447 protein-coding genes, 6 tRNA genes, 3 rRNA genes, 1 pseudogene and 1 riboswitch are annotated in these 461373 nt (G+C 69.4%); of the genes and pseudogenes, 250 read left to right on the forward strand and 207 right to left on the reverse strand.

The features are described 5' to 3' along the window. Positions 1-278: hypothetical protein (locus tag JKG67_RS00005; RefSeq protein ID WP_203335224.1), on the reverse strand; the 278-nt coding region annotated here is incomplete at its 3' end. 56 nt (positions 279-334) lie between these two features. Between JKG67_RS00005 and JKG67_RS18980 the strand changes: the two genes are divergently transcribed. Then, the gene (locus JKG67_RS18980) at positions 335-910 is read left to right on the forward strand and encodes an HNH endonuclease signature motif containing protein (protein ID WP_307816340.1); all 576 of its coding nucleotides are present in this window, start codon (positions 335-337) and stop codon (positions 908-910) included. Positions 911-1248: 338 nt separating this feature from the next. Here JKG67_RS18980 and JKG67_RS00015 read toward each other — a convergent pair whose 3' ends face one another. The 3 genes from JKG67_RS00015 to JKG67_RS00025 are packed head-to-tail and all read right to left on the reverse strand — an operon-like array spanning position 1249 to position 3853. Further along, the gene (locus JKG67_RS00015; RefSeq protein ID WP_203335225.1) at positions 1249-1812 is read right to left on the reverse strand and encodes a dihydrofolate reductase family protein; all 564 of its coding nucleotides are present in this window, start codon (positions 1810-1812) and stop codon (positions 1249-1251) included. A 1-nt stretch (position 1813) separates the two neighbouring features. Next, positions 1814-2731: a helix-turn-helix domain-containing protein gene (locus tag JKG67_RS00020; protein WP_203335226.1), complete on the reverse strand. Its 918-nt coding sequence runs from the start codon at positions 2729-2731 to the stop codon at positions 1814-1816. Between the two features lie 60 nt (positions 2732-2791). Then, positions 2792-3853, reverse strand: coding sequence for a polyprenyl synthetase family protein (locus JKG67_RS00025; protein ID WP_203335227.1), 1062 nt, complete (start codon positions 3851-3853; stop codon positions 2792-2794). Between the two features lie 82 nt (positions 3854-3935). Here JKG67_RS00025 and metF point away from each other — a divergent pair, with 82 nt between their 5' ends. After that, positions 3936-4829: a methylenetetrahydrofolate reductase [NAD(P)H] gene (gene metF / locus JKG67_RS00030; protein WP_203335228.1), complete on the forward strand. Its 894-nt coding sequence runs from the start codon at positions 3936-3938 to the stop codon at positions 4827-4829. Positions 4830-4836: 7 nt separating this feature from the next. Here the strand turns inward: metF and JKG67_RS00035 are convergent, their stop codons facing one another. Then, positions 4837-6141 (reverse strand): phytoene desaturase family protein, encoded by a 1305-nt coding sequence (locus tag JKG67_RS00035; protein ID WP_203335229.1) that lies wholly within the window; start codon positions 6139-6141, stop codon positions 4837-4839. Position 6142: 1 nt separating this feature from the next. Beyond that, positions 6143-6616, reverse strand: coding sequence for a YbaK/EbsC family protein (locus tag JKG67_RS00040; protein ID WP_203335230.1), 474 nt, complete (start codon positions 6614-6616; stop codon positions 6143-6145). A gap of 138 nt (positions 6617-6754) precedes the next feature. On the opposite strand from JKG67_RS00040, the gene JKG67_RS00045 reads away from it, so the two are divergent. The 6 genes from JKG67_RS00045 to JKG67_RS00070 all read left to right on the forward strand — a co-directional run bounded on the left by JKG67_RS00045 (position 6755) and on the right by JKG67_RS00070 (position 13496). Then, positions 6755-7036 (forward strand): DUF6504 family protein, encoded by a 282-nt coding sequence (locus JKG67_RS00045; protein ID WP_203335231.1) that lies wholly within the window; start codon positions 6755-6757, stop codon positions 7034-7036. A gap of 9 nt (positions 7037-7045) precedes the next feature. Further along, positions 7046-7486 carry an SAV_6107 family HEPN domain-containing protein gene (locus tag JKG67_RS00050; protein WP_203335232.1) on the forward strand — a complete coding sequence of 147 codons (441 nt, stop codon included), beginning with the start codon at positions 7046-7048 and terminating at the stop codon, positions 7484-7486. Further along, the gene (locus JKG67_RS00055) at positions 7483-10986 is read left to right on the forward strand and encodes a DNA polymerase III subunit alpha (RefSeq protein ID WP_203335233.1); all 3504 of its coding nucleotides are present in this window, start codon (positions 7483-7485) and stop codon (positions 10984-10986) included. Before JKG67_RS00050 ends, JKG67_RS00055 begins: the two co-directional genes overlap by 4 nt. Positions 10987-11038: 52 nt before the next feature. Continuing rightward, on the forward strand, positions 11039-11755 hold the full coding sequence (locus tag JKG67_RS00060) for a methyltransferase domain-containing protein (RefSeq protein WP_203335234.1): 717 nt from the start codon (positions 11039-11041) through the stop codon (positions 11753-11755). Between the two features lie 27 nt (positions 11756-11782). Then, complete coding sequence (dinB, locus tag JKG67_RS00065) at positions 11783-12988, forward strand: DNA polymerase IV (protein ID WP_203335235.1); 1206 nt, start codon at positions 11783-11785, stop codon at positions 12986-12988. A 97-nt stretch (positions 12989-13085) separates the two neighbouring features. After that, positions 13086-13496 (forward strand): SCO2097 family morphological protein, encoded by a 411-nt coding sequence (locus JKG67_RS00070; protein WP_203335236.1) that lies wholly within the window; start codon positions 13086-13088, stop codon positions 13494-13496. A gap of 10 nt (positions 13497-13506) precedes the next feature. Here the strand turns inward: JKG67_RS00070 and JKG67_RS00075 are convergent, their stop codons facing one another. From JKG67_RS00075 to JKG67_RS00085, 3 genes are read right to left on the reverse strand one after another with little or no spacing between them, the layout of a single operon-like run. Further along, positions 13507-15774: a transglutaminase TgpA family protein gene (locus JKG67_RS00075; protein ID WP_203335237.1), complete on the reverse strand. Its 2268-nt coding sequence runs from the start codon at positions 15772-15774 to the stop codon at positions 13507-13509. Then, positions 15771-17009 (reverse strand): DUF58 domain-containing protein, encoded by a 1239-nt coding sequence (locus JKG67_RS00080; protein ID WP_203335238.1) that lies wholly within the window; start codon positions 17007-17009, stop codon positions 15771-15773. The genes JKG67_RS00075 and JKG67_RS00080 overlap by 4 nt, the downstream gene beginning before the upstream one ends. Continuing rightward, complete coding sequence (locus JKG67_RS00085) at positions 17009-17971, reverse strand: AAA family ATPase (RefSeq protein WP_203335239.1); 963 nt, start codon at positions 17969-17971, stop codon at positions 17009-17011. The genes JKG67_RS00080 and JKG67_RS00085 overlap by 1 nt, the downstream gene beginning before the upstream one ends. A 175-nt stretch (positions 17972-18146) precedes the next feature. Here JKG67_RS00085 and mraZ point away from each other — a divergent pair, with 175 nt between their 5' ends. The 13 genes from mraZ (at position 18147) to JKG67_RS00150 (ending at position 32179) form a co-directional block, all read left to right on the forward strand. Beyond that, complete coding sequence (gene mraZ, locus JKG67_RS00090) at positions 18147-18575, forward strand: division/cell wall cluster transcriptional repressor MraZ (RefSeq protein WP_203335240.1); 429 nt, start codon at positions 18147-18149, stop codon at positions 18573-18575. 173 nt (positions 18576-18748) lie between these two features. Then, positions 18749-18886: a hypothetical protein gene (locus JKG67_RS00095; protein ID WP_203335241.1), complete on the forward strand. Its 138-nt coding sequence runs from the start codon at positions 18749-18751 to the stop codon at positions 18884-18886. A gap of 9 nt (positions 18887-18895) precedes the next feature. After that, entirely contained in the window at positions 18896-19894 is a 999-nt protein-coding gene (gene rsmH, locus JKG67_RS00100) for a 16S rRNA (cytosine(1402)-N(4))-methyltransferase RsmH (RefSeq protein ID WP_203335242.1), read from the forward strand. After that, positions 19891-20472 carry a cell division protein FtsL gene (gene ftsL, locus JKG67_RS00105; protein WP_203335243.1) on the forward strand — a complete coding sequence of 194 codons (582 nt, stop codon included), beginning with the start codon at positions 19891-19893 and terminating at the stop codon, positions 20470-20472. Before rsmH ends, ftsL begins: the two co-directional genes overlap by 4 nt. Further along, the gene (locus JKG67_RS00110) at positions 20469-22211 is read left to right on the forward strand and encodes a peptidoglycan D,D-transpeptidase FtsI family protein (RefSeq protein WP_307816342.1); all 1743 of its coding nucleotides are present in this window, start codon (positions 20469-20471) and stop codon (positions 22209-22211) included. Before ftsL ends, JKG67_RS00110 begins: the two co-directional genes overlap by 4 nt. Before the next feature lie 22 nt (positions 22212-22233). Further along, a complete protein-coding gene (locus tag JKG67_RS00115) occupies positions 22234-23748 on the forward strand; it encodes a UDP-N-acetylmuramoyl-L-alanyl-D-glutamate--2,6-diaminopimelate ligase (RefSeq protein WP_504739125.1) in 1515 nt (504 codons plus the stop codon). 5 nt (positions 23749-23753) lie between these two features. Then, positions 23754-25148 carry a UDP-N-acetylmuramoyl-tripeptide--D-alanyl-D-alanine ligase gene (locus JKG67_RS00120; protein ID WP_238997802.1) on the forward strand — a complete coding sequence of 465 codons (1395 nt, stop codon included), beginning with the start codon at positions 23754-23756 and terminating at the stop codon, positions 25146-25148. Beyond that, positions 25145-26215 (forward strand): phospho-N-acetylmuramoyl-pentapeptide-transferase, encoded by a 1071-nt coding sequence (mraY, locus tag JKG67_RS00125; protein WP_203335245.1) that lies wholly within the window; start codon positions 25145-25147, stop codon positions 26213-26215. The genes JKG67_RS00120 and mraY overlap by 4 nt, the downstream gene beginning before the upstream one ends. Next, the gene (gene murD, locus JKG67_RS00130) at positions 26215-27699 is read left to right on the forward strand and encodes a UDP-N-acetylmuramoyl-L-alanine--D-glutamate ligase (RefSeq protein ID WP_203335246.1); all 1485 of its coding nucleotides are present in this window, start codon (positions 26215-26217) and stop codon (positions 27697-27699) included. The genes mraY and murD overlap by 1 nt, the downstream gene beginning before the upstream one ends. Positions 27700-27726: 27 nt before the next feature. Further along, complete coding sequence (gene ftsW, locus JKG67_RS00135; protein WP_307816343.1) at positions 27727-28956, forward strand: putative lipid II flippase FtsW; 1230 nt, start codon at positions 27727-27729, stop codon at positions 28954-28956. Positions 28957-28960: 4 nt separating this feature from the next. Then, the gene (murG, locus tag JKG67_RS00140; protein ID WP_203335247.1) at positions 28961-30031 is read left to right on the forward strand and encodes an undecaprenyldiphospho-muramoylpentapeptide beta-N-acetylglucosaminyltransferase; all 1071 of its coding nucleotides are present in this window, start codon (positions 28961-28963) and stop codon (positions 30029-30031) included. Continuing rightward, complete coding sequence (gene murC / locus JKG67_RS00145) at positions 30028-31449, forward strand: UDP-N-acetylmuramate--L-alanine ligase (protein WP_203335248.1); 1422 nt, start codon at positions 30028-30030, stop codon at positions 31447-31449. The genes murG and murC overlap by 4 nt, the downstream gene beginning before the upstream one ends. Then, positions 31442-32179 (forward strand): cell division protein FtsQ/DivIB, encoded by a 738-nt coding sequence (locus JKG67_RS00150; protein ID WP_203335249.1) that lies wholly within the window; start codon positions 31442-31444, stop codon positions 32177-32179. The genes murC and JKG67_RS00150 overlap by 8 nt, the downstream gene beginning before the upstream one ends. Here the strand turns inward: JKG67_RS00150 and JKG67_RS00155 are convergent. After that, positions 32176-32958: a maleylpyruvate isomerase family mycothiol-dependent enzyme gene (locus JKG67_RS00155; protein WP_203335250.1), complete on the reverse strand. Its 783-nt coding sequence runs from the start codon at positions 32956-32958 to the stop codon at positions 32176-32178. The two genes, JKG67_RS00150 and JKG67_RS00155, sit on opposite strands and share 4 nt — an antisense overlap. A 276-nt stretch (positions 32959-33234) precedes the next feature. Between JKG67_RS00155 and ftsZ the strand changes: the two are divergent. The 15 genes and pseudogenes from ftsZ to JKG67_RS00230 form a co-directional block, all read left to right on the forward strand. Continuing rightward, a pseudogene (gene ftsZ / locus JKG67_RS00160) lies at positions 33235-34174 on the forward strand (cell division protein FtsZ); the annotation flags it as partial. Positions 34175-34430: 256 nt separating this feature from the next. After that, positions 34431-35165: a peptidoglycan editing factor PgeF gene (gene pgeF, locus JKG67_RS00165; protein ID WP_307816345.1), complete on the forward strand. Its 735-nt coding sequence runs from the start codon at positions 34431-34433 to the stop codon at positions 35163-35165. Then, positions 35162-35866 (forward strand): YggS family pyridoxal phosphate-dependent enzyme, encoded by a 705-nt coding sequence (locus JKG67_RS00170; RefSeq protein WP_203335252.1) that lies wholly within the window; start codon positions 35162-35164, stop codon positions 35864-35866. The genes pgeF and JKG67_RS00170 overlap by 4 nt, the downstream gene beginning before the upstream one ends. A 58-nt stretch (positions 35867-35924) precedes the next feature. Further along, positions 35925-36392 carry a cell division protein SepF gene (locus JKG67_RS00175; protein WP_238997760.1) on the forward strand — a complete coding sequence of 156 codons (468 nt, stop codon included), beginning with the start codon at positions 35925-35927 and terminating at the stop codon, positions 36390-36392. A gap of 7 nt (positions 36393-36399) precedes the next feature. After that, complete coding sequence (locus JKG67_RS00180; RefSeq protein WP_203335253.1) at positions 36400-36693, forward strand: YggT family protein; 294 nt, start codon at positions 36400-36402, stop codon at positions 36691-36693. A gap of 83 nt (positions 36694-36776) precedes the next feature. After that, a complete protein-coding gene (locus JKG67_RS18750; protein WP_203335254.1) occupies positions 36777-37517 on the forward strand; it encodes a DivIVA domain-containing protein in 741 nt (246 codons plus the stop codon). Positions 37518-37632: 115 nt separating this feature from the next. Further along, positions 37633-38415, forward strand: coding sequence for a TraR/DksA family transcriptional regulator (locus JKG67_RS18985; RefSeq protein WP_307816346.1), 783 nt, complete (start codon positions 37633-37635; stop codon positions 38413-38415). Then, positions 38388-38945, forward strand: a complete 558-nt coding sequence (gene lspA, locus JKG67_RS00195) for a signal peptidase II (RefSeq protein WP_203335256.1) — start codon at positions 38388-38390, stop codon at positions 38943-38945. Before JKG67_RS18985 ends, lspA begins: the two co-directional genes overlap by 28 nt. Next, complete coding sequence (locus JKG67_RS00200; protein ID WP_203335257.1) at positions 38942-39871, forward strand: RluA family pseudouridine synthase; 930 nt, start codon at positions 38942-38944, stop codon at positions 39869-39871. The genes lspA and JKG67_RS00200 overlap by 4 nt, the downstream gene beginning before the upstream one ends. A 154-nt stretch (positions 39872-40025) precedes the next feature. After that, a complete protein-coding gene (locus tag JKG67_RS00205) occupies positions 40026-40991 on the forward strand; it encodes a hypothetical protein (protein ID WP_203335258.1) in 966 nt (321 codons plus the stop codon). Between the two features lie 144 nt (positions 40992-41135). Then, complete coding sequence (gene dnaE, locus JKG67_RS00210; protein ID WP_203335259.1) at positions 41136-44696, forward strand: DNA polymerase III subunit alpha; 3561 nt, start codon at positions 41136-41138, stop codon at positions 44694-44696. 98 nt (positions 44697-44794) lie between these two features. After that, on the forward strand, positions 44795-45214 hold the full coding sequence (locus JKG67_RS00215; protein ID WP_203335260.1) for a hypothetical protein: 420 nt from the start codon (positions 44795-44797) through the stop codon (positions 45212-45214). A gap of 45 nt (positions 45215-45259) precedes the next feature. Continuing rightward, positions 45260-46963 (forward strand): hypothetical protein, encoded by a 1704-nt coding sequence (locus tag JKG67_RS00220; RefSeq protein ID WP_203335261.1) that lies wholly within the window; start codon positions 45260-45262, stop codon positions 46961-46963. A 93-nt stretch (positions 46964-47056) separates the two neighbouring features. Then, positions 47057-47407, forward strand: a complete 351-nt coding sequence (locus JKG67_RS00225; RefSeq protein WP_203335262.1) for an AbrB/MazE/SpoVT family DNA-binding domain-containing protein — start codon at positions 47057-47059, stop codon at positions 47405-47407. Continuing rightward, entirely contained in the window at positions 47404-47892 is a 489-nt protein-coding gene (locus tag JKG67_RS00230) for a PIN domain-containing protein (RefSeq protein ID WP_203335263.1), read from the forward strand. The genes JKG67_RS00225 and JKG67_RS00230 overlap by 4 nt, the downstream gene beginning before the upstream one ends. A 7-nt stretch (positions 47893-47899) precedes the next feature. On the opposite strand, the gene JKG67_RS00235 is transcribed toward JKG67_RS00230, so the two are convergent. Then, positions 47900-48568 (reverse strand): LON peptidase substrate-binding domain-containing protein, encoded by a 669-nt coding sequence (locus JKG67_RS00235; RefSeq protein WP_203335264.1) that lies wholly within the window; start codon positions 48566-48568, stop codon positions 47900-47902. Positions 48569-48654: 86 nt separating this feature from the next. Here JKG67_RS00235 and hisD point away from each other — a divergent pair, with 86 nt between their 5' ends. The 6 genes from hisD to hisF are packed head-to-tail and all read left to right on the forward strand — an operon-like array spanning position 48655 to position 53860. Continuing rightward, positions 48655-49977 carry a histidinol dehydrogenase gene (gene hisD / locus JKG67_RS00240; RefSeq protein WP_203335265.1) on the forward strand — a complete coding sequence of 441 codons (1323 nt, stop codon included), beginning with the start codon at positions 48655-48657 and terminating at the stop codon, positions 49975-49977. Between the two features lie 3 nt (positions 49978-49980). Continuing rightward, on the forward strand, positions 49981-51087 hold the full coding sequence (locus tag JKG67_RS00245) for a histidinol-phosphate transaminase (RefSeq protein ID WP_203335266.1): 1107 nt from the start codon (positions 49981-49983) through the stop codon (positions 51085-51087). Further along, a complete protein-coding gene (gene hisB, locus JKG67_RS00250) occupies positions 51084-51698 on the forward strand; it encodes an imidazoleglycerol-phosphate dehydratase HisB (protein ID WP_203335267.1) in 615 nt (204 codons plus the stop codon). Before JKG67_RS00245 ends, hisB begins: the two co-directional genes overlap by 4 nt. After that, on the forward strand, positions 51695-52336 hold the full coding sequence (gene hisH / locus JKG67_RS00255; RefSeq protein ID WP_203335268.1) for an imidazole glycerol phosphate synthase subunit HisH: 642 nt from the start codon (positions 51695-51697) through the stop codon (positions 52334-52336). The genes hisB and hisH overlap by 4 nt, the downstream gene beginning before the upstream one ends. Positions 52337-52352: 16 nt before the next feature. Continuing rightward, positions 52353-53093, forward strand: a complete 741-nt coding sequence (priA, locus tag JKG67_RS00260) for a bifunctional 1-(5-phosphoribosyl)-5-((5-phosphoribosylamino)methylideneamino)imidazole-4-carboxamide isomerase/phosphoribosylanthranilate isomerase PriA (protein ID WP_203335269.1) — start codon at positions 52353-52355, stop codon at positions 53091-53093. After that, on the forward strand, positions 53090-53860 hold the full coding sequence (gene hisF, locus JKG67_RS00265; RefSeq protein ID WP_203335270.1) for an imidazole glycerol phosphate synthase subunit HisF: 771 nt from the start codon (positions 53090-53092) through the stop codon (positions 53858-53860). The genes priA and hisF overlap by 4 nt, the downstream gene beginning before the upstream one ends. Positions 53861-53893: 33 nt before the next feature. Here the strand turns inward: hisF and JKG67_RS00270 are convergent, their stop codons facing one another. Further along, the gene (locus JKG67_RS00270) at positions 53894-54523 is read right to left on the reverse strand and encodes a TIGR03085 family metal-binding protein (protein ID WP_203335271.1); all 630 of its coding nucleotides are present in this window, start codon (positions 54521-54523) and stop codon (positions 53894-53896) included. Positions 54524-54626: 103 nt separating this feature from the next. Between JKG67_RS00270 and JKG67_RS00275 the strand changes: the two genes are divergently transcribed. Genes JKG67_RS00275 through JKG67_RS00290 form a run of 4 tightly spaced genes read left to right on the forward strand, consistent with a single transcriptional unit; the run spans position 54627 to position 59160 of the window. Beyond that, positions 54627-56420 (forward strand): ABC transporter ATP-binding protein, encoded by a 1794-nt coding sequence (locus JKG67_RS00275; RefSeq protein WP_238997761.1) that lies wholly within the window; start codon positions 54627-54629, stop codon positions 56418-56420. Beyond that, entirely contained in the window at positions 56417-58201 is a 1785-nt protein-coding gene (locus JKG67_RS00280; protein ID WP_307816347.1) for an ABC transporter ATP-binding protein, read from the forward strand. Before JKG67_RS00275 ends, JKG67_RS00280 begins: the two co-directional genes overlap by 4 nt. Next, positions 58194-58586, forward strand: a complete 393-nt coding sequence (hisI, locus tag JKG67_RS00285) for a phosphoribosyl-AMP cyclohydrolase (RefSeq protein WP_203335272.1) — start codon at positions 58194-58196, stop codon at positions 58584-58586. Before JKG67_RS00280 ends, hisI begins: the two co-directional genes overlap by 8 nt. Beyond that, on the forward strand, positions 58579-59160 hold the full coding sequence (locus tag JKG67_RS00290) for a Trp biosynthesis-associated membrane protein (protein WP_203335273.1): 582 nt from the start codon (positions 58579-58581) through the stop codon (positions 59158-59160). The genes hisI and JKG67_RS00290 overlap by 8 nt, the downstream gene beginning before the upstream one ends. A gap of 61 nt (positions 59161-59221) precedes the next feature. On the opposite strand, the gene rpmB is transcribed toward JKG67_RS00290, so the two are convergent. Further along, a complete protein-coding gene (rpmB, locus tag JKG67_RS00295; RefSeq protein ID WP_203335274.1) occupies positions 59222-59407 on the reverse strand; it encodes a 50S ribosomal protein L28 in 186 nt (61 codons plus the stop codon). A gap of 159 nt (positions 59408-59566) precedes the next feature. Between rpmB and JKG67_RS00300 the strand changes: the two genes are divergently transcribed. The 22 genes from JKG67_RS00300 to JKG67_RS00405 all read left to right on the forward strand — a co-directional run bounded on the left by JKG67_RS00300 (position 59567) and on the right by JKG67_RS00405 (position 86177). After that, positions 59567-61258, forward strand: a complete 1692-nt coding sequence (locus JKG67_RS00300) for a DAK2 domain-containing protein (protein ID WP_203335275.1) — start codon at positions 59567-59569, stop codon at positions 61256-61258. Positions 61259-61261: 3 nt separating this feature from the next. Next, on the forward strand, positions 61262-63523 hold the full coding sequence (locus JKG67_RS18990) for an ATP-dependent DNA helicase RecG (RefSeq protein ID WP_203335276.1): 2262 nt from the start codon (positions 61262-61264) through the stop codon (positions 63521-63523). Continuing rightward, entirely contained in the window at positions 63520-64101 is a 582-nt protein-coding gene (rsmD, locus tag JKG67_RS00310; RefSeq protein WP_203335277.1) for a 16S rRNA (guanine(966)-N(2))-methyltransferase RsmD, read from the forward strand. The genes JKG67_RS18990 and rsmD overlap by 4 nt, the downstream gene beginning before the upstream one ends. After that, positions 64098-64604 (forward strand): pantetheine-phosphate adenylyltransferase, encoded by a 507-nt coding sequence (coaD, locus tag JKG67_RS00315; RefSeq protein ID WP_203335278.1) that lies wholly within the window; start codon positions 64098-64100, stop codon positions 64602-64604. Before rsmD ends, coaD begins: the two co-directional genes overlap by 4 nt. Before the next feature lie 84 nt (positions 64605-64688). Then, positions 64689-65231, forward strand: coding sequence for a YceD family protein (locus JKG67_RS00320; protein WP_238997762.1), 543 nt, complete (start codon positions 64689-64691; stop codon positions 65229-65231). A 49-nt stretch (positions 65232-65280) separates the two neighbouring features. After that, positions 65281-65466 (forward strand): 50S ribosomal protein L32, encoded by a 186-nt coding sequence (rpmF, locus tag JKG67_RS00325; RefSeq protein WP_203335279.1) that lies wholly within the window; start codon positions 65281-65283, stop codon positions 65464-65466. Positions 65467-65475: 9 nt separating this feature from the next. Beyond that, positions 65476-66219, forward strand: a complete 744-nt coding sequence (gene rnc, locus JKG67_RS00330; RefSeq protein ID WP_203335280.1) for a ribonuclease III — start codon at positions 65476-65478, stop codon at positions 66217-66219. A 3-nt stretch (positions 66220-66222) separates the two neighbouring features. Then, complete coding sequence (mutM, locus tag JKG67_RS00335) at positions 66223-67083, forward strand: bifunctional DNA-formamidopyrimidine glycosylase/DNA-(apurinic or apyrimidinic site) lyase (RefSeq protein WP_203335281.1); 861 nt, start codon at positions 66223-66225, stop codon at positions 67081-67083. A gap of 111 nt (positions 67084-67194) precedes the next feature. Next, positions 67195-67407: a hypothetical protein gene (locus tag JKG67_RS00340; protein ID WP_203335282.1), complete on the forward strand. Its 213-nt coding sequence runs from the start codon at positions 67195-67197 to the stop codon at positions 67405-67407. 59 nt (positions 67408-67466) lie between these two features. Continuing rightward, a complete protein-coding gene (locus JKG67_RS00345) occupies positions 67467-68690 on the forward strand; it encodes an MFS transporter (RefSeq protein ID WP_203335283.1) in 1224 nt (407 codons plus the stop codon). 106 nt (positions 68691-68796) lie between these two features. Then, the gene (smc, locus tag JKG67_RS00350) at positions 68797-72399 is read left to right on the forward strand and encodes a chromosome segregation protein SMC (protein ID WP_203335284.1); all 3603 of its coding nucleotides are present in this window, start codon (positions 68797-68799) and stop codon (positions 72397-72399) included. Positions 72400-72557: 158 nt separating this feature from the next. Beyond that, entirely contained in the window at positions 72558-72758 is a 201-nt protein-coding gene (locus tag JKG67_RS00355; protein ID WP_203335285.1) for a hypothetical protein, read from the forward strand. Between the two features lie 152 nt (positions 72759-72910). Next, positions 72911-74032, forward strand: coding sequence for a signal recognition particle-docking protein FtsY (gene ftsY / locus JKG67_RS00360; protein ID WP_203335286.1), 1122 nt, complete (start codon positions 72911-72913; stop codon positions 74030-74032). Between the two features lie 227 nt (positions 74033-74259). Further along, a complete protein-coding gene (locus tag JKG67_RS00365) occupies positions 74260-75603 on the forward strand; it encodes an ammonium transporter (RefSeq protein WP_203335287.1) in 1344 nt (447 codons plus the stop codon). After that, positions 75600-75938, forward strand: a complete 339-nt coding sequence (locus JKG67_RS00370) for a P-II family nitrogen regulator (protein ID WP_203335288.1) — start codon at positions 75600-75602, stop codon at positions 75936-75938. Before JKG67_RS00365 ends, JKG67_RS00370 begins: the two co-directional genes overlap by 4 nt. Before the next feature lie 63 nt (positions 75939-76001). Beyond that, a complete protein-coding gene (locus JKG67_RS00375; RefSeq protein ID WP_203335289.1) occupies positions 76002-78245 on the forward strand; it encodes a [protein-PII] uridylyltransferase in 2244 nt (747 codons plus the stop codon). A 73-nt stretch (positions 78246-78318) separates the two neighbouring features. Beyond that, the gene (gene ffh, locus JKG67_RS00380) at positions 78319-79884 is read left to right on the forward strand and encodes a signal recognition particle protein (RefSeq protein ID WP_203335290.1); all 1566 of its coding nucleotides are present in this window, start codon (positions 78319-78321) and stop codon (positions 79882-79884) included. Positions 79885-79945: 61 nt separating this feature from the next. Then, positions 79946-80314: a hypothetical protein gene (locus tag JKG67_RS00385; protein WP_203335291.1), complete on the forward strand. Its 369-nt coding sequence runs from the start codon at positions 79946-79948 to the stop codon at positions 80312-80314. A gap of 10 nt (positions 80315-80324) precedes the next feature. Continuing rightward, positions 80325-81398: an amidohydrolase family protein gene (locus JKG67_RS00390; protein WP_203335292.1), complete on the forward strand. Its 1074-nt coding sequence runs from the start codon at positions 80325-80327 to the stop codon at positions 81396-81398. A gap of 203 nt (positions 81399-81601) precedes the next feature. Then, entirely contained in the window at positions 81602-83449 is a 1848-nt protein-coding gene (locus JKG67_RS00395; RefSeq protein WP_203335293.1) for an ABC transporter family substrate-binding protein, read from the forward strand. Between the two features lie 135 nt (positions 83450-83584). Further along, on the forward strand, positions 83585-85126 hold the full coding sequence (locus JKG67_RS00400; RefSeq protein ID WP_203335294.1) for an ABC transporter permease: 1542 nt from the start codon (positions 83585-83587) through the stop codon (positions 85124-85126). Between the two features lie 10 nt (positions 85127-85136). Next, the gene (locus JKG67_RS00405; RefSeq protein WP_203335295.1) at positions 85137-86177 is read left to right on the forward strand and encodes an ABC transporter permease; all 1041 of its coding nucleotides are present in this window, start codon (positions 85137-85139) and stop codon (positions 86175-86177) included. Positions 86178-86245: 68 nt separating this feature from the next. Here the strand turns inward: JKG67_RS00405 and JKG67_RS00410 are convergent, their stop codons facing one another. Beyond that, complete coding sequence (locus tag JKG67_RS00410) at positions 86246-86779, reverse strand: PH domain-containing protein (RefSeq protein WP_203335296.1); 534 nt, start codon at positions 86777-86779, stop codon at positions 86246-86248. A 65-nt stretch (positions 86780-86844) separates the two neighbouring features. Between JKG67_RS00410 and JKG67_RS00415 the strand changes: the two genes are divergently transcribed. From JKG67_RS00415 to JKG67_RS00440, 6 genes are all read left to right on the forward strand, one after another. Next, on the forward strand, positions 86845-88575 hold the full coding sequence (locus JKG67_RS00415) for an ABC transporter ATP-binding protein (RefSeq protein WP_203335297.1): 1731 nt from the start codon (positions 86845-86847) through the stop codon (positions 88573-88575). 164 nt (positions 88576-88739) lie between these two features. Then, the gene (gene rpsP, locus JKG67_RS00420) at positions 88740-89267 is read left to right on the forward strand and encodes a 30S ribosomal protein S16 (protein ID WP_203335298.1); all 528 of its coding nucleotides are present in this window, start codon (positions 88740-88742) and stop codon (positions 89265-89267) included. A gap of 2 nt (positions 89268-89269) precedes the next feature. Then, positions 89270-89515, forward strand: a complete 246-nt coding sequence (locus tag JKG67_RS00425) for an RNA-binding protein (protein WP_203335299.1) — start codon at positions 89270-89272, stop codon at positions 89513-89515. A gap of 6 nt (positions 89516-89521) precedes the next feature. Further along, on the forward strand, positions 89522-90067 hold the full coding sequence (rimM, locus tag JKG67_RS00430; RefSeq protein ID WP_203335300.1) for a ribosome maturation factor RimM: 546 nt from the start codon (positions 89522-89524) through the stop codon (positions 90065-90067). A gap of 10 nt (positions 90068-90077) precedes the next feature. Then, entirely contained in the window at positions 90078-90758 is a 681-nt protein-coding gene (trmD, locus tag JKG67_RS00435) for a tRNA (guanosine(37)-N1)-methyltransferase TrmD (protein WP_203335301.1), read from the forward strand. Between the two features lie 181 nt (positions 90759-90939). Further along, a complete protein-coding gene (locus JKG67_RS00440; protein WP_203335302.1) occupies positions 90940-92166 on the forward strand; it encodes an ammonium transporter in 1227 nt (408 codons plus the stop codon). Between the two features lie 83 nt (positions 92167-92249). Here the strand turns inward: JKG67_RS00440 and JKG67_RS00445 are convergent, their stop codons facing one another. Continuing rightward, entirely contained in the window at positions 92250-93479 is a 1230-nt protein-coding gene (locus tag JKG67_RS00445) for a Fic family protein (protein ID WP_307816349.1), read from the reverse strand. A 191-nt stretch (positions 93480-93670) separates the two neighbouring features. On the opposite strand from JKG67_RS00445, the gene rplS reads away from it, so the two are divergent. The 14 genes from rplS (at position 93671) to JKG67_RS00515 (ending at position 106006) form a co-directional block, all read left to right on the forward strand. Beyond that, the gene (gene rplS, locus JKG67_RS00450; protein ID WP_203335303.1) at positions 93671-94021 is read left to right on the forward strand and encodes a 50S ribosomal protein L19; all 351 of its coding nucleotides are present in this window, start codon (positions 93671-93673) and stop codon (positions 94019-94021) included. 24 nt (positions 94022-94045) lie between these two features. Next, positions 94046-94771, forward strand: a complete 726-nt coding sequence (gene lepB, locus JKG67_RS00455) for a signal peptidase I (RefSeq protein WP_307816350.1) — start codon at positions 94046-94048, stop codon at positions 94769-94771. Between the two features lie 21 nt (positions 94772-94792). After that, a complete protein-coding gene (gene lepB, locus JKG67_RS00460; protein WP_307816351.1) occupies positions 94793-95494 on the forward strand; it encodes a signal peptidase I in 702 nt (233 codons plus the stop codon). Then, positions 95487-96161: a ribonuclease HII gene (locus tag JKG67_RS00465; protein ID WP_203335304.1), complete on the forward strand. Its 675-nt coding sequence runs from the start codon at positions 95487-95489 to the stop codon at positions 96159-96161. Before lepB (JKG67_RS00460) ends, JKG67_RS00465 begins: the two co-directional genes overlap by 8 nt. 9 nt (positions 96162-96170) lie before the next feature. Continuing rightward, positions 96171-96479 (forward strand): DUF2469 domain-containing protein, encoded by a 309-nt coding sequence (locus JKG67_RS00470; protein ID WP_203335305.1) that lies wholly within the window; start codon positions 96171-96173, stop codon positions 96477-96479. Between the two features lie 157 nt (positions 96480-96636). Next, positions 96637-97071, forward strand: coding sequence for a TadE/TadG family type IV pilus assembly protein (locus JKG67_RS00475; RefSeq protein ID WP_203335306.1), 435 nt, complete (start codon positions 96637-96639; stop codon positions 97069-97071). 1 nt (position 97072) lies between these two features. Beyond that, positions 97073-98686 carry a pilus assembly protein TadG-related protein gene (locus JKG67_RS00480; protein ID WP_203335307.1) on the forward strand — a complete coding sequence of 538 codons (1614 nt, stop codon included), beginning with the start codon at positions 97073-97075 and terminating at the stop codon, positions 98684-98686. An 80-nt stretch (positions 98687-98766) separates the two neighbouring features. Beyond that, entirely contained in the window at positions 98767-99549 is a 783-nt protein-coding gene (locus tag JKG67_RS00485; RefSeq protein WP_203335308.1) for a hypothetical protein, read from the forward strand. A 97-nt stretch (positions 99550-99646) separates the two neighbouring features. Then, positions 99647-100099 (forward strand): TadE/TadG family type IV pilus assembly protein, encoded by a 453-nt coding sequence (locus tag JKG67_RS00490; protein ID WP_203335309.1) that lies wholly within the window; start codon positions 99647-99649, stop codon positions 100097-100099. Then, entirely contained in the window at positions 100093-101835 is a 1743-nt protein-coding gene (locus JKG67_RS00495; RefSeq protein WP_203335310.1) for a TadE/TadG family type IV pilus assembly protein, read from the forward strand. Before JKG67_RS00490 ends, JKG67_RS00495 begins: the two co-directional genes overlap by 7 nt. A 117-nt stretch (positions 101836-101952) precedes the next feature. After that, positions 101953-102315: a YraN family protein gene (locus JKG67_RS00500; protein WP_203335311.1), complete on the forward strand. Its 363-nt coding sequence runs from the start codon at positions 101953-101955 to the stop codon at positions 102313-102315. 1 nt (position 102316) lies between these two features. Continuing rightward, positions 102317-103915, forward strand: coding sequence for a YifB family Mg chelatase-like AAA ATPase (locus tag JKG67_RS00505; protein ID WP_203335312.1), 1599 nt, complete (start codon positions 102317-102319; stop codon positions 103913-103915). Beyond that, positions 103912-105045: a DNA-processing protein DprA gene (gene dprA, locus JKG67_RS00510; RefSeq protein ID WP_203335313.1), complete on the forward strand. Its 1134-nt coding sequence runs from the start codon at positions 103912-103914 to the stop codon at positions 105043-105045. Before JKG67_RS00505 ends, dprA begins: the two co-directional genes overlap by 4 nt. Positions 105046-105073: 28 nt before the next feature. Next, the gene (locus JKG67_RS00515) at positions 105074-106006 is read left to right on the forward strand and encodes a tyrosine recombinase XerC (protein WP_203335314.1); all 933 of its coding nucleotides are present in this window, start codon (positions 105074-105076) and stop codon (positions 106004-106006) included. Positions 106007-106047: 41 nt separating this feature from the next. Here the strand turns inward: JKG67_RS00515 and JKG67_RS00520 are convergent, their stop codons facing one another. The 3 genes from JKG67_RS00520 to JKG67_RS00530 are packed head-to-tail and all read right to left on the reverse strand — an operon-like array spanning position 106048 to position 107338. Continuing rightward, entirely contained in the window at positions 106048-106434 is a 387-nt protein-coding gene (locus JKG67_RS00520) for a type II toxin-antitoxin system VapC family toxin (protein ID WP_203335315.1), read from the reverse strand. After that, complete coding sequence (locus tag JKG67_RS00525; protein WP_203335316.1) at positions 106431-106688, reverse strand: type II toxin-antitoxin system Phd/YefM family antitoxin; 258 nt, start codon at positions 106686-106688, stop codon at positions 106431-106433. Before JKG67_RS00525 ends, JKG67_RS00520 begins: the two co-directional genes overlap by 4 nt. 20 nt (positions 106689-106708) lie before the next feature. Then, entirely contained in the window at positions 106709-107338 is a 630-nt protein-coding gene (locus tag JKG67_RS00530; RefSeq protein WP_238997763.1) for a M23 family metallopeptidase, read from the reverse strand. 360 nt (positions 107339-107698) lie between these two features. On the opposite strand from JKG67_RS00530, the gene rpsB reads away from it, so the two are divergent. The 8 genes from rpsB (at position 107699) to JKG67_RS00570 (ending at position 114755) form a co-directional block, all read left to right on the forward strand. After that, positions 107699-108673 (forward strand): 30S ribosomal protein S2, encoded by a 975-nt coding sequence (gene rpsB / locus JKG67_RS00535; protein ID WP_203335317.1) that lies wholly within the window; start codon positions 107699-107701, stop codon positions 108671-108673. 74 nt (positions 108674-108747) lie between these two features. Continuing rightward, positions 108748-109557 (forward strand): translation elongation factor Ts, encoded by an 810-nt coding sequence (gene tsf / locus JKG67_RS00540; RefSeq protein ID WP_203335318.1) that lies wholly within the window; start codon positions 108748-108750, stop codon positions 109555-109557. Between the two features lie 60 nt (positions 109558-109617). Beyond that, positions 109618-110334, forward strand: coding sequence for a UMP kinase (pyrH, locus tag JKG67_RS00545; protein ID WP_307816353.1), 717 nt, complete (start codon positions 109618-109620; stop codon positions 110332-110334). Between the two features lie 30 nt (positions 110335-110364). Continuing rightward, positions 110365-110919, forward strand: coding sequence for a ribosome recycling factor (gene frr, locus JKG67_RS00550; protein ID WP_203335892.1), 555 nt, complete (start codon positions 110365-110367; stop codon positions 110917-110919). Between the two features lie 7 nt (positions 110920-110926). Beyond that, the gene (locus tag JKG67_RS00555; RefSeq protein WP_203335319.1) at positions 110927-111796 is read left to right on the forward strand and encodes a phosphatidate cytidylyltransferase; all 870 of its coding nucleotides are present in this window, start codon (positions 110927-110929) and stop codon (positions 111794-111796) included. A gap of 31 nt (positions 111797-111827) precedes the next feature. Next, the gene (locus JKG67_RS00560) at positions 111828-112145 is read left to right on the forward strand and encodes a hypothetical protein (protein WP_307816354.1); all 318 of its coding nucleotides are present in this window, start codon (positions 111828-111830) and stop codon (positions 112143-112145) included. 35 nt (positions 112146-112180) lie between these two features. Further along, positions 112181-113311 carry a dual-specificity RNA methyltransferase RlmN gene (gene rlmN / locus JKG67_RS00565; protein WP_203335321.1) on the forward strand — a complete coding sequence of 377 codons (1131 nt, stop codon included), beginning with the start codon at positions 112181-112183 and terminating at the stop codon, positions 113309-113311. 202 nt (positions 113312-113513) lie between these two features. Further along, positions 113514-114755 (forward strand): glycosyltransferase family 4 protein, encoded by a 1242-nt coding sequence (locus JKG67_RS00570; protein ID WP_203335322.1) that lies wholly within the window; start codon positions 113514-113516, stop codon positions 114753-114755. A gap of 75 nt (positions 114756-114830) precedes the next feature. On the opposite strand, the gene JKG67_RS00575 is transcribed toward JKG67_RS00570, so the two are convergent. Then, a complete protein-coding gene (locus tag JKG67_RS00575) occupies positions 114831-115910 on the reverse strand; it encodes an LOG family protein (RefSeq protein WP_307816355.1) in 1080 nt (359 codons plus the stop codon). A gap of 30 nt (positions 115911-115940) precedes the next feature. On the opposite strand from JKG67_RS00575, the gene JKG67_RS18995 reads away from it, so the two are divergent. Then, positions 115941-117416 carry a M1 family metallopeptidase gene (locus JKG67_RS18995; RefSeq protein ID WP_203335323.1) on the forward strand — a complete coding sequence of 492 codons (1476 nt, stop codon included), beginning with the start codon at positions 115941-115943 and terminating at the stop codon, positions 117414-117416. 5 nt (positions 117417-117421) lie between these two features. Here JKG67_RS18995 and JKG67_RS00585 read toward each other — a convergent pair whose 3' ends face one another. Then, on the reverse strand, positions 117422-118858 hold the full coding sequence (locus tag JKG67_RS00585) for a polysaccharide deacetylase family protein (protein WP_203335324.1): 1437 nt from the start codon (positions 118856-118858) through the stop codon (positions 117422-117424). 188 nt (positions 118859-119046) lie between these two features. On the opposite strand from JKG67_RS00585, the gene JKG67_RS00590 reads away from it, so the two are divergent. From JKG67_RS00590 to JKG67_RS00630, 9 genes are all read left to right on the forward strand, one after another. Further along, complete coding sequence (locus JKG67_RS00590; protein ID WP_203335325.1) at positions 119047-119682, forward strand: DedA family protein; 636 nt, start codon at positions 119047-119049, stop codon at positions 119680-119682. Further along, positions 119679-120788, forward strand: coding sequence for a 1-deoxy-D-xylulose-5-phosphate reductoisomerase (locus JKG67_RS00595; protein WP_203335326.1), 1110 nt, complete (start codon positions 119679-119681; stop codon positions 120786-120788). The genes JKG67_RS00590 and JKG67_RS00595 overlap by 4 nt, the downstream gene beginning before the upstream one ends. Before the next feature lie 5 nt (positions 120789-120793). Further along, complete coding sequence (locus tag JKG67_RS00600; protein WP_203335327.1) at positions 120794-122155, forward strand: M50 family metallopeptidase; 1362 nt, start codon at positions 120794-120796, stop codon at positions 122153-122155. Between the two features lie 52 nt (positions 122156-122207). Continuing rightward, the gene (gene ispG / locus JKG67_RS00605) at positions 122208-123359 is read left to right on the forward strand and encodes a flavodoxin-dependent (E)-4-hydroxy-3-methylbut-2-enyl-diphosphate synthase (protein WP_203335328.1); all 1152 of its coding nucleotides are present in this window, start codon (positions 122208-122210) and stop codon (positions 123357-123359) included. Positions 123360-123467: 108 nt separating this feature from the next. Next, positions 123468-123872 (forward strand): hypothetical protein, encoded by a 405-nt coding sequence (locus JKG67_RS00610; RefSeq protein ID WP_203335329.1) that lies wholly within the window; start codon positions 123468-123470, stop codon positions 123870-123872. 53 nt (positions 123873-123925) lie between these two features. Next, positions 123926-124945, forward strand: a complete 1020-nt coding sequence (galE, locus tag JKG67_RS00615) for a UDP-glucose 4-epimerase GalE (protein ID WP_203335330.1) — start codon at positions 123926-123928, stop codon at positions 124943-124945. A 1-nt stretch (position 124946) separates the two neighbouring features. Then, positions 124947-125792: a GNAT family N-acetyltransferase gene (locus JKG67_RS00620; RefSeq protein WP_203335331.1), complete on the forward strand. Its 846-nt coding sequence runs from the start codon at positions 124947-124949 to the stop codon at positions 125790-125792. Between the two features lie 44 nt (positions 125793-125836). Next, complete coding sequence (locus tag JKG67_RS00625) at positions 125837-127729, forward strand: propionyl-CoA synthetase (protein WP_203335332.1); 1893 nt, start codon at positions 125837-125839, stop codon at positions 127727-127729. 21 nt (positions 127730-127750) lie between these two features. After that, entirely contained in the window at positions 127751-129532 is a 1782-nt protein-coding gene (locus JKG67_RS00630) for a proline--tRNA ligase (protein WP_238997764.1), read from the forward strand. Between the two features lie 95 nt (positions 129533-129627). On the opposite strand, the gene JKG67_RS00635 is transcribed toward JKG67_RS00630, so the two are convergent. Next, positions 129628-130035, reverse strand: a complete 408-nt coding sequence (locus JKG67_RS00635; RefSeq protein ID WP_203335333.1) for a DUF4439 domain-containing protein — start codon at positions 130033-130035, stop codon at positions 129628-129630. Then, positions 130032-130574 (reverse strand): hypothetical protein, encoded by a 543-nt coding sequence (locus JKG67_RS00640; protein ID WP_203335334.1) that lies wholly within the window; start codon positions 130572-130574, stop codon positions 130032-130034. The genes JKG67_RS00635 and JKG67_RS00640 overlap by 4 nt, the downstream gene beginning before the upstream one ends. Positions 130575-130636: 62 nt before the next feature. Between JKG67_RS00640 and rimP the strand changes: the two genes are divergently transcribed. From rimP to JKG67_RS00675, 7 genes are all read left to right on the forward strand, one after another. Then, positions 130637-131107: a ribosome maturation factor RimP gene (gene rimP, locus JKG67_RS00645; protein WP_203335335.1), complete on the forward strand. Its 471-nt coding sequence runs from the start codon at positions 130637-130639 to the stop codon at positions 131105-131107. 16 nt (positions 131108-131123) lie between these two features. After that, positions 131124-132089: a transcription termination factor NusA gene (gene nusA / locus JKG67_RS00650; protein WP_203335336.1), complete on the forward strand. Its 966-nt coding sequence runs from the start codon at positions 131124-131126 to the stop codon at positions 132087-132089. A gap of 119 nt (positions 132090-132208) precedes the next feature. Then, positions 132209-132466 (forward strand): YlxR family protein, encoded by a 258-nt coding sequence (locus JKG67_RS00655; RefSeq protein ID WP_307816418.1) that lies wholly within the window; start codon positions 132209-132211, stop codon positions 132464-132466. A gap of 116 nt (positions 132467-132582) precedes the next feature. Continuing rightward, positions 132583-135456, forward strand: a complete 2874-nt coding sequence (gene infB / locus JKG67_RS00660) for a translation initiation factor IF-2 (RefSeq protein ID WP_203335338.1) — start codon at positions 132583-132585, stop codon at positions 135454-135456. A 26-nt stretch (positions 135457-135482) separates the two neighbouring features. Further along, entirely contained in the window at positions 135483-135944 is a 462-nt protein-coding gene (gene rbfA, locus JKG67_RS00665) for a 30S ribosome-binding factor RbfA (RefSeq protein WP_203335339.1), read from the forward strand. After that, positions 135944-136852 (forward strand): tRNA pseudouridine(55) synthase TruB, encoded by a 909-nt coding sequence (gene truB / locus JKG67_RS00670; protein WP_203335895.1) that lies wholly within the window; start codon positions 135944-135946, stop codon positions 136850-136852. The genes rbfA and truB overlap by 1 nt, the downstream gene beginning before the upstream one ends. Before the next feature lie 97 nt (positions 136853-136949). Next, positions 136950-137888, forward strand: a complete 939-nt coding sequence (locus JKG67_RS00675) for a bifunctional riboflavin kinase/FAD synthetase (RefSeq protein WP_203335340.1) — start codon at positions 136950-136952, stop codon at positions 137886-137888. Positions 137889-137932: 44 nt separating this feature from the next. Here the strand turns inward: JKG67_RS00675 and JKG67_RS00680 are convergent, their stop codons facing one another. The 4 genes from JKG67_RS00680 to JKG67_RS00695 are packed head-to-tail and all read right to left on the reverse strand — an operon-like array spanning position 137933 to position 141987. Continuing rightward, entirely contained in the window at positions 137933-138190 is a 258-nt protein-coding gene (locus JKG67_RS00680) for an HPr family phosphocarrier protein (RefSeq protein WP_203335341.1), read from the reverse strand. A gap of 34 nt (positions 138191-138224) precedes the next feature. Continuing rightward, complete coding sequence (locus JKG67_RS00685) at positions 138225-140267, reverse strand: PTS fructose transporter subunit IIABC (protein ID WP_203335342.1); 2043 nt, start codon at positions 140265-140267, stop codon at positions 138225-138227. A gap of 5 nt (positions 140268-140272) precedes the next feature. Next, complete coding sequence (locus tag JKG67_RS00690; RefSeq protein WP_203335343.1) at positions 140273-141223, reverse strand: 1-phosphofructokinase family hexose kinase; 951 nt, start codon at positions 141221-141223, stop codon at positions 140273-140275. Next, a complete protein-coding gene (locus tag JKG67_RS00695) occupies positions 141220-141987 on the reverse strand; it encodes a DeoR/GlpR family DNA-binding transcription regulator (RefSeq protein WP_203335344.1) in 768 nt (255 codons plus the stop codon). The genes JKG67_RS00690 and JKG67_RS00695 overlap by 4 nt, the downstream gene beginning before the upstream one ends. A gap of 99 nt (positions 141988-142086) precedes the next feature. On the opposite strand from JKG67_RS00695, the gene JKG67_RS00700 reads away from it, so the two are divergent. Beyond that, complete coding sequence (locus JKG67_RS00700) at positions 142087-143775, forward strand: putative PEP-binding protein (protein WP_203335345.1); 1689 nt, start codon at positions 142087-142089, stop codon at positions 143773-143775. 39 nt (positions 143776-143814) lie between these two features. On the opposite strand, the gene JKG67_RS00705 is transcribed toward JKG67_RS00700, so the two are convergent. Further along, positions 143815-145947: a molybdopterin-dependent oxidoreductase gene (locus tag JKG67_RS00705; RefSeq protein ID WP_203335346.1), complete on the reverse strand. Its 2133-nt coding sequence runs from the start codon at positions 145945-145947 to the stop codon at positions 143815-143817. Between the two features lie 198 nt (positions 145948-146145). On the opposite strand from JKG67_RS00705, the gene rpsO reads away from it, so the two are divergent. The 3 genes from rpsO (at position 146146) to JKG67_RS00720 (ending at position 150293) form a co-directional block, all read left to right on the forward strand. Beyond that, positions 146146-146421: a 30S ribosomal protein S15 gene (gene rpsO / locus JKG67_RS00710; protein WP_203335347.1), complete on the forward strand. Its 276-nt coding sequence runs from the start codon at positions 146146-146148 to the stop codon at positions 146419-146421. 378 nt (positions 146422-146799) lie between these two features. After that, positions 146800-149040: a polyribonucleotide nucleotidyltransferase gene (locus tag JKG67_RS00715; RefSeq protein ID WP_203335348.1), complete on the forward strand. Its 2241-nt coding sequence runs from the start codon at positions 146800-146802 to the stop codon at positions 149038-149040. After that, positions 149037-150293, forward strand: coding sequence for a M16 family metallopeptidase (locus JKG67_RS00720; protein WP_203335349.1), 1257 nt, complete (start codon positions 149037-149039; stop codon positions 150291-150293). The genes JKG67_RS00715 and JKG67_RS00720 overlap by 4 nt, the downstream gene beginning before the upstream one ends. 95 nt (positions 150294-150388) lie before the next feature. Here JKG67_RS00720 and JKG67_RS00725 read toward each other — a convergent pair whose 3' ends face one another. After that, on the reverse strand, positions 150389-150904 hold the full coding sequence (locus JKG67_RS00725; protein ID WP_203335350.1) for a class I SAM-dependent methyltransferase: 516 nt from the start codon (positions 150902-150904) through the stop codon (positions 150389-150391). A gap of 103 nt (positions 150905-151007) precedes the next feature. On the opposite strand from JKG67_RS00725, the gene dapB reads away from it, so the two are divergent. Together dapB and JKG67_RS00735 are read left to right on the forward strand one after the other, a co-directional pair. Then, positions 151008-151751, forward strand: coding sequence for a 4-hydroxy-tetrahydrodipicolinate reductase (dapB, locus tag JKG67_RS00730; protein ID WP_203335896.1), 744 nt, complete (start codon positions 151008-151010; stop codon positions 151749-151751). 43 nt (positions 151752-151794) lie between these two features. Further along, the gene (locus JKG67_RS00735) at positions 151795-152820 is read left to right on the forward strand and encodes an Atu2307/SP_0267 family LLM class monooxygenase (protein WP_203335351.1); all 1026 of its coding nucleotides are present in this window, start codon (positions 151795-151797) and stop codon (positions 152818-152820) included. Between the two features lie 6 nt (positions 152821-152826). Here the strand turns inward: JKG67_RS00735 and JKG67_RS00740 are convergent, their stop codons facing one another. Both JKG67_RS00740 and JKG67_RS00745 read right to left on the reverse strand, forming a co-directional pair. Continuing rightward, positions 152827-153405: a GNAT family N-acetyltransferase gene (locus JKG67_RS00740; RefSeq protein ID WP_307816357.1), complete on the reverse strand. Its 579-nt coding sequence runs from the start codon at positions 153403-153405 to the stop codon at positions 152827-152829. Next, a complete protein-coding gene (locus JKG67_RS00745) occupies positions 153392-153991 on the reverse strand; it encodes a DUF3043 domain-containing protein (RefSeq protein ID WP_203335353.1) in 600 nt (199 codons plus the stop codon). Before JKG67_RS00745 ends, JKG67_RS00740 begins: the two co-directional genes overlap by 14 nt. 173 nt (positions 153992-154164) lie before the next feature. Between JKG67_RS00745 and JKG67_RS00750 the strand changes: the two genes are divergently transcribed. From JKG67_RS00750 to pspAB, 4 genes are read left to right on the forward strand one after another with little or no spacing between them, the layout of a single operon-like run. Next, on the forward strand, positions 154165-154944 hold the full coding sequence (locus JKG67_RS00750; RefSeq protein WP_203335354.1) for a PspA/IM30 family protein: 780 nt from the start codon (positions 154165-154167) through the stop codon (positions 154942-154944). Continuing rightward, entirely contained in the window at positions 154941-155219 is a 279-nt protein-coding gene (gene pspAA, locus JKG67_RS00755; protein ID WP_203335355.1) for a PspA-associated protein PspAA, read from the forward strand. Before JKG67_RS00750 ends, pspAA begins: the two co-directional genes overlap by 4 nt. A 28-nt stretch (positions 155220-155247) precedes the next feature. Next, positions 155248-156162, forward strand: a complete 915-nt coding sequence (gene htpX / locus JKG67_RS00760) for a zinc metalloprotease HtpX (RefSeq protein WP_275403245.1) — start codon at positions 155248-155250, stop codon at positions 156160-156162. A 1-nt stretch (position 156163) separates the two neighbouring features. Then, complete coding sequence (gene pspAB / locus JKG67_RS00765; protein WP_203335357.1) at positions 156164-156757, forward strand: PspA-associated protein PspAB; 594 nt, start codon at positions 156164-156166, stop codon at positions 156755-156757. Positions 156758-156777: 20 nt separating this feature from the next. Here the strand turns inward: pspAB and JKG67_RS00770 are convergent, their stop codons facing one another. From JKG67_RS00770 to JKG67_RS00780, 3 genes are read right to left on the reverse strand one after another with little or no spacing between them, the layout of a single operon-like run. After that, positions 156778-157125 carry a zinc ribbon domain-containing protein YjdM gene (locus tag JKG67_RS00770; protein WP_203335358.1) on the reverse strand — a complete coding sequence of 116 codons (348 nt, stop codon included), beginning with the start codon at positions 157123-157125 and terminating at the stop codon, positions 156778-156780. Positions 157126-157133: 8 nt separating this feature from the next. After that, positions 157134-158312, reverse strand: a complete 1179-nt coding sequence (gene nadA, locus JKG67_RS00775) for a quinolinate synthase NadA (RefSeq protein WP_203335359.1) — start codon at positions 158310-158312, stop codon at positions 157134-157136. A 25-nt stretch (positions 158313-158337) separates the two neighbouring features. Next, positions 158338-159180 (reverse strand): GNAT family N-acetyltransferase, encoded by an 843-nt coding sequence (locus JKG67_RS00780; RefSeq protein ID WP_307816358.1) that lies wholly within the window; start codon positions 159178-159180, stop codon positions 158338-158340. 200 nt (positions 159181-159380) lie between these two features. Between JKG67_RS00780 and JKG67_RS00785 the strand changes: the two genes are divergently transcribed. From JKG67_RS00785 to JKG67_RS00800, 4 genes are all read left to right on the forward strand, one after another. Then, positions 159381-160352, forward strand: a complete 972-nt coding sequence (locus JKG67_RS00785) for an ATP-binding cassette domain-containing protein (RefSeq protein WP_203335360.1) — start codon at positions 159381-159383, stop codon at positions 160350-160352. Beyond that, positions 160349-161155 carry an ABC transporter permease gene (locus tag JKG67_RS00790; RefSeq protein ID WP_203335361.1) on the forward strand — a complete coding sequence of 269 codons (807 nt, stop codon included), beginning with the start codon at positions 160349-160351 and terminating at the stop codon, positions 161153-161155. The genes JKG67_RS00785 and JKG67_RS00790 overlap by 4 nt, the downstream gene beginning before the upstream one ends. A 4-nt stretch (positions 161156-161159) precedes the next feature. After that, positions 161160-162245 (forward strand): glycerate kinase family protein, encoded by a 1086-nt coding sequence (locus JKG67_RS00795; RefSeq protein WP_203335362.1) that lies wholly within the window; start codon positions 161160-161162, stop codon positions 162243-162245. 91 nt (positions 162246-162336) lie between these two features. After that, entirely contained in the window at positions 162337-162753 is a 417-nt protein-coding gene (locus JKG67_RS00800) for a HesB/IscA family protein (RefSeq protein WP_238997766.1), read from the forward strand. 106 nt (positions 162754-162859) lie between these two features. Here JKG67_RS00800 and JKG67_RS00805 read toward each other — a convergent pair whose 3' ends face one another. After that, on the reverse strand, positions 162860-163102 hold the full coding sequence (locus JKG67_RS00805; protein ID WP_203335363.1) for a hypothetical protein: 243 nt from the start codon (positions 163100-163102) through the stop codon (positions 162860-162862). Between the two features lie 85 nt (positions 163103-163187). Here JKG67_RS00805 and JKG67_RS00810 point away from each other — a divergent pair, with 85 nt between their 5' ends. After that, positions 163188-164174 (forward strand): carbohydrate kinase family protein, encoded by a 987-nt coding sequence (locus tag JKG67_RS00810; protein ID WP_203335364.1) that lies wholly within the window; start codon positions 163188-163190, stop codon positions 164172-164174. A gap of 7 nt (positions 164175-164181) precedes the next feature. On the opposite strand, the gene JKG67_RS00815 is transcribed toward JKG67_RS00810, so the two are convergent. Beyond that, on the reverse strand, positions 164182-164421 hold the full coding sequence (locus tag JKG67_RS00815; protein ID WP_203335365.1) for a sulfurtransferase TusA family protein: 240 nt from the start codon (positions 164419-164421) through the stop codon (positions 164182-164184). Continuing rightward, positions 164421-165566, reverse strand: coding sequence for an aminotransferase class V-fold PLP-dependent enzyme (locus tag JKG67_RS00820; RefSeq protein WP_203335366.1), 1146 nt, complete (start codon positions 165564-165566; stop codon positions 164421-164423). The genes JKG67_RS00815 and JKG67_RS00820 overlap by 1 nt, the downstream gene beginning before the upstream one ends. Before the next feature lie 156 nt (positions 165567-165722). Between JKG67_RS00820 and ctaC the strand changes: the two genes are divergently transcribed. From ctaC to JKG67_RS00865, 9 genes are all read left to right on the forward strand, one after another. Continuing rightward, on the forward strand, positions 165723-166541 hold the full coding sequence (ctaC, locus tag JKG67_RS00825) for an aa3-type cytochrome oxidase subunit II (protein ID WP_307816359.1): 819 nt from the start codon (positions 165723-165725) through the stop codon (positions 166539-166541). Then, entirely contained in the window at positions 166541-168295 is a 1755-nt protein-coding gene (gene ctaD, locus JKG67_RS00830; protein WP_203335367.1) for an aa3-type cytochrome oxidase subunit I, read from the forward strand. Before ctaC ends, ctaD begins: the two co-directional genes overlap by 1 nt. After that, positions 168295-168693: a cytochrome c oxidase subunit 4 gene (locus JKG67_RS00835; RefSeq protein WP_203335368.1), complete on the forward strand. Its 399-nt coding sequence runs from the start codon at positions 168295-168297 to the stop codon at positions 168691-168693. The genes ctaD and JKG67_RS00835 overlap by 1 nt, the downstream gene beginning before the upstream one ends. A gap of 204 nt (positions 168694-168897) precedes the next feature. Continuing rightward, positions 168898-169692, forward strand: a complete 795-nt coding sequence (locus JKG67_RS00840; protein WP_203335369.1) for an HAD family hydrolase — start codon at positions 168898-168900, stop codon at positions 169690-169692. A 32-nt stretch (positions 169693-169724) separates the two neighbouring features. Beyond that, entirely contained in the window at positions 169725-170768 is a 1044-nt protein-coding gene (phnD, locus tag JKG67_RS00845; RefSeq protein WP_238997767.1) for a phosphate/phosphite/phosphonate ABC transporter substrate-binding protein, read from the forward strand. A gap of 24 nt (positions 170769-170792) precedes the next feature. Then, positions 170793-171632 (forward strand): phosphonate ABC transporter ATP-binding protein, encoded by an 840-nt coding sequence (gene phnC, locus JKG67_RS00850; protein WP_203335370.1) that lies wholly within the window; start codon positions 170793-170795, stop codon positions 171630-171632. Further along, on the forward strand, positions 171629-172474 hold the full coding sequence (gene phnE / locus JKG67_RS00855) for a phosphonate ABC transporter, permease protein PhnE (protein ID WP_203335371.1): 846 nt from the start codon (positions 171629-171631) through the stop codon (positions 172472-172474). Before phnC ends, phnE (JKG67_RS00855) begins: the two co-directional genes overlap by 4 nt. Next, positions 172474-173382, forward strand: coding sequence for a phosphonate ABC transporter, permease protein PhnE (phnE, locus tag JKG67_RS00860; protein ID WP_203335372.1), 909 nt, complete (start codon positions 172474-172476; stop codon positions 173380-173382). Before phnE (JKG67_RS00855) ends, phnE (JKG67_RS00860) begins: the two co-directional genes overlap by 1 nt. Next, positions 173382-174248, forward strand: a complete 867-nt coding sequence (locus JKG67_RS00865) for a MurR/RpiR family transcriptional regulator (RefSeq protein WP_203335373.1) — start codon at positions 173382-173384, stop codon at positions 174246-174248. Before phnE (JKG67_RS00860) ends, JKG67_RS00865 begins: the two co-directional genes overlap by 1 nt. A gap of 99 nt (positions 174249-174347) precedes the next feature. Here the strand turns inward: JKG67_RS00865 and JKG67_RS00870 are convergent, their stop codons facing one another. The 5 genes from JKG67_RS00870 to ctaE form a co-directional block, all read right to left on the reverse strand. Beyond that, a complete protein-coding gene (locus tag JKG67_RS00870) occupies positions 174348-175277 on the reverse strand; it encodes a type IV toxin-antitoxin system AbiEi family antitoxin (protein ID WP_203335374.1) in 930 nt (309 codons plus the stop codon). A 270-nt stretch (positions 175278-175547) separates the two neighbouring features. Continuing rightward, positions 175548-177239 carry a cytochrome bc1 complex cytochrome b subunit gene (gene qcrB / locus JKG67_RS00875; protein ID WP_203335375.1) on the reverse strand — a complete coding sequence of 564 codons (1692 nt, stop codon included), beginning with the start codon at positions 177237-177239 and terminating at the stop codon, positions 175548-175550. A 2-nt stretch (positions 177240-177241) separates the two neighbouring features. Next, the gene (gene qcrA, locus JKG67_RS00880) at positions 177242-178348 is read right to left on the reverse strand and encodes a cytochrome bc1 complex Rieske iron-sulfur subunit (protein WP_203335376.1); all 1107 of its coding nucleotides are present in this window, start codon (positions 178346-178348) and stop codon (positions 177242-177244) included. Next, a complete protein-coding gene (gene qcrC / locus JKG67_RS00885; protein WP_307816360.1) occupies positions 178345-179226 on the reverse strand; it encodes a cytochrome bc1 complex diheme cytochrome c subunit in 882 nt (293 codons plus the stop codon). The genes qcrA and qcrC overlap by 4 nt, the downstream gene beginning before the upstream one ends. 52 nt (positions 179227-179278) lie before the next feature. Continuing rightward, positions 179279-179926 (reverse strand): aa3-type cytochrome oxidase subunit III, encoded by a 648-nt coding sequence (ctaE, locus tag JKG67_RS00890; protein WP_203335377.1) that lies wholly within the window; start codon positions 179924-179926, stop codon positions 179279-179281. A gap of 65 nt (positions 179927-179991) precedes the next feature. Between ctaE and JKG67_RS00895 the strand changes: the two genes are divergently transcribed. Genes JKG67_RS00895 through trpD form a run of 3 tightly spaced genes read left to right on the forward strand, consistent with a single transcriptional unit; the run spans position 179992 to position 182410 of the window. Then, positions 179992-180957, forward strand: coding sequence for a cytochrome c oxidase assembly protein (locus tag JKG67_RS00895; protein ID WP_203335378.1), 966 nt, complete (start codon positions 179992-179994; stop codon positions 180955-180957). A 5-nt stretch (positions 180958-180962) separates the two neighbouring features. Then, positions 180963-181382 (forward strand): Rv3143 family two-component system response regulator, encoded by a 420-nt coding sequence (locus JKG67_RS00900; protein WP_307816361.1) that lies wholly within the window; start codon positions 180963-180965, stop codon positions 181380-181382. Further along, positions 181382-182410 (forward strand): anthranilate phosphoribosyltransferase, encoded by a 1029-nt coding sequence (gene trpD, locus JKG67_RS00905; protein ID WP_203335380.1) that lies wholly within the window; start codon positions 181382-181384, stop codon positions 182408-182410. The genes JKG67_RS00900 and trpD overlap by 1 nt, the downstream gene beginning before the upstream one ends. A 6-nt stretch (positions 182411-182416) precedes the next feature. Here trpD and JKG67_RS00910 read toward each other — a convergent pair whose 3' ends face one another. Next, a complete protein-coding gene (locus JKG67_RS00910) occupies positions 182417-183034 on the reverse strand; it encodes a hypothetical protein (RefSeq protein WP_203335381.1) in 618 nt (205 codons plus the stop codon). Between the two features lie 153 nt (positions 183035-183187). On the opposite strand from JKG67_RS00910, the gene JKG67_RS00915 reads away from it, so the two are divergent. Together JKG67_RS00915 and JKG67_RS00920 are read left to right on the forward strand one after the other, a co-directional pair. Further along, positions 183188-185263, forward strand: coding sequence for a sensor histidine kinase (locus JKG67_RS00915; RefSeq protein ID WP_203335382.1), 2076 nt, complete (start codon positions 183188-183190; stop codon positions 185261-185263). Beyond that, positions 185263-185547 carry a hypothetical protein gene (locus JKG67_RS00920; RefSeq protein ID WP_203335383.1) on the forward strand — a complete coding sequence of 95 codons (285 nt, stop codon included), beginning with the start codon at positions 185263-185265 and terminating at the stop codon, positions 185545-185547. Before JKG67_RS00915 ends, JKG67_RS00920 begins: the two co-directional genes overlap by 1 nt. Before the next feature lie 15 nt (positions 185548-185562). On the opposite strand, the gene JKG67_RS00925 is transcribed toward JKG67_RS00920, so the two are convergent. Continuing rightward, positions 185563-186234 (reverse strand): response regulator transcription factor, encoded by a 672-nt coding sequence (locus JKG67_RS00925; protein ID WP_238997769.1) that lies wholly within the window; start codon positions 186232-186234, stop codon positions 185563-185565. Between the two features lie 30 nt (positions 186235-186264). Then, entirely contained in the window at positions 186265-187980 is a 1716-nt protein-coding gene (locus tag JKG67_RS00930; RefSeq protein ID WP_203335384.1) for a DEDD exonuclease domain-containing protein, read from the reverse strand. A gap of 117 nt (positions 187981-188097) precedes the next feature. Between JKG67_RS00930 and JKG67_RS00935 the strand changes: the two genes are divergently transcribed. The 6 genes from JKG67_RS00935 to JKG67_RS00960 all read left to right on the forward strand — a co-directional run bounded on the left by JKG67_RS00935 (position 188098) and on the right by JKG67_RS00960 (position 193627). After that, positions 188098-188352 carry a hypothetical protein gene (locus tag JKG67_RS00935; protein WP_203335385.1) on the forward strand — a complete coding sequence of 85 codons (255 nt, stop codon included), beginning with the start codon at positions 188098-188100 and terminating at the stop codon, positions 188350-188352. Positions 188353-188365: 13 nt separating this feature from the next. Next, entirely contained in the window at positions 188366-189631 is a 1266-nt protein-coding gene (locus JKG67_RS18775; protein ID WP_203335386.1) for an NYN domain-containing protein, read from the forward strand. 130 nt (positions 189632-189761) lie between these two features. Further along, entirely contained in the window at positions 189762-189968 is a 207-nt protein-coding gene (locus JKG67_RS00945) for a hypothetical protein (RefSeq protein WP_203335387.1), read from the forward strand. A gap of 125 nt (positions 189969-190093) precedes the next feature. Beyond that, complete coding sequence (locus tag JKG67_RS00950) at positions 190094-191107, forward strand: C40 family peptidase (protein ID WP_203335388.1); 1014 nt, start codon at positions 190094-190096, stop codon at positions 191105-191107. Next, on the forward strand, positions 191088-192347 hold the full coding sequence (locus JKG67_RS00955; RefSeq protein ID WP_203335389.1) for a hypothetical protein: 1260 nt from the start codon (positions 191088-191090) through the stop codon (positions 192345-192347). The genes JKG67_RS00950 and JKG67_RS00955 overlap by 20 nt, the downstream gene beginning before the upstream one ends. After that, on the forward strand, positions 192290-193627 hold the full coding sequence (locus tag JKG67_RS00960) for a M48 family metalloprotease (RefSeq protein WP_307816362.1): 1338 nt from the start codon (positions 192290-192292) through the stop codon (positions 193625-193627). Before JKG67_RS00955 ends, JKG67_RS00960 begins: the two co-directional genes overlap by 58 nt. Here JKG67_RS00960 and JKG67_RS00965 read toward each other — a convergent pair. The 11 genes from JKG67_RS00965 to JKG67_RS01015 form a co-directional block, all read right to left on the reverse strand. Next, positions 193609-195114, reverse strand: a complete 1506-nt coding sequence (locus JKG67_RS00965; protein WP_203335390.1) for a DUF222 domain-containing protein — start codon at positions 195112-195114, stop codon at positions 193609-193611. The genes JKG67_RS00960 and JKG67_RS00965 overlap by 19 nt on opposite strands. A 411-nt stretch (positions 195115-195525) precedes the next feature. Next, positions 195526-195738, reverse strand: coding sequence for a Flp family type IVb pilin (locus JKG67_RS00970; protein WP_203335391.1), 213 nt, complete (start codon positions 195736-195738; stop codon positions 195526-195528). 111 nt (positions 195739-195849) lie between these two features. After that, the gene (locus tag JKG67_RS00975) at positions 195850-196050 is read right to left on the reverse strand and encodes a Flp family type IVb pilin (RefSeq protein WP_203335392.1); all 201 of its coding nucleotides are present in this window, start codon (positions 196048-196050) and stop codon (positions 195850-195852) included. Between the two features lie 264 nt (positions 196051-196314). Then, positions 196315-196935, reverse strand: a complete 621-nt coding sequence (locus tag JKG67_RS00980; RefSeq protein ID WP_203335393.1) for a response regulator transcription factor — start codon at positions 196933-196935, stop codon at positions 196315-196317. Beyond that, a complete protein-coding gene (locus JKG67_RS00985; protein WP_203335394.1) occupies positions 196932-198365 on the reverse strand; it encodes a sensor histidine kinase in 1434 nt (477 codons plus the stop codon). Before JKG67_RS00985 ends, JKG67_RS00980 begins: the two co-directional genes overlap by 4 nt. A gap of 83 nt (positions 198366-198448) precedes the next feature. Next, positions 198449-199378 (reverse strand): type II secretion system F family protein, encoded by a 930-nt coding sequence (locus tag JKG67_RS00990; protein ID WP_203335395.1) that lies wholly within the window; start codon positions 199376-199378, stop codon positions 198449-198451. 1 nt (position 199379) lies between these two features. Beyond that, positions 199380-201266 (reverse strand): type II secretion system F family protein, encoded by a 1887-nt coding sequence (locus tag JKG67_RS00995; protein WP_203335396.1) that lies wholly within the window; start codon positions 201264-201266, stop codon positions 199380-199382. Continuing rightward, positions 201266-202750, reverse strand: a complete 1485-nt coding sequence (locus tag JKG67_RS01000) for a TadA family conjugal transfer-associated ATPase (RefSeq protein ID WP_203335397.1) — start codon at positions 202748-202750, stop codon at positions 201266-201268. Before JKG67_RS01000 ends, JKG67_RS00995 begins: the two co-directional genes overlap by 1 nt. Beyond that, positions 202750-203946, reverse strand: coding sequence for a CpaE/TadZ family protein (locus tag JKG67_RS01005; protein WP_203335398.1), 1197 nt, complete (start codon positions 203944-203946; stop codon positions 202750-202752). The genes JKG67_RS01000 and JKG67_RS01005 overlap by 1 nt, the downstream gene beginning before the upstream one ends. 21 nt (positions 203947-203967) lie before the next feature. Further along, positions 203968-204735: a Flp pilus assembly protein CpaB gene (gene cpaB, locus JKG67_RS01010; RefSeq protein ID WP_203335399.1), complete on the reverse strand. Its 768-nt coding sequence runs from the start codon at positions 204733-204735 to the stop codon at positions 203968-203970. 175 nt (positions 204736-204910) lie between these two features. Next, a complete protein-coding gene (locus tag JKG67_RS01015; protein ID WP_203335400.1) occupies positions 204911-206710 on the reverse strand; it encodes an AMP-dependent synthetase/ligase in 1800 nt (599 codons plus the stop codon). Positions 206711-206738: 28 nt separating this feature from the next. Between JKG67_RS01015 and JKG67_RS01020 the strand changes: the two genes are divergently transcribed. Genes JKG67_RS01020 through JKG67_RS01040 form a run of 5 tightly spaced genes read left to right on the forward strand, consistent with a single transcriptional unit; the run spans position 206739 to position 210629 of the window. Next, positions 206739-207176 (forward strand): SRPBCC family protein, encoded by a 438-nt coding sequence (locus JKG67_RS01020; protein ID WP_203335401.1) that lies wholly within the window; start codon positions 206739-206741, stop codon positions 207174-207176. Positions 207177-207180: 4 nt separating this feature from the next. Beyond that, the gene (locus JKG67_RS01025; RefSeq protein ID WP_203335402.1) at positions 207181-208356 is read left to right on the forward strand and encodes an ArsA family ATPase; all 1176 of its coding nucleotides are present in this window, start codon (positions 207181-207183) and stop codon (positions 208354-208356) included. Next, entirely contained in the window at positions 208349-208750 is a 402-nt protein-coding gene (locus tag JKG67_RS01030) for a hypothetical protein (RefSeq protein WP_203335403.1), read from the forward strand. Before JKG67_RS01025 ends, JKG67_RS01030 begins: the two co-directional genes overlap by 8 nt. Further along, positions 208747-209688, forward strand: a complete 942-nt coding sequence (locus tag JKG67_RS01035) for an ROK family glucokinase (protein ID WP_203335404.1) — start codon at positions 208747-208749, stop codon at positions 209686-209688. The genes JKG67_RS01030 and JKG67_RS01035 overlap by 4 nt, the downstream gene beginning before the upstream one ends. Continuing rightward, a complete protein-coding gene (locus JKG67_RS01040; protein WP_203335405.1) occupies positions 209685-210629 on the forward strand; it encodes an ROK family glucokinase in 945 nt (314 codons plus the stop codon). The genes JKG67_RS01035 and JKG67_RS01040 overlap by 4 nt, the downstream gene beginning before the upstream one ends. Before the next feature lie 238 nt (positions 210630-210867). Here JKG67_RS01040 and JKG67_RS01045 read toward each other — a convergent pair whose 3' ends face one another. Both JKG67_RS01045 and JKG67_RS01050 read right to left on the reverse strand, forming a co-directional pair. After that, positions 210868-211302, reverse strand: a complete 435-nt coding sequence (locus JKG67_RS01045; RefSeq protein ID WP_203335406.1) for a hypothetical protein — start codon at positions 211300-211302, stop codon at positions 210868-210870. A 4-nt stretch (positions 211303-211306) separates the two neighbouring features. Continuing rightward, positions 211307-212077, reverse strand: a complete 771-nt coding sequence (locus tag JKG67_RS01050; protein ID WP_203335904.1) for an alpha/beta hydrolase — start codon at positions 212075-212077, stop codon at positions 211307-211309. A gap of 70 nt (positions 212078-212147) precedes the next feature. On the opposite strand from JKG67_RS01050, the gene JKG67_RS01055 reads away from it, so the two are divergent. The 3 genes from JKG67_RS01055 to JKG67_RS01065 all read left to right on the forward strand — a co-directional run bounded on the left by JKG67_RS01055 (position 212148) and on the right by JKG67_RS01065 (position 214209). Further along, the gene (locus tag JKG67_RS01055; protein ID WP_203335407.1) at positions 212148-212861 is read left to right on the forward strand and encodes a lysophospholipid acyltransferase family protein; all 714 of its coding nucleotides are present in this window, start codon (positions 212148-212150) and stop codon (positions 212859-212861) included. Between the two features lie 3 nt (positions 212862-212864). Further along, positions 212865-214040, forward strand: a complete 1176-nt coding sequence (gene macS, locus JKG67_RS01060; protein WP_307816363.1) for a MacS family sensor histidine kinase — start codon at positions 212865-212867, stop codon at positions 214038-214040. Positions 214041-214132: 92 nt separating this feature from the next. Beyond that, positions 214133-214209 (forward strand) — tRNA-Ile (locus JKG67_RS01065). A gap of 22 nt (positions 214210-214231) precedes the next feature. Here JKG67_RS01065 and JKG67_RS01070 read toward each other — a convergent pair. Further along, complete coding sequence (locus tag JKG67_RS01070) at positions 214232-215665, reverse strand: serine/threonine-protein kinase (RefSeq protein WP_203335408.1); 1434 nt, start codon at positions 215663-215665, stop codon at positions 214232-214234. A gap of 157 nt (positions 215666-215822) precedes the next feature. Between JKG67_RS01070 and tyrS the strand changes: the two genes are divergently transcribed. The 25 genes from tyrS to der all read left to right on the forward strand — a co-directional run bounded on the left by tyrS (position 215823) and on the right by der (position 244582). Next, positions 215823-217082 (forward strand): tyrosine--tRNA ligase, encoded by a 1260-nt coding sequence (gene tyrS, locus JKG67_RS01075; RefSeq protein WP_203335409.1) that lies wholly within the window; start codon positions 215823-215825, stop codon positions 217080-217082. Then, entirely contained in the window at positions 217082-218131 is a 1050-nt protein-coding gene (locus JKG67_RS01080; RefSeq protein WP_203335410.1) for an alpha-hydroxy acid oxidase, read from the forward strand. Before tyrS ends, JKG67_RS01080 begins: the two co-directional genes overlap by 1 nt. Before the next feature lie 500 nt (positions 218132-218631). After that, positions 218632-220148 (forward strand): 16S ribosomal RNA (locus JKG67_RS01085). 263 nt (positions 220149-220411) lie between these two features. Then, positions 220412-223512 (forward strand): 23S ribosomal RNA (locus tag JKG67_RS01090). Positions 223513-223627: 115 nt separating this feature from the next. Further along, positions 223628-223744 (forward strand): 5S ribosomal RNA (gene rrf, locus JKG67_RS01095). The 16S, 23S and 5S rRNA genes sit together here, the layout of an rRNA operon. A 118-nt stretch (positions 223745-223862) precedes the next feature. Beyond that, the gene (locus JKG67_RS01100; RefSeq protein ID WP_238997771.1) at positions 223863-224882 is read left to right on the forward strand and encodes an HAD-IIA family hydrolase; all 1020 of its coding nucleotides are present in this window, start codon (positions 223863-223865) and stop codon (positions 224880-224882) included. Between the two features lie 4 nt (positions 224883-224886). Continuing rightward, positions 224887-225075, forward strand: a complete 189-nt coding sequence (locus tag JKG67_RS01105) for a hypothetical protein (RefSeq protein WP_203335411.1) — start codon at positions 224887-224889, stop codon at positions 225073-225075. A 4-nt stretch (positions 225076-225079) separates the two neighbouring features. Beyond that, positions 225080-225910 (forward strand): TlyA family RNA methyltransferase, encoded by an 831-nt coding sequence (locus JKG67_RS01110; protein WP_203335412.1) that lies wholly within the window; start codon positions 225080-225082, stop codon positions 225908-225910. Next, on the forward strand, positions 225907-226836 hold the full coding sequence (locus JKG67_RS01115; protein WP_203335413.1) for an NAD kinase: 930 nt from the start codon (positions 225907-225909) through the stop codon (positions 226834-226836). Before JKG67_RS01110 ends, JKG67_RS01115 begins: the two co-directional genes overlap by 4 nt. Further along, entirely contained in the window at positions 226833-228584 is a 1752-nt protein-coding gene (recN, locus tag JKG67_RS01120; RefSeq protein ID WP_203335414.1) for a DNA repair protein RecN, read from the forward strand. Before JKG67_RS01115 ends, recN begins: the two co-directional genes overlap by 4 nt. Before the next feature lie 79 nt (positions 228585-228663). After that, positions 228664-229839: a putative cytokinetic ring protein SteA gene (gene steA / locus JKG67_RS01125; RefSeq protein ID WP_203335415.1), complete on the forward strand. Its 1176-nt coding sequence runs from the start codon at positions 228664-228666 to the stop codon at positions 229837-229839. 92 nt (positions 229840-229931) lie between these two features. Further along, complete coding sequence (gene pyrG, locus JKG67_RS01130) at positions 229932-231638, forward strand: CTP synthase (protein ID WP_203335416.1); 1707 nt, start codon at positions 229932-229934, stop codon at positions 231636-231638. Then, the gene (locus JKG67_RS01135; protein ID WP_203335417.1) at positions 231631-232215 is read left to right on the forward strand and encodes an NUDIX domain-containing protein; all 585 of its coding nucleotides are present in this window, start codon (positions 231631-231633) and stop codon (positions 232213-232215) included. The genes pyrG and JKG67_RS01135 overlap by 8 nt, the downstream gene beginning before the upstream one ends. A gap of 21 nt (positions 232216-232236) precedes the next feature. Continuing rightward, complete coding sequence (gene ald, locus JKG67_RS01140) at positions 232237-233364, forward strand: alanine dehydrogenase (RefSeq protein WP_203335418.1); 1128 nt, start codon at positions 232237-232239, stop codon at positions 233362-233364. Further along, on the forward strand, positions 233361-234287 hold the full coding sequence (gene xerD / locus JKG67_RS01145) for a site-specific tyrosine recombinase XerD (protein ID WP_307816366.1): 927 nt from the start codon (positions 233361-233363) through the stop codon (positions 234285-234287). Before ald ends, xerD begins: the two co-directional genes overlap by 4 nt. 2 nt (positions 234288-234289) lie before the next feature. After that, positions 234290-236878 (forward strand): DEAD/DEAH box helicase, encoded by a 2589-nt coding sequence (locus JKG67_RS01150; RefSeq protein ID WP_307816367.1) that lies wholly within the window; start codon positions 234290-234292, stop codon positions 236876-236878. Between the two features lie 261 nt (positions 236879-237139). Continuing rightward, positions 237140-238078 (forward strand): ParA family protein, encoded by a 939-nt coding sequence (locus JKG67_RS01155; RefSeq protein WP_443678531.1) that lies wholly within the window; start codon positions 237140-237142, stop codon positions 238076-238078. Further along, positions 238063-238401, forward strand: a complete 339-nt coding sequence (locus JKG67_RS01160) for a hypothetical protein (protein ID WP_203335420.1) — start codon at positions 238063-238065, stop codon at positions 238399-238401. Before JKG67_RS01155 ends, JKG67_RS01160 begins: the two co-directional genes overlap by 16 nt. Further along, positions 238398-239291: a segregation and condensation protein A gene (locus JKG67_RS01165; protein WP_203335421.1), complete on the forward strand. Its 894-nt coding sequence runs from the start codon at positions 238398-238400 to the stop codon at positions 239289-239291. Before JKG67_RS01160 ends, JKG67_RS01165 begins: the two co-directional genes overlap by 4 nt. Next, positions 239288-239875 (forward strand): SMC-Scp complex subunit ScpB, encoded by a 588-nt coding sequence (gene scpB, locus JKG67_RS01170; RefSeq protein ID WP_307816368.1) that lies wholly within the window; start codon positions 239288-239290, stop codon positions 239873-239875. The genes JKG67_RS01165 and scpB overlap by 4 nt, the downstream gene beginning before the upstream one ends. Then, on the forward strand, positions 239872-240639 hold the full coding sequence (locus JKG67_RS01175; RefSeq protein ID WP_307816369.1) for a pseudouridine synthase: 768 nt from the start codon (positions 239872-239874) through the stop codon (positions 240637-240639). The genes scpB and JKG67_RS01175 overlap by 4 nt, the downstream gene beginning before the upstream one ends. Positions 240640-240687: 48 nt before the next feature. Next, positions 240688-241749, forward strand: a complete 1062-nt coding sequence (locus tag JKG67_RS01180; RefSeq protein WP_203335422.1) for a prephenate dehydrogenase — start codon at positions 240688-240690, stop codon at positions 241747-241749. Between the two features lie 63 nt (positions 241750-241812). Continuing rightward, a complete protein-coding gene (gene cmk / locus JKG67_RS01185; RefSeq protein ID WP_203335423.1) occupies positions 241813-242484 on the forward strand; it encodes a (d)CMP kinase in 672 nt (223 codons plus the stop codon). Positions 242485-242489: 5 nt separating this feature from the next. Beyond that, positions 242490-243233, forward strand: a complete 744-nt coding sequence (locus tag JKG67_RS01190; protein ID WP_203335424.1) for a lysophospholipid acyltransferase family protein — start codon at positions 242490-242492, stop codon at positions 243231-243233. Further along, positions 243230-244582 carry a ribosome biogenesis GTPase Der gene (der, locus tag JKG67_RS01195; protein ID WP_203335425.1) on the forward strand — a complete coding sequence of 451 codons (1353 nt, stop codon included), beginning with the start codon at positions 243230-243232 and terminating at the stop codon, positions 244580-244582. The genes JKG67_RS01190 and der overlap by 4 nt, the downstream gene beginning before the upstream one ends. Positions 244583-244699: 117 nt before the next feature. On the opposite strand, the gene JKG67_RS01200 is transcribed toward der, so the two are convergent. Next, positions 244700-244773, reverse strand: a tRNA-Pro gene (locus JKG67_RS01200). A gap of 99 nt (positions 244774-244872) precedes the next feature. Between JKG67_RS01200 and JKG67_RS01205 the strand changes: the two genes are divergently transcribed. Next, on the forward strand, positions 244873-245421 hold the full coding sequence (locus tag JKG67_RS01205) for a DUF1697 domain-containing protein (RefSeq protein ID WP_203335426.1): 549 nt from the start codon (positions 244873-244875) through the stop codon (positions 245419-245421). 13 nt (positions 245422-245434) lie between these two features. Here JKG67_RS01205 and JKG67_RS18345 read toward each other — a convergent pair whose 3' ends face one another. Continuing rightward, positions 245435-246280, reverse strand: a complete 846-nt coding sequence (locus JKG67_RS18345) for an adenylate/guanylate cyclase domain-containing protein (RefSeq protein WP_203335427.1) — start codon at positions 246278-246280, stop codon at positions 245435-245437. 171 nt (positions 246281-246451) lie between these two features. On the opposite strand from JKG67_RS18345, the gene JKG67_RS01215 reads away from it, so the two are divergent. The 13 genes from JKG67_RS01215 (at position 246452) to JKG67_RS01275 (ending at position 258853) form a co-directional block, all read left to right on the forward strand. Continuing rightward, complete coding sequence (locus tag JKG67_RS01215; protein WP_203335428.1) at positions 246452-247801, forward strand: hemolysin family protein; 1350 nt, start codon at positions 246452-246454, stop codon at positions 247799-247801. Beyond that, positions 247798-248844 carry a hemolysin family protein gene (locus tag JKG67_RS01220; RefSeq protein WP_203335429.1) on the forward strand — a complete coding sequence of 349 codons (1047 nt, stop codon included), beginning with the start codon at positions 247798-247800 and terminating at the stop codon, positions 248842-248844. Before JKG67_RS01215 ends, JKG67_RS01220 begins: the two co-directional genes overlap by 4 nt. 66 nt (positions 248845-248910) lie before the next feature. Beyond that, positions 248911-249510: a cardiolipin synthase ClsA gene (clsA, locus tag JKG67_RS01225; RefSeq protein WP_307816370.1), complete on the forward strand. Its 600-nt coding sequence runs from the start codon at positions 248911-248913 to the stop codon at positions 249508-249510. Beyond that, positions 249503-250378 carry a DUF881 domain-containing protein gene (locus JKG67_RS01230; protein WP_203335431.1) on the forward strand — a complete coding sequence of 292 codons (876 nt, stop codon included), beginning with the start codon at positions 249503-249505 and terminating at the stop codon, positions 250376-250378. Before clsA ends, JKG67_RS01230 begins: the two co-directional genes overlap by 8 nt. After that, positions 250375-250707, forward strand: a complete 333-nt coding sequence (locus JKG67_RS01235; RefSeq protein WP_203335432.1) for a small basic family protein — start codon at positions 250375-250377, stop codon at positions 250705-250707. The genes JKG67_RS01230 and JKG67_RS01235 overlap by 4 nt, the downstream gene beginning before the upstream one ends. Further along, positions 250700-251452: a DUF881 domain-containing protein gene (locus tag JKG67_RS01240; RefSeq protein ID WP_203335433.1), complete on the forward strand. Its 753-nt coding sequence runs from the start codon at positions 250700-250702 to the stop codon at positions 251450-251452. Before JKG67_RS01235 ends, JKG67_RS01240 begins: the two co-directional genes overlap by 8 nt. Positions 251453-251512: 60 nt before the next feature. Then, positions 251513-251896: a glycine cleavage system protein GcvH gene (gene gcvH, locus JKG67_RS01245; RefSeq protein WP_203335434.1), complete on the forward strand. Its 384-nt coding sequence runs from the start codon at positions 251513-251515 to the stop codon at positions 251894-251896. A gap of 116 nt (positions 251897-252012) precedes the next feature. Beyond that, complete coding sequence (locus JKG67_RS01250) at positions 252013-252510, forward strand: zinc-ribbon and FHA domain-containing protein (RefSeq protein WP_203335435.1); 498 nt, start codon at positions 252013-252015, stop codon at positions 252508-252510. A 32-nt stretch (positions 252511-252542) separates the two neighbouring features. After that, entirely contained in the window at positions 252543-253241 is a 699-nt protein-coding gene (gene ftsR / locus JKG67_RS01255; protein ID WP_238997772.1) for a transcriptional regulator FtsR, read from the forward strand. Positions 253242-253277: 36 nt separating this feature from the next. Then, the gene (locus JKG67_RS01260) at positions 253278-253751 is read left to right on the forward strand and encodes a bifunctional nuclease family protein (RefSeq protein ID WP_203335437.1); all 474 of its coding nucleotides are present in this window, start codon (positions 253278-253280) and stop codon (positions 253749-253751) included. Between the two features lie 147 nt (positions 253752-253898). After that, positions 253899-254498, forward strand: a complete 600-nt coding sequence (locus JKG67_RS01265; protein WP_203335438.1) for a MerR family transcriptional regulator — start codon at positions 253899-253901, stop codon at positions 254496-254498. 22 nt (positions 254499-254520) lie between these two features. After that, a riboswitch (glycine riboswitch) is annotated at positions 254521-254608 on the forward strand. Between the two features lie 71 nt (positions 254609-254679). Continuing rightward, positions 254680-257517: an aminomethyl-transferring glycine dehydrogenase gene (gene gcvP, locus JKG67_RS01270; protein ID WP_372442029.1), complete on the forward strand. Its 2838-nt coding sequence runs from the start codon at positions 254680-254682 to the stop codon at positions 257515-257517. A 1-nt stretch (position 257518) separates the two neighbouring features. Further along, complete coding sequence (locus JKG67_RS01275; RefSeq protein WP_203335439.1) at positions 257519-258853, forward strand: serine hydrolase domain-containing protein; 1335 nt, start codon at positions 257519-257521, stop codon at positions 258851-258853. A 6-nt stretch (positions 258854-258859) separates the two neighbouring features. On the opposite strand, the gene JKG67_RS01280 is transcribed toward JKG67_RS01275, so the two are convergent. From JKG67_RS01280 to JKG67_RS01315, 8 genes are all read right to left on the reverse strand, one after another. Then, positions 258860-260251, reverse strand: coding sequence for a metallopeptidase TldD-related protein (locus JKG67_RS01280; RefSeq protein ID WP_203335440.1), 1392 nt, complete (start codon positions 260249-260251; stop codon positions 258860-258862). Next, positions 260251-261762: a TldD/PmbA family protein gene (locus JKG67_RS01285; protein ID WP_203335441.1), complete on the reverse strand. Its 1512-nt coding sequence runs from the start codon at positions 261760-261762 to the stop codon at positions 260251-260253. The genes JKG67_RS01280 and JKG67_RS01285 overlap by 1 nt, the downstream gene beginning before the upstream one ends. Next, complete coding sequence (locus JKG67_RS01290) at positions 261759-264728, reverse strand: AAA family ATPase (protein ID WP_203335442.1); 2970 nt, start codon at positions 264726-264728, stop codon at positions 261759-261761. Before JKG67_RS01290 ends, JKG67_RS01285 begins: the two co-directional genes overlap by 4 nt. Next, positions 264728-265897, reverse strand: a complete 1170-nt coding sequence (locus tag JKG67_RS01295) for an exonuclease SbcCD subunit D (RefSeq protein ID WP_203335443.1) — start codon at positions 265895-265897, stop codon at positions 264728-264730. The genes JKG67_RS01290 and JKG67_RS01295 overlap by 1 nt, the downstream gene beginning before the upstream one ends. A 69-nt stretch (positions 265898-265966) precedes the next feature. Further along, positions 265967-266509, reverse strand: a complete 543-nt coding sequence (locus JKG67_RS01300; protein ID WP_203335444.1) for a thioredoxin family protein — start codon at positions 266507-266509, stop codon at positions 265967-265969. 23 nt (positions 266510-266532) lie between these two features. Beyond that, positions 266533-269013, reverse strand: a complete 2481-nt coding sequence (pepN, locus tag JKG67_RS01305; RefSeq protein WP_203335445.1) for an aminopeptidase N — start codon at positions 269011-269013, stop codon at positions 266533-266535. Next, on the reverse strand, positions 269010-269717 hold the full coding sequence (locus JKG67_RS01310) for a peptidylprolyl isomerase (protein ID WP_203335446.1): 708 nt from the start codon (positions 269715-269717) through the stop codon (positions 269010-269012). Before JKG67_RS01310 ends, pepN begins: the two co-directional genes overlap by 4 nt. Before the next feature lie 52 nt (positions 269718-269769). Next, positions 269770-270633: an alpha/beta fold hydrolase gene (locus tag JKG67_RS01315; protein ID WP_203335447.1), complete on the reverse strand. Its 864-nt coding sequence runs from the start codon at positions 270631-270633 to the stop codon at positions 269770-269772. A 67-nt stretch (positions 270634-270700) separates the two neighbouring features. Between JKG67_RS01315 and JKG67_RS01320 the strand changes: the two genes are divergently transcribed. After that, positions 270701-271240: a thermonuclease family protein gene (locus JKG67_RS01320; protein ID WP_203335448.1), complete on the forward strand. Its 540-nt coding sequence runs from the start codon at positions 270701-270703 to the stop codon at positions 271238-271240. A 30-nt stretch (positions 271241-271270) separates the two neighbouring features. Here the strand turns inward: JKG67_RS01320 and JKG67_RS01325 are convergent, their stop codons facing one another. Next, a complete protein-coding gene (locus JKG67_RS01325) occupies positions 271271-272044 on the reverse strand; it encodes an SDR family oxidoreductase (RefSeq protein ID WP_203335449.1) in 774 nt (257 codons plus the stop codon). 70 nt (positions 272045-272114) lie between these two features. Here JKG67_RS01325 and JKG67_RS01330 point away from each other — a divergent pair, with 70 nt between their 5' ends. Then, positions 272115-272654 carry a GrpB family protein gene (locus JKG67_RS01330; RefSeq protein ID WP_203335450.1) on the forward strand — a complete coding sequence of 180 codons (540 nt, stop codon included), beginning with the start codon at positions 272115-272117 and terminating at the stop codon, positions 272652-272654. Positions 272655-272657: 3 nt separating this feature from the next. Here the strand turns inward: JKG67_RS01330 and JKG67_RS01335 are convergent, their stop codons facing one another. The 3 genes from JKG67_RS01335 to JKG67_RS01345 form a co-directional block, all read right to left on the reverse strand. After that, positions 272658-273602 carry a glycoside hydrolase family 25 domain-containing protein gene (locus JKG67_RS01335; RefSeq protein ID WP_203335451.1) on the reverse strand — a complete coding sequence of 315 codons (945 nt, stop codon included), beginning with the start codon at positions 273600-273602 and terminating at the stop codon, positions 272658-272660. A gap of 38 nt (positions 273603-273640) precedes the next feature. After that, positions 273641-274756, reverse strand: a complete 1116-nt coding sequence (locus JKG67_RS01340; protein WP_238997774.1) for a Fic family protein — start codon at positions 274754-274756, stop codon at positions 273641-273643. Positions 274757-274941: 185 nt separating this feature from the next. Next, positions 274942-275988, reverse strand: a complete 1047-nt coding sequence (locus JKG67_RS01345; protein WP_203335453.1) for a protein kinase family protein — start codon at positions 275986-275988, stop codon at positions 274942-274944. Positions 275989-276170: 182 nt separating this feature from the next. Between JKG67_RS01345 and JKG67_RS01350 the strand changes: the two genes are divergently transcribed. From JKG67_RS01350 to argS, 3 genes are all read left to right on the forward strand, one after another. Beyond that, positions 276171-276440 carry a type II toxin-antitoxin system Phd/YefM family antitoxin gene (locus JKG67_RS01350; RefSeq protein WP_203335454.1) on the forward strand — a complete coding sequence of 90 codons (270 nt, stop codon included), beginning with the start codon at positions 276171-276173 and terminating at the stop codon, positions 276438-276440. After that, entirely contained in the window at positions 276441-276710 is a 270-nt protein-coding gene (locus JKG67_RS01355) for a type II toxin-antitoxin system RelE family toxin (RefSeq protein ID WP_203335455.1), read from the forward strand. Between the two features lie 203 nt (positions 276711-276913). Beyond that, complete coding sequence (gene argS, locus JKG67_RS01360; RefSeq protein WP_203335456.1) at positions 276914-278644, forward strand: arginine--tRNA ligase; 1731 nt, start codon at positions 276914-276916, stop codon at positions 278642-278644. Positions 278645-278715: 71 nt separating this feature from the next. On the opposite strand, the gene JKG67_RS01365 is transcribed toward argS, so the two are convergent. From JKG67_RS01365 to JKG67_RS01385, 5 genes are all read right to left on the reverse strand, one after another. After that, positions 278716-280233: a site-specific integrase gene (locus tag JKG67_RS01365; RefSeq protein ID WP_203335457.1), complete on the reverse strand. Its 1518-nt coding sequence runs from the start codon at positions 280231-280233 to the stop codon at positions 278716-278718. Positions 280234-280248: 15 nt separating this feature from the next. Next, positions 280249-280581, reverse strand: coding sequence for a helix-turn-helix domain-containing protein (locus JKG67_RS01370; RefSeq protein ID WP_194695391.1), 333 nt, complete (start codon positions 280579-280581; stop codon positions 280249-280251). Next, complete coding sequence (locus JKG67_RS01375) at positions 280578-281642, reverse strand: tyrosine-type recombinase/integrase (protein ID WP_203335458.1); 1065 nt, start codon at positions 281640-281642, stop codon at positions 280578-280580. Before JKG67_RS01375 ends, JKG67_RS01370 begins: the two co-directional genes overlap by 4 nt. Before the next feature lie 375 nt (positions 281643-282017). After that, entirely contained in the window at positions 282018-282278 is a 261-nt protein-coding gene (locus JKG67_RS01380; protein WP_203335459.1) for a Txe/YoeB family addiction module toxin, read from the reverse strand. Then, on the reverse strand, positions 282275-282526 hold the full coding sequence (locus JKG67_RS01385; protein WP_203335460.1) for a type II toxin-antitoxin system Phd/YefM family antitoxin: 252 nt from the start codon (positions 282524-282526) through the stop codon (positions 282275-282277). Before JKG67_RS01385 ends, JKG67_RS01380 begins: the two co-directional genes overlap by 4 nt. Positions 282527-282641: 115 nt before the next feature. On the opposite strand from JKG67_RS01385, the gene JKG67_RS01390 reads away from it, so the two are divergent. Then, positions 282642-283484: a nucleotidyltransferase domain-containing protein gene (locus tag JKG67_RS01390; RefSeq protein ID WP_238997775.1), complete on the forward strand. Its 843-nt coding sequence runs from the start codon at positions 282642-282644 to the stop codon at positions 283482-283484. Positions 283485-283550: 66 nt separating this feature from the next. Here the strand turns inward: JKG67_RS01390 and JKG67_RS01395 are convergent, their stop codons facing one another. Then, entirely contained in the window at positions 283551-284324 is a 774-nt protein-coding gene (locus tag JKG67_RS01395; RefSeq protein WP_203335462.1) for a 2-phosphosulfolactate phosphatase, read from the reverse strand. 127 nt (positions 284325-284451) lie between these two features. Between JKG67_RS01395 and JKG67_RS01400 the strand changes: the two genes are divergently transcribed. The 3 genes from JKG67_RS01400 (at position 284452) to JKG67_RS01410 (ending at position 287083) form a co-directional block, all read left to right on the forward strand. Then, on the forward strand, positions 284452-285060 hold the full coding sequence (locus JKG67_RS01400; RefSeq protein WP_203335463.1) for a class I SAM-dependent methyltransferase: 609 nt from the start codon (positions 284452-284454) through the stop codon (positions 285058-285060). Between the two features lie 122 nt (positions 285061-285182). Then, a complete protein-coding gene (locus tag JKG67_RS01405; RefSeq protein ID WP_203335464.1) occupies positions 285183-286829 on the forward strand; it encodes an RCC1 domain-containing protein in 1647 nt (548 codons plus the stop codon). A gap of 47 nt (positions 286830-286876) precedes the next feature. Next, positions 286877-287083: a hypothetical protein gene (locus JKG67_RS01410; RefSeq protein WP_203335465.1), complete on the forward strand. Its 207-nt coding sequence runs from the start codon at positions 286877-286879 to the stop codon at positions 287081-287083. Between the two features lie 5 nt (positions 287084-287088). On the opposite strand, the gene JKG67_RS01415 is transcribed toward JKG67_RS01410, so the two are convergent. Beyond that, positions 287089-287649: a peroxiredoxin-like family protein gene (locus JKG67_RS01415; RefSeq protein ID WP_203335466.1), complete on the reverse strand. Its 561-nt coding sequence runs from the start codon at positions 287647-287649 to the stop codon at positions 287089-287091. 28 nt (positions 287650-287677) lie between these two features. On the opposite strand from JKG67_RS01415, the gene JKG67_RS01420 reads away from it, so the two are divergent. Then, the gene (locus tag JKG67_RS01420; protein WP_203335467.1) at positions 287678-288208 is read left to right on the forward strand and encodes a TetR/AcrR family transcriptional regulator; all 531 of its coding nucleotides are present in this window, start codon (positions 287678-287680) and stop codon (positions 288206-288208) included. Positions 288209-288231: 23 nt separating this feature from the next. Continuing rightward, complete coding sequence (locus tag JKG67_RS01425; RefSeq protein WP_203335468.1) at positions 288232-288711, forward strand: VanZ family protein; 480 nt, start codon at positions 288232-288234, stop codon at positions 288709-288711. A 4-nt stretch (positions 288712-288715) separates the two neighbouring features. Here JKG67_RS01425 and JKG67_RS01430 read toward each other — a convergent pair whose 3' ends face one another. Genes JKG67_RS01430 through JKG67_RS01450 form a run of 5 tightly spaced genes read right to left on the reverse strand, consistent with a single transcriptional unit; the run spans position 288716 to position 292675 of the window. Then, the gene (locus JKG67_RS01430; protein WP_203335912.1) at positions 288716-291070 is read right to left on the reverse strand and encodes an ATP-binding cassette domain-containing protein; all 2355 of its coding nucleotides are present in this window, start codon (positions 291068-291070) and stop codon (positions 288716-288718) included. Then, positions 291070-291480 (reverse strand): VOC family protein, encoded by a 411-nt coding sequence (locus JKG67_RS01435; protein ID WP_203335469.1) that lies wholly within the window; start codon positions 291478-291480, stop codon positions 291070-291072. The genes JKG67_RS01430 and JKG67_RS01435 overlap by 1 nt, the downstream gene beginning before the upstream one ends. A 10-nt stretch (positions 291481-291490) precedes the next feature. Continuing rightward, a complete protein-coding gene (locus tag JKG67_RS01440) occupies positions 291491-291736 on the reverse strand; it encodes a VOC family protein (protein ID WP_203335470.1) in 246 nt (81 codons plus the stop codon). A gap of 20 nt (positions 291737-291756) precedes the next feature. Next, complete coding sequence (locus JKG67_RS01445) at positions 291757-292209, reverse strand: helix-turn-helix transcriptional regulator (RefSeq protein WP_203335471.1); 453 nt, start codon at positions 292207-292209, stop codon at positions 291757-291759. A 1-nt stretch (position 292210) separates the two neighbouring features. Continuing rightward, on the reverse strand, positions 292211-292675 hold the full coding sequence (locus tag JKG67_RS01450) for an SRPBCC family protein (protein WP_238997776.1): 465 nt from the start codon (positions 292673-292675) through the stop codon (positions 292211-292213). A gap of 101 nt (positions 292676-292776) precedes the next feature. Here JKG67_RS01450 and JKG67_RS01455 point away from each other — a divergent pair, with 101 nt between their 5' ends. Beyond that, the gene (locus JKG67_RS01455) at positions 292777-292935 is read left to right on the forward strand and encodes a hypothetical protein (protein ID WP_203335473.1); all 159 of its coding nucleotides are present in this window, start codon (positions 292777-292779) and stop codon (positions 292933-292935) included. Positions 292936-292940: 5 nt separating this feature from the next. On the opposite strand, the gene JKG67_RS01460 is transcribed toward JKG67_RS01455, so the two are convergent. Continuing rightward, positions 292941-293273, reverse strand: coding sequence for an ArsR/SmtB family transcription factor (locus JKG67_RS01460; RefSeq protein ID WP_203335474.1), 333 nt, complete (start codon positions 293271-293273; stop codon positions 292941-292943). 119 nt (positions 293274-293392) lie between these two features. On the opposite strand from JKG67_RS01460, the gene JKG67_RS01465 reads away from it, so the two are divergent. Continuing rightward, positions 293393-295219 (forward strand): phosphoenolpyruvate carboxykinase (GTP), encoded by a 1827-nt coding sequence (locus tag JKG67_RS01465; RefSeq protein WP_203335475.1) that lies wholly within the window; start codon positions 293393-293395, stop codon positions 295217-295219. 58 nt (positions 295220-295277) lie between these two features. Here JKG67_RS01465 and JKG67_RS19000 read toward each other — a convergent pair whose 3' ends face one another. Further along, the gene (locus tag JKG67_RS19000; protein WP_203335476.1) at positions 295278-296714 is read right to left on the reverse strand and encodes an adenylate/guanylate cyclase domain-containing protein; all 1437 of its coding nucleotides are present in this window, start codon (positions 296712-296714) and stop codon (positions 295278-295280) included. 68 nt (positions 296715-296782) lie between these two features. Beyond that, positions 296783-297799: a zinc-binding dehydrogenase gene (locus JKG67_RS01475; RefSeq protein ID WP_203335477.1), complete on the reverse strand. Its 1017-nt coding sequence runs from the start codon at positions 297797-297799 to the stop codon at positions 296783-296785. An 88-nt stretch (positions 297800-297887) separates the two neighbouring features. On the opposite strand from JKG67_RS01475, the gene JKG67_RS01480 reads away from it, so the two are divergent. Beyond that, positions 297888-299414: a helix-turn-helix domain-containing protein gene (locus JKG67_RS01480; RefSeq protein WP_203335478.1), complete on the forward strand. Its 1527-nt coding sequence runs from the start codon at positions 297888-297890 to the stop codon at positions 299412-299414. Between the two features lie 3 nt (positions 299415-299417). Then, positions 299418-300221 (forward strand): glycerophosphodiester phosphodiesterase family protein, encoded by an 804-nt coding sequence (locus JKG67_RS01485; RefSeq protein ID WP_203335479.1) that lies wholly within the window; start codon positions 299418-299420, stop codon positions 300219-300221. On the opposite strand, the gene JKG67_RS01490 is transcribed toward JKG67_RS01485, so the two are convergent. Beyond that, positions 300212-301588, reverse strand: a complete 1377-nt coding sequence (locus tag JKG67_RS01490) for an MFS transporter (protein WP_203335480.1) — start codon at positions 301586-301588, stop codon at positions 300212-300214. The two genes, JKG67_RS01485 and JKG67_RS01490, sit on opposite strands and share 10 nt — an antisense overlap. 155 nt (positions 301589-301743) lie before the next feature. Here JKG67_RS01490 and JKG67_RS01495 point away from each other — a divergent pair, with 155 nt between their 5' ends. After that, positions 301744-302124 (forward strand): RNA polymerase-binding protein RbpA, encoded by a 381-nt coding sequence (locus JKG67_RS01495; protein WP_203335481.1) that lies wholly within the window; start codon positions 301744-301746, stop codon positions 302122-302124. On the opposite strand, the gene JKG67_RS01500 is transcribed toward JKG67_RS01495, so the two are convergent. From JKG67_RS01500 to JKG67_RS01510, 3 genes are all read right to left on the reverse strand, one after another. Further along, positions 302060-302845: a polyprenol monophosphomannose synthase gene (locus JKG67_RS01500; RefSeq protein WP_307816371.1), complete on the reverse strand. Its 786-nt coding sequence runs from the start codon at positions 302843-302845 to the stop codon at positions 302060-302062. The genes JKG67_RS01495 and JKG67_RS01500 overlap by 65 nt on opposite strands. Further along, complete coding sequence (lnt, locus tag JKG67_RS01505; protein ID WP_203335482.1) at positions 302772-304355, reverse strand: apolipoprotein N-acyltransferase; 1584 nt, start codon at positions 304353-304355, stop codon at positions 302772-302774. Before lnt ends, JKG67_RS01500 begins: the two co-directional genes overlap by 74 nt. A 358-nt stretch (positions 304356-304713) precedes the next feature. Then, positions 304714-305184 (reverse strand): Lrp/AsnC family transcriptional regulator, encoded by a 471-nt coding sequence (locus JKG67_RS01510; protein WP_307816372.1) that lies wholly within the window; start codon positions 305182-305184, stop codon positions 304714-304716. Between the two features lie 41 nt (positions 305185-305225). Between JKG67_RS01510 and JKG67_RS01515 the strand changes: the two genes are divergently transcribed. Further along, a complete protein-coding gene (locus tag JKG67_RS01515) occupies positions 305226-306158 on the forward strand; it encodes a 5'-3' exonuclease (RefSeq protein WP_238997777.1) in 933 nt (310 codons plus the stop codon). 26 nt (positions 306159-306184) lie between these two features. Beyond that, entirely contained in the window at positions 306185-306457 is a 273-nt protein-coding gene (locus tag JKG67_RS01520) for a hypothetical protein (RefSeq protein ID WP_203335483.1), read from the forward strand. Here JKG67_RS01520 and JKG67_RS01525 read toward each other — a convergent pair. The 12 genes from JKG67_RS01525 to dop form a co-directional block, all read right to left on the reverse strand. After that, positions 306436-309135 carry a DEAD/DEAH box helicase gene (locus tag JKG67_RS01525; protein WP_203335484.1) on the reverse strand — a complete coding sequence of 900 codons (2700 nt, stop codon included), beginning with the start codon at positions 309133-309135 and terminating at the stop codon, positions 306436-306438. The two genes, JKG67_RS01520 and JKG67_RS01525, sit on opposite strands and share 22 nt — an antisense overlap. After that, on the reverse strand, positions 309132-309995 hold the full coding sequence (locus tag JKG67_RS01530) for a diacylglycerol/lipid kinase family protein (RefSeq protein ID WP_203335485.1): 864 nt from the start codon (positions 309993-309995) through the stop codon (positions 309132-309134). The genes JKG67_RS01525 and JKG67_RS01530 overlap by 4 nt, the downstream gene beginning before the upstream one ends. A gap of 25 nt (positions 309996-310020) precedes the next feature. Beyond that, positions 310021-310788: a twin-arginine translocase subunit TatC gene (gene tatC, locus JKG67_RS01535; protein ID WP_238997778.1), complete on the reverse strand. Its 768-nt coding sequence runs from the start codon at positions 310786-310788 to the stop codon at positions 310021-310023. 80 nt (positions 310789-310868) lie between these two features. Then, the gene (gene tatA / locus JKG67_RS18780) at positions 310869-311126 is read right to left on the reverse strand and encodes a twin-arginine translocase TatA/TatE family subunit (protein WP_275403235.1); all 258 of its coding nucleotides are present in this window, start codon (positions 311124-311126) and stop codon (positions 310869-310871) included. A gap of 43 nt (positions 311127-311169) precedes the next feature. Then, a complete protein-coding gene (locus tag JKG67_RS01545) occupies positions 311170-312138 on the reverse strand; it encodes a helix-turn-helix transcriptional regulator (protein WP_203335487.1) in 969 nt (322 codons plus the stop codon). Beyond that, positions 312135-313100 carry a helix-turn-helix transcriptional regulator gene (locus tag JKG67_RS01550; RefSeq protein WP_203335488.1) on the reverse strand — a complete coding sequence of 322 codons (966 nt, stop codon included), beginning with the start codon at positions 313098-313100 and terminating at the stop codon, positions 312135-312137. Before JKG67_RS01550 ends, JKG67_RS01545 begins: the two co-directional genes overlap by 4 nt. Before the next feature lie 10 nt (positions 313101-313110). Further along, positions 313111-314070: an FKBP-type peptidyl-prolyl cis-trans isomerase gene (locus JKG67_RS01555; RefSeq protein WP_203335489.1), complete on the reverse strand. Its 960-nt coding sequence runs from the start codon at positions 314068-314070 to the stop codon at positions 313111-313113. Positions 314071-314105: 35 nt separating this feature from the next. Continuing rightward, positions 314106-315467 (reverse strand): Pup--protein ligase, encoded by a 1362-nt coding sequence (gene pafA, locus JKG67_RS01560; protein ID WP_203335490.1) that lies wholly within the window; start codon positions 315465-315467, stop codon positions 314106-314108. A gap of 64 nt (positions 315468-315531) precedes the next feature. After that, positions 315532-316224 carry a proteasome subunit alpha gene (gene prcA, locus JKG67_RS01565; RefSeq protein WP_203335491.1) on the reverse strand — a complete coding sequence of 231 codons (693 nt, stop codon included), beginning with the start codon at positions 316222-316224 and terminating at the stop codon, positions 315532-315534. Positions 316225-316241: 17 nt separating this feature from the next. Next, entirely contained in the window at positions 316242-317075 is an 834-nt protein-coding gene (gene prcB / locus JKG67_RS01570; RefSeq protein ID WP_203335492.1) for a proteasome subunit beta, read from the reverse strand. Between the two features lie 7 nt (positions 317076-317082). Beyond that, the gene (locus tag JKG67_RS01575) at positions 317083-317280 is read right to left on the reverse strand and encodes a ubiquitin-like protein Pup (RefSeq protein ID WP_203335493.1); all 198 of its coding nucleotides are present in this window, start codon (positions 317278-317280) and stop codon (positions 317083-317085) included. Positions 317281-317328: 48 nt separating this feature from the next. Next, complete coding sequence (dop, locus tag JKG67_RS01580) at positions 317329-318837, reverse strand: depupylase/deamidase Dop (protein ID WP_203335494.1); 1509 nt, start codon at positions 318835-318837, stop codon at positions 317329-317331. Between the two features lie 27 nt (positions 318838-318864). Between dop and JKG67_RS01585 the strand changes: the two genes are divergently transcribed. Then, a complete protein-coding gene (locus JKG67_RS01585; RefSeq protein ID WP_203335495.1) occupies positions 318865-319509 on the forward strand; it encodes a class I SAM-dependent methyltransferase in 645 nt (214 codons plus the stop codon). On the opposite strand, the gene JKG67_RS01590 is transcribed toward JKG67_RS01585, so the two are convergent. From JKG67_RS01590 to JKG67_RS01775, 38 genes are all read right to left on the reverse strand, one after another. After that, complete coding sequence (locus JKG67_RS01590; protein ID WP_203335496.1) at positions 319478-321520, reverse strand: primosomal protein N'; 2043 nt, start codon at positions 321518-321520, stop codon at positions 319478-319480. The genes JKG67_RS01585 and JKG67_RS01590 overlap by 32 nt on opposite strands. A 26-nt stretch (positions 321521-321546) precedes the next feature. Beyond that, positions 321547-322743 (reverse strand): methionine adenosyltransferase, encoded by a 1197-nt coding sequence (gene metK / locus JKG67_RS01595; protein WP_203335497.1) that lies wholly within the window; start codon positions 322741-322743, stop codon positions 321547-321549. Between the two features lie 87 nt (positions 322744-322830). Continuing rightward, positions 322831-324069, reverse strand: coding sequence for a bifunctional phosphopantothenoylcysteine decarboxylase/phosphopantothenate--cysteine ligase CoaBC (coaBC, locus tag JKG67_RS01600; RefSeq protein WP_203335498.1), 1239 nt, complete (start codon positions 324067-324069; stop codon positions 322831-322833). An 8-nt stretch (positions 324070-324077) separates the two neighbouring features. Beyond that, the gene (rpoZ, locus tag JKG67_RS01605; protein WP_203335499.1) at positions 324078-324410 is read right to left on the reverse strand and encodes a DNA-directed RNA polymerase subunit omega; all 333 of its coding nucleotides are present in this window, start codon (positions 324408-324410) and stop codon (positions 324078-324080) included. Between the two features lie 73 nt (positions 324411-324483). Beyond that, positions 324484-325068, reverse strand: a complete 585-nt coding sequence (gene gmk / locus JKG67_RS01610; protein WP_203335500.1) for a guanylate kinase — start codon at positions 325066-325068, stop codon at positions 324484-324486. Continuing rightward, positions 325061-325381 (reverse strand): integration host factor, actinobacterial type, encoded by a 321-nt coding sequence (gene mihF / locus JKG67_RS01615; protein WP_203335501.1) that lies wholly within the window; start codon positions 325379-325381, stop codon positions 325061-325063. The genes gmk and mihF overlap by 8 nt, the downstream gene beginning before the upstream one ends. A gap of 78 nt (positions 325382-325459) precedes the next feature. Then, positions 325460-325903 carry a hypothetical protein gene (locus JKG67_RS01620; RefSeq protein ID WP_203335502.1) on the reverse strand — a complete coding sequence of 148 codons (444 nt, stop codon included), beginning with the start codon at positions 325901-325903 and terminating at the stop codon, positions 325460-325462. Further along, positions 325903-326724, reverse strand: a complete 822-nt coding sequence (pyrF, locus tag JKG67_RS01625; protein ID WP_203335503.1) for an orotidine-5'-phosphate decarboxylase — start codon at positions 326722-326724, stop codon at positions 325903-325905. The genes JKG67_RS01620 and pyrF overlap by 1 nt, the downstream gene beginning before the upstream one ends. Beyond that, a complete protein-coding gene (locus JKG67_RS01630; RefSeq protein ID WP_203335504.1) occupies positions 326721-327569 on the reverse strand; it encodes a beta/alpha barrel domain-containing protein in 849 nt (282 codons plus the stop codon). Before JKG67_RS01630 ends, pyrF begins: the two co-directional genes overlap by 4 nt. Beyond that, the gene (locus tag JKG67_RS01635; RefSeq protein WP_203335505.1) at positions 327566-328399 is read right to left on the reverse strand and encodes an iron-sulfur cluster-binding protein; all 834 of its coding nucleotides are present in this window, start codon (positions 328397-328399) and stop codon (positions 327566-327568) included. Before JKG67_RS01635 ends, JKG67_RS01630 begins: the two co-directional genes overlap by 4 nt. Next, positions 328396-329505: a quinone-dependent dihydroorotate dehydrogenase gene (locus JKG67_RS01640; protein ID WP_307816373.1), complete on the reverse strand. Its 1110-nt coding sequence runs from the start codon at positions 329503-329505 to the stop codon at positions 328396-328398. The genes JKG67_RS01635 and JKG67_RS01640 overlap by 4 nt, the downstream gene beginning before the upstream one ends. Continuing rightward, complete coding sequence (gene carB, locus JKG67_RS01645) at positions 329472-332807, reverse strand: carbamoyl-phosphate synthase large subunit (RefSeq protein WP_203335506.1); 3336 nt, start codon at positions 332805-332807, stop codon at positions 329472-329474. The genes JKG67_RS01640 and carB overlap by 34 nt, the downstream gene beginning before the upstream one ends. Then, a complete protein-coding gene (carA, locus tag JKG67_RS01650) occupies positions 332807-334135 on the reverse strand; it encodes a glutamine-hydrolyzing carbamoyl-phosphate synthase small subunit (RefSeq protein ID WP_238997885.1) in 1329 nt (442 codons plus the stop codon). Before carA ends, carB begins: the two co-directional genes overlap by 1 nt. A gap of 165 nt (positions 334136-334300) precedes the next feature. After that, positions 334301-335746 carry an HNH endonuclease signature motif containing protein gene (locus JKG67_RS01655; protein WP_203335507.1) on the reverse strand — a complete coding sequence of 482 codons (1446 nt, stop codon included), beginning with the start codon at positions 335744-335746 and terminating at the stop codon, positions 334301-334303. An 88-nt stretch (positions 335747-335834) separates the two neighbouring features. Next, positions 335835-337127 (reverse strand): dihydroorotase, encoded by a 1293-nt coding sequence (locus JKG67_RS01660; protein WP_203335508.1) that lies wholly within the window; start codon positions 337125-337127, stop codon positions 335835-335837. Next, positions 337124-338056 carry an aspartate carbamoyltransferase catalytic subunit gene (locus JKG67_RS01665; RefSeq protein WP_203335509.1) on the reverse strand — a complete coding sequence of 311 codons (933 nt, stop codon included), beginning with the start codon at positions 338054-338056 and terminating at the stop codon, positions 337124-337126. Before JKG67_RS01665 ends, JKG67_RS01660 begins: the two co-directional genes overlap by 4 nt. Then, the gene (pyrR, locus tag JKG67_RS01670) at positions 338053-338634 is read right to left on the reverse strand and encodes a bifunctional pyr operon transcriptional regulator/uracil phosphoribosyltransferase PyrR (protein ID WP_203335510.1); all 582 of its coding nucleotides are present in this window, start codon (positions 338632-338634) and stop codon (positions 338053-338055) included. Before pyrR ends, JKG67_RS01665 begins: the two co-directional genes overlap by 4 nt. Before the next feature lie 105 nt (positions 338635-338739). Then, positions 338740-339372 (reverse strand): hypothetical protein, encoded by a 633-nt coding sequence (locus JKG67_RS01675; RefSeq protein WP_203335511.1) that lies wholly within the window; start codon positions 339370-339372, stop codon positions 338740-338742. Further along, positions 339369-340628: a hypothetical protein gene (locus tag JKG67_RS01680; protein ID WP_203335512.1), complete on the reverse strand. Its 1260-nt coding sequence runs from the start codon at positions 340626-340628 to the stop codon at positions 339369-339371. Before JKG67_RS01680 ends, JKG67_RS01675 begins: the two co-directional genes overlap by 4 nt. Before the next feature lie 80 nt (positions 340629-340708). Next, positions 340709-341464: an ATP-binding cassette domain-containing protein gene (locus JKG67_RS01685; RefSeq protein WP_203335513.1), complete on the reverse strand. Its 756-nt coding sequence runs from the start codon at positions 341462-341464 to the stop codon at positions 340709-340711. Positions 341465-341576: 112 nt separating this feature from the next. Next, positions 341577-341987, reverse strand: coding sequence for a transcription antitermination factor NusB (nusB, locus tag JKG67_RS01690; RefSeq protein ID WP_203335514.1), 411 nt, complete (start codon positions 341985-341987; stop codon positions 341577-341579). After that, a complete protein-coding gene (efp, locus tag JKG67_RS01695) occupies positions 341987-342550 on the reverse strand; it encodes an elongation factor P (protein ID WP_203335515.1) in 564 nt (187 codons plus the stop codon). The genes nusB and efp overlap by 1 nt, the downstream gene beginning before the upstream one ends. Positions 342551-342685: 135 nt before the next feature. Next, positions 342686-342877 carry a CsbD family protein gene (locus tag JKG67_RS01700; protein ID WP_203335516.1) on the reverse strand — a complete coding sequence of 64 codons (192 nt, stop codon included), beginning with the start codon at positions 342875-342877 and terminating at the stop codon, positions 342686-342688. A gap of 83 nt (positions 342878-342960) precedes the next feature. Further along, positions 342961-343425 (reverse strand): type II 3-dehydroquinate dehydratase, encoded by a 465-nt coding sequence (locus JKG67_RS01705; protein WP_203335517.1) that lies wholly within the window; start codon positions 343423-343425, stop codon positions 342961-342963. Next, positions 343422-344510, reverse strand: coding sequence for a 3-dehydroquinate synthase (gene aroB / locus JKG67_RS01710; RefSeq protein ID WP_203335518.1), 1089 nt, complete (start codon positions 344508-344510; stop codon positions 343422-343424). The genes JKG67_RS01705 and aroB overlap by 4 nt, the downstream gene beginning before the upstream one ends. Then, positions 344510-345025 carry a shikimate kinase gene (locus JKG67_RS01715; RefSeq protein ID WP_203335519.1) on the reverse strand — a complete coding sequence of 172 codons (516 nt, stop codon included), beginning with the start codon at positions 345023-345025 and terminating at the stop codon, positions 344510-344512. Before JKG67_RS01715 ends, aroB begins: the two co-directional genes overlap by 1 nt. Position 345026: 1 nt before the next feature. Next, positions 345027-346205: a chorismate synthase gene (aroC, locus tag JKG67_RS01720; RefSeq protein WP_203335520.1), complete on the reverse strand. Its 1179-nt coding sequence runs from the start codon at positions 346203-346205 to the stop codon at positions 345027-345029. A gap of 34 nt (positions 346206-346239) precedes the next feature. After that, the gene (locus tag JKG67_RS01725; RefSeq protein WP_203335521.1) at positions 346240-346938 is read right to left on the reverse strand and encodes a prepilin peptidase; all 699 of its coding nucleotides are present in this window, start codon (positions 346936-346938) and stop codon (positions 346240-346242) included. 11 nt (positions 346939-346949) lie between these two features. Further along, entirely contained in the window at positions 346950-347762 is an 813-nt protein-coding gene (locus tag JKG67_RS01730; RefSeq protein WP_203335522.1) for a shikimate dehydrogenase, read from the reverse strand. Beyond that, a complete protein-coding gene (mltG, locus tag JKG67_RS01735) occupies positions 347762-348913 on the reverse strand; it encodes an endolytic transglycosylase MltG (RefSeq protein WP_203335523.1) in 1152 nt (383 codons plus the stop codon). Before mltG ends, JKG67_RS01730 begins: the two co-directional genes overlap by 1 nt. Further along, positions 348910-349368, reverse strand: a complete 459-nt coding sequence (gene ruvX / locus JKG67_RS01740; protein WP_203335524.1) for a Holliday junction resolvase RuvX — start codon at positions 349366-349368, stop codon at positions 348910-348912. The genes mltG and ruvX overlap by 4 nt, the downstream gene beginning before the upstream one ends. Then, complete coding sequence (gene alaS, locus JKG67_RS01745; RefSeq protein ID WP_203335525.1) at positions 349368-352046, reverse strand: alanine--tRNA ligase; 2679 nt, start codon at positions 352044-352046, stop codon at positions 349368-349370. Before alaS ends, ruvX begins: the two co-directional genes overlap by 1 nt. Then, a complete protein-coding gene (locus JKG67_RS01750) occupies positions 352046-352342 on the reverse strand; it encodes a DUF6167 family protein (RefSeq protein WP_203335526.1) in 297 nt (98 codons plus the stop codon). Before JKG67_RS01750 ends, alaS begins: the two co-directional genes overlap by 1 nt. After that, on the reverse strand, positions 352339-352893 hold the full coding sequence (locus JKG67_RS01755; protein ID WP_203335527.1) for a hypothetical protein: 555 nt from the start codon (positions 352891-352893) through the stop codon (positions 352339-352341). The genes JKG67_RS01750 and JKG67_RS01755 overlap by 4 nt, the downstream gene beginning before the upstream one ends. A gap of 14 nt (positions 352894-352907) precedes the next feature. Next, positions 352908-354332 carry a replication-associated recombination protein A gene (locus tag JKG67_RS01760; RefSeq protein ID WP_307816375.1) on the reverse strand — a complete coding sequence of 475 codons (1425 nt, stop codon included), beginning with the start codon at positions 354330-354332 and terminating at the stop codon, positions 352908-352910. 153 nt (positions 354333-354485) lie between these two features. Continuing rightward, positions 354486-356249 carry an aspartate--tRNA ligase gene (gene aspS / locus JKG67_RS01765; protein ID WP_203335529.1) on the reverse strand — a complete coding sequence of 588 codons (1764 nt, stop codon included), beginning with the start codon at positions 356247-356249 and terminating at the stop codon, positions 354486-354488. Then, positions 356246-357601 (reverse strand): histidine--tRNA ligase, encoded by a 1356-nt coding sequence (gene hisS, locus JKG67_RS01770; RefSeq protein WP_203335530.1) that lies wholly within the window; start codon positions 357599-357601, stop codon positions 356246-356248. Before hisS ends, aspS begins: the two co-directional genes overlap by 4 nt. 1 nt (position 357602) lies before the next feature. After that, a complete protein-coding gene (locus tag JKG67_RS01775; RefSeq protein ID WP_203335531.1) occupies positions 357603-358313 on the reverse strand; it encodes an MBL fold metallo-hydrolase in 711 nt (236 codons plus the stop codon). Between the two features lie 92 nt (positions 358314-358405). Between JKG67_RS01775 and JKG67_RS01780 the strand changes: the two genes are divergently transcribed. After that, positions 358406-359641 (forward strand): DUF349 domain-containing protein, encoded by a 1236-nt coding sequence (locus JKG67_RS01780; protein ID WP_238997779.1) that lies wholly within the window; start codon positions 358406-358408, stop codon positions 359639-359641. Between the two features lie 36 nt (positions 359642-359677). Here JKG67_RS01780 and JKG67_RS01785 read toward each other — a convergent pair whose 3' ends face one another. From JKG67_RS01785 to JKG67_RS01870, 18 genes are all read right to left on the reverse strand, one after another. After that, the gene (locus JKG67_RS01785) at positions 359678-361981 is read right to left on the reverse strand and encodes a RelA/SpoT family protein (RefSeq protein WP_203335532.1); all 2304 of its coding nucleotides are present in this window, start codon (positions 361979-361981) and stop codon (positions 359678-359680) included. 63 nt (positions 361982-362044) lie between these two features. Then, positions 362045-363478: a glyceraldehyde-3-phosphate dehydrogenase gene (locus tag JKG67_RS01790; protein ID WP_307816376.1), complete on the reverse strand. Its 1434-nt coding sequence runs from the start codon at positions 363476-363478 to the stop codon at positions 362045-362047. A gap of 30 nt (positions 363479-363508) precedes the next feature. Continuing rightward, a complete protein-coding gene (locus tag JKG67_RS01795; RefSeq protein ID WP_203335533.1) occupies positions 363509-364057 on the reverse strand; it encodes an adenine phosphoribosyltransferase in 549 nt (182 codons plus the stop codon). Beyond that, positions 364054-366219, reverse strand: a complete 2166-nt coding sequence (locus tag JKG67_RS01800; RefSeq protein ID WP_203335534.1) for a SecDF P1 head subdomain-containing protein — start codon at positions 366217-366219, stop codon at positions 364054-364056. Before JKG67_RS01800 ends, JKG67_RS01795 begins: the two co-directional genes overlap by 4 nt. A gap of 3 nt (positions 366220-366222) precedes the next feature. Then, on the reverse strand, positions 366223-366513 hold the full coding sequence (gene yajC / locus JKG67_RS01805) for a preprotein translocase subunit YajC (RefSeq protein ID WP_203335535.1): 291 nt from the start codon (positions 366511-366513) through the stop codon (positions 366223-366225). 37 nt (positions 366514-366550) lie between these two features. Beyond that, positions 366551-367639, reverse strand: a complete 1089-nt coding sequence (gene ruvB / locus JKG67_RS01810) for a Holliday junction branch migration DNA helicase RuvB (RefSeq protein ID WP_203335536.1) — start codon at positions 367637-367639, stop codon at positions 366551-366553. Between the two features lie 2 nt (positions 367640-367641). Next, positions 367642-368244, reverse strand: coding sequence for a Holliday junction branch migration protein RuvA (gene ruvA / locus JKG67_RS01815; RefSeq protein ID WP_203335537.1), 603 nt, complete (start codon positions 368242-368244; stop codon positions 367642-367644). Further along, the gene (ruvC, locus tag JKG67_RS01820) at positions 368241-368768 is read right to left on the reverse strand and encodes a crossover junction endodeoxyribonuclease RuvC (RefSeq protein ID WP_203335538.1); all 528 of its coding nucleotides are present in this window, start codon (positions 368766-368768) and stop codon (positions 368241-368243) included. Before ruvC ends, ruvA begins: the two co-directional genes overlap by 4 nt. A 76-nt stretch (positions 368769-368844) precedes the next feature. Then, a complete protein-coding gene (locus tag JKG67_RS01825; RefSeq protein WP_203335539.1) occupies positions 368845-369609 on the reverse strand; it encodes a YebC/PmpR family DNA-binding transcriptional regulator in 765 nt (254 codons plus the stop codon). Positions 369610-369651: 42 nt separating this feature from the next. Next, the gene (pdxT, locus tag JKG67_RS01830) at positions 369652-370224 is read right to left on the reverse strand and encodes a pyridoxal 5'-phosphate synthase glutaminase subunit PdxT (RefSeq protein ID WP_307816377.1); all 573 of its coding nucleotides are present in this window, start codon (positions 370222-370224) and stop codon (positions 369652-369654) included. Between the two features lie 46 nt (positions 370225-370270). Beyond that, entirely contained in the window at positions 370271-371167 is an 897-nt protein-coding gene (pdxS, locus tag JKG67_RS01835) for a pyridoxal 5'-phosphate synthase lyase subunit PdxS (protein WP_203335541.1), read from the reverse strand. A 20-nt stretch (positions 371168-371187) separates the two neighbouring features. Continuing rightward, the gene (gene pgsA / locus JKG67_RS01840) at positions 371188-371802 is read right to left on the reverse strand and encodes a phosphatidylinositol phosphate synthase (RefSeq protein WP_203335542.1); all 615 of its coding nucleotides are present in this window, start codon (positions 371800-371802) and stop codon (positions 371188-371190) included. A 12-nt stretch (positions 371803-371814) separates the two neighbouring features. Next, positions 371815-372588: an inositol monophosphatase family protein gene (locus JKG67_RS01845; RefSeq protein WP_307816378.1), complete on the reverse strand. Its 774-nt coding sequence runs from the start codon at positions 372586-372588 to the stop codon at positions 371815-371817. Positions 372589-372605: 17 nt separating this feature from the next. Continuing rightward, positions 372606-373226, reverse strand: coding sequence for a hypothetical protein (locus tag JKG67_RS01850; RefSeq protein WP_203335543.1), 621 nt, complete (start codon positions 373224-373226; stop codon positions 372606-372608). Between the two features lie 110 nt (positions 373227-373336). Then, positions 373337-373906 (reverse strand): HIT family protein, encoded by a 570-nt coding sequence (locus tag JKG67_RS01855; protein WP_307816379.1) that lies wholly within the window; start codon positions 373904-373906, stop codon positions 373337-373339. Between the two features lie 2 nt (positions 373907-373908). Beyond that, positions 373909-375918: a threonine--tRNA ligase gene (gene thrS, locus JKG67_RS01860; RefSeq protein ID WP_203335544.1), complete on the reverse strand. Its 2010-nt coding sequence runs from the start codon at positions 375916-375918 to the stop codon at positions 373909-373911. Between the two features lie 132 nt (positions 375919-376050). After that, positions 376051-376125 (reverse strand) — tRNA-Val (locus tag JKG67_RS01865). A gap of 83 nt (positions 376126-376208) precedes the next feature. Further along, positions 376209-376658, reverse strand: coding sequence for a PGPGW domain-containing protein (locus JKG67_RS01870; RefSeq protein ID WP_203335545.1), 450 nt, complete (start codon positions 376656-376658; stop codon positions 376209-376211). Positions 376659-376795: 137 nt separating this feature from the next. Between JKG67_RS01870 and JKG67_RS01875 the strand changes: the two genes are divergently transcribed. Beyond that, positions 376796-377224 carry an SsgA family sporulation/cell division regulator gene (locus tag JKG67_RS01875; protein WP_203335546.1) on the forward strand — a complete coding sequence of 143 codons (429 nt, stop codon included), beginning with the start codon at positions 376796-376798 and terminating at the stop codon, positions 377222-377224. Between the two features lies 1 nt (position 377225). On the opposite strand, the gene JKG67_RS01880 is transcribed toward JKG67_RS01875, so the two are convergent. Beyond that, positions 377226-378047: an aminotransferase class IV gene (locus tag JKG67_RS01880; protein ID WP_203335547.1), complete on the reverse strand. Its 822-nt coding sequence runs from the start codon at positions 378045-378047 to the stop codon at positions 377226-377228. Positions 378048-378165: 118 nt separating this feature from the next. Here JKG67_RS01880 and JKG67_RS01885 point away from each other — a divergent pair. From JKG67_RS01885 to JKG67_RS01895, 3 genes are all read left to right on the forward strand, one after another. Next, a tRNA-Gly gene (locus JKG67_RS01885) sits at positions 378166-378238 on the forward strand. Positions 378239-378268: 30 nt separating this feature from the next. Next, positions 378269-378342, forward strand: a tRNA-Cys gene (locus tag JKG67_RS01890). Positions 378343-378382: 40 nt separating this feature from the next. Further along, positions 378383-378457, forward strand: a tRNA-Val gene (locus JKG67_RS01895). 255 nt (positions 378458-378712) lie between these two features. Here the strand turns inward: JKG67_RS01895 and JKG67_RS01900 are convergent. The 5 genes from JKG67_RS01900 to JKG67_RS01920 all read right to left on the reverse strand — a co-directional run bounded on the left by JKG67_RS01900 (position 378713) and on the right by JKG67_RS01920 (position 384295). Beyond that, a complete protein-coding gene (locus JKG67_RS01900; protein WP_238997780.1) occupies positions 378713-379384 on the reverse strand; it encodes a potassium channel family protein in 672 nt (223 codons plus the stop codon). Further along, positions 379377-380726: a TrkH family potassium uptake protein gene (locus tag JKG67_RS01905; protein ID WP_203335548.1), complete on the reverse strand. Its 1350-nt coding sequence runs from the start codon at positions 380724-380726 to the stop codon at positions 379377-379379. Before JKG67_RS01905 ends, JKG67_RS01900 begins: the two co-directional genes overlap by 8 nt. Next, entirely contained in the window at positions 380723-381712 is a 990-nt protein-coding gene (locus JKG67_RS01910; RefSeq protein ID WP_238997891.1) for a potassium channel family protein, read from the reverse strand. The genes JKG67_RS01905 and JKG67_RS01910 overlap by 4 nt, the downstream gene beginning before the upstream one ends. Before the next feature lie 137 nt (positions 381713-381849). Continuing rightward, positions 381850-382821, reverse strand: coding sequence for a YihY/virulence factor BrkB family protein (locus tag JKG67_RS01915; RefSeq protein WP_238997781.1), 972 nt, complete (start codon positions 382819-382821; stop codon positions 381850-381852). A 16-nt stretch (positions 382822-382837) separates the two neighbouring features. After that, entirely contained in the window at positions 382838-384295 is a 1458-nt protein-coding gene (locus JKG67_RS01920) for a glycine hydroxymethyltransferase (protein ID WP_203335549.1), read from the reverse strand. 272 nt (positions 384296-384567) lie between these two features. On the opposite strand from JKG67_RS01920, the gene JKG67_RS01925 reads away from it, so the two are divergent. The 3 genes from JKG67_RS01925 to JKG67_RS01935 all read left to right on the forward strand — a co-directional run bounded on the left by JKG67_RS01925 (position 384568) and on the right by JKG67_RS01935 (position 388050). After that, entirely contained in the window at positions 384568-386292 is a 1725-nt protein-coding gene (locus JKG67_RS01925) for a nitrite/sulfite reductase (protein ID WP_203335550.1), read from the forward strand. Positions 386293-386495: 203 nt separating this feature from the next. Beyond that, positions 386496-387242, forward strand: a complete 747-nt coding sequence (locus JKG67_RS01930) for a phosphoadenylyl-sulfate reductase (protein ID WP_203335551.1) — start codon at positions 386496-386498, stop codon at positions 387240-387242. Between the two features lie 64 nt (positions 387243-387306). Then, positions 387307-388050 (forward strand): sirohydrochlorin chelatase, encoded by a 744-nt coding sequence (locus JKG67_RS01935; protein ID WP_203335552.1) that lies wholly within the window; start codon positions 387307-387309, stop codon positions 388048-388050. Here the strand turns inward: JKG67_RS01935 and JKG67_RS01940 are convergent. The 6 genes from JKG67_RS01940 to recA are packed head-to-tail and all read right to left on the reverse strand — an operon-like array spanning position 388047 to position 392359. Then, positions 388047-388430: a DUF3037 domain-containing protein gene (locus JKG67_RS01940; RefSeq protein ID WP_203335553.1), complete on the reverse strand. Its 384-nt coding sequence runs from the start codon at positions 388428-388430 to the stop codon at positions 388047-388049. The two genes, JKG67_RS01935 and JKG67_RS01940, sit on opposite strands and share 4 nt — an antisense overlap. Further along, on the reverse strand, positions 388427-389191 hold the full coding sequence (locus JKG67_RS01945) for a HipA family kinase (RefSeq protein WP_203335554.1): 765 nt from the start codon (positions 389189-389191) through the stop codon (positions 388427-388429). Before JKG67_RS01945 ends, JKG67_RS01940 begins: the two co-directional genes overlap by 4 nt. Then, positions 389188-390030, reverse strand: a complete 843-nt coding sequence (locus tag JKG67_RS01950; protein ID WP_203335555.1) for a PPK2 family polyphosphate kinase — start codon at positions 390028-390030, stop codon at positions 389188-389190. The genes JKG67_RS01945 and JKG67_RS01950 overlap by 4 nt, the downstream gene beginning before the upstream one ends. Positions 390031-390066: 36 nt before the next feature. Continuing rightward, positions 390067-390759, reverse strand: coding sequence for a GNAT family N-acetyltransferase (locus tag JKG67_RS01955; protein ID WP_203335556.1), 693 nt, complete (start codon positions 390757-390759; stop codon positions 390067-390069). Positions 390760-390776: 17 nt separating this feature from the next. Continuing rightward, a complete protein-coding gene (locus JKG67_RS01960; RefSeq protein ID WP_307816382.1) occupies positions 390777-391301 on the reverse strand; it encodes a regulatory protein RecX in 525 nt (174 codons plus the stop codon). An 8-nt stretch (positions 391302-391309) separates the two neighbouring features. After that, positions 391310-392359 (reverse strand): recombinase RecA, encoded by a 1050-nt coding sequence (recA, locus tag JKG67_RS01965; RefSeq protein ID WP_203335558.1) that lies wholly within the window; start codon positions 392357-392359, stop codon positions 391310-391312. A gap of 234 nt (positions 392360-392593) precedes the next feature. Here recA and JKG67_RS01970 point away from each other — a divergent pair, with 234 nt between their 5' ends. After that, on the forward strand, positions 392594-393364 hold the full coding sequence (locus tag JKG67_RS01970) for an ion transporter (protein ID WP_203335559.1): 771 nt from the start codon (positions 392594-392596) through the stop codon (positions 393362-393364). Here the strand turns inward: JKG67_RS01970 and JKG67_RS01975 are convergent. After that, positions 393347-394597: an MFS transporter gene (locus JKG67_RS01975; protein WP_203335560.1), complete on the reverse strand. Its 1251-nt coding sequence runs from the start codon at positions 394595-394597 to the stop codon at positions 393347-393349. The two genes, JKG67_RS01970 and JKG67_RS01975, sit on opposite strands and share 18 nt — an antisense overlap. Beyond that, positions 394594-394788, reverse strand: coding sequence for a DUF3046 domain-containing protein (locus JKG67_RS01980; RefSeq protein WP_203335561.1), 195 nt, complete (start codon positions 394786-394788; stop codon positions 394594-394596). Before JKG67_RS01980 ends, JKG67_RS01975 begins: the two co-directional genes overlap by 4 nt. Positions 394789-394846: 58 nt before the next feature. Here JKG67_RS01980 and JKG67_RS01985 point away from each other — a divergent pair, with 58 nt between their 5' ends. Further along, positions 394847-395356: a GNAT family N-acetyltransferase gene (locus JKG67_RS01985; RefSeq protein ID WP_203335562.1), complete on the forward strand. Its 510-nt coding sequence runs from the start codon at positions 394847-394849 to the stop codon at positions 395354-395356. A 4-nt stretch (positions 395357-395360) separates the two neighbouring features. On the opposite strand, the gene JKG67_RS01990 is transcribed toward JKG67_RS01985, so the two are convergent. The 5 genes from JKG67_RS01990 to JKG67_RS02010 all read right to left on the reverse strand — a co-directional run bounded on the left by JKG67_RS01990 (position 395361) and on the right by JKG67_RS02010 (position 398845). Beyond that, positions 395361-396146 (reverse strand): ABC transporter permease, encoded by a 786-nt coding sequence (locus tag JKG67_RS01990; protein WP_203335563.1) that lies wholly within the window; start codon positions 396144-396146, stop codon positions 395361-395363. A gap of 1 nt (position 396147) precedes the next feature. Further along, positions 396148-396951: an ABC transporter permease gene (locus tag JKG67_RS01995; RefSeq protein WP_203335564.1), complete on the reverse strand. Its 804-nt coding sequence runs from the start codon at positions 396949-396951 to the stop codon at positions 396148-396150. Further along, the gene (locus JKG67_RS02000) at positions 396951-397880 is read right to left on the reverse strand and encodes an ABC transporter ATP-binding protein (protein WP_443678530.1); all 930 of its coding nucleotides are present in this window, start codon (positions 397878-397880) and stop codon (positions 396951-396953) included. Before JKG67_RS02000 ends, JKG67_RS01995 begins: the two co-directional genes overlap by 1 nt. Before the next feature lie 49 nt (positions 397881-397929). Next, positions 397930-398469: a thioredoxin-like domain-containing protein gene (locus tag JKG67_RS02005; protein WP_203335565.1), complete on the reverse strand. Its 540-nt coding sequence runs from the start codon at positions 398467-398469 to the stop codon at positions 397930-397932. A 73-nt stretch (positions 398470-398542) separates the two neighbouring features. Further along, positions 398543-398845, reverse strand: coding sequence for a thiamine-binding protein (locus JKG67_RS02010; protein WP_203335566.1), 303 nt, complete (start codon positions 398843-398845; stop codon positions 398543-398545). Between the two features lie 230 nt (positions 398846-399075). Here JKG67_RS02010 and JKG67_RS02015 point away from each other — a divergent pair, with 230 nt between their 5' ends. Continuing rightward, complete coding sequence (locus JKG67_RS02015; RefSeq protein ID WP_203335567.1) at positions 399076-399435, forward strand: hypothetical protein; 360 nt, start codon at positions 399076-399078, stop codon at positions 399433-399435. A 54-nt stretch (positions 399436-399489) separates the two neighbouring features. On the opposite strand, the gene JKG67_RS02020 is transcribed toward JKG67_RS02015, so the two are convergent. The 4 genes from JKG67_RS02020 to acnA all read right to left on the reverse strand — a co-directional run bounded on the left by JKG67_RS02020 (position 399490) and on the right by acnA (position 405226). After that, complete coding sequence (locus JKG67_RS02020) at positions 399490-400527, reverse strand: GNAT family N-acetyltransferase (RefSeq protein WP_203335568.1); 1038 nt, start codon at positions 400525-400527, stop codon at positions 399490-399492. Between the two features lie 4 nt (positions 400528-400531). After that, on the reverse strand, positions 400532-401035 hold the full coding sequence (locus tag JKG67_RS02025; RefSeq protein ID WP_203335569.1) for a SigE family RNA polymerase sigma factor: 504 nt from the start codon (positions 401033-401035) through the stop codon (positions 400532-400534). After that, complete coding sequence (locus tag JKG67_RS02030; protein ID WP_203335570.1) at positions 401022-402413, reverse strand: hypothetical protein; 1392 nt, start codon at positions 402411-402413, stop codon at positions 401022-401024. Before JKG67_RS02030 ends, JKG67_RS02025 begins: the two co-directional genes overlap by 14 nt. 137 nt (positions 402414-402550) lie before the next feature. Then, entirely contained in the window at positions 402551-405226 is a 2676-nt protein-coding gene (gene acnA / locus JKG67_RS02035; RefSeq protein ID WP_203335571.1) for an aconitate hydratase AcnA, read from the reverse strand. A 298-nt stretch (positions 405227-405524) separates the two neighbouring features. Between acnA and JKG67_RS02040 the strand changes: the two genes are divergently transcribed. The 3 genes from JKG67_RS02040 to JKG67_RS02050 all read left to right on the forward strand — a co-directional run bounded on the left by JKG67_RS02040 (position 405525) and on the right by JKG67_RS02050 (position 406705). Continuing rightward, a complete protein-coding gene (locus JKG67_RS02040) occupies positions 405525-405857 on the forward strand; it encodes a helix-turn-helix domain-containing protein (protein ID WP_203335572.1) in 333 nt (110 codons plus the stop codon). Further along, the gene (locus JKG67_RS02045; RefSeq protein WP_203335573.1) at positions 405850-406464 is read left to right on the forward strand and encodes a hypothetical protein; all 615 of its coding nucleotides are present in this window, start codon (positions 405850-405852) and stop codon (positions 406462-406464) included. Before JKG67_RS02040 ends, JKG67_RS02045 begins: the two co-directional genes overlap by 8 nt. 112 nt (positions 406465-406576) lie before the next feature. Further along, the gene (locus tag JKG67_RS02050; RefSeq protein WP_203335574.1) at positions 406577-406705 is read left to right on the forward strand and encodes a DUF4192 family protein; all 129 of its coding nucleotides are present in this window, start codon (positions 406577-406579) and stop codon (positions 406703-406705) included. A gap of 23 nt (positions 406706-406728) precedes the next feature. On the opposite strand, the gene JKG67_RS02055 is transcribed toward JKG67_RS02050, so the two are convergent. Continuing rightward, positions 406729-407076: a response regulator transcription factor gene (locus tag JKG67_RS02055; protein WP_203335575.1), complete on the reverse strand. Its 348-nt coding sequence runs from the start codon at positions 407074-407076 to the stop codon at positions 406729-406731. Positions 407077-407880: 804 nt separating this feature from the next. On the opposite strand from JKG67_RS02055, the gene JKG67_RS02060 reads away from it, so the two are divergent. Then, positions 407881-410382: a DEAD/DEAH box helicase gene (locus tag JKG67_RS02060; protein ID WP_203335576.1), complete on the forward strand. Its 2502-nt coding sequence runs from the start codon at positions 407881-407883 to the stop codon at positions 410380-410382. A gap of 81 nt (positions 410383-410463) precedes the next feature. After that, complete coding sequence (locus tag JKG67_RS02065; RefSeq protein WP_203335577.1) at positions 410464-411438, forward strand: serine/threonine protein kinase; 975 nt, start codon at positions 410464-410466, stop codon at positions 411436-411438. 26 nt (positions 411439-411464) lie between these two features. On the opposite strand, the gene JKG67_RS02070 is transcribed toward JKG67_RS02065, so the two are convergent. The 6 genes from JKG67_RS02070 to JKG67_RS02095 are packed head-to-tail and all read right to left on the reverse strand — an operon-like array spanning position 411465 to position 420684. Next, positions 411465-412388: a hypothetical protein gene (locus tag JKG67_RS02070; protein ID WP_203335578.1), complete on the reverse strand. Its 924-nt coding sequence runs from the start codon at positions 412386-412388 to the stop codon at positions 411465-411467. Further along, complete coding sequence (locus JKG67_RS02075) at positions 412379-413551, reverse strand: hypothetical protein (RefSeq protein WP_203335579.1); 1173 nt, start codon at positions 413549-413551, stop codon at positions 412379-412381. Before JKG67_RS02075 ends, JKG67_RS02070 begins: the two co-directional genes overlap by 10 nt. After that, the gene (locus tag JKG67_RS02080) at positions 413548-414816 is read right to left on the reverse strand and encodes an HsdM family class I SAM-dependent methyltransferase (RefSeq protein ID WP_203335580.1); all 1269 of its coding nucleotides are present in this window, start codon (positions 414814-414816) and stop codon (positions 413548-413550) included. The genes JKG67_RS02075 and JKG67_RS02080 overlap by 4 nt, the downstream gene beginning before the upstream one ends. Before the next feature lie 2 nt (positions 414817-414818). Then, positions 414819-417929 carry a type I restriction endonuclease subunit R gene (locus JKG67_RS02085; RefSeq protein ID WP_203335581.1) on the reverse strand — a complete coding sequence of 1037 codons (3111 nt, stop codon included), beginning with the start codon at positions 417927-417929 and terminating at the stop codon, positions 414819-414821. Then, positions 417926-419110, reverse strand: a complete 1185-nt coding sequence (locus JKG67_RS02090; protein ID WP_203335582.1) for a restriction endonuclease subunit S domain-containing protein — start codon at positions 419108-419110, stop codon at positions 417926-417928. Before JKG67_RS02090 ends, JKG67_RS02085 begins: the two co-directional genes overlap by 4 nt. Beyond that, a complete protein-coding gene (locus tag JKG67_RS02095; protein WP_203335583.1) occupies positions 419107-420684 on the reverse strand; it encodes a class I SAM-dependent DNA methyltransferase in 1578 nt (525 codons plus the stop codon). Before JKG67_RS02095 ends, JKG67_RS02090 begins: the two co-directional genes overlap by 4 nt. 258 nt (positions 420685-420942) lie before the next feature. Here JKG67_RS02095 and JKG67_RS02100 point away from each other — a divergent pair, with 258 nt between their 5' ends. Beyond that, entirely contained in the window at positions 420943-424377 is a 3435-nt protein-coding gene (locus JKG67_RS02100) for an NACHT domain-containing protein (protein WP_203335584.1), read from the forward strand. 13 nt (positions 424378-424390) lie between these two features. On the opposite strand, the gene JKG67_RS02105 is transcribed toward JKG67_RS02100, so the two are convergent. After that, positions 424391-424705, reverse strand: a complete 315-nt coding sequence (locus JKG67_RS02105) for a hypothetical protein (protein WP_203335585.1) — start codon at positions 424703-424705, stop codon at positions 424391-424393. 204 nt (positions 424706-424909) lie between these two features. Here JKG67_RS02105 and JKG67_RS02110 point away from each other — a divergent pair, with 204 nt between their 5' ends. From JKG67_RS02110 to JKG67_RS02125, 4 genes are all read left to right on the forward strand, one after another. Then, positions 424910-425653 (forward strand): hypothetical protein, encoded by a 744-nt coding sequence (locus JKG67_RS02110; protein ID WP_203335586.1) that lies wholly within the window; start codon positions 424910-424912, stop codon positions 425651-425653. Next, complete coding sequence (locus JKG67_RS02115) at positions 425637-425825, forward strand: hypothetical protein (protein WP_203335587.1); 189 nt, start codon at positions 425637-425639, stop codon at positions 425823-425825. The genes JKG67_RS02110 and JKG67_RS02115 overlap by 17 nt, the downstream gene beginning before the upstream one ends. Before the next feature lie 218 nt (positions 425826-426043). Next, positions 426044-426433, forward strand: a complete 390-nt coding sequence (locus JKG67_RS02120) for a hypothetical protein (RefSeq protein ID WP_203335588.1) — start codon at positions 426044-426046, stop codon at positions 426431-426433. Then, complete coding sequence (locus JKG67_RS02125) at positions 426430-427287, forward strand: tyrosine-type recombinase/integrase (protein ID WP_203335589.1); 858 nt, start codon at positions 426430-426432, stop codon at positions 427285-427287. Before JKG67_RS02120 ends, JKG67_RS02125 begins: the two co-directional genes overlap by 4 nt. 172 nt (positions 427288-427459) lie before the next feature. Here JKG67_RS02125 and JKG67_RS02130 read toward each other — a convergent pair whose 3' ends face one another. Both JKG67_RS02130 and JKG67_RS02135 read right to left on the reverse strand, forming a co-directional pair. After that, positions 427460-428638: a class I SAM-dependent RNA methyltransferase gene (locus JKG67_RS02130; RefSeq protein ID WP_203335590.1), complete on the reverse strand. Its 1179-nt coding sequence runs from the start codon at positions 428636-428638 to the stop codon at positions 427460-427462. Continuing rightward, positions 428635-430683 (reverse strand): APC family permease, encoded by a 2049-nt coding sequence (locus JKG67_RS02135; RefSeq protein ID WP_307816384.1) that lies wholly within the window; start codon positions 430681-430683, stop codon positions 428635-428637. Before JKG67_RS02135 ends, JKG67_RS02130 begins: the two co-directional genes overlap by 4 nt. Before the next feature lie 35 nt (positions 430684-430718). Between JKG67_RS02135 and JKG67_RS02140 the strand changes: the two genes are divergently transcribed. Further along, positions 430719-431381, forward strand: a complete 663-nt coding sequence (locus JKG67_RS02140) for a potassium channel family protein (protein WP_203335591.1) — start codon at positions 430719-430721, stop codon at positions 431379-431381. Further along, a complete protein-coding gene (locus JKG67_RS02145) occupies positions 431381-432058 on the forward strand; it encodes a potassium channel family protein (protein WP_203335592.1) in 678 nt (225 codons plus the stop codon). The genes JKG67_RS02140 and JKG67_RS02145 overlap by 1 nt, the downstream gene beginning before the upstream one ends. Positions 432059-432073: 15 nt before the next feature. Here JKG67_RS02145 and JKG67_RS02150 read toward each other — a convergent pair whose 3' ends face one another. The 4 genes from JKG67_RS02150 to dut are packed head-to-tail and all read right to left on the reverse strand — an operon-like array spanning position 432074 to position 434340. Further along, positions 432074-432778, reverse strand: coding sequence for a DUF3159 domain-containing protein (locus JKG67_RS02150; protein ID WP_203335593.1), 705 nt, complete (start codon positions 432776-432778; stop codon positions 432074-432076). After that, positions 432775-433158, reverse strand: a complete 384-nt coding sequence (locus tag JKG67_RS02155) for an OB-fold nucleic acid binding domain-containing protein (protein WP_203335594.1) — start codon at positions 433156-433158, stop codon at positions 432775-432777. The genes JKG67_RS02150 and JKG67_RS02155 overlap by 4 nt, the downstream gene beginning before the upstream one ends. Before the next feature lie 10 nt (positions 433159-433168). Continuing rightward, positions 433169-433840 carry a DUF3710 domain-containing protein gene (locus tag JKG67_RS02160; RefSeq protein ID WP_203335595.1) on the reverse strand — a complete coding sequence of 224 codons (672 nt, stop codon included), beginning with the start codon at positions 433838-433840 and terminating at the stop codon, positions 433169-433171. Then, entirely contained in the window at positions 433837-434340 is a 504-nt protein-coding gene (gene dut / locus JKG67_RS02165) for a dUTP diphosphatase (RefSeq protein ID WP_203335596.1), read from the reverse strand. The genes JKG67_RS02160 and dut overlap by 4 nt, the downstream gene beginning before the upstream one ends. A gap of 89 nt (positions 434341-434429) precedes the next feature. Here dut and JKG67_RS02170 point away from each other — a divergent pair, with 89 nt between their 5' ends. After that, positions 434430-434921, forward strand: coding sequence for a DUF3093 domain-containing protein (locus tag JKG67_RS02170; protein ID WP_203335597.1), 492 nt, complete (start codon positions 434430-434432; stop codon positions 434919-434921). Positions 434922-434949: 28 nt separating this feature from the next. Further along, entirely contained in the window at positions 434950-435330 is a 381-nt protein-coding gene (locus tag JKG67_RS02175) for a DUF4235 domain-containing protein (RefSeq protein ID WP_203335598.1), read from the forward strand. Between the two features lie 9 nt (positions 435331-435339). Here the strand turns inward: JKG67_RS02175 and JKG67_RS02180 are convergent, their stop codons facing one another. The 3 genes from JKG67_RS02180 to JKG67_RS02190 all read right to left on the reverse strand — a co-directional run bounded on the left by JKG67_RS02180 (position 435340) and on the right by JKG67_RS02190 (position 437715). Next, positions 435340-435630 carry a DUF4193 domain-containing protein gene (locus JKG67_RS02180; protein ID WP_203335599.1) on the reverse strand — a complete coding sequence of 97 codons (291 nt, stop codon included), beginning with the start codon at positions 435628-435630 and terminating at the stop codon, positions 435340-435342. 175 nt (positions 435631-435805) lie between these two features. Beyond that, positions 435806-436594 (reverse strand): inositol monophosphatase family protein, encoded by a 789-nt coding sequence (locus tag JKG67_RS02185; RefSeq protein WP_307816385.1) that lies wholly within the window; start codon positions 436592-436594, stop codon positions 435806-435808. Beyond that, on the reverse strand, positions 436591-437715 hold the full coding sequence (locus JKG67_RS02190; protein ID WP_203335601.1) for a ferrochelatase: 1125 nt from the start codon (positions 437713-437715) through the stop codon (positions 436591-436593). Before JKG67_RS02190 ends, JKG67_RS02185 begins: the two co-directional genes overlap by 4 nt. 25 nt (positions 437716-437740) lie before the next feature. Between JKG67_RS02190 and JKG67_RS02195 the strand changes: the two genes are divergently transcribed. The 4 genes from JKG67_RS02195 (at position 437741) to JKG67_RS02210 (ending at position 443256) form a co-directional block, all read left to right on the forward strand. Next, positions 437741-438931 carry an MFS transporter gene (locus JKG67_RS02195; protein ID WP_203335602.1) on the forward strand — a complete coding sequence of 397 codons (1191 nt, stop codon included), beginning with the start codon at positions 437741-437743 and terminating at the stop codon, positions 438929-438931. Further along, positions 438928-440229, forward strand: coding sequence for a D-arabinono-1,4-lactone oxidase (locus JKG67_RS02200; protein WP_203335603.1), 1302 nt, complete (start codon positions 438928-438930; stop codon positions 440227-440229). The genes JKG67_RS02195 and JKG67_RS02200 overlap by 4 nt, the downstream gene beginning before the upstream one ends. Positions 440230-440315: 86 nt before the next feature. Beyond that, a complete protein-coding gene (gene sepH, locus JKG67_RS02205; protein WP_203335604.1) occupies positions 440316-441173 on the forward strand; it encodes a septation protein SepH in 858 nt (285 codons plus the stop codon). 79 nt (positions 441174-441252) lie between these two features. Further along, complete coding sequence (locus tag JKG67_RS02210; protein WP_203335605.1) at positions 441253-443256, forward strand: SDR family oxidoreductase; 2004 nt, start codon at positions 441253-441255, stop codon at positions 443254-443256. On the opposite strand, the gene JKG67_RS02215 is transcribed toward JKG67_RS02210, so the two are convergent. Then, positions 443247-444071: a sulfurtransferase gene (locus JKG67_RS02215; RefSeq protein ID WP_203335606.1), complete on the reverse strand. Its 825-nt coding sequence runs from the start codon at positions 444069-444071 to the stop codon at positions 443247-443249. The genes JKG67_RS02210 and JKG67_RS02215 overlap by 10 nt on opposite strands. Positions 444072-444106: 35 nt before the next feature. Between JKG67_RS02215 and JKG67_RS02220 the strand changes: the two genes are divergently transcribed. Beyond that, the gene (locus JKG67_RS02220) at positions 444107-444766 is read left to right on the forward strand and encodes a thymidine kinase (protein ID WP_203335607.1); all 660 of its coding nucleotides are present in this window, start codon (positions 444107-444109) and stop codon (positions 444764-444766) included. Between the two features lie 30 nt (positions 444767-444796). Here the strand turns inward: JKG67_RS02220 and JKG67_RS02225 are convergent, their stop codons facing one another. The 3 genes from JKG67_RS02225 to JKG67_RS02235 are packed head-to-tail and all read right to left on the reverse strand — an operon-like array spanning position 444797 to position 449286. Further along, a complete protein-coding gene (locus tag JKG67_RS02225; protein WP_203335608.1) occupies positions 444797-445933 on the reverse strand; it encodes an alkaline phosphatase family protein in 1137 nt (378 codons plus the stop codon). 10 nt (positions 445934-445943) lie between these two features. Further along, positions 445944-446543, reverse strand: coding sequence for a DUF5998 family protein (locus JKG67_RS02230; RefSeq protein ID WP_203335609.1), 600 nt, complete (start codon positions 446541-446543; stop codon positions 445944-445946). Positions 446544-446601: 58 nt separating this feature from the next. Next, positions 446602-449286 carry a bifunctional acetate--CoA ligase family protein/GNAT family N-acetyltransferase gene (locus JKG67_RS02235; RefSeq protein WP_203335610.1) on the reverse strand — a complete coding sequence of 895 codons (2685 nt, stop codon included), beginning with the start codon at positions 449284-449286 and terminating at the stop codon, positions 446602-446604. A gap of 88 nt (positions 449287-449374) precedes the next feature. Between JKG67_RS02235 and JKG67_RS02240 the strand changes: the two genes are divergently transcribed. The 4 genes from JKG67_RS02240 (at position 449375) to JKG67_RS02255 (ending at position 454928) form a co-directional block, all read left to right on the forward strand. Further along, entirely contained in the window at positions 449375-451855 is a 2481-nt protein-coding gene (locus JKG67_RS02240; RefSeq protein ID WP_203335611.1) for a DNA gyrase/topoisomerase IV subunit A, read from the forward strand. Between the two features lie 4 nt (positions 451856-451859). Next, entirely contained in the window at positions 451860-452543 is a 684-nt protein-coding gene (locus tag JKG67_RS02245) for an LppX_LprAFG lipoprotein (protein ID WP_203335612.1), read from the forward strand. Beyond that, the gene (locus JKG67_RS02250) at positions 452540-454288 is read left to right on the forward strand and encodes an MFS transporter (RefSeq protein ID WP_203335613.1); all 1749 of its coding nucleotides are present in this window, start codon (positions 452540-452542) and stop codon (positions 454286-454288) included. The genes JKG67_RS02245 and JKG67_RS02250 overlap by 4 nt, the downstream gene beginning before the upstream one ends. 109 nt (positions 454289-454397) lie before the next feature. Continuing rightward, positions 454398-454928, forward strand: a complete 531-nt coding sequence (locus JKG67_RS02255) for a beta-class carbonic anhydrase (protein WP_203335614.1) — start codon at positions 454398-454400, stop codon at positions 454926-454928. Positions 454929-455003: 75 nt separating this feature from the next. On the opposite strand, the gene JKG67_RS02260 is transcribed toward JKG67_RS02255, so the two are convergent. Then, positions 455004-455183 carry a hypothetical protein gene (locus tag JKG67_RS02260; RefSeq protein WP_203335615.1) on the reverse strand — a complete coding sequence of 60 codons (180 nt, stop codon included), beginning with the start codon at positions 455181-455183 and terminating at the stop codon, positions 455004-455006. A gap of 392 nt (positions 455184-455575) precedes the next feature. Next, positions 455576-457666 carry a DNA gyrase/topoisomerase IV subunit B gene (locus JKG67_RS02265; RefSeq protein WP_203335926.1) on the reverse strand — a complete coding sequence of 697 codons (2091 nt, stop codon included), beginning with the start codon at positions 457664-457666 and terminating at the stop codon, positions 455576-455578. A 371-nt stretch (positions 457667-458037) separates the two neighbouring features. On the opposite strand from JKG67_RS02265, the gene JKG67_RS02270 reads away from it, so the two are divergent. Then, on the forward strand, positions 458038-458262 hold the full coding sequence (locus tag JKG67_RS02270) for a DUF7455 domain-containing protein (protein ID WP_203335616.1): 225 nt from the start codon (positions 458038-458040) through the stop codon (positions 458260-458262). A gap of 79 nt (positions 458263-458341) precedes the next feature. Continuing rightward, on the forward strand, positions 458342-458818 hold the full coding sequence (locus tag JKG67_RS02275; protein WP_203335617.1) for a DUF456 domain-containing protein: 477 nt from the start codon (positions 458342-458344) through the stop codon (positions 458816-458818). 4 nt (positions 458819-458822) lie between these two features. On the opposite strand, the gene JKG67_RS02280 is transcribed toward JKG67_RS02275, so the two are convergent. Together JKG67_RS02280 and JKG67_RS02285 are read right to left on the reverse strand one after the other, a co-directional pair. Then, positions 458823-459485, reverse strand: a complete 663-nt coding sequence (locus JKG67_RS02280) for a response regulator (protein ID WP_203335618.1) — start codon at positions 459483-459485, stop codon at positions 458823-458825. After that, entirely contained in the window at positions 459482-461299 is a 1818-nt protein-coding gene (locus tag JKG67_RS02285; RefSeq protein WP_203335619.1) for a sensor histidine kinase, read from the reverse strand. The genes JKG67_RS02280 and JKG67_RS02285 overlap by 4 nt, the downstream gene beginning before the upstream one ends. Between the last annotated feature and the right edge of the window lie 74 nt (positions 461300-461373).

Raw genomic sequence — 461373 nt, forward strand, 5'->3', positions numbered from 1 at the left:
ACGAGGCACTGACCCGGTTCGACCCCGAGGAGGCCGAACAGCGCCGCCTCGACGGCCTCGAGGGTCGCCGGGTCGACATCGACCTCGATGACCTGATCGATGGGCAGGTCTGCCACGCCCGCGTAAACGGGGTCATCGACGCCGCCGACGCGCTCGACCTCCAAGAAGCCCTCACCACCCTGGCCGCGCAGTACCGCGACCTGGGATCCCTGGAATCGTTGAACGTACGCCGCGCCAAAGCCCTCGGCGAGCTGGCCCGCACCCAACTCCACCTCCACCTCGACGACCGCGGGGACAGTGGCGGGGGTCTCGAGACACCGCGGGTGACGGAGCGGTGGGTCGGTGGTCGAGTGTCGGCGAGGGACGAGCCGATGTATCGAGGCCACCCACCCGGCGGGTGGTGTTGCATGTGCATCTGTCCGAGGATGCGGTTCAGGGGTTCGGGGACGGGATCGCCCGGGTGGAGACGATCCTGGGGAAGCGGGATCGGTTGGTGACGTTTGAGCAGCTCACCGAATGGTGTGAGGGCGCCCAGGTCACCGTCCAACCCGTCCTGGATCTTCACGAGACGTTGATGTCGACGGGGTATCAGCCCTCGGGCAGGTTGCGGGAGCAGGTGGTCGGGAACAACCCGACGTGTGTGTTCCCGCACTGCCACCGGCCGGCCAGGACCAGCGATCTGGACCATGTCGAACCCTGGCGCGACGACGGTGGCGGTGGCCGGACCGACTCCACGAACCTGGCGCCGTTGTGTCGTACCCACCACAGGGCGAAGACCCACCTGGGGTGGACCTACACGATGCTGATCCCTGGTGAGTACCTGTGGACCAGCCCCCAAGGCCGCTCGTATCACCGTGGACCCGACGGCAGCAGTCCCGTCGACCCACCACGAGATACACCCCGCCCCTGACCCCGCACCCCCACCGGCTGCGGGGCCACCGGCCTGCCCCGTGCCACCCGGGGGTGGCCTCGATACACCGCCTCGCAAGCTCGGCGGCACTCGACCACCGAACAGGCGCGGCACTCGACCACCGAGCACGGTGGTGTGGTTCGGCGGTCGAGTAGCGAGCGTCAGCGAGCGTCCGCGCGACCTCGGGGGTGGCCTCGATACACCGCCTCGCAAGCTCGGCGGCACTCGACCACCGAACAGGCACGGCACTCGACCACCGAATGCAGGCGGCACTCGACCACCGAATGCAGGCGGCACTCGACCACCGGACAGGCGACGCATTCGGCCAGCAGGGGGGACTACGCCCACTCGCCGGGGCCGACTACGGCGTACCGCGAACACACGAACGCGCCGTTGCGTCCGGTCTCGAGGAGTCGCAGCGCAAGCCGTCGAGGCAGGAGCGGTCGACCCGAGCCCAGGGTGACCGGGGCGACGTAGGTGATCACCTCGTCCAGCAGGCCGGCGTCCGCGAACTGCCCGGCCAGATCGCCGCCTCCGACCACCCACAGATCCTTCCCCTCGGCTGCCGCCGCCATCTCGTCGTACACGGTGGCGACCGGCCCGGCCGCGAACCGTACGTCCGCCCCGGCGACGGGCGCCAGGTCGCGGCTGGTCATCACCCACGTCGGGATTCGGTAGGGCCACACCGACCCGGTCTCCGTGACCATCTCCCGCTGGTGGTCGAGCACCCACTCGTACGTCGTGGACCCCATCACCACCGCGCCGATGCCGGCGAAGAACTCGTCGTAGTTGAAGAGACCGTCCCGTTCCTGCTCCTGCGGGAACAGCCAGGCGAGCGAATCCTCGGGGTCGGCGATGAATCCGTCCAGCGTGGTCGCGGTGTAGTAGGTCAGCGTCGGCATCTCAGTGTTCCTCTCCGTCGGCTTCACCACGCAGTGACCGCAGCCATCCGATCGGGTCCCCGTCGTCGGTCTCCACCCCGGCGGCGCGGAACAGGTGCCGAGCGAGCAGGCGCCGGTGCGCGCTGAAGGCGAGCACGTGGGTGAGGACATGGGCGAGCTGGAAGCTCTCCGGAGGCTCGCAGCGCGCATCGATCAGCCGGTCGTCCCAGGCGCCTCGACGTTCCAGGTCCCGCACCATGGCGAGCCAGCGCGGCGCGGTGGCCTCGTGCCGTTCCCACAGGTCGACCGCCTCGACATGCTCCGGCTGCGGCGGCATCGCGTCTCCGTTGATCGCAGCCAGCCACACCTCGCGGGTCCTCACGTGATGTGACAGCACCTGAGCCAGCGACTCCTCCGGGCCGTCCCACGCCAGCACCACCAGGCCGGGCATCCGCACCCGGTGGAACTCCGCAGGGTCCACAGCCTTGGCGAGGTCGAGCAGGTACCGGGTGTCGCCCAGGTCGTGGCCGACCAACTGTTCGGTGAGAGGGTTCATGGCCTGCTCCGTGGAGTGCACCCACAACGACATGGGCGGGTGGAAATGGATGCCGTTGGGCGCCGGCAGCCAGTGCCCGGCACCCGGGCTGCTCGGCGGATGCCCGAAGGCGCGCGAGAAGGCCCGGCTGAACCCCTCGACCGACTCGTAGCCGGCCGCCCAGGCGGCCTCGGTGACACTGCTCCCGTTCCCCAGTTGCCAGGCGGCGCGTTCCAGCATCAGCCGGCGTCGCATCGCCACCGGGGCCTCGCCGGTAGCGCCGGAGAGCAGCCGGCTGAAGTGGTACGGCGAGGAATGGGCGCCGTCCGCCATCTCGCCCAACGTCCGGTTGTCCTCGTCGAGGGCCGCGTCGAGCAGTTGGCGAAGCCGATCACGATCACTCATGCGGACCAGTCTGCGCGGTGACGCCACCTCGCCCCTTGACCGTCCTTGCTCAGCTGGTCGCTATCTGTCCCGCTTGGTGGCGGCGGCCGCCAGAGCCCGCAGGGCGTCCTGGGCGACCGCGCTCACCCCGGACCGCTCCAGCGCGGCCAGCGAGGTGGCGGCGAGTTCATCGATCATCGACTCCACCTGGAGACGCGCCCCGGAGGACTCGATGACCTCGCACAGTCGCGCCACCTCGGCGGCGGTCAACTCCTTGCCCAGGGACCGGTCCAGCAGGTCCGCGTCCGCAGCGGCGGCGGACTCCAGGGCCAGCGCGATCAGGACGGTGCGCTTCCCCTCGACCAGATCGTCGCCGGCCGGCTTCCCAGTGCTGGCCGGGTCCCCGAAGACCCCGAGCACGTCGTCGCGCAGTTGGAAGGCCTCGCCCAGCGGCAGCCCGAAGGCAGTGAGCTCCTCGATCGTCCCCGGGCCCGCACCGGCCAGCGCGGCACCGATGTGCAGCGGCCGCTCGATCGAGTACTTGGCCGACTTGAACCGCAGCACCGTCATCGCGGTGGCCACGTCGGCGCGGCCACGCGCCTGCACCGACACATCCAGGAACTGGCCGGCGACCACCTCGGTGCGGCACACGTCGAAGAAGTCCAGGCCCGTGCCCACCTGCGGCAGTCCACTGTGCCGCAGGAGCTCATCGGCCCACGTCAGCAACAAGTCACCGAGCAGGATGGCGGTGGCGGTGCCGTACTGCTCGGGATCCCCGGTCCAGCCGTCGCCTCGGTGCTGCGCCGCGAACGCCCGGTGGGTCGCCGGCCGGCCGCGCCGGGTGTCGGAGTCGTCCATCACGTCGTCGTGCACCAAGGCGCTGGCATGCAGCAACTCCAGGGCGGCGCAGGCCCGGAACAGGGCGGCGGGATCGGCCACCTCGGGCTGAACCGCCCGATAGCCCCACCAACAGAACGCGGCGCGCAACCGCTTGCCACCCGCGACCGTCACCCGGGCCTCATCCAGCAACCGGGTCGCGTCAGCGCCCAACGGCGCCAACCGCTCCTGCTGAGCCGCCAGGAACTCGTCCAGGGTCTGCTGGATCGAATCCCGGAAGGAGGCCGCGTCCCAATGAGTGCTCACGGCGCGAGCGTATCCGGCGTCCGATCTGGCCCGGTCGGTGGACAAAGGTCCCGACGCGGGGAGTCGCCTCTACGCTTTGACCATGGTCGATGTCACTGACGAACGCAGCATCGCGGCGCGGATCCGCGCCGGCCAGCAGTCGTTCTCGTTCGAGTTCTTCCCGCCCAAGGACGACGAGGGCGAGAAGGTGCTGTGGCAGTCGATCTCCGAACTCGAGCCGCTCAAGCCGACCTTCGTCTCGGTCACCTACGGGGCCGGTGGCCAGACCCGTGACCGCACGGTGGCGATCACCGGCCGGATCGCCAGCGAGACCAGCCTGTTGCCGATGGCACACCTCACCTGCGTCGGTCACACCAGCGACGAGGTCCGCAGCATCCTCGCCGACCTCACCGACGCCGGGGTACGCAACGTGCTGGCGCTCCGGGGTGACCCGCCGGCCGGCCCCGGGACCCCCTGGGTGGGCACCGAGGGAGGCGTCGACTACGCCAGCGATCTGGTCGCACTGATCAAGGAGACCGTCGGCTCCTGCGTGGGCGTGGCCGCGTTCCCCGAAGGGCACCGGGACGCGCCGACCCTCGACGACGATGCCAAGGCACTGCGCGCCAAGTACGACGCCGGTGCGGAGTTCGCGATCACCGAGATGGTGTTGCGGGCCAGCGACTATTTCGGACTGGTGGAGCGCGCCCAGGACCACGGGGTCGACTTCCCGATCCTGCCCGGCATCATGCCCATCCTGAACTACAACTCGATGCAGCGGATGGTCGAGCTCTCCGGCCGAGAGATCCCCGACGAGGTCCGAGCGCGGCTGGAACCGCTCCGCGACGACCCGGCCGCGTTGCGGGCCGAGGGCATCCGGATCGCCACCGAGTTGTGTCAGGACCTGCTCGCCGGCGGCGCACCGGGGCTGCACTTCTACACGTTGAACCGGTCCAAGGCGACCCGGGAGATCTTCGCGGCGCTGCGGCTGGGCGACTGAGCCTGCCTCAGCGGGCCGGCCCGATCGCCTCCGCGACCAGCGCCGCCGACAGGCCGACGAACGGGATCCCGGCTCCGGGTGTCGCGTGCGCCCCGGCGGCGTACACCCCCGGCACCGGGGTGGCCGGGCCGACTCGTTCGGTGACCGTGGACCGCCCCTGCCAGAGCACGCCCATCGGTGAGCCGGCCCAGTGCTCGGCCTGCTCCTTGGGAGACCGGTCGATCCGGGTCACCAGGTGCCGCCGCACGTCCAAGCCCTGGCGGGCCATCGCGTTCAGGATGTCCTCGGACAACCGACCCCGACCGAGCACCGTCCAGGCCGCTCCGCCCTCGGGCGCTCGTCCGCCGGGTCTCACGGTCAGCTCCGCGTCGCCGTGCAGCACCACCTCGGAGGTCAGTTCCGGGATCTCGCCGTCCAGGCCCAGGTGGCAGACCACCGGCGGGATCGCCGGCATCGTCCGCGCCACGTGCCGGGCCAGCACCGGCAGTCGGCGCGGATCGATCGCGCACACCACCACGTCGGTGTCCACCGGACCCGAGTCGGTGGCCACCGCGACCACGGCGCCCTCGCGCAACACCACGTCGGTGGCCGTGGTCTCGGTCAGCACCCGCACCTTCCGGGTCTCCAGCCGGGCGGCCAGGGCGTCGCGCAGTGCCACCATCCCGCCGGGGATCGTCCAGGCTCCGAAGCGCTGCTCGACGTAGGCGTGCATGCCCATCCAGGCCGGGACGTTGCGAGGGTCGTGGCCGCCGAGCACGAACGGGTAGGCCGCCACCTGGCGCAGGCGCGGGTCCCGGAAGGTCTTGCGGAGACGCTTGTAGACCGACTCTCGGCTGCGCAGCAGGCGCTGCACCTGCTTGCTGGTGGTCTCCGGCAGCAGCGGCCGCTCCAGGTAGTCGCGACGGATCAGGTCCCAGTCGTCGGCGAAGGAGGCGACGTAGTCGCACCACAGGTCGCCGAGTCCGGCCTCGAGTTCCTCGAAGGCGTCGTACTGCACCCCTCGGGAGCCGCCGGGCAGCCGAACGCTGCTGCCGTCGGCGAACCGGTGCTCGCGGATCAGGTCCACGGCGACCAGGTCCAGTTCGGCGTCGAGTTGCCGGCCGGACTTGCGGAACAGGTCCCGGACCACGCCCGGCAACAGCGTGGTGGTCGGGCCGGTGTCCCAGGTGAACCCTCGGGCACTGATCGAGTCCAGGGCGCCGCCGAGGGTCGGCAGCCGCTCCACCAAGGTCACCTCGTGACCGAGCTTGGCGAGCCGTGCCGCGCTGGCCAGGCCGCCGAAGCCGCCGCCGATCACGGTCACCCGGGCCATCTCAGGCCACCTCGATCTCGGTCGCGTCGGTCATCTTCAGCAGCTCCTCGTAGGTCGTGGAGAAGACGGCGGCCGGGTGGCCGGCCGCCGCCCAGATGACCGGGTGTCGTTGCAGCCACACGTCCAGGTACGTCGGCAGCGGGGCAGGGTGCGCGATCGGGGAGACGCCGCCGATCACCTGGCCGGTGTGCTGGCGGACGAACTCGGCTGCGGCGCGCCGCAGCGGCGGCAGGCCGAGGTCAGCGGCCACCTTGTCGGTGTCCACCCGGTGGGCGCCGGAGGTGAGCAGCAGGACCGGGGAGCCGTCGGCGTCGAAGACCAGGCTGTTCGCGATCGCGCCGACCTCGCAGCCGAGCGCCTCGGCGGCCAGGGCAGCGGTGTGCACCGAGTCGGGCAGCACCACCACGTCGCCGGTGCCGCCACGTCGCCCGAGCTCGGCGCGGAAGCGGGTGATCGACTCGTGCTCGCTGGTCATGGACGAAGGCTACTGGGCGACCTCGTCGGCACTTGACCGGTTGTCGGAGGGGAGGTGTAACGTAGATCGTGCTTCGAAAGTATGTTCGAAGTTGGCGTGGTTGGTGGGGTCGAGTGAGAGCAACGGAAGAGGTGCACTGTGCGCAAGTACGACGACCCCGTGGATGTGCGACGAGGCGGTGACGGGCCGGAGCAGTTCCTGTGGCACGGCCGGTTGTGGAAGGTGCGTGAGGTGATCGCCCACTGGGTGGAGACCGGCGCCTGGTGGCAGGCGGCGGTCGGCGCCGAGGGGCCGGTGGACCTGGTCGCCGAGCGGGAGCTGTGGCGGGTGGAGGCCGGCCGGGGCGTGGCCTCCGGCGTCTTCGACCTGGCCCTGGACAGCACCGACGGCCACTGGCAACTCGTCGGCTGCGCGGACTGAGGGGGAGCGATGCAGACCAGTCCACACCTGCTGCCGGCCACCACACACGCCCAGTTGGCGCGTGCCGCTGAGTCGCTCCGGGAGGCGATCACCAGCACCGACGTGCCAGCCCGGTACGCCCACGCCCATGTCGCCGCGCTCCGGGCCGCAGCCGCGCTGCTCGCCGCCCGGGCCAGGCCCACGCCGGGCAGCCGTCCCCAACGCAACGCCTGGGTGCTACTGGCCCGAGTGGCCCCCGAACTGGCCGAATGGGCCACCCTGTTCGCTGCCGGGGCGTCCAAACGGGCTGCCGCCGAGGCCGGCTCCCGGCGGGCGGTCACCGAACGCGAGGCCGACGACCTGATCCGGGAGGCAGACCGCTTCCTGGCCGTGGTCGAGACCAGCCTCGGGCTGGCTCCGCACGCCCGGATCGAGCAGCAACTTCCGTGGCGTGCCGCGGCGGGAGCATGAGCGATCCGTTCGTCCACCTGCACGTCAGTTCCGGGTACTCCCTGCAGTACGGCGCCTCGCACCCGCACCTGCTGGTCGAGCGGGCCGCGGACCTGGAGATGGACACCTTGGCGCTCACCGACCGGGACGGTCTCTATGGCGCGGTGAAGTTCGTCAAGGCCTGCCAGCGCTCCGGGATCCGGCCGGTGCTGGGGGTGGACCTGGCCTACCGCTGGCCGGGGCCCGAGCAGCGACTCGACGGGCGCGGTCGGTCGGTGGTGGCCGAGCCCAGGCGGACTCCGGCCCGCGGCGGCGCCTTCCGGGACCCGCGGCTGCCCCGACTCACCCTGCTCGCCGACGGGCGAGCAGGGTGGGCGGCGCTGTGCCGGCTGGTCTCCGCGGCCCATGCGGCGGCGACCGAGCGTGGACGCCCGGTCCTCGACCCGACACTGATCGGCGAACATGCCGCACACGTGCGGGTGCTGCTCGGCCCGGACTCGGAGCCGGGACAGCACCTGGCCGCCCGCCGCCACGATCTGGCCCGGGTCGCCCTGGCCCGGCTGTCCGACCTGGTGCCACGTCACCACCTGGTGATGGAGACGGTCTCGCATCGGCTGCCCGGGCATGGACCGGGCAGCAGCATCCATGCCGCCCGGATGCTCGGCCTGGCCGCGGAGGCAGGAGTGGGGACGGTGCTCAGCAACCAGGTCAGATATGCGGCCCGCGACGACGCCCCGATCATCGACATCCTCGACTCCGCCCGCCGACTGGTGCCGCTGGGGTCGGTGGACCTGCGCGACCCCGGCCCCACTCGTGGCCGCGGCAACGCCGAGGGCTACCTGAAGTCCGGCAAGGAGATGACCGAGATCGCCGAGGACATCTGCCGGGCCGCCGGTCTCGCCGATGCCGAGGCCACCCGGCTGCTGGCCAGGAGCCGGAGCGTCGCCGACCAGTGCGTGCTGGAGCCGGCCGATCTGGGGATGGGGCGCGCCCACCTGCCGGAGCTGGGCGTCGCCGGGGATGCGGACGCCATGCTCCGGGCGGCCTGCGAAGCGAGCATCGAGCGACGCTACGGTGCCGCGCCCAGGCTGCGGATCTGGAGCCGGCTCGACCACGAGCTGCAGATCATCGGCCAGCTCGGCTATGCGGCGTACTTCCTCACCGTCGCCGAGGTCACCGACCTGATCCGCGACCTGGGGGTGCGCTGCGCCGCCCGCGGATCCGGTGCCGGCAGCCTGGTCAACCACCTGCTCGGCATCTCCGCGGTCGACCCGCTGCGGCACGACCTGCTGATGGAGCGGTTCTGCTCACCGCTGCGGGCGACCCTGCCCGACATCGACCTGGATGTGGAGTCGGCCCGCAGGACGGAGATCTACGACGCGATCCTGGCCAGGTTCGGCTCCGACCGCTGCGTCTGCGTCTCGATGCGGGACACCTACCGAGTCCGGCACGCGGTCCGCGACGTCGGCGCGGCCATCGGTCTGCCGCCCACCGAGATCGACGCGATCGCCAAGGCGTTCCCGCACATCCGGGCCCGGGACGCCCGGGCCGCGCTGCGGGAGCTGCCCGAACTGCGGAACGCCGGGCTGGACGCCGGCCACCTGGACGTGCTGCTCCGACTGGTGGAACGGCTCGACGGGCTGCCCCGACACATCGCCCTGCACCCCTGCGGGGTGATCCTCTCCGACGCCACCCTGCTGGACCGCACCCCCGTCGAGCCCAGCCACGCCGGCTACCCGATGAGCCAGTTCGACAAGGACGACGTGGAGGACCTCGGCCTGCTCAAGCTCGACGTACTCGGCATCCGGATGCAGTCGGCGATGGCCCACGCGATCGCCGAGGTGGAGCGGGTCGACGCCGTCACGATCGACCTCGACGAGGTGCCCTACGACGACCCGGCGACCTATCGGCTGATCAGCGAGGCCCGCACCCTCGGCGTCTTCCAGATCGAGTCCCCCGGGCAGCGGGAGCTGATCGCCAAGTCCGGGATCGACACCTTCGAGGACGTCATCGTCGACATCTCCCTGTTCCGCCCCGGGCCGGTGAAGAGCGACATGGTCAGGCCCTACCTGGAGGCCAAGCAGGGCTGGAAGCAGGCGGTCTACCCACACCCCCAGCTGCGCGGCATCCTCGGGCCCACCCACGGGGTGGTGGTCTTCCACGAGCAGGTGATCGAACTGATCGCCACCTTCGCCGGGGTCAGCCATGCCGAGGCCGACGTACGCCGTCGGATGCTCGGCGACGTCGACGGGATGGCCGACACCAGGATCTGGTTCCACACCCGAGCGCTGGCGCGAGGCTACGAACTGGCGCTGGTGGAGCGGATGTGGGCGGTGCTGGCGGCCTTCGCCTCGTTCGGGTTCTGCAAGGCCCATGCCGCGGCGTTCGCGGTGCCCACCTTCCAATCGGCCTGGCTCAAGGCACATCACCCGGCAGCGTTCCTGGCCGGAGTACTCACCCACGACCCAGGCATGTATCCGAAACGACTGATCCTCGACGACGCCCGCCAGTGCGGTCTTGAGGTGCTCGGTCTCGACGTCAATGTCAGCGGCCGGCACTACACCGTGGAGCGGACCGAGCGCGGGTACGGCATCCGGATCGCATTGGGGGAGGTGAAGGGGATCAGTGACGCGGAGATCGAACGGGTGCTGGCCGGGCGTCCGTACAGTTCGCTGGCCGACTTCTGGCACCGCGCCCGGGTCTCCCGGCCGGTGGCCGAACGACTGGTGGAGACCGGCGCCCTGGACCGGTTGCACGGGATCACCGACTTCCTGACCCGTCGCGGTCGCCCCACCCGCCGCGACCTGCTGCTGCAGATCAACACCCTCGACCGGGCCAGCCGGTCGGCCGGTCTGGTCGGGCAGCTCGCCCTCGACCTGGACGGTGGTGAGGTCAGCCACGGACTGCCCGAGATGGCCGCCGACGAACGACTCCGCGCCGAGCTCGAGGTGCTGGGTCTCGATGTCAGCACCCACGTGCTCACCGAGTACGCCGACTTCCTCGCCGCTCTCGGAGTGACCCGGAGCCGGGATCTCCTCGGCCAGCGCAGCCGCGCGGACCTGCTGGTCGCCGGGGTCAAGGTTGCCACCCAGACCCCGCCGGTCCGCTCCGGACACCGGGTGGTCTTCCTGACCCTCGACGACGCCACCGGACCGGTCGACGTCACCTTCTTCTCCGACGCCCAGGGGCCGTATGCGGCGACCGTCTTCGGGTCGTGGCTGCTGCTGGTCCGTGGTGAGTTGCGGCGTACCGGATACCGGGGGGTCTCGCTGCGCGGCACCGGCGCGTGGGAGTTGACCGAACTCCGGGAGTTGGCCCGGCATCAGGGCCTGGAGGCGGTGCGGCGACTGATCGAGTCGACACCTGCCGGGCAGCCGGAGCGGCCGGAGCAGCCACGCCGGGTGCTCACGCACACCAGCGGTTTCGCGATGTCGCCGTACTCCGACATCCGGCCCGCCGGTGAGGACGTCCGGCAGGTGGCCCGCAAGCTGTGGCATCGCAGTCCGGGGAGTCCGGGGTGAATGGCGTGCACAGGTCCCCGCTCGCTGACGCCGGGGCACTAGGGTGGGACCCATGGTCGGCCCGGCATCGCTCCTCGCCCGCACCGCAGTGGTCTGGGACGCTCTCGACGAGGTCCTCGCGGCCGGAGGGTGCGACGTACTCGACATCGGTGGAGGCACCGGGGTCTCCGCAGTCCGGATCGCCGAGCAGGGGCACCGGGTCACCGTGGTCGATCCCAGTCCCGACGCCCTCGCCGCGCTCGGCCGCCGCGCCGCCGAGGCCGGGGCCGAGATCACCAGTCAGCAGGGTGACCTGGCCGATCTGGTCGACCTGGTGGCGGCCGACTCCTTCGATCTGGTGCTCTGTCACGGCGTGCTCGAAGTGGTCGACGACATCCCGGCCGCACTGGCCGCGATCGGCACGGTGCTGCGCCCCGGTGGCGCGCTCAGCCTGCTGGTCGCCCAGCAGCACGCGGCCGTGGTCTCCCGGGCGCTGGCCGGCCACTTCGGCCAGGCCAGAGAGCTGCTCGACGATCCCGGAGTGCCGGACGGGCGGCACCGCAGCGGGCGACGCTTCACCGTGGAGGGGATCACCCGACTGCTGCTCGACGCCGGGTACGCCGCACCTCAGGTGCACGGCGTCCGGGTCTTCACCGATCTGGTGCCCGGCTCGCTGCTCGATGCCGAGGCGGGCGCCGGTCAGGGGTTGCTCGACCTGGAGCGTGCCGTCGCCGGTCGTCCGGAGTACCAGGTGCTGGCCGCACAACTGCATCTGCTCGCTCGGCGCTGAGTCCCGGACCGTCCCGACAGGACGGCGATGAGGCCCCCCGACGGGTCGGAGGCGTCGGTGATCCTGCACGTGGACATGGATGCCTTCTATGCCTCGGTGGCGTTGCGGGACCGTCCTGACCTGGCCGACCTGCCGGTGGCGGTCGGGGGCGCCGGCCGGGGCGTGGTGCTGTCGGCCAACTACGTGGCCAGGGCGGCAGGGATCCGGTCGGCGATGCCGATGTCGCGGGCTCGTCGTCTCTGCCCGTCCCTGGTGGTGCTGCCGCCGGACTTCGCTGCCTTCGAGCGCAGTTCGGCGGCGGTCCGGGAGATCTTCCGTCAGGTCACCGACCTGGTCGAGGTCATCTCCTTGGACGAGGCGTTCCTCGACGTCTCCGGTGCGGTACGCCGGCTCGGCACCCCGTGGCAGATCGCTGAACTGATCCGGGCCCGGATCCATGACGAGCAACGGATCACCTGCTCGGTCGGTGTCGCCCCCACCATCTCGGTGGCCAAACTGGCCGGTCGCCTCGCGAAGCCGGACGGGGTGGCAGTGGTCGCCCCGCACCAGGTGATCGGGTTCCTGCATCCGCTCGATGTCGGAGAACTGTGGGGGGTCGGGGAGCGGACCCGGGCCAGACTCGTCCGGCTCGGCCTGATCACCGTCGGTGACGTCGCGCACACCCCGCTGCCGGTGCTGCAGCAGATCCTCGGCATCGCTGCCGGTGGGCACCTGCACCGGCTGGCCTGGGGTGCCGATCGGCAGCGGGTCACCCCGAGATCGGGGCCGCATGCGCCGGAGCGCAGCACCGGGGCCGACCACACCTTCGCCCAGGACGTGGACGATGCCGAGGTGATCCGGCGGGAGTTGCTGCGACTTTCGGCGAAGGTGGGTCGTCGGGTCCGGGCCGTGGAGCTCTCGGGGCGTACCGTCACTCTCCGGGTCCGGTTCGCCGACTTCACCACCCTCACCCGATCCCGGACCCTGGCCGAGGCCACCGACCGCACCGGGGAGATCCATCGGGCCGCCTGCGGTTCCTTCGAGGCACTCGGCCTGCAGCGGGCCCGGATCCGGTTGGTCGGAGTGCGATTGGAGCAACTGGTGCCGACCCGGAGCGTGCACCGACAACTGGTGTTGGGAGAGCCGGAACGAGGCTGGTCCGAGGTGGAGCAGGCGATGGACGCCGCCACCCGCCGGTTCGGTCGGGCCGCGGTTCGCCCGGCCAGTCTGATCGGCGCCGACTCGGCTCAGTGAGTGAAATAGCGGGACCGCAACTACCGACTTTGCCGCGGGCTGCCTAGACTGGGGGACACGGACCACCACGGTCCGGAAGGTCGATCAGGGAGGAACCGTGCCGCTCTCGGAAGAGGAGCTCCGGGCGCTCGAGCAGATGGAGCGCGCCCTCGCCGACGAGGACCCCAAACTCGCTTCGGCGTTGCGGGGTCCTGCCCGGAACAGGTACTCCCGTGGACGTGGCCTGCTCGCCGTCGCCGTCTTCGTGGGCGGCATCGGCCTGCTGTTCGCCGGAGTGATGATCCCGCAGATGATCGTCGGGGTGATCGGCTTCGTGGTGATGCTGGGTTCGGCGATGATCGCCCTCGGCGCGTTCCGGCAACCGCCCCCGGACAGCACCGCCCGTGAGACCAGCACCGGTTTCGGAGTGATCGACGGCGGCAAGAAGTCACGCCCCGGCCGCGACAGCAGCAACTTCATGGACCGGATGGAACAACGCTGGCGCAAGCGCCGCGAGGGCGGCTACTGACCGGATCGGGTCACTCCCGGCGGGTCGGCCACAGCGAGGCGGGAAGCCAGTCGGCGCGTCGACGACGCTGGTGCGGCGCCCCCGCCCTGAGTCCGGCCACCACCTCGTCGGTGTCGGCATGCAGATCCGTCGCCACGGTGACCCCGCCGGTCGCCGAGTAGCGCTGCTCCTCCAACGCCCGGACCAACCGGTCCAGGGCGGCGGCAGCCGCCGGGTTGGTCTCCGGTCCCCGTTCGGGACGCACCGGATCGCGGTGCTCCGACGGGGTGGCGAACCACCCGGCCACGACGAGGGCCGCCTCCTGGGGGGACCGGCCCCGCGGCACCTGGTAGCCGAGATCGAGGGCAGCGTCGCGCATCTCCTGCCAGGCGTCCTCGGCGGTGGCGCCGGCTCGCCTGCGCGTTCTCCGCCGCCGCATCCGCAGCACCCGCGGCACGCAGGCCAGCAGGGCGGCGACCCCCACCAGTGCGGCGAGCACGGCCAGGCCACGCCAGGGCACCCCCGCCTGTCCGGTGTCGTCCCCGGTGCTCGGCTGCTCCTCATCCGGCAGCTCCACGCCGGGATCCGGAGGTGCGGTGGTCGGTTCCGGTGTCGGCGTCGGAGCGGCCGTCGGATCGGGGACGCCCGGCTCCACCTCCACGCGCTCGGTGTAGCCGGGTGCCGCCACTGCTCGATCCGACGGGGTGGGCTCGAAGAGCACCCAGCCGTGCCCGCGGATGAAGATCTCCACCCAGGCGTGCAGGTCGTGTGCGGAGTACTCCCATTCGCCGTTGTCGAGGCGTTCGCCGGCGAGGAAGCCGATCGCCACCCGGGCCGGGATCCCCAGGCTGCGGGCCATGGCGGCCATCGCGGCGGCGAACTGCTCGCAGTACCCGGTCCGGTCGACGGTCAGGAAGTTGACCAGGTCGTCGGAGCCGCTGCCGGGGGCCACGTCCAGGGAATACGTGAAGCCGCCGTCACTGCGGAACCACCGCTGCAGCGCCACCGCCTTCTCGAAGTCGCTCTCCAGGTCGGCGGTGACCTCCTCGGCGAGAGCCTCGACCACCTGGGGCAGCCCGCCCGGCAACTCGATGAACTGCGGGTCGACGAGCAGTCTCCCCGGCAGTGCCAGGCGCATCCGCTCGCCGTCGAGATCGAGTCGCATCCCGGTGGCCCGGTACTCCAGGCCCGCGGTGTCGGTGCGCGTTCGGGCGGCCAGGAAGTCCATGGTGGCCAGGTCGTAGCGCCAGTCCCCGGTGGCCTCGACGGCAAGCGCCGGGGTCGGCACCGGAAGCCAGGTCGAGGTGAACTCCCCGGTGGCCCGGAGCTCCCATTCGTGACTTCTGCTGGTGATATTGGCCAGCACGCCCTGTGGTGGCGGCATCGGACCATCCGCGCTCTGATCGCTGGGGATGTCCCGGTCGCCGGGGGACCAGACGCTGCCGGCGAAGCGGTTCAGCACCGCGATCCGCAGGTACGACGGGTCCGGGTCGTCGGTGCGCACCCGCATCAGGGGCACGTCGTCGGGGCGCCGCAGGTCGCGGCGCAGGTCGGCCATCGGGTTGGTCAGCGTGACCTGCTCACGGCCGCCGGAGCCCGGGCCCAGGCCGAAGCCGTCCAGTCCGACGGTCGGCACCACCAACGCTCCGGTCACCGCGAGTGCCGTCGCCGAGACGGCGACGCCACCGGCCAGCACCGAGTGCCGCAGGCGTCCGGAGCCGCTGCCGGCGCGCCGCCCCCACGCCCGGACCCGGCCCGCCTGGTCCAGCGCCAGCACCAGGCACAGGCCCAGGGCGGTCGCCGCGAACACCCCCCACCCGGGATCGCCAGTGACCGCGACCGGCACCGCCAGCATCGTCAGCAGCGGCAGGGCGACCAGGGAGGGTCGTCGCCAGGTGCTCGCCAGGGCGTCGACGACGAGCACGAAGCCGGCCCCGAAGACCAGCAGCAGCGGATCCACGCCCGGCCCGTCGACCGGGACCGGGGCCTTGTGCAGCCGCGCCGACTCCACCGCTGCCGCGATGGCGTCCCGGGCCGCCGCCAATGCGGAGGGGTCGGGCAGCCAGGAGCCGGCCAGAAGGCCGACCAGGGCCCACCCGGTCACCACCAGTTGGGCCGGCACCAGGACCAGGGCCGGCACCCGCCGGTTCCGGCCGAGCTCACCGGAGACGGCGACCAGCGCGGCCACGCCGAGGAGGGGCAGCAGGTACCGTTCGGGGCCCTCGCTGAAGCCACGCCAGGCGAGCGTGGCGACCACCGTGGTCACCGCCGCGACCGCGGTGATCAGCAGCCGGTTCACGAGGCACCTCGGCCAGGTCGCGAGGACAGTCGTTGCCAGGCTGCCGGCAGTGAGTCGCCCGCGCCCACCTGCACGGCCCGCCACCGCAACCCGAGCACCGTGGTGAGGGCCGACGGGGCCGTGGACCGTGCGGGCGACGCCCAGGCGGCGGTGTCCAGGCAGATGGACAGTGCCTGACTGGCGTGGCTGCGCAGTTGGCGCAACCACGCCGTGTCTCCCGGGTGCAGCGAGCCGAGGATGGTGACGGCCAGGCCGCCCTGGCCGGTGTCGCCGAGCCAGGCGGGGTCGAGCACCTCGTGGTCGACCAGGTCCACCACCGCCAACTGCTCGAGCAGCGTGGTCGAGGCGGCGGCCAGGTCGTGCCAGCGGGTGTGGTCGGCCGCGTCGGCAGTGAGCAGTCGCACCGTCCAGCCTCGCCGGCTCAGGTGCTCGGCGATCGAGGCCGCGACGATCACCGCGGTCTCGAACGAGGAGGCGCTGCCGATGCCCCGATGGGAACGGTCCCGGTTGTCCAGCACCAGGGTGGCCCGGGACTGCCAGGGCTGCTCCTCGCGGCGGACCATCAGTTCACCTGCCCGGGCGGTGCTGCGCCAGTGCACCCGGCGCAACTCGTCGCCGCGCCGGTAGTCCCGGACGGTGACGTCCTCGGGGCTGCCACTGGCGAAGGCCCGGGGCCGGTTCTCGCCGGCTCCGGTCCACGCACCGTCGAGATGGATCGGCGGCAGTTCGATGACCCGGGGGGTGACCACCAGCGGCGTCACCTCGGACTCGGTGTGGCTGCGGGTGGCCATCCCGAACGGATCGGAGTCGACCAGGGTGAGAGGTCCGATCAGGTGGTGCCCGCGCAGTTCCGAACGCACCTGGTAGTCCAGGGTGCCCTGCCAGCCCCTGCGTGGGGCGATCAGGGTGAAGCGGGGGCGGGAGCCCAGTGCATAGGGGAGTTGTTCCTCGACCCTGAGCACGCCGTACCGCCGTCCCGAGGGGTTCCGCAACCTCAGTCGCACCTGGGCGGGCTGGCCCGCGGCCACCACCTTGGGTGAGACGGAGCGCTGCACCTGGAGGCGTTGCCGGTGCCCGGCGAGGGTGAGGGCGGCGAGCAGCGGCAGCAGGCACGCCAGCAGTCCGGCGCGGACCAGCGAGACCTCGTCGACCAGCACGGCGCAGAGCACCGCGGTGGCGCCACCGGCCAGGAACGCGCGCCCGCGCAGGGTGATCGAGCTCCAGAAGTCGCGCATCAGGGTTCGGGGACCGGCACCGTCGCAACCAGGGCGGTCAGGATCGAGGCGGTGTCCCGGCCGTGCATGGTGGCCTCGACGGTGGGCAGCAGTCGATGCGCCAGCACCGGACCGCTCAACTGTCGTACGTCGTCGGGCAGCAGGTAGTCGCGGCCAGCGAGGGCGGCGGCGGCCTTGGCGGCCCGGATCAGGTGCAGGGTGGCTCGGGGGGAGGCGCCCAGGGTGAACTCCGTGGTGCGGCGGGTGGCTGCCACCAGAGCCACGGCGTACCGCTCCACCGGATCCGAGACATGCACCCGGGTGACGATCTGGATCAGCTTCGAGATCTCGGCGGCGTCGGTGACCGGCTCCAGGTCGTCGAGGGGGTCGGCGCTGGCGTGGCTGCGCAGCATCGCGATCTCGCTGGTCTCGGTGGGGTAGCCCATCGAGGTGCGCACCATGAACCGGTCGCGCTGCGCCTCGGGGAGGACGTAGGTGCCCTCCATCTCGACCGGGTTCTGGGTGGCGACCACCATGAACGGCTGCTCGAGCCGGTAGGTGGCGCCGTCGACCGATACCTGGTGCTCCTCCATGCACTCGAGCAGGGCTGACTGGGTCTTGGGGGAGGCGCGGTTGATCTCGTCGCCGATGACCAGGTTGGCGAAGATGCCGCCGGGCCGGAACTCGAACTCCCGGGTCTGCTGGTTGAACACCGACACGCCGGTCACGTCCGAGGGCAACAGGTCGGGGGTGAACTGGATCCGGCGCACCGAGCAGTCGATGGAGCGGGCCAAGGTCTTGGTCAGCATCGTCTTGCCGACCCCGGGGACGTCCTCGATGAGCAGGTGGCCCTCGGCGAGCAACACCATCAGCGCGGTGTCGATCACCTCGGTCTTGCCCTCGATCACCCGCTCGATGTTCTGCCGGATCCGGGTGGCGGCCCGGGCCACCGTCCCCACATCTGCGCTGCCTTGCGCGGTCATCGCACTTCTCCCGTCTGCGTGTGTCTCCCACCGTATCTGCCGGGGTGTGGTGGGGGCTCGGTGACGCGGCAGTGGAGGCGCCGGGGAGAAAGACACCAGAAGAATGGTTGATCGTGGGGGAAAGTGGCGTATGGTGGTGCGCAGTGGAGGGAAAGTCCCCGATCGGAGGTGTCGGATGTTCTTCGGCACCCACACGCCCAAGTTGGACGACAAGGGGCGACTTTTCCTTCCGGCGAAGTTCAGAGAGGAACTGGCTGAAGGGCTCGTGGTGACCCGAGGGCAGGAGCGCTGCCTGACGGTCTGGTCGATGACCGACTTCTCCAGGTTGACCGACCGGCTCCGTGAGGCGCCGGTCACCAACAAGGGGACCCGGGACTACGTCCGGATGTTGTTTGCCGCCGCCTCACACGAGGTGCCGGACAAGCAGGGACGGATCAACATTCCGCCGCCGTTGCGCGAGTACGCCTCGCTCAGCAAGGACGTGATGGTGATCGGTGCCATGAACCGGATCGAGATCTGGGATCCGGGCGCCTGGCAGACCTACTCCGAGGAGCAGGAGCAGAAGTTCTCCGAACTCAGCGACGAGGTCTTCCCGGGCATCTGAAGCCAGCACAACTGAAAAGCACCAACCAGCGCAGCGTGTGTCGCGCGAGGTCCTGGCCCGCTCCAGGCATCTGGGGCAACTTCCCCGGTTCCAGAAGCACGGAGCGGGCATGGACCTGGCGCGATACCCGGCCAGCAGTACCGAGCACGACGAACGACGAGGGGTCGACACCGATGAGCAGCACGCCAGCACCCACCCGTCCGCGGGTGCGCCAGCAGGCCCGTGAGGCGCTGGCGGTGATGGCCTTCTCGTTGGCTGCCTCGATGGCCTGCTGTGTGGCTCTGCTGCTCCTCTCCGGACTGGGCAGGTAGGCCCCCGCGATGAACGATCTCGCCCACGTCCCGGTCCTGCTGGACCGGGTCGTTGCTCTTCTGGCACCGGCACTGGAGCCACCCCGCAGTGTGCTGGTCGACGCCACCCTCGGGCTGGGCGGGCACAGCGCCGCCGTCCTCGAGGCCTGCCCGACCGCCCGAGTGATCGGCATCGACCGGGACGTCGACGCGCTGGCCCTGGCCGGTGAGCGGCTCGCCGAGTACGGCGACCGGTTCACCGGGGTGCACGCGGTCTACGACGAGATCGGCCAGGTGCTCGCCGAGCGGGGCCTCGACCGTGTCGACGCGGTGCTCTTCGACCTGGGCGTCTCGTCCATGCAGCTCGACCGGGTCGAGCGCGGCTTCGCCTACCGCACCGATGCGCCCCTGGACATGCGGATGGACCCCGAGCGCGGCCGGTCCGCTGCCGACGTACTCAACACCTACCCCGTCGAGGAACTGTCCCGGGTCCTGCACGTGTACGGCGAGGAGCGCTTCGCACGACGGATCGCCGCCGCGATCGTCCGGGCCCGGGAGACCGAGCCGTTCACCACCTCGGCCCGGCTGGTGGAGCTGCTCTACGACAGCATCCCGGCCGCCGCGCGGCGCACCGGTGGACATCCGGCCAAGCGCACCTTCCAGGCGCTGCGGATGGAGGTCAACGACGAACTCGCGGTGCTGCGCCGAGCGCTGCCCGCGGCTATCGAGGCGGTCGGAGTCGGCGGTCGGGTGGTGGTGGAGGCCTACCACTCCCTGGAGGACCGGCTGGTCAAGCGCACCTTCGCCGAGGTCACCAGCACCGATGTCCCCGACGATATGCCCTTCGTGCCGGAGGGCCACGAACCCGAGTTCCGCCGGATCACCCGCGGTGCCGAGAAGGCCGACGCCGACGAGATCGCCGCCAACCCGCGCGCCGCCTCGGTCCGACTCCGGGCCGTCGAACGGGTCCGCGCCACCCGGCCCGGACATGAAGACCCAGACAGCCACCAGAAGGGAGCCACTCGATGAGCACGCCGGCCGTCCAGTACCGCCGCAGGACCAAGCTCGCCGAGGCGGCGGGCAGGCGCGCCCGGCTCACCGTGGCTCCTCGCCCCCGACCCTCCCGCGCCAGCCGGGTGCCGTTCATGACCCTGGTGACCCTGCTCCTGATCGGTGGCGTGGTGGGCCTGCTGCTCTTCAACACCTCCATGCAGCAGGCGTCGTTCGCGGCCACCTCGCTGGAGCACCAGGCCCGCGTCCTCACGGCCCAGGAGCAGACGTTGCGGATGGAGTTGGACACCCTGCGTGATCCGCAGCGTGTCGCCGAGACCGCGCAGCGGATGGGGATGGTGCCGGCCACCAGCCCCGCGTTCCTCGACCTGGCCACCGGCCGGGTCCTCGGTGAGCCCCGGCCGGCCACGCCCCAGGACGGGATCAGGATCCAGCCGCTGCCCACCCCCAAGCCGCGTGAGCTGAGCCCGCCACCGCGCATCATCGAGGTGGCCCCACCGACCCGGGCCGAGCGGCGGGCGCAGCGACAGGCCGACCGACTGGCAGAGCAGCGGGCTGAGCGGCGGGCGGCTCGCCGCGGAGGTGGCGGCGAGTGAGCAATGCCCGTGCCTCGGCCGCGCTGCGGCTGCGTGTCGGCTTCCTGGTGATCGCCATCGTCTTGTCGGTGCTCGGCGCGAGACTGGTCCAGCTCCAGGCGATCGACCCCAAGTCGTACGCCGTGATGGCGGCCACCGAAGGCACCGTCACGGTGACCCTGCCGGCCAGCCGGGGGACCATCAGCGACCGCAACGGACTGGCACTGGCGCACTCGGTGGACGGGCTGATGGTGGTGGCCGATCCCACCCTCACCGACGAGGACGCGCCCGAACTCGCCACGTTCCTGAGCCAGCGCCTCGACGTGGACTACTTCGGCACCCTGCAGCGGTTGCGCCGGACCGACTCCCGGTTCCAGTACATCGCCCGTCGGGTGCCTGCGGCCATCGCCCGGGACGTGGTCGCCGAGGCCCGCGAGCTGGGATACGCCGGGCTGAGCACCCGCGACGACCCGGTGCGGGACTACCCGACCGGAGACGTGGCGGCGAACCTGCTCGGCTTCATGGGCGCCGACGGCGATCCGCTGGCCGGCCTGGAGCTCACCTTCGACCGGACGCTGTCCGGCACTGACGGTTCCGCTCGCTACCAGGTGGGGTTCGGCAACCGGATCCCGCTCGGCGAGAGCACCGTGGTCCCGGCGCGTCACGGCGACGACCTGCAGCTGACCATCGACGGGGACCTGCAGTGGTTCGTGCAACGGGTGTTGCGCAGCACCGTGGAGGGCGCCCGCGCCGAGTCCGGCGTCGCCATCGTCATGGACACCCGCACCGGGGAGATCCTGGCGCTGGCCGACCATCCGACGTTCGATGCCCGGGCACCGCTCGAGGCGCCGAAGGCGGATCTCGGTTCGCGGGCGATGCAGGACGTCTACGAACCGGGCTCGGTGGAGAAGGTGCTGACCATGGCGGCACTGCTCGATGCCGGCAAGGTGACCCCGCAGACCCAGATCGAGGTGCCGCCCAACATCCGCCGCTCCGGCCGCACCATTCGCGACCACTGGCAGCACGGTGACATCCGGCTCACGCTGGCCGGTGTGCTGTCGAAGTCCTCCAACGTCGGCACCATCCTGGCCGCCAGCGAGTTGACCCGCGAGGAGCTCCACGACTACCTGGTCCGCTTCGGTCTCGGTGCCCGCACCGACGTGGGTGTGCGCGGTGAGACACGGGGCCTGCTGCCGGACGTGGCCAACTGGTCCCAGCTCAGCCACGACACGATCGCCTTCGGTCAGGGGCTCTCGGTGAACGCGCTGCAGATGATCGCGGCCGTCAACGCGGTCGCCAACGACGGCGTCCGGGTCGATCCGAGCCTGGTCCGTGGTGTCGCCACCACCGACACCGGCACCGAGGTGGGCACCGACACCGCGACGTCCACCCGGGTGATCAGCAGCCAGGCCGCACGCGACACCGCGGAGATGATGGAGTTGGTCGTCGACCCCGAGGCCGGTGTGGCGCCGCGCGCCCAGGTGCCCGGCTACCGGGTGGCCGGGAAGACCGGAACAGCTCAGCGGGTGGGGGCGGACTGCGGCTGCTACGACGGCACCTTCACCGTCTCCTTCGCGGGGTTCGCCCCGGCGGACGACCCCCGGTTCACCGTCTACGTGGTGGTGCAGAACCCCGGGACCCGCGGCGGCGGCGGCTCCATCACCGGTCCCGCATTCGCCAAGATCATGGGGCACCTCCTGCACCGGTACGCCGTACCACCCACCGGGACACCGGGCACCGACCTGGCGCACGAGTGGTGAGCGGGCGCGTACCCTCGCCTGCGTGACTGACGTGACCGACACCCAGCCGCTGCGGCCGCGACACCCGAGACCGGTTCCGCTGGCCGCCCTGGTCGGTGACCGGGTGAGCGGCCGGGATCTCGGCGACGTCGAGGTCACCGGGATCAGCCTCAGCAGCCTGCGGGTCTGCCCGGGCGACCTCTACGCCGCCCTGCCCGGCGCCCGAGCGCATGGGATCGAGTACGCCCCCGACGCCGTCGCGGCCGGTGCGGTGGCGATCCTCACCGACGACGCGGGGGCGGCCGCCGCACCGGCCGGGGTGCCGCTGCTCGTCACCGATGACCCGCGCGCGGTGCTGGGGGCGGTCTCGGCGACCGTCTATGGCCAGCCTGCCACGGCGTTGCGTCTGGTGGCGGTGACCGGCACCCAGGGCAAGACCACCACCACCCGGCTCGCCGAGTCGGCGTGGCAGTCCGGCGGGGTCCCGGCTGCGGTGATCGGCACCGTCGGCACCCGGGTGGCGGGTCGCGACCTGGCCACCGTGCTGACCACCCCCGAAGCACCCGATCTGCACGGCCTCTTCGCCCGGATGCGTGAGGACGGCGTGACCGCCTGCGCGATGGAGGTGTCCAGTCACGCCCTGGTGCTCGGTCGCGTCGACGGCGTGGTCTTCGACGTTGCCGTGTTCACCAACCTGGGGCGCGACCACCTCGACTTCCACCGCGACCTGGAGGACTACTACCAGGCCAAGGCCGTGCTGTTCACGCCCGAGCGGACCCGGCTGGGTCTGGTCAACATCGACGACGAGCACGGCCGCCGGCTCGCGGCCGAGGCGACCGTGCCGGTCCGCACCTATGCGGTCGAAGCGGAGGACGCGGACTGGCGGGCGATCGACGTCCGGCTCGGGGCGGACGGATCCACCTTCACCGTCCTCGGCCCCGACGGAGTGCGGGTGGCGGCAGCGGTGCCGCTCGCCGGCGCCTTCAACGTCTCCAACGCGTTGGCCGCGATCGCAGCCAGCGCCGAGGCCGGCCTGGACCCGGTGCTGGTCGCGGCCGGGATCGCCACCGGCCCGGGAGTTCCGGGCCGACTCGAGCGTGTCGACGTGGGGCAGGCGTGCATCGCGATCGTCGACTACGCCCACAAGCCCGACGCGGTGGCCGCGGTCCTCGACACGCTCCGGCCGCTCACCGGCCGGCTGGTGGTGGTACTCGGCGCCGGTGGGGACCGGGACCCGGGGAAACGGACCTCGATGGGGGCGGCCGCAGCCCGCTCTGCGGACCTGCTCGTGGTCACCGACGACAACCCACGGTCGGAGGATCCCAGCGCCATCCGCGCCCAGATCATCGCCGGGGCCGCCGGCCAGTGCGACGTGGTGGAGGAGGGTGATCGCCGGCTGGCGATCCGTCGTGCCGTCCGTGGCGCGACGGCTGGTGACATCGTGGTGGTGCTCGGCAAGGGCCACGAGACCGGCCAGGAGTCCGGGGGTGTGGTGCGTCCGTTCGACGACCGGGTGGTGCTGGCCGAGGAGTTGCGTGCGCTGGAGGCGACCCCGTGATCGCGATGACGCTGGCCGAGATCGCGGCCGTGGTCGACGGCCGTGTGTGTGACGACACCGGCGTCGTGGTGACCGGCCCGGCCTTCGTCGACTCCCGGGCCGTCGAGCCGGGAGGCCTCTTCGTCGCGGTGGCCGGCGAGCGCGTCGACGGCCACGACTTCGCGTCGGCCGCGGTGGCCGGTGGCGCCGCCGGGGTGCTGGGTACGCGTGCCACCGGCGTACCGACAGTGCTGGTCGAGGACCCGGTCCTCGCCCTGGGTCGACTGGCCCGCCACGTGGTGGACCGGCTGGTCGCCGACGGCCTGGTGGTCCTCGCACTCACCGGCTCGGCGGGCAAGACCGGCACCAAGGACTATCTCGCGCACCTGCTCGGTGTGAGCGGCCGGTGCGTGGCCACGGCGGGCAACCTCAACAACGAGCTGGGGGTGCCGCTGACCGCACTCCGAGCCGACCCGGCGACCGATCATCTGGTGGTGGAGATGGGGGCCCGGGGCGTCGGCCACATCAGCTACCTCTGCTCGGTGGCGCCCCCGAGCGTGGCTGCCGTGCTCAACGTGGGCACCGCCCACCTCGGTGAGTTCGGTGGCCCCGACGCGGTCGCCCAGGCCAAGGGCGAGATCGTCGAGTCACTGCCGACCGACGGCACCGCGGTGCTCAACGTCGACGACCCGAGGGTCACCGAGATGCGCAGCCGGACCGGTGCCCGGGTCATCGGGGTGGGCCACGGTGACCACGCCGACTTCCGGCTCGGTCCGGTCGAGTTGGACGACCTCGGTCGGCCGGCCGCCGACCTGTACTGGCCAGACGGCACCGCCCGGCTCGCCCTGGGCCAACCGGGGGAGCACCAGCTCGGCAACGCGGCGGTGGCCGTGGCGATGGCGGTGGCCACCGGCATGGACGCCGCGACCGCGGTCGCGGCACTGGCCGACGCGCCCACCGGGTCGCGGTGGCGGATGGAGCTCGACACCCGTGCCGACGGAGCACTGGTGCTCAACGACTCCTACAACGCCAACCCCGAGTCCGTCCGTGCGGCGCTGGACACGCTGGCGGTGTTGGGGCAGCGCAACCAGCGGCGCACCATCGCCGTACTCGGCGAGATGCGCGAGCTCGGGGACACGGCCGCGCAGGCGCATCGAGCGGTCGGCCGACACGCGGCCGAACTCGGGGTCGACGTCCTGGTGGTGCTGGGCACGCCGGGGGAGTGGTACCTCGAAGGGGCGCTGGCCGCCGGCTGGCAGGGTGAGGTGTTCGTCACCGCGAGCCGCGACGAGATCGTCGCCTGGGTGCGGGAGAATGTCGGCGCGCGCGACGCCGTCCTGGTGAAGGCCTCCCGGGGAGTGGCCCTGGAGGCGGTCGCCGAAGCAGCACTCGCAGTGACGGCAACTGAGGAGAGTCGATGAGAGCGATCCTGATGGGTGGGGGGCTGGCCCTGCTGATCTCCCTGATCGGCACCCGCTACGCGATTCGCTACTTCACCCGCAAGGGGTACGGGCAGGAGATCCGCGACGACGGGCCCACCAGCCACCACACCAAGCGGGGCACCCCGACCATGGGTGGCACGGTGATCATCCTGGCGGCCGTGGTCGGCTACTTCGGCGCCAAGCTGATCACCGGGCAGGTGCCGTCGGCTTCGGCGCTGCTGCTGCTCTTCCTGTTCGTCGGGATGGGGGCCGTCGGCTTCCTCGACGACTTCATCAAGGTCTACAAGCAGCGCAATCTCGGCCTGCGCAGCAAGGCCAAGATGATCGGCCAGACCGTCATCGCGTTGACCTTCGGAGCGCTGGCACTGTCGCCCTGGCTGGCCGATCACCGGGGAAGGACGCCGGCCTCGGAGCACATCTCCTTCCTCCGTGACATCGGGTGGCTGGCGTTGCCGCCGATCCTGGCCGTGCTGCTGATCTGGTTCCTGATCACCGGCTTCAGCAACGCCGTGAACCTCACCGATGGCCTCGACGGGCTGGCCACCGGCGCCTCGATCCTGGTCTTCGGCGCGTACACGATCGTGAACATCTGGCAGTTCAACCAGTTCTGCGCCATCGAGCCGGGTCCCACCTGCTACGAGGTGCGAGATCCACTCGACCTGGCGGTGGTCGCCGCGGCGATCACCGGGGCCTGTTTCGGCTTCCTGTGGTGGAACGCCTCACCGGCCCAGATCTTCATGGGCGACACCGGGTCGCTGGCCCTGGGCGCGGCGCTGGCCGGGCTGGCGGTGCTGACCCGCACCGAACTGCTGCTCATCATCCTCGGCGGCATCTTCGTCATCGAGACGGTCTCGGTGATGCTGCAGGTGGGCTACTTCAAGGTCACCCGCGGCAAACGGATCTTCCGGATGGCGCCACTGCACCACCACTTCGAGATGCTCGGCTGGGAGCAGGTCACGGTGGTGATCCGGTTCTGGATCCTTACCGGCCTCTTCGTGGCCGGAGGGCTGGGCCTCTTCTACGCCCAGTGGGTGGTGAACATCTGATGGACCCCCACACCCTGGGGCGGCACGACTCGTGGGAGGCCGTCCGGGCCGTGGTGGCCGGCTTCGGTGTCTCCGGCTTCGCGGCCGCCGACAACCTCACCCACCTGGGTGCGCGGGTGACCGTGCTCGACGAGTCCGGCACGGGCCGGGCCGAGGAGGCCGAGCTGCTCGGCGTCCTCGGTGCCGACGTCCGTCTCGGGCCCGGCTGCACGGCGGAGTTGCCGGAGCAGGCCGACCTGCTGGTGGTGTCGCCGGGATGGCGTCCCGACGCCGCGCTGATCCGGCAGGCCCAAAAGCGCGGCGTCCCCGTCTGGGGTGAGGTGGAGCTCGCATGGCGGCTTCGGGACCCGGGCGTGCGCAGCGAGTGGCTGGCGGTCACCGGCACCAATGGCAAGACCACCACCGTGCAGATGCTGCAGGCGATCCTGGCCGCTGCCGGTCGCCGGAGCATCTCGGTGGGCAATGTGGGGATGCCGATCGTCGAGGCGGTGATGGACGGCATCGAGTACGACGCGTTGGCGGTCGAGCTGTCCAGCTTCCAACTGCACTACACCCACTCGATGAGCGCCCAGGCGGCTGCCGTGCTCAATGTCGCCGAGGACCACGTCGACTGGTACACGGGCTGGACCGGAGACGTGGACCCGATGACCGCCTACGCCCGGGACAAGGGCCGGATCTATGAGCGGGTCAGCTCCGCCTGCGTGTACAACCTGGCCGACCCGGTCACCGAGGACCTGGTCCGTGAGGCCGACGTGATCGAGGGAGCCCGGGCGGTCGGCTTCACGCTGGGCACACCGCCGGTCGGCTGTCTCGGCGTCGTCGACGGCATCCTGGTCGACCGGGCGTTCATCGCCGAGCGTGAGCACAGCGCCGCCGAGCTCGCGACGGTGGCGGACCTGGCCAACCCGGATGGCTCGCCGGCGGCGCCGCATCAGGTCGCCAACGCGCTGGCGGCCGCGGCGTTGGCGCGAGCCCACGGCGTACCCCAGGCGGCGGTACGTGACGGGCTGGCCGGCTTCCAGCCGGAGCCGCACCGGATCACGCCGGTCGGCACCATCGACGGTGTGCGTTGGGTCGACGACTCCAAGGCGACCAACCCCCATGCCGCCCGATCGTCGCTGGCCGCCTTCGACCACGTGGTCTGGGTCGCCGGGGGTCTCGCCAAGGGCGCCCGCTTCGACGACCTGGTCGCCGGGGTGCGCGACCGGTTGCGGGGTGTGGTGCTGATCGGCCGGGACCGGGATGTGATCGCGGACTCGCTGACCCGACACGCGCCCGATGTCCCGGTCATCGCCGTCGATGGCGGTGAGACTGGGACACACGAACTGATGGACCGTGTCGTGGAGGCGGCCGCCGGTCTCGCCCGCTCGGGTGACACCGTGCTGCTGGCGCCGGGATGTGCGTCCATGGACCAGTTCGCGAACTATGCGGAGCGTGGCGACCGGTTCACCGCAGCGGTGGCCAGGCGAGCACACGGAGACTGAGTACGGCGGACGAGGAGGAGCCCACTGGTGACCACAGTGCAGGCCCCCTCGATGGTGCGGGAGCGGATGCGCGCACTGCGCAGCGCCCTGGACCGGCCACTGAGCTCGTACTACCTGCTGTTGAGCGCCTCGGCCCTGCTGCTCACCATCGGGCTGATCATGGTGCTCAGCTCCTCCAGCGTCTACGCCTTCCGGGTGTACGACGGCGACTCGTACGCGATCGTGCGCCGACAGTTGATGTGGGTGGGCATCGGGCTGCCTTGTGCGTGGGTCGCCTCCAGGCTGCCGATCCGGCTGGTCCGGGCTCTGGCCTGGCCGGCCTTCGGGGCGTCCGTGGTGATGCTGACGCTGACCCAGGTGGGCCTGGGGCGCGAGATCGGCGGCAACACGAACTGGCTGGCCGTCGGCCCCTTCCAGGTGCAGCCGGCCGAGGTCGCCAAGCTGGCGATCGTGCTCTGGGCCGCGCACATCTACGCCAACAAGGAGCGCCGTCTCGCAGAGTTGGCGCACGTGCTGATCCCGGTGGTGCCCGGACTCCTGCTGATCACCGGCCTGGTGATCTGGGGTCGTGACCTGGGCACGGCGCTGGTGATGATGGGGATCCTGCTGGCGATGCTCTGGGTGGTCGGCGCCCCCGCCCGGCTCTTCGCCTTCGCCTTCACCGCACTGGGGGTGGCGGCGTTCGCGCTGGCCGGGACCAGTTCCGTCCGGGTGGCCCGGATCATGACCTTCACCGACCCGTTCAAGGACTACCTGGCCACCGGCTGGCAGCCGGCCCACGGCCTCTTCGCGCTGACCTCCGGTGGCATCTTCGGCAAGGGGATCGGGGCGAGCCAGCAGAAGTGGGGCCAGCTCCCTGCGGCGCACACCGACTTCGTCTTCGCCGTGCTCGGCGAAGAGCTCGGCCTGGTCGGCACCAGCCTGGTGGTCCTGCTGTTCGGGGTGATCGCCTTCGCGGCCATCCGGGTGGCGTTGCGCACCGAGGAGCCGTTCATCCGCTACGCGACCTTCGGGATCGTGGCCTGGTTGTCCGGCCAGATGGTCATCAATGTGGGCATGGTGCTCACCCTGCTGCCGGTGATCGGCATCCCGTTGCCGCTGCTCTCCTTCGGCGGTTCCTCGCTGGTGCCCACCCTGGTGGCACTCGGTCTGCTGGTCGGTTTCGCTCGCCGGGAACCCGAGGCCGCGCTCGCGCTGGCGGCCCGCCGCCGGACCCGAGCCGTCGGTCTGTCCGGCCTGGGGCGCAGGGCACACTGAGCACATGCGCGTCCTGCTCGCCGGCGGAGGAACTGCCGGCCACACCTCCCCGCTGCTGGCCACTGCCGACGCCCTGCGCCGGTTGCGCCCCGACGTCGAGATCACCTGCCTGGGCACCCCGCGGGGACTGGAGAACACCGTGGTGCCGGCGGCCGGCTTCCCGCTGGAGCTGATCCCGCCGGTGCCGCTGCCACGCAAACCCGGCGCCGACCTGTTCCGGGTGCCGGGGCGGCTGCGGGCCGCGGTCAAGGAGACCCTGGCGGTCCTCGACCGGGTCCAGCCCGACGTGGTGGTCGGGTACGGCGGCTATGTGTCGATGCCGGCCTACCTCGCGGCCCGACGGCGCACCCTGCCGCTGGTGGTGCACGAGCAGAACGCGTTGCCGGGACTGGCCAACAAGGTCGGTGCCAGGCTCGCGGACCGGGTGGCGGTCAGCTTCCCCGACACCCGGCTGCGTCACGCCGAGTACGTCGGCCTGCCGATCCGGCGGATGATCTCCATGCTGGACCGGGAGGCGATGCGTGCCGAGGCCCGGGAGTTCTTCGGCCTGGACGCGCAACGCCCGACCGTGCTGGTCACCGGAGGGTCGCAGGGCGCCCGCAGGCTCAACCAGGCGGTCTCTGCCGCGAGCGGAGCGTTCGCGGACGCCGGCGTACAGGTCCTGCACGTGATCGGCCCGAACGGCGAGGCACAACCGAAGCAGACGGGAGTGCCCTACGTGGTGGAGAAGTTCGTGGACCGGATGGACCTGGCCTATGCGGCCGCCGATCTGGTGATCTGTCGTGCCGGCGCCTCCAGCGTCACCGAGGCGGCCGCGACGGGCCTGCCGGCCATCTTCGTGCCGCTGCCCATCGGCAACGGCGAGCAGGCGCACAACGCCGCACCCGTGGTGGCCGCCGGTGGCGGGCTGATGGTCGAGGACAGCGCGCTCACACCGGACTATGTGGCTGCCACTGTTCCCGCGCTGGCCGTGGACCGGGCCAGGCTGCAGGTGATGGGGCAGGCAGCCGCGGCGCTGATCCGCCGGGACGCCGACGACGTGCTGGCCCGGATCGTGCTGGAGACGGCCCGATGAGGGTCGACGTTCCGGCACGGGTGTTGCCCGCCGAGGAACTCGGGCGGGTGCACTTCATCGGCATCGGCGGCGCCGGGCTCTCCGCGATCGCCCGGATCATGCTGGAGCGGGGGATCGAGGTCAGCGGCAGCGACGCCAACGACTCGCCGACGCTGCAGGCACTGCGCGACCTCGGCGCCCGGGTGCACGTGGGACACGCCGCAGAGCACCTCGGCGACGCCGACACGGTGGTCGTGTCCACGGCGGTCCGCGAGGACAATCCCGAGGTGGTCGCGGCCCAGGCTGCCGGGCTGCGGGTCTGGCCGCGATCGGCCGCCCTGGCCTCGGTGATGGCTGGCCGGCGGACGCTCGCGGTGGCCGGCACGCACGGCAAGACCACCACGACGTCGCTGCTCACCGTCGCCCTGCTGGCTGCGGGGGCGGACCCCACCTTCGCCGTCGGTGGGGAACTGCACCAACTCGGCACCAACGCCCGGCACGGCTCCGGGGCGGACTTCGTGGCCGAGGCGGACGAGAGCGACGGCGCCTTCCTGGTCTATTCGCCCTACGCTGCGGTGGTCACCAACGTCGAGGCCGACCATCTGGACAACTGGGGCACCGAGGAGGCCTACCGGGCCGCCTTCGAGGAGTTCCTGGACCGGATCGACGCGTCCGGCTTCGTGGTCTGTTGCATCGACGACCCGGGTGCGGCCGCGTTGGCCGACGTAGCGAGGGGGCGGGGGCTGCGGGTGGTGGCCGTCGGTGAACACCCCGACGCCGACTACCGGCTCAGCGACGTCAGGTTCGCCGGCCGGGACTCGGCGGCCGAGGTGTGCCACGGGCCGGACCTGCTGGGCACCCTGCGGTTGCAGATCCCCGGCCGGCACTATCTGGTCGACGCGGTCGCGGCGCTGGCGCTGGGCCTGGAGCTGGGTCACGACTTCGAGGCGTTGACCGCGGGGATGGCCGGCTTCGCCGGCACCAAGCGTCGGATGGAGTTCAAGGGGGAGGCGGCCGGCGTCCGGGTCTTCGACTCCTATGCGCACCACCCGAACGAGATCACCGGAGACCTGGAGGCGGCTCGAGCGGTCGCCGGCGACGGGCAGCTGGTGGTGGCCTTCCAGCCGCATCTGGTCTCCCGTACCCGGATCTTCGGAGCCCAGATGGGGCGGGCGTTGGGAGCCGCCGATCAGGTGGTGGTCCTGGACGTCTATCTGGCACGCGAGGACGCCGACCCGGAGGTGACCGGAGGCACGGTCGCCGCCGCGGTGCCGTTGCCCGACGAGCGGGTCTCCTTCGTCGCCGACCGGGCCCGGGTGGTCGGCGAGCTGATCGCCCGGAGCAACCCCGGTGACCTGGTGCTGACCCTGGGCGCCGGCGATGTCACCGAGGTCGGCCCGCTGCTGCTCGCTGCGCTCTCCGACGGTCGCGATGGCTGAGCGGACCGAGGTCGACCCGTCCCAGCGGGAACGCCAGCGGTTCGTCCGTCGGCAGTGGTCACGGCGGTGGCTCACCTGGCGTCCGGTGCTGGCCGTGGTGCTGCTGCTGGCAGCGTTGGTCGGCGGCGGGTGGCTGGTGTTCTTCTCCGACCACCTGGCGCTCGTCGATGCCGAGGTGACCGGGGTGGACGGTCTGCCTGCCCAGCGGGTGATCAGTGCGGCGGAGCTGCCGGTGGGCACCCCGCTGGCCCGGGTGGATCTCAAGGCCGTGCAGAGCCGAGTGGAGGCGCTGGCGCCGGTGAAGTCCGCCGAGGTGTCCCGCGCCTGGCCTGACGGGCTGCGGATCGAGGTCACCGAGCGGGTGCCTCTCGCGATCGTCGAGGTCGGTGGATCGATCCGGGCGATGGACGCCGAGGGCGTCCTCTTCTTCGGGTACGAGACCGCCCCGGACGGGCTGCCGCGGGTGGTCACCGGTGGCGCCACCCAGCGGGAGGCGCTGGCTGAGGGTGCGAAGGTGATCGCGGCGCTGCCCGAGGAGGTCGCGGCCGAGGTGGATCATGTCGAGGTGCGGACCGTGGACCGGATCTCGTTGCTGCTGCTCGACGGTCGCCGGGTCGAGTGGGGCAGTGCCGAGGGTTCCGCGGAGAAGGCACGGGTGCTGGCCGCGCTGCTGGCACAACCCGCCGCGGTGTACGACGTCTCGGTGCCGGGGCAGCCGACCACTCGTTAGTCGATGCCCTCGGCGATCAGTGCCGCCACCGCGGCCACCGCCTCGGGTTCGCCGGTGAGGTCGACCTGGTCGCCGCGCCCCCAGGCCCAGCGTGCCAGGTCCTCGACCGTGCCGGTGGCGGTGACCCGAGGTGTCCCCTCGGAAGCCCGGAGGGCGCGGGGAACGTCGTACCAGGTGCCCGAGGTGGGCTGGGTCCCGCTCCAGCGGCCCACCTCCACCAGCCAGTCGGCGCCGGTGTCGGTCGCCACGAAGCGGGCTGTGGTGGCGACGTCGTAGCTGGCCCATCCGGGCAACCATCCCCACATCACGTCGACGCAATGGTCCACCGCGCCGGCGGCGACGTCGGGGCTGATCGGGTCGGGGGTGAGCCCGGCGGTCAACTCGGCGTCGATCCGGTGGAAGGTGGCCTCGTAGGTCTGCATCCGACGGGTGAACCCGACGGTCTGCTCCGCGGGCCACCATGTCCAGCGTGGTTCGTCGTCGCCCAGGCGCTCCAACTCGGCGAGCAGGTCGGCGGTGGCGCGTTCACGCAGTCGCAGCAGCGACGCGGTGTCGGTGGGTCGGGTCGGCTTCGCCTCGTCCACGGCCGCCACCTCGGCATCGGTGAGCGCTCCGCTGCGAAGGATCCCGCCCCAGAAGAGGTGGACCTCGGTGAGGTGCCAGAGCAGGTCGTCGGCCGACCAGTCCGGGCAACTGGGGCAGCGGGCCTGCGGGTCGGTGCCGGCGAGAACCTCAGCGAAGCGGGTGGCTTCGTCGCGGATCACGGACTCTCGGTGCATGACCTCACGCTACTGGCGGCAGCAGGCCGAGGGAATCGAATTGATCTGCGGCCGGGACGGATGCGGATCCGTGGACAAACTTCGGGCCGACACGCGGCGTGTTGCCCGGGAATCACCCCGACTCGGCCCTACTGTCTTCAGCATCACAAGGTTGACATAACTCTAACCCTCAGCCTCAGGGTTAGAGTTCCGGAGCAGGATCCCGGATCGTGTCGATCGCGTGGCTTCCCCTCCAGCATCAGACAACCGACACGATCCAACGGAAGGCGAGCCGTCATGGCAGCAGCGCAGAACTACCTGGCCATCATCAAGGTCGTCGGCATCGGTGGGGGAGGCGTCAACGCCGTCAACCGGATGATCGAGGTCGGGCTCAAGGGCGTCGAGTTCATCGCCATCAACACCGACGCGCAGGCGTTGCTGATGAGCGACGCGGACGTCAAGCTCGACATCGGCCGTGAACTGACCCGAGGGCTCGGAGCCGGAGCCAACCCCGAGGTGGGTGCCCAGGCTGCCGAGGATCACGCGGATGAGATCGAAGAGGTCATCAAGGGCGCCGACATGGTCTTCGTCACCGCCGGCGAAGGCGGTGGCACCGGCACCGGCGGCGCTCCGATCGTCGCCCGGATCGCCCGTTCGCTGGGCGCCCTGACCATCGGTGTGGTGACCCGGCCGTTCGCGTTCGAGGGACGGCGGCGGGCGAACTCCGCCGAACAGGGCATCGCCAACCTCCGCGAGGAGGTCGACACCCTGATCGTGATCCCCAACGACCGGCTGCTCTCCATCAGCGACCGCAGCGTCTCGATGCTGGACGCGTTCAAGCAGGCCGACCAGGTGCTGCTCCAGGGCGTCTCCGGGATCACCGACCTGATCACCACCCCGGGCCTGATCAACCTCGACTTCGCCGACGTGAAGTCGGTGATGGCCAATGCGGGCTCGGCGCTGATGGGCATCGGGTCGGCGCGCGGCGACGACCGGTCCGTGGTGGCCGCAGAGATGGCCGTCTCCTCGCCGCTCCTGGAGGCCTCGATCGACGGCGCGTACGGCGTACTGCTCTCCATCGCCGGTGGTTCCGACCTCGGTCTCTTCGAGATCAACGAGGCCGCCGCGCTGGTGTCGCAGGCGGCGCACCCCGAGGCCAACATCATCTTCGGTGCCACCATCGACGACGCTCTGGGCGACGAGGTCCGGGTGACTGTCATCGCCGCCGGCTTCGATGGTGGACAGCCCAAGCGTCGCGAGGAGGGCGCCAGTGTGCTCGGGCGGCCGCAGCCGAAGAAGCAGAGCCAGGAAGAGGTCCGCGACGCCGTCCGTCAACTCCAGGGCCAGCAGGCTCCTGCTCCCGCGCCCAGGCAGCCCGAGTCGGTCCCGGCCGGTGCCGCTGTCCGTGCTCCGCAGCAGCCTCCGGCGCCGGTCGCGCAGCCCCGCCAGGTGCAGTTCGATGACGACGACCTGGACGTGCCCGACTTCTTGAAGTGAGCCGGGTGTACTCGTTCCGCACCGCCATCGGCCCCGTCGACCTGGCCTTCACGGACCGGTTCGGCGGGGTCAGTGCCGCTCCCTTCGATGAACTCAACCTGGGGATCAACACCGCCGACCTGCCCCACCGAGTCGCCGAGAACCTGCACCGGGTGCTCCACGACTTCGCGCCGGAAGCGACCCCGGCCCGGGCGATGACGCAGGTGCACGGCGACCGGGTGGCGGTGCTGGCCGATGCGCTCGACGACCCCGGCGAGGCGGACGGGCTGGTCACCGACGCGGCCGACCTGGTCCTGGTGGTCCGCGTCGCCGACTGTGTGCCGGTGCTGCTCGCCGACCCGGTGGTCGGGGTGGTCGGCGTCGCCCACGCCGGTCGCCGGGGCGTGCAGGTGGGGCTGGTGAGCCGGGTCGTCGACCAGATGCGGGCGTTGGCCGCGGAGCGGATCACCGCCTGGATCGGCCCCCACATCTGCGCCGGCTGCTACGAGGTGCCCCCGTCCATGCAGGACGAGGTGGCTGCCATCGAACCCGAGACGCGCGCCCTCACCTCCTGGGGAACTGCGTCGATCGACCTGGCTGCCGGGGTGCGTGCCCAACTGGGGCGCTCCGGGGTCGAGGTGATCGACGCGAGCCGCTGCACCCGCGAATCCGCGGATCTCTACTCCCACCGGCGCGACGGCGCCGAAGCCGGGCGGCTCGCCGGCCTGGTGCGGATCCGGAGTGCGGCATGAGTCGCCGGGACGCGCTGGCCGCGAACCTGGCTGCCGTGCACGCCCGCATCGACGATGCCTGCGCCGCGGCCGGACGGGACCCCGGAGCGGTCCAGCTGGTCGTGGTCACCAAACACTTCCCGGCCAGCGATGTGGAGTTGCTCGCCGGGCTCGGGGTCACCCATGTGGGTGAGAATCGTCACCAGGAGGCGATGGCCAAGGCGGCCCAGGTGACGGCCCCGGTGACCTGGCACTTCATCGGGAGCCTGCAGAGCAACAAGGCCGCCGCGGTCGCGTCGTACGCCGACGTGGTGGAGTCGGTGGACCGGGCCAAGCTGGTCGCCCCGCTGGGGCGCGGACGGCTCGCTCGCGGCCTGCCGGAGCCGCTGGACTGTCTGGTCCAGGTGAGTCTGGATCCGCCTTCGGCTGGGCCGGGTCGCGCCGGCGCGGACCCCGACCGGGTGCTGGAACTCGCCGCCCTGATCGCTGAGGCCGACGGGCTGAACGTCGCGGGCGTGATGGCGGTGGCGCCGCTCGACGAGGACCCGAGGGCGGCTTTCGCCAGGCTGGCAGTGGTGGCTGAACGACTCCGGTCCGAGCACCCCGAAGCCCGGGTGCTGTCAGCGGGGATGAGCGGCGATCTGGAAGCAGCGATCGCACACGGTGCGACACACGTGCGTGTCGGACGCGCGGTGCTCGGAGAGAGGGAGTTGAACGGGTAATGTCACAGCACAAGAACGCATCCTCACCGGATGCGCCGTTGGTGAAGGGCGAGAAGTCATGAGCGCGATGCGCAAGATCGGCGAATACCTCGGCCTGCTCGAGGACACCGGCCGGTACGACGAGTACGACGACCATGTGGACGAGTCGCGCGCGCCGCGCCGTCAGGCACCTCGCCCGGCACAGCCGGCTCCGGTGGCTGACCTGGCCCAGCGCCGCCGTCAGGGCCCCAGCGCGGTGGTCGCCGAGCTGTCTCGGATCACCACCTTGCACCCGCGCACCTACAACGAGGCGCGCACGATCGGCGAGAACTACCGCGACGGCACGCCGGTGATCATGAATCTCACCGAGATGGACGACGCCGACGCCAAGCGTCTCGTCGACTTCGCTGCGGGGTTGATCTTCGCCACCCGAGGAACCATCGAGCGAGTGACCAGCAAGGTGTTCCTGTTGTCTCCTCCCAACGTCACCGTCGCCGCCGAGGACAAGCAGCGGATCGCCGAGGACGGCTTCTTCAACCAGAGTTGAGTGTTGCGTGGCTGTCATCGGTTATTCCCTCTACTGGCTTCTCCTCGCGTTCATCGCCCTGCTCTGGGTGCGCTTCATCGTGGACTGGGTGCAGGTCTTCGCGCGCTCCTGGCACCCCAGCGGGGCGGTGCTGGTCGGGCTCGAGGTCGTCTACTCGGCCACTGACCCGCCGATCAAGGCGCTGCGCCGGGTGATCCCGCCGCTGCGCCTGGGCAACTTCGCGCTGGACCTGTCCTTCCTGGTGGTCCTGGTGGGTGCGTACCTGCTGCTCTCCGTGGTGGGGAGTATCTTCTTGCGATGAGTCCGCTGTCGCAGGTGGACCCGTCGAGCCGCTATCGTTCGACCATCTGAATGTTTTCTGCCGACCAAAGAATGGGTGAAGTCATGCCGCTGACGCCTGAGGACGTGAGCAACAAGCGCTTTACTCCTGTCCGGCTCCGCGAGGGGTACGACATGGGTGAAGTCGATCAGTTCCTCGACGAGGTGGAGGCCGAACTGCACCGGCTGAACCTGGAGAACAGCGAACTGCGCTCCAAGCTCTCGGCGGTCCAGGCCGGCGAGCCGATCCCGGCCACTCCGGCCCCCGCGCCTGTGGTCGTGCCGGAGCCGACTCCGGCACCCACCCCGGAGCCCACCCCCGCCCCGGTCGAGGTGGCGGCTGCGGCCGGCATCGAGACGATCCGGGTGGTGACCGTCCCGGAGGCCTCCAATGCCGCAGCACGGCTGCTGGAGATCGCCACCCGGAACGCGGAGGAGCTCGTTGACGAGGCGAAGAACGAAGCCGATGCCATCGTCGGCGCCGCCCGCACCAAGGCCGAGCGCCTGGAGGCCGAGGCGAAGATCAAGTCCGACCGCGTCGAGTCGGATGCCCGGCAGCGTGCCGAGATGCTGGACAGCGAGACCTCGGACCGTCGCCAGCAGTTGTTCGGTGACCTGGAAAAGGAGCGGGACAAGCTCAGCGCCGACGTCGAGACGTTGCGCCAGTTCGAGCGCGAGTACCGCTCGCGCTTGAAGAGCTACTTCACCTCGCAGCTCGCCGTGCTCGAGACCGGCATGGACAGCGAAGTGCCAGGGGACCTTGCGCCGGCACCGAAGCGACTCCGCTCGGTCGACGACGAGGGCTGATCCGCCTCACGCACCGTCTCAACGACGCGCCCGGAACGACTGCTGGTCAGTCGTTCCGGGCGCGTCGGGTTGAGTAGTCCCCGTGGACGGGCTAGCCTCCCACCACTCAAGTGTGGTGCAGGCCACGCACGCTCGGCCCGAGGAGGCCCGCTCCATGGCAAGCAGGACGCGAGTTGGCTCGGCGGCAGCGGCCGCCAAGCGCGTGATCACACGCGGCGCCAAGAAGGCAGCCCCGAAGAAGGCTGAGCCGGCGAAGAAGGCGCCGGCGAAGAAGGCGCCGGCGAAGAAGGCGCCCGCGAAGAAGGCGCCCGCGAAGAAGGCGCCCGCGAAGAAGGCGCCCGCGAAGAAGGCGCCCGCGAAGAAGGCGCCCGCGAAGAAGGCCCCCGCGAAGAAGGCCCCCGCGAAGAAGGCCCCCGCGAAGAAGGCGCCCGCGAAGAAGGCGCCCGCGAAGAAGGCCCCCGCGAAGAAGGCCCCCGCGAAGAAGGCCCCCGCCAAGAAGGCGTCGGCTCCGCTCGTCGTCCTCCAGGGCGAGGACGCGTGGACCAAGGCCGAGCTCGCCGAAGTGGTCGCCGAACTCACCGAGCAGCGCAGTCGTCTGGTTGTGGAGATCCACGACCAGGAGGAGGAACTGGCCGGGCTGATGCGAGACTCCGGCGATGGAGCGGGCCACGACCAGGCCGACGTCGGTGCCACCAGCTTCGAGCGTGACTACGAGCTCATCGTCGTCAGCAACGCACGCGACATGATCGCCCAGATCGACCGGGCGCTGGCCCGCATCGACGATGGCAGCTACGGCATCTGTGAGTCCTGCGGTCAGCCGATCGGCAAGATGCGATTGATGGCATTCCCCCGTGCCACACTGTGCCTGTCATGCAAGCAGCGTCAGGAGCGCCGCTGATCAGCGGCGAACACACCACGTCCCAGTCCCACCGACCCCGGCGGGGGCTCTTCGCGGCCACCGCCGTCACGGCATACGTCATAGACATCGTGACCAAGGTGTTGGCAGTCGAACACCTCAGCGGTCGCCCCGACGTCGAACTGGTCGGGTCCTTCCTGACCCTGCACCTGACCCGCAACCCCGGCGCCGCGTTCAGTTTCGGCACCGGGTTCTCCCAGATCACGGTGGTGCTCACCGGCGTGGCCCTGATCGCCGCCGTCGTGATGCTCGTGCTCAGTCTCCGACTGCGGGACCGGATCTGGGCCCTCGGACTCGGACTCGCACTGGCCGGCGTACTCGGAAATCTGACCGATCGGCTGTTCCGGGAGCCCGGCCCGTTCCGTGGGCACGTCGTCGACTTCCTGCAGTTGCCCAACTGGCCCGTCTTCAACGTCGCCGACATGTGCATCAATGTCGGGATCGGTCTGATCGTCCTGCAGATCCTGCGTGGCATCCACCGGGACGGCAGCCGTGAGGAGCGCGCCGCGTGAGTGACCAGCGTGTGGTGCTGGTCCCAGAGGGGTTGGCGGGGGAGCGGATCGACGCCGCGATGGCGCGGATGTTCGGGGTCTCCCGGACCCGAGCAGCAGAGCTGATCAGCCAGGGCTTGGTGCACCTCGATGGCGTCTCGGTGGCCAAGTCTGATCGGGTCGGCGCCGGGGCGATGCTGGACGTCACCATTCCCGTCGAGGCCGACCCGCTCGCGATCGAGCCCGAGATCGTCGAGGGCATCGGGATCATCCACGACGACGACTCCATCGTGGTCATCGACAAGCCCGTCGGGGTGGCGGTGCACCCATCCCCGGGCTGGAACGGACCCACCGTGGTCGGCCACCTCGTGGCGGCCGGGTTCCGGATCGCCACCAGTGGCGCCTCAGAGCGTCAGGGCATCGTGCAACGGCTCGACGTGGGCACCTCGGGGGTGATGGTGATCTGCAAGTCCGAGCACGGGTACTCGCTGCTCAAGAATGCCTTCCGCCGCCGCGCGGTCGACAAGACCTACCACGCGCTGGTGCAGGGACACCCGGACCCGTTCGAAGGCACCATCGATGCGCCGCTGGGCCGACACCCCCGGTCGGATTGGAAGTTCACCGTGCGCGCCGACGGCAAGCCGTCGATCACCCACTACCGGACCCTGGAGGCGCACCGGTTCGCGAGCCTGCTCGAGATCGAACTGGAGACCGGCCGTACCCACCAGATCCGGGTGCACATGCAGGCTCTGAAGCACCCCTGCGTCGGCGACCTCACCTATGGCGCCGACCCCGTGCTCGCCGAGCGGGTCGGGCTGACCCGGCAGTGGCTGCACGCGGTCAAGCTCGGCTTCGAACACCCCGACTCCGGTGAGTACGTCGAATTCACCTCGCCGTACCCCGATGACCTTCAACACGCCCTGAACGTCATCCGCGACTCGCACTGACAGGACGAGGTATGAGTTTTCGGCCGCCGAGGTGTGAGTTCTCGGCACCCGAGGTGTGAGTTCTGGGCACCCGAGGTGTGAGATCTGGGCCGCCGAGATGTGAAACTTCGGCCGCCGATGTTTGAAACCTCGTCGTGGGGGGTAGGACTGCTTCGTGCGAGGACAGGTGAAGAGCGAACGTCAGGGGTGGCGCCGTCGACTGGTGGCCGTTGCCGGTCTCACACTGGTGGGCGGCGGGCTGGTCGCCTGCGGTGGCTCCGGGCGCGCCGAGGTCGGCGACGTGGTCCCCGTGTCGGGGCAGGTGCAGGGGCGCATCGTAGACGTGGAACTGCCCACCGGGAGGCTCCGGTTCACCGTCGGCGAGGGGCAGGAGCGGCTGACGGACTTCGATGTCCGCGACCGGGTCGACCGTCTCGCTCCGGCCGATGGCCAGTACGTGCCGCTCAGTTGGCAGTACCGCGAGACCTACGCCGACTCGTGGTTCGCCGACGCGGAGCAGCCCGTCGAGGTGGCGCTGGTGGTGGGCGACGTACGCCGTGACCTGGCCAGCCTGCCGGCGGGGGACCACAGCGACCCTGAGGCGATCTTCGTCGCCGTGGGGGGCGACAACGCTCGGGTCGAGGTCAGCTACGACGGACTCGTGCAGGTCGTGGACCTGGGCGCTGGAGAGCTCGAGCCCACGGACCGGGCCGTGCCCCCGGGAGAGGTGCTCCGCCTCACCGGGGGGCCCTGCCCCGTCGAGGGCTGGCGGGATCAGACGGACCCGGCCTGGGAGTTGCAGGGGTTCCAGTCCTGCCAGGTGACCGCCCAGGTCGTCAGCTACCTCCCCGGCCATGGCTGGGCGGAGCCCGATCGTGCCTGGCTCGGCCTGTCGGTGACTGCGGACGCCGCGCTGGCCTACCGGGAGGACACCGACGAGCTCTCGGCGATCAGCGACCTGCGGTGGGATCCGCGGATCGGCGACGCCGGGCCGGTGGCGAGCCTCGGAGACGTGCACGTCTTCGACATCGACTACCCGATCACCGCGCAGCTCCAGGTCGATCTGACCCTCGACCTGGAGCTCAAGGACGGGACGACGTTGAGGATGGTCTCGCCCGGACCGGAGTGGGTCTTCGACTGAATCGACGCCCCGATCCGTTCTGTCGGTGCGCCCCGGCATGCTGACCGCAACGGTGGGAGTAGGCTGGTCCTCCTTCCCCCGAGGTGAACCTGCGGCGACGCAGGGTGTCAGTGCTGTTTGCGCGTGGAAGGGTGATCGCCAGCAATGTCGGCCGGGTCCAACGACTCCTTCGTGCACCTGCACGTGCACACCGAGTACTCGATGCTCGATGGAGCAGCCCGCCTGGGCGACCTGACTCAACGCACCGCCGAGCTCGGCATGCCCGCGGTGGCGATGACCGACCACGGCAACGTGTTCGGGGCGTTCGAGTTCTACAAGAAGGCGGCCGACGCCGGGGTCAAACCGATCGTCGGCATCGAGGCGTACTTCACCCCGAACATCTCCCGATTCGAACGCAAGGGCGTCAACTTCTACGACGGCGGCCCCGACGACGTCTCGGCTCGCGGCGCCTACACGCACATGACTCTGCTCTCGGAGACCACCGAGGGGATGCACAACCTGTTCCGGCTGACGTCCGGGGCCTGGCAGGAAGGCTTCTTCAAGCAGCCGCGCGCCGACCGGGAGTTGCTGACCCGCTACGGCAAGGGGCTGATCGGCACGACCGGCTGCCCGTCCGGTGAGATCCAGGTCCACCTGCGCTACGGCAAGTACGACGAGGCTCGCAAGGTGGCCGGCGAGTTCCAGGACATCCTCGGCCGGGAGAACTACTTCCTCGAGTTGATGGACCACGACCTCGACATCGAGAAGCGGGTCCGCGACGGGCTGTTGCGGCTGGGCAAGGACCTGCGTATCCCGCTGCTGGCCACCAACGACTCCCACTACGTGCGCCGCGAGGACGCCAAGTCCCAGGAGCACCTGCTCTGCATCAACTCCGGCTCCACCATGGACATCCCTGCCGGAGACGGACCCGGCCAGCGGTTCGCCTTCTCCGGTGACGGCTACTACCTGAAGTCACCGGCCGAGATGCGGGCCCTGTGGGTGGACAAGCACGGCCTGCGGGAGGCGTGCGACAACACCCTGCTGATCGCCGAGCGGTGCAACATCGAGTTCACCGAGGGCGTCGGCACCTACATGCCCAAGTTCCCCTGCCCGCCGGGTGAGGACGAGACCTCGTGGCTGGTCAAGGAGGTCGAGCGCGGCCTGCAGGTCCGCTACCCCACAGGCGTCCCCGACAAGGTCCGCAAGCAGGCCGAGTACGAGCTCGGCGTGATCAACCAGATGGGGTTCGCCGGCTACTTCCTGGTCGTCGCCGACTTCATCAACTGGTCCAAGGACAACGGCATCCGGGTCGGGCCGGGCCGCGGCTCCGGTGCCGGCTCGATGGTCGCCTACGCGATGCGGATCACCGACCTGGACCCGCTCGAGCACGGGCTGATCTTCGAGCGGTTCCTCAACCCCGACCGGATCTCGATGCCCGACTTCGACATCGACTTCGACGAGCGTCGGCGCGGCGAGGTGATCCGCTACGTCTCGGACAAGTACGGCGACGACCGGGTCTCCTACATCGTCACCTACGGCACCATCAAGGCGAAGCAGGCGGTCAAGGACTCCTCCCGGATCCTCGGCTACCCGTTCGCGATGGGTGACCAGATCACCAAGGCGATGCCTGCCTCGGTGATGGGCAAGGACGTGCCGCTGCAGAAGATCTTCGATCCCGAGCACGACCGGTACGGCGAAGGCGGCGAGTTCCGCACCCTCTACGACGGCAACCCGGACGTGAAGCGGGTCGTCGACACCGCGATCGGCATCGAGGGCCTGAAGCGGCAGTGGGGGGTGCATGCGGCGGGCGTCATCATGTCCAGCGAGCCGCTCGCCGACGTCATCCCGTTGCTGAAGCGACCCTCCGACGGGGCGATCATCACCCAGTTCGACTATCCGACGTGCGAGTCGCTGGGCCTGATCAAGATGGACTTCCTCGGGCTTCGGAACCTCACCGTCCTCGACGACGCGCTGCTGGGCATCGAGATCAACCGCGGTGAGAAGGTCGTGCTCGAGGACCTGACCCTCGACGATCCGGCCACCTATGCGCTGCTGCAGCGTGGCGACACCCTCGGCGTCTTCCAGCTCGACGGTGGCCCGATGCGGGCGCTGCTGCGGTCGATGAAGCCCGACTGCTTCGAGGACATCTCCGCGGTCGGCGCGCTCTATCGACCCGGCCCGATGGGGGCGGACTCGCACAACAAGTACGCCCGCCGCAAGACCGGCCGGGAGCCGGTCGAGCCGATCCACCCCGACCTCGCCGAGGCGCTCGAGGAGGTGCTGGGGGAGACCTACGGCCTGATCGTCTATCAGGAGCAGGTGATGGCGATCGCACAGCAGTTGGCCGGCTACACGCTCGGTCAGGCCGACCTGCTGCGCCGGGCGATGGGCAAGAAGAAGAAGTCCGAGCTGGACAAGCAGTACGAGATCTTCTCCGGTGGGATGCAGGAGCGGGGCTTCTCCGCGGCCGCCATCAAGACGCTCTGGGAGACGCTGCTGCCCTTCTCCGACTACGCCTTCAACAAGGCGCACTCGGCGGCGTACGGCGTGATCTCCTACTGGACGGCGTACCTCAAGGCGAACTACCCGGCCGAGTACATGGCCGCCCTGCTCACCTCGGTCAAGGGCGACAAGGACAAGTCCGCGATCTACCTCAACGAGTGCCGCCGGATGAAGATCCAGGTGCTGCCGCCCGACGTCAACGAGTCGCAGGCCAACTTCACCCCGGTCGGCACCGACGTCCGATTCGGCCTCGGCGCGATCCGCAATGTCGGCACCAACGTCGTCGACGGCATCATCTCCGCCCGTGAGGAGAAGGGACGCTTCACCGACTTCAACGACTTCATGGAGAAGGTGCCCGCGGTCGTCTGCAACAAGCGGGTGATCGAGTCCCTGATCAAGGCCGGCGGTTTCGACGACCTCAAGCATCGGCGGCGCCCGCTGGTGGCGGTGCACGAGTCGGCCGTGGACCAGGCGATCGACATCAAGAAGAACGAGGCGATCGGCCAGGAGTCGCTCTTCGCCGGCCTTGACGATGGCGACGACGCCGGCTTCGCCACCTCGGTGACGGTGCCGGACCTGGAGGAGTGGGACAAGACCACTCTGCTGGCCCATGAGCGGGAGATGCTCGGCCTCTACGTCTCAGACCACCCCCTGCTCGGGCTGGAGCACGTGCTCTCCCAGGGCACCGACACCACCATCGGCCAGTTGATGCTCGATGAGGAGCGGCCGCACGGGTCCTCGGTCACCGTCAGCGGCCTGGTCACCTCGGTGCAGCGCAAGATCACCAAGCGTGGCGACGCCTGGGCGACGATCACCCTGGAGGATCTGGACGGCGCGATCGAGGTGTTGTTCTTCCCGGGCTCGTACGCCGACGTGGGTGGCCTGCTCGCCGAGGACGCGATCGTCCGGGTGCGAGGGAATCTCTCCCGGGACAAGGACCAACCCGAGATCCGGGGGCAGGAGGTGACCGTCCCCGACATCAGTGGCGGGCCGTCCGGGCCCGTGGTGATCACACTTCCGGCGACCCGGTGTACCGCCCCGGTGGTGGCGCACCTCAAGGACGTGCTGCGCACCCACCCGGGGGTGACCGAGGTGCAGTTGCGGCTGCAGACTCGTCAGCACACCACGGTGATGCGCCTCGACGACCGACTCCGGGTCACTCCCGGCCAATCACTCTTCGCCGATCTCAAACAACTGTTGGGGCCAGGTTGTCTGAACAGCTGAACGTTCCTCCTCATCCTCCTCTTCGGTGGTCCGCGGGTACCACTCGACACGGGCTCCTGGCGGTCGGTGCCTTCGCCGCGGCGGGGATCCTCGTCGGGGTGCTGTGGAGTGTGCTGGTGACGCCACCGGTCGGAGTCGTGCATGAGGGCACCGTCTGGCAGTCCGGCCTCTCCAGCCAGTCCGAGTTCGGCGTCACCGGCTGGTACCTGCTGCTCGGGTTCGGCGTCGCCGTCGTCCTCGGCGGTGTTCTCGCCTGGCGGCTCGTCGACCATGAATACGCCGTCCTGATCGGGCTGATCCTCGGATCGGTGGCTGCGGCACTGCTCGCCTCCGCCGTCGGGGCGGCCCTCGGGCCGGCGTCGCCCGAGGCGCTGGCCGCGGGCCTCCCGGACGGCACCGAGGTGGAGATCAACCTGGCCGTCCACCCGTTGGCCTGGGTGAGTTGGCCGATCGGCGCCCTGATGGCGGCGATGGTGGTCTGGTTGAGTTTTCCGACGCCGTCACGGCGACATGATTAGGCTGCATCCGATGCTGCACCCGCAGCCAGGCGAGGGGGGAACCCGATGAGCAAGGCGACTACGACTGTCGTGGCCGGTGGATCCGTGATCGGCGCTGCGGCGGTGATCACCGGAAGTATCTGGGCGGTCACCTCGTTCCTGTCCACGGGTGCCCAACCGGCCGAGGCCCTCCCGGCCGCCACGCTGGGTTACGTCAGCATCGACCTCGACCCGGGCGGGGCACAGAAGGTCGAGGCGCTCCGCACCCTGCGGCAGTTCCCTGCCTTCGTCGACCAGGTCGGTCTCTCCCCGAACGACGACGTACGCCGCTGGCTGGTGGACGAGGCGGCGCAGGCTGAGGGCTGCGACCTCGACCACGACCGTGACGTCGCGGACTGGCTGGGCAACAAGATGGCCTTCGCTGCGGTCGACCTGGGGGGTGAGGAGCCCCTGCCGGCGGTGGTGTTCGAGGTGACCGACTCCGGGGCCGCGGAGGCCGGGCTGTCCGCGATCGTGGACTGCTTCGTCCCGGACGAGGGCGGGTGGGCGCTCACCGAGGGGTGGGCGGTGCTCAGCAGCTCCACCTCCGCTGCGACCGACGTGGTCGCCGCGGCGGAGCAGTCGTCGCTGGCCGACGACAGTGACTTCCAGCAGTGGACGGAGCGGGTCGGCGGGGCCGGGATCCTCACCTTCTTCATCGCCGAGGAAGCGGCCGACTTCCTGGACAGGCTGGACCCGATGCTCCCGGGGCTGATCCCGCCGCTGATGGGGTCGCCGTACGACTCCGACTTCGACTTCGACAGTGACTTCGACAGCGACGACTTCTGGGATCAGTTCCCCGAGGACAGCGACGATCTGGAGGACTTCCTCGCCGAGCTCGACTTGGAGTTCCTCGACGAGGACGGCGACGACGACGTGTCGTCGCGCGACCTCGGCCACCACCCCCCGGTGCGGTCGGCCGCCCTGGTGACGAGCAGCACCGCACCGGAGACCGCGCTGGCCGCGACCCCGGTGGCCGGAGCCCTCCGCTTCGCTGACTCCGGGCTGGAGTTCGAGGTGGTCGCCGGTGGTGCGGCGTTGATGCCCACCACCCATACCGTGGAGCCTCTGGTGACGGCGCTCCCCGCCTCGACCGCGGCGCTCTTCGCGGTCGCGTTCCCCGATGGCTGGGCCACCGCCCTCCTTGACGAGGTGGGCCGCACCCTGCACGGACTCGTGGAGGTGGACGAGGTGGTGGCGATGGCTGAGGCGTTCACCGGTCTCACGCTGCCCGGCGATGTCGAGACCCTGCTCGGCCGGGCCGCCGCCGTGGTGGTGGACGCCGACTTCGACCTGGACACCGCCGAGCGGAGCCAGGACGGTTCCGAGGTGCCGATCGGGCTCGTCGTGGACGGCGACCCGGCGGCGATCGAGGAGGTACGTGGCAAGCTCGTGGCGCTGGCCGGCCCTGACGGTGAGCAACTGTTCGGCGCCAACGTCGACGGCTCCCTGGTCGCCCTGGGGCCGAGCGCCAGCTACCGGGACCGGCTGCTCGGTGAAGGGGGCCTGACCGGCTCCTCGACCTTCCGGTCGGTGGTCCCCGGCGCCGCGGACGCACACCTGGTGGCCTTCGTCGACGTCGGTGCCCGGGACTGGCTCGCTCGCCTGCTGCGCAGCGCCGGTGCCCCGGACGAGGTCCTCGAGAACGTGGCCCCGGTGACCGGGATCGGCGTCACCGCGGTCGTCGAGGACGACATCGCCCGCGGCGTGCTGCGCGTGACCACCCGGTAGTGGGCATCGGCGAAATGTGACCCTGCCAAGTCAAGAGAAATGACATGTGAGCAGTACTTTGCCAAATCCGCATGACTTGCCTAATCTGAGTCTATGACAGCGAAGGTCGACCGAGATGCCAAGGTCAGCAACGAAGGGCGCGTAGTCATCCCTGCGTCGGTCCGTTCGATCCTGGGTGTCGGACCGGGCGACCGGGTCCGCTTTGTTGTCGAGGAGGGAGAGGTCAAGCTGGTGGCTGCGAAGTCACTGCTGTTCGCCGTGTGGGCCAACAATCACGGCGGCGACACGGGCGACGCGGTCGCTGACGTGCGCAGCGAGCGCAGTTCTGACAGCGCTCGGAGCGAGGCCAAGTGGGCTCGACTGGCCAACCTGGACGCCGCCGAGACTCGCAGCGAGGACGAGATCGAGGCTAGTTTGATGGCGCAGTTCGGACTCGCCCAGTGAGCGCTGCCGCACCGGCAGCCAAGCCCGGACCGCCCGCGACAGTTGAACTGTGCCTGGACTCATCCGTTGTTGTGAATCTCATCCTGCAGAAACCCGGCTGGCGGGCCGTGCACTCTGTTCTGCAAAAGCCGAGTGTCTCCGGAATCCTGCCCGGGCCGGTGCTGACTGAGATGATCAACGTGTCTCGGCGAGAGGGAAACCGAAGCACGGGCTCGCAGTTGCACGAACTGCTTGGCGCGATGGGCCTACGCGTTGAGCACCCCACGGAGGACGATCTGGTACGGGCCGCGGAACTGCTGGAGATCTCGCGGGACAACCCAGGCCCGCCCTCGCCCATCACGCAGGAGGAGGGCACGCTGTCACTCGCGGACTCACTCATCCTCGCCATTGCCGAACGCCTCGGCTGCATGGTTCTGACCCGAGACCGGTACTGGAAGTGGATGGTCGACCAGGACCTCCTTGAGGTACGCGTCGCGATCCCGTGAGGCGGCGCTAGTTCGGGCTCCAGCCGGTCCGGGCGAGTTTGGACGCGGGCAGCGAGGGCAGCACGTTCATCGCGGTGAGTTCGTCGCGGAACTTCTCCGCCAGCAGGGTCAGCCGTGCCTCGGTGCCTGGCGCCTCCAGCACCGCCTGCTGGTCGGGCAACGGCAACGGTGCCACCGCGGCCAACGCCCAAGCCAGATAGACCGGGTCCGTGGGCAGCGTGCCCGGCAGCGGGTTCGCTCCGCGGATCCGGGCCACCTGGGCGGCGTACCCGACGAAGAGCGACCGGACCTGGTCCACCAGTTCCTCGGGCACCGGTGACGTGTCGTCGGCGAGGATGCTGACGGTGCCCACCGGGAACGGGCCACTGGCATCGAGGCCCTCCAACCGGATCCGGTCTCGGCCCACCGCCACCACGTCGAAGGTGCCGTCCGGATGCGCCTCGACCTCGGTCAACTGCAGCCGGCATCCGATCCGGTACAACGACTGCGCCCCGTGCGGCCCGACCTCGTAGCCGTCCCGGATCGCCACCGACCCGAAGAGTCGTTGCGTGGGGTCGGCCACCTCCAGGAGTTGCCGCACCATCGCCGTGTAGCGGTCCTCGAAGACCCGCAACGGCACCGACAGGCCGGGGAACAGGCAGGTGTTCAGCGGGAACATCGGCAGCCGGTCCGTCACCCGACCCACCCTAGGCGCTCCACCCTCGAGTCCACGACAGAGAAACCGGTGCGGCGGTGAGTCGGCTCGCCAATACAATGGAGGCCATGATGCGCCGGATCGATCTGCGTGGCGCCGGGCCCGGCGCGCACGACTACCGAAGCGCGGTTCCCCGCGCCGTCTTCGACGTCGAGGCAGCGACGCCGGCCGTGCACGAGATCTGCGAGGCGGTCCGCACCCGGGGAGTGGCGGCGCTGACCGAGTTCGGCGAGAAGTTCGACGGCGTCCGCGTCGAGGACATCCGGGTGCCCGTCGGCGCGCTCTCCGACGCACTGCTCGGCCTCGACCCGGACGTCCGCGCCGGGCTGGAGGAGTCGGTCCGCAGGTTGCGGGCCACCTGCCAGGCCGAGCTCGAGACCGACGTGGTCACCGAACTCGCCCCCGGAGCCCGGGTCACCCACCGGATGGTGCCGGTGCAGCGGGTCGGCCTCTACGTTCCCGGAGGCCTCGCCCCGCTCGTCTCCAGCGTGCTGATGAACGTGGTTCCCGCCCAGGTCGCGGGCGTCGGCTCGATCGCGCTCTCCTCACCCCCGCAGCGGGAGTTCGGGGGACTGCCGCACCCGACCATCCTGGCGGCCTGCGCCCTGCTCGGTGTCGAGGAGGTGTACGCCGTCGGCGGCGCCCAGGCGATCGCGATGTTCGGCTACGGCGCCGGCCCGTGCCGCCCCGTGGACCTGGTCACCGGCCCCGGCAACATCTGGGTGGTCACCGCGAAGCGCCTGCTCCGCGGCAAGGTCGGCATCGACTCCGAGGCCGGCCCCACCGAGATCGCCATCCTCGCCGACGACACCGGGGACGCCGGCTTCATCGCCGCCGACCTGATCAGCCAGGCCGAGCACGACCCGCTGGCGGCCTCGGTGCTGGTCACCGACTCGGAGCGGCTCGCCGACGCGGTCGAGGCCGAGCTCGAACTCCAGGTGGCGGCCACCAAGCACATCGACCGGATCCACACCGCGCTCACCGGCGAGCAGTCCGCGATCGTGCTCGTCGACGATGTCGACCAGGGCCTCGACGTGGTCAACACCTACGCCGCCGAACACCTCGAGATCCACACCGCCGACGCCGCGGCGGTCGCCGCGCGGGTCCGCAACGCCGGCGCGATCTTCGTCGGGCCGCACGCGCCCGTCTCGCTCGGCGACTACTGCGCCGGCTCCAACCACGTGCTGCCCACCGGAGGCTGCGCCTGCCACTCCTCCGGGTTGTCGGTGCGCGCGTTCACCAAGTCCGTGCACGTCATCGACTACACCGCCGACGCGCTCGCCGAGGTGGCCGGTCACGTGATCACCCTGGCCGACGCCGAGGACCTGCCAGGTCACGGAGCTGCGGTCCAGGTCCGGATGGACCGGTCGGCGTCGACGGCAGGGGAGTGAGTCGTGACCTTCCCACCCCTGCGCCCGGAACTGCAGGGCATCGAGCCCTACGGCGCGCCGCAACTCGACGTGCCGGTGCAACTGAACGTCAACGAGAATCCGTACGGCCCCAGCGCCGCCTGCATCGCTGACATCGCGGCATCGGTGGCCCGGGCGGCTGCCACCTTGAACCGCTACCCGGACCGGGAGTTCACCGAACTCCGGGAGGCGCTCGCGAGCTACCTCAACGGCGACGGCGGGCAGCGACTGGTCGCCGACCAGGTGTGGGCCGCCAACGGCTCCAACGAGGTGATGCTGCAACTGCTGCAGGCCTTCGGTGGCCCCGGACGGACCGCGGTGTCGTTCGCGCCGACGTACTCGATGTATCCCGAGTACGCGCGCGACACCCACACCCGCTGGGTGACCGGGCGACGCGAGGACGACTTCGGCATCGACCCGGTGGCCGCCAAGGAGCTGATCGAGGAGCACAACCCGCACCTGATCCTGCTGCCCAGCCCCAACAATCCCACCGGCACCGCGCTGCCCCCCGGGGTCGTCGAGATGCTCTGCGACGCCGTGGGTGAGGGGATCGTGGTCGTCGACGAGGCGTACGGCGAGTTCCGCCGCAGCGGCACCCCCAGCGCCCTGGAGATGCTGCCCCGGCACCGCAATCTGGTGGTCACCCGCACCATGAGCAAGGCCTTCGCGTTGGCCGGTGGCCGACTCGGCTACCTGGCCGCGGCGAAGGAGATCTGCGACGCGATCCGGGTGGTCCGACTGCCCTACCACCTCTCCGCCGTCACCCAGGCCACCGCGCTGGCGGCCCTGCGACACGCCGACGAACTGCTGGCCCAGGTGGCCACCCTGCGTGCCGAGCGGGATGCCCTGGTGGAGTGGTTGCGAGCCCGCGGGCACCGGGTCGCCGACAGCGACGCGAACTTCGTCCTGTTCGGCACCTTCAGCGACCGGGACGCGGTGTGGCAGGCTCTGCTCGACCGGGGGGTGCTGATCCGTGCGACCGGCCCCGACGGCTGGCTGCGGGTGTCGGTAGGCACCCCGGCAGAGATGATGGCGTTCAAGGACGCCCTGGTCGACGTGACCGGGGGCGACGTGATGGAGGAGTTGGCATGAGCCGCACCGCGACGATCGACCGGGAGACCAAGGAGTCCAAGGTGCACGTCGAGGTCGACCTCGACGGGACCGGGAAGTCCCAGATCTCCACCGGCGTCGGCTTCTTCGACCACATGCTCGGCTCGTTCGCCCGGCACTCGCTGGTCGACCTGGTCGTGCACACCATCGGCGACACCCACATCGACTCCCACCACACCGTCGAGGACACCGCCATCGTGCTCGGCGAGGCGCTCCGCGCCGCGCTCGGGGACAAGTCGGGCATCCGCCGCTTCGGTGACGCCTGCGTGCCGCTCGACGAGGCACTGGTGCAGGCCGTGGTCGACGTCTCCGGGCGCCCCTACTGCGTGCACACCGGGGAGCCTGAGGCGATGGCCTACGTGACCATCGGCGGCGGTGCCGGCGGGGTCGGCTACCTGGGGTCGCTGACCCGGCACGTCTTCGAGACGATCGCCTTCCACGCCCACATCGCCCTGCACGTGCGGGTGCTCGCCGGCCGGGAGCCGCACCACCTGGTGGAGACCCAGTTCAAGGCGTTCGCGCGCGCCTTCCGCGACGCGGTCGCCTTCGACCCGCGGGAGACCGGCGTACCGTCCACCAAGGGAACTCTGTGACCGCTGAGGCACCCTCGGTCGTCGTCCTCGACTACGGCTTCGGCAACCTCCGCTCCGCGGTCCGGGCGCTGGAGCGCGCCGGTGCCGACGTCACCCTCACCTCCGACCGGGCGGCAGCCGAGGAGGCCGACGGTCTCGTGGTGCCCGGGGTCGGGGCGTTCGCCGCCTGCATGGAGGGGCTGAGGCGGGTCCGTGGCCCGGAGGTGATCGGCCGGCGACTGGCCGGTGGGCGACCGGTCCTGGGGATCTGTGTCGGCATGCAGATCCTCTTCGCCCGCGGTGTCGAGCACGGCATCACCACCGAAGGCTGCGACGAATGGCCCGGCACGGTGGAGCGCCTGCAGGCCCCGGTGGTGCCCCACATGGGGTGGAACACCGTGGAGGCGCCCGAGGACTCAGCACTGTTCGCGGGAGTCGCCGACCAACGGTTCTACTTCGTCCACTCCTACGGGGTCCGCACCTGGGAGCTCTTCACCGACGGCCGGACCAAGGCGCCGACGGTCACCTGGGCCGAGCACGGCGGCGACCGGTTCGTCGCCGCGGTGGAGAACGGCCCCCTCTCAGCCACCCAGTTCCACCCGGAGAAGTCCGGCGACGCCGGAGCCCAGCTGCTGCGCAACTGGGTCTCCTCCCTCTGACTCCCGAAAGGCAACCGTGAGCACGTACCTCGAACTCCTCCCCGCCGTCGACATCAAGGGCGGCCAGGCCGTCCAGTTGGTGCAGGGCATCGACGGGTCCGAGAAGCGGTTCGGTGACCCCATCGAAGCGGCGCTGCGCTGGCAGTCGGCCGGGGCGGAGTGGATCCACCTGGTCGACCTGGACGCTGCCTTCGGGCACGGCAACAACCGGGAGTTGCAGGCCGAGATCGTCGGCCGCCTGGATATCCAGGTCGAGATGAGCGGCGGCATCCGCGACGACGAGTCGCTGGCTGCCGCGATGGCCACCGGGTGCCGGCGGGTGAACATCGGCACCGCGGCCCTGGAGCAGCCCGAGTGGTGCGCCCGGGCGATCGCGGAGTACGGCGACCGGGTGGCGATCGGGCTGGACGTGCGCGGCACCACGCTGGCTGCCCGCGGCTGGACCCGGGATGGCGGCGACCTGTACGAGACGCTGGCCCGCCTCGACGGTGAGGGTTGTGCCCGCTACGTGGTCACCGACGTCAACAAGGACGGCATGCTGGCGGGACCGAACCTGGAACTGCTCCGCGACGTGTGTGCCCGCACCGACCGGCCGGTCGTCGCCTCGGGGGGTGTGACCACCCTCGACGACATCGCCGCACTGATGGAGCTGGTGCCGCTCGGTGTCGAAGGTGCCATCGCCGGCACCGCGCTCTACGAAGGCCGGTTCACCCTCGAGGAGGCACTCGCCTTGACGCAGGGCACGGAACAGTCGTGAGCCTCGCCGTCCGGGTGATCCCGTGCCTCGATGTCGACGCTGGGCGGGTGGTCAAGGGGATCAACTTCGTCGACCTCCGTGACGCCGGGGACCCGGTCGAGCTGGCGCGGGTGTACGACGCCGAGGGGGCCGACGAGCTCACCTTCTTGGACATCTCCGCCTCCAGCGACGACCGTGCCACCACCATGGAGGTGGTCAGCCAGGTGGCCGAGGAGGTGTTCATCCCCCTCACCGTCGGCGGCGGGGTGCGGGCGGTGACCGACGTGGACCGGCTGCTGCGGGCCGGCGCGGACAAGGTCGGCGTGAACACGGCCGCGATCAACCGGCCGGAGCTGCTCGCTGAGATCGCGGACCGGTTCGGCAACCAGGTGTTGGTCCTCTCCGTGGACGCCCGCCGGGTGCGCGGAGAGGTGCGCACCGACTCCGGCTTCGAGGTCACCACGCACGGCGGACGCACCTCCACCGGCATCGACGCGGTCGCCTGGGCGGTCCGCGCTGCCGAGCTCGGCGCCGGTGAGATCCTGCTGAACTCGATGGACGCCGACGGCACCCGGGACGGTTTCGACCTGGAACTGATCAGGCTGGTCCGGGCGGCGGTGGACATTCCGGTGATCGCGTCCGGGGGAGCCGGCGCCGTCGGCCACTTCGCTCCAGCGGTGGCCGCCGGAGCCGACGCTGTGCTGGCCGCCAGCGTCTTCCACTTCGGCACCCTCAAGGTCGGCGACGTGAAGCGGGCCCTGGCGGCCGCCGGAGCCCCCGTCCGCTGACCCCCGTCCACTGACCCCGTCCGCTGGCGGGCGTCAGATTCCGAGCGTGGCCTCACGGAGCCGGCGTACCGACTCGCCGGGGCCGCTGATCTCCACGTCGGCGTGCTCGCCCCGGCCGTAGGCGAAGAGCAGCAACTCGCTGGGGAGGCCGCGCACGACCACCGGTTCCTCCCCGCGGCGTACGGCGAACTCGCGGCCGGAGCCCGAGTCCACGACCTGCAGTGGCACGCCGGCCTTGCGCAACAGCATCCGGCCCCCGGTGGCCAACGCTCGCCACAGGGTGCTCTGCTGGCTCGGGCTCAGCTCTCGAGGCCGCCATCCCGGCTGGGCTCGACGCAGGTCCTCGTGGTGCACGAAGAACTCGACCGTGTTGACGAGCCGGTCCACCGGTCCCAGCGCGGCCCAGGTCACCTTGGGCCGCCGCAGCTGGTCCACCAGCAACGGCAGGTCCGCCCGGGCCATCCGCGCCGAGATCCCCTCGGTCAGCGACTCGAGGCTGGGCACGACGATTCCGGGAGCGCCGAGCAGGGTGCGCTCGCGCACCATCAGGTGCACCACCAGGTCCTTCACATCCCAGCCCTCACAGAGGGTGGGGGCCGAGCCACCCAGCTCCAGGGCGAGGCTGCACAGCTGGTCACGTTCGGTGCGGGCGAAGGAGGCCATGGTCGCGATCGTAGGGGAATGCAAACCATTCGCGTGGTGTTGGGGTGACCACGTAGCGTTGGACTCTGCAATCTTTAGCCAGGCTCACTACCTCGGAGGGCAATTGACCGGCACTGACGCGCTCGGCGTCGGGCGCACCCGGGCCACCACCATGCGTGAGGGCTTCGCGATCCTCGGCGTTGCGATCCGTCGCGAACCGAAGGTCTTCGCCGTCGCCACCATCGGCAGCCTGCTCTTCGGCGCCCTCACCGTCGCCGACGCCTGGGTGCTCGGCTGGGCCACCGACCATGTGGTCCTACCCGCGTTCCGGGACGGGCGGGTGGACACCAGCCTGCTGATCGCCGTGGTTGCCCTGTTCGTCGGGGTGGCGCTGCTGCGGGCCGCCGGGATCGTGGCCCGGCGCGTCGGGGCCGGCATCATGCAGGCGCGGATGTGGTCCCACGACCGGCGCGACCTGACCCGGCAGTACCTTTCCCTGCCGATGGAGTGGCATCAGCGGCGGCCCACCGGACAACTGCTCTCCAACGCCAACTCCGACGTCGAGGCGGCCTGGGGGCCGATCGCACCGCTGCCGATGGCGCTGGGCACGGTGGCGATGATGGTGATCGCGCTCATCCAGATGCTGCTCGCCGACTGGGTGCTGGCCCTGATCGGCATCCTGGTCTTCCCGATGGTGATCGCCACCAACATCATCTTCCAGCGGGTCGTGTCACCGCTGATGACACGCGCCCAGGCGTTGCGCGCCGAGCTCAGCGAGATCGCCCACGAGTCGTTCGACGGGGCGATGGTCGTGAAGACGCTGGGGCGTGAGGACGAGGAGACGCGCCGGTTCGCCGAGAAGGCCCACCAGCTGCGCGACACCGTGGTCCGGGCCGGACGAGCCCGAGCCGCCTTCGACCCAGCCCTGGCCGCACTCCCGGAACTGGCGGTGCTGCTGGTCCTGGTGGTCGGCGTCTCCCGAGTGCTGGCCGGTGAGATCGAGCCCGGTGCCGTGGTCACCGTCGCCTACCTGCTCACCATCGTGTCCTTCCCGATCCGGGCGATCGGCTGGCTGCTCGGTGAGTTCCCGCGCAGCGTGGTCGGCTACGAACGGATCCGATCCGTGCTGGAGGAGTCCACCCGTGTCGACTACGGCAGCGAGACCCTGGCCAGGTCCGGGCCCGGGGCCGCGCTGTCGCTGGACCAGGTCGGCTTCGGCTACTCGCCGGAGACGGGCCTGCTCGATGACGTCAGCTTCGACATCGCCCCCGGCAGCACCATCGCCCTGGTCGGCGCCACCGCGTCGGGCAAGTCCACGCTGACGGCGCTGGTGGGCCGACTCCGGGATCCGGATCGGGGTCGGATCACCATCGACGGCACCGACGTGCGGCACCTTCGGCACGGCGCCCTCGCCGCCGCGACCGCGATGGTCAGCCAGTCCGCCTTCCTCTTCGAGGACACCGTCCGTGGCAACGTCACCCTCGGCGGCGACTTCACCGACGAGCAGGTCTGGGAAGCGCTTCGGATCGCCCAGGCCGACGGGTTCGTGGCCGCGCTCGCACACGGACTGGACACCGAGTTGGGTGAGCGCGGCACCTCGCTGTCCGGCGGACAGCGGCAGCGCATCTCGCTGGCGCGAGCCCTGGTCCGGCGCCCCCGACTGCTGGTGCTCGACGACGCCACCTCGGCCGTCGACCCCGAGGTCGAGGCACGGATCCTGGCCGCTCTGCGCAGCGAGGGGGCCGCGGCGACGCTGCTGGTGGTCGCCTACCGCAAGGCCACCATCGGGCTGGCCGACGAAGTGCTCTTCCTCGACGACGGGCGGATCGTCGACCGGGGAACCCATGCCGACCTGCTGACCCGCAACCCGGCCTACGCCGAACTGGTCAACGCCTACGAGACCGAGGAGCCGGCGTGAGCAGCACCATGAACACCGGCGAGCAGATCCCGGCCATCCAGACGCTGCGCCGCGGTCTGCACCACTCGCCCGAACTCAAGCGCGGCTTCGCGGTGACCCTGCTGCTGGCGGTGCTGGCCACCGCCGGCAACGTGGTGGTGCCGATCGCCGTCCAGCAGACCATCGACCGCGGCCTGACCAGCCCGACCGGACCCGACGTCGACTTCATGGTCCGGATGGGCCTGCTGGCAGCAGCCGCCGTACTGCTCACCTCGCTGGCGTCGTACGGGATGATCAGCCGGCTCTTCCGCACCGCCGAGTCGGGACTGGCAACCCTGCGCATCAAGGCCTTCCGGCATGTCCACGACCTGTCCCTGCACACCCAGAACACCGAACGCCGCGGCGCCCTGGTGTCGCGGGTGACCAGCGACGTCGATCAGGTCAGCCAGTTCCTGGTCTTCGGCGGCATGCTGTTCATCGTCAGCATCGGCCAGATGTTCGTCGCCACCGTGATCATGATCTGGTACAACGCCTGGCTGGCGCTGGTGGTGTGGCTCTGCTTCCTGCCGCTCTTCCTGTCGCTGCGCTACTTCCAGCAGAAGCTCTCCCGCGCCTACGGGGTGGTACGACGTCAGGTCGGGGTGCTGCTGTCGGCGATCAGCGAGCCGGTGGTCGGGGCCGAGGTGGTGCGTGCCTACGCCATCGAGGCCCGCACCCAGCAGCGCATCGACGAAGCCATCGACCGGCACCGGCAGGCCAGCATCCGCGCCCAGGGGTTCCTCGCCTTCTCGTTCTCACTCGGCGGCATCTCCGGCGGCCTCGCCAACGCCGGCGTGATCGTGATCGGCATCTGGCTCGGCTTCGCCGACCGGATCACCCCGGGCGAGATCCTCGCCTTCGCGTTCTTGGTCTCGCTGTTCGTGATGCCGGTGCAGATGGGCACCCAGGTGCTCACCGAGGCGCAGAACGCGATCGCCGGCTGGCGACGGGTGATCGGCATCCTGGAGACCCCCGCCGATGTGGTGGATCCCGGCGACCAGGGCTCGTCGTTGCCTCGTGGCCCTGTCGACGTGCGCTTCGACCGGGTGGACTTCAGCTACCACGACGGCCCGTTGGTGCTGCGCGACCTGAGCCTGGAGATCGCCGCCGGCACCCGGCTGGCCGTGGTCGGCGAGACCGGCTCGGGCAAGTCCACCGTCGCCAAGCTGCTCACCAGACTGATGGACCCGGTGTCCGGCACCGTCTACCTCGACGGGGTCGACCTGCGTGAGATCAGCGGTGAGTCGCTGCGGCGCAGCGTGGTGCTGGTGCCCCAGGAGGGCTTCCTCTTCGACGACACGCTGGCCGCCAACGCCCGCTACGGGAAGCTCGACGCCTCCGATGAGGAGATCATCGCCTCGGCCGCTGAACTCGGCCTCGGCGACTGGTTGGCCGGGCTGCCCCGGGGGCTGCAGACCCGGGTGGGTCAGCGGGGTGAGTCCCTGTCGGCGGGGGAGCGGCAGTTGGTGGCGCTGCTCCGCGCTCACCTGGCCGACCCCGACCTGCTGGTCCTGGACGAGGCCACCAGCGCCGTCGATCCGTTCCTGGAGATGCGGATCGGCCGGGCGCTGGAGCGCCTGATGTCGGGGCGGACCTCGGTCACCATCGCGCACCGGCTCTCCACCGCGGAGAACGCCGACGAGGTGGCCGTCATCGACGCCGGCCGACTGGTCCAGCGAGGCCCGCACGCGGACCTGGTCGCCCAGGACGGGCCCTACGCCCGCCTGCATGCCTCCTGGGTGGCCCAACACGGACATGTCTGAGGAGTTGCGGGACAATGGCCCGGTGAGCGATCTCCTGGACCCAGCGGTGGCCGCGCGACTCAAGCGCACCGACGACGGCCTGGTGGCCGCGGTCGTGCAGCAGCACGACACCGGTGAGGTGCTGATGCTGGCCTGGATGAACGACGCCGCCCTGCAACAGACGCTGACCACCGGGCGTGCCACCTACTGGTCCCGGTCCAGGCAGGAGTTCTGGGTGAAGGGCGAGACCTCCGGTCACCGGCAGTGGGTCAAGGAGGTGCGCCTCGACTGCGACGGCGACACCCTGTTGGTCAAGGTCGACCAGGAGGGCGCGGCATGTCACACCGGCAACCGCACCTGCTTCGACGCGGACCTGCTGCCCACCACCGAAGGCGTCCGTGACTGAGCGGGGGAGTTTCGGCCCGGTCGTGCTGGCCGGGCTGGCCGCCGCCGGGCTGCTGACACTGGCGGCGACCCGGCCCTGGCTGGTGGCGGAGTCGCCCGCGTCCGGTCTCAGTGGCTACGACAGCGTGCTGACGGTCGACCTGGCGCCGTCATCCCCGGTGGTGACCGCCCTGGCGCTGGCGTCGTTGGCCAGCTGGGGCGCCGTGCTGGTCACCCGGAGCCCGGTCCGCCGCGTGGTGGCCGGGCTGGGAGTGCTGCTCGGCGTCGCCGCTCTGCTGGTGACCGCGACCGCCCCGGCGACGCTGCGCTCCGCGATGGCCGACTCGCTCGAGCGGGCTGGCACCGGCTTCACCGTGGGCGACCTCGACCCCGGCCTCACCGGGTGGTGGTGGGTCGCGCTGGTCGGCTCCGTGCTGGTGACGGTCGCTGCCGGTGCCGCGATCCGGCTCGCCCCGGCCTGGCCGGAGATGGGCAGCCGGTACGACGCGCCGGGTCAGCAGCGGACCCGCTCCTCCGGTGACGAGAGCCTCGACCTGTGGCGGGCCATGGACGAGGGTGAGGACCCGACCGCCTGAGTGTCGGAAATGGCGAAGGCCCCCGGAGCTGACGCTCGCGGGGGCCTGCAGGTGCGTGGGGTCAGCGGCTGACCTTGCCAGCCTTCAGGCAGCTGGTGCACACGTTGACACGCTTCGGGGCGCCGTTGACGGTGGCCCGGACACGCTGGATGTTCGGGTTGAAGCGACGCTTGGTGATCTTGCGCGACCACGGGCGGTTGTTGCCGAAGCCGGGCTTCTTGGCGCAGATGTCACAGACGGCGGCCACCGGGGACTCCTCTAACTCGGACAGGGACGAAACAGTTGACTGACCTGCGTCGCTGCATGACTAACTGAACAGGGGCGCCCACACCAGTGGGCAACCTCGCAAGAGTATCCGATGGGTGGTGTCCCGGGCCAATCGGCGTCGGCCAGTAGGCTGGCCGCCATGAGTGACGCGTCGGGCTCCGTTGCCGCCACGCCCGCGTTGGCCGTGATCGTCCGGGTTGTGGACCTCGCCACCGACGCCCTCGGCGAGGCGCGCGAGGAGATCGACGCCCTGAACGTCTATCCGGTGCCCGACGGGGACACCGGCACCAACATGTTCCTGACGGTCTCCGCGGCCAGGGACGCCCTGCATCAGGCGATCGCCGATCTGGGGTTGACCGGCCACGAGTCCGACGCCGACGCGGATCAGGCCAGGACCGCGCTGACCGCGCTCTCCCGGGGCGCGCTGCTCGGGGCCCGAGGCAACTCCGGGGTGATCCTGGCCCAGATGCTGGGTGCGGTCACCGGCCGGCTCGGCAAGGCCCGTGCGGAGGAGCGGATCGCCGCCGTCGTCGCCGACGCCATGCACCTGGCCACCGATGCCAGCTATGCGGCCGTCGGGGAGCCGGTGGAGGGCACCATCCTCACTGTCGCCCGCGCAGCCAGCGACGCGGCCCTGTCCGTGGCCGCCCAGGGCGAGACACGCACCGGGGATGTGTACGCCGCCGCTGCCGCCGCGGCCCGGGAGGCGCTGGCCCGGACCCCCGAACAGCTCCGAGTGCTGGCCGAGGCGGGCGTGGTCGACGCCGGCGGCCGGGGCCTGTGTGTGGTCCTGGACGCCACCGAGACCACCCTCACCGGCCGACGCCCCAGCCCCACCGAGGAGCGCCGGCACATCCCGGTGCCGGTGCTGCCGCGGACTCTGACCGGGGATGACCTGACCGCGGACGGACCGGCGTACGAGGTGATGTACCTGCTCGACGCGGTCGATGAGCAGGTGCCGGTGCTGCGCCAGGAGTTGGCCCCCCTGGGTGACTCGCTGGTGGTGATCGGCGGCGAGGGGCTGTGGAACGTCCACATCCACGTCGACGACGTCGGTGCGGCGATCGAGGCCGGCATCGCCGCCGGGCGGCCGTACCGGATCCGGGTCACCCACTTCGCCGAACAGGTGGCTGCCGCCCGAGATGCCCGCGCTGCGACACCCGCCGGCCGGGGGATCGTCGCCGTGGCGGCCGGACCGGGGTTGGAGAAGTTGTTCGCCGGCGCGGGTGCGGTGGTGGTCCGCGGCGGTCCCGGCGAACGTCCCTCCACCCAGATGCTGCTGGACGCGATCGAGGCCACCGGGGCCGCCGAGGTGGTGCTGCTGCCCAACGACCCGGACTCGATCAAGGTTGCCGAGATCGCGGCCCGGACCGCTGAGGAGGGCGGTGAGGTGCGGGTCGCGGTGATCCCCAGCCAGGCGCAGGTCCAGGGACTGGCCGCGGCAGCGGTGCATGAGCCGGGTCGCAGCTTCGACGCCGACGTACTGGAGATGACCGCGACCGCGCGTGGCGCGCGCCACGGGGCGGTCACCATCGCGGCCAAGAAGGCGATGACGATGGCCGGGCCGTGCGAGCCCGGCGACGTGCTCGGTGTGCTGGCCGGTGACTTCACGGTCGTCGGCGACGACCTGGCCCAGGTGGCCACCGAGGTCGCCGAACGGCTGCTCGGTGGCGGTGGTGAGCTCGTCACCCTGGTCTCCGGCCGCGACGACGACACCGGAGCCCTGGCCCGTGCCTGCGCCGAACGGATCGAGAGCGAGCACCCGCTGGTGGAGGTCTCCGTCCACGACGGCGGCCAGGACCGTTACCCGCTGCTGATCAGCGTGGAGTGAGGCGTGATCGGACTCGACTCGCCCGTCGAGGCGGTGCTCGGCAACGCCGGTGCCGGGGGCAAGAAGGCGGCCGCCCGCCGCAAGGCGCTGACCCGGCTCGGCATCGAGACCGTCGGCGACCTGATCGAGCACTTCCCCCGTCGCTACCTGCCGATGGGGGAGCTGACCAGGATCGCCGACCTCACCGAGGGGGATCAGATCACCGTGGTGGGCCGGGTCGTGGAGTCGGCCGTGCGGGCCTACTCCGACCGGCGTACCGGACGTCAGGCCTATCGGGTGGAGACGGTCGTGGCCACCGACGGACCGCAGCTGACGATGACCTTCTTCGCGCCCAACAAGCACGTCGCCGGGTGGCGGGCCAGCCAGTTGGCGCCCGGACGCGAGGGTGTCTTCGTCGGCAAGGTGGGCCGGTTCCGGAACATCTGGCAGCTGGCCAACCCGCAGGTGATCCCCTTCCACAGCGACGCCGGCGAGGTCTCGGAGAAGGATCAGGCGGCGCTGGCCGCGGTCAACCGGCTGCGTGGCCTGTTCCCGCTGTACCCGGCCAGTGCGGGCATCGAGTCGTGGGACCTGCAGCAGGTGATCGGCTTCGCCCTCGACGTGGTCGACCCGCTCCCGGACGTCCTCCCCGAGGAGGTGCGGGCACGCCACCGGCTGCTGGACCGCGCCACGGCCTGCGCCCTGTTGCACACCCCGGCCGACTACGCCGAGGTGAACTCCGGCCGACGCAGGTACCGGTTCGCCGAGGCGCTGACCACCCAGCTGGTGTTGGCGCGGCGCCGGGCCGCGGTACGCCGGGCCGGCGCCCGGCCCCGCGCCGGAGGCGGCGACCTGTTGGCGGCCTTCGACGCGCGGCTTCCCTTCGAGTTGACCACCGGCCAGCGGCAGGTCGGCGAGGAGATCTTCACCGACCTGGCCCAGCCGCACCCGATGAACCGGCTGCTCCAGGGCGAGGTGGGCTCCGGCAAGACCCTGGTCGCGCTGCGGGCGATGCTGCGGGTGGTCGATTCGGGGGGTCAGGCGGCGTTGCTGGCACCTACCGAGGTGCTGGCCGTCCAGCACCACCGCTCGATCACCGCGATGCTCGGGGACCTGGCCGCGGGCGGCATGCTCACGGGCGCGGCCGAGGCGACCTGTGTGGAGCTGCTCACCGGGTCGATGACCAAGGCCCAGCGCACCGGGCCGCTGTCCCGGTTGGCCAGCGGCGAGGCCGGCATCGTGATCGGCACCCACGCGTTGCTCACCGACCAGGTGTCCTTCGCCGACCTCGGTCTGGTGGTCGTCGACGAACAGCACCGCTTCGGGGTCGAGCAGCGGGCCGCCCTCACCGACAAGGCCGGCACCCCTCCGCATCTGCTGGTGATGACCGCGACGCCGATCCCGCGGACGGTGGCGATGACGGTCTTCGGCGACCTGGAGACGTCCACGTTGCGCGAACTCCCCGCCGGCCGGGCCGACGTCCAGACCACCGTGGTGCCACTGGCCGAGCAGCCGGGGTGGCTGCCCCGGGTCTGGCAGCGGGTCACCGAGGAGGCAGCCCGCGGACACCAGGTCTTCGTGGTCTGCCCCCGGATCGGTGGCGAGGTGGCCGAAGCCGGCCAGGTCGACCAGGTCGACGTCGACGACGAGGGCGAGGAGGTGCCGGTGACCCGGCCGCTGGCCGCCGTCGAGGAACTCACCGCCCATCTCGCCGAGGGCCCGTTGTCGCAGCTGCGGGTGGCGATGCTGCACGGCCGGCTGCCGACCGAGGAGAAGGACCAGGTGATGCGCGACTTCGCTGCCGGGGCCATCGACGTGCTCGTCGCGACCACGGTCATCGAGGTCGGCGTCGACGTCCCCAACGCCACCACCATGGTGCTGCTCGACGCCGACCGGTTCGGCGTCTCCCAACTGCACCAGCTCCGTGGCCGGGTCGGGCGCGGTGGGCTGCCGGGCTTGTGTCTGTTGGTCACCCATGCCGACCCCGACTCTCCGGCCCGGGAGCGACTGGACGCCGTGGCAGCCACCCGGGACGGCTTCGAGCTGGCCCGCGTCGACCTGGAGCAGCGCCGCGAGGGTGACGTGCTCGGGGCCTCCCAGTCCGGCTTCCGGTCGTCGCTGCAGAACCTTCGGGTGCTGCGCGACGAGCAGACGATCCTGGCTGCCCGCGAGGAGGCCGACCTGTTGCTGGCCGAGGACGCCGAACTGGCTCGTTGGCCGGGGCTGGCCGCCGAGGTGGCTGCCCTGGAGGAGTCCGCGGCCTCTGAGTTCCTGGAGCGGTCGTGACCCGGATCATCGCCGGCGTGGCCGGCGGTCGCCGCCTGCAGACACCCCGAGGGTTGGACACCCGGCCGACCTCGGATCGGGTCAGGGAGGCCCTGTTCTCGGCCCTGGAGGCCTGGTCGGGACTGGCCGGGGTCCGGTTCCTCGATCTGTACGCCGGCACCGGCGCGGTCGGCCTGGAGGCCTGGTCCCGCGGGGCCAGTTGGGTGACCCTGGTCGAGTCGGACCGGCGTACCGCAGCCCTGATCACCGCGAACGCCCGCAGCATCGGCTGTGACCTGGCCCGGGTGGTCGCCGGGCCGGTGGCCGCGACGCTGGCCCGAGGCGCCGACCACGGGTACGACATCGTCTTCGCCGACCCGCCGTACCCGCTGCCCGACGACGACGTGGCGGGGGATCTGGCCGCGCTGGTCTCCGGGGGGTGGCTGGCCGAGGACGCCCTGGTGGTGGTGGAACGCTCCGGCCGCAGCCGCGAGCCACGCTGGCCGGCCGGGCTCACTGCCCAGCGCCGGCGTCGCTATGGTGAGACGACGCTGTGGTTCGCGACCGCGCCCACGGGCGAAGCTGAGGAGAGTCGATGAGTGATCGTGTCCGTCGTGCCGTCTGCCCGGGTTCGTTCGACCCCGTCACCAACGGGCACATCGACATCATCTCCCGCGCTGCGGGCCTCTTCGACGAGGTCGTCGTCGCGGTCGGTGTGAACAAGTCGAAGTCGTCGAACCGGCTCTTCTCCGCAGAGGAACGGATGGCGATGCTCCGGCGTGCCTGCGCCGACTACCCGAACGTCACCGTGGACGGGTTCTCGGGGCTGTTGACCACCTTCTGCGTCGAACGGGACATCATCGCGATCGTGAAGGGGCTGCGCGCGGTCAGCGACTTCGACTACGAACTGCAGATGGCGCAGATGAACTCCAGCCTCACCGCCGTGGAGACGGTCTTCGTGCCGACCAGCCCGGAGTACTCGTTCCTGGCCTCCAGTCTCGTCAAGGAGGTGGCGGCCTTCGGTGGGGACGTCTCCTCCCTGGTGCCGGGCTTCGTCAACGACGCGCTGACCGAGAGGCTCGCCGCGAGCAACGGCGGGTGACGCCCCGACCGGGTTTGGTGACCCGGGTGCTGGGCCGGTAGTCTGTGCGGTCGACCTGTCGTGTCCGGAATCAGGAGTGACACCTTGAGCAATCTGGACCCGAGAGCGCCGTTCGTGCTCGATACACGCGAGCTCGGACGCCGCCCGGGGTCCGATCGTCAGATGTCGTTCACGGCACCGGCGCCGGCAGGTCTGGGCATCGAAGTCCTCTCCATCGCGGAAGGCTCGCCGGTCGAGGTCGACCTGCGGCTGGAAGCAGTGGTGGAGGGGGTTCTGGTCACCGGATCGGCGTACGCCGACCTGGTCGGCGAGTGCGTACGGTGCCTGGCAGAGGTGGCCGAGGAGATCTCGGTGCCGCTCCAGGAGCTGTACTTCTACGACGACCGCGATCAGGACCCCGAGGACGACGAGGTCAGCCGGCTCGAGGGCGACTTGCTTGACCTGGAGCCGGTGTTGCGGGACGCGGTGGTGCTGGCACTGCCGTTCCAGCCCGTGTGCACCGAGGACTGCCCGGGGTTGTGCATCGAGTGTGGTGCCCGACTCGCGGACGACCCGGACCATGCTCACGAAGCTGCGATCGACCCGCGGTGGTCCGCTCTGGCGGATCTCCAGCAGGACCAGGACTGACCAACACAGGCAGTGGCGAGGGCCACCGGCCGAGTATGAGGAGATTGAAGTGGCTGTTCCGAAGCGGAAGATGTCGCGCAGCAACACGCGTCACCGTCGCTCGCAGTGGAAGGCCGTCGTGCCGACCCTGGTGACCTGTGCCAACGCTGCCTGCGGTGCCAAGCACCTCCCGCACCGTGCCTGCGGTGAGTGTGGTCAGTACGGCGCTCGTGCGGACCGTCGCCAGGTTCTGTAGCACTCGCGTATGACCGCCGCCGCCGGCGCTGACAAGCCCGGGGAGGACGACTACGTCGCCCTCCGTGCCGCACTCGGCCACCCCGTCCTGGACGCCGAGTTGCTCGAGCGCGCTCTGACCCACCGGTCGTACGCGTACGAGAACGGCGGCCTGCCCACCAACGAGCGCCTCGAGTTCCTCGGCGACTCGGTGCTCGGGGTGGTGGTCACCGAGACGCTGTACCGCACCCACCCGGACCTGTCCGAGGGACGGCTGGCGAAGCTGCGGGCTGCCGTCGTCAACGCGCGGGCGCTGGCCGGAGTCGCTCGCCAGATCGGTCTCGGGGAGCACGTGATGCTCGGCCGCGGTGAGGAGGCCACCGGCGGCCGGGAGAAGGCGTCGATCCTCTCCGACACCGTCGAGGCCGTGATCGGCGCCATCCACCTGTCCGGTGGCTTCGCCGCCTCCGACCCGGTGGTGCACCGACTCTTCGACGACCTGATGACCGAGGCAGCCGACATGGGTGCCGGCCTGGACTGGAAGACGTCGCTGCAGGAACTCTCCGCCGAGCGGACCCTCGGGGTGCCGGAGTACGTGATCGAGGACTTCGGTCCCGACCACATGAAGACCTTCCATGCCCGGGTCCGCGTCGCCGGGGAGCTCTACGGCGCCGGCGAGGGGCGCTCCAAGAAGGAAGCCGAGCAGCAGGCGGCCGAGACCGCCTACCGCGAGATCGTCGCGGCCGACGACCCGGCGGTCAGTCAGGCCGACTGACCGGTGCCCGAACTCCCCGAGGTCGAGGTGGTTCGTGCCGGCCTGGACCGGCACGTCGTCGGTGCCGTCATCGACGCCGTGGAGGTCCTGCACCCCCGGCCGGTACGACGCGACCCGCTCGGCCCGCACGGCTTCGCCGCAGCGCTGACCGGGCGCACCCTGACCGCGGCCCGGCGCCGGGGCAAGTATCTGTGGCTCGCGCTGGACGACACCGACGCGCTGCTGGCCCATCTGGGGATGAGCGGCCAGATGCTGGTGCAGGCCGCCGCGGTCGAGGACGAGCGACACCTGCGGGTCCGGTTCCACCTGAGCCGGGCCGGTGAGCCGCTGCAACTGCGGTTCGTCGACCAGCGGATGTTCGGCGGCCTCCTGGTCTCGGCCGGTGGGGCTAGCCTGCCGGAGCAGATCGCCCACATCGCCCGGGACCCGATCGACTCGCAGTTCGACGACGACGCCTTCATCGCCCGGGTACGGCGCCGTCGCTCGGGCATCAAACGGCAGCTCCTCGACCAGCAGCTGATCTCCGGGGTCGGCAACATCTACGCCGACGAGGCGCTGTGGCGGACCCGGCTGCACGGTGAGCGGCCCGGCGACCGGCTGACCCGGACCCAGGTGGCCGAACTGCTCGGTCACGTCCGGGAGGTGATGCGGCAGGCGCTTGCCGAGGGAGGCACCTCGTTCGACGCCCTCTACGTGAACGTCAACGGCGCCAGCGGCTATTTCGACCGGTCGCTGCGCGCCTACGGCCGTGAGGGGGAGCCGTGCCAGCGCTGCGGCACGTCGATCCGGCGTACCGCGTTCATGAACCGGTCCTCGTTCTGGTGTCCGGCGTGTCAGCGCAAACCGCGGCAGACCGGGCTCTGAGGGGCGTCGTGGGCTTGCCCTGAGCGCCCACACGTGGGACTCTGGTAGATGGCCGGTATCGCCCCGGCCCGGTGTCATCACACCGCACCTTCACATCTTCGGAGGCTCTTTATGGCCAAGGCGCTGATCGGTTACATGAACAGCGACCTGCGTACCCCCGTCCACCTCGTGGCCGAGAACAGCCGACTGCGCGCCCGCGTGGTCGAGCTTCAAGAACTCGTGCTGCGGCTCAAGGACGAGAACGACGCGCTGGTATCTGCCCAGGAGGCATCCTCCCTCGACCTGGAGACGCTCGAACTCTCCAACGAGATGCAGCCTGCCTGAACCAGCCCTCAACAAATTGAGGTGCGCACCGGGGGAGTGGCTGAGTACGCTCACCGGTTGTGAGAAGTCCGGTTGAGGTCGTCGCCCCGCGACGTCTGGGCACCAGTTTTCGCTGGCTCTTCAGTGCCTCGGTCTTCACCAACATCGGCGATGGGATCGCGCTCGCCGCGGGCCCGCTGCTGATCGCCTCGCAGACGTCGGACCCACGGCTGGTGGCGATGGCGCTCTTCGTCCAGCGCCTGCCGTTCCTGCTTCTCGGGCTGTTCGCCGGGGTGCTCACCGACCGGCTCGACCGTCGGCTGATCGTGGTCACCGGCAACACCATCCGGGTGCTGCTGCTGATTGGCCTCGTCGCGGTCATCGCCACCGGCTCGGTCAGTGTGGTGGCGGTGCTGGCCGCGCTCTTCCTGCTCGGTGTCGCCGAGACCTTCGTGGACACCACCCAGGGGGCGCTGCTGCCGATGATGGTGGCGAAGCCGGACCTGGGCATCGCCAACGCTCGGATGATGGGGTCGTTCCTGACCGCAAATCAGCTGGTCGGGCCGCCGATCGGGGCCGCCCTCTTCGCGATCGGGATGGTCTGGCCGTTCGCCGTCGAAGCGGTGCTGATGGCCGCCGGCGCGGTGCTGGTCTCCCGGATCCGGATCCCCGGCCCGGAGGCGCGCACCGCCCGGACCTCCGTGCTGGCCGACGTCCGCGCCGGGGTCCGGTGGCTGGTCGCACACCCGGCGATGCGGACGCTGGCGTTGACCGTGCTGGCCTTCAACATCACCTTCGGGGCGGCCTGGGCGATGCTGGTGCTGCTCGCCGACCAGCGGCTCGGGCTCAATGAGGTCGGCTATGGCCTGCTGCTCACCGCGATGGCGGTGGGTGGCATCGCCGCCACCTTCACCTTCGGCTGGCTGGAACGGTTCGTCTCGTTCGCCACCTTGATGCGGGTCGGCCTGATCGTGGAGACGCTCACCCACCTGATCCTGGCCACCACCACCTGGGCCTGGTTGGCCGGCCTGACCCTGGTCGCCTTCGGCGCCCACGCGTTCATCTGGGGCACCATCGCGAACACCATCCGGCAGCGGGCCGTGCCGACGTCCTATCAGGGGCGGGTCACCAGCGTCACCCACCTGTGCAGCATCGGCGGGCTGCTGATCGGCGCCGCCCTCGGCGGTGTGATCGCCGGCTGGTTCTCGATCACCGCGCCGTTCTGGTTCGCTTTCGTCGGCTCCGCGGTGGTGCTGGCACTGATCTGGCGGCAGCTGGACCACATCGCGCACGCCGACTCGTGACCGCCTCCCGCGGGCACGGTCCGCGGGCGAGTAGGGTGTGGCGTGCCGAGCTTCCCCTCGATCGGCACGCCACACCGCCGACACGCATCACCCCCGGGAGCCGTCCTTGTACCTCAAGACCCTGACGCTCAAGGGCTTCAAGTCCTTCGCCTCCGCCACCACGCTGCAGCTGGAGCCGGGCATCACCTGCATCGTCGGGCCCAACGGGTCCGGCAAGTCGAACGTCGTCGACGCGTTGGCCTGGGTGATGGGGGAGCAGGGCGCCAAGTCGCTGCGCGGCGGCAAGATGGAGGACGTCATCTTCGCCGGCACCGCCGGCCGTCCGCCGCTGGGCCGGGCCGAGGTGTCGCTGACCATCGACAACTCCGACGGTGCGCTGCCGATCGAGTACGCCGAGGTGACGATCACCCGGACGATGTTCCGCAACGGCGGCTCCGAGTACGCCATCAACGGCAGCTCCTGCCGACTGCTCGACGTCCAGGAACTGCTCAGCGACTCCGGCATCGGCCGCGAGATGCACGTCATCGTCGGCCAGGGCCAACTCGACTCGATCCTGCACGCCACCCCCGAGGACCGGCGCGGGTTCATCGAGGAGGCCGCCGGCGTCCTCAAGCACCGCAAGCGCAAGGAGAAGGCGCTCCGCAAGCTCGATGCGACCGAGGGCAACCTGACCCGGCTGGCCGACCTGCTCACCGAGATCCGGCGACAGCTCAAGCCGTTGGGTCGGCAGGCGGAGGTGGCCCGCCGGGCCGCCATGGTGCAGGCCGACGTCCGGGACGCGCGAGCCCGGCTGCTCGCCGACGACATGGTCACCGCCACCACCGCCCTGGAGCAGGAGATGGCCGACGAGTCGGTGCTGCTGGAGCGCCGCGCCCAGGTCGAGGCCGAGCTCGCCGCCGCCCGGGAGCAGGAGGCGGCGCTGGAGGCCGGGCTCGCCGAGCGGCTGCCCGACCTGGCCCGCGCCCAGGAGACCTGGTTCGCCCTCTCCGGGCTGCGCGAACGGCTGCGCGGCACCCGGGCGCTGGCCGCCGAGCGGGTCCGCAACGCCGCCGACTCCGAGGCGTCCCCGGTCGACACCGGCGGCCGCGACCCCGACCAGCTCGAGGCGGAGGCCGAGCAGGCCGCCCAGGCCGAGGCCGCGATCACGGCCGAAGTGGGCACCCTCAAGGAGCGCCTCGACGAGGCGGTCGCGGCTCGGGTCGCCGCCGAGGAGGCCGCCGCGGCCGAGGACCGGCGGATCGCCGGCCTGCAACGAGCCGCCGCCGACCGGCGCGAAGGGCTGGCCCGGCTGCACGGCCAGGTCAACGCCGGCAGATCCCGGGTGGCCGCAGCCGACGACGAGATCGGCCGACTGACCAGCGCCCGCGAGGAGGCACTCGCCCGCGCCGACCGTGCCCAGCACGACTTCACCGCCCTGGAGACCCAGGTCGCCGGGCTGGACGCAGGCGAGGAGGGCCTCGACGCCGAACACGAAGCAGCGTCAGCGGCCCTGGACGAGATCGAGGAACGACTCAGCAAACTCCGCGAGGAGGCCCAGCAGGCCGAACGTAGCCGGTCCGCGTCGGCTGCCCGCAAGGAGGGTCTGGAGGTCGGCCTGGACCGCAAGGACGGCGCCGGCGCCCTGCTGGCCGCCTCGGAGCCGATCTCCGGGCTGCTCGGCTCGGTCGCCGCACTGCTGTCGGTGCGCCCCGGCCACGAGGCCGCGATCGCCGCGGCGCTGGGCCAGGCCGCGGACGCGGTCGCGGTCACCGACCCGGACGCGGCACTGGCCGCGTTGGCGCTGCTCAAGACCGAGGACCTCGGCAGGGCCGGCCTGGTGCTCTCCCGGGGGATCGCCGAGACCACCGACGACGCCGCCTGGCCCGGTCTGCCCAGCCATGCGTCGTACGCGGTGGATCTGGTGGAGGCACCCGAGGAGGTCCGGCCCGCGCTGACCCGGCTGCTCTTCAAGACTGCCGTGGTCGGCGATGTGACCCAGGCACGCGAGTTGGTGGCTGCCCTCCCCGACGTCACCGCGGTCACCGCCGACGGGGACGTGCTCGGGGCTCACTTCGCCATCGGCGGCTCCAGCAGCCGGCCGAGCCTGATCGAGGTGCAGGCCGCCGTCGACGAGGCCGCCGCTCAGCTCGCCGCCGCGATCGCGGACACCGAGCGGCTCGGCTTCGAGATCGCCGGACTCGACAACGAACGCACCGCCGCCAAGCAGCGGGTGGATGTGGCCCTGGCCCGGCTGCACGAGTCCGACGCGACCCTGGCCGCGGTGGCCGAGGAGTTGGGCCAGTACGGCGCGACCGCGCGCTCGGCCCGGGCCGAGGCCGAGCGGCTCGGCGCCTCGATCGCCTCCGCCCAGCAGGCACGGGAGCAGGCGCAGGTGGCCCTTCAGGAGCTCACCGCCCGGCTGGACGCCGCCGAGGAGGCCCCGGACGAGGAACCGGACACCGCCGGTCGCGAAGAACTCATCGAAGCCTCCCGGTCCGCGCGCCAGAGCGAGATGGAGGCCCGGCTGGGGCTGCGCACGGCCGAGGAGCGGGCCCGTGCCCTGCACGGCCGCGCCGACTCGCTCCGCCGCGCTGCCCGCTCCGAACGTGAGGCCCGGGCCAAGGCCGCCGAACGACGGGAACGGCTGATCCGTGAAGGTCAGGCCGCACGCGCCGTCGGGGTGGCCGTGGAGCACGTGTTGAACCGACTCGAGAGGTCGATCGACCTGGCCGCGGTGGCCCGCGGCGAGGTGGAGGAGTCCCGGCGGGCCAGCGAGCAGGAGTTGCTCGCGGTGCGCGGGCGGCTGCGGGACCTGACCGCGGAGCACGACTCCCTGGTGGCGTCGGTGCATCGCGACGAGATGGCTCGCACCCAGCAGCGGATGCGGATCGAGCAGCTCACCGAACGGGCCATGGACGAGCTCGGCCTCGATGCCGAGGCCCTGGTCCGCGACTACGGGCCCGACGTACCGGTGCCGGTGGCCCGCGCGGACGATGAGACGGACGGCGAGACGGGCGGCGCCGACGACACCGGAAGCGACGAGCAGCAACCCCAGACGATCCCGTACGTCCGCGAAGAACAGGTCAAGCGCCTGCGCGCCGCCGAGCGTGGCCTGGCGATGCTCGGCCGGGTCAACCCGTTGGCGCTGGAGGAGTTCTCCGCAATGGAGGAGCGGCACAAGTTCCTCACCGAGCAGTTGGAGGACCTCAAGCGCACCCGCAAGGACCTGATGGAGATCGTCCACGAGGTCGACCAGCGGGTGGAACAGGTCTTCACCGAGGCCTACCGGGACGTGGAGAAGGCGTTCGAGGAGACCTTCTCCCGGCTCTTCCCCGGCGGCGAGGGGCGGTTGGTGCTCACTGACCCGGGCAACATGTTGGCCACCGGTGTGGAGGTGGAGGCGAGACCGCCGGGCAAGAAGGTCAAGCGGCTGTCGCTGCTGTCAGGTGGTGAGCGCTCGCTGGTGGCGGTGGCGTTCCTGGTCGCGCTCTTCAAGGCCCGGCCGAGCCCGTTCTACATCCTCGACGAGGTCGAGGCGGCGCTGGACGACACGAACCTGGGCCGGCTGCTGCAGATCTACGAAGAGCTGCGGACCCACTCCCAACTGCTGGTGATCACTCACCAGAAGCGCACCATGGAGGTCGGGGACGCGCTGTACGGCGTGACGATGCGCGGCGACGGGGTGTCCGCGGTGATCAGCCAGCGGCTCCGCGAGGCCGAGTCGGCCTGAGGGAGCCGAGTCCGCCTGAGGGATGGGCGAGATCACATCGCCGGGTTGGTGATGTTGTGGGCTGGCTGGGCTAGCCTTCCGGATGGATCACCTCGATCCCGCGGCGCCGTCACGGTGGCCGCTCTCGGTCTGTCGAATCCTCCCGGAGGCGAACCCCCATGCTGCCCATCGTGCTGACCATGCTCGTGGTGCTGCTCGTCAGCGGAGCCGTCGTCGTGTACGTCGCCTTCCCGCACCGTGGCCTGGAGGTTCCCGCAGCCCCGTGGTTGGGCGAGGCGCTGCGCAAGGCCGTCGAGCCGCTGCCGGTCCTCGACGAGGCCGAGCGGGGCGCGGAGCTCAGCCGATCCAGCCGCGCCTAGCGCGCAGGGGTCCCGAAGACCTGGGACGATGCCGTCGCGCTGGCCACGGAGCGTGGTCGATCCACGGACTGAGCTGGTGACCGGGCGGCTCACCGGAAGTCCACGCCACGGCCGCAGCTCGACGACTGGCTCCATCTGGTTGGATTGCGCCCATGGCTCTTGAGTGGATTCTGCTGATCGTCGGCATCGCCGTCGTCGGCCTGCTGGTCCTGGTCGGACTGCTCCGCAGTGGGCGGGGCGACAAGGTCGACACTCCGACCGTTCAGCCGACCCAGGCACCTGGCACCGACCTGCTGGAACCACCCGAGTCGGTCACCGAGCCGGAGCCCAGCGCGCCCACGTTGGAGCGACCCGAGGGCCGCGAGTCCCGGCTGGTCCGGCTGCGGCAGCGGTTGTCCGGTTCCCAAGGCGCCTTGGGCCGTGGGCTGCTGGCGCTGCTGAGCCGAGACCGGTTGGACTCCGACACCTGGGAGGACATCGAAGACACCCTGCTCACCGCCGACATCGGCGTCGCCCCCACCCAGGAACTGGTGGACCGACTGCGCTCCCGGCTGCGCGTCGAAGGCGGCGAAGCCCCCGACCCGCGCACCGTGCTGCGCGAAGAGCTGCTCACCCTGCTCAACCCCGAGGCCGACCGTCGCCTCGCTGTCTCCGGTGCGGACGGCCAGCCGGGCATCGTGCTGGTGGTCGGGGTGAACGGTGCCGGCAAGACCACCACCGTGGGCAAGATCGCCCGGATCCTGGTGGCCGAGGATCGCACTGTCCTGTTGGGGGCCGCCGACACGTTCCGAGCCGCCGCGGTCGAGCAGTTGGCCACCTGGGGTGATCGCGTCGGTGTCGAGGTGGTGCGCGGTCCCGAGGGCACCGACCCGGCAAGCGTCGCCTTCGACGCGGTCAAGCAGGGCATCGACGCCGGAGTGGACACGGTGCTGGTGGACACCGCCGGCCGGCTGCAGAACAAGGCCGGCCTGATGGACGAGCTCGGCAAGGTCAAGCGGGTCATCGAGAAGCAGGCGCCGGTCACCGAGGTGCTGCTGGTCCTGGACGCCACCACGGGCCAGAACGGCATGGTCCAGGCCCGCGTGTTCAGCGAGGTCGTGGACGTCACCGGGATCGTGTTGACCAAGCTGGACGGCTCGGCCAAGGGCGGCATCGTGGTCGCCGTACAGCGCCAACTCGGCGTACCCGTGAAGCTGGTCGGCGTCGGGGAGGGGCCCGACGACCTCGCCCCCTTCGACCCGGAAGCCTTCGTCGACGCCCTGCTCGGCGGATAAGGCCCAACTCGGCGCGGATAAGGCCCAAGTCGGCGCGGATGGGGCCCAAGTCGGCGTGATGGGGGTGTAACTTTCGCGGCGGACTCGTTACCTGGGTGAAACATTCGAGCGTCGGTGTTGAAACGTCGTCCCAGCAGGGTTGCCGGAACCGGGGGACGGTGGCTGCCGACACGGCTGTCGGCAGCCGCAGTCCCCGCAGAGTTCGACGCGACGAGGAACTACTGAGCATGGAAGACGCACTCGATCCCGGTCTGACCGCCTGGATGCTGACCTCCGCCTCGCTGGTGCTGCTGATGACGCCCGGGCTGGCGTTCTTCTACGGCGGCATGGTGCGGGCGAAGTCCGTCCTGAACATGATGATGATGTGCTTCAGCGCCCTCGGCCTGGTCACCGTCATCTACGTCCTCTGGGGCTGGTCGATGTCCTACGCCGACTCCGGCGTCCTCGGCCTCTTCGGCAACCCCTTCGAGCAGTTCGGACTGCAGGGGACCATGTACGACGACGCAGGCGAGTTCGCGCTCGACGGCGGCCTGCCGGTGATCGTCGACGTCGGCTTCCAGGCCACCTTCGCGATCATCACCGTCGCCCTGATCGCTGGTGCCATCGCGGACCGGGTCCGGTTCTCCACCTGGCTGGTCTTCTCGGCCCTGTGGGTCACTCTCTCCTTCTTCCCACTCGCCTACATGGTGTGGGGTGGCGGCATCCTCGGTGACGGCGAGTCCGGCATCGCCGCCTGGTTGTTCGGGGCTGAGGACGGCGAGGCGCTGGTCGCCCCGATCGACTTCGCCGGCGGCACCGTGGTGCACATCAACGCCGGCGTCGCCGCACTCGTGCTGGCGGTGCTGATCGGAGTCCGGAAGGGCTTCGGTCGCGAGCCGATGCGTCCGCACAACCTGCCGTTCGTGATGCTCGGCGCCGGTCTGCTCTGGTTCGGCTGGTTCGGCTTCAACGCCGGCTCGGCGTACGGCGCCAACGGCGAGGCCGGTCTGGCCTGGGTGAACACGCTCACCGCCACCGCCGCCGCGATCCTGGGCTGGCTGATCGTGGAGAAGATCCGCGACGGCGAGCCCACCTCGCTCGGTGCCGCCTCGGGCATCGTCGCCGGTCTGGTCGCCGTCACCCCGGCCGCCGGGGACCTCAGCCCGGTGGGCGCCATCGTCCTCGGCCTGATCGCCGGCTCGGTGTGTGCGATGGCGGTCGGCCTCAAGTACCGGTTCAACTACGACGACTCCCTCGACGTGGTCGGCGTCCACCTGGTCGGAGGCCTGATCGGCACCGTGGCGCTCGGGTTCCTCGCCACCAGCGGCGGGCTGTTCTACGGTGACGGGATCAAGTTGTTGGTCGTCCAGATCGCCATCGCGGCGTTCGCCATGGCGTGGAGCGCAGTGGCCACCCTGGTCATCGCGGTGCCGCTGAAGGCGACCATGGGCTGGAGGATCGCCGAGGAGGACGAGGTGGCCGGGATCGACCTGAGCGAGCACGGCGAGTCCGCCTATGACTTCGTGGCCGTCGCCGGCAGTCGCCGCAGCCACTTCACCGGAACCACCCTCACCGAAGGAGAAGGCGCATGAAGCTGGTCACCGCGGTCATCAAGCCGCACAAGTGGGAGGACGTCCGGGAGGCCCTGGAGGGCTTCGGGGTGACCGGGATGACGGTCAGCGAAGTGTCCGGATACGGCCGCCAGAAGGGTCACACCGAGGTCTACCGCGGCGCCGAGTACGACATCGCCCTGGTCCCCAAGATCCGGATCGAGATCGTGGTCGACGACGAGGACGCCGACGACATCGTCGGCCTCATCGTGAAGACCGCCCAGACCGGCAGGATCGGCGACGGCAAGGTGTGGGTCAGCGGCATCGAGACCGTCGTCCGGGTCCGCACCGGCGACCGTGACGCCGCTGCCATCTGAGCGATGCGGCATCGGGCCGGGTCGGCGGCAGCCGACCCGGCCACCGTCGTCGGGGGGTGACCGGTGAGCGCAGCCGACCGGGAGCAGCGCACCGAGGCCGCCGACGAGCTGTGCGCGGCCGCCTTCGCCGGAGTGGCCGCCCCGGACTCGGGCGTCGCCCTGGTCGCGGTCGGTGGCTACGGGCGGCGGGAGCTGGCGCCGTACTCCGACCTCGACCTGGTGCTGGTCCATGCCGACGACGTCGAGCCTGGCGACTGGGCCACCGCACTCTGGTACCCGCTCTGGGACTCCGGCCACAAGATCGACCACGCGGTGCGCAGCCTGACCGGCACCATCGAGGCGGCCGACGAGGACCTCAAGGTGGCGCTGGGGCTGCTCGATGCCCGGCACGTCGCCGGTGACCCCAACCTGACCCTGCAACTGCGCACCGCCGTCCTGGGCCGGTGGCGCCGGCATGCCCGGGACCGGCTGCCCCGACTCCACGAGCTGGTGCTCAACCGACACCGGTTGGCCGGCGAACTCGCCCACGAATCGGTCCCGGACATCAAGGAGGCCGAGGGCGGCCTCCGCGACGCCGGTGTGCTGCGCGCCCTGGTCGCCACCTGGCTGGTCGACGTGCCGCACCAGGAGATGGAGCGCTCCCGGCAGGCACTCCTCGACTTCCGCGACCAGATGCACGAGCACGCCGGTCGGGCGGGAGACCGGGTCGCTCCGGAGATGTGGCCGGAGTTGGCCGAGCGGCTCGGGTTCGACGACGTGGTGGCCGTGCAGATGCACGTACGACGCGCCGGTCGCCGGCTCACTCACCTGTCCCGGCTCACCTGGCAGCGGGTGGACCGGCTCACCGAGCGGCGAGCGACGCTGCGGGGGAGCCGTAGGCCGGCGCTGGAGCCGATCGCCCCGGGCGTGGCGCTGAGTCGGGGAGAGGTGGTCCTGGACAAGGGTGCCCCGGTGGCCGGGGATCCGCTGCTGCTGCTTCGGGCAGCCGCCGAGGCCGCCGAACGCGGGGCAGTGCTGGCTCCGGCCACCGTGTCCCGACTGGTCCGTGACGGCGCCCGACTCCCCGAGCCGTGGCCGGCCGAGGCCCGGCAACTCCTCGTCAGGCTGCTCGCCGCCGGCAGGTCGCTGCTGCCGGTCTGGGAGACCCTGGAGGAGACGGGGGCGACCGACCTGATCCTGCCCGAGTGGGAACGCATCAGGCTGCTGCCGCACGCCTCGGCGATCCACCGGTTCACCGTCGACCGGCACGTCGTCGAGACCTGCATCGAGGCCTCCGCGCTGATCCGCCGGGTGGCCCGCCCCGACGTACTGCTGGTGGCCGCCCTGCTGCACGACATCGGCAAGGGCGACCTCACCGAGCACAGCATCGCCGGCGAGCCGATCGCCCGTGAGGTGGCCGCGCGGATCGGCTTCGACGCCGAGGAGGCCGATCTGATCGGCACCCTGGTCCGCTGGCACCTGCTGCTCGGCGAGGTGGCCACCACCCGCGACCCCGACGATCCGGCGACCATCGAGCACGTGGTGGCCAGGCTCGGCACCGCGGAGGCGGCGTCACTACTGCTCGCGCTGACCGAGGCGGACGCCCGTTCGGCGTCGGCGAAGGCCTGGTCCTCGTGGCGCGCCGGGCTGGTGCGGCAGGTGGGCACCCGGGCGCACGCGGCGCTGCTGGCGCGAGCCGCGGGCGCCTCGGCACCGCGGATCGCCGAACCGGAGATGGTCATCCCCGCTGCCGTGCTCGCCGACCCCGGGGCGGTGCACGTCGGCGTGGAGGCCACCGGCGACGGCTCTCGGGTGCTGGTGGTCTCCGGGGACCGGGTGGGGCTGCTGGCCGATGCGGCCGCGATGCTCGCGGTGCTCAGGATCGGCATCCGGGCAGCGCGGGCCTGGACCCAGGGCCAGTACGGGTTGTCGGTGTGGGAGGTCGCCGAGCAGCACCTCGACCCCGGCGCGCTGCACGACCGACTCTCCGGCATCGCCGCCGGCCGGGTGGATGTGTCCAGGCGGCTGGCCCGTAGGGCCCCGTCCCGGCTGGAGCCGACGGTCCAGATCCGCCCCGGCGCCTCGGCGACCGCGACCGTGCTGGAGGTGCGGATGGATGACCGCCAAGGAGTGGTGCATCTGGTCTGCTCGGTGCTGGCCGGGTTGGGCATGTCGGTGCGCTCGGCGCACGTGTCGACGCTCGGCCCACAGGCGGTCGACGTCTTCTATGTGCAGGAGGAGGGCGCCGGCATCTTGTCGGAGGAGCGGGCCGCGGAGGCCGCCCACGCCGTCCGGGAGGCGGTCAGTGCCCTGGTGGAGACCGGCTGACCACAGCCCGCGACCCGGCAGCCATTAGGCTGGGGCAGTCCTGCTCCATCGTCGTTGACCGAGGAAGACCACCTTGTTCGCCACCCTGTCCGACCGTCTGGCCGACACCTTCAAGAACCTCCGCGGCAAGGGTCGCCTCTCCGAGGCCGACATCGACGCAACCGCGCGCGAGATCCGGATCGCGCTGCTGGAGGCCGACGTCGCGCTGCCGGTGGTCAAGCAGTTCGTGGGCGCGGTCAAGGAGCGGGCCCGTGGCGAGGAGGTCAGCGGCGCGCTGAACCCCGCCCAGCAGGTCATCAAGATCGTCAACGAGGAACTGGTGGCGATCCTCGGCGGCGAGACCCGGCGACTCCGCTACGCCAAGTCCGGCCCGACGGTGATCATGCTGGCCGGCCTGCAGGGTGCAGGCAAGACGACCCTGGCCGCCAAACTGGCCCTCTGGCTCAAGGAGCAGGACAAGCAGCCGCTGCTGGTGGCCGCGGACCTGCAGCGCCCGAACGCGGTCAACCAGCTCCAGGTCAACGGTGAGCGGGTCGGCGTCAAGGTGTTCGCCCCCGAACCCGGCAACGGCGTCGGCGACCCGGTGAAGGTGGCCCGGGACGCGATCGAGGAGGCCAAGCGCACCCTGCACGACGTGGTCATCGTCGACACCGCCGGCCGGCTCGGCGTGGACGCGGAGATGATGCAGCAGGCCGCGGACATCCGGGACGCGGTCAACCCCGACGAGGTGCTCTTCGTCGTGGACGCGATGATCGGTCAGGACGCGGTCACCACCGCCCAGGCCTTCCTCGACGGTGTCGGGTACGACGGCGTCGTCCTCACCAAGCTCGACGGCGACGCCCGCGGTGGTGCCGCGCTGTCGATCGCCTCGATCACCGGCCGACCGGTGATGTTCGCCTCGGCGGGCGAGAAGATGACCGACTTCGATCTCTTCCACCCCGACCGGATGGCGTCCCGGATCCTCGACATGGGCGACATGCTCACCCTGATCGAGCAGGCCGAGAAGACCTTCGATGCCGAGCAGGCGATGAAGGCGGCCGACAAGCTGGCCGGCAGGGGAGGGGAGTTCACCCTCACCGACTTCCTCGAGCAGATGCAGCAGGTCCGCAAGCTCGGCTCGCTCTCCAAGATCATGGGGATGCTGCCCGGGATGGCGCAGTTCCGCGACCAGTTGGAGAACTTCGACGAGCGCGAGATCGACCGGATCGAGGCGATCATCTGCTCGATGACCCCGGCCGAGCGGGCCAACCCCAAGCTGATCGACGGCTCCCGCCGGGCCCGGATCGCCAAGGGCTCGGGACGCCAGGTCTCCGACGTGAACACGCTGGTGGACCGGTTCTTCGAAGCCCGCAAGATGATGGAGCAGATGGCCCGTGGCGGCGGGATGCCCGGCATGCCGGGGATGCCGGGGATGCCCGGGCAGGGCAAGCGGGCCAAGGCCAAGCAGGCGCCGAAGAAGGGCAAGAGCAAGCGCGTCTCCGGCAACCCCGCCAAGGCGGCCGCCCAGAAGCGGTCCCAGGAACAGCAGGAGTCGCAGCGGCCGGCGAACCCGTTCGGCGCGCCGATGGACCCGGCCGACCTCGAGAAGGCCGCCAAGGAGTTCCAGCTCCCCGAGGACTTCTCCAAGTTCCTGAAGTGATCTAGTCCTGAAGTGATCGAGTCCTGAAGTGATCGAGTCCTGAAGTGAGCAAGTTCCTCAAGTGAGCAGCGTGCTCGTCGTCGACGCCGCCAATGTGGTCGGCAGCCGGCCCGACGGCTGGTGGAAGGACCGGGCCGGTGCGGCCCGACGCCTGCACGAGCGGTTGTGTGTCGCGGATCTCGGCTACGACGAGGTGGTGCTGGTCCTCGAAGGCGGCGCCAAGGCGGGCGTGCCGGCCGGCCGGGACGGGCACCTGCGCACCGTGCACGCACCCCGGGACGGCGACGCCAGCATCATCGCCGAAGCCCGGGCGGCAGCGGCGGAGGGACGCCGGGTCGGGGTGGTCACTGCCGACCGGGCGCTGGCCGCCAACACGGGCGCCGGTGTGTTCGTGTTCAGCCCGACCTGGCTGCTGGATCAACTCCGATAGCGTCGGCCGCATGACCGCATTGCGTTTCACCGGGCCGGTGCTCCCGCACGGACAGACCCGCGACCTGTACGTCGTCGACGGGCGGATCAGCTATGAGAAGCCGCTGGGTGCCGAGACGGCTGGGGCCGGCTGGATCGTCCCGGGGTTGGTGGACGCCCACTGCCACCTCGGCCTGGACGACGACGGGGCCGTCGACGAGCAGACCACCGAGGCCCAGGCGGTCGCGGACCGGGACGGCGGTGCGCTGCTGATCCGCGACTGCGGCTCCGCGGCGGACACCGGGTGGATCCATGAACGCGAGGATCTGCCCCGGCTGATCCGGGCCGGTCGGCACATCGCCCGCACCAAGCGCTACATCCGCAACTACGCCCACGAGGTGGAGCCCGACGGGCTCGTCGACCAGGTGATCACCGAGGCGGGTCGTGGGGACGGCTGGGTCAAACTGGTCGGCGACTGGATCTCCCGCGACGACGGTGACCTGAGGCCGTCGTTCCCGGCCGAGACCTTCGCCGCCGCGATCGAGGCTGCGCACGCCCACGGGGCCAAGGTGACCGCACACTGCTTCGGTGGCCAGGTGCTGCCCGGGCTGCTGGCCGCCGGGATCGACTGCATCGAGCACGGCACCGGCCTCTCTGTCGACCTGATCGAGCAGATGGCGGCCGCCGGCACCGCGTTGGTGCCGACCGTGATGCAGTTGGAGAAGTTCCCCGGCTACGCCGAGGCCGGCGCCGAGAAGTTCCCGGCGTACGCCGCCACCATGACCGACCTCTTCGACCGCAGGCGAGAGACACTGATGACCGCCTACGAGGCGGGGGTACCGATGTACGCCGGCTCTGATGGCGGCGGTGTCGCCCGGCACGGCAATCTGGCCGGGGAGGTGCTGGCGATGGCCGGTCTCGGGATGCCTGCGGACTACGCCCTGGGAGCCGCCTCCTGGCGAGCCAGGGCCTGGCTCGGGCACGACCCGGACCTGGCCGAAGGCGCCGAGGCCGACTTCTGTGTCTACCCCGCCGACCCGCTGAAGGACCTCTCGGTGCTGGCCTCGCCGAGCCGGATCGTGCTGCGCGGCCGCGTGGTGGCCTGACCCGTCGCGCACGTCGCTCCAGGCCGGTGACGGCTCGGTTGTGTCACGGGGTGTCTCGCCTTGGTAACAATGCGGTCACCAGTGCTTCCGGTGGGCCGATCCAAGTGGTTTGGTGGCCTAGTGTCCTGCGACACAAGGCATGCGTTGACCCTGCCTGAGCACAAGACTCCTCGGGCTACAGTCCGCGGGGTTCGGTGAACTAGATGGAGGATTTCGTGAAGCTCAAGAGACTTGCCGCAGTAGCTGCGGCCACGGTGCTCGCGCTCAGCGCGTGCGGCACTCCGCTCGACGATCCGGACACCCCGGACCCGGGCCCAGGCACCGATGGCGGGGTCGTACCCGGATCCGCTGTCACGGTGGGCTGGAACCAGCCGTTCTTCGCCTACAACACCGACACCTCGAACACGCGGGCGACGGCCAACTCGATCATCACCTACATGATGCGTTCGAGCTTCAACCACTACAACCCCGACCTCGAGCTCGTGCCCGACCCCTCGTTCGGCACCTACGAACTGCTCTCGGATGACCCGCTGGTCGTCGAGTACACGTTCGCCGACACCGCCAAGTGGTCCGACGGCACGCCCGTCGACGCTGCCGACCTGCTGATCCAGTGGGCCGCCAACGGTGGTCACCTGAACACCATCGAGGCTGCCGACGTCGAGCGCGACGCCGACACCAACTACCCGGTGCTCAACGGCGAGGTCTACTTCGACACCTCCGGCGTCGCGATGGCCCTGGTCACCCAGACCCCGGAGATCAGTGACGATGGCAAGACCATCACCTTCACCTACGACGAGCCGTACGCGGACTGGGAGATCGGCATCGACGTCGAGGTCCCCGCGCACGTGACCGCAATGCGGGCCCTGGACATCGACGACCCGCAGGCAGCCAAGGACGCTCTGGTCGCCGCGATCAACGACAACGACACCGAGGCGTTGTCGGCGATCTCGGAGTTCTGGAACTCCGGGTTCAACTACAAGTCCCTGCCCGAGGACGAACTGCTGTACCTGTCCAGCGGCCCCTACCTGATGACCGAGTTCCGGGAGGCGGAGTACATCACGCTGAAGTACAACCCGGAGTACGAAGGCGCCCACCAGCCCAGCATCGAGACCATCACGGTCCGCTGGAACGAGGACCCGATGTCCCAGGCCCAGGCCTTGGAGAACGGTGAGCTCGACCTGTTCGCCCCGCAGGCCACTGCTGACCTGCTCGCCGCCCTGCAGAACATCGAGTTCGCTGAGCTGCACCAGGGCATCGAGGGTGTCTACGAGCACATCGACCTGACCTTCGACAACAACGGTCCGTTCGACCCTGCCACCTACGACGGTGACGAGGAGACCGCACTCAAGGTGCGCCAGGCCTTCCTCTACGCCGTTCCGCGCGAGGAGATCGTGGAGAAGCTGATCCGGCCATTGGTTCCCGACGCCGAGGTCCGCCACTCGCAGCTGATCGCCCCCGGCGCTCCCGGCTACGACGAGGTTGTCGAGGCCAGCGGCGTGCTCGAGTACGAGCAGCAGGACATCGCCAAGGCTCAGGCGCTCCTGGAAGAGGCCGGCGTCTCCACGCCGATCGACGTCCGGGTCCTCTTCGCCGAGGGCAACGTCCGTCGTGAGAACGAGTTCGAGATCATGCAGCCGGCGCTCGCCGAGGCCGGCTTCAACCTGATCAACGAGAGCAGCCCCGACTGGGGTTCGATGCTCGGCAGCGGTGTCTACGACGCATCCTTCTTCGGATGGCAGTCCACCTCCACTGCGGTCGCGCAGAGCAACCCGACCTACCAGACGGGTGGCGTGAACAACCTCAGCGGTTACAGCAACCCCGAGGTGGACGCGCTGTTCGACGAGCTCGCGATCACCCCGGACGCGGACGCCCAGCTGGAGCTGCAGAAGCAGATCGAGAAGATCCTGGTGGACGACGCCTACGGTCTGACGATCTTCCAGTTCCCGGCGATCGCTGCCTGGAACGCGGAGCGGATCACCAACGTGGCTCCGTCGCCGATCAGCCCGACGATCTTCTACGGTTTCTGGAACTGGGAGATCCCCTCGGAGTGATTACGGCTGCGCCGTGACACTGGCGTAGCCTCGCGGGGTGCCGTCGCCCACCGGCGGCGGCACCCCAGCACTGTGCCCCAACCCGGGCCGGTCCCCCTCATGTCCCACTCCGAGTGAAGGTCAGAAGCCTCGACGATGGTCATGTTCCTCATCCGACGCCTGTTGGCGTCGACGATGGTGGTGCTCGTCTCCACCTTCATCATGTATCTGCTGGTCGACATCGCCCTCGACCCGCTGGAGAGCCTGCGGCTCAGCACCGATCCGAACGTGGAGGCCCAGCGCGCGGCCCGCGTGGCGATGCTGAACCTCGAGACGCCGGTGATCCTGCGCTACTTCGACTGGCTCGGTGGCGTCACCGGCTGTCTGTGGGGGTCCTGCAACCTCGGGGTCGCCTGGACCACCAGCCAACCCGTCACCGGGCTGCTGGCCGGCGTGGTCGCGACCACGTTGCAGTTGGTCACCGCCGCCACCTTCATCGGGATGTTCTTCGGCATCGCCGTCGGCATCATCTCGGCGCTGCGGCAGTACACCGGGTTCGACTACTCGGTGACCTTCATGTCGTTCCTCTTCTACTCGCTGCCCGTCTTCTGGGTGGCGGTGCTGCTCAAGCAGTGGGGCGCGATCAAGTTCAACAACTTCCTGCGCAACCCCGACTTCCCGGTCTGGTTCTACGTGCTGATGGTGTTCACCGTCTCCGTGGTCGCGATGGGGATGGTCGGCGGCGACTGGATCACCCGCGTCAAGGTGTTGGGCGTCTCGAGCCTCGGCACCCTCGGGGTGCTGCTCTACATGGACCTGACCAAGTGGCTCATCGACCCGTCGATGGGCATCGTGGTCCTCGCCCTGATCGCGGTCGGCTGGGCGTTCCTGGTGACCATGCTCTCCACCGGCCTGCGCGACCGTCGCTCACTCGGCGGGGCACTGACCGTCGCCGGAGTGGGCGTCGCGCTCTACTACCCGATGTTCTATGTCTGGGTGTGGCTGCCGGTCAGTTGGCCGCTGGTCATCGCACTCGGCGTCCTCGCCGTCCTGGTCGGCCTGCTGATCGGGCGGCTGTGGGGCGGACCGGACCCGTGGCGGACCGCGCGGACCGCGGCGCTGACCGCGATCCCGGTCTCCTCGTTGCTGTTCTTCGAGCGGCTCTTCATGACCTGGGAGACCTACACCACCCACTCGCTGATCCGCGGTCGGCCGATCGCCACCTTCGGCCGGCGCACTCCGAACCTGGAGGGCAGTTTCTGGCTGGAGACCACCGACCTCTTCACGCACCTGCTGCTGCCCACGATCACCCTGGTGCTGATCGGTTACGCCAGCTACACCAGGTACACCCGGGCCAGCACCCTGGAGGTGCTCAACCAGGACTACATCCGCACCGCCCGCGCCAAGGGGCTCACCGAGCGCACCGTGGTGATGCGGCATGCGTTCCGCAACGCACTGATCCCGTTGGCCTCGATCGCCCCGGTGGACGTGATCACGATCCTGGGCGGTGCGGTGATCACCGAACGGATCTTCGCCTGGTACGGCATGGGCCGGATGTTCCTCGACCACCTGGCCGCCAACGACATCGCGCCGGTGATGGCCTACATCCTGATCGCCGCCATCTTCGCGGTGGTCGCGAACTTCGTGGCCGATCTGTGCTACTCGATCCTGGATCCGCGGATCCGGCTGAACGCGTGAGGGGACTGAGATGACCTTCGATACCCCCCGTCCCGGACACGAGGACGTCGCCGAGAACGCCATCGAACTCAAGGACGTCCAGGGGCTCTCCCAGGGCCAGATCGTCTGGCGCCGGTTCCGCCGACACCGCGGCGCGATCGGTGGCCTGCTGGCGCTGCTCGCGGTGGTGGGCCTGGCGTTCACCTCGATCGGTTTCGGCCCGATCCCGGGCTGGTGGCAGCACACCCCGAGCTCCCGGCTCGACCTGATCAACCCGATGGGCCGGCCGACCATGGCGTTGCCGACCTGGCTCGGTGGCTCCGGGTTCGCGATCGGCGACGCGCCGTTCGGCCAGGACGAGATCGGCCGGGACATCTTCGCCCGCACCATGCGTGGGGTGCAGACGTCGGTGCAGGTGATGGTGATCATCGGACTGGTCTCCGCCGTGCTCGGCGTGCTGATCGGTGCCTGCGCCGGCTTCTACCGGGGCTGGATCGACCAGGGTCTGATGCGGCTGACCGACCTGATCATCACCTTCCCACTGGTGGTCGTCGGCGCGGTGCTGGGCAAGATCGCCGGTGGCGGCAACGTGGCGCTGCTGGCACTCTTCCTCGGGCTGCTGATCTGGCCGGGCATGGCCCGACTCGTCCGAGGCGACTTCCTCAGCCTGCGCGAGCGCGAGTTCGTGGACGCCGCCCGGGTGGCCGGGGCCAGCGACTGGCGGATCATCCGCAAGCACATGATCCCCAACGCGATGGGCGTCATCATCGTCAACCTGACCCTGGTGATGTCGGCCGCCATCCTGCTCGAGGCGGCGCTGAGCTACCTCGGCTTCGGAGTGCAGACCCCGAACGTCTCACTGGGCCTGATGATCTCCCAGTACCAGTCGGCATTCAGCACCCGACCGTGGCTCTTCTGGTGGCCCGGCTTCTTCATCATCGTGTTGGTGCTCAGCATCAACTTCATCGGTGACGGGCTGCGCGATGCCTTCGACCCACGTCAGAAGAAGGTGCCCACCGCCCGCCAGATGGCCCGCGCCGCCCGCAAGATCGAAAAGGGAGCCCCCCAGTGACCGCCGAAGTGGGGTTTGTGGCCCGCCGAGGTGGGGTTTGTGGCCCGCCGAGGTGGGGTTTGTGGCCGTCAGCCGAGCGCCAGCAGGCCCAGCATCGCGACCACGACCACACCAGCGGTCACCACAGCCAGCTGATCCCACTGCACGACCGGACGGTCGGCGTCGTTGGACTCCGTGCGCGTGAGATCGGTATGCGCCCGGACCCGCTCCAGTCGCTGCCGCACCATCACGGCCGCCTCGGTCTCCTCGGCGGCGGCCCGGGCCCGACCCATCGGCGCGGGGACCGCCCACGCGTTGAAGTCGCCGTACCTGGTCTCCACCCGCAGCCCGTAGCGACTGTGCGCCTCCAGCACGCACGACCAGGGCAGGTGCACGCTGCGGAAGACGTTGCGCAGCAGTACGCCGCGCTCGTCCAGCACCAGGTGCGGGCGCCAGAAGGCCAGCCAGGCCGTCGCGGCGACCGCCAGCAGGCCGGCCGACAGCCTCGGCTGACCGTCGTAGGCCATCGCCACCGCACCGCCGGCGCCGAGAACCGTCACCGCGGCGCCCACCACCCGGGCGAAGCTCGACCGATACACCTGTGTCCACTGGCTCTCACCCATGGGGCCAGCCTTCCAGACGACGCCCGCCGATCGCGGGCCGGTACGCACCACGAGGAGGAGCAGCGATGAGTGCTGACACCCCCCAGTCGCCCACCTCGAAGGCGGGCGAACTCGTCCTCGAGGTGCAGGATCTCGACGTCTCGTTCTTCGTCGACGGTGAGTGGCACACCGCCGCCACCGAGATCAGTTATGACGTACGCCGCGGCGAGGTGCTCGCCATCGTCGGTGAGTCCGGATCGGGCAAGACCCAGTCGTCGATGTCGCTGCTCGGTCTGCTGCCCAGCAACGGTCGCGCCGCTGGCAGCGCGAAGCTGCTCGGCAAGGAGCTGATCGGGCTCCGTGGGCCGGACCTGCGGCGGGTCCGCGGCAAGGACATCGCGGTGATCTTCCAGGAGCCGATGACCGCGCTCAACCCGGTGTACACGATCGGCTTCCAGATCTCCGAGGCGCTGCGCTCGCACCTGCCGATGGACCCGAGCCAGGCCAGGGCGCGTGCCCTGGAACTGCTCCGGATGGTCGAGATCCCGGAGCCGGAGCGGCGCTACGACGCGTTCCCGCACCAACTCTCCGGGGGGCAGCGCCAGCGGGCGATGATCGCCCAGTCGCTCGCCTGCGACCCGACGCTGCTCATCGCCGACGAGCCGACGACCGCCCTGGACGTGACCGTGCAGGCGGAGATCCTCAAGCTGATCCGCGACCTCAAGGACCGCATCGACTCCGGCATCGTGCTGATCACCCACGATATGGGGGTCGTCGCCGACATGGCGGACCGGATCATCGTGATGAAGCAGGGCCGGATCGTCGAGTCCGGGGACGCCCACCAGATCTTCCACGATCCACAACACCCCTACACCCGCACCCTGCTCGATGCGGTGCCGCACTTCGGCAGCTACTCCGACCCCAAGAGCGCCACCGCCGTGCCGGTCGGACCTCCGGTGCAGGAACCGTCGGTCGAGCCGGACAACGCGGTGCTGGACCTGCGGCACCTGGTCCTGGAGTACCCCAAGCAGGGGAGTCAGCCGGCCTTCCGGGCCATCGACGACGTCTCGTTCCACGTCGACCGGGGCGAGGTGGTCGGCCTGGTGGGGGAGTCGGGCTCCGGCAAGACCACGATCGGCCGCGCCGCGGTCGGGCTGCTCAAGGTGAAGTCCGGCAGCCTCCGGGTGGCCGGAGTGGACATGGCCACCGCCCGCCGTCGGGACCTGAAGCCGCTGCGCCGCAAGGTCGGCATCGTCTTCCAGGACCCGGGGTCGTCACTGAACCCCCGGCTGCCGATCGGGGAATCCATCGGCGAGCCGCTCTACCTGCACGAGAAGATGCGCGGGGCAGAACTGAGCCGGCGGGTCGAGGCGCTGCTGGACAGCGTCGAACTCGCCCGGGACATGCGCAACCGGTATCCGCACGAACTGTCGGGTGGTCAACGCCAGCGGGTCGGCATCGCCCGGTCACTGGCCCTGGAGCCGGACTTCCTGGTGGCGGACGAGCCCACCTCGGCCCTGGACGTGTCGGTGCAGGCGAAGGTGCTCAAACTCTTCCTGGACCTACAGCGCGAGCACGGTTTCGGCTGCCTGTTCATCAGCCACGACCTGGCGGTGGTGGAGATGCTGGCACAGCGGATCGCGGTGCTCAACCACGGGAAGCTGGTCGAGATCGGGCCCCGCGAACAGGTGGTGCACAACCCGCAGGATCCGTACACCCGGCGACTGGTCGCCGCGGTGCCGGTGCCGGATCCCGACGAGCAGGCCGCCCGCCGGATCCGCCGCGACGAGTTGATCGCTGCCTCCGGGGTCTCCTGATTTCCCCACCGTGGCCGCCTCTGGCAGAATGTCCGGCTGAGTCGTCACACGTGCCGGACCCTCTCATCCGTCACGTGCAGCGCCCATTCCGGAGTCGTGATGCGGACCCCACCCGTCGTCGCTGCTCCACCACACCACAGAGCTTGTGAGGAGACACCACAAACGTGGCCGTCAAGATCCGCTTGAAGCGCCTGGGCAAGATCCGGGTCCCGCAGTACCGCATCGTCGTCGTCGACTCGCGCAAGAAGCGCGACGGTCGAGTGATCGAGGAGATCGGCAAGTACCACCCCAAGGAGGACCCGTCGTACATCGACGTCGTCTCCGACCGGGCGCAGTACTGGCTGGGCGTCGGCGCGCAGCCGACCGAGGCCGTCGAGGTCCTCCTGAAGATCACCGGCGACTGGCAGAAGTTCAAGGGCGAGCCTGGTGCCGAGGGCACGCTGAGGGTCGCCGAGCCGAAGCAGGACAAGTTGGCCCGCTTCAACGAGGCACTCAAGGACGCGCAGAGCGCGCCCAAGGAGGCCATCGCGCCGAAGGCCGCTGAGAAGGCTGAGCCGAAGGCTGACAAGGCCGAGGAGAAGGCTGAGCCCAAGGCTGAGGAGAAGGCCGAGGAGAAGCCCGCCGCCGAGGCAGCGTCCGAGGAGCCCACCGAGGCCAAGGGCGACGAGGCCGAGACCCCGGCCGAGGCCTGAGGATGGTCCTGGCCGAGGCGCTGGAGCACCTGGTTCGTGGCGTCGTCGACAACCCCGACGACGTCACCGTCACCGACCGTGAGTTGCGACGCGGCCCGCTGCTGGAGGTGCGGGTCCATCCCGACGACCTCGGCAAGGTGATCGGTCGCGGCGGTCGCACCGCCACCGCGTTCCGCACCGTCATCTCGGCGCTCGCCGGCCGTGGCGGCGCCAGGATCGATTTCGTCGACGTCGACCGTCGGCGCTGATCAACAGTGCCCGAGGTCGTCGTCGGCCGGATCGGAAAGCCGCACGGACTCCGCGGTGAGATGACCGTGGACGTGCGCACCGACGAGCCGGATCTTCGGTTCGCCGCCGGTTCGGTGCTACGCGCCGAACCACCTCGAGATGCTGCCCCGACTCTCCCCGCCACCATCACGGTGGCGGGGAGTCGGTGGCATGGCAACGTCTTGTTGTTGAGGCTCGACCAGGTCCCCGACCGGACGGCCGCGGAGGCGGTGCGCGGCACCCTTCTGCACGCCACCCTCGCGGACGACGTCACTCCCGAGGACCCCGACGAGTACTACGCCCACCAGATCGAGGGACTCACTGCGGTCGACACCGACGGTCGCGAGCTCGGTGTGGTGACGCGCCTGTTCACCGGCGCTGCCCAGGACCTGCTCACCGTGCGTACGCCGGAGGGCCGGGATGCGCTGGTCCCGTTCGTCTCCGCGCTGGTCCCCGAGGTCGACCTGAGGACTGGTCGGATCGTGATCGCCGACCGTCCCGGGCTGGTGACCCCGTTCCCGGACGAGACCTGAGGCGGATCGCGTGCAGATCGACGTGCTGACGATCTTCCCCGACTACCTCGCTCCGCTGGAGCTCTCACTGACCGGCAAGGCCCGTGAGCGCGGCCTGCTCGACATCGGTGTCCACGACCTGCGCGGCTGGACCCATGACCGGCATCGAACGGTCGACGACGCCCCCTACGGCGGCGGTGCCGGGATGGTGATGCGCCCCGAGCCGTGGGGTGAGGCCTTCGACGAGCTCGAGATCGACGGCGCGACGGTGGTGATCCCCACCCCCTCCGGCCCGCTGTTCACCCAGCAGACGGCGCGGGAACTGGCCGCCGAGGAGCGCCTCGTCTTCGCCTGCGGGCGGTACGAGGGCATCGACGCCCGGGTCGCCGAGCACGCCCGGACCCGGGCCCAGGTCCGGGAGCTGTCGATCGGCGACTACGTGTTGAACGGGGGAGAGGTGGCCGCGATGGTGATGATCGAGGCGATCGCCAGGCTGATCCCCGGGTTCATGGGCAACCCCGACTCCTTGGTCGAGGAGTCGCACGAGGACGGCCTGCTCGAGTACCCCGTCTTCACCCGCCCGGCCCGTTGGCGTGGGCTTGAGGTGCCGGAGGTCCTCCTCGGCGGCAACCACGGCGCGATCGCGGCCTGGCGGCGCGACCAGGCGATCCGGCGTACCGCTGAGAATCGGCCGGACCTGCTCGGGGAGTGAGCCGGATCCGCTCGGTGTGAGCGATCGGTAACGGTGCCGTGAGGTTTCAGCCGATTCTGATACACAAGCGAAACAATCGCGGGGTTCGGGCTTAACGCGTCGCGGGCACGATTCCATCGAACGCGTTCGGCAGCAATGGAGCTGCGGGCGCCTAGTGCTCCCCGAGGCAAAAGAGGTAGGTATGTCCACCGATCTTGCGTGGCTTCTGTTGTGCACGGCCCTGGTGATCTTCATGACGCCGGGTCTGGCCTTCTTCTACGGCGGTCTGGTCAAGTCCAAGTCCGTCGTCTCCATGATGATGCTGAGCTTCGGCTCGCTCGGCCTGATCACCGTGCTGTGGGTGCTGTACGGCGCCACCGGTATCGGCACCCTGGGCGACGGGCCGATCAGCCAGTTCTTCGGCAACCCGTTCCAGGACTTCGCCCTCACCGAGGCGGTCCAGGCTGACGACGACACCCTGGGCGGCATCGCCTTCGGTGCGTCCTTCGCGATCATCACCGTGGCGCTGATCTCCGGCGCCATCGCCGACCGTGCCCGCTTCTTCCCGTGGCTGCTCTTCGCCGGCATCTGGGCCACCCTGGTCTACTTCCCCGGCCAGGCCTGGGTCTGGGGCGACGGCGGCTGGATCATCGAAGGCAAGGGCATCCTCAACGGTGTCGGCGCCCTCGACTGGGCCGGCGGCACCATCGTCCACCAGGCCTCCGGTGCGGCGGCTCTCGCTCTCGCGCTGGTGCTGGGCAAGCGGAAGGTCGGCTTCTCCAAGGAGGAGTCCGCTCCGCACAACGTCCCGTTGGTGCTCATCGGTGCCTCGATCCTGTGGTTCGGCTGGTTCGGCTTCAACACCGGCGCGCACGCCGACACCGAGGCCCAGACGAGCCTGATCTTCCTCAACACCCTGATCGCTCCGGCCGCTGCGATGCTCGGCTGGCTCGTGGTCGAGCACTTCCGTGAGGGCAAGGCCACCGCGGTGGGCGCGGCTTCCGGCATTGTCGCCGGCCTGGTCGTCATCACCCCGGCCTGTGCGCACATCGACCCGTGGGTCGCGATCGTCCTCGGCGCTCTGGCCGGTGCGGTCTGCGCCGTCGCGATCGACCTGAAGTTCAAGCTCGGCTTCGACGACACCCTGGACGTGGTGGGCATCCACCTCGTCGCCGGATTCCTCGGCTGCATCGCGCTCGGCTTCGTGGCCAAGTACGACGCTGAGGGCCTGTTCTACGGCGGCGGCTTCGGTCAGCTCTGGTCGCAGTTCGCCTCGTCGATCGTCGTGATCGCCTGGGCGTTCGGAGTCGCCTTCGTGGTCGGCACGCTGATCGAGAAGACGATCGGCCTCCGCGCCAAGGAGGAGGACGAGATCGCAGGTATCGACCTGGTGCTGCACGGTGAGGGCTACGCCCTCAACAACCAGTGAGTCTGTGCCCCTAGGTCACCGACCCGCAGGCCCGTCCCGGTTCGTCCGGGGCGGGCCTGCGGCCTTGTGGGGTGACGCCGGGCTCAACGAGGCAGGGGGCGGACCCGGCGGCTGGCGGTCTGGATCCGCACGCTGAGCTCGTGCACGTCGTCGAGCATCTGCTGGGCCAGCCACACCGGGGCTCGCCGGGAACGCTTGGCCCTGGTCAGGACGCCGGCGTCCACCAGGGTCGCGATGGTCTCCTCGGCCTCGGCCGCGCCGACACCGAGGCTGTCGGTGACCAGGGCCAGGTTGATGATCGGCTGCTCGGTGAGCAGGTCGAGCAGCCGATGCAACGGGGTGCCGGGTCGGGAGCCACCGACGGCGTCGTGCCACTGGTCGCGGGTGGCGTGGATGCTCTCGGCGGTGCGCCACGACTCCGCTGTGGCGTTGCTGGTCGCCGATGCCAGCATCGCCACCAGCATCCGGGCGGAGCCGTCCCGGTAGTGGTTCAGGGCCTCGAAGTAGAGCTCCCGATGGGCGACCAGTGCGGACGCGATCGGCACGGTCAGGTGGCGCGTCGCCCGCCGGCGTCGCAGCACGGCATGGATCAGCGCCCTGCCGATCCGCCCGTTGCCGTCGATGAAGGGGTGGATGGACTCGAACTGGGCGTGCACGATCGCTGCCTGCGCCAGCGCGGGCAGGTCGTCCCGGTTGGCGAACGCGAAGAGATCGTCCAGGTAGTCCGGCACCGTGTCGGGAGGCGGTGGCACGTGCATGGCGTCACGGGGCGAGTAGTCGCTGCCGCCCACCCAGTTCTGGGTACGTCGTACCTGACCGGCCCGGTGGGCCTCGTCGGGGTGTCGGCGGAACAGGTCGTGGTGGGCGCGCAGCATCGCCTCGAGACGCAGAGTCCGCGTGGTGTCGGCGTCCTCGATCATCCGGGTCATCGCCCGGGTCGCCGAGGCCATCGACACGGCCGAGGCGTTCCCGCCCTCGCCGAGCAGGGCACGGCCGTAGTCGGCCAGGCTGGCGTCGACGTTCTCGATCTTCGAGGAGTCCACCGCCTCGGTGCGGATCTGCAGGTGGTTGAGAGCGGCGAGAGTGCGTCCGTGGACGAGATCGAGGTGCTTGAGGTTGCCGGCACTGGCCGCTGTCATCGCCGAGAGCGAGCGGTCCATCGGATAGTCCAGGTCCCGGATCAGCGGCGGCAGCATCACGGTGATCTCCTGCACCTGCCGGTCAACCCGTGGCCCCCGCGGGTGCTGCTGCCGCCACGGCCGCCGCTCGCTGGTGTGCGGCATCCAGTCGGCCGGGTGGTCGGGAGCGATCACGGCGCCATCCTCGCACGACCGGCCGGCCCCGGATTTCGGACTCGGTGACCGGATGTGGCATCCTTGATCGCTGGTGCACGTCGCCTCTGCCACAGGGGAATCGTCGTCATGCACCGACCACGATCCTTTCGCCCCCTTGCCGGGCGGCGACCGAGTCCGCGGCTGACCTGTGGCATCCGTGAGGAGCAACGATGACCAACGCCATCAACGATCTGGCAGCTGCCAGCCTGCGCACCGACCTCCCCGACTTCCGGGCCGGCGACACCGTCAAGGTGCACGTCAAGGTGGTCGAGGGCAGCCGCTCCCGCGTCCAGGTCTTCCAGGGTGTGGTGATCCGCATCCACGGCTCCGGCATCGGCCGCACCTTCACCGTCCGCAAGGTCTCCTTCGGTGTCGGCGTCGAGCGGACCTTCCCGTTGCACTCGCCGATCTTCGAGGAGATCGAGGTCGTCACCCGCGGTGACGTCCGTCGCGCCAAGCTGTACTACCTGCGCAACGTCCGCGGCAAGGCCGCCAAGATCAAGGAACGTCGCGAGCTCTGACCGGTCGCTGGCTACGCTGACTTCGTGACCACCGAGGACACCGACCGCAAGGTCGGCAGGAAGCCATCCGTGCCCTGGTGGCTGGAGACCGTGCTTCTGGTCTGCTTCGCCCTCGGCCTCGCTGCGCTGATCAAGGCCACCCTGCTGCAGGCCTTCTACATCCCGTCGGAGTCGATGGAGCCGGGACTGGTCACCAACGACCGGATCCTGGTGCAGAAGGTCTCCTACTGGGGGTCCAGCGAGCCCGAACGTGGCGACGTGGTGGTCTTCGCCGACCCCGGGGGCTGGCTCGGGTCGCACCAGCACCTGGGACCGCCCAACCTGCTGGCCGAGGCGCTGTCGGTGATCGGCCTCTATCCCACGGGCGGTCACCTGGTGAAGCGGGTCATCGGCGTGGCCGGCGACCGGATCGCCTGCTGCGACGACGAAGGGCGCCTGCTCGTCAACGGAGTCCCGTTGGACGAGGCCGACTACATTCGCGAGCAGCGCCGGTGCAACGGTCCGATGACCGGCGACTGTGACTGGACCGTCGAGGAGGTGCCCGAGGGCACCGTCTTCGTGATGGGCGACAACCGCAGTCAGTCCGCAGACTCCAGCGTGCACCTGTGTGCCGCGTCGCGCCCGAACTGTGACGAGTCCGAAGCATTCGTGCCCGTCGACCACGTGGTCGGCAAGGTCTTCGCGCTGGTCTGGCCACTGGACCGGATCTCTCTGGTGAAGCGCCCAGCCGTGCACGACGCCGCCCGCTGACACCGGACCCCGAGGGCAGCAGTGAATGACACCGACACCCCCCGCGGCGTTCGCCTGAACTGGTGGCAGGAGGCGGTCGTCCTGACCGTGGCCGCGATCACCGTGGCCGTGCTGGTCAAGGTGTTCGTGATGCAGGCCTTCCACATCCCGTCTGAGTCGATGGAACCCGCCCTGGTCGCGGGGGACCGGATCGTCGTCGAGAAGTGGGCGACCGGCACGCCTCGGCGTGGTGACGTGGTGGTCTTCACCGACCCGGGTGGCTGGTTGCCGGTGGCCACGAGTGAACCGTCGGGGCTCGAGCAGTTGCTCACCCTGATCGGGGTACGCCCCGCTGACGGGCACTTGGTGAAGCGGGTGGTCGGAGTGCCCGGAGACGTCATTGAGTGCTGTGACGCCCAGGGGCGTCTGCAGGTGAACGAGATCGCCGTCGCCGAGGAGCCGCTGCTGCGCCCCGGCGCCGCCTGTGCCGGGCCGATGATCGACAACTGTCGCTGGAGTGCCGGCCCGGTCCCCGAAGGTCACGTGTTCGTGATGGGGGACCATCGGTCGAGGTCGGCGGACTCGACGGCGCAGATGTGCCGGCAGTCCCAGACCGAGTGCGCAGGTGGCCGGGAGTTCGTCTCCGTCGAGCGGGTGGTGGGACGCGTCCTCGCTGTCGCCTGGCCGCCCTCGCGCTGGCAGCGGGTGCCACGCCCGGACCTCTACCGAGTCCTCGATGAGTGACCTGCCCCGGGGTGCGACGGTGCGCCGCGACGCCGGCCTCTACGGGTATGAGCGTGCCCTGCGGCGGGCTGGCATCGACCCGATCGCCGGCGTGGACGAGGCGGGACGCGGCGCCTGCGCCGGTCCTTTGGTGGCCGCCGCGGTGATCCTGCCCGAGGGGACACGTGGCCGGGTCCCCGGGCTCGCCGACTCCAAACTGCTCACCGCCCGGGCGCGGGAACGCTGCTACGCCGAGATCCAGCGCCGGGCGGTGGCCTGGTCGGCGGTGGTCGTCGAGTCCGGGGAGTGCGACGAGTTGGGCATGCACGTCGCGAACATCGAGGCGCTGCGACGGGCGGTGGCCAAACTGGCCGAGCGGCCGGCGTACGTGCTCACCGACGGGTTCGGGGTGGATGGGCTCGGCGTCCCCGGATTGGCGGTGTGGAAGGGCGACCGGGTCGCCGCCTGCATCGCGGCGGCATCGGTGATCGCGAAGGTCACCCGGGACCGGCTGATGGCCGACCTGGACCGTGCCCACCCGGCGTACGGCTTTGCGGTGCACAAGGGCTACGTCACCGCCGGCCACTCCGAGGCGCTCCAGCGCCATGGACCCTCACCGGTCCACCGGATGCGTTTCGAGAACGTCCGCCGCGCCGCGGCGGCGATGAACCCGAACGCCACACCCTAGGATGAAGCGGTGAGTGCCGAGGAGCTCGAGAAGTACGAGACCGAGATGGAGCTGACGCTCTATCGCGAGTACCGCGACGTGGTGAAGATCTTCAAGTACGTCGTGGAGACCGACCGTCGCTTCTACCTGTGCAACGCCGTCGACGTGAAGGCGCGCACCGAGGCCGGTGACGTCTTCTTCGAGGTGACGATGTCGGATGCCTGGGTGTGGGACATCTACCGACCGGCGCGGTTCGCGAAGACCGTCAAGGTGCTCACCTTCAAGGACGTGAACGTGGAGGAACTGGCAGCCCCGGACATGGAGCCCCCGGATTCCTGATTCCCGGCCTGGGACGTCGGGGCGTTGCCGAATCTTTACCTGTGACCGGCGTCATGCATGCCCATCGGTCACCGTTACTAGGACGAACGTCCCGTATACGTCGTAGGGTTGGCCCCGGGCGGATGAGGGCCGCCTGGCATCTGGGAGGGAACCACATATGAGTAGGTTGCGTCGACGCGACCGGGAGACCGGTGCGGCTGCAGTGGAGTTCGCGCTCGTGGTGCTGCCGCTGCTGATCATCGTCTTCGGGATCATCACCTTCGGGTACATGCTGAGCTTCCGTCAGGCGATGAGCCAGGCCGCCGCGGAGGGGGCTCGCGCCGCCGCGGTGGCGATGCCGAACACGCCCAGCGCCGAACGGGTGACCCGAGCCACCGACGCGGTGAATGCCGCGGTCGGGTACGGCGTCGACTGTGACCACCCCGGCATGACCTGCGCGATCGTCGTGGACTCCTCCTGTGGGGCGAACGGGTGCATCCGGGTCACGCTGACCTATGCCTACCGGGCGAATCCGCTCACCCCCCTCTTCCCGGGTCTGGGGCTGGCGATGCCCGAGCAGTTGAGCTACACCGCGATGGCGGAGGTCAGCTGAGATGGCACGCCAGGGGAGTTCACGCAGGGATGAGCAGGGCGCCGTCGCGCCGATGGTGGCCATCATGCTGGTGGTGCTGGTGATGTTCGCGGCGTTCGCCGTCGACCTCGGCATGCAGCGAGTGGTGGCCCGGGACATGCAGGCGCTCGCGGACCTGGCAGCCCTCGACGCGGCCCGGCAACTCGACGGCCGTGCGGCCAACGATTCCTCGCTGATCGCTGACGTCGAAGCAGCCGTCGCCGCCAGCGTGGTGCGCAACGCCACCACGTTGGGCACGCTGGACGGTCAGCCCACCGTCCGCCTCGGCACCCTCGACGCGGCCGGCAACTTCCTGCCCGGGGGCAACCCCGCCACCGCCGTCGAGGTCACCGCCCGATCCACCGTCGGCTTCGTCTTCGCCCAGGTGGGAGGCGGCCCCAGCGAGGGGTCGGCGACCCGGAGCGCGGTGGCCGAGGCGACCACCTCGGCATGTTTCCGGATGGGCTCCTACGCGTTGCAGTTGGCCACCAACGACTCGATCCTGGCCGCGTTGCTCGGGAATGCCGCCGCCACCCGCGTGCTGGGCTATCAGGGTCTGGCCACTGCCGAGGTCTCGCTGCTCGGCCTGGCCACCGAACTGGGTCTGGGCAGCCCCCACGAGCTGGTCGACGCCAACCTGACCCTGGGCGAGCTTCTGGACGCTGCCGCCGTGGTGCTGAACCAGGAGGGCGAGTCCGGGCTGGCCGCGGAGTTGCTCACACTCAAGACCGATCTGGGGGCGCGGGCCAACGCTCAGGTCGACCTCGGGGAGCTGCTGGATCTGGGGGTCGGCACCGGCTCCGTGGCCACCGCTTCGGTGAACCTGTTGCACCTGATCACCGGCACCGTGATGGTCGCCAACGGCGAGAACCTGATCCGCATCGCCGACCTGGATGTGAACGCGGGTGGGACCACGCTGCGTGCCAACCTGAGGGTCATCGAGGTGCCGCGGCTCGCCTGCAACGACGGGGAAGCCCGCACCGGGCAGATCCAGTTGAGGCTCCAGGCGATGGGGCCGGTGAAACTGTTGCCGACCAGCGGGCTGAACTCGCTGCTGGGCCTGCTCGGCTTGAACCTGACCACGGTGGATCTGGAGGTCCGCAACCTGCTCGTCACGTTGGATGCGGCGTCGGCGAAGGCCCGGCTCACGCCCGACCTGACCTGTGGGTCGGGGTCGGTCAGCGTCGATGTCTACGAGATGGCGCTGGCGGATGTGACGCTCACCGGCTCCGTGTGGCTGGGAACCCTGCGCCTGCTGCCGCCGGGCACGACCTGGACCGAGCTCGCACGCCTGGTCGATGTCGGCACCGCCCCCTATCCGGGCGGCACCCATCAACTGCTGATCCCCGAGCACTACGACACCCCGCTGACCGTAGGGCCTGCCGTGCCACCCTCGGTGACGCTGAGCAGCGGCGAGGTGGTGCTACTGGGGTCGGTCAACCTGGGGCCGCTCGTCAACCTGGTCAACAGCGTGCTGGCGCCGGTGCAGAACCTGCTGCTGGGCCCGGTCTTCGATGCCTTGGGCATCAGCGTGGCAGGCGCCGACCTGTGGGCGGTCCGGCAACCGACCTGCCAGCACCCCGCGCTCCGCGGCTGAGTCGGGACCTTGGTCCTGTCATTGTCCTGACTCTGGCCAGCACCCTCCCGGTACGGCGGCGGACAGGGGAGAATCTGTGCATGGGAGGGGTGCAGCAGTTCGCCGAGCAGGCCGCTGCGCCGGTCGCAACCTGGGACGCCGAGCTGGTACTGGCCGAGGCGGCTCGTGAGTTCCGACAGGCGCAATGGATGCCACTGCGTGCCTTCTGCATCCGGGTCTATGCCGCCACCGGCGTGCCCGCCCAGGTGGTGCATCAGCAGGTTGCCGATCACCCTGATCATTTCGCGGTGATCGGGTCGCTCGGCAACGAAATGGTCGGCCTCACGCGCAGGTATGCCCATCAGGCCGCGGCCGATGACTCGGGCCGGGTCTGGTTCGAGCTGGTGAGTCGACTCGAGGTCGCTCCGCCGGTGACGTTGCTGGTGCCCAGTCGTTCCGGCTCGGGTGACCTGACACGGGTCCGGTTCGATCGTGTCGAAGCGGACGGAGCGCCGGAGTACTGGATGACCCTGCACGCGCCCACCCCCCAGGTGTGGGACCGGGTGGCGTCCGGTGCCTGGGTGCCGGTCGAGTCGGACTCGGATGCCCCCGAGTGGTGGCCGCTGCTGCCAGCACCCACCGCACCCACCCCGGCCGGGCTCCTCGCCTGGCGTTCCCTGGATGCGAGCCGGTGCGCAGCGCGGGCACGGGCGCTGCTGGTGGGGCGCCTGGACCTGGCCGGGGGGCGGATGTCCCTCACCGAACCGGAACCACGCCACGGAGGGTCGATCACCGCGCGGCAATGGTGGGCGCTGGTGACCGGCACCGCCCGGGTGCCGGCGCAGTCAGCTGTCCTTCGGGTCGAGGGCCCGCCGCCAAGGTAAAGCCTTGGCCAAAGCCGGATCCATCCACAGTGCCCCTCGTTAACGTGGTACCAGTCGCGCACCACGAAGACGTATGGGCTCGTGGAAGGAGACTCAATTGTTCGCGCCACTGACGGGGAGGCGCACGCGGCGGAGCGGCGAGCGCGGGGCCACCGCAGTGGAGTTCGCGCTCATCGTGCCGCTGTTGCTTCTCCTCGTGTTCGGAACCATCCAGTTCGGCCTCTATCTGTGGTCGGTCCAGGCTGGTACCTCGGCGACCGCCCATGCGGCCCGGCGGATGGCGGTCGGCGACTGTCGTACCGAAGCTGAGGTGCGCAATGTCGTGAGGGCACGGCTCGGGGCACTTGCCCCGGCGAACAACAATCAAATCGGCGTGACCATGAACCTCCCCGATGAGATCGGCGCCCAACTCACCCTCCGGGTGACCTTCCCCGGCTTCGACCTCGGGTTGCCGTTCATCCCGATGCCGAACAACGGTCAGGTGATCCGGGAGTACGCCGCCCGCGTCGAGAGCACGGAGTCGCTCAACGGAGGCTGCCAGCCATGGTGAGACGCGATCGCGACGAGCAGGGCGCCACCGCAGTCATTGTGGCGATGATGGCCCTGGTGCTCTTGGGGAGTGCGGCCTTCGCCATTGACCTCGGCCGCGCGGTGGTCAGCAAACACAGCCTGCAGCATGTGGCCGACTTCGCCGCCCTCACCGCCGGCGCCGACGATGCCCTGCCGGCGCAGGGTGGACCGGGGTGCGGTGCCTGGATCCAGCCGTCGTCCGAGGTGGCCAGCCGTGCCGCCGAGTACCTCACCGAGAACCTGCCTGGCGCCACATCGGCAGGACAGTTGATGAACTGCGATCTGGCCGACGGCGAGGTGATCCACGGCTGGATCGAGAGCGACGGCACCATCCATCCGCACCGCAACATGCTCACTGTGGTGTCTCCCGGTCAAGACATCGACTTCGGGTTGGGGCGGATGATGGGAAGTGATGGGGTCACCGTCTCGGCGCATGCCACCGTCGAAGTGCGTTCGCCAGTGATGAGGACGATGCCCGTCTACGCGTACGACGGCTGTGACTGGGGGCAGCAGACCCTGATCAATCCCAGCAACGGCCACGCCACCGACGTCGTGCTCGCTCTGGCGGGACACACCAACGGCAAGATCCCGTTCGACATCGTCACCAACCCCGCCTCCTCCCCGGCGCAGGTGCCGGTCGGGTCCACGGACACGATCGTGCTCCGTCGCCAGGGGAACCAGGGTGACGCCTTCGACGAAGAGCCGCTGGTGACCCACGTCGGCTTCTTCGAGGCCGGCGGGCATGCCCCGGTGGTGGTCACACCGGCATCGGTCACCGCCAACGAGGTGGCCATCGTGCTGCCGCTGAGCGTCACCGGCGTCCAGACCACGTGGTACGTGCGGGTGGGCGTCGAGGTGGACGGGACGATCACCTGGTCCCAGGTGATCGTGGGCAGCGGCAACAACGCACGCCTGGCGGCGATCCCGCTGTCGATCGGGGAACCGGTGCTGACCTGTGACGAGGGTTCGAGCGAGGGCAACTTCGGCAGCTTGGTTCTTGAGCACCCGCAGGGTCCGAATGGGCAGGATGCCAACATCGCCTACAACATGGCGGCCGGGCTGAGCAACCCGCTGGCGATCCACCCGATCCCGCCGGGGTCGGCGACCTGCCACGACAACCCGCCGGGCACCGTGATGTGGCGCAACGACGGCACCAACTGTGTCCAGGCCAGGGTGGGGCTGACGCTCAGCGTCGCGGAGGATGGCCTGATCGACGGGGTCGGTGGCCAACCTGGCCGACTGCGGGACACTTCCTCGGGCGTGATGTGCTCGACCGGGAACACGGTCACCCGTCAGGGCAAGACCCTCAACAACGACCCGCTCAGTTGCTGGTTCAAGGAGTCGGGGGTGAACGTCGCCGATGTGCGCAGTCCGTCGTACTCGGGGGGCGTGGTCCTGGACGGCGGGATCTTCGAGTCACCACGCTTCTCCTTCGTCCCGCTGCTGGCCGTGCGTCCCGGACCGGGGACCAGCCAGCGCTACAAGATCGTCGGCTTCCGGCCCGCCTACATCACCGATGAGCCGGGCTCGGCGACGAAGGGCTACTCCGACAACAGCAGGCTGCTGGGCATCGGGTTCACCAACAACAACAAGGTGGAGCGGATGGTGGTGACCTTCATCCATCCCGACGCCCTGCCCCCCGTGCCAGTGACCGAGACCACCGTCTACACCGACCCGACCGGACTGGCACCCAAGGTGCTGCTGATGGTGGACTGAACCGCTCGGCCACTTGCCGTCCACAGCCGTTGAACCCCGGCCGGTTCTCCACAGGCCCTGAATCGGGCCTGTCGCCAGGGCACCGATCCCGGTTGGCTTCCTGTCCAGGAGGTCAACATGAGGACGATGGCTCGACAGGCGCTCGGCGCCTATGGGGAAGGGCTCGCAGCCCGCACGCTGAGCGAGACCGGGATGGTGGTGCTGGACCGCAACTGGCGTTGCGACGCCGGCGAGATCGACCTGGTGCTGCGCGACGGCAACACCCTGGTGATCTGCGAGGTCAAGACCCGCACCAGCGATGAGTTCGGGTCACCACTGGAGGCCGTGGACGCCACGAAACTCGCCCGGCTGCGACGACTCGGGGCCCGGTGGGTCACTGAGCACGGCATTCGCCCCGACGACATCCGGATCGACCTGGTCGGGATCGTGCGGCCACGCCGCGGACCCGCGGTCATCGATCATGTGCCGGGGGTGGGTTGAGATGCCCGTCGCCACCGCAACCACCCTCTCACTCGCCGGTGCCGTGGGACATCTCATCGACGTCCAGGTCGACGTCTCCCAGGGCATGGTCGGCACCACGCTCGTGGGGCGTGCGGACGCCACCCTCAACGAGGCGAAGGACCGCTGCCGGATGGCGATCGCCAACACCAAGGTCGAGGGAGCGGACTGGCCGACCACCAGACGCGTCACGATCTTGTTGTCGCCGGCCGACCTGCCTAAGACCGGCACCCACTTCGACCTCGCGATCGCGGTGGCCATCCTCGGGGCGCAGGGTGCCTTGCCCGCCGACTGCCTCGATGGCACCGTCTTCATCGGCGAGCTGACGCTGGCCGGAGGGCTGCGGTCGGTGCCGGGAGTGCTACCGATGGTGATGGCCGCAGCCAACCGCGGCCTCCGTCGGGTGTTCGTCCCCGAACCGCAGGCCTCCGAGGCAGCGATGGTGCCCGGCGTCTCCGTCTTCGGGATGCGCTCCCTGGCCCAGGTGATCTGTGAGTTGCGCGGTGTGGAGCTGCCGGAGGCGCCACCTGTGGCACCGATGTCCGGAGCCCGCCTGCTGGCCTGGCGGGGACAGGACCGGTTCGAGGAACACGACCTCGCCGACGTGCTCGGGATGAAGGACGCCAGGTTCGCCCTGGAGGTGGCCGCGGCGGGCGGACACCACCTGATGCTCAGCGGCCCCCGCGGTGCCGGCAAGACCACACTGGCCGAGCGGATCCCGGGCATCCTGCCACCGCTCGGCGACGAAGAGGCCCTCGAACTCACCGCCATCCACTCGCTGGCCGGCGCTCTCGAACCGGGGGACCGGATGCTGACCTCGGCCCCGTTCTTCGCGCCGCACCACGACGCGAGCAAGGCGAGCCTGCTCGGCGGCGGCACCGGCCGGGTCCGGCCGGGCGAGCTCAGCCGCGCGCATTCGGGGGTGCTCTTCCTCGATGAGTTCCCGCTGTTCCGTGCCGACGTGATCGAGGCCCTGCGCCAGCCCCTGGAGAGTGGCGAGATCACCATCGCTCGCGGTGAACAGTCCGCGACCTTCCCGGCCCGAGGCATCGTCGTGCTGGCCGCGAACCCGTGTCCGTGCGGGGACTTCCACCCCGACATCTCCCTCGACGGATGTCGCTGCTCGGAGGTGCGCCGCCGGGAGTACCGCGCCAAGTTCACCGGGCCGGTGGCGGACCGGATCGACATCACCCGACACCTGACCCCGGTCCGTGCCCACGAGATCCCCGAACCGTTCGGTCCCGGCCCGGAGACATCCGCGCAGGTCCGGACCCGGGTGATTGCGGCTCGGCAGCGACAGCAGCAGCGCTACGCGGGCAGGTCCTGGCGGCTGAACGGACAGGCTCCCGGCCCGGTGCTGCGTGAGGAGTTCCCGCTCACCGACCTCGCGAACCGACGCCTGGACGCCGAGACCTACACCGGGCGACTCACCCGGCGCGGCGCCACCCGGGTGCATCGGCTGGCCTGGACCGTCGCCGATCTGCGGCACCAGGATCAGCCCGGCGAGGCGGAGGTCGACATCGCCTTGAGGTTGCGCACCGGCGAGCCGTTGATGATGTCCACCCTGGAGCGCTCGGCGTGACCAGCACCGACGACCGGCTGGCCCGGCTCGCCCTCACGCTGCTGACCGAGCCCGGCGACCCACGGCTCTCCGATCTGGTCGAAGAGATCGGGGCGGCCGAAGTTCGCGACCACCTGCTCGCCGAACGCGACCTGAACGGAGTGCGCAGCGATATCGCGACCCGGCTCGATGACATCGATCCCGCGCGGGTGCTGCGCGAGGCCACCGAGCGGGGGATGAGGTTCCTGATCCCCGGGGACGCCGAATGGCCCACCCAGCTCGACGACCTGCACCACGCCGAGCCTGTGTTCGACCGAGGAGGGCCACCCTTGGGGCTCTGGGTGCGGGGACCCCTCGACCTGCGCGCCCTGGCTCTCTCGGTGGCCGTGGTGGGTGCCCGCTCCTGCACCAGTTATGGCGACGAACTCGCCGCCCAGATGTCCGCCGAGGTGGCCCAAGGTGGTGTGGCCGTCGTCTCCGGGGCCGCCTTCGGGATCGATCGGGCCGCGCACCGTGGCGCCCTGGCAGGAGACGGCCACACCGTCGCCGTGCTGGCCTGCGGGGTCGACCGGGCCTACCCGGCCGCCCACCGCGATCTCCTCGACCACCTGGCCCGGCATCACGCGGTCGTCTCCGAGGCCGCTCCCGGCTGGTCGCCCACCAGGATCCGGTTCCTGTCCCGGAACAGGCTGATCGCCGCCCTGTCCGGGGGCACCGTCGTGGTCGAGGCGGCCGTGCGCAGCGGCTCGTTGAGCACCGCGAACTGGGCCTCCCGCCTCGGCAGGCAGGTGATGGCGGTCCCCGGCCCGGTCACCAGCGCCCAGTCCGAAGGGGTGCACGAACTGCTTCGTGCCGGCGGTGCCACTGTCGTCAGCCGTGCGGCGCACATCCTGGAGGCGGTCGGCGGTGTGGGGGAGCACCTCCTCGAGGCGCCTCGGGCCCCGACCCGGCCCAGGGACCGGCTGCCGATCCGGGACCAGCAGGTGCTCGATGCTGTCCCGGTGAGTCATCCTGCGGCGGCGGCCTCGGTCGCGCGGACCGCCGGTGTGGCCCTGACCGAGGTGCAGCACATCCTCGATCGCTTGGATCAGGCAGGCCTGGTCGTCCGGCTCGACAGTGGTTGGCGACTCGCCGCGGCGGCCCGGGCCTGACCCGGACGCGGCGGGCTAGGGTCGGCGTGTGGAACCCCAGGTGACCGAGGAGTTGCCGGAACAGTTCAGCCGGGTGCTGGCTGACTACGAGCGGCACCTCGCCAGCGAGCGCAATCTGGCCCCGCTGACAGTGCGCGCCTACCTGACTGACATCCATGGCCTGCTCGAGCATGCCCAACGGCTCGGCATCACCGAGGTGGCCGCCCTCGACCTCCGCGCGCTACGGAGTTGGCTGGCGTTGCAGACCACGAAGGGTCGGGCCCGGACCACGCTCGCCCGCCGCGCCACCGCAGCCCGGGTGTTCACCGCCTGGCTGGCACGGACCGACAGGATCCGCGTGGACGTGGGCTCCTCACTCGGGTCGCCGAAGGCGCACCGCACCCTGCCCCCGGTCTTGGACGAGAGGGAGGCGCGGACGTTGCTGGACGCGGCGGCCGCCCACGCCGACGAGGGACCGGTGGCGGTCCGCGACGTCGCCATCCTCGAACTTCTCTACGCCACCGGGATCCGGGTGGGCGAGTTGGCTGCCCTCGACGTCGACGACGTCGACTTCGAGCGACACGTGGTCCGGGTGTTCGGCAAGGGCCGCAAGGAACGGGTCGTCCCGTTCGGCCAGCCGGCGGCGCAGGCGCTGTTGTCCTGGCTGCGCCACGGACGCCCGGCGCTGATCGTCGACGGTGCCGGTGGAGCACTCTTCCTGGGCACCCGTGGTCGACGCATCGACCAGCGGGCGGTGCGGACCATGGTGCACCGCCGTCTCGCCGACGTGCCCGGTGCTCCCGACCTGGGACCGCACGGGCTCCGGCACACGGCCGCCACCCATCTCCTCGAGGGAGGCGCCGACCTGCGCTCGGTCCAGGAGATGCTCGGCCACGCCTCCTTGGCGACCACCCAGCTCTACACGCATGTCAGCACCGACCGGCTTCGGCGGGCCTACCGTCAGGCCCACCCCCGCGCCTGACCTCGATCCACGGGAGGCTCCACGCCGACCCGGAGTGCGCCTCAGGCGGGTGATGCTGTCGGGAGGCCGTGGCTGGTGGCCGCCCCGAGCAGATGATGGTCATAGCTGATGATCACGTCGGCGCTGTGTCGCAGTGCCGTGGCTAGGTGCAGTGCATCCAGGGTCCGCAGCGTGGAGCCGGCGAGCAACCCTGCCTCGGCGAACAGGGACCTCGGTGCATCGACGAGGTTGACCCCGCTCAGCGCAGTGGTGACGTCGGCTTGTGGCAGGTCCATCCGATGAGCCGCTCGACGCGCCTCCGTCTCCAGCAGGATCGAGGACATATGTTGACCGGACAGGCCGCCGCGGAGTTGTGAGACGAGCGCTGTTGACTCGGGTTCCTCGACCAGGAGCTTGAGGAAGGCGGAGGTGTCGAGGTAGAGCCTCATCGCCGTTCCTCGCGAAGAACATCAAGCACCGCACCTGTCGTATCAAGGACCTTGTGTCGCTTGAGGTGTTCCCACGGTGCCACCGCAGCCGCTGGCTTGAGCAGCTCCGACTCCCAGAGATCATCGTTCCCCGGTGGGCGCAGCACCGCCACCACCTCGCCGTGGTTGGTGATCTCGAAGACCTCTCCGGCCGCGACTCGGCGAAGGATCTCGGAGCTGCTGTTCCGCAGCTCGCGGTGTGGGATCCGTTCCACCTCGACACTCCTTGCGATGCTCACGGTTGACCGCCCAGAATACGTAGCAATCGTAGCAACCGCGGCGCGGTCGGCGCAGCTGTCGGGGTGGGCCGGGGAACGGATGCGTCGGTGTGCTGACTCGGCGGGGGCAGATCGCTCCACAGTGGCAGCAGTCTCACGGGGCGCACCCCGACCAGGCTCAGCGGATCCAGGTACTCCTCACCACGGCGCCACCCCCAGTGCAGGCAGGAAGTCGGGAAGCAGTGCGACCCGTGCACCTGCAGCACCCCGATCCTGGCCCCGGCGGACACGGTCGTGCCGACGTCCAGCAACGGCGACACCGGCTCGTACGTCGTACGGGTGCCGTCCGCGTGGGCGACGACCACCACACCGCGACCGGCCAGCGACGCGGCGTAGGTGATCTCCCCGGGCATCGCCGCCACCACCGGCTGGCCGACCCGTCCCAGCAGGTCGACGCCGCGGTGCCCGGGTTGCCACGGCTGCGCGGGAGGGGAGAAGCCGGTCACCACCTGGGGGACCGGCTCCAGCGGCCATTCGCCTCGAGGCTCGGGCGCGGCCGCAAGAGACGGTGCCGACCATCCCGTCAGACACATCGCGAGGCACAGGGTCAGGGCGGCGAGCCGACACCGGCTCCGGACTCCGTTCATACCGAGCAGGGTGCCTGCGACAGGAGGACTGGCGACGCCTCCCGACCGGACCTGTGGAAAAGGGCGCTCCTCGTTCGGGTTGGGGACGAGAACCGGCCCGGGCAGTCGATTTAGCCGAACCGCCTCGCGTCGACTAGTCTGACGGGTGCAGTTCCCATGCTTTCGGGCGTGGGTGCTGACTTCGCACGCACGCAGACCACGACGGATCCCACCTGGTGGGGCCCGATCGCCCGTGGGCGTGGCTCCGGTAGTCCTTCGGGTCGGGCCATGCGCGTCGTCAGGGCATCCACCCGGATGCGGCAACTGAAAACCACAGCGTCATGCCGCCAGGCGTGGCCACATCAGGAAAAGAGACGACACATGGCCGTCGTGACCATGCGCCAGCTCCTCGAGAGCGGCGTCCACTTCGGGCACCAGACCCGGCGCTGGAACCCGAAGATGAAGCGCTTCATCATGACCGAGCGCAACGGCATCTACATCATCGACCTTCAGCAGTCGCTGGCCCACATCGACCGCAGCTACGCGTTCATCAAGGAGACCGTCTCCAAGGGCGGCACCCTGATGTTCGTGGGCACCAAGAAGCAGGCCCAGGGCGCGATCGCCGAGCAGGCGACCCGCGTCGGGATGCCGTACGTGAACCAGCGTTGGCTGGGCGGCATGCTCACCAACTTCCAGACCGTGCTCCAGCGGATCAACCGCCTCAAGGAGCTCGACGAGATCGACTTCGACGACGTCGCCGGCTCCGGTCGCACGAAGAAGGAACTCCTGCAGATGAAGCGGGAGCGGGACAAGCTCGACAAGACCCTGGGCGGCATCCGCGAGATGACCCGCACCCCGTCTGCTGTCTGGATCGTGGACACGAACAAGGAGCACCTTGCGGTCGAGGAGGCCCGCAAGCTGCGGATCCCGATCATCGCGATCCTGGACTCCAACTGCGACCCGGACCTGGTCGACTTCCCGATCCCCGGCAACGATGACGCGATCCGCGCCGTCGGCCTGCTGACCCGCGTGGTGGCCGACGCCGTCGCCGACGGCCTGATCTCGCGCTCCGGCGCCAAGACCGAGGACACCGCTGCTGAGCCGCTGGCCGAGTGGGAGCGCGAGCTGCTCGGCGCCGACGAGGCGAACGCGCCGGCCGAGGAGACGAAGGCCGCCGAGGCCCCCGTGGCCGAGGAAGCCGCCGAGGCCCCCGTGGCCGAGGAGGCTCCCGCCGAAGCTCCCGCTGCTGAGGCTCCCGCCGCCGACGCTCCGGCCGCCGACGCTGCCGCCGAGGAGGCCCCTCAGGCTGCTGACGAGGCCACCGAGGCGCCCGTCGAGGCCCCGGCCGAGTCCTGATCCGTTGCGTGGCCGCGCCCGATCGGGTGCGGCCACGCGTCCATCCTCCACGACCACACCACACAGGGATGAACATGGCTAACTTCTCCGCCGCCGACGTCAAGAAGCTCCGCGAGCTCACCGGCGCCGGCATGATGGACTGCAAGAAGGCGCTCGACGAGGCCGCCGGCGACTTCGACAAGGCAGTCGAGGTGCTCCGCGTCAAGGGAGCCGCCAAGGCCGCCAAGCGCGGCGCCGAGCGAGAGACCTCCGCCGGGCTGGTCGCCTCCGCAGGCAGTGCGCTGGTCGAGCTCAAGAGCGAGACCGACTTCGTGGCCAAGAGCGAGGGGTTCATCTCCGCCGCTGAGAGCATCGCCGAGGCGGCCCTGGCCGCGCAGGCCACCGACACCGAGTCGCTCAAGGGCGCCCCGCTGGACGGCAAGACCGTCGCCGAGGTCGTCGAGCAGTTGGCCGTCACTATCGGTGAGAAGATCGAGCTCGGCCGGGCGACGTACTTCGACGGCCAGACGGTGACCTACATGCACAAGCGTGCCGCCGACCTGCCGCCGGCCGTCGGCGTCCTGGTCGAGTACACCGGTGACAACGCCGACGCTGCCCGCGGTGCCGCGATGCAGATCGCCGCGATGCGCCCGCAGTACCTGACCCGGGACGAGGTGCCCGCCGAGATCGTCGCCAAGGAGCGCGAGATCGCCGAGGCCACCGCCCGTGAGGAGGGCAAGCCGGAGCAGGCGATCGCCAAGATCACCGAAGGCCGCGTCAACGGATTCTTCAAGGACGTCGTCCTGCTCGAGCAGCCGTCGGTCACCGAGAACAAGAAGACGGTCAAGGCAGTTCTCGACGATGCCGGCGTCACCGTGACCCGGTTCGCGCGCTTCGAGGTCTGAACCTGACACACTGACCACAGCCGGGGTCGACGACGACCAGCTCAGCCGAAAGGACTGCCCGTGACCAAGTACCAGCGCGTGTTGCTGAAACTGTCCGGAGAGGCCTTCGGTGGAGGCAAGGTCGGCGTCGACCCCGATGTGGTGCAGGGCATCGCCCGCGAGATCGCGTCGGTGGCCAACGCCGGCGTACAGGTCGCCGTGGTCACCGGTGGCGGCAACTTCTTCCGCGGCGCCGAACTGCAGCAACGCGGTATGGACCGTGCCCGCGCGGACTACATGGGCATGCTCGGCATCGTGATGAACTGTCTGGCCCTGCAGGACTTCCTGGAGAAGCTCGGGGTCGACACTCGGGTGCAGACCGCCATCACGATGGGGCAGGTCGCCGAGCCCTACATCCCGCGCCGGGCGATCCGGCACATGGAGAAGGGTCGCGTGGTGATCTTCGGTGCCGGAATGGGGATGCCCTACTTCTCCACCGACACCGTCGCCGTACAACGCGCCCTGGAGAGCAAGTGCGACGTCGTCATGGTCGCCAAGTCCGGCGTCGACGGCGTCTACACCGCCGACCCCAGGATCGACCCCGACGCGGTCAAGCTCGACCACGTCACCTATGACGAGGCCATCGCCCGAGGCCTGAGGATCATGGACCAGACCGCCTTCGCCCTCTGTGGCGAGAACAAACTGCCGATGGTGGTCTTCGGGATGGAACCCGAGGGCACCATCTTGAAGGTGGTCCAAGGTGAGAAGATCGGAACCCTGGTCAGCGCCCAGGCGTGACCCGCGCATCCACGAGAAGGAGCAGCCGTGATCAACGAGATCCTCAACGAGGCCGACCAGAAGATGGCCAAGTCGGTGGAAGCGACCCGTGAGGAGTTCGCCGCCATCCGCGCCGGCCGAGCCAACCCCAGCGTGTTCGCCAGGATCACGGCGGACTACTACGGGACGCAGACCCCCCTGCAGCAGTTGGCCTCGTTCACGTCCCAGGACGCCCGCACCATCCTGATCGCCCCGTTCGACATGGGCGCGATGGCCGGGATCGAGAAGGCCATCCGTGACTCCGACCTCGGTGTCAACCCGACCAACGACGGCCAGGTGCTGCGCTGCGCGTTCCCGGAGCTGACCGAGGAGCGCCGCAAGGAGTACATCAAGGTCGCCAAGGGCAAGGCCGAGGACGGCCGGGTGTCGGTGCGCAACATCCGGCGTACCGCCAAGCAGAACCTGGAGAAGCTCGAGAAGGACGGCGAGGTCGGCAAGGACGACGTCACCGGCGCCGAGAAGCGGCTCGACGGACTCACCAAGAAGCACACCGACGCGATCGACGAGATGCTCAAGACCAAGGAATCAGAACTGCTCGAGGTCTGAGGCCGCGATGAGCACCGACGTACCTCAGAAGAGCCACGGCCGCGCCGGCCGGAACCTGCCTGCGGCCATCGGCTCGGCGGCCGTCCTGTTGGCCGTCATCGCCGCCTCCCTGTGGTTCTGGAAGCCGGCCTTCATGGTGGTGGTGGTGGCCGCCGTCGCCGTCGCCGTCTGGGAGATGGAGAAGGGGCTGTCCGCCAAGGGCATTGACCTGCCCCGGGAGCCGCTGCAGGTCGGTGGCGCTGCGATGGTGCTGGTGGCCTTCGTCTGGGGGGCGCCGGCGCTGGTCACCGCGACCGCGGTGACGGCACTGATCACCATGCTCTGGCTGCTCCGCCGGGGCGTGAACGGCTACGTCCGAGACGCCTCCGCCTCGATCTTCACGCTCGTCTACCTGCCCTTCCTGGGCTCGTTCGTGGCGTTGATGCTGGCCGAGGACGGACAGCCGGGCTGGGCCGAGGGCACCAACCTCGACTTCGGCGCCCTCGGCGTGGTCACCTTCATCCTGGTCACCGTTGCCTCCGACACCGGTGGCTACGTGGCGGGGGTGCTGTTCGGCAAGCATCCGATGGCACCGGTGATCTCCCCGAAGAAGTCCTGGGAGGGCTTCGCCGGGTCACTGATCGCGTGTGTCGCAGCCGGGTGGGCGCTGGTGGTCTACCTGCTCGGCGGCGACGGGTGGGTCGGGGTCGTGCTGGGCCTGATCGTGGTGGTGATGGCCACTCTGGGTGACCTCTGCGAGTCGGTGATCAAGCGGGACCTCGGCATCAAGGACATGTCCAAGATCATCCCCGGGCACGGCGGGCTGATGGACCGACTCGACTCGCTGTTGGCCACCATCGCGCCCACCTGGCTGCTCCTGCACTACCTTGTCTTCTGAGGGCATCATCAGCGCAGGGGAGGCGGAAAAGGTGAACCAGCCACGTGACTGGTGGCACCGCGACCACCCGACGTTCACCGCGCTGACGGGCTTCTTCGTCGGACTCCTGTACGTCGCGCTGGTGCCGGGGCTGTGGCTCGCGGCGCTGGACTGGGCCTTCGATGACGAGACGACAGCAGAACTCTTCCCGCTGGTGTTGGTCGGGCTGGCGCTGCCGACCGCTCTCGCCCTGCTGCCCCGCACGCGCCGGTTCGGCAAGTACATGCTCTTCGGAGTGGCGATCACGCTGGCAGTGGTGGTCGGTGTCGGCACCACCGTCTTCTGGCTGATGATGCGCTTCCAGGGATGACCGCCTCGGCGCCACTCCGGCGTAGAATCTCGCCGATGGCCGAGCACGGGGCGCCCAGGACCCTTCCCCTGGTGATGGAGCCCCCCAAGGGGCGCGGCAAGCCGCCGCGGCACTTGGCCGACCTCGACGAGGCCGGACGGAAGGCATTGCTCGAGGAGATGGGCCTGCCCGGCTTCCGGGCCGCCCAGTTGTCCACCCACTACTTCGGACGTCTGGTCCACGACCCAGCCGAGATGACTGACCTCCCGGCTGCGCAGCGCGCCGACCTGGTCACCGCACTGCTGCCGGACCTGATGAGCCCGATCCGGAGCCAGTCCGCCGACAAGGGCACCACGGTGAAGACGCTGTGGAAGCTCTTCGACGGTGCGTTGGTCGAGTCGGTGCTGATGCGGTACACCGACCGGGCCACGATCTGCATCTCCAGTCAGGCCGGCTGTGGCATGGCCTGCCCGTTCTGCGCCACCGGCCAGGGCGGTCTGCAACGCAACATGTCGACCGCCGAGATCGTGCACCAGGTGGTGGTGGGCGCCCGGGCGATGGCGAACGGTGATGTTGCCGGCGGTCCGGGCCGGCTCTCCAATGTCGTCTTCATGGGCATGGGCGAGCCGCTGGCCAACTACAACGCGGTCATCGGTGCGGTTCGCCGGCTCACCGACCCGGCTCCTGCCGGCCTGGGACTCTCCGCGCGCCACGTGACGGTGTCCACGGTCGGGCTGGTGCCGCGGATGAAGCAGTTGGCCGATGAAGGCATCCCGGTCACGCTGGCGCTGTCACTGCACGCGCCCGACGACGAGTTGCGCAACGAACTGGTGCCGATCAACACCCGCTTCTCGGTCGCCGAGACCGTCGATGCGGCGTACGAGTACTTCGAGAAGACCGGCCGCCGGGTCTCCATCGAGTACGCGATGATGCGTGACATCAACGACCAGGCCTGGCGTGCGGACCTGCTTGCCGACGTACTCATCGAGCGGGGCGGGCGACACTGGGTGCACATCAACCCGATCCCGCTCAACGAGGTGCGTGGCTCACGGTTCACCCGCTCGAGGGACGAGGACATGGCCGAGTTCGTCCGCCGACTCGAGGCGAAGGGCATCTCCACGTCGATGCGGGACACCCGTGGCAGCGACATCGACGCGGCGTGTGGCCAACTGGCTGCCAGCGGCTAGCTGTACCCGGCCTAATCCCGTGCGTTGCGCACCGTTCTCGGCGCATTTCCATGCGGAACGTACGGGAATCGGACCTCGACCCGTCCACAGGGCAGATCAGTCTCCCCCTGTTCACGTGCCGTCCACAGCCCCTCACCGATCCGTTCGGATGCGGCACCTACCTTCCCGATCAGAGGCAACTCACGATCGGGAAGGTGAAGCGATGCTCGAATCTCACTCGGCAGGGGTCGGAGCCGGTCGACCCCCCAGGTCGCTGTCCAGGCGGGCATCCCGCAAGGTCGTCCGGCTGCCGCGCCCGGCGCAGCCCGCGAAACTTCGGGTGCTGGTGGTCGCGGAGTCCTTCTTGCCACAGGTCAACGGGGTCACCAACTCGGTCCGGCGGGTGCTGGACCACCTGGCGTCCCACGGTCACGTCGCGCACCTGGTCGCGCCGACCGGCCCGGAGGAGTACGCCGGCTTCGCGGTCACCAAGGTCCGTGGGGCCAGCCTGCCGTTCTACGCGGACTTCCGGATCGGCCTGGAGACCCGGCGACGGCTCCGCGCGCTGATGCTTGAGTTCCAGCCCGATGTGGTCCACCTCGCCTCACCGGCGACGCTGGGCTACCAGGCAGCCAGAGCCGCCCGCGAACTCGACATCCCCACGGTCGCGATCTATCAGACCGATCTGGTCGGATTCGCGGACGGCTACCGGATCCCTGGCGGAGCAGCAGCGATGTCCCGCCTCACCCGGCGCATCCACTGCCAGGTGGATCGCACCCTGGCCCCGTCCACGGCGAGTCTGCGGCAGCTCGAGGCACTCGACGTGCCAGGGCTGGCCAAGTGGCCCAGGGGAGTGGACCTGACCCAGTTCGATCCCTCGCACCGCTGTGCGGCGTTGCGCCGGGAGTTGGCGCCGCACGGCCAGAAGCTGGTCGGGTACGTCGGCCGGTTGGCCCCCGAGAAGGAACTGGAGCTGCTGGTGCACGCGGCCCGGATCCCCGGTGTCAAGGTGGTGGTGGTCGGGGGTGGCCCCGAGGAGGCTCGGCTGCGCCGGCTGCTGCCGGAGGCAGCGTTCCTGGGCGTGTTGCATGGCGCCGATCTGGGCCGTGCCTATGCGTCCCTCGACGTGTTCGTGCACACCGGTCGACACGAGACCTACTGCCAGGCGGCCCAAGAGGCACTCGCCTCCGGGGTGCCGGTGGTGGCTCCTCGGGCGGGCGGTCCGATCGACGTGGTCGACGATCAGGTGACCGGGTTCCTGTACGCCCCCGGGGAGGGGGCGGAGATGGCCGCGCTCGTGAAGAGTCTGGTCCGCAACCCGACGCTCAGGCAGCGGATGGGCCACGATGCCCGTCGCCGAGTCGAAGGCAGGTCCTGGGAGGCGGTCATCGACCTGCTGCTCGAGCACTACCGCGACGCGCTGGCTCATCGTCGTACGTCGTCAGGCGGTCGCAGCGTCGCCTAGTGCCCAGGTCGATGCGTGTAAGGCCCAAGTCGATGCGGATAGGGCCCAAGTCGGCGCGGATGGGGCCCAAGTCGATCAGGTGAGGAGGGCTGCAACCTCGTCGGTGGTGTCCACCAGGTGCACCCGGTCGGCCATGTGCCGCCCGGACGCCAACGCCTGCAGCAGCGGCCAGGCCGGCAGCGTCTCGGTCCAGTACTGGCGCCCGACCAGCACCATCGGCGAGGTCGCGGACTCGTCGGCGTAGTAGTTCTCGCAGGCATCGGTGAAGATCTCCTGCACGGTGCCTGCGGCGCCGGGGAGGAAGACGATCCCGGCATTGCAGATCTGCAGCAGCACCGCTTCGCGTTGGGGGTTGGCGAAGTACTTGGCGATCGAGGTGGCGAACGGGTTCGGCGGCTCGTGGCCGTAGTGCCAGGTCGGCACCCCCAGTGACTCCGCTCCGTCGGGGAACCGGTCACGCACACCGAACGCAGCGTCGGCCCAGGCACCGATCGACGGCGTGAACGACGGCACCGTGCCCAGCATCCGCACCGCCTCGCCGAGTTCGGCCGCGTCGCGGTCCCGCATCCAGGCGCCCAGGTTCGCCGCCTCCATGGCCCCGGGACCGCCGCCGGTGGCGACGGTGTGCGCGCCGGCGAGGCGTTGGCCGAGCTCGGCCGCCTGGAGGTACGACGTACCTCCGCGCCGCAGGCTGTGACCACCCATCACCCCCACGAGGCTGCGTCCCACGACGTACTGCTCCACCGCATCGTCGATCGCGTGGTCGTGCAACGCCTGGGCGAGGGTGACGTCGAGGTTGCGCACCTGCTGTGACCAGGCGTAGGCGCACGCGTCCAGGCTGTCCTGGTAGTCGCCCGAGCCGAACAGTTCGGTCGGCGTGTACAGCGTCGTCCGGTAGGTGTCGATCGGCAGGCCGGGAAGCTCGGGGAAGACGATCGCGCCCCGCGCCCGCACCGAGACGGCGTCGGCCTCGGTCAGTCGACAGCCCAGGAAGAGGGCGCCGGCCACGTCCAGTGACCGCAGCGCGGTGCCGCGCTCGGTCAGGTCGACCCCCTGCAGGTGCCAGCCGCTCATCGACGTGGCTCCCAGCCGGAGTCTTCGGTCGAATTGTCCGATCGTCTCGACTTCGATGATCCTGCCGCGAACGTGTCTCACGACCGCGAGCCTAGACGTAGGGTGAGCCGCGTGAACGCATCGCGGCTGAGGTGGCTGCTGGTCACCGTGCTGGGTCTGGCGCTGGTGGCTGCGCCACTGGCGCCGCAGCAGTCCGCCGTCGTGTCACCGGCCCTGTCGCCGGTGCTGGTCTCCGCAGCGACCGGCTCGCCGGGATCTGCTGGGATCGGAGACCCGTACTTCCGGCTCGACGGCAACGGCGGCTACCGGGTGCGTTCCTACTCGATCCGCAACCGCTACCGATTCGCGGGCAGCCGCCCGGCCGGCCGACTCACCGGCCGCACCCGGATCGTGGCTCGCGCCGGCAAGGACCTGTCCCGGTTCAACCTCGACCTGCTGCTCCCGGTGAAATGGGTGAAGGTCAACGGTCGGCGAGTCACCTGGAGCAAACCCAATCGGCACGAACTGCGGGTCCACCCCCGGAAGGTGCTGCGCAAGGGGGAGCGGTTCGTGGTGGTCGTGGCCTACGACGGCCGCCCGGCGCGGATCTCGTGGCGCGGCGAGACCAACTTCCACGAGAACCACATCGAAGCGCTCGCGATGCACCAGCCGCACGTCGCCCCGTGGTGGTTCCCGTCCAACAACCATCCCCGCAACAAGGCGCGGATGGACATCCGGATCACCGTGCCGCGCGGGCGTCAGGCGATCGCCAACGGTGAACTGGTCAGCCGCCGACTCGTCGGCCAGAACCTGGTCCGGTGGCACTGGCGGGCCAAGGAACCGATGGCGCCGTACCTGGCCTTCTTCGCCGCCGGCCGGTTCCGGATCCAACAGGGCACCGACCACGGGGTTCCGTGGCTGGTCGCGGTCTCCAAGCAGTTCCCCCGAGACCGCCGCCGCACCCTGCTGCGCGACCTGAGGCGTAGCGCCGAGGTGGTCAGCTGGGCCGAGTCCGAGTTCGGCCCGCACCCGTTCTCGATCACCGGGGGAGTGGCCACGTCCCTGTACGTCGAGTTCGCGCTGGAGAACCAGACCAGGCCGGTCTACCCCGGGATCTTCGGGATCCCCGAATGGCTGCTGGTCCACGAACTGGCCCACCAGTGGTTCGGCAACCACGTCAGCGTGCGCCGATGGCGCGACATCTGGCTCAACGAGGGGCTGTCCACCTGGGTGGAGAAGCGGCACGCCGAGGTCCACCGGGGCCGGTCCGCCTCAGCGTGGTTGCGCAGTGAGTACGACAGACGGCCCGCCAACGCTGCGTTCTGGAAGGTGCGCCTGGACAACCCGGGTCCCGACAAGATGTTCCATCAGGCGATCTATGTGCGCGGGGCGATGGCGGTGCAGGCGCTCCGGGAGCGGATCGGGGTGCAGAAGCACACCGAACTGCTGCGGTTGTGGGTGCAGAAGTACGGCGGCGGCACCGCCCGGGTCGAGGACTTCATCGCGCTGGCCGAGCAGGTCTCAGGTCAGAACCTGGGTGGCTTCTTCGATGCCTGGCTGACCAGCACCACCAAGCCGGCCGACACCGCCGCCAACGGTCTGGGCTGACCCGATCACTGGGCAGGCCGGACCGCCACCTTGGTCCACTCGTCAGTGGCCCGTGCGTGGCTGGTCCGGACGACCCACACCCTCAGTCGGGCCGTCTCAGACCGCCGTACCCGGGGCATCTCCACGGGCACGGTGACCTCACGGCTGCCTGCCGGGATCACCACCCGCTGGGTCCAGGTCAGCCCGGAACGGCGAGCGGGCTGAAGCACCACCACGGCTCGGCGACCGCTGACCCGACCCAGTCGGACGGTCACCTCGCCGGTCCGGTCCCGGGACGGCTCCGAGGCCCGGGTGATCCCACCGATCAGGCGCACCCGGGGCGGGCGCATCGACTCCACGATCCTGCCCGGCACCTGCGCGGTCCCGATCACCAGGCCGCGCGCGGCGCTGAGTTCGACGGTGAGTCTGGTGTCGGCTCGATAGACGTCATCCGCGGTGGTCGGGATCCGCACCGTCGCCGTGGTCCGACCCGGCCGGAACCTCACTCGGGTGGAGACGGGCTGGTAGTGGACGCCGGCCACCGCTGACCCATCCCGCGTCCGCACCCGCACGCTGGTCGGCTCGATCGTGGCTGCGTTCAGCCGAAGCCGGACCACCAGGTCCTCACCCTCGGTCCGGGGTGCGATCGACGCGGTCACCCGCGGGGTCGGCAGCACCGGCCGGCCGGCGTCGTCGAGGGTGCCGAAGCAGTAGCCCCGATTCCGGGCCTGTCGGACGATCCGCGGCACCGCCGCGATAGACGCCGGCGAGTTCCGGATCCCGTCGTGCTGGAGCACGATGTTGCGACCTCCGGGCTGCAGCCTGGCCAGCACCCGGTCCGCGATCTGCTGGGTCGTCCACCGCTCCCAGTCGCGCGGATCCACGTCCCACATCACCGGCACCAGGCCTGCACCGCGGATCACTCGCTCGACCCGCGCGTCCATGTCTCCGTACGGCGGTCGCATCAGCGGAGTGGGTCGCACCCCGGCGGCCCTGAGTTCGGTATCGGTGCGTCGCAGGGTGCTCCGGATGGCGGCGTTGGTCTGCTTGGTCATCTGGTCGTGGGCGTAGGAGTGGTTGGCGATCCGGTGCCCGGCCCGATGCGCCGCGCGCGCCGTCCCGGGCGTCTGGGCCACTCGGCGGCCGACCATGAAGAAGACGGCCGGCACGTTGAGGTCGTCCAGCGTGCGCAGCAACCGCCGGGTCAGTTCGGCGTCCGGTCCGTCGTCGAACGTGAGCACCACCACGCCCGACGGGCAGGCACCCCGATCGGCCCGGGCGAGCCCGTCGTCGACCGGGGCGGACACCTGCGGGAACACCCACGGCCCCGATGCCTCGCCGGCAGGCTCATCGACGCCGGCTTCGTCGGCGGCGACCAGCAGGGGATCCTCAGCGGGGGGCGCAGCGGTGGGCAGATCGGTGCTGGCCAGCACCAGGGTGGTGCTCATCAGCAGGGCGAGCACGCCGACGGCGCCCCACCGTGTCGATGAGGCCCATCGTGTCGACGAACCCCATCGTGTCGACGAACCCCACCGTGTCGACCAACCCATGCCCCCAGCATCCCATCAGCGCTGCCTCGCTCCGGCACCGGCGTCGGCGAGTCCACGCTAGGCTCGGCGGCGACAGGCATCGACCATCGGGAGGAGGCGCCGTGGAGCTGTTCGCGGCGTTGGAGGAGTTCGTCCTTCACATGGCCGGGTCCTGGTGGATCCTGCTCGCACTCTTCCTGTTGTGCCTGATCGACGGGTTCTTCCCGCCGGTGCCGAGCGAGTCGGTGGTGATCGCGCTGGCGGTGCTGTCGGCGGGTGGGAACGGGCCGAACCTCGGCTGGGTGATCGTGCTCGCCGGCCTCGGCGCGTTCATCGGCGACAACATCGCCTACCTGATCGGTCGCCGGGTGCCGGTGCGGCGGGTGTGGCTGCTCAGGTCGACGACCGGGCAGCGGGCGTTGGCCGGGGCGCAACGCCAACTGGCCCACCGTGGCGGCGTCTACATCCTGGCCGGCCGTTTCGTGCCGCTGGGGCGGGTGGCGGTGAACATGACGGCCGGGGCGGTGGCCTACCCACGGCCGCGTTTCATGGGCTTCGCCGCGGCTGCGGCGGTCGTGTGGGCGTCGTACTCGGCGGTCCTGGGTCGCAGCGCCGGGGAGGCGCTGCACGCGCAGCCGCTGCTCGCGGTGGCGGTGGGCATCACCGGTGGCGTCCTGATCGGCGTGGTGGCCGATCGGCTGCTGGCCGCCGTGCGGGGGCGCGGCGTCGACCCGGAGCCTGAGAAGATGCCCCAGTGAGAGATGTGGTGATCCTCGGGTCCACCGGTTCCATCGGCACCCAGGCGCTGGACCTGGTCCGCGCCAACCCGGACCGTTTCCGGGTGGTCGGCCTGACCGCCGGCGGTTCGGACCCCGACGCGTTCGAGCGGCAGGTGGCCGAGTTCTCCCCGGCGTATGCGGGCCTGGGGGAGCAGGCCAGTTGCGAGGCTGCGTCGATGGACGCCGACGTGGTGTTGAACGGGATCACCGGCGCCGTCGGTCTGCTGCCGACGCTTGCGGCTCTCGACGCCGGTACCACCCTGGCGCTGGCCAACAAGGAGTCGCTGATCATGGGCGGCCCACTGGTCCTCGACCGGGCGGCCCCCGGCCAGATCGTGCCGGTCGATTCGGAGCACTCCGCGATCGCCCAGTGCCTGCGTGGCGGCAACCGCGACGAGGTACGCCGGCTGGTGCTGACCGCCAGCGGCGGTCCGTTCCGTGGCCGCAGCCGTGCCGACCTCCTCGACGTGACCCGGGAGCAGGCGTTGGCGCATCCGACCTGGGCGATGGGTCCGGTGATCACCATCAACTCCGCCACCTTGGTCAACAAGGGGCTGGAGGTGATCGAGGCGCACCTGCTCTTCGGCATCGACTTCGACGACATCGAGGTGGTCGTGCACCCGACGTCTGTGGTGCATTCGATGGTGGAGTTCATTGATGGATCCACCCTGGTCCAGGCGAGCCCGCCGACGATGATGATCCCGATCGCGCTGGGCCTGAACTGGCCGGACCGGGTGCCGGCGGCCGCACCGGCCGTGGACTGGACCCGGGCCGAGACGTGGGAGTTCAGCCCTCTCGACGACGAGGCCTTCCCTGCCGTCTCGCTGGCTCGCGCCGCCGGAGCAGCGGGCGGAACCCGGCCGGCGATCTACAACGCGGCGAACGAGGCCTGCGTGGACGCGTTCCTCGGCGGCGGGTTGGCGTTCGTGGAGATCGTCGACGTGGTCGCTGAAGTGCTCGGAAACGCTGCCGACGGCGTACCCTCGAAGCAGGAGTTGACCCCGGACGGCATCCTTGCTGCGGACGCTTGGGCTCGTGCCGAGGCAACCCGACTCATCGACTCGCGCGTGACCGAGAGGACGTGACCTGCGTGGCTGTGCTGTTCTACACGCTCGGCGTGCTCGTCTTCGTGGTCGCGATCCTGGTCTCGATCGGCCTGCACGAGCTCGGCCACATGATCCCGGCCAAGAGGTTCGGCGCCAAGGTCACCCAGTACTTCGTCGGCTTCGGTCCGACGGTGTGGTCGAAGCAGGTCGGCGAGACCGAGTACGGCGTCAAGGCGATCCCGCTGGGCGGCTACGTGAAGATCGTCGGGATGCTGCCGCCCGGTGCCGAGGAGGCGGAGGCCGAGCTGGTCGAGGTCGACGAGCGTGGCGAGCCGGTCTACCGGATCCGCAAGTCCAACACCGGGTTGTTCACCCAGCTCATCTCCGACGCCCGCGCTGCCGAATGGGAACTCGTCGGCGAAGAGGACCACGACCGGCTCTTCTACCGGATGGCGTGGTGGAAGAAGGTCATCGTGATGGCCGGCGGCCCGTCGGTGAACGTCGCCATCGCGTTCGTGATCTTCGCCTCCGTCTTCGCCACGTTCGGCAATCGCGGCGACATCGAGGCGGTCCCCGGCCCGCCCACCCTGGAGTACGTCGCCGAGTGTGTGATCGCCTGGACCGACGAACGCTCCCGAGAGTGCACCGACGCCGACCCGATCGCCCCGGCGGCCGCCGCCGGCCTGAAGCCCGGCGACACGATCGTCGAGTTCAACGGCACCCGGGTGCAGGAGTGGAGCCAGTTCCAGGAGCTCGTCCGCGGCAACGACGACGGCGAGGCGACCATCGTCTATGAGCGGGACGGGCTGCAGCTCACCGCCACCACCAACACCACCGTCACCGCGCGGCCGCTGACCGACGGGGACGAGACGCTGACCGAGGTCGGCTTCCTCGGTGTCAGCCCGTACGTGCAGCCGGTCACCGGCGGCCTGCTCTACACGGCCGGCGAGATGGCCGACATGACGATGCTCACCCTGAACGCCCTGGTACGGCTGCCGGTCAAGGTGTACGACGTATCGCTGGCCATCGTCGGCATCAACGAGCGGGCCGACGACTCGCCGGTCTCCATCGTCGGTGGCGGCCGGATCGCCGGAGAGGTGGCCTCCCACGACGGGTTCCCGGTGTGGGACCGGATCATCTTCCTGCTGATGCTGATCGCCGGGTTCAACCTGTTCATCGGCCTGTTCAACTTCGTGCCGCTGCTGCCGCTCGACGGCGGCCACATCGCCGGTGCCCTCTATGAGGCGGTCCGCCGCGGCTTCGCGCGCCTGCGCGGCCGCCCCGACCCGGGGCATGTGGACGTCGCGAAACTCCTCCCCGTCGCCTACGTGGTCGCCGCCTGTCTACTGGTGATGGGCGTGATCCTGATCGTCGCCGACCTGGTTGTCCCGATCCGCATCATCTGAGGGCCACCCGGCGCCGGAAGGGTGTCGGGGACCGGGGCATAGGATTCCCACCATGACGTCTGTGAGCCTTGGCATGCCTGCGGCCCCGCCGCCGGTCCTCGCGCCGCGCCGGCCGACCCGCCAGATCCAGGTCGGCAAGGTCGGCGTCGGCAGCGACCACCCGATCTCGGTGCAGTCGATGACCACCACGCTGACCTCGGACGTCAACAGCACCCTGCAGCAGATCGCGGAACTCACCGCTGCCGGCTGTGACATCGTCCGGGTGGCCTGCCCGAGCCAGGACGACGCCGACGCGCTCGCCGAGATCGCCCAGCACTCGCAGATCCCGGTGATCGCGGACATCCACTTCCAGCCCCGCTACGTCTTCGCGGCCATCGACGCCGGCTGTGCCGCGGTTCGGGTCAACCCCGGCAACATCAAGAAGTTCGACGACCAGATCAAGGAGATCGCCCAGGCGGCCGCCGACCGGGGCACCTCGATCCGGATCGGCGTCAACGCCGGCAGCCTCGACAAGCGACTGATGGAGAAGTACGGCAAGGCCACCCCCGAGGCGCTGGTGGAGTCGGCGGTCTGGGAGGCGGGTCTCTTCGAGGAGCACGGCTTCCGCGACTTCAAGATCTCGGTCAAGCACAACGACCCGGTGGTGATGGTGCGCGCCTACGAGCTGCTGGCCGAGTCCGGCGACTGGCCGTTGCACCTGGGTGTCACCGAGGCGGGGCCCGCGTTCCAGGGCACCATCAAGTCCGCGACCGCGTTCGGGGCGCTGCTCAGCAAGGGCATCGGCGACACCATCCGGGTCTCCCTGTCCGCGCCGCCGGTCGAAGAGGTCAAGGTCGGCCTGCAGATCCTGGAGTCGCTGAACCTGCGCCCCCGCCGGCTCGAGATCGTCTCCTGCCCCTCCTGCGGCCGCGCCCAGGTCGACGTCTACAAGTTGGCCGAGGAGGTCACCGCCGGCCTGGACGGCCTCGAGGTGCCGCTGCGGGTGGCGGTGATGGGGTGTGTGGTCAACGGCCCCGGGGAGGCCCGCGAGGCCGACCTCGGCGTCGCCTCGGGCAACGGCAAGGGGCAGATCTTCGTCAAGGGCGAGGTGATCAAGACCGTCCCCGAGTCGCAGATCGTGGAGACACTGATCGAGGAGGCGATGCGGATCGCCGAATCGATGGAGCCACAGGACGGCGCCGAACCCTCTGTCACCGTCTCCTGACGAAGTGTCAAATCTCGCCCGACGAGGTGTCACATCTCGCCCGACGAGGTGTTAGATCTCGCGCGACGAGGTGTTAGATCTCGCGCGTTGGCGCACTAGACTCACGCCATGAACGATCTCGGGGATGACGAGTTCGGCTTCGATGAGTTCGGGCCGGGGCTGACGGGGATGAACGACGGGTTCGGGGACGGGTTCCTCGCGCTCTTCGCGCTGGTGGCGATCGCCGGGGTGGCGGTCACGATCTGGAAGGTGTCGGAGTCGCGGAAGATGGCCCGCGAGGCGGGCATCGACCCCGGCCGGGCCACCGCGATGACGCTGCTCACCGACGACGGGTTCGAGGCGACCTATCTGGCCTCGGCGTTGAAGTCGCCCACGCCGGGGCAGCCTCGCGAGGAGCCGGCACCCGCCGACCCTGCCACCCGCCTGAAGACCCTCGACGAGCTGCGGTCCCGAGGGCTGGTGACCGGCGCGGAGTACGCCGAACGGCGGGCCGCGATCATCGCCGAACTCTGACCGCGGGCGGGTCACGACGCGGCACGGGCGCGGCGGCAGCCTAGGCTGGCTCCATGCGCGTTCTGGTTGCCGGGGGAGCCGGCTACATCGGGTCCCATACGGTGCTGTCGCTGGTGGCCGACGGCCACGAGGTGGTCATCGCCGACGACTTCTCCAACGCCAAGCCCACCGTCCTGCCCCGACTCGAAGAGCTGGCGGGCACCACGCTCACCAGTCACAGGATCGACCTGACCGACCGGGTGGCCACCGATCGGCTCTTCGCCACCGAGCGACTCGACGCAGTGATCCACTTCGCCGGCCTCAAGGCGGTGGGGGAGAGCGCCGAGAAGCCGCTGGCCTACTACGACACGAACCTCTCCTCGACCTTCTCGCTGCTGGCCGCGATGCGCGCCCACGACGTACGCCGGTTCGTCTTCTCGTCCTCGGCCACCGTCTACGGGGACTCTGCCCCGGTGCCGTACCACGAGGACTACCGGCCGCTGGATGCCTCCAGCCCCTACGGCAGCACCAAGGTGATGATCGAGCGGGTGCTCAGCGACGTCGCCCACGCCGAGGGCTTCCGGGTGGCTCTGCTGCGCTACTTCAACCCGGTCGGCGCCCACGAGTCCGGCACCATCGGCGAAGACCCCCAGGGCATCCCCAACAACCTGATGCCGTTCATCGCCCAGGTCGCCGTCGGCCGGCGGGAGCGGCTCACGGTCTTCGGTGCCGACTACCCGACCCTGGACGGGACCTGCCGGCGCGACTACATCCACGTCGCCGACCTCGCGGACGGCCACGTCGCCGCGCTGGACCACCTCGACCAGATGTCCGCACCGGTGCGGGCCTTCAACCTCGGCTCCGGCGAACCCAGCAGCGTCCTGGAGATGATCGCTGCCTTCGAGCGGGCGTCCGGCCGCCAGATCCCGTACGACGTGGGGCCACGGCGGGCCGGGGACCTGGCGGAGTTCTGGGGGGACCCCGCCAGAGCAGCGACCGAACTCGGCTGGCGCACCAGCCGCAGCATCGACGACATGTGTGCCGACACCTGGCGGTGGCAGTCGGCGAACCCCCACGGCTACCCGGACGCGTGACGTGGCCGACCACCTGCGCCGCCTGGGTCCCGGCGACCTGACCGCGTTGCTGGGGTTGGCGTCAGCCGATCCGGTGGTCAACGTCTTCGTCGAGTCCCGGCTCCGGCAGGGCGGCTTGGACCAACGCTGGCTGGGCGGTCAGGTGTGGGGCCGGTTCGTCGGCGACGAACTCGTCGCCGGGTGCTACGTCGGCGCCAACCTGGTGCCGATCGGCGCCGACCCCGACTCGATGCGGGCGTTCGGCGACCATGCGGCCGGCCAGCGGCGGACCAGCTCCACGATCGTCGGCCGGACCGAACTGGTCCGGCCGTTCTGGGAGGCGCTGGACGGCGCCTGGGGTGAGCCTCGCGAGCTCCGCTGGCGCCAGCCCCACCTGGAGTTGCGGCGTACCGACGTCGACAGCACCGTCGAGCGTGACCTGCAGGTGCGCCGGACCAGCGCCGAGGAGGTGCCGGTGGTCTTTCCGGCGTGCGTGGCCATGTACACCGAGGAGGTCGGCGTCAGCCCCGCCGACTCCGGCGGCGAGGGGCTCTACCGGGCTCGGATCGAGCAACTCGTCGGCCGCGGCTGGTCGTTCTCCCGGATCGAGGACGACGACGTGGTCTTCAAGGCCGAGGTGTCCTGCGCGACCGGCGCCGCGGCCCAGGTGCAGGGTGTCTGGGTGGCCCCGCACCGACGCGGCCAGGGGCTGGGGACCCGCGGCATGGCCGCTGTGGTCGACGTCGTCCTGGCCGAGATCGCCCCGACCGTCTCCCTCTACGTCAACGAATGGAACACCGCCGCCCGGGCGGCGTACCAGCGGATCGGCTTCCAGCAGACCGCGATGTTCAGCACGCTGATGTTCTAGAAAGGGCGAGTGCGCCCACTGGAGTCATCTGTGAGGATGTGGCCATGGTCACCAGCTATGCCGACGCCTTCGACCGCTCGGTCACCGAGCCCGAGGCCTTCTGGGCCGCCGCAGCCGAGGCGGTCGACTGGTTCTCCAAGCCGACCCGGATCCTGGACTCGTCGCGGCCGCCTTTCCACCGATGGTTCGTCGACGGCACTCTGAACACCTGCTACAACGCCTTGGACAGGCACGTGATCGCCGGCCACGCCGACCGGGTGGCGTTGCAGTACGACAGCCCGGTGACCGGCAGCCAGCGGTCCTGGACGTACGCCGAACTGCTCGCCGAGGTCGCCGCGTTCGCCGGCGCCCTGCACTCGGTGGGGGTGGGCAAGGGCGACCGGGTGATCATCTACATGCCGATGATCGGCGAGGCCGTGATCGCGATGCTGGCCTGCGCCCGGATCGGCGCGGTGCACTCGGTGGTCTTCGGTGGCTTCGCTCCCCAGGAGTTGGCGGTCCGCATCGATGACGCCCGGCCGGTGGCCATCGTCACCGCCAGTTGCGGCATCGAACGCGACCGGGTGATCGAGTACAAGCCTTTCGTGGACGCCGCCATCGAGCTGGCCGAGCACCAGCCCCAGGCCGTGGTGGTCAAGCAACGGCCCCAGGCGGTCGCGGAGATGGTGCCCGGGCGCGACATCGACTTCGACGTGCTGATGAAGGTGGGCCGCACCGAGCCGGCCGCCTGCGTCGAGGTGGCCGCCACCGACCCGCTCTACATCCTCTACACCTCCGGCACCACCGGGAAGCCCAAGGGCATCGTCCGCGACAACGGCGGGCATGCGGTGGCGATGGCGTGGTCGCTGCCGAACATCTACGGCTGCTCGGCCGGGGACGTCTTCTGGGCGGCCTCGGACGTGGGCTGGGTGGTCGGCCACTCCTACATCGTCTATGCGCCGCTGATCTGCGGGGCCACCACGGTGCTCTATGAGGGCAAGCCGGTCGGCACCCCCGACGCCGGGGAGTTCTGGCGGGTGATCGCCGACCATCGGGTCAAGGCGCTGTTCACCGCCCCGACCGCGATCCGGGCGATCCGCAAGGAGGACCCGGACGCGGCGCTGCTGGCCGGCCACGACACCTCCAGCCTGCAGACGCTCTTCCTGGCCGGGGAACGGCTGGATCCGGACACCTACCACTGGGCGAGTGAGAAGCTCGGGGTCCCGGTGGTCGACAACTGGTGGCAGACCGAGACCGGCTGGCCGATCGCGGCGAACCTGCGTGGGCTGGCGCCGATGCCGATCAAGGCCGGCTCCCCGTCGGTGCCGGTGCCCGGATTCAACGTACGGATCCTCGACGACCGGGCCGAGCCGGTGCCCGCCGGCACCGAGGGTGCGATCTGTCTGAAGCTGCCGCTGCCGCCCGGCACCCTGCCCACCCTGTGGGGGGACGACGACCGGTTCGTGTCGGCGTACCTGACCGAGGTGCCCGGCCACTATCTCTCCGGTGACTCCGGCTTCGTGGACGACGATGGCTACCTGTTCGTGATGGGACGCACCGACGACGTGATCAACGTGGCCGGGCATCGACTCTCCACCGGGTCGATGGAGGCGGTCATCGCCGGCCACCCGGCGGTGGCCGAGTGCGCGGTGATCGGTGTCGCGGACCCGTTGAAGGGCCAGGTGCCGCGGGCGCTGGTGGTCCTCAAGGCGGGCGTGGAGACCTCCCCGGAGACCGTGAGCGCGGAGGTGGTGGCCGCGGTCCGCACTCAGATCGGTGCGGTGGCGGCGCTCCGTGAGGTGGCGGTGGTGGACGCGCTGCCGAAGACCCGGTCGGGCAAGATCCTGCGCAAGACGATGCGCGAGATCGCCGACGGACGCGACGCGGCGGTGCCGTCGACGATCGAGGACGCGAGCGTCCTGGAGCGGCTGCGACCGGTGCTGCAACCGACGAGCTGAGCGCCGGATAGCCTTGCGGCCATGAGTGCACGCACCCCGGCGATCCTGCGGATGTCCCAGCTGTTCCTGCGCACCCTGCGTGACGACCCCGCGGACGCCGAGGTGCCCAGCCACAGGCTGCTGGTCCGCGCCGGCTACATCCGCCGGGTGGCGCCGGGCATCTACACCTGGCTGCCGCTGGGGCTGCGGGTCTACCGCAACGTGGAACGCATCGTCCGCAACGAGATGGACGCGATCGGCGCGCAGGAGCTGCAGTTCCCCGCGCTGCTGCCGCGGGAGCCCTACGAGGCCACCAACAGGTGGACCGAGTACGGCGACGGCCTCTTCCGGCTGAAGGACCGCAAGCAGGGCGACTACCTGCTCGGCCCCACCCACGAGGAGATGTTCACGCTGGCGGTGAAGGACCTCTTCTCCTCCTACAAGGACCTGCCGATCTGGCTCTACCAGATCCAGACCAAGTACCGCGACGAGGCTCGCCCCCGGGCGGGGCTGATCCGCGGGCGTGAGTTCGTGATGAAGGACTCCTACTCCTTCGACACCACCGACGAGGGTCTGGAGCGGTCCTACCAGGCGCACCGCGACGCCTATACCCGGATCTTCGACCGGCTCGGGTTCGACTACGTGGTGGTGGAGGCCACCTCCGGGGCCATGGGCGGCTCGAAGTCCGAGGAGTTCCTGGCCGTCAGCGCCATCGGCGAGGACACCTTCGTCCGGTCCCCGGGTGGGTACGCCGCCAACGTCGAGGCGGTGACCACCCCCGTCCCCGACCCGGTGGACTACACCGACATCCCGGCGGCGCACGCCGAGGCGACCCCGGAGACGCCGACCATCGAGACCCTGGTCGACCACCTCAACGCGCACTTCCCCCGCGCCGAGGGGCCGTGGACGGCCGCGGACACCCTCAAGAACGTGCTGGTGGTGCTCAGGCATCCCGACGGCCGCCGGGAGCCGTTGGCGATCGGCGTCCCCGGCGACCGTGAGGTGGACGCCAAGCGGCTCGAGGCCCAGGTCGCCCCGGCCGAGGTGGAGCCGTTCGGCGAGGCCGACTTCGCGGCGCACCCGGACCTGGTCAAGGGCTACATCGGCCCCGGCGTGCTGGGTGAGACGGCTGCCACCAAGATCCGCTACCTGGTCGACCCGCGGGTGGTCACCGGCACCCGCTGGGTGACCGGCGCCGACATCCCCGGCAGCCACGTGATCGACCTGGTCGCCGGCCGGGACTTCACCCCCGACGGGACCATCGAGGCCGCCGAGGTGCTGGCCGGTGACCCGGCCCCGGACGGCTCCGGGCCGCTGGAACTGGCCCGCGGCATCGAGATGGGCCACGTCTTCCAGTTGGGTCGCAAGTACGCCGAGGCGCTCGGCCTGCAGGTACTGGACGAGAACGGCAAGCTGGTCACCGTCACCATGGGCTCCTACGGGGTCGGTGTCTCCCGGGCGGTCCCGGTGATCGCCGAGGACAACCACGATGAACTCGGTCTGTGCTGGCCGCGGGAGATCGCGCCGGCCGACGTGCACGTGGTCGCCGCCGGCAAGGACCCGGCGATCTTCGCGGGTGCGGAGCAGCTGTGTCTGGAGTTGGCGGCCGCGGGCGTGCAGGTCCTCTACGACGACCGGGCCGGCAAGGTCAGCCCCGGGGTGAAGTTCAAGGACGCCGAGCTGATCGGCGTACCGACGATCGTGACCGTCGGTCGCGGGCTGGTCGACGGGCTGATCGAGGTCAAGGACCGGCGCAGCGGCGAACGCACCGAGGTCGCTCTCGACGACGCGGTGACGCACCTGGTGGACCTGGTCCGCGGCTGACCAGCGGTCCGGAGGGCTGCCTATCCCTGCATTGCATAAAAATGCAAGGGTGCGAGTCCACCGTTCAGGGCGGATCCGTTGCAGACTTGTGCAAGTCAGCGGCCCGCGAGTTCGTCGAGGCCGGGGAAGTGCTCGGGGCTCCCTCGGAATCCGAGCGCGCGGGCTGCGGCGTCTGTGAGGGCGTTCGCCGGCCAGCGGCGCTCCTCGCCGGTGAGTGCGGCCACCAGCGCCGCGTAGCCGGTGGCGCACGCCTGCTCGACCGCCAGCGCCGCCTCCAGAGGCTCCTCGGCCAGCAGTTCGTACGCGGGCGCTGAGGGCACCGGCGTCTCGCCCGCGGCCCGCAGCGCCAGCTCGGCGTGGTCGCGGCGGCTCCGATGTACGTCGTGCGCCTGCGCGAGCAGCAACGCCTCCGCCTCGGACTCGTGCCGGGCTGCCAGCAGCCCGAACGTCCACACCGCCGCGTGCTCGGCGGCCAGCACCTGCTGCCACACCTGGGTCCTCATGCGGCACCCGACTCCGGCTGGGGCAGGGTGAGCAGCTGCTGGGTCACGGCAGCCGCCATCGCGGCCAGCACCCGCGCGAACCCGCCGCTCTCGGCGGCGACCACCTGGTCGGCGAGCTGCCGTTGCCAGGCCAGGTGTCGCCGGCGTACGACGCGCAGCGCGGCGCCGCTGCGGCGCGGTACCGGATCGGGAGCAGGGTCGGGCGTCGGCGTGACCGCGGCCTCCTCGACCTCGCCGGCCTGCTCCAGGCCCTCGCCGAGGACCCGGGCGTGCGCGGAGTGCATCGTCGCCAGCCGGTGCAGTGGGCCGGAGAGCCCCGGATGCGCCAGCACCACCGCGGTCAGGAACTCCCGGTGCCCGGCGACCGCGGCCAACACCTGCTGGCGCAGCACCTCGTCGGCAGTCGGGGTCGGCTCGGTGGCGCCGAGCGGGCTCCGCCACACCGACTCGCACCCGACCGCCGCCACGGAGGAGACGGCCACGACGCCGCCGAGGAGCGCTCGGCGAGGCAGCGGGACGGCGGTGGGCGAGTGCGGCACGCGGGCACCTTATCCGAGCCGCTATCGTGGGTCTCTCGCCAATTCCACAAAGGAGGTCGCCCGTGAGCAGCGACAGGACATCCCAGATCGAGGGAGTTCTCGCCGGCCCACTCGCCGGACTGGGGCTCGACCTCGACGCCGTGGAGCTGACCCCCGCCGGCAAGCGCCGGGTGTTGCGGGTCGTGGTGGACGCCGAGGACGGCGTCAGCCTCGACGACATCGCGGAGGCAACCAAGGAGATCAACGCCCTCCTGGACGACGACGAGACGATGGGCGAGCAGCCCTACACCCTCGAGGTGACCTCCCGCGGCGTCGACCGACCGCTGACCCTGCCCCGGCACTGGCAGCGCAACGTGGACCGTCTGGTCAAGGTCACCCTGGTCGACGGGGACCCGGTCACCGGCCGGATCCGCGGCGTCGAGGAGGAGTCGGTCACCCTGGAGGTCGACGGTGACGAGCGCACCATCGCCGTGGCGGAGATCCGCAAGGCGCTGGTGCAGGTTGAGTTCAACGCCCGTAGCGGCGGACAGTGAAGCACGGAGGGGCACCATGGACATCGACCTGAACATCCTGCGTCAACTGGAGCGCGAGAAGGGCATCTCCTTCGACGTGCTGATCGACGCGATCGAGCAGGCGCTGCTCACCGCGTACCACAAATCCCCGGGCGCCCAGACCCGGGCGCGCGTCCAGCTCGACCGCAAGTCCGGGCACGTCACCGTGCTGGCCACCGAGCTCGACGACGAGGGCGAGCCGGTCGGGGAGTACGACGACACCCCCGAGGGGTTCGGCCGGATCGCCGCCACCACCGCCAAGCAGATCATGCTGCAGCGGCTCCGGGACGCCGAGGACGACATCCGGTTCGGAGAGTTCTCCGGCAAGGAGGGCGACATCGTCTCCGGCGTCATCCAGCAGGGCCGCAACCCCGACGACGTGCTTGTCGACCTCGGCAAGCTGGAGGCACTGCTGCCGGCCGGTGAGCGCGTCCCGGGTGAGGAGTATCTGCACGGCACCCGGATCAAGTGCCTGGTGATCGCGGTCCGCAAGGGCATGAAGGGGCCGCAGGTGCTGCTGTCGCGGACCCACCCACACCTGGTCAAGAAGCTCTTCGCGCTGGAGGTGCCCGAGATCGCCGACGGCACCGTCGAGATCGCCGGCATCGCCCGGGAGGCCGGCCACCGCAGCAAGATCGCGGTCCACTCCACCGTCGCCGGCGTCAACGCCAAGGGTGCCTGCATCGGCCCGATGGGGCAGCGGGTGCGCAACGTGATGGCCGAACTGCACGGCGAGAAGATCGACATCGTCGACTGGTCCGAGGACCCGGCCGAGCTGGTGGCGCACGCGCTCTCACCGGCCCGGGTCACCTCGGTGGAGATCGTGGACGCCGAGGCGAAGTCGGCCCGGGTGGTCGTCCCGGACTTCCAACTGTCGCTGGCGATCGGCAAGGAGGGGCAGAACGCCCGACTCGCCGCGCGGCTCACCGGCTGGCGGATCGACATCCGCTCCGACGAGGCCTGAACCGGGCGGCGACGCTCGGTTCACGCTCCGGGGCCGATTACCGGTAGAGTTGCCTGCTGGTGACCCGCACACGTCGTTCTCCTGTCCCCTCCGAGCTCAACGGCCCGGTAAGGACCTGCGTGGGCTGTCGGACGCGAGTCGCCAAGAACGAGTTGTTGAGGCTTGTCCTCGGGACCGATGACGCCGGCCAGCCGGCCGTTGTACCGGATCCGACGGGCAGCGCACCGGGACGCGGCGCACACCTGCACCCGACCCGGGCGTGCTTCGAGTTGGCGGTACGCCGACGAGCGTTCACCCGGGCCCTGAGGTCCCAGGTGGGGCTGGTCAGTGAACCGGTGGCCGAATTCCTCGCAGCCCGAAACGAAATGTCCGGATGAACACCGAGAGAAATCGGAGCAGCAGCTCATGAGCACTCGATGAGTTCCTCGCTATGAGCGTGCACAACCACTAGCGGTCCGGATCCCTCCTCGGGGCTCGGGCCAGGAGGAGAAGCGTGGCTAAGACCCGAGTCCACGAACTCGCTAAGGAGTTCGGTGTCGAGAGCAAATTCGTTCTCGAGAAGCTCAAGGAGATGGGTGAGTTCGTCAAGTCGGCTTCGTCGACGGTCGAACCGCCTGTCGAGATGCGATTCAAGAAGCAGTACGGCGACGAACTGAAGGCCGCTGGCGCCGTCAAGGCGCCTGCCGATGCTGCCCCGGAGGCTGCGGCACCTGCCGCGAAGGCCCCTGCCAAGAAGGCGCCCGCCCCTGGCCCCAGGCCGGGTCCGAAGGCTGCCCCGGTGGCCGAGCCCGAGGCGCCCGCTGCCGCCGAGCCGGTGGCCGAGCCCGTCGCTCAGCCGGTGGCCGAGCCCCAGGCGCCGGCGGCGTCCGCCCCCCAGCCCCCCGCCGCTGAGGCACCCGAGGCACCCGAGGCTCCGGCCGCGGACGCTCCGGCCGCGCCGGCCGCTCGCGCCGGCACCCCGAAGCCGCCGCCGCCCAAGGCTCCGGCCCCGCGTGGGGTCGGCCGGCCTGGTACGCCGCGCCCGGGCAACAACCCGTTCGCGTCCAGCCAGGGCATGGGCCGTCGTCCGCAGCGGGAAGCCCCCGCTCCGGCTGGTGACCCGCAGCGTCCGCCTCGTCCGCCCGCAGCCCGCGAGGGTGGCGGTGCCCGTGAGGGCGGCCGTCCCGGCATGCCGCGTCCGAACCCGGCGATGATGCCCAAGTCCCCGGCCGCCTTCGGCTCCGGTCCCGGCGCTCGCGCCGGTGGTCCCGGTGGTCGTGGTGGTCCCGGTGGCCGTGGTGGCCCCGGTGGTGCGCCCGGTCGCGGTGGCCCCGGTGGCGGTCCCGGTCGCGGTGGCCCCGGCGGCGGTCCCGGTGGTGGGCCCGGTGGCGCACCCGGTCGCCCCGGTGGTTTCGCCGGTCGCCCCGGCGGTCCCGGTGGTCGTCCCGGTGGTCGTGGCCAGACCCAGGGTGCCTTCGGTCGCCCCGGCGGCCCGTCGCGTCGCGGACGCAAGTCCAAGCGGGCCCGTCGTCAGGAGTTCGAGGCCATGCAGGCCCCGACGATCGGCGGTGTGCGCGTCCGCAAGGGCGACGGCGAGATCGTGAAGTTGCCGCGTGGCGCTTCGCTGACCGACTTCGCCGAGCGGATCAATGTCGACCCCGCCGCCCTGGTGCAGATGCTGTTCTCGCTCGGCGAGATGGTGACCGCGACCGAGTCGGTCAACGACGAGACGTTCGAGCTGCTCGGTGAGGAGCTCAACTACATCGTCCAGGTCGTCTCCCCCGAGGACGAGGACCGCGAGCTGCTGGAGTCCTTCGACCTGGAGTTCGGCTCCGACGAAGGTGTCGAGGCCGACCTTGAGGTCCGTCCGCCGGTGGTGACCGTGATGGGTCACGTCGACCACGGAAAGACCAAGCTGCTCGACGCGCTGCGCAACGCCAACGTGGTCGACAAGGAGGCCGGCGGCATCACCCAGCACATCGGTGCCTACCAGGTGGCCACCGAAGTGGACGGCGACGAGCGTCGGATCACCTTCATCGACACCCCCGGTCACGAGGCGTTCACCGCGATGCGTGCCCGTGGTGCTCAGGCCACCGACATCGCGATCCTGGTGGTCGCGGCCGACGACGGCGTGATGCCGCAGACGGTCGAGGCGCTCAACCACGCCAAGGCCGCCGGTGTGCCGATCGTGGTCGCGGTCAACAAGATCGACAAGCCCGAGGCCGACCCGACCAAGGTCCGCGGACAGCTGACCGAGTACGGACTGGTGCCCGAGGAGTACGGCGGCGACACGATGTTCGTCGAGGTCTCCGCGCTGGCCGGGCTCAACCTCGACAAGTTGCTCGAGGCGGTCGTGCTGACCGCGGACGCGTCCCTGGACCTGCGGGCCAACCCCGACCAGGATGCTCAGGGTCTGGTCGTCGAAGCGCACCTGGACCGCGGTCGCGGCCCGGTCGCGACGGTCCTGGTCCAGCGCGGCACACTACGGGTGGGCGACTCGATCGTCGCCGGCGCCGGCTACGGCCGGGTGCGGGCGATGCTCGACGAGCACGGTGAGAACATCACCGAGGCCGACCCGTCGCGTCCCGCGATGGTGCTCGGACTCACCGCGGTGCCCGGCGCCGGTCAGACGTTCATCGTGGTCGACGACGACCGGATGGCGCGTCAGATCGCCGAGAAGCGGGAGTCGCGTGAGCGGGCGGCCATGCAGGCCAAGCGTCGCGTGCGTCGTACCCTCGAGGACTTCATGGCCTCGATGGAGAAGGGCGAGAGCCAGGAGCTCAACCTGATCCTGAAGGGCGATGTCTCCGGTTCCGTGGAGGCCCTGGAGGATTCGCTGGCCAAGATCGATGTCGGCGACGAGGTCAGCATCCGGGTCATCGACCGCGGTGTCGGTGCGATCACCGAGACCAACGTGGACCTGGCGGCCGCCTCCGACGCGATCATCATCGGCTTCAATGTCCGCCCGCAGGGCAAGGTCACCGAGATGGCCGACAAGGAAGGCGTCGAGATCCGCTACTACTCGGTCATCTACCAGGCGATCGAGGAGATCGAGGCTGCGCTCAAGGGCATGCTCAAGCCCGAGTACGAGGAGCAGACCCTCGGCCAGGCGGAGATCCGGACCATCTTCCGGTCCTCGCGCACCGGCAACATCGCCGGCTGCATGGTCACCAGCGGTGTGCTGCGGCGCAACGCCAAGGTGCGGCTCATCCGTGACGGTGCCGTGGTCGCCGACACGCTCGACCTGGCCTCGCTGCGGCGGGAGAAGGACGACGTGTCCGAGGTCCGCGAGGGCTTCGAGTGCGGTCTTGTGCTGAAGAACTACGGTGACATCAAGGAAGGCGATGTCGTCGAGGCCTTCGAGATGCGCGAGATCCCGCGCGGCTGACCAGGCGGGACGAAAGGGCAGAAGCGATGGGCAACCCACGCGTGGCCAGGATCGCTGACCGGATTCAGGTGATCGTGGCGGAGATGCTGGAGCGGAGGATCAAGGATCCCCGCCTCGGCTTCGTCACGATCACCGACGTCCGGGTCACCGGCGACAGTCAGCAGGCCACGATCTTCTACACCGTGCTGGGGGAGGCTGACTCCCTGGAGAGCACGGCGGCGGCACTGGAGTCGGCCAAGGGCCTGCTCCGGTCCGAGGTCGGCAAGCAGTTGGGCATGCGGCACGTGCCGTCACTGACCTTCATCCCGGACGCACTCCCGGAGAACGCCCGGCACCTCGACGAGGTGCTGGCCCGGGCCAAGGCGTTGGATGAGGCAGTGGCGGCCGCCCGCGGCAACGCGTACGCCGGCGAGCCCGACCCGTACAAGAAGCCCCGCGAGGACGGCGACCAGGACGGCGACGAGGACGAGGTCGAGGACGGCGAGTGATCGTCGGCTCCGGTCTGGTGATCGTCGACAAGCCTGCCGGGCTCACCTCTCACCAGGTGGTGTCCAGGGTCCGTCGGCTGGCCGGCACCCGCAAGGTCGGCCACGCCGGCACCCTGGACCCGATGGCGACCGGGGTGCTGGTGGTCGGCGTGAACCGTGCGACCCGGTTGCTGGGTCACCTGATGCTCACCGAGAAGCGGTACGACGCGACGGTCCGGCTCGGCGTGGCCACCTCCACCGACGACGCCGAGGGTGAGGTCACCGCGGTCGCTGCGACCGACGAGGTGACCGAGGCCGCGGTCCGGGCCGCGCTGGCGGCCCAGGTCGGCGAGATCGACCAGGTGCCGTCGACGGTGTCGGCGATCAAGGTGGACGGTCAGCGCGCCTACGCCCGGGTTCGGGCGGGGGAGCAGGTCGAGCTGGCCTCCCGTCGGGTCACCGTGCACGACCTCCAGGTCGGCGCAATACGGCGCTCGCGGGTGGCGGCCGGTGCGCTGGTCGAGCCCGGTGCGTCTGTCGAGACCCATCTCGACGTCGACATCTCGGTCCGGTGCTCCTCGGGCACCTACATCCGGGCGATCGCCCGCGACGTCGGCGCAGCCCTCGGTGTCGGCGGCCATCTCACCGCGCTCCGGCGTACCGCGGTCGGACCCTACGACCTGACGACGGCCCACACCCTGGACGAGCTCGGCGAGGAGTTCGTGCTGCTGCCGATCGCCGACGCCGCCCGGGCTGCGTTCCCCTCCCTGGATCTGGACGAGGCCCAGGCAGCCGACGTCCGAGTCGGCCGGAGACTGCCGATCTCCCTGGATGAGCTGACGGCGGTCTTCGCCCCGGACGGGGAGTTCCTCGCCCTCTACCGCCCCGGACCCGCCCCGGTCCGCCCCGAGGCCGTCTTCACCTCCTGACCCGCCGAAGTGGGGTTTGTGGCCCGCCGAGGTGGGGTTTGTGGCCGGCGCCGGACTCATTACCCATGCCGCGGCTCAGCCCGGTACCCTGCCGCACGTGGAGATCTGGCGTTCGCTGGCCGAGGTGCCGGACGGTCTGGGCCGTACGGCGGTCACCATCGGCAACTTCGACGGCGTCCATCTGGGCCACCAGCACGTGGTCCGGCGGGCCCGGGAGGTCGCTGACGCCTGCGGACTGCTGACGCTGGTGGCGGTCACCTTCGATCCGCACCCGATCGCGGTGCTGCGCCCCGAGCACGCGCCGATGACGTTGACGCCGATCGATCAGCGGGCCGAGTTGCTGGCCGCGGCCGGCGCCGGCGCGATGCTGGTGGTGCCGTTCGACCGGGACGTGGCGAACTGGACGCCCACCGAGTTCTGCGACCGGGTCCTGGTCGCCGGGCTGGGCGCCCAGGCGGTGGTCGTCGGCGCGAACTTCCGCTTCGGTCACAAGGCCGCCGGCGACGTGTTCGCGCTCCGGGAGCTGGGGGCCACTCGCGGCTTCACCGCCGAGGGGATCGCCCTGGACGGCGGCCCGCAGGTGTGGTCGTCCACCTACGTGCGCACCTGCCTGGCGGCCGGTGACGTGGAGGGGGCGGCCGAGGCGCTCGGCCGGGCCTACTCGGTGACCGGGACAGTGGTCCGCGGCGACCAGCGCGGCCGCGACCTCGGCTTCCCGACCGCCAACGTGCCCACCGCCGCCGACACGGCCACCCCCGCCGACGGTGTGTACGCCGGGTGGTTGCGGCGCGCCGACACCGGCGAGTCGTTCCCGGCAGCCATCTCGGTGGGCACCAACCCCACCTTCGACGGGGTCCGTGGCCGCCGGGTCGAGGCGTATGTCCTCGACCGCGACGACCTGGACCTCTACGACGTACGGGTGGAGATCAGCTTCACGGCCCGGCTGCGGGGGATGCTTCGGTTCGACTCGGTGGACGCGCTGGTGGAGACCATGCACGACGACGTGCGCCGCACCCGGGAGATCCTCGGCGCCTGAGCAGCCCGCGCCCGAGAAGGCGGTGCCTGATCAGGCGCACGCGATCAGGCGTCCAGGTCCTGCTCAACGAGGGCCGCGATGGCGGCCACCGCTGCCTCGTCCTCGCCGGTGACCTCGACCTGGACGCCGTTGCCGGCGCCCAGGGTCATGATCATCAGCGACGAGCTGGCGTCCACCGGTGGCTGGCCGGGCAGCCCGATGGTGACGGTGGAGCCGAGCCCCTGGGCGGCCTCGGCGATGATGCCGGCGGGGCGGGCGTGCAGGCCGACGGCGGAGCCGACGACGACGGTCTGAGTGGGCATGGGTGCTCCTGGTTCTCGGTCGGGGAGGGGCGGGTCAGACGGTAACCGGCTCGGGGGCCGGGCCGACGCTCTTCAGGGCGACCACCAGCGCGGTGGAGACGAGTACGCCGGCCAGCAGGCTGATCAGGAAGCCGGCGATGTTGCCGACCGCGAACAGCACGAAGATGCCGCCGTGCGGCGCCCTGAGGGTCACGTCGAGGGCCTGGGCGAGACCGCCGGTGACGGCACTGCCGACCATGATCGAGGGGATCACCCGGATCGGGTCTGCGGCGGCGAACGGGATCGCTCCCTCGGTGATGAAGGAGGCGCCCATGAACCAGGCCGCCTTGCCGTTCTCGCGCTCGGGGGCGCTGAACAGCTTGGGCCGGACCACGGTGGCCAGGGCCAGCGCCAGCGGCGGCACCATCCCGGCGAGCATCACGGCGGCCATGATCTTCAGCTCGGGTGCGGCGCCGGTGGCCGTGGCTGCGGCGCCGAGGCCGGCGGTCGCGAACCCGTAGGCCACCTTGTTCAGCGGGCCGCCCATGTCGAAGGCCATCATCAGGCCGAGCACCGCGCCGAGCAGGATCGCGTACTGGCCACTCATGTCGTTCAGACCGTTGTTGAGTGCGGTCATCAGCGCGGACAGCGGCTTGCCGAGCACCACCAGCATCGCGAACCCGGAGAGCAGGGTGGCGCCCAGCGGGATCACCAGCACCGGCATCAGGCCGCGCGCCCAGGTCGGCACGCTCCAACTGGCGATCCAGTGCGCGGCGAGTCCGGCGAGTACGCCGCCGATGATGCCGCCGAGGAAGCCGGAGTTGATGATGCCGGCGACGGCCCCCATCACGAAGCCGGGGGCGATGCCGGGACGGTCCGCGATCGCGTAGGCGATGTAGCCGGCCAGGGCCGGCACCAGGAACCCGAAGGCCGCGGCGCCGAGTGCGAACATCAGCGCACCCAGGTAGGTGAGCAGCGGGCCGCGGACGAGTTCGACGTCTTCCATCACGTACGCCGATGGGTCCGGGAGGTTCAGCAGCGTCGAGTTGGTGAGGATGTGGTGGGCGGTGTTGACCGCGTCGCCACCGAAGGTGGAACCGATCGCGATCTGGTAGCCGCCGAGCAGGAAGCCGAGCGCGATCAGCAGGCCGCCGGCCGCGACGAACGGGATCATGTAGGAGACGCCGGTCATCAGCACCCGGCGGACCCGGGCGCCCCACGACTCGGCGCTGCCCTGGGGGTGCGCGGCGTCGACGGCGGTGCCTTCGACTCGCGGTGCGTTCGGGTCGTCGGCGTAGCGCAGCGCCTCGGCGATCATCGCGTCGGCGTCGTCGATCGGGCGCTTCACGCCGGAGCTGACCAGCGGCTTGCCGGCGAAGCGGTGCCGGTCCCGGACGCCGACGTCGACGGCGAAGATCACTGCGTCGGCGGCGGCCACGGTGGCGGCGGGTAGGTGCTTGGCACCGGCAGAGCCCTGGGTCTCCACGGTGATCTCGACGCCGGCCCGGGCTGCGGCGGCCTCGAGTGCCTCGGCGGCCATGTAGGTGTGCGCGATCCCGGTCGGGCAGGCGGTGATGGCCACCAGTCGACGCGGCGCCGGAGCGGACGCGGCCGGAGCCGCAGCCGGAGCCGCAGCGGGGGCGGCAGCGGGCGACAACGCCGCCGAGATCAGCTCGACCACCTCGGCCCCCGACCCGGCAGCGCGCAGGCCGTCGGTGAAGCCGGGCCGGACCAGGGCCCGGGCCAGCGAGGCGAGGATGGTCAGGTGGTCGGCATCGCCGGTGGCCGGCGCGACGATCGCGAAGATCAGGTCGGCCGGACCGTCCTTGGCGCCGAAGTCGACGGCGGTGGCGAGACGGGCCACCGCCAGCGTGGGCCGGTCGACTCCGGTGCTGCGGCAGTGCGGGATCGCCAGGCCGCCGGGCTGACCGGTGGCCGCGGTGGACTCCCGGGCCAGCATGTCGGCGGCGATCTGATCGGGGTCGGCCGAGCGGCCGGCGCCTGCGATCAGCGTGGCCAGCGAGGTGATCACCTCCTCCTTGCTCGCGCCGAGGTCGACGTCGAGGCGGACGAGGTCGGGGGTGATGAGGTCGTTCATTCCGGTCACGCTCCTTGCAGGGGGTTCAGTCGACGCGGGCTGACGAGGCTCGGGTCGACCTGGTGGGGGTGGGGGATGGCGGTGCCGGGGAGGGCGGCCGCTGCGGAGCCGTAGCTGACGGCCAGGGCGAGGCGGGAGGGGGCGTCGAGCCCCTGGAGGTGGCCGAGGAGGTGGCCGAAGAGGCTGGAGTCGCCGGCACCGACGGTGCTCTGCACCCGGATCGGCGGTGCGGCGGCGTGCCAGGCGCCGTCCCCGGTGACCAGCACCGCACCGGCGCCGCCGAGGGTGACCAGCACCTCGTCGACCCCGGCCGCGACGAGGTCGGCGGCGGCGGCTGCGGCGCTGGCCGGGTCGCTGAGGGTGGCGGGGTCGGCCCCGGTGATCTGGGCGAGCTCCTCGTGGTTGGGCTTGAGCAGGGCGGGGGAGGCGCCGGTGTGCACCAGGGCTACCAGTGCGTCGCCGTGGGTGTCGACGGCCACCCGGGCGCTGGTGGCCCGCAAGGCGGAGACCAGTTCGGCGTACCACTCGGCCGGTGCGCCGGGGGGCAGTGAGCCGGCCAGCACCACCCAGGCTGCCGCGGCAGCCTCCTCGGTGACCGCGATCGCGAGCCGTTCCAGATCGGCGGCGGTGACCCGGTTGCCGGGGCTGTTGATCTTGGTGGTGGTGCCGTCCGGTTCGGTGAGGGTGACGTTGACGCGCAGCGGCCCGGATGGGCGCTCGGGGCGGCAGCGGACCCCGGCGGTGGCCAACTCGGCCACATACGCGTCCTCGGGGGCGACCGGCAGCACCGCTACCGTGGCGATCCCGGCAGCCACTGCTGCCCGGGAGATGTTGACGCCCTTGCCGCCGGGCTCGCGGTGGGTGTCGGTGGAGCGGAGCACCTCGCCGCGGGCGAGCGGCCCGGCCAGCGCGATGGTCTCGTCGATGCTGGGGTTGGCGGTCAGGGTCACGATCATCGGATCACCACCGAGATCTCGGCGTCGGTCAGCCACTGGCGCTGGGTGGCGGTGAGGCCGTCGTCGGTGACCAGAACGTCGATCTGGTCCAGGCCGGCGAACCTGACAGTGGCTTCGACGTCGAGCTTGGAGGAGTCCGCGACGACCACCACCCGGTCAGCGGCCCCGACCAGGGCCCGCTTCACCGCGGCCTCGTCGCGGTCCGGGGTGGAGAGCCCGTGGCTGCGGGAGAGGCCGTTGGTGCCGATCACCGCGACGTCCACGCGCAGGTCGCCGAGGGCGGTCACGGTGTCCACGCCCACGGCGGCCTGGGTGGTGGTCCGGACCCGGCCGGGCAGCAGGTGCAGGTCGATGGCCGGGTTGGTGGTCAGGATCGCGGCGATCGGCACCGCGTGGGTGATCACGGTCCGGGGCTGGTCGACGGGCAGCAGCCGGGCCAGCCGTGCGGTGGTGGTGCCCGCGTCCAGGAGGAGGGTGCCGCCGGCCGGTGGCAGCATGGCCAGCGCGGCCCGGGCGATGGCGTCCTTCTGCTCGGGGTGGGCGACGTCGCGGTCATCGACCTGGGTCTCGACCGCGCTCAGCGCCGAGGCCGGCACCACGCCGCCGTGCACCCGTCGGACCACGCCGAGCTGCTCCAGCGCGTTCAGGTCGCGGCGGACGGTCTCGGTGGTCACCTCGAACTGCGCCGCGAGGTCGGCCACGGACACCCGGCCGCGCTGGGCGGCGAGGTGGGCAATGGCCTGCTGACGCTCCTCGGGATACATGTCACCTCGTTGTGAATCTGTGGGAATGAATGTTGATATCTATGGTTTTACGCCTGAACGTGTTGACTGTCAAGGGGGTAGAGGGGGTAACTTGTGAGCATGGTCACTCCCGAACCCGTCGAGTTCCGCGGCACTCCCGTGGTCCCCGGACTCGCCCACGGCCCCGTCCTGAAGGTGCGTGACGAGCTCGACCCCGAGGCCGTCGGCCGGCTCGAGGCGCTCGCCGGACTGGACCCGGCCGACGCCCTGACGGCGTACGACGCCGCCGCGGCCGCCGTCTCCCAGGGGTACGCCGACAGGGCCGCCACCGCTGCCGGTGCGGCCGCCGAGGTGCTCACTGCCAGCGCCGGCCTGGCCCGTGACCCGGGACTGCGCTCGGCGATGGAGTCCCGGATCAACTCCGGCAAGCCACTGCCCGAGGCCGTCTCCGGCGCGGTGGCCCACTTCGTCACCCTGTTCACCCAGATGGGCGGGCTGATGGCCGAGCGGGCCACCGACCTGCGCGACATCGAGCGCCGACTGCTGGCCCGGCTCGCCGACGCCCCCGAGCCCGGCGTGCCCACCCCGGCGGTGCCCTCAGTGCTGGTCGCCGACGACCTGGCTCCCGCGGACGCCGCCGGCCTGGACGCCGCCCTGGTGCTGGCGCTGGTCACCGCCCGCGGCGGCGCCACCAGCCACACCGCGATCATCGCCCGCCAACTCGGCATCCCGTGCGTGGTCGGCGCGGTCGGCGTCCTGGATCTGACCGACGGAGCCCGGGTGCTGGTCGACGGTGCCGTCGGTGCCCTGTGGGTGGAGCCGGACCCCGCCGAGGCCGATCGCCGGGTCGCCGCCGACCTCGAGGCGCGGGCGGCGCTGGCCGGTTGGCTCGGCCCTGGTCGCACCGCCGACGGGGCGCCGGTGAAGCTGCTCGCCAACGTCGCCGACGCCGACTCCGCCGGGGCGGCGGCGACGGACCCGGTCGAGGGAGTCGGTCTCTTCCGCACCGAACTGTGCTTCCTGGGTCGTGCCGATGAGCCCAGCGTCGAGGAGCAGACCGATGTCTACGCCGGCGTGCTGGGCGCCTTCGGGCAGGGCCGGCATGTGGTGGTCCGGACCCTGGACGCGGGCTCGGACAAGCCGATCGCCTTCGCCACCAAGACCGGGGAGGAGAACCCGGCCCTGGGGGTGCGGGGTCTGCGACTCGCGCACGACAACCCGGGGCTGCTGGAGCGGCAGCTCGACGCGATCGCGGCGGCGGCCGCCCGCACCGGCACCGACACCTGGGTGATGGCGCCGATGGTGGCCACCATCGCCGAGGCGGAGGTGTTCGCCACCCAGGTGCGCGCTCGTGGACTCAAGGCCGGGGTGATGATCGAGGTCCCCAGCGCCGCGCTGTTGGCCCATCAACTGCTCGAGGTGGTCGACTTCTGCTCGATCGGCACCAACGACCTGACCCAGTACACGATGGCCGCCGACCGGATGGCCGCCGACCTGGTCCACCTCACCGACCCGTGGCAGCCGGCGGTGCTGCAACTGGTGGCCATCGCTGCCGAGGCGGGCCGCCGGTCGGGCAAGCCGGTGGGCGTCTGCGGGGAGGCGGCCGCGGACCCGTTGCTCGCCTGCGCGCTGGCCGGGATGGGCATCACCTCGCTGTCGATGGCTGCGGCCGCGGTCCGCGCCGTGGGCAGTCAATTGGGTGCGGTGACGATGGCCGCGTGCGAGGAGGCCGCTGAGGCGGCCCTCGGCGCCCGCGACCCCGCGGCCGCCAGGGCAGCGGTGCGCGGCGTACTCGGCCCGGCCGACTGAACCACCCGGCCGACTGAACCACCTGACCGCTGAGCGAACTCAGCCGGCTGTGGCCACCCTCACCGGGACCCCGGACAGGGCTGCGTTCCCGGAGACGTCGAGCACGTCGGCGTCGGTCAGGTCGTTGATGGAGACCCCGGGCAGTTGCGCGGCCCGATGCATCCGGGTGCCGCCGCGCTGATGGCCGTAGCCGTGCGGCAGGCACACCACCCCGGGCATCACGTCCTCGGTGCCCTGGACCTCCACCAGCACCTGGCCCACCCGGGACTCGACCTTGACCTCCTGGCCGTCCACCAAGCCGCGGGTTGCCAGGTCGGTGGGGTTCATCAGCAACTGGTGCCGGGCGCGGCCGCGCACCAGCCGGTCGGCGTTGTGCAGCCACGAGTTGCAGTCCTGCAGGTGCCGGCGGCCGATCAGCAGCAGCTCGTCGGGGTCCGGGGCCGGCTCGGCGTCCAGCCGCGCCACCTCCTCGAGCAGCAGCGGCGGCGCCGCGTGCACCGTCTTGTCCTTGGTGACCAATCGGTCCGGCAGCTGTCCGGGCTGCAGGGGGCCGAGATCGACCCCGGAGGGCTGCTTCCGCAGTTGGCTGATGGTCACCCCGGACCGACCCGAGCGCAGCAGCTGGCCGACCAGGAAAGTGGGGCTGAGCGACATCCGGGCTCGGAACGTGAGTCGCTGGCGCCAGGTCGCCTTGCGGTTGAGCCGGCGGGTGGTGCGCAACGCCAGCTCCCGGTAGATCTCCCAGTCGTGGCGCTGATCGCGGGACTTCTCGAAGACCGCGGGCGTGAACCGGGCGGTGTTGCGGACCGCGAGCACATGGAACACCAGGTCGTAGTGGTCGCGCTCCAAGGCGGTGGTCGGCGGCAGGATCACGTCGGCGTGCCGGGTGGTCTCGTTGATGTAGATGTCGACGGCGGCCATGAAGTCCAACCCGCTCAGCGCTGCGTCCAGGGCCCCGCCGTCGGGGGTGGAGAGCACCGGGTTGCCCGACAGGGTGAGCAGCGCCCGCACCTGCCCCGGCCCGGGCGTCTCGATCTCCTCGCGCAGCACCGCCACCGGCAGTTCGCCACCCGCCTCGGGCACTCCCCGCACCCGACTGCGCCACAGGTCGTAGTGGCCGCGGCCGATGATCCGCCGGCCGACCAGGTCGATGGCCGGAGTGGTGGTGATGGTGCCGCCGGCCCGGTCCAGGTTGCCGGTGAGCAGGTTGAGCAGCTGGACCGCCCACTGCGCCGCCGTACCCCACCGGGTGGTGGAGACCCCGATCCGTCCGTACGCCGCAGCCGACTCCGCCGCGGCGAAGTCGCGGGCGACCCGACGGATCGTCTCGGCGGGGACACCGGAGACCTCGGCGGCGCGTTCGGGGGTGAAGCCGGCGACCGCCTGGGCGACCTCGTCCAGACCGGTGACGTGATCCGGTGGCGTGGTCAACCCTTCGGCGAAGAGCACCTGCACCATCGCCAGCAGTACGTGTACGTCGGTGCCGGGCCGGATGAAGTGGTGCTCGTGGGCCAGCTTGGCGGTCTCGGTGCGGCGCGGGTCGAAGACCACCATCTGGCCGCCGCGGGCCTTGAGCTCACGCAGCCGGGTGGGGAAGTCGGGCACCGTCATCAGTGAGCCGTTCGAGGCCATCGGATTGGCCCCGAAGACGAGGAAGAGGTCGGTGCGGTCCAGGTCGGGGATCGGGAGCAGCAACTGGTGGCCGTACATCAGGTGCGCCACCAGCTGGTGCGGCAACTGGTCCACCGACGTGGCGCTGAACTTGTTCCGGGTGGGCAGCGCCTTCACCAGGCCCAGCCCGTGGGTCATCGACCCGAGGCTGTGCACGTTGGGGTTGCCCAGGTAGACCGCCAGCGCGTCCCGGCCGTGATCGTTGAGGGCGGCGGCCATCCCGTCGGCGACCAGGTCGAAGGCCTCGTCCCAGCCGATCTGCTGCCAGGAGACCTCGCCGTCCTCGGCGACCACCCGGCGTACCGGCTGCCGGAGCCGGTCCGGATCCTCGTAGACATCGGCGATGGCCACCCCCTTGGGGCAGATGTGGCCTCGGGACAGGGGATCCTCGGGGTTGCCGCGGACCTTGGTCACCCGGCCGTCCTCGACCGTCAACTCCAATCCGCAGATCGCTTCGCACAGATTGCAGACCCCGATCCGGGTCGTCGCGGTTTCGGTCATGGGCCCCATGCTGCCAGCCCCCGTCGGCGGCGGGTACCCCGTGGCCGAACCCGGCACGATTATTGGAGTCGCTCGGGCCGCTGTTAGAGTTGTCAGGTTGCCCGGAGCGGGCGACACGCCGTCAGAACGGCCGCGGATCCACAGTGCCCCGGTGAACAGGCCCGGGCGCGCCGCGCAACGAGAACCGAAGGAGAGCCCATGTCGATCGGAACCGACGCGGAGACCAAGAAGAAGATCATCGCCGAGTACGCCACGACCGAGGGCGACACCGGTTCCCCCGAGGTGCAGATCGCGCTGCTCAGCCACCGCATCGCCCACCTCACCGAGCACCTCAAGATGCACAAGCACGACCACCACAGCCGGCGCGGCCTGCTGCTGCTGGTCGGCCAGCGCCGTCGGCTGCTCAACTACCTGCAGAAGTCCGAGATCGAGCGGTACCGCTCCATCATCGAGCGCCTCGGTCTGCGTCGCTGACGCGACCCGGTCCGACGCCCCCGCGGCGTCGTTGCGCTGAAGTGCAGAACGCGTCGCCCCGGCGGCGCGTTTCTCACATTTCGGGCAACAGGGGATAGGCTCGACCCGTAGTACAACTGAATGATCAACACATCCCAAGGAGCGACCGCACGTCCGGCCCGGTCCTCGGTAGTGGCCTTCGGGATCTCGACATGCTCGATCAGCGAGCAGACCCGCTCGTTCAGCGAGCGGATGAGCTCGCTAGACGAGCGTGGGATCCGCGGGCCTCGATCGAAGACCGGCCCCTCCGAGAATCGGAGGCACCGGCGGGCAACCATCGAAGATCCGCCGGCGTAGGCGGACGCCGCGGAGCGCTCCGCGAGCAGAAAGGGACTCCCCTTGACTGAGGGCCCCGTCATCACTGCTGTCGAGACCGTTATCGACAACGGCAAGTTCGGCACGCGCACCATCAAGCTCGAGAGCGGGCTGCTGGCCCGTCAGGCCGGTGGCTCGATCACCGCCTACCTCGACGACGACACCATGCTTCTCTCGGCGACCACCGCGAGCAAGCACCCCAAGGAACACCTCGACTTCTTCCCGCTCACCATCGACGTGGAGGAGCGGATGTACGCCGCGGGCCGGATCCCCGGCTCGTTCTTCCGCCGCGAGGGTCGCCCGGGCGAGGACGCGATCCTCACCTGCCGGCTGACCGACCGCCCGCTGCGCCCGACCTTCAAGGCCGGCCTGCGCAACGAGGTCCAGGTCGTCATCACCGTGCTGTCGCTCGACCCCGACACCCCGTACGACGTGTTGGCCATCAACGCCGCGTCGGCGTCCACCCAGCTCTCCGGCCTGCCGTTCTCCGGCCCGGTCGGTGCCACCCGCGTCGCCCTGATCGAGGGTCAGTGGGTCGCCTTCCCGAGCCACAGCCAGCTCGAGGACGCCGTCTTCGACATGGTGGTGGCCGGTCGGGTCACCGAGACCGGTGACGTGGCCATCATGATGGTCGAGGCCGAGGCCACCGAGCGCACCTGGGAACTGGTCCGCTCCGGCGCCCAGGCGCCCAGCGAGGACGTCGTCGCCGGCGGGCTGGAGGCGGCCAAGCCGTTCATCCGCCAGCTGTGCGAGGCGCAGGTCGAGCTGGCCAAGCAGGCGGCGAAGCCGGTGCTGGACTTCCCGATCTTCCTCGACTTCGAGGACGACGTCTTCGAGGCTGTCACGGCTGCCGGCCGCGAGCAGCTGGCTGCCGCGATGACCATCGCCGGCAAGCAGGAGCGCGAGACGCGCCTGGACGAGGTCAAGGCCGCCGTCCTGGAGCAGGTCGGCCCGAACTTCGAGGGTCGCGAGAAGGAGATCGGCGCCGCCTTCCGGACGCTGACCAAGAAGGTCGTCCGGGAGCGGGTGCTGCGCGACAAGGTCCGCATCGACGGTCGCGGCCTGGCCGACATCCGCACCCTGCACTCCGAGGTCGGTGTGATTCCGCGGGTGCACGGTTCGGCGCTCTTCGAGCGTGGCGAGACCCAGATCCTGGGCATCACCACCTTGAACATGCTCAACCTGGAGCAGAAGCTGGACACGCTCTCCCCGGAGACCACCCGGCGCTACATGCACGACTACGTGTTCCCGCCGTACTCCACCGGTGAGACCGGTCGTGTCGGTTCGCCGAAGCGCCGCGAGGTCGGCCACGGTGCCCTGGCTCGCCGGGCGCTGCTGCCGGTGCTCCCGCCGCGCGAGGAGTTCCCCTACGCGATCCGTCAGGTCTCCGAGGCGATGGGGTCCAACGGCTCCACCTCGATGGGTTCGGTGTGTGCCTCCACCCTGGCGATGCTGCAGGCCGGTGTGCCGCTGCGCGCCCCGGTGGCCGGCATCGCGATGGGCCTGATCTCCGATGAGGTCGAGGGCAAGACGGAGTACGTGACGCTGACCGACATCCTGGGAGCCGAGGACGCCTTCGGCGACATGGACTTCAAGGTCGCCGGCACCCGCGAGTTCGTCACCGCCCTGCAGTTGGACACCAAGCTCGACGGCATCCCCGCCGAGGTGCTGGCCGCGGCGCTGACCCAGGCGCGCGACGCCCGGTTGGCGATCCTCGACGTGATGGCCGAGGCCATCGACGCGCCCGAGGAGATGTCGATCTACGCCCCGCGGATCATCACCGTCAAGGTGCCCGTGGACAAGATCGGCGAGGTCATCGGCCCGAAGGGCAAGGTGATCAACCAGATCCAGGACGACACCGGCGCCACGCTGTCGATCGAGGACGACGGCACCGTCTACATCGGTGCCACCAACGGCGAGGCCGCCGAGGCGGCCCGTCAGGCCGTCAACGCGATCGCCAACCCGACGATGCCGGAGATCGGTGAGCGCTACCTCGGCACCGTGGTGAAGACCACCAACTTCGGCGCCTTCGTCTCGCTGATGCCCGGCAAGGACGGCCTGCTGCACATCAGCAAGCTCCGTTCGCTGGCCGGCGGCAAGCGGGTCGAGAACGTCGAGGACGTGGTCAGCGTGGGCCAGAAGGTCCAGGTCCAGATCGCTGAGATCGACGACCGCGGCAAGCTGTCGCTGATCCCGGTCGTCGAGGACGAGGGCGGCTCCGCCGAGGCTCCCGAGGCCGAGGCCGAGGAGTCCGGCGAGGAGTGAGCTCAGGCTCCTCGCTACGTCGTACCGACCTGCTCGGTGGCCTTCGTGTGGTCACCGAGCAGGTCGTCGGCGTTCGATCGGCCAGTATCGGGGTCTGGGTGGGTGTCGGCTCCCGACACGAGACTCCGGCGCTGCACGGGTGCTCGCACTTCCTGGAGCACCTGCTCTTCAAGGGCACTCGGTATCGCAGTGCCCTGGACATCTCCCACGAGTTGGATGCGGTCGGTGGTGAGGCGAACGCCTTCACCACCAAGGAGTACACCTGCTTCCACACCCGGGTGCTGGATCGGGACCTGCCCTCGGCGATCGACGTGCTCGGCGACATGATCACCGACCCGTTGATCGCGCCGCTGGACGTGGAGGCCGAGCGGGCGGTGATCCTCGACGAGATCGCCATGTACGACGACGATCCGGACGACGTGGTCCAGAACCTGGCCGCCGGACTGGCCTGGGGGAACACCCCGCTGGGCCGGCCGATCGCCGGCACCCGCGAGTCGATCGCGGCGATCACCCGCGAGCAGGTGGTGCGGTTCCATCGGCGCCACTACCGGCCCGACAACATCGTGGTGGCCGCGGCCGGGAACCTCGATCACGACGACGTGGTCCGGCAGGTGGAGCGGGCCTTCGACCGGGCCGGCTTCGCTGCCCGTGCCGCGGCGTCACCGGGGAGGGCCCCTTCGGGCCGTCTCCGCCGGGTGCGTCCCGGTGTCCAGGTCGACTCCCGACCGTTCGAGCAGGTCAGCCTGGTGCTCGGCGTGAACGGGCCACCCCGCAACGACGAGGGCAGGTTCGCCCTGGGGCTGCTCAACACCGTGCTCGGTGGCGGCACCTCGTCGCGGCTCTTCCAGGCGGTCCGCGAGGAGCGGGGCCTGGCCTACTCGATCCACTCGTTCGCCAGCCACTACGCCGATGCCGGGATGGTCGGGGTCGCCTGCGCCTGCCTGCCGGACCGGTACGACGAGGTGCTGGAGGTGACCCGTGCCGAACTCGCCCGGGTGGCCGAGTCGGGCATCTCGGTGGAGGAACTGGCCCGCGGCAAGGCGCAGCTGCAGGGTGCGCTGGTGCTGGGCCTGGAGGACACCGTGTCGCGGATGGTGCGGCTGGGGAAGTCCGAACTGGTCGCCGACCGGCTGCTGGACCTCGACGAGGTGATGGACCGGATCGACGGCGTCGGTCTCGCCGAGGTGCACTCCCTGGCCCGCCGCCTCTTCAGCCAACCCCAGGTGCTCGCCGTCGTCGGCCCCACCCCCTGACGAGGTGTCACATCTGGTCGGCCGAGGTGTCACATCTGGTCAGCCGAGGTGTCACATCTGGTCAGCCGAGGTGTCACATCTGGTCGGCCGAGGTGTCACTTCCTGCCGATGATCCCCACCACGGCGGGGGCCTTGTTCTCCACCACGCTCACCCGGAACCCGGCATCGAGGAGGGCGGCCGAGCTCTTCTTGATCACTTCGGGGGCTGACTGCGTGCGGGTCACTTCGTAGAAGAGATAGATCGCCCCGCCGGCGACCAGCCGCTCATGCAGCAGCGTCACCTCGTCGGCGCAGTCGCGCACCCAGAACAGGTTGACGTTGAAGGCGAAGACCTTGTCCAGTCGCCGTACCGGCACCCGCAGGGTGGCCAGATCGATCTGACGGACAGTCAGCCTGCCGGCCTCGATGTACTTGTGCGCGCGGCGCTTGGTGCGGTCCACGCCGGACTCGGAGCGGTCGATGGCGAACATCTTGCCGGTCTCCAGGCGCTCACAGATCGCCTCGACTCCGTATCCCGCTCCGCAACCGATCTCCAGGACGTGGTCGTCGGGTCGAATGTCCATGACCTCGACCGCCCACCGGATCCGCGCCGGAATCTGCTGCACCCGCATGGGGGACAGCCTGCCACCTATGGTGCAGTGAGTCACCGACCGCCCCGCCCGGTGTCGTGACCAACCGTGTCGCGGCGACCGATAGGTTGGCCCCGTGACTGCGATGAAGGTGGGCGTGCTGGGCGCACGCGGCAAGGTCGGTCGAGAGGTCTGTACGGCGGTCACTGAGGCCGCGGACATGGAACTGGTGGCCGAGGTGGACGCCGGCGACTCGATCTCCGCGCTGGTGGAGGCGGGTGCCGAGGCGGTCGTCGACTTCACCCACCCCGACGTGGTGATGGACAACCTGGAGTTCTGTCTCGACCACGGCATCCACGCGGTCGTCGGCACCACCGGGTTCGACGACGCCAGGCTGGAGCAGTTGCGGACCTGGGCCGGCAACGCCCCCGGGACCGGGGTGCTGATCGCTCCCAACTTCTCCATCGGGGCCATCTTGATGATGCGTTTCGCGGCGGTGGCCGCACCCTACTTCGAGTCCGTCGAGGTGGTGGAGCTGCACCACCCGGACAAGGCCGACGCCCCCTCGGGCACGGCGCGCCGGACCGCCGAGTTGATCGCTGCGGCTCGCCGGGAGGCCGGGTCCGCACCGATGCCGGACGCCACCTCGACCGGGCTTGAGGGTGCCCGCGGCGCGAACGTGGACGGCGTACCCGTGCATGGCCTGCGGATCCGGGGTCTGGTGGCTCACCAGGAGGTCATTCTGGGCGGGCTGGGGGAGACCCTCACCATCCGGCACGACTCGCTGGCCCGTACGTCGTTCACGCCCGGCGTCCTGACCGGCCTGCGCAAGATCGCCGACCATCCCGGCGTCACCGTCGGACTGGAGCACTTCCTCGACCTGGATTGACCGGCCGGGGAATGCGACGTTCGGGCAGTTAGTTGAATCGTGCATGACTAACGTGGAGTACGGTCTCGACACTTTCGGCGGCGTCACCCAGGACGCCACCGGCACTCCGAAGACCCATGCCGAGGTGATCCGCGACATCGTCGACGAGGCGGTCCTGGCCGACCAGGTGGGGCTGGACTTCTTCGGCGTGGGGGAGCACCACCGCCGAGACTTCGCCGTCTCCAGCCCGGAGATGGTCCTCGCCGCGATCGCGTCACGCACCGAGTCGATCCGACTGGGCTCCGCGGTCACCGTGCTCAGCTCCGACGACCCGGTGCGCGTCTTCGAACGCTTCTCGACCCTCGATGCCGTCTCCCACGGCCGCGCCGAGATCGTTGCCGGCCGGGGTTCGTTCACCGAGTCCTTCTCGTTGTTCGGCTTCGACCTGAGCCAGTACGAGGTGCTCTTCGAGGAGCGGCTCGAACTGCTGGCCGCGCTGCTGAAGGAGCAGCCGGTGACCTGGCAGGGCAGCACTCGCGCCGCTCTGACCGACCAGGAGGTCTTCCCCAAGACCGCGGCCGGCATCCGCGCCTGGGTGGGCGTGGGTGGCAGCCCGGAGTCGGTCGTGCGCACCGCTCGCCACGGGTTCGGGCTCTTCCTCGCCATCATCGGGGGCCCGAGTGACCGTTTCGCGACGTATGTGGACCTCTTCGAGCGGGCGCAGGACCAGTTCGGGACCGGCCCTGCACCGGTCGCCGTGCACTCGCCCGGCCTGGTCGCCGACACCGACGAGGAGGCTCGGGCGCTGGTGTACGACGGGTGGCTGGCCATGCGCACCAAGCTCGGCGCCGAGCGAGGTTGGCCGGCGCCGCGGCCCGGCGACTTCGAGCGTGAGGTTGAGGACGGAGCCCTGTATGTCGGTTCCCCCGAAACGGTGGCCCGCAAGGTCGCCGCGACTGTCGGTGCGCTGGGCTTGGACCGGTTCGACCTCAAGTACGACCAGGGCCGGGTCCAGCACGGCGACCTGACGCGATCGATCGAGCTCTATGGCACCAAGGTCGTCCCGCTGGTCAAGGACATGCTCGCCTGAGCCCGCCTACAGCGCCGTGTGCAGCCGCACCTGACGCACCCGCACCGCCGGGTACGACGTGCCCTCGGCGGCGAGTTCGAGCTCCCGGTGGGCGGTGTCCGGCGCCCAGCCGGCCGAGGTCAGGAAGCCCCGAAGAGTGTCGTCGTCGGCGCGCAGCCACCAGACCGCGTGGCTGAACCGGTCGGCGCGCAGCGTGTCCACGGCGGCCTGCAGCAGCCGCGACCCGTGACCGGCACCGGTGGCCGTCGGGGCGACCAGGAACTCGGCGATCTCGCCGTCCGAGAGCGGGCTCCGGTCCGGGTCCGACGTCGGTCCGGTGACCGCGAAGCCGACAACGTGAGGGCCGGCCAGCGCCACCAGCACCCGGTTGCGGGCGTCGCCGGGCCGGTGCAGGGAGGACTCCCAGACGCCGGTGAGCTCATCGGCGGACAAGCCGTCCAGCAGCGGCGCGGGCATCAGGTCGGCGTACATCTGCCGCCAGGCGGCGACCTGGACGCGGGCGATCGCGGCGGCGTCGGTGGCCATCGCCACCCGCACCGAGACGTCGGCGGTCACCACGGAGTCGGCAGCATCAGGAGTAGTCACCGGGCAACGGCTGCCCGATCTTGACCCGCGGCTTGGGCATCCGCATGAACCGCAGCTGGGTGGCCCGCAGCACCGCATAGAGCAGCGGCCGCTTGATCACCACGTCGGCGCCGGCGAACCGCGCCGCCAACTCGCGCTTGAGGCGGAACCGCATGATCAGCGTCTCGATCAGCATCAGCAGCACGGTGCCGAGCAGGATGTTGTTGCCGACCCCCGCCAGGTAGGCGTTGCCGGAGTAGCCAAGCGCCAGGGTCACGATCATCAGCGGCAGCACCAGCTCGAGGAACGAGAAGCGGGAGTCCACGAAGTCGCGGATGAACCGGCGTACCGGACCCCGGTCCCGGGGGCCGAGGAAACGCTCGTCGCCGCGCTTCATGCCCTCACGGATCTCGCGGCTGGAGGAGACCCGCTTGGACTTCTCCGCCTGTCGCTGGGCGGCAGTCATCTCCTTGCGGCTGCGCGGCGCCTTGGCCCGCTGTCGAGCCGCCTGCTCGGCCTCCTTGCGCGACGGCGTGGGACGCCCCTTGCCACCCGGCTTGGGGGGGACCGCAGGGGAGTCGTGCTTCTTCTTCTCGCGACCAAACAACGCAGTGGCTCTCTGACTTCACCGGGGAACGGGAGCCCGGCAGGACTTCACCGGGGGAACGGGATCCCGGCAAGCCTACCCGCCGGGTACGGTAGGGCTGGGACACCCCTTCGGGTGTGACTGCACGCTGTCCGACCCACCCGCTGGACCACGAGAGAGGGACCGCACCCCCCATGAGCCTCATGAAGCGCATCAGTCTGATCTTCCGATCGAAGGCCAACCGCGCCCTCGATCGCATGGAGGACCCTCGGCAGACGCTGGACTACAGCTATCAGCGCCAGATCGAGCTCCTCGCGAAGGTACGCCGCGGCGTGGCCGACGTGGCCACCAGCCGGAAGCGGGTGGAGCTCCAGGTCGCCCAGCTCGAGCAGCAGGCGGCCAAGCTCTCCGAGCAGGCCCAGAAGGCGATCAGCATGGAGCGCGAGGATCTCGCTCGCGAGGCGCTGACCCGCAAGTCCGGGCTGGCCGGCCAGATCAGCGACCTCAAGGCCCAGCACGCACAGTTGCTCGGTGAGGAGGAGAAGCTCACCCTGGCCCAGCAGCGGCTGCAGGCCAAGGTGGAGTCGTTCCGCACCCGCAAGGAGACCATCAAGGCCACCTACACCGCCGCCGAGGCGCAGACCCGGATCAACGAGGCGATGTCGGGGATCGGCGAAGAGATGGGTGACGTCGGCCTGGCCATCCAGCGGGCCGAGGACAAGACGGCGCAGATGCAGGCCCGCGCCGGCGCCATCGACGAGCTGATCGCCTCCGGCGCCCTCGACGACGTCTCCTCGCTTAACCGGGGCGACGACATCACCCGGGAGCTGGAGCAGATGAGCTCGGCGGCCGACGTCGAGGCCGAGTTGGCGCGGCTCAAGAGCGCCAGCACCCCGGAGGCGATCGAGGCGTCCACGGCCACCGCCGAGACCACCGACGAGGAGATCGTCCGTCGACAGGAGGAGCAGGCATGATCATCCGGATCCTCGGTGAGGGGCAGTACGACGTCTCCGACGAGGCGCTGAAGCGGCTCGACCAGCTCGACTCCGACGTCGAGCAGGCGGTCACCGACGGCGACGAGGAGCGGTTCGCGACCGCGTTCGAGGCACTGTTGGAGGGAGTGCGTACCGTGGGCGTCCCGCATGCGGACGACACCTTGGACACCTCGGACATGATCCTTCCCCCGGCCGACGCGTCGATCGACGAGGTGCGGGCACTGCTCACCGACGACGGCCTGATCTCAGGCTGACGTCGCCACCACGGATGGAGGACGCACGCTGAGGACCCGATTCGCCACCGACCACGGCCTCACCGCCCGGATGACGTTGGTGATGTTCCTGCTCGGCGGGCTCTTCGTCGTACTCGTGGTGGGGCTGATGTTCGCGCTGCCGCCGCAGTACGCGCCGATCATCGGCGTGATCGGCATCGGCGTCGCCTGGTGGCAGTGGTGGAACTCCGACACCGTCGCGATGAAGGCGATGGGCGCTCGTGAGGTGACTCCTGAGGAGGCGCCGGAGCTGCACGGCATGATCGACCGGCTCTGTGCGATGGCGGACATGCCCAAGCCTCGGGTCGGCGTGGCCCGGATGGAGATGCCGAACGCGTTCGCCACCGGCCGCTCCCCGAGTCGGTCACTGGTCTGTGTGACGACGGGTCTGCTGCAGATCCTCGACGCCGAGGAGCTGGAGGGGGTGCTGGCGCATGAACTGTCCCACGTGGCCCATCGGGACGTGCTGGTGATGACGTTCGCCTCCTCGGCCGGCATCGTCGCCGGAATGCTCACCCGCGGCGTCTCCTACGGCAGCCACGTCGGGGTGATGCGCGGCGGCCGGAACTCCGGCGGCGCGTTGCCGGCGATCCTGGTCGCGCTGCTGGTCAGCGTGGTGGTCTATGCGGTCAGCTTCGTGCTGATCCGGCTGCTGTCGCGCTACCGGGAGATGTGTGCGGACCGGGCTGCGGCGTACCTGACCATGAAGCCGGCCGCCCTGGGCTCGGCACTGCAGAAGATCACCGGCGGGATCTCCACGATCCCGCAGCGGGACCTGCGCAGTGACACTGCGCTGAACTCGTTCTTCATCGCCCCGGCGATCAGCGGGGTGTCCCTGAAGACGCTCAGCGCGACGCATCCCTCGCTCGAGCAGCGGCTGGAGCAGTTGGCGCGGATCCAGACCGACCTCGGTCGCCCGTCCTGAGATGGGTTTCTGGACAGCGATCCTGGGTCGCCGCGAGCCGCCGAAGCCTCGGCTGGACGCGTTGTTCTCGGTGCCGAGCGCAGCGATCACCCTGGAGACCTCCCTGGGGATGCGGGCCACCGGCACCGGGGCGGTCTGCTACCGGGCGGCCGCCGGCCAGGCCTTCGCCACCGCCCAGGCCGACATCGTCGACCTGCTCAACGCCGACCCGCAGGCGCCGTCGGTGGAGCAGATCAAGGACCGGTTCGGCTTCACCTGGCTGGTGGTACGCCGTGACCCCAGCGACGTCGCCGGCCTCTGCACCGACCTGCATGCGGTGAACGTGCTGCTCGCCGAGCAGGGCTTCGGGCCGGCGTTGCTGTGCTCGCTGGTGCCGTTCGCGGACGCGGCCGGCACCCGGGTGGGGCTGGTCTATCTGTACAAGCAGGGCACGTTCTATCCGTTCGCCCCCAAGCGGCCCGGAGCCGGCCCGCAGGCGGCCGAGATCCGGGACAACATGACCGAGCTGATGGTCCGGGACCAGTTGGTCGGCGAGTTGCCGATGGAGCCGGATCTGCAGCGGTGGCTGGCCCTGTGGGGCGCGCCCGGCCTCTGACGGCCCACACTGGTCGGCCCTCAGGCCTTGCGCACCACACTGGACTTGAGCTGCATCGGCCCGAACCCGTCGACCTTGCAGTCGAGGTCATGGTCGCCGACCCCGTCCACGAGGCGGATGTTGCGGACCTTGGTGCCGACCTTGATCGATCCCGAGCCGCCCTTGACCTTGAGGTCCTTGATCACCACCACGTCGTCGCCGTCGGCCAGCGGAGTGCCGTTGGCGTCCCGGATCGTCGCGGCGGCGGCGGCCTCGGCGGACTCGGTCGGCGACCACTCGTGCCCACATTCGGGGCAGATCATCAGCTCACCCATCGCGTAGGTGAACTCACCCGAGCACACCGGGCAGGCAGGAAGCGCCTCAGTCATCGCGCGCCTCAGTCGTCGGCCGGCGCTTTGGCGGGCAGCGCGAGCATCCGGTCCAGCGCCACCTTGGCCCAGTGCTCGGTGTCGTCGTCGACGTCGATCACGTTGAGGACCTGCCCGGCCACCAGCGACTCCAGGGTCCGGACCAGGTGCGGCAGGTCGATCCGGTTCATCGTGGAGCAGTAGCAGACGTTGCGGTCCAGGAAGGAGATGGACAGGTCGGGGTGGGCCTGGGCGAGCCGCTTGACCAGGTTCAGCTCGGTCCCGATCGCCCACGACGACCCGGCGGGGGCCTTCCGGATGGTGTCGATGATGAACTCGGTCGAGCCGATCAGGTCGGCCTTGAGCACCACCTCGTGGGTGCACTCGGGGTGGACCAGGATGTTGATCTCGGGGTCCTTGGCGCGCAGTTCGTCGATCACGTCGGGCGAGAAACGGCCATGCACCGAGCAGTGCCCCTTCCACAGGATGATCCGGGCGGCGCGCAGCTCCTCGGTGGTGAGCCCTCCGTTGGGCAGCAGCGGGTTCCAGACCACACAGTCGTCCAGGGACAGGCCGAGCTGGAGGACCGCGGTGTTGCGGCCCAGGTGCTGGTCGGGGAAGAACAGCACCTTCGTGTCCGGGCCATGCTGCTCATAGGCCCAGCGCAGCGCCACCTCGGCGTTCGACGAGGTGCAGACGGCGCCGCCGTGCCGGCCGCAGAACGCCTTGATGTCGGCGGAGGAGTTCATGTAGGTGATCGGCACCACGACGTCGCCGACGCCGGCGTCGGCGAGCGCGTCCCAGGCGTCCTCGACCTGGCCCAGTCGGGCCATGTCGGCCATCGAGCAGCCGGCGGCCAGGTCCGGGAGGATCACCGTCTGCTCGTCGCTGGTGAGGATGTCGGCGGACTCGGCCATGAAGTGCACGCCGCAGAAGACGATGTACTCCGCCTCCGGGCGGGCAGCGGCCTCGCGGGCGAGTTTGAAGGAGTCGCCGGTGACGTCGGCGAACTGGATGACCTCGTCACGCTGGTAGTGGTGGCCGAGGATGAACAGCCGCTCCCCGAGCTTCTCCTTGGCCACCCGCGCCCGCTCGACGAGGTTCGGGTCCGAGGCCGGCGGCAGGTCGCCGGGGCACTCGACACCCCGCTCGGTGTCGAGGTCGGTGCCCCGGCCCAGCGGGAGCAACGGCAGGTCCACGGTGGTCATGGGGCCATCCTAGGTGGCGGCTGGGTCAGAGGAACGAGCCGTGGGGGAGGTAGGGCGTGGGGGGCCGTACGCCGCGCACCGCGAGGTAGCCCTGGTGGCCCAACTCCAGGCGCGCAGTCAGGCCCACGTCGAGCGCCCACTGGTTGGCGGAGCTGACGTTCTCGATCAGCACCTGGTCCTGACACAGGGCCAGGCCGGCCCACAGCAGCCGGGTGGCGGTACGCCGGTTGGTGGCGGCCAGCAGTCGCGGACCCGCGGCGGGATCGACGTACACATAGCCCGAGCCGGTGGAGGTGTCGGAGACCAGCAGCGGCAACTGCCGGGTCAACAGGTGATGGTCGACGCCGTGGCCGGCGCCGCGCACCCCGCGGTCGACCGAGTCCATCAGGTCCAGGTCAGCCTCGACGCCCTCGCGGACCTTGTCCAGCGGTGGGATCGAGGAGCGGTCGAGGCGTCCGGACAGCCGCATCTGCGGATGCAGGTCGAAGCCGGCTGCCCGGTAGCGGCGCAGCGCCCTGGGGTCGTCGGAGGCGCAGAGCATGCCGTGCAGGCAGGCACGACCGTGCTGCAGCGCGGCCTCCAGCAGTCCCCGACCGAGGCCCTGGCCCTGGGCCGTCGGCAGCACGGCGTACGACGCCAGGATCCAGGTGGTCTCCCGGACCAGGGAGGTCGCGAACCCGAGCAGCCGCTGGTCCTGCTCGGCGACCCAGCAGCCCCCGGGGTCGGTGCGGAGCAGGTGCTCGGTGCGGGCGATCCAGGCGGTGGCGCGGGCGACCGGGCGATGGTCTCCGAACGCCTCACCGCTGAGGTCTTCGGCTGCGGTCACGTCGTCGGGCACCATTGGGCGGATCAACGGCGTGACGGTCACGTCGTCGACCCTAACCGGACAGCCACCCCGCCAGTCAGCGCAGAGATCGGCAGTCAGCGGACAGGTCCTGTCCTGTTTGGGCGACAGGCTGTCGTGGGCGGACGAGGCCGGGACCAATCCGGATGCGCGGTCCTTGGCCAGTTCGCTACTATTCCAATTCGGAATACAAGCATTCCGATTCATCGCGGGGAAGGACCACCATGACCGACATGATCCGGGCCGAGGGCCTGGTCAAGCACTATGGCGAGACGCGGGCCCTCGACGGACTCGATCTCACCGTGGCCGAGGGCACCGTGCTGGGCCTGCTCGGCCCCAACGGCGCCGGCAAGACCACCGCCGTCCGCATCCTCACCACGCTGCTGCTCGCCGACTCCGGCACCGCCACCGTGGCCGGTGTCGACGTGGCCAAGGACCCCCAGGAGGTACGCCGTCGGATCGGGCTCTCCGGGCAGTACGCGGCCGTCGACGAGCACCTGACCGGGTTCGAGAACCTGGAGATGGTGGGTCGCCTCTACGGGCTCGGCCGCAAGATCGCCAAGGAGCGCGCCACCGAACTGCTCGAGCGGTTCGACCTCACCGAGGCTGCGCATCGCCCCTCCAAGACCTACTCCGGCGGCATGCGCCGGCGCCTGGACCTGGCCGGCGCACTGGTCGCCTCGCCGGCCGTCCTGGTGCTCGACGAACCCACCACCGGCCTCGACCCGCGCAGCCGGCTGCAGATGTGGGATGTGATCCGGGACCTGGTGGCTCAGGGCACCACGCTGCTGCTGACCACCCAGTACCTCGAAGAGGCCGACCAGTTGGCCGACGAGATCGTGGTCATCGACCACGGCCGAGCCATCGCCCGGGGCACTGCCGATGAGCTCAAGCTCCAGGTCGGCGGCGAGCGGATCCATCTCACCGTCGCCGACGAGGCCGACGGCGACAAGGCCCGCGAACTCGTCGCCGACGCGGTCGGCACCGACGTGAGCGTGACCGGCCGCGAGGTGGTGGCCAGCGTCAACGCCGGCGCCCAGTCGCTGATGGCCGTGCTCCGCGCCCTCGATGCCGCCGGGGTGCGCCTGCTCGATATCGGGCTGCGCCGACCGACACTCGATGATGTGTTCCTGACCCTCACCGGCCACGCGGCCGAGCAGACGACCGAGAACGACGCCGTGGAGGTGGCCCGATGACCACGCTGACCAAGACCTTCAACGACTCCGTGGTGATCGCCCAGCGCAACCTGATCAAGATCAAGCGGGTGCCGGAGATCCTGGTCTTCGTGCTGATCAGCCCGATCATGTTCGTGCTGCTCTTCGCCTTCGTCTTCGGCGGCGCGATCGACGCCGGACCGGGGTTGAACTACCGGGAGTTCCTGATCGGCGGCATCTTCGCCCAGACGGTGGTCTTCGGCGCCACCTTCACCGGCGCCGGGATCGCCGAGGACATGCAGAAGGGGATCATCGACCGGTTCCGGTCGCTGCCGATGTCCAGCAGTGCGGTGCTGTGGGGGCGGACGGTCTCCGACGTCGTCTACAACGTGCTCTCGCTGATCATCATGGCGCTGACCGGCCTGCTGGTCGGCTGGCGGATGCGCGAGGGCGTCGTGGACGCACTGGCCGCGTTCGCGCTGCTGCTGCTCTTCGCCTTCGCGATCAGCTGGGTGATGGCCTGGGTGGGGCTGATGGTGCCGAGCGTCGAGGTGATCAACAACGCGTCGTTCATCGTGATCATGCCGCTCACCTTCGTCTCCAACGCCTTCGTGCCGCTGGAGTCGTTCCCGACCGGGCTGCGCACGTTCGTGGAGTGGAATCCGGTCTCCGCGCTCACCCAGGCGGTCCGGGAACTCTTCGGCAACACCAGCGCGATGGTGCCCACCCCGGACGTGTGGTCGATGCAGCACCCGGTGCTCTACACGCTGATCTGGGTGGCACTGATCCTGGTCGTCTTCGTCCCGCTGTCGGTGCGTCAGTACCGGCTCGCCAGCAGCCGCTGAACCGGTGCGGATCCTGGTCGCGCCGGACAAGTACGCCGGCACCCTGACCGCGGTCGAGGCCGCCGAGGCGATCGCCACGGGTTGGTCACGCACCGCGCCGGACGACGAGATCGTCCAGGTGCCGATGTCGGACGGCGGACCCGGGTTCGTCGACGTGCTGCACGCGGCGCTGGGCGGCGACCTGCTCAGCGTCACGGTGACCGGCCCGCACGGCGCCCCGGTGCCGGCCACCGTGCTGATCCGTGGCTCGCAGGCCTGGGTGGAGAGTGCCCAGGCCTGCGGCCGACACCTGGTCGCCGACGTCGAGACCGCCAGCACCGTCGGCGTCGGCGAACTGATGCTCGCCGCCCGCGACGCCGGCGCCACCGAGATCCACGTCGGCCTCGGCGGCTCCGGCAGCAATGACGGTGGAGCCGGGCTGCTGGCCGCGCTCGGCGCCACCAGCAGCCCGGCCGCCGCCCTGACCGGCGGGGTTCGTGGGCTCGAGACGCTGGCCGGGATCGATCTGAGCGCGGCCCGGGAGTGGGCGGCCGGCGTACGACTGGTGGCCGCCTCCGACGTCGACAACCCGCTCACCGGTCTCTTCGGAGCCACCCGCACCTACGGCCCGCAGAAGGGCCTGGCCGAGGAGCGCCTGCCAGCCGTGGACGCCGTCCTGGAGGCGTTCGCGGTCCGCACCGACCGACGTACCTCACTGGAGCCGGGAGCCGGTGCCGCCGGCGGCCTCGGCTTCGCGCTGCTGCTGCTCGGGGCCGAGCGGCGCGCCGGGGTGGACCTGGTCGCCGATGCCGTCGGATTGGCCGATCGGGCCGGAGACGCCGACCTGGTGCTCACCGGCGAGGGTGCCTTCGACTTCTCCAGCCGGTCGGGCAAGGTGCCCTACGGCGTCGCCAAGGTCGCCGCCGACCGGCTGCGGCCGTGTGTGGCGCTGGCCGGGCGGGTGCTGGTCGGCTCGCGGGAGATGCGTGCGTTGGGCATCGAGTCCGCCTACGCGATGGTCGACCTGGTGGGGGAGGAGCGGTCGATGAGCGATCCGCACGGCGCGCTGGCCGACCTGGCCGCCCGGGTGGCCCGCACCTGGTCGCACTGAGACGGCCGCGGGTCTCCAGCGACTCTTGGGAATAACCCGCGGTGTGCGACCATTGGGACTGTTGAACGATGACTCGAGCAATGGAGAGAGCATGAGCGACCAGTGCTGCGGCGGTGGGCACTCCCACGACGCCCCTGCGGGAACCACGACCGTGGCCGCCCCGGTGTCCTTCGAGACCCGTGCGGACCAGATCAACCTGAGCCCGGTGGCGGGCGCCAAGGTGAAGAGCCTGCTGGACCAGGAGGGACGTGACGACCTCGCGCTCCGGATCTCGGTGCAGCCCGGCGGCTGCTCCGGCCTGCGCTACCAGCTCTTCTTCGACGAGCGCACCCTCGACGGCGACGTGACGACCGACTTCGATGGGGTCACCGTGGTCGTCGACCGGATGAGCGTGCCCTACCTCAACGGTGCGGTCATCGACTTCGTCGACACCATCGAGAAGCAGGGGTTCACCATCGACAACCCCAACGCCACCGGCTCCTGCGCCTGTGGTGACAGCTTCCACTGAGCAGGCGGCTCACCAGCCAGACATCACAGGGCCAGACATCACACAGCCCCCACCGATGAATCGGTGGGGGCTGTGCTGTTCCACGGACGAGGAAGGGGGAGGGAGATCAGTCCAGGTGGAACTTCAGGGCGGACGCCAGCCGGGCGGTCGCCTCGTCGATGGTGATGCTGCGCTTCGACACCTCGCGGGGGAAGTCCTCGAAGTGGATCGAGGGAGCCGGGCGCACCGCAGCCCGCTCCGCCTTCACCAGGTTCATGTTCGAGGCCACCGCAACACAGTCCTGGTGCATCTCGCGCAGCGCGGCGCGGTCGTCGTCGGACAGTGGCGACGAAGGAAACATCTGGGTCATGTCGCCCACGCTAGGGATTACCGTGGGGTAGCCCAAGTTGTACCGCACAGTAGTCTTCCCGCGCCGTCACAGTAGGGTGCTCCGCATGTCGCTGCTGATCACTGGATCCATCGCCACTGACCACCTGATGTCGTTCCCCGGCAAGTTCGCCGACTCGCTGGTCGTGGACCAGTTGGACAAGCTTTCGGTCTCCTTCCTGGTCGAAGACCTCGAGGTGCGCCGGGGTGGAGTCGCCGCCAACATCTGCTTCGGACTGGGCAACCTCGGCCTGAGCCCGGTGCTGATCGGCGCCGTGGGCGAGGACTTCGTCGAGTACCGCTCCTGGCTGGAGCGTCACGGCGTCGACTGTGAGTCGGTGCACGTCTCCGAGACCCGGCACACCGCCCGGTTCGTCTGCACCAGCGACTCGGCGATGGCCCAGATCGCCTCCTTCTATGCGGGCGCGATGAGCGAGGCCCGGGAGATCGAGCTCAAGCCGATCGTGGACCGGGTCGGGGCACCCACCTACGTGCTGATCGGCGCGAACGACCCCGACGGCATGCTCCGGCACACCGAGGAGTGCCGCCAGCGCGGCTACCCGTTCGTGGCCGACCCCTCGCAGCAGCTCGCGTTCGGCGACGGAGCCCTGATCCGCAAGCTGATCGACGGCGCGGACATCCTCTTCTCCAACGAGTACGAGGCCGCCCTGATCACCTCCAAGACCGGCTGGACCGAGGACGAGGTGCGTTCCCGGGTCGGCACCTGGGTGGTCACCCTGGGAGCCAAGGGCGTCCGCGTCGACTCCGAGAACGGCGAACAGATCGAGGTGTCGGCGCTCTCCGACGTCACCGCGGTGGAGCCGACCGGTGTCGGCGACGCGTTCCGCGGTGGCTTCCTGGCGGCGGTCTCGTGGGGTCTGGACCACACCCGGGCCTGCCAGCTGGGTTGCCTGATCGCTGCCTACGTGGTCGAGTGCGTGGGCACCCAGGAGTACTCACTGTCCCGTTCGTCGATGCTGGCTCGCCTGGAGCAGGCCTACGGTGCGGAGGCGGTCGCCGAGATCGGCCCGCTGCTGGCCCACCTCCCTGAGTGAGCCCGGCTCAGACCAGACGGCGTACGACGTAGCGGGCGACCCCCGCCGCGGTCGCGTCCTCACCGACGTACTCCTGAGCGCGCATCCGGCACCAGGCCGGCACGTCGATCCGTGCCGCCGGGTCGGCGGTGACCACCGCGATCAGGTGCCCCACCTCGACGTCGCTGATCCGGCGGCCCAGTTCGATCACCGGCAGCGGGCAGCGCAGGTCGGTGCAGTCCAACTCCAGGGCGATGTCGTCGGCCATCACGCCTCCCCGATCCCGAGCCGGCCGCGGATCCCGGCGACCACACCCGGCAGTGCGGTGAGGAAGCCCTCCACCTGCGCCTGGCTGGTGTCCCGGGCCAGCGACAGGCGGATGTTGCCGTGGGTCAGCACCCCCATCGCGGCCAGCACGTGCGAGGGCTCCAGCGTGGACGCGGTGCACGCCGACCCACTGGCCACGCCGTACCCGGCGGCGTCGAGTTCGTGCACCAGCGCCTCGCCGTCGACATAGAGGCAGGAGAAGGTGACCAGGTGCGGGAGCCGGTCGTCCTGATCGCCGACCACCTCGACGTCCGGGACGGTCTCGACGACCCGACGCCGGACCCACTCGATCAACGACCGCTGTCGGACTCCGACCTCCTCCCGCTCCGCGACCACCGCCTGCAGCGCCGCCGCGGCGGCGAGGGCGCCGGGGACGTTCTCGAAGCCGACCCCCCGCTCGTCGATCCGGTCATCGGCGGGGAACGGGTTGCGCCACCGGGTGCCGCGGCGCACGAGCAGGACGCCGACTCCGGCTGGTCCACCCCACTTGTGCGCGGACAGAGCCGCGGCCGCCCAGCCCTGGGGGAGTGGCTCCCGGCCCGCAGAGGCGCACGCATCCATGAAGAGCGGCGCGTCGGTGAGTGCGGCCGCCTCGGCCACCGGCTGCCGGGTGCCCACCTCGTGGTTGGCCGACTGGACGGCGATCACCGCCGGCGGCGAGGTCAGCAACTCCGGAGCCGCCGCCAGGTCGAGGCGGCCCAGCCGGTCGACGGGCAGCGAGGCGACCGACACCTGCGGCCAGGTCCGGGACGCCCACGCAGCGGCGTGCAGCACCGAGGAGTGCTCCACCGCGCCGTGCGCGATCGCGGTGCCGTGCCGCAGTCGTGGGCCGAGCAGGCCGAGCAGCCCCCGATGCACCGCATCGGTGCCCGAGCCGGTGAAGGTGACCTCGTCGGGACGCACATCGAGGGCGCCGGCGACCGCTTCCCGGGCGTTGTCGAGCAGCAGCCGGGCGCGCCGTCCGTCGTGGTGCAGACGACGCGGATCGGCGTACCCGGCATCCAGCGCGGCCAGCAGTGTCTCCCGGGCCTGGGGATGCAACGGTTCGGCGGATGCCGAGTCCAGTGGCACGGAGGCATTTGTCACATGGTCGAAACTACCGCGTGACCCTCCGCCACGTGCGGGCCCGATGTCCAGTAATGTTCAGCCGTGACCGTGCTCCACCAAGAGAGAGGCTCGTTCGTGGGTCAGCACCTCCCCGTGGCTAGGCCACGCCTGCGTGTTCGGGTAGTCCGCCGCCTCGTGCTCGGTGCCCTGCTGGGCTCCGCCGTGCTTGTCCTCGGGGCGTGCTCCGTCGACGACGTCGTCAACTTCGGCTGGGCGATGCCCGACCCGGCGACCGAGCAGGGGCCGCACATCTACGAACTGTGGCGCTGGTCCTGGTGGGCCGCGATGGCCACCGGCGCCGTTGTCTGGGCCCTGATCTTCTGGGTCATCTGGCGCTACCGCCGCCGCAGCGACGAGGACGTCCCGGTGCAGACGCGCTACAACCTGCCGCTGGAGATCTTCTACACGATCGCCCCGATCATGATGGTGATCGTCTTCTTCTACTGGACCGTGACGGTGCAGAACGTGGTGCTCGCCGAGGTCGATGACCCCGACGTGACGGTGGAGGTCGTCGGCCAGCAGTGGTCGTGGACCTTCAACTACATGGACGAGGACGCGGTCGACGCCCCGGTCGTCTACGCGGCCGGCACCGCCTCGCAGATCCCCACCCTGTGGCTGCCCAAGGACGAGACCGTCCACTTCAACCTGCACAGCCCCGACGTGATCCACAGCTTCTGGGTCGTCGGCTTCCTGATGAAGATGGATGTGGTCCCCGGCCGGGTGAACTCCTTCCAGGTCACCCCCAATGTCGAGGGCACCTTCAAGGGCAAGTGCGCCGAACTCTGTGGCACCTACCACTCCCGGATGCTGTTCGACGTCAACGTCGTCAGCCGGGCCGAGTACGACGCCTACCTGCAGAGCCTCTACGACTTGGGCAACTTCTCCGACACGCCGCTGCTCGGCGGCTCGGACGCCCGCACCCAGGCCGGCCTCAACACGAACGGAGACCACTGATGACTGCGGTGATCGCCCCGGGCGATGAGCTTCACGCCGGGCCCGAGAAGCCCAGCCTCGGCACCCAGGTGGTGCGGCTGCTGACCACCACCGATCACAAGCTGATCGGCAAGATGTACCTGGTCACCTCCTTCGTGTGGTTCCTGGTCGGCGGCGTGATGGCGATGCTGATCCGCTCCGAGCTCGCGTTCCCGGGTCAGCAGGTCGTGCACGACGAGCTGTACAACCAGCTCTTCACCATGCACGGCACGATCATGCTGCTGCTCTTCGCGACGCCACTGTTCTTCGGGTTCGCGAACGTGCTGATGCCGCTGCAGATCGGCTCGCCGGACGTGGCGTTCCCGCGCCTGAACATGTTCAGCTACTGGCTGTTCCTGTTCGGTGGCCTGATCGCCGCCGGCGGCTTCCTCACCCCGCAGGGCGCGGCCTCCTTCGGCTGGTTCGCCTACACCCCGCTCTCGGACGCGGTGCGTTCGCCGGGCATCGGTGGTGACCTGTGGATCATGGGTCTGTGGATGGCCGGTATCGGCACCATCCTGGGTGCCGTCAACTTCATCACCACCATCATCTGCATGCGGGCGCCGGGCATGACCATGTTCCGGATGCCGATCTTCGTGTGGAACGCGCTGATCACCTCGCTGCTGGTGCTGATCGCGTTCCCGATCCTCGGTGGCGCGCTGCTGAGCCTGGAGGCGGATCGACTCCTCGGAGCGCACGTCTTCGACGCGGCGCACGGCGGCCCGATCCTCTGGCAACACCTGTTCTGGTTCTTCGGGCACCCAGAGGTCTACATCATCGCGTTGCCATTCTTCGGCATCGTCACCGAGATCCTGCCGGTGTTCAGCCGCAAGCCGATCTTCGGGTACGTCGGCCTGGTCGGCGCCACCATGGGCATCGCGCTGCTCTCGATCGCCGTGTGGGCGCACCACATGTTCGTCACCGGCGCGGTGAACCTGCCGTTCTTCTCCGGAATGACATTCCTGATCGCGGTGCCCACCGGAGTGAAGTTCTTCAACTGGATCGGCACCATGTGGGGCGGGTCGGTCTCGTTCGACACGCCCATGCTGTGGACGATCGGCTTCCTGACCACCTTCCTCTTCGGTGGTCTGACCGGCATCATCCTGGCCAGCCCGCCGCTGGACTTCCACGTCTCCGACTCCTACTTCGTGGTGGCGCACTTCCACTACGTGGTCTTCGGCACCGTGGTGTTCGCGATGTTCGCCGGCTTCTACTTCTGGTGGCCGAAGATGACCGGCCGGATGCTCGACGAGCGCCTGGGCAAGCTGCACTTCTGGCTGCTCTTCGTCGGCTTCCACACCACCTTCCTGGTGCAGCACTGGCTCGGTGTCATCGGCATGCCGCGCCGGTACGCCGACTACCTGCCCGACGACGGGTTCACCTTGCTGAACCAGATCTCCACGATCGGCGCGTTCGTGCTCGGTGCCTCCACCCTGCCGTTCCTCTACAACGTCTACGTGTCGAGGAAGAACCCGCTGGTCGGCGTGGATGACCCGTGGGGTTGGGGCCGCTCCCTGGAGTGGGCCACCAGCTGCCCGCCGCCGCGGCACAACTTCCACTCCATCCCGCGGATCCGCTCCGAGTCGCCGGCGTTCGACCTGCACCACCCCGAGATCGCCGCGCTCGATCTCGAGGAGAACGACGCCGCGCGTGAGGGACGTCTCGCCGACGCGCCCTCGATGGAGGGCCGCGAGGAGCTCCTGAACGAACGCACCGACGAGACCGAGGAGAAGTGATGAAGGCTGAAGCCTGGATCTTCGTGATCACCGGGGTCTTCTTCGCCCTGGTCACCCCCGCCTACTGGTTCATCACCGGTGACCCGACCGGCACCTCGGCGCTGGTCATGTCCACGCTGCTCGCCGTCATGGTGGCCCTCTACCTGGGCTTCCACGCCTCCCAGATGGAGCCGCGGCCCGAGGACCGGCTTGACGGCGAGATCGCCGACGGAGCCGGCGAGCTGGGCTTCTTCCCGCCTTACTCCTGGTGGCCGCTGTGGTGCGCGCTGACGATGGCTGTCTGCACGCTCGCCGTCGCCATGGGCATGTGGTGGCTGCTGCTGATCGGCGGCGTCCTCGGCCTGCTGGCGCTGTGCGGCTGGATCTTCGAGTACTACCGCGGAGAATTCGCGCACTAGGTTGGATGGCGCGAGCGCGTCGCCTGCGGCGCCGCGCTGCCGCGCTTGCAGCTCTGGTATTCGAGAGCCTGGTGTCCTACTGTGGGCACCGGGCTCTCGGCCATTTCGGGTTCGTGCGGCGCCCTTCGTGAACTCAGTGTCACGACTTCGTGAACCTTGCCGGCAACGCTGGCGCTCACGCAATTCTTTTGCAAGCATGGGCTCGTGCACGTATCCGAGTTGCATGGGGGGACGTCCAGGCCACTGGTGGTCTGGGACTTCGATGGCACCGTCGCCGTGGGGCACGCGCCCGTGCGCGTCTATGCCCGCGAGGTCGAGCAGCGCGCCGACGACGCGGCCGGCCTGAGCCTCCGGGTCGCAGACTTCCTTGCGGACCCGCACTGCTGCCCCGAGCTCGCCTCCGCCCAGGACGGCTACCAGGCGGTCGCCCTGCTGGCTCGGGACCGGGGGATCAGTCAGCGGGTGCTGGACGCGGCGTACGTGGCCAGTAGAGCCCTGCTGGGCCGTGAGCCCGGCGACCTGACGGCCCCACCCGGACTGGTCGGCCTGCTCAACGAGCTCGACGTGACCCGGGTGCTGGTCACCAACTCGCCCGACACCGGGCTCGCAGCGATGCTCGACCACCTCGGGCTCACCGGTTCCTTCGACCGCATCGTCACCTCGGCCAACAAGCCGCCGAGCTTCGGGCAACTCCTGGCCGACCTGCTCGACGAGCACGGCCTGGGCGGCAGGCCCGGTCACCTGTTGAGCGTCGGCGACATCTGGGCCAACGACCTGGAGCCGGCCCTGGCGCTGGGCTGCACCACGGCGTACGTCGACCCGATGGGGCGAGGCGCGGGCCCGGCGCACCTGCGCGCGGCCACCCTGCCTCAGCTCTACCCGGGGATCGTCGGCTGGGCCGATGATCCCGCACGCTTCGTCGAGGAGCATCCGCTGCGCCTCGATGCCCCGGTGCCGACCGGCACCGGGAGTCCCACCCGTCCTGGATCCGGCGACTGAGCGGGCCAGGCACCACCACAGAGGAGAAGAGAATGTTCCAGAAGAAGAAGCTGGGCCTGTTGGCGGCTGCCGCCACTCTCGCCCTGGTTGCTGCTGGCTGCGGGGCGTCCGACGACACGCCGACGCCGGACCCGACCGGCACGGACACTCCGGCGGTCGACGGTCCCGACGAGCTGGTGCTGGCCCTGGTGCCCTCGCGCGAGGACGCGGCGCTCACCGAGTCCGCCAAGGAACTGGAGGACTTCCTCACCGAGGAGATCGGCATCCCGGTCCGCGCCGAGGTCACCGACAGTTATGCGGCCGCCATCGTGGCGCTGCGCACCAACCAGGCGCACATCGCCCTCCTCGGTCCGGTCGGGCTCGCCCAGGCCGCGGACCAGGCCGGTGCGGTGCCGGTGCTGCAGTCGATCCGGCGCGGTGTGGCCAGCTACCACACCCAGTGGATGACCAACGACCCCGAGACCTACTGCCTCGACGACGTCGTCGAGGACAACGGACTGCTCTACTGCAACGGCACCCTGGAGGCCAGCGAGGGCCCCGTGGGTGAGGAGGCGATCGCGCTGATCGAGCCCGGCACCAGCGTCTCGTTCGTGTCCCTGGGCTCGGCGTCCGGCTACTTCTACCCCGCCACCCAGTGGGGCGAGATCACCGGCAACGACCCGATCAACGAGCTCGACGGCCACGAGGCCGGCGGCCACGACAGCTCGGTGCTGGCCGTCAACTCCGGGGACTACCCGGTGGGCGTGAGCTTCGACGACGCTCGGACCATCGTCTTGGGCGACAACCCCGAGGTGGGCGAGAACGTGGTCGTCTTCGCGTACTCCTCCGAGATCCCCAACGACGGCGTCGTGGTCGGCGGCGACCTGCCGGCCGACCTGCAGCAGCGCATCACCGACGCACTGCTCGCGATGTCCGGTGACGGCGAGCTCGAGACCGACGAGGACGGGCGCCTGACCGGCGAGGGCAGCGGAGGCATCTTCACCCTCTACCGGGTGTACGAGATCGAGGGCCTGCAGGCCGTCGACCTGGACGCAGTGGACGTGGCCCGCTCGGTCGCGAACAACTTCGGCGACTGAGATCCGGGATCGGTGAGGGGACGCATGACTGAGCAGGGTTCCCGGGCCACAGCCGGACGAGACATCGTCTTCGACGACGTCTCGGTCGTCTATCCCAACGGCACGAAAGGCCTGATCGACGTCTCCCTCACCATCCCGGAGGGTCAGTTCGTGGTCGTGGTCGGACTCTCCGGAGCCGGCAAGTCCACCCTGATCCGCAGCATCAACGGTCTGGTTCCGGTCACCTCGGGCTCGCTCCGCGTGGGCGAGACCGAGGTGGTCGGGGTCGGCCGACGCCGGCTGCGGCAGGTCCGCTCCGATGTCGGCATGATCTTCCAGGGATTCAACCTGGTCACGCGCCGGTCGGTGATGAAGAACGTCCTCACCGGCCGTCTGCACGCCCAATCCTGGTGGGCGAAGCTCATCGGCTATCACCCGCCGGCCGACATCGAGATCGCCTTCGACGCGTTGGAGCGGGTCGGCATCGTGGAGAAGGCCTGGGTGCGTGCCTCCCACCTCTCCGGCGGCCAGCAGCAGCGGGTGGCGATCGCCCGAGCGCTCGCACAGCAACCCTCCGTCGTACTCGCCGATGAGCCGGTCGCCTCCTTGGACCCGCCGACCGCGAACCAGGTGATGCGTGACCTGCAGCGGATCAACCGCGAGCTCGGCATCACTACCGTGGTCAACCTGCACTTCCTCGACCTGGCCCGCCGCTATGCCGACCGGATCATCGGGATGCGGGCGGGACGGGTGGTCTTCGACGGCACCGGCGAGCAGGCCGACGACAAGGTCTTCGAGGACATCTACGGCCGCTCGCTGACCGCCGAGGATGTCTCCGCCACCCCGACGCAGGTCAGCGTGGCCGGAGGGGATCCGGCTCCATGAGCGCGCCCGCCCCGACGCGGACCGCTCGGCCACGCAAGCCGCCGCCGGGCCCGTCAGCGATCCTCGGTGTCGTCTCGATCGTCGGCATCACCATCTTCGCGGTCACCTGGATCAACTTCTCGCTGGCGCCGCTCTACACCAACCTCACCGGCGGCTGGGTCGTGATCAGGGAGGCACTGCAGCCGGACTGGGGATACCTGCGCTGGTGGTGCCCGGCGGACGACGCCGGGTGCAACCCCACCAACCGGATCCGGCTCTGGAAGGCCCTCCTGGAGACCTTCAACATCGCGGTGCTGGCCTCGATGGCCGGCTGCGTGCTGGCGATGGGGATGTCGCTGCTCGCCTCCTCGGTGAGCGCCCCCAAGCCGGTGGTCCGGGTGGTCAAGGTCTTCCTGTCCGCGGTGCGGTCGCTGCCCGACATCGCCTACGCGCTGATCTTCGTCGCGGCGATGAGCCCCGGCCCGCTCCCCGGCGTGCTGGCGCTGACGATCTTCAACATGGGGATCGTGGCCAAGCTGACGTCGGAGTCCATCGACGCGGTCAACCCGGGGCCGATCGAGGCTGCCGACGCCGCAGGCGCCACCCGCTGGCAGCGGGCCAGGACCGCCATCGTGCCGCAGGTGCTGCCGAACTACCTGTCGTACTCCCTCTACGTCTTCGAGTTGAACATTCGCGCCTCCGCGGTGATCGGCTTCGTCGGCGCCGGCGGCATCGGCACGATCATCAATCTCGAGTTCAACCGCGGCAACTACGACCGGCTCTCGGCGATCGTGATCGTGATCTTCGTGGTGGTGGTGGCGCTCGACCTGACCTCGCAGACGCTCCGGAAGAGGCTGGTCTGATGAGTACGACGCGCCCCAAGGCGCCCTCGAAGCTGCCGGCCACGCTGGGCATGCTGGGCATGCTCGCGCTGCTGATCCTGTGTGCGGTGATGCTCGAGCGGGCCAACTGGGACCGGCTGCCCGGCGTACCGGGGGAGGTGCTCGGCTACCTGGCCAAGATGGCCGAAGGCGTCGCCTCGGACCCGCGTGCCGAACCCACCGGCCGTGGAGTCGCCCCCGGGGACACGTACGGCACCTGGTGGTGGATCGCGTTCGACAAGATGATCGACTCGATCGCGATGGCCTGGATCGGCACCGTGATCGGGGCGTCGCTCTCCTTCCCGCTGGCCTTCCTGGCCGCGAACAACACCGCACCCGGGCCGCTGCGGTTCGCGATCCGAGGGCTCTTCAACGGCATCCGTGCGATCCCGGACCTGGTCTTCGCGATCCTGGTGATGCTGCCGATCTTCGGGCTCACCCCGACGGCGGGGGCGATGGCTTTGGGGGTGAACTCGATCGGCACCCTGGGGAAGCTGACCCTGGAGTCGATCGAGGCGATCGATCCGGGACCGATGGAGGCGGTGCGGGCCTCCGGCGCGACCTGGCTGCAGACGATGCGGGTCGCGGTGGTGCCGCAGATGCTGCCCGAGACGATGGCGTTCTGGCTGTACCGGTTCGAGGTGAACATCAGAGCCAGCGCGGTGCTCGGTGTGCTCGGTGCCGGCGGCATCGGGAAGGTCTTGTCGGATGTGATCGGGCACCGGCTCTGGGAGCGGGCCGGCATCACGTTGCTGGTGGTGATCGTGGTGACCGTGATCGTGGACCAGATATCGGCCTCGGTGCGACACCGGATCATCCATGGCAGCTCCAGCAGTCGGCGTGGGCGGGCGGACGAGCCTGAGCCGCTCCCGGTGACGGTGACGGCGTGATGGAGGGCGCTGCGGGTGTGGCCGGCGGTCCGGTGCTGCCCACCATCCGGGCGTCCCTGCCGGGGCTGCACCCCGGTGAGCAACGGGTCTGTCAGGTGATCTCGGACCGTGCGGAGTGGGTGATCGAGTCCACCACCGCGGAGCTCGCGGAGGCGGCCGGGGTGTCGGCGGCGACGGTGGTCCGGACCGCGCAGCGGCTGGGCTACCGCGGGTTCCCGCACCTGAAGGTGCTGCTCGCCCGGGATCTGGGCGTGTCCACGCCGGTGTCGCCGGGTGGCTCCAGTGCCGCTCCGGTGATGGTGCACGACTACTTCGGCCAGATCGCGGCGGCGCTGCCACAGATGGCCGCGCTGCTCAGCGACGAGGCGTTGACGCAGGCCGTGGCGCTGATCAGCGAGGCCGACCGGGTGCTGGTGGCGGGCAACGGGGTGTCATCCACCGTCGCGCAGGATCTGGCTCTGCGGCTGACGTCGGTCGGTCGCCTGGCCGAGGCGCCCTCGGACAGCATGGACCAGGTGATTCGGGCGCGGCTGCTGTGCCCTGACGACGTACTGGTGGTGGTCAGCGGCACCGGCGCGACGGCGGTGACCCTGCATGTGGCCGAGGCCGCCCGGGCCGCGGGAGCGCCGGTGATCACCCTGACCGGCTTCACCCGGGCGCCGCTGAGCCGGTTGGCCACCGTCGAGCTCGTGGTCGGCGGAGGGGAGCTCGGGCTGCGCGAGGAGTTGCGTGTCCCGTTCCGGATCCCGCAGCTCATCCTTGCCAACGCACTGGTGGCCGCGGTCGCTGCCGCTGCCCCCGGTCGCGCCGCCCAGGCCCACGACCTCATCCTCGAAGTCATCGCCGAAGAACTCCACCAACACTGACGAAGTGGGGTTTGTGGCCCGCCGAGGTGGGGTTCGTGGCCGCGCGAGATGGGGTTCGTGGCCCGCCGAGGTGGGGTTTGTGGCCGTCCACGCACGGCATCAGGGACGCGGCGCCCTCGGGTACTGCCGCTTTCCTCGCCAGGTGCGCTCGTGAATCTCGCGCCGCAGTTCCATCAGCCAGGCATCGCGGCGGGGTCCCGAGAGATCTTCCTTGCGTACGACGATCACGTGCCAGCCCTGGCTGCGCAACCATGCGCGCCGGGTCCGGTCATGATCCTCTTGGTCGGGTCCGTGGAACTCGACTCCGTCGTACTCCACCGCGATCTTCAGCTGCGGGTAGGCCAGATCCAAGCGACACAGGAGTCGATCCGCGTCGTAGATCTCGAACTGGGGGACCGGTGCGGGAAGCCCGTCGGTGAGGATCGCCCAGCGACACCAGGATTCGCCCGGTGACTCCGACAGCGGAGTGGTCCAGGGGATGAGCTTGCGTAGTTGGACGACGCCGCGACGACCCCGGTAGCGAGGGAGTTGCCTCATGAAGTCGGCCTGGTCGAGTCCGTGGGTGCGGCTGAAGGCATCCAGGACCGACAGCGCCTTGGCCTCTCCTCTGAGGGATGCCAGATCGAGCGCCGTTCTCAGCGGCGTGGTCACGGTGATGCCGCCGATGAGCATCAGGTCGTCCGGCGCAAGGCTCCGTTTGCAGCCGTAGACGCCGGCGCGGCCAGTGGTGCGACCGTCCCGTGAGACGGCCTCGAGATCGGGTATCGAGTCTCGCTCGTGGGGGTCCAAGGCGTTGACGCCATGAAGCCACGCGGCCGTGCGGTCACAGATCACAGCATGCTTGGGGAGGACCTTTGCCGCCGCGGCAGCTCTGACCTCGACGCTGTCGGGGAAATGCGCAGGGACGTAGACGCCACGCAGCACGCGACGTACCTGATTGGTCTCGAGCCAGGTGCGCAGGCGTCTTCGGCTGACGCCGAATCGGTTCAGATCGGAATGCCGGAACGGGTGCTGTGGGACTGAGTTCATGCAGTGGGTCTACCCAGCCACACGCGCCGACCGACATGCGACTTCACGGCCTGTGGACAAACAAGTGGTCTCGACGGCTTGTGGACGAGAAGGGGGCCGCAATCCCCACCTCGCGCGGCCACGAACCCCACCTCGGCGGGCCACGAACCCCACCTCGCGCGGCCACAAACCCCACCTCGGCGGGGAGGGAGGGGGAGAGAGCAGCAGAAGGGCCGCGACACATCCCGGGTGGGGGGAGGTGTCGCGGCCCTTCTGGTGGAGCTGGTGGGGTCAGTGGCCGGGGGAGTGTGAGTCCTCGTGGCCAGCCTCGAGCTCGTGGTGCAGGTGCTCCTGTGCCTCCAGGTACTCCTCGCGGGTCGGCTTGGGGACACTCACCCCGAACATCGCCTTGGAGAGCTTCGCCCGGATCTTCGTGGACCGAGTGCCCTTGGCCGGAACGTCGCTGCCGTTCGGAGCCTCCAGCACCTTGTCGTTCTCCCGTGCGGTGAGCGTGTAGGCACGCTCGGTCGACAGCGGGGCGTGACGTTCGGCGTACCCACCCTCGGGGGAGCGGGTGATGATGCCGGTCTCGTAGCCGTGCAGCACCTTCTCCTCGTCGTGACGCTGCAACGAGATGCACCAGCGGCGGGTGATGATGAACGCCAACACCGGAGCCACGAACACCGCGGCTCGCATGAAGTAGGTGATGTGGTTCAGGTTCAACTGGAAGAGCACCGCGATCACGTCGTTGGCGCCGGCGATCCAGAAGAGACCGAAGAGGGTCATCATCGCCACCAGGAAGCCCGTCCGGGTGGGGGCGTTCCGCGGCCGCTGCAACAGGTGGTGCTCCCGCTTGTCGCCGGTGACCCACTGCTCCAGGAACGGCCAGGCCAAGAAGACGACCAGCATGCCCGGCAGGATCACCATCCCCGGCACGAAGACGTTCCAGGAGATCGTGTGGCCGAAGAGATAGCTCTCCCAGCCCGGGAAGATCCGCAGCACACCCTCGGCGGCACCCATGTACCAGTCAGGCTGCGAGCCTGCGGTGACCTGTGAGGGGTTGTACGGCCCGTACTTCCAGACCGGGTTGATCGTCATGATGCCGCCCATCAGGGCGGTGATGCCGAAGACGATGAAGAAGAAGCCGCCGGCCTTGGCCATGTAGACGGGGAGCAGCGGGTAGCCGACCACGTTCTCCTCGGTGCGACCGGGCCCAGGCCACTGGGTGTGCTTGTGGTGGACCAGCAGCAGCATGTGGGCCGCGATCAGCGCCAGGATCAGACCGGGAAGCAGCAGGATGTGCGCGGCGTACAGACGCGGCACGATCTCGTTGTTGGGGAACTCGCCGCCGAACATGAAGAACGACATGTACGTGCCGAGCACCGGAGTGGCCTTCACCAGTCCGTCGGCGATCCGCAGGCCGGTGCCGGACAGCAGGTCGTCGGGGAGCGAGTAGCCGGCGAAGCCCTCGAGGATGCCGAGCAGCAGCAGCAGGCCACCGATCAGCCAGTTCACCTCACGGGGCTTGCGGAAAGCGCCGGTCGCGAAGACGCGGATCATGTGCACGAACATGGAAGCGATGAAAAGCATCGCCGCCCAGTGGTGCATCTGCCGCATCAGCAGGCCGCCGCGGATGTCGAACGAGATGTCCAGGGTTGACCCGTACGCCTCCGACATCGCCAGGCCGCGGAGCTGGTCGTAGGAGCCCATGTAGGTGATCTCGGCCATGCTCGGCTTGAACCACAGGGTCAGGAAGACGCCGGTGATCAGGCAGATCACGAAACTCCACAGCGCGATCTCGCCGAGCATGAAGGTCCAGTGGTCCGGGAAGATCTTCCGCAGGTTCTTCTTCGCTGCGGTGGCCAGCCCCAGTCGGTCGTCGGCCCAGGTGACGGCGCCACCGACCTTGGACGGCTTCGCAGGCTTGCTCGCGGTGCCGGCGTTGGTGTCGGCCACCTGCGAGGTGACGGATGGGTTGCTCATGTTCAGCCACGCTCCCAGTAGCTCGGACCGACGGGTTCGAGGAAGTCGCTCTGCGCCACCAGGTAGCCCTCTTCATCGACCGACAGCGGCAGCTGCGGCACCGCCCGGGCGGCGGGTCCGAAGACGACCCGACCAGCGTCGGCCAGGTCGAAGGTGGACTGGTGACAGGGGCAGAGCAGGTGGTGCGACTTGCGCTCCCACAGGGCGATCGGGCAGCCCACGTGGGTGCAGATCTTGGAGTAGCAGACGATCCCGTCAACGGACCAGTTCTCCGGGCTCTTCTCGGAGAAGGTGATGTCCTTGGGCTCGATCCGGACCAGGATCACCGCGGCCTTGGCCATCTCGTTGAGGACGATGTGGTGCTCCCAGTCCTCGGCCTCTTCCAGGTACTCCCGGATCGGCGCCGGGCGGTCGCTGTGGTCGCCGTGGTGGCGGCCCTCTCCCGGCGGGTGCACGAGGCCCTCGGGCTCGGCGTTGACCAACTGGCCGATCTCGATGTCCTCGGGACGCAGCGGGATGCCGGAGGTGTCGTTGACGACCCGCAGGCCCGGCTGCCAGACGGTCCGCTCCAGCACCGAGATGTCGATCGGGCCGGGGTGCAGGTCGCGCAGTGCGACCACGGCGGGCAGACCAAGGATGGCCATCGAGCCGATCATGGTGTTGCGGACCAGCTTGCGGCGGCCCAGCCCGGACTCCTCGAGACCGGCCTTCAGGGCGCTGAGGGTCTCCTCGCGGTCCTCGTCGGGGGAGCTGGCAGGGTGCCGCATCTCGACCATCTCGACGTCGGCGACCAGCTTGCGCGCCCACTGGATGACGCCGATGCCGATGAACAGCAGGGCCAGACCCAGCGTGGTGCCCAACGCGATGTTGGAGGTGCCGCCGCCGAGGAAGAGATCGATGTTCTCGCCGATCTCGAACGCGAAGTACGAGACCACGAACAGCACCGACATCACCATCGAGGCGATGAAGAGACCGGCGACCTGACGCTCAGCGCGCCGCTCCGCCCGCTCGTCGATGTCGGTGGGACGCCAGGTGTGCTCGTGCAGCCCCGGGTCCGGGATCGTCTCCTCGCTCAGCGCGAGGTCGGTGGTGGGGGTGTCGGTGCTCACGCTTCGGAACCCTTCTTCTTCGAGCTGCGCGTGGTGTGGGCGGCGATCCAGATGGCGAACCCGACGCAGGCGCCGATGCCGACCAGCCAGGCGAACAGACCTTCGCTGACCGGGCCGAGGCCGCCGAGGGCGAAGACGCCGCCGTACTTGGGCCCGTCGTGGATGGACTCGAGGTAGGCGATGATGTCGCGCTTGTCCTCGGGTCGCAGCACGTCGTTGGAGAAGACCGGCATCTCGCCGGGACCGACCAGCATCGCGGCGTACACGTGACGCGGCTCGACTCCCTTGAGGGTGGGGGCCTTCTTGCCCCACGGCATCGCGCCGCCGGAGCCATCGAAGTTGTGGCAGGCGGTGCAGTTGGTGAGGAAGAACTGGCCACCGCGGAGGATGGCCTCCTGCTTCTCGTCGTCGGTCAGGCCGTCGGTGGAGTAGTCACCGTGCGCCGGCACACCGGGGCCGGGGCCGAGGGTGGCGATGTACGCCGAGAGCGCGTCGATCTCCGACGGGGTGTACGCCGGGGCCTTGCGCGGGGACTGCTGGCCGGGGGCCTGCAGCGGCATCCGGCCGGTGCTGAGGTAGAAGTCGACCGCACCGGCGCCGACGCCGGCCAGTGCCGGGCCGAGGGCCCGTTCACCGTCGGCGGTCAGCACGCCTTCACCGTTCTGCCCGTGGCAGAAGGCGCAGCCGACGAGGAAGAGCTCGCGGCCCTCCTGGATCAACTCCGTGTCGGTGTGGGATCGCAACTCGGCCTGGGCGGGCGTGAGGGCGGCGTAGGTCGTACCGGTGATCAGCAGACCGAGCACCATCACGAGGAGACCGGCGACGGATCCTCGGCGGTTCCGTGAGAGCCGTCCGGCGAAGCGGTTCAACAGGCGCACATTGAGTCCTTGGGAGTGTTCCGGTTCGGGCTGGGGATGGTCACGGCCTGGTTCACCGGATCAGATAGATCGTGGCGAACAGGCCGATCCACACCACGTCGACGAAGTGCCAGTAGTAGGACACAACGATCGCGCTGACCGCCTGCTCATGGGTGAAGCGGCGGGTGACGTAGGTGCGGCCGAGGACGAAGAGGAAGGCGATCAGGCCACCGATCACGTGCAGTCCGTGGAAGCCGGTGGTCAGGTAGAACATCGATCCGTAGGCGGAGCTGGAGATGGTCAGCCCGTGCTCGATGAGCTCGGCGTACTCGAGCGCCTGACCGGCGACGAAGACCGAGCCCATGAGGTAGGTGAGGATGAACCACTCCCGCAGACCCCAGCCCTTGACCGCCCAGACGGACCCGGTGCGGCCGACCTGGCCGCGCTCGGCGGCGAAGACGCCGAGCTGGCAGGTGACCGAGCTCAACACCAGGATCGTGGTGTTGACGGATGCGAACGGGATGTTGAGGTGGGTGATCTCCTGCGCCCACAGTTCCGGGCTCACGGCCCGGATCGTGAAGTAGCTGGCGAACAGCGCGGCGAAGAACATCAACTCGCTCGAGAGCCAGATGATGGTCCCCACGCTCACCATGCTGGGGCGGTCGTGCTGCCCGTGCAGACGGGATGCCGGAATCGTCGTTGCTGTCGCCACGGGCATCATTATGTCGGTACTTTCGTCCGACGGCACCCCGACCCCCTCATGTTGGGCGTGTATAAGTTCACAGCGTGCCCCTTGCGACCGAATCCGCTGCGCTGGACCTGCCCGAATTCACCTTCGGGCGGGTGTTCAGCACGTGGACACTCGATCCGGCGTTGTTCGTGGTGGCGGTCTGGGCCACCGGCGCCTACCTGTACGCCGTGTACCTGCTGCGCCGCCGTGGGGACCGGTGGCCGGTGGGCCGGACGATCGCGTTCGTGGGCGGCGGGATGGGCACCTTCTTCTTCGCCACCCACTCGGGTCTGGGTGTCTATGACTCCACCCTGTTGAGCGTGCACATGGTGCAGCACATGGTGCTGTCGATGATCGTGCCGCTCTTCCTGGCGCTGGGGGCGCCGGTGACGCTGGCGCTGCGCACCCTGCCGCCGGCTCCGCGGAGCTGGCTGCTGGCGTTGCTGCACTCGGGGCTGGCGAAGGTGCTGGGGTTCCCGCCGCTGGCCTTCGGTCTGTTCGTGCTCACTCCGTGGGCGCTCTACTTCTCGCCCTGGTACGACGCCTCGGTCAGCAGCGAGTACGTGCATGCGATGACCCACATCCACATGGTCGCGGTGGGGGCGTTGTTCTTCTGGCCGTTGATGGGGGTGGACCCGCTGCCGGGGCGGGTGGAGTTCCCGTTCCGGATGCTGTTGGTGTTCCTGACGCTGCCGTTCCACGCCTTCTTGGGTCTGACGGTGATGAATCAGGTGACCCTGATCGGCGAGGACCACTATCTGGGGCTGCGGGAGGGGCCGATGGGGGAGTGGCTGCCCGAGGCGCTGGCCGACCAGCATCTGGCTGGCGGGATCCTGTGGGGGTCGGGCGACCTGGTGGCGATCGTCTTCCTGGCGGTGCTGTTCAGCCAGTGGGTGCGTCAATCGCTGAGGGAGGGCGAGCGTGAGGACCGGCGACTCGATCGCCTGGAGGCCCAGCAGCGCCGTGCCGAGGCCGACAATGGCGGACCCGACGGCGGCGCCGCACCGGGCGGCGTACGATGACCGCCGTGACCGGAACCACGCCCCGCAGCGAACCGCTCAAGGTGCTCGTCTACTCCGACGACGTGAACACCCGCCAGCAGGTGATCCTGGCTCTTGGCCGCAGGCCGCACCCCGACCTGCCCGAGGTGGCCTATGTCGAGGTCGCCACCGAGCCGGTGGTGATCCAGCACATGGACGCCGGAGGGATCGACCTCGTCATCCTCGACGGGGAGGCGGTCCCGGCCGGCGGCATCGGCATCGCGAAGCAGTTGAAGGACGAGATCCGTGACTGCCCGCCGGTCCTGGTGCTCACCGGTCGGCCTCAGGACGCCTGGCTGGCCACCTGGTCGCGCGCCGAGGCCGTGGTGCCGCATCCGATCGACCCGCTGCAGCTCGCCGAGGCGGTGGTGGACCTGCTCCGCCGCCCCGCCACCGCCGACGCCTGATGGCGCCCACCTGGCCCGACGTCCTGGGCGCGCTGGTCGCTGGTGAGGACCTGGGCGCGACCGAGGCGACCTGGGCGATGCAGCAGATGCTCACCGGGGAGGCCACCGACGCACAGATCGCCGGCTTCGCGGTGGCGCTGCGCAGCAAGGGCGAGACGATCGACGAGGTGTGCGGGCTGCTGGACGCGATGTTCGCGCAGGCGCACACCCTGCACGTGCCCGGCCGGGTGGTGGACGTGGTCGGCACCGGCGGTGACCGGTCGATGTCGGTGAACATCTCCTCGATGGCGGCGATCGTGGCCGCTGGTGCCGGCGCGCTGGTGGTCAAGCACGGCAACCGGTCGGCCTCGTCCAAGGCGGGCAGTGCCGACGTCCTGGAGTTGCTCGGCGTACGCCTGGATCTGGACCCGGAGCGGGTGGCCGAGGTGGCCGCCCAGGCGGGGATCACGTTCTGTTTCGCGCCGGCGTTCCACCCGGCGTTGCGGCACCTGGGTCCGGTGCGTCAACAGCTCGGCATCGGGACGACGTTCAACTTCCTCGGGCCGCTCGCCAACCCGGCCCGCCCGTCTGCCCAGGCGGTCGGGTGTGCCGATCCGGCGATGCTCTCGGTGATGAGTGGGGTGTTCGCCCGGCGCGGCAAGGACGCCTGGGTGTTCCGCGGTGACGACGGCCTCGACGAGCTGACCACCACCAGTACGTCGCGGCTGCACGTGGTCCGCCGCGGCGAGGTGTCCGAGCATGTGATCGACCCGGCCGACTTCGATCTGCCCCGGGCCACCACCGAGGACCTGCGCGGTGGCGACGCAGCCCACAACGCGGACGTGGTCCGCAAGCTGCTGGCCGGAGCGACCGGGCCGATCCGGGACGCGGTGGTGCTCAACGCCGGCGCCGCGTTGGCGGTGCATGCCCCGGACAAGGGCACGGTCACCGAGCAGTTGGCGGCCGGGATCGCCCGCGCGGCCGAGTCGTTGGACTCCGGCGCCGCGCAGGCGACCTTGGAGCGGTGGATCGCCGCGACCTCGTCCTGACCGCGGTCAGGCGTTGACCCGGTCCCGGTGACGTGCGCCGGTGAGTAGTGCCCAGCCGAGCGGCACCAGGGCGATGATCAGCAGCGCGTCAGAGGCCAGCGCGAGCGGGTCGACGCGTTCGATCCGTGAGGCGACGAAGGTGACCCCGCTGACGGCCAGCAGGGCGGCGTTCCAGCGTGGCACGGCGTGGGTCCGCCACAGCAGGATGCCAACCAGCAGCAGCGACAGCGGCGCGAACCAGCCCCAGGGCAGGTAGGCGAAGAAGGTGCCCGGCTCGGTCTCCCAGAGCGTGTCGACGGCAGCGATCTGGTGCACCTCTTCGAAGACGGCGTCGAAGACGGCGCTGAGGTTGAAGGCGATGCCGCCGCCGAAGCCGCAGACGGCGAGCACCAGCAGCCAGGGCGTGGCTCGTGGCGCGTGGGGCTCCAGGATCCGCAGCAGACCGATCATCGCCAGGATCATGGCCAGGCAGGACCAGACGCCGATGACGCCGCCGCTGACGCCGTGGTTGACCCCCTCGCCGGCGACGACGTACGCCGTGGTGCTGGCGAGCAGCAGCAGTGGCGCGAGAATCAGTGCGCCGCCGAAGAGGCGGCGGTTCGGGGTGGACAGTTCGGGTTCCATGGCAGTGACCTCCTTGTGTCCCCTCCACTGTCGGTGGCGCCCGGCACCCGACGCGACCGTGCCAGCAGGCGAGGTGCGGGTGGGGGTGGCCACACCTGCGACCGGGTGGCTGGACTCATGGCGGACCCCCGTCCCGGCCGGGATACTGCTGGGATGGGCGTGTGGGCACGGCTGGGCCGGAGCCGACTGACCATCGTGGCTGTCGTGGGCACCGTGATGGTGCTGGCGGCGTTCGTCTCGGTGCTGGTGCGTGGACGTCCCGCAGAGGTGTACTACGAGGGCTGGATGTGGCACAACGGCCCGTCCGGGGTGCTGCTGCTGTGGCTGAGCCGGCTGGTCCTCACTCGTCGTCCGGGCCACGCGGCCGGCCGGGCGCTGCTGGTGATCGCAGGTGTCTCGGTGCTGCACGTCGTGACGATCGCCCCCTTCGACGCGCTGGCCGTGGCGGACGGCATCGACATCGCCGCCGACCCGGCCTGGGCGCCGATCCCTGCCGAGTTGCCGCTGCGGTTGGCGGTGCTGCTGCTGATCATCAGCGTGGCCTGGGTGCCCGCACCTGCGCTCGCGATCACGGTCCTGTTGCTGGTCTTCCCCGACGGCCACCTGCCGAGCCGTCGCTGGCGGCCGGTGGCGGTGCTGGCCGTGCTCGGCATCGCGACCCTGATGCTCGCCTTCACGATCGACGCCTGGCCGACGGCGGACTGGCCGGCGGACGACCCGCCCTTGTTGGTGGACCTGCTGGTCATCGCCGGTGGGCTGATGGTGCTGGCCGGGGCGGTGGCGGGGGTGGCGGCTCTGCTGGCCAGGTGGCGTCGTACGGACCGGGCCCAACGCAGCCCGTTCCGGGTGGTCGGCCTGGTCGCGATCTGCAGCGCCCTGGTGACCACCGTCAGCTACCCGTGGCAGCAGGTGTGGACGCCTGCCGTCCTGGTCGCCTTCAACGCGCTGTTCCTCTCCTACGGGTTGGCGGTGGCCCGCTATCGGTTGCACGATCTGGAGCCGGTGTTGGGGCGGGCCACGGTCGCCGTGGTGCTGGTGGTCGGGGTGGCGCTGTTGTACGTCGGGGTCGTGGTCGGCCTCGGCAGCCTGGTCGGCACCCGGGTCGACAATGTCTGGTTGCCGTTGCTGGTGGTCGCCCTGGTCGGGCTGCTGATCGAGCCGGCCCGGCGCCGGGTCCGAGCGCTGGTGGACCGACAGCTGTATCGGCGCAGCGCCGACCGCACCGAGGTGTTGGCGCAGTTGGCGGCCCGAGCCAGCTCAGAAACTCCTGAGCAGGTGCTGGCCGACGTGGCCGACCTGCTGGTCTCGGGCACCGGGGCGACTCGGGCGGAGGTCTGTCTCGACCTGGACGGGACGATCGAGGTGGCGGCGGCCTCCGGGACCGCCGACGAGGCGGAGCCGACGCTGCGGCGCGATGTCGTATACGCAGGACAGCGGCTCGGCGAGCTGCGGCTCTTCTCCCGGGCCGCTGCGGATCTGGTGCCTGACGCCGGGCAGGTGCTCGCCGATGCCGCCCACGGACTGGCCGTGGTGTTGCGCAACGCCCGGCTGACCGCGCAGTTGCGGGCACAGGTGGCGGAGTTGGCGCGATCGCGGGAGCGGCTGGTCGACGAGCAGGCGCGGGCGCGCCGCGCGTTGGAGCGGGACATCCACGACGGCGCCCAGTCCCGGCTGATCGCGGTGCGGTTGCGGGTCGGTCTGGCAGCGGCCCTTGCCGAGGCCGGTGACCTGCCCGGGGTCGGCGCCGAGTTGGCGGCGTTGGCCGCGGAGGTGGAGGCGGCGGTGCGTTCGCTGCGGGACCTGGCCCGAGGGGTCCACCCGCCGATCCTGGCGCAGTCCGGTCCCGCCGCGGCGTTGGCTGCGCACGTCCGGAACCTGCCGGTGCCGGTCACCGTCCACCAGCGCGACCTGGGCCGCTACCCGGCGTCCACGGAGGCAGCTGTCTATTTCGCCTGCCTCGAGGCCGTCCAGAACGCGGTCCGGCACGGTCGCGCCGGCCGCGTCGACGTCGACCTGGCCGAGGACAGTCGGGGCCTGACCTTCCGGGTGGAGGACGACGGGATCGGCTTCGACCCCGGCCGAGGGTCCACGGGCACCGGACTCGCCAACCTCCGGGACCGGATCGAAGCGCTCGGAGGCACCAGCCGCGTCGATTCGGCGCATGCCCGGGGGACCCGCGTGGAGGGGTGGCTGCCGGTCGCCCAGGATCGAGTGAGAGGAGGCCGCTGATGGCCGTCGCAGTGGAGATGGTGCTGGTGGGCACCCGGGAGCAGCATGACGCTCTGGACGCCGACATGGGGGAGGCGCTGATGGAGCGTGGTGGCCCGCCGCCGGGTCTTGTCGTCCATCTGGCCCGCCCGACCGAGGGCGGCTTCGTGTTCCTCGACGTGTGGCGCACCGAGGCCCAGGCGCGGCAGTTCCTCGATGAGGTGCTGTTGCCGACGATCGGTCGCGCTGGCCTGGGCTCGCCGACGCCCACGATCACGCCGGTCTGGGGGATGGCCGGCCTCTGAGGACGGCTGTCGGCGTCAGCCGGTGGTGGCGGCCAGGTAGATCAGCACGGCCCGGACCCGACGGTGCACCTCGGTGTCCCCAGGCTCCAGACACAGTTTGGTGAGCACCGAGGAGATGTGCTTCTCCACGGCACGCTCGGTGAGGGTGAGCCGCCGGGCGATGGCGGCGTTGCTCAAGCCGGTGGCGATCAGTTCGAGCACCTCGGTCTCCCGCGGGGTCAGCTGGCTCACCGGGGAGTCCTGGCTACGTGACCGTGCCTGGATCAGGGCTTCGACGACCAGCGGGTCCAGCACGGTGCCGCCGGCCTGCACGGTCGCAACCGCGTGCCGGATCTGGGCCAGGTCGCCGACCCGCTCCTTGAGCAGGTACGCACGCCGGGCGGCGCTCGGTTCGAAGAGGCGCATCGCCCACTCGGGTTCGACGTACTGGGACAGCACGACGACGCCCAGGTCGGGGTGCGTGGACGCCCACTGTTCGGCGGCCCGGATCCCTTCGTCGGCGTTGTCGGGGGGCATCCGGATGTCGGTGATCACCACGTCCGGCCGGTGTTCGTCCACGGCGGCCAGCAACTCGGGCAGGTCGGAGGCGGTGGCCACCAGTTCGACCTCGGACTGGGTCGCCAGCAGCAGCCGCAGACCCTCGCGGATCAGGAAGCTGTCCTCCGCGGCCACTGCCCGGATCGCCATGTGCACAGGGTACGCGCCGGGACGGGGCGCTCAGCTGTCCAGCGTCTCGAAGACGGTCAGGTGCCGGGCGGCGCCTCCGATCGGGGACGCCCAGTCGCCGTCGACATCGACCAGCCGGATGCCCGGTGACTCCAGCCAGGCCAGGATCCGCTCGGTCTCCTCGGCGCTGGCCGCCGGCAGGGGGCCGGGCTCGCAGGTGACCGCCTCGGCTCCGGCGCGCAGGTCGGCCACGAACGCGTGCGCGTCGGCGCGGGGCGGGATCACCCCGGCGGCCACCAGCCGACCGTGGCGTACGACGTGCACCTCCCAGCGGCCCTGATCGTCGGCGCGGGCGGCGACCAGTTCGGGACAGCGGGTGAGCGCGGTCAGCCGTTGCCCGCGGGCGGCGGCCCGGACCATCGCCGCCAACTGGTCGCGGGCGTTCGCGGCGTCCTCGTACCGCTCCTGCCCGGCCAGGGCTGCCATCTGTGCGTTGAGGGCGTCGACCACGTCGTCGGCCCGGTCGGTCAACGCGTCGCGCAGTTGCTGGACGAGGGCGGCGTACCCGGCCGCGTCGACGCCACCGTCGCAAGGGGCCAGGCAGCGACCCATCTCACCGAGTGCGCACCGGGACCCGGCCGGGGTGAGGGCGAGCCGATCGGTGCACTGGCGGATCGGGAAGGTGGCATGCAGCGCGGCGAGGGCCTTCTCGGCGACCTTGCGGGAGCTGAACGGGCCCACGAAGTCGGTCGCGTCGTCCCGGATCCGCTTGACCAGGGAGAGTCGCGGCCACGCTTCGGTGGTGACGGTGATGAAGTGGGAGCGTTCGGGGTACTTGGACCGGCGGTTGTAGGGCGGCTTGTGGGTGGCGATCATCCGCAGCTCCCGGACCTGCGCCTCGAGCGTGGTCGCGCACTCGACGGCGTCCACGGCGGTGGCGATCGCGACCATCTCACCGATCCGGGACCTGGTCTCCGAGGCGGTGAAGTAGGACCGGACCCGGCGGCGCAGGTCGCGGGAGGTGCCGACGTAGAGCACTTCGTCGCTGGGACCGCGGAAGAGGTAGACGCCCGGGGCATGGGGGAGTGGCTCGGCCAGGTGCCGTTTGCGGCGTTGTGCCGCGGTGACGTGCGAGGTGAAGGTGTGCAACTCCTCCAGGGTCTGCACGCCGAGGTTGCCGAGTCGGGCCAGCATCCCGTGCAGCACGTCGACGGTGGCGCGGGCGTCGGCCAGCGCCCGGTGGTTGGGGGTGGTGTCGGCGCCGAAGACCCGGGCCAGGGTGCCGAGCTTGTGGTTGGGGGCCTCGTCCTTGGTGACCACCCGCCGGGCCAGTTTCACGGTGTCCAGCACCTCGAAGCGGGGCCAGTCGAGGCCGAGCCGCTCGGCGTCGTGCTTGAGGAAGCCGACATCGAAGCCGGCGTTGTGGGCGACCAGCACGCAGCCCTGGGCGAACTCCAAGAAGGCGGGCAGCACCGACTCGATCGGCGGCGCGTCGGCGACCATCCGGTTGCTGATCCCGGTGAGCACCGCGATGAAGGGCGGGATCTCGGCGCGGGGGTTGACCAGGGTCTGGAACTCGCCCAGCACCTCGCCGCCGCGCACCTTGACCGCGCCGACCTCGGTGATCCGGTCGCCGTTGGCGGCCGACCCGCCGGTGGTCTCCAGGTCGACCACGCAGAAGGTGGTGTCCCGCAACGCCCGTCCGAGCTCGTCGAAACTGCGCTGGTCCTCCCAGCGGGGGGCGAGGGTCGGGGCGGTGCTGGTCACGTCCTTGACGCTAGAGGTCGGCACCGACAGAACGCGCCTGCCACACCGTGGCCGCCTCGGTGGCCGTAGGCTGGACGGGTCCCAGCCGCATCGCCCGCACCGACGAGGAGCCAGAAGTTGTCCGTCGCGATCCCCGACGCCCAGACCCGTTGGCGCTGCGCCGGCTGCGGCAACCTGACCCGGTTCGACGTCACTCGCAGCCGCCGGACCACTCAGTTCTGGCACTTCGATCTGGCCGGTGACCACCAGGTCGAGGAGACGACGGTGCTGGCCGAGGACCTGGAGACGGTCAGCTGTCGCTGGTGTGGCCGGGCCGACGCGATCGAGCTGGTGGACCGCGCCTCGGTGACTGCGGCCGAGATCTCGGAGTGACCCGGAGTCACTGATGGTCACCGGCCGAGCCCTCCCCGAGCAGGTGCGGGCTCGACTGTTGGCGCTGGCCGCCGAGGCGCTGCCCGACACCCCGAGCCTGCCGCCGGCGTTGCGGCGGGTCGCCGACTTCGCCCCCGCGCGGCGGGCCCGGCTGGGCGGCACCCAGATCGCGGCTGCGCTGGAGTCCGACGACGAGTTCCGCGCCCGGCTGGCGACCCGGGTGCAGGCGACCCACCCGGAGTTGGCGGCACTGCCGGAGGCGGCCGACCCGGTGGATGTGGCGGCCGCGGCCTGGCTGATCCGGGACGAGGATTGGCAGCAGCGCTTCGAGGAGGCGGTCGGCCGGGTCGACGCGCGCGCCCAGGCGGACGAGGCGTCCCGCACTGCGGATGAGTTGTCCCGGGCGCTACGCCGGGTCGAGGAGGCCGAGCGACTGCTCGCCGAGCAACGGGACCTCGTCGGAGCGCAGGCCGCGCAGGCCAAGGCGGAGCACACGCTGCTCCGGCAGCGGCTCGGGGAGGCACGGGCCGCCGAACGGGCGGCGTTGGCCCGCGCCGAGCAGGCCGAGGCGGTGGCCGACGAGCTGGCCCGGGCGCAGCGCAGTGCGGACTCGACCGCGGACGCGGAGGTACGCCGTTGGCGGCGCCGCGCGGAGGAGGCCGAGGCCCGGCTGGCGGCGCTGCGTCGTACCGGACGGAGCGAACGCGACGAGGCGACCCTGCGGGCGAGGCTGCTGCTGGACACGGTGCTGCGGGCCGGCGCCGGCCTGCAGCGCGAGTTGGGCCTGCCGCCGGTCGAAGGGGCGCCGGCGGACCGGGTCGAGGCCGACCTGGCCGAGGCCGGCAGGTCGTCGACCGGGGTGCTGGGTGGTGACGGTGGCGCGTTCTTGGAGCAGCACCTGGCGTTGCCGTTGGCGCGGCTGGTGATCGACGGCTACAACGTGACCAAGGGGGCCTGGCCCCGGTTGCCGCTGGAGAAGCAACGCACCCGGCTGGTCAGCGGTCTCGCCTCGCTGGTGGGCCGCACCGGCGCGGAGGCGACGGTGGTCTTCGACGCCGCCGAGTCGACCGGCCGTGGGGTCGGGGTCACCCCGCGGGGGGTGCGAGTGCTGTTCAGCCCCGAAGGCGTGATCGCCGACGACGTGATCCGGCAGTTGGTGGCCGCCGAACCGGTGGGGCGGGTGATCGTGGTGATCACCGACGACCAGGAGCTGGCCACCGACGTGGCTCGCGCCGGCGCCACCGTGCTCTCCGCGGCCGCGCTGCTCTCCCTGCTCTGACCCGCCCCTTCGGTGGTCGAGTGTCCGCGAGGAACGAGCGGATGTATCGAGACCCCCTTGAGGGCCCCGACACGCCGGGAACAGTGCGTGTCGGCCGGGAATGTCGGAGCCTTCGTCAACAGTGCGGTCCATGAGCACACGAATCGATTGCGACACCTGTCTGGTCCGCGGGCTGCACTGCCACGACTGTGTGGTGACAGTGCTCCTGGGGCCACCCCCGGAGATGGAGATCGACGACGACGAGATGGCGGCGCTGGGGGTGCTGGCCGCGCAAGGGCTGGTGCCACCGTTACGGATGGTGACTCCTGTGGCGTCGCCGGAGCTGGGAACGGCCTGACACGCCGCCTCGGGGGTTTGCAGCCGTTGGGGCAGCCGTCTAGTCTTCAGAGGTCGCAGACGGACAAGGGTGTCCGTTCACTGCGCCCCCACTTTCGAAGCACCCTGCCAGGAGACACATCCCCCGTGCCCCACCACACGAGGTATCGCGCCACGCGAGTCGGTCGACTGATCAGCGGACTCACCGGAGCCGCGGTGGTGGCGACGATCGCCGTCGTCCCCGCCGCTCAGGCCGAGCCGGACAAGGTGGAGCAGGCCAAGACCACGGTGGACCGTCTCTACCATCAGGCCGAGCAGGCCTCGGAGCGTTACAACGACGCCCGGGTGGAGCTCGAGGACCTGCAGGCTGACCTGCGGACGCTGCGCGCCGACGAGCGCCGGCAACGTCGTCAGCTCGACGCCGTCCGGGACCAGGTCACCGACGTGGTCGTGCGCCAGTACCAGGGCGAAGGCGTCACCGCGATGAGCCAACTGGTGACGGCCAAGGACCCGACCCTGTTCCTGTCCCAGCTCTCCACCGTCTCCACGTTCTACTCCATGCAGGGCCAGCTGTTCTCCAGCTACGACATCGAGATCGCGGCGATGCAGATCCGCCGTGAGGCGATCCGGGAGCGCACCGACCGGGTGCAGCGGCTCGAGGGTCGTCTCGCCGCCGAGAAGGCCGAGATCGACGAGAAGTACGACGAGGCCAAGAAGGTGCTCGATCGCCTCGAGGCCGAGGAGCGGGCCAGGATCGCGGCCGCGTCCCGCAGCGGGCACTCCACCCGGCTGCCGGACAACGTGCCCGCCTCGGGTCGGGCCAAGGTGGTCGTCGACTGGGCGCTCACCCAGCTCGGCAAGCCGTACTCCTGGGGCTCCGGCGGACCCAACTCCTATGACTGCTCCGGCTTCACCTCCGCGGCCTGGCGCCAGGCCGGCGTCTCGCTGCCGCACTCCTCGCGCGCCCAGTTCGGGGTCGGTCGTCGAGTCGACCGCAACAGTCTGCAGCCGGGCGACCTGGTCTTCTACTACTCGCCGATCAGCCACGTGGGGATCTACATCGGCGGTGGCCGGATCGTGCACGCCGCCCGCCCCGGCGTCGGCGTGGTGATCTCCGGTGTCTTCTCGATGCCGTACACCGGTGCCGTCCGCCCCGGCTGATCCACCCCCGAGCACCGGCCGCCTCAGCATCGGCCGCCGCACTCGCGCGGCCGCACTGATCGGCTGCCTGCTGGCCGTGCTGCTCGTCGGCTGTCAACGCGACTACGCCGTCGAGCTGCCGGACTCCACGAACGCCCAGGTCGAGCCCGCGCTGGCCGCGGCGGCGCTGCGGGATCTCGTTTCCGCGGTGCGCGCCGGCGACCTCGAGGCCGCGGCAGCGTTGGCGCCGGCCGACGACGCGGCCGCCCAGGAGTTGCTGCGCGGGATGGTCGCGAACGCGGTCGCGATCGGGGTCGAGGACTTCTCGCTGCGTTACGTCGCCGATCTCGGCGGGGTCAGCGCCGAGGGCGGTTGGCGGGCCACCGTGGACGTGGCCTGGTCGTTCGAGGACTTCCACACCACCCCGGCACTGACCGAGGTGGTGGTCTCGTTCGCGCGCAGCGACGCCGGGTTGGCGGTCACCGGCATCGGCGGCCACGGCCGACGGTCGCCGCTGTGGCTGACCGCAGGCGCTCTGGAGGTACGCCGCGGCCCGCAGACGCTGGTGGTCGTCGACGCCGACGCTGCCACTGCGGACCGCTACGACGAGATGGCCCGGGCCGCGGTGCCGGTGGTGCATGAGGTGCTCCCGCAGTGGCATCCGCGGCTGGTGGTCGAGGTGCCCCGTGACCCTGAGGCGCTGGCGGCCGCCCTGGACGTGGCGGTGCATGAGTACGCCCAGGTGGCGGCGGTGACCGCGGCCGCGGACGGCTCGACGTCCCGGTCCGCGCCGGTGCATGTCTTCGTCAACCCGCGGGTGTTCGGGGCGCTGGGCGACGAGGGCGCCCAGGTGGTGCTCAGCCACGAGGCGGTGCACGTGGCGACACAGGCGCCCTTCGCGCCGCTGCCGCTGTGGCTGTTGGAAGGGTTCGCCGACTATGTGGCGTTGCGTGACGTCGACCTGCCGCTGACCACCACGGCCGGCCAGATCGCCGCCCAGGTGCGCGCCGACGGGGTGCCCGAGGAGTTGCCTGGGCCGGACGAGTTCGCGACCAACAGGCAGCATCTGGGCGCGGCGTACGAAGCGGCCTGGCTGGCGTGCACCACCATCGCCGCGCATGCCGGCGAGGAGGCGTTGGTCGAGCTGTATACCCGCGCGTCGGCGGGGGAGCCGGTCGAGGACCTGCTGGTCGAGGTGATCGGGTGGACGTACGAGGACCTGGTGGCTGCCTGGCAGCAACGACTCCGGACGCTGCCGTGAGGCGGGTCGCCGCGGTGACGGTGCTGGTCGCGCTGCTCGGTTTCGGGGTGCTGGCCGCGGTGCTGGTGCCGTGGCAGCCGGTGCCGGAGTCGCTGGGGCCGTTGGTGTTGCCTGAGGCCGCGGAGGTGTTCACCGCCGAGGAGTTGGCTGCCTCGGCGGCGTACTCGTGGCCGGCCCGGTGGTGGAGTTGGACCGGGCTGGCGGTGTCGCTGGCGGTGGCTGGGGTGCTCGGGTTCACCCGGCTCGGCCGCGCCCTGATGGCGCGGCTGCCGAACCCGTGGTGGCTGCGCGCCTGGTGCGGGGTCGCGGTGGTGCTGTTGGCCGGTCGGCTGGCGACGCTGCCGACCGGGGTGGGGGGTTGGCGGCTGCGGGTCGAGCACGGCCTGTCCACGCAGACCTGGGCCGGCTATCTGCGCGATGTCGCGGTCGGGTTCACCGTGAATGTGGCGATCACCGGACTCGCGGTCGTGGTGCTGCTGGCGATCGTCCGCCGGTGGCGGACCTGGTGGCCGGCGATCGCGGCCGGGGCCTTCGCTGCGCTGGTGCTGGCCGGGTCCTGGCTGTTGCCGGTCCTGGTGGAGCCGCTGTTCCACGAGTTCACGCCGCTGGCCGAGGGGGAGTTGCGCACTGAGGTGATCGCTCTGGCCGAGGCCGAGGGGGTCGAGGTCGGCGAGGTTCTGGTCGCCGACGCGTCTCGTCGTACCACCACCTTGAATGCGTGGGTCTCCGGGTTCGGCTCCACGAAGCGGGTGGTGCTCTACGACACCTTGGTCGAGGACCTGCCCCGCGATGAGGCGATGTTGGTGGTGGCCCACGAACTGGCGCATGCCGCGCACTCGGACGTGCTGGTGGGTACGACGCTGGGTGCGCTCGGCGTCGCTGCCGCTGTCGCTGCCCTGGGGCTGATTGCCTTTCCCGTCGGTCGCGGGAGCGCGGGCGGGGGGGCCGGTGGAGCTGGTCGGGACCGCCGCCCCACTCCCACTCCCACTCCCACTCCCGCTCACGTGCCGTTCATCCTCGCCCTGGTCGCCTTCGCCTCGGTGGTGGTCGCGCCTGCGGAGAACGGGCTGAGTCGCCTGGTGGAGTTGCGTGCCGACGTGGTGGCGTTGGAGGTCACCGGGGATGCGGAGGCGTTCGAGCGGATGCAGCGTGGCCTGGCGTTGCGTTCGCTTCGAGACCCGGAGCCGCCGCGTCTGTCGCAGTGGTGGTTCGGCTCCCATCCGACGGTGCTGGAGCGGATCGGGCTGGCGCGGCTCTACGGTCACGCCGCCCGGGAGTAGTCGACCAGGTCGATCGCGATCGGGGTGCGCAGTCGGCGGGTGCCGGTGTGGTCGACGAGGTACGTCGCCCCGTGCGGGTCGCGCCACAGGTAGACGGCGGGGAAGGGTTGCGCGACCTTCCAGCGGCCATGGGTCTTGACCCGGTGGTGGAAGGCGGTCATCGGTCCGTAGTTCCCGATCCGTGAGGATCCCGGCTCGTCGCCGTGAGTCGATCCCGGCTCGCGCCAGGGCACGGTGTGGTCGATCTGCATGCTCGACCACCCGTCGTTCACGCAGGCGGGGGAGAAGGGGAACACATCGGCCGGTGTCAGCAGACACACGGCCTGTCTATGTCGATCCGGGATCTCGTACGAGTGCACCGGCGCCAGCCCCAGCGGGTCCAGCACCGGGCGGATCACGAAGGACGCCTTCTCACCCAGCGTCTGCCGGGCCCAGGCCTCGGTGACCGGGCCGATGCCCTCCAGGCGGGCAGTGTCGCAGGTGTCGGTCTTGACCAGGCCGGTGACGGGCTGTGCCGCGCCGCCGACCGGTGCGCCGCCGACCAGGTCGCCGCCGTACATGTGCAGGTAGAGGGTGAGCCGGGGCAGCAGCGCCCGCCAGTCGATGACGGGGGCGTCGCCGGTGGGCTGGCCGCCGCCGCGGCGGAAGGCGACCACGGCATCGTCGACGATCCCGCTGGTGGCCGGCTCGCCGTCGGTGGGGCGCTGCTTCCAGGCGGCGTATTGGGCGAGGAACCGGGTGGCGTACGCCGGGTTGGCCAGCAACACCATCGCCATCGCCCGGCGATGGTCCTCAGGTGCGTCCGAGCCCAGCGCCCGCAGGGCTTCGGCCAGGTAGGCGACGGTGGCGTCGACGCGGGCGATGCCGGCGGCGTCGGTGCGCAGGTAGAAGCCGCGCATCCCTTCGCCGGTGGATCGGGTGGCCCGGGCGAACTGTTCCCGGCGGGCGGCCTCCTCGCGCTGCCGAGCCGCCTCGGGGTCGGCGCCGACGATGGAGGCCTCGACGAGGGTCTCGAACTGGCTCCAGGAGATCCGGCCGTCCGCGGACTCGGCGACCCGGGAGTCGACGTACTTCGCCTGTTCCAGGGACAGGTCACGGCAACGGCGGGTGACGAACCGGGCATACGACGCCTCCACCTCGAGGGCCTGGACCCGCTGCCACAGTTGCGGGAAGCGGTACTGCAGGTCGAGGGCGGTGGCGATCAACTGTTCGCCGGCGTAGGAGGACTTGCCGAGTCGCGCGCCCAGGGTCGCGCCCGCGAAGCTGGCGACGTACGGCGTGCCGGGGCCGCCGTAGTGCCGGGCGGTCTCCCGGCCGGGGAGGTCGGCGGCGCGCGGGTCGAGCGAGTCGGGGCCGTTGATCGCGGCCCACTCGGCAGCCGCGCGGATCAGCTCCACCTCGGTGTGCCGCTGGCGGAGCGCGAGCATCTCGACGGCGTCGAGGACTCCAGTCCCCGTCATCTCGTCGAACGCGATCGCCTCGGCCATGGATCAAGCCAAGCAGGGACCACCGACAGTTTCGCGGTTCGGTGGTCGAGTGCCGCGACGTTTCGGTGGTCGAGTGCCGCCGAGGAACGAGGCGGTGTATCGAGACCAGCCGCCCGTTTCGGTGGTCGAGCGCGGCGACGTTCGGTGGTCGAGTGCCGCCGAGGAACGAGGCGGTGTATCGAGACCACGCGCCCGGCCGCCTGGAGTCTCGATACGCTCGCTGGCGCTCGCTACTCGACCGCCGATATGCGCGGGATCGGTGGTCGAGTGCCGCCGAGGAACGAGGCGGCGTATCGAGACCACCTCCAACGGAAATGAGCAGTGGCCCGACCGCGGGGTTCGGCCGGTCGGGCCACTGTGGGTGTGGGGGCCGGGGACGGGGACCCCGGCGCGCCCAAGACTCTGGGGTGGTTAGCAGGTGCTGCCGGTCCGCGTGGCGACATCGGTGCAGAAGTCCTCATAACTGTCCCGGACGGTTCCGCCCAGGATGAAGACGGCTGCGACGATGAGCGCGGCGACGCCGGCGATCAGGAGCCCGTACTCGACGGCCGAGGCGCCTGACTCCGAGCGGACGACGCGCGACGGTGGTTGGGCCGTTGCGGGCTGTTCCTGACGTTGGCTCACGGGTGCCTCCCTGGTCAGTGGCTCACGAGGACATCGGGTTGATCGGTTCGAGAAATGCAGCGTGGGGAGCAGGCCGAAGGTCTGCTCCCCACGCTGTTGAGAAGGACAGGATCAGCAGGTCCCGGAGTCGATGCAACCCTCGACGTCGGAGAACATGTCCCGGATGGTGCCTCCGAGGAGGAACACGACGGCGATGATCAGGGCGGCGATGCCGGCGATGAGCAGGCCGTACTCGACCGCGGATGCGCCGCGCTCGTCCATACCGGCCTTGCGGCCTTCGAGCATGATCTTCAGGTACTGAATGGCAGTCATTGTGTTTCCTCCATTGGTAGTCATATCCCCTAGGGGCTGTCGTCCTCTGGGCTCCCTCCCTGCGGACAAGTGAACTGTGTCACGGATGACCCGGGCCCTACATCCTGCGACCGCCCACCCTCACGTAGTCATTTGGGACTAGTCGGGTGGCTTCTTAGGTCCCGAGGTCCCGGATCGGTGCCCAAAAGGAGGGGCCCATGGTCACCAACCCGGCATGGGCCGAGTGCAGTGGCGCCCCCGGCGGTCCCAGCCGGTCGCGGCCACTCAGGGTCGGAAGCCCTCCAGCATCCCCATCCGGATGGCGGTGACCAGGGCCTGGGCCCGGTTACTGGCGCCGAGCTTGGTGTAGATCGAGGAGATGTGGGTCTTCACCGTGGATTCGCTCATGTAGAGCTGCCCGGCGATCTCACCGGCGCTGAGGCCGTCTGCGAGCAGCATCAGCACCTCCCGCTCCCGCTCGGTCACCTGCGGGCCGGTCATCCGGCGCACCATCGCCTCCGGCAACCCCGCGCACAGGAACGTCCGCGGTGACAGTTGGGCGTGTCTGGCGGCGGCGACAACGTCGTCGGCCGGAGCGTCCTTGCCGACGAAGGCCGACGCGCCGGCCTCCATCGCAGCGAAGATCTGCTGATCGCCGGCGTGCATGGTGAGCACCACCAGGCCGGTCGCCGGGTGCGAGGCGCGGATGCTGCGGACCAGGTCCAGTCCGGTGCCGTCGGGGAGTCGCAGGTCGGTGACCACCACGTCTGGGGTGGTCTCGGCGAAGAGTTCCATCGCCTCGGCGACGGTGCCCGCCTGACCCACCACCTCCATCTGGTCCTCGAAGGCCAGCGCCAGCCCCTGACGAATCAGCTCGTGGTCGTCGACCAGCAGCACTCGGGTCACTGCTTCCTCACCTCGATCGTCACGCCACCATCATTGCGTACGGTGAGCTCGGCGCCGATCCTCCGCGCCCGCTCGGCCATGATCGTCATCCCCTGGGAGTCGCCGGCGGCCTCCTGTAGGCCGACCCCGTCGTCGCTGACCTGCAGGAAGAAGCCGTCCGGCGAGCTGGCGAACTCCAGCAACAGTCGGCTGGCCCGGGCGTGCTTGACGGCGTTGTGGGTGGCCTCCTGGGCGATCCGGAGCAGGTGGTGGGCGACGTCATCGTCGAGCTGCACGCGCTCTCGGATCTCCATGGTGACCTCCAGCGGGGTGGTGGCCCGCAGATGGGCGGCCAGTCGCTGCAACTGCTCGCCCAGGGTCGCCGGCGGCGCATTCTCCGAGCGCAGGTCATAGACGGTACGCCGGATCTCGCCCACCACCCGGGAGATGGACTGTCGCAGGCTGCGCAGCCCCTGCTCCTGCTCCGGGTCGGAGGTGCGGGCCGCCAGCGCGTCCACCAGGTAGCCGAGCGTGGCCACCTCCTGGGCGATCCCGTCGTGCACCTCACGGGCCAGTCGTTGCCGCTCATCCGCGGTCGCTCGCTCCCGCAGCCGGGCGAAGGTCAACGCGCTGTCCAGGCCGACCGTAGCCTCGGCCAACTCCATCGAGGCCAGCGCCTGGCGGACCCCCGAGCTACCCGGGCGGACGATGCCATGCAGCACCGCGACAGGCCCGGTGTCGGTGCGCAGCGCGAACGCGAAGTGGGCCCCCTCGAGCACCGGCGCCTTCGACTCCCAGGCGGCGCGCAGTTGCTGCTGCCGTGCGGCGGAGTGGTCGGTGGCCGGCGAGTCCACCACCGGACTGAACTGGTCCCCGACCGGTACTGAGACCGCAGCGGCGATACAGCCCGGGATCTCGTCGATGGCCCGGCCCTGCAGGTGCTCGGCCATCGGCACCGGGTCCAGCCCGGCGCTGAGCTCGTCGCTGAGGTCGAGGACGCTGGTGAGCAGCCGCCGCGCCTCGGCGTAGCTGTGCAGCGTCTGGTCCCGCGCCCGGCTGGTTCGGTGCACGAAGATCGCGATCATCGCCAACCCGACCCCGGCGGTGAACCACAGGGTGATCGCGGCCGCCACGTCGGGGTCGGCGTCCTCCCCGGCCTGGATGGCTCGGAGCACGATCGCCCCGAGCTCCAGGGCGAGCACCAGCACGGCGCCACGGGCGCCCTTCCACAGGCCGACCACCAGCGGGGAGACGACCAGCGCTGGCAGCATCGTGGGGTGCTCGGTGAAGACGAGGAGTACTATCACCGCCACCGTCACTGCCTCGAGCACCAGCACCAGGTCCCGGGCGAACCGGGTGATCAGGGTGGCGAAGAAGAAGGTCGCCCAGACCAGGCTCAACAGGACGGCTGCGAACAGTGCCTCGGAGTCGCCGTTGAGCAGCGCCGGCAACAGCACCAGGATCGCGGCGAAGCCCCGGACCGCCCCGGTGACCTGGGCGAAGGTCCAGTTGGCGTCCGGCTTCTGTTGTGTGGTCAGAACGAGTCCATCATGCTGATGGCCGCCGGCCCCATCACCGCAATGAAGAGGGTCGGCAGGATGAAGAAGATCAGCGGAATGGTGATCTTCACCGGCACCTGCTGGGCCTTCTCCTCGGCGTGCTGACGACGCTTGACCCGGATCTCGTTGGACTGCACCCGGAGCACCTGCCCGATCGGGATGCCGAACTGGTCGGCCTGCACCATCGCGCTGGTGAAGGTGCGCAGGTCGGCCACGTCACTGCGGTCACCCATCGACCGCATCGCCTCGGCGCGGCCACGTCCCAACTGCATCTCCTGGAGGGCTCGGGCGAACTCCTCGCCGATTGGTCCCTCGGTGTTGCGGGCCACCTGCTGCATGGCGGCGTCGAAGCCGAGCCCGGACTCCACCGAGATGGTCAGCAGGTCGATGGCGTCGGGGAGTTCGCTCCGGACCAACTTTGATCTGTCATAGGCGAGTTGGTAGAGGTACAGGTTCGGTGCCAGGAAGCCGACAATCACACCTCCGGCCACCACTGGGATCCAGACTGGGAAGGAGATGCTCATGATCAAGCAGACGACTGCGGACAAGCCGAAGCCAAAGAAGGCCACGACCACCTTGGCTGCGGCCACCCGGTCCACGTTCCATCCGGCTGGGTTGCCAGCCAAGTCGAGTTTGCGACGGACCCGCTCGGCGCTGTCGGCTCCGCTGAGGCGACGCCCTAGATTCATCGCACGTTGATAGAGCGGTGCAAGCACGCGTTCCCCGAAGGGGCGGTCGGCCTCAGCCTTGATCAACGCCTCAGGGGCAGCGGTGACTTGGTCCAGGTAGGCCAGCGACTGGGCCAGCCCGGTGCGTTCTTTGCTCAACCCGCCCACGGCGGCGAAGAGCACGAAGAGCGCCACGAAGACCAGCACCACGCCGATCAGCAGTGTCGTCGATGCCATCTCACACCTCCACCTTGACGAGTTTGCTCATCCAGAATGCACCTATGGCCAGCCAGAGCGAGCCACCGACGAGCATGACGATGCCGCGGATGTCGGTGAAGAGCACGTTCACGTACTCCCACTGCGTCAGCGTCAGGTACACCAAGAACAGGGGCGGCAGCCCACCCAGCACCCAGGCCGACAACCGACCCTCCGCCGACAGCGTCTTCACCTGTCGTCGCAAGTACTCACGCTCGCGCAGCGTCCCCGCGACGGTGAGCAGGAGTTCGGCCAGGTTGCCACCGACCTCACGCTGGATCCGGATCGCCATCACCACCCAGGCGAAGTCCTTGCTCTGCATCCGGGCGGCCACATCGTCCATGGCGGCCTCCAGGGGAACGCCCAGTCGGTTCTCGATCAGCACGCGCTTGAACTCACCGGAGATCGGCTCGTTGCCCTCTTTGACCACGGCATCGATCGCCTGAGTGATCGACAGGCCTGCCTGCAGACCACCGGCGATCATTTGCAGGGTGTCAGCCAGAGCTGCCTGGAACTTGTTCAGGCGCCGGCTGCGCTTGAGGCCCAGCCAGACCCACGGCACCAGTGCCCCGATGGCGAGGAAGACAATGAGCCACAGGAACGAACCGCCGCCGAGCAGGAACCCGACGAACGCCGCCCCGATCGCAATACCGCCGTGCATCAGGATCCACTCGGCCGGCTTCATAGCGCTGCCCGCTGCCACCAGTCGCGCGTTGACCTTGGCTTCCAGCCCCTTGTTGCGGTTCAGCATCTTGGTGGCCGCACCCCGGGCCTGGTCGCCGAACGCCACGTGCTCGGTGGCACCCGCGCCGCCACCTGCCACGGCGTACGCCCCGATCCGGTCCTCCACCGAGGCCGGCTGCGGCCGGGAGCCGACCATCACCGCGATCAGCAGTCCGAGCATGCCCACCCCCAGCGCGCCGACGCCGGCGTACATCCAGGTGGCGGAGACGGCCGGCCAGGCGAACCCGCCGGTCCCCGCCACCGGCGGGGGAGCGGGCGGCTCGGCGTCGACCGCCGGCCGGACCTGGCCGAAGGCGGTCACCCTCAGGTCGCCGCCGGCAGCGGGCAGCAGCACCGTCACCTCGGCCTGCTCACCCACCCCGGACGGCACCGCCGCAGTGACCAGCACCTGCCGGCCCAGCGACTCCGCCTCCGCAGTGAAGGTCCGCTCCAGGTTGTTCGAGTCCGCGTCGATCACCGCGCCGCCACCGGCGGCAGCCAGGTCACGCAGCGGAGCCGCGCCGCGGCCGGTGAACTCCAGGGTGACCACATCCACGTGCACCCGAGCGTCGGTGATCGCCGCGAGCGGCGCCGCCAACTCGGTGTCGGTGGTGTCCCGGCCATCGGAGAGCACCAGCACACTGCGGGCGCCGTCGTCACCGGCCATGGCCACCGCTTCGATGATCCCGTCATAGAGTGCGGTCTGCCGCTGCAGTTCCAGACCGTCGATCACGGCGCGGGCCGCGGCCCGATCGGTGGTCGGCTCCAGCGCCCGGGTCACGTCCCGGGCATAGGTGACGATCCCGATCCGCAGGTCGGAGGGCACGGTGTCCAGATAGACCTGCGCTGCCCGGGCGGCGGCCTCGATCCGCGCGCCGGCCATCGAGTTGCTGACATCGATCGCCAACACTGTGGTCCGGACCAGGTCGGTGGTGTCCGAAGCGAGCACGGCGCGAGCGGCCACGTCCTGGCCGCCGATCGACGCCGCGACCCCGTCCAGGTCCACGTCCACGCCGGCCGGCACCCCGACCAGCACCTGCACCTCGTCACCCTCGGGTCCGATGTGGTTGATCGTCGCCGCGAGAGCAGGACTGGACAGCCCGAACGTCAACGCGATCAGGCCGAGCAGTCCGGTCAGACGCCGCATCAGTTGCCATCCATGGCGAACAGCATCGGGTCGACCCGCACGTTGGCGTCGGCCATCTTCTCCAGGAACTTCGGCCGCAGTCCGGTGGAGACCAGCCGCCCCAGCCGGCGCCCCTCGGAGTCGTAGCCGGCGGAGTTGTCGTAGATGAAGATGTCCTGGAGGGTGATGATGTCGCCCTCCATCCGGTCGATCTCGGTGACGTGCGAGATGTGCCGGGTGCCGTCCTTGAAGCGGGTCTGGTGCACGATCACGTCCACCGCCGAGCTCACCTGCTCCCGGATCGCCCGCACCGGCAGGTCCATGCCGGCCATCAGCACCATCGTCTCCAGGCGGGCCAGGGTGTCCCGGGGGCCGTTGGAGTGCAACGTACAGATCGAGCCGTCGTGACCGGTGTTCATCGCCTGCAGCATGTCCAGCGCCGAGGAGTCGCGGACCTCACCGACGACGATCCGGTCCGGCCGCATCCGCAGGCTGTTCTTGACCAGGTCGCGGATGGTGACCTCGCCCTTGCCCTCGATGTTCGGCGGCCGCGACTCCAGCCGGACCACGTGGTCCTGCTTGAGCTGCAGTTCGGCGGCGTCCTCGATGGTGACGATCCGCTCGTCGTTGGGGATGAACGAACTCAACACGTTCAGCGTGGTGGTCTTGCCGGCGCCGGTGGAGCCGGAGACGATGATGTTCAACCGGGCCTTCACGCACGCCTCGAGGAAGTCCGCGGTGCGCTGTGACATGGTGCCGAACCGGACCAGGTCGTCGGCGGTGAACGGGTCGGTGGCGAACTTCCGGATCGTCAGCGCGGAGCCGTCCAACGACAGCGGCGGCACGATCGCGTTCACACGGGAGCCGTCGGGCAGCCGGGCGTCCACCATCGGCGACGACTCGTCGACGCGACGGCCGATCCGGGTGACGATCTTCTCGATGGTGCGCCGCAGATGCGCCTCGTCGGCGAAGGTCGTCTCGACCTTGACCAGCCTGCCGTGCTGCTCCAGGAAGATGTTGTCGTGGCCGTTGACCATCACCTCGGAGACGTCGTCGTCACGCAGGTACGGCTCGATCGGGCCGTAGCCGAGGATGTCGTCGCTGATCTCCTGGGTGACCCGGGCCCGGTCGGCGCCGGACAGCGGCCGGTCCTGGGTGGCCAGCACGTCCGCCAGCACCGTCTTGACCTTGCCCTCCAGCTCCTGCTGGTCGACGTTGGCGTCGTAGAGCTGCGGACCGAGTTGCTTGAGCAGTTCGGTGTGCACCGAGGACTTGATCTCCTCGATCCGGTCCGCAGCCTTGCGCCACGCGGCGCGCTTGCCGCTGCCGGCCTCCTCAGCGGCCGCAGCCGCAGTGGCGGCGCGCTTGCCCGGAGTGTTCCCACCCTCGGCGCGGGCCAACTCATCCTTGACCGGCGGCGCCTCCCCGGAGGCGTGCTTGCCACTGGCGTCCGGCTTCCCTCCCCGGGCAGCCGCTGCTGCGAGTCGATCTCCCAAAGAACTCATCAGCGTCCTCGTTTCCTCCCGAAGCGTCGCCGCTTCTCCTCACTGTCCATGTCGTCGTCCGGCTCGGGTCTCCCTCCCGGTGGCACCGGCTCGTCCGCGAGCTCCTCCGCAAGTCGGCGGTAGGCCTTGCTGGCCTGCTGGTCCGGATCGGCGATCACGATCGGGCTGCCGGCGTTGGTGGCGGCCGCGATCCGCACCGAAGAACCGACCTCGACCGAGATCGGCATCCCCAGGATGCTCTCCACCCGCTCGTTGGTGATGCCCAACTCCGGATCGGCGCGGTTCAGCAACAGATGCCGTCGGTCCTTGGCCAACTGGAGCAGGTCCATCGTCTCCAGCGCCACCTTGACGTTCTTCAACGTCGGCACGTCCAACGTGGCCACCACGACACACTCGTCGGTCTCGTCCAACGCGGTCAGAGTGAGCTCGTCGAAGCTCGGCGCCGTGTCCACCACGACGTACTCGAACATCCCGGTCAACGTCCGCAGCACCCGAGAGACCAGCCGCGGGCTGATCCGGTCCCGGGCATCGGGCAGCGTCGGTGCGGCCAACACCGACAGCGAGGCGTCATGCTTGGTCAGCAGCGACTCCAGCATCGCCGGGTCCAGGTCGTCCTCGGAGCCGATCGCCTGCTCCAGCGTGTGCGACGGCATCAACTGCAAGGTGATCGCCACGTCGCCGAACGCCAGGTCGAGGTCGACCAGGCACACCTGCCGGGCGCCACCATTGGCCAGCGCCAACGCCAGGTTCACCGAGGCAGTGGTCTTGCCGACTCCACCCTTGGGGGAGAAGACGGTGATCATCTTGCCCTCGCGGTGCAGGCCACCCGCGCCACGCACCGCCACCCAGTACTGGTACGCCGAGTCGACGGCGCCGCGCACCGCCTCCTGGTCACCGAGGCCGACCACATCACGGGCGCCGGCCGCCATCGCCTGCCGGAGCACACCGGCATCGAGGTCGGCGTCCTCCCGGACGATCACCACCGAGGTGGTGGGCCGGGAGAACCGCAACTTCGCGGCGATGTCGGTCGCCTCGTTCAGGTCGACGCTCGGCCCGAGCACCACGACGTACTCCTCGGGGTGCCGGTCCAACCAGGCATCGAGGTGAGCCCGCGAATCCATCACGTGCGACCCGGCCGGCATCACCGGACTGAGCTTGGCGGCCGTCTCCGGTGCCTTTTCAACGACGACAGGCATGGTGGCTTCCTAGCCTCTCCCTCAGAAGAGGTTGATGATGGTGGCTCCGGGACCGGCGGACAGTTCGCTGGACTCGGTGGTCAGGCCGAACGCGAGTTGGCCGATCTCCTGGGCGAGCAGGATCTTCTCCGCCTGCTCCTTGGTCACTGCCAACGTGATCAGGGTCCGTGGCAACTGCTCCGACACGGTGCCGCCGTCCTCGGTGGTCACCGTGGTGGTGATCGGGGTGGTGGATCCGACGCCGAGCACCTGTACGCGGTCCAGTAGCAGACGGCTGAAAGCGAGGGTGGTCTGTGCCCCATCCTGGTTGCCACCCTGGCTGCCGGTCTCCTCCGCACGGGTCACGAAGATCGCCACCTCGGAGCTGGGGCTGACGAAGCCGGCCACCCGGGCCGGGTCGGTCAGGTTCACCGACATCGCGATCATCCCCTCGGGGATCTGCAGCACCGCCGAAGCGCCCTCGGCGCCGGCGCCGAACTTGCCCGGGATCAACTGCTCACCGGGGAAGATCCGGGTCAACGCCACCTGGCCGGAGATCTCCGTGGTGGACGTCAGCGCCCCCGGGAGGATCTGCTCGGACGGCACCGGCTGCAACTGCAGCTTCCCGGCGCGCTGCGCGACGTCGATGCTCTCACCGGGCTCGATCGTGGTGACCACCCGGAGCACCTCCTGGGCGTTGAACCGCTCCTCGGCGCGGGTGTCCGCCCCACGGGCGTACAGGAAGACCAACAGTGTGCCCAGCGCGGCGATCACTGCGGCTACCAGCAACAAAACCTTGCGACGATCCATCGTGTGTTCCCTCCTCGGAACGCGCTCGACACGCATCCCCCCTCTGTCACAGCTCCATCAGCCGTCACAGTCCTACTTGGCCAAAGCCTGCCCTACTTGCCGGGACCTTGGGACCGGATTGACCAACTGTGCGCAAATTGAGATCGGTCCCTGCCCTCCCAGTCAGGGAGACGGCTCAACGTGCGAACAATGACTCGACTTCGTCACGCAATTCGCGCATCACCACATTGCGCTTGAGTTTGAGGCTCGGGGTCAGAAGTCCCGCCTCCTCGGTCCAGTCGTCGGCGAGCACCGTGAACTTCCGGATCGACTCGGCCTTGGAGACCGCCTGGTTCGCGTCATCGACGGCCGCCTGGATCTCGGCGAGCAGATCCGGATCGTCCACCAGCTCCGCGGCACCACCGGACTTGCCGTGCTGCTCGGCCCACGCCGGCAGCGCCTCAGCATCCAGGGTGATCAGGGCCGCGATGAACGGCTGCCCGTCACCGACCACCATGCACTGGGAGACCAGGGCGTGGCCGCGCAGCCGGTCCTCCAGCACCGTCGGGGCGACGTTCTTGCCGCCCGCGGTCACCAGGATCTCCTTCTTCCGGCCGGTGATCCGCACGAAACCCTCGTCGTCGACCTCGCCGACGTCGCCGGTGTGGAACCAGCCGTCGTTGCTCAACACCTCACGGGTGGCGTCCTCGCGGCCCCAGTAGCCGGTGAAGACCTGACCGCCGCGGAACAGCAACTCCCCGTCGTCGGCCACCCGCACCGCCGTGCCCGGCAACGGCCGGCCGACGGTGCCGATCTTCTGCGCCTCGGGCAGGTTCACCGTCACCGCGGCCGTGGTCTCGGTGAGCCCGTAGCCCTCGAGCACGTTCAGGCCGATGCCCCGATAGAAGTGGCCCAGCCGTTCCCCGAGCGGCGCTCCGCCGGAGACGGCGTACTCACAGTTCCCGCCGAGCTTCTCCCGCAGCGTGCCGTAGACGAGCTTGTCGAAGACCGCATGCCGGGCCTTGAGCCGCAGCGGCATCCGGCCGCCGTCCAGCGCCCGGGACCAGGCGATCGCAGTGTCCGCGGCCGCATTGAAGATCTTGCCCTTGCCGTCGGCGGTGGCGCGCTGGGAGGCGGTGTTGAACACCTTCTCGAAGACCCGCGGCACCGCCAGGATGAACGTGGGGGAGAAGGACTCGAAGTCCTCCAGCAGCCGGGTGATGTCCGCGGCATGCCCGAGCCGCACCCGGGCCTTGATGCAGCCGACCTGGATGATCCGCGCGAAGACATGCGCCAACGGCAGGAACAGCAGCGTTGAGGCACCCTCGGTGGTGAACAGCTGGTCCAGCTCCTCGACAGCCACCGAGAGCTCGAACTCGAAGCCGCCGTGCGTCAGTTGGCAGCCCTTCGGCTCACTGGTGGTCCCCGAGGTGTAGACGATCGAGGCCAGGTCGCCCGGCCCCGCCTGGGTACGACGCTCCTCCAGGTCGGCGTCGGAGATGTCGGCGCCGAGCCGGGAGAGCACCTCGATCGCGTTGTCGTCGAGGGACCAGACGTGGTTCAGGTCGGGCAGGTCGCCGCGGCACGCCGCCACCTTGGCCAGGTGGGCGGCGTCCTCGACCACCACCGCCTTGGCGCCGGAGTCGCCCAGGTAGTGCTGCACCTGCGCGGTGGCGGCGGTCTCGTAGATCGGCACCGTCACCGCCCCGGCGAACCAGATGGCGTAGTCGAGCAGCGTCCACTCGTACCGGGTCCGCGACATCAGCCCCAGCCGGTCGCCCGGCTCGATGCCGGCAGCCACCAGGCCCTTGGCCACCGCGACCACCTCGGCGTGGAACTGGGCCGCGGTCACCGGCAGCCATTCGGTGGCATTGGCGGTGCTCCGCTTGCTCAGGACGACCACGTCACCGTGGTCGCGAGCATTGGTGACCACGTCATCGGTGAGGTTCCCGGTGGTCGGCAGGTCGATCGTCAGGGGGGTCGAGAACTCGCGCACACCATGCAGGCTAGTACCCTCAGGTGCCATGGCAGAGCAGACCACCTCGTCAATCGTGATCGAGGCGAGCCCCGCCGCGGTGATGGACGTGATCGCAGACTTCGCGTCGTACCCGACCTGGGCCAAGGGAGTGAAGACGGCCGAGGTGCACGGGACCACCCCCGAGGGGCGTGCCGAGCGGGTCGCCTTCCGGCTGGAGGTGCCGCCGATCAAGGACTCCTACACGCTCGCCTACACCTGGCAGGGCGACGATCAGGTCACCTGGACCCTCGTCGAGGCGGGCATGCTGACCGCCCTCGACGGCGCCTACGTGCTCCGGGACCTCGGTGGCCGCACCGAGGTGACGTACCGGCTGGCGCTCGATGTCTCGGTGCCGCTGATCGGCATGCTCAAGCGCAAGGGGGAGAAGATGCTCATCGACACCGCACTCAAGGGGCTCAAGACGCGCGTCGAGTCACTTGCCTGACCGCGTGCGCATCCTCCTCTTCACCGGCAAGGGCGGCGTCGGCAAGTCGACGGTCGCCTCCGGCACCGCTGCCCTGGCCGCGGCCTCCGGACAGCGGACCCTGGTGCTCTCCACCGACGCCGCGCACTCGCTGGCGGACGCGTTCGGGGTCCCGGTCGGACCCGAGCCGACCCAGGTGGCCGACCACCTGTTCGTGCAGCAGGTGGACGCACAACTGCGTTTCGAGCAGTCCTGGGCCGACATCCAGCGCTACATGCTCACCGTCCTCGACGTCGCCGGGGTGGACCCGGTGGCCGCCGAGGAACTGACCGTGATCCCCGGTGCCGAGGAGGTGCTGGCGCTGCTGGAACTGCGCCTGCACGCGCTCTCGGGTGAGTGGGACGTGATCATCGTCGACTGTGCCCCGACCGCTGAGACGCTGCGGCTGCTCGCACTCCCCGAGGCGCTGGGGTGGTACATGCAGCGCGTCTTCCCGACCGAACGGCGGGTCGTCAAGGCGCTGGGCCCGGTGCTGTCCAAGGCTGCCGGGGTGCCGATGCCCAAGGACGACGTCTTCGACGCCATCGAGCGGCTGCATCGCGAGCTCGATGAGGTGCGTCAGCTGCTCAGTGGCCCGAACGCGAGCGTCCGGCTGGTGCTCACCCCCGAGAACGTGGTCGTCGCCGAGGCCCGCCGCTCCTGGACGACGCTGTCGCTGTACGGCTACCGGGTGGACAGCGTCGTCGCCAACCGGGTCTTCCCCGACTCCGACGCCGACGAATGGCGCGCGGGCTGGGTGGAGGCCCAACGTGAGGTGCTGGCCGGCGTGGAGCAGTCGTTCGCGCCGCTGCCGGTCTACCGATCGACGTACCGGACCGGAGAGCCTGTCGGTGTCGACGCGTTGGCCGACCTTGCCGCCGACGTGTACGGCGGAGCCGACCCGCTGGCGCTGCCGGTCGGGGACGGACCGTTCCGGATCACCCGCCACGACACCGGCGCGGTGGTCGAGCTGGCGCTGCCCGGGGCTACCCGGGACCAGGTCGACCTGGGACGCAACGGCGACGAACTGGTGGTGACCGTGGGATCGTATCGGCGGGTGCTGTCACTGCCGGCCAGCCTGTCCCGGCTCGGCATCGCCGGTGCCCGAGTGACCGACGGCACGCTACGAGTGCGCTTCGAGGGAGGTGACGTGAATGGGTGACGAACACGACGACATCGGCTCCGCCGCCGAGGAGGCAGCGAAGTTGTTCCATGCCCTGACCGACTGGGCCAAGGAGTCCGGCGGCGGCCTCGGCGACGGCGTAGCCTCGATGGCGTCCCAGGCCTCGCACGCCTTCCACGAGGTCAACGAGCACATCGCCACCGGCGCCGCCGAGTGCCAGTACTGCCCGGTCTGCCGGGTCGTGCACCTGGTCCGCGAGACCAGCCCGGAGGTGAAGACCCACCTCGCGGTCGCCGCCAGCCACTTCGCCCAGGCCGCGGCCGGCATCCTGGCCACCGCCGTCCCGGACCCCGCCGAAGGCGGCCGGCAGCGTGACGAGCCCCGAGTTCAGCACATCGACCTCGATGATGAGGCGGAGGACCCTCAGGAATGACCACCCTTGCCTGCGGCGTGGATGTCGGCGGCACCAAGATCGCCGCCGGAGTCGTGGACACCGCCGGGACCGTGCTGGCGCAGGTGCGCGCCGTGTCGCCCGCCGCTGACCCGGCCGCGATCACCGACACCATCGTCGGCCTGGTCGACCAGTTGCGCGCGGCCCACGACGTCGGCTCCGTCGGCGTCGGAGCCGCCGGCTTCATCGACGCCGACCGCGCGACGGTCCGGTTCGCCCCTAACATCGCCTGGCGCGAGGAGCCCCTCGGCGCGGCATTGCACCACCGGCTCGGACTGTCGGTGGTGGTCGAGAACGACGCCAACGCGGCCGCCTGGGGCGAGTACGCGTTCGGAGCCGGCCGGGGAGCCGACACGATGCTGACCGCCACCCTCGGCACCGGGGTCGGCGGGGGGTTGATCCTCGGCGGACACCTGCACCGCGGCAGCCACGGGATGGCCGCTGAGATCGGCCACCTGCGACTGACCCCCGACGGACCGCTCTGTGGCTGCGGCAAGCGCGGCTGCCTGGAGACCTACTCGTCCGGCACCGCCCTGGTCCGCCGGGCCCGGGAGGACGTCGAGGCCGGGTTGCCCGGCACCGAACACCTCCGGGCGCTGGCCAACGGCGCCGTGACCGGGCCGATGGTCACCGAGGCGGCGATGGCCGGCGACCGCTACGCGATCACGCTGCTGGCCGAGGTGGGGCGCCACCTCGGCTACGGCCTGGCCTCACTCTGCGCGGTCCTCGACCCCGACACCATCGTGATCGGCGGCGGCATGGTCGCCGCTGGCGAGCTCGTCCTCGGCCCGGCCCGGGACAGTCTCGCCGCCGAGCTGAGCGCCGCCGCGCACCGGCCACCACCGGCGCTGCTGCCGGCAACCCTGGGCAACACCGCCGGGCTGATCGGCGCCGCCGACCTCTCCCGGATGATGACGTGAGTCAGCCCCTCTGGGTCGGCGTCGACGTCGGCGGCACCAAGGTGCTGGCCGGAGTGGTCGACGCGGACGGCCGGGTACGTCGTACCGCCCGACGGGCGACGCCGGGGCGCCGGGTCGACGTACGCCGTGTCGAGGACGCGATCGCCCAAGCGGTCGCCGAGGTCGCGGCCGGGGAGCCGCTGGCCGGTGTCGGCCTGGCCGCCGCCGGCTTCGTGGACGCCGACCGGGCCCGGGTCCGGTTCGCGCCGCACCTGCCCTGGCGCGGCGAGGACGTGCGCGCCCGGATGACGGACCGGCTCGGGGTCGAGGTGAAGCTGGAGAACGACGCCAACGCCGCGGCCTGGGCCGAGCACCGGTTCGGTGCCGGGCGCGGGGTCGATGACCTGCTGATGATCACCATGGGCACCGGGATCGGCGGCGGCATCGTCAGTGACGGCCGGCTCACCCGGGGCCGCAACGGGATGGCTGGCGAGTTCGGCCACATGATGGTGGTGCCCGACGGGCAGCCCTGCGACTGTGGCGGTCGTGGGTGCTGGGAGCAGTACGCCAGCGGTGGGGCCCTGGTCCGGGCCGCGCAGCACCGATTCGGTCAGCAGCCGTCGCTGCTGGAGGACCTGTGCCACGGAGATCCGGCGCTGATCAGCGGCCCGATGGTGACCGCCGCAGCCGAGGAGGGCGACCTGCTCGCTCGGGAGGCGTTCGCCGAGGTCGGACGGTGGCTCGGCGTCGGTCTGGCGAACGTGGTCGCCGCTCTGGACCCGGCCTGTGTGGTGGTCGGTGGCGGAGTCTCGGCCGCCGGCAACCGGCTGCTGGACCCGGCCCGGACAGCCCTCGAGCACTCCCTGGTCGCCGCCGGCCATCGGGAACTGCCGCCCGTGGTAGCCGCCGCTCTCGGCCCCGAAGCCGGCCTGATCGGCGCCGTCGACCTCGCCCGCCCCTGACGAAGTGGGGCTTGTGGCCCGCCGAGGTGGGGTTCGTGGCCGGCCGAGGTGGGGTTTGTGGCCGCCTGGGGTGGTGATCTCGATACATCCGCTCGTTCCTCGCGGACACTCGATCACCGAGATACATCCGCTCGTTCCTCGCGGACACTCGATCACCGAAGGGGGCTCGTTCCTCGCGGACACTCGATCACCGAAGGGGGCTCGTTCCTCGCGGACACTCGATCACCGAGGGGGGTGGTCAGACCTGGGCGCCGTTGTCCCAGTCGTCGGGACGCCGAGGCATCCGCCAGACCAGGTAGCCGAACCCCCAGGCGAACCACGCCAGGACGACCAGCGCCAGCGGCTGGGGGAGTGAGAAGCGCAGCACCCCGAGCAGCAACAGCAGCGCAGGCATCCCGAGCAGCCCGATCCACGCGGTCAGCCGCACCGGCGGAGGCATCACCAGCGGGCCCGGATCCGGCGGCACGAACCGATCGGCCAGGAGCGGCTCATCCGGCTCATCCGGCTCCGGGGGCGCCTCGGCGTAGCCCGGGGCCACCAGTTCCTCGACGTCGGGCGGCGGTGGCGGGGGCGGAGCCGGCTCGGGCGGCGGGGAGCCGTCGTCGAGTGCCGCCCGCTCGCCGAAGTTCTCCACGATGGCGCGCCAGGCCTCGTCCTCGTCCGGCCGGTTCACCTCTTCAGCGTAGTTCGGTGTTGGTGACCCGAGCCACGAACTCGACACTCTCGGCGAAGATCGTCTCGGCGTCGTTGTCCAGCGGCGCCACGTGGTAGCTGTTGCTGAGCAAGCGTTCGGTGACGTCGGTGGACGAGACGCGGCTGAGGATGATCCGAGCCGACGAAGGGTCGACGACGTGGTCCTCGGTGGAGCGCAGCAACAGCAGTGGCGCGGTGACCCGGGGCAGCGATCGTCGTACCTGAGGCCAGGTGGAGACCAGGCTGGACAGCGCCTTCAACGGGGTCCGGTCATAGCCGCCCTCGTCAACGCCGGGCTTCTTGATGTCATTGGCCAGACCCGGCATCGACGGCACCAGATGCTTGAGCACCGGCAGCGCCAGCAACTGCTTGTTGGTGCTGGCCACGGCCGGGTTGACCAGGATCAGGCCGGCCACATCCGCGGGGCGATCCGCGGCCAGCTGGATGGTCAACGTGCCACCCATCGACAAGCCGCCGATCACCACCTGGTCGCACTCCCGGGTGAGCTTGTCCAGGGCACGGTTGACCGCGGCGTACCAGTCGGCCCAGCGGGTGGTGTTCATCTCCCGCCAGTCAGTGCCGTGGCCGGGCAGCCGCGGCAACTCCACGGCGAACCCCCGGGCGGCCAGCGACTCGGCCCACGGCCGGATCGAGGCCGGGGAGCCCGTGAAGCCATGGCTGAGCAGCACGCCGACCTTGCGGCCGCCGGTCGACTCGGGTCGGGCGGGTGCGGAGAACGGATGAGCAGTGGGCATGATCGGCACAGGGTTGATTCTGCACTAGTGTTCGGTGCAGCACGCGAGCGGCGACAAGCGGAGGTCTGCAATGTTCTATTGGTTCCTGAAATGGATTCTCCTCGGCCCGCCGCTGCGACTGATCTTCCGCCCCCAAGCCCACGGTGTCGACCACGTGCCGACCGAGGGGCCGGCGATCCTGGCGTGCAACCACCTCTCCTACGCCGACTGGTTGTTCATGCCGCTGGTGCTGCCGCGCCGGGTGAGCTTCGTGGCCAAGGCCGAGTACTTCACCGGCACCGGGGTCAAGGGGTGGCTGCAGAAGAACTTCTTCACCGGCACCGGGAACATCCCGATCGACCGATCCGGTGCCAGCGCCGCCGAGGGAGCCCTCACCAGCGCCAAGAAGGTGCTGGGCAGCGGTGGCATCTTCGGCATCTTCCCCGAGGGCACCCGGTCACACGACGGGAAGCTCTACCGCGGCCGGACCGGCGTCGCGCGGCTGGCCCTGGAGACCGGCGTACCGGTGATTCCGGTGGCCGTCGTGGGCACTGACGTGGTGGCCCCGCCGGGCAAGAAGTTCGGCCGGTTCACCCGCCCGGTGGTGCGCTTCGGTGAGCCGCTGGACTTCTCCCGCTACGAAGGGATGTCCGACGACCGCTACATCCTGCGGTCGATCACCGACGAGATCATGTACGCGATCATGGAGCTCTCCAAGCAGGAGTACGTCGACATGTACGCGCCGCAGGCCAAGGAACTGTCCAAGCAGGCCGAGCAGGAGCAGCGCCGCAAGAAGGCCTCCTGAGCGGTGACCCTCCGCGAGCAGCCCTGGCAGCATCCGGCGGCACTGGCTGTCACGGATCGGATGTTCTCGGTCTGGGCGGCGTTGCGGGTGCTGGTGCTGCTCAACATGCTGGCCGTCAACCTGTACCGCCGCGACGAGGTCGTCCACACGGGTTGGTGGGCCAGCATTCTGGTGGTGCTGATCGGGTGGAGCATCTTCACCCTCTGGGCCTATCGGGCGCGCCGGCGCGGCCTCGGGGGGCTGCTGGTGATCGACCTGACCCTGGCCACCGCCGCACTGCTCTCGTCGGCCTGGGTGAAGGCGGACCCGGACACGGCGACCGTGCCCGGATTCTGGGTGATGTCGGTGGTGCTCGCCTGGGCGATCCACTGGCGCTGGCGCGGAGGGCTGCTCGCGGCGGCCGTCATCTCTGCCACCGACTTCGTGATCCGCACCGAGTTCACCGCGACCAACTACGGTTACACCTTCCTGCTGATGATCGGCGGGCCGTTGGTGGGACTGATGTGTCAGTCACTACAGCAGATGGCGGTGCAGCGCGACGCCGCCGAACGGGCCGCCGCCGCAGCCCAGGAGCGGCAACGACTGGCTCGCACGGTGCACGACGGGGTGCTGCAGGTGCTGGCGCTGGTGCAACGCCGGGGGGCCGAGTTCGCCGAGCAGTTGCCCCAGACCTCGGGCGCCCAGGCCCAGGAGTTGGCTCGGCTGGCCGGGGAGCAGGAACAGGCGCTGAGATCCTTGGTGCACCAGTGGGCGGCGCCGCCCGCCGACCCGGCGTACACCCATGTCAGCGACCTGGCGGCAGCAGTGACCGGCCTTGCCCGCCGCCACCCGGGCCTGCAGGTGGAGGTGGCTACCCCCGGGGTCGCGGTCGAACTGCCGAGCGGGCTCGTCGACGAGCTGGTCGCCGCGGCAGGGGAGTGCCTCGCCAACATCAGCCGGCATGTCGGCCCGGACGCCCGGGCATGGGTGCTGCTGGAGGATCTGGGAGACCAAGTGGTGGTCTCGGTGCGAGACGAGGGGCCCGGCATCCCCGAGGGCCGGCTGGCTGCCGCGGAGGCCTCGGGCCGCCTGGGGGTCAGTCAGTCGATCCGGGCGCGGCTGGATGACCTCGGTGGCCACGCGCTGATGCATACCGGGCCCGAAGGCACCGAGTGGGAGCTCACCGCGCCGCGGGAGTGACCCGATGGGGAGCGACCCTGATCAGCAGTGCCCCCTGGCCTCGGGCGGTCGGGGCATCGGTAGCGTTAGGCCCCAGGTCGCCAGATCTGCCAGGGGCGGTAGCTCAGTCGGTTAGAGCAGAGGACTCATAATCCTTGGGTCGTGGGTTCGAGCCCCACCCGCCCCACCACGGGTCGAAGGCCGCGCACGACTCACTGGTGGCCGGCGATGACGAGTCGGCCGTTGCGCAACTCCAGGTCCAGGTGCACCTGCTCGGCGAAGGTGCTGCCGTCGTCCCGGACGTACTCGATCCGGTAGGCGACCCGCATCGCCTCCGCGTCCGGACGAACGTCGCTGACCGAGGCGCTGAGGAACTGTGACCACCACCCCCGATAGCCGGTGAAGCCACCGGAGTCGCTCTGGTACTCCGGAGTCAGCATCCGATAGCCCTCGCGGGTGTTGTGCACGGCCGCATCGACGTAGGCCCGGATGAACTCCACGATGTCGTCGTCGGTGACGTCCTCCAGTGCGGGATCGGGGGTGACGACCGGGGCCGCGTCCTGGCCGGTCGAGATGGCGATCTCCTCGGCAATCCGCCGTGGCGCATTGGCCGGATCCCCGGTCACCCACCACCAGCCGACCAGCACCACCAGCAGCACCGACAGCAGCGCCGCGGCGGCCAGGGTCGGAGTGACCACGATCAGCGGCTCCTCCCACTCCTCGTCCTCGTCCTCGACCTCCTGATCGGTGAGGACCTCAGCAGTCACCGGCGCGGACTGCTCCGGCGCGTCGATGACCAGGGTCGCACCGGTGACGGCTGGCGATGCGAGCCGCCGGGTCGGTTCGGCAGCAGCGTGGGTCGGGCTGTCGGTGGACCGGCTCGGTGGACCCATCGTGCCCAGCGAAGCCAGGTAGTTGCGCACGTCCTGCGCGGTCCACCGTTGTGCGGGGTCGGTGGTCAGGGTGTGCTCGATCGCCCGGGCCACCCACCCGGATTCGGGCAGTCGGGGTGGGGGCGAGTGCACCACCTGGTGCATGGTGGCGGTGACCTCGCCAGCGTCGAACGGGGCACGCCCGCTGACGGCATGGAAGAGGGTGGCACCCAGCGACCACACATCGCTGGCCGGTTCGGCGCGATGCCCGGAAGCGACCTCGGGAGCCAGGTACGCCGGGGAGCCGGTGACCAGGCCGGTCCGGGTCGCCGACTGGTCGGCCAGGCTCCGGGAGATGCCGAAGTCGCCGAGCTTGGCGTGCCCGTCGCTGGTCACGAAGACGTTGCCCGGCTTGACGTCCCGGTGCACGATGCCGGCCCGGTGAGCCGCCGCCAGCCCACCGGCGACCTGACCGATCAGGCCCGCCGCCACGTCCGGGCTCAAGGGGCCGTCACGCCGCACGATCTGAGCGAGGCTGGCCCCGTCGACGTACTCCATCACCAGCCACAGCTCGTCACCCTCGGCGACCAGGTCGAAGACGGCGACCACGCCCGGGTGGCTCAGTGAGGCCGCGAGCTGGGCTTCGCGTCGGGCGCGTTCCCGGGTGCCTTCGTCGGCCTCGGCGACGATGCGCTTCACTGCGACCTGGCGTTCCAACAACGTGTCGGTGGCCAGCCACACCGAGCCCATGCCGCCGTTGCTGAGTCGTCCCACCAGTGAGTACCTGCCGGAGCTCACGGACCTGTGTCACCTCGATCTCTCTAGCTTCGTACCGTCAACGAGCGAGATCCCCTGTCGTGACAGACTGGCCCGAGAAGGAGCCTGCGGCAACCGATGGCCCGCAGGCTGAGCAGTGAAAGGACTCCCGGCGTTGTCCGCACCCCACATCCTCGACGAGCTCGAATGGCGAGGTCTGATCGCCCACTCGACCGACCGTGACGCACTCCGTGCGGCACTCTCCGAGGGCACGGTGCGGTTCTATGTCGGGTTCGACCCGACCGCCCCGAGCCTGCACATGGGTCACCTGGTGCAGGTGTTGACCGCGAAGCGCCTGCAACTGGCGGGACACAAGCCCTACGCCCTCGTCGGTGGCGCCACCGGCATGATCGGCGACCCGAAGGAGTCGGGGGAGCGCACCTTGAACTCCCTGGACACCGTGAAGGACTGGGTCGAGCGGGTCCGCGGCCAGATCGAGCCGTTCCTGTCCTTCGATGGCGACTCCGGCGCGGTGATGGTCAACAACTACGACTGGACGGCGAGCCTGTCCACGATCGACTTCCTGCGGGACATCGGCAAGCACTTCCCGGTGAACCGGATGCTGGCCCGGGATGTGGTGCGCAGCCGACTCGAGGAAGGCATCAGCTACACCGAGTTCAGCTACGTGCTGTTGCAGTCGTTGGACTTCTTGAACCTCTACCGTGAGTACGGCGTCACCCTGCAGTTCGGTGGCTCGGATCAGTGGGGCAACCTGACCGCCGGCGCGGAACTGATCCGCCGTGCGGACGGAGGCAGGGCGCACGCCTTCGCCACCCCGCTGCTGACGAAGGCCGACGGGACGAAGTACGGCAAGACCGAGGGCGGCGCGCTCTGGCTGGACCCGGAGATGATGTCGCCGTGGGACTTCTACCAGTTCTGGCTCAACGTCGAGGACGAGAAGGTCGGCGAGCTGCTGCGGGTGTTCACCTTCCTGGATCGTGCGGAGATCGAGGCGCTGGAGAAGCAGACGGCCGAGGCGCCGCACCTGCGGGCCGGGCAGAAGGTGCTCGCCCAGCAGGTGACCACCCTCGTGCACGGAGCGGAGCAGACCGCCCAGATCCAGGAGGCGGCCGCGGCCCTGTTCGGGGGCGGTGACCTGCGGTCCCTCGACGTGGACACGCTGTCGGCCGCGCTGACCGCCGCCGGTGCCACCCGGGTCGATACGCCGGGCACGGTGGTGGACCTGTTGGTCGCCGCCGGTCTGGTCAAGAGCAAGGGTGAGGCACGCCGAGCCGTGGCCGACGGTGGTGCCTACGTGAACAACGAGCGGATCAGCGATCCCGACCGCGTGCCGACCGGTGAGGACCTCATCGGCGGCCGATGGCTGGTGCTGCGGCGCGGCAAGAAGAGCCTGGCCGGCGTCGAGGTGGGCTGATGGTGCACTGGCTGGCCGAGATCGAGGATCGGGCACGCCAGGCGCTCTCTGCGCCCGTGTACCGCTATGTCGTCCAGGGCTCCGGCGCTGGGGTGAGTGCGGCGGAGGCGACGCAGTCGTGGGCGCGGACCCGCTTCGTGCCGCGCGTGCTGCGCGAGGTGGACAGCATCGAGTTGGCCACCGACCTGCTCGGCACCGAGTTCGCGACGCCGATCGGGGTCGCCCCGACCACGTTGCAGCGGGCTGTCCACTCCGAGGGGGAGCGCGGGATGGCGGCGGCCGCTGCCGCCGTCGGGGCACCCTTGGTCGTCTCCAGCAACGCAGGCACCGAGTTCGCCGACATCGTCGACCCGGACACACCCTGGTGGGTGCAGGCCTACCTCTCGGCGGATCGGGGCCTGGCGCTGCCGATGCTCGAGCGCGCGGTCGATGCGGGGGCCCGCGCGGTGGTGCTGACCGTGGACACCCCGGTAGTGGCCAGCAAGGACCCTGGGGACGGGCCGGTCATCTGGGACGTGGTCGACCCGGGCCTGCTGCGGGTGAACTTCCAACCCGGGTACGACGATCAGGTGGGCGCGGAGAAGGCGACCGACCTGGGGCCGCACGACATCGTCTGGCTGGCCGACAAGACCGGACTGCCGGTGGTGGTCAAGGGAGTGCTGCACCCCGAGGACGCCCGCCGCTGCGTGCAGGCCGGTGCCAGTGCGGTCTGGGTCTCCAACCATGGCGGTCGACAGTTGGACCGGGCCGCCAGTGTGGCCGCCTGCCTGCCGGGCGTGGCCGCCGAGGTGGGTGACAGTGCCCAGGTGTACGCCGACGGGGGAGTGCGCAGCGGCCTCGACGTGCTGTCAGCGCTGGCGGCGGGCGCTGATGCGGTCTTCTGCGGTCGGGTGCCGTTGCTGGCGTTGGCTGCCGGCGGTGGAGCTGGCGTGCAGGCGGCCCTGACGGCTCTCACGGACGAGCTCGTGGAGGCGCTCAGACTGGCCGGATGCCGCACCCCGGTGGACGCCCGCGGGCTGCTGTGGCGGGCCCAGAACCCCCTCGTATGAGGGTCCACGAACCGTGTGGCGGGCGCCACATCGTTTCGATTTGACCGGGGCTCGGCGCTCGTCTAATGTTTCACCTCGTTGCCCGGAAAGCCGGGGAGCAAGGCCGCGAGGCCGGGCTCCCGATCCGGTGCGACACCACCAACCACCTCACCAAGATCGACTGGTCGGAGTGCGCCTTGAGCGCCGAAGCCCGGAAGGTCGCTGGATGAGTGCGCGGTGAACCCGGCACGACCCGCGTGATCCGAATCGGATGCTCACTGCAAGCCGATTTGCGAAAACACGATCGAACCGGATAAAGTTGGCAAAGCCCGAGGGGGCCAGGGAGAGATCCTTCAACCTCGAGTTGCGCGTGATGTTTGAGAACTCAACAGTGTGTCATTGATAGTCGACGAATTGATTTACTCCGGATCCTGACTTTGGTTGGGGTTTGGTGATTCCTTTTGTTTGATTGATTCTGGATGATTTTTCGTTCAGGGTTTGTCGAGCATGGGTTTGAACTTTCGATGGAGAGTTTGATCCTGGCTCAGGACGAACGCTGGCGGCGTGCTTAACACATGCAAGTCGAGCGGAAAGGCCACTTCGGTGGTACTCGAGCGGCGAACGGGTGAGTAACACGTGAGTAATCTGCCCCTCACTTTGGGATAGCTTCGGGAAACCGAAATTAATACCGGATATGACTCATGACTGCATGGTTGTGGGTGGAAAGTGTTAGCGGTGGGGGATGAACTCGCGGCCTATCAGCTTGTTGGTGGGGTAATGGCCTACCAAGGCTTCGACGGGTAGCCGGCCTGAGAGGGTGACCGGCCACACTGGGACTGAGACACGGCCCAGACTCCTACGGGAGGCAGCAGTGGGGAATATTGGACAATGGGCGGAAGCCTGATCCAGCAACGCCGCGTGAGGGATGACGGCCTTCGGGTTGTAAACCTCTTTCAGTACCGACGAAGCGAGAGTGACGGTAGGTACAGAAGAAGCACCGGCCAACTACGTGCCAGCAGCCGCGGTAATACGTAGGGTGCGAGCGTTGTCCGGAATTATTGGGCGTAAAGGGCTCGTAGGCGGTTGGTCGCGTCGGGAGTGAAAACACCGGGCTTAACTCGGTGCTTGCTTTCGATACGGGCCGACTAGAGGCATGCAGGGGAGAACGGAATTCCTGGTGTAGCGGTGAAATGCGCAGATATCAGGAGGAACACCGGTGGCGAAGGCGGTTCTCTGGGCATGTTCTGACGCTGAGGAGCGAAAGTGTGGGGAGCGAACAGGATTAGATACCCTGGTAGTCCACACCGTAAACGTTGGGCGCTAGGTGTGGGACCTATTCCATGGGTTCCGTGCCGCAGCTAACGCATTAAGCGCCCCGCCTGGGGAGTACGGCCGCAAGGCTAAAACTCAAAGGAATTGACGGGGGCCCGCACAAGCGGCGGAGCATGCGGATTAATTCGATGCAACGCGAAGAACCTTACCTGGGTTTGACATGCACTGGAACATCACAGAGATGTGGTGGCTTTTGCTGGTGTGCAGGTGGTGCATGGCTGTCGTCAGCTCGTGTCGTGAGATGTTGGGTTAAGTCCCGCAACGAGCGCAACCCTCGTTCCATGTTGCCAGCACGTAATGGTGGGGACTCATGGGAGACTGCCGGGGTCAACTCGGAGGAAGGTGGGGATGACGTCAAGTCATCATGCCCCTTATGTCCAGGGCTTCACGCATGCTACAATGGCCGGTACAGAGGGCTGCGATACCGCAAGGTGGAGCGAATCCCAAAAAGCCGGTCTCAGTTCGGATTGGGGTCTGCAACTCGACCCCATGAAGTCGGAGTCGCTAGTAATCGCAGATCAGCAACGCTGCGGTGAATACGTTCCCGGGCCTTGTACACACCGCCCGTCACGTCACGAAAGTCGGCAACACCCGAAGCCCATGGCCCAACCCGTAAGGGAGGGAGTGGTCGAAGGTGGGGTTGGCGATTGGGACGAAGTCGTAACAAGGTAGCCGTACCGGAAGGTGCGGCTGGATCACCTCCTTTCTAAGGAGCTTTTTGCTCACTAGTGGAACGTTGACGCTCTCGCATCCTGTGGGGGTCTGATTCTTGCTGGGTTTGTCCTGGTGGGGTTGGTGTTGGTGGCACACTGTTGGGGTTCTGAGGCATCACGTGAGTGTGTGTCTTGGTGCCTGCTTTGCTCTGGGTCTCCTTGTTGGGGGGTTCGGGGTGTTGCTGGGTGTGTTGTTTGAGATCTGTATAGTGGACGCGAGCATCTTAATTTTGTTGTGTCGTTTGTAGTGTTGTTTCGGCAAGCTGCAAAGGGCGTATGGTGGATGCCTTGGCACCGAGAGCCGATGAAGGACGTTGGAGCCTGCGATAAGCCCCGGTTAGTTGGCAACCGAGCGTTTGACCCGGGGATGTCCGAATGGGGAAACCCAGCACCAGTCATGTGGTGTTACCTCCGCCTGAATGTATAGGGCGGTTGGAGGGAACGTCGGGAAGTGAAACATCTCAGTACCGACAGGAAGAGAAAACAATAGTGATTCCGAGAGTAGTGGCGAGCGAAATCGGAAGAGGCTAAACCTCATGTGTGTGATACCCGGCAGGGGTTGCATGTGGGGGGTTGTGGGGCCGTTTCGTGTCTGTTCTGCCGAGCAGGCGCATTCGCGCATTGGTGAAGTCGAAGTCAGTTGGAAAGCTGTGCCGTAGTGGGTGAGAGTCCCGTAGACGTAAGCTGTGTGTGGGTGTGGAAGCGGTACCCGAGTAGCACGCTACTCCTGGAATGGCGTGTGAATCTGGCGGGACCACCCGTTAAGCCTAAATACTCCTCGGTGACCGATAGCGGACAAGTACCGTGAGGGAAAGGTGAAAAGTACCCCTGGCGGGGAGTGAAATAGTACCTGAAACCATACGCCTACAATCCGTCAGAGCCCTTTGGGGTGATGGCGTGCCTTTTGAAGAATGAGCCTGCGAGTTTGCGTTGCGTTGCGAGGTTAACCCGTGTGGGGTAGCCGTAGCGAAAGCGAGTCTGAATAGGGCGACTGAGTAGCGTGATCAAGACCCGAAGCGGAGTGATCTATCCATGGGCAGGTTGAAGCGCCGGTAAGACGGCGTGGAGGACCGAACCCACTTAGGTTGAAAACTGAGGGGATGACCTGTGGATAGGGGTGAAAGGCCAATCAAACTCCGTGATAGCTGGTTCTCCCCGAAATGCATTTAGGTGCAGCGTTGCGTGTTTCTTGCCGGAGGTAGAGCACTGGATAGCCGATGGGCCCGACCAGGTTACTGACGTTAGCCAAACTCCGAATGCCGGTAAGTGAGAGCGCAGCAGTGAGACTGCGGGGGATAAGCTTCGTAGTCGAGAGGGAAACAGCCCAGACCATCAGCTAAGGCCCCTAAGCGGTGACTAAGTGGAAAAGGATGTGGAGTCGCATAAACAACCAGGAGGTTGGCTTGGAAGCAGCCACCCTTGAAAGAGTGCGTAATAGCTCACTGGTCAAGTGATTCCGCGCCGACAATGTAGCGGGGCTCAAGTCATCCGCCGAAGCTATGGCATTCACGCGTGTACTAAGCCTTCGTGGTTCAGGTGCGTGGATGGGTAGGGGAGCGTCGTGCCGCGAGTGAAGCGCCGGAGTGATCCAGGTGTGGACGCGGCACGAGTGAGAATGCAGGCATGAGTAGCGAATGAAGAGTGAGAAACTCTTCCGCCGAATGATCAAGGGTTCCAGGGTCAAGCTAATCTGCCCTGGGTAAGTCGGGACCTAAGGCGAGGCCGACAGGCGTAGTCGATGGACAACCAGTTGATATTCTGGTACCGGCAAAGTAGCGCCCATGACGAGCCCGGTGATGCTAACCACCCGCCGCGTTGCTTACTTCTCCTTCGGGAGCGGGGGTGACGCTTAGCGTGGGACCCTCACCGGTAGTAGTCAAGCGATGGGGTGACGCAGGAAGGTAGTCCAACCACACCGATGGTTGTGTGTGGCCAAGCATGTAGGGCGAGTGGTAGGCAAATCCGCCACTCATGATGCCTGAGATGTGATGGGGACCCGTTTGGGGAAGTGGATGATCCTATGCTGTCGAGAAAAACCTCTAGCGAGCTATGCGCCGCCCGTACCCCAAACCGACACAGGTGATCAGGTAGAGAATACCAAGGCGATCGAGAGAACCATGGTTAAGGAACTCGGCAAAATGCCCCCGTAACTTCGGGAGAAGGGGGGCCCGATCCGTCAACCACCATGCGTGGGGTAGCGGTGAGGGCCGCAGAGACCAGGCCCAAGCGACTGTTTACTAAAAACACAGGTCCGTGCGAAGTTGTAAGACGATGTATACGGACTGACTCCTGCCCGGTGCTGGAAGGTTAAGGGGACCTGTTAGAGCGTAAGCTCGAAGCGGAGAACTTAAGCCCCAGTAAACGGCGGTGGTAACTATAACCATCCTAAGGTAGCGAAATTCCTTGTCGGGTAAGTTCCGACCTGCACGAATGGAGTAACGACTTGGGCGCTGTCTCAACCATGGACTCGGCGAAATTGCACTACGAGTAAAGATGCTCGTTACGCGCGGAAGGACGGAAAGACCCCGGGACCTTTACTATAGTTTGGTATTGGTGTTTGGTTCGGCTTGTGTAGGATAGGTGGGAGACTTTGAAGCATCGACGCCAGTTGGTGTGGAGTCATCGTTGAAATACCACTCTGGTCGTACTAGATGTCTAACCTAGGACCATTATCTGGTTCAGGGACAGTGCCTGATGGGTAGTTTAACTGGGGCGGTTGCCTCCTAAAGAGTAACGGAGGCGCTCAAAGGTTCCCTCAGCCTGGTTGGCAATCAGGTGGCGAGTGCAAGTGCACAAGGGAGCTTGACTGTGAGACAGACATGTCGAGCAGGGACGAAAGTCGGAACTAGTGATCCGGCGCTGGCATGTGGAAGCGGCGTCGCTCAACGGATAAAAGGTACCCCGGGGATAACAGGCTGATCTTCCCCAAGAGTCCATATCGACGGGATGGTTTGGCACCTCGATGTCGGCTCGTCGCATCCTGGGGCCGGAGTAGGTCCCAAGGGTTGGGCTGTTCGCCCATTAAAGCGGCACGCGAGCTGGGTTTAGAACGTCGTGAGACAGTTCGGTCCCTATCCTCCGCGCGCGTAGGAAACTTGAGAAAGGCTGTCCCTAGTACGAGAGGACCGGGATGGACGAACCTCTGGTGTGCCAGTTGTACCGCCAGGTGCATGGCTGGTTGGCTACGTTCGGAAGTGATAACCGCTGAATGCATCTAAGCGGGAAGCACGTTTCAAGATAAGGTTTCCCACCCACTTGATGGGGTAAGGCCCCCAGTAGATGACTGGGTTGATAGGCCGGAGGTGTACAGCAGTAATGCCTAGCCGACCGGTACTAATAGGCCGAGGGCTTGCCATACAACACCACTTATGGCACAACAGATAGACCGCGTCCACTATACAGAATCTGAGACAACACACCCCTGTGTTGGCACAGAGAAACAAATCCATACAGGGAACGTGACTCACAAAGTTACGGCGGCCATAGCGGAAGGGAAACACCCGGTCCCATACCGAACCCGGAAGTTAAGCCTTCCAGCGCCGATGGTACTGCGACCGAGAGGTCGTGGGAGAGTAGGACGCCGCCGGACATTCTTTTGGAACTGCCCATCCGCAGAGCGGATGGGCAGTTCGCATTTTCGGGCATTCGCATGTGCGGGCACTGTGCCCCCTGACGGTACTGGTGGGAACCCGTGGGAGGGTGTGGCCATGGAGACGTCGGGCCTGCACACCTGTGAGGAACCTCTGGCCGCACGGTACGACCTCACCATGCTCGATCTCGACGGCGTGGTCTACATCGGCTCCGCCGCCGTCCCGGGGGTGGCCGGGCAGTTGGCTCGCGCCGCGAGTTTGGGCACCCGGCTCGCCTACGTCACCAACAACGCCTCCCGTTCGGCGCAGACGGTCGCAGAACACCTGGCATCGCTGGGACTCCCGGCTGTCGCCAGCCAGGTGGTGACCTCACCACAGGCGGCGGCCCGACAGGTGCTGCAGCGGTTCCCCCCAGGAAGTCCGGTGGCGGTGCTGGGTGGCCCTGGTATCGCCGCCGCGCTGCTCGAAGCAGGGCTGCGTCCGGTCGCCGTCACGGCGGCAGAGGCGGTTGCGGTGGTCACCGGCTACGGCCCTGAGGTGGTCTGGTCCGACGTGGTCACAGCTGCCCAGCGGATCCGGCAAGGGTTGGCCTGGTTCGCGGCCAACGCCGACCTCACCTTCCCCACCCCACAGGGACTCGCCCCCGGTCATGGCGCCCTGGTGGCCCTGCTGGCCGACTTCACCGGCGTCGCCCCGGTAGTGGCGGGCAAGCCGGAGCCGGCATTGCTGGAGGAAGTGATCCATCGGCACGGAGGCCGTCGACCGTTGATGGTCGGCGACCGGCTGGACACCGACATCCTCGGTGCGCGCAGGGCGGGCGTGGATGCGCTTCTGGTGCTGACCGGGGTCACTGGGCTCGCCGAGTTGGTGGCGGCCGACCCTGCCGAACGGCCCACCTATATCTCCACGACCTTGGCCGGCCTGGGTGAGACCCACCCGGCACCGGTGCTCCAGGGCGGGGGTTGGAGTCTGGGTGGGTGGTTCACCGAGGTGCAGGAAGGCCGACTGACCGTCACGGGGCAGGGACCGGCGAGTGACTGGTGGCGCTGTGTGGCGACAGCGTCGTGGACCTGGCGTGATCGACACGGTCGTACGGTCGACACCGCAGGAGTGGAACCTCCCGGGACGGTAGCCTGACCCCATGACCAGCGACCCAGACCAGCCGACGCCCACGACCGGCGTGCCGGCCGTTGATGCCGTCCTCGCCGACGTGGAGGCGGCCGTCACCGGCCCCGTCGCCGAGCACGTGCAGGTCTTCGAACGCGCACACGAGGTGCTGCGACGCTCGCTGGACCCCGCCACGGCGGATCAGTCCGCCGCGACCGACTGACATCGTGGCCGGTCCCCGCCGTCTCCGGCTGGACGCGGAACTCGTCCGCCGCGGCCTGGCGCGTTCCCGAGAGCATGCCAGTGAGCTGATCGAGGCCGGCCGGGTCACCGTGTCCGGTGCCACGGCCAAGAAGGCGGCCACGGGAGTCACCACCGACGTCGCGTTGGTGGTCCGTGATGATCCGGACCGGCCCGACTACGTGTCCCGTGGTGCACACAAGCTGGCCGGTGCGCTCCGTGACTTCGGCGACGTCGAGGTGGCCGGCAAGCGGTGCCTGGACGCCGGAGCTTCGACGGGTGGGTTCACCGACGTACTCCTGCGGGCTGGTGCTGCCGAGGTGATGGCGGTCGACGTCGGGTACGGCCAGTTGGCGTGGCGGCTGCAACAGGACCCGCGGGTGCAGGTGTTCGACCGGACCAACATCCGGGATCTCGACGCCGACACCATCGGCGGCCCCGTGGACCTCGTGGTCGGCGATCTCTCGTTCATCTCGTTGCGGCTGGTGCTGCCGGCGCTGATCGGGGTGACACGGCCCGACGGCGCGCTGGTGCTGATGGTGAAGCCCCAGTTCGAGGTCGGCAAGGAGCGGGTCGGCAAGGGAGGGGTCGTGCGCGACCCCGCTCTGCGCGCCGAGGCGGTGTCCGCGGTCGCCCGCGCCGCCGCCGCCGCGGGCTGGGGTGCCCGCTCCGTCGCCACCAGCGCGTTGCCTGGCCCCTCGGGCAATCTCGAGTACTTCCTGCTGCTGCGTGCCGGCCCGGCCGCGATCACTGAGGCCGAGGTCATCGACGTGGTGAACGCAGGAGTGTCGCTCCCGGGTGAGATGGTGGACCCATGACCCGCTGCGTGTTGCTGCTCACCCATGTGGGGCGGCCCGCCGCCCGTGAGGTGGCCCGCGCCTTCGGGAAGTCACTGGCCTCGCATGGCATCACTGTCAGAGTGCTGAGTGAGGAGGCGGCATCGTTGGGTGTCACGCCCGACTCCTTCGACCCGCCAGCGCAGATCGTGGAGGCGTCGGCGACGTTGGGCGAGGGTTGTGAACTCGCCGTGGTGATCGGCGGCGACGGGTCCGTGCTGCGCGCGGCCGAGCTCACCCACGAGACGGGGACGCCGCTGCTCGGCGTCAACCTCGGTCACCTCGGCTTCCTCACCGAGGCCGAGTACGAGGATGTCGAGGCGACCATCGAGGCGATCGTGGCTCGCCGGTACACCGCCGAGGACCGGCTCACCCTCGATGTGCGGGTGCTGCAGGGGAAGGAACTGCTGGCCAGCACCTTCGCGTTGAACGAGGCGAGCGTGGAGAAGGCCGCCCGTGAACGGATGCTCGAACTGGTCGTGGAGATCGACGGGCGCCCGCTGTCCCGTTGGGGGTGTGACGGCGTCGTCCTGGCCACGCCCACCGGCTCCACGGCGTACGGGTTCAGTGCCGGTGGCCCGGTTGTCTGGCCCGGTGTCGAGGCGCTGCTGCTGGTGCCGATCAGTGCGCACGCCCTCTTCGCCCGCCCGCTGGTGGTGGCACCGTCCTCGGTGCTGGCCGTGGAGGTGCTGGCCGGCACCGAAGGAGCGGGTGTGTTGTGGTGTGACGGTCGTCGGCCGTTCGACCTCCCGCCGGGTGCACGGATCGAGGTACGTCGAGGCTCGCGTCCGGTACGGCTGGTCCGCCTGCATGCGGCACCGTTCACCGATCGGCTGGTGGCCAAGTTCGGTCTGTCCGTCGAAGGGTGGCGCGGCGCCGCCGATCGCAGACGAGGAGATCGGGAGTGATCGAGGAGATCCGGATCACCGGGTTGGGCGTCATCGACTCCTCGACCCTCGAGTTGGGACCGGGGCTGACCGTGATCACCGGCGAGACCGGCGCCGGCAAGACCATGGTGGTGACGGCCCTCGGGTTGTTGCTGGGGGGCCGGGCGGACAGTCAGATGGTGCGCAACGAGTCCGCCGGAGCCCGGGTGGAGGGAGTCGTGGCCACCGCCGGCCTGGACGACTTCGCCCGCGCCGTGGACGAGGCTGGCGGAACCATCGAGGACGATCGGGTCCTGCTGGCTCGCAACATCAGCACCGCTGGACGGTCCCGGGCCTTCGTCGGCGGGGCCGCCGTCCCGGCCAGCATGCTGGCCGACATCGCCGAGCCCCTGGTGGCGGTGCACGGCCAGTCCGACCAGCATCGGCTGCTCCGGGCCCGCACCCAGCGGCACGCGCTGGACCGCTTCGCCGGAGAGGCCCTCGCCACGGTGCTGGGCCGGTTCAGGGCAACCTATGACGCGCTCATGACCGCCGAACGCGAACTCGCCGACGTGGTGGCCACCGCCCGCGAGCGCGCCCGGGAGGCGGACCTGCTGCGCTTCGGTCTCGGGGAGATCGAAGCCGTCGACCCGCAACCGGGCGAGGACGTGGAACTGGCAGCCGAGGAGACCAGGCTCGGACACTCGGACACACTGCGCGCTGCTGCTGAACAGGCGAGGGAGGCTCTGTCGAGTGACAGCGACGCACCCGATGCCCTCGGCGCCGTCGCAGCGGCCAGGAGCCTCCTCGAAGGAGTCCGGGACCACGATGCGGAAGCCGCAGAACTGGCCGACCGCGTCAAGGAGGTCAACTACCTCCTGGCCGATGTGGCTGCCGACGTGGCGTCGTACGCCTCACGCATCGACAGCGACCCGGCCCGCCTCGCTGCCGTCTCCGCACGCCGGGCGGCCCTGCTCTCGCTGACCCGCAAGTACGGCGACACCGTCACGGCGGTCCTCGACTGGTCCCGTGAGTCAGCCGAACGACTCCTCGACCTCGACAACACCGACAGCCGGATCGCCGAACTCACCCACCAGTGCCGGACGCTGAGGGCCGAGGTCGCCGACCTCGGCGCCGAGCTCACCGCCCTCCGGTTGGCCGCCGCGGCCGCCTTGGCCGCCCAGGTCACCGATGAGCTCACCCTGCTCGCCATGCCACACGCCCGCTTCGAGGTGCGCGTCACCCAGCAGCCGGCCCCGGCGCCCGAGGACCCGATCGGCCCTGGGGCTCCGGTCCTGGTCGGCGACCGTTGGCTGCGGTTCGCCGGACACGGGATGGACGACGTGGAGCTGCTGCTCGCCGCCAACGCGGGATCCGATCCGCTGCCGCTGCACAAGGGCGCCTCCGGTGGTGAACTCTCCCGGGTGATGCTGGGACTGGAGGTCGCCTTGGCGGGCACCGGGGAGGTGCCCACCTTCGTCTTCGATGAGGTGGATGCCGGCGTCGGGGGGCGGGCCGCGATCGAGATCGGCCGGCGATTGGCGGCGTTGGCCAGATCGGCCCAAGTGCTCGTGGTGACCCATCTCCCGCAGGTGGCAGCCTTCGCTGACCGACATGTGGTCGTGCACAAGTCCAGCGACGGCACCGTGACCACCTCGGGGCTGACCGTCCTCGATGACGCGGCCAGGGAACGGGAACTGTCTCGGATGCTGGCCGGGCTGGACGACTCCGAGACCGCCCTGGCCCATGCGCGGGAACTGCTCGAGGCGGCGGCCAGCGCCCGCGGATAGGCAGAATGGGGGGCATTCCTCCGACGCGCCGCAGCGCATCCCCGGTGACCACTCGCCGGAGTGAAATCATGGTCGCATCATGAGACTCCTGACCCGATCCCGTCGCGCCGAGGCCCTGCCCGGGCTCGCTGCCATCGCTCGCCTCGACCGCCGTACCAGCGCCGTGCTGCCCCGGCTGAGGGCCGGCGAGATCGCCGTCGTCGACTGCCTGGACCTGGACGCGGACACCGCCCAGCGGCTGCTCGACCGGCGAGTCGCGGCCGTGGTCAACACAGCGCCCTTCATCTCGGGCCGGTATCCCAATCTGGGCCCCCAACTCCTGGTGGAGCACGGAGTGCCGCTGCACCAGGCCGGACCCGAACTCTGGCGCAACCTCAAGGACGGAGCCAAGGTCCGGATCCATGGCGGCCAACTCCACCTCGGCGACGAAGTGATCGCCGAGGCCCCCGAGGTCACCGCCGAGATGGTGCGGAGTCAGATGGCCGATGCGCGCAACGGGATGTCGGCGCAACTGGCGAGCCTGACCCACAACAGTGCCGCCTTCCTGCTCACCGAGGAGGACGCCCTCCTCCACGGTCGAGGAATCCCCGAACTGACCCTCGGGCTGGCCGGCAGGCCGGCAGTGGTGGTCGTCGACGCAGCCCCAGAGTTGGCGGGCCTGGCCCGGTTCATCCGCGACAACCGGGCGATCCTCGTCGGCGTCGACCGCGGCGTCGCCGCGCTCACCGCACGTGGCTGGCAGCCGGACATGATCGTGCTCAGCGACGTCACTGCGGCACCCGAGGCCGACGTGCTCGACCGCGCGCACGACGTCGTGCTGTGCGTCCCGCACGGCGCCGAGGCCAACCCCGCCCGGGAACCCAGCCATCGTGCCCTGCACCGTTTCCGCACCGACGCCTCCGCCGAGGATGCGGCGCTGCTCTTCTGCCACTCCGCCGACGCCTCAGTGATCGTCGGGGTCGGCATGCCCAGCTCCCTGGAGGAGTTCCTTGACCGGCACCGCACCGGGCTGGCGAGCACCTACCTGACCCGGATGCGGGTGGGGGAGAGGTTCGTGGATGCCCGCACCATCCCGACCCTGCACGCCAGACGCCTCCGGGCTCGTCACCTGATCCTCGCGATCCTGTGCTGCCTGGTCATCCTCGCCGCGACAGCCGCACTGACCGGCGTCGGGCAGGAACTGATCGGGAACGTGCTTGAGTCGGTCCGGACCACGCTCGCTGCAGGTGGAACAGCCCCGGCCGAAGCCGGGTGAACGACGCCGCGACTCAGCCGCAGGCAACACGCCGCACCGCGTCGGTTCCTCGAAGCAGTGCATCGGCCGCCGTGGGGGTAGCATGGAACCCCGTGAACCACGGAGCCGCCACCAAACACGTATTCGTGACCGGAGGCGTCGCCTCCTCCCTGGGCAAGGGCCTCACCGCCTCCAGCCTCGGCAACCTGCTCAAGGCCCGCGGCCTGCGGGTCACCATGCAGAAACTGGACCCGTACCTCAACGTGGACCCGGGGACGATGAACCCGTTCCAGCACGGCGAGGTCTTCGTCACCGACGACGGCGCGGAGACGGACCTGGACGTCGGACACTACGAACGATTCCTCGACACCAACCTCAACGGCATCGCCAACGTGACCACAGGCCAGGTCTACTCATCGGTGATCGCCAAGGAGCGGCGCGGCGACTACCTCGGTGACACCGTGCAGGTCATCCCGCACATCACCAACGAGATCAAGGACCGAGTCCTCGCCATGGGCGGCGACGACGTCGACGTGGTGATCACCGAGATCGGCGGCACCGTCGGTGACATCGAGTCGTTGCCCTTCCTCGAGGCGGCCCGACAGGTCCGACACGACATCGGTCGCGACAACTGCTTCTTCCTGCACGTCTCACTGGTCCCGTGGATCGGGCCTTCGGGCGAGTTGAAGACCAAGCCGACCCAGCACTCGGTGGCCGCACTGCGCTCCATCGGTATCCAGCCCGACGCGATCGTCTGCCGTGCCGACCGGGAACTCCCTGACGGCATCAAGCGCAAGATCTCGTTGATGTGTGACGTCGACGAGGAGGCCGTGGTCACTGCCGCGGATGCTCCGTCGATCTATGACATTCCCAAGGTGCTGCACGCCGAGGGACTCGACGCCTACCTGGTCCGCCGGCTCGACCTGCCCTTCCGGGACGTCGACTGGACCGTCTGGGACGACCTGCTGCGTCGGGTGCACCACCCGGTCGAGGAGGTGACCATCGGCCTGGTGGGCAAGTACATCGACCTGCCGGACGCCTACCTCTCCGTCGCCGAAGCACTCCGCGCCGGTGGATTCGCGCACGAGGCCAAGGTCAACCTCCGCTGGATCCCATCGGACGAGTGCGAGACCGCCGAAGGCGCGGCCCGCAACCTCGGCGACGTCGACGCTGTCTGCGTGCCCGGAGGATTCGGGATCCGGGGAATCGAGGGCAAACTCGGAGCCCTGACCTACACCCGGACCCACGGGATCCCCACCCTCGGACTCTGCCTGGGCCTGCAGTGCATGGTGATCGAGTACGCACGGAACATGGCCGGGCTGTCCGAGGCGGCCTCGACGGAGTTCGACCCCGACTGTGCGGAACCGGTGATCGCCACGATGGCCGAGCAGCGCGACTTCGTGGACGGCGCGGGCGATCTGGGCGGAACGATGCGACTGGGCCTCTACCCGGCCACCCTGCAACGAGACTCGGTGGTGTCGAACGCCTACGGGGCCACCAAGGTGGAGGAGCGGCACCGGCATCGCTACGAGGTCAACAACGCCTACCGGGCCCAGTTGGAGGAGGCCGGGCTGGTCTTCTCCGGCACCTCTCCGGACGGACACCTGGTGGAGTTCGTGGAACTGCCCGCAGACGTGCACCCGTACTACGTGGCCACCCAGGCGCATCCCGAACTCAAGTCTCGGCCGACCAGGTCGCACCCCCTCTTCAAGGGGCTGGTCGGTGCCGCGATCGCGCGCCAACGTGAACTCCGGTTCCCCCTGGACGAGGCGTCGCTGCGCCGCGCCGACGAGGCTGTTGCGGACATTGACGGTGACTGAGGTCAGCGACCGTCCGGAATCGTGGCCGGTCGCGTCCCGCACCGACCTGCACCGCGACGACTGGGTCGTCGCGTTCCGTTCGGACATGATCCGACGCCCCGGGCACGAGCAGGAGGAACCCTTCCGTCGGCTCGTCATCGAGCACCCCGGGGCGGTGGCCGTGCTGGCCATCGACGACCAGGAGCGGGTCTGCTGCCTGCGCCAGTACCGGCACCCCGCCCAACGCACCTTCATCGAACTGCCCGCGGGACTGTGTGACAGTGCCGGCGAGGACCCGCTCGAGGTCGGCAAACGGGAACTGCGCGAAGAGGCGTCACTGCAGGCCGGTCGGTGGCGGCACCTGCTGTCGACCTACTCCTCACCCGGACTCTCCAACGAGGTTGTCCATCTCTACGAGGCCCGCGACCTGACCGCCGCGGACCGCGGCGACTTCGTGCTGGAGCACGAGGAGGCCGAGATGGAGAAGGTCTGGATCCCCTTCGCCGACCTGCGTGCCGCGGTCCTGGCCGGCCGCGTGCAGATGGCTCCGGTCGCCCTCGCGGTGCTGGCGTGTGACGCGTTCACCGACGCCCGCTGACCCACGTGCCATGATGGGCAGGTGCTGGTCGGCTGCCCCAAGGAAATCAAGAACCACGAGTACCGTGTCGCGATCACCCCTGCCGGTGTCCACGAGTTGGTCCGCCATGGGCACGAGGTGCTGGTCGAGACGGGTGCCGGACTCGGCTCATCGATCCCCGACGAGGAGTACGTCGTCGCTGGCGCGACCATCGTCGCGACGGCCGACGAGGTGTGGCAGCGCGCGGAACTGCTGCTGAAGGTCAAGGAGCCCATCGCCGCCGAGTACCACCGGATGCGACCCGGTCAGGTGCTCTTCACCTACCTGCATCTGGCCGCAGACAAGGCGCTCACCGAGGAGCTGATGCGCGCCCAGGTGACCGCCATCGCCTACGAGACCGTCCAGAGCCCGGGCGGTGGCCTACCGCTGCTCGCCCCGATGAGCGAGGTGGCCGGCCGTTTGGCCCCCCAGGCGGGTGCCTACCACCTGATGCGAGCCGGCGGCGGTCGCGGCGTTCTGCTGAGCGGCGCCTCCGGGGTGTACGCGGGCAAGGTGGTCGTGATCGGCGCGGGCGTGGCAGGCATGAACGCCGCAGCCATCGCCTCGGGTATGCAGGGCGAGGTGCTGCTGCTGGACCGCGACATCGAGAAGCTGCGTGCCGCCGACAGGATCTACCAGGGGCACCTGCAGACCGTCGCCTCCAACACGTACGAGATCGAGAAGGCGGTGCTCGATGCCGACCTGGTGATCGGTGCGGTGCTGGTCCCCGGCGCCAAGGCCCCGACTCTGATCAGCAACGAACTGGTCTCCCGGATGCGACCCGGATCGGTGCTCGTGGACATCTCGATCGACCAGGGTGGGTGCTTCGAGGACTCGCGGCCGACCACCCACGACGACCCCGTCTACCAGGTCCACGACTCACTGTTCTACTGCGTCGCCAACATGCCCGGCGCGGTGCCACACACCTCGACGTACGCCCTCACCAACGTGACCCTTCCCTACGTGGTGGCGCTCGCCGACAAGGGCTGGGCTCAGGCGTGCCGCGATGATCACTCGTTGCTGTTGGGGTTGAACAGCCACGCCGGACAGCTCACCAACGCCGGAGTCGGCGACGCGCACGGATTCGACTCGATCTCGGTGGACAAGGCCCTCACGGGCGTTGCGTCGTGACTGAACCCCCCCGGGCGATCCGCACCTATCTCGATCATCTCCTCGTCGAGCGTGGGCTGGCCGACAACACCCTGGCGTCGTACCGGCGAGACCTGCGGCGCTACGTCGAGCACCTCGCACAGCAGGGCATCGACGACCTCGACGCCGTCACCGAGGCCTGCGTCGCCGAGTTCCTGGTCCGACTCCGCGAAGGCGACGCCGACCATCCGCCGCTGGGGGCGGCCTCGGCAGCACGCACCCTGGTGGCGGTGCGTGGATTCCACCGGTTCGCCCTCCGCGACGGGCTGGTCGGCCACGACCCGGCCGCCCAAGTGAAACCACCACCGCCAGCCAAGAGGCTGCCGAAGGCTCTGCCGCTGGCTGAGGTGGAGGCGATCCTGGAGGCGGCCGGCTCCCCGGGCACCCACCTTGCACTCCGAGACCGAGCGTTGCTGGAGCTGCTCTACGGCACCGGCGCCCGGATCTCCGAGGCGGTCGGACTCGACGTCGACGACCTCGATCTGGACACCGAGCACGCTGCGGTGCTGCTGCGTGGCAAGGGCGGCAAGGAGCGACTGGTGCCGGTCGGCAGCTTCGCCGTGGCTGCCGTGGACGCCTACCTGGTCCGGGCTCGACCCGAGTTGGCCTCCAGCACCAGTGGCGGCGCCCTCTTCCTCAACTCCCGCGGCGGGCGCCTGTCGCGACAGAGCGCCTGGGCGGTGCTGGTGAAGGCGGCCGACCGCGCCGGGGTCACCGCAGACGTGTCACCGCACACGCTGCGGCATTCGTTCGCCACCCACCTGCTCGACGGTGGCGCGGACGTTCGGGTGGTCCAAGAGCTCTTGGGACATGCGTCGGTGACCACCACCCAGGTGTACACACTTGTCACCGTGGACAACCTCCGTCAGGTCTTCGCGACCGCCCACCCACGGGCCCGGAGTTGACCGTGGAGGACCTGGCCACCGCAGCCCTGGCTGCCGGCGACGACGCCGATGCCCTCTACGAGGCCTTCAACGACTGGAGCACCGCCTCCGGGTTGACCCTGTACCCACATCAGGACGAGGCCATCCTGGAGCTCCTCTCCGGCAGCCACGTGGTGCTGGCGACTCCCACCGGGTCAGGCAAGTCGCTGGTCGCCACCGCTGCCCACGCGGCGGCCCTGGGAGCCGGGCGGAGGTCCTTCTACACGGCACCGGTGAAAGCGCTGGTCAACGAGAAGTTCTTCGCCCTGTGCGACACGTTCGGGGCCGAACGGGTGGGCATGCTGACCGGGGACGCCGCAGTGAACCCGGACGCTCCGATCATCGCCTGCACCGCCGAGGTGCTCGCCAACATCGCGCTGCGCTCAGGCGACGCCGCCGCGATCGGGCTGGTGGTGATGGACGAGTTCCACTACTACGGGGAGGCGGACCGCGGCTGGGCATGGCAGATCCCGTTGCTGGAACTGACCAGCACCCAGTTCCTGCTGATGTCGGCCACCCTCGGCGATGTCACCCATATCGGCGAGGACCTCACCCGTCGTACCGGGCGGGAGGTCGCGCTGGTCACCGGCGCCGAACGGCCGGTGCCCCTCACCTTCAGTTGGGCCACCGAACCACTGGCCGACACCCTCGACGAACTGGTCAGCACCCACCAGTGGCCCGTGTACGTCGTCCACTTCACCCAGGCCGCTGCCGTGGAACACGCCACCACCCTGGTGGGGCGGCCTGCGGCCAGCCGCCGACTGGCACCCGAGCAGAAGGCAGCGATCGCCGAGGCGACCTCCCAGGTCCGCTTCGCCGCCGGGTTCGGTCGGACGCTGAGCAAGATGCTGCGCAGCGGGATCGGCGTTCACCATGCCGGCATGCTGCCCCGCTACCGGCGGTTGGTGGAGCAACTCGCCCAGCAGGGGCTGCTCCAGGTCATCTGCGGCACCGACACCCTCGGAGTCGGCATCAATGTCCCGATCCGGACGGTCCTCTTCACCGGGCTGGTGAAGTTCGATGGCCATCGGGAGCGGATCCTCAAGGTGCGCGAGTTCCAGCAGATCGCCGGCCGGGCCGGACGGGCTGGCTTCGACACGGCCGGAACCGTCGTCGTCCAGGCCCCGGAGCACGAGATCGAGAACCAGCGGCTCCTCGCCAAGGCCGGCGACGACCCCAAGAAGCGGCGCAAGGTCCAGCGACGCAAGGCTCCCGACGGCGTGCCGGTGTGGACCGAGGAGACCTTCGCCCGGTTGGTCGGGGGGGACCCCGAACGTCTGGCGTCGCGGATGCGCGTGGACAACGCGATGCTGCTCAACGTGGTCTCGCGTCCCGAGGACGCCTTCGAGGTGATGCGGCGGCTGCTGCGGGACAGCCACGAGGATGCCCGGTCCAGGACCCGGCTGACCCGTCGCGCGCTCCGACTCGCTCGGAGTCTGCTGGCCAGCGGCGTGCTGACCCGACTCGAGGAGCCGGACGAGCACGGCCGACGTTTCCTCCTCACCGTCGACCTGCCCGCCGACTTCGCGCTGAACCAGCCGCTGGCCCACTTCGCCCTCGAAGTACTCGACCTCCTCGATCCGGACTCACCGGAGCACGCCCTGGACATCGTGTCCGTGCTCGAGTCCGTCTCGGAGGCACCGCGACAGGTGCTGATGGCCCAGCAGCACGCGGCCCGCGGCGAGGCGATCGCAGAGATGAAGGCGGACGGGATCGACTACCACGAGCGGATGGAACTGCTCGAGGAGGTCACCTGGCCGCAGCCGCTGGCCGACCTGCTGGAACCGGCGTACGAGACCTATCGTGAGTCACACCCCTGGCTCCCTCCTGACGCACTGCAGCCGGCATCGGTGCTGAGACAGATGTACGAGCACGGGATGGGTTTCACCGACATGGTCTCCCGCTACGGGTTGGCACGCTCCGAGGGAGTGCTGCTGCGCTACCTGAGCAACCTGTACCGCACACTGCGGCACACCGTCGAGGCACGGCACCGTTCCCCGGTCCTCGACGAGTTGACCGACTGGTTGGGGGAGACGGTGCGCCAGGTCGACTCGTCACTGCTGGACGAGTGGGAGGCACTGTCGGACCCGACCGGTGCCTGGGGGCGTGACCAGCACGAAGCGCCGCCCCCGCCACGACCGTTGAGCAGGACCGATGCCTTCCGCCGGATGGTCCGCAACGCGATCTTCGCCCGGGTCCTGCTGGCCGCCCGCGACGATGTGGCGGCGCTCGTCGCCCTCGAACGCGAAGCTGCGGAGCGGGTCGAGCCCGCACGCACTCCGCCACTGACCCGGCAGGACTGGGACGAGGCTCTGGATGCCTACTACGCCGAGCACGACGAGATCGGCACCGGTGCGCAGGCACGGGGTCCGGACCTGTTCCAGGTCGAGGAGGCCGAGGGCACGCCGCCAGGAGCCGAGGGGGACCAGACGGGTGGACTGTGGCTGGTCCGTCAGGTGCTCGACGACCCGGCCGGTCACCACGACTGGGTGATCGAGGCCACCGTCGACCTGGCAGCCTCCGACGAGCTCGGTGAGCCGGTGCTGACCGTCACCTCCCTGCGGCGTCTCTGAGTCCACAGAGTTCTGCACAGACGACCCCGAGCCTGTGCACTGCAGCGGGGCTTCATGCACAGGCTGTCCCCAGATTCTCCGCGTGGCAGGGCAAATGGCGCACCTGCCTTGTCGGGTGTCGGCGGTGGGCCCTAGAGTCGCCCGCAGGCCTCGGCGGATGTCGCCGAGTCGACAAGTGGCTCACAGCCACCAGCGTGCGAGGGAGTGGCGATGACGGCTGACGGCGGATTCCCGGGACACACCGGCAGCAGCGCGACCGAGATGCCGCCGCTGGTGCAGGCGCCACGACCACCGGTCCCGGCCAACTCCGAGGTGAGCAGTTCAGAGGCGGTCCCGCTCCGGCAGCCGGCCCCCTCGGTGGAGCTCGGGCCCACCGGACGCCCGATGCCGCACCTGCCCGAACCCAAGCCCCTCACCAGCCATGGCAACGCACGGGTGATCGCGATGTGCAACCAGAAGGGGGGCGTCGGCAAGACCACCACCACGATCAACCTCGGTGCGTCGTTGGCGGAGTACGGACGGAAGGTCCTCCTCGTGGACTTCGACCCCCAGGGGTCCCTGTCGGTGGGGTTGGGCCTGCACCCGCACGAGATGGAGTACACCATCTACAACCTGGTGATGGAGCCCGACGTCACCCTCGACGACGTCGTGGTGCCCTCCGGGGTCGCCGGGATGGATCTCCTTCCCTCGAACATCGACCTCTCCGCGGCTGAGGTCCAACTGGTCCACGAGGTGGCCAGGGAGCAGACGCTGCAGCGAGTGCTGGCCCCGGCACTGGAGAAGTACGACGTCATCCTGATCGACTGCCAGCCGTCCCTGGGTCTACTCACCGTCAACGCACTCACCGCGGCGCACGGCGTGATCGTGCCGTTGGAGTGCGAGTACTTCGCGCTGCGTGGCGTGGCACTGTTGAAGACGACCATCGACAAGGTCAAGGAACGGTTGAACCCGGGCCTCGAGATCGACGGTGTGCTGGGCACCATGTTCGACGGCCGCACCCTGCACGGGCGTGAGGTCCTGGAGCGACTGGTGCAGGCCTGGGGGGACAAGGTCTTCCACACCGTCATCCGGCGTACCGTGAAGTTCTCCGATTCGACGGTGGCCGGCGAACCGATCACCTCCTATGCCTCCTCCTCGACCGGTGCGGAGGCGTACCGCCAGTTGGCCAGGGAGGTGCTTGCCCGTTGTCTCGACGGGTGAGTCTGCCTGCGGCCGACGACCTCTTCCGCCCCACCGCCGACCCTGCTGTCGACGCGGCTCCACAGACAGCCGCGGCGACCGAGTCGCGATCGGCGACGCGGAAGACGCCGAGCGGTCGGGTCCGGCACGACGAGAAGATGACCGTCTACATCACCTCCGAGGAACTCCTGGAGATCGAGCATGCGCGGCTCGCGCTGCGGCACCAGCTCGGTGTCGCCGTGGATCGCGGCCGGCTGGTCAGGGAAGCCGTCGCACTGGTGTTGGCCGACTTCGATGCGCACGGTGACGACAGTGTGATCGTGCGACGCCTGAGGGGCGAATGACCAGCCATCCCGCGGCAGCCGAGGCCGAGGCGACCGAGGAGTCCGAGGGGGGCGGCTTCCGGGTCCACCTCGACAACTTCGAGGGACCCTTCGACCTGCTGCTCGGGTTGATCTCCAAACACAAGCTCGACGTGACCGAGGTCGCCCTCTCGAAGGTCACCGACGAGTTCATCGCGCATGTGAAGCGGTTGGCGGCCGACTCGGGGGAGCAGGGCTGGGACCTGGAGGAGACCACCTCGTTCCTCCTCGTCGCCTCCACCCTGCTGGACCTCAAGGCTGCCCGACTGCTGCCCCAGGGAGACGTGGAGGACGAGGAGGACCTGGCCCTGCTGGAGGCCCGGGACCTGCTCTTCGCGCGCCTCCTCCAGTACCGCGCCTACAAACAGGTCGCCGGGTGGATCGAGAAGCGGCTCGCGGAGGAGTCCCGCAGGCATCCCCGGGCCGTCGGTCTGGACGAGCGGTACGCCACGCTGCTGCCCGAGGTGCTGATCGGGATCGGTGCCGAGGAGTTCGCCAGGCTCGCCGCCCGGGCGCTGGCGCCCAAGCCGATCCTCGAGGTCTCGTTGCAGCACATCCACGCCGCCAAGGTCAGCGTGCGTGAGCAGGCTGCGCTGGTGGTGTCCCGATTGCGCAGCACCGGCACCAGCACCTTCCGGGCGTTGTGCGGGGACTCGCCGGACACCCTCACCACGGTGGCCAGATTCCTGTCCCTGCTGGAGCTCTTCCGGGAGGGGGTCGTGTCATTCGACCAGATGAGTCCGCTGGGGGAGTTGACCGTCCGCTGGACCGGTGACGAGGAGACGGAGGTCGACATCACCGACGAGTTCGACGGCACCCCGCCGCCCGCAGATGACGACGAGGCAGTTCAATCCGACCAGGAGGACCAGTGACCAGCGAGCCAGTCGAGGACGAGCAGTTGCCGGTGCCGGTGGCTGAGCTGCGACCCTCCTTGGAGGCGCTGCTGATGGTGGCCGACCAGCCGCTCGACGAGTCTCTGTTGGCCGCTGCGGTCGGGCACCCCGTTGAGGAGGTGGCCTCGGCCCTGGCCTCGCTGGTGGCCGAGTACGACGCCGAGAACCGAGGGTTCGAACTGCGTCAGGTCGCGGGTGGCTGGCGGTACTACACCCGCGAAGGCTTCGCGGATGTCGTGGAGCGGTTCGTCCTCGAGGGCCAGCAGGCGCGCCTCACTCAAGCTGCCCTCGAGACACTGGCGGTGGTCGCCTACCAGCAGCCGGTCTCCCGGTCACGGGTGTCGGCCGTGCGTGGCGTGAACGTGGACGGCGTGATGCGGACGCTGCTCACTCGTGGCCTGGTGGAGGAGGCCGGCACCGATGAGAGTTCCGGGGCACACCTCTACCGCACCAGCAGCTACTTCCTGGAGCGGATGGGCATCGACTCGCTCGAGGAACTGCCCGAGTTGGCGCCGTACCTGCCCGGACTCGACGATCTCGACGAGGGGGAGTCGTCCGCGTGAACGGTGCCCCGCTGACCCCGGACGAGCAGGGGCTGGTCCGGCTGCAGAAGCTGCTGGCAGCCTCGGGCGTGGCGTCGCGTCGCCGGTGCGAGGAGCTGATGCTCGCCGGTGAGGTCGAGGTCGACGGCGAGGTGGTCACCCGGCTGGGCACCAAGGTCGATCCGACGACGGCCGTGGTCCGAGTGTCGGGGAAGCGGCTGCCGCCGGCCTCGGACAAGGTCTACCTGGTGCTGAACAAGCCCCGCGGAGTCGTCTCCACCATGTCGGATCCCGAAGGCAGGCGCACCCTCACCGACTTGGTGGCCGACCGCCCGGAACGACTCTTCCACGTCGGACGGCTCGACACCGACACCTCCGGGTTGCTCCTGCTCACCAACGACGGTGACTTCGCCCACCGGATGGCGCACCCCTCCTACGAGGTGGACAAGACCTATGTCGCGGAGGTGGAGGGCGAGGTCACCCGTGCCACGCTGCAGCGACTCCTGGCCGGTGTCACCCTGGAGGACGGACCGGTCACCGTGAGCCGGGCCAAGCTGATGCAGCAGGGTCAGGGAAACGCTCGGGGTCGGTCGCTGGTCGAGTTGGTGATCCACGAGGGCAGGAACCGGATCGTCCGCAGGCTGCTCGATCACGTGGGCCACCCGGTCCGCAGGTTGACCAGGACCGCGATCGGACCGGTGAGACTGCACGGACTGGCCGCGGGGGAGCTCCGCGAACTGAGCAGCGCCGAACTGGGTGAACTGCTCGACGCAGCGGCGCTGTAGCAGGCTGCGCACCCGGGCGCACCCATCGCCCACTACGCTGGCGCGGTGATGACCGAACTGACAGGCCCGGTGGAGGTGGTCGGCACCGGTCTGCTGGGGACCTCGATCGGCCTGGCCTGCCGTGCTGCCGGCCTCGAGGTCATCCTCTCCGATACGTCCCCGGAGCACCTGCGCACCGCGACCGGCCTCGGCGCTGGACGCCCCCGCACGTCAGCGGACCGCGCTCAGTTGGTGGTGGTGGCAGTGCCGCCCGTGCATCTCGACGCCGTCATCGCGCAGGCGCTTGCTCGCTCCGACGCAGTGGTGACCGACGTCGGCAGCATCAAGACCCAGCCGCTGGCAGCCGTGGCGGGCACCCCAGGGGCTGCCCGGTACGTCGGTGGCCATCCGATGGCGGGCAGCGAGCACTCGGGCCCGCTGGCGGCCAGCGCCGCACTCTTCGACGGGCGGCCCTGGGCCATCACGCCCCACGCCACCGCCGACCCCGAGGCGGTCGCGCTCGTGGAGTCGCTGGTGCTGCTGTGTGGGGGAGTGCCCGTCCGGATGTCGCCCGCCGAGCACGACAAGGCGGTCGCGCGGACCTCGCATGTGCCACACCTGTTGGCTTCGCTGGTGGCCGGCCGGCTGGCCGAGGCCCCGCGGGAGCACCTGCTCCTCTCCGGGCAGGGCATCCGGGATGTGACGCGAGTGGCCGCCGGCGACCCGGGACTGTACGGACAGATCGTCACCGGGAACGCCGAGGCCGTGCTGACCCTGCTCGCGGAGGTGCGGCATCGACTCGACGAGGTCATCGAGGCGGTCACCGATCGGGACGGGGCCGCGTTGGAGGCGCTGCTGGCCGAAGGTGTGGCTGGCACGGTCGCGATCCCTGGCAAGCACGGCCGGCCCTCGCGCCCGATGTCGTCGGTGTTCGTGACCGTCCCGGATGAACCCGGTGGGCTGGCCAGACTCTTCGCGGATGCGGGTGCCAGCAAGGTCAACATCGAGGACGTGCGGATCGACCACGACCCGGCGCGTCCGGTCGGTCTGGTCGAGCTCGTCGTCTCCGAGGCCCGGGCCGAGCATCTGATGACCCAACTGGAGGCCCGCGGCTGGACCTGTCACCGCTGAGGTGCCTTAGGCTTCCCCAGATCCCGGCCCCGGCGCTGGGGCTCACAGACGAGAGGATGAGGCGTGAACACCAGTTCCCCCGCGACGATCGTGGTAGCGATCGATGGACCCTCCGGGTCCGGCAAGTCGAGTACCTCACGGGGTGTGGCGACACGGCTGGGACTGCGCTACCTCGACACCGGGGCGATGTTCCGGGCGATGACCTGGTGGATGCTCGAGCAGGGCGTCGACGTGCACGATCCTGCGGCGGTGGCCGCTGCGGCACACGCCCCGGTCATCCGTTCCGGTACCGATCCGCAGGCGCCCACGATCTCCGTCGACTCCCGCGATGTCTCGGCGGCCATCCGGGGTCAGCAGGTCACTGACTCGGTCAGCCCGGTGAGCTCGGTGCCCGAGGTGCGGGCCCGCCTGCTGGCGCTGCAGCGCGAGATCATCGGCGCCGGCGGGATCGTGGTCGAGGGGCGCGACATCGGCACCGTGGTCGCCCCGGACGCTCCGGTCAAGATCTACCTCACCGCGGACCCGGAGGCGCGTGCCGTACGACGAGCGGCCGAGGTCGCCGGCACCGACGTGCTCGCCACCCGTGAGTCGCTGCTGTCCCGGGACCGGATCGACTCCGGCCGCGCGACGGCGCCGCTGACCATGGCGGAGGGCGCCCATCACATCGACTCCACGGCGTACACCCTGGACGAGGTCATCGACCAGGTGGTGGGTCTGGTCGACGCGGTGAGGTGAGCGTGGTGGACGGGCACCTGGCGCCGCCCTCGACCATGGCGGTCGAGGCACCGGCGAGCTGGCTGCTGTCTCGCCATCGCGGTGTCGGACGCGGGTTGCTCCGGGCCGGGTGGTCGGTGCGGGTGCACGGCGCGGAGTCGACGCCGCGCGAGGGCCCGGTGATCTTCGCCGCCAATCACCTGGGCGTCCTCGACGGGCCGATGCTGGCCAGCTTCGCGCCCCGGACCACGCACGTGCTGACCAAGTCCGAACTTTTCGCCGGACCGGCCGGGCGGTTCCTGACCGCTGCTGGACAGATCCCGCTGGACCGAACCGCCATTGATGCGGCGGCGGTGCGCGCCTGCGTGCGGGTGCTGCGCGATGGCGGGTGTGTCGGCATCTTCCCGGAGGGGCACCGTGGCGCAGGAACACTCAGACGGCTGCGGCCCGGGGTGGGGTACCTTGGCCTGGTGACCGGGGCACCCGTGGTCCCGGTGACGTTCTTCGGAACCAGGCTCAGCGGAGCCCGCAGCGGGTCCCTGCCGCCAGTGAGGTTTCCGATCGACGTGGTCTTCGGGAGCCCGATCCGGGTCGATCCACTCCCGTGGCCGCGGACACGGGAACAAGTCCGACAGACTGTGGGTTTCATTCGGGAGCAGATGTTGGTGCACCTGGAGCAGAGCCAGGCGCTGGTCGGCAGGACGTTGCCGGGCCCTCTGCCTGCCGGAGATCGGCTCACCCCACCCACGCGCAACACAGGAGCACCATGAGCGAGTACGACGCACCCACCGACGCAGTGAGCGGACCGGTGCCGGTGCTGGCCGTGATCGGCCGCCCGAACGTGGGCAAGTCCACCCTGGTGAACCGGATCATCGGCCGCCGGGAGGCGGTCGTGGAGGACGTCCCCGGGGTCACCCGGGACCGCGTCTCCTACGACGCTCACTGGAACGGGCGCGCGTTCACCGTGGTGGACACCGGTGGCTGGGACCCCGATGCCCGGGGTCTGGCCGAGCGGATCGCCGGCCAGGCGGAGATCGCGGTGCAACTGGCCGACGCGGTGCTCTTCGTGGTGGATGCGACCGTCGGGATCACCGACGCTGATGCGGCAGTGGTGCGCGTGCTGCGCAAGTCCGGCAAGCCGGTGGTGCTCGCCGCGAACAAGGTCGATGACCAGCGCGCCGAGACCGAGGCCTACGGGCTGTGGAACCTGGGACTCGGGGAGCCCTTCCCTGTCTCGGCCCTGCACGGTCGCGGATCCGGTGACCTTCTCGATGCGGTCCTGGCGGCGCTTCCCGAGGCCCCGGAGGAGACCGACCCCCTGGTGGGCGGGCCACGTCGGGTGGCCATCATCGGCCGGCCGAACGTCGGCAAGTCGTCGCTGCTGAACCGGCTGGCCGGCGAGGAGCGAGTGGTCGTCGACGATGCCTCCGGCACCACCGTCGACCCGGTCGATGAGCTGGTGGAACTCGGCGGGCGGATCTGGCGGTTCATCGATACCGCCGGGATCCGCAAGCGCGTCAAGACCGCCTCGGGTCACGAGTACTACGCGTCGCTGCGCACCAACACCGCGATCGAGCGTGCCGAGGTGTGTGTGCTGGTCATCGACGGTGGACAGTCGATCTCGGAGCAGGACATGAGGATCATCCAGAGTGTCCGGGAGGCCGGCCGGGCGCTGGTGATCGCCTTCAACAAGTGGGACCTCGTCGACGAGGAACGTCGCTACTACCTCGACCGTGAGATCGAGCGCGACCTGGTGCAGGTCACGTGGGCGCCGCGGATCAATGTCACCGCCCGGACCGGATGGCATGTCGACCGGCTGGTGCCTGCCCTGGACCGGGCCCTGGAAGGCTGGGAGACCCGGGTCGGCACCGGGGCGCTGAACTCGTTCCTGGGTCGGCTCATCGCGGAGCACCCGCATCCGGTGCGCGGCGGAAAGCAGCCCAAGATCCTCTTCGGGACCCAACCGACGACGGCTCCGCCCACGTTCGTGCTGTTCACGTCGGGGAAGCTGGAAGCCTCCTACGAGCGCTACGTGGAGCGCCGGTTGCGCGAGGAGTTCGGCTTCGTCGGTACGCCGATCATCCTGCAGCAGCGGGTCCGGGAGAAGCGCAAGCGCTGAGGCTGCCGCAGAGCAGCCGGGGAGTCGTCGACGAGAGCAGACGGACCCCGAAATGCACCACACCCGGACCTGCCTTCGCAGGTCCGGGTGTGGTCGATGTCCTGAGACATCACAATGTCGGGCTGACAGGATTTGAACCTGCGACCCCTTGACCCCCAGTCAAGTGCGCTACCAAACTGCGCCACAGCCCGCCGCCGGAGGGGTCACCCCCAGGGCGGACCGAACACTACCGCAGTGCTCGGGCGGTGGTGAAACCCGGGCAGCAGTCGCGGGTGGACTACGGTGACCGGGTGCCTTCCTATGCTGCTCTGCTGCGGGGCATCGGCCCCAGCAACCCGAACATGCGCGGAGAGAAACTCCACGGGGTGCTGGAGGGGTTGGGCTTCGAGGAGGTCGGCTCGGTGCTGGCCAGCGGCAACCTGGTCTTCGCCACCGACGACGATGACCAGGTCGCTCTGGAGGAGCGGATACAGGCTGCGTTGCAGGCTGAACTGGGGATCCCGGGCGGCACGATCGTCCGGAGTAGGGCTGAGATCGAGGGGCTGGTCGCCCGGGCTCCGTTCGGCAGTCTGACGCACGGCAGGGCGACGTACCTGACTGCGACCTTCCTGAAGGCCCCGGTCCCTGAACTGCCGACGCCCTTGCCGCAGCCCGAGGATCCGGGGATGCGGGTGCAGGGCTACGACGAACTCGCCCGTGCGGTGCTGGCCGTCACCGACAACACCGGCCCCAAGACGCCCGACTTCATGGTGTGGCTGGAGAAGCAGTTCAGCCGTGACATCACCACCCGCACCTGGCTCACCGTGCAGCGGGTGCTGGCCAAGCTCCCACCCGAGTGAGGGTGGGACGGGCTCACCCCTCGATGGCTGCGGTGGTCTCGTCGGTGCGGCGGACCCGCCAGAGACGGTGCGTGCCGGGCAGGCCCTTCAACTGAGTGATGCCCGCCGCCTCGAAGGTGAACGCCTCGGCGTCGCCGACCCCGTCGTGCACGGCATCGGTGGTGAGGACCGACCCGCCGTCGGCGCGGGCGGCGACCCTGGCTGCGGTGGCCACGGCGGCGCCGAACCAGTCACCTTCACGTGCGATCGCGGTCCCGGTGTGCAGGCCCATCCGCACCCGGATCGGCGTACGACGCAGTTGACGGCCGCGGCCACGCAGCAGGTCGTCCTGCACCGCCAGGCAGGCGTCCACGGCGATGAGGGGACTGCCGAACACCACCATGAACCCGTCGCCCTGTGACTTCACGATGTGTCCGCCGTACTCCTCGATCCGGCGGCGGACGAGCCGGTCGTGCTCGTCGAGCAGCCGGACCCAGCGTTCATCGCCCAGGTCGGCGTTCAGCGCGGTGGAGTTCTCGATGTCGGAGAACATGAAGGTCACGTTCCCGTCGGCATCGGCGATGTCGCGGATCTGCGCCCGGTCCTCGGTCGTCCACCGGGTGAAGTCCTCGATGGAGGCGAGCAGCATCCCGCTGACCCCGCGCTCCCGTACCCGTTCGGCGGTGTCGACCATCGTGCGCACCACCGCTCCGGCGACCTGAGCGGCCTGACTGGGCCGCACTGGACGGGTCGTCCGGAGTGCCTCCAAGTCGGCCTCCAGGGCCCTGATCCGAGCGCCGGCACGGCGTAGCGCCACTGCCAGCACGGCGAGGGTCGCCAAGGCCAGTGCCAACCCTGCGACCAGCAGCCACTCCGTCACGCGGACACCATGGCACAGGCCGAACCCCACGGCGAGGGCAGGCTCGGTAGAGTTCTGCTGCGAAGACCCCCGATCGAGGAAGTGATCCCCGCCGGCTATGGACGGCTCTCAAAGTTGTAGCCCCACCGCACCCGCGCACCATCGGCCCGACGCTCCGCCGCGGAGCCGTCGATGACAACCGAACTGGGACTGCTGGCCCTCGCCCTGGCGCTGATCGCCGCCTGTGGCGTGTTCGTGGCCGCGGAGTTCTCCCTGGTCACCGTCGACCGGACCGTGGTCGAGCGGGACGCCGAGGCCGGCGATCGCAGGGCGCAGGGGGTGCGCCGTGGTCTGCGGACCCTCTCCACCCAGCTCTCCGGTGCTCAGGTGGGGATCACCGTGACGAACCTGGCGATCGGCTACCTGGCCGAGCCGGCGATCTCAGCGCTGCTGCGTGAGCCACTGACCGCCGCCGGCCTGCGTGAGGCCTCCATCACCCCCGTGGCGCTGGCTCTGGGCCTGGGCATCGCCACCGCCCTGACAATGATCTTCGGTGAGCTGGTGCCCAAGAACATCGCCATCGCCCGCCCCTACGCGACCGCTCGCGCCACCCAGGGCTTCCAGCGCGGGTTCACCGCGATCAACGCGCTGCCGATCCGGATGCTCAACGGCTGGGCCAACGCGATCGTGCGGCGGCTCGGCGTGGAACCGGCCGAGGAACTGCGCTCGGCACGCAGCAGCACCGAACTCGCCTCGCTGATCCAGCGTTCGGCGACCCTGGGAACATTGGACCCGGACACCGCGGAGCTGATGGAGCGGTCCGTGGAGTTCGGCAGCCGCACGGCCGGGGAGATCATGACGCCCCGAGTGCGGACTGCGATGTTGGCCGCCACCGACCGGGCGGCCGCAGTGATCGAGTTGACCCGCCAGACCGGGCACTCGCGCTTCCCGGTGGTGGACAACGAGGAGAACGTGGTCGGCACCGTGCATGTCAAGCACGCCGTCGCGCTGCCCCTGCACGAGCGGCCCACCACCCGCGTGAAGCACCTGATGGGCAAGCCGCTGGTGGTGCCCGACTCACTGCGCCTCGACCCACTGTTGGCGCTGTTGCGCGAAGAGGGCTTCCAGATGGCGGTGGTGCTCGACGAGTACGGCGGCCAGGCCGGTGTGGTCACCCTCGAGGACGTGGTGGAGGAGATGGTCGGCAACATCGCTGACGAGCACGACCCGCAGGGTGCGGACAGTCAGCGGCTCACCGACGGCGCCTGGGAACTCTCCGGGCTGCTGCGTCCGGACGAGGTGGAGGATCTGACCGGGATCCCGCTGCCCGAGCACGAGGACTACGACACCATCGCCGGCCTGGTGGTCCGCGAGTTGGGCCGGATCCCGGAGCCGGGGGACACGGTGACCCTCGACCTGCCCGATGCCGCGCGCACCGACGAGGATGAGCCGGCGTCACTGAGGGTGACCCTGACCGTGGAGGCACTCGATGGGCTCCGCATCGATCGGCTCACCCTGAGGCTGGGCGGTGAGACACGATGAGCAACCTCACTGCCATCGGCGTCGCGGTGGCCCTGCTCGCGGCCAACGCCTTCTTCGTCGGGGCGGAGTTCGCGCTCATCGCCGCCCGACGCAGCCAGATCGAGCCACGCGCCCTCGCCGGCTCCCGGGTCGCGAAGATGACCCTGAAGGGCATGGAGAACGTCTCGCAGATGATGGCCGGCGCCCAGTTGGGCATCACCATCTGTTCGCTGGGCCTGGGCGCTGTCGGTGAACCTGCGGTGGCCCACACCATGGAACCGCTCTTCGCTGCCGTGGGGGTGCCCGACGCGCTGGTGCACCCGATCTCCTTCGTGATCGCGATGGCGGTGGTGGTCTGCCTGCACGTGGTGCTGGGCGAGATGGTGCCGAAGAACATTGCCATCGCCGGGCCGGAGCGGGCCGCCCTGGTGCTGGGGCCGCCGATGCTGGCGGTGGTCACCGTGTTCCGGCCGCTGATCGTCTCCCTCAACGCGATCGCCAACGTGACGCTCCGGATGATCCGCATCGAACCCCGCGACGAGGTGACATCCACCTTCACCCGCGAGGAGGTGGCGGCGCTGGTGGAGGAGTCCCGGGGGGAGGGGCTGATCGAACTCGCCGAATACCACCGACTCTCCGGCGCCCTGGACTTCACCGAGCGCACCGTGGACGGGGTCGCGCTGACACCGGCCAGCCTGGTCACCATCAACCGAGCCACCACCGCTTCCGACGTGGAGGAGTTGTGCGCGGCCACCGGCTACAGCCGGTTCCCGGTGGCGGAGGCTTCGGGGGAGTTGACCGGATACCTGCACATCAAGGACGCGCTGGTGCGGGACGACCTGGCCCGGGATCGGCCGATCGAACCCGACTGGGTGCACCCGTTCGCCACCGTGGCCGCCGGCACCAGCCTGCATGACGCCCTGGAGATCCTGCAGCGCGAAGGCGCGCACATGGGGTGCGTCGTCGATGAGGCGGGCACCCTGGTGGGGATCACCACCCTCGAGGACGTGCTCGAGGAACTGGTCGGCGAGATCCGCGACGCGGCGCACCTCGATGACGCATGAACCAGCAGCCATCATGGCTAGGCTGGGTGCGACCAGGGCCACGGAATGCGGAATGCGGGATGCGGAGTGACTGACGACGTGCGGCGTACGTCGAAGGTGTGGACGCTGCCCAACGGGATCAGCATGCTGCGACTCGCCGGTGTGCCGCTCTTCCTGTGGCTGGTGCTCGGTCCGCAGGCCGACTGGTGGGCTCTCGGCGTCCTGGCTGTAGCCGGAGTCACCGACTGGGCGGACGGCTGGCTCGCGCGGCGACTCGACCAGCGCACCTCGCTGGGCGAGTTGCTCGACCCGCTCGCCGATCGGCTCTACATCCTCGCGGTGGTGATCGGACTCGCCCTGCGTGACATCGTGCCGTGGTGGATCGCGGTGATCCTGCCGCTGCGGGACGTGCTGTTGTGGGTGCTGGTGCCGTTCCTGAGGCGACGCGGCTACAGCGCACTTCCGGTGCACTTCCTGGGCAAGGCGGCCACGTTCAACCTGATGTACGCGTTCCCGCTGCTGTTGCTCGGCGACGGCGACGGGACCATTGCCACGCTGGCGCTGGTCTTCGGCTGGGCCTTCGCCGGCTGGGGGATCGGGCTCTACTGGTGGGCGGGGATCCTGTACGCGTGGCAGGTGCGGACGTTGTTCGCCACGATGGGACCCGATGGGGTCCGTCATGAGTGACCGTGAGAGTCCGCCAGGTGGAGGCGAGCGGATCACCCTGCCGCTTCTGGACCTGATCACCCGAGAAGCGCTCGAGTCTGAGTACCGTGAGGCTCACGCCCGCCCAGTGGATCCGACCGCGGACCCGGTGGCGGGACGGGTCGGTTCACGCCGGGTCACCGCCGTGGTCTGTGCCGTCCTGGGAGTGCTCGCGGTGACCGCCGCCGTCCAGACGAACCGCAATGCGCCGGTGGATGAGAGCAGCCGGGCCGCGTTGATCGCCCAGGTCAACGATCGCCGGGAGAACCTAGCCCTGCTGGAGCGCCTCCGGGGCGACCTGCGCCGCACCAACGACGACCTCCAGGTCCGCCTGGAGCAGGTCATCGAGGAGGAGCTCTCCGAACGCAATCGGGTGCGCCGACTCCAGGTCAGGACGGGACATCTGCAGGTGCGGGGCCCTGGGGTGCGGATCGCGGTCGACAACGCCGAGGGCGCCGACCCCACCCAGGTCATCCGGGACGAGGATCTGACCACGCTGGTCAATGGGCTCTGGCAGGCAGGTGCCGAGGCGATCTCGGTCAACGGTGAGCGCCTCACCGTGCTCTCCGCGTTCCGCAACCGAGGACCGGCCATCCTGGTGAACAGCCAGCCCCTCAATCCGCCGTACGTCGTGCTGGCCATCGGCAACACGGCTACATTGCAGGCGGACTTCGCGAACACGACGTCAGGGCTCAAGTGGCTCAACCTGGTGCATGCGCTCGGATTCGAGTTCACGATGGACAATCAGGGATCCTTGACCTTGCCGGCTGCTCGGCCGGCAACGTTGAGGTCGGTCCAGGAGGGGCTCTCCACGGACCGTGACGTGGTGGACGAGGAGATCGCATCGTGATCGCAGTGCTGGGCTTGCTGATCGGGGTCATCGTCGGGTTGCTGGTGCAACCCGACGTACCGCTCGGCCTGGAGCCCTACCTCCCGATCGCCGTGATCGCCGCCCTCGACGCGGTCTTCGGTGGACTGCGAGCCCACCTCGACGGGATCTTCGACGACCGCGTCTTCGTGGTCTCGTTCCTGAGCAACGTGATCATCGCCTCCGGGATCGTCTACCTCGGCGACCAGTTGGGCGTCGGTGGCCAACTGTCCACCGGAGTCATCGTGGTGCTCGGCATCCGCATCTTCGCCAACGTCGCGGCGATCAGACGGCACGTCTTCCATGCCTGACCTCGAGCCCCGCAGCGAACCGACACCGGACTCCCGGGGTCGGCTTCGGGCATCGCTGACGCACCCGTCCAAGAGTCAGTACGTGGTGGCAGTGATCCTGGCGCTGGTGGGCTTCGCCCTGGTGCTGCAGGTCAAGGCCACCCAGACCGACGACTCCTACGCCGGCTTCCGCGACCAGGACCTGATCGACGTCCTGGCCGGGCTCAGCGGCGCGGCGGAGCGGGCCGAGCGCGAGATCGAGAGGCTCGAACAGACCCGCCAGGACCTGCAGAGCGACACCAACACCCGCGACACGGCACTGGAGCAGGCGCGTCGGGAGGCCAACGCGCTGGCGATCCTCGCCGGACAGGTGCCGGTGACGGGGCCGGGGCTGCGGATCAGCATCGAGGAGATCGATGGACGAGTGTCGATCGACACCCTGCTGGACACGATCCAGGAGCTGAGATCCGCCGGCGCTGAGGCCATGCAGTTCAACAACGAGGTCCGGGTGATCGCCCAGACCGCGTTCGAGGAGGCCACCGGCGGCATCCTGATCGACGGCGTGCTGCTGCAGTCGCCGTACACGATCGACGTCATCGGGGAACCGCACGTCCTGCACGGCGCGTTGACGTTCCCGTTGGGCCCGATGGAGTCCGCACGACGGGACGGGGCCCGGATCACGGCCGAGGAGCTGGACGCCGTCGACATCGAATCGGTGCGTCCGGGCTTCCGACCGCAGTACGCCAACGCCGACGAGGACGAGTAGCCTGCATCCCGGCGCGGCACCGAATCGCAGTGCCTGGCCGACACGAGCGAAGGAGCGGACATGTATCCCGAGGACCTGAAGTACACCAGTGAGCACGAGTGGGTGCGGACCCCCGGCCACGTCGCTGACTCGGTACGGATCGGGATCACCGACTACGCCCAGGACGCTCTCGGAGACATCGTCTACGTGTCCCTGCCCGAGGTCGGCCAGAGCGTGGACGCCGGCGGTGCCTGCGGGGAGCTCGAGTCCACCAAGTCGGTGAGCGACGTCTACGCACCGATCGCGGGCGAGGTCGTGGCCCGCAACGAAGCACTGGAGGCGACCCCCGAACTGGTCAACTCCGACCCCTATGGCGAAGGCTGGCTCTTCGAGCTGCGGCCCGCCGACCCCGCGAGCGTGGCGGCCCTTCTGGATGCGGCCGGCTACCAGGCCACATTGGACTGAGCGGGTGGCTGCGGCGATAGCCGAGGGACTGATAGGTTCGACCTGACCCTCAACCTGCAGTTGAGGGAGCGGCCGCAACCAGACATCGGCAACCAGAAATCGGCGGAGGGAAGAAGATGCCGTTCTGCACTTCCTGCGGGAGACGCAATCCCGACGACGCACGGTTCTGTGCCCAGTGCGGCACGGCCCTCCTCGATACTGCGACCGAGTCCACCGCCACCATCACCTTCGCCGGCACCGATGCACGAGTGACCACCAGTGACCGCGAACTGGCCCCTGTGGACGCGGCGGCCGTGGATGCGCTGCCGGCCGGACACGCCCTGCTGGTGGTGCAGCGAGGTCCCGGAGCCGGGAGCAGGTTCCTGCTGAACTCCGACGTGGTCACCGCGGGCCGGCATCCGGAGAGCGAGATCTTCCTCGACGACGTCACCGTCTCCCGCAAGCATGTGGAGTTCCACCGCACCCCCGAGGGGTTCCGGGTCAAGGACGTCGGCAGTCTCAACGGCACCTATGTGAACCGTGACCGGATCGAGGAAGTGGCGCTGATCGACGGCGACGAGGTGCAGATCGGCAAGTATCGGCTGGTCTTCTTCGCCAGCCACGTGAGCGGCTGATGTCGTCGGCTGTTCCGTCCTCTCAGCCGAGGATGAACATCGGCCAGGTGCTGGAGCACCTGCGTCCGGACTTCCCGGGTGTGACCATCCCGAAGATCCGCTTCCTCGAGGACAAGGGCCTGATCAAGCCGGAGCGTACGCCGGCCGGCTATCGCAAGTTCTCCGACGCAGACGTGCACCGCCTCCGGTTCGTGCTGACCATGCAGCGCGACCACTACCTCCCGCTGAAGGTGATCGGCGAACACCTCGACGCGATCGATCGGGGCCTGGAGCCGCCGCCGATCGAGTCCGTGGTACCCACCGTGCCCACCGTGGCACTGTCCGTCGACGGCACCCCGAGTGCCGAATCGTTCAGGAGACGCAGCGACCTGCGCCTGTCCCGCAAGGAGTTGGTCAAGGTCGCCGAGATCTCCGAGGACATGCTCAGCCAGCTGGAGCAGTTCGGGCTGGTGTCCCCGCGGCCGGGCACGCAGCAGTACGACAGCGACGCTCTGCTCATCGCGCGCACCGCCGCCGAGCTGAGCGTCTTCGGCTTCGAGCCCCGGCACCTGCGCGCCTTCAAGGCCGCGGCCGACCGGGAGGTCGGTCTCGTCGAGCAGGTGGTGGCACCGATGGCTCGTGGCCGCGACACCGCGGCCCGGGCGCGGGCCGACGACGCGATCGCTGAGATCGCTGCGCTCTCGGTGCGGCTGCACGCGACCTTGGTGAAGGCCGGCCTTCGCCGGCACTGAGCGTTCGGCCAACCGGATCAGCGGTAGGCTTGGCGTGTGCGCGAGGTAGACGTGATGGGTGTCCGGGTCGAGATGCCCTCGAACCAGCCCATCGTGCTGCTGCGTGAGGTCGCTGGGGACCGCTACCTGCCGATCTGGATCGGGGCCGTGGAGGCCACCGCCATCGCCTTCGCACAGCAGGGCGTGGTGCCGCCACGCCCACTGACGCACGATCTGATGAAGAGCCTCCTCGACGCCACGGGGGACGGGCTCGCCGAGGTTCGCATCGTGGAGATGAAGGACGGGATCTTCTTCGCCACGCTGGTGCTCCGGTCGGGAGCCGAGATCTCCGCACGGCCCTCGGACTCGATCGCCCTGGCGTTGCGGACCGGCACCAAGATCGTCTGCGCGGAGGACGTGCTGGACACGGCCGGGCTGGCTGTGCCGGCCGAGCAGGACGACGAGGTCGAGCGGTTCCGCGAGTTCCTGGACCACGTCACCCCCGAGGATTTCGAGACCGATCAACCCTGACCCTCCAGATGAACTTTAGGGTTGCGACACACCGCGTGGCGCGTTGACCCGGGGATGGTCGGGGGCCTACCTTGAACTGTCGCGGCTGTAACTCCACCAGTGTGTTCTGGTGGGTCTGCAGTCCCACTGACCAGCAGGAGGACGGACGTGCCAGTCAACGAGAACGGCCAGGAGCCGGTCGACGCCGCAGTCGACCAGGCTGCGGAGCTCGCCTCCGAGCAGGGGCTGCTCTTCACCGACGACGTGTCGCCGCTGCCCAGTGACGCGGGCTACCGCGGACCCACTGCCTGCAACGCTGCCGGCATCACCTACCGCCAGCTCGACTACTGGGCCCGTACCGGCCTGGTTGAGCCCACCGTCCGGGGTGCCCGCGGCTCCGGTTCGCAGCGGTTGTACTCCTTCCGGGACATCCTCCTGCTCAAGGTCATCAAGCGACTCCTGGACGCCGGCATCTCCTTGCAGCAGATCCGCACCGCAGTGCAGCACCTGCACGAGCGCGGCACCGACGACCTGACCCAGGTGACGCTGATGAGCGACGGCGCGTCGGTCTACGAGTGCACCAGCAACGACGAGGTCATCGACCTGCTCAACGGCGGCCAGGGTGTGTTCGGCATCGCCATCGGCGGCGTATGGCGCGAGATCGAGGGCACCCTCGCAGAGTTGCCCAGCGAACGCACCGAGAGCGCTGCCGAGCTCGCCGCCAGCGACGAGCTCGCTGCGCGTCGCGCTGCCCGCCAGATCAGCTGAGGCTGCTAGAATTCTGCTGCTGACACGCTGCGCGGGAGAGACTCTCGACGAGCGCCGAAGGGGCAATTCCTCCCCGGAACCTCTCAGGCACCAGGGACCGCGCGGGCCAGGCAACTCTGAAGTGACACCGTCATGACAGAGGGGGAGGCGTCCTGACCGACACCGCCCCTGGAGCCTGAACGTGACCCTGTCCCCGCAGCAGTCCGCCCCCTTCGCCGCCCGCCACATCGGCCCGGATCAGGACGCCGTCGCGACGATGCTCGCCGCGATCGGCCATGACTCGCTCGACTCCTTGATGGCGGCGGCCGTGCCAGCATCCATCCGGGCGAAGGCACCACTGAACCTGCCGCCGGCCACCGACGAGATCCGAACCGCTCGCCGGCTGCGGGAGCTCGCGGCCCAGAACGGGGTGGCCGAGCCGATGATCGGGCTGGGCTACCACGCGTGCGTGACTCCAGCGGTGATCCGCCGCAACGTGCTGGAGGATCCCAGCTGGTACACGGCGTACACGCCCTATCAGCCGGAGATCTCCCAGGGGCGACTCGAAGCGCTGCTGAACTTCCAGACCATGGTCGGCGACCTCACCGGCCTGCCCATCTCCAACTCCAGCCTCCTCGACGAGGGCACCGCGGCAGCCGAGGCGATGACCCTGGTGCGGCGCGCCAACCGCAAGGCGGAAGGCCCGTTCGTGGTCGATGCCGACGCGCTCCCGCAAACCATCGACGTGGTGCGCACCCGCGCCGAGGCGATGGGGATCGACGTGGTCGTCGCCGATCTGACCGCCGGACTCCCCGACGGTGACCTGTGCGGCGTCCTCATCCAGTACCCCGGCGCCTCCGGCCAGATCCTCGACCCGCGGCCGCTCATCGAGGCCGCCCATCAGCGCAACGCCCTGGCGGTTCTCGCCGCAGACCTGCTCGCCCTCACCCTGCTGGAGTCACCCGGCGCCCTGGGCGCCGACGTGGTGGTCGGGTCCTCGCAGCGCTTCGGTGTGCCGCTGTTCTACGGCGGCCCGCATGCCGGGTTCATGGCCGTGAGCAAGGGCCTGGAGCGGCACCTGCCCGGTCGCCTGGTCGGTGTCTCCGTGGACGCCGAGGGCCGCCCTGCCTACCGGCTGGCGCTGCAGACCCGGGAACAGCACATCCGTCGCGACAAGGCGACGTCCAACATCTGCACCGCCCAGGTGCTGCTGGCCGTGGTGGCGTCGATGTACGCCGTCTATCACGGCCCGGACGGACTCCGCGGGATCGCCACCCGGATCCACCGCCAGGCCGCCGGGATCGCGGCGGCGCTGCGCGACGGCGGCGTCGAGGTGGTGCACGACGCCTTCTTCGACACCGTCCTGGTGAAGGTGCCGGGCCGTGCCGAGGAGATCGCCGGCGCAGCCCACGACGCCGGCCTGCACCTGCGAAGGGTCGACGCCGACCACATCGGCATCAGCGTCGGAGAGACCGCTGACGACGAGGTGACCGCAGCAGTCCTCAAGGCGTTCGGGATCAGCGAAGGCCCGCGAGCGACGCACAGCCGCATTCCCGCTGAGCTGGCGCGGGTCACCGATTTCCTCAGCCACGAGGTCTTCCACAGCCACCGCAGCGAAACGGCGATGCTGCGCTACCTGCGGCGGCTCTCGGCGCGTGACTACGCCCTCGACCGCGGAATGATCCCGCTCGGCTCCTGCACGATGAAGCTCAACGCCACGACCGAGATGGAGCCGGTCAGCCTGCCCGGATTCGCCGACCTGCACCCGTTCGCGCCCGCCGAGGACGTGGCGGGCTACCGACGTCTGGTCGAGGACCTGGAGAGCTGGCTGGCCGAGATCACCGGCTACGACGAGGTCTCCATCCAGCCCAATGCCGGCTCCCAGGGTGAGTTGGCCGGGCTGCTGGCCATCCGCGGCTACCACCTGGCCAACGGCGATCACCACCGTGACGTCTGCCTGATCCCGTCCTCGGCGCACGGCACCAACGCCGCGTCGGCGGTGATGGCAGGCATGAGGGTGGTCGTCGTCGCGGCGACCGAGGACGGCTCCGTGGACCTGGGCGACCTGCGGGCGAAGGTCGAGGAGCACTCCGACGAGCTGGCCGCGATCATGGTCACCTATCCCTCCACCCACGGCGTCTACGAGCACGGGATCACCGAGCTCTGCGACCTGGTCCACGCCCACGGTGGGCAGGTGTACGTCGACGGAGCCAACCTGAACGCGCTGGTCGGGCACGCACGGCCGGGCGACTTCGGCGGCGATGTGTCGCATCTGAACCTGCACAAGACCTTCTGTATCCCGCACGGTGGCGGTGGTCCCGGCGTCGGCCCGGTCGCCGTCCGCGCCCACCTGGCGGAGTTCCTGCCCAGTCACGCGTTCCACCCCGAGCAGCAGAAGCGGTCCGGGATCGGCCCGATCAGTGCGGCCCCCTACGGATCAGCCGGCATCCTGCCCATCTCGTGGGCCTACATCGCGATGATGGGCGCCGAGGGCCTGACCCGTGCCACGTCGGTGGCAGTGCTGGCCGCCAACTACATCGCGCAGCGTCTGGACGAGCACTTCCCGGTCCTCTACCGGGGTGAGAACGGGCTGGTGGCCCACGAGTGCATCCTGGACCTGCGCGGTCTGACCAAGGAGACCGGTGTCACCGTCGACGATGTCGCCAAGCGGCTCATCGACTACGGCTTCCATGCCCCCACCATGTCCTTCCCGGTCGCCGGCACGCTGATGGTCGAGCCGACCGAGTCCGAGGACCTCGCAGAGATCGACCGGTTCATCGAGGCGATGGTCGCGATCCGGGCCGAGATCGACCGGGTCGGGGCAGGGGAGTGGACCGCTGAGGGGTCTCCGCTGCGTGGGGCTCCGCACACCAGCCGGGCACTGGTGGGGGAGTGGGACCGCGCCTACACCCGGGAGGAAGCCGTTTTCCCGACCGGCATCGACCCGGACAAGTACTGGCCGCCGGTGGCCAGGATCGACCAGGCCTACGGGGACCGCAACCTGGTCTGTTCGTGCCCGTCGCCGGAGGCGTTCGCCTGAGATGACCGATTCCGTCGCCCCGGCCACGGCCCGCCACCTGCTCACCCGGTTGGCGCGGGTCCAGCGCGACGGCCGACTGCCCTCGGTGGTCGCCGGCGTGGTCCGCGACGGACAGTTGGTCTGGTGCCAGGGGCGCGGCGATGTGCCCGGCCCCGTCGAGAACACCCAGTACCGGATCGGGTCGATCACCAAGACAGTCACCGCGGTCCTGGTGCTGCAACTGGTGGAGGAGGGTCTGGTCGGACTGGATCAGGCCATCGGCACGCTGATCGACGGGGTCCCGCACGGCGAGCGCACGGTGCGTCAGCTGCTCTGCCATGACGCGGGCCTGCCTGCCGAGCCGGCGGGGGCGTGGTGGGAGCGTTCCCCAGGCACCGACTTCGCCACGCTGATCGCCGCGAACCGCGACGTGCAGGCCGCGCAGTCTCCGGGGGAGCAGTTCCACTACTCCAACCTGGGCTACGCGATGCTCGGCGAACTGGTCTCCAGACTCCGCGACCAGACGTGGTCCGACGCTGCCTGGCACCGGGTGCTCGAGCCGTTGGGGATGGAACGCACCGGGTCGCAGCCCTCCGGGCCGTACGCCGACGGCTTCAGCGTCCACCCGTACGCCGGAACGCTGACGCGTGAGCCGGCCACCGACACCGGGGCGATGGCACCGGCCGGACAACTGTGGAGCACGGTCGCCGACCTGACCCGCTGGGCGGACTTCATGATCCGTGGACACCGCTGGGTGCTGCCGGTCGAGGCGCTCGACCGGGCCATGGCACCACGCTCGGGCACCGGGGCCAGCGGCCTGACTCAGGCACACGCGCTGGGGTTCCAGTTGCATGCGGGCGGTTCGGGGACCATCGTCGGCCACTCCGGTTCGATGCCGGGGTTCATGGCCGGCTGCTTCGTCGACCGGAGGCGCGGGACCGGAGTGGTGCTGCTCAGCAACGGCACCACCGGGCTGGCCTCAGCCGGGACGGCGATCGGGTTGCTCGATGACCTCGAACGACACGAGCCCAGCATTGGCCCCGACTGGCAGCCCAACCTGGGGGTGCCGGGTGCCTTCGCCGACCTGCTCGGCGTGTGGCACTGGGGCAACACGGCGCACACCTTCGAACTCGAGGGCTCGCAGCTGGTGGTCCGATTGCGTGGCGAGGTCGTCTACCGGTATGTCGCCGACGGCGACGGGATCGTCGGCGCGGCCGGCTACCAGCGCGGGGAGCGGCTTCGGGTGGTCCGGAACGAGGACGGCACCATCAACCACCTGGACCTGGGCACCTTCGTGTTCACCCGGATCCCGTACGACCCGAGGGCGCCGATCCCGGGCGGCCCGCCGTCGTCCTGAGCTGCCTCACTGTGCCTGCGAGACACTCGACATGTTGAAGTCCGGCACCCGCAGTGCCGGGGTCGCGGTGCGGGGGAAGTAGTCGCCCCACTCGCGGCTGAAACTGGGTGCGGTGGTGCCGGCGGCGCTGAAGCGCTGCAGCAGGTCGATCGGGCTCTCGTTGAACCGGAAGTTGTTCACCGCGCCGGTGACCTCCCCGTTCTCGACGAGATAGACGCCGTCGCGGGTCAGCCCGGTGAGCAGCAGCGACTGCGGGTCGACTTCCCGGATGTACCACAGACTCGTCACCAGCAGGCCGCGCTCGACGTCGGCCACCAGGTCGTCGACGCTGCCGGAGCCGCCGTCGACCTCGAGCACGAGATTGTCGATGCCGGGTGTGGTCGGCTGTCCGGTCAGCGCCGAGGTGTGCCTGGTCTGCATCAGCGCGGACAGGACGCCGTCGCGGATCCAGTCGGTGCGGGCCAACGGCAGACCGTTGTCGAACACCGAACCCGTCACCGAGGACGAGGGTGCGATCACGAACGGCGCTGCCTGGAGCCCGGGGTACGCCGGGTCGGAGAAGACCTGCACCTGCGGACTGACGATCCGTTCGGAGATGCGGGTGCCGCCGCCACGTCGGCTGTAGACCGACTGTCCCTCGTGGGCCACCCGGGCGGCACTGTTCCAGTAGGCGTAGATGAGGAGGTCGGCCACCGATGACGGGGGCAGCACGGTGTCGTAGCGGCCGGCCGGCAGTGCCACGGTGCGCGCGGCCCAGCCGAGGCGACGAGCGAGGGTCTGGTCGAGGCCGGCGGCGTCGAGGGCGGAGAAGTCGCGTCCCGAGCCGCCCAACCATGCGCTGCTGGCCAGATCGGAGGTCTTGGCGGTGCATCCCCAGTGGCCGGTCGGCTGCACGTGACGCAGCCGCAGCCCGGCACTGGAGCCGAGGTAGCTGGTGGTGACCTCGTGGTCGATGAAGCCGTAGAGGACCCGGCCACCGGCTCGGGCCTGGCCGAAGGACTCGCCCAGGCCTACGGCGATGTCGGCGTAGACCCCGATCCCGGTCTCCTCGGGGGGCAGCGCCCAGTCGGCCGCGGCAACGCCGGCCACCAGTTCGGCCGCATCCTCGGCGAACTCGGCCGATCGTGCCGCCGCGTCGGCTGCCTCCGTCAGTGCGGTGGCCTGGGCCAGGGAGGTCGCGGTCCCGGTCACCGATCCGACCCGGACACCGGCTGCCTCGACCGCGAAGGCGATCACGGTCAGGACCTGGGCGCGCATCTCGCCGTTGGTGGTCAGGGTGTTGTTGGCCCAGCGCAGGTTGGCGCTGGTGCTGCTCTGGGCGATGGCGACCGAATGGTGACTGGTGCTGGTGGCCAGCACGTGCTCGACGAGTTGCTGCGGCGTCGGCGTCGTGGTCATCACTGGCCTCCCTCGTCGGCAGTGTTGAGGACACGGACCTGGCGGAACAGGGCGCTGGGACAGCCGTGGCTGACCGCAGCCACCTGGCCAGGTTGCGCCTTGCCGCAGTTGAACGCGCCGCCCAACTCCCACGTCTGCGGTCCGCCGACGGCCTCCATGGATCCCCAGAAGTCCGTGGTGGTGGCCTGGTAGGCGACATCGCGCAACTGCCCGTCGAGTTCGCCGTCCCGGATCGCATAGAAGCGTTGGCCGGTGAACTGGAAGTTGTAGCGCTGCATGTCGATGGACCAGGACCGGTCGCCGACGATGTAGATGCCTCGCTCCACCTGGGAGATCAGTCCCGAGGTGTCCGGGCCGTCGGGGTCGGCCTTCAGGGAGACGTTGGCCATCCGCTGGATCGGCACGTGTCCGGGTGAATCGGCGTACGCACACCCGTTGGAACGACCTCCATTGAGTTCCGGCTTCATCGCCGCCATCGGCCGGTCCAGCTGATAGCCCACCAGCACGCCGTCGGTGACGATGTCCCACTCCTGGGTCTGCACGCCCTCGTCGTCGTAGCCGATGGTGGCCAGGCCGTGGTCGATCGTGCGGTCGCCGGTCACGTTCATCACCTCCGACCCGTAGCGCAGTGACCCGAGGTTGTCGTAGGTGGCGAACGAGGTGCCCGCATAGTTCGCCTCATAGCCCAGTGCCCGGTCCAGTTCGGTGGCGTGGCCGATCGACTCGTGGATGGTGAGCCACAGGTTGGACGGGTGGATGACGAGGTCGTAGTGGCCCGCGTCCACACTCGGCGCCTGCAGCTTCTCCGCCAGCAGGTCGGGCACCTCGGCGAGCTCGCGATCGAAGTCCCAGCCGGTCCCGGTCAGATACTCCCAACCGCGGCCCACCGGCGGAGCCACCGAGCGCATCGAGTCGAAGGCTCCGGTGTCGGAGTTTGTGCCCATCGCCTCGAAGCGCGGTTGGAGCCGGATCCGTTGCTGGGTGGTGCGGGTGCCCGCGAGGTCGGCGTAGTACTTGTTCTCCTGGACCTGCATCAGGTCGGCGGTGGCGTGCTGGACCACGGGGTGCGCGCTCAGCCGGTGGGTCCAGTCGATGAGCAGGGCGACCTTCTCGGCCATCGGTACGTCCAGGGGGTTCACCTGGTACGCCGACACCCAGGACACGTCGTCGTGGACGGGCTCGGGCGCCAACTCGACCGGAGTGGTGGTCATCCGGGCGGCCACCTCGGCCACGGCCACCGCCGCCTCGGCGACTCGGGCCGCTTCGGCCTCGGTGAGCACCGGACTGGAGGCGAAGCCCCAGGCTCCGCGATGCACGACGCGCACGGCGAAACCGAGCTCCTCGGCATCGGCGGCGCCGGTGAGGGCACCGTCGCGGACCGCGAGGTTCTGGGTGCGGATCCGTTCGAAACGGAAGTCGGCGTGGGAGACACCGAGGTCGGCGGCGCGCTGTAGCGCGATGTCGCCCAACCTGCGGTATCCGAGAGTGGTGAACGAGGGGTCAACGGTCACAGGGGCGAACCTAGCCCACGGACACAAGCCAACGTCGAGCCGCTCCGGCCTTTGCTGATCTGCACCTGGGTGGGGATCCGGTCCCGCATCTCCGCCACGTGGCTGACCACGCCGACCACCCGGCCACCGTCGCGCAGGGTGTCCAGGGTGTCCATCACGTCGTCCAACGTGTCCGCGTCCAGGGAACCGAAGCCCTCATCGACGAAGAGGGTGCCGATCTCGACCCCGCCGGTCTCGTGGCTGACCACGTCGGTGAGTCCCAGCGCCAGGGCCAGGGAGACCACGAACAGTTCGCCACCCGAGAGTGTCATCGGCTCCCGGGAGAGGCCGGACCACTCGTCGACCACTCGCAGCGACAGGCCACCGCGGGACTCCCGGGCACCGCGCGTCGTACTGTGCTGGAGCGAGTAGCGTCCGTCGGACATGCGCCGCAGCCTGAGGTTGGCTGCGTCCACGACCTGGCCCAGGCGCCAGGCCAGCACGTAGGCCGACAGGCGCATCTGCCAGGTGTTGTCGGCTCCCTTGCCCTCCGCCAGTGCAGCGACCCTCTGGCTGACCGCCCACTGCGCCAGCAGGGGCTCCCACCTCCGGAGTTCGTCGGCGAGTTCCGCGGCCAGTTCAGTCAGCCGGCGGGACCGGTCCTCGGCGGTCCGCCGGGCCGCGTCGGCGGCGGCATGATCTGCTTCGGCCAGGGCGACGGCCTCGTCATGGGCCGTCAGGTCGGGGGCCGGTTGTGCTGCCGCCGTGAGCAGGGCGGGATCGTCCACGACCGAGGTGACCGCGGCGAGCCGGCGGTCGTGCTCGCGGACCTGTGCCAGCCAGGCTGCCCGGGTCTCGTCGGGGAGCAGGGCGGCCCGCGCCGCTGCGACGTCGGTGAAGCCCGAGGCGGTCACGGCGTCATCGACATCGCCTCGGGCCGCGTCGAGGTCCTGCACCGAGCGGTCCCAGCCTCGGGCGGCAGTGAGAGCCCGCTGCAGCAGGTCGGCGGCCGCCGTTGCCTGGGCCAGCTCATCGGCCGGGTCGCCGTCGGTACCCAACAGAGCGACGATCTGAGCGGTGGCCTCAGCGACTCGCCGGGTGAGGGCAGTCCGGTCCTCGGTGAGGCGGGCCAGGTCGGCGTGGAGGCTGCCGACCTCGGCCTGCAGGGTGGTCGCCTGCTCCAAGGCGTGGTGGAGTCGTTCGAGCCTGGGGGTGGCGTCGGCGGCCAGTGCGGTGGCGTCGGCCAGCTGGGCGACGAGGTCGTCGTAGGCCCGGGCGACCTGGTCGTGGGGCTCCTCACCGGCCGTGCTGGCCGCGACCGAGATCGCGTGCTCATGGGCGGCCAGGGTGTCCCGTGCCGCCGTGCGGGTGAGCTCGGCATCGTCGATCCGGCGCCGTAGCGCTTTCTCGTCGCCGGCGTCGGTGTCTGCGACGTCGGCCGCCGGCTGGGGGTGTTCGCAGGAGCCGCAGACCGGGCAGGCGCCGCCGACGACCAGGTGACCGGCCAGCTCGGTGGCCGCGGTGGCCAGCCGCCGGACGCGCAGGGCCTCCCATTCCTCGCGCAGCCGGTCGTGGGCGATGCTCGCCTCGTCGAGGACGGCCGTCAGCTCAGCGTGCCGCTGGCGCAACTCGACCAGTTCGGCCTGCGCGGACAGGCGTGTCTGCAGTCTGTCGCGCTCCGTGGTCAGGGTCGCCAGTTGGGCCGTGGCGTGCTGGGCTGCCGCGACCTCGGCGCGGGCCGACGCGACCTGATCCGGAAGGGTGGCCAGCGTGGCCTCCGCGGCGGCCAGCGCAGTGCTGGTCCGCTCCAGGTCAGCGTCCACGGAAGCGAGGGTGGCCAGATCCTGATCGCGACGCTCGCTGACGGGGAGGAGGCCGTGCAACGCGTTCACGCGCGCCACGGCGGCGGCTGCTGCCTCGTCGATCTCGTCGGTGACCGCGGTTGCGCAGAGCCCCGCCTCGACCGCCGCCGTGGTCAGGGCCGATCGATCGTGCTGCTCGCGGGCGGACGTCCGGTCGAGAAGCCGGAGCGAGGCAGCCACCGGCTGCGCCCGTTCGGCCTCGAGGAGGCGCTCACGCACCTGATCGATCTGGTCGGCGGCCGCCTCGAGGTCGGCCAGGTCGCGCAGCGCCGTAGCGTGCCGCAGTTGTCGCTCGCTGAGCTCACGAGCGGTCGCCAGCTCGGACCGCGCCTCAGTGAGGACCGCGTGAGCACGTCCGGCCTCCTCGCCGACGCGCGCGGTGGTGGTGGCCGCCGCCTCCTCCAGTGCGGCGAGCCAGTCGCGCACCTCGTCGGCGCTCTCGACCTCCACGGGCGGCTCAGCCATCGTCTCGGAGACTCGGGCGACCAGGTTCTGGATCCGCTGCCGGGCCAGGTCCGCCTCCCTCCGTAACGTGGTGCGGTGGTCGCGGAGCCAGCCCTCGACCCGTTCGAACCGTCGGGTGCGGAACAGGGTGGCCAGCAACGCCTGTCGCTCGTCCGGCCCGGAGCTGAGGAAGTCCTGGAAGCGGCCCTGCGGCAACAGCGCCACCTGGGTGAACTGGGTCCGGGTCATGCCGAGCAGTTCGGTGATCAGGTGGCCGGCCTCGTCGAGCCGCGAGGTCAGGTGGACCTGCTCGCCCGCCACCAGTTCGTGCACCACGGCCTTGGCGTGCTCGGTGGTGGTGCCGGTGCCGCGCTTCTTGGGACGGTCCCAGGCGGGGGAGCGGGTGAAGGTGAACCGCCGATCCCCGATGCTCAGGTCCAGTTCGACTCGCGGGGCACGCCCGATCGGCGCCAGCTGGCAGCGCAGGCTCCTGGCGGCACCGCGGTCGCCGGGCACATCTCCGTAGAGCGCGAAGCAGACGGCGTCCAGGACGCTCGTCTTCCCGGCGCCGGTCGGACCGCTGAGCAGGAACAACCCGGCGTCGCTCAACTCGTCGAAGTCGACCTCGACCGTGTCCGCGAAGGGTCCGAAGGCGGTGATCTCGAGGCGATGGAGCCGCATCAGGCCACCACCTCGGCCGGGTCCAGGTCGCGGTCCTCACAGCACGCCTCCACGGCGTCGCGCAGCAGCGCCGACTCGGCGGCATCTGCGGGGGCGCCACGCACGGCCTCCACGAAGGCGAGCGCCACCTCGTGGTCGCTGCGGCCCGTCACCGGTGCCGTCATTGGAGCCGTGCCGGGCCCGGAGTGTGGAGCGAACGTGAGCACCAGCGCATGTGGGAACCGGCGACGGAGTCGTTCCATCGCCTCCGCGGGACGGATGTCGTCGGTGAGCGTGGCCTGGACCCAGGCACCCTCGTCGGCGGTGTACGCCGGGTCGGCGAGCAGTGCCTCGAGGGTCCCGGAGAGGCGGGCCAGCCGGCGTGGCACCGGCGCCTCCACGAACTCGGTCGCCGCCACCCCCTCGGCGCCCAGGTCGACGAGCCAGGAGCCCTTGGTGTGGCCGGCCTCGGAGAACGAGTAGGCCAGCGGCGACCCGGAGTAGCGAACCGTCTCGGTCAGCACGTGCGCGCCGTGCAGGTGTCCGAGCGCGGTGTAGTCGACCCCGTCGAACACCGACGTGGGGACCAGGCTGACCCCACCGACACTGATGTCGCGCTCGGAGTCCGACGGCACCGGCGCGGCGGCACCCCCGACGAACGCATGCGCGAGCACCACCGACCTGGCTCCGGGGCGGGAGGCGAGGTCGGCGCGAACCCGCCGCATCGCCTCCTCCAGGGCCGCCTGGTGGGAGCGTTCGGGCAGCTCCCAGGCACGGTGCACGGCCTCGGGATCCAGGTAGGGCAGGCCGTGCACGGCGACCTCGCCGTGCTCATCGCCCAGCAGCACCGGCGTGCCCACCGACGCCGCCCGGGTGCGCAGGTGTACCCCGGCCCGGTCGATGAGGTCGGCCCCGAATCCGAGCCGCTGCGCCGAGTCATGGTTGCCCGAGGTGACCACCACCTTCGCCCGGCTGGCCGCCAGCCGGGCGAGTGCCTCATTGGCCAGGTGGACGGCGTCGACCGGCGGCAGCGCGCGGTCGTAGATGTCGCCGGAGACCACCACCAGATCAACGGACTCGGAGTCGACGACCTCGATCAGATGGTCGACGAAGGCAGCCTGATGACCGAGCAGTCCTTCCCGGTGGAAGGAGCGGCCCAGATGCCAGTCGGAGGTGTGCAGGATCCTCACGACATCGAACCTAGAGGGGACCTCCGACAGTTGGGTTCGTGCCACGCCGCAGGGGGCCGAGATGGGGTGTTAGGGCCGCCATTTGAGCGAGCAACCCATGCTGGGTCGATGAGGCTCCGGCACCGGCTGCCCGGCCAGCACGCGAGTGATCGCGGACCGCAGTTCCTCGCCGGTGACCGGCAGACCGTTGCCGGGGGTGGACGCATCCATCGCCCCGCGGTACGCCAAGGAACCCGCGGCGTCGTACAGGAAGAAGTCCGGCGTGCAGGCGGCACCGAACGCTCGCGCCACCTGCTGGGAGCGGTCGAGCAGGTACGGGAAGTCCCAGCCGGCTCGGGTGGCCTGGTCGCGCATGCCCGGCAGGTCGTCGTCGGGGTAGGCGTCGGTGTCGTTGGCGCAGATGGCCACCACGGCCAGGCCCGGTGAGTCCGCCACCACGGCGGCGAGCCCCGCCTCCACGTGCTTCACGTACGGGCAGTGGTTGCAGACGAACGCGACCAGCAGCGTCTGCCCGGCGAACTCGGAACTGTCGACGGTGCGGCCCTCGAGATCGGGCAGCGCGAAGTGGGGGAGGGCAGTGCCCAGGGGGACCATTTCGGATTCCACGGCCATCCGCCCAGCGTACGCAGTGCGGCTCAGCGAGAACCGAGCAGCCTGAGCCGGCGACGCCGACGCAGTTCGTCGGCCAGATCCGTGAGCCGTCGCTGCACCGATGGTTCCAGGACGTGGGCGTCGAGGAGCTCCTCGGTCGCCGCCAGCGTGGCGGAGTCGAGGTGCCCCAGCGGGAAGAAGGCGGCGGCGACGTCGGGCAGCATCCAGCCCTCGTAGTGCTCGTGCAGCCGGCGTACGTCGGAGAAGTAGCGGGTCAGGTAGGCGTCGGTGAACTCGGACTGATCGGCGTTCCAGAAGCCGGCACCGATCGCGGTCACCTGGTGGTTCGCTGCGGTCCGTTCCCCGGTCAGGTGACTCCAGGCCCAGGCCTTGGCGTCGGCCGCGGGGAGGGCTGCCCGGCAGCGACCGAACTCGATCCGGGCCACCGTGGTCGGCTCGGCGTCGAGATGCTCGGTCAGCTCGGTCACGTCGGTGTCCCCGAGGGCCGCGAGCCGGTGCAGGACCCGCCACCGCAGGTCGGTGTCGAGGATCAGCCCTTCGGGCACCGACCCCTGCAGCCAACCGCGCAGCACGAGCGGATCCGTCGTACACCGGATCTGACCCTGGAACGCGGCGAGCCGGGTGCTCGAGCGCGGAGCCGCCGACTCCACCCGCGCGGCACAGGCGCCGGCGAGGTCGTCGAACAGTGAGCGCCGGTCGTCCAGCAGTGGGGCTACCACCTCGCAGGCCCACGGGACCAGCGTGCCCAGGCCGTCGTCGTCCTCCCGCGGAATGCCCGCGATCAGCAGCGCCCGGAGCTCCGCCGGCGTCACGGCGGCGTTGTGGGCGGCCGAGCGTACGGAGTTCCAGATCCCGGCTCGCACCCGCGGGTCGGTGGTGCCGGCGAGCAGGGTGGGCAGGGTCCGGCGGGTCCGGTCGTCCAGCAGAGTCACCGCCCAGGTGTCCTCGAAGCAGTCCACCACCACCGCGGCGTCGGCGGGGATGTCGAGCAGGGCCGTCCGATCGCCCTCGGTGGAGACCTCACGCACCTCCCACGTGACCGGCGGGGTCGCCGGGGGAGTGGCCACGGCCAGCCTCAGGGTGTGCGCCCGGTCCGCCGGGAGCCCGTCGGGCTGGCTGCGCAGCAGCGTCGGCCCGGCCCTGTCGACGGAGAGGGTGTCGGCGCCGGCCCGGCGGAGCCAGTGGTCAGTGAAGGCGGCCAGGTCGATACGGGTGCCGGCCCGGTCCGCGGCCCGCTGCCAGCAGCCGACCAGGTCGGCCATGGTGGCGTTGCCGAACGTGGCTCGCTCGAAATGGTCGACCACCCCGGCCAGGAACACGTCGTCGCCGAGCCGGGTGTTGAGCTGCTTGAGGATGCTGGAGCCCTTGACGTAGGAGATGCCGTCGAAGTCCTGCAGTGCCAGTCGCGCGTCGGTCGCCCCGTTGCCGGCCACCGGGTGGGTGGTCGGACGCTGATCGGTGACCAGGCCCCACTGTCGACGCGCCCAGGCGTGATGGGTCCAGGCGTCGCCGTACTCGGTGACGTCGGCGGTGACCCGGTTGCCGAGGTACTCGGCGAAGGACTCGTTCAGCCACAGGTCGTCCCACCAACGTGGCGTGGTGAGGTTGCCGAACCACTGGTGGGCCATCTCGTGGGCGACCGTGGTGGCTCGCTTGATCCGGGTGCCGCGGGTGACGGCACTGGTGTAGATCATCTGGTCCCGGAAGGTCACACAGCCCGGGTTCTCCATCGCCCCCGCGTTGAAGTCGGGCACGAACGCCTGGTGGTACTTCCCGAACGGGTAGCGGATCCCGAACAGCCGATGGAACTCGTCGAAGCACTGCCGGGTGAGGGTGAGCAGTTCGTCGGCCTCGGCCTCCAGGGCGGAGGCGAGGCTGGCCCGGGCACTGAGCCCGAGCGGGATCCCGTCGTGGTGATCGGAGATCAGGTGGTAGGGCCCGGCCACCAGGGTGACGAAGTAGGTGGACAGCGGCGCGGAGGCCTCGAACTCCCAACGTCCAGGCTCCACCTGCTCACCGGCGGCGTTGCCGATCACTGTCCAGTCCACCGGAGCGGTGACGTGGAAGGTGTACGGCGCCTTCAGGTCGGGCTGGTCGAAACAGGCGAAGACGCTGGGGGCGGCGTCCATGAACGACATCCCGTAGACGTAGCGACGTCCGTCCGCCGGGTCGGTGTGGTGGTGCAGTCCCTCGCCGTCGGTGCGGAACCGCATGGTGGCATCGACGGTGAGGTGGTTGTCCCCGGCGAGCGTGTCCAACCGGATACGGCCGTTCACCAGCGCTTCCTCGGACAAGGCGGCGTCGTTGAAGCGCATCTCGTGCAGCCGCACCGGGTCGACCTCACAGAAGGTCGGGCCGCCGGTGCTGGCGAAGGTGATCCGGGTGACGGAGCGGAAGGTCTCCGGATCGCCGGCCAGGTCCAGGGTGACGTCGTACGACGTGACGTCGAGTTGGGCGGCGCGGGCCTGGGCCTCGGTGTGGGTGAGGCTTGGCCGCGACGTCATCGGGAGATGCTGATGATGTCGATGGGGGTGGCCGGTGCGCCGCCACCAGCCGGGTGCGACCCGTCGTCACCTTCTGCGGCGACCTCCTGGATGAGGTCGACTCCCGCGGTGTCGAAGGTGCCGAAGACGGTGTAGTCCGGGGACAGCTGGGTGTCGGAGAAGACGAAGAAGAACTGTGAGCCGTTGGTGTCCGCACCGCTGTTGGCCATCGCCAGAGTGCCGGCGGGGTACGTCTCGGTCCCGGCCAACTCGTCGGCGTACCGGTAGCCGGGTCCTCCCATGCCGGTCCCGGTCGGGTCGCCGCACTGCAGGATCCCGAACGTCGGGAAGGTGGTGATCCGCGGGCACGGGGTGTCGTCGTAGAAGCCCTGCTCGGCCAAGGAGAGGAAGGAGTTGACGGTGCACGGGGTGCCGTCGGCATCGAGTGTGAGGGTGAAGTCGCCGAGGCTGGTCGAGATCGCGACCTCGACGTCACCGCTCTCGGTCGGTTCACCCGGCGGCAATGTGGCGGCCCGGGCGGCTTGACCGGATTCGGTGTAGACGCAGGTGGCGTCGGCGGCGGGCTCGGTGGGCTCGGTGGGCGGCGACGTCTCGACCACGTCGTCGGTGGCCGTGGCCTCGGGTTCGTCGGTGTCGGCCTGGGTGCATCCGGTGAGGATCAACAGCAGGGCGGCGGGCAGGACGGCGGCGGCTCGAAGCGACATGGGGTGCATCGTAGTGCCGCGGTGGTGAGGTGGAGGTGACCCCCATGCCGGGTCAGTGGGCGAGGAACTCGGCGACGTTCCTGACCCACGCCTCGGGCTGGTCGAGGTGCGTCATGTGACCGGCCTCCTCGATGACGCGCAGCCGCGTGGCCGGCACCGCCGCGTGGAGCCGCTTGGCCACCTGGACGGAGAAGCACATGTCCTGGGCCCCGTGCAGGATCAGCACGGGGCCGGGGAACGAGCGCAGCACCTCTTCGGGATCATCGGGTCGCCATGGGTGCAGCAGCCCGGCGCGGAACCCGACGATCCATTCGCCGGTGAACCGGACTCGGGAGAGTAGGTCCAGATAGTCGTCCAGCAGGTCCAGGTTCCACACGGAGGTGGGTGCGGAGTCGATCGCCCAGTTGATGGTGGCCAGAGTGTCCGGATCCGTCTCCCGGGCGACCCATCCGGGAGACGGCACAGTCATCGCGGCCCGCTGTTGGTAGTCGGGCCAGTCCTCGAGGAGCTGCCGGGCATCGGGGTAGGCCGTGGTCGAGGCGAGGATCAGCGACCGGAGCAACTCGGGGCGCGCGGCTGCCAGCAGTTGCGCGATCTGGCCGCCGGTGGAGAAGCCGAGCAGGTCCACCTGGCGGTGGCCGAGCGAGGTGATCAGGGCGACCAGGTCATCGACGACGAACTCCGGCTGGTAGCGCTGCGGTCCCAATCCGCGGGTGCTTCGCCCGCAGCCCCGCAGGTCGACCATGATCACCTGCCGGTGCCTGCCCAGTTCCTGCATCGGGGGGAGCAGGTAGCTGTGGTCCCAGTCCGGGCCACCATGCACGACCAGAAGTGGGGCCTGTCCGTCGCGCGGGGTGCCGAGCTCTCGGATGAAGAGGCTCACCTCGCCGACCGGGATCATCCGAGTCTCTGGCACGGACCCTCCTTGGTCTCCTCGATGCCCGACCAACCTAGCTGTCGGTGGGTTGGGCCAGACTGGGGGAGTGGCGAGGCGTGGGCGAGGCGGACGGCTTCTTGCGGTCCTGGTGATCGTGTTGCTGGTGGCGGCACTGGCGTGGTGGCGCGCATCATTGTCCGACCAGGTCACGCAGGTCCAGGAGACGCAGGCGGAGTACGACGCCACCGTGATCAGGGTGGTGGACGGGGACACCGTGGTCGCCGACGTCCAGGGGTTGCCGGTGCGGGTGCGGCTGATCGGGATCGACGCGCCGGAGTCGGTGCATCCGGGTGAGGAGGTGGCCTGTGCCGGTCCGGAGGCGACCGACCAGGCCCGGGAGTTGCTGCGGCCCGGAGATGCGATCGGGCTGAGCACCGATCCGAGCCAGGACCGACACGACCGCTACCAGCGGTTGTTGGCGTTCCTCACGATGCCGGACGGTCGTGACTTCGGGGCGGCGATGATCGAGGCCGGGTACGCCGTGGAGTTCACGTTCGCCAGGCCGCACGCCCGCCAGCAGGAGTACCGGGAGCTGGAACGGCAGGCTGCTCGCGCGGGTGTCGGGATGTGGGGGAGTTGCCCCTGAGTGCGCCGGCCGGGGCGCCCCGTCGCCAGCTCAGTGAGCGGCGAGGCGGCTGTTGATCCGGCGCAGCAGCCACCGTGGGCTGAAGCCGGCGCTGGCGAGCATCAGCTTGGCCTGCCGGCCCACGGCTCGGTGCACGGGCTGGGGGAGTCGGTGCGGCTGCACCACGTCGTACACCTCCTCGGCGACGTCCTCTGCGGTGAGCCGGATCCCCAGCGATCGGGTGGTCCCGATGTCCATCCCCTCGGTCATCGCGGTGGCCACGAAGAGTGGCCACACGGCTCGGACCGTGATGTCGTCGGCGGCCCACTCCAGGTCGAGTGCCTCAGTGAGGCCGCGGACCGCGAACTTGCTGGCCGAGTAGGTCGCCAGTTCGGGCTGGCCGTAGATCGCGCTCGCGGAGGCGAGGTTCACCACCTGGGCGCCGGGGGTGGCCTTGAGGAACGGGTACGCCGTGTGGCAGCCGGTGAGGACGCCGTTGACGTTGACGTCGATGATCATCTGCTGGGCCTCGAGCGGGATCTCCGCGAACGGTCCGCTGCGCAGGATCCCGGCGTTGTTGACCAGGACGTCGAGGCGTCCCTCCGATGCGCGGGTGAGCTCCTCGAGTGCCCGTTGCCATGCCTGGGGGTCGCGCACGTCGAGCTCGCCGGTGACCACGTGGTCGATCTCGGCGGCGAGAGTGGCCAGGCCGGTGGTGTCCACGTCGTAGGCTCCGACGAGGTACCCCTGACTGGCGAACTTCACGGCGATGGCGCGGCCGATGCCGGTGGCGGCTCCGGTGATGAGGATGGCGGGGCGTGTCATGTCAGGCAGTATTGCCGAGCAGGTGCGCCTGGGGGTGGCCGGTCCGTTCGACCGATTCGGAGGAGAGACGATGATCGAGGTGGTTGACCACGACCCGCGGTGGGCACAGGTGTTCGCTGCCGTGGCCGCCGACCTGACCGAGGCGCTGTCCGGTGTGCCGGTGGTCGCCATCGAGCACGTGGGCAGCACGGCGGTGCCGGATCTGCCGGCGAAGCCGATCATCGACATCGATGTGCTGGTGGCGACGCAGGCGGATCTGTCGGCCGCGATCCTGGCATTGACCCGGGTGGGCTACGCGCACCGAGGGGATCTGGGCATCCCGGGACGGCACTCGATGGCCGAGCCGGACAGTCCCCGCCGCAATGTCTACATCTGCCTGGCCGATTCGCTTGCTGTGCGCAATCATCTGGCGGTCCGGGAGACGTTGCGCCGCGACCCGGCGCTGCGTCGCGAGTACGCCGCCGAGAAGCGTCGTCTGGCCGCCTCGGTCACCGAGTTGCCGGACTACGTCGAGGGCAAGACGCCGATCCTGGCCAAGATCTTGGCGAGGGCCGGGGTGGGGGAGTCGGAGTTGGGGCACATCGCGGAGGTCAACCGCGCCCAGGGGTGAGGTTCAGTACTGGTGGAACCAGCGCCCGAGGTGGGCGCCGACGCCCGGGCAGGTCAGATTGTGGTCTCGTTCGTCATCCCACCATTGGGCGAGGATCGGCTCACCTCCCTGGAAGGCGTGCTGATCGCCGTCGCAGCGGGTGAGCGCCTGCTCACGGGAGGTCTGGCCGGCGCTGCGCCATTCGGGGAGGCCGGGGGACCAGGTGCCGGCGATGTTCCGCCACAGTGACGGCACCGAGTAGATGCCGAGGCGGTAGCCGGCGTCGGTGTAGGCGCGGATGGCTCCTTCGATGACCGCCACGTTGGCAGCGGTGTCGTCGCTCCACTCCCAGTCCTTGACCGGCTCGATGTCCAGCCAGATGGCGGGGGACTGAACGCCCACCACTCGCATGGAGTTCATGTTGAACGTGCCTTGGGCGTGCCCGGCGTTGCGGAGTCGACCGAGCGGGGTGGTCGGGTCGAACGGACCCTCATCGCCGTGCCTGGCGAGTTGCAGGTCGTCGGGGAAACTGATCACGCTGTAGACCGAGGTCATCATCTGGTGCTGTTTCGCCCAGGCCACCTGGACATCGAGGCAGGGGTTCATGAAGTAGCCGGGCCCGTTGGTGAGCCCGATGATCACGAACTCCGCCTCGTCGGTGGGCATCGGCAGGCCCTTGGTCTCGCGTTCGGGGATGCCGATGCCGGGGCGACAGTTGGGCCAGCTGACGTCACCGCCGTACACGAGGCCCTCCCGGGGTGGGATCGCGCGTCCGGGATGCTCCTGGGCGAGGCGCTCGGCCTCCTGCACCAGTTCGAACATCGGATCCGCCAGCCCATCCGCTGCGCCGGGGGCCTCGGCGAAGCCGGTGGGGAGTTCCGGATCGTCGGCGTCCACGGTGCAGGCCGAGACGACGCAGGCAGCGATCGCTGCCGCGACGGTGAGCTTGAATGCCTGGACTCGGGACATTGGTCCCATTGTGGCGCATGGACACGCGTTGGGCGGGCTCAGGAGGTCAGGGACCTGGCGGCGATACGTTCCCCGAGGTCTTCGAGTTCGTCGAGCAGGTCGCTGGTGCCCCAGATCTGGTTGCGGGTCCGGGTGGTCAACGGACGGATCACCCCCGCGCCTGCCAGTCGATCGATGGCGCGATAGGTCGCAGGCGTTGACAGCCGAAGACGTGATTCGATGTCCTCGGCGATGAAGATCGGCGTCGTGGCCAACGCGGCCAGGAGCGCCGCGGAGGAGCTTCCCGCACGGGGCCGCCCAGCCATCTCGCGCCATTGCTCGGGCATGGCGGCGAGTCGGGCACCCGTCACAGCGGCTTCCTCGGAGGCCACGATCGACGAACGGGCGAACGCACTGATGATCGGACCTGCGTCCCCGGCGCGATACTGGTTCAGGGTGGCGAAGTACTCCTCGCGGCGGGCGACGAGGGCGGACGCGATCGGCACGACCACGTGTCGCGCCACGCCCCTGGTGCGGATCACGGCGGACGCCAGGGCTCGGCCCACCCGGCCGTTTCCGTCGGTGAAGGGGTGGATCGATTCGAACTGAGCGTGGGCGATGGAGGCCTGGACGATCACCGGCAGGTCGCTGCGCGTCGCGAACCGCACCAGGTCGTCCATGAGCCCCGGCACCAGACCCGGCGGTGGCGGCACGTACAGCGCATGGCGCGGTGAGTGGTTGGAGCCGCCGATCCAGTTCTGCATGTCGCGCCACCGACCGGCGTACGGCTGCTCGATTGGGTCATCGGCCATCAGGCGACGGTGGGCACCGGTGATCCGGGCGGTGTCGAGGGGACCCGCCAGCAGTCGGTCGATCGCCCCGGCGGCCGCCACCATGGCCGTCGCTGAGGAGTTCGACCTGACCCCATGCATGGCCCGGGCGAAGTCCTCGATGCTGGCGTTCTCGTGCTCGATCTTGGATGAGGCGACCGACTCTGCGCGCAGCAACAGGGTCGCCAGGGGGAGCAGGGGCTCGCCACTGGTCTCGTCGAGCCGCACGATCGTCCGCACCGCGTGATCGCACTCCGCCAGCAGGTCGTTGGGAACCGTGGGGTCGAGGGGTTCGATGTGCGGAGGAATCGAGACCGCGATCTCGCGCAGCGTCCGATCTGCCATGGTGCCGCCTCGATGTGTCTGTCGCCAGGCAACCGTCTGCTGCTGATGCGGGGGCACCACCACTCTCGGCCCCATGAGAGCACCTCTCTCCGTATGGCCAGTTAACATCTATAAATGAGAATAGCGTACGGATGTTCTCAGTTGGTCGTTCCGGTGTCAGCAGGAGGCTGACGGGGGATCGTCCTTCATCGGGCAGATGCGGGGGTTGGCCGCACCCCGGTTAGGGGCCCGGGATACTGCGCGTGAACATCGCCATCGACCAGGCGCCAGCAGAAGTCGTTCATTTCGGCCGCAGAGGGAGCGTGCCGGGCGAGGATGCCCGCCACCGCAGCTGGCACATTCTGCGGGATGTTCCCGCTCGCACACTGGCGCACGTAGGCGTTGCGTGCAGCAGGATCGCTGCTGGCTGGCGCTGGCAAACCACACGCCGTGGTGACCAGCCAGTTCACCAGACGCATCGCCGCGTAGTCGGCATCGTGGTGGATGTTCTGGGTGACGAAGTCGCGCTCGGGGGCGGACAGGTCGAACCGCGGCGAGGTGGCCAGCCCGAAGTCGACGAGGTAGATCTGATCGTCGTCGGCCCGCATGTTGCCGAAGTGTCCGTCCATATGCAGCACCTCGCGGCGACGCAGGAACGCGACAGCCTCGAAGAGTTGCCGCTCGAACGTCTCGGCATTGTCCAACGGGTCGTTCAGCCGGTCGACCAGTCGGTCGGGGAGGGGCTCGAAGAAGAGCACGAGGCTCGAACTCGCGCCGGCCAACTCCTCGAAGCGGGTCCGGACCGCCGGGTCGCCACCGAACTGGGCGACGACCGCCTCGATGTCCTGGTGCTCGGACGCGACGGGTGGGCGGCCCGGGAGCACCCGCCAGTGGTGCAGCAGGGCGAAGGCCTCGGACTCACCGCTGAGAACTCCCTCGGTGATGTTGATGTTCGCGGCCAGCTCGCGCCACGCGCCGAAGCCCGGCCCTGCGAGACGGTGCATGCCGTACTGGCAGGAGGTCGGCAGGTGAAACAGGTTCGCGGTGCTGTGCGGATGCGCCAGTTCACGGTCGGTGATCGGAACCCGTTTGGCAAACACTGTGATGCCGTCGATGTCGAACACCGAGGTGCCACCGCCCACGCCCACAGCCCTGGTGGGCCCAGCATCAAGGAACGCGGCGAGCTCGTCGTCGCTGCGGCCGGCGAGCGACGCTGACACGAGGTTGTGACGGACGCGTCGGGTGCTGAGCATCACGCCATTCTGCCCGTCACGGAGGAACTGGACGCGAGGCAGCACTCGGGGTGGATCGTGTCTTGGGACGTTCAGGGCGACCTGACGGTTCGGCCGTATCAGAGGTGCTCCCTGATGAGCGCATGTCCATCGGTGCAAGGGCGAGGTCGCGTTTTGCCCAATGTTTTGGCTACACTATGGGCATGACTGCTGTACCCCTAGGCGACGCGCGCGACCGGCTCTCCGAGTATGTCTCGGAGGTCGAACGCACCCATCAACGCGTGACAATCACCCGTCACGGTCGCCCGGCCGCGGTCCTCATCTCCGTCGACGATCTCGCCGCCTTCGAGGAGACCCTGGAGATCCTTGGAACACCTGGCGCTGCCGAAGCCGTCAATGAGGGCCTCGCCGACGCCGCCGCGGGCCGCTTCGCCGACAACGACGCACTCAAGTCCCGCTACGGGATCGCCTGAGTGGCGGAGCGGTACTCGATCCGAGTCACGGCTCGAGCCGAACGCGATCTGCAGCGGTTGCCAGAGATGATCGCCACGGCCTGCGCCGAGTTCATCTTCGGGTCTCTCGCTGACAATCCACAGCGGGTAGGCAAACCCCTCCGCGGCGAACTCGCCGGCCTGCACGCTGCTCGCCGAGGTGATTACCGGGTGATCTACGGCGTCGTTGATCACGCCCGCACGGTGGAGATCGTGCACATAGACCGACGCAGCGACGTCTACAGGCGATGAGGACGCTTCGCCGTCCTGAAGTCGAGGCCTCAACGGTGTGTGTGCACGTTCGTCGCTGCGGTGGGGTAGTGGACAGGAATGTGCGTGGTTGATTCATCTGATGCGATACGACGAGTAGTGGACAGCCTGCGTATCAAGAGTCGACGTATAGGCAGGTTTGAGCCCGGGCGAACTTTGCGGATCCGCCCTTCTACGCTTCCTCCATGTGGTCGCCCTCAGCCGTTCTTACCTCCAAGGTCTCCGACGCGATTGCTGACGCGTTCGGCGACGACCTGCGTGGGGCTGACCCCGTCTTGCGTCCGAGTCAGTTTGCCGACCTGCAGAGCAATGCGGCGCTGCCGCTTGCGAAGCGAGTCGGGATGGCGCCCAGGGACGTCGCGCAGCGGATCGTCGAGCACCTGAGGGTCGATGACGTGTGCGCGAAGGTCGAGATCAGTGGCCCAGGCTTCATAAATCTCACGCTCAGCGACGACTGGATCGCGCGCCAGGTGAGTTCGGCCGCAACCGACGCGCGGCACGGGGTTCCTCAGGAGGAGCCGCAGCGAGTCGTCATCGACTACTCGGCGCCCAACGTCGCGAAGGAGATGCATGTCGGCCATCTCCGGACAACCGTCGTGGGCGACGCTCTTGCTCGCGTGTTGGAGTATCTCGGTCACACGGTGATCCGCCAGAACCACATTGGAGACTGGGGGACGCCCTTCGGGATGCTGATCGAGCATCTCCTCGATGTCGGTGAAGGCTCCGAGGAAGCCCGCGCGGTCGAGACCGATCCGAACGCGTTCTACCAGACGGCACGCGTCAAGTTCGACACAGATCCATCGTTCGCCACGCGATCCAGGTCCCGGGTTGTGGCGCTTCAAGCTGGCGATAGCGAGACCCTGCGCTTGTGGGACGAGCTGGTCGAACTGTCCAAGCACTACTTCAACGCGATCTACTCCCGGCTTGGGATCACCCTCACCGACGCGGATCTGGCAGGTGAGTCCACCTACAACCACGACCTCGGCCGGGTCTGCGAGGAACTGGAGGCCTCAGGGATCGCGACCATGAGCGATGGTGCGCTCTGCGTCTTCCTCGAGGGTTACACCGGCCGCGAGGGCAAGCCGTTGCCGCTCATCATCCGCAAGTCTGATGGCGGCTACGGCTACGGAACAACCGACCTGGCAGCGGTGCGTCACCGAGTGCGCACACTTCACGCCGAGCGGTTGATCTACGTGATCGGGGCGCCGCAATCACTCCACCTGAACATGGTGTGGGAAACCGCTCGCAAGGCCGGCTGGCTACCGCCCGACATCACGCCGGTCCATGTCCAGATCGGTAACGTCCTTGGGGAAGACCGCAAGATCTTGAAGACCCGCTCCGGTGCCCCGTTGCGGCTGATGGCTCTGCTTGATGAGGCCGTGGCGACAGCCCGCGCAGCGATCGACCAGGACCGGCCGGAGGTCGACGAGGCGACCCGGGCAGCGCTGGCGCCCAAGGTCGGCATCGGTGCGGTCAAGTACGCCGACCTGTCTGTTGGCCACGACAGTGAGTACGTCTTCGACCTGGAGCGGATGGTCGCCCTCAACGGCAACACCAGTCGCTATCTGCAGTACGCCGCAGCACGCATTCGTTCGATCTTCCGCGGGTCAGGGACCGGAGCGGACGACGTCATCGCGCAGGTCAAGATCGTAGAGCCCGGTGAGCGGGCGCTCGCTCTGAAGCTGCTGAGCTTCGGTGAGGTGGTGTCCGAGGTTGGCAGCGAACTGGAGCCGCATCGGTTGTGCACCTACCTCTTCGACCTGGCGCAGACGTTCTCGGTGTTTTACGAGCAGTGCCCAGTCCTGAAGGCGGAGCCCCAGCTGCGGACGTCCCGGCTCGCGTTGTGTGCCCTGTCAATGCACGCTCTGGTCACCGGACTCGACCTGCTCGGCATCGAGTCTCCTGAAACGATGTGACAGCACACGCCGCGACTGCGCCGGTCCGCCCCAAACGAATGGGTGGGCGTGTTTAACGATCTTTCAATCCTTTAAATACTGCTTCCTGATGATTCGATGGATCGACCTGCGTACCGGGCCCACGGCTCGGCGGCCTTGTCGGCGTGTAGGAAGGCGACCTGGGTGCTGTAACCGAGCGCCTCTGCCACGAGGGAGGGCGGGCACTCGAGGACGAGCTCACCGATGGCACGGTTGCGGGCGCCGAGGAGGTTGACGCCCAGGTCACGGAGCCGGTCCATCACGGTGTTGGGGTGCAGATGCCGGCCGGCCAGGGTGCTGGGAAAGAGCCACGGGCTGTCGGGCCCGGCGCCCGTGCGGAGGTTCGGCCGCGCAGCGAGGTGTTCGCGCAGCAGGGACGCGAACGGTTCCGGGACGTCGGTCGGGTGCGAGCCGAGTGTGATGCTCATGCCCGTGTCACCGTCGTCGACCATGCTGGTCCGGAAGGTGACGACTTTGACCAGGGGCTGGGCGTAGAGCAGCAGGAGCATCGCGGCGACCCGGTAGGGGAGTGACTCGCTGGTGCCGGTCAAGAGCTCGTGGATCCAGGCGAGCCGCTGGTCCTGGCTGAGGGATGGGCTGCTCTTGGCTAATCGGTGCTGAACGGTGACCGTCGTGTTGAGGCGCGCCTTCTTCGCCACCACGAAGAATGTCCTGATCGCGCTGCGCGTGGTCGGTCCTGTGGCCAGCCACTCGTCGACATCTTGCTGCGTGCAGGTGGTTGCCGTGCGCTGGTAGGTCTCGTGGAGCCACACGAGGAACTTCACCGTCTCGGTGATCTCCTGCTTGGCCGAGTGGACCGGGCCACGCGTGGCCGCGCCTGCGGCTGCCTTGGCGCGGATCTGCCGGAGGTGGTGCCAGGTGGCGAAGTGCTGAACGGGTTGGCGCACTTCGTCCGGGAGTCCGTCAAGCTTGGCGTCGATCCATCGCTCGAAGCGGGGGAGGTAGGCGTCGCGCTGGGGGAGCAGGTCGTGGTGCTGCAGCAGTGCACGCAGATGCTCGGCTTGCTTGCCGGGCACGGAGTCGAGACCTTCGTGCGATACCGGGATGGTGCCGTCGCCGAGGCCGCGAAGTAGTTCCTGGACCTTTGATGAGCGCTTCCAGACGATGACCGACTCGGGTCGGTCCGAGGCACACAGTGCGTCGACGAGGCCGACCAGCGCAGGGGCGCTCGGTTCACCGCCGAGCAGCCCGTGGAGGTCGTCGCGCAGGGCGCAGCGGGCGCAGAGCCTGCCGCGGTGGTGTCCGGCTTCGACGTCGCAGCGCTCGCAGTGGAAGTCGTAGGGGATCTCGGCGCAAGTCGAGCAGATGGGAAGGCCGTCGGCGTTGGGTGGGCCCGGTAGCAGCCGGTCTTGGAGGCATTCGGGGCAGGTGCCGCGAGTATGGACGGCGTCGCAGTAGCAGATGTTGCAGAGCCGGCCTTCTGGCCATCTGGCTGCGAGTCGGGGGATGTTCCGGCCGCACCGCGCGCAGGGGTCGTCGCGGTTGCTCGTGGTGCGCGGGCGGCCGCGCACGGTGGAGCGAGGGGAGAGGCCGATCGGCTTCGGATCCATCGCGACTTCCGAGCGCTACTCGTCGAGGATGTTCGCGCGGCGCGGCCGGACGGTTCGGTCGAGCGAGACGACGTTCGGTGGGGCAGCGGTGCCGGTCTTGCGGGCACGGACGTCGGCCGCGGTGGTGGTGAGCAGATCCGCGGGCGTGCACTCGAAGATGTCGCACAGGGCCGCGATCACCTGAAGCGACATCCGCTCCGGGCGCTGGTTGACGAGGCGGTAGACCTGCGGTCGGGACAGGGTGATGTCGCGTTCGGCCAGCAGGGGAATGAGGTCTGTCGTGTTGTGCAGTCCTCGCGCCGCCATCAGCTCGGCCAGCCGCCACGTGTAGTCGACCTTGCGCTTCATGATGTGCCGTCCTCAATCCTGCGTTGCATGGCTTCCGTCACCGTGCGGTCCAGCGCGCTCCTGAGCGTGGAGCGGCGGAAGTCGTCGGAGACGAACTGGTAGATCCCTGTGGTCGCCGCGTGCTCGTGGCCCAACTGGTACTGAACGAATCGCGGATCCCAACCATCCTCGAGGAGGTGGGTGGCGTACGAGCGACGGAACGAATGAAAGTCGAGACCGTCAGGGAAGCCGAGCTCCCGGCAGTAACGGGAGAGACGGCGATTTATCGTCGATTCGCCCACCAGGTAGCCCCGCTCGGTCGTGAACAAGTCTAGGGAGTCAGGTGCTCCGCGGCCGTTTGTGAGCCAGTCCTCGAAGATCCCTGGTGTCCAGTGCCACACGGTCAGAACGCTGCGCGGCTTGGGCGGGGAGGCGCGCTTCGCCTTGCCGAACCGGACCTTGCAGACACCGAACGCGCCGAACTCGCGGGCGTGAGGGTTGCGCGCGAGGTCGACTGTCTGGAGATGCCGAACCTCGTTGAACCGCAGGCCGTAGCCGTAGGCGATCTTCATCATGACTGCGTCGCGGTACGCGGCCTGCCAGCCCTTGCGCCCGGACGCGCCGATGCGTTCGACCTCGTCATCGGCGTGGTCAAACAGCGCCACGAGTTCCTCGCGTGTGTAGGGCCGCTTGTTGGGGCGGCCGTCGTACTCCTGGACGTGGGGAGCGGTGTTCCAGTCGAAGAAGACCTGGGCCGGGTGCGTGCCGAAGTACTCCTCGCAGATCCGGTCCCAGCCGTAGTCAGGGTTGCTGATGTAGCTGGTGAACGCGCGGAGTGCGGAGTGGTAGCCGCGGAGCGTCGAGTGGGAGACGTGCTTGACCGTGCGCAGGTCGGCGGAGAACTCCTCAACCATTACGGGGGTCCAGTTCCACGGGTCCTCGTTGATGTGCTCCATGAACCGCTGCACGCAGCGCAGCCGCTGCTCGATAGTGGCGAACTGCAGGTTGCGCGACAGCTGCTGGTTGCGCCAGCCGTCGAGCATCGACTGGAGCACCTGCTCATCGGGCCGGAGGATCGGCATCGACCGCACCAGGTGGACTCGTCCTGAGCCGTCAATCTGCATCGAAACTCCCGAGATCCCGGTTACGTCCAGTGATTCAATGATGCATCTGATGAGACGCCAAGGTCGTTTGTGCAGGTCAGCGGCGTGTCGCCGAGACCGTCATGTGCGCCGATCAAACCGCCGCAGGCCGCCGTCCATGCGTGCGAGACGCCGTATCGCCGCAGCGTTTCCGCAGGTCAACGGCACTTTCGTCGATGCCGGCGGGGTAGTGGCCAAGAGCCTGGGTGGATGATTCATCTGATGCAATACGCAGACTACTAAGTGACATAATGTCACTTATCGGCGATATTCATACGGGAGCCTCCGCGCTCCCGGACCCCGGTAGATCGTCAGTCATCGTCCGTAGTGGTACCGGCATGCGGCGATCCGAACCTCGTCGTCGACGACCTTGTACACCAAGCGATGCTCATCGTTGATCCGCCGTGACCAGTAGCCCTGGAACCCGTGCTTCAGCGGTTCGGGTTTGCCGATGCCCTCGTTGCCGTTGCGCATGACGTCACGGACAAGCTGATTGATGCGCTTGAGCAACTTCCGGTCCTGCTGTTGCCACCACAGGTAGTCGTCCCAGCCCCGAGCGCTGAAGACGACCTTCACTCGATGAGCTCCCGCTCCTCGCCTTTGCCGGACTCGAGCTGATCGATGGCCTCGAGGAGGCGGCGCGCGTTGGCGGGACTGCGTAGGAGGTAGGCCGTTTCCTTGAGTGACTCGTAGTCGTCAAGAGAGACGATCACGGCTGGTTCGTGCCCGGCCCGGGTGATGATGATTTCTTCTCGGTCGTTGACGACGGCGTCGAGCACCTCGGCGTACCTAGCGCGCGACTCCGTGTAGGTCATGGTCTTCATGGGAACCTCCGTACAGGAAACTGTACGCTCGAGTGTGGGGTCCGGCAACCCGTCTGGCAACCCGTCTGGCGGCCACTGGAGTTCAGCTACTTCCGTGCCTGTAGGTGACTGGGCAATGGCGACGGCGCGGAATGACATAATCAACACCGTGAGTGGCTCCCCTGGACGCGGTCCGAGTCCGGGCGGATGCGACCCTCACGAAGGTGTCGCCCCAGACGGGACCATCACCACCGGCGCCCGGCGAGACCGAGTGCCACTGGCCTTTGAGCCGGTTCTACGTGAAGTCATTTCGTCGGTGTCCCCCACCGGCGCCTCCCTCTACCTCTATGGATCGGTTGCCACCGGCACTGCTCGGGTGGGCGTCTCGGACGTCGATCTGCTGTCGCTCGACCTGTCCGAGGCCGCCGTACTGGGCGAGCGATTGTCGGGCCTCTTCAGCGACCTCTGCCGTGGTGTCGAGATCGCCGCAGCCGCATCTGCGGACTTCCTCGGGGATGGTGATCAGGCGTACGGCAACCGCGTCTTCCTGCGGCATTACTGCGTCCATCTCGCCGGCCCAGAACGTGCGGATGCCGCGGAGCGATACCCGGCAGATGCCCGTGCTGCCCGGGGATTCAACGGCGACCTGGACCGCCACCTGGAACGTTGGCGGCACCACCACGAGTCCACCGATGTCACCGCATCAGCGTTGGGGCGCCGCATCGGGCGCAAGACCTTGCTGGCTGTGGCCGGCATGGTCAGCGTGCACGATCGCACATGGACCACAGACCGATCGGTGGCCGCCGATCGCTGGAGCCAGATTCAGCCCGAACTCGGCCCCGGACTGGCAGAGCTGTACGACTGGGCGACCGGCATCCATCACGCGAGCCACGCCGAGATCGCCTCCGTGCTCGACGATTCCGGACTCATCCCCGCCATCGTGGACCGCTTCGCGGCACTCATCGGACTCTGGCGTTGACGCACTGCGCCAAGGCCGGGCTCCAGCAGGTGTCCGACAGGACGCAGCCTTCGGTTCCGGCGACGACTAGGACGGCCCAGCTGAGACGAAGGCGCCATCAACGAGCACCGGGACGACCGACGAGGCGTTGAGTGCGGCGGCAACGTCCACATCCGAACCGAAGCCGTTGCTGATGAGTTCACGACCGCCAACACAGGCCCGGATGCGTTCCCCGAGGGTGTCGGCACTCGCGTCGAAGATCTCGGCGGCCACGAGTGCCTCCGGACTGAAGCCGACGTCATAGCCGCGTTCTCGCAGAGCCGAGAGAATGGCCCCAGCGCCGAGATGGTCCTCCAAGGCTGGCCGCAATGAGTTGTCGCAACTCCAACGTTCGCCAGCTGGTACCACCGCGATCGAACGCCCCGCCTCAGCCGCTGGGACCAGCCACTCGGCAACAGCCCCGGCATTGCGAAGGCACCCGATCGCGACCGTAGAGCCGCCACCCGCGAGTGACGCCGCAATGGTCGACCCGTTCGGGGACGGCAGAACCAGGCGCGGAACCGCTTCGCAAGCCATGAGATCGGTTGGCGAGAGCGAGGGAGCGGGCAATCCCCCGCTCTTGGCGGCGTCGAGCCGGCCTACCGCGAGCACCGCATCACAGGTGGCGGCGAATTCGGCGACCTGTGCCCCCTTCCAGGCATAGGGAAACACGCGGATTCCGCGCTCGACGGCGACAGTGACCGCCGTTGAGAAACTGAGAACATCGACGACTACGGCGATATCGGCTTGGGTGGCGCGTGCGCCGATTGGTCCCCACTCAAGTCGTACGTCGAACTCCCGCTGTCCGAACACGTCCGCCATGGTGGACGAACTTAGCCTTGCACGCGCACTCCACGTGCCACGACACGAGTTTCGTCGACCTGCCAGGCAGCGTTGCCCAAGGCGGTCGGCCGGGCGCTATCTTGAGGGTGACGCTGGGAGGGCCATCGTGACGAACTACGCCTGGATGTACCGCGTCGGCTTCACGCCCTGGGAGCGCTACGCGCGGACTGCGGCAGCCAGCGTCGCCCCGTTGCTGGATCGCGAGGAGAGGGAACGCTCGGGTCGGTTGGGTCGAGCCCTCGACCTCGGCTGCGGCCGGGGTCTCTACACCGCCGAGCTCGCGCGACGAGGGTGGCAGACGGTGGGCATCGACTACGTCCCGGCCGCCGTCGAGGCGGCCAGGCGCCACGGCGTGAACGGCGCCAGATTCCTGGTGGGGGACGTCACGGATCTGCCGGTGGCCGAGCTCGGGACGTTCGACTTCTTCCTCGACATCGGCTGCTTCCAGGGGTTCAACGTCACACAGCGTCAGGCCGTGGGTCGGGGCGTCTCGGCGGTGGCCGAGCCCGGCGCCACCTTGTTGATCCTCGCCTTCGGGCCCACTCGGTTGCAATCCCTTCTGGGTGGGGTGTCCCCCGGAGAGGTTGCGGCCGCATTCCCCGACTGGGAATTGTTGTCGACCGAGGCGGCGGCCACCGCCGGCCTGGGCTGGCCGATGAGCCGGACGTCGCCGCGCTGGTACCGGCTGCGCCGACGCGGTCCCCTGTCAGAGTGAGCCGCAGCTGCGGATCTCGGTAGAGCCGATACTCGCGCGACTGGGATTCGAGTAGTCGACTACTCGCTCGCTGCGGGCCGGGCCGGTCCAGGGTGGGAGTGGACTCGTCGAAGGAGACTGACATGCGCCACGACAACGCGCGGCCCCGGGCGGTACGACGCCACGCATCCCTGATCGTCCTGCTCCTGGTGATCTCGGGGCTGGCCGCCTTCGGCGGACCACCCGCGAGCGCGGAGCAGGCGGGATCCGAGGTACGACGGGTCGCCACCGCCTCAATCGCCGCCGGGGACTCCCACACCTGCGCGCTGCTGACCGACGGCACGGTCCGCTGCTGGGGCTACAACTACTTCGGGCAACTCGGTTCCACCACCAACACCGGCACCACCAACCCGAACCCGACGCCCCAGCCCGCGGTCAACCTCGGCGCCCGCGCCGTCGCCATCGCGGCCGGCGCCCACCACTCATGTGCCCTGCTGGCCACCGGTACCGTCCGCTGCTGGGGGTACAACTGGTACGGGCAACTCGGCTCGGCAACCAACAACGGCACCGGCAACCCGACCCCGTCGCCCCAGCCCGCGGTCAACCTCGGCGAGCGGGCCGTCGCCGTCACCGCCGGGACCTCCCACTCCTGCGCCTTGCTGGCCACCGGCGCCGTCCGCTGCTGGGGCTACAACGACGCCGGGCAGCTCGGTTCCACCACCAACAACGGCACAGAGAACCCGAACCCGACGCCTCAGCCCGCGGTCAACCTCGGCGAGCGGGCCGTGGCCATCACCGCCGGCACAGAGCACACCTGTGCCCTGCTGACCGACGGCACCGTCCGCTGCTGGGGGTACAACTACCTCGGGCAACTCGGCTCCGCCACCAACACCGGCACCTTCAACGCGAACCCGTCACCCCAGCCCGCGGTCAACCTCGGCGCCCGCGCCGTCGCCCTCACCGCCGCTGGTGCCCACTCCTGCGCGCTGTTGGCCACCGGCACCGTCCGCTGCTGGGGCTCCAACCGGAACGGGCAACTCGGCTCGGCCACCAACACCGGCACCTTCAACGCGAACCCGTCACCCCAGCCCGGGGTCAACCTCGGCGCCCGCGCCGTCGCCCTCACCGCCGCTGGTGCCCACTCCTGTGCGCTGCTGGCCAACGGCATCGTCCGCTGCTGGGGCTACAACCACTACGGGCAACTCGGCTCCACCACCGGCGACGCGAACCCGACACCGCAACCCGCGGTGACGTTGACTCCGCTGGGGGCGAGCGCGGTCGCTGTGGCGGGCGGGTCGTCGTACACCTGCGCCACGTTGACGACCGGCGCCGTCCGCTGCTGGGGCAACAACCGCTACGGCCAGCTCGGCTCCACGGTCAACTCCGGGTCCCACGTTGCGAACCCGGCACCGACGGCGACCGCGATCGGCTCGGTCCGGGTCCTCGCGCCCACCAACCTGGCTCTGCAGCGCAAGCCCAAGCGTGACCGGAAGCCGCCCTACGTCTTCAGGGTCCGCGGCCAGGTCACCGGCCCCTTCGTCGCCGACCCGGCCACCTGCGGCGGCACGGTGAAGCTCGTCGTGAAGAAGGGCAAGAAGAAGATCCTGCAGAAGACCGCCCCGGTCACCGACACCTGCACATACGCGAAGACGCTCAAGATCACCACCAAGAAACTCCGCAGGAAGGGCATCACGGTGCACGGCAAGACCAAGATCAGGATCATCGCCAACTACCAAGGCACCACCAACCTCACCAGATCCAAGGCCAGCAAGTTGGCCTTCATCGGCTGACCTGGCAGCGCAAGCAGACCGGCGTGAGGCAGGCGTAATCTGGAGGTATGAGCACGCGGCTCGAGTTGGTGGACCCGCACTGCCCCACGTGCGGGCAGCCGCTTCGCCACGGGGGGCACCTCTCCCCCGAGAATGCTGCCCTGGTCGCCAGCACCGGCAACCCCGGGATCTCCTTCGAGACCCAAGGCAGGTGTGAGAACGAGGCCTGCATGGACTTCGGTCGCGAGTTCGCGCCCGAAGAGTGGCTCGCCTGAGCCATTCAGTGGGCGGACGCCAAGGCCAGCAGGTCGTCGACGCTCCACTGATCGTCGGCGTGGGTGCCGTACTTGGCCGCCACGATCAGGCCCGAGGGGGCGACGAGCAGATCCGCGGGGCGGCCGAAGTGGCCCTCCCCCATCCCCAGGGCGCCGCGCACCGAGGCGCCCTGACCGAGTCCTCGGATGGCTTTGCCGACTGCACGTGGATGCAGGACGGCGCGCAGCGAAGGCTCCACCCCGAACTCGCGGTAGAGAGCCCGGTCCGGATCGGCGATGACGTCGAACGGGAACTCATCGAGGTACTTGCGCAGTTCGGGCGCCGCGGAGTGGAAGACGACGACCTCACGGATGCCTGCGTCGGCGATCTCGCCGTGTCGCCCAGCTACCTGCCGCAGATGCAGATGGCAGATCGGACAACCGGCGTACCGTCGGAACTGAAGGTGGACCAACGCCTCTGCGGCCGGTACGGCGACCTCCTCCCCCGTGATCGTGGTGAGGGTGCGGGGCTCGATGATCGCTCCGGGGGCAAGCGACCCGGCCCTGTTTGGAGTTGTTCGACTCATAACGTAATTCTGAGTACAATCACTCACTATGTCAACCGCCTCCGTTCGTGGACCTGGCCGTCCCCGCGAGTTCGATCACGGCGAGGCACTCGATGCGCTGCTGATGTTGTTCTGGAGCCATGGGTACGAGGCGACGACCCAGGAGCAGATGCTCAGTGCCACCGGCCTCTCCTCGTCGAGTCTGTTCCGGACGTTCGGAACCAAGGTCAAGACCTACGAGGCTGCGCTGGCTCGGTACATGGAGTTGGCGGACGCGCTTCTCGCGCCGCTCGAGGCTGACGGGGACGTCGTCGCCTTCATCGATCGACTCTCAGACCAGCTCGTCGGCACTGACCGCAGACCCGGATGCCCGGTGGTCACTGCGATCCAGAGTCCCATCAATGCGACCCCGCAGATTGCCGCGCTGACGACGAGGCATCTGGCGCGGATGCGCCAGGCGATCGCCGACGACGCGCTCTACGCCGGAGTCCTCGGTGTCCTGGCGCTGGCACGCGCCGGGGACGAGGAGAGCACCAATCAACTGCTCGACGCTCTCAGGCGGGCCGCAGTCCCCCGCTAGGAGCGGGTCGGCACACTGGTGCGGTGCTGCATCGTCACCCGTTCCTCGCCCTGGTCACCGGCGGCTACCTGGCCTTCGTCGGTTGGCTGACCCTGTCGCCGGTCGACTCCATCACTGGCGCCACCAGCTTCGGAATCCGGGTTCTGGACGCCCTGCAGCGGCGCGGACACCTCACCCAGATCGATCATCAGCAGTTCGAGTTCCTGGCCAACGTGGGGCTGTTCGTGCCCGCGGGGATGTTCCTGGCCCTGCTCTTCGGTTCCCGGTACTGGTGGGTGGCGCTGTTCGCCTGTGTGGCGATGACCGGCGGCATCGAGTGGGCCCAGCAGCACATCCCCGGACGGGTCCCCGACCCACGCGACCTGGTCGCGAACAGCCTCGGTGCCGCAGTCGGGGTCATCGTCGCCTTGATCCTGATGCTCCCCGCGACGCTGCGCCGCGCCCGTGTACGCCGGGCCCGGGAGCGGCGCACCGGGCAACGCGCCGACCCGGCCCGGGTGTGACCAGCTAGACCTCCACGTACTCGGCCAGGTGCTCGCCGGTGATCGTGGGCCGGGTCTTCACCAACTCCGCCGGCGTCCCCTCGAAGACCACCTCGCCGCCGTCGTGGCCGGCTCCCGGACCGAGGTCGATGATCCAGTCCGCATGGGCCATCACCGCCTGATGGTGCTCGATGACGATCACCGACTTGCCTGCCTCCACCAGCTTGTCCAGCAGGACCAGCAGGTTCTCCACGTCGGCCAGGTGCAGGCCCGTGGTCGGCTCGTCGAGCACGTAGACGCCGCCCTTGTCCCCCATCCGCATCGCCAACTTGAGCCGCTGCCGCTCACCGCCGGACAGCGTGTTCAGTGGTTGACCGAGCTTGAGGTAGCCGAGCCCGACATCGGCCAGCCGGGCCAGGATCGCCGCAGCGGCGGGCGTCTTCGCGTCGCCGGCGGCGAAGAACTCGTGCGCCTCGGCCACCGGCAGGTCCAGGACCTCGGCGATGTTCAGGCCACCGAACCGGTACTCCAGCACCGAGGCCTGGAAGCGTCGGCCCTCACACTCCTCGCACAGCGTCGCCACCGTCTCCATGAACCCGAGCTCGGTGTAGATCATCCCGTTGCCGTTGCAACTGGGGCAGGCCCCCTCGGAGTTGGCACTGAACAGTGCCGGCTTCACACCGTTGGCCTTGGCGAACGCCTTGCGGATGGGCTCCAGGAGTCCTGTGTACGTCGCAGGGTTGGAGCGCCGAGACCCCTTGATCCCCGACTGATCGACCGTCACCACCGTCGGGTCAGCCGGGAGCGACCCGTGGATCAGCGACGACTTGCCCGACCCGGCGACCCCGGTCACCACGCACAACACCCCCAGCGGGATGTCCACGTCCACCGACTTGAGGTTGTGCTTCGAGGCGCCTCGGATCGCCAGTGTGCCCTGCGGCTGGCGCACCTGGGGCTTCAGTCGTGCCCGATACGCCAGGTGCTGCCCGGTGAGCGTGTCTGCCGTCTGCAACTGGTCGAACGTGCCCTCGAAGCAGACACTGCCGCCGCCGCTGCCGGCGCCGGGTCCCAGGTCGATCACATGATCGGCGATCGCGATCGTCTCGGGTTTGTGCTCGACGACCAGCACGGTGTTGCCCTTGTCGCGCAGGTCGCACAGCAAGGTGTTCATCCGGGCGATGTCGTGGGGATGCAGGCCGATGGTGGGTTCGTCGAACACGTAGGTGACGTCGGTGAGCGCCGAGCCGAGGTGGCGGATCATCTTCACCCGCTGCGCCTCTCCCCCACTGAGCGAGCCGGAGGGCCGGTCGAGCGCCAGGTAGCCGAGTCCGATCTCGACGAAGGCATCGAAGAGGTGCTGCAGGTTGCGCAGCAGCGGGGCGACCCCGGCGTCCTCGATCCCCCGCAGCCACTCGGCCAGATCGGTGATCTGCATGGCGCACACCTCGCCGATGTGCAGGCCGTTGATGGTCGAGGAGCGGGCGGAGTCGTTCAGTCGGGTGCCGCCGCAGGCGGCACAGGGGGCGAAGACCGCGGCACGCTCCACGAAGGCGCGGATGTGCGGTTGCAGCGAGTCCGGGTCCTTGCTGAACATCGACTTGCGGATCTTCGGGATGAGGCCCTCGTAGGTCACGTTGACCTTCTCCACCTTGACCTTGCGGGGCTCGGCGTACAGGAAGTCCGCCCGTTGATCCTCGGTGAAGTCCCGTACCGGCACATCTGCGGGCAGCACAGCTTTGAACGCCGCCACCATCCAGCCGTCGGCGGTGTAGCCCGGCACCAGGATCGCCCCTTCGGCCAGCGACTTGGCGTCGTCGACGATGGCGGCAAGGTCCAGATCGGAGACGGTGCCCCGCCCTTCGCACTCGGCGCACATGCCGCCAAGGTAGACGGCTTCGCGTACGACGCTCTTCTCCACCTGACCGCCGGCCTTGTCGGTGCTCATCACCCCGCTGGCCTTGCGGGTCGGGACGTTGAACGAGAAGGCGGTCGGCGGCCCGATGAACGGCGACCCCAACCGACTGAAGAGGACCCGGAGCATGGCGTTCGCGTCGGTGACCGTGCCGACGGTCGACCGCGCGTTGGCCCCCATCCGCTCCTGGTCGACCACGATCGCGGTGGTGATCCCCTCAAGTACGTCTACCTCGGGGCGCGCCAGGGACGGCATGAAGCCCTGCAGGAACGTCGAGTAGGTCTCGTTGATCAGCCGCTGGGACTCCGCGGCGATGGTGCCGAAGACCAGCGAACTCTTGCCCGACCCGGACACCCCGGTGAAGACGGTGAGCCGCCGCTTGGGGATCTCGACGTCGATGTCCTTGAGGTTGTTCTCCCGGGCACCCTGCACCCGGATCACGTCGTGGCGGTCAGCAGCGTGCACGATCAGTCAGCCTCCTTGATCCGGACCAGGTTGCCTGCCGGGTCCCGGAACGCGCAGTCGCGGATGCCGTAGGGCTGCACGGTCGGTTCCTGGACCACGTCCGCCCCGGTGGCCGCGATCCGGGCGAAGGTGGCGTCCAGGTCCTTGCTGGCCAGCAGGATCCAGCCGTAGGTGCCCTTGGCCATCATCTCGGAGATGGTCCGGCGCTCCTCCTCGGTGATCCCGGGATCGGCAGCGGGCGGTCCGAGCAGGATGCAGGTCTCGGGCTGATCCGGCGGGCCCACGGTGATCCAGCGCATGGTGCCTGCGCCGACATCGCTGCGAACCTCCAGGCCGAGGGCATCGCGGTAGAAGGCGACAGAGGCATCCGCATCGACATGGGGCAGAGCGACGGTGTCGATAGTGATCTGCATGACACTCACGCTAGCGGTGTCCGCTGGTGGTTCGCTGTTTCAGGCTGGTGGCGCCGGCGTCCAGTGCCGTCTGCGCGAAATGGTCCACGGCACGGGGTTGGGTCACCAGCAGCGACAGGGTGTAGCCACGGAACCCGCTGGTCGGTGCGGTGCCGGGCCGCACCTCGATGAAGGAGTCGACGCCGAACTGGGTGTAGAAGGCGCGGGCGGTTTCAGGGTCGTTCACCTCGAGGGTGACGGTGTGGATGGAGTTCATGGCCTCGACGGTAGGAAGATCTACCGGGTCGGCGCTTCTCGATTCCTGCTCGATGGGTTGCGGACCGGGCGGGTGATCTGTTTGGCCAGGCACGCGGGCATCCCCTCGGTGACCACGGCTCCCTCGGTCCGGTACACGCTCGGTGGGACTCCGACCAGTTCGGCGAACCGGGTGCTGAAGGTGCCCAACGAGGAGCAGCCGACCGCGAAGCACACCTCGGTCACGCTCAGGTCGCCTCGACGCAGCAGGGCCATCGCCCGTTCTACCCGCCGCGTCATCAGATAGGAGTACGGCGACTCGCCGTAGGCCTGCTTGAACTGGCGGCTGAGGTGGCCGGCCGAGACGTGCTCCGCGCGCGCCAACGCCTCGACGTTCAGCGGCTCGGCGTACTCGCGGTCGATCCGGTCCCGTACCCGACGCAGCCGTGCCAGGTCGGCCAGCCGCTCTCGAGTGACCGGACCGGACGTGGACATGTCAGCCGACCTCGCTGCGCTCGACGACAGCCTTGATCCGGGTCAGCGTCTCGCGCATCCCCCGCAGGTTGGTGCGACGCCTCAGCAGCCCCAGTGTGGACGAGTAGAGACGCAGCACCCCGGCGTCATCGAGGTGGTAGGACTCGGTGACGTCGGTCCCCCCATCCCTGGGTTCGAGCTGGTAGCGCCAGTTGTTGAGGCGACGACCTGCGCCATAGACGGCGAAGCCGAAGTCACGCCCGGGCTCGCAGTGGGTCACCTTGCAGGCGGTCCAGTAGACGGGCCCGATCCCATTGCGCCGGACGTGGCCGCGGAAGTGGGCTCCCAGCGCCGGCCCGGTGGCTCCGTCGGTCCACTCGGCCTCGAACGTCTCTGGACTGAACTCGCCGATCCGGGTGACGTCGCTGACCAGCTGCCACACCTCGTCGGGATGGGCGGCCATATGAATGGTGACGGATCCTCGCATGTTCCCCATCATGCCCTGCCGGGGTCGCCGTCTCACTGATGTATCTGGCGGCGCGAACGCCACTCCTGAACGGGTAGGACCTGACGAGAGGAGGCAGGGAGATGTGGGAGACGACCGAGGTCGGCCTCAGTGGTGTGACGCACGACCTCCCCTGCCTGGGGTGCGGTCACCCGCCGCACACCTACTACGCCTGCTCGGAGAGTTGTGACTGTGTGCCGCCGCCGATGCCTGGTACGCCGAGCATGCTGATGGCGGGCTGAACGTCTCAGTTCGACGCTGCGACGAGGTCCTGATCGTCGTCGTCCTCGTCGGCGACCAGCCCGCTGAGGATCGCCCTGGCCGTGGTCAGCAGGTGCCTCACCTCGGGGACACTCACCGAATAGACCACCTGTCCGTCTCGCCTGTCGGACACCACCAGGGCTGCCCGGCGCAACACCGCGAGCTGCTGGGAGAGGTTGCTGGCCTCGATCGGAAGCACGGCCAGCAGCTCGTGTACCGCGTGGTCACGCTCGGAAAGCAGCTCCAGGATCCGGATCCTCGCCGGGTGTCCCAAGGTCCGGAAGAACTCGGACTTCCGCTGATACAACGGCACACCCATGACGGCGATCCCCCCTTCGTATCGGTAGTGTTCCGTGGAGCAGGCTAGCGGAGTTGCAAACATCTTCAAGTGATGTAGCCTTCGCGAGGCACCGAATAGGCGATGAGGAACGGACAACGATGGCTGACGTGAACAGCGCTCTGGACCAGGCCGGGCTCACCAACGAGCACGTGCGCGAGTACGTCCGGTACTGGGCAGGTGTAACGGGGGCCGAGCGGGTAGAGGTCGTCAGCGCGGCCGACGACGCTCGACTGATCGCCGAATCGCTCGAGGCCGGGGAACTGCTCCCCGTCGGCGAGGGCCGCTACTACTCCCGCAGCTATCACAAGGACACCGCGCGCGCCGAGGAGCGCACCATCGTCGCCACCAGCGACGAGCGCGACAAGGGCGTCTACAACAACTGGCGCCCCGCCAGCGAGATGAAGCCGTTGCTCGAGGGCCTGATGAAGGGCGCCTCCGCCGGCAAGACCATGTACGTGATCCCCTATCTGATGGCACCCAAGGGTTCGCCGCTGGAGAAGTTCGCGGCCGGTGTCGAGCTCACCGACAACCGCAACGTCGTCCTGCAGATGATCCGGATGGCCCGGGTCGGCGCGGAGTACGTCAACGACCTCGGCGAGTCGTTCGTCCGGGCCGTGCACGTCACCGGCGACCTGGAGAACCTCGGCCAGGGCACCCCCGACGACAAGCGCTACTTCGTCACCGTCGCCGACGAGCGGACGATCCTGCACTACGGCTCGTCCTACGGCGGCAACGCGCTGCTGGGCAAGATCGCCCACGGCCTGCGCCAGGGCTCCTACGACGGCTGGAAGAACAACTTCCTGGTGGAGCAGTTCATGCTGCTCGGCATCACCGACAAGGTGACCGGCAAGAAGTACCACATCTGTGGCGGCTTCCCGTCGGCCTCGGGCAAGACCAACCTGGCCATGACCCTGGCCCCCGACGCCCTCGGCGACCGCTACTACGTCGAGTTCTACGGCGACGACATCGCCTGGCTGTGGGTCGGCGACGACGGCCGGCTCTACGGGATGAACCCCGAGTACGGCGTCTTCGGTGTCGCCAAGGACACCAACGAGAAGACCAACCCGACCGCGATCGACTCGATCGTCCCGGGCACCGGTGCGATCTTCACCAACGTCGCCTACAACGAGCTCACCCAGGAGGTCTGGTGGGAGGGCCGCGGCGACAGGCCGACCGACCTCGAGGGCTGGTTGGACTGGAAGGGCGACCGGATCGCCGACCGCCCCGAGGACGAACTGGATGCCCCCTGGGCGCACCCGAACAGCCGCTTCACCACCACCCTGGCCAACGTCCCCAACGTGGCCGCGGACTTCGAGGAGCCGGCCGGTGTACCGATCGACGGCATCATCTTCGGTGGCCGCACCCGCGACCGTGAGCCGCTGATCCGCGCCATCACTGACATCGCCGAGGGCGTCTACGACGGCCTCACGCTCGGCGCCGAGGCGACCGCCGCCGCGGACGGCCTCGAGGGCGTGCTGCGGTACGACCCGATGTCGATGCGCCCGTTCATGTCCTACGGCGAGGGCGACTACGCCGCGCAGTGGCTCAAGGTCATCGGCGCCGCCACCGTGAAGCCGATCTTCGCGCACGTGAACTGGTTCCAGCGCGGCGAGGACGGCCGATTCCTGTGGCCGGGCTACCGGGAGAACCTGCGGCCGCTGGTGTGGCTGATGCAGCTCAAGAACGGTGAGGTCAAGGGTCAGGAGACGCCGGTGGGCACCATCCCCACCCGCGACGAACTGCTGCTCGAGGGACTCGACGAGCAGGCACTCGCCGACCTGGACACGATCCTGGCCATCGACACGGTCCGCTGGAAGCAGGAGATGGGCTTCCGCGCCGAGCACCTGCAGCAGTTCGACCGGGTGCCGGAGGAGATCTGGGCGGCTCACCGCCGCGTCGCCGACGCCCTGGACGCCCAGGACTGAACCCGTACGACGTACCCACCGGGGCCCCCGCTCACCACGAGCGGGGGCCCCGGTGCCGTCAGTCCCGCAACGAGGCGATCGGGGTCGTGCCCGTCCTGCCGCGCAACTCGACGTGATCGCCGACCTGCCAGTGGGCCGCCTCGGCCTCATCGGCGAGGTCCAGGAGCGCCCCGTTGGCGGCCACCAGCCCGGGCGCCTTCTTCGCCAGTTCGGTGAGCCGGGCAGCCTCGTTCACCGGGTCCCCGATCACCGTGTATTCGTACCGCTTCGCGGCACCGACGTTCCCGGCCACCGCTGGTCCCGCCGAGACTCCGATGCCGGCGGAGAGCTCCGGCACCTCCGAGGCCAGACGCCGGCCCAGCACCCGGGCCGCCTTGAGCACCGAGGTGGCCATATCGGGCACGGCCGTGGGGGCTCCCCAGATGGCCAGTGCGGCGTCGCCTTCGAACTTGTTGACCCACCCGTCGTGGGAGTCCACCACGTCGATCACCACGTCGAAGAAGCGGTTCAGCAGCTGCACGACCTCCTCGGGGGCGCGCTGCTGGGCAAGACCGGTGGAGCCGATGATGTCCACGAACAGCACCCCCACGTGACGCACCTCGCCGCCGAGGCGGACGCCGCCGGCGAGCGCGTTCCGGGCCACCTCCTCCCCCACGTGGCGCCCGAACAGGTCCCGGAGGGCGTCCCGCTCCCGGAGCCCGCCGGCCATCCGGTTGAATCCGGCCTGCAGGTGTCCGATCTCGGTGGCGTCATAGATCGGAACGGCCACGTCGTAGTCGCCGCGCTCGATGCGCTGCACGGCCTTGCGGACCGCACGGATCGGATCGGCGCTGGTGCGAGCGGCCAGGTAGGAGGCCAGGCCACCGATGATCAGACCCAGGCCGCCGAAGACGATCATGCTGATCGCCAGGTTGGTGGCGCTGGTGTAGTCCGGCGCCACCAACGAAGTGACCCCGACCAGGGTCAACCCGAGCAGCACCATCCCGGACGCGGCAGCCCACACGGCCATGCCGCGGGCCACCATGCTGCGGTGCCGGGGCAGCTCAGCACCCGACTCGAGTGCCTGCCGGGCGAACCCACGCATCGCCCGCTCGGCGAACAGATAGCTGAAGGCCGCCACGGTCCAGCCCGCCAGCCCGACGGTCAGCGCGACCAGGATCGCCAGGGTCAGGTCATGGGTGGCGTTGAAGGCGCCGAACAGCAGGGCCGACAGCAACCAGGCGGCGCCGACGTGGGTGGCGATCCGTGCCGGTGCCCGGAGGATCTGTCGGCGTTCCTTGCGGTTCGGGTCGGCGCCGCTGCGCACCCAGCGGGCCATCGGGTGCAGTTCCAGATTCACCCGGATCACCCCGTAGACCACGCCCAGCGGCGCGATGATGGAGGCCATCACCAGGTTCTGCACCCGGACCCCGACGATGTCGGAGACCTCCGGCAACGGCAACACCAGGATCGCCAGCGCGTAGACGAGCACGGCCCCGAAGAGGTTCGTGATCACGATCCCGAAACTCAGCACCAGCCGCGCGGGCCAGGTGCGGAATCCCGGTGGTGTACGCCGGCGACGTGTCACGGCCGCAGCAGGGCTTTGATGGCCCGGCGTTCGTCCATGGCCCGGTAGGCTTCCGCGACCTCGGCCAACGGCAGCTCCAGGTCGAAGACGGGCGACGGGTCCAGTTCGCCGGCGAGCACCTTCTCCACCAGCATCGGGAGATAGGCGCGGACCGGGGCCATGCCACCGGCCAGGCCGACGTTGCGCCCGAACATGGCCGGCACCGGGAGCCGGACCCCGTGCGGGACGCCGACGTACCCGACGACTCCGCCCGGCCGGGCGATCGCCACGGCGGTGCGCATCGACTCGTCGGTGCCGACACACTCCAGCACCGCGTCCACCCCGAGCCCGTCGGTCAGTTCGTGCACGCGGGCGGTGGCCTCCTTGCCCCGCTCCTCCACCACGTGGGTGGCGCCGAAGGTGCGGGCCACCTGCTGGCGGTCGGCGTGCCGCGACATCGAGATCACCGTCTCGGCCCCCATGGTGGCCGCAGCCAGGACGCCGCAGAGGCCGACCGCCCCGTCCCCCACCACGGCCACCGTGCCGCCGGGGCGAACCCGTGCCGAGACCGCGGCGTGCCAGCCGGTCGCCATCACATCGGACAGGCTCAACAGGGCCTTGTCCAAGCCGCCGCCGCCGTAGTCGGGCACCGAGATCAGGCTGCCGTCGGCCTGCGTGACCAGCGCGTACTCGGCCTGCCCGGAGACCGTGAAGCCGAGGTTCTGGCAGGCCGACTGTACGCCGGCCCGGCAGTGCGGGCAGGTGTTGTCGCTGTGGCAGAACGGAACCACCACGAAGTCCCCGGCGCGCACCGAGGTGACCTCGGCGCCCACCTCGGTGACCACGCCGATCGCCTCGTGGCCGATCGTCGCACCGGCGGTGATCGGATTCTGTCCCCGATAGGGCCACAGGTCGGAGCCGCACACGCAACTGGCGTGCACCTGGATGATCGCATCGGTGGGCTTGGTCAACTCGGGATCGGGCACCTCGCCGAAGCGGATGTCGCCGGCTGCGTGGATCGTGGTTGCTCGCACTCGTGCATCATTGCAGCCCCGTCCACGCGTGGCTTGTCACACACTGCGGAGGGTTGGTGGTATCTCATATCTGAGATACCTTGAGTCCATGACACCGGACTACCTCGGCCGCGTCGGCAACCTGATCCGAGACGCACGCAAGCACCGCGGCTGGACCCAGGCTCAGTTGGCGGAGGTGCTGTCCACCAGCCAGAGCGCGGTCAACCGCATCGAACGCGGCCACCAGAACCTCAGCCTGGAGATGCTGGCCCGCATCGGCGAAGCCCTCGACTCCGAGATCGTCTCCCTGGGGGCCGGCCCGACTCACCTGCGGGTGACCGGCCCGACCACCCTGTCCGGCACCATCGACGTCAAGACGTCGAAGAACGCCGGCGTCGCGCTGCTGTGCGCCGCGCTGCTCAACCGGGGCCGCACCACCCTGCGCAAGGTGGCCCGGATCGAAGAGGTCAACCGGCTCCTGGAGGTGCTCGAGAGCCTCGGGGTGCGCACCCGGTGGCTCAACGAGGACAACGATCTGGAGATCGTCCCGCCGGCCGTGCTGGATCTGGCCAATATCGACGAGGACGCGGCACGGCGTACCCGCTCGGTGATCATGTTCCTCGGCCCGCTGCTGCACCGGGTGGACAGCTTCGACCTCCCGTACGCCGGCGGCTGCCAGTTGGGCACCCGGACCGTCGGGCCGCACATGTCGGCGCTGAAGCCGTTCGGGCTGGAGGTCAAGGCGACCGAGGGCTCCTACCACGCCCAGGTCAACCGGGCCATCGAGCCGGGACGCCCCATCGTGCTCACCGAGCGCGGTGACACGGTCACCGAGAACGCCCTGATGGCGGCGGCCCTGCATCCGGGCACCACGGTGATCCGCAACGCGTCGTCGAACTACATGGTCCAGGACCTGTGCTTCTTCCTGGAGCGGCTGGGAGTCGGCATTGTCGGCATCGGCACCACCACGCTGACGGTCACCGGCGTCGCCGAGATCGACGTCGACGTCGACTATGCGCCGAGCGAGGACCCGATCGAGGCGATGTCGCTGCTGGCCGCGGCCATCGTCACCAACTCCGAGATCACCATCAACCGGGTGCCGATCGAGTTCCTGGAGATCGAGTTGGCCGTGCTCGAGGAGATGGGCCTGAACTACAGCAGGTCCGAGGAGTATCTGGCCACGAACGGGCACACGCGTCTGGTCGACCTCACCACCAAGCCGTCCACCCTGCAAGCCCCGCTGGACAAGGTGCACCCGATGCCCTTCCCCGGCCTCAACATCGACAACCTGCCGTTCTTCGCGGTGATCGGGGCCGTCGCCGAGGGTCAGACGCTGCTGCACGACTGGGTCTACGAGAACCGGGCGATCTATCTCACCGAGCTCAACAAACTCGGCGCCGACGTGAAGCTGTTGGACCCGCACCGGGTGCTGGTCGAGGGGCCCACGCACTGGTCCGGCGCTGAGATCGTCTGCCCGCCCGCGCTGCGCCCGGCGGTGGTCATCCTGCTCGCCATGCTCGCCTCCAAGGGCACCTCGGTGCTGCGGTCCACCTACGTGATCCACCGTGGCTATGAGGACCTGGCCGCCCGGCTCAACCTGTTGGGTGCCAACATCGAGCCGTTCCGCGACATCTGAGCCATGCGCGGCACCCCGGTCACCGGTCACCCGTTCCTGGACCAGGTCCACCAGCCCCCGGGGCGGATCCTCGCCTTCGCGCACCGCGGCGGAGCCGACCATCCGCAGCTGAAGGGGCTGGAGAACACGATGGCGGCGTTCCGCCATGCCGTGGAGCTGGGCTATCGCCACCTTGAGACCGATGTGCACGCCACGGCCGACGGGGTGCTGCTGGCCTTCCATGACGCCAGCCTGGACCGGGTGACCGATCGGACCGGGCGGCTGGCTGAGTTGACCTACGACGTGGTCCGGGAAGCGCGCATCTTCGGCACCGAACCCATCCCGACCCTGACCGAACTGGTCGAGGCGTTCCCGGCGGTCTCGTTCAACATCGACGTCAAGGCCACCACGGCGGTGGCGCCGTTGGCCGCGTTCATCGAGGAGCGGCAACTGTGGGAGCGGGTGCTGGTCGGGTCCTTCTCCGGTGCTCGGCTGGCCGCGTTCCGGCGGCTGACCCGGGGCCGGGTGCCGACCTCGGCACACAGCCTGGAGGTGCTCGCGTTCCGGTTCCTGCCCTCGGGACGGCTGGCCGACCTGGTCACCGGCGGGCGGGTCGACTGCCTGCAGATCCCGCATCGGCACCGAGGCCTGACCGTGGCCACCCCCGGGCTCGTCCGTCGCGCACACGCGGCCGGCAAGCACGTGCACGTGTGGACCATCGATGACCCCGAGGAGATGGTCGCCCTGGCCGAGCGCGGCGTGGATGGTCTGATGACCGACCGCACCGACCTGCTCAAACAGGTGCTGGAGTCACGCGGTCAGTGGTGAGGGGCGCGCTGCGGATCCTCGACCAGGAGCATCATCAGCAGCCCGGCCAACACCACCAGCAGCACCCCGAGGGTGCCCCAGATGGTCGCGCCGGTGACGGCCACGGCGAGCGCGAACATGCCCGGCGCCAGGAACGAGACGGCCCGGCCGGTGGTGGCGTAGAGGCCGAACACCTCCGCCTCCCGACCGGCGGGAGCGACCCGACCGAGGAACGACCGCGAGGCCGCTTGAGCCGGCCCGACGAGTGAGGACAGCGCCAGTCCGCCGATCCAGAAGACGATCTGCCCCAGGTCACGCAGCAGCACCACGGCCAAGCCGGCGATGACGATGCCGGTGAGCGAGACAACGATCACCGCCCGTGGCCCGAACCGGTCGTCGAACCAGCCGGCGATCATCGTCGCCACCCCGGCGATCAGGTTGGCAGCGATCCCGAACAGCATCACCCCGGTCGCAGAGAAGCCGAACGAGGTGGCCGCGATCAGGGCACCGAACGTGAAGATGCCGGCCAGGCCGTCACGGAACACCGCCGAGGCCAGCAGGAACCAGACCACCGAACGGGACGTGCGCCACAGTTCGGCGACGTGCCGGAAGAGCACCCGGTAGCTCTCCAGCAGCCCCACCTTCTGGGCGTTGTTGGCCGGCGGGTTGGGCACGAAGACGAACAGCGGCCAGGCGAAGGCGATCGCCCAGATCGCACACCCCAGACCGATCACCCGGAAGGCCATCCCGTTGTCGGTGGGCATCCCCCACCAGTCCGCCTGGGTGGCGATCACGATCAGCGTCAGCGCGATGATCCCGCCCAGGTACCCCATCCCCCAGCCGACCCCGGAGACCTTCCCGATGGTGCGCGGGGTGGACACGCTCACCAGCAGCGCGTTGTAGTTGACGCCGGCGATCTCCTCGAAGATGCTGGCCACCGCGATCAGGACCACCCCGAGCCAGAAGAAGCGCGGGTCGGCCTCGACGAAGAAGAGCCCGAACAGGCAGAGCACCACCACCGCCGTACCCAGACCCAGCCAGGCCTTCCGGCGACCGGTGACGTCCGCGCGCTGCCCGAGCACCGGGGCGATCAGCGCGATCAGCACGCCAGCGACCGCGAGGCCGATCCCCAGGTCGCTGGCCAGGCCGGCCAGCGCCCGGTCGTAGACGGGGTCGCCCTCGCCGAGCGCCGCCACGACCGGGTCCAGGAAGGCATCGGAGACCAGGTAGAGGGCGGTGAAGACGAAGGTGATGATCACCGTGTTGAGTGGCTGCGTCGCCCAGTCCCACAGCGCCCAGGAGACGACCTGGCGGCGTGGCACCGGCCTTCCGGGCGGCGGCGGTGGCGGTGGTGGTTGCGCGCGCCCTGACGGCTCGATGTTGGCCATGTCACAGAAGTCTGCCCCAGAATCCTTCGGAATGTAGTCCGGGGCGGTAACGTTGAAAGACGTGTCATGAAACTGTGTGTGAGCGCATCACGAAACCGGCGCCCGCACGTCCCTTCCATGACCTGTCCAAGTACACGAAGACGGAAGGACGGCTGATGGCCGAGCGCACACTACGTGGAGCGAGACTCGGGGGCCAGAGCTTCGAGGATGAGCGCGGCATCGAGTTCGCGCCGCGACAGGATGTGGGATACCGCTGCCCCCAGGGTCACGAGTTCGAGATCACCATGTCGGTCGAGGCCGACGTGCCCGCGCTCTGGGAGTGCCCGCGTTGCGGGGCGGAGTCGTTGAGCACCTCAGGCATCCTGCCCGAGGAGAAGGCTGAGAAGCCGGTCCGCACCCACTGGGACATGCTCCTCGAGCGACGCTCCGAGGCCGAGTTGGAGGACATCCTCTCCGAACGCCTCGAACTGCTCAGGGGCGGTGAGATCGGTCCGGCGCACCTGCACCGGGCACGGAAGAAGAGGGCGAACGCCTGAATCGGGTCCGCAGACCCCATGAAGTGATTCGGACGAGCGACTCCAAGGCGACCCGCGTGGTCATCTTGGAGTCGCCGTTCTTTCGGTCCACGAACTCGATCGGCACCTCGACCACGCGCAGTCCGGCCCGGATCGCCCGCCACGCGAGCTCGGTCTGGAACACGTACCCGGTGGCCTGCACGGCGGCCAGGTCGAGTCGGTGCAACGCGTCACGGCGATAGAGCCGGAACCCGGCGGTCGCGTCCCGCACGTCGATGCCGAGCAGTAGCCGCACGTAGCGGTTCCCGCCACGCGACAGGGCCCGACGTCGCCAGGACCAGTCCACCACTGCCCCGCCGGGCACCCACCGGGACCCGATGACCACGTCGGCCGTCTCCAGTGCCTCGAAGAGGCGGGGCAGGTGCTCGGGTTGGTGCGACCCGTCGGCGTCCATCTCGCCGATGACCTGATAGCCGCTCTCGAGGGCAACGCGGAACCCGTGTCGGTACGCCGCGCCGAGGCCTGCCTTCCCGGGGCGATGCACCACTGCGATCCGCTCGTCCGCGGATGCCAGTCGATCTGCCAGTTCCCCGGTGCCGTCCGGGGACGCATCATCGACCACCAGCACGTGCACGTCCGGACAGCTGCGATGCACCCGTGCGATCACCTCAGCGAGGTTCTCCACCTCGTTGTACGTCGGCACCACCAGCACTGCCGGCCGAGTCATGGGTTGGCTGGTCACCGGGCCGACGATACGTGAGCGCCGCAGCCAGCAACGCACCCAACCCCAGCAGGGCCACCAGCCGAGCGGGCCAGGCCCCCCACCACACCGCAGGGGTGACCCGGGTGCCGGTGGCCAGGTCGCCGGCGAACACCGACTGGGTGAGCAGCGGCGCCCGGTGCAGCACCGAGCCGTCGGGCGCCACGATGCCGCTGACCCCGTTGGTGGAGGCCACCACCAGGTGCCGGCCGGTCTCCAGGGCCCGCAGTCGGCTGATCGCCCACTGCTGCTCCACCTGGGCGGTGCGGATGAACATCGCGTTGCTGGTCTGGACGACCAACAACCCAGCGCCGTCGCGGACCAGCGCATGGGCGACGTCGTCGTAGGCCACGTCGAAGCAGATCATCGTCCCGATCGGCGTGCCGGCCAGCCACAGCGGGTCGCTGCGGTCACCGGCGACCATGTCGCGCGGGATCAGCGACAGCCGGCCGAAGGGTCGGGTGAAGAGCGCCCGGAACGGGATGTACTCCCCGAAGGCCACCGGATGCCATTTGGTGTACCGCTCCCCCGCTCCGCGTCCGGGCTCCCAGACGATCCCCTGGTTGTAGACCTGGGTCGGGTCGGGACCATCGACCATCGCGCCCACCAGCACCGGCACCCCGATCGTCTCCACCGCCTGGGTGATCAGCGAGTTGACGTGGCTGTCGCGGAACGGGTCGGTGGCGGTGGAGTTCTCCGGCCACAGGACGAAGTCGGGGGCGGGCTCCCGACCCGCCGCCACGTCTGCGGCCAGCCGGGCGGTGGCCTCGGCATGGTTGCGGGTGACCTGGCGGTGGTCCAGGAGGATGTCGGTGCCGTCACCGGGGACACTGCCCTGCACCGCGGCCACCCGGACCTGCGGACCGTCGGCCGCGAACGTCGGCAGCAGCAGCGGGGCCACCGTGGCGCCGAGCAGGAGGACCCCCGCCAACGCGGGTGGCCCGACACGCCTGATCCCGCGGCCGCGGAACCAGCACACCGACCAGGCCACGGAGGTGCCGGTGAGTGCGATCAGCAGACTGACCCCGACGTGTCCGACCCAGGGCAGGCCGGCGGACCACCAGGTGTCCACGGTCGCGTACGACAAGCGCCCCCACGGCATGCCGCCGAAGGGGAAACTCCCCCGCAACCCCTCGGCCGCGACCCAGATGAACGCCGACCACACCGGCCACGCCGGCAACCTGCTGACCAGACCCATGCCCAGGCCGACGAAGATGAAGTAGGCGGTGAGCGACCCCGCCAGCGCCAGCCATGCGTCGTACCCGACGGCGGTGAGCCAGAACAGGTAGCTGAAGTTGAACCCCGCCCCGAACGCGAGCCCGGGAGCCCAGCAGCGTCGCAGCGGCTGCCGGTGCACCACGAGCGCGAGGACGGTGATGCCCAGCGGCAGCAGCAGCACCCAGCGGAGTGGTTCGTAGGCCGCCGCGGTCGCAAGACCGGCGAGGCCGGCCGCCAGCGGGCGCAGGCCCGGCCACTTCCCTGGGGATCGCACGCGGCCACGCTACCGGGCAGGTCAGGCACGGAAGAGGGCCCGGCACCCTTCGGACCGACCGCGTCAGCACTGGCTGTGCCGCCGTGGAAGTTGTCTAAGGGGTGCGGGCCCCATCCGTGTCGGCCCCCACGCTGGCACTGCCGAACCGCCGTCAGAGTCGTCAGGATGCGTGGTACCCGACCCCACGGACCATCAGACGGCGACCGGTGCGACAACGTGATCTGCACGGGCTGACTCCAGCACGATGGGCACTGAGAGCTTCGCTGTCAAGTGCCCGCTGACCTGCGCGGATGGTGCGAAACCGCAGGTCAGCAGTGCCGACCTGAGCCTCGAGATTGGGGGCAGGTACGGCGTGTCGTCACGGCGTGTCGGAACGGGTCGGCCGGTCGGCCCGCAGCACCGGCCGGTTCTCGAAGGGCGTGGAGAGCACCACGGTGGTACGGGTGCTGACCCGCGCGGTCTTGCGGATCCGAGCGAGCAGGCCCTCGAGGTCGGTCGGGCTGGCGACCCGGACCTTCACCAGGAACGACTCGTCACCGGCCACGGACCAGCAGGCCTCGATCTCGGGCAGTTCCGCGAGACGTTCGATGCAGTCCTGGTCGTCGGGCTCGATGGCGGTGACCCCGACGAAGGCGGTCAGCGGCAGTCCGAGCTGCTCGTGGTCCACCAGCGCCGTGTATCCGGTGATCAGGCCTCGTCGCTCCAGGCGCTTGACCCGCTGGTGCACCGTGGAGGTGGACATGCCGACGGCGCGGCCGATGTCGGTGTAGGACGTACGGCCGTCCTCGTTCAACAGGGCCAGGATCTTCTGGTCGGTCTCCTCAAGCACGGAAATCAGACTAGGCGGTTTGGCCGTGACAAGATGCCGGAATGACGAAGCCGACCGACCGGTTGATGCTGCTGGACACGGCCAGCCTCTACTTCCGTGCCTTCTTCGGGGTGCCAGACAGCGTCCGGGCACCCGATGGCACCCCGGTGAACGCCGTCCGCGGACTGTTGGACTTCATCACCAGGCTGGTCGAGGAGTACCGACCGACCCACCTGTGCTGCTGCTGGGATGACGACTGGCGGCCCGCCTGGCGGGTGCAGCAGATCCCGACGTACAAGGGTCATCGGGTGGTCGAGGCGACGGCCACCGGCCCGGACGTGGAGGAGGTGCCGGATCCGCTTCAGGTGCAGATCCCGGTGATCCGTGACGTGCTGGCCGCCTTCGGCATCGCAGTTCTCGGGCATGCCGAGATGGAGGCCGATGACGTGATCGGCAGCCTGGCCAGCCAGGCCACGATGCCGGTGGACGTGGTCACCGGGGATCGGGACCTGTTCCAGCTCGTCGACGACAAGGCTGAGGTCCGGATCCTCTACACCGCTCGCGGCGTCGGCCGACACGAACGCGTCGACGAGGCCTGGGTGCGTGACAAGTACGGCGTGGACGCGCGGCAGTACGCCGACTTCGCCACCCTCCGGGGTGATGCGTCCGACGGGTTGCCGGGCGTGAAGGGCGTCGGCGAGAAGACCGCCGCGACCCTGCTGGGTGCGTTCACGGACCTGCCCGGGATCATCGCTGCCGCCGGTGATCCCACCTCGGCGATGGCTCCGGGACCGCGCAGCAAGATCGAGGCCTCGCTGGACTATTTGGCCGTAGCGCCCGAGGTGGTGGCGGTGCGTCGGGACCTGGACTTCGGCGTCGTGGATCTCACCCTCCCCGCCGCCCCGGTGGACCCGGGGGCGCTGGACGAACTCGCCGGCCGCTGGGGACTGGGAAGTTCGGTGGAACGGCTCGCTCAGGTGCTCCCTGGCCGCTGAGCCCGCCCGGGCGTAGCATCCTGGACATGAGGGGACTGATCGTCCTGCTGCTGATCACAGCGCTGGTGGGTGCCGACCGACCTGCGCCGCCGGCGGCTGACCCTGGCCAGCAGTCACCCGCGGCGACTCTGCTGGTCCCCGGCCCCTGCGTGGTGCCGGCCGGCACCGTGTGGCGGGGATGCCCACCGAGTCAGCCCGGCGAAACCCACGCCCCCGAGTTCTGCGTGCGCCCGGCGGCCTACCGCGGTGGCCCGCTCCTCCCGTGCGGAGAGCCGACTCACTCGCTCATCGAGGAGTAGGCGACCACACCTCGACGAAGCAGGTCGTGGGCCCGACGCGCGGTACGACGCAGCTCGCCGTCACCTGCCGCGTCGGCCACCTGGTCGGTCAGGTCGAGCAGTTGCTTCATCCAGCGGACGAAGTCGCCGGCCGCCAGCTCGGTGTCGCGGAGCACGTCGTCGAGGTCGTCGCCCGAGGCCCACCGGAAGGCGACCTGCGCGAACCCCAGATCCGGCTCCCGCAGGAAGTCGAGTCGGTTCTCCCGCTCCAACGCATCCAGGTCACCCCACAACGACACCATCTCCCCCACCACCTGCCGAACCCGATCGTTGGGCAGCCGGGGGCGGGAGGCATCGTCGGGACGACGGGACTCGAAGGCGAGCACGGACACTGTGGCGGCCAGTTCCTCGGGGGTGAGACCGTTCCAGAGGCCGGTGCGCAGCGACTCGGCGGCCACGAGGTCGAGTTCGGAGTAGATCCGCATCAACGGTTGTCCGCGTTCGGTGACCGTGTCACCGTCGAGGTATTCGAGGGTGGTGAGCAGGTCGCAGACCCGGTCGAACTGGCGGGCGATGGTGTTGGTGCGCTTCTCGATGCGGTTGCGCAGTGCCCGGGCCTCGCTGTCGAGCTTGAGCCAGCGCTCGGCCCAGCGGGCGTGATCCTCCCGGTCCGGGCAGTCGTGACACGGGTGGGACTTGAGCTCGACCCGCATCCGATCCACATCCGGACCGGAGTCGGGGCGCCGGCGCTCGGGCGGCGGTGGGGGCTCGAGGTGGCGGACCCGGTTGCGCAGGGTGTTGGTGAGGTCGCGACGTTGCTTCGGGTCCCGGTCGTTGAACTGCCGGGGCACCCGGATCTGGGTCACCGAGCGGACCGGTGCCGGGATCTCCCCGACCGCGAGCCGACGGCTGCCGCGGGTCAGGCTCACCACCAGTGGCCGCGGTTCGTGCCGGTCGAGGCCGGGGTCGATGACGACCGCCCAGCCCTCGTGGCGGCCGCCCGGGATCCAGATCACGTCCCCAGGGGTGAGTCGGGTCAGCGCGCCGATCACCTCGTCGCGGTGCCGACCTCGGCGGTCCTGGCTGGACTGCTTCTCGGCTCGCCCGATCCGCTGCCGCAGGCGCGCATAGGCCATGAAATCGCCGCGGTCGCAGCTGGCCCCCTCGGCGTACCCGTCGAGTGCGTCGTCGCTCTTGCGGAGTTTGCGGGCCAGCCCGACGACGGCCTTGTCCGCCTGGAACTGGGCGAACGACGACTCGAGGAGTTCGCGTGCGCGTTCGCGGCCGAACCGGTGCACCAGGTTGACGGCCATGTTGTAGGAGGGACGGAACGAGGAACGCAGCGGGTAGGTCCGTGTGGACGCCAGCCCTGCGACCTCCTCGGGCCGGGTGCCGGGCTGCCAGAGCACCACCGCGTGGCCTTCCACGTCCAGCCCGCGTCGGCCGGCCCGACCAGTGAGCTGGGTGTACTCCCCCGGAGTGATGTCCGCATGCGTCTCGCCGTTCCACTTGGTGAGCTTCTCGATCACCACGGTCCTGGCCGGCATGTTGATGCCCAGGGCCAGCGTCTCGGTGGCGAAGACGCCCTTGCACAGTCCGCGCTGGAAGAGCCGCTCCACGCACTCCTTGAAGGTCGGCAACATGCCGGCGTGGTGGGCGGCCACCCCGCGCAGGAGCCCGTCCAGGAACTCGTGGTAGCCGAGCGCGACGCGGTCCTCCTCGGGGAGATGCCGGCAGTGCTCGGTGACGAACTCGCGGATCTGCTGCTGTTCGGTCGTGTTGGTCAGCCGGACGTTCGCGTCGATGCACTGCTGGACGGCGGCATCGCACCCGACCCGGCTGAAGATGAACGTGATCGCAGGGAGCAGGCCATCGCGCTCCAACCGGGTGATCACCTCGGCGCGACTCGGGATCCAGACCCGGCGGCCATTGCCGACGTTGCGCCGACCCTGCCCACGACTGTTGCGCGGCGCCCGCCGATCCCGCATCTGCTTGCTCGCCCACTCGTCGCGAGCCACTCGGATCAGTTCCCGGTTGACCTTGGCGTCGGGGTCGGCGAACCCGGAGCGGGCCGCGTCCCCGGCGAAGAGGTCGTACATCCGCTTCCCCACCATCACGTGCTGGAAGAGCGGCACCGGGCGTCGCTCGGAGACGATGGTGGAGATCTCGCCCCGGACGGTGGCCAGCCACTCGCCGAACTCCTCGGCGTTCGAGACGGTGGCAGACAACGACACCAGCGCCACCGACTCGGGGAGGTGGATGATCACCTCCTCCCAGACCGCGCCACGACTGCGGTCGGCGAGGTAGTGAACCTCGTCCATCACCACGTAGCCCAGATCGGTCAACGTGCGAGAACCCGCGTAGAGCATGTTCCGCAACACCTCGGTGGTCATCACCACCACCGGCGCCTCGGAGTTGATGGAGTTGTCCCCGGTGAGCATCCCGACCTTGTCGGCTCCATGCCGGGCTACCAGATCGGCGTACTTCTGGTTGGAGAGTGCCTTGATCGGAGTCGTGTAGAAACACTTCCGGCCCTCGGACAGGGCCAGGTGCACGGCGTACTCGCCGACGACGGTCTTCCCGGATCCGGTCGGGGCGGCCACCAGCACGCCGCCGCCGCCGTCGAGCTTCCGGCAGGCGCGGATCTGGAAGTCGTCGAGCCCGAACTCATACCCGGCGGCGAACGCCTCGAAGCTCACCCGAACACCTCCAGGGCGCCGGGGACGACGCTGACGGTCAGCGGGAGCGGTGCCACCCGTTCCCCGTCGGCGTAGGCGACGATCCCGGCCGAGGCGATGGTGACGGTGCTGGCCCGCACGCTCCAGAACGCCGGATGGCGGGTGTGCTCGCCGGTGCGGAGCTTCGGGAAGGTACGCAGCAGGTCGCCCCGGCTCATGGGGCCGACGACGGCGACGTCGAGGAGACCATCGTCGAGCACGGCACCGTCGGTGATCCGCAACCCTCCGCCGAAGGAGGGGCCGTTGCCGACCGCCACCAGGACCGCGTCCACCGTCTGAGTGGCGCCGTCGATCTCAAGGAGGTAGCGGCGCGGCGCCAAGGTCGGCAGGGAGGCGATCGTGGCCAGCGTGTAGCGGGCCTGCCCACGCGGCCAGGACATCTCGTTCGCCCGCTCGTTCACGAGCGCATCGAACCCGGCCGAGAGTACGGCGGCGAACCACCGGTCGCCGGTCCTCCCCAGGTCGATCCGACGACGCCGGCCGCGTATCACCACGTCGGCGGCGGCCAGGGGGTCCAGCGGGATGTCCAGGGAGCGGGCGATGTCGTTGCCGGTGCCGGCCGGGATGATCCCGAGGGCGGTCTCGGTGCCGGCGACCGCCTGGACCATCTGGTGCACGAAACCGTCACCGCCACAGGCGACCACACCGTCCACGGTGCCGACCAGGGAGCGGGCCAGTTCGAGCGAGTGCTCGGCGTCGTCGCCGACCAGGTCGATCACCGAGAGGCCCGCATAGCGCAGCCGCTGGGTGACGGCTTCCCGGAGCCTGGCTGCACGCCCCTTGCCGGAGGTCGGGTTGGTCAGCAGCGCGATCTGGGGCACGTGGTGACCCTATCCCGCAGTCGGGTCAGAGCGGGGAAGCCTCGTCGTCGGCCACAGCCGTCCCCTCGGCCTTGCGGCGGCGAATCCGGTCGTTGATCCGGGCGATGACCTCGGCGGCGAAGAACAGGAAGAGCAGCGGGATGGCCAGGGACACCATCGAGAACGGGTCGGGAGGGGTGGCGACGGCAGCGAACGCGAAGATCGCCATCACGATCCAGGCCCGGTACTTGCGCAGCGCGGTCGCCGGCAGCACGCCGGCCAGGTTCAGCATCACCACGAACAGGGGCAGCTCGAACGCGACGCCGAAGACCAACAGGATCCGGGTGACGAAACTGAAGTACTCACCGAACTCGATCAGGTTCTGCATCGAATCCGGGGTGAACCCGATCAGGATCTCCAGGGCCCGCGGCAGCACGTAGTAGCCGAGCGCGACCCCGGCCACGAAGAGCGGGCCGGCGATGGCGGCGAAGAGCCGGGACCACTTCACCTCACTGGGCTTGAGGCCGGGCAGGACGAACGCCCACATCTGATAGAGCCAGTACGGCGCGGTGACGACGATGGCGGCCACCGCGGCGACCCGGAACTGCACCAACAGTGGACCGGTGGCCCCGGCGATGTAGGCGTCGGTGGCCACGCCCTCGCCGAGCAGATCCCGGGCGTACTGGTAGGGCGCCCAGACCAGGTCCAGCAGTGGCTTGTAGAAGACCAGCGCCAGCACCATCGCCAGCACGAAGACCAGCGCCACCCGGCTCAGCCGGGCGCGCAACTCACGCAGATGGTCCGCGAGCACCATCCGGCCGCCTGGTCCGACGGGGTGACGTGGGCGCCCTCGGAAGAGGTCGACCAGACCGGAGAGGACCACGTGGGTGCTGGTCAGTTGGTGGTGTCGCGCTGCTCGCGGACGGTCGGGTCGGACTGCGTCCCGCGACCGGACTCCAGTTCACCGGGGGACTCACCGGTGGGCTCGTCGTCGATCAGGCCCTTCGTCTCCGCCTTGAAGATCCGCAGCGCACGGCCGGTGCCTCGCGCGAGCTCGGGGAGCTTGGCAGCCCCGAACAGGAGCAGGAGGACAGCCAGGATCAGCACCAATTCGAGAGGGCCGAGCGGGCCCAGACTCACCATTGCGTTCATTGTGTCCTCATCAGGATCGACAGTACGTGTCCATCGTAGTGGATCAACGGTAGAGCGCTCGGGTGGCGTGGGTCAGGGCGGCGATATCGTCGGCCAACTGGGCGGGTTCCAGCACTCGGGCGTGCGGGGCCAGCCGCAGCACGAGTCGGCGTACCCAGCGCTCGTCGGTGACCAGCAGGTCAACCTCCAGCCCGTCGCGGTGCTCGCGCACCGACTCGACCGGGTAGTACTCGGTGACCCACCGTGCTTCGGGAGCCAGGATGAGCGTCACCCGGGTCGCGTCCGGGGACGGCGCGAAGAGCCCCTCGCCTCGGGGCTGCGGGTGCGGGGTCGGTCGCGCGGATTCGATTCGGCTGTCCAGCAGTTCGGCGCTGTGCACCCGGTCCAGCCGGAACAGTCTCGGCGCCTCGGCCAGGTGGCACCAGGCCTGCAGGTAGCGGTGCCCGTGGGCCGAGACCACGGCCACCGGGTCCACCACCCGTCGGGACTCCTCGTCCCGAGCCGGCACGTAGTAGAGCACCTCGACCTGGCGTTCCTCGGCGACGGCCTGTTCGAGGAGGCGCCGGGTGGCCGCGGCGTCGTCGGACTCCGCGTCCGCCGCCACGGCCACCGGTGGCTCGGTCATCCCGGTGGCTGCGGTGGCTGCCTCCAGTTTCGCCAGCGTCCGGTCCACCACCGCGGCGGTGTCGTCCGAGACCGTGTCCCGGGTCGCCCGCAGCGCCACGATGAGCGCGGTGGCCTCGGTCGGTGTGAGCCGCATCGGCCGAGACAGGTAGTCGGCGTTGCTGACCCGGATCACGCCTTCCTCGACCGCGTCGAAGTCGATCTCGACCAGGTCGCCGGGGTATCCGCCGGGTGTGCCGACCATGATCAGCACGTTCAGGTCCCGCAACACCTGCCTGGGGGTGACACCGAGCACCTGGGCCGCGTGCTCGACGTGCAACTCACCACGCTCGTGCAGCAGCGGCACCAGGGTGAGCAGGCGTTGCACCTGTGCGAGTGCGCCGCTCATCCGCGCTCCCCCAGTCGGGTGAGGCGCTGCACGATCTCCTCGCGCAATGCCTCAGGCCCCTCCACGTAGACGTCGGGACCATGGCTGAGTACGTCGTCGGCGATCGGCTCGCTGTTGTCGATCCGGACCCGGTCCCAATCCGGGCTGCCGTCGGGGCCGGTGAGGTGGCTGTCGACGAGCTGGCCTCGCCGTCGCAGCGCGAGCGCCGTGCCCTCACGGATCAGCAGGGTGACGGCGCCGGTGGCGGCCGGGGGTGAGAGTCGGGCCACCACGCTGCCGAGGTCGAGGCCGTCGGGGACTGTGTAGGCGCCCGGGCGGCCGTCGGGACGGGGCTGGCCGACGACCCTGGACAGTCGGAACACCCGTTCCTCGCCACGGTCGGTGTCCAGGCCGACTGCGTACCACCGGCCGCGGGTGTGCACCATCCCCCAGGGCTGAACTCGTCGGGTGGTGGTCTCTCCCCCACTACTGGCTCGGTAGTCGAAGCGCAGCGGCTGCCTGGCCTGGACCGCGTCGAGGAAGGCGTCGAAGGACGGCTCCTCGGCGTCAAGTCTCGGTTCAACGACGTCGAGGGCGGCCAGGTCGCTGTCCAGGCCGGCGGCGCTGAGCTTGGCGACGGCCAGTGAGGTGGCGCCGGCGAGGCGTGCGTGCTCCCAGACCTTCGTGGCCAGGCCGATCACCGCCGCCTCGTCCGCGGCCAGGTCGAGCGTCGGCAACTGCCACTCCTCGGGCCGGATCCGGTAGCCCGGCTCATCGTCGAAGAAGGTGTCCAACCCCTCCAGTTCGAGGGGGACGCCGATGCTGCGCAACTCCTCCTTGTCGCGGTCGAACTTGCGCTCGAAGCCGTCCCCGGACTCGCCGTCGTAGATGACCTGCTGGATCTGCTCCTTGGTCAGGGGTCGGCGCGCCACCAGCAGCATGATCAGCAGGTTGAGCAGTCGTTCGCTCTTCCGGGCCGTCATGGCTGCCTCCTCAGGCCGCGCCCAGGATGTCGATGATGAAGACGAGCGTGTCGGTTCCGGTGATCCCGGCGCCTTCGTTGCCGTCCTCCCCGTAGCCCAACCGCGGCGGGATCACCACGATCAACCGGCTGCCCACGGTGGCACCGACGACGGCCCGGTCCCATCCTTCGATCACCTGGCCGACACCGATCGGGAACGAGGACGGCTCACCGCGCGCGTAGGACTGGTCGAAGGGCTCCTCACCGCCGAAGACCTGGCCGAGGTAGTTGACGGCGACCAGTTGGCCTTCCTCGACCACCGGCCCGCTGCCCTCGACCAGGGTGTGCACCTGCAGACGGTTCCCCGGCTCGGCGGCGGCGTCGAAGTCGAAACCGGTGGGCCGGCCCTCGTCGTCGAGGATGGCCGGCGTCCCCGCGGGCGCCTCTGCCTCGTCGCCCTCGGGGGCGGTGAGGACCTTGCTCAGGATGTCGACGATGAAGACGACGCTGTCGGCGTTGCCGATCCCGAGACCGGGGTTGCCCATCTCCCCGAAGGCCGAGGCGGGCGGCGCAGCGACCGCGACCCGGGATCCTGTCGGGTGGCCTTCCATAGCGGCCAGGATGCCTTCGCTGATCTGGTCGTCGACGGTGAGCATCTCCGGCTCGCCGAACTCGTCGAAGGAGCTGTAGGCCTCCTCGCCGGTGAACCCGTTGCCGATCCACAGGTCCACGAAGGCCCGATCGCCGGTGGCCAGCAGCGGCCCGTCGCCCTGGTGGACGACCTGGATGTCGACCGAGGTGACCTCGAGTCGTCCGTCGAACTCCACCTCGGGAGCTTCGCCGAAGTCACCGCTGATCTGGACCGCAGCGAGACCAGCGTCCCCGTCGGATCCGTCCGAACCACAGGCGACGAGGGTGCCGGTCGCAAGAGTGGCAGCAAGGATCACCGCGGCGCGGCGCTGGAGTCGTGAGGTGTCGAGGAGGGCACGCATGGCGGAAACCCTACCCATCGCCGGTCAGCGGCCGCTCACATGGAGTCGATGAGTCGCTGAACTCGTTCGTCGTGGGCCCGGAACGGGTCCTTGCACAAGACGGTGCGCTGGGCCTGGTCGTTGAGCTTGAGGTGCACCCAGTCGACGGTGAAGTCCCGTCGCCGTTCCTGGGCCCGGCGGATGAAGTCGCCACGCAGCCGTGCCCGGGTCTCCTGGGGAGGCACCGACTTGGCCTCGAAGATCTTCAGGTCGTTGGTCACTCGGGCCACCGCTCCGCGCCGGTTGAGCAGGTAGAAGAGCCCCCGTTCGCGGTGGATGTCGTGGTAGGCGAGGTCCAGTTGCGCGATCCGGGGATGGCCGAGCGGCAGCCCGTGGGAGGTGCGGTACCGCTCGATCAGCTTCCATTTGATCACCCAGTCGAGCTCACGCTCGACCAGACCGAGGTCGTCGGACTCGATCGCCTTCAGTCCGCGCTCCCACAGGTCGAGCGCCATCTCGGTCACCGGCGTGGCGATGCCGCGGCGGTCGACGAAGTCGCGGGCCTTGGAGAAGTACTCGTGCTGGATGTCCAGGGCGCTGGCCTCGCGGCCGTTGGCCAGGCGCACCTTCCGGCGTCCCGTCATGTCGTGGGAGATCTCCCGGATGGCCCGGATCGGGTTCTCCATGGTGAGGTCGCGCATCACCACGCCCTCCTCGATCATCCGCAGCACCAGGTCACAACTGGCGACCTTCAGCAGGGTGGTCGTCTCACTCATGTTCGAGTCGCCGACGATCACGTGCAGGCGGCGGTACTTCTCGGCGTCCGCATGCGGCTCGTCGCGGGTGTTGATGATCGGACGGCTGCGGGTGGTGGCGCTGGAGACGCCCTCCCAGATGTGCTCGGCGCGCTGCGACACCGAGTACGACGCACCCCGCGGAGTCTGGATCACCTTGCCGGCGCCAACCAGGATCTGTCGGGTGACCAGGAAGGGGATCAGCACGTCGGCAAGGCGGCTGAACTCTCCCTGCCGACCGACCAAATAGTTCTCGTGGCAGCCGTAGGAGTTGCCGGCCGAGTCGGTGTTGTTCTTGAACAGGTAGATGTCTCCGGCGATGCCCTCGTCGTGGAGTCGCCGCTCGGCGTCGATCAGCAGGCCTTCGAGGATCCGCTCCCCCGCCTTGTCGTGGGTGACCAGGTCGACCACGTCGTCACACTCGGGGGTGGCGTACTCGGGGTGGCTGCCGACATCGAGATAGAGCCGTGCCCCGTTGCGGAGGAAGACGTTGCTGGATCGGCCCCAGCTCACCACCTTGCGGAACAGGTACCGCGCGACCTCATCCGGGCTGAGCCGGCGTTGACCTCGGAACGTGCAGGTGACCCCGTACTCGTTCTCGATGCCGAAGATCCGACGGTCCATATCGAAACACTAGTCGGTCGACCCCCCTCGGCGCTCGGTTTGGCGATCCTCGGGGGAGTGTCGATCAGCCCATCAGTGCGGTGAGCACGTCGCCGCGGAGCCGGCGGAACTTCCGCGGCTGGCTCCGGGTCCGATCGAGCACTGCGACTTCGAGGTTGCCGATCTCGATCGCCTTCTCCCCGGCGTCGTTGCGACCGGCCGCTGCCGCAGCCAACTGGACAGCGGCGGACAGCGTCATCTGCTCGGTCCAGTGCTCGGCGAGGTAGGTGGTGATCGTCTCTGCGGAGCCACCCATCGCGGCGTAGCCCCGCTCCTCCACCACCTGGCCGTCGTAGGTGAGCCGGTAGAGCTGGTCGGCGGCGGCTTCGTCGCCGATCTCCGCGACGAACACCTCGACCTCGTAGGGCTTCTCACCACCCGAGGAGAAGATCGTCCCCAGGGTCTGGGCGTAGGCGTTGGCGAGCCCGCGGCCGGTGACGTCGGAGCGGTCGTAGGCATAGCCGCGCATGTCGGCGAGGCGGACTCCGGCGATCCGAAGGTTCTCGAACTCGTTGTAGCGGCCGACGGCGGCGAACGCGATCCGGTCGTAGATCTCGGAGATCTTGTAGAGCGCCTGCGAGGGGTTCTCGGTGGTGAACAGGACGCCGTCGGCGTACTGGATGGCGACCACCGGGCGCCCCCGGGAGATGCCCTTGCGGGCATAGTCGGACCGGTCCTTCATCAGCTGGTCCGGGGACACGTAGAACGGCATGCTCATCTTCGACAGGCTCCTCGTCAGATCAGGGAGGCGGCGGGGCCATCGGGGCGGGTCATCCGGCCGCCGATCACTCGGTCGGCGATCTCGGCGACCCGTTCGTCGGAGAGTCGGGTGCCTCCGTCGGCGGTGACCACCTGGACGACCGGGAAGATCCGCCGGGTGAGGTCCGGTCCGCCGGTGGCCGAGTCGTCGTCGGCTGCGTCGTAGAGGGCCTGCACCGCGGCAGTGACGCACTCGTCGGCATCGAGGTCGTCCCGATAGAGCTTCTTCAACGACCCACGCGCGAACAGCGACCCCGAACCGACGGCGTGGAAGGCGGTCTCCTCGTAGCGGCCGCCGGTCACGTCGTAGGAGAAGATCCGTCCGGTGCGGGCGGCGAGGTCGTAGCCGGCGAACAACGGCACCACGGCCAGTCCCTGCATCGCCATCCCCAGGTTGCCGCGGACCAGTGTGGCCAGCCGGTTCGCCTTGCCGTCCATGGACAGCGTGTTGCCCTCGATCTTCTCGTAGTGCTCGAGTTCGGTCTGGAACAGGCGCACGATCTCCACCGCCAGTCCGGCCGAACCGGCGATGCCGACGCAGGAGTACTCATCGGCCGGGAAGACCTTCTCGATGTCGCGCTGGGCGATGATGTTGCCCATCGTGGCCCGCCGGTCGCCGGCCATCACCACGCCGTCGTTGAACGTGGCCGCCACGATCGTGGTTGCGTGCGGGGCGAAGTCGGCAGCGCTGCCGGGCGGCAAGGTTCGGCTCCCCGGCAGCAGGTCGGGCGCCTGCTGGGCGAGGAAGTCGGCGAACGAGCCAGTGCCGGGCATCAGGTACGCCGGCGAGAGGCGTGGGCTGTCGGTCATGAGGGGATCACTCGCCACCCTTCTGGATGAATGACTTCACGAAGTCCTCGGCGTTGGTCTCGAGCACGTCGTCGATCTCGTCGAGGATGGCGTCGACGTCGTCGTCGAGCGCCTCCTTGCGGTCGGCGGCGTCGGTGGACGGCGAGGCCTCGACCTCCTCCACCTCGTCGGAGGACTTCTTCGGATGCTTGTGCTCCTGTGGCATGTCCGTTCCTTTCGTCGGCGGTGCGGATCGACCCTAGTAGCACCGACCCTAATGGGTCAGCGCGGCGACCAGTGCCTGGGCCGTGGGAGAGTTGTCCAGGAGTTCTCCGACGTGCTCCCGGGTGCCGCGCAACGGGTCCGTGGTCGGCACCCGCTGCAACGACTCGCGGCCCGGCAGGTCGAAGATCACCGAGTCCCAGGACGCTGCCGCCACCTGCTCGGGATAGCGGGACAGGCACTGGCCCCGGAAGTAGGCGCGAGTGTCGGTGGGCGGCTCGTGCATCGCCTGCTCCACGGTCTCGTCGTCGAGCAGACGGTCGATCTGCCCCAGCCGCACCAGTCGGTGGTAGAGGCCCTTCTCGGGCCGGATGTCGGCGTACTGGAGGTCGATCAGGTGCAGCACCGGCGCGTCCCAGTCCAATCCGTCGCGATCCCGGTAGCGCTGCAGCAGCTTCAGCTTCGCCACCCAGTCAAGCTCGCGGGCGCACTCGGCCGGGTCGCGCTCCAGTCTGGTCAACACCGACTCCCACCGGGAGAGCACGTCGGCGGTCTGCTCGTCGATGTCGCTGCCGTAGCGGTCCTCGCAGTACTTCCGGGACAGTTCCAGATACTCCATCTGCAACTGGACAGCGGTCATCTTGCGTCCGTCGCCGACCGTGATCAACGCCCGGCAGGTGGGGTCGTGGGAGACCTTCTTGAGCGCCGAGACGGGGCCCTCCACCGACAGGTCCCGATCCAGGAACCGGTCCTCGATCATGGCCAGCACCAGCGCGGTGGTTCCGGCCTTGAGATAGGTGGACATTTCGGCCAGGTTGGCGTCGCCGATGATCACATGCAGCCGGCGGTGCCGTTCCGGGTCGGCGTGTGGCTCGTCGCGGGTGTTGATGATCGGACGCTTCAGGGTGGTCTCCAGGCCCACCTCGACCTCGAAGAAGTCGGCGCGCTGGCTGATCTGGAATCCGTGATCGTGCCCGTCCTGCCTGAGGCCGACCCGACCGGCACCACAGACCACCTGGCGGGACACGAAGAACGGGGTCAGGTGCCGGACGATGTCGGCGAACGGCGTCGCTCGCGACATCAGATAGTTCTCGTGGGCCCCGTAGGAGGCGCCCTTGTTGTCGGTGTTGTTCTTGTACAGCAGGATCTGCGGTTCGCCGGGCAGCGTGGCCGCGCGCCGGGTGGCGTCGAGCATCACGAGTTCGCCGGCCTTGTCCCACCGGACCAGGTCGAGCGGATTGGTCACCTCCGGAGAGGAGTACTCCGGGTGCGCATGGTCGACGTAGAGGCGGGCGCCGTTGGTGAGGATCACGTTGGCCAGGCCCAGGTCCTCGTCGGTGAGTTGGGACTGGTCGGCCACCTGACGGGACATGTCGAAGCCCCGGGCGTCGCGCAGCGGGGACTCCTCCTCGAAGTCCCACCGGGCCCGACGGGCCCGGACCGTGGCCGAGGCATAGGCGTTCACGACTTGGGACGACGCAACCATCGGGTTGGCCGTCGGCTGCCCTGACACGGAGATCCCGTACTCGACCTCGGCGCCCATCACCCGGCGTACGCTCATGTTTGGAGCCTACTGCGAGGAGTCGAGATGGGGTGGTGGTCGACACGGGTGGTGCCACGACTGGTCGACGCGGCGTGCGCAGCACCGGAGTTGGATCCATGGCGGCAACGGGTCTGTGCCGGGCTGTCCGGACAGGTCCTGGAGGTCGGCTTCGGCTCCGGACTGAACCTGCGACACCTGCCGGAGGAGGTCACCGGGCTCGCCGCGGTGGAGCCGTCGGACCTGGGCTGGGAACTGTCGAAGGGTCGCCGCGGCCGGTCGACGGTCCCGGTGACGCGCGTCGGGCTGGACGGCCAACGACTGACGGTGGACGAATCGAGCGTGGACGCGGTGCTGTGCACCTTCACCCTGTGCACCGTCGAGGACGCCGCCGCCGTGCTCACCGAGATCGCCCGAGTGATGGCACCGGGTGGCCGACTCCATCTCCTCGAGCACGGGCTCAGCCCGGCCCCGGGCGTGGCCCGCTGGCAGCGTCGGCTGAACCCGGTCCAGCGTCGGCTGTGCGGCGGTTGTCAGCTCACCCGGGATGTGCCGGCGCTGCTGGCCGGCAGCGGATTCACTCCGGTCGAACTCGTCGAACAACACCTGTTGCGGCGACCGGCGCCACCGTGGACGTGGGGCACGCTGGCCGTCGCCACCGTCACAGCGACGCCGGGTCCAGCTGGATCCTGACCGGTTGGAGCTTGCGCACGGAACGGAGTCGTTGTACGTCGGTCAGGGCCGCTGCCAACCCCGGACCCTGGGCGCGCGGCACTCGCAGCACCACCCGAGCGGTCTCCTCACCGGTCCGCGGTGACGGCTCCGAGAAGGGCCCCAGGATCTCGATGCCCGGTGGGCCGTCCACAAGGGCGAGGACATCGTCGACCGCACCCGGTGGTCCGGTGATGGTGGCGGCCCGACAGGCGGGCGGCAGGTGAGCGGAGGCACGTTCGAGGATCTCCCGCTCGGCATGACCGGCCGGGTCGAGACGGACCAGGGCCTGGACGGCCGCGACGGTGGCGTCCGCGGCGACCACCACCAGCGCCCCGGGGGCTGCCAGCCCGACCGCGTTGAGCCAACGCCGCAGCGCCTCTTCGCCGGCCCTGAGGTCGGCTCGTTCCAGCAGCAGCCAGGCGTCCAACAGTGCGACGGCGTGGTACCCGCCTGCCGCGACCGGTTCGGCGCCCGGGGTGGCGACCACGATGGCGGGCCGGTCGGAGACCTCCCGCACCACCGAGTCGCCGCCCGAGCGGACCACCGGGATCTGGGGGAAGGCACGGCCCAACTCCTCCGCCGTACGCCGCTCCCCCACCACCGGTGCCCGCAACGCACGGTCGCCACACACCCCGCACTGCCACGCCTGCGCCAGCTGCAGACACCAGGCGCAGACCGGGGTGCCGCCGTGCTCCTCGATACGCAACGGGCCCTGGCAGTGGCCGCACCTGGCCGGTGTCCGGCAGGCGACGCAGGCGAGCCGGGTGGCGTAGCCCGAGCGCGGGGTCTGCACCAGCACCGGGCCGTGCTCGAGCCCGGTGCGGATCGCGGCGCGAGCCTCGGCGGGGATGCGGTCCACCTTGGCCAGCGGATCCCGGGAGAGTTGGGTGTCGCTGGCGCCGGCGACGCTGATCTGCACCGCCCTGCGGGCGTTGCGGTCGCCGCTGATGTCCTGGGCCCACCCGGTGCGCACCAGATAGGCGGCCTCGACGCTGCGGGTGAAGCCACCGACCAGGGCCGCACTGTCGGTGGTCCCGGCCCGGGTCAGGAGCACCTCACGGGCGTGCGGGTACGGCGCCCGGGGTTCGGCGAGGTTGTCGTCGCCGTCGTCCCAGACGCAGACCAGTCCCAGGTCCTGCACCGGCGCGAACATCGCCGCCCGGGTGCCGACCACCACCTTGACGCTGCCGCGCAGCACCGCCAGGAACTCCCGGTAGCGGCGGGCGGGCCCCGCGTCGGCTCGCAGCGTCACATGCCGGCCCGGGCCGAGTACGTCGGTCAGGGCGGCGTCGACCCGGTCCACGTCGGCACCGTCGGGCACGCACAGCACCGTGCCCCTCCCCGACGCCAGGGTGGCTGCCGCCGCGTAGGCGAGCAGCCGTGGCCAGTCGGTGCCGGGGCTGGCGGTCCACACCGCCCGTGGGGAACCGCCTCCGGCGAGGTGGTCCACGAACGCTTCGCCGTGTCGATGTCCGGCCCAGGCGGCGCCTGCGCCGGACAGTTCCGGGGGCCCCTCGACGCCCGGCGGGGAGGGTTCCTTCTCCGTGCGCGCGTGCCGGGGAGGGACGGCGAGGCGGACCACGTCGGCCCGGGTGCCGGCGTACCGGGCCGCCACCAGGGCAGTCAGGGAGGCGATCTCAGGGGTGAGCACCGGTTCGGCGGAGACCACCCTGCGCAGCGGCAGCAGCGCCCCGTCGTGGGTGGAATGCTCGACGCGTTCCAGGATGAAGCCGTGCACCTCTCGGCCGCCGAAGCGGACCTTCACCCTGGCCCCGGGCACCGCTTCGTCGTCGAGCTCGGCGGGCACCAGGTAGTCGAAGTCCCGGTCCAGATGCGCGACCGGCAGGTCCAGCAGCAGCCGGGCGACAGGGTCGGTCGCCGCGGGGGTGGCCGGGGACCGGGGGCTGACCCTCGGGGCGCGCCTCGCTGCGCTCCGTACGCCGGCCAGGCCCGGAAGCGGCTGCTCGGTCTGCTCACCCACAGTGAGCATCCAAGCAGCCGCCCCCGACGGCGGTGTCAGAGACCGGCAGCAGCGCGCAGCGCGTCGGCGCGGTCGGTACGCTCCCAGGTGAAGTCGGGGAGTTCACGACCGAAGTGGCCGTAGGCCGCGGTCTTGGCGTAGATCGGCCGAAGCAGGTCCAGGTCACGGATGATCGCGGCCGGACGCAGGTCGAACACCTCGAGGACGGCCTGCTGGATCTTCTCCTTCGGCACCGTCTCGGTGCCGAAGGTCTCCACGAACACACCCACCGGGTGCGCCTTGCCGATGGCGTAGGCCACCTGGGCCTCGCAGCGGCGGGCCAGACCAGCGGCCACCACGTTCTTGGCCACCCAACGCATCGCGTAGGTCGCGGAGCGGTCGACCTTGGAGGGGTCCTTGCCGGAGAAGGCGCCGCCACCGTGACGAGCCATGCCGCCGTAGGTGTCGACGATGATCTTGCGTCCGGTCAGCCCGGCGTCGCCCATCGGGCCGCCGACCACGAAGCGGCCGGTCGGGTTCACGAGCAGCCGGTAGCCCTCAGAGGGGATATCGAAGGTCGCCAGCACCGGGTCGATGACGTGCTTCTTGATGTCGGGCTGCAGCGTGGACTCGAGGTCGATGTCCTCGGCGTGCTGGGTGGACAGCACCACGGTGTCGATGCGCACCGGCCGGTTGTCCTCGTCGTACTCGATGGTGACCTGGGTCTTCCCGTCGGGACGCAGGTAGTCCAGCGTGCCGTCCTTGCGGACCTCGGAGAGACGCTCCGAGAGGGTCTGCGCGATCTTGATCGGCAGCGGGAACAGCTCCGGGGTGTCGTCACAGGCGTAGCCGAACATCAGGCCCTGGTCGCCGGCGCCCTGTCGGTCCAACGCGTCGGAGGAGGACTCGACCCGCTCCTCGAAGGCGTCGTCGACCCCCTGGGCGATGTCGGGCGACTGGGAGCCGATGGCCACCTGCACGCCGCAGGAACGGCCGTCGAAGCCCTTCTCGGAGGAGTCGTAGCCGATCTCGACAATCTTGTCGCGGACCAACTGCGCGATCGGGGCGTAGGCGGTGGTGGTGACTTCTCCGGCGACCACCACGAGTCCAGTGGTGACCAGGGTCTCCACGGCAACCCGGCTCTTCGGGTCCTCGGCCAGCAGCGCATCCAAGATGGTGTCGCTGATCTGGTCAGAGATCTTGTCGGGGTGACCCTCGGTCACGGACTCGGATGTGAAGAGGCGTCCGGTCACGTCAGCTCCTCTGCTGGGCGTAGAAAATCGTGAATGTCATGTGTGCTGTCAAACGATAGAGGCGCCCGAAGGCAACGGGCCGACGTCTCACCGATTGGTGTCGTCACCGAGTCGAGCCGCCACCTGGTCCCAGATCGCGTGCGCGACGGAGCCCTTCGTGCCGTGGGGAACCTTGATCTCGGCGCCATCCGCGGCCAGGATCACGGCCTCGTTCTCGGTGCTGCCGAAGACGGCACCGCCGCTGACGTCGTTGACGACCAGCAGGTCACACCCCTTGCGGGTGAGCTTGGACCGGGCCAGATCGAGCACCGACCGCTCGACGTCGCCCGTCTCGGCAGCGAAGCCGACGATCACTTGGCCGCTGCGACCCCGTTCGCGGCTGATCTCGGCCAGGATGTCCGGGTTCTGGACCAGCTCCACCGACGGGGCCGAACCGTCGGAGGCCTTCTTGATCTTGGACTCACTGGTGGTGACCGGACGGAAGTCGGCGGGCGCTGCCGCCATCACCACCGCGTCAGCTGCGGCAGCCCGGCCGACCACCTCGTCGCGCATCTGGGCTGTGGTGGTCACTCGCACCACCTTCACGCCGGCCGGATCGGGCAGCGAGACGTTCGCCGCGACCACGGTGACGTCGGCACCGCGGGCCACGGCCGCGCTGGCCAGCGCGTAACCCTGGCGGCCCGAGGACCGGTTCCCCAGGAACCGGACCGGGTCGAGGAACTCCCGGGTGCCGCCAGCGGAGACCAGCACATGCCGACCGTCCAGGTCCGCCACCCCGGCCCGATCCACGGCAGCGCGGGCGAGCACCTGGACGCAGACGTCGAAGAGCTCGGCAGGCTCGGGCAGCCGTCCCTTGCCGGTGTCGGCTCCGGTGAGCCGTCCCTCGGCGGGTTCGATCACCAGGACACCGCGGGACCGAAGCAGCGCCACGTTGGCCTGGGTGGCGGGGTGCTCCCACATCTCGGTGTGCATCGCCGGGGCGAAGACCACCGGACAGCGGGCGGTGAGCAGCGTGTTGGTCAGCAGGTCGTCGGCCAGGCCGTGCGCGGCCTTGGCCATCAGGTCGGCCGTCGCCGGGGCCACCACCACCAGGTCAGCGGCCTGGCCGATGCTGACATGCGGCACCGCATGGACCTGGTCCCAGACCTGTGCGGAGACAGGTTTCCCCGACAATGCGGCCCAGGTCGGGGCGCCCACGAACTCCAGCGCCGACGCGGTCGGCACCACCTGGACGTCGTGACCGGACTCGGTCAACCTGCGCAGCAACTCGCACGCCTTGTAGGCGGCGATGCCGCCGGAGACTCCGAGGACGACCCGGGGCGCCATCGTCGTGGCTACTCCGACCTGCTGAACGGAGCGTCGCTGGTGGCGGACTTGGCGGCAGCTTCCTCCGCAGCCAGCTCGGCCGGGTCGACGTGCTCCAGGGTGAGCAGGTCCTCGTTGATCTCGCGCAGCGCGATCGAGAGCGGCTTCTCCTGCACGTGCGTGTCGACCAGCGGACCGACGTACTCGAGCAGGCCCTCGCCGAGCTGCGAGTAGTAGGCGTTGATCTGCCGGGCGCGCTTGGCGCTGTAGAGCACCAGCTGGTACTTGCTGTCAGTCTTGGTCAGCAGTTCGTCGATCGGGGGGTTGGTGACACCCTCGGCGGCGGGAGTGGGGGCAGACACTGATGGAGCCTCACAGAGTGGTCGTCGGGTGGGTCGTGGGGGTGCTCGTGGGGCCTGACTGGTCGTCAGACGCTCAGGGCGTGGCTGCGCCAGTGGCAGCACCGAGCAAGGATACCAACTCCGCGACCGCGTCGTTAACCTCCGCGTTCACCACGGTGACGTCGAACCACGATTCCGCGGCCAGTTCCTCCCGTGCGGTCTCCAGCCGGCGTTCCCGATCCTCGGCGCTCTCGGTGCCCCGACCGACCAGCCGACGCACCAGTTCCTCCCACGACGGCGGCTTGAGGAACACGAAGAGCGCCTCGGGCATCGTCTCGCGCACCTGACGGGCTCCCTGCAGGTCGATCTCGAGCATCGCCGCCTTGCCGGCCGCCAGCGCCTCCTCGACGGGCCGACGCGGGGTGCCGTACCGGGCGGTCTTGTGCACCACCGCCCACTCGAGCAGCTCCCCGTCGGCGATCATCTGGTCGAACTCGGCGTCACTGACGAAGTGGTAGTGATCGCCGTCGACCTCGGTGTGCCGTGGCGGGCGGGTGGTCACCGAGACCGAGAGCCAGACGTCGGGATGGGTCTCCCGGACCCGGGCCGCCACCGTGCCCTTGCCGACCGCGGTGGGGCCGGCCAGGACCAGCAGGCGGGAACGCGTCGGCTCAGTCACGCGGAGCGAACTCCCGCTGGAGGGCGGCCACCTGGTTCGCGCCCAGGCCGCGCACTCGCCGCGTCTCGGCGATACCGAGCCGCTCCATGAGCTGCTTGGCCCGCACCTTTCCCAGACCGGGCATGGCTTGGAGGAGGTCGTAGACGCGCATCTTGCCGATCACCTCGTTGGCCTGCCCCTCGGCCAGGACGTCGCTGATGGAGGCACCCGAGTGCTTGAGCCGGTTCTTCACCTCGGCGCGCTCCCGACGGGATGCTGCAGCCTTCGCGAGGGCGGCCTGGCGTTGTTCGGGAGTCAGCGGGGGCAGAGCCACTGGGAAGTTCCTCGTCTGGTCGGAGTCGATGCTGTTGGCCGCAATGTAGTCAGAAGACCGGGTCGGGTACAACGCGGGTCACAGGCCGAGCGGAGTGCCGCACACGTCGAGGGCGTGCTGCTCGACGCGGGCCAGGGCGGTGCGGGTGACCGGCCGGTCCAGGTCGGCCGCGGCACGCTGGATCCTCAGCAGCGCCTCCTCGGACAGGTCCTCGGGTGGGGACATGGGGTCGAAGGTGGCCGGGTCGACCTCGGCCGCGTCGAAGGCGTTCTGGAGTCGGGTGACCGCGCGAGTCACCTCGCGCCAGTCCTCGGCGATGTCCCGGGGTGCCCTCGACGCCAGGTCGTCGAAGTGTGGGAGGGCCTGCAGCAGCGCGTCCCGGGCCCCGGTGCCGACGATCTCGCCGAGGGCCGCCTGGTTCCGTTCCACCGCGCGGCAGTACGACGCCTGGGGATCGCCGACGCAGCCACCGAGCAGGGCGGCCAGCAACGCTACGGCGAGGCCGGCGCGCAGACGACGCATCAGCGCAACTCGGCGTACGCTTCGGTGGTCCGCCGGGCGGCGGCCGCCAGGGCGGTCACCGACGGGCCGGCGGCCAACAGCTCCCGGGAGGAGCTCGGCAGCACGTGGCGGGCCTGTTCCCCGAAGACGCGGCGTACCGTCTCGGGGGTGCCGCCCTGGGCGCCGATCCCGGGGGCCAGCAGCGGACCGTTGATCGCCAGGTCCTCGCCGGTCTCGCCCACCGTCGCGCCGACCACCGCACCGAGCGAGCCCAACGGCGTCACCCCGGCGTTGAGGGTGCGCAACTGAGCCAGCACCGAGCCGGCGACGGTGCCCCCCTCGGCGGTCCGGGCCCGTTGGACCGAGGCGCCTTCGGGGTTGGAGGTCAGCGCGAGGACGAAGAGCCCGGCGCCGTGGGCGAGCGCGCTCTCGATCATCGGGTCCAGGGAGCCGAACCCGAGGTAGGGGGTGGCCGTGATCGCGTCGCAGGCCAGCGGCGAGCTGGGATCCAGGTAGGCGTCCGCGTACGCCTGGGAGGTGCTGCCGATGTCACCACGTTTGACGTCCAGCAGGACCAGGGCGCCTGCAGCCCGGGCCTCGACGATCACCCGTTCCAGGACGGCGATGCCGGCGCTGCCGAACCGCTCGTAGAAGGCCGACTGCGGCTTGACCACCGGCACGTGCGGGGCGAGACCCTCGACGGCGGTCAGGGCGAACTTCTCCAACCCCCCAGCATCTGGGGAGAGGCCCCAGTCGCGGATCAGGCCGGGGTGGGGGTCGATGCCGGCGCAGAGTGGTCCGCGCCGCTGCATCGACTCCACGAGTCGCGCACCGAATGTCATCGATCATCTCCTGTCGTCGGATCAGAGACTGGCCGATCACGCAGGGCGGCGGCAAGTCGGAAGCAGGTGGTCGGGTCGTGAAGGTTCGCGCTGCCGACCTGGACGGCCACCGCACCGGCCGCCAGCCGGTCCTGCACGTCGGCGGGTGTGCCGACGCCGCCGCAGGCGATGGTGGGTACGTCGGGTAGCTGCGCACGGATCTCCTGCAGGGCCCGGCGCGCCAAGGGACCGGCCGCCGGGCCGCAGAGCGCGCCGGAGGAGTGGCGCTCGCCGAGGGCTGCGAGTGGGTGGGCCACCACCACGGCGTCGGCACCGGCCTCGACCACGGTCCGGCTGGCCTCGACCACCCGAGGCAGATCGAGCCGGACCTTGGCCAGCACCGCCACATCCGCTGGCAGCTCCCGGCGCACCGCAGCCACCACGCTCGCGGCGTGGAAGGGTTCCCGGGCCGCGAACTGGTCCGGAGCGCCGGTGTCGGCCGCCCCCAGGCACAGCTCCACGGCGCGCACTCCGGGGGCGGTGGCGATCCGCCGGGCCAGGGCGGCGTACTCCCCCAGCGTCGCGGCGGCCAGGGACACCACGACCGGCACCTCGGCAGCCACCAGGAGCGGGAGTTCGCTGGCGCAGAACGCATCCACCCCCGGGTTCGGCAGGCCCATCTCCACCACCAGACCGGACGGTGACTCGCTGATCCGGTTCACGTGGTCGAACCGTGGGTCCAGGGTGAGGGTCCGGGTGACGAAGCCTCCGAGGTCGGCGAGATCGCCGAACCGGGCCAGTTCGGCGCCGGTGCCACCGCAGCCGGCAGCCACGAGGACAGGGCCGCTGAGTCCGAGGCTCCTCATCGCACCTCCATGGCGTCCCAGCGCACCCGGTCGCCGCGGAAGACCGGGCCCTCGGTGCACCCTCGGACGGTTCGGGCAGCCCCATGTTCGGCGATCACCGGCACCGCACAACCGTGACAGAGCCCGGTGCCGCAGGGCATCGACGGGGTCACCAGCACCTGGCTCCAGGCACCCTGCTCGACCGCAGCCGAGGCGGCGGCGCGGAGGGTGGCGTGGCTGCCGGCGGCGTACACGACCGCTGCGGAGCTGCTACGGACGCTCTCCGCGACGCGGTCGGCGACGGAGCCGCGCAGCCCGACGGAGCCGTCGGCGGTCATGACCGTCACGGCCCGCACGGTACGGCGGGCCTCCAGCGCCGACAGCAGCCGGTCCTCACGCTCGGCGCCGAGCAGGAGGTGGACCGGGCAGCCTCGCTCCCGGAGGCGTTCGGCCAGCGGGAACAGCGCCGCCGCGTCCACGCCCTCCCCGACGAGAAGGCAGGGCACCGGCTCCTGCGGCAGCGCGAACGGGCGCCCGAGCGGGCCGGTGAGCTCCAGTGACGCGCCGACGGCCAGGCCGGCCAGCCACCGGGTGGTGGTGCCGACCGGGTCGACCACCACGTCCAGGCAGGGGCCGTAGGCGCTGGCGGTGCGCACCCGGTGGATCCACAGCGCCCGCCGGGCCAGCAGGGACCGGTCGGCCCCGTGGCTCAACGCCACGAAGGTGCCCGGTCGGAACCGCTCGCTGATGCCCGATGCGCGCAGGGTCAGGTGCGTGAACGCGCCGATCCGTTTGGCCGACACCACGTCGGCGGTGACGTGCACCGGTCGTCGGTCGGCTCCATTCGTCATCGTCCGGCGAGCTCCCGGAGGATCCGCCCGGGCCAGTAGGGCCCCTCGTAGATGAAGCCGGTGTAGACCTGCAGCAGGTCCGCCCCGGCCTCGAGCCGGGCCCGGGCGTCGGCGGCGGAGGTGATGCCGCCGACCCCGATCAGGGTCAGGTCGGGGGCGACGTGACCGCGAAGCAACTGCAGGACCTCCACGGCGCGGGCGGTCAGCGGGGCACCCGAGAGCCCGCCGGCGCCACAAGCGGCGACCTTGGACGCGTCGGTGCGCAATCCGTCCCGGCTGATGGTGGTGTTGGTGGCGATGATGCCGTCCAGGCCGATGCTTCCGGCCAGCTCGGCGACCGCCCGCACGTCCTCGTCGGCCAGGTCGGGCGCGATCTTGACCAGCAGCGGCACCCGTCGTTCGGTGACGACCGAGTCCGCGCTGTCGCGCACCGCCGACAGCAGCGGTTCGAGCTTCTCGACGGCCTGCAGGTTCCGCAGTCCGGGTGTGTTGGGCGAGGAGACGTTCACCACCAGGTAGTCGGCATGGGGGGCCAGGTGCGACACGGACTTGCGGTGGTCGCCGATGACTGCGGCGATGTCGTCGTCGGGGATCACTTTGGACTTGCCGATGTTGACACCCACCACCACGTGGCGGTCCTCTGGCCGCTGGGGCTCGTCGAGACCCAGCCGTGCTGAACGGGCGGCGAGACGCCTTCCGACCGCTTCGGCACCGTCGTTGTTGAACCCCATCCGGTTGATCACGGCACGGTCGTCCGGCAGCCGGAACAACCGCGGCCGGTCGTTGCCGGGCTGCGGCTCGCCGGTGACCGTGCCGACCTCGACGTGCCCGAAGCCGAGGCGGGCCAGGGCATCGATGCCCAGGGCGTTCTTGTCGAAGCCTGCGGCCATCCCGAGCCTGTTCGGGAAGGTCAACCCGAGTGCCTGCACCGGCTGCTTCGAGCGTCGTACGCCGGGCAGCGTGCGGCCCCGAGGCAGCGCCCGGTCGGCAGTACGCATCGCGGCGAACGCTGCGTGGTGGGCGCGTTCGGGGTCGGTCCTGGTGAGCAGGTGGTCGAACGCGAGCCGGTAGATCACTCCGTGGCCGCCGAGTTCCGCGTCGCCCACTCCTGCAGGGACCGGACCTCGATGCTGCCGTTGCGCAGGGCATGGATGCCCTGCACCGCGGCGCCGAGGCCCTGCACGGTGGTGATGCAGGGAGTGTTGGTGAGCACGGCGGCGGTGCGGATCTCGTACCCGTCCATCCGTGGTGACCCGCCGGTGGTCTGGCCGTGGGGGGTGTTGATCACCAGGTCGACCTCACCGGCGAGCACCATGTCGACGACCGTCGGCTCGCCGTCGGGGCCGGGGCCTTCGGTGTGTTTGCGCACCACGGCAGCGGTGACGCCGTTGCGGCGCAGCACACGGGCGGTGCCGGCGGTGGCGAGGATCTCGTAGCCCAGGTCTGCCAGTTGCTTGATCGGGAAGATCATGTGCCGCTTGTCCCGGTTGGCCACCGAGACGAAGACCCGGCCCTCCATCGGCAGCGGCCCGTAGGCCCCGGCCTCGGCCTTGGCGAAGGCGGCCCCGAAGTCGGCATCGAAGCCCATCACCTCCCCGGTGGAGCGCATCTCCGGGCCGAGCACGGTGTCCACGAAGCGGCCTTCGACGGTGCGGAACCGGTTGAACGGCATCACCGCTTCCTTCACCGCGATCGGTGCGTCGACGGGCAGGTCTCCCCCGTCGGCGGCGGGCAGCAGGCCCTCGGCACGCAGTTCGGCGATGGTGGCGCCGAGCATCACCCGGGCGGCGGCCTTCGCCAGCGGTGTGGCGGTCGCCTTGGACACGAACGGCACCGTGCGGGAGGCACGCGGGTTGGCTTCCAGGACGTAGAGGATGTCGGAGGAGAGAGCGAACTGGATGTTGAGCAGCCCGCGCACTCCCAGCCCGGCGGCGATCGCCTCGGTGGAGGTGCGGATCCTGGCGATCTCATCGGCGCCCAGGGTGATCGGCGGCAGCGCGCACGAGGAGTCGCCGGAGTGGATGCCGGCCTCTTCGATGTGCTCCATCACGCCGCCCAGGAACAGGTCGTGGCCGTCGTAGAGGGCATCGACGTCGATCTCGACCGCGTCGTCGAGGAACCGGTCGATCAGCACCGGGGTGCGCTCGGTGATCAGTCCGGCCTCGACGTACTTCTCCAGGTAGGCCTCGAGAGCGTCGTCGTCGTAGACGATCTCCATGCCGCGCCCCCCGAGCACGTAGGAGGGCCGGACCAGCACCGGGAAGCCGATCTCGTGGGCGATCTGCTCGGCGTCGGCGAAGGTGGTGGCGGTGCCGTGCTTGGGGGCCGGCAGGCCGGCGGCGGCGAGCACCCGACCGAAGGCGCCGCGCTCCTCGGCGAGGTGGATCGCCTCCGGGGAGGTGCCCACGATCGGCACGCCCGCGTCGGCCAGGCCCTGAGCGAGACCCAGGGGTGTCTGGCCGCCGAGCTGGCAGATCACGCCGGCGATCGGGCCGGCCTGGGACTCGGCGTGGTAGATCTCCAGGACGTCCTCGAGGGTGAGCGGCTCGAAGTAGAGCCGGTCGGAGGTGTCGTAGTCGGTGGAGACGGTCTCGGGGTTGCAGTTGACCATGATCGTCTCGTAGCCGGCACCGTCGGAGCCGAGTGCCAGCGACGCGTGCACGCAGCTGTAGTCGAACTCGATGCCCTGCCCGATCCGGTTGGGCCCGGACCCGAGGATGATCACGGCCGGCTTCTCGCGCGGCGCCACCTCGGTCTCCTCGTCGTAGGAGGAGTAGTGGTACGGCGTCTTGGCCTCGAACTCGGCGGCGCAGGTGTCGACGGTCTTGAAGACCGGCCGGATCCCCAGGGCATGCCGGACGCCGCGGACGACGGCCTCGTCCATGTTGCGCATCCGACCGAGTTGGGCGTCGGAGAAGCCGTGTCGCTTGGCCAGCCGCAGCAGTTCCGGCGTCAGCTCGGGCGCCTCGATGATCCCTTGGGCGATCTCGTTGATCAGGAAGAGTTGGTCGACGAACCAGGGGTCGATCTTGGTGGCGTCGTGGACCTGTTCGGCGGTGGCGCCGGCCCGGATCGCGTCCATCACGGTGCGCAGCCGGCCGTCGGTGGGAGTGCTGGCCTTCTCCAACAGGGCCGTGACGTCGAGGTCGACGACGCGGTGTGTCCAGTCGAAGGGTGCGCTCTTGCTCTCAAGGGACCGCAGCGCCTTCTGCAGGCTCTCGGTGAAGTTGCGTCCGATGGCCATCGCCTCGCCGACCGACTTCATGTGCGTGGTCAGCGTCGTGTCGGCGGTGGGGAACTTCTCGAACGCGAACCGGGGCACCTTGACGACGACGTAGTCGAGGCTGGGCTCGAAGCTGGCCGGCGTGCTCTGCCCGTCCTCGCGGCGAGTGATGTCGTTGGGGATCTCGTCGAGGGTGTACCCGATGGCCACCTTGGCGGCGATCTTGGCGATCGGGAAGCCGGTGGCCTTGGAGGCCAGCGCGCTCGAGCGGGACACGCGCGGGTTCATCTCGATGACGATCACCCGGCCATCGGCGGGGTTCACGGCGTACTGGATGTTGCAGCCACCGGTGTCGACCCCGACCTCGCGGATGATGCCGATGGCCAGGTCGCGCAGGCGCTGGTACTCGCGGTCGGTGAGCGTCATCGACGGGGCCACGGTGATGGAGTCGCCGGTGTGCACGCCCATCGGGTCGAAGTTCTCGATCGAGCAGATGATGACGACGTTGTCGGCCTTGTCGCGCATCACCTCCAGCTCGTACTCCTTCCAGCCGATGATCGACTCCTCGATCAACACCTCGGTGGTCGGCGAGGCGGCGAGGCCGGCCCCGGCGAGGCGATGCAGATCGACGTCGTTGTAGGCGATCCCGGAGCCGGTGCCGCCCATGGTGAAGGAGGGTCGGATGACGACCGGGTAGCCGAGTTTGGCAGTGGCGGCCTCGACCTCGTCCATCGAGTGGCAGACGAAGCTGCGGGCGACCTCGCCGCCCACCTTCTCGACGATGGCGTTGAAGAGCTCCCGGTTCTCTCCGCGGTGGATCGCCTCGAAGTTGGCGCCGATCATCTCCACGCCGTACTTCGCCAGGACGCCGTTCTCGTGCAGCGCGATGGCCGCATTGAGGGCGGTCTGACCGCCCAGCGTGGGCAGGACGGCGTCGGGTCGCTCCTTGGCGATCACCATCTCGACGAACTCAGGGGTGATCGGCTCGACGTAGGTGGCGTCGGCGAACTCCGGGTCGGTCATGATCGTGGCCGGGTTGGAGTTCACCAGGATCACCCGGATGCCCTCCTCCTTGAGGACCCGGCAGGCCTGGGTGCCGGAGTAGTCGAACTCACAGGCCTGGCCGATGATGATCGGCCCGGAGCCGATCACCAGGACGGACTTGATGTCATCGCGCTTGGGCATCAGGAGTCTCCCTCGGTGGTGGAGGCGTGTGAACCGTCGGCCGAGGGCGGCGTCTCGGTGGTCGAGTAGCCCGAGCCGCCAGACGAGGGCGGCGTCTCGGTGGTCGAGTAGCCCGAGCCGCCAGACGAGCGCGGCGTCTCGGTGGTCGAGTAGCCCGAGCCGCTAGGCGAGGGTGTATCGAGACCACGCTCGTGCATGAGCTGGCAGAACCTGTCGAACAGGTAGGCCGAATCGTGCGGTCCGGCGGCCGCCTCGGGGTGGTACTGGACGGAGAAGGACTTCAGGTTCCCGTCGGCGTCGCGGAGCTCGAGGCCCTCGACCACGTCGTCGTTGAGACCGATGTGGCTGACCGTCGCCACGCCGTACGGCGTCTCGGTGGCGGCGTGTAGCGGGGCGTCGACCGCGAAGCCGTGGTTCTGGGCAGTGATCTCCACCTTGCCGGTGGTGCGGTCCATGACGGGCTGGTTGATGCCCCGGTGGCCGTACTTGAGCTTGTAGGTGCCGAATCCCAGGGCTCGTCCGAAGAGCTGGTTGCCGAAGCAGATCCCGAAGTAGGGCAGCCCGCGCTCCAGCGCCGACCTGAGCAGGTCGATCTGTCCGGTGGTCGCAGCCGGGTCGCCGGGGCCGTTGGAGAAGAACAGCCCGTCGGGTTCGACGGCGAGGACGTCGTCGATGGTGGCGGTCGCGGGCAGCACGTGCACCTCGATGCCGCGCTCGCTCATCATCCGCGGGGTGTTGGCCTTGATGCCGAGGTCGATGGCGGCGACACGGAACCGCGGTCCCTCGCCGGTCGAGCCGGTCGAGGCTGCGGGAACCACGTAGGACTCCGGCGTGGTGACCTCGTCAGCGAGGTCGGATCCGGCCATCTCGGCCGACGCCAGGACGCGGGCCAACAGCTTCTCCGGGTCGGTCTCGACGGAGGAGATGCCCACCCGCATGGCACCCCGCTCGCGGATGTGCCGAGTGAGGGCGCGGGTGTCGATCCCGCTGATGCCGACGACGCCGGCTTCACGCAGGTCGTTGTCCAGGGTGCGTTGCGAGCGCCAGTTCGACGGGACCCGAGCGGGGTCGCGGACGACGTAGCCAGCCACCCAGATCCGACGGGATTCGAGGTCCTCGTCGTTCATCCCGGTGTTGCCGACGTGTGGGGCGGTCATCACCACCACCTGCCGGTGGTAGGACGGATCGGTGAGCGTCTCCTGGTAGCCGGTCATGCCGGTCGAGAAGACCGCCTCGCCGAAGGTTTCGCCGGAGGCTCCGTAGGACTGGCCACGGAACGTGCGCCCGTCCTCGAGGACCAGAAGGGCGCTGGGTGTGGTGGCATGCAGCGGCACGCCGTACCTCCTTCTCCGCCTCACAGGACGGATCGTTAAAGGATGTCGGTCTGCCGGTGACCTTATCAGTCAGTCCGAGCATGCTTCGCATCCCGCCATGCCCTCGCCGCTCGCGTCGGTGGGCAGGCCGGTGCCCCCGCGCCCGTGAGGACGGCGGGGTCAGGGGCGGGGCGTATCTCGGTGGTCCAGCACCGCTCCGTCTCGGTGGTCCAGCACCGCTCCGTCTCGGTGGTCGAGTGCCGCCGAGGGACGAGGCGGTGTATCGAGGCCACCACACCCGTCGTCGATCTGGCTGGTGCCGTCGGGGCCCCGGTGGTAGTTGCGACCCTGAGGGCTGCGCCAGAGGTACTCGCCGGGGATGACCATGGTGTAGGTCCAGCCCAGGTGGGTCTTCGCACGATGATGGGTACGACACAGCGGCGCCAGATTCTGGGTGCTGGTGGCACCGCCACCCCCGTCGTCGCGCCAGGGCTCGATGTGGTCCAGATCCGCCCGCGTGGCGGGCCGGTGGCAGTAGGGGAACACACAGGTCGGGTTGAGGGCGATCACTTGCTCCCGCAACCGGTCCGAGGGCTGGTAGCCCGTTGAGACCAGCGTCTCGTGGAGATCGAGGACCGGTCTCACGGTCACCTCTGCGGCCTCGGAGCACCACTCGGAGAGCTGTTCCACGGTGACCAGCCGGTCCCTGGAGCCCAGCATCGACTCCACCCGGACCACCGGGTCCCCGAATCCCCGCACCGCGTCCTGAGAGAGGTGGACGTGTAGCACCACCCGCCGGGTGGGTCGATGGTCGAGTGCCGCCGAGGAACGAGGCGGCGTTCTGCCGCCCCCGTCACTAGCGAGATCGAGACCGTGTTGGGTGCGGGCGAGCTCCCCGAGGGCCTTCGCGCGCCGTACGTTGAGCGGGTCTGTGGAGCCGAGGTCGCGGTACTGCTGAGCAAGTCGGGCGACCGCGGCTTCCAGATCCAAGGCGTCGGCTGCGTCCAGGGTTCCGTGCACATCAGCGGTGGCGACCTGACCGTCGATGATCGCCGACAACTCAATCTCCAGATGCCGCCGGTCCAACGCGTCCAGGCGCCGGTTCTCGGCCTCCTCGGGATCGAACCTCGTCAACGCCTCGTCCAGGACCCGGTCCAACGCGGTGGGACCGATCCGACCCGCACAGTGCACGACCTGGCCGTCGACCCACGCCGCACCCGCAGCCGGGAGGTGCTGGGTGCGGGCCGCGATCCTGCGTGCGGCCCAGCCGGGGACCTCCCCTGCCACCACCCGCGCCCAGGTCCTGCGCAGCCGGTAGGCCAGTTCCAGGCATTCACCCAGGTGCCGCTTCGCCGACTCCGTGGATCGGCCGAGCGCGGCGGCGTACTCGATCACCGCCGACTCACTCACCGTGGGGACACCCTCGCCCCCGAGCTGCAGATCCGCGCCCAGGAACCGGTCCAGTGCCGCCACGTCCCCGGCGTCGGCGGGGGCGTTGATGCCGCAGTACTTCACCGCCGCCAGCATCTCGGCGGCCTCCGCCGCCTGTGCGATCCGCCGCTGGGCGCGGATGAAGTCGACCACCTCAGCCGAGGTGTCCAACTCCTCCAGCAATGCCGCCTTCATAGGAACAAGCCAAGCAGGCACCGCCGACAGAACGGGCCCCGTGAACACAACCGCCTCGTGCATCGGCGGCATTCATTGCCGGGCGGGGTCAGCTGCCGTACGTTCGCGCACCCCGCAGGAAGGAGGCGACCACCCGGCCGGTGAGCTTGCGTTCATGCCAAGGGTTGTTGCGGGACAGCGACGCCGACGCGTCCCGGTCCACCACGACCTGCACACTCGGGTCGACCAGGGTCAGGTTGGCTGGCTCCCCGGCCCTGAGACTGCCGCCGTGACCGTCGAGGCCGGCGATCCGGGCCGGGGCCTGGGACATCACCCGGGCGACACCGGACCAGTCGAGGAGGCCGTTCTCGACCATCACGGTCGCGACCACCTGCAGAGACGTCTCCAGTCCGAGCATCCCGAAGGCCGCGTCGACGAACGCGTGCTCCTTGTCATGCCGTGCGTGCGGAGCGTGGTCGGTGGCCACGGCGTCGATGGTGCCATCGGACAGCGCCACTCGCAGCGCCTCGACATCCTCGGCGGGGCGCAGCGGCGGGTTGACCTTGTACGTCGGGTCGTAGCCGGCCAGCAGATCGGTGGTGAGCAGCAGGTGGTGCGGGGTGACCTCGGCGGTGACCGCGATGCCCTGGGCCTTGGCCCAGCGGATCACCTCGACCGAGCCGGCGGTGGAGACGTGAGCGACATGCACGCGCGAGCCCGTGTGGCGGGCGAGCATCACGTCACGGGCCACGATGACCTCCTCGGCGACGCCGGGCCAGCCGGGCAGGCCCAGGCGGCCGGAGATCTCGCCCTCGTGGCAGCAGGAGGTGTACGGCGCCAGGTGCGGATCCTGCGCGTGCTGGCTGACCACGCCGCCGAACGCCTTCACGTACTCCAGCGCCCGGCGCATCACCCGTGCGTCGTGGACGCACTTGCCATCGTCGGAGAACACCTTCACCTGCGCCCGGGACCGGGCCATCAGCCCCAGTTCGGCCAGCTCCTCACCGGCCAGCTGCTTGGTGACCGCCCCGACCGGCTGGACGTCGACCAGGCCGGCGGTCCGTCCGAGGTCCAGGATCCGCTCGGCGGCCTCAGCTGTGTCGGTGACCGGGTTGGTGTTGGCCATGGCGAGGATGGCGGTGAACCCGCCGGCAGCGGCTGCACGCGATCCGGTGAGCACGGTCTCGGCGTCCTCACGGCCCGGCTCACGCAGGTGGGTGTGCAGGTCGACCAGCCCGGGCAGCGCGATCAGCCCGTCCGCGTCCACCCGCTCGACGCCTTCATGGCGACCATCGAGGGAACCGGTCTCGAGGATCGCGCCGTCGGCGAGGAGCAGGTCGGTGCGGGTGCCATCGGGCAGGGTCGCACCGGCGATCAGGGTCTTGCTGTGGTCGAGACTCATGGGGTCTCCTCCCCTGCCAGCAGGTGGTAGAGCACGGACATTCGGATCGCGACACCTGCGGAGACCTGTTCCAGCACCGCCGACTGGGCGGCATCGGCGGCGTCCGCTGCGATCTCCAGGCCCCGGTTCATCGGCCCGGGGTGACAGATCGGTGCGTCCGGTTTGAGTTGGGCGAGCCGCTCGCGGGTGAGTCCGTAGCCCACCGTGTACTCCCGTGGGCTCGGGAAGTATCCGCCGCTCATCCGCTCCTTCTGCACCCGGAGCATCATCACGGCGTCGGCCTTCGGCAGCACCTCGTCGAGGTCGTAGTTGACCTCGAAGCCGGCGGTGCGGGACCACTCGTCGATCCCGCTGGGCATCAGGGTGGGCGGTGCCACCACGGTCACCTCGGCGCCCAACTTGGTCAGGCATTTGACCCCGGAACGGAACACCCGGCTGTGCGTCAGGTCGCCGACGATGGCGACCTGACGCCCTTCGAGGGACCCGAGACGGCGCTCCAGGGTGTAGGCGTCGAGCAGTGCCTGGGTCGGGTGCTCGTGCATGCCGTCGCCGGCGTTCACCACGACCGCGTCGACCCACTCGCTGACCTGCTGGGCGGCGCCGCTGGCCGGGTGCCTGATGACGAGCCCATCGACCCCCATCGCGCAGACGGTGAGCACGGTGTCGCGCAGGCTCTCCCCCTTCGAGGCCGACGAGCCCTTGGCGGAGATGTTGATGACATCGGCCGAGAGCCACTTCCCGGCGATCTCGAAGCTGGACCGGGTCCGGGTGGAGTCCTCGAAGAACATGTTGATCACGGTGCGTCCACGCAGCGCGGGGAGCTTCTTCACCTCGCGGCGCTGCACGTCGTGCATCTCGGCCGCGGTTTCGAAGATCTCCTGGATCTGCTCGACGCTCAGGTCGTCGATCGACAGCAGGTGCCGGGTCATCGGGCGCCTCCGGTGTCGCTGATCCGTACCTCGTCGTGACCGTCGATCTCGGCGACCTGAACGTCGACGCGTTCGGTGCGGGCGCTGGGTAGGTTCTTGCCGACATGGTCGGCCCGGATGGGCAGTTCGCGATGCCCCCGATCGACCAGGACCGCGAGCCGCACGGCGGCCGGGCGTCCGAGATCGGAGACCGCGTCGAGGGCGGCGCGGATGGTGCGTCCGGAGTAGAGCACGTCATCGACGAGCACGACCACCTTGCCGTCGATCCCGTCACCGGGGATCTCGGTCCGGTGCGGGGTGCGGGTCGGATGCTGCCTGAGGTCGTCGCGATACATGGTGACGTCCAGGGATCCGGTGGCCACCGTGGTCCCCTCCACGGCGGCGATCCGTTCGGCGAGGCGGGTGGCCAGCGGCACGCCGCGGGTGTGCAGTCCGAGCAGCACCAGGTCCTCGGGGCCCTTGTTGCGCTCCAGGATCTCGTGTGAGATCCGGGTCAGCGCCCGGGCGATGTCGTCGCGGTCCAGAACGGTGCGGCTGGACCCGACCGGGTCCGGCGCTGGTGGCGGGTGCTCGAGCATCCGTGACTCCTTCTCCGCCTCACGGGACGGCCAGTTAAAGGTGTCGTACGACGACCACCCTACTCCTCGTCGCCCGCTCGCCATCGTCAAGGGCGACGCACAGCGTCAACTGCAGCGCTCGCGACCGGGAGTGAGCGCTGTGAGCACCAATGCCAGGCCCAAGGTCGCTACTGACAGCGGCCAGGTCACCTCGGGCAGAAGTTCCAGGTTGTACAGGAGGTTGAGGCGCCACGGCACCACGCCCGGGGCGCTGAACGTCATCAGTACGCCGACGACCAGCATGGAACTCCATGCCGGGGGCATCACGAGCCGGGACAACAGAGCGACGCCCACGATCAAGAGCCAGACCGATCGAAAGGCGTCGCCATCCACGGTTGGAGCCAATAAGGGACCCATCACGACGGGAGTCAGCGCAGCGACGAGGCCCAAGGTTGCGGTCCACCAGGCCCACGACGGTTGCGCTCCGCGCGATCTCCCCAGACCCAACTCCACCGTGTACAGGGGCAGACAGCGAAGCAGGATCAATGCGGGGACCGCCATCATCACCAAGCCGATCGTGTCCAAGGGTTCGCTGCCTGGATCACCCAACTGCAGGCCCAGGGCAGAGTGCCTGCCCCGTGACGCGAAGGCAACCACTCCCCAGGCGACCAGGTAGCCCATCAGGCCTCGGCGGCTGACTCCGTGGGCGGCCAGATAGGAGCGCGCGATCAGCGCCATAGTGCCCAAGCGCGACGTCATTCGCTGTCCGCGGCGGTGTGAGCGCAGGCCAGCAGCTGTGCTCCGTGCTCGGCGAACCATGCCTTTCGCTCCCGCGGAGTCAGGGCCAGGAACTGCGCGTACGCCTGGGCCAGTTCCGTGTCGTGGGCTACGAGGGAGTCGACCGGTCCTTCACCGGGGAAGTTGCTCCCGTCCGAGGGCAACCCGTTCACGTCGAGCCACCATAGGTACAGCGACTCACCTGCAGGGACACAGTGCGCGTGGAAGAGGCTGCGCCCGAACTCGGCAGTGAACCTCCTGGCGTCGAGTTGATGAGCGGGTTCGGTGTTGCGCTTCGAGATGGGCGCGACCACGAGTGTGTCGGTGGACCAATCGAGCGTCTTGCCCGTGATGGCGGCGGAGCGTTGCCTCAGGTACGGATCCTGCACGAAACGCACTCGCGTCGTGTCGAGGCCCGGCAACTGGTCCAACTGGTCGCCCAGCATCGCCTGATAGTCGTCAAGCAGGTGGTCATGCGCCCGATCGACGCAGGCAATGGGTGCTGATTCAGTGCAGATGGCCTCGTAGGCATCGACCACATCCTCACGGGCACCCGCAATGAGCAGAACGCCTGCCAGAGCAGCGCTCCCGAGGACTGCTGCCCCCCAACTGACCGGACGGGCACCCAGCAGGAAGGCGAGAAGGGCGACTCCGACGGCGATCCCCACGGTCGCCTTGAGCGCTAATAGTTCAGTGGCCACAGCCAGGTAGTTCCGATCGGTCTCGTCGTAGGGAACCAGTTCGGAGGCGAAACGTGTGCTCGTACTCATATCGACAAGGTGGACGAGGATGTTCGCGGCGTAGAGAGCTGCCGCGGCGACGACCGGGGCCATCAGAGGTGGCAGGACTCTGCCGGCCAGGAAGCCGACCGCCGCCGCAAGCGGCACTGTTGCGAAGAGCGGCGCGACCTCCCAGAGGTTGAGCCGCCCATGCGTCGCCAGCGGAGCCGTCATGACTGTCGCGTAGGCCGTGACCAAGAAGTAGCCGGTAGCGCTTCCCATCACGACGGATGCGAGGCCCGCGGCGTAGACCCGGGCGGGAGGGCGCGAAGCAGTCGCCAGCAGATCAACGAAATCGAGGTGGCGTGGAGTTGCCGCTACCCAGGCTGCGGCGGCCGCCGAGATCGATGACCCGAACACAGCGGCGAGCCCCACCACTGCGCTGGTACTGGGCCAGTGCCCCACCCAGGTCTCGGAGGTGGCTGACAACATGACCACCCCCTGGACGGCGGTGGTCAACCCCACGGCCAGGAAGAGCCCAAATGACCTGGGCAGATAGGAACGGGACCGGTAGGTACGGGGCCGGCCCAGGGTTTTGATCATCGACGCGCTGCCAGGACTGAGCGGAAGCCGTCACGGATACCGTCGACCCCTGCAGCGTCCGTCCCGCCCACCCGACACAAGTCGCCCGGAGAACCCGTCCAACAGAGCGACCCCTCATCGATCACCACGATCCGCTCCGCAAGCGCGTGCACATCCTCGAGGAGATGGGTCGCAATCACGACCACCTTCTCCTCCTTGAACTGCCGCACCATGGCGTGGAACTGCTCGCGCTGCTCCGGGTCGAGGCCCGCCGTCGGCTCGTCGAGAATCAGTACGTCGGGATCCGCGACCACGGCTGCCGCAAGGCCGACTCGGCGCAGTTGCCCACCCGACAGCGCATGCAGGGGCACCTTGGCCAGGTCCTTCAGGTCTGCCAGATCCAGCGACGTGGCGACCCGATCATCGAGTCGGGCAGACGGCAACTCCTTCAACCACGCCGCATAGGCGACGTACTCGGCCACCCTCATGTGCCTCGGGAACCCGAATTGCTGTGGAAGCCAGCCGATGCGTCGAAGTGGCGTGCGACCGCCACGTGACCGTAGATCCAGGTCTTGGCCGCCTACCAGCACGGTTCCGGAGGACGGTGTAGCTGCGCCTGTGAGGAGCCGGATCAGGGTCGTCTTCCCGGCGCCGTTACGGCCAAGGATCGTGTTCGTGCCAAGCCCCAACGTGAGGCTGATACCCGCGATGACCTGTTTTCGCCCGTACTCGAACGTCAACCCGTCAGCAGCGATCGTCACGTCGTCGTTCATTGGCTGCTCGATCCTTCCCCCGGCCGACGAGGCGCTCGCGCCGCGGGTCCGCGCCTCCCAGATCACACAACTGACCTCAGCCGTCAGCCTAAGGGGCCCGGACCGTGAACGATCAGTCCTCGAGTCGGTCCTTGTTGCGCAGCACGCTCCCCAACACCCCGTTGACGAAGCCCGGGGACTCGTCGGTGGAGAGGTCGCGGACCAGGCTGATCGCTTCGGTGACCGCGACCGCGTCGGGCACGTCCTCGGCGTACAGCATCTCGAAGACCCCGATCCGCAGCACGTTACGGTCCACGGCAGGCATCCGATCCAGGGTCCAGCCCTGCGAGTACGAGGACAGGATCCTGTCGATCCGGTCCCGATGCTCGGTGACGCCCCGGACCAGCACCTCGGTCCACGGGTTGTTCGGTGCGTTGCCCTCGTCGGTGGCCCGCTGCAGCGCCTCGACCGGGTCCTCGCCGCGCATCTCGGAGGCGTAGATGACGTCGAGGGCCCGCTTGCGGGCCTTGGAACGAGCGCCCATCAGGACTTGACGCGGCCCAGGTAGGAGGAGTCGCGGGTGTCGACCTTGACCTTCTCGCCCTGAGCGATGAAGAGCGGCACCTGGATCTCGTGACCGGTCTCCAGGGTGGCCGACTTGGTGCGGCCGGTGGCCGAGTCGCCGACGACGCCGGGCTCGGTGTAGGTGATCTCGAGCTCCACCGACGCCGGCATCTCGATGTACAGGACCCGGCCCTCATTCGTGGCCACGATCGCCTCCTGGTTCTCCAACAGGAAGTTCTTCGCGTCGCCGACGAGTTCGGGGGTGACCTCGATCTGGTCGTAGGTGCCGGTGTCCATGAAGACGTAGTTGCTGCCGTCGTTGTAGAGGTACTGCATCGTCCGCTTGTCGACCTGGGCGACGTCCACCTTCACGTCAGCGTTGAAGGTCTTGTCGACGACCTTCCCGGACTCGACGTGCTTGAGCTTGCTGCGCACCACGGCGCCGCCCTTGCCAGGCTTGTGGTGCTGGAACCAGATGACCTGCCAGAGCTGGCCGTCCAGGTTGAGCACCATGCCGTTCTTCAGGTCGTTCGTGGTTGCCATGCGCGGGTTGCCTCTTCGGGGTATGTGGATGCAGATCGGCGGCTGCCGCCCTTCACAGGGCAACAGCCGCCGATTCTATACGTGCAACCGCAGATCCCCGACGACGCCTACGTCAGGCCCCGACGGTGCAGGTGCCTAGTCGTTGCCCGTGACGGAGTCCTTCACGTTCTCCGCGGCATCCTTGGCGTTCTCGCCGGCCTGCTTGACGTTGGCCTTGGCCTGGTCCGCCTGGCCTTCGACCTTCAGGTCCTCGTTCTTGGTGGCTTCGCCAAACTTCTCCTTGGCCTTGCCCTTGATCTCTTCGAACTTGTTTCCCATGTTTCCCATGGCGTACTCCTCTCGGATCGGTGTACTGCTGGTCCAGTACCCATGCCGAGCAGGTCCACCCCCTACCGCGGGTGTGAAGCGCGTCACACGCCGGTCGGGCCTGTGGGTCCGCCGAGGAGTTCGGCGAGGGCCGCGAGCGCCAGCCGGTAGCCGTCGACCCCCTTGCCCGCGACCACGGTCGAGGCGTGCGGAGTCACCACCGAGGTGTGCCGGAACTCCTCGGGCCGCTGCTGCGGGTCGGAGAGATGCACCTCGATCAGCGGCGCGACCAGTTGGGCGCACGCGTCGTAGATCGCCCAGGAGTAGTGGGTCCACGCGCCCGCGTTCAGCACCACGGGGGTCTGCTCGTCGGCGGCGGTGTTGAGCCAGTCCAGCAGGTCGCCCTCGTGGTTGGTCTGCCTCACCTCGACTTCCAGGCCGACCTCGTCACCCCACGCCCGGCAGGCTGCCGCCAACTCGTCGTGCGTGGTGGTGCCGTAGATCTCCGGCTGCCGGCGACCCAGCCGCCCCAGGTTCGGGCCGTTGAGCACCCAGACGCGGCGACTCATGCGGCACCACCGATCCGCCGGTAGGCCTCCCGGAGCCACGACTCCTCAGGCCCGGCCAGTACGCCGGGGCGCGCCAGGCCGTCCAGGACCAGGAAGCGCAACTGGGAGCCGCGCGACTTCTTGTCCACTCGCATGGTGGCCAGCAGGTCTTCGAAGCCGCTGCCGGCGTAGCTGGTCGGCAGACCCACCTTCGCCAGGGCGGATCGGTGGCGTTGGACCAGGTCGGCGTCGATGCGGCCGGCGAGCTGGGCCAGCTCGGCGGCGTACACGCAGCCGATCGCGACCGCCTCGCCGTGCCGGATCCGGTAGCCCTCGGCCCGCTCGATCGCGTGCGCCAGGGTGTGTCCGTAGTTGAGCGCCTCCCGGCCGGGATGTCCGTCGGGGCCGCCCGTCTCCTTGAGGTCGGCGGTGACGACCGCGATCTTCACCGCGATCGCGCGCTCCACCAGTTCGGTCAGTACCGGTGCTCCCGGCAGCAGGTCGGCCTGGCTCGCCTCCTCGACGAGTCGAAGGATCTCCGGATCGGCGATGAATCCGCATTTGACGATCTCGCCCATCCCGGCGACCAGCTCTTCGGGGGGCAGCGTGCTGAGCAGATCGAGGTCACACAGCACCCCGGCCGGCTCGTGGAAGGAACCGACCAGGTTCTTGCCGGCGCCGGTGTTGATGCCGGTCTTCCCGCCGACGGCTGCGTCGACCATCGCCAGCAGGCTGGTGGGCACGTGCACCACCTTGACCCCCCGCAGCCAGGTGGCCGCCACGAAGCCACCCAGGTCGGTGGTGGCGCCACCGCCGAACGTCACTACCGCGTCGGAGCGGGTGAAACCGGCCACCCCCAGCGCCTCCCAGCAGTCGTTCGCGGTCTGGGCGGTCTTGGCGTGCTCCCCCGTGGGCACCGGCAACGTCAGCACCTGGCGATCGGCGAGGGCGCCGTGCACGTCCGCGACCAGATGGCCCAGTTCGGCGGCGTGGATCAACGCGACCCGGGCCACCGAGTCGCCGAGGACACCTGGCAGCAACCCGGCCAGACCGGAGCCGATGTGGACGTCGTACGGCGAAGCGCCGCCGACGTGCAGGGTGGACATCAGGTGTTCTCCTCGCTCTTCAGCCAGGTCAGGATCTCATCGGTGACGTCTGCCGGGGTGCGTCCGTCGGTGTCGACGACGAGACTGGCCAGGCCCTCGTAGAGGGGGGTGCGCTCATCGAGGAGCGCCTTGATCCGGCCGCGGACGTTGCCGAGCAGCATCGGTCGTGACGTGCCGAGCCCGACGCGACGCACCGCATCGGCGAGGCCCACGCGGAGGAAGACCACCCGCTGGCCGGCCAGCAAGCGTTGGGTCTGCGGATCCAGGACGGCGCCGCCGCCGAGGGACAGCACCCCGTCGTGCTCGGCCAGCGCGGCAGCCACCGCACCGCGTTCGAGTTCACGGAAGTGCGCCTCGCCATGGTCCACGAAGAGGTCGGAGATGCTCTGGCCCGCCTGGCGTTCGACGTCGGCGTCGGAGTCGCGGACCGGCACCCCGAGCCGGCTGCTGAGCCGCTTGGCGATGGTGGTCTTGCCGGCTCCCATCGGGCCGATCAGGACCACGATCGGCGACATGTCAGCGGTACCTCAGGTTGTCCAGGTACGCCGTGGCGTTGCGGCGGGTCTCGCCGACGGAGTCGCCGCCGAACTTCTCCACCACCGCATCGGCCAGCACCAGGGCCACCATCGCCTCGGCGACGATCCCGGCAGCGGGTACCGCGCACACGTCCGAGCGCTGGTGATGCGCCACCGCTTCCTCACCGGTGCTCACATCGATGGTGCGCAGGGCACGGGGCACGGTGGCGATCGGCTTCATCGCGGCGCGGACGCGCAGCGCCTCACCGGTGCTCATGCCACCCTCGGTGCCACCCGAGCGGCCGCTGGTGCGGCGGATCCCGTCCGCGCCGGAGACGATCTCGTCGTGGGCGGCCGAGCCCGGGGTTGCGGCGAGCTCGAAGCCGTCACCGACCTCCACACCCTTGATCGCCTGGATGCCCATCAGGGCTCCGGCGAGTCGGGCGTCGAGGCGCCGGTCCCAGTGCACGTGCGACCCGAGACCGGGCGGCAACCCGTGCACCACCACCTCGACCACACCGCCGAGGGTGTCGCCGTCCTTGTGGGCCTGGTCGATGCGCTCCACCATCCGCTTGGATGCCTCGGCATCGAGACACCGGACCGGGTCCTCATCCAGCCGGGCCACGTCGTCGGCGGCGGGGATCAGGCCGGCAGGGGCCGCGACCCCGCCCAGTTCGACCACGTGGGAGACGATCCTGGCGCCGACGCTCTGCTCCAAGAAGTTGCTGGCGACCCTGCCCAGGGCGACGCGGGCCGCCGTCTCACGGGCGGACGCACGCTCGAGCACCGGGCGGGCGTCGTCGAAGTCGTACTTCTGCATGCCGACCAGGTCGGCGTGGCCGGGCCTGGGCCGGGTCAGCGGGGCGTTGCGGGCCAGGGCGTCGAGCTCGGCTGCGTCGACCGGATCGGCCGACATCACCTTCTCCCACTTGGGCCACTCGGTGTTGCCGATCTCGATGGCCACCGGACCGCCCTGGCTGCGCCCGTGGCGAATGCCACCCACCACGCGCACCTCGTCGGCCTCGAACTTCATCCGGGCGCCGCGGCCGTAGCCGAGCCGACGGCGGGCCAGCGAATCGGCCAGGTCGTCGCTGGTGACCTCCACGTGGGCGGGCAGCCCTTCGAGGATCGCAACAAGAGAGGGGCCGTGAGACTCGCCCGCAGTCAACCAACGCAGCATGGCGTCAGTCTTTCACGTGCCCGCTGTCGCGAGGTCACACCGCCCCGGCGACGAGACTCAGCCAGTCGCCGCCCAGCAGCCCGACCAGGGCACCGGCCAGCATGAACGGCCCGAACGGGACCGCCTTGGACTCGACGATCTTCAGTCTCGCCAGCAGCAGCCCCAGCACGCCGCCGAGCAGGAACCCGGCGTACACGCCGACCAGCAGTGTCCCCCAGCTCAGATGCCCGAGGACGAGGCCGAGGACCCCGGAGAGACGCACATCGCCGTATCCCATCCCTCGCGGATGCACGAACCACAGCAGCAGGTACAGGCCACCGGCCAGCGCCCAGCCGGCCGCAGCCCGGAGCAGGTCCGTGGCCTGCCACTCGACCAGCGCGCCGACCAGGATCACCGCACAGACCACGGCGTACGACGGCGCGACCAGCCGCGTGGGCAGCAGCCGGGTCCGCCAGTCGATCACCGCCAACGCCACGCCGACCGGGATCAGCAGCGTCCACAGCAGCAGGTCCCAACTCCAGTCCAGCCGCCAGCCCGCGACGCCGCCGACGAGCGCTGCGGTGATCATCGCGCCGGCTCGGAGCCCGGTGGAGGTGGACAGGTCCCGGTAGCTGATCTTGTCCGGGGCCGCCTCAGCGGGCTCGGGCAGGCGACGGACCAGGGCCGGCATCGCCGACGCCAGCACGAGGCAGGCGAGTGCGGCGACCGTGGCGGTCAGCAGGGATCCCTCCATGGCGGGTCACCCTAGCCGGGCTGTCGCGCGGCGAGGGCGGATTCGCCGGCGGCCCGCATCCGGTCCAGCGGCGCCGACTGACCGGTGAAGAGCTCGAACTGCAGCGCCGCCTGGTGCACGAGCAGGTCCAGGCCGCTGATCAGCACCCGGTCCCCCGCTGAGGCAGCCAGGGGGGTGGGCCAGGGGTGATACAGCACCTCGAACAGCACCGGCACCCGGGCGCACCCGGCCACCAACGCCGGGTCCTGGGCGGCGGCGGGAATGGTGGAGATCAGCAGGTCAGCCTCGGGGGGCGAGGTCAGGGCGGCGACGGTGACGTCGAGGTCGGCGCGGTGACGCGCGGCAGCCTCGAGCGTCTCGGCGGCCCGCTCGGGGTTGCGCACGTGCAGGGCGAAGTCCCGGCAGCCCAGGTCCGCGACAGCGAGCAGGGTGGAGGCGGCGGTGGCGCCGCCACCGAGGATGGCGGCCCGGCGCAGCGGCCCCTGGTACCGCTCCCGCAGTGCCGCGGCTGCGCCAGGCACGTCGGTGTTGTGGCCGGTGCGGCCGTCGTCGTCCAGGACGATCGTGTTGGCGGCGCCGGCCACGGCAGCGCCGTCGGTGACCTGGTCCACCAGCGGCAGCGCCTCGCGTTTGAGCGGCATCGTCAGGGACAGGCCTCGCCAGCCGTCGTCGAGGCCGCCGACGAAGTCGGCCAGTCCCCCGGCCGGGACCCGGTGGGCGTCGTACGTCCAGTCCAGGCCCAGCGCTGCGTACCCGGCCCGGTGCAGCACCGGCGAGAGTGAGTGATCGATCGGGTCACCGAGGACGGCGCAACGGCGCCGCATCAGCACCGCCCGGCATTCTGACGGCACCAGGTCCGCCACTGCTCGACGTTGCGCAGGTGCTCGGCGTAGCTGGCCGCGAACGCGGTCTCGCCGGTGTCGAGGTCGATGGCCACGAAGAAGCAGAAGCCCTCTGAGGTGGGGTTGAGGGCCGCCTGCAGGGCGCGCTCTCCGGGTGACGCGATCGGCCCTGGCGGGAGACCGGAGACCCGGTAGGTGTTGTACGGGGAGTCGGAGTTGCGGGCATCCGCGCTGGTGGTCACCCCGCCGGCCGAGCCGCCCTGGATGAAGTGGACCGTGGAGTCCATCTCCAGGCGGCCACCGGTCTCCGAGCAGGCGCCGTTGAGTCGGTTGTAGACCACCTCGGCGACGTTGGGAAGGTCCTGGTCCCGGAAGACCTCCTTCTCCACGATGCTCGCCACGGTCAGCAGTTCGTGTTCGGACAGCCCGACCCGGCTGGCGTCGGAGAGCGGCACCGAGCCGGCCACCTCGTTGAACTTGGTCACCATCGCGGTGAGCATGTCGACCGGACGGTCGTCGGGGCCGAACGTGTAGGTGGCCGGGAAGAGATAGCCTTCCGGGTTCCCGCCGGCGGACTCCGGGAGTCCGAGTCGGGCCGGGTCCTCGAGCACGCGCTCGAACTGGCCGCGTCGATAGTCGGTCTGGGCGGCCAGCCGGTCCAGGATCTGATCGACCCGGAAGCCTTCGGGGATGGTGATGGTGCTGGTGAGCATGTTGGTGCGGTCGACGAGGATCGCCAACGCGTCCACGGCCGCCATCTGCTGCTGCACCTCGTAGTAGCCGGGCTGGATACTGCGGGCCGCCTCGTTGCCGGCCGCGGCATCGATGAACGCCTGCACCGAGGCGACCACGTCGTGCTCGCGCAGCGTCCGTCCGATGGCGGCAGTGGAGTCGCCGGGGCGGACCTCGACGATCACCGCGTCGCCGCCGGGACCCTCGTAGTCGGCGGCCGACGAACTCAACCGGTCACGCAGGGCGTCCACACCGTTGGTGACGACGTAGTAGAAGCCGCCGGCCAGCAACGCCAGCGCCAACACGGCGGCCAGACAACCGGGCAGTCGGGATCTGCGTCGTCGACGTCGCCCCGGCTCAGGGGTGCCCACCGAGGTGATGTCCAGCCCGATGTCGCTCACGTTGCCTCCTCGACGATCTCCCCCGGCGGCACTCCGGACGACTTCTCGGTGTCCAGCGCATGCTGGAGGATCAGGACGGCAGCCGCCTGGTCGACGACTGCACGCCGCTTCCTTCCCTTGCGGCCCTGCTCCCGCAACTGGGCCTCCGCAGTGACCGTGGTCAGCCGCTCATCACACAGTCTCACAGGGGTGGTCGGCACCCGGGCCACCAGCGACCGGGCGAACTCCCGGACCCGGATCGCAGCAGGCCCCTCCCGGCCCGAGAGCGAACGCGGAAGACCGACGACGATCTCGATCGGCTGGTACTCCGCCACGATGTCGGCGAGCAGGTCGAGGTCGCCGTCGCCGCGCCATACCGTGTCCACCGGGGTGGCCAGGATCCCGGACGGATCGCTCGCCGCGACCCCGATCCTCGCCTCGCCCGGATCCAGACCGAGCCGTACGCCGTGCCGCATCAGACCTGGGTGCTCCGGCCGACCTCGGCATGGACTGCAGCCAAAGCCTCGCCGATCCGAGTGGCGTCGGTGCCGCCACCCTGGGCCACGTCGGCCTTGCCGCCGCCCTTGCCGCCGACCAGGGGGCCGACCGCCCGGACCAGCTCGTTGGCCGACACGCCGCGTTCCCTGGCCGCCTCGTTGGTGGCGGCCACCACCGACACCTTGCCGTCGGCGTCGCCGATCACCACCACCACGCCCGGCCCGGTCAGTCGGCTCCGGATGTCCATGGCCAAGGTGCGGACGTCACCGCCGCCAACCCCTGCGGCGTGGTGGGCGAGCACAGAGACCCCGCCCACGTCGATGGCCTGGCCGGCGAGTTCGCCGGCGCTGGACAGGAGCTGGCCGACGCGGAGTCTCTCCAACTCCTTCTCGGTCGCCCGGAGGCGCTCCACCATGTCCTCGATCCGACCCACCAGGTCGTCGGGCTGGGCCTTCAGCATCCCGGTGAGCTGGGCGACCACGTCGCGCTCCCTGGCCAGGTAGGCGAAGCCCTCCAGACCGGTCAACGCCTCGACCCGTCGGGACCCCGAGCCCACCGAGGTCTCCGAGGTCACCACCACGGTCCCGATCTGGGCCGTGTGGTCGACATGGGTGCCGCCGCACAGTTCACGTGACCAGGGGCCGCCGATCTCCACGACGCGGACCTTCTGGTCGTCGTAGGTCTCGCCGAACAGGGCGAGGGCACCCCAGTCCTTGGCGTCGGCGAGGGTCATGTACTCCCAGCCGACCGGCAGGTCGGAGCGCAGTGCTGCGTTGGCGACCTGTTCGACGTCGTGGAGCTGCTCGGGGGTCAGCGCCTGGGTCCAGCCGAAGTCCAGCCGCAGGTAGCCGGGACGGTTGTAGGAGCCGGACTGAAGCGCGGTCGGGCCGAGGACCTCGCGCAGCGCGGCATGCACCACGTGGGTGCCGGAGTGGGCCTGTCGAGCGCCGGTGCGCCACTCCGGGTCGACCTGGGCGTGCAGCAGCGCGCCGGGGTGGAACTCGCCGTCGACGACGCGGACCTGGTGAACCACCAGGCCGCGGACCGGGCGCTGCACGTCGAGAACCTCGAGACGACCCCCGTCGAACTCGATGATCCCGGCGTCCGCGGCCTGCCCACCGGATTCGGCGTAGAAAGGGGTCCGGTCCAGGATCAGTTCACCGATCTCACCGGAGGCGAGGGTGCCGGCGGGTGCTCCTTCGCGCAGCAGTGCGACCGACTTCGACTCCGTCTCCAGGGTCTCGTAGGCGAGCCAGTCGGTCGGGCCGTGCTCGTCGAGGATGCCGCGGTAGACACCGGTGTCGGCGTGTTGGCCCTTCTTGGACCGGGCGTCGGCCTTGGCCCGCTCCCGTTGCTCGGTCATCAATGCCCGGAACCCGTCGTGGTCGACGCTGAGGCCGGCCTCGGAGGCCATCTCTAGGGTCAGATCGATCGGGAAGCCGTAGGTGTCGTGCAGGGCGAACGCCTTGGCCCCGGACAGCCGGCTGCCGCCGCTGTCGCGCACCTCGGCGGCGGCCAGGTCGAAGATCTGGGTGCCGGCCTGCAGGGTCTTGCGGAACGCATCCTCCTCGGCGTAGGCCACCGACGAGATCCGGGCGAAGTCGGCCTCCAGGTCCGGGTAGCCGAGCTTCATCCGGTCCAGGCTCACCGGCAGCAGTTCCGGGAGCGACCGGTCCTCGTAGCCGAGCAGTCGCATCGACCGCACCGCACGGCGCAGCAGCCGTCGCAGCACGTAGCCGCGGGCCTCGTTGCCCGGGGTGACCCCGTCACCGATCAGCATCAGCGCCGATCGCACGTGGTCGGCGACCACCCGGAACCGGACATCGTCGCCGACATCGGCGCCGTAACGACGTCCGGTCAGCGCCGAGGCCCGCTCGATCACCGGGAACATCTCGTCGATCTCGTACATGTTGTCCTTGTCCTGGAGCAGGTAGGCCACCCGCTCCAGACCGAGGCCCGTGTCGATGTTCTTGGCCGGCAACGGGCCGGCGACGTCGAAGTCGTCCTTGGCGCGGACGGTCTCCAGCGACTCCTGCATGAAGACGAGGTTCCAGATCTCCAGGAATCGATCCTCGTCCACGATCGGTCCACCGTCAGCGCCGAAGGCAGGGCCGCGGTCGTAGTAGATCTCGCTGCACGGGCCGCCGGGACCGGGCACGCCCATGTTCCAGTAGTTGTCCAGCAGGCCGCGCTCCTGGATCCGCTCCTCGGGCAACCCGGCCAGGTCTCGCCAGAGCGCCTTGGACTCCTCGTCCCCCGCCAGCACGGTCACCCAGATCCGGTCCCCGTCGAAGCCGAGTCCGCCGGCCTCGACGCTGCCGGTGACCAGACTCCAGGCCTGGGCGATGGCGCCCTCCTTGAAGTAGTCACCGAACGAGAAGTTGCCGCACATCTGGAAGAAGGTGCCGTGCCGGGTGGTCTTGCCGACCTCTTCGATGTCGAGGGTCCGGACGCACTTCTGCACGCTCACCGCACGCTCGAACGGGGGTGTCTCCTGGCCGAGGAAGTAGGGCTTGAAGGGCACCATCCCCGCATTGACGAACAGCAGGGTCGGGTCATCGAGCAGCAGCGACGCCGACGGCACCACCTGGTGGGCGCCGAGCGAGGAGTGTTCGAAATGGGCCACGAACCTGCGGCGGATCTCCGCGGTTTCCATCAGCTGTCCTTCTTCTCGTGCAGGGCCCGGACCGGTTGGGCCGGGATTCGGTGGTGATCGAGGGGCGTGGGCAGCCCCTCGGGCGCCGTCACCAGCCCCCATTGCCGGCGCAGCTCGGCCTCTCGCTCACGCGAGCCGGCCACGAACTCCTCGGTCAACAGTCGGGCGCCCAGGGCGAGCCCCTTGGCGCGGTCGCGCATCCCGTCGGGAGTGAGGCTCTCGGCGACGCGACGGGCGCGGACGGCGGCGTAGATCCCTGCGCCGGCGCCAGCCACGAACCACAGGCTGCGGCTCATGCGGCGTCCTCGTCGTTGAGGGCCGCGCGCTGCCGCTCGTGGATCAGTCGCCGGGCCGCCTTCAGTTCGGCCTTGCGTTGCTTGCGGGCGCGTTTGATCTCGCGGCGCATCTCGAAGCGGACCTGGTTGCGGTGCTCGGCGGAGAAGGCACGTCGTACGCCGCTAGCGGCCGCGGCTGCCTTGATCAGCGTCTCGCGCAGCACGATGTCGGCGAAGAGCTTGCCCTCGATCCGCTGCGGGACCGCCAGTTCGACCGACTGCGACTCGGCATTGCCCGAAGACTCATCGCGTACGGGCACGTCGCTCAGCGACTCTTCGCCCAGGGCTGTGATGACGTAGTCCACCTGGCCGTTGTCGGAGGTGACCTTGACCAGTGCGGTGCTGCTGGCCGTGGCCATGGTGTCGATCATCTCGCGCAACTCGGCCGCCTCGGCTCGGACCGTCGCCGCCTCGTGGCGCATCCGGGTCACCAGGAGCGACAGCCACACCAGCGCAGCAACGATCGCCAGCGCCGCGACCACCGCGGCTGCCACGAGGATCGGCTGCTCCATCACAGTGCGTCACCCTATCCTGCGCCGGAGCCCAGGTCCTCACCGCGGATCAGCCTCCGGATCCGCTCCCACCGCTCCTTGACGGCAGCTTCGGCGCCCAGTGCGGTCGGCTGGTAGTAGCGGGCCTCCCGGACCGACTCGGGTGCGTACTCCTGGCGGGCGATGCCATAGGGGGCGTCGTGGCTGTAGAGGTAGCCCTTGCCGTGCCCGAGCCGGTCCGCCCCGGGGTAGTGCGCGTCCCGCAGGTGCGGGGGCACGGTGCCGATCAAGCCGCGGCGGACGTCGCCCACAGCCGCGTCGATCGCCGTGATGACGGCGTTGGACTTGGGTGCGACTGCGAGCGCGATGGTGGCCTGGGCGAGGTTGAGCCTGGCCTCCGGCATGCCGATCAGTTGGACGGCCTGGGCGGCGGCCACTGCCGTGGTGAGGGCGGTGGGATCGGCCAGCCCGATGTCCTCGCTGGCCAGGATGATCAGCCGCCGGGCGATGAACCGAGGGTCCTCCCCGGCCTCCATCATCCGGGCGAGGTAGTGCAGGGCCGCGTCGGCGTCGGAGCCTCGGATGGACTTGATGAAGGCACTGATCACGTCGTAGTGCTGGTCCCCGTCCCGGTCGTAGCGCACTGCCGCCGCATCCACCGCCCGCTCAACCACCCCCAGATCGATCACCGCCGAGTTGGGCCCTATCCGCGTCGAGTTGGGCCCCGTACGCGTCGAGTTGGGCCGTTCCCGGGCGAGGACGGTGGCCGCGGCCGCCTCGAGGTAGGTGAGCGCCCGTCGTGCGTCTCCCCCGGCCAACCGCACCAGATGCTGTTGTGCGTCACCGTCCAGCGTGACCCGACCTTGGAAGCCCCGCTCATCGGTGAGCGCTCTGTCCACCACGGCGCTGATGTCGGCATCCGTGAGGGAGGACAGCGTCAACAGCAACGTCCGTGAGAGTAGTGGTGAGATCACTGAGAAACTGGGGTTCTCCGTGGTCGCGGCCACCAGGATCACCCACCGGTTCTCGACGCCGGGCAGCAGCGCGTCCTGCTGGGCTTTGGAGAAGCGGTGGATCTCGTCGACGAAGAGGACGGTCTCGGTGCCTCGATGCACCAGGTCGCTGCGCGCGGCCTCGATGGCTGCCCGGACCTCCTTGACTCCGGCGGCGACTGCCGAGACCTCCACGAACCGGCGGTTGGCCGTGTTCGAGACGATGGAGGCGATCGTGGTCTTTCCGGTGCCTGGCGGTCCCCAGAGCAGGAGGGACAACGGTTGTTCGCCCTCGACGAGCATCCGCAGGGGCGACCCCTCCGCCTTCAACGGTGCCTGCCCGACGAGTTCGTCGAGGGTGCGAGGTCGCATCCGGACGGCCAACGGCGCAGATTCGTGCGCGGTCGCGCTTAGCGACCCCGACCCCGCGACCGGTCCACCCGGCGCCTCGAACAACCCCTCATCCACAAGGTCACGCTATCTGCCCTGCGGTGGGGGTGCGTGGGCGCCCAGGGAGGCCTGGTACGGCGACTGGTCGCCGTACCAGGCCCAACTCGATGCGGATGGGGCCCAACTCGATGCGGATGGGGCCCAACTCGGCGCGGATAGGGCCCAACTCGGCTAGGAGGGGTCGGGCTTGGGGACGAAGTCGACGCCGGCTTCCTTGCGCTGAGCGGCGGTGATCGGCGCCGGAGCAGCGGTGAGCGGGTCGAAGCCGCCGCCGGACTTGGGGAAGGCGATCACGTCCCGGATCGACTCGACCCCAGCGAGCAGGGAGACGATCCGGTCCCACCCGAAGGCGATGCCACCGTGCGGCGGGGCGCCGTACTTGAACGCCTCGAGCAGGAAGCCGAACTTCTCCTCGGCCTCGTCCGCGCTGATCCCCATCACCTCGAACACCCGCTTCTGGACGTCCTCGCGATGGATACGGATCGACCCGCCGCCGATCTCGTTGCCGTTGCACACGATGTCGTAGGCCCAGGCGAGGGAGTTGCCCGGATCGGTGTCGAAGGAGTCCAGGTCCTGAGGGCTGGTGAACGCGTGGTGTACGGCGGTCCAGGCACCTGACCCGACAGCCACATCGCCGGCAGCGGTGGCCTCGTCAGCGGGCTCGAAGAGGGGCGCGTCGAGGACCCACAGGAAGCTCCACGCGTCCTCGTCCAGCAGGCCGGTGCGGCGGCCGATCTCCAGCCGAGCAGCGCCGAGCAGGGCGCGTGAGGTCTTGGCCGGGCCGGCCCCGAAGAAGATGCAGTCGCCCGGCGCTGCCCCCACATGGGCGGCGAGGCCGGCGCGCTCGGCGTCGGTGAGGTTCTTGGCGACCGGGCCACCCAGTTCGCCGTCCTCGCCCACCAGGACGTAGGCGAGCCCCTTGGCGCCGCGCTGCTTGGCCCACTCCTGCCAGGCGTCCAACTGCCGACGCGGCTGGCTCGCGCCGCCGGGCATCACCACCGCGCCCACGTACGGCGCCTGGAAGACCCGGAACGGTGTCTCCTTGAAGAAGTCGGTGCACTCGACGAGCTCCAGACCCATCCGCAGGTCGGGCTTGTCCGAGCCGTAGCGCGCCATCGCGTCGGCATAGGTCATCCGCGGGAACGGCGCGGTGACGTCGACGTCGATCAGCTTCCAGAGGGCGACCAGGATCTCCTCTGCCAGCGCGATCACGTCGTCCTGGTCGACGAAGCTCATCTCGACGTCGAGCTGAGTGAACTCAGGCTGCCGGTCGGCACGGAAGTCCTCGTCGCGGTAGCAGCGCGCGATCTGGTAGTACCGCTCCATCCCGGCCACCATCAGCAGTTGCTTGAACAGTTGCGGCGACTGTGGCAGCGCGTACCAGGAGCCGGGCTGCAGCCGCGCCGGGACCAGGAAGTCGCGGGCCCCCTCGGGCGTGGAGCGGGTCAGCGTGGGCGTCTCGATCTCGACGAAGTCGTGCCGGTCCAGCACGGCGCGGGCGGCCTGGTTGACCCGGCTGCGCAGCCGCAGGGCCTGCCCGGGGGCGGGACGCCGCAGGTCCAGGTAGCGGTGCTTGAGGCGGGCCTCCTCGCCGACCTCGACGTGCTCGTCGATCGGGAACGGCAGCGGAGCGCTCGCGGAGAGGACCTCGAGCTCCTGGGCGACCACCTCGACCTCGCCGGTGGCGAGGTTCGGGTTGAGGTTCTCTGCGGTGCGGGCGACCACCTCGCCGGTGACCTTCAGGCAGTACTCGTTGCGGAGGCTGTGCGCCACCTCCTCGTCGCGGACCACCACCTGGACGATGCCGCTGGCCTCCCGCAGGTCCAGGAAGGCAACCCCACCGTGATCGCGCCGTCGGGCCACCCATCCGGCGAGGGTGACGGTCTGGCCGACGTGCTCGGTGCGCAGGCGTCCGGCGTCATGGGTGCGGATCAAGACGGGTGCTCCTTCGTGACGACCTGCGGTCGCAGGTCTTCGGTGGGTGGGGTCCAGGTGGCCGGATCAGCAGCCGACTGGTCCCCGGTTCGGATGTCCTTGACTTCGTGCGTGAGGGCGCCGGCATCGTCGGTGGTGGTGAACCAGACGAACGGGATGCCGCGTCGTTCGGCGTACCTGATCTGCTTGCCGAACTTCTGGGCGGAGACTGCGACCTCGACCGGGACTCCAGAGCGGCGCAACTGTTGGGCGACCGTGTCGGCGGCCGGTCGGGACTCCTCATCGGTGAGTGCCACCAGCACCACGCTGGGCACCGATCGGCTCCCGGTCAGCACTCCTCTGCCCACCAGCGGCACCAGCACCCGGCTCACGCCGAAGGAGATCCCGACGCCGGGGTACGTCGTCCTGCCGTCGGAGGCCAGCGAGTCGTAGCGGCCGCCGGAGCAGATCGACCCGAGCGTCTCGTATCCGCTGAGCCGGGTCTCGAAGACGGTGCCGGTGTAGTAGTCCAGGCCGCGGGCGATCTTCAGGTCCGCCACCACCTGGACCCGATCCGAGGTCAAGGGTGCGCAGCCGGCCAGTACGGCGGCCAGTTCCTCCAGGCCCTCGTCGAGCAGCGGGTGGCTGACCCCGAGGCGACGGACCTCGTCGACGAAGGAACCGTCGGCTGACGCGATGCCGGCCAGCGCCAGGCACTGGTCCGCCTGCTTCTCATCCAGGCCGGCGTCGGCGACGAGCATGCTGTGGACCTGATCGGCGGGCAGTTTGTCCAGCTTGTCGATCAGCTGCATCACCCGGTCGGGGTCGGCGGCACCCAGCCCGGCGTAGAACCCTTGGATCAGTTTGCGGTTGTTGACCTGGAGCCGGAAGCCGGGCAAGAACTCCAGCGAGGCGAGGGCCTCGACCATCACCCGGGCCACTTCGACGTCGTGGTGGAAGCTCAACTCGCCCTGGCCGACGATGTCGATGTCTGCCTGGGTGAACTCGCGGAAGCGCCCCTCCTGCGGCCGCTCCCCTCGCCAGACCTTCTGGATCTGATAGCGGCGGAACGGGAACTCGAGTTTGCCCGAGTTCTCCAGGACGTAGCGCGCGAACGGCACGGTGAGGTCGAAGTGCAAACCCAACCCTGCGTCGCCGTCGCCTCGGTCCTGCAGTCGCTTGAGGACGTAGACCTCCTTCGACGTCTCGCCCTTGCGCAGCAACTGGTCGAGCGGTTCGACGGCCCTGGTCTCGACGTTGGCGAAGCCGTGCAACTCGAAGGTCCGGGCGAGGGTGGCGACGACCTGCTGCTCGACCACGCGGTCGGCAGGCAGGAACTCGGGGAACCCGCTCAGCGGGCGCGGTTTGCTCAACTCAGAGTCCTCTGGTCACGCGGGGAACCTCGTGCTCACGCTGGAGCTCGAGGAGGTAGGGGTTGGTGGCACGTTCGCGGCCGATGGAGGTCTGCTCCCCGTGACCGGGCAACACCACCACGTCGTCGCGCAGGGTGAGCACGCTGGACCGCAGCGACTCCAGCATCTGGGCGTGGTCGCCGCCGGGCAGGTCGGTGCGGCCGATGGAACCCGCGAACAGCAGGTCGCCGGCGAACATGACTTCGGAGATGTCCTGCTCCGGGTAGGGAGTGCGGAAGGTCACCGACCCGGGCGTGTGGCCCGGAGTGTGGTCCACGGTGAAGCGCACCCCGGCGAGTTCGAGCTCCTGGGCGTGCTCGAGCTCGCGGACGTCGTCGGGCTCGGCCCACTCGTAGTTGCCACCCAGCAGCATCTGGGTCGTGTCGGCGGACATGCCGGCCATCGGGTTGCTCAGCAGGTGCCGGTCGCGGGGATGGATCCAGGCGGTGGCGTCGTAGCTGCCGGCCACCGGTGCGACACACCACATGTGGTCGACGTGCCCATGGGTGACCAGCACCGCCACCGGCTTGAGGTTGTGCTCGCGGACGACCTGAGCGACACCGTCGGCGGCGTCCTTGCCCGGGTCGACCACCACGCACTCGGCCCCCGGTTCGGTGGCGACCACGTAGCAGTTGGTCCCCCACGGTCCGGCGGGGAATCCAGCGATGAACACGGGGGCACCTCAATGTCTGGTGGGCGTCTGGTGGGCGGACGATCGGTTGATCCTACCGAGGTCGACCAGACGTGTGACTACGATGGGCGACCATGAGCAGCAACATGCAATCCGACTGGGGTCGGGTGGCTGACGACGGCACCGTCTTCGTACGTACATCGACCGGGGAGCGCTCGGTCGGCTCCTACCCGGAGGGTACGCCGGAAGAAGCCCTCCGATTCTTCACCGAACGGTACGAGGCACTGGCCTTCGAGGTCCAACTGCTCGAACAACGGATCACCAGCGGGGTGCTGGCACCCGACGACGCCGTGAAGTCGGTGGCGACGGTGCGCGACCAGGTGGTCGACGCCCATGCGGTCGGCGATCTGGATGGCCTGGTGGCCCGGCTGGAGGCACTGGCCCCGGTGATCGAGGAGCAACGTGCGGTGCGGAAGGCCGAACGTGCCGCCAAGCAGGAGAAGGCCCGGGCCACCAAGGAGGAACTGGTCGCCGCCGCCGAGAAGATCTCCGCCGGCAACGACTGGCGTCACGGCGCCAACCTGCTGCGTGAGCTGCTCGACCAGTGGAAGCAACTCCCCCGGCTGGACCGCGCCACCGACGACGCCCTGTGGCGCCGCTTCTCGACCGCGCGTACGTCGTACACGCGGCGGCGCAAGACGCATTTCGCCGAACTCAACGTCAAGCGTGAAGCTGCCCAGCAGATCAAGGAGCGCCTCTGCAAGGAGGCCGAAGCCCTCGCCGACTCCACGGACTGGGGACGCACCGCCGGCCAGTTCCGGGACCTGATGCGCGAATGGAAGGCCGCCGGTCCGGCCCCCAAGGAGGTGGACGACCAGCTGTGGAAGCGGTTCCGCGGCGCTCAGGACACGTTCTTCGAGGCGCGCGACGCGGCCAGTTCTGCACTGGATGCCGAGTTCGCTGCCAACGCCGAGGTGAAGGACGGCCTGATCCTCGAACTCGAGGCGTTGCTGCCCATCGGCGAACTGGAGGCCGCCAAGCAGGCGTTCCGGCAGTTGGCCGAACGCTGGGATGCGGCCGGCAAGGTGCCGCGCGACCGGGTCAAGGAGCTGGAGGCGCGGTTCCGCAAGGTCGAGCAGGCGGTTCGTTCGGCCGAGGACGACCAGTGGCGCAACAGCGATCCGGAGAAGTCCGCCCGGGCCGACGACATGATCAACAAGCTCGAGGCCGGCATCGCCGAGATCGAGGAGAAGATCGCCGCGGCACGTGACGCCGGGGACGAGAAGCGCGCGAAGCGGCTGGAGAAGGACCTCGAGTCGCGCCGTGAGTTCCTGGAGATGGCCAAGCGCACCGCAGCCGACTTCGGTTGAGCGGGCCGGCTCAGACCCGGTAGGCGTCGAACGCGGTCAGACCCGGTAGGCGTCGAAGACGCCGGGCACGTTGCGTACCGCCTTGAGGATGGTGTCCAGATGCTTGGCGTCGGCCATCTCGAAGGTGAACCGGGACTTGGCCACCCGGTCCCGCGTGGTGGTCAGGGAGGCGTTGAGGATGTTCACGTGCACGTCTGAGAGAGCCATCGTGATGTCGGAGAGCAGCCGGGTACGGTCCAGCGCCTCCACCTGGATGTTGACCAGATAGGTCGACTGGGCGGTGGGCGCCCAGGAGACCTCGACGACACGTTCGGGCTGGGTGCGGAGATTCTCGGCGTTGGTGCAGTCGCTGCGGTGCACCGAGACGCCACCCCCCTTGGTGACGAACCCGAGGATCTCATCGGGTGGCACCGGGGTGCAGCACTTGGCCAGCTTGACCCAGAGGTCGTCGACCCCCTTGACCAGCACGCCGGAATCGCCGGCGGTGGGCTGCGGGCTGCGGCTGCGACGCCCGGTGATGGTCACGGCTTCGGCCAGATCCTCTGCGGCGCCCTCGGAGCCGCCGTGCAGCTCCATCACCCGGTGCACGGCCGCTTGGGCGGAGAGGTTCCCCTCCCCGATCGCCGCATAGAGCGCGGACACGTCGGCGAGGTGGAAGTGGTCGGCCGCCTGCCCCAGCGTCTCGTGGGTCATCAACCGGTTGAGCGGGAGCCCCTCCTTGCGCATCTGCTTGATCAGGGCGTCCTTGCCCCGCTCGATGGCCTCTTCGCGCCGCTCTTTGGTGAACCACTGGCGGATCTTGGACCGGGCCCGCTGGGACTGGACGAAGCCGAGCCAGTCCTGGGACGGGCCGGCGGTGGGTGACTTCGAGGTGAACACCTCGACCACGTCACCACTGTCGAGCTTGGATTCGAGGGGCACCAGCCGACCGTTCACCCGGGCGCCGATGGTGTGGTGACCGACCTCGGTGTGCACGGCATAGGCGAAGTCGACCGGCGTCGCCTCGCTCGGGAGAGCGATCACGTCTCCTCGGGGGGTGAACACGTACACCTGCGCGGTGGTGATCTCGAAGCGCAGCGACTCGAGGAACTCGCCCGGATCCTCGACCTCGCTCTGCCAGTCCAGGAGCTGCCGGACCCAGGCCATGTCGTCGAGGTCGCCGCGCCGTTCGGTGTCGACGCCGTTCCGTCCGTCCTCCTTGTACTTCCAGTGCGCCGCCACTCCGTACTCGGCGCGCCGGTGCATCGCCCGGGTGCGGATCTGCACCTCGACCGGCTTGCCCTGGGGGCCGATCACGGTGGTGTGCAGCGACTGGTACATGTTGAACTTCGGCATCGCCACGAAGTCCTTGAACCGTCCCAGCACCGGGTTCCACCGTGAGTGCAACACCCCGAGCACGGAGTAGCAGTCCCGGTCCTCGTCCACCAGCACCCGGATGCCGACCAGGTCGTAGATGTCGGAGAACTCCCGCCCGCCGACGATCATCTTCTGGTAGATCGAGTAGTAGTGCTTGGGGCGGCCGGTGACCAGGGCCTTGACCTTGGCCTCCTTGAGGTCGTTCTCCACCTGTTGGGTGACCTCGGCGAGGAACTGGTCACGGCTGGGGGCGCGCTCGGCCACCATCCGGACGATCTCGTCGTACATCTTGGGGTGCAGGGTGGCGAACGCGAGGTCCTCGAGCTCCCACTTGATCGTGTTCATGCCCAGGCGGTGCGCCAACGGGGCGTAGATGTCGAGGGTCTCGCGCGCCTTCCGCTCCTGGGTCTCCTGCTTCACGTAGCGCAGGGTGCGCATGTTGTGCAGCCGGTCGGCGAGCTTGATGACCAGCACCCGGATGTCGCGCGCCATCGCCACGATCATCTTGCGGATGGTCTCGGCCTGGGCGGAGTCCCCGTAGTTGACCTTGTCCAGTTTGGTGACACCGTCGACGAGGGCCGCCACCTCGTCACCGAAGTCGGCGGTCAACTGCTCCAGCGTGTACGGCGTGTCCTCGACGGTGTCGTGCAGCAGGGCGGCGACCAGGGTGGGTTCGGTCATGCCGATGTCGGCCAGGATGGTGGTGACCGCGAGCGGGTGGGTGATGTAGGGGTCACCGCTCTTGCGGGTCTGATCGCCGTGCATCCGCTCGGCGGTCAGGTAGGCACGCTCCAGCAGCGCAAGGTCGGCCTTGGGGTGGTTGGCCCGCACAGCGCGGAACAGGGGCTCCAGCACGGGGTTGCCCGTCTGGCTGCGGGTCCCCATCCGGGCCAGCCGGGCGCGCATCCGCCTGGCCGACGGGGGTCCGGTCGACTCCGGGGCCGCATCCGCCGGCGAAGGTACGACGGTGCGTTCCTCAGCCATGGGGTGAGTCTATGCGGTCGCCGTCGGGCAGGTGAGGATGGTCACCTGCCCGACGGAGGTGGTTCAGAGCGTCGGGAAGAGCGGGTACTCGACGCCGGAAATGTGCTGGACCACGCGCACCACCTGGCAGGAGTAGCCGAACTCGTTGTCGTACCAGAGGTAGACGATGGCGTTCTTGCCGTTCACGATCGTCGCGTTGGCGTCCACGATGGAGGCGTGCCGGGAGCCCACGAAGTCGGTGGAGACCGCGTCGTTGGAGGTGGTGAAGTCGATCTGCCGCTTCAGGTCCGAGTGCAGCGACACGTCGCGCAGGTGCGCGTTGAGCTCCTCCTTGCTGGTCTCCTGGTCGAGCTGGAGGTTGAGGATGGCCATCGACACGTCCGGGGTGGGCACCCGGATCGACGACCCGGAGATGTGCGCTTCGAGGCTGGGCAGCGCCTTCTTGATCGCGGACGCGGCGCCGGTCTCGGTGAGCACCATGTTCAGCGGTGCGGAGCGGCCTCGCCGGTCGCCCTTGTGGTAGTTGTCCAGCAGGTTCTGGTCATTGGTGTAGGAGTGGACGGTCTCCACGTGGCCGGAAGCGATGCCGTACTCGTCGTCGATGGCCTTGATCGGCGGCACGATGGCGTTGGTGGTGCAGGAGGCGCAGGAGATCACCGTCTCGGCGGGGTCGATGGTGCCGTGGTTGACGCCGTGGACGATGTTGGGGACGTCGCCCTTGCCGGGCGCGGTGAGCACCACCTTCGAGATTCCCGGACGCAGGTGGTTCGACAGGCCGTCACGGTCGCGCCAGATGCCGGTGTTGTCGATCAGGATGGCGTCGTTGATGCCGTACTCGGTGTAGTCGACCTCGGCCGGGTCGTTGCTGTAGATGACCTGGATCTCGACGCCGTTGGCGACGATGACGTTGCGTTCCTCGTCGATCGAGATCGAGCCGTTGAACTGTCCGTGGATCGAGTCGCGGCGCAGCAGCGAGGCGCGCTTCTTGAGGTCCTCACCGGCGCTCTTGCGGACCACCACGGCCCGCAGTCGCAGACCGTTGCCGGATCCGGACTTCTCCACCAGAAGTCGCGCCAGCAGCCGGCCGATGCGCCCGAAACCGTAGAGCACCACGTCGGTGTGGCCGTTGCGCTGCAGCTTCTGATCACCCGTGGCTCCGGCGACCGCAGCCCGGGTGAACTCCTCCAGGGTGAGGCCCTGGTCGTCCTCGGCGTAGGCGATCGCCAGTTTGCCGATGTCGATCCGGGACGGCCCGAGGTCCAGAGTGCTCAGCACCGTCAGGATCGGGAAGGTCTCCTCGATCGTCAGACCGCGGGTTTCGATCTGGCGCACGTACTTGTGGGTCTTGAGGATGCTGATCACCGACTTGTTCACCAGCGATCGGCTGTGCACGAGGATCGTCACGTCGCGCTCACGGTAGAGCTGTCCGATCATCGGGATCATCGCTTCGGCGAGCGCCTCGCGCTGCTTCCAATCGGCGAAGTGGTCAACGGTCACTGCTGGATCCTTCTCTCGGTTCGGTGCGGGTCACACAGTGGCGATCGAGCTCAGCCGAAGGTCGCCGATGGCGGCACGACCCGGCAGGAACCCGATCTCGAGGATGACGGCCAGGGCATGCGGCAGGGCGCCGCAGGCCGTGACGAGCTGACGTGCCGCGGCCGCGGTGCCGCCGGTGGCCAGCACGTCGTCGACGATGAGGACGCGTTGTCCGGCAGTCAGTGCGTCCTGGTGGATGGCCAGGGTGGCCTCGCCGTACTCCAGGGCGTAGGAGACCTGATGGGTGGCGCGCGGCAGCTTGCCCGCCTTGCGGACCGGGATGAACCCGACCCCCAGGGCCATCGCCACGGGGGCGCCGAGGATGAATCCGCGAGCATCGATGCCGACGACGGCGTCGACCGTCGGGACGTCGTCGGAGTCACGACCGGCGTCGGCCATCGCGTCGATGACTGCGGTCAGACCCTCGGGGCGGGCCAGCAGCGGGGTGATGTCCTTGAAGACCACACCACGTTGGGGGTGATCGGGGACATCGAGGACGAGACTGTCGACGGCCCGGCGGGCCCTCTCGAGCCGCGTCACCGGCCGCCGCCGCGCTTGGATCGGGGCTGGCGGGTCGGCTGCTGCCGTTTGGCCGCACCGCTGGTCTTGACGGGAGCCTTGCTGCCCTTCACCGGCACGGGGACCGGGTCAGACTTGCGGGGCTTCCGGGTGCGCGTGCGGGTGCCGCCGGGCTCGGTCCGCTCGGCGGTGGCGCGCGGCAGGGCTGGGGCCACCAGCGGAGAGGTCAGCGTGATCATCAGCAACCCCAGGAGCAGCACTACGCAGCCGTGCCACAGGTCGCTGCCGGTGCCGAGGGCAGCGGCCACCGCACCAGTGCCGGCGACGGCCACTCCCCCGGCGACCAGGGCCACCTGCCGGGCAGCGTGCGGGATCAGTTTGGCCGACACGGAGAGTGCCAGCACCGTCAGCCAGGCCGCGGTGGTGGTCTGGCTGGACGGGAGCCCGACCAGGCCGAGCAGCCCGGCGACGACCACCAGATCGGCGGCCACTGTGGCCGTGAAGAGCGCGGGACGCTTCGGGCCGGTGCTGCGGTAGGCGACCCAGCCCACCACCAGCAGCACCGCCAGCGCCAGGCCCACCAGCAGACGGGTGTGGGAGGTCTCCCCGCCGAAGCCGAGGTCCGCGGCTGCCTCGGGACGGCGCAGAGCCGCACCGATCACGGCGACCAGCAGCAGGGCGCCGATCACCATCAGCCGCGGCCGCCGGCCCCACTGCTGCTCGGCTGGGCAGGCTCGCGCGGTGAGGCGCCCGGTCAGGATGGTCAGCGCGGTGCAGGTGAGGGTGAGGTGGACGAACAGTGCGACCGTGAACCCCGCGACCAGGGCGAGTCCGGCGTCGCGCAGGGTGCCGCTCAGGGTGGCGACAAAGATGCCGCCGATCACGATCGGCACCCACAACGCCAACCCGGTGGTACGACGATGCGGCGCCACCACCCGAGGCAGTGCGCCGGTCGCCGACTGGCCGGTGGCCACACTGCGGGAGAGTTCGGCGATCAGGCCGATGCCGAGGAGTTGACCGACCAGCAGGGCGCCGGCAAGCGGCACCAGGGTGGCCGGCGCGGTCACGAACGAGACGCCGACGCCGAGGAACACCACGAGCGGGTACAGGGCGGCCAGCCCGGCCAGGAAGGCGAGCGGCAGCACCAGTGCGACGGTGCCGAAGCGTCGGGCGATCAGGGCGCTGCCGAGCAGCACCAGCAGCACGAAGGCACCACCGGTGAATGTGGCTGCGCGCAGGCCGGTCCCCGCGGCGACGGCCTCGACGCCGACGTCGTCGGAGAAGGTGACCGGCACCTGTCCGGCGTCGATGGTCTGGGCCAAGGCCTTGGCCGACTCCTCGGTGAAGGCGCCGGTGATGTGCGCTTCGCCGGTGAGGACGGCGGTGCTCATCCGCGGCGCCGAGACGACGTGGTCGTCGAGCACGATGGCGAACTGACGTTGGCCGCCGGCCAGGACCTGCGACATCTCGGAGAACTGGCGACTGCCTTCACGGTCGAAGCGCAGCCGCACCGTCCACTCGCGGCTGCCGGTGGGCAGCACCGCCCGGGCCGAGGAGAGGTTCTCGCCGGCGACCACCACCGGGGAGAGGAGGAACTTCTGGCCGAAGTCGTCGCAGGCGAGCAGGGGCTGGTTGACCGGCCCCGGGTCGCGCAGGTCGGGCTGGGTGCAGGTGTACTGCCCGAAGGCGGTGAGTGAGTCAGCATCGGGACTGACCGACCAGATCAGCGGGTCGCCGTACTCGATGTCCGCGTCGCCAGCGTCCGGGTCGTCGGCGTCCGCGTCATCGGCCTCGTCATCAGCCTCGTCGGCGGCCGGTGCGGCCGCCGGTCCGGAGCGGGCCACCACCCGGATCCCCAGCACGTTGGGTCGGGTCAGGGGAACCTCGACGCCGGGACGCGGCCCCCCCGGGTGGGTGACAACGATCTGGTCCGGCTCGACGTAGCGGACCTGAGCGCCCGGCAGTTCGGCAGCAATCGTCCGTCCGGCGATGACATCGCTGAGGTCGCGTAGTTCTGCGCGGGTGGCCGGCTCCTCCAGGGTGAGGGTGACCTCGGTGCCGGCTGAGAATGCGGGGCCGGTCAGGGGCGTCCGGTCGTCGACGAGCGCGACGAGGCCGTAGCCCACCGCGATCAGCAGGAGGGCAGCGACAAGGGTGCGGGCAGCACCCGTCCGGGGCAGCACGGGTCAGGCTTCCTCGGGCTGCTCGCCGTCCGGCTGGGGGAACTCCTGGGCGATCTCGACCACGGCCCCCCGGACCACTTCGAGGATGACACCGTCGGCGACCTGGACGTGGACGGTCGCGCTGTCCTCGTCGATCCTGTCGACGGTGCCGAAGATGCCGGCCGAGAGCATCACCCGGATGCCGGGCTGCAGCCCGGCCTGGACCTCGGCCATCTTCCGGCTGCGGCGCCGCTGCGGGGCGATCAGCAGGAACCAGAACATGGCGATCAGGGCGATGGGCAGAAGCAGTTCCACGAAAGCAGGCCTTCCTGGGGTGGGGATCGGACGGATCCTACTCTGACTCCATGTCCTCATGCCCAGCCGGGTCGAAGAGGGTGGGCTCCGCGGTCGGGGGCACAGCCAGACCCAGGTGCTCCCACGCGGCGGGCGTCGCGATCCGGCCGCGTGGGGTCCGAGCGAGCAGCCCCAGGCGCACCAGGAACGGCTCGGCGACCTCCTCGACGGTCTCCCGCTCCTCCCCCACGGCCACGGCCAAGGTGCTGACCCCGACCGGTCCGCCGCCGAATCGGCGACACAGCACGTCGAGGACCGCCCGGTCGAGTCGGTCCAGGCCCGAGGTGTCCACCTCGTAGAGCTCGAGAGCCGTGCGTGACACGTCGACGGTGACGACGCCATCGGCCCGGACCTGGGCGTAGTCACGGACCCGGCGCAGCAAGCGGTTCGCGATCCGCGGCGTGCCCCGGGACCGGGAGGCGATCTCTGCGGTGCCTTCGGGACGAGCCTCGATCTCCAGCAGCGCAGCGGACCTCTGCACGATGCGGTCGAGGTCGTGGGCCTCGTAGAACTCCAGATGGGCGGTGAATCCGAACCGATCGCGCAACGGACCCGGCAGCAGTCCGGCCCTGGTGGTGGCCCCGACCAGCGTGAACGGCGGGATCTCCAGCGGGATGGCGGTGGCGCCCGGACCCTTGCCGATGACCACGTCGACACGGAAGTCCTCCATCGCCATGTAGAGCATCTCTTCGGCTGGCCGGGACATCCGGTGGATCTCGTCGACGAAGAGGACGTCGCCCTCGTTGAGGCCGGACAGGATGGCGGCCAGGTCGCCGGCATGGGTGATCGCGGGGCCGCTGGTCAGCCGCAGCGGCGCGCTCATCTCGGCGGCGATGATCATCGCCAGGGTGGTCTTCCCCAGACCCGGTGGCCCTGAGAGGAGCACGTGGTCGGGGGTGCGGGCCCGCAGCCGGGCCGCCTCCAGGACGAGGCCGAGCTGCTCGCGGACCCGCTCCTGGCCGACCACCTCGTCGAGCGACTTGGGGCGCAGTGCGGCTTCGACGGCACGTTCGTCGCCGTCGGCCTCGGCGGTGGTGAGCGACCGCAGGTGCGTCTCCTCGGCGGCGTCCAGGCTCTCCTCGTACATGCTCAGGCCTTGCTCAAGGCGCGCAGCGCTGCCCGCAGCAGGGCCGGTACGTCGGGACTGTCACCGGCTTGGGACTCCACGGCGTTGATCGCCTTCTCGGCCTCCTTGGTCGACCAGCCCAACCCGATCAGGGCCTGCTGGACCTGCCCCTTCCAGGCGTGCGTCCCGTCGACGCTGGTCGTGGCGAGGCTGGCGCCGCCGGCCGGTGCGCCGATCCGGTCCTTGAGTTCGAGGATGATCCGTTGAGCGCCCTTCTGGCCGATCCCCGGCACGGCGGTCAGCGTCTTGACGTCCTCACCGGCTACCGCGACCCGCAACTGGTCGGGGCTGAGCACCGCGAGCATCGCCTGAGCCAGCTTGGGGCCGACGCCACTGGCGGTCTGCAGCAGCTCGAAGGTCACCCGCTCGTCGTCATCGGAGAACCCGAAGAGCGTCATCGAGTCCTCGCGGACCACCAGGCTGGTGGGCACCAGGGCCTCGGTCCCGGGGCGGAGCGCGGCGATCGTCTGCGGGGTGCAGATGACCTCGATGCCGAGGCCACCCACCTCCAGCACGGCGCTGGTCACCGTCAGGTCGGCGACCCGGCCGCGGACGAAGTTGATCATGCGGTTCTCCCCGTCCTGGCCGCGGCGACGGCCTGTTCCAGTCGATTCTGGGCTCCCCCGCGCCAGACGTGGCAGATCGCCAGGGCCAGCGCATCCGAGGCATCCGCGGGCTTCGGTGGTGAGTCCAGGCGGAGGATGCGCGCCACCATGGCGGCCACCTGCGCCTTCTGCGCCCGTCCGCTGCCGGTGACCGCGGCCTTGACCTCGCTGGGGGTGTGCAGTGCCACCGGGATCCCGCGCCGGGCGGCCGCCACCATGGCGATACCGGACGCCTGGGCGGTGCCCATCACCGTGCTCACGTCGGAGCGGGCGAAGACACGTTCCACCGCCACGGCGTCCGGTGCGTACTCGTCGAGCCAGGCGTCGATGCCCTTCTCGATGGTGACCAGCCGCTCCGCGACCGGCCGGTCGGCCGAGGTGCGGATGACATTGACGTCGATGAGGGACAGCGGTCGTCCCACCAGCCCTTCGACCACGCCGATGCCGCAGCGGGTCAGCCCTGGATCAACCCCGAGCACTCGCATCGTGTCACCCTTCTCGTCCGAACACCTGTTCGGAGGTTAACAAGGGGGTGCGACGTTCCGGGGCCCGACACGCGGATCACCCTTCGAGCGCCGCCATCACCTCGTCCGAGACGCTGACATTGGTGAACACGTTCTGTACGTCGTCCAGGTCCTCAAGAGCATCGACCAGGCGGAACACCTTGGCCGCGGCGTCGGCGTCGACCGGAATCTCCAGGCTGGCCACGAAGTGCACGTCCGCGGAGTCGTAGTCGAGGTTGGCGGCCTGCAGTGCCTGGCGGACGTCGACCACGTCGGTCGCTTCGCTGAGCACCTCCCAGGCGTCGCCGAGGTCGTTGACCTCCTCGGCGCCTGCGTCCAGCGTCGCTTCCAACACGTCGTCCTCGGAGACCTGGGTGCCCTCGGACTCCTTGGCGAGCACCACCACGCCCTTGCGCTCAAAGAGGCGGGAGACCGACCCCGGGTCGGCCATCGTGCCGCCGTTGCGGGTCACCGCCGTACGCACCTCCATCGCGGCGCGGTTCTTGTTGTCGGTGAGGCACTCGACCAGGAACGCGACGCCCTGCGGACCGTAGAGCTCGTACATGATGGTGGAGTAGTCGGCGCCGCCGGCCTCCGCACCGGAGCCCCGCTTGACGGCCCGATCGATGTTGTCGTTGGGGACCGAGGACTTCTTCGCCTTCTGGACGGCGTCGAAGAGCGTCGGGTTGCCGGCCAGGTCACCGCCACCCTGCCGGGCGGCCACCTCGATGTTCTTGATGAGTTTGGCGAAGAGTTTGCCCCGTTTGGCGTCGATGACCGCCTTCTTGTGCTTGGTCGTCGCCCATTTGGAGTGGCCAGACATCAGAACCTCTTCATTCGTCGCTTCATCGGTGCACTGTCGATCCTAGAACCCTTCCAGGAAGAGCCGGTGCAGCCGTCCGTCGTCATCGACCTCGGGGTGGAACGACGTGGCCAGCAGCGGCCCCTGGCGCACCACCACCGGGTGGTCGCTGGCGGTGGCCAGCACCTCGACACCGGGGCCGGTCTCCTCGACCCACGGCGCCCGGATGAAGACCGCATGCACCGGGCCGGCGACTCCGGTGACGCTCAGCTCGTCCTCGAAAGAGTCCACCTGACGACCGAAGGCGTTGCGGCGCACCGTCATGTCGATGCCGCCGAAGGTCTCCTGCCCCGCCGCGCCGTCCCGGATCCGATCGGCCAGCAGGATCATCCCGGCGCAGGTGCCGAAGACCGGCATCTGGCCGGCGATCCGGCTCCGGATCGCGTCGTCGAGGTCGAAGATCCTGGCCAGCTTGGCGATCGTCGTGGACTCGCCACCGGGCAGCACCAGCCCATCGCAGCCATCCAGTTCGGCTACGCGTCGTACGCCGATGGCGGTGACGCCGAGAGCCGTCAACGAGGTGAGATGCTCGCGCACGTCGCCCTGCAGCGCGAGAACTCCGATGGTCAACGGCACCGGTGACTCCTGACGAGGTTGCCGGTGGCCCGGACCGGGGGTCGGGTCACCAACCGCGTTCGGCGAGCCGGTGCGGCTGCGGGATGTCCTCGACGTTGATCCCGACCATCGCCTCACCCAGGCCGCGGGAGACCTTGGCCAGGACGTCGGGGTCGTCGAAGAAGGTGGTGGCCTTGACGATCGCCTCGGCACGCTGGGCCGGGTTGCCGGACTTGAAGATGCCCGAGCCGACGAAGACGCCCTCGGCGCCGAGCTGCATCATCAAGGCGGCGTCGGCCGGGGTGGCGATGCCACCGGCGGTGAACAGCACCACCGGGAGCTTGCCGGTCCCGGCAACCTCCTTCACCAGCTCGTACGGCGCCTGCAACTCCTTGGCAGCCACGTAGAGCTCGTCGGCCGACAGGGTGGCGAGACGACGGATCTGGGAGCGCAGGGTGCGCATGTGGGTGACCGCGTTGGAGGCGTCCCCGGTGCCGGCCTCGCCCTTGGAGCGGATCATCGCCGCTCCCTCGGTGATCCGGCGCAGCGCCTCACCGAGGTTGGTGGCACCGCACACGAACGGAACCGTGAAGGCCCACTTGTCGATGTGGTTCTCGTAGTCGACCGGGGTCAACACCTCGGACTCGTCGATGTAGTCCACGCCGAGGGACTGCAACACCTGGGCCTCGACGAAGTGACCGATCCGGGCCTTGGCCATCACCGGGATCGAGACGGCCTCGATGATGCCGTCGATCATGTCCGGGTCGCTCATCCGGGAGACGCCACCCTGGGCGCGGATGTCAGCGGGGACGCGCTCCAGCGCCATCACTGCCACGGCTCCTGCGTCCTCGGCGATCTTGGCCTGATCGGGGGTGACGACGTCCATGATGACGCCGCCCTTGAGCATCTCCGCCATGCCGCGCTTGACGCCAGGAGTGCCCGTGGTGGAAGTTTCGGTTGCCATGCCTCAAGCCTACCGGCGGGCTACGGGGCGCTTGCCGCCGAGGCCTGCCGGTGGACCACCCAGGTCCGCTGTACGACGGTGATGGTGCTGGCCACCGCCAACGCCCACAGCACGGCGTACAGGATGCCCGGGACGTCGAAGATGGCCGAGAGGCCGGTGGCGACCAGGATGGCGACGAGTCGGTCGGCGCGCTCGGCGATCCCGACCTTGGCGGTGAATCCCAGGGACTCGGCCCGGGCCCGGGCGTAGGAGGTCACCGATCCCATCACCAGGCACACGAGCGTCAGTGTCAGGTACAGGCGTGAGTCGCCGGGGCCGGCGAAGTAGAGGACCAGGCCGCCGAAGATCGCGCCGTCACCGATCCGGTCCAGCGTCGAGTCCAGGAACGCGCCGAACCTGCTGGTCCGGCCGGACAGCCTGGCCATGTGTCCGTCGATCAGGTCGGAGAAGACGAACGCGGTGATCACCAGCACCCCGGTGAGCAGCTCCCCGCGCGGGAAGAAGACCAGCGCGCCGGCGGCAACGCCGAGGGTGCCGACGATGGTGACCGCGTCGGGGCTGATCCGGAGTGCGAGCAGGAGCTTGGCGACGGGGCTGAGCAGAGCGGTGAAGAAGGCCCGGAAGTGTTCCATCATGGTGGCCGCAGACTACCCGCGGAGCAGCGCGACCGCCTCAGCGACGGCCGTCGGGCGGCCAGCGACCGTCCAGGTCACGCCGCCCACGTCCACCTGCTGGTAGGTGCCTCCTACACCGAGCACCAGCGCCAGCCCCGGCAGCAGGTCCCAGTCGGCGAGGCTGTGTTGCGCCCAACAGCCCAGCCCGCCCGACGCCACCGACACCATGTCCATCGAGGCCGACCCGAGCACCCGGACCGTGGCCGCGGCGGCGGAGACCCGTCGCCAGGGGGTGGCGATCGGGTCCACGTGGGTGTCGGTGGGGTGCAAGTAGGTGGCGATGCCCACCTCAGCCAGCGGCAGGTCGTCGAGCAGCGGCAGCTCGACCCCGTCGACCGTGGTGCGCAACCCGGGCCCGCCCACCCAGACCCGGTCGGAGGCCGGGTGGTGCACGGCACCCAGCCGGATCCCGTCCGGGTCGCGGAGCGCGACCGCGGAGCACCAGTGGTCCAGACCGTGCACGAAGTTCCAGGTGCCGTCGACCGGGTCGACGACCCAGTCCCGGCCCGAGGTGCCGCGCCGGTCGCTGCCCTCCTCCCCCACGATCGCGTCGTCGGGGCAGGCGGCCACCAGCAGGGACACCACCAGTTCCTCGGCGGCATGGTCGGCGGCGGTGACCAGGTCGGAGTTCGAGGTCTTGGTGGACACCGACAGTCCGTCGTACCGCATCCGGTGCGCGAGCCGACCGGCCCCCTGCACCACCTCGGCGGCGAGCGTGACGTCGTGTGGTTCGGGGGGCGTGATCACGCCGCCACGTTAGGGCATCAGACCATCTCAGGCAGGTGCAGGTGGGCGACGACGAGGTCGTACTCGGCCGTGTCCAGGACGTCGACGCCGGTTTCCCGGATGCCGTGCTCCCGGATCGCCCACGACCGCTCCCGGGACGCCTCCATCGCCTCGCGCGTGTCGAAGGTGACGGTGCTGCAGGCGCGTCCCAGCTCCTTGTTGATCAACAGGCTGGCGCTACCGAAACCGTCGAGTTCCTCCAAGGCGGGCAGGATCACGTAGCGATAGACGTCCAGCGCCTGATCCATGGTGCCCTTGTCGAAGCGGAGCCAGGTGGCCCGACAGCACGCTCCCTCCATGCTGTGGTGGTCACGGTGCATCACCGCCACCTCCCACTCCTCGGTCTGCGGCGGTGAGCCGAGGATGTCGCCGGTGCGCATCCGTACCGGGGCGAGGTCCGCGCGGCTGGCGTGCATCGACTCGGCATCGCGCCACGAGCTGGTGACGATGCAGTGGCCGGTCTCGCGGTCGCTCAGCATGGACAGCCCGATGGCGCCGTCGCAGGCCATCACCGAGACGATCACGTCCTGACGGACATACGCGATGGCCCCGTCCAGAGCGTTCGGATCCCCCATGATCGAGATCGATCGAGCAAACATGACTGCCTCCCGGGTGCGGTCCGCACCGGGCGGTGCGGCCCGTGACCTCCACCTTGCCCCCGACCGGCCGGTAGGGCAACACCTGACCGGCGAGTAGCCTCCGAAGGAGGTCAGTCCCCCCACGCCTGGGCGAGCAGCTCCTGAGTGTCGGTCAGCAGTTCGGGCAGGGTCTTGGTGCGTCCGATGATGGGCATGAAGTTCTGGTCCCCCGACCACCGCGGTACGACGTGCTGGTGCAGGTGCGCGGAGATCCCGGCACCGGCGATCGCGCCCTGGTTCATCCCCAGGTTGAACCCGTGGGCGCCGGAGACCCGGCGGATGGTGCGCATCGCGGTCCGGGTCAGGTCGGCGATCTCGGCGGCCTCGTCGTCGGTGGTGTCGGTGTAGTCGGGGATGTGCCGGTAGGGGCAGATCATCAGGTGACCGGGCGAGTAGGGATAGAGGTTGAGGACCGCGTACGTCAACGACCCACGGTGTACGACCAGGCCTTCAGCATCGCCCATCTGCGGGATCCTGCAGAAGGGACACTCCCCCGCCGAGGGGTCGGTGGGCTTGTTCTCGCCACGGATGTAGGCCATCCGGTGCGGGGTCCACAGCCGGTCCAACTCGTCGGACTCCCCGATCCCGTCCTGGCTCAGCGACTCGCCCGGCACATCCGCCCCTGATCCTGGCTCGGTCACGGTCAGACCTGTTCCCGGGCCGCCACCGCCGCGGCGACCCGAGCGATCGCCTCGTCGACCGGGACGCCGTTGTCCTGGCGTCCGTCCCGGTAACGGAAGGAGACCGCGCCGGCGGCGACGTCCTCGTCGCCGGCGATCATCATGAACGGCACCTTCTGCAGTTGCGCATTGCGGATCTTCTTCTGCATCCGGTCGTCGGAGGTGTCCACCTCGACCCGGAGTCCCTGGGCGGTCATCCGGCCGGCGACCTCGATGAGGTAGTCGCTGTGCCGCTCGGCGATCGGGATGCCCTGCACCTGGACCGGCGCCAGCCACGGCGGGAACGCGCCGGCGTAGTGCTCCACCAGCACCCCGAGGAACCGTTCGATGGAGCCGAAGAGGGCCCGGTGGATCATCACCGGCCGCTGCCGGGAGCCGTCGGATGCGGCGTACTCCAGGTCGAACCGTTCGGGGAGGTTGAAGTCCAGTTGGACGGTGGACATCTGCCAGGTGCGGCCGATCGCGTCGCGTGCCTGCACGGAGATCTTCGGGCCGTAGAACGCGGCGCCACCGGGGTCCGGCACCAGTTCCAGGCCGGAGGCGGCCGCCACCTGCCGCAGCGTCTCGGTGGCCTCCTCCCAGATCGCGTCGTCGCCGACGTACTTCTCGGGGTCCTTGGTGGAGAGCTCGAGGTAGAAGTCCTCGAGTCCGTAGTCGCGGAGCAGTCCCAGCACGAAGGTGAGCGTGCGGCTGAGTTCGTCGTGGAGCTGCTCGCGGGTCACATAGAGGTGGGCGTCGTCCTGGGTCATCCCGCGGACGCGGGTCAGGCCGTGCACGACACCGGACTTCTCGTACCGATAGACCGTCCCGAACTCGAAGAGCCGCAGCGGCAGCTCACGGTAGGAGCGGCCCCGGGACTTGAAGATCAGGCAGTGGAACGGGCAGTTCATCGGCTTGAGGTAGTAGTCCTGGCCGGGCTTGACGACCTTGCCCTCGTGGTCGCGCGCCTCGTCCATGTGCATCGGCGGATACATGCCGTCGGCGTACCAGTCCAGGTGGCCCGAGGTCTGGAACAGCTCACCCTTGGTGATGTGCGGGGAGTAGACGAACTCGTAGCCCTCCTCGGTGTGCCGCCGCCGGGAGTAGTCCTCCATCTGCGTGCGCAGCACGCCACCCTTGGGGTGGAAGACGGCCAGGCCCGAGCCGATCTCGTCGGGGAAGCTGAAGAGGTCCAGCTCGCGGCCGAGCTTGCGATGGTCGCGCTTCTCGGCCTCCTCGAGCCGGTGCAGGTGCGCGTCGAGGGCCTCCTTGGACTCCCAGGCCGTGCCGTAGATCCGCTGCAACTGCTTGTTCTTCTCGTCGCCGCGCCAGTACGCCGCCGCGGTGCGCATCAGCTTGAACGCGGGGATCCGCTTGGTGGTCGGCAGGTGCGGTCCGCGGCACAGGTCCTTCCAGACCACCTCGCCGTTGCGGTCCAGGTTGTCGTAGATGGTGAGCTCGCCGGCGCCGACCTCGGCGGAGGCACCTTCGGCGGCGGTGCCGGCCTCGCCCTTCAGGCCGATCAACTCGAGCTTGTACGGCTCCCCTGCCAACTCCTCGCGAGCGGCGTCATCGTCGGTGACCCGCCGGGAGAACCGCTGGTTCTCCTTGATGATCTTGCGCATCCGGGTCTCGAGCTTGGTCAGGTCGTCGGGGGTGAACGGGGTCTCCACGTCGAAGTCGTAGTAGAAGCCGTTCTCCACCGGTGGGCCGATGCCCAGCTTGGCGTCGGGGAAGAGGTCCTGCACCGCCTGGGCGAGCACGTGCGCACAGGAGTGACGCAGGATGTTGCGTCCGTCGTCGCTGTCGATCGGGACCGACTCGACCACCGCGCCGTCGGCGAGGTCGTGGGCCAGGTCTCGGAGCTCGCCATCGACCCGGGCTGCGATCACGTCCCGGTCCTCGGCGAAGAGCTCCCACGCCTTGGTGCCCGCGGTGACGGTCCGTTCCTCGCGCGCATCGGCGTGGACGAGGGCGACCTTGATGTCGGACACGGCTGAGGCTCCTAGTGATGGCGTGGGTACGTCGGGTGCCGATGCTATCGGGGCCCGCCCCCGGTCCGTGCATGGGTTTGCGGGGCCCCCGGAACGCGAGCACCCCCGGATCGGCATGGATCCGGGGGCTGCTGGTGGGCGATACTGGGTTCGAACCAGTGACCTCTTCGGTGTGAACGAAGCGCGCTACCACTGCGCCAATCGCCCGCCCTCCGACCCGCAAGGGGAGTCGGCAGCCGAAACTGTAGCGCATCGCTGCGCCGGACTCACAACGAGAGGTGCCCCCGGCTTCATCGACCCGGCAGGTCGGGCAGGAACGCCACGTGCTGTTGGGCCCAGGACCAGGCCGAGAGGATGGATTCCGGCCAGCCGAATGCGATCACCAGCACCACGGCCACCGCGGTGACGGCGATGGTCGCCGATCCGATGTGGATCAGCCGGCGTAGTCGCAGGGCCGGGTCCATCTCCCGCGCACGCAGGGCGGCCTGCTGCAGTCGAGTCCGGGCCACCCGCAGCCATCGGCGCGCCCACTCCCATTCCGCGGACAGGATGAGCAGACCCACCACGATCGTCACCAGCCCGGGTCCGGGAGTGACCAGCATCACCACCCCCAGCAGCACCACCAACGTGCCGACGAGGGTCACGACCACCTTCGTGAGCAGCCCGGTGAGCGGGTTGGAGTGCAGCAGCGCGTGCAGCCTGCGGTAGCGGACCGGGTCCCGCCATCTGGGCCGTGCCATCGCCACCGTCCGTCCTCTCCAGCCGACCAGACCAGATTAGCCAGCGGCGGGTGAGGCGTGACACAGCGACGAGCGATGCGCGTCATGGCTGCCGTTGCGGAACGTCTCTTCTCACAGAACCAGTCGAGGAGGCATGGATGAGGGAATCGTCGGACAGTCGGACCCAGGTGCTCGCGCGCCCGGTGGTTTTCGACTGCGTGGACGACCACGGCCGGGCGACACCGCTCGCGGCCACCTTCAGCTATGACCCGATCACGCCCTACTCGGTGGCCGTCACCTTCCACACCCGCGACACCGACGTGCGCTGGGAGTTCGGTCGTGACCTGCTCGCTCAGGGGCTGCGCGCACCGGCCGGCGAAGGCGACGTGGCCTTGTGGCCGTGCCCGTCCCCGACCGGAGGCATGGTGTTGATGGTGGAGTTGCGCTCCCCCGAGGGCGAACTCCTCGCGCAGGCGCCGCTCGACGCGGTGGCCACGTTCGTGACCGACTCCCAGGAGTTGGTGCCCCTGGGTCAGGAGTCCGACTTCCTCGACCTGGACACGTTGGTGCTTCAACTCCTCGGCTGAATCAGGGGTCGAGGGTGTCGGCGCAGTGCCGAACCCAACTCTCCTGGACCGCGCGGGTCAGTTCCCCTGGCCCGTCCAACCGGCGGTCATCGATGCGAACGACGGCCTGGACGTCGCGCGTCGATGAGGTGAGGAAGACCTCGTCGGCCTCGTCGAGCACTGAGGCCGGGTCCTCGGCCTCGACGGCGCCGTGCCAGTCGAGGACCAGTTCGCGGGTGATGCCGGCCAGGCATCCCGTCGCGAGGCTCGGCGTCCGGAGCTCGCCGTCGACGGCGTAGAAGATGTTGGTGCCGGTGCCCTCGCAGAGGTTGCCGACCGTGTTCGCCAGGATCGCCTCCGAGGCCCCGGCAGCGGTGGCCCGGGCCAGGGCCACCACGTTCTCGGCGTACGACGTGGTCTTGAGGCCGGCGACGGCGCTGCGCTCGTTGCGGGTCCACGGGACGGTGACCACGGCCGTGGTCGGTGGCTGTGGCTCCATGGGACCGGCCACCACGATCAGCGTGGGTGCCGCGTCGCCGCGCCCTGAGCCCATCGGAGCAGGCCCGCCGGTCAGGGTGATCCGGAGCCGTCCCAGTGGCCACTCGGTGCCGTTGAGGACCGCGGACACCGCGTCCCGGACCTGCGCATGGTCGGGACTCTCCAACCCGAGGCCGGCAGCGGAGCGGTCGAGTCGGTCCAGGTGCCGACTGAGCGCGAACGGGACTCCGTCCAGCACCTTCAACGTCTCGAAGACGCCGTCGCCCACGGTCAGGCCGTGGTCGCTGACAGTGACTGCGGCATCCTGCGGGTCAGGGAGGAGTTGGCCGTCGATCCACACGCGCATAGCCCCAACTCTAGGTGGCTCGGGGATGGGTCAACACGCGGTAGGACCCCTGATTTTGCACCCCCGGGGTGTTCGGCTAGTGTTCTCCACGCACGCCGACCGGCTGGTCGGAGCGCAGGCGGACGTAGCTCAGTTGGTAGAGCGCAACCTTGCCAAGGTTGAGGTCGCGAGTTCGAGCCTCGTCGTCCGCTCGGAGAGGTCTTTATCGGCCGGGCCTCCACGGTGGGTTGGCCGAGAGGCGAGGCAACGGACTGCAAATCCGTCTACACGGGTTCAAATCCCGTACCCACCTCCACCAGCCCCCGTAGAGTTCGGCTGGGATACAACTCCACAGAGGGCGATTGGCGCAGTGGTAGCGCGCTTCCTTGACACGGAAGAGGTCACTGGTTCAAACCCAGTATCGCCCACCAGTACCGCACTCGAGGCCCTCGTCGGGGCCTCGAACTGTTTCCGGCGCAGGCTCCCGCTCCCGCAAACTGCACACGTGCACCCCTCGCGGCGCCGGAACCGGCTCGAACCCCCCGCCAACTGCGCATGAGCACCGATTGTCGGTCCCCTGCGCTGCGCTGCGCTGCGGTGCCTGGTGATCTCGCGCCGGAGCTCGACCGGCCACTCCTCGCCGCCCGGCACCCGTTCGCCCCGCTCTCGCCTCGCGAGTCAGCGCTTCATCGGCGCGCGCTGAACTTCTCCACCAGTTCCCGAGGGCCCGCGACGATGATCAGGTCGCCCCGTTGCGGCACCGTCTCGGGGGTCGCGTAGGTGAACTCGCTGCCGAGCCTCTTCACGCCGACGATGGTGACGCCGTAGTCGGTGCGGGGACGGCTCTCGCCCAACGGTCGGTCCCACAGTTCACTGGGCGGTGAGGTCTTCGCCAGGGCGTAGCCGTCGTCGAACTCGATGTAGTCCAGCAGGCTGCCCCGCACCAAGTGCGCCACCCGCCGGCCCATGTCGTGCTCGGGCCGGACCACATGGTGTGCGCCCACCTTGCTCAGGATCCTGGCATGGGCATGCGTCATCGCCTTGCCCCACACATCCGGGATGCCCATCTCGACCAGGATCGAGGTGGTCAGGATGCTGGCCTCGACGTTGGTGCCGATCCCGACCACCGCCCGCTTGAACTCATGCACCGACAGTTGCCTGAGGGCCTCTTCGTCGGTGGAGTCGGCGGCGACGACATGGGTCAGCCGGCCGGCCAGTGACTGGACCACCCGCTCATCGGTGTCGATGCCGAGGACCTCGACGCCCTCCTTCATCAACTCCAGCGCCAGGGAGCGACCGAATCGCCCCAGTCCGATGACCGCGCAACTCTTGGCGAGTCGCTCTGTCTTGCTAGCCAATGATCGGCCTCTCTTCGGGAAGGGTGTGCCGGATCTGTCGCTCGCGCAGGGCGAGCGCCGACACCAGAGTGATCGGGCCGAGTCGGCCCAGGAACATCAGACCCACCAACAGCAGATGGCCGGCTGCGGGGAGGTCGTCGGTGATGCCGGTGGACAGGCCGACCGTCGCGAACGCCGAGGTGGCCTCAAACAGCACTCGGCCGAAGGTGTGGTCGGTCATCTCCAGCAGTGCCAGCGACGCGGCCACGACCGCGGCCACGGACAGCAGCGCCACCGTGAGAGCCTGGCGCTGCACCCGCTCACCGATCCGCCGGTCGAAGGCGTTCACCTGCTGCTGGCCGCGGACCTCGGCGATGATCACGAAGAGCAGGATGACGAACGTGGTCACCTTGATGCCGCCCGCGGTCCCGGCGGACCCGCCACCGATGAACATCAGCACGATCGTGCCCAGCCAGGTGCCTTCATTCATAGCGCCCACATCGAGGCTGTTGAAGCCGGCCGTCCGGGGCATCACCGAATGGAAGAAGGAGGCCATCAGCTTGTACGGCGTGTCCAGACCACCCAGCGTGGCCTGGTTGCGCCACTCGCTGGCCGCCATGAACACGGTTCCACCCACCAACAGCACCACAGTCATCGACAGGGTGAGCTTGGTGTGGATGCTCCAATGTCGCGGCGCCACCCGTCTCGACAACTCCATGATCACTGGGAAGCCCAGACCACCACAGATGACCGCCACCGCGATCGGCAGGCAGATCCAGGCGTCGGTCACGAACCGTTCCAGGGAGTCCTCGTAGAGGGCGAAGCCGGCATTGTTGAACGCCGAGATGGAGTGGAAGACCGCCAGGTACGCCGCCCGGCCCACCCCCTCGTCGTACCCCACCATCAGTCGCACCCACAGGAACAAGGCGGTGGCTGCCTCGAAGACGATGGTGATCTTGGCGACCCCGACCAGCACGCTGCGGATGTCCCCGATCCCCATCGCCTTGGTCTCGGCGGCCGCGGTCAACCGTGAGCGGAGCCCGAGGCGTCTCGCGACAATCAGCCCGAGCAACGACGCCATGGTCATGATCCCGAAGCCGCCGACCTGGATGAGCGCCAGGATCACCACTTGCCCGAACGGCGACCAGTAGGTCGGCGTGTCAACGATGATCAGCCCGGTCACGCAGACCGCGCTGGTGGAGGTGAAGAGCGCCTCGACGAACGATGCCGCCTCGGGGCCGGTGCGCGCCCAGGGCAGCATCAACAGCGCCGTTCCCACCGCGATCACCACAGCGAAGGCGGTGACCACCACCTGCGAGGGGTGTCGGAAGAACCGCCGAGGCGCGACCGTCTGCCGCCTCACCGGGCTGCAGACTCCTCGCCGTGCGTCCCGGGGCGGGGGGCCCACGCCAACTCCTGGGCCGAACGGATCACGATCAGCCGGTCGCCGCGGGCCAACTGGGTGACCACCGGGTCGAAGTAGCGGTAGACGCGCTCGTCGCGCACCACGGCGATCACCTGGTCGGGCAGCGACTGCGGCGCCTTGCCGACCTCGGTCACCAGCAGGTCACGTTCGGCCACCTCGAGTCCATCGCCATAGCTGAGCAGGTCCTCCATCACCTGCCCGAGTGACGGCGACACCGACGCGAGCCCGAGAAGCCGGCCGACAGCGTCGGAGGAGGTGATCACGGCGTTGGCGCCGCTCTGCTTCATCAACGAGGTGTTCTCGTGCTCACGGGCAGAGACGATGATCCAGGCGCCCGGGTTGAGTTGTCGCACCGTCAGCGTGGCCAACACGTTGGTGTCGTCGCGATCGGTGGTGATGATCACTTGCTCAGCACGGCCGACACCGGCACGGCGCAGCACCTCACGTCGGGTGGCGTCGCCGGCGACCACGGCCAGGCCGTCGGCGTGTGCGTCCTCCATCGCCACGCTGGTCGGGTCGACGATGACGATGGACTCCTTGGTCCAGCCGTTGCCGAGCAGCGTGGTCGCCGCGCTGCGGCCCTTGGTGCCGTAGCCCACGATCACCACGTGCTTCTGCTTGCTCATCTGCTTCCTCCATCGGGAGATGCTGAGACGCTCTCGTCCCTCGGTGGCCAGGATCTCCATGGTGCCGCCGACCAGCAGGACCAGGAACGCGATCCGCATCGGGGTGATCACGAACGCCGTGATTCCACGCGCCAGAGGAGTCACCGGTGAGATGTCTCCGTAGCCAGTCGTGCTCAGGGAGACCGTCGTGTAGTACAACGCGTCGAGCAGGCTGATCGTGTCACCGGCAGAGTCCTCGTACCCATGGCGATCGAAATAGACGATCGTCGTCATGACTGCGACGATGCCCAGCGCCATCCCTAGCCGCCGCAACAGCCGCCACCATGGCGACCGGGGCGGCTCGGGCAGGCGGATCCGGCCCCGCGGAGCCCATTCGTCTGGCACGTGGCGAATCTAGTCCACTCCCCCGCCTGTGCGGTGCAACCGGGCCGAGATCAGGCGTTCTCGTTCCCGTTCCCGTTCCCGTTGCTCATCCGCCCCCGCAGCCGCTGCACGAGCTCCCGACGGGCCCGGGTGGTGGTCAACTGCGGGAACACCTCGTCGAACGCCGCGTTCACTGCGGCACCGATCAGCACCGCGATGGAGACGATGTACAGCCAGATGAGCACCGCGATCGGCGCGGCCAGCGGGCCATAGATGGAGGTGGAACCGGCGGAGGTGGCGGTCAGGAACCAGCGCAGCAACCAGGAGCCCAGCACCCAGCAGACCAGCGAGAAGATCGCGCCTGGCAGGTTGAAACTCCAGTGCGTCCGCACCGGCACCGAGATGTGGTAGAGCATCGCCAGGAAGAAGATGCACGACACCAGCACCGTCGGCCAGTAGAACGCCTCCAGGAACGAGAGCTGGTCCGGCACCCAGGCGCGCACCAGTGTCGGGCCGGCGACCACCAGCGGGATGGTCACCATCCCGACCACCAGGCCGAGCGCATAGAGACTGAACGACAGCGCCCTGGTCTTGACGATCCCCCGATGGCCGCCCAGGCCGTGCATGATCGTGATCGTGTCCACGAAGACGTTCAACGCCCGCGAGCCGGACCAGAGCGCGAGCACGAAGCCGATCGAGATGATGTCGTAGCGAACGCCACCGGCCAGCACCTCGTCGATGGTCTGGGTGATGATGCCGTCCACCACCGGCTGGGTGAACGCCTGCGAGGACAGGTCGATCGCCGCTTGGCGTACGTCGGTCACCCGGGTGTCGGGGATCCGTTCGGTCACCACACCGATCGCGCCGGTCAACGCGAAGATCAGCGGAGGCAGCGACAGGATCGCGAAGAAGGCCGCCTCGGCAGCCAGCCCGGTGACCCGATACCGCATGCAGGAGCCGACGGTGGTCACCACCACTCGCCACAGCATCTCCACGAACTGCTGTGGCCTGCGCACCAGCACGTGACGAGCGGCAGACCCCATGGCTCCTACGTTAGCGTCAGGCGAGGTCCAGGCCCGGGTACAACGGGTGCTTGTCGAGCATCTCTGCCGACGCGCTCCGGGTCCGGTCGGCCACCCCGTCAGCAAGCAGGTACGTCGCCTTCGACGGCCCGCCGGCCTTGGTGCTGCCCGGGGTGGTGTTCGAGAGCACGTCGACCACCAGTTCGGCGACCTTGTCGAACTCGTCGTGGCCGAAGCCGCGGGTGGTGAGGGCCGGCGTACCGAACCGGATGCCCGAGGTGTACCAGGCGCCGTTGGGGTCGGACGGGATCGAGTTGCGGTTGGTGACCACCCCGGCGTCCAGCAGCGCCGACTCGGCCTGCCGACCGGTCAGCCCGAACGACGTCACGTCCAGCAGCACGATGTGGTTGTCGGTGCCACCGGTGACCAGGGAGGCCCCCCGGGACAGGAAGCCCTCAGCCATCGACTTCGCGTTGTCGGCCACCCGCTGGGCATAGTCGGCGAACATCGGGGTGCGGGCCTCGGCCAGCGCCACCGCCTTGGCTGCCATCACGTGCGACAGCGGACCGCCGAGCACCATCGGGCAGCCACGGTCGACGCTGGGCGCGTACTCGGAGGTGGCCAGCACCAGTCCGCCGCGCGGCCCGCGCAGCGACTTGTGGGTGGTGGTGGTGACCACGTGGGCGTGCGGGACCGGGTCCTCGTCGCCGGTGAAGACCTTGCCGGCGACCAGACCAGCGAAGTGGGCCATGTCGACCATCAGGGTGGCGCCCACCTCGTCGGCGATCTCGCGCATCTTGGCGAAGTTCACCCGACGCGGGTACGCCGAGTAGCCGGCCACCAGCACCAGCGGCTTGAACTCACGGGCCTTGGCCCGCACCGCGTCGTAGTCGAGCAGGCCGGTCTCCGGGTCGGTGCCGTACTGCTGCTGGTGGAACATCTTGCCGCTGATGTTTGGACGGAAGCCGTGGGTCAGGTGGCCGCCGGCGTCCAGGCTCATCCCCAACAGTCGCTGGTTGCCCAGTTCGGCGCGCAACGCCTCCCAATCGGCCTCGGTGAGTTCGCTCACATTCTTGGCGCCGAACTTCTCCAGCCAGGGGCCCTCGACCCGGTGCGCGAGGATCGACCAGAACGCCACCAGGTTGGCATCGATGCCGGAGTGGGGCTGGGCATAGGCGTACTCGGCGCCGAAGAGTTCGCGGGCGTGCTCGGCCGCGAGGGACTCGACGGTGTCGACGTTCTGACAGCCGGCGTAGAAGCGGTGACCGACCGTGCCCTCGGCGTACTTGTCGCTGAACCAGGTGCCCATGGTGAGCAGCACGGCGGGCGAGGCGTAGTTCTCGCTGGCGATCAGCTTCAAGGAGGCCCGCTGGTCGGCGAGCTCGGCCCGGGTGGCCTCGGCGATCCGCGGTTCGACGGCCTCGATGACCTGGAGCGCCTGGCTGTAGGCGCTGCTGGTGAGCCGGGAGTCGAAGGGCAGGGTGGAGTCGGTCATGGGCGGAAGCCTAACCGCCCTCGCTGTTCGTCCAGATCCCGGACACACGTCTCAGACTATGAAATGAGGATTTGTGTCAACGCCGTCCGATCCTTGAGACTGGCGCTCATGATCAGCGCTGCGACGCAAACCCACCTCGTGGTACGGCGCCACGTGGACTATGGGCGTACCGGCAGCATGATGTGTTGGCCTCGCTGAACGCGACCTGACCCCCGCCCACATCCTGCGCGCAGCGCCGCGCGCGACACGTCAGCTAAGGATCGAATCCCCGCATGCCTGACCTGCGCTTCCAGTCCCAGCCCGCTCGGCACACCGAGGTCCCGCGCCCCAAGCGCGGTGAGGGCCAGTGGTCGTTCGGTTTCACCGAACCCCTGAACAAGAACGAGCAGTCCAAGAAGGACGACGACCCGCTCAACGTCCGGAACCGGATCCTCTACACCTACTCCAAGCGGGGCTTCGACTCGATCGACCCCGCCGACCTGCGCGGCCGGTTCCGCTGGATGGGCCTCTACACCCAGCGCGCCCCTGGGATCGACGGGGGCAAGACCGCGGTCCTGGAGGAGGAGGAGCTCGACGACCGGTACTTCATGATGCGGGTCCGCACCGACGGCCAGGTCCTGGACGCGGGCGCTCTGCGCGCGCTGGGCGAGGTCTCGAACGAGTTCGCCCGCGGCACCGCCGACATCACTGACCGCAACAACATCCAGTACCACTGGATCGAGATCGAGAACGTCCCGGAGATCTGGGAGCGGCTCGAAGGCGCGGGGCTCACCACCCTGGAGGCCTGTGGCGACTCGCCGCGTCCGTTCCTGGGCTCACCGGTCGCCGGGATCGCCAAGGACGAGATCATCGACGGGTCCGCCGCGCTGGCCGAGATCAAGCAGCGGGTGCTGGGCAACCCGGCGTACTCGAACCTGCCGCGCAAGTTCAAGACCTCGCTCACCGGCCACCCCAGCCACGACACCGCGCCCGAGGTGAACGACGTCGCCTTCGTCGGCACCGTGCACCCCGAGCACGGGCCCGGTTTCGACCTGTGGGTCGGCGGCGGGCTCTCCACCAACCCGCACCTGGCCGGCAAGCTCGGCGTCTGGATCCCGCTCGAGGAGGTGGCCGACGCCTGGGAAGGTGTGGCCGCCATCTTCCGCGACTACGGCTACCGCCGGCTCCGGTCCCGGGCCCGACTCAAGTTCCTGGTCGCCGACTGGGGCGTGGAGAAGTTCCGGGAGGTCCTGGAGAAGGAGTACCTGGGCCGCGAGCTCGTCTCCAACCCCTCCCCCGAGGTGCCCGACAAGCAGGGCGATCACATCGGCGTCCACGAGCAGAAGGACGGCCGCTTCTACATCGGCGCCGCCCCGATCGTGGGCAGGGTCAGCGGTGACGTGCTCACCGGACTCGCCGACCTGGTGGAGCGGTACGACGCCGCCGGCGCCCGGCTCACCGCCTACCAGAAGCTGGTGGTGCTGGGTGTGCCGGCCGAGTCCACCGACGCGTTCGTCGCCGACCTCGAGCAGATCGGCCTCACCGCGACCCCGTCCAACTGGCGGCGGCGCACGATGGCCTGCACCGGCATCGAGTTCTGCAAGTTGGCGATCGTGGAGACCAAGGCCCGGGCGGCCTCGCTGATCGACGAGCTCGAGAGGCGTTTCCCCGACCTGGACACCCCGATCTCGGTCAACGTCAACGGCTGCCCGAACGCGTGCGCCCGCACCCAGGTCGCCGACATCGGTCTCAAGGGTCAGCTGGTCCTGGACGAGGACGGCAACCAGGTCGAGGGCTACCAGGTGCACCTGGGTGGCGGACTGGCGCTGGGCGCCAACTTCGGCCGCAAGCTGCGCGCCCACAAGGTGACCAGCGCCGCCCTCGACGACTACATCACCTGCGTGGTCGGCAACTTCCTCGTCGAACGCACCGAGGGCGAGACGTTCGCGTCCTGGGTGCAGCGCACCGACGAGGAGAACCTGCGCGGCGACAAGCGACTCGACCCGGTCCCGGTGTGAGCCCGGAGCCGAGATGAGTGAGCGTGCGGTCCCCTACCACTGCCCCTACTGCGGGGACGTGGACCTGCGTCCGCACGAGGTGGCCGGCGAGGACGGCTCCATCTCGTCGCCGCCAGGCACCTGGGAATGCCGCTCCTGCCTCAGGGCGTTCTCACTGCGCATGCTCGGCATGTTGAACCGACCGACTACGAGGAGGTGACTGGATGACCACCGCAACCACCCGCGCAGCTCGCGAGTTCCGGGGCACCCACACCGACGGTCGCACCCCCGAGGAGTTGCGCGAACTCGTCTCCCACGTGGGCGCCGAACTCGAGCTGGCCCCCGCCGAGCACATCATCGAGTGGGCGGTGGCCACCTTCGGTGAGCGCTTCTGCGTCACCTCATCGATGGGCGACGCGGTACTGGCCCACCTGGCCGCCAAGGTCGCCCCCGGACTGGACGTGGTCTTCCTGGACACCGGCTACCACTTCATCGAGACCATCGGCACCCGGGACGCGGTCGCAGCCACCCTGGACGTGAACCTGGTCACCATCGCGCCGACCCTGAGCGTGGCCGAGCAGGATGCCAAGTACGGCAAGGATCTCTACAAGACCGATCCCGACGCCTGCTGCGCGATGCGCAAGGTCGCGCCGCTCAGCGACTCCCTCGCCGGGTACGACGCCTGGGCCACCGGCCTCCGTCGCGCGGAGACCCACAACCGGGTGATCGCGCCGGTGATCGGCTGGGATGCGAAGAAGGCCAAGGTCAAGGTCTCTCCCATCGCCCGGTGGAGCGACGAGGACGTGGAGCGGTACATCGCCGAGAACGGCGTCCTGGTCAACCCTCTCGTCCACGACGGCTACCCCTCCATCGGCTGCTGGCCGTGCACGCGCCGGGTCGCTCCCGGCGAGGACCCGCGCAGTGGCCGATGGGCCGGAACCAACAAGACCGAATGCGGGATCCACTCGTGATCCCGCAGCCCAGAGACGACAACGGAGTCGATCGCCCGTACGCAACAGACTGGAGGCGTCACTGATGGCAGCTCCTGCACTCATTGCCCTGGCCCACGGCAGCCGCGACCCCCGCTCACCGGAGACCATCAAGGCTCTCGTGGACGAGGTCCGTCGGCTCCGACCGGACCTGCGGATCGAACCTGCGTTCCTGGACCTGTCCCGTCCGTTCTTCGGCACCGTCGTGGACAGGCTGGTCCGCGCCGGCTTCGACGAGATCGTCGTCGTCCCCCTGCTGCTGACCGAGGCCTTCCACGCCAAGGTCGACGTGCCGACCGTGATCGCCGAAGCGACCGCGAAGCACCCCGGGCTGCGGATCCGCTGCACCGACATCCTCGGCACCGAGCCGATCTTCCTTGAGGTGCTGGACCTGCGGATGCGCGAGGCCCTCAAGCAGGCCCGGATCCGCGAGCTCGACGCGCTGGTGCTGGCCGCAGCCGGCTCCAGCGACCCGCTGGCCAACCAGGCCGTCGCCCGGTTGGCGCGTGTCTGGGGCACCCGGCACAAGCTCCCGGTCACCGCCGCCTACGCCTCCTCCGCTCCCCCGGCCACCGGTGAGGCGGTCCGCACCTTCCGTCGCGAGGGTCGCCGCCACGTCGCGGTCGCCTCGCTCTTCCTGGCCCCGGGATTCCTGCCGGACCGGGCCGCGGAACTGGCCATGGAGGCCGGTGCGGTGGCCATCTCTGAGCCGTTGGGTGCGCACCCCGAGATCGCTCGCACCGTGTTGGCCCGCTACGCGGTCGGTGCCGTGGAACTGGTGCCGGTCTAGGCCACGAACTGCTGCAGCAGATGCTCCAGCTGACGGGCCGGGTCCGCGGTGAGTCCGCCGTGGACCGGCCCCGGCTGAAGCACTGTGCTTCGGGGTGCCTTCAAGAACCCGAACCGGGTCCCCAGGTCCCCGCGAGCCGCGGCGCCGGCGCGCACGTCGCCCGCACAGACCTGTTCGACGAAGGCGAGTCCGTCACACACCTGAGCGAGGTCCAGGCCCGGGTCGAGCGCCCGTAGCCGGTCGGCGTCGCAGTGCCAGGCGGCGTCCAGGTAGTCCGCAGCCTGACAGTGCAGCACCACGCCGACGTTGAGGAACTCTTCGCGCTCGACACGCGGCACACACCGCAGTACGACGTACTGGTAGGCGAGCAGGTTGGTCATGCCGCCTCCTGGGGCATCCACGTGCGACTGGCCAGGCGAGCGGTGAGGAAGTCCAGGTAGGCGGCCCGCACCTGATTCGGCGTCCTCGCGCTGGCTACGCCGGGCAGCCAGTCGTCGGGGACGTCGTCGAGGACACCCATCAGAGCCTCCCGACTCAGCAACGGCCGGGCCACGGCGTCGGCGGCTCGGAGGTGCTCCAGGTGCTGGACGAAGATGTGCTCCTCGGCCTGCCAGGGCTGGGACGCGAACCGCTGCGGGTCCCCCACGTGGTCGCGCCACCCGTGGTGGAAGTAGAGACAGGCGCCGTGATCGATGGCGACCAGCCGCCGATGCCACAGCAGCAGGTTCGGGTTGCGCCAGGACCTGTCGACGTTGGCCACGAACGCATCCAGCCACAGCACCTTGCCGGCCTCGGCGGGGTCGACCGGCGTGGCACTGTCGACGTTGAAGGCGCCGGGCAGGAAATCCACCCCGAGGTTGAGGCCGACGCTGGCCTTGAGCAGGTCCTGAACCTCCTCGTCGGCCTCGAAACGGGCGATCTCGGCGTCCAACTCCAGCGCCACCAACCGTGGTGTCTCCACACCGATCTGGCTGGCGATGCCGGCGACGATGACCTCGGCGGCCAGCACCCGCAACCCCTGACCGGCACCACGGAACTTGCACACGTAGAGCCCGAGATCATCAGCCTCCACCAGACCCGGCAGGCTGCCGCCCTCGCGCAGCGGGGTGACGTAGCGCGTCACCGCCTGAGTCGCGATCACCGCTGCGCCGGGTCGTCGAGGAGCCGGGCGCGCTGGGCCTCCACGTCGAAGTCGGCCTCGGGCCAGGCAAGATCCATCGCCGACATCGTCTCGTGCAGCAGGCTGGCCACGGCCAGGTTTCGGTACCACTTCCGGTCGCTGGGGACGATGTGCCAGGGCGCCTGGTCGGTGTTGTTGCGCTCCAAGGTGATCTCGTAGGCGCGTTGGTAGTCGTCCCAGACCGCACGTTCGTCGATGTCGCCGGGGTTGAACTTCCAGTGCTTGGCCGGGTTGTCCAGCCGCGCCAGCAGACGCTCCCGTTGGGTCTCGGCGGAGATGTGCAGCATGCACTTCACGATCCGGCAGCCGCCCTCCACCAGGTCCGCCTCGAACTCGTTGATGGCGTCGTAGCGGCGTTCGATCTCCTCGGGCGGCGCCATCGCCCGGACACGCTGGATCAGCACATCCTCGTAGTGGCTGCGGTCGAAGACACCGATGAAGCCCGGCTCGGGCAGAGCCCTGCGGACCCGCCACAGGAAGTCGTGGCCACGCTCCTCGGCCGTGGGTGCCTTGAACCCAGTGATCTTGAGGCCCTGGGGGTCGACCAGCGCCACCGCCTTGCGGATGGTGCCGCCTTTGCCCGCGGTGTCCATGCCCTGGAGCACCAACAGCACCCGGGGTGCGTCCTGATCGCCGCGGTGCGCGAACATCCGCTCCTGGAGTTCGGACAGTTCGGTCTCCAGTGCCTGGAGCGAGGCCTCGCCGGCCTCCTTGTCGTCACCGAAACCGGGCGTCTCTGAGGGATCGAACTCGGTGAGGTCCACCGGGCCGGGGGCCGGGCGCAGCAGCGACGATCTCATGAACGACACCCTATGTGGAGCCGTTTGCCGGAGGCCTCATCCGAGCACCGTGGCCACGTCGAGGCTGCACCCGACCACGGTCGACACACCGCCGTCGGACTGGGGCTCGTCGAACCAGAGCCCCTGCGTGAATCCGACCTTGTCGAGAACCCGCAGCGAGGCGCCGTTGCGATGGTCCGGGGCCGCGAAGAAGGTGCGGGACTCGGGGTACCGCCGCCGGGCGCTGAGCATCCAAGCCCACACCATCAACGTCCCACTGCCACGTCCGGTGAACTTCTCCTCACCGATCAGGTAGTCGACGCCGACGGCGTCCGGAGCGGGGGTGGGTACGGCGTACTGGGGATGGTCAGCGATCAGGTAGTCCTGGATGAAGCCGACCGAACGACCGTTGAGTTCAGCGATCCAGAGCCGGGTGGCTCCTCGCCCATCGATGGCCGGCAGATACTGCTCCTCGATATGTGCGGTGTCACCAGGCCACCACTGGTGGATGTGGGCACTGCTGCGCCAACGCACCATGTCCGGGAGGTCGCCACGTGTCATCGGCCGGAGGCCGACGGTCGTGTCCGGAGTCACCACGAAGCGTTTGGGGTCCCCGGAGAGGTCTGCGGGCACCGGCTCACCCGGCACGGTCGCCGCGATCCGCCGCGCCGCAGCCGCCCAGCTCTCATGGGCTTGGGCGATCCCGGCCAGCTCGCGGCCACCGTGCGCCACGCTCACGTGCACCACCACGCTGCCCGAGCCTAGGCTCAATCGAGGTCCGCGTCAGCCCAGTCGAGCGACAACTCCTCCCGGACCACCCTGAAGGCGGTCCCTGCCGGGTAGCCCTTCCTGGCGAGCATGCCGACCAGGCGTCGGGTGGCCTTCTCGGCAGGGAGACCGCGGACAGTCCGCAGCCGCCCGCGCACCAACGCCCGCGCGGTGTCGAACTCGGCGTCAGGGGACACCTCATCGAGCGCGTCGCGGGCCAGGTCCTCGTCGATGCCCTTGCGACGCAGCTCGGCGGCCAGGGCTCGCCGGGCCAGCCCGCGACTGCGTTGACGGGACTCCACCCACGCCCGGGCGAAGGCGGCGTCGTCGACGAGGCCCACCTCGGTGAAGCGGTCGAGCAGTCGGGTCGCGATCTCGTCGGGCACACCGCGCCCGGCGAGCTTGTCGGCCAGCTCCTTGCGGCTGCGGGCCTGCCCGGTGAGCTGGTCAAGCAGGATCTTGCGGGCAACCGCCTCCGGATCAGGCTCGGGATCCTGCTCCGGCGGCGGCGGCGACGCGGACACCATCGGACTCAGAAGTCGTCGACACCGATCGGCGCATCCGAGAGTTCGTCACTCGGCTGGTCGACCTGGGGGCCGACTCCGAGCTGCTCCAGGATGCGCTTCTCGATCTCGTTGGCCAGATCCGGGTTGTCGCGCAGGAAGGTGCGCGCGTTCTCCTTGCCCTGGCCGAGTTGATCGCCTTCGTAGGTGTACCAGGCTCCGGCCTTGCGGATCAGGCCCGCCTCCACACCGACGTCGATCAGCCCACCCTCGCGGGAGATGCCCTTGCCGTACATGATGTCGAACTCGGCCTGCTTGAACGGTGGGGCCACCTTGTTCTTCACGACCTTGACCCGAGTACGGTTGCCCACCATCTCGGTGCCGTCCTTGAGGGTTTCGATACGGCGCACGTCGAGCCTGACCGAGGAGTAGAACTTCAGCGCCCGGCCACCGGTGGTGGTCTCCGGCGAACCGAACATCACGCCGATCTTCTCGCGCAGCTGGTTGATGAAGATGGCGGTGGTGCCCGAGTTGTTGAGCGCACCGGCGATCTTCCGCAGCGCCTGGCTCATCAGCCGCGCCTGCAGGCCCACGTGGCTGTCGCCCATCTCCCCCTCGATCTCGGCCCGGGGCACCAGCGCGGCCACCGAGTCGATGACGATCAGGTCCAGCGCACCGGAACGGATCAGCATGTCGGCGATCTCCAGCGCCTGTTCGCCGGAGTCGGGCTGGGAGACCAGCAAGGCGTCGGTGTCGACGCCCAGAGCCTTGGCGTAGTCCGGATCCAGAGCGTGCTCGGCATCGATGAAGGCCACGATGCCGCCGCTGCGCTGGGCGTTGGCCACCGCGTGCAGAGCGACCGTGGTCTTGCCGCTGGACTCGGGGCCGTAGATCTCCACCACCCGGCCGCGGGGCAGACCCCCCACCCCCAGAGCGACGTCGAGAGCGATGGCGCCGGTCGGGATCACCTCGAGTGGCGCCCTGGTCTCGTCACCCAGTCGCATGACCGAGCCCTTGCCGAACTGCTTCTCGATGTTCGCGAGTGCTGCATCGAGTGCCTTGCCGCGGTCACCAGCCATGGTCTGTTCCGTCCCGTCGATAGTGCTGTGGTCCTGTCACACATGAACGCTAGGCGGGGGCTCCGACAATCCGGAACCACCACCCCATCGGCTGTGGATAGCCTGTGCCGGTCGTTGCCGTCCCTCCGACGTGCAGCCACTCTAGTACGAACACGTGTTCGATCCAGGTGACGACACGCCGCGTGTCGTCACCCCGAGACCCTGGAAGGCCAGATGTCATCCACACCTGCGCCCGTGCATGTCGATCCCCGTCGTCCCGGGGGCCCGCTGGACTGGGGGATGCTGCTGCTGGCCGCGACCTCGGTGGCGCTGTTGGCCTGGATCACCTTCTGGGACGTGCCCCCCGAGGTCGAGCGCCGAGTGATCCTCGCCGACTACCTGGTGTGCGCGATCTTCGCCGTCGAGTTCGGGCTCCGGTGGATCCGGGCGGGAGGCTGGACCTTCCCGTTCCGGTACTGGTACGAGGTGCTCGGCATGATCCCCATCTCCCATCCCTTCTTCCGGTCCTTCCGGCTGCTTCGGATCGTCGCCGTGCTGGCGCGGCTCGGCCGGGTCGCCGACCGGGCGCTCGGTGACCGGGTGACCGAGGCCGTCGTACGCCGGTTCAGCGACACCATCGTCTCGGTGATCAGGCGACCGGTCACGGTGGCGGTGATGGACGAGGTGACCGCCGTGCTGGCGGCCGGCGCGCACTCGCGCAACGTCGCCACCGCTCTGGACCGCAATCGCGAGGAACTCGACGAGATGATCGTCGAGCTGGTGCGCGCCGACCCGGCGATCGGGCGGCTCCGGCACCTCCCCTTCCATGCCGAGCTCGTCAGGACCGTCAGTGGCGTCGTCTTCCGGATGATCTTCCAGGCGCTGCACGACCCCCGCACCCACGCCCTGATCGGTGATGTCATCCACGAGTCGGCCGGCCAGATGCGCCGTGAGGTGCGCACGGGTGACTACGAGAGCGCCCGCGCCGGCGTACGCGCCCCTCAGCGCTCAGCCGGAGACTCGTGACCGGCCGGCCACCCAGGCTGCGACCGCCACTCCCAGTGCCAGCACACCCGCGAACCCGTTGAGGGCGGCATAGCCGAGGGTGCCCACCACCACCCCGGCCAGGGCGCCCGCGGCCGCTGCGGTGAGACCCATGACCATGTCGGCCGAGCCCTGCACGTCGGTACGTGAATGCAGAGGGGTCAGGTCCGAGATCAGGGTCGAGGCGGCGACCGTGGCGAACGACCAGCCCAGGCCGAGCAGGAACAGCCCGACCAGGATCTGCCACGAGTGCCCTTCGGGGGCGAAGCCGCACAGCACCAGCGACACCATCAGGATCGCGAAGCCGGCTCCGAGCACCGCTGCCCGGCCGATGGCGTCGGCCAACCAGCCCACCAACGGTGAGAAGGCGAACATGCCGAGCACGTGGATGCTGATCACCACCCCGATGACCCGCAGGTGCGCGCCGCCGTGATCCATGTGCAGTGGTGTCATCACCATCACGGCGACCATCACCGCATGGGCCAGGGCCAACCCGGCGATCGCCGCGCCCACCGCCGGCTCCGCCCTGATCACCTCCGCGACCCGGCCCCACGAGGTGCCCGCCGGGGTCGCCACCGTGACCTCGGCGTGCTGGCGAGCTAACAGCAGCGGGTCGGGGCGCAGCCAGCAGGCCAGGATCAGCGCCGCCACCAGCATCGCGACCGCCCCGATGGCGAACGGACCGGTGAGTTCGGGTATCTGCAGGCGCTGAGCAACCCAGGCCGAGAGTCCGGTGAGGTTGGGGCCGGCGACGGCACCGATGGTGGTGGCCCAGACGACCACTGAGAGGGCACGGGCCCGGTGCTCGGGGAGGGCCAGGTCGGTGGCAGCGAAACGGGCCGCGCTGTTGGCCGCGGTGGTGGTCCCCAAGAGCACCGCGCCGAACAGCAGCAGCGGCATGGAGCCGAGCACGCCCGCCAACACACACAGCAGGGATCCGATGGCGCCGGTCACCAGCCCGATGACCAAGCCACGCCGACGACCCCACCTCGACATCAGTCGGGCGAGCCAGAACGCGGCCACGGCGGCACCCAGCACCTGCGCGGTCTGGACCAGCCCCGCCTGCTGGGTGGATCCGGACAGGTCACGGGCCAGGAGCGAGGCGGTGGCGATGCCGATGGTGATGCCCATCGCGCCGACCGCCTGCGCGGCGACCAGGGTCCGAACCGTGTGCCGTTGGGCCGCAGCCAGCGTGGCCGCGGTGTCGAGACTCATCTCAGCGACTCGGGGAGTTCCAGGGTGCGACACACCACCGCCCACACCTGCTTCGGCGCGTCGCCGGCCTGCAGCGCCTCGGCCGGGGTCTGACCTCCGAGGGCACTGATCACGTGCGTGTTCGCCCAGTGACGACCGAAGTCCTCCCCCATCGCCTCGGTCATCCGGGCCCAGAACTCGGTGTGCCTCACCCGGGCATTCTTGCAGCCGGTGCCACGCCCGATCGACCGGGCTGCGAGGATGCCGGGTATGGCTGCGTACGAGACCAGGCCCGCCACCGACGCCGACCTCCCGCAGATCTCCGGGATCTATGCCCACGCTGTGGAGACCTCGCACACCACCTTCGATCTCGAACCACCCGACCTCGACTACTGGCGGGCACGCCTGGACGGCCAGCACCCCGGCGACCACCTGCTCGTGGCAGTGGACGAGAGCGACGCAGTGGTCGGCTACGCCTACTCGTGGTCCTACCGACCCCGGCCCGCCTACGACACCACCCGGGAGACCTCGATCTACCTGGACTCCTCCGTTCGCGGTCGCGGCATCGGCAAACTGCTCTACTCGGCGCTGCTGGAGACGATGGCTGTCTCCGGGGTGCACACGGCGGTGGCGCTGGTGGCGCTCCCGAACCCGCCCAGCGAAGCGCTGCACCTGGCCGCCGGCTTCGAGAAGGTCGGCCAGTTGACCCAGGTGGGTCGCAAGTTCGATCAGTGGATCGACGTGGCCTGGTATCAGCGGATGCTGGTCAACCTGCCCTGAACGCTCAGGACAGCAGCAGCGTGTCCAGCCGGCGGCGCACCACCCACAGGCCGGCCACTCCCATCGCCGCCAGATAGACCACCGAGAGCGCCGAATCCCAGGTGACGGTGCCCAGGGTCAGTTCGCGGCAGAGCACCACGCCCCGATACAGCGGGGTCGCCTCCACCAGCCACCGCACCCACCCCTCGTAGGCTGTGATCGGGAAGAAGGTGGCCGAGAAGAGGAACATCGGCAGCTGGGCCAGGGTGATCTTCTCGAAGTCCTGCCAGGTCTTCAGATAGGTGGTCACCGCCATGAAGACCGCGGAGAAGGCGAAGGCGATCAGCACCGACGCCGGCAACGCCAGCAGCGCCCACCAGGAGGTGGTGTAGCCCATCGCCACCATGATCAGCAGGAAGCCGGCGCTGTAGACGCTGCCGCGCAACAGTCCCCAGGTGATCTCGCCGCGGGAGACGTCCAGGGTGGTCAGCGGCGTGGCCAGGATCCCGTCGTACAGCTTCTGGTAGCGGAGCTTGAAGAAGACGTTGAAGGCGCTGTCCATCATCGCGCCGTTGAACGCCGAGACCGCCAACAGGGCGGGAGCCACGAACGCTGCGTAGGAGACCACGGTGCCGTGATGGTCGAAGCCGTCGATCATGGCGCCGATGCCGATGCCGATCGAGAACAGGAAGAAGACCGGCTCCAAGAAGCCGGTCATGAACAGCCGCCAGGCGTGCCGGTAGGCCAGGAAATTGCGCAGTACGACGATCCCGACGGCCGGGGCGGGGGCGAGCGGCTGGTAGGTGGCCATCTCACTTCTCCAGTCGTCGGGTCAGTCGGCGGACCGCGCACGCCCAGCCCAGGACCGTCAACGCCGCCAGAACCACGACGTGCAGCGCCACCAACGCCCAGTCGACGGTGTCCAGTGCGAACATCCGGGAGAGGTTGACCCCGTGCCACAGCGGAGTGAGCCGGGCGACCCATTCCATCACCGGCCCCAGGTTGCTGACCGGGAAGAAGGCACCCGAGAAGAGCATCAGCGGGACCATGCCCAGGCGGAAGATCACCGCGAAGCCCTGTTCGTTCTGGAGGCCTGCGGTGATGGCGAGGACCAGTGCGCCGAACGCCATCCCGACCAGCACCTGGGCCACGAACGCGAGCAGCGCCCCCCACCAGGTGGCGAAGACCCCGAACGGTGCCAGCGCCAGCATGAAGACCGCGCAGGTGGTGACCAGCCGGAAGAGCACGAACAGCAGCGTCGAGGTGATCAGGTCGACGATCCGCAGGGGTGTGGCCAGCATCGACTCGTACACCCGGTGCCACTTGATCATGCCCATCACCGGGTAGGTGGTCTCGAAGACGGCGATCTGCATCGCATGCGCGGCGATCAGGCCGGGCACCACGAAGGCGAGGTACGACGATGCGCCCTCCAGCGTCGCCGGATCGGCCTCGATGAAGCCGCCCAGGATCACCCCCAGCGCCAGCACGTAGAGCAGCGGCGCGAGGAAGGAGGTGATCACCGACCCCTTCCAGGTGCGTTGGTAGACGATCGCCCAGTAGTCGAAGAGGCGGCGCTGCGCCTCCAGCTGGCTCAGGGTGGGGCTATCGGACGACATCAGTCCACCAGCGTCCGGCCGGTCAGCCGCAGGAAGACGTCCTCCAGGGTGGAGCGCCGCACCAGCACGGCGGCCGGTTGCAGGCCGCGCTCGTGCACCTTGGCGATCACCTCTTCGCCGTCCTGGCAGTAGACCAACAGCCGGTCCGGGAGTGCCTCGACCCGCTCCCCCAGGTCCGCCACTCTGCCCACGAGTTCCTGGTGGGTCTCGGTGACCCCGAAGCGGAGCTCGGCCACCTCACGGGTGGAGTGCGCTCGGATCAGTTCGAGGGGTGCGCCCTCGGCGACGATGAGCCCCTTGTCCATCACCACCAGCCGGTCGCACAGTTGCTCGGCCTCGTCCATGTAATGGGTGGTCAGCACCAGGGTGACGCCCTGCTGCTTCAGCCGGAAGAGGCGGTCCCACAACACGTGCCGTGCTTGCGGGTCCAGGCCGGTGGTCGGTTCGTCGAGGAGGAGCAGGTCGGGCTTGTTGATCAGCGATCGGGCGATGGTCAGCCGCCGCTTCATCCCTCCCGACAGTGCCTCGACCCGCGCCTTGGCCTTCTCGGTGAGTTGGACGAACTCCAGCAGTTCGTCGGCCCGATCGCGCACCTCGCTGCGCGGAATGCCGAAGTATCTGCCGTAGACGACGAGGTTGTCCCGGACGTTCAGCTCCGGATCGAGAGTGTCCTCCTGCGGGCAGACACCCAGGCGCGCGCGGATCTGCGGGCCGTCGGTGAGGGGGTCCAGCCCGAGGATGCGCAGGGTGCCGCTGGTCGGCGGCGAGACGGCTGCCACCATCCGCATCGTCGAGGACTTGCCGGCCCCGTTGGGACCGAGGAAGCCGAAGGCCTCGCCTCGGGGGACGTCCAGATCGATGCCGCGAACCGCCTCCACCGAGCCGAACGACTTGCGCAGGTCGCGTGCCTGGATCATCGCGTCGGTCACGTCCGCGACCCTAGCGCCGTACCCCTGATCGCACCCACCCGATATTCGTTCAGGCCGACGCCCGGCCCACCAGCAGCCACCCCTCGGCGGGGCTGACCCCTCCGAAGCAGTTGGCCCAGGGCTCGGGGGCGGTGTGCCCGTCGCCGTAACGCGCGACGAAGTCGGTCAGGGCCGGATGATCGGCATGACTCACGTGGAGTTGCCGGCCCCAGACCGTGGCGACCACGTCACCGTCCTGGCCCGGATAGGGCGACACCACGCCCGCGGGGCCGGCCAGGTCGGCCAGGGTGTCGATCTGTGCCTGGGAGAGCCCGGGTCGATAGGTGAGCCAGAGGGTGCCGTGCTCGAGAGAATGGACCATCAGCTCGTTGGGGACGGGCGCGTCGTACACGCCGCAGGTGAGCCAGGTGGCGTTGTGCGGGCCGCCGACGGGTGGGCCTTGCGGGTAGTCGATGGTGCCGCGCTGGTGGTCCACCGGGAGGTCTTCGTACTCGACCACGAGTGGCTGAGCGGCCGAACCTGCCGGCACTCCGGCCCGCAGCAGGAGGACGCCGGCGAGGACGGTGCCGCCAACGACGGTGCCGATCAAGATCGCCCCAAGGACAGCGGCAATCAGGCACCCGGTGCGAGAACTTCCCTGCGTCGCGGGTGCGCCGAAAGGGTCAGTCATCCGCGAGCAACTCCTCGACCCGGGCGACCTTGGCGGTGAGCTGTCCGGTGTGCCCGGGGCGGATGTCTGCCTTCAGGACGAGCGAAACCCGGGGGGATTCGGCGGCGACGGCCTCGACCGCGGCCTTCACGACCGACATCACCTCGTCCCACTCCCCTTCGACGGTGGTGAACATGGCGTCGGTGCGGTGTGGCAGTCCAGACTCGCGGACCACGCGGACTGCGGCGGCAACCGCGGCGGCCACCGAACCGTCGGGTCCCGAGATCGTCGGTGCCACGCTGAAGGCTACGAGCATGAGGGCAGGTTAGTGGTTGGCAGTTGCGATGGTCGCCCCGGTGCACGCCGTGAGCTACTCCGACGACGCGAGCAGCGGCCGCCTCGGATCGAACGGGTCGTCGCAAGGTGCGGCGACGCAGAGCAAGGTATCGGCGTAGAAGGTTGGGCTTGAGGTCCTAGCCTTGGCGCTGGCGGGATCATGACCGCCTTCCCGGCCAGTAACTCGACGTGCGAGGGGACACGATTCTGATGGACGAGGTGCCTGCTATCCCCGCAGTCCCATCGGCGGATGCCCTCTGGGATCGCTATCTGGCTCTCCTCGATATCTATGGCATTGTGGAGCCTGATCCCGACGGAGTTCGAGTTGGGCTCACCTGGGGAGGTGAGGCAAGGATCCGGCTCACGAAGTCAGAGTTGTACTCCTATGTGCACGACTACGTCGAGGCCAGAGCGGAGGAACTGCTCGGACCGGGCCTTGAGGACGGCCTTCCCAGTCCGCTAATTGACTCTGTAACCGCCTGTCTTGGTTCGCAGGATGCAGCAACGGCAGTCTACAGAAGGTTCGGATGGGATCTCTTTCCGGAGACCATGATCCTGCCGGGAAGCTGAGGCTGCTCACAGGTCTTCTGCCCGAGGACAGCCCGTGTCTGGTCCCGCTTCGCCTCAGGCCGGGACAGCGGCCAACCCGTTCAGCGCGACGGCCACGTCGCCTTGGTGGGCCACATAGCTGATGTGCGGCGCGAACCCCATCGCGACGTTGATGTCGAGCATCCAGGGGTTCGACTCAGCGTTGTAGGTCTCCACCACGGCGAGTTCGGGATGCTGTTCGAGGGCAAGCAGAATGTTGGCGCCCTTGACCCAGCGTCCGATGCGCTTGCCGCGATGCTCTCGAGCGACGCCGGTGTCACCCTGCTGCCCGATCTGCGGACGGAACCCGTTCACGAACAGCTCGCTGAATCCGGCGCCGCTGCCATCGGGGGCGATCACCAGGCTGGTCACCACGACCCGGTTCTGCGCCTGCCAACGCTGTTCGCGCTGTCGCAGCTCTTCGGCGGTGGTGCGCTCGATGGTGTAGTCGAGGTCGTCGACCGGCGCATCCAGCATCGCGTCGGTGGCGTCCAGATAGGCGCTCAGGTACTCCTCGGGGCACCGGTTCACGAACTGGACCATCCGATAGCCGGCCGCAGTGGTGGCCGCGTCGTTCACCCAGCGACGCATCAGGTCGCGGTCCAAGGAGGCGATCCCCAGCCGACTGCACCGCTCGACCGTGCCTCGCGTCAGGCCCAGCCTGGTGAACCAGGCCTCGGCCTCGCCAGGGAGTTGGGGTGAGTACCACAGATGGGCCTGGGTGCGGTTCTCGCTGGTGGCGCGCTCCAGGGCGGTCCGGATCAGGGCCCTCGCCACTCCGAGACGTCGGAAACGAGGCCGCACCGAGCACCACTCGACCGTGGCCAGGTGGGTGTTCTCCTCGCCGTCCTCGAGGTAGAGCACGACCTCGCCCGCCGGCTCCCCGTCCACGTGGGCTACCCACGCAAGGTAGCGGGCGCGCTCACGCGGGATGAGGAACTCCGCAGCCAACTCCTGCGTGGGGATGGGCGGGTCCTCGGGGGCGATCTCGGCGTCGGTCTCGGCACGGATCAGCGCCCAGTCCTCGATCAGTGCCGTGTCCTCACGGCGGCACTCGGTGACGGTGACGTTCATGGGTTCAGTGAACCAACGGGGGCCGGTCGACGTCGACCGGTTTTCCGATCAGCCGTCGCAGCTTGGCCATCGCATCCCGGTGGTGCGACTTCACGGTGCCGATCGAGATCCCCAGGGCCTCAGCGGTGGCGCGCTCGGTGAGGTCCTCGTAGTGGCGCAGCACCACGATCGCCCGCTGCCTCGGCGACAGCGCGCCGAGAGCCGCGGCCAGGTCGATCCTGTCGTCGGTGCCGTCCGGTGCCTGCGAAGGTTCCTGCCCCGGTGGCCCGAGGACCTCGCGCCACCGGCGCCGCCGCCAGCGGGAGATGTTCTCCCGGGCCAGCGCCTTCTTCAGGTAGGGCTCGGGGTTCCCGGTGATCCGCGGCCAGTGCGGCACCGCCTTGATCAGCACCGCCTGCACCAGGTCCTCGGCGTCCTGGGCGTGCCCGGTGAGCAGGTACGCCGTCCGCAGCAGCGCACCCTGCCGGGCAGCGACGTACTCGGTGAAGTCCTGCTCAGCCGCGTCCACGACGCCTCCAGCGGACCAGCCAGAGGAGCCCGATGAGCCCCACGAGCCCCACGGCACCCAGGGTGGCGGAGACGCGGGGACCCCACGGTCGAGGTGGCGCCGTGGCCTCGTGCAGCGGTGCGTCGAGGAGGCCGAGGGCGAACTGTGCGGCCCCCGGGCCCCCCTGCTCCATCCGGATCACCCGGGTGACCTCCCCGGTGTCGATGTGGATGCGTTGCAACTCGCTCGGACTGGAACCGTCGTTGTCGCGGAACGGGCCGCCCCAGAGGTCCATGAATGCCACGTGCTCGTCGTCGAACCAGCCGAGCACATGGCCGTACCGGTCACCCCACTGGCCGGGCACCCTCCGGGCCGGCGACTCGCCCTCCCCGAGTTCGGCCACGATCACCGGAGGTATGCCGCCCAGGCTGCCACGCGGCCCACCCCAGGTGGAGGCCGCGCGGGTGCCGTTGGGACTCAACGCCCAGGGGCTGTTGGAGGACAGCGACGAGGGGCCGAGGCTGGTGACCGTGTCCGTGATCGGCTCAGCGATGCGGAAGGAATCATCGGCCCCTCCCTGAGTCCAGATCAGCTGGCCACGGCCGTTTCCCCTGTGCCAGAAGGAGTTGCTCACGCCAGCTGGGAGTGCCTGCGCGACCGGTGAGTCCAGGTCGCGCCGCATCACCTCCCGGTCCGTACTGCAGCATCCCAGTCTGCCCAGGCGGTCGTCATCAGGGATGACGAGCTGGGCGAACTCGAAGATCAGCGTCTGCTCGTCCGCCCACGTCATGGCCTCGGGCGCCAGTCCGACCTCGGTCTCGAACTCCTCCGTCGCCAGGGTTCGACCGTCCAGCGTCGAGACCACCGCGTACCCGGTCACTGTGACCCAGTCCGGCTCGTCCACGTAGACGCGGGGCTCCCCTGAGGTCCAGTAGGCGACTCTGCCTCCCTCCGGTGACAGCGCGAAGTCAGCGTCCCTCACGGTAGGGCCCACTGCGCGGCCCGGCAGATCGAGGAACCGGTACTCCCCCGTCACCGCCGACACGCCGACGATGCCGGGGCGGCTGCGCAGCCAGCCTCCCCGAGACGTGGACCAGGCGGCGATCAGCGGCCCGTGCCACCCGGCCCTGTCGGTGCCGGGGAGCCACTTGCCGGCGTTGTGGAAGTGATCGGGCATCACCGGCTCGCCGCGGGGCGCGATCGGCTCCGGTGTCGAGGGTGCCAGGAATCCGCCGACACCGATCAGAGCCAGCACCAGCACCGTGGCTGTCGCCACCACGGTGGCGCCGACCCGTTGCGCGATCATCCGGCGCCGTCCCCGATGCCACAGATCCGCGTCGTTGATGCTCGTCGGCGCCCGTTCCGCCAGGGCTGTCAGGTCCTCGTGCAGCATGGTCATGGGTACTCCCCTCACTCCTCACCCTTGACTACGCGACGAACAGCGCTGACGGAGGGGGGGCCGATCGCGATCTTTCGCCCCGGGAATGGGCACGGCCCCCTCCGAACGGATCCGGAGGGGGCCACACCTGGGGCCGATCAGGCGTCGATCAGGTTCCGCAGCACGTACTGCATGATGCCGCCGTTGCGGTAGTAGTTCGCCTCGCCGGGGGTGTCGATCCGGACGATCGCGTCGAACTCCACACCGGTGTCGGTGCTGACCTTGACGGTCCGGGGCGTGGTGCCCTCGTTCAGGGCGGTGATCCCGGAGATCGCGAACGTCTCCTCGCCGGTCAGTCCCAGGGTCTCTGCGGACTCCCCGTCGGGGTACTGCAGCGGGATCACACCCATGCCGATCAGGTTGGAGCGGTGGATCCGCTCATACGACTCCGCGATGACCGCCTTGGCCCCCAGCAGTGAGGTGCCCTTGGCTGCCCAGTCACGCGACGAGCCCGAGCCGTACTCCTTGCCCGCCAGCACGACCAGCGGGATTCCGGCGGCCTGGTAGTTCACCGAGGCGTCGTACACGGTGGTCACCGGGCCGTCAGGCTGGGTGAAGTCGCGGGTGAACCCGCCCTCGGTGCCGGGCGCGATCTGGTTGCGCAGCCGGATGTTCGCGAAGGTGCCGCGGATCATCACCTCGTGGTTGCCGCGACGTGAGCCGTAGGAGTTGAAGTCCCGCGGCTCGACCCCGTGCTCGGTGAGGTACTTGCCGGCGGGCGAGTCCCTCTTGATGGCACCCGCAGGGCTGATGTGGTCGGTGGTCACCGAGTCACCCAGCTTGAGCAGCACCCGCGCACCGGCGATGTCGGTGACCGGCTCGGGCTCCTGCGGCATGCCGTCGAAGTACGGGGCACGACGGACGTAGGTGGACTGCTCGTCCCAGGCGAAGGTGTCACCCTCGGGGGTCGGCAGTGACTGCCACAGCTCGTCCCCGGCGAACACATCGGAGTAGCCGTCACCGAACATCTCCGAGGAGATCGCCTCGGCGATCACCCCTTCGATCTCGGCCAGCGACGGCCACAGGTCCTTGAGGTAGACCGGGTTGCCCTCGGTGTCGGTGCCCAGCGGGTCCTTGAACAGGTCCACGGTCATCGACCCGGCCAGCGCGTAGGCGACCACCAGCGGCGGCGAGGCCAGGTAGTTCATCTTCACGTCCGGGTTGATCCGGCCCTCGAAGTTCCGGTTGCCCGACAGCACCGAGGTGACCGCCAGATCGTGCTCCTGGATCGCCGCGGAGACCTCGGGGATCAGCGGGCCGGAGTTGCCGATGCAGGTGGTGCAGCCGTAGCCGACCAGGTTGAAGCCCAGCTTGTCCAGGTACGGCGTCAGGCCGGCACGGTCGTAGTAGTCCGAGACCACCTTCGAGCCCGGTGCCAGCGTGGTCTTCACCCACGGCTTGCGAGTCAGACCCTTCTCGACCGCCTTCTTGGCCAGCAGCGCGGCGCCGATCATCACGCTCGGGTTCGAGGTGTTGGTGCAGGAGGTGATCGCAGCGATGGTCACCGCCCCGTTCTCCAGGTCGAAGCTGCTGCCGTCAGCCAGGGTGACCGGCACCTTCGCGGACGGGTTGGACGTGTACGACGGCAGCTCGCCGGCGAATGCGGCCGCGGCGTTCGTCACCTCGACCCGGTCCTGGGGGCGCTTGGGGCCGGCGATGGACGGCACCACGGTGCTCAGGTCCAGTTCCAGCCGCTCCGAGTACCGGGGCTCGGCGGCCGGGTCGTGCCAGAGACCCTGCTCCTTGGCGTAGGCCTCCACCAGCGCCAGCTGCTCCTCGGACCGACCGGTGAGGCGCAGGTAGGTGAGCGTCTCCTCGTCGATCGGGAAGACCGCGATCGTGGAGCCGAACTCGGGGCTCATGTTGCCGATCGTGGCCCGGTTGGCCAGCGGCAGCACAGAGACACCGGGACCGTAGAACTCGACGAACTTGCCGACCACACCGTGCTTGCGGAGCATCTCGGTGATGGTGAGCACCAGGTCGGTGGCCGTGGAGCCCTCGGGCAGGTCACCGTTGAGCTTGAAGCCCACCACCCGCGGGATCAGCATGGAGACCGGCTGACCGAGCATCGCCGCCTCGGCCTCGATGCCACCCACACCCCAGCCGACGACGCCGATGCCGTTGACCATCGTGGTGTGTGAGTCGGTGCCCACGCAGGTGTCCGGGTAGGCCACCACGGTGCCGTCGGCGCTCTCCCGGGTGAACACGGTGCGCGCCAGGTGCTCGATGTTGACCTGGTGCACGATGCCGGTGCCCGGGGGCACCACCTTGAAGTCGTCGAAGGCGCCCTGACCCCAGCGCAGGAACTGGTAGCGCTCCCGGTTGCGGCCGTACTCGATCTCGACATTGCGCTCGAACGCGTTGGCGGTGCCGAAGACGTCGGCGATCACGGAGTGGTCGATGACCATCTCGGCCGGGGCCAACGGGTTGATCTTCGACGGGTCGCCGCCGAGCTGGGCCATCGCCTCACGCATGGTGGCCAGATCGACCACGCAGGGCACGCCGGTGAAGTCCTGCATGATCACCCGGGCGGGGGTGAACTGGATCTCCTTGTCCGGCTGGGCCGACTCGTCCCAGGCCGCCAGGGCGCGGACGTCGTCGGCGGTGATGTCGGCGCCGTCCTCGGTGCGGAGCAGGTTCTCCAGCAGCACCTTGAGGGAGAAGGGCAGGCTGTCGACGTCACCGTCGGCCACCGCCGAGAGCCGATAGATCTCGTACGACTTCCCGTTGACGTCGAGGGTGCCCTTGGCACCGAAACTGTCCTGACTGGCCATCCGCCGCATCTCCTCAGGTGTTGGTCCGGGGTCGGGGCAGACTCCACGTCCGCTCCGGGTGCCCATCTTGCCGCCGCTCACACCCCCACCGGTAGTAAGGCGACCCTTACTGACAACGGTCGGCCGGTGAGCGACTATCTCTTGATGTCAAGATACCTGATGTCAAGACTCGGCGCCAGCCCCGATCGCAGGTGGGCAGCAAACGGCAGCAATCTCACGTCTCGCCTCAGCCCGACTCCGCTCACGAACTGGTCACTTAGAGCATCCCAAGTGACCAGGCATGGGCTACGATGGTTCCATGAGCGAGTCGATGACGATCAACCCGGCGCACCTGTCGGACGAGGACTGGGCGACACTACGCGCGTTCCTGGAGTCGGCCAAGGCGCGCGGCGAGGTCGTCGATGTCTCTGCACGGATGGAACTTTTGTCCCCTGCCGAAGTCGCCAAGCGGCTGGGGATGTCGCGAACGACCGTGCTTCGGCGGATCGCAGACGGGGACCTGAAGGCGACGAAGGTTGGCACGCATCACCGGATCCCCTTGGCCGAGTTCGAGCGGTACAGCCACGAGTTGATGCGGCGGATGGCCGAGGCCAGCACGGCGGACATCGAGGACGAGTTGTTCGGTGAGTGAGTCCGCGGTCCTGATTCTGGACGCGAACACGCTCACCTCACCGGCCACCCGGACCCTGGTGATCGCCGGCGCTCGCGCCGACGGGCTGCGTGTCATCTGGTCGGCCCATGTCGAAGCCGAGGCCGACCGGCATGCCCGCGGCTCGGCCTCGCGGGTCTCTACAGTGCGCACCGATATCTTGGGCATGGAACTGTCGCCGTCAGCCCGCAGTACCAAAGGCTTGGCGACGGTCTCGGCGGAGGACCGCCAGGTCGTGGCCGATGCCATCCGTGCCGGTGCGCGGTATCTCATCACCACCGATGTGGACGACTTCGCGTTCGAGGACCTGGCCGGGCCAGCGATGAGCGCCGTCAACCCGGACTGCTTCATGGCGCTGCGGTTCAGCGAGTTCGCGTACCGGGAGGGCGTGGGCGTGCTTGCCGAAGTTGCCAAGAACCCGCCGCGCACCTCGGCGGACGTGCACCGCATGCTGGGCCGCCGGCACCCCCCCCCTGACGGCACGGTTCGCCCACCTCTACGACTCCACACCGGTCCCGGCAGACCCCGATCAGCCGAGCGTGCTGTTACGAGGCGTCGCCTGCCTGCGCTGCGACTCTCACCTCGATGACCAGGAGGGACTGCGGGTCGGGCTGTGCGGTCGCCACCGGGGACCGTGACCCGGAGGCGCGGCCCCCAAGAGCAATCCTCGCGGGGCGCGGGCCGTGGCACACCTGATGTGCATGACACTCTCCATCCACTCCCCCGACGATCTCGTCGCGGTCATCCCGCACATGCTCGGGTTCAAGCCCGAAGAGTCCATCGTCTTCGTGCCGATGCGCTCCGACCTCCCCGTCGCCAGATCTGCTTGAGCCTGCGGGCATGGCGAGACATCTCACCCGCCCGGCCGGACGAGACCCAATTCGTACGCCGCCACCGCGGCCTGCGTGCGGTCGCGGGCTTGTACCTTGCGCAGGATCGCCGCTACGTGGGTCTTCACTGTGGCTTCGCTGACGTAGAGGCGTTCCGCGATCTCGGCGTTGGGCCTGCCGCTGGCGACTTCGCGTAGTACCGCAGTCTCGTGCTCGGTGAGGTCCCCGAGAACGGGCGAGGGCGCTGCTCGCCGCTTCGAGTAGTCGCGCACCAACCGGTCGATCAGGTCGGGCGCCAGTGCCGTCTGTCCGTCCGCAACTGCTCCCGTCCGCGGCCGCGCGGCCGCTGAGACGGTGACCCGGGTCCGCAACGGTTCAGGCCGACCAAGCCCGCGATATCAAAGTGAGCCCAAAATGAGCCTTGAGGCCGGTTTTCCGTTGTCGACCCCGAGGACCCGAGTCGCATCACCGCAGGTCAGAGCCGGTTCTCTCCAGCAGCGCGACGCATTCCACGTGGTGCGTCATCGGGAAGACACCGACGAGGCTGAGCGTGAGCGCGATCCTTTGCCGACGACTGCGTTCATCAGAGCAAACTAGCCGCTGACCTGCGGGCTTGTCGCCGATGACTCCCCGACACGTCTGTCCGTCCCTGCGACCCTCTGCGACTCAAAGCGCGCCCAAACCGCGCCCTCGAGCAATCGGGCTCCGACAGGAACAACCGACCACAAGATTCACGACGAATGCCGGATCCCAACTGTCGCGGGAACAAGCGCTGCGGACACCAGTGTGTGGACGTCGAGGTCGACGTACAACACGCAACTGCTCCCTTCGCTCAACCGGCACCGACGGCAGCGTCGAGGGAACAGTCGGCGGCGGACTAATGGTCAAGTGCTCACCGACCTGCGGGGCACGTCATCCCATCAGCGATCAGGTTCCCTCACGACCAGTGGGCGCACGATCTGAGCGTAGGAATCCGCATGTCCCAGTCGTCGAGAGTGCTGACCCACCAGCCGCCACCAGGACCGAACCTGCCAGACCATGACCGGCTCGGTAAGCCCCATTAGTCGTCCCGCGAGCCAGGTTGAATCGCAGCGCTTCCTGTAGGGCCGCATCGACCAAAATCCCTGCGCCGATGTCGGGCTTCCTGAGACCATTGGGGCCGGAGGTATCTGACCATGGCAATCAACTTCGGAGCGCTGAATCAGTCGCGCGCGGCCGATGCACTCATCGACCCGCGCGATATCTTCAACGCGCTTCCGGCCAAGCCGCCCGGCATGAACTTCCTCCGCGGTCCCCAGGACCAGGTTCTGGAGAAGTGGTTCGCACGTCGAAACCAGCGGGACGTCGTGGTCAAGCTAAACACTGGCGGCGGCAAGACCGTCGTCGGCCTCCTGATCGCCAAGAGCTCCCTGGCCGAGGGCAAGGGACCGGTCGCGTATCTCGTGCCCGACAAGTACCTGGTGGACCAGGTCATCGCCGAAGCAGGCAGGCTTGGCATCCCGGTGGCCAATGACCCGAAGGTCTTCGCCTACTCCCAAGGGTCGGCGATCCTGGTCGACACATTCCAGAAGCTCTTCAACGGCAGGTCGGTCTTCGGCGTCGGCGGCAGCGCCGGGCGATCACCCTCGGCCCGCCGCCCCCACACGGTGATCATCGATGACGCTCACGCCTGTTTGAACAAGGCCGAGCAGGCGTTCCGGCTCACCATCCCGAGCAGCCACGACGTGTACGACAAGCTGCTGGCGCTGTTCGCGCCCGCACTGGAGGATCAATCGCCGGCAGGATTCGTGGCGCTCGAAGCCAAATCCAGCAGCGGTGACCAACAGGTCCCCTACTGGTCATGGGCCGACAAGCAGCGCGACGTCCTCACGGCATTGCAGCCGTTGGCAGCTGAGGACGACTTCCAGTTCTCGTGGCCGCTTATCGCTGACTCCCTGCCCATCTCCCGCGCGGTATTCACTTCCGACGCGCTGGAGATCGAAGCGCCGTGCCTGCCCTCCGACATCGTGACCGGATTCGGCCAAGCCGAGCGGCGCATCTACCTGACGGCAACGCTCGCCGACGACGGGATCTTGGTCAGTCACCTAGGCGCCGAGCCCGCGGCGGTGAGCGATCCGATCACACCCGCGAGCGCCGGCGATATCGGAGACCGGCTGATCCTGGTGCCGCAGCAGACCCACCCGACGGCGGCCGACGATGAGATTCGGGACCTGATCGTTGGACTCGCCACCACGCGCAACGTCGTCGTCATCGTTCCCAGCCTGCGCCGCGCCGCCTACTGGCAGCCGTACGCCAAGTTTGTCCTCGACAAGGACACGCTGACCTGGGGCATCGATCAGCTGCGACAGCATCCCCGTCTCGGTTTGGTCGTGCTCCTCAACCGGTACGACGGTGTGGATCTTCCGGGCGACGCCTGCCACGTCCTCGTCGTCGACGGGCTGCCCGAAGCGATGTCGGGAACCGAGCGCATCGACCAAGCACAACTGACTGGCTCCGAGCTGCTGGTTGCGCGACAGGTGCAGCGACTCGAGCAGGGCATGGGCCGCGCGACGCGTTCCAACGACGACCACTGCGTTGTCTTCCTGCTCGGCAACCGGTTAGCAGAGCGCCTACACGGCACCGGAGCTCGCGATTGCTTCTCCCCTGCTACGCGTGCCCAGCTCGAGCTTTCCGAGCAGGTCGCCGCGCAGTTGCAGGGCACCGGCCTCGACGCACTCCAAGCGGCGGCACTCCAATGCCTCAATCGGGACCCGGACTGGTTGGCAATCAGCCGTGCCACCCTGGCGCCGCTGCGCTACGACCAGGCCAACGTCAGCGAACTGTCCGTTGCGAGCCGCGAGGCGTTCGAGCATGCGGTCGCCGGAGACTTCACCGACGCCTTGGCGGCGATGCAGGAGGCGGTCGACGCCGCCGACGGTCCCGCCGAGAAGGGCTATGTGCTGCAGCAGTACGCCGCCTACGAGCACCACCTCAATCCGGCCCGGGCACAGCAGACCCAGAAGTCGGCCAACCGCAAGAACCGCAGCGTCCTGCGCCCGATGGATGGTGTCGAGTACGAGAAGCTGTCGGCTCCGACCTTAGAACAGGGCGCCGCGGCGTCGGCCAGCTTGCAGCGGCTCTACGCCTCGGGAAACGACTTGCTGCTGGGCATCAACGCACTCTTGAGCGACCTGTCGTGGGGCGTGCGCGCGGAGGCCTTCGAGCAGGCGTGGCACGACCTGGCGGATCATCTTGGCTTCGCCGGCCAGCGGCCCGAGCGCGACACCGGGCGCGGGCCGGACAACCTGTGGGCCTTGACAAACGGCTCCTTCCACGTCATCGAAGCCAAGAACGAGGTGAAGGCCTCGCATCCGGTCTACAAGAAGCACGCCGAGCAACTCTCCAACGCGATGGACTGGTTCCGCCAGACGTACGGCACCAAGACCATCGCCACGCCGGTGATGGTCCACGCGCGAGCGATGTTCGACAAGAAGGCCGCTGTCCCGACCGGGTGTCGCGTCGTCACCAAGGAGAAGTTGGAGGCGCTCCGCGACGCAATACACGCCTATGCGACCGCCCTTGCCGACGCGGACACGTTCCGAGACGCGGCGGGCCTCGGGCGGCTGCTCGCCTCACTCGGGCTCACCGCCACCGACTTCACCGACCGATTCACCGCTCCAGCTCTTCGTGACACCTGACCTCCGACCGGAATGCTTCCTGAAGACGCCGCCGCCAGGTTGCATCCGTGACTCCTCGCCGCCCGCTGACATCATGGGTTCGTGATCACAGACGACTTCGGGAGCCGGCGCTTCCAGCGCGCCCTGAAGTTGACCGGCGCCAACCTGCTCGACGAGCCGAACCAGCACGGGGCGTTCTTCTCCCACGCTGTGATCGCCCGTGGTGGCCAAGGGACGGTCTTCCTGGGCACCGGCGACGATCTGGCACAGTCGCGCGTCTGCGTGATCAAGACCTTCGCCGACTCCGAGCAGGACGCGCTTGACCGCGCGGGGCGGAGCGTCCGCATTCAGCTGCGGTTGCTGGACAAGGCTACTGACTACCCAGCCGCGTTATTTCCGCGTGACGAGCAGATCCGCCCTGGCCCGTGGGTGCCGGACATACTCGCGTGGGATCTGGAGTCTGCGGCGCCATGGGTCGCGCAGGACTTTCGCGGTCCGAACCTTCGCCGAGCGCTCGCCAACGGTGTCGGCGATCGCAGCGGTCGTAGCGACCGGGATCAACGCACGGACGCCGATGTCCGCACCTGGCTGCTCTCCCAGATCGTCGACGCCGTCGAGTTTGCTCACATGCACGACGTGATCCACCGTGATCTTAAGCCGGACAACATTCTCGTCGAGCGGGTCAAGGCCAGTCACCTCATGGTCGAGAGCGTCGCCCTATGCGACTTCGACTTGTCGAAGAGTCGGGACCACACCACGCTGACGCAGACCGGCGCCATCATGGGCACTCCCGGCTACTCGGCGCCCGAACAGCTCTGGGGTAACGCGCGCGACGTGACCACGGCGGCCGACGTCTACGCCGTGGCGATGGTGGCCGTTCACCTGTTCACGGGCCTGGAGCCATGGGATGCAATGGTCGGACCGGACCTGATGCATCTGCGACTCGACCCGTCTGCAGCGGGACAGCTCGGCAGCAAGCGCGAATGGGTCGAGAGCGCCTTGTCGTTCAACCCATCTGACCGGCCGCCGCTGAGGGCCCTTCATCGGAAGCTCCACGGGCCGGAAGCCGACCGGTAGCCGCTCACCGCACTCGACCTACCTGGTCAGTCGTCGAACCCGATCAACTCCCACTTGAGGTCGTCCCACGTGCCTTCGCGGACGACTCGGGAGGCGGACTCGGTCAGCTCCAGGGCAACCTGAGCGCAGAGGAACTGCGTGATGCCCATGATCGTTAGCCGGACCTGACTCCAGTCGCGCGCCTGCTCTTTGATGTCGACGAAGCGAGGTCGACCAGGCATGTCCGCCACGTGGGAGAGCGTGTTGCGCCGCTCGGCGAACTGGGAGAAGTGCTGGCCGATCAGGCGTCCCATGTGCTCGGGCAGGATCCGGCGGACTTCGATGACCAACTGGGTGATCGCCTGCTGGCCGTTCGCGGCTTCGGGCTGCATTCCTTCAGCGAGACCGGTGCCGCGCCAGAAGGTAGAGGTGCCGACCATCTCGGGCCACGGCGAAGGAACCTCGTTCAGATGCAGGACGTGTTCGACCAAGCCCTCGTACGCGGCGCGCACGTTGTCGTCGGCTGGCAGCTTGGCTGGCGCGACAGGCAGGTTTTGGTCGACCGCGCCGATGACCATGCCGAGCGTCCAACCGACAACCACTGGCTTCCATTGGCTCGGCAGCTCGGGCGGAGCTGACGGGACCTCTGCAAGTGCGCGCGCCGTGACTGATGTCCGCAGTTCGTCGCCGAAGTCGTAGCTCGAGCTGCTGCCTCGAAGCGCGGCGAGCACCCAGCTCGCGAGTACTGCGTGTTCTTCACCGACGGCGACGAGATCGTCCGGTCCAGCAGCGACTTTCAGGTTGCCCTTCCATGTCGCCTCATATCGGTCTGCGGCCTCTTCAAGCCAGGAGAGTTCCCAGCTGACTTCAGCCAGGCGCTCTTCGAGCGCTTCGGCGCAGCTGGCGTCACCCGCCAGCTTGCGATACAGCTCGGCGAAGACGAGCGGCGATAGTTCGCAGCTCAGTCCCACAGCGCGTGCTCCAACTGGATGTCCAAAGGCACGAGCGGTTCTGCACCGCCGGTGAACCCCAAGGCCTCCGCGGGGACCGGCAGGCGGGCAAGGTTGTCCTTGCGCATGCCAGGGATGAAGTCCCCGGTCAGCAGTACCTGCCGTAGTCCGTATCCGGTCTGGCCATTGAGGTAGTGCGCAACAGCTGGGCCAAGCGCCGGATCGCGCAGTCGCAGGACGAAAAGATTGCGGTCGACCGCTGTCTCCCCGGTCGCGACCACCGCATGGGGCCGGGCCCCCACGGCAGCAACGAACAGGTCACCGGGATAGGCGATGACGGGAGGCCGTGGCTCGAGGGGGACCCAACGGCGCACCGGTTTGCCGCCCAGGACCGCGATGTCCGTCACTGCAAGAAGGCCGGGCTCGGGCGCCTCCCGATAGTCCTCTCGCGGGACTGCCCTCCCCCGCGTGATCTCGCCGCAGAGGTCACCGAGTGGGATGCCTAGGTCGAGCACATCGGGGTTGGGAGTCGCCAGCGCAATCGACCAGTCGCCGGCCGTCAGGTCGGCGGTCCGCCACCACGTGCCGCCCGCTTCCTCTTCCTCGCGATGCGTGCCGCGCTCGATCGCGAGGAGCCGTTCGTCGGTCACGCCGGCCTTGGCCAGTGGCGGTACGGGGATCTCTAGATCAAGCAACGCGGCCTTGGTGGTGGAGCGTCCAGCAGATCCGACCGCGAGGTGCGCGCGAAATTGTCGCCCCGTTCGGCTCGTCAGTACTGCCCAGATCCACAGCGACAGTCCGCCGTGGGGCCGCAGCGCAAGGAACGTCGACGACACCAGCGAGCCGACGTGTTCCGGTCGCAGCAGAAGCAGCGGCAAGTCCGGGTTCATTGGCACGAGGAGATCCCCAGCCCGGAGGCTCCGCTCTTGGCTGCCCACCTGAAAGGCGGCGCCCCGGTACTTGCGGCTGCGCTTGCGAACACCGCCGCCAACGGGATCAAGGCTCGCTGGGGTGATCACGGGGACGTCGTGCTCGACCCAACCGTCGGGGAGGAGGGATCGCGCCAGGTCGCGTAGCGGCAGCGGGTGGCGATGGCGTCCCGGCCACTGCAATGCCTCCGCTGTCAGCGCTGCCGGATCCCAGATTGGTCGCTCCCTGAGCGAAACGACGGTCGTGCTGATCACGGTCGCGGCCCGTCGATGTGCGCCAGCGCGGCTTCCAGCGCCGCCCCGCCAGGGGCAAGCTGCGACTCCCAGTCCTCCCCGAGTTGTGCGACAAAGGTGTCCGTCGAGGGCGCGTCATCGATCACCATGAGAACCGACCGAATGCCTGTCCCAGCGACTGCACCAGACGGAAGGCCGAGAATCGCGGCGATCCGGAACCGTGACGCGAGGAAACGGCGGTACTGCTCCCCGGTGGATCTGAACGTGACTCCGACGGGCATGTGCAGGACCGCCCTGCCGCCGCTACCGAGCAAGCGGAGGATGCGATCCAGCACGATGAGGTCACCGTCGCGTGTGCTCGAGCCGTCGAGGAGTTCGTGATGCTCCGGAACCCTCAGTCCGAACGGTGGCGCAGAGACGACACACGTGGACAACGGAAGATCGGCCGACAGGGCGTCCGCCGCGACGATCTCGACCGGCACGGGTGCCGCGTTCCCAATGGCGCGTGCGACCTCGGCGGTGCGCACGTTGATGTCGTACCCGAGAACGGTGTTGAGCCCGGTGCGATGCTCCTGCGCGTAATCGATGGCTTCCCAAAGGAACGAGCCCGCGCCGCAGAAGGGATCGAGTAGGTCCCACGTGAGGCGCGGCCCAGCCAGCTGGGCAACCGCCTGCGCGACGACCTTGGGGCTGGTGTAGATCCCCGCCTCTTTGCTCCGGCGTTCGAAGTCGACGATGGATCTCCGGCTTGCCTGCCAGAGCACTTCGTTCGTGATCGGAAGGCGGGCGCCGGTCGCGGTTCGCAGGCCGCCATGAGTGAGCTGGGCATCGGCCCAGACGTAGTCCACCACCGGCGCCCCACGGTCACGCGCACGAAAAGCGGTCTTCCACAGATCCTCGCTGATCAAGGAACTGGCGAGATCCACGTCGGTGATCTCGCCCTCGCCGCCGTTCGGTGGCGGGATGGGGCCATCAACTCGCTCCAGCCGCTGGATGCCGGGGTCGGCTCGGAACCACTCCGTGTCGTTGACGACGACGTAGTGGTCCACGGTGCCGAGCAGGTCCCGGGCCCGTGCGAGCGCCGGAAGTCCCGCCTCGGGCTGGACTGCGGCGTACTGCTTCTTCGTCTCGACGACGGCCCAGGGCACAAGCGTGCCGCCGGCGTCTGCGGCCCAGGCGACGACGTCGGGGCTCCAGCTTGCCTTGGCGTCGGGGATGCGTGGCTCGAGCTGAACGAACTCATAGCCAGCCCGGACCAAGGTGTCGCGGATCGATTGGGCACTCATGATCAGCTAGCGTCCTCGTCTGCGACGCCGGTGGCGAACACGGCGGCCTGCTCCAGAACCAGCTCGATCGCCTTCTCTTCCAGGTCCGGCGGGTAGTCGTACTTGGCAAGCAGGCGACGTACGCGCGTTCGCATCGTCGCCCTGACGGACTCCTTGAGGTTCCAATCGATGGTGGCGCTGGCTCGAATCGAATCGACGAGCTCGTGAGCCATCTTCTTGAGGACGTCGTCGCCCATCTGAAGCACTGCGGCATCGTTCTGGACGATGGCGTCGTAGAAAGCCGCCTCAGCTACGGTGAGTCCGAGTAGCTCGTGGCGCTGTGCCTGGTCGCGCATCTCCTTCGCGAGCTTGACCAGCTCGGCGATGATCTCAGCCGTGGTCAGGCTGCGGTTCGTGTAGCGGTTGATGGCCTCTTCGAGTAGCTCGGAGAACTTGCGTGCCTGCACGACGTTGGTCCGCTGCACTGTCCTGATCTGGTCGCCCAGCAGGCGGCGAAGCAGCCCCATCTGCAGGTTTGGCTTGTCCCGATCAGCCAGCGAATCGAGGAACTCGTCGCTGAGGATCGACAGCTCCGGGGTGTCGATGCCGGCCAGCTTGTAGATGTCGACAACCTCGTCGGCGGCGACCGCCTCGTTGACCAACTGCCCGATGGCGGTGTCGATCTCCACTCCCCCAGCGCCGCCGCGGCCCGAGTTGGGGTTCTGGATCTTGATGATGGCAGCCCGTACATCGGCGAACAGGCGGGCATCGTTGCGGATGGCCGCCGCTTCGTCGCGCGAACCGGCCAGGGCGTAAGCCTTGGCGAGCGCGAGCACCTGGTCGAGGAAGCGCTTGGTGCGATCCGGGTCGGCCATCACGAAGTCGAGCACCTTGGCGTGCTCGGCCAGGCGCTGACCGGCGGGCAGGTCGGGGCTGGAGTCGAATTCGCAGCCGTGCAGCAGGCCCCGAATGATGTCGTGCTTCTCGAGCATGGCGGCGACGATCTCTTCGATCAGCACGCCAGCCTGGTCGCGGTCGCTCGGCGAGTACTCGACCAGTGCCTTCTGGAGATTCGAGAAGACGCCGATGTAGTCGACGATGAGGCCACCGGGCTTGTCGCGGAAGGTGCGGTTAACCCGGGCGATGGCCTGCATGAGTCCCGCGCCCTGCATGGTCTTGTCGACGTACATGGTGTGCATCGACGGCGCGTCGAAGCCGGTGAGCCACATGTCTCGAACGATGACCAGCTCAAGGGAGTCGTCGGGATCCTTGGCGCGGGCCTTGAGGTCCTTGCGGACATCCTTGGAGTGCAGGTGCGGCTGGAACTCTGGCGGGTCCGCGGCCGAGCCGGTCATGACGACCTTGATCTTGCCCTGCGCCGGATCGTCGCTGTGCCAGTCGGGACGGAGCTTGACGATCTTCTCGTAGAGCCTGACCGCGATGCGGCGGCTCATGGTGACGATCATGGCCTTGCCGAGCATTGCCTCGCGGCGCTTTTCCCAGTGCTCGACAATGTCGGCCGCGACAAGGTCGAGCCGCTCCTCAGCGCCGACGATGGCCTCGATGCGGGCCCAACGAGTCTTGGCCTTCTCGCCTTCGTCCTGCTCGACGGTCTCGGTGATTTCGTCGGCCAACTCGTCGAGCGCGTCGTAGTCATCGTTCGACAGTCCGACTTTCACCAGACGGGACTCGTAGAAGATCTTGACGGTGGCGCCGTCCTCGACCGCGCGCGTCAGGTCGTACACGTCGATGTAGTCGCCGAACACGGCGCGGGTCGACTTGTCGTTGGACTCGATGGGCGTGCCGGTGAAGCCGAGGAAGGTTGCGCCGGGCAGCGCGTCGCGCATGTGCTTGGCGAGCCCCGCCTTGAGGCGGCCTTCCTTGTCCAGCGACTCGACGAAGCCGTACTGCGAGCGATGCGCTTCGTCGGCGACGACCACCACGTTGCGGCGATCGGTCAGCACCGGGTTGCTGTCCAGTCCTTCCTCAGGCCGGAACTTCTGCAAGGTCGTGAAGATGATGCCGCCACTGACTCGGCGGAGTAGCACACGCAGGTCGGCAATGGAGTCTGCCTGGACCGGCCGCTCGGGAAGGATCTGCGCCAGGGCGAAGACTTCGGCGAAAAGCTGGTCGTCCAAGTCGTTTCGGTCGGTCAGGAACACGAGCGTCGGGTTGTTCATCCGGGCGTCGCGCATGATCTTGGCGGCGTACAGCAGCATCTCGATGCTCTTGCCACTGCCTTGGGTATGCCACACAACGCCACCGCGCCGGTCGCCGTTCGGGCCGGCAGCCTCGACAGTCGACTCGACTGCCGCGTTGACGGCCCAGTACTGGTGGTACTTGGCTACCCGCTTGATGAGGCCGACCGACTCTTCGCTGAACACGATGAAGTTCTTAACGATGTCCAGGAAGCGCGTCTTGTCGAAGACGCCCTTGAGGAGGACTTCGAGGGCGGGCTTGCCCGAGACGACCTCACGGCCGTCGATGGTCTTCCACGGTGCGTAGTGTTCGAAGCCGCCGGAGAAGGAGCTCATGGCCGCGCTGGTTCCGTCGGAGATGACGGTGACGGCGTTCGGCGTGAAGACCGATGGAATGTCGGTGCGGTAGGTCTGGATCTGGTTCCAGGCGCTCTTGAGCGTGGCGTGCTCGGCGGCAGGGTTCTTCAGCTCGAGGAGGCTGAGCGGGATGCCGTTGACGAAGACCAAGACGTCCGGGCGGCGGTTCTTCTTCTCGACGATGGTGAACTGGTTGACTGCCAGCCAGTCGTTCTTGTCCGGGTCGTCGAAGTCGATGAGTCGAATCTGCACAGTTCGGACTGAGCCGCTGGCGTCGCGATGTTCGACCGGAACGCCATGGATAAGGAGCTTGTGGACGCGGGCGTTCTCGGCCACGGCGTTCTGCGACTCAGCGCGCTCCAGCCGCTTGACCGCCTCATCGACGAGATCCGGGTGCCCCGGGTTGAGCCGCTGCACGGCTTCCCGAAGTCGGTCGTAGAGGTAGACCTGCTGGAAGGACGCGCGCTCAGGACGCTCCCCGTCCGCGGCGATGTTTGGGCCGAACTCGGTCGAATAGCCAAGCACGCGCAGGTAGTCCAGAGCCGCTTCTTCGATGACGGATTCGTTGAAGGCATTCATGCGATCGCCTCCTCTGCTGCCTGCGATGCGTACGGGACTTGAACGAGGCCGGACAGAAGAGCGGGCAGGAGTGTGTCGCGTAGCCGGGTGAGTCGGAGTGTCTCCTGCTCGGCGACGAGAAGGCGATCCCACAGGGGACGAAGGCTCTTGTCCAGTTGCTCGACGGCTTCAACGCTCGGAATCTCTACCTCGGTTGTCTCCAGGTGGCCACGCTGGATGTGTCCCATGGTGGTCGCCTTGTCCTTCGCAACTGACTGGAAGATGTGGATGACGGCGTCCAGTCGGTCGAAGACGAGCCAAGCTGGGAAGCCCTTAGGGACGACCTTGAAGATGTGCTGGTTGATGATCGCCTCGTCAAGGACCCACCGGTACACACCCAGCGAACCAGACCACGACATGAGGATGTCGCCGGCACGAGCCGTCTTCTCGTCGGGGACCTCAATGTCGTTGTAGACCGTTGAGCTTCCGGGACCTGAGTTGAGGTCGGCGATGCGGATGACCATCCGCCCCGACCCGGTTGCCCCCTTGGTGTAGGCGCCGCCATTCACGAACTGCGCCAACCGGGCGACGGGGACGGATCTGCGATCCTCATCGAGGGCGGCAGACACTCGGGCTCGGATCAGGTCAGGTATCAACTCCAGCAGTCGACCATTGGACGCAATCTTGTCGTCCAACGCACCGAGCACTCGCGCAATTCCTGCTCGGTGTGCGGCCGGCGGGAGAGGGACAGGAACGTCTCGAAGGTCGGCGAGGTTCAGGGTTGTCTGGACAGTCGTGTTGACGCGCTCGGCAATCAAGCCCGTCGAAGCCGAAAGCTTCATTGCCCAAGCGACCCACTGTGCACCAACGTCTGGTCGGACCCGAGCTACCGCGACAGCTCGAGCCACGTTCCAACCCGCGAGTTCCGATCCAGCGACGGCTGTCTCCCCAACGGTGCCCACAAGCGTGACAAGAAGTTCACCACCGACTAACCGCGACCGCTCGTAGGCGGCCTCCACGGACGGTGCCACGCGGAGGGGGTCGATGGTGCTGACCACACCATTGCGGACGTCTCGAACCCTCACAATCGGCACGCCATCGTTCGTGGCGTTGCCTGGCTGGACGATGCCATAAGTCAGGTCACGTCTGGAAAGGAGGAGATCCTCAAGCCGCTCAGTTGGCCACTCTGTTTGTACCGTCATTCGAGACCACTAATCCCGCGGCGAATGGCGTCCTCAAGCTCGCGTCCTCGATCGAACTCTGCGAACAGCTCCGTGGCGAGTCGCTCAATCTTGTCGTTGAGCGGCTCCGCGTCAACTTCGGCCTCTTCAACCCCGACATAGCGACCAGGGGTTAAAACAAAGTCGTTGCCCCTGATGTCGTCGACACGCGCCGATGCCGCGAAGCCGGGAACGTCGACGAAGTCACCATCGCGGTTTCTCCAAGAGTGGTAGGTGCCCGCGATCCTCTCGATGTCCTCATCCGTCAGCACGCGCAAGCGTCGATTCTCCATATGGCCGAGACGGCGAGCGTCGATGAATAGCACCTCACCCTCGCGCCTGCGGTGGCCGTTGCCGGCGCGGTCCTTCGAAAGGAACCACAGACTGACCGGAATCCCAGTATTGAAGAAGAGCTTCTCGGGCATTGCGACGATGCAGTCAACGAGCTCGCTCTCGACCAGCTTTCGACGGATCTCTCCCTCACCGCCACTCTTCGAGCTGAGCGACCCGTTGGCGAGAACGAATCCCGCAGTCCCCTTCGGGCTCAAGTGGTGAACGAAGTGCTGGACCCACGCGAAGTTGGCGTTGCCAGCCGGCGGCGTCCCGTACTTCCATCGAGCGTCGTCCTGCAGCTTCGCGTCCCACCAGTTAGAGACGTTGAACGGCGGGTTGGCTATGACGAAGTCAGCACGCAGATCCGGGTGAAGGTCCTGCGTGAAGGAGTCGGCAGACCGGTCACCAAGATCAGCCTCAATGCCCCGGAGGGCGAGGTTCATTTTGGCGAGCTTCCAGGTGGTGTCGGTGAACTCCTGTCCGTAGACGGAGATGTCGGAGCGCTTGCCGCCGTGAGCCTTCACGAACTCAGCTGACTGGACGAACATGCCGCCCGATCCGCAGGCCGGGTCGTAGACACGACCGTGGAAGGGCTCAAGCATCTCGACCAGCGTCTTGACGACCGACCGCGGCGTATAGAAGGCACCAGCGTCCTTCCCGGTCTCCTTACCGGCGAACTGGCCGAGGAAGTACTCGTAGACGCGCCCGAGGACGTCGTCCGAGCCGTGGTCGTCTGACTCGGTGAACCCGATCGATCCGATGAGGTCGACGAGCTGCCCAAGGCGGCCCTTGTCGAGGCCTTCGCGTCCGTAGTTGCGCGGCAGGACGCCCTTGATCGAGGGGTTCTCCTTCTCGATCAGGTCCATGGCGGTGTCGATGACCTGCCCGATCTCGGGCAGCTTTGCCTTCGCCTGGATCGATGCCCAGCGTGCGTCGGTGGGCACCCAGAAGACGTTGTGGGAGCGGTACTCGTCGCGGTCCTCGAGGAAGGTCTGGCGGCGGGCTTCGTTCGGGATGTAGTCCGGCGAGTCCGGATCGGCAAGTGCAGTCTCGATGTCCTGACGGCGTGCCTCGAACCTGTCGGAGATGTACTTGAGGAAGACCAGGCCGAGCACGACGTGCTTGTACTCCGACGGCTCCTGGTTGCCGCGGAGGGCGTCAGCCGCATCCCACAGCCGCTGCTCGAGCGACTTGGGCTGGGCCTTCTTGGCCTGGCGTGCCACAGTGGTGGCCTCCTGAACTTGCTCGATCTTGATTGGGAAAAGCCAAGCAGAATGACACAGGTCTTCATCTGCCGCAACTCTGACCCTAGCGATCCCCTCCGACGAAGTTGGTCGAGACCAACGAATCAAGACGTCAACCGTCGGGATGCAGGTGGCTGACCACTAGCGCGACGGGCGTCCACGACGAGGGGATCGCGTGTCGCCCGCAAGGACTGTCGGTACCTCCGGACATGATTGGAGATGTCCGAAGGAGTCCAGATGCCCGAGAGCCGTTTCAAGTACCTGTACGAGCGCTTGGGTGACGACGATTTCCAGCTCCTCGTAAACGCGCTCCTGACCGAGCGCTACACCGACTTCTACCCACTCCCGCTCCGCCAAGCAGATGGTGGCCGCGACGGCATCCGTCGCTCCGGCAAAGACCTCCTGATCTACCAGGTGAAGTGGTCCGTCAACGGGCGGGACAAGAAGCCGGTTGAGGCCCTCAAGGCAGCCGTAGTCGCTGAGGAGGCGAACATCCGACGGCTGGTTTCAGAGGGGGCGAAGCAGTACTTCCTGGTCACCAACGTGCCGAGTACGGGCAAGACCGGCTCCGGAGCGTTTGACCAGCTCGACAACGAACTGGCCACGCTGAGCGCCAACTACGGCATCGAGATGCAGTGCATCTGGCGGGAGAGCGTCGACGCCATGGTCGACTCTGCTCCGACCGAAACGAAGTGGGCGTATGCCGACATGCTCGCGGGTTGGGATCTCATCCGCTACCTCATCGACGAGCACTACGAGTCCAAGCGCGACAAAGGTCTGCGCGACCTCGTGCGCAAGGTAGCCGCGACGCAGTGGGGCGATGATGAGCGGGTCAAGTTCAGCCAAGTCGACATCGACCGCGAGCCCGTCGCCGAGCTATATGTCGATGTCACCGCGGATCGCCTCCGTGCGCCACGAGGCGTAGCTGAGCGGATTACCCGTGGCAGCAGGCCGGCTCGCCCTGCGCCTCGGCCTTCGATTGCGCCAGCGCCCGACGTCCAAGGTCAAGCACGACTCGGAGGCACGGCCTCTTATCTGCTCAAGGAGGGCCTGCCGTTCACCCTCGTACGGGGCGCACCCGGCCAGGGGAAGTCCACGCTCAGCCAGTTCATCTGTCAGGCGCACCGAGCGGCCTTCATGCCAGGCACCACCCAAGCGTCCGGGCTTCTTGCGACCGACAAGCCCCGCTTTCCCGTGCGCTTCGATCTCAGTGACTACGCGATGTGGATTCGGGGCATCGACGTCTTCGACCCGACGGCTGAGCGCCACAAGAAGCCCCGGGGCAAGACCCGTCCGGCGGCGCAGAGCACGATCGAGTGCTTCCTGGCGGAGCTCATGAGCCACGCAAGCGGGCGTGGCAACGTGACCGCCGTCGAAGTGCAGGCACTCTTCGACCGAGTGCCGTCGCTCGTCGTCATGGACGGCCTCGACGAGGTAGGTAGCGCCAAGGAGCGCGAGCGCGTCGTCAAGGCCATCGACACGTTCTGTGGCCGCGGCAACGCCTATGCCGTGCCGCCACGAGTCGTGGTCACCACTCGGCCAAGTGCCGACGAACTTCCCGAGCCCTCGGCTGAACTCTTCGAGGTGCTCGTCCTCAACCAGCTTGACCGGGATCAGCGCCGGGAGTACCTCCGCAAGTGGTGTGTCATCCGGGACATCCACGGTCGGGATGGTCGCCTGCTACGCAACACCTTCGATGAGAAGACGCGTGAGCCGTACATCGGGGAGCTGGCGGGCAACCCGATGCAACTCACGATCCTCATCGAGTTGCTCAACAAGCGCCGGCTCGCGACCCCGTCTCAGCGGACACAACTCTACGACGGCTACATGGAACTCCTGTTGGATCGGGAGTCGAACAAGTACCCCGAGTCGGTGCGCAAGTACCGAAGCGAACTCGAGGAGATCATTCCGTTCCTCGGCTGGTACCTACAGTCGCGGAGCGAGCAGCACAGCCTCAGCGGTCGGATGCAGGCCGAGGAGCTGGGCGCTGCCATGCGCCAGTTCCAGCGCACCTACCGGCGACCGGAGTTCATCGTCGACGAGTTGTTCAGGGCAGCCACCGACCGTCTCTGGGCACTCACCAGCAAAGAGCAAGGCATCTACGAGTTCGAGGTCGTGTCGCTCCGGGAGTACTTCGCTGCCCGGTTCCTCTACCAGTTCGCGGGTGAAGGTGACCGCAACTTCGACCGGACGACCGTCTTCCGAGAGCTCCTCCAGCGCGCCTACTGGTTGAACACCGCACGCTTCTACGCGGGCAACGCACCGCCAAGCGGGGTCTTCGAACTATCCGGCGCTATCCGTGAGCTACTCGCCGCCAAGCCTGCGCGGAACGCGTACATCGCGAGCTGGACGCTTCTCACTGATGGGGTGTTCGCAAGTCGGCCAGCTGAGGCGGCATTGGTGCTGGACGAGCTTTGTAGCGATACAGGCGTCCCGATGTTGCTCGCCGCACTCGACCGGAAGGAGATCCTCCCGCTCCCGGAGTTGCCGTCGGATCGCTCGACGAACCCAACCTGGACGCGTCTGACGACGGCGATCGCCGCGAGCCTTGGTGACCCCAACAATCGGCAACGCGTACGAGCTCTGCGCGAGCTCCTCTCGGAGCGGGGGGCCTTCGCGCAGTGGTGGTCGGAGCGAGTCACGGCCGCCGTCGGCAAGAGTGACGAGCGCGCGTGGCTTGAGGTTGCCGCCGAGTGTGAAGCCGCCGAGGGCCGGACGCTTCCTCTCGACGGCGTCGACCTCGATGGCGGCGGTGCAGAAGCCCTGCTCAACACCGGCCTGGTGCCGCCCCCGGGAGGCACGCTGGAGAAGCTGCTCCTGCAACGGGTCCTCGACGGCGAGTGCCCCGAGGTCAACTCGATTCGCTCGATGCCTGCTCAGGTGGCCGTCGCCCTCGCGCCGGACGCGTTCCACACGACGTCCAAGACAGGCTTCAACGGGCAGAGCCCGTACATGACGCAACGACGTCAGGACGCCGTTCGAGCCTTGCGACGAACCAACACTCCCATCGCCTCGGCCGCAGCCAGGCGCACATTCAAGTCGGGCGAGCGGGGCAGTACGTTCCCGTGGTCAAACACGGCGACGGCGCTCTTTGATGCGATGGGCCGGTGCTGGCTGGCATCGGAGATCGCAATCCTCGGTGCCGCCTCTGGCCATCAGTCTGGGCACACCACCAAGTGTGGGCCGACGGCCTTTGGGGCGAAGAGCCACCCCGCCGTACTGCTCGCTCAAATTCGCCAGCACTTCAACGACGAACGGTGGTGGCGAGCGCAACGCTCGATGTGCACCGACGAGCTGGCCTTGGCCGAGTGGACGTTCGCGCTGTGGGCGAAGGGCTCTCCCGACGTGATCGCGGCGCTCTTCGCTGACTGGGAGTCGACCATTGCGAACCTGCCCGTGGCACGACAGCAGGTAATCCAAGACCGGGCCGCTCGGCTCAACGCCTGGGGGCGGCTCTCGAACTTCGAGACCGATGTCGCTCCAGCGACGGAAATCGGCGCACAACTACTGGCGGCGCGGGTTCCGAGGCAGCAGCACCCCTCGTCCCCGCCGAACCAGCATGCTCGTGCCAGTCGCGGCGCGTCGGCCAGTCAGGAGCGGACGACCTCCTTGTCGCAGATCGCCCGCTCGGAGAAGTGGTTCCAAGTCGACCAGATCCCCAGTTACCGGTAACGCGAACCACCTGTCAGCAGGCGTGCCCACCCCGAATCGCCCGCCCCAGCATCAGCGGCAGGCTGAGAACGGCCATCCAGGCGAACTTTGCGGCATTCCAGAAGAACAGGAACACCAGAACGTTGACGAAGCCGAGACCGGAGCGGGCGGCCAGCTCGATAGCGAGCGCGGTCAGCCCGAGGTATGTCGGCGTCGCGATGAGGGCGAGGGGGATCGCCCACTTGAGGCCACGCGGGGTGCGAAGCCAGTCGACGACTCGATTGGTGGGCATGTAGGAGCGGAGATGGCCGCGGATCGCGGCGCTGAGGTTCCAGAATGCGGTGAGCATGACAGTCTCCCTCGGTCGGGGCTCAACTCCTCTCTACGGAGACCCGAAAGGAAGGACGCGCATTCGCCCCTCCTGTGGACTACCCAGCCAGAACTGCCCCTGTGTAGGGCTACGCAAGCGCCCGTCCTTGGGATTCGAGTGTCTGGCTGCGCCCCTCCTGGGCACTGCCCGCCGGGCCGCCTTGGACGTGCGGCCGAGACGTGCGTGACATGGGCGGGATACGGCGAGGCGGACTACACCGTCGACCTTCGCGGATGGCGGCCCGAACCAACGCTGATCGAAGGACCCGGGCTGCCCGGCATCACCGGCGTACTCCAGGCCCAGCACAACCTGCTCATCCACCTCGGAACATTCCCCACCGCCCACAACCTGCGTGTCGTGCTCAACTCCCAACGCATCGTCTCCCGCGAGACCTCCCGCCGACTCCAAACCGTCGACCCGACCGTCGCGGTCCGGTGGGAGCGGCGTGCTGAGACCTACGGGCGACTCGTCCACGAGACCCGTGACCTCGGCGGCATGGTCGGCAACGGCGGACACGCCGCCGGCCAGGGCTCGGTCGCGGCCGTCCGCATGGAGAAGCTCGACCGCGGCGGACTCTCCGACACCCCGCAGGTCCGACGGCTCCAGCGGGTCAGCGCGGGCATCGACGACCGGATCTGCAACGTCATCGAGCACGGCGTCGCCCAGCGCCTCTACTTCCAGCGAATCAACGTCCCCGGACTCGACGACCACAACGGCGAACTCGTCAGCGTCACCCGGCAGAAGTTCGCGTCCATCACCTCGCCCGTGCAGACCGAACTGCTCGCAATCGTGCGCAGCGACCTGCGGCCCACACCTATCCAACGAAAGGCGCCGAAAGGTGCAGCGCAAAGCCGCCTCGGCTTCGAGGCCGCGCTGCACCACCGGCCACCACCGAGAGGAGCGAGCCCTGATGTCCCGTCGATCTGACACCCCATCCACCGCGAGCAGCGGCGACAAGGAGATGCCCTTGGCCCTCGTCGTCCCGCTTCCCCAAGACCCCTTCCTCAACACCGAGGACGCATGTGGCTATCTCGGCGTCCCGAAGGCCACGCTCCTGACCTGGCGGGTCCGTCGTCCCGGCTATGCCCACGTGCAGTGAAGGCGGGCGGCAGGCTCAAGTACCGCCTGTCCGAGCTCGACCGGTGGCTCCGGGATCACGAGGAGTCGTTCGCACTCGGCGACGACAACGAAGGCGCCGACCCTGCCTCGGAGAGCGGCAGGCAGGTTCGGAGCCGCAGCCGCGCAAGTCGGGTGCGGGGTGGAGCCCTCCGGACAGCGCAGCCCTGACGGCGGTCAGGTACACGAAAGGAACCAGAAATGGCCCGACAGAAGTTGGTGGTCGGCACCTACGGCGACATCAACTGCACACAACGTGCCAACGGGACCTGGCTGGCTCGTGCCCGCTATTGCGATGTCGACGGCGTCGTCCGCGAGTACCGCAAGAGCGGCGAAACGAAGAACAAGGCAAGGGCCAACCTCAAGGCATTCTTCGTCGAGCACACCGGCACGTTCGGGGATGGCGCCATCGCTCCCGACGACACGGTCCAGGAATTGCTTGACCTCTGGTTCGCCAAGATGGAAGACGCCGACGGCAGTCCCAAATCGGAGACCCTGGAGCGTTACCGCTATCACCTGCGTTGGGTGCTCGACAGCGACAAGACCGAGCACCCTCTGGGTGCCTACCAGTTGCGACACGTTGGCCGGTGATCATCCAAGCAGCCCTGGACAGCGCCGGGGTCTCAGCGGACATGCGCAAGCGGATTCGCAGCGTCCTGGTGCGCGCCTTCAACATGGCGATCTTCCACGAAGCACTCAATGGCAACCCGGCGACGGCCGTCCCTTCTGTCCCTGTCCCAAAGGTCAAGAAGACGGCGGTAGCGGTCGAGGACCTCGACGCTGTGCGTGCGGCTATCCGCGAGTGGGCGAACGCCGAGCGGCGCAATGGCCCCAAGAGCCTGGACCTGCCCGACATCGTCGACATTCTCATCGCCACCGGTCTGCGGATCGGCGAACTGCTCGCCCTGCGCTGGTCCGACATCGAGTTGACCGCCCCTCCCGCGCGCCGCGACGACGAGACCTGGTTCCCGTGGCTGATGGTCAACGGCCAGATCACCTCCAAGGGAAAGCGGGTCGACTACGGCAAGACCCACGCCGCGATCCGCCCCATCGCACTCCCCGATTGGGCCGTTGCCATCCTGCGCCGACGCAAGCTGGAGCAGCCACCGAACGACATCGACGCAGTCTTCGCCAGCCGCAACGGAACCTGGCACTTCCCCGGCAACGTCCAGAGCCGGCTGTGGCACATCCGCAAGCTCGACGACTATGCCGACATCGCCGCGCTCCGCGACGTCTCGCCCCACTCCTTCCGCCGGACAGTGGCAACCGAGATCGACGAGGTCTACGACGCCGACGCCGCCAAGGATCAGCTCGGCCACACGTCCAAGACGGTCACCGAACGGCACTACATCAACCGCCGTCTCGTGGTACCGGACTACCGCGCCGCGACCGAGCGGCTGGCTCCTCGGACTGAGCCCACCGACGATCCCGAAATCGGGCTCTGAGAGCCCGCAGATCCTCCGAACGGCCCGTGAGCCCTCTTCACACTACGCGGCGGCCTACGGGCCGTTTTCGCGCTCCCAAGGGTCTCCAGGCCCGGCATCGGGGAGCGGTCTCAAACTCAAAGTGCGCCCTAAGGCCGGATCTTCGAGGCCGGCGCCAAGACCCCAACTTGCATCACCGCAGGTCAGAGCCGGTTTTCGTCAGCAAAGCGACGCATTCGACGTGGTGCGTCATCGGGAACAGATCGAAGGCACGCAGCGCGCGCAACCGGAAGCCGTGCCCGGCGAAGAGCGCCACGTCCCGGGCCAGGGCAGCCGGGTCGCAGGCCACGTACGCCACCGCCCGAGGCGCGATCGACGCCACCTGAGCCACCACCGGCGCCCGGGCGCCCTCGCGGGGCGGGTCGAGCACCACCACGTCCGCGGGGGGACAGTCCAACCGGTCGAGCACCGCGCCCACCGGCCCGGAATGCACCTCCGCTCTGAGGTCGGCCAGATTCCGTACGGCATGAGCACACGCCCTCGCGGACCCTTCGATGGCCATCACCCGACCGCGCTCCCCCACCCGCGCGCCGAGGAAGCCAGCGAACAGGCCCACCCCGGCATACAGATCGAGCACGGTCTCTCCCGGCGTCGGCGCCAGCAACTCCAGGACGCTCTCCACCAGCACCCGGGGCGCTCCGGGATGGACCTGCCAGAAGCCGTCGGCGTCCCGACTGAACCGGCGGGTGCTTCCGTTGACGGTGACCTGCTCGACGATCTCCGGGTGCCCCACCAGCTGATCCTCGCGGAGCGCATCCTCGGCAGCGATCAGACAGTCCTGCACGGGCACCACGGCACGTGACCGGTGCCGACGCATCCCGATGCCTCCCTCCGCCGTGGTGGCGAACCGGACCCGGGTGCGCCAGCGAAGCCCGTCATCGGGGGCATCGGGCACCGCCTGCACCAGCAGACCGGTGAGCAGGGGATCTGTGGCCTCCAGGCCGCCCAGGCGCACCAACTGCTCCCGGACCACCTCGGCCTTCAAGGCGCGTTGGCGGGACAGGGTTACGTGCTGGAAGTCGCAGCCACCACAGCCACCGGGGCCGGCGACCTGACACGGCGCCGCGACCCGGTCGGGTGACGGAGTGAGGACCTGCACGGCATCGGCTCGCCAGAACCGGTCCCCCTCGGTGCCCTCGGTGACCTCGATCGCCACCGTCTCTCCCGGCAGCGCATGCCGGACGAAGACGGCGCGCCCCTCCACCCGGGCCACACAGTGACCCCCATGCGCGATCGGGCCGACGTCGACGGTGAACCGGCGTCCCACCGCGGAGGCGCCCCGGGCCCGCCGCTGGCGTGGCTGACGCGTCACCAGTCGCCTCGCCTCTGGTCGTCCTCCTCGTCCATGCCCAGGCCACGACGCAGGTCGCCCGGCTGCGCGGCCGCCTCGGCACGTCGTACCCGTTCGGCGGCTGCTCGCGACGACTGCAACTGGTACGGCACTGACGTCACCATCACACCCGGGGTGAAGAGCAGTCGGCCCTTCAGCCGCAGCGCCGACTGGTTGTGCAGCAGTTGCTCCCACCAGTGGCCGACCACGTACTCGGGGATGTAGACCGCCACCACGCCGCGCGGGTTCGCCTCCCGGATCGCCACCGCGTAGTCGATGATCGGCCGGACCAGTTCCCGGTACGGGGAGTGCAGCACCTTGAGCGGGATGTCGAAGTCGCGGGCGTCCCACTCCGCCAGCAGCCGGTCCGTGGCCGCCGCGTCCACACCGACATAGACGGCCTCGAGGACGTTCGGCCGGGTCGCCTTCGCGTAGGCGAGGGCGCGCAGCGTCGGCTTGTGCAACTTCGACACCAAGACGATGGCGTGCACCCGGGTCGGCGGCACCTTGTCCATCGCCTCCGCCTCGAGCTCGGCGCTGATCTTGGCGTAGTGGTCATGGATCGCCCGCATGATGAAGAAGAAGGTGAGGATCGCCAGCACCGAGATCCAGGCACCGTCGAGGAACTTGGTGACCACGATCACCACCAGCACCACCCCGGTCAACACCAGCCCGAAGGCGTTGATCATCCGGGACCGCTGCATCCGGGCCCGCTCCCGAGGCACCCGCGAGGTGGTCAGCGCCCGGGTCCAGTGCTTGACCATCCCCAATTGGCTCAGCGTGAACGACACGAAGACACCGACGATGTAGAGCTGGATCAGGTGCGGGGTCTTCGCGTCGAACCACCAGATCAGGCCGATCGCCAGCACGCCGAGGAAGGCGATCCCGTTCGTGTACGCCAGGCGACTCCCCCTGGCACCCAGGGCGCGCGGGGCATACCCGTCGGCGGCGAGCACCGAGCCGAGCACCGGGAACCCGTTGAACGCCGTGTTCGCGGCCAGCACCAGCACCAGGGCGGTCACCGAGACGACCAGATAGAACAACGGCGGCAGGTCGGAGAAGACGGCGTCGGCGATCTGCGCGATCACCGGCATCTGCAGGAAGTCCTGCGGCAAGGGGTCGCCGGTGGCCGTGCGCAGCCGATGCAGGTCATCGGGATCGACGTACCGCAGCCCCATCTGCCGAGCCAGGATCACCACCGAGAGCATCATCGTGATCGCGATGGCGCCGAGCATCACCAGCGTGGTCGCCGCATTGCGGCCCTTGGGACGCCGGAACGCCTGCACCCCCGAGGAGATGGTCTCCACACCAGCGAGCGCCACACACCCGGACGAGAACGCCCTGGCCAGCAGGAAGATCAGCGCAGCCGTCGTCAACGGCTCCTCATAGCCCGGGGTGGGCACGATCTGATAGTCGGCGCTGGCCACGCTGGGCAGGTCACCGGTGAGCCAGCGGAGCAACCCGTAGCCACACATCGCCAGCACCGCGATGATGAACGCGTACGTCGGGATCGCATAGACGGTCCCCGACTCACGAACCCCGCGCATGTTGAGCGCCATCAACAGCACCACCATGGCGCTGGCGAAGAGCACTTCGTTGCCGGCGATGAACGGCAGCGCCGCCGCGGCGTACTGAGTCCCTGACGATATCGAGACGGCCACCGTGAGCACGTAGTCGACGATCAGCGCGCTGGCCACCGTCGTCCCCGCGGTCGTGCCCAGGTTCACCTTGGCGACCTCGTAGTCACCGCCCCCACCGGGGTAGGCGATCACCTGCTGCCGGTACGACGCCAGCACCGCGATCATGATGATGGCGACCGCGATGCCCACCTTCCACGACCACACATAGGTCGACGCCCCGGCGATCGCCAGCATGATGAAGATCTCGTCAGGTGCGTAGGCCACCGACGAAAGCGCGTCGGAGGCGAAGACCGGCAACGCCACCCGCTTCGGCAATAGCCGCTCGCCGCGGGAGCTGCGCAGTCTGCGACCGAACAGAATCCGTTTGGAAACCTCACCGACACCCACGGGTGGCAGGCTACATGTGCGGTAGCGTCAACTCCGTGCATGTCGTGATCATGGGCTGCGGCCGCGTGGGGGCCACGCTGGCCCGAAGCCTCGAGGACCGCAACCACACCGTCGCCATCATCGACGTCGAGTCAGACGCCTTCCGACGACTCGGACCGGCGTTCAACGGCGACAAGATCACCGGCTACGGCTTCGACAGGGAAGTGTTGCTGCGCGCCGGGATCGAGCGTGCGGACGCCTTCGCCGCCGTCTCCAGCGGTGACAACTCCAACATCATCGCCGCCCGCGTCGCCCGCGAGACCTTCGGCATCACCCAGGTCGTGGCGCGGATCTACGACCCCGGCCGGGCCGAGGTGTACCAGCGGCTCGGTGTCACCACGGTGGCCACCGTCAAATGGACCGCCGACCAGGTGCTCCGCCGCCTGCTGCCGGCCGGCGCAGAACCCGACTTCCGCGACCCCTCCGGCACCATCCGGCTCGACCAGGTGCCGGTGACCGATGCCTGGGTGGGTGTCCGAACGATCGAGTTCCAACGCCAGTCCCGCAGCCGGATCGCCTGGATCGACCGACTCGGCGAAGGCATGCTGCCGACCATCGACTCGGTCATCCAGGAGGGTGACCTGCTGCACCTGGTGATGCGCGAGGAGAACGCCGCGCACGCCTACCGAGTGTTCGACAACGGACCGGAGGACGACTGATGCGAGTCGCAATCGCCGGCGCCGGCGCGGTGGGTCGCTCCATCGCCGCCGAGCTCATCACCAACGGCCACGACGTGCTGCTGATCGACAAGAACGCCGGCTCGATCAGGCCCGAGAGAGTCCCCGAGGCGGAGTGGCTGCTCGCCGACTCCTGCGAGCTCTCCTCCCTCGAGGAGGCGCAACTGGAGAACTGTGACGTGGTGATCGCGGCCACCGGCGACGACAAGGCCAACCTGGTCACCTCGCTGCTGGCCAAGACCGAGTTCGGCGTGCCCCGCACGGTCGGACGCGTCAACCACCCCTCCAACGAGTGGCTGTTCACCGAGGCCTGGGGGGTCGACGTCAACGTCTCCACGCCCCGGATCATGTCCGCGCTGGTCGAGGAAGCGGTGACGGTCGGCGACCTGGTGCGCCTGTTCACGTTCCGCAAGGGCAACGCCAACCTGGTCGAGATCACCCTGCCCGACGACTCGCCGTACGTGGGCAAGCCCACCGGGCTGATCCCCTTCCCCGAGAACTCCACCCTGGTCACGGTGCTCCGTGACGGGCAGGTCTACACCCCCAACCCCGAGCAGGCGGTCGAAGCCGGCGACGAACTGCTCTTCGTCGCCTCGGCGGACGTGGAGAAGGCACTGGAGCGACTGCTCGCTCCGGTGCAACACGCGGCCCCCGACTGACACCTTCTGCCGAGGTCAGTCCTGGGAAGGCTCCACGGGGGTCCGGTTCCGGGCCAGCAGCCACACCATGGCTGCCAGCGCGGCCAGTTGGACGGGCCATCCCATGGCGATCTTCAGAACGCCCAGCAACGCCACTGCCAGCTCCGGCTCCAGCGCCCCGGACTTGCCCGCCAACCAGACCGGGAGTTGAGCAGCGACCCGGATCACGCACGGCAGCGCCAGCAACCAGGTCAGGCGGGTGCAGACCTTCACGATCTGGCGGTCCTGGTGCCATGCCGTCGCGTCACCGGTGACGCTGCCGACCATGAAGCCGATCAACGGCCAGCCGATCAGACAGGTGACGGCCAGCACCACCGCGTAGCCGCCGTTGTAGATGATGCCGGGAAGGAAGTACGCCAGCGCCTGATCGTTGACGTCGCCGCCACCGCGGGCCGACATGGTCACGAAGAGCCAGCCGATTCCGATCCCGAACAACGCGTTCACACAGAACTGGATCGTGGAACGCTGGACCAGCCGCACCGCCAGCAGCGTCACCGCCGCCGCCAGGCTGACGGTCAGGGCCAGCCGCAGTTCTTTGGTGACCAGCCAGGTGAGGGTGAACAGGATCGTCGGCACGGCTGCCTCGACCATTCCCCGGCGACCGCCGAGGGCGCGGGACAACTGGCCGCGCAGGACCTCTTCGACGGTCTCCTCGGTCGGGGCAGCAGCCGGGGTGTTCATCGCGCCTCGGGAAGTAGTTCGTAGCGGGGGTTGTACATCAACCGGACCCCGTCATGCAGCCCGATCCTGCCGGTGACCCGCAGTGAACGGCCAGGTGCGACACCCGCGATCCGCCGGCGCCCCAACCAGACCACGGTCAGCGCGTCGGTGCCGTCGTAGAGCTCCGCCTCCAGCGCCGGAACGCCTCCGCGGGGGCGCAGCGTCACGGTACGCAGCTCGCCCCAGAGGGTGACCCGCTCGCGGTTGCCCGCGTCGGCGATCGACGCGACGCCCGACGGCGCCGAATCGCGCTGCAGGTCGCGCGCGTCCTGATCCGCGGTGTCAGCCCAACGTCCCAGGGCCTGACGCAAACGACCCGCTGTCCGGGGTTGCTGAGGCATACCACTCAGCCTAGTTCGCCCCGGCACTCGGCGCGGCATCGTTGCCCGCGCCGACAGCCGGGTCGATGCGCCGAGCCGTCGCCGGCACCTTCAACGGCAGCGAGGTGCCCACCGGCATCGCGCTCTCGCCGCGGCGTACCACCACGTCGCGCAGCACGCTCTCCCAGGGACCGGCAGCCTCGACGTCGATGGCCGGGCGGCCGAGCAGGGTGGCCCGGAGCAGCCAGCGGGGGCCCTCCACCGCGACGATCCTCGACGGCTGGACGGCGGTGCTGCCATCGGGTCGTTTCACCGTCATCTGGCAGTGCAGTTCAGTGCCGAAGGAGCCGTCCTTCTCGGTGGCCGTGCCCCCGCGACGCGCCATGTCAGCGGCGATCTGAGGACGCACCTCGTCCCAGATGCCCTCGTTCCGGGGGGCGGCGAACGCCTTCACCTCGATGGCGCCGTCGGCGTCCGCGATGACCACTGCCTGCACGGTCTGGGAGGCCTCGTCCACCTGGAGGCGTACGTCGCGTCCGGGGCCGGGCACGATCAGCAGTGACCCGAGATCCACCCGGGTGACCCCGTCCCGGTCGACATCGACGTCGGCGATGTCGTGGGGTCCGCTGCCGGGCTCCGGCGGAACGACCACCTCGGGCTCGGTGGCGGTGGTGTCCACCACTGGCTTCCGCTTGAATCTCACATGCTGCTCCTGCGCTCAAGGGACGGCTGGCTGTCGGGGTTCCGCGAGGGCGAGCCACCGACTCCGGTGGATCCGTAGCCGCCCTCGCCCCGCACCGACTCCGCCAGCGTCTCCACTTCCACGAAATGTGCGGTGGTGTACCGCTGCACCACCAACTGTGCCACTCGGTCCCCACGCCGCAGTTCGACGGTCTCGCGGGGGTCGTGGTTGACCAGCAGCACCTTGATCTCGCCGCGGTAGCCGGAGTCGATGGTTCCGGGCGTGTTCACGATCGAGATGCCGTGTCGGGCGGCGAGTCCGGAGCGCGGGTGCACCAGCGCCACATAGCCCTCCGGCAGGGCCAGCGCCACTCCGGTCGGCACCAGGGCGCGCTCGCCGGGCTCCAGTCGCACGTCGACGGCGGTCATCAGGTCCGCACCTGCGTCGCCGGGATGTGCGTAGCGGGGCAACGGCAGGTCCGGATCCAGTCGGACGATCGCGACGTCGAGTTGCTCGGGCACGGCGGTGACCCTACCCGCTGCCAGCTGGCTGGACACGGTCGCCCGACCCTCCTGCGGCGCCGCATGGACGGAGGTGACAGGCTTGGCGCATGTACGTGGAACGCTTGGGGGTGCCGCTGCGCTGGTGGGTGCAGGGCACGATGCTGCTCGCCTGCTTCTGGTTGGCCTTCATCGTGACGCCGATGCCCGAGGCGGTCTCGTGGGCGCTGACCGGCGTCATCGGCTGCCTGATCGCCGGCGGCTACCTGTGGTACGGCGCCGCCACCATCCGGGTCGACGGCAGCGTCTTCACGGCCGGCCGGGCACACATCGACCGCAGCCACATCGGTGAGGTGCTGCCGCTGGACACCGAGGCGGCCCACCGGCTCGCGGGCCGGGATGCCGACGCTCGGGCGCACCTGCTGCTGAGGCCCTACTGCCGTCGCGCGGTCAGGGTCGAGATCACCGACCCCCGTGACCCGACCCCGTACTGGCTGATCAGCACCCGGCATCCCCGGAAGTTGGCCGCCGCCCTGGGGTGGACGGCCGATTCCGCCCCCGCCGTGGAGGCCGACGCGGGAGCCGACGACCCAGTAGGGTGAGGAACCCACTGGATCGAGCAGGAGTGACATGGGACGCAAGGGTTCGAAGAAGGCCGCAGCCAAACAGCCGGGAAGCAAGGCCTGGGCGCCGATGGCGATGGCAGCCACCTTCGTAGGGACGTTCGTGGCCCAGAAGGCGCTCGACACACTGTGGCGCGCCGCCAGCGGGAAGAAGCCGCCCACGGACCCTGCGAACCCCGCTGCGGTGCGCACCGGCGAGGCCCTGCTGTGGTCGGCGCTCAGTGGTGTCGTGGTGGCCGAGGCCAAGATGCTGGCCACCCGCAAGGCGGCCCAGTACTACGCGGAGTCGACGGGGCACCTGCCGCCGCCGATGGCCAAGGCGGCCGCCAAGGCGGCCAAGGCCGGGAAGGCCGAGGCGACGCCGGCGGGGGCGGACGCCCCCGCCTGAGCGGTCACCTCACTCGCAGTCGCGGCAGATCATCTTGTCGGGGTCGGCGAGCTGGCTGCGGTGGTGCACCAGGAAGCAGCTCATGCAGGTGAACTCGTCGGACTGCTTCGGCTTCACCTCGACGGCGAGCTCTTCGTGCGACAGGTCCGCGCCGGGCAGCTCGAAGGACTCCGCCGCTTCGGTCTCGTCCTCGTCGACCTTGCCGGAGTTCTTGTCGTGACGACGAGCCTTGAGCTCCTCGATGCTCTCTTCGCTCTGTTCGTCGTCGGTCTTGCGTGGGGCGTCGTAGTCAGTCGCCATGGCCCTTCACTCCTCGTCGCGAGGCTCAATAGATGCGGCGGCACTCGGTGTGCGCCGTGCAGCGTCGTCGGCGCCAGATTGTGCACCATCGACCCACTGCTTCGCACGTCGGTACCCACCGTGTCGCTCGAACACTTGTCTCAGCCCAGATATTCCGGGCGGCTCCGCAGGTCCCTCACGGGGTGAAGCCCGCCCTCGTCAAGGCGTCGACGAACTCGTCGAAACCCGCGTCGGGGGCACACGCCAGCAGGGTCCGTCCACCGGGGGTCGGCCACTTCCGCGATCTCGCGCCGGCCTCGGCCGCGATCACCAGGCCGGCGGCGTGGTCCCACAGATGGGTGCCCTCCTCGACGTATCCGTCCAGCGTTCCGTCCGCCACATGGCACAGGTCCAGAGCACAGGAACCCATCCGTCGGATGTCGCGGATCTGCGGCAGCAGCGCCGCCACCGCCGCGCCCTGGCGCGCCCGCACGTCCGGGTCGTACCCGAACCCGGTCGCGATCAGACGACGCCCCACGGGCGCGGGCTCGGCCACCCGGATCGGTTCCCCGTCGCGGTGTGCACCCTCCCCCGCCGCAGCGGACCAGAGGGTTCCGGTGGCCGCGTTCACGACGGCTCCGGCGAGCACCGTGCCGTCCACCTCGGCGGCGATCGAGACCGCATACTCGGGGATGTCGTAGAGGAAGTTCACGGTGCCGTCGATCGGATCCACGATCCACCGCACCCCACTGCTGCCGCGGCTGTCGCCCTCCTCCTCGCCGAGCACGGCGTCGGTGGGCCGGGTCGCTCGGAGCAGCTCACGGATCAACTGTTCACTGGCCCGGTCGGCCTCGGTCACCACGTCCACGTCGGTGGACTTGGTGGCCGCCACCAGGACCGGGCTGGACCGGCGCTCGCGCACCAGTTCCGCCGCCTCCAGGGCCACCCGCGCGGCGATGTCGCGCAGCTCGGCTGGACGCGTCACCGGGGCACACCACCCAGGGTCGGTCGTTCCCCACGCGGGTTGGCGCAGCAGTGCGGCTGGCACTCGTCCCAGCATGCCCCGTACTCACCGACCGCGGGGCGTTCGGGATCGGCACCCCGCTCCGCTGCGGCGCGCTCCAACAGCAGTTCCCGCACCATCGCCACGAACCTGGGATCCAGACCCGCGGTGGCTGCGCGTAGCGCCACCACGCCCACCTTCTCGGCCGTGGCCATCGCCTCGGTGTCCAGGTCCCAGATCACCTCCATGTGATCGGACACGAACCCGATCGGCACCATCACCACCGCACCGACCCCCTCGTCGGCGAGGGTGTGCAGGTGGTCGTTGATGTCCGGTTCGAGCCACGGCACCGACGGCGGACCGGAGCGCGAGCAGTAGACCAGCGCATGGGGGTGCCGGTGGCCGGTCTCCTGCCGGACCCGCTCCACCACTTCGGTCATCAGGCTGCGGTGCTGCACCACGTAGGCGTGCCCACGGGGGCCGCTGGCCGCGTTCATCGTCTCGGGGATCGAGTGCGTCACGAAGGCGAGCCGGGCCTCGTCCCGGTGCTCGGCCGGCAGCTCTGCGAGCGCCGCGAGGGTGGCGTCCACCACCGGCTCCACGAACCCGGGATGGTTGAAATAGGCCCGCAGCCGGTCCAACCGTGGCGCGCCGGGCACCCCGGCCACAGCATCCGCCAGGTTCTCCCGGTACTGCCTGCAGGAGGAGTACGACGAGTACGCCGAGGTCATGAAGCAGGCCGCCCGGCGAACGCCGTCGGCCGCCATCTGCTCGACCGCCTCGGTCAGGTAGGGGTCCCAGTTCCGGTTGCCCCAGTAGATGGGCAGGTCCAACCCCGCCCCCGCGAAGTCCTCGCGCAACGCCGCCAGGAAGGCCCTGTTCTGGTCGTTGATCGGCGACTTCCCGCCGAAGTGGAAGTAGTGCTCCCCGACCTCGATCAGTCTCTCCCTGGGGATCCCCCGGCCACGGGTCACGTTCTCCAGGAAGGGGACGACGTCGTCGGGGCCCTCGGGACCGCCGAAGGAGACCAGCAGCAACGCGTCGTACGGTTCGGGTGTGCGTGCAACAGCCAGGTCGTTGGCAGAATCGGGGGCACTTTCCATGGGACCAATCGTAGGCTGACCGGCGATGCTCTCCTCCTACCGCCGGGTCCTGTCGGTGCCCGGCACCCTCGCGTTCAGCGCCACCGGATTCGTGGCCCGGCTGCCGATCTCGATGGTCGGCCTCGGGATCGTGCTGATGATCTCGGGGCAACTCGGCTCCTACACCCTCGCCGGGACGGTCGCCGCCGCCTACGTGATGGCCAACGCGCTCTTCGCGATCCTGCACGGCCGTCTCCTCGACCGGCTGGGTCAGAGCCGGGTGCTGCCGACCACGCAGGTGCTGGTGGCGCTGTCGATGGTGCTGCTGGTCTGGGCCGTGCAGGACGACTGGCCGGTGTGGTCCCTGCATCTCTTCGCCGCGACCACCGGAGCCTCCCTCCCCCAGGTGGGGTCGGCGGTCCGGGCCCGGTGGGCACATGCCCTGAGCGAACCGCGCCAGGTGCAGACCGCCTACGCCCTCGAAGCCGTCGTCGACGAAGCCGTCTTCCTGGTCGGACCGGTGCTGGCCACCCTGCTGGCCACTACCTGGCATCCGTCCGCCGGGCTGGTCGCCGCCGGCCTCTTCGGCGTCACCGGGACGCTGTACCTGAGCACCCAGCGCCGCACCGAGCCCCCGCGCTACCCGCGGCGGCACCGGGCCACCCACGGCCATCGCCGGATGCCGTGGCGGATGGTGCTGCCGATGGTCGCGCTCTGCCTGGCACTCGGCGTGATCTTCGGCGCCGTCGAGGTGACCACCGTGGCCTTCGCCGAGGAGCGGGGCGCGAAAGCCTGGGCGGGAGTGGTGCTCGGGATCTGGGCACTGGGAAGTCTGGTGGCCGGCGTGGTCACCGGAGCGGTGCACTGGCGGCGCTCGGCCGACGCCAGGATGCGGCTGGGCATGACCGCCATGGCCGTGGCCATGCTGCCGCTGCTGCTGGTCGACACGATGGTCGGCCTGGCGTCGCTGCTGCTGCTCGGCGGGCTCGCCATCTCACCCACCCTGATCGCGACCATGTCGTTGGCCAACGAAGTGCTCCCCCGAGCCCGGCTGACCGAGGGAATGGCCCTCCTGCACACCGGGATGGCTGCCGGCGTGGCCCCGGGAGCCGCCATCTCCGGGCTGCTGATCGACCAGGGTGGGGCGACCGCCGCCTTCGTGGTGCCGGTGGTCGCCGGCGCCGTCGGGGTGGTCGCGGGACTGCTCACCCCCCGGCCCGCTACCGTGACCCCATGACGCTGTGGCGCAACTGGTGCGGACTCGAGAGCACCGCCCCCGACGAGGTGCTGACGCCCACCGACACCGCCGAGATCTCCGCTGCGGTGCACCGCGCACGTGAGTCGGGCGGCACGGTCAAGATGGTCGGCACCGGCCACAGTTTCACCGGCATCTCCGCACCCGAGGGTGTCCGCCTCGACCCCTTCGGGCTGAGCGGGATCACCGAGGTCGACCACGAGAGCCTCACCGTCACCGCCCTGGCCGGCACCCCGCTGAAGGTGTTCAACGCCGAACTCGAGAGACTCGGATTGAGTCTGCACAACATGGGCGACATCGCCGAGCAGACCCTGGCCGGCGCTATCTCCACCGGCACCCATGGCACCGGCGGCGTCGCAGCCGGCCTGGCCGCCCAGGTGGTCGGGCTCGAGCTGGTCACCGGCACCGGCGAGGTCATCCGCTGCTCCGCCGTCGAACGCCCCGACATCTTCGGGCTGGCTCGGATCGGTCTGGGGGCGCTGGGAGTGCTGACCCGGATCACGTTCTCGGTGGAGCCGCTCTTCGTGCTCGAGGCCCACGAGCGACTGGCCAGCTGGGCGGGTGTCGTCGGCGGGTACGACGCTCTCATCGCCGAGCACCACCACTGCGACATCTACTGGTTCCCCGGCACCGACCGGATGCACGTGAAGGCCAACGACCGGCTCGACGCCACCCCGGGCGAGGCCACACCCCTGCCCCGCTGGCGTCAGCGATTCGACGACGACCTGGTCAGCAACGGCGCGTTCGGCGCGCTCAACCGGCTTGTCAACACCGCCCCGGCACTGACCCGACCGGTGGCCCGGCTGTCGACGCGGGCACTGTCGGAGCGCCGGTACAGCGACGTGGCCCACCGGGTGTTCACCTCACCGCGCCGGGTCCGGTTCAAGGAGATGGAGTACGCGGTCCCCGCGGAGGCCGGGATCCCGGCTCTCGTCGAGGCACGGCGAGTGATCGAGCGCGCCGGCTTCCAGAACCTCTTCCCGGTCGAGGTGCGCTACGCCCGCGCCGACGACGTGGCGATGTCCACGGCGTACCAACGGGACTCGGTGTATTTGGCTTTCCACACCCACGTGGACGCCGACCACCGCGCCTACTTCGCCGCTGTCGAGGAGGTCCTCCGGGCGCACGAGGGCCGGCCGCACTGGGGGAAGCTGCACCAGTTGGCCGCGGCCGACCTCGCGCAGGTGCACCCGAGGTTCGACGATTTCACGGCACTTCGCGACCAACTGGACCCGGACCGGGTGTTCGCGAACACGTACCTGCGCCGGGTGCTCGGCTGAGGGCACGCCGCTCGCCCTCCCCCGTGGCCTCGGCCACCTGTCGTAGGCTCATCCTCACGAACGATCGCAAACCAGGGAGTGAACCGATGGTGCACCTCACGCTCGCGGGTCTGAGCGAGGATGGGCGCCGGTTGCTGCTGGTCAGTGATGCCGGGGTGGAGTTCACCCTCGACGTCGATGCACGTCTGCGTGCCGCCCTCCGAGGGGACCGCAACCGCCTAGGTCAGTTGGAGATCACCATGGACAGCGCCCTCCGTCCCCGCGACATCCAGACCCGGATCCGAGCCGGGGAGTCGCCGGAGGCGGTCGCCGAGGCATCCGGTGCCACCATCGAGAAGATCATGCCGTACGCCGGCCCGGTGATGGCCGAGCGTCAGCACATGGCCGAGCGGGCGCAGCGTTCGTCGCTACGCCGGCCCGCCGGCGATCACGGCGCCCGCACCCTCGGTGAGGCGGTCGCGGTCAGGTTGTCACCCGACGGTCTGACCGCCGACGTGGTCGAGTGGGACGCCTGGCGCCGGCCGGATGGACGATGGGCGCTTCGCGGCGAGTACAGCACCCCCCGACGGTCCGGTGGCGCCGAGTTCACCTACGACATGCCCGGCAACTACGTCACCTGCGACAACGACGACGCCCGTTGGCTGGTCGGCGAGCTTGACGACCAGCCGGCTCCCGGACTGCATGCGGATGACCTGCAACGCGCCCGCGATCGCCGGGCGGTGGTCAGCGCGGACGAGCTCCCGCTCGGCCAGGACGTGCTCGAGATCGTCGCCGAGGCACCGGCCAGGCCGGCCCCCGAGCCGGTGGCCGCCGAGTCCGCCCCGGTGGCCGAGCCGGTCGAGCCCGTCGAGCCCGAGGAGCCGGCCGGCCGCAAGCCCAAGAAGCGGGGCCGCGCGTCGGTGCCGAGCTGGGACGAGATCATGTTCGGCGGCGGCACGGACTGACACTACCGGGACGTCCTGGCTCGGATCGATCCGCAACGAGGGGCTGACGCCCGTGCCCTCGGAGGACTAGGGTCCCTCCATGACGTACTTCGTGACAGGTGCCACAGGATTCATCGGACGTTTCCTGGTCAAGGAACTGCTGGATCACCGCGAGGGAACGATCTTCGTGCTCTGCCGGGAGTCCTCGCTGCCCCGGCTGGAGATGATGATCGCCGGCTGGCAGACCGACCGGGTGGTCCCGGTGGTCGGGGACCTGGCGGCACCCGGTCTGGGGGTCTCCGGTGACTGGGTGAGCGAGCACGCCGGTGGCATCGAGCACTTCTTCCACCTTGCCGCGATCTACGACATGACCGCCGACGACGCCACCAACGAGCGCCTCAATGTCGACGGCACGCGCGAGGCCGTCGCCCTGGCGGAGGCCGTGCAGGCCGGCTGTTTCCACCATGTGTCATCCGTCGCAGCGGCCGGTGACGCCCGCGGCCACTTCGACGAGACCATGTTCGACGAGGGGCAACCGCTCCCCTCGCCGTACCACCGCACCAAGTTCGAGTCCGAGAAGCTGGTCCGCGAGGAGTGCTCGGTGCCGTGGCGCGTCTATCGCCCGGCGATCGTGGTGGGTGACTCCGTCGACGGTGAGATGGACAAGGTCGACGGTCCCTACTACTTCTTCGCCATGATCAAGCGGCTTCGGGATGTGCTGCCGTCCTGGCTGCCGCTGGTCGGCGTCGACCTGGGTGCCACCAACGTGGTGCCGGTCGACTACGTGGCCAAGGCGATGGACGTGCTGGCCCATCAGCCGGGCGCCGACGGCCAGACCTACCACCTGGTCAACCCCGAACCGCAGTCGGTGGTGGAGATGGTCAACCTCTTCTGCGACGCGGCCGGCGCCCCCTCGTTCGCGACACCGATCGACCGGAAGGTGACCGATCCGGCGACCCGGCTACTGCCCCGGGCCGCGCGTCCCCGGACCATCGCGTCGTCGCTGGTGCGCAGCGCCGGGGGGCAGAAGCTGCTCGGTCAGACGGTGGGCCGGATGGGCATCCCCCCCGAGGTGCTCGCCCACACATCGTTCACGGCCACCTTCGATTCCACGCTCACCCAGGAGGCCCTGGCGGGCTCAGGAGTCGAGGTCCCGCCACTGGTCGACTACGCCACCGCGCTGTGGAACTACTGGGAGGAGAACCTCGACCAGAGCACCGCACGCGACGCATCCGCCCGACGGGCCCTTGCCGGCAAGCACGTGGTGATCACCGGGGCTTCGTCGGGGATCGGGCAGGTGACCGCTCTCAAGGTCGCCCAGGCCGGCGGTATCCCGGTGCTGGTCGCTCGGGGCAAGGAGAAGCTCGAAGCCACCAAGCGTGTCATCGAACTGCGCGGCGGCACCGCGCACATCTTCCCGTGCGACCTCTCCGACCTCGACGCCATCGATGCGCTCTCGCGGCAGTTGGCCGAGGAGCTGCCCACCATCGACTATCTGGTCAACAACGCCGGGCGGTCCATCCGCCGTTCGCTGCTGCTCAGCCTGGACCGCTTCCACGACTTCGAACGCACCATGCAGTTGAACTACTTCGGTGCCATCCGACTGATCATGGGCGTGGTTCCGACCATGCGCGCCCAACGCCGCGGCCATGTCGTCAACATCTCCTCGATCGGCGTGCAGACCCACCCGCCGCGATTCTCGGCGTACGTCGCGTCCAAGGCGGCCCTGGACGCATGGAGCAACGTGGTCTCGTCCGAGCTCGTCGGCGACGGGGTGACCTTCACCAACATCCATATGCCGCTGGTGCGGACCCCGATGATCGCCCCCACCAAGCTCTACGACAAGTTCCCCACCATCTCACCGGCTCAGGCGGCCGATGTGGTGATCAAGGCCCTCGTGGAGCGCCCGCACGAGTTGAACACCTCACTGGGCAACGTCGGTGCGATCGCTCACACGGTGGCGCCCAAGGCGACCTTCCGGCTGTTGAACGTGGCCTATCACGTGTTCCCTGACTCCGCTGCGGCGCGCGGCGACGGGGAGAGCGGCGGCAAGGAACGCGATCAGGTGATGCTCGCCAAGCTGTTCAAGGGCGTTCACTGGTGAGTTGAGGGCCCGGTCGCCACCGGGCGTTGCGGATCGGTGATCCAGTGACTCCAACTGCCCGGGTACAGCGCGGCCCGCACTCCTGCCAGCTCCAGGGCCAGCACGTCATGGGCGGCAGTGACACCTGACCCGCAGTAGACGGCTACGTCCGCGCCAGCGACCGCACCGACCTCGGCATAGACCCGCGCGAGCTCGCGCGGATCCCGGAAGTGGCCGTGGTTGTCGAGGTTCCGGAGACTGGGCACGTTGTGGGCACCAGGGATGCGCCCGGCGACCGGGTCCACCGGCTCCACCTCCCCGCGGTACCGCTCGGGGGCACGCGCGTCGATCAGCACCGCGACCCGGCTGGCCGCGTCGGCGTCGACGACCGGCATCGCACCCGGAGCCCCGGAGAAGTCTCCTGGGACCGGGGCCACCGCACCGGTCTCGATCGCGCCGCCGTGGGCCACCCAGGCCGGCCACCCGCCGTCGAGGACCCGGACGTCGCGATGCCCGTGGTGCCGCAACAACCACCACGCCCGGGCGGCCGCGTGCCCCGACCAGTCGTCGTACACCACCACGGGTCTGCCGTTGCTCACCCCGGCACGCTGCATGGCGTCGGTGAAGCGACCCGGCGTGGGCAGCGGATGACGTCCGCCCGGCCCCGCCGCGCCAGCCAGCTCGGTCTCCAGATCGACGTACGCCGCACCGGGGATGTGGCCGGCCTCGTGGGCCGGTGGCCCCTGGCTCTCGCCGAGGCGGTAGCGCACGTCCAACAGGGTCACGTCGCCGAGTCGTTCCCGCAGCTCTTCGGCGCCGATCAGTGGTCCGGTCATGCCTCCCATCCTGCCCGATGGCATGATGCCCGGTCGTGGCCGAACTTCACTACTTCACCGGGACCATGGATTCTGGCAAGAGCACTTTGGCTCTGCAGACGAACCACAACCACGCGGCCCGGGGGCGCGTCGGCCAGATCTTCACCGCCCACGACCGTGCCGGCGCGGCGACGCTGTCCAGCCGGCTCGGCCTGACCCACGAAGCCACCGAGGTCGCCCCCGACTTCGACTTCTGGCGGCACGTGGTCGAGACCTTGACCCGGGGTGGCCGGATCGACTACCTGATCTGTGACGAGGCCCAGTTCTATGAGCCGGGTCAGATCGATCAGCTGGCCAAGGTCGTCGATGAACTGCAACTGGACGTCTTCGCGTTCGGGATCCTCACCGACTTCAGGTCCCGACTCTTCCCCGGCAGCGCCAGGCTGGTGGAGCTCGCCGACCGGATGCACGTGCTCCAGGTGGAGGCACTGTGCTGGTGCGGCAAGCGGGCCACCCATAACGCCCGCACCGAGGATGGCGTCATGGTCACCGAGGGTGAGGTGGTGGTGGTCGGGGACACCGCGCCTGCTCCCTCCCCGGAGGACCGGGTGGATGTCGCCTACGAGGTGCTGTGCCGTCAGCACTTCCGCCGCCGACTGACCGCGGCCCGGGCCAAGGCCGTCTCCCTGGCACCAGAGCCCCTCCCCTTCGGCTGACCCACCCCTGTCCTGTCAAAGGGGAGCGAGTCAGCAGATGAGGATCGGGATCAGCATCTCGTCGGGCGTGAGCGAGCCGTGCAGCCCGATCAGGTCCGCCTCGTAGGGGAAGGACCCCGTCTCCAGCACCGCCAGGTCACCTCGGCAGGCCACCACCACGTCACCGATCCGGGGGTTCACCAGCGGGTCCACCGCCCCGAACCAGCCACGCCCGGCCGCCTCGCCGCGAGTCAGCACCTCGGCGCGGCCACCGAGGATGGCGCGCCACCGGTCCACCACATCGTCGACCGCGCCGTGCCGGCAGTAGAGATGCCGGAAGCGTGCCTCACCGCCGACCAGGGCCACCCCGTCGCTCAGCTCGGGGAGCGCGGCGATGTCGATCCTGCTGTGCGCGGGCGAGTCCACCATGCCGTGATCTGCCACCACCACCAGCCGAGCATGGCGGGGCAACGACTCCCGTACCCGTTCGGCCTCGGCGTCCACCATGGCCAACTGGTCCCGCCACTGTCGTGAGGCCACCCCGTACTGGTGCCCCGTCCAGTCCAGGTCCCCTTCGTACATGTAGGTCACCGACGGGGTCACCCGGGCCGCGGCTGCGACCGCCGCGATCCGCTCCCCGAGCCGGTCGGCACCGACGTACGCCGCTCCCCGATGCGCCGCGCGTGTCAACCCGCTGCGGGCGAACTCCCGCTTGTTCACCAGCGTCATCTCGATACCGGCCCGAGCCACCTGCGCGAACGCGGTGTCGTGGGGCTGCCACTCCTCGGGCATCACCGTGTCATCCCAGAACAGTCCGTTCAGGAGCCGGTCGGTGCCCGGGATCCGCGCGGTGAACCCGACCATCCCATGGGCACCCGGAGGCAGTCCGGTGCCCAACGAGGTGAGGCTGGTGACGGTGGTGGACGGCACCCCGGCGGTCCCTGCTGCCTGCCCTTGGAGCAGCGCGGCCAGGAAAGGCGCGTCGTCGGCATGGCGGCGCAACAGTTCGGCCCCCAGGCCGTCGATCAGGAAGATGACGTACGAGCCGGCGTCGGGGAACGTCAGACCCGAGGGGGTGACACCCACCTGGCCGGCGCCCAGAGCGGCCGCTACCGCCGGTACGACGTCGCCCAGGGAGCGCTGCTGGTAGGCGGGTTCAACGAACTCCGAGAGAGCCTGGTCCCCCATGGTCACCGCGTCAACGACCCCGTGTCCGAGCCGACAGTGCCTCGGCGAAGCCGATCAGGCCGGACACCGAATCGTGGCCGTCAGCCGCCGCGGACACCCGCAGGGTGAAATCGTCGGAGGCGATCGATCCGGTGTAGCCGTGGTCGGCCTCGCACTGCGGATCGCCGCAACTGGCAGGCTCCAGGTCGAGGCGCCCCATCGTCCCCCACCCGAGTGTGAGCACGGCCTCGGCCGGTTGGGAGGGACCGTTGAGGGGGTTGGTCACCATCCGAGTCACCACCACCGACTTGATCGAGGAGAGGGTGATCGCTTCGGTCGAGGTGGAGGTGTAGGGCTCCGGCAGAAGATCGTCGCCCCCGTGCTCGTCGGTGTGCGCCAGGATCAACCGGGTCGGGGTCAGCACCACCACGGTGATGTGCCGACGCACCTCGTCACGCTCGATCGTCGGCTCGTGATGGACATAGAAGTCCACCACCGGTTCGCCGGCCACCGCGGTGGCCACCCCGTCCGAGACCACCTCGGGGTAGTAGCCGGTGCGATCGATGACCGCCCGCAGTTCGCGACTGCGATCGGTGTGGTCAGCGTGGGGGTCGGTGGTACGGCTGCGCATGGACCGAGTCTGTCATGGGCCTCCACCAGGGCACACTGTCGAGGTGCCGACCGGGCGGTCACTGCGGCAGCGTGTCACCGGGGATGGTGCTCAGTCGGCGGACCAGCAGATCAGATCGCAGGTCGGTCACCGGCCCCACCTCGGCGGTCGCGTTGAGCACGGCCGCCCCGTCGCCACTGACCAGCACCAGCGACAGGTCCAGCGACCGCACCTGGGGCAGGTCGTTCTGCAGGGTTGCCACCATCCGCACCAGCCGCTCGAGTTCGTTCACGTCCACCGGTTCCGCGCCCCGGTAGCCGAACATCAACGGCGCCGAACGCACCTCGCGGATCATCTCCGCGGCTTCGGACTCGGCCAGCGGCGGGATCCGGAAGGACCGATCCTGCAGCAGCTCGGTGAGCGGACCCGAGATCCCGAACGAGACCACCGGGCCGAACAGCGGGTCCTCGCCGCTGGTGATGGCCACCGGGACCCCCGGGGCCGCGTTCCGCTGGACGACGAACGTGACATCGTCGGCAAGCCGGCTCAGCGTGGCCCAGGCGTCCTTCATCTCACGGACCGACTGGATGTTGCGCCACACGTGCGACTGGTCCGGGCGCTGACGCAGCCGCTCGTCGGTGGCCTTCAGCACCACCCCCCAGCCGAGCTTCTTGCCTGCCGCCACCGCCTCCTCGACACTGGCCACGTCGATGCAGTCGGCCACCTCGACGCCGTAGTGACTCAGCAGCTGGGCGAGCTCGCTGCGGGTCAGCTCCCTCCCGTCGGGGCTTCCGGCCAGGATCTCGCTGACCACCTGCTTCGCCGCGGGCAGGTCGGTCTCGCCGTCGCGGACCGCGGGACCTTCCGGGCTGCGCAGCCACACGGCGTACTCGACCACGCGGGCGAGCGCCCGGACGGCCGCTTCGACCGCCGGGTACGACGGCACGGAGCCACGACCGGCGGTGGCGCCGGCGACGTCGGGCACGCGGAGGAGTTCGGGAACGCCTTCGGAGCCGAGGAAGGTCGAGACCAGCGGCTTGTCCGACTGTTCACCGACCGCGGCGAGCACGTTGGCCACCTCCTCGCCCGTCACGTTCAACGGGGGGATGTAGACCGCCACCACCGAGTCCACCTCCGGGTCGTCGATGGCGGCATCGAGCGCATCCTCGAACTCCTCGGCGCCTGCTTCGGCGCCCAAGGACTCAGATCGGTTCACGACCAGTCCGACGGCCGAGGCCGCGTCGGCCGCGAGCAGGCCGAGCGCATCGGAGTTGCCCACCACGGCGACCCGTCGGCCCACCGGCAGGGGCTGGTGGGCGAGCAACTGGGCCACGTCGAACATCTCGTCGAGCGTGTCGACCTGGATGACACCGGCCTGTCGGAACATCGCGTCGACCGCCTGCTGTGGCGCGCCGATGCTGCGGACCGTGTGACCCATCGGGACGCCCTGGGTGGTGCGCCCCGACCGCACCGCGATGATCGGTTTGCGTCGGGACACCCGCCGGGCGATCCGGGAGAACTTGCGCGGGTTTCCGATCGACTCGAGGTAGAGCAGCACCACCTCGGTGGCGTCGTCCTCCTCCCAGTACTGGAGCAGGTCGTTGCCGGAGACGTCGGCACGGTTGCCGGCCGAGACGAACGTGGACAGGCCGAGCCCACGATTGTTGACCTTCTCCAGGATCGCCGAGCCGAGCGCCCCGGACTGGCAGAAGAAGCCGGCACGCCCTCGCGCCGGCATCAGCGGCGAGAGGGAGGCGTTCAGCGACGTCTGCGGGTCGGTGTTGATCACCCCGAGGCAGTTCGGGCCGATCAGTCGCAGACCGTACGAGCGGGCCAGCCCGACCAGTCTCCGTTGCCGGCGCCGGCCCTCGTCGCCGGTCTCCGCGAACCCCGACGAGATCACCACCAGCCCGTGCACGCCCTTGGCGGCACAGTCGAGCACCACGTCCTGCACGGCCTCGGCCGGCACCGCCACCACCGCGACGTCGACCGGTCCTTCGATGTCCACGACGCTCTTGTACGCCGGCAGGCCGCTCACCGCGTCGGCGCTCGGGTTCACGGCGTACACCCGTCCGGTGAAATCGCCGGTGACCAGGTTCCGCACCAACGCCCGGCCGATGGTGTCCTGACGGCGACTGGCGCCGATCACGGCCACCGACTTGGCGTTGAAGAAGGTCTGGATCGAGGTGGCTTCGGCCCGGTGCTCGCGGTGCTGCATGACGCCGATCGCGGTGTCGGTGGGGTCGATCGGGAACTCGAGCAGCATCACCCCGTCCTCGTAGCCGCCGGCCACCCGGTAGCCGGCATCCCGGAAGGTTTGGATCATCCGCTGGTTGTCGGGCAGGACCTCGGCACGGAAGCGTTCCACGCCACGCTCGCGACCGGCCTGGGCGAGGTGTTCGAGGAGGATCTGGGCGATGCCGCGACCCTGATGCTCGTCCTGCACGAGGAAGGCGACCTCGGCCTCTCCGGGCTCCACCACGTCGTACCTGCCGACGGCGATCATCTGTTCGGCGACCAGCACCACGAACGCGACCCGGTCGTGGTGATCCACCTGGGTGAACCGGTCCACGTCCCGCTCGGACAGGGTGGGCATGGCGGTGAAGAACCGGTAGTACTTGGAGGTGTCGGACACCCGGGCGTAGAACTCGACCAGCAGCTCTGCGTCGCTCGCCCGGATCGGCCTGATGTGGGCGGTGCGCCCGTCCCGCAGCACGACGTCGGCCTCCCAGTGCCTGGGGGCTTCGAGATCGTCGGCTGGCATGGGACAAATCTAGTGGAGACCGACGAATCACAGTGCGACGGGCGTGCCACCCGCAGATGCGCGGCACTGGGCGGGAAGAATGTCGGGCATGGCACGCCGAAGCACCAAGACCCCGCTCCCCGACGACTTCGAGGAGCACATCCTCGACATCGACGTCTCCGACGAGATGCGGGGATCCTTCCTCGAGTACGCCTACTCGGTGATCTACTCCCGGGCCCTGCCTGACGCCCGGGACGGGCTCAAGCCGGTGCAGCGCCGGATCCTGGCCACCATGAACGACATGAACCTGCGGCCCGACCGCGGGCACGTGAAGAGCGCCCGCGTCGTCGGTGAGGTGATGGGTCGACTGCACCCGCACGGTGACAGCGCCATCTACGACGCCCTGGTGCGGATGTCCCAGTCCTGGTCGATGCGGGTGCCGATGATCGACGGCCACGGCAACTTCGGCTCCCCCGACGACTCCCCCGCGGCGATGCGATACACCGAGTGCCGGATGGCCGCCCCCGCCGTGGCGATGACCGAGTCGATCGACGAGGACACGGTCGACTTCAAGGCCAACTACGACTCCCGCGAGATGGAGCCGACGGTCCTGCCGGCGGCGCTGCCGAACCTCATCGTCAACGGAACCACCGGGATCGCGGTCGGGATGGCCACCAACATCGCCCCGCACAACCTGGTCGAGGTGGTCCAGGCGCTGCGGCACCTGATCAAGCATCCGAACGCCTCCACCGACGATCTGATGAGGTTCATCCCCGGCCCCGACCTGCCCACCGGAGGCAAGATCGTCGGCCTGGAGGGCATCCGTGACGCCTACGAGACCGGGCGCGGCACCTTCAAGATGCGGGCCACGGCGCGTGTCGAGCAGGTCAGCCCGCGACGCAAGGGGATCGTGGTCACCGAGCTCCCCTACGGTGTCGGCACCGAGCGGGTGATCGAACGGATCAAGACGCTGGTGCAGAACAAGAAGCTCTCCGGTATCTCCGACATCAAGGACCTCACCGACCGCGCCAAAGGTCTCCGGCTGGTGATCGAGGTCAAGAACGGCATCAACCCCGACGTGCTGCTCGAACAGCTCTACAAGCAGACGCCGATGGAGGACAGCTTCGGCATCAACACGGTGGCGCTGGTCGAGGGCCAGCCTCGCACCCTGGGGTTGAAGGAACTGCTCGATGTCTTCCTCGGTCATCGGTACGACGTGGTCCGGCGCCGCTCCGCGTTCCGGCGTCGCAAGGCCGCCGACCGACTCCACCTGGTCGACGGCCTGCTCATCGCGATCCTCGACATCGACGAGGTGATCCAACTGATCCGGGCCAGCGACAACGCGGCGGAGGCGAAGCAGCGGCTGATGACGGTGTTCGAGCTGACCGAGACCCAGGCCGAGTACATCCTGGAGATGCCGCTGCGGCGACTCACCCGGTTCTCGAAGTTGGAGTTGGAGAAGGAGAAGGGCGAGCTCGAACAGACCATCACCGAGCTCGACGCGATCCTGGCCGATGAGGGGCTGCTGCGGCGGGTGGTATCGGACGAACTGGCTGAGGTGGCCAAGAAGTTCGGCACCCCGCGACGGACGGTGCTGTTGGAGTCTGCGGGCACTCAGGCGCTGGCCGCGGCCAGCACGCCGCTGGAGGTGCCCGACGACCCGTGCCTGGTCTACCTCTCCTCGACCGGACTCCTGGCGCGCACCAGCAGCGACGAGGTGCCGGGGGCCGAAGGCGCCCGGAGCAAGCACGACGTGATCGTCTCGGCGGTGCGCAGCACCGCCCGGGGCGAGGTCGGGGTGCTGACCAATCAGGGCCGTCTGGTCAGGCTCGGTGTCCTGGAGCTCCCCCAGCTCCCGGCCACAGCGAACCATCCGCATCTGGCCGGGGCACATCCGCTGAGCGAGTTCCTGGCCCTGGAACCGGGCGAACGGGTGCTCGCCCTGACCTCGCTGACCGAGGACGGGCCGGGTCTGGCCCTGGGCACCAGTCAGGGTGTGGTGAAACGCGTGAACCCCGAGGTGCTCGGCAAGGACTCCTGGGAGATCATCGCGCTCAAGGACGGTGACGAGGTGGTCGGTGCCGTCGAGCTGCGCACCGGGACCGAGGAGCTGTGCTTCATCTCCACCGACGCGCAGTTGCTCCGCTTCAGCGCTGAACTGGTGCGCCCCCAGGGCAGATCCGGTGGCGGCATCGCCGGGATCAGGCTCGCCGACGATGCCACCGTGGCCTGGTTCGGTGTCGTCGACTCCGAGGACGCCGTGGTGGTCACCGCATCGGGATCGTCGACCGCGCTCCCGGGCACCGAGGTCGGCTCGGTCAAGGTGACCAGCTTCGCCGAGTACCCACCGAAGGGACGAGGGACCGGCGGGGTGCGCTGCCACCGCTTCCTCAAGGGTGAGGACACCCTGATCGTGGCCTGGGCCGGAGCAGCTCCGGCACGCGCCGCGGCGGCCAGCGGCGCACCGGTCGAACTGCCCGAACCGGGTGGTCGCCGGGACGGGTCCGGCGTACCGGTGGCTCAGCCGATCGCAGCGGTCGCCCCGGAGGTAGCGTCCAGGTTCGTCGCTACGCCCCCTGTGGCAGGCTGACCCCATGGTGAATCCGTGGACGTTCCTGAGTGGTGTCCTCCTCGTCCTTCTGCTCAGTTCGTGCACCGACGACCCGGCCCCGGCAATCAGTCCGGCGAGCGTGCTGGCCCAGGCCAAGGAGCGGATCGACGCCACCAGCGGGGTCCAACTCCGGATCACCAGTGACGGCCTCCCCCGAGGCGTCCAGGGTCTGGCCGCCGCCGAGGGAGTGCTGACTCGGGCACCGGCCTTCGAGGGGACCGTCGACGTCGTCTTCGCGGGCACCCAGGTGCAGGTCCCGGTGGTGGCGGTCGATGACACGGTCTACGTGCAGTTGCCGTTGGTGACGGGGTGGAGCGACATCGATCCCAGCGCCTACGGGATCCCCGACCCGTCCACCTTCCTCGACCCCGAGCAGGGTCTGGCGACGTTGCTGACCGACGCCACCGACGTCACCGAGACCGGCAGCGTCCGCGGTGGTGAACAGAACCGCGAGGTGCTCACCGAGTACGCAGCCGTGCTGCCCGAGGAGGCGGTACGCCGGTTCCTGCCGACCGCGACCGGTGACGTGGACGCCAGCTTCACCATCTCCGGCGGCGAGTTGCGCGATGCCACCTTGACCGGGGTCTTCTACCCCGACGCTGCGCCGATGTCCTATGTGATCACCTTCGTCGACTACGACGTTGCCCAGGAGATCACCGCTCCGTGATCCGCTCCCCCCGGCTCCTGCTGGCCCTGGCCGCGGTGGCCGTGGGCTTCGCTGCCGTCGACACCTACGTGGTGGTGCTGGCCCTGCCGGACATGATGGGCAGCGCCGGGATCCCGATCGACGAACTGCAACGCGCAGCGCCGATCATCTCCGGATTCCTGTTGGGGTACGTCGCGATGCTGCCGATGATCGGCAGGATCGCCGACCTCCAGGGCCGGGTGCCGGTGCTGATCGCCTCGTTGCTGATCTTCGCGGTGGGCTCGCTGGTGACGGCCCTGGCATACGACCTGCCGAGCATGGTGACCGGCAGGTTCCTGCAAGGCGTCGGCGGCGGCGGGCTGGTCCCGGCCACGCTGGCGCTGGTCGCGGACCTCTACCCGGTGCACCGACGGGGGGTGCCGCTCGGTCTGGTGTCCGCGGTGCAGGAGTTGGGCAGCGTGGCCGGACCGTTGTTCGGCGCGTTGGTGCTGTCGGTGGCGGGCTGGCGGACCATCTTCGTCATCAATCTGGTGGTCGGCCTGGTGTTGGCGGCGGCGATCCGTGCCGGTGTCGGCGAACGCAGGCGTTCCCCCCGGGGACCCCGCGCCCGGCGTCCAGCTGCCGGGAGCCTGCTGCTCCCGCTCGCGTTGGGGGCTGCCGTGGTGACGATGGTCCGCCCACAGGCGCTGATGCGGGACGTGACGTGGGGCCAGATCTTCATCCCGCTGGCCGGTGAGAGCAGGTGGATGACCAGCGTCGGTCTGGCCACACTCGCGCTCACCGTCGCTTTCGTCGTGCGGTGCCTGACCGGTGCCCATCCGCTGGTCGACCTCCGGTCGTGGTGGGGGTCGCTGCGAGCGGCGGACCTGCCCGGCTCACTGCTGCTGGCCGTGGCTCTGGGTGGGGTGATCCTGGCCTTCTCCACCGCGGACCCCGAGATCGAGGTCTTCAGCGAGCACGGGCTGGCCTGGCTCGGTGTGGCCGGCGTGGGTGGCGTGGGCCTGCTGCTGCACCTGCGGCGCGCCAAGGCCCCGTTGGTGCCCCGCGGTGCCCTGGCCCGTACGCCCGCCTGGGGCGGCCTGCTGGTCAGCTTCTTCGTCGGGGCGGCGCTGATCGCTGCCCTGATCGACATCCCGTTGTTCGCACGGACCACGGCGTACCCGGACTCCCAACTGATGGCGGCGCTGGTGCTGCTGCGCTTCCTGGTGGCCCTGCCGGTGGGCGCGGTCGCCGGAGGGTTCCTGCTGCGGGTCGCTCCGGCGGGTGTGGTGACGGGGGCGGGCATGTTCCTGTCCGTGATCGGCTTCACGATGATGAGCAACTGGGGACTCGACGCACTGGGGCACTGGTCCTCGGATGTGGCACTGGTTCTCGCCGGCTTGGGGTTCGGCCTGGCACTCGCTCCGGTGAACGCCGCCGTGCTGGCCAGCACCGAGTCGGCGGTGCACGGCCTGGCCAGTGCCCTGGTAGTGGTGGCGAGGATGGTCGGGATGCTGGTGGGCATCTCGGCACTGACCACCCTGGGTCTGCGTCGCTACTACGCCGCCCAGAGCGACCTGCCGCCGATCCGCGAGGTCTGCGACGGCTTGAGTCGCTGTCCCGAGTTCACCGTGCTCCTGCAGGAGGCCGGGATCGCGCAGCAGCAGACCGTGTTCGCCGGGGCGGCGGTCTGCTGTGCGGTGGCCGGGCTGCTCGCCCTGATCCTCTTCCGCAGCGCCAGGACCCGGGGCCTGCCGGCTGCGGAGACCCTGCGGGCGTCGGGGTAGAACTTTCCGATGAACTGGGCGCCCCTGCCGTGAAGCGGTGAGGTCGGCGGAACACAGCGTGCTGGGACGGGTCACCTCGCCGACACCGGATCCGGATAGATTTCGCCCTATGGACGCCGCACAGTTCCCGACCCCGCCCGCCGACTCCGGCGACTTCGCCGACCTGATCGAGGCCAACCGGAAGTATGCCGAGACCTTCGAGTACGCCGGCTTCGACGGCGTGGCGAAGGCCGGCATCGCCATCGTCACCTGCATGGACTCCCGGATCGACCCGCTGAAGATGCTCGGACTGACCCACGGGGACGCCAAGATCTTCCGCAATCCCGGTGGCCGGGTGACCCCACAGGCTCTCGAGGCTCTGGTCCTCGGCGCTCACCTGCTGGGGGTCGAACGAGTGCTGGTGATCCCGCACACCCGGTGCGCCATGGCTGCCAACACCGAGGAGGACCTGCGGATCAAGGTAGGGAAGTCGGCCGGCCAGGATGCCTCGTGGCAACCCTTCAACGTGGTGCCGGACCAGACAGCGGCCCTGGCGGAGGACCTACGCCGGGTGCGCACCCATCCGCTGATCCCCGACTCGGTGAAGGTGGGCGGCTTCCTCTACCACGTCGACACCGGCCTGCTCGAGCAGAAGTTCTGATCGACGCTCAGGCGTCCAGCGCCTCGACATCCACCTCGTAGGCGCCCTGCACGATGAACTCCTTGCGTGGACGCATTACCTGTTCCCCTCTGCCGCAGCGTCCGCGATGTCTCGCCAGAGTTCACTCAGCACCTCGGTCACCTCGGTGAGGTAGTCGAGTTCGGCGCGTCGTTCACCTACCGACCGGTGGAGTTCGGCGTAGGCAGCCGCATTCAACTCTTCGGCCGCCCGCGCTGCGGCTTCAAAGGGAGCCACGAGTTCTTCGCCAGAGGCCCCAGCGCGGAGAACCGTCAGAACCGCGGCCTCCGCCGTCTCGTATCGGGTGTCGGCTCGGTCGAGGTCGCCAACTGACATCAGAAGTCGAGGTCCTCGTCGCTGAGATGCCCTCCGTTGTGCACGATGAACCGCTTACACCGGCACATCGTCATCGCCGTCCTGCTCACGCAGCCACGGAAGGTGCGGGGCGAACTCCCGATTGAGTCGGCGCATGCGCCACTTGGCGACCTCCGTGGCGACAAACCCCGTGACCATGCCCGCCCAGAACCACCAGCCCACATCCCACCGAAGGTCAGCGATGAACAATAGTGCGGTCCCCACAAGCCAAGGCACGTAGTCGCGCACACGTGCGGCGGCGTACCTGGAGGCCATCAGAAGTCGAGGTCTTCGACGCTTGTATGTCCTGCGTTCACAACGATGAACTCCTTGCGCGGGGCGACGTCTGAGCCCATCAGCAACTCGAACACACGGGTCGCCTCGCTGGCGTCATCGACGGTGATCCGGCGCAAGGTGCGATGCCGGGGATCCATGGTGGTCTCGGCCAGCTGGTCAGCGTCCATCTCGCCCAGGCCCTTGTAGCGCTGCACCGGGTCCTTCCAGCGGACCCCCTTCTTCGTGAGCTCGGCCAACTTCCGCTGCAGTTCGTCATCGGAGTAGGTGTAGAGGTACTTCTCCATGCCCTTCTTCGGGTTCGACAACTCGATCCGGTGCAGCGGTGGAACGGCCGAGAAGACCCGGCCGGACTGGATCAGGTCAGGCATGTACTTGTAGAACAGCGTCGCCAACAGACAGCGGATGTGCGCCCCGTCCGAGTCGGCGTCGGCCATGAAGATGATCCGCCCGTACCGGGTCGCGTCGAGGTCGAAGGTACGGCCCGAGCCTGCACCGACCACTTGGATGATCGCGGCACACTCGCTGTTCTTGAGCATGTCGGCCACCGACGCCTTCTGCACGTTCAGGATCTTGCCGCGGATCGGCAGCAGGGCCTGGAACTCCGAATCGCGGGCCAGCTTCGCGGTGCCGAGCGCCGAGTCCCCCTCGACGATGAAGAGTTCGGTGCGTTCATTGTCCGCGGCGCGACAGTCGGCCAACTTGGCCGGGAGCGCCGAGGACTCCAGCGCGTTCTTGCGGCGCTGGGTCTCCTTGTGCTGCCGGGCTGCGATCCGGGTCCTGGCGGCTCCGGCCACCTTGTCCATGACCAGTTTGGCCTGCGCCTTCTCGGCACGCTTGGTGGAGGTGAGGAACGCCTTCAGTTCCCCTGCCACCACCTTCCGGACGATGGCCCGGGCCGCCGGAGTGCCGAGGATCTCCTTGGTCTGACCCTCGAACTGCGGCTCGGCCAGGCGCACCGTCACCACCCCGGTGAGTCCCTCGAGCACGTCGTCCTTGATGACATCGGCATCGTTGACCTTGAGGGTCTTGCCGGCTCGCATAACCTCGTTGAACGTCTTGGTGAGGGCGTTCTCGAATCCCGACACGTGCGTGCCGCCCTTGGGGGTGGCGATCACGTTCACGAAGGAACGCACCTGGGTCTCATAGCCGAGACCCCACCGGATGGCCACGTCGACGCCGAGCTCGCGTTCGACCTCCTGGGGAGTCATGTGTCCTGCTTCGTCAAGCAGCGGGACCGTCTCGGTGAAGGTGCCCGAGCCCTGCAGGCGGAGCACATCGGTGACCGGCTCGTCCTGGGCCAGGAACTCCGCGAACTCGGCGATCCCGCCGTCGTGGCGGAACTTCTCCTCGCGTGGGTCGTCACCTCGCAGGTCACGGATGACCAACTCAAGACCGGGAACGATGAAGGAGGTCTGCCTGGCCCGGGTGACCAGTTCCTCGAAGACGAAGGTCGCATCCCGGGTGAAGATCTGCCGGTCCGGCCAGAACCGGACCCGCGTGCCGCTGTTGGTCTTCGAGACCCGCTTGCCCTTCCGGGTCAGACCGGACCTGGCCTCGAACTGCCCGCCCGGTCCCTCGGTGCTGAAGACCCCCGGGGCGCCACGCTGGAAGGAGAGCCCCTGCTGTGAGGGTGCCCGGTCCACATCGATGTCCATCCGCGCCGACAGCGCGTTCACCACCGAGAGCCCCACTCCGTGCAGGCCACCGGTGGCCACATACGAACCGCCACCGAACTTGCCGCCGGCGTGCAGCTTGGTGGCGACCACCTCCACGCCGGGAAGCCCGGTCCGGGGCTCCTTGTCGGTCGGGATGCCGCGGCCGTCGTCGTACACCTCGACCGAGTCGTCGCGGTGCAGGGTGACCTCGACACGAGTGGCCGCGCCGGCCAGTGCCTCATCGACGCCGTTGTCGATCACCTCCCAGACACAGTGCATCAGGCCGCGGGTGTCGGTGGAGCCGATGTACATCCCCGGGCGTTTGCGGACCGCCTCCAGGCCTTCGAGGACCAGGAGGTGTGCGGCGTTGTACGTGGTGTCGATCGTGGTGCTCCAGGCTCGCAGGGACGTGATGGGTACGCTTGAAATCTACCCGCGACACGCCCGAGGCCGACGCAGGCTCGCCTACCGCACCGACGGCGGCCGCGGGTCTAGGTTGGACTTCATCAACAGTGAAGGCGACCACGGTCACGAATCGACACCGATGCGGCAACATCGTGGCGAAACCGAGCCGGGATCACGTCACCGTTGGAGATGGTGGACGTTGTACTAGTAAGGAACCTTCAGCGGGTGTCCCACCCACCGGAGAATTCTGAGCAGGACGACGTGGTCCGTGATTGGATATCGGCTCCACGTGGAGTAGATCACGGTCGGTGCGGGAATGTTGGAGGCACCGGCTAGGTTGTGCTCCACGACAGGACGCCGAGGAGAGAGAAGAGGCCGAAGTGACCACTGTAGTTGCCCCCGACGCCACTGCCCTGACCGCTGCCGACCGTTGCGACCGTTGCGGCGCCCAGGCCTACCTGCGTGTCGAGCTCGCCACCGGTGGCGAACTTCTCTTCTGCGCTCACCACGCCCGCGAGCACGGTGAGGCCCTGCGGCAGATCGCCGTCACGGTCCAGGACGAGACCCACAAGCTCGCCGGCACCCAGGCCGAGGGCCAGCACTGATCGCCGGCCCCCACACTCGACACGGCTGGCCCCGGACCCTTCGGTCCGGGGCCAGTTGCGTGTCCGGAGGCAGACTCGGATGAGCATCGTCGAGATAGTGGTCGGACTCCTCCTGCTGATCGGGGTGGCAGGCATCGTGGTCCCGGTGCTGCCGGGCACCCTGCTGATGCTGCTCACTCTGCTGGGCTGGGGGGTGTACGCCGGTGGTGACGCCTGGTGGGTGGTGCTGGTGGGGGGTTCCGTGCTCATCGCGGGGGCAGTCACCGGGTACGCCGTCCCGGGCAAGCGCCTGAAGGCCTCCGGGGTCCCCGGACGCAGCATCATGATCGGGGTGGTGGCCGCCGTCGCGGGCTTCTTCGTGGTGCCGGTGATCGGACTCATCCTCGGCTTCGTGGCCGGGGTCTACCTGGCCGAGACGCTCCGCGTGGGGCCGGCAGACGCCCGGGTGACCACCACGGTGGCGGTGCGCTCGGTGGGCTTGGGGATCCTCATCGAGGCGACCCTGGCCTTCCTGGTGCTGTGCGGGTGGCTGCTGGCCGTGCTCTGGTGGCTCTGACGGTTCAGGGAAGGTGCTTGCTGGCGTAGACCGCCGCCTGCGCGCGGCGCTCCAGGTTCAGTTTGCCGAGCACCGTGGAGACATAGTTCTTCACCGTCTTCTCGGCCAAGAACATGGCCTCGGCGATCTGCCGGTTGGTCATCCCCTCGCCGAGGAGTTCCAGGATCCGGCGCTCCTGGTGGGTCAGTGAGGCCAGGGCAGGGTCCTCCGCGTCGCCGCCGCGGACCCGCTCGAGGACCTGCCGAGTGACCGCCGGGTCGAGCGTGGAGCCACCGGCAGCGAGGGTCCGGATGGTGCGCACCAGGTCGCTGCCGCGCACCTGCTTCAACAGGTAGCCGGCCGCCCCCGCCGTGATCGCGTCGAAGAGCGACTCGTCGTCATAGGCGGTCAGGATCAAGACGGCGATGTTGGGGCACTTGCTTCGGATCTCCCGGCACACCTCGACTCCCGATCCGTCGGGGAGCCGGTCGTCCAGCACCGCCACGTGCGGTCGGGCCACCGGGATCAGTTGCAGTGCTTGGGCCACGCTGTCGGCCTCACCGACGACCTCGATGCCCCCCTGGCGGGCCAGCAGTTCACGCACCCCCTGACGAACGATCTCGTGGTCGTCGACCAGGAACACCCGAACCGGGTCGGGTGCGCCCTCCAACGCCTCGCCCTGGGTCATGACTCGACTCCTCTCTGCATCGCCCGAGCTCCGGAGCCCCGGTGGGCACCGCGATCCGACAGGTGCGGAACCTCCCATATCAAGGTGGTCCCACCGGACTCGCCTGTCAAGGCGAGCGTGCCGCCGAGTGCTTCGGCGCGGGTCTTGAGGTTGTTCAGGCCACTCCAGACCGCCCCCGGTTCGATGCCGTCGCCGTTGTCGCTCACGGTCAGCCGCACGGTCTCGGCGACGTCCAGGCGGACCTCGACCTGGGTGGCGCGGGCGTGGCGTGCCGTGTTCGACAGGGCCTCCCTGGTCACGGCCACGAGTTGGACGCCGACCTGGGCGTTGAGGACACCCTCGTCCAGGCCGGTGAGGCTCAGCTGCGCCGGGAAACCCAGCGCCTCGGCAGCGGCGTTCACCACCTCGGTGACGGCGACCCGTACGTCCTCCGAGCCGGGGGTGGCGGTGAGCCCGAAGATGGAGCGGCGGATCTCCTTGATGGTGGCGTCGATGTTGTCCACCGCCTCCGAGAGTCGTTGAGCCACTGCCGCCGATTCGGGGATGGCCGCGGTGTTCTCCAGCGCCAACCCGACGCCGAAGAGACGCTGGATGACCAGGTCGTGCAGGTCGCGGGCGATCCGGTCGCGGTCCTCGAACAGGACCAGCTTGGCCTCCGCATCCCGCGCCCTGGCCACGTGCAGCGCGAGCGCCGCCTGCTCGGCCAGGGTCTGGGCCATGGCCACGTCCAACCCGATCGACGCCATCGCATTCACCGGCCGCCAGGCCAGGCACAGGACGCCCTCGACTCCTACCGACGAGGTCATCGGGACCAGCACCGCCGGCCCCAGTTCGTCCCAGCCGGGTGTGCCTACCAGGTCCGAGGCCCGCTCGGCCTCGGCGCGCAGATCCGAGACCACGACAGGGGCGCCACTGCGCACCACTTCACCGGCGAGCGTGGTGTCCGGGTCGAGCTCGCGGCCGGCGACGCCCTCGGCGCCCGCCCCGGCCACCGTGTGCAGGCGAAGCCGACGCGCTGAGTCGGTCAGCACCACGGTCACGACGTCGGCACCGGCCACCGCCCGCACGCGGTCCGCCACCGTCTGCAGTGCCTGCTCCTTGCTGACCGGTCCGAGCAGCAGGGCAGTGATGTCCGCGGTGGCCTGCAGCCAGACCTCACGGCGTTCAGCCTCCTGGTAGAGCCGCGCGTTCTCGATCACCACACCAGCGGCGGTGGCCAGCGACAGCACCACCGCCTCGTCGTCCTCGGTGAAGTCCTGACCGCCCGCCTTCTCGGTCAGGTAGAGGTTGCCGAACACCTGGTCACGGATCCGGACCGGGACGCCGAGGAAGCTCCGCATCGGCGGGTGATTGGGGGGGAAGCCGTAACTCTCGGAGTGATCGGCGATGTCGTGGAGGCGGACCGGCTCGGGCCGGTCGATGATCAGGCCGAGCAGGCCGTGGCCCCGCGGCAGTTCTCCGATCCGTGCGGCCTCCTCGGCCGTCAGCCCCCAGGTGACGAACGACGTCAGCCGCCGCTCATCCCCTGGGCCGAGCACTCCCAACGCGCCGTAACTGCAGTCGACCAGGTCGCAGGCAGACCGGACGATCCGTTCCAGCACCGTGTCCAGGGACAGATCCCGGGCGATGGCGGTCACCGAGTCCAACAGCAGTCTGAGCCGCCGTTGGTCATCCATCATCTGGCCGACCCTGCCGAGCACCTCGTTGAGGAGGTCCGACAGCTCGGCATGCGCGAGCGGGGCGAGCGCCGAGGACGGCAGCACGCCTTGCCCGAACAGTCCCGTCCCTGGGGGCGGGTCAGCGGACTCGACCATCGACACGCTCCTCCGGCCTCCCATGACGTCGTCGTCATGTTACTCCGGTGTGGGCGTGGGCATGGGCGTTTGCC

This window comes from Nocardioides limicola, assembly GCF_016827675.1.
Classification (GTDB): domain Bacteria; phylum Actinomycetota; class Actinomycetes; order Propionibacteriales; family Nocardioidaceae; genus Nocardioides; species Nocardioides limicola.

Excerpts from the sequence above, each read along its gene's own strand:
- JKG67_RS00015 (WP_203335225.1), bottom strand. The coding sequence starts at position 1,812 with ATGCCGACGCTGACCTACTACACCGCGACCACGCTGGACGGATTCATC.
- JKG67_RS00020 (WP_203335226.1), bottom strand. The coding sequence starts at position 2,731 with ATGAGTGATCGTGATCGGCTTCGCCAACTGCTCGACGCGGCCCTCGAC.
- metF (WP_203335228.1), top strand. The coding sequence starts at position 3,936 with ATGGTCGATGTCACTGACGAACGCAGCATCGCGGCGCGGATCCGCGCC.
- JKG67_RS00035 (WP_203335229.1), bottom strand. The coding sequence starts at position 6,141 with ATGGCCCGGGTGACCGTGATCGGCGGCGGCTTCGGCGGCCTGGCCAGC.
- JKG67_RS00040 (WP_203335230.1), bottom strand. The coding sequence starts at position 6,616 with ATGACCAGCGAGCACGAGTCGATCACCCGCTTCCGCGCCGAGCTCGGG.
- JKG67_RS00050 (WP_203335232.1), top strand. The coding sequence starts at position 7,046 with ATGCAGACCAGTCCACACCTGCTGCCGGCCACCACACACGCCCAGTTG.
- JKG67_RS00055 (WP_203335233.1), top strand. The coding sequence starts at position 7,483 with ATGAGCGATCCGTTCGTCCACCTGCACGTCAGTTCCGGGTACTCCCTG.
- JKG67_RS00060 (WP_203335234.1), top strand. The coding sequence starts at position 11,039 with ATGGTCGGCCCGGCATCGCTCCTCGCCCGCACCGCAGTGGTCTGGGAC.
- dinB (WP_203335235.1), top strand. The coding sequence starts at position 11,783 with ATGAGGCCCCCCGACGGGTCGGAGGCGTCGGTGATCCTGCACGTGGAC.
- JKG67_RS00080 (WP_203335238.1), bottom strand. The coding sequence starts at position 17,009 with ATGCGCGACTTCTGGAGCTCGATCACCCTGCGCGGGCGCGCGTTCCTG.
- JKG67_RS00085 (WP_203335239.1), bottom strand. The coding sequence starts at position 17,971 with ATGACCGCGCAAGGCAGCGCAGATGTGGGGACGGTGGCCCGGGCCGCC.
- mraZ (WP_203335240.1), top strand. The coding sequence starts at position 18,147 with ATGTTCTTCGGCACCCACACGCCCAAGTTGGACGACAAGGGGCGACTT.
- JKG67_RS00095 (WP_203335241.1), top strand. The coding sequence starts at position 18,749 with ATGAGCAGCACGCCAGCACCCACCCGTCCGCGGGTGCGCCAGCAGGCC.
- rsmH (WP_203335242.1), top strand. The coding sequence starts at position 18,896 with ATGAACGATCTCGCCCACGTCCCGGTCCTGCTGGACCGGGTCGTTGCT.
- ftsL (WP_203335243.1), top strand. The coding sequence starts at position 19,891 with ATGAGCACGCCGGCCGTCCAGTACCGCCGCAGGACCAAGCTCGCCGAG.
- JKG67_RS00120 (WP_238997802.1), top strand. The coding sequence starts at position 23,754 with ATGACGCTGGCCGAGATCGCGGCCGTGGTCGACGGCCGTGTGTGTGAC.
- mraY (WP_203335245.1), top strand. The coding sequence starts at position 25,145 with ATGAGAGCGATCCTGATGGGTGGGGGGCTGGCCCTGCTGATCTCCCTG.
- murD (WP_203335246.1), top strand. The coding sequence starts at position 26,215 with ATGGACCCCCACACCCTGGGGCGGCACGACTCGTGGGAGGCCGTCCGG.
- murG (WP_203335247.1), top strand. The coding sequence starts at position 28,961 with ATGCGCGTCCTGCTCGCCGGCGGAGGAACTGCCGGCCACACCTCCCCG.
- murC (WP_203335248.1), top strand. The coding sequence starts at position 30,028 with ATGAGGGTCGACGTTCCGGCACGGGTGTTGCCCGCCGAGGAACTCGGG.
- JKG67_RS00150 (WP_203335249.1), top strand. The coding sequence starts at position 31,442 with ATGGCTGAGCGGACCGAGGTCGACCCGTCCCAGCGGGAACGCCAGCGG.
- JKG67_RS00155 (WP_203335250.1), bottom strand. The coding sequence starts at position 32,958 with ATGCACCGAGAGTCCGTGATCCGCGACGAAGCCACCCGCTTCGCTGAG.
- JKG67_RS00170 (WP_203335252.1), top strand. The coding sequence starts at position 35,162 with ATGAGTCGCCGGGACGCGCTGGCCGCGAACCTGGCTGCCGTGCACGCC.
- JKG67_RS00175 (WP_238997760.1), top strand. The coding sequence starts at position 35,925 with ATGAGCGCGATGCGCAAGATCGGCGAATACCTCGGCCTGCTCGAGGAC.
- JKG67_RS18750 (WP_203335254.1), top strand. The coding sequence starts at position 36,777 with ATGCCGCTGACGCCTGAGGACGTGAGCAACAAGCGCTTTACTCCTGTC.
- lspA (WP_203335256.1), top strand. The coding sequence starts at position 38,388 with ATGCAAGCAGCGTCAGGAGCGCCGCTGATCAGCGGCGAACACACCACG.
- dnaE (WP_203335259.1), top strand. The coding sequence starts at position 41,136 with ATGTCGGCCGGGTCCAACGACTCCTTCGTGCACCTGCACGTGCACACC.
- JKG67_RS00220 (WP_203335261.1), top strand. The coding sequence starts at position 45,260 with ATGAGCAAGGCGACTACGACTGTCGTGGCCGGTGGATCCGTGATCGGC.
- JKG67_RS00225 (WP_203335262.1), top strand. The coding sequence starts at position 47,057 with ATGACAGCGAAGGTCGACCGAGATGCCAAGGTCAGCAACGAAGGGCGC.
- hisD (WP_203335265.1), top strand. The coding sequence starts at position 48,655 with ATGATGCGCCGGATCGATCTGCGTGGCGCCGGGCCCGGCGCGCACGAC.
- hisB (WP_203335267.1), top strand. The coding sequence starts at position 51,084 with ATGAGCCGCACCGCGACGATCGACCGGGAGACCAAGGAGTCCAAGGTG.
- JKG67_RS00270 (WP_203335271.1), bottom strand. The coding sequence starts at position 54,523 with ATGGCCTCCTTCGCCCGCACCGAACGTGACCAGCTGTGCAGCCTCGCC.
- hisI (WP_203335272.1), top strand. The coding sequence starts at position 58,194 with ATGTCTGAGGAGTTGCGGGACAATGGCCCGGTGAGCGATCTCCTGGAC.
- JKG67_RS00300 (WP_203335275.1), top strand. The coding sequence starts at position 59,567 with ATGAGTGACGCGTCGGGCTCCGTTGCCGCCACGCCCGCGTTGGCCGTG.
- coaD (WP_203335278.1), top strand. The coding sequence starts at position 64,098 with ATGAGTGATCGTGTCCGTCGTGCCGTCTGCCCGGGTTCGTTCGACCCC.
- rnc (WP_203335280.1), top strand. The coding sequence starts at position 65,476 with ATGACCGCCGCCGCCGGCGCTGACAAGCCCGGGGAGGACGACTACGTC.
- JKG67_RS00340 (WP_203335282.1), top strand. The coding sequence starts at position 67,195 with ATGGCCAAGGCGCTGATCGGTTACATGAACAGCGACCTGCGTACCCCC.
- JKG67_RS00355 (WP_203335285.1), top strand. The coding sequence starts at position 72,558 with ATGCTGCCCATCGTGCTGACCATGCTCGTGGTGCTGCTCGTCAGCGGA.
- ftsY (WP_203335286.1), top strand. The coding sequence starts at position 72,911 with ATGGCTCTTGAGTGGATTCTGCTGATCGTCGGCATCGCCGTCGTCGGC.
- JKG67_RS00365 (WP_203335287.1), top strand. The coding sequence starts at position 74,260 with ATGGAAGACGCACTCGATCCCGGTCTGACCGCCTGGATGCTGACCTCC.
- JKG67_RS00370 (WP_203335288.1), top strand. The coding sequence starts at position 75,600 with ATGAAGCTGGTCACCGCGGTCATCAAGCCGCACAAGTGGGAGGACGTC.
- JKG67_RS00390 (WP_203335292.1), top strand. The coding sequence starts at position 80,325 with ATGACCGCATTGCGTTTCACCGGGCCGGTGCTCCCGCACGGACAGACC.
- JKG67_RS00395 (WP_203335293.1), top strand. The coding sequence starts at position 81,602 with ATGGAGGATTTCGTGAAGCTCAAGAGACTTGCCGCAGTAGCTGCGGCC.
- JKG67_RS00400 (WP_203335294.1), top strand. The coding sequence starts at position 83,585 with ATGGTCATGTTCCTCATCCGACGCCTGTTGGCGTCGACGATGGTGGTG.
- JKG67_RS00405 (WP_203335295.1), top strand. The coding sequence starts at position 85,137 with ATGACCTTCGATACCCCCCGTCCCGGACACGAGGACGTCGCCGAGAAC.
- JKG67_RS00410 (WP_203335296.1), bottom strand. The coding sequence starts at position 86,779 with ATGGGTGAGAGCCAGTGGACACAGGTGTATCGGTCGAGCTTCGCCCGG.
- JKG67_RS00415 (WP_203335297.1), top strand. The coding sequence starts at position 86,845 with ATGAGTGCTGACACCCCCCAGTCGCCCACCTCGAAGGCGGGCGAACTC.
- JKG67_RS00425 (WP_203335299.1), top strand. The coding sequence starts at position 89,270 with ATGGTCCTGGCCGAGGCGCTGGAGCACCTGGTTCGTGGCGTCGTCGAC.
- JKG67_RS00440 (WP_203335302.1), top strand. The coding sequence starts at position 90,940 with ATGTCCACCGATCTTGCGTGGCTTCTGTTGTGCACGGCCCTGGTGATC.
- rplS (WP_203335303.1), top strand. The coding sequence starts at position 93,671 with ATGACCAACGCCATCAACGATCTGGCAGCTGCCAGCCTGCGCACCGAC.
- JKG67_RS00465 (WP_203335304.1), top strand. The coding sequence starts at position 95,487 with ATGAGTGACCTGCCCCGGGGTGCGACGGTGCGCCGCGACGCCGGCCTC.
- JKG67_RS00475 (WP_203335306.1), top strand. The coding sequence starts at position 96,637 with ATGAGTAGGTTGCGTCGACGCGACCGGGAGACCGGTGCGGCTGCAGTG.
- JKG67_RS00480 (WP_203335307.1), top strand. The coding sequence starts at position 97,073 with ATGGCACGCCAGGGGAGTTCACGCAGGGATGAGCAGGGCGCCGTCGCG.
- JKG67_RS00485 (WP_203335308.1), top strand. The coding sequence starts at position 98,767 with ATGGGAGGGGTGCAGCAGTTCGCCGAGCAGGCCGCTGCGCCGGTCGCA.
- JKG67_RS00495 (WP_203335310.1), top strand. The coding sequence starts at position 100,093 with ATGGTGAGACGCGATCGCGACGAGCAGGGCGCCACCGCAGTCATTGTG.
- JKG67_RS00500 (WP_203335311.1), top strand. The coding sequence starts at position 101,953 with ATGAGGACGATGGCTCGACAGGCGCTCGGCGCCTATGGGGAAGGGCTC.
- JKG67_RS00505 (WP_203335312.1), top strand. The coding sequence starts at position 102,317 with ATGCCCGTCGCCACCGCAACCACCCTCTCACTCGCCGGTGCCGTGGGA.
- JKG67_RS00520 (WP_203335315.1), bottom strand. The coding sequence starts at position 106,434 with ATGAGGCTCTACCTCGACACCTCCGCCTTCCTCAAGCTCCTGGTCGAG.
- JKG67_RS00530 (WP_238997763.1), bottom strand. The coding sequence starts at position 107,338 with ATGAACGGAGTCCGGAGCCGGTGTCGGCTCGCCGCCCTGACCCTGTGC.
- rpsB (WP_203335317.1), top strand. The coding sequence starts at position 107,699 with ATGGCCGTCGTGACCATGCGCCAGCTCCTCGAGAGCGGCGTCCACTTC.
- tsf (WP_203335318.1), top strand. The coding sequence starts at position 108,748 with ATGGCTAACTTCTCCGCCGCCGACGTCAAGAAGCTCCGCGAGCTCACC.
- JKG67_RS00555 (WP_203335319.1), top strand. The coding sequence starts at position 110,927 with ATGAGCACCGACGTACCTCAGAAGAGCCACGGCCGCGCCGGCCGGAAC.
- rlmN (WP_203335321.1), top strand. The coding sequence starts at position 112,181 with ATGGCCGAGCACGGGGCGCCCAGGACCCTTCCCCTGGTGATGGAGCCC.
- JKG67_RS00570 (WP_203335322.1), top strand. The coding sequence starts at position 113,514 with ATGCTCGAATCTCACTCGGCAGGGGTCGGAGCCGGTCGACCCCCCAGG.
- ispG (WP_203335328.1), top strand. The coding sequence starts at position 122,208 with ATGACGTCTGTGAGCCTTGGCATGCCTGCGGCCCCGCCGCCGGTCCTC.
- JKG67_RS00610 (WP_203335329.1), top strand. The coding sequence starts at position 123,468 with ATGAACGATCTCGGGGATGACGAGTTCGGCTTCGATGAGTTCGGGCCG.
- galE (WP_203335330.1), top strand. The coding sequence starts at position 123,926 with ATGCGCGTTCTGGTTGCCGGGGGAGCCGGCTACATCGGGTCCCATACG.
- JKG67_RS00625 (WP_203335332.1), top strand. The coding sequence starts at position 125,837 with ATGGTCACCAGCTATGCCGACGCCTTCGACCGCTCGGTCACCGAGCCC.
- JKG67_RS00630 (WP_238997764.1), top strand. The coding sequence starts at position 127,751 with ATGAGTGCACGCACCCCGGCGATCCTGCGGATGTCCCAGCTGTTCCTG.
- JKG67_RS00635 (WP_203335333.1), bottom strand. The coding sequence starts at position 130,035 with ATGAGGACCCAGGTGTGGCAGCAGGTGCTGGCCGCCGAGCACGCGGCG.
- nusA (WP_203335336.1), top strand. The coding sequence starts at position 131,124 with ATGGACATCGACCTGAACATCCTGCGTCAACTGGAGCGCGAGAAGGGC.
- rbfA (WP_203335339.1), top strand. The coding sequence starts at position 135,483 with ATGGGCAACCCACGCGTGGCCAGGATCGCTGACCGGATTCAGGTGATC.
- JKG67_RS00680 (WP_203335341.1), bottom strand. The coding sequence starts at position 138,190 with ATGCCCACTCAGACCGTCGTCGTCGGCTCCGCCGTCGGCCTGCACGCC.
- JKG67_RS00685 (WP_203335342.1), bottom strand. The coding sequence starts at position 140,267 with ATGAACGACCTCATCACCCCCGACCTCGTCCGCCTCGACGTCGACCTC.
- JKG67_RS00690 (WP_203335343.1), bottom strand. The coding sequence starts at position 141,223 with ATGATCGTGACCCTGACCGCCAACCCCAGCATCGACGAGACCATCGCG.
- JKG67_RS00695 (WP_203335344.1), bottom strand. The coding sequence starts at position 141,987 with ATGTATCCCGAGGAGCGTCAGCAGGCCATTGCCCACCTCGCCGCCCAG.
- JKG67_RS00700 (WP_203335345.1), top strand. The coding sequence starts at position 142,087 with ATGGTCACTCCCGAACCCGTCGAGTTCCGCGGCACTCCCGTGGTCCCC.
- JKG67_RS00705 (WP_203335346.1), bottom strand. The coding sequence starts at position 145,947 with ATGACCGAAACCGCGACGACCCGGATCGGGGTCTGCAATCTGTGCGAA.
- rpsO (WP_203335347.1), top strand. The coding sequence starts at position 146,146 with ATGTCGATCGGAACCGACGCGGAGACCAAGAAGAAGATCATCGCCGAG.
- JKG67_RS00725 (WP_203335350.1), bottom strand. The coding sequence starts at position 150,904 with ATGCGGGTGCAGCAGATTCCGGCGCGGATCCGGTGGGCGGTCGAGGTC.
- dapB (WP_203335896.1), top strand. The coding sequence starts at position 151,008 with ATGAAGGTGGGCGTGCTGGGCGCACGCGGCAAGGTCGGTCGAGAGGTC.
- JKG67_RS00735 (WP_203335351.1), top strand. The coding sequence starts at position 151,795 with ATGACTAACGTGGAGTACGGTCTCGACACTTTCGGCGGCGTCACCCAG.
- JKG67_RS00750 (WP_203335354.1), top strand. The coding sequence starts at position 154,165 with ATGAGCCTCATGAAGCGCATCAGTCTGATCTTCCGATCGAAGGCCAAC.
- pspAA (WP_203335355.1), top strand. The coding sequence starts at position 154,941 with ATGATCATCCGGATCCTCGGTGAGGGGCAGTACGACGTCTCCGACGAG.
- pspAB (WP_203335357.1), top strand. The coding sequence starts at position 156,164 with ATGGGTTTCTGGACAGCGATCCTGGGTCGCCGCGAGCCGCCGAAGCCT.
- JKG67_RS00770 (WP_203335358.1), bottom strand. The coding sequence starts at position 157,125 with ATGACTGAGGCGCTTCCTGCCTGCCCGGTGTGCTCGGGTGAGTTCACC.
- nadA (WP_203335359.1), bottom strand. The coding sequence starts at position 158,312 with ATGACCACCGTGGACCTGCCGTTGCTCCCGCTGGGCCGGGGCACCGAC.
- JKG67_RS00785 (WP_203335360.1), top strand. The coding sequence starts at position 159,381 with ATGACCGACATGATCCGGGCCGAGGGCCTGGTCAAGCACTATGGCGAG.
- JKG67_RS00790 (WP_203335361.1), top strand. The coding sequence starts at position 160,349 with ATGACCACGCTGACCAAGACCTTCAACGACTCCGTGGTGATCGCCCAG.
- JKG67_RS00800 (WP_238997766.1), top strand. The coding sequence starts at position 162,337 with ATGAGCGACCAGTGCTGCGGCGGTGGGCACTCCCACGACGCCCCTGCG.
- JKG67_RS00805 (WP_203335363.1), bottom strand. The coding sequence starts at position 163,102 with ATGACCCAGATGTTTCCTTCGTCGCCACTGTCCGACGACGACCGCGCC.
- JKG67_RS00810 (WP_203335364.1), top strand. The coding sequence starts at position 163,188 with ATGTCGCTGCTGATCACTGGATCCATCGCCACTGACCACCTGATGTCG.
- JKG67_RS00815 (WP_203335365.1), bottom strand. The coding sequence starts at position 164,421 with ATGGCCGACGACATCGCCCTGGAGTTGGACTGCACCGACCTGCGCTGC.
- ctaD (WP_203335367.1), top strand. The coding sequence starts at position 166,541 with ATGACTGCGGTGATCGCCCCGGGCGATGAGCTTCACGCCGGGCCCGAG.
- JKG67_RS00835 (WP_203335368.1), top strand. The coding sequence starts at position 168,295 with ATGAAGGCTGAAGCCTGGATCTTCGTGATCACCGGGGTCTTCTTCGCC.
- phnD (WP_238997767.1), top strand. The coding sequence starts at position 169,725 with ATGTTCCAGAAGAAGAAGCTGGGCCTGTTGGCGGCTGCCGCCACTCTC.
- phnC (WP_203335370.1), top strand. The coding sequence starts at position 170,793 with ATGACTGAGCAGGGTTCCCGGGCCACAGCCGGACGAGACATCGTCTTC.
- phnE (WP_203335371.1), top strand. The coding sequence starts at position 171,629 with ATGAGCGCGCCCGCCCCGACGCGGACCGCTCGGCCACGCAAGCCGCCG.
- phnE (WP_203335372.1), top strand. The coding sequence starts at position 172,474 with ATGAGTACGACGCGCCCCAAGGCGCCCTCGAAGCTGCCGGCCACGCTG.
- JKG67_RS00865 (WP_203335373.1), top strand. The coding sequence starts at position 173,382 with ATGGAGGGCGCTGCGGGTGTGGCCGGCGGTCCGGTGCTGCCCACCATC.
- JKG67_RS00870 (WP_203335374.1), bottom strand. The coding sequence starts at position 175,277 with ATGAACTCAGTCCCACAGCACCCGTTCCGGCATTCCGATCTGAACCGA.
- qcrB (WP_203335375.1), bottom strand. The coding sequence starts at position 177,239 with ATGAGCAACCCATCCGTCACCTCGCAGGTGGCCGACACCAACGCCGGC.
- ctaE (WP_203335377.1), bottom strand. The coding sequence starts at position 179,926 with ATGATGCCCGTGGCGACAGCAACGACGATTCCGGCATCCCGTCTGCAC.
- trpD (WP_203335380.1), top strand. The coding sequence starts at position 181,382 with ATGGCGCCCACCTGGCCCGACGTCCTGGGCGCGCTGGTCGCTGGTGAG.
- JKG67_RS00910 (WP_203335381.1), bottom strand. The coding sequence starts at position 183,034 with ATGGAACCCGAACTGTCCACCCCGAACCGCCGCCTCTTCGGCGGCGCA.
- JKG67_RS00915 (WP_203335382.1), top strand. The coding sequence starts at position 183,188 with ATGGGCGTGTGGGCACGGCTGGGCCGGAGCCGACTGACCATCGTGGCT.
- JKG67_RS00920 (WP_203335383.1), top strand. The coding sequence starts at position 185,263 with ATGGCCGTCGCAGTGGAGATGGTGCTGGTGGGCACCCGGGAGCAGCAT.
- JKG67_RS00925 (WP_238997769.1), bottom strand. The coding sequence starts at position 186,234 with ATGGCGATCCGGGCAGTGGCCGCGGAGGACAGCTTCCTGATCCGCGAG.
- JKG67_RS18775 (WP_203335386.1), top strand. The coding sequence starts at position 188,366 with ATGGTCACCGGCCGAGCCCTCCCCGAGCAGGTGCGGGCTCGACTGTTG.
- JKG67_RS00945 (WP_203335387.1), top strand. The coding sequence starts at position 189,762 with ATGAGCACACGAATCGATTGCGACACCTGTCTGGTCCGCGGGCTGCAC.
- JKG67_RS00965 (WP_203335390.1), bottom strand. The coding sequence starts at position 195,114 with ATGGCCGAGGCGATCGCGTTCGACGAGATGACGGGGACTGGAGTCCTC.
- JKG67_RS00975 (WP_203335392.1), bottom strand. The coding sequence starts at position 196,050 with ATGACTGCCATTCAGTACCTGAAGATCATGCTCGAAGGCCGCAAGGCC.
- JKG67_RS00990 (WP_203335395.1), bottom strand. The coding sequence starts at position 199,378 with ATGGCATCGACGACACTGCTGATCGGCGTGGTGCTGGTCTTCGTGGCG.
- JKG67_RS00995 (WP_203335396.1), bottom strand. The coding sequence starts at position 201,266 with ATGCGGCGTCTGACCGGACTGCTCGGCCTGATCGCGTTGACGTTCGGG.
- JKG67_RS01000 (WP_203335397.1), bottom strand. The coding sequence starts at position 202,750 with ATGAGTTCTTTGGGAGATCGACTCGCAGCAGCGGCTGCCCGGGGAGGG.
- JKG67_RS01005 (WP_203335398.1), bottom strand. The coding sequence starts at position 203,946 with ATGCCTGTCGTCGTTGAAAAGGCACCGGAGACGGCCGCCAAGCTCAGT.
- cpaB (WP_203335399.1), bottom strand. The coding sequence starts at position 204,735 with ATGGATCGTCGCAAGGTTTTGTTGCTGGTAGCCGCAGTGATCGCCGCG.
- JKG67_RS01020 (WP_203335401.1), top strand. The coding sequence starts at position 206,739 with ATGGCAGAGCAGACCACCTCGTCAATCGTGATCGAGGCGAGCCCCGCC.
- JKG67_RS01030 (WP_203335403.1), top strand. The coding sequence starts at position 208,349 with ATGGGTGACGAACACGACGACATCGGCTCCGCCGCCGAGGAGGCAGCG.
- JKG67_RS01035 (WP_203335404.1), top strand. The coding sequence starts at position 208,747 with ATGACCACCCTTGCCTGCGGCGTGGATGTCGGCGGCACCAAGATCGCC.
- JKG67_RS01050 (WP_203335904.1), bottom strand. The coding sequence starts at position 212,077 with ATGCCCACTGCTCATCCGTTCTCCGCACCCGCCCGACCCGAGTCGACC.
- JKG67_RS01055 (WP_203335407.1), top strand. The coding sequence starts at position 212,148 with ATGTTCTATTGGTTCCTGAAATGGATTCTCCTCGGCCCGCCGCTGCGA.
- JKG67_RS01080 (WP_203335410.1), top strand. The coding sequence starts at position 217,082 with ATGGTGCACTGGCTGGCCGAGATCGAGGATCGGGCACGCCAGGCGCTC.
- JKG67_RS01100 (WP_238997771.1), top strand. The coding sequence starts at position 223,863 with ATGGAGACGTCGGGCCTGCACACCTGTGAGGAACCTCTGGCCGCACGG.
- JKG67_RS01105 (WP_203335411.1), top strand. The coding sequence starts at position 224,887 with ATGACCAGCGACCCAGACCAGCCGACGCCCACGACCGGCGTGCCGGCC.
- JKG67_RS01115 (WP_203335413.1), top strand. The coding sequence starts at position 225,907 with ATGACCCGCTGCGTGTTGCTGCTCACCCATGTGGGGCGGCCCGCCGCC.
- steA (WP_203335415.1), top strand. The coding sequence starts at position 228,664 with ATGAGACTCCTGACCCGATCCCGTCGCGCCGAGGCCCTGCCCGGGCTC.
- JKG67_RS01155 (WP_443678531.1), top strand. The coding sequence starts at position 237,140 with ATGCCGCCGCTGGTGCAGGCGCCACGACCACCGGTCCCGGCCAACTCC.
- JKG67_RS01165 (WP_203335421.1), top strand. The coding sequence starts at position 238,398 with ATGACCAGCCATCCCGCGGCAGCCGAGGCCGAGGCGACCGAGGAGTCC.
- JKG67_RS01180 (WP_203335422.1), top strand. The coding sequence starts at position 240,688 with ATGACCGAACTGACAGGCCCGGTGGAGGTGGTCGGCACCGGTCTGCTG.
- der (WP_203335425.1), top strand. The coding sequence starts at position 243,230 with ATGAGCGAGTACGACGCACCCACCGACGCAGTGAGCGGACCGGTGCCG.
- JKG67_RS01215 (WP_203335428.1), top strand. The coding sequence starts at position 246,452 with ATGACAACCGAACTGGGACTGCTGGCCCTCGCCCTGGCGCTGATCGCC.
- JKG67_RS01220 (WP_203335429.1), top strand. The coding sequence starts at position 247,798 with ATGAGCAACCTCACTGCCATCGGCGTCGCGGTGGCCCTGCTCGCGGCC.
- JKG67_RS01230 (WP_203335431.1), top strand. The coding sequence starts at position 249,503 with ATGAGTGACCGTGAGAGTCCGCCAGGTGGAGGCGAGCGGATCACCCTG.
- JKG67_RS01240 (WP_203335433.1), top strand. The coding sequence starts at position 250,700 with ATGCCTGACCTCGAGCCCCGCAGCGAACCGACACCGGACTCCCGGGGT.
- gcvH (WP_203335434.1), top strand. The coding sequence starts at position 251,513 with ATGTATCCCGAGGACCTGAAGTACACCAGTGAGCACGAGTGGGTGCGG.
- JKG67_RS01250 (WP_203335435.1), top strand. The coding sequence starts at position 252,013 with ATGCCGTTCTGCACTTCCTGCGGGAGACGCAATCCCGACGACGCACGG.
- ftsR (WP_238997772.1), top strand. The coding sequence starts at position 252,543 with ATGAACATCGGCCAGGTGCTGGAGCACCTGCGTCCGGACTTCCCGGGT.
- JKG67_RS01275 (WP_203335439.1), top strand. The coding sequence starts at position 257,519 with ATGACCGATTCCGTCGCCCCGGCCACGGCCCGCCACCTGCTCACCCGG.
- JKG67_RS01280 (WP_203335440.1), bottom strand. The coding sequence starts at position 260,251 with ATGACCACGACGCCGACGCCGCAGCAACTCGTCGAGCACGTGCTGGCC.
- JKG67_RS01290 (WP_203335442.1), bottom strand. The coding sequence starts at position 264,728 with ATGCGGCTCCATCGCCTCGAGATCACCGCCTTCGGACCCTTCGCGGAC.
- JKG67_RS01300 (WP_203335444.1), bottom strand. The coding sequence starts at position 266,509 with ATGGCCGTGGAATCCGAAATGGTCCCCCTGGGCACTGCCCTCCCCCAC.
- pepN (WP_203335445.1), bottom strand. The coding sequence starts at position 269,013 with ATGACGTCGCGGCCAAGCCTCACCCACACCGAGGCCCAGGCCCGCGCC.
- JKG67_RS01310 (WP_203335446.1), bottom strand. The coding sequence starts at position 269,717 with ATGTCGCTTCGAGCCGCCGCCGTCCTGCCCGCCGCCCTGCTGTTGATC.
- JKG67_RS01325 (WP_203335449.1), bottom strand. The coding sequence starts at position 272,044 with ATGACACGCCCCGCCATCCTCATCACCGGAGCCGCCACCGGCATCGGC.
- JKG67_RS01330 (WP_203335450.1), top strand. The coding sequence starts at position 272,115 with ATGATCGAGGTGGTTGACCACGACCCGCGGTGGGCACAGGTGTTCGCT.
- JKG67_RS01335 (WP_203335451.1), bottom strand. The coding sequence starts at position 273,602 with ATGTCCCGAGTCCAGGCATTCAAGCTCACCGTCGCGGCAGCGATCGCT.
- JKG67_RS01340 (WP_238997774.1), bottom strand. The coding sequence starts at position 274,756 with ATGGCAGATCGGACGCTGCGCGAGATCGCGGTCTCGATTCCTCCGCAC.
- JKG67_RS01345 (WP_203335453.1), bottom strand. The coding sequence starts at position 275,988 with ATGCTCAGCACCCGACGCGTCCGTCACAACCTCGTGTCAGCGTCGCTC.
- JKG67_RS01350 (WP_203335454.1), top strand. The coding sequence starts at position 276,171 with ATGACTGCTGTACCCCTAGGCGACGCGCGCGACCGGCTCTCCGAGTAT.
- argS (WP_203335456.1), top strand. The coding sequence starts at position 276,914 with ATGTGGTCGCCCTCAGCCGTTCTTACCTCCAAGGTCTCCGACGCGATT.
- JKG67_RS01365 (WP_203335457.1), bottom strand. The coding sequence starts at position 280,233 with ATGGATCCGAAGCCGATCGGCCTCTCCCCTCGCTCCACCGTGCGCGGC.
- JKG67_RS01370 (WP_194695391.1), bottom strand. The coding sequence starts at position 280,581 with ATGAAGCGCAAGGTCGACTACACGTGGCGGCTGGCCGAGCTGATGGCG.
- JKG67_RS01375 (WP_203335458.1), bottom strand. The coding sequence starts at position 281,642 with ATGCCGATCCTCCGGCCCGATGAGCAGGTGCTCCAGTCGATGCTCGAC.
- JKG67_RS01385 (WP_203335460.1), bottom strand. The coding sequence starts at position 282,526 with ATGAAGACCATGACCTACACGGAGTCGCGCGCTAGGTACGCCGAGGTG.
- JKG67_RS01390 (WP_238997775.1), top strand. The coding sequence starts at position 282,642 with ATGGCGACGGCGCGGAATGACATAATCAACACCGTGAGTGGCTCCCCT.
- JKG67_RS01395 (WP_203335462.1), bottom strand. The coding sequence starts at position 284,324 with ATGGCGGACGTGTTCGGACAGCGGGAGTTCGACGTACGACTTGAGTGG.
- JKG67_RS01405 (WP_203335464.1), top strand. The coding sequence starts at position 285,183 with ATGCGCCACGACAACGCGCGGCCCCGGGCGGTACGACGCCACGCATCC.
- JKG67_RS01410 (WP_203335465.1), top strand. The coding sequence starts at position 286,877 with ATGAGCACGCGGCTCGAGTTGGTGGACCCGCACTGCCCCACGTGCGGG.
- JKG67_RS01415 (WP_203335466.1), bottom strand. The coding sequence starts at position 287,649 with ATGAGTCGAACAACTCCAAACAGGGCCGGGTCGCTTGCCCCCGGAGCG.
- JKG67_RS01420 (WP_203335467.1), top strand. The coding sequence starts at position 287,678 with ATGTCAACCGCCTCCGTTCGTGGACCTGGCCGTCCCCGCGAGTTCGAT.
- JKG67_RS01435 (WP_203335469.1), bottom strand. The coding sequence starts at position 291,480 with ATGCAGATCACTATCGACACCGTCGCTCTGCCCCATGTCGATGCGGAT.
- JKG67_RS01440 (WP_203335470.1), bottom strand. The coding sequence starts at position 291,736 with ATGAACTCCATCCACACCGTCACCCTCGAGGTGAACGACCCTGAAACC.
- JKG67_RS01445 (WP_203335471.1), bottom strand. The coding sequence starts at position 292,209 with ATGTCCACGTCCGGTCCGGTCACTCGAGAGCGGCTGGCCGACCTGGCA.
- JKG67_RS01450 (WP_238997776.1), bottom strand. The coding sequence starts at position 292,675 with ATGCGAGGATCCGTCACCATTCATATGGCCGCCCATCCCGACGAGGTG.
- JKG67_RS01455 (WP_203335473.1), top strand. The coding sequence starts at position 292,777 with ATGTGGGAGACGACCGAGGTCGGCCTCAGTGGTGTGACGCACGACCTC.
- JKG67_RS01460 (WP_203335474.1), bottom strand. The coding sequence starts at position 293,273 with ATGGGTGTGCCGTTGTATCAGCGGAAGTCCGAGTTCTTCCGGACCTTG.
- JKG67_RS01465 (WP_203335475.1), top strand. The coding sequence starts at position 293,393 with ATGGCTGACGTGAACAGCGCTCTGGACCAGGCCGGGCTCACCAACGAG.
- JKG67_RS01480 (WP_203335478.1), top strand. The coding sequence starts at position 297,888 with ATGACACCGGACTACCTCGGCCGCGTCGGCAACCTGATCCGAGACGCA.
- JKG67_RS01485 (WP_203335479.1), top strand. The coding sequence starts at position 299,418 with ATGCGCGGCACCCCGGTCACCGGTCACCCGTTCCTGGACCAGGTCCAC.
- JKG67_RS01490 (WP_203335480.1), bottom strand. The coding sequence starts at position 301,588 with ATGGCCAACATCGAGCCGTCAGGGCGCGCGCAACCACCACCGCCACCG.
- JKG67_RS01495 (WP_203335481.1), top strand. The coding sequence starts at position 301,744 with ATGGCCGAGCGCACACTACGTGGAGCGAGACTCGGGGGCCAGAGCTTC.
- JKG67_RS01515 (WP_238997777.1), top strand. The coding sequence starts at position 305,226 with ATGACGAAGCCGACCGACCGGTTGATGCTGCTGGACACGGCCAGCCTC.
- JKG67_RS01520 (WP_203335483.1), top strand. The coding sequence starts at position 306,185 with ATGAGGGGACTGATCGTCCTGCTGCTGATCACAGCGCTGGTGGGTGCC.
- tatC (WP_238997778.1), bottom strand. The coding sequence starts at position 310,788 with ATGGTGCTCGCGGACCATCTGCGTGAGTTGCGCGCCCGGCTGAGCCGG.
- tatA (WP_275403235.1), bottom strand. The coding sequence starts at position 311,126 with ATGAACGCAATGGTGAGTCTGGGCCCGCTCGGCCCTCTCGAATTGGTG.
- JKG67_RS01545 (WP_203335487.1), bottom strand. The coding sequence starts at position 312,138 with ATGAGCGGCGCACTCGCACAGGTGCAACGCCTGCTCACCCTGGTGCCG.
- JKG67_RS01550 (WP_203335488.1), bottom strand. The coding sequence starts at position 313,100 with ATGACGGCCCGGAAGAGCGAACGACTGCTCAACCTGCTGATCATGCTG.
- JKG67_RS01555 (WP_203335489.1), bottom strand. The coding sequence starts at position 314,070 with ATGCGTGCCCTCCTCGACACCTCACGACTCCAGCGCCGCGCCGCGGTG.
- pafA (WP_203335490.1), bottom strand. The coding sequence starts at position 315,467 with ATGGACCGTCGGATCTTCGGCATCGAGAACGAGTACGGGGTCACCTGC.
- prcA (WP_203335491.1), bottom strand. The coding sequence starts at position 316,224 with ATGAGCATGCCGTTCTACGTGTCCCCGGACCAGCTGATGAAGGACCGG.
- prcB (WP_203335492.1), bottom strand. The coding sequence starts at position 317,075 with ATGACCGACAGCCCACGCCTCTCGCCGGCGTACCTGATGCCCGGCACT.
- JKG67_RS01575 (WP_203335493.1), bottom strand. The coding sequence starts at position 317,280 with ATGCCACAGGAGCACAAGCATCCGAAGAAGTCCTCCGACGAGGTGGAG.
- dop (WP_203335494.1), bottom strand. The coding sequence starts at position 318,837 with ATGAGCGTACGCCGGGTGATGGGCGCCGAGGTCGAGTACGGGATCTCC.
- JKG67_RS01585 (WP_203335495.1), top strand. The coding sequence starts at position 318,865 with ATGGGGTGGTGGTCGACACGGGTGGTGCCACGACTGGTCGACGCGGCG.
- JKG67_RS01590 (WP_203335496.1), bottom strand. The coding sequence starts at position 321,520 with ATGCTCACTGTGGGTGAGCAGACCGAGCAGCCGCTTCCGGGCCTGGCC.
- coaBC (WP_203335498.1), bottom strand. The coding sequence starts at position 324,069 with ATGGCGCCCCGGGTCGTCCTCGGAGTCTCCGGCGGCATCGCCGCCTAC.
- JKG67_RS01620 (WP_203335502.1), bottom strand. The coding sequence starts at position 325,903 with ATGCGTCGTCTGCGCGCCGGCCTCGCCGTAGCGTTGCTGGCCGCCCTG.
- pyrF (WP_203335503.1), bottom strand. The coding sequence starts at position 326,724 with ATGACATTCGGTGCGCGACTCGTGGAGTCGATGCAGCGGCGCGGACCA.
- JKG67_RS01630 (WP_203335504.1), bottom strand. The coding sequence starts at position 327,569 with ATGAGGAGCCTCGGACTCAGCGGCCCTGTCCTCGTGGCTGCCGGCTGC.
- JKG67_RS01635 (WP_203335505.1), bottom strand. The coding sequence starts at position 328,399 with ATGACGAATGGAGCCGACCGACGACCGGTGCACGTCACCGCCGACGTG.
- carB (WP_203335506.1), bottom strand. The coding sequence starts at position 332,807 with ATGCCCAAGCGCGATGACATCAAGTCCGTCCTGGTGATCGGCTCCGGG.
- JKG67_RS01655 (WP_203335507.1), bottom strand. The coding sequence starts at position 335,746 with ATGAAGGCGGCATTGCTGGAGGAGTTGGACACCTCGGCTGAGGTGGTC.
- JKG67_RS01660 (WP_203335508.1), bottom strand. The coding sequence starts at position 337,127 with ATGAGTCTCGACCACAGCAAGACCCTGATCGCCGGTGCGACCCTGCCC.
- JKG67_RS01665 (WP_203335509.1), bottom strand. The coding sequence starts at position 338,056 with ATGACCCGGCACCTGCTGTCGATCGACGACCTGAGCGTCGAGCAGATC.
- pyrR (WP_203335510.1), bottom strand. The coding sequence starts at position 338,634 with ATGCTCGAGCACCCGCCACCAGCGCCGGACCCGGTCGGGTCCAGCCGC.
- JKG67_RS01675 (WP_203335511.1), bottom strand. The coding sequence starts at position 339,372 with ATGACGTCGCGCTTGGGCACTATGGCGCTGATCGCGCGCTCCTATCTG.
- JKG67_RS01685 (WP_203335513.1), bottom strand. The coding sequence starts at position 341,464 with ATGAACGACGACGTGACGATCGCTGCTGACGGGTTGACGTTCGAGTAC.
- nusB (WP_203335514.1), bottom strand. The coding sequence starts at position 341,987 with ATGGGCGCTCGTTCCAAGGCCCGCAAGCGGGCCCTCGACGTCATCTAC.
- efp (WP_203335515.1), bottom strand. The coding sequence starts at position 342,550 with ATGGCAACCACGAACGACCTGAAGAACGGCATGGTGCTCAACCTGGAC.
- JKG67_RS01700 (WP_203335516.1), bottom strand. The coding sequence starts at position 342,877 with ATGGGAAACATGGGAAACAAGTTCGAAGAGATCAAGGGCAAGGCCAAG.
- JKG67_RS01705 (WP_203335517.1), bottom strand. The coding sequence starts at position 343,425 with ATGAGTCGCCGCGTCTGGGTGCTCAACGGCCCGAACCTGGGGCGGCTG.
- aroB (WP_203335518.1), bottom strand. The coding sequence starts at position 344,510 with ATGTCCACCCTGCACGTCGGCGGCGCTTCGCCGTACGACGTCCACATC.
- JKG67_RS01715 (WP_203335519.1), bottom strand. The coding sequence starts at position 345,025 with ATGTCGCCGATCGTGGTCCTGATCGGCCCGATGGGAGCCGGCAAGACC.
- aroC (WP_203335520.1), bottom strand. The coding sequence starts at position 346,205 with ATGCTGCGTTGGTTGACTGCGGGCGAGTCTCACGGCCCCTCTCTTGTT.
- JKG67_RS01725 (WP_203335521.1), bottom strand. The coding sequence starts at position 346,938 with ATGGAGGGATCCCTGCTGACCGCCACGGTCGCCGCACTCGCCTGCCTC.
- JKG67_RS01730 (WP_203335522.1), bottom strand. The coding sequence starts at position 347,762 with ATGCGGCGCCGTTGCGCCGTCCTCGGTGACCCGATCGATCACTCACTC.
- ruvX (WP_203335524.1), bottom strand. The coding sequence starts at position 349,368 with ATGCGGCACGGCGTACGGCTCGGTCTGGATCCGGGCGAGGCGAGGATC.
- alaS (WP_203335525.1), bottom strand. The coding sequence starts at position 352,046 with ATGGAAACCGCGGAGATCCGCCGCAGGTTCGTGGCCCATTTCGAACAC.
- JKG67_RS01750 (WP_203335526.1), bottom strand. The coding sequence starts at position 352,342 with ATGAGCCGCAGCCTGTGGTTCGTGGCTGGCGCCGGCGCAGGGATCTAC.
- JKG67_RS01755 (WP_203335527.1), bottom strand. The coding sequence starts at position 352,893 with ATGGAGCAGCCGATCCTCGTGGCAGCCGCGGTGGTCGCGGCGCTGGCG.
- JKG67_RS01780 (WP_238997779.1), top strand. The coding sequence starts at position 358,406 with ATGAGCAGCAACATGCAATCCGACTGGGGTCGGGTGGCTGACGACGGC.
- JKG67_RS01785 (WP_203335532.1), bottom strand. The coding sequence starts at position 361,981 with ATGGCTGAGGAACGCACCGTCGTACCTTCGCCGGCGGATGCGGCCCCG.
- ruvB (WP_203335536.1), bottom strand. The coding sequence starts at position 367,639 with ATGTACGAGGAGAGCCTGGACGCCGCCGAGGAGACGCACCTGCGGTCG.
- ruvA (WP_203335537.1), bottom strand. The coding sequence starts at position 368,244 with ATGATCAACTTCGTCCGCGGCCGGGTCGCCGACCTGACGGTGACCAGC.
- ruvC (WP_203335538.1), bottom strand. The coding sequence starts at position 368,768 with ATGCGAGTGCTCGGGGTTGATCCAGGGCTGACCCGCTGCGGCATCGGC.
- JKG67_RS01825 (WP_203335539.1), bottom strand. The coding sequence starts at position 369,609 with ATGTCTGGCCACTCCAAATGGGCGACGACCAAGCACAAGAAGGCGGTC.
- pdxS (WP_203335541.1), bottom strand. The coding sequence starts at position 371,167 with ATGGCAACCGAAACTTCCACCACGGGCACTCCTGGCGTCAAGCGCGGC.
- pgsA (WP_203335542.1), bottom strand. The coding sequence starts at position 371,802 with ATGATGGAACACTTCCGGGCCTTCTTCACCGCTCTGCTCAGCCCCGTC.
- JKG67_RS01850 (WP_203335543.1), bottom strand. The coding sequence starts at position 373,226 with ATGTTTGCTCGATCGATCTCGATCATGGGGGATCCGAACGCTCTGGAC.
- JKG67_RS01870 (WP_203335545.1), bottom strand. The coding sequence starts at position 376,658 with ATGGCACGGCCCAGATGGCGGGACCCGGTCCGCTACCGCAGGCTGCAC.
- JKG67_RS01875 (WP_203335546.1), top strand. The coding sequence starts at position 376,796 with ATGAGGGAATCGTCGGACAGTCGGACCCAGGTGCTCGCGCGCCCGGTG.
- JKG67_RS01880 (WP_203335547.1), bottom strand. The coding sequence starts at position 378,047 with ATGCGCGTGTGGATCGACGGCCAACTCCTCCCTGACCCGCAGGATGCC.
- JKG67_RS01910 (WP_238997891.1), bottom strand. The coding sequence starts at position 381,712 with ATGGCGCTGGGCATCGTCGCAGTCATGACGACGATCGTCTATTTCGAT.
- JKG67_RS01915 (WP_238997781.1), bottom strand. The coding sequence starts at position 382,821 with ATGGGGTCTGCCGCTCGTCACGTGCTGGTGCGCAGGCCACAGCAGTTC.
- JKG67_RS01920 (WP_203335549.1), bottom strand. The coding sequence starts at position 384,295 with ATGACCGACTCCACCCTGCCCTTCGACTCCCGGCTCACCAGCAGCGCC.
- JKG67_RS01925 (WP_203335550.1), top strand. The coding sequence starts at position 384,568 with ATGCCTGACCTGCGCTTCCAGTCCCAGCCCGCTCGGCACACCGAGGTC.
- JKG67_RS01930 (WP_203335551.1), top strand. The coding sequence starts at position 386,496 with ATGACCACCGCAACCACCCGCGCAGCTCGCGAGTTCCGGGGCACCCAC.
- JKG67_RS01935 (WP_203335552.1), top strand. The coding sequence starts at position 387,307 with ATGGCAGCTCCTGCACTCATTGCCCTGGCCCACGGCAGCCGCGACCCC.
- JKG67_RS01940 (WP_203335553.1), bottom strand. The coding sequence starts at position 388,430 with ATGACCAACCTGCTCGCCTACCAGTACGTCGTACTGCGGTGTGTGCCG.
- JKG67_RS01950 (WP_203335555.1), bottom strand. The coding sequence starts at position 390,030 with ATGAGATCGTCGCTGCTGCGCCCGGCCCCCGGCCCGGTGGACCTCACC.
- recA (WP_203335558.1), bottom strand. The coding sequence starts at position 392,359 with ATGGCTGGTGACCGCGGCAAGGCACTCGATGCAGCACTCGCGAACATC.
- JKG67_RS01975 (WP_203335560.1), bottom strand. The coding sequence starts at position 394,597 with ATGAGTCTCGACACCGCGGCCACGCTGGCTGCGGCCCAACGGCACACG.
- JKG67_RS01985 (WP_203335562.1), top strand. The coding sequence starts at position 394,847 with ATGGCTGCGTACGAGACCAGGCCCGCCACCGACGCCGACCTCCCGCAG.
- JKG67_RS01990 (WP_203335563.1), bottom strand. The coding sequence starts at position 396,146 with ATGGCCACCTACCAGCCGCTCGCCCCCGCCCCGGCCGTCGGGATCGTC.
- JKG67_RS01995 (WP_203335564.1), bottom strand. The coding sequence starts at position 396,951 with ATGTCGTCCGATAGCCCCACCCTGAGCCAGCTGGAGGCGCAGCGCCGC.
- JKG67_RS02010 (WP_203335566.1), bottom strand. The coding sequence starts at position 398,845 with ATGCTCGTAGCCTTCAGCGTGGCACCGACGATCTCGGGACCCGACGGT.
- JKG67_RS02015 (WP_203335567.1), top strand. The coding sequence starts at position 399,076 with ATGGACGAGGTGCCTGCTATCCCCGCAGTCCCATCGGCGGATGCCCTC.
- JKG67_RS02020 (WP_203335568.1), bottom strand. The coding sequence starts at position 400,527 with ATGAACGTCACCGTCACCGAGTGCCGCCGTGAGGACACGGCACTGATC.
- JKG67_RS02030 (WP_203335570.1), bottom strand. The coding sequence starts at position 402,413 with ATGACCATGCTGCACGAGGACCTGACAGCCCTGGCGGAACGGGCGCCG.
- acnA (WP_203335571.1), bottom strand. The coding sequence starts at position 405,226 with ATGGCCAGTCAGGACAGTTTCGGTGCCAAGGGCACCCTCGACGTCAAC.
- JKG67_RS02040 (WP_203335572.1), top strand. The coding sequence starts at position 405,525 with ATGAGCGAGTCGATGACGATCAACCCGGCGCACCTGTCGGACGAGGAC.
- JKG67_RS02050 (WP_203335574.1), top strand. The coding sequence starts at position 406,577 with ATGACACTCTCCATCCACTCCCCCGACGATCTCGTCGCGGTCATCCCG.
- JKG67_RS02060 (WP_203335576.1), top strand. The coding sequence starts at position 407,881 with ATGGCAATCAACTTCGGAGCGCTGAATCAGTCGCGCGCGGCCGATGCA.
- JKG67_RS02080 (WP_203335580.1), bottom strand. The coding sequence starts at position 414,816 with ATGAGTGCCCAATCGATCCGCGACACCTTGGTCCGGGCTGGCTATGAG.
- JKG67_RS02085 (WP_203335581.1), bottom strand. The coding sequence starts at position 417,929 with ATGAATGCCTTCAACGAATCCGTCATCGAAGAAGCGGCTCTGGACTAC.
- JKG67_RS02090 (WP_203335582.1), bottom strand. The coding sequence starts at position 419,110 with ATGACGGTACAAACAGAGTGGCCAACTGAGCGGCTTGAGGATCTCCTC.
- JKG67_RS02100 (WP_203335584.1), top strand. The coding sequence starts at position 420,943 with ATGCCCGAGAGCCGTTTCAAGTACCTGTACGAGCGCTTGGGTGACGAC.
- JKG67_RS02105 (WP_203335585.1), bottom strand. The coding sequence starts at position 424,705 with ATGCTCACCGCATTCTGGAACCTCAGCGCCGCGATCCGCGGCCATCTC.
- JKG67_RS02115 (WP_203335587.1), top strand. The coding sequence starts at position 425,637 with ATGTCCCGTCGATCTGACACCCCATCCACCGCGAGCAGCGGCGACAAG.
- JKG67_RS02120 (WP_203335588.1), top strand. The coding sequence starts at position 426,044 with ATGGCCCGACAGAAGTTGGTGGTCGGCACCTACGGCGACATCAACTGC.
- JKG67_RS02145 (WP_203335592.1), top strand. The coding sequence starts at position 431,381 with ATGCGAGTCGCAATCGCCGGCGCCGGCGCGGTGGGTCGCTCCATCGCC.
- JKG67_RS02150 (WP_203335593.1), bottom strand. The coding sequence starts at position 432,778 with ATGAACACCCCGGCTGCTGCCCCGACCGAGGAGACCGTCGAAGAGGTC.
- JKG67_RS02155 (WP_203335594.1), bottom strand. The coding sequence starts at position 433,158 with ATGCCTCAGCAACCCCGGACAGCGGGTCGTTTGCGTCAGGCCCTGGGA.
- JKG67_RS02170 (WP_203335597.1), top strand. The coding sequence starts at position 434,430 with ATGTACGTGGAACGCTTGGGGGTGCCGCTGCGCTGGTGGGTGCAGGGC.
- JKG67_RS02175 (WP_203335598.1), top strand. The coding sequence starts at position 434,950 with ATGGGACGCAAGGGTTCGAAGAAGGCCGCAGCCAAACAGCCGGGAAGC.
- JKG67_RS02180 (WP_203335599.1), bottom strand. The coding sequence starts at position 435,630 with ATGGCGACTGACTACGACGCCCCACGCAAGACCGACGACGAACAGAGC.
- JKG67_RS02190 (WP_203335601.1), bottom strand. The coding sequence starts at position 437,715 with ATGGAAAGTGCCCCCGATTCTGCCAACGACCTGGCTGTTGCACGCACA.
- JKG67_RS02195 (WP_203335602.1), top strand. The coding sequence starts at position 437,741 with ATGCTCTCCTCCTACCGCCGGGTCCTGTCGGTGCCCGGCACCCTCGCG.
- JKG67_RS02200 (WP_203335603.1), top strand. The coding sequence starts at position 438,928 with ATGACGCTGTGGCGCAACTGGTGCGGACTCGAGAGCACCGCCCCCGAC.
- sepH (WP_203335604.1), top strand. The coding sequence starts at position 440,316 with ATGGTGCACCTCACGCTCGCGGGTCTGAGCGAGGATGGGCGCCGGTTG.
- JKG67_RS02210 (WP_203335605.1), top strand. The coding sequence starts at position 441,253 with ATGACGTACTTCGTGACAGGTGCCACAGGATTCATCGGACGTTTCCTG.
- JKG67_RS02215 (WP_203335606.1), bottom strand. The coding sequence starts at position 444,071 with ATGACCGGACCACTGATCGGCGCCGAAGAGCTGCGGGAACGACTCGGC.
- JKG67_RS02225 (WP_203335608.1), bottom strand. The coding sequence starts at position 445,933 with ATGGGGGACCAGGCTCTCTCGGAGTTCGTTGAACCCGCCTACCAGCAG.
- JKG67_RS02230 (WP_203335609.1), bottom strand. The coding sequence starts at position 446,543 with ATGCGCAGCCGTACCACCGACCCCCACGCTGACCACACCGATCGCAGT.
- JKG67_RS02235 (WP_203335610.1), bottom strand. The coding sequence starts at position 449,286 with ATGCCAGCCGACGATCTCGAAGCCCCCAGGCACTGGGAGGCCGACGTC.
- JKG67_RS02240 (WP_203335611.1), top strand. The coding sequence starts at position 449,375 with ATGGCACGCCGAAGCACCAAGACCCCGCTCCCCGACGACTTCGAGGAG.
- JKG67_RS02245 (WP_203335612.1), top strand. The coding sequence starts at position 451,860 with ATGGTGAATCCGTGGACGTTCCTGAGTGGTGTCCTCCTCGTCCTTCTG.
- JKG67_RS02255 (WP_203335614.1), top strand. The coding sequence starts at position 454,398 with ATGGACGCCGCACAGTTCCCGACCCCGCCCGCCGACTCCGGCGACTTC.
- JKG67_RS02275 (WP_203335617.1), top strand. The coding sequence starts at position 458,342 with ATGAGCATCGTCGAGATAGTGGTCGGACTCCTCCTGCTGATCGGGGTG.
- JKG67_RS02280 (WP_203335618.1), bottom strand. The coding sequence starts at position 459,485 with ATGACCCAGGGCGAGGCGTTGGAGGGCGCACCCGACCCGGTTCGGGTG.
- JKG67_RS02285 (WP_203335619.1), bottom strand. The coding sequence starts at position 461,299 with ATGGTCGAGTCCGCTGACCCGCCCCCAGGGACGGGACTGTTCGGGCAA.